Genomic DNA, 460,336 nt, shown 5'->3' on the forward strand with positions numbered 1-460,336 from the left:
CGTCGGTGAAGTGGTGGTCGACAAGGATGTCGTGGCGGGCACCAAGGAGCCGATTCGCGTGTTCAGCGAGAAGGAAAAGCGGGCCGAAGACGCGGCCTGATCCACACCTTTTTTACCCGCTTTTTAAAGGGCCGGCGCGCGATCGCTGGCCCTTTTTCGTTACGCCAGCGTGCGCTGCACAAAAATTCTTGCTGCGTTGCAAAATTGCACCACCGTCAAACTACTGTGTGCCATCGGAATTTTGTCACTAAACTTCAATAATTTATGACCAAATGGCGGGGGTCCCAAAGCGCAGGCGAAAGGGGCAGGGGAGGATTGTGACAGTCCTGTTGGTGCATTGTAACAAAATTGCAATCGACGCATCACAGGGCCGTCGTCAGCAGCCGCCAAGAGCGGCGCCGGCTTGAAAGAGCAGACTATTTGCAGGGGTGCGGCGACGCGCCACTCTTGAAAAGGGACAAGGGTCACATGAAGACATTTCTGATGGGCAGCGCCGCGATCATCGCCGTCGCCGCCCCCTCCGCCGCCTTCGCGCAGTCCACGGGTTCGTCGGACTTCGAAGACAGCATCATCGTCACCGGCGCGCGCATCGACCAGGGTGTCGGCGGCGTCAAGATTCCCGACTCGCCCAAGGCGAAGGTCGTTCTGGGTCAGGAAATCATCCAGGCGCAGCGCCCCGGCCAGACGATCAACGAAATCATCAACCTGGTGCCGGGCGTCAGCTTCACCAACAACGATCCCTGGGGTTCGTCGGGCGGCAGCTTCACCATCCGTGGCTTTAGCTCGGACCGCATCTCGCAGACCTTCGATGGTATCCCGCTCAACGACTCCGGTAACTATGCGGTTTACACCAACCAGCAGGTCGATGGCGAACTGATCGAAAACGTCAATGTTAACCTGGGTTCGACCGACGTCGACAGCCCGACCGCCGCAGCGGTTGGCGGCACCGTCAACATCAAGACGCTGGAGCCGAGCGACGAATATGGCGTCCTTGCCAGCGTCAGCTACGGTAACATCGCCGCCAGCGGTGCGGGCGATCGGCCCTATTTCCGCATGTTCGGCGTCGTCAACACGGGCGACCTGACCGGCCATGGCACCAAGGCCTGGTTCTCGGCTTCGCGCCTGAAGAACGATGCAGCCTTCGCCAACTATGGTAAGGTGTACAAGCAGCAGTATAATGCCAAGATTTGGCAGGATATCGGCGACAATGGCGATTTCATCTCGCTGTCGGGTCACTACAACCAGAACCGCAACAATTTCGGTGGTTCGCCGCTGCGCGCCAACGCCATCACCGGCGACAAGTCGGGCCGTTTTTATGACATCGCCGGCGGCTATCCTTGCAACGTTAGCCTGACGGGCGTGACCAATAGCTGCGGCACCGATTTCGAACGTCGCTACAATCCGTCCAACACCGGCAACGTCCGTCTGAACTCCAAATATACGCTGACCGATCGCCTGACGTTCAGCGTCGATGGCGCCTATCAGTGGGTGAAGGCCAATGGCGGCGGTACGACGTCGGCTTACGAAGCCTATAACTATATCGGCGGCGTACCCTATACCGGCAATTATGGCGGTTCCTTCTATTTCGGTCGCGACTTCAACGGCGACGGAAACCTTGGCACCGACACCAACGGCGACGGTATCGTGTCGGGCACTGAATCCGACCGCTACACAGTTCTCCAGCCCAGCCAGACCAACACCCGTCGCTGGGTCGGCATCGCCAACCTCGCTTATGAAATTAGCGATGCCCACCGTATTCGCCTGTCGTACAGCTATGATCGCGCCCGTCACCGCCAGACCGGCTATGCCGGCCTGCTCGACCTGGGCGGCAATCCGCTGGACGTCTTCCCGATCAACGATCCGCTGACCGACACCGCCGGCAACGCCCTGCAAAAGCGTGACCGCAAGTCGATCGCCGAACTGAACCAGATCGCGGGCGAATATCGCGGCCAGTTCTTCGAAGACCGGTTGAGCGTCCTGATCGGCGGCCGTCTGCCCTTCTTCAAGCGTGAATTGACGCAGAACTGCTTCACCACCAGCTCGGGCGGTTTCGTCGACTGCGTTCCTGATGATCAGATCGCAGCTTACACCGCAGCGAAGCCCTACAGCTATAATGCGACGACGGGTAAGGCGACCGGCTCTGCTCTGCCGCAGTCGCGTAAGCTGAAGTACGACAAGTTCCTGCCGAACGTCGGTGCGACCTTCAAGATCACGCCGGAAATCAGCATCGCAGGCAGCTATGCCAAGAACATCTCGGTGCCCAGCACCGACGCGCTCTACAACGCCTTCTACTTCCCGGCGGACAGCGATGCGGCCTACCGCGTGCCTGAAACCTCGGACAGCTTCGACGCCAGCATTCGCTATAGCTCGTCGAAGGTGCAGGCAGCTGTTACCGGCTGGTACTCCAAGTACAAGAACCGCCTCGTTACCGCTTATGACATTGACGGCAACGGCACTGACACCAATCTGGGTCCGGTGAAGAAGTACGGCATCGACAGCAGCATTTCGTACAGCCCGATCAAGGAAGTTACGGCTTATCTGTTCGGTTCGTACATCAAGTCTGAAATCCAGAACGATGCCCGTACCGGCAGCTGTGCCGCCACCAGCGACATTGCGCTGGCCGGCCTCTGCTACATCGATGCGAGCGGCGACGCCTATCTGCGCACTGCTGGCAAGCGTGAACGTAGCGCGCCGAAATATCTGTTCGGTGGTCGTCTCCAGGGCAATCTGGGTGACTTCACCCTGGGCGTGCAGGCAAAGAAGACCAGCTCGCGTTACATGAACGACATCAATGGTGAAGTTCAGTCGGTCACTCTGACCGATGGCACGACCAAGATCATCGCGCCCGGCGCGAAGTTCGGTGCCTACACCGTCGTAGACCTCGACCTGCGCTACTCGCTCGCCAGCCTCGGCATGGAAAAGGGTGCGATCCAGTTGAACGTCAGCAACCTGTTCGACAAATTCTATGTCGGCTCGTTCAGCGGCGGTCTGGACACGCTGGCCAGCTCTTCGTCGGCCTTCGTGAACTTCGGTTCGCCGCGCGCGATCAGCGCTTCGCTGATCGTCGGCTTCTAAGCCGCAACCACTCGTTTAAAAAAAAGGGGGGCGCGGAGAAATCCGTGCCCCTTTTTGTTGGAGACAGATAGGATATCCGGGCCTAGCGCCGACTTCTCACATGTCACATGCAAGAAGTTCGGGAAATTTCAGCGCAGGCAGCTATCCAGCCCGTCCCGCTGCACCACGCCGATCCGCGCTGCGATCGTATTGCCGTAGCGCCGCGTAAAGCCGCTTGGCGCCACCGCCGCCCGCTTCTTGGGCAGCGGCAGCACGGCGGCGATGCGGCCGGCCTCCGCCTTGCTCAGCTTGCCCGCGCCATGGTGGAAATAACGGATCGCGCCGGCCTGTACCCCATAGGTGCCGATCCCCGTCTCCGCGACGTTCAGATAGACCTCCATAATCCGGCGCTTGCCCCACATCGCCTCGATCAGCACCGTGAACCAGGCTTCCAGCCCTTTGCGCACGAAGCCGCCGCCCTGCCACAGGAAGACATTCTTGGCGGTCTGCTGGCTGATGGTCGATCCGCCGCGGATACGGCCGCCGCTGGCATTATGGATCGCCGCCTTGGCGATCGCATCGACGTCGAAGCCGTGATGGCTGCAGAACTTCCCATCTTCCCCCGCGATCGCCGCCCGCGCCATATCCGGATCGATCGCTTCCAGCGACGTCCAGTCCTTGGTGATGCCATTGGGGTCGAACAACATCGTCAGCGTCACCGGCGGCGGCACGAAGCGATAGATCGCCACCATCAACAGCGACAGGGCGATGAAGCCGAACAGGATCTTGATGGGGATCATGATCCAGCGGGAACGGCGGCGATGCGATACGGTTGGTGCGGTCATGCCGCCTGTCGTAGCGCGGTCCGCTTCCCCGGTTCAAGCGGTCGCGAGCGTCTCCAGCCGCCGGTCGCGATTGATGAGCAGTACCAGACCCGCGCCGATCAGGCAGAGGATGCCCGCGCCGATGAAGGCGGGCATGTAGCTGAGCCAGACGGTACGGGCCAGCCCGCCACCCAACGCCGCGCTGGCGGCGCCCAATTGGTGGCCGGCGAATATCCATCCGAAGACGATGTTCGCCCGTTCTGCGCCGAAACGCTGCGCCGTCAGCTTCACCGTCGGCGGCACCGTCGCGACCCAGTCGAGGCCGTAGAAGATTGCGAAGATCGACAGGCTGTAGAGCGAAAAGTCGCTGAAGGGCAGGTAGAGCAGCGAAAGCCCGCGCAGCCCATAATAGCAGAACAGCAGCCATCGATTGTCGAACCGGTCGGACAGCCAGCCCGACGCCAGCGTCCCGCCGAAATCGAACAATCCCATCATCGCCAGCATCGACGCCGCGCCAACCGCCGCCAGCCCGTAATCGCCGCACAATGCGATAAAATGGGTTTGCACCAGCCCGTTGGTGCTGGCCCCGCAAATATAGAAGGAAAAGAAGAGTATCCAGAAGGTCGGCGCCTTTGCCGCGTCGCGCAGCACGGTCAGCGGCGTCATCAGCAGCGCGCCGAAGCTGGCGGGCTGGGGAGGCGCAGGCTGGACATGCGTTTCTCCATAGGGCGCCAGTTCCAGATCAGCGGGCCGGTCGCGCATCAGCAGCAGCACGACGACCGCCGCCACGACGATCGCGCCGCACACCAGCAACAGCGCAGCGCGCCAGCCATGGCTTTCGGTCAGGCCCGCAAGCAGCGGCAGAAAGGCGAGCTGCCCGGTCGCCGTGCTGGCCGACAACAGCCCCATGACAAGGCCCCGCCGCTGCCCGAACCAGCGCGTCGCAACCGTTGCGCCCAGCACCATCGCGGTCAGGCCGGTCCCGATGCCCATCACCACGCCCCACAGCAGCACCAGTTGCCACAACTGCGTCATGCCCAGCGACAGCAACATTCCGCCGATGACGATGGACAGCGAAATCAGCATCATGCGGCGCACGCCGAAGCGGTTCATGAAGGCGGCGGCGAAGGGCCCCATTCCGCCGAACAGCAGGAAGCGGATGGCGAGCGCGCCGCTGATATCCGCCGCGCTCCAGCCGAACTCCTTTTGCAACGGTACGATCAGAACGCCGGGCGCTCCGACCGCGCCGGCCACCACCAACATCGTGAGGAAGGTCGTGCCCGCGACCGCCCAGCCATAATGGATGTTCCGCGCAGCCAGGCGGCGCGCAAACAGGGTCGACAGCATCAACTTCCCCCTTCGGGTCACGATCGGACTGGCGTTAAATGATAGCCATCATATATAAGGTCAAGGGGCCATTTGAAGGAAGCAGGACATGAAGGTCAGCCGCGATCAGGCCGCGCGCAATCGGGAAAAGGTGATCGACGCAGCATCGCGCCTGTTCCGCGCGCGGGGCGTCGAGGGCGTCGGCATCGGGGAGGTGATGCGGGAATGCGGACTCACGCATGGTGGCTTTTACAACCAGTTCGAATCGAAAGAGGCGCTGGCCGCTGAAGCCTGCGCTGCGTCGTTGGCGGCCAGCGCCCTGCGGTGGCGGGCAGTGATGGAAGCGGCTGGACAGGGCGACGCGCCCGCAGCGATCGCGGGTAACTATCTGAACGCCCGCAATCGCGACGCGCCCGACACCGGCTGCGCCCTGATCGCCCTCGGTCCAGATGCGGCGCGGCGCGGTGGCGACTTGGCGGAGGCCTTCCGTAATGGCTTTGAGGAACTGACCGCCATCCTCGAACAGGCCGGACCGGATCTGAGCCGGCAGGACGCGCTGGCCCGCATGGCACAGATGGTCGGTGCCATGGTGCTGGCGCGGGGCGTTGGCGATCCGGCGCTCTCGGACGAGATATTGGCGGCGACCCGCCGGGCATTGGGGCTGTCCGCATGAGCTTCTGGCGACCGATGCGCAAGGCCGATATCCCGGCGGTTGCGGCGATCTCCGACGCGGTGCATGGCGCCTATACCGAACGGCCCGATATTTATGGGGAACGTCTGCAACTCTACCCAGCCGGATGCTGGATGCTGGAGCGGGCCGGGAAGGCGCAGGGCTATCTGATCAGTCACCCATGGCGGGGTGATCGGCCGCCGAGGCTCAACATGCCCATCCTCGCTGTTCCCGGTGGAGCGGACCATTATTATCTCCACGACCTGGCGCTGCTGCCAGAGGCGCGTGGCACCGGTGCGGCGGCGGACGCGGTGCGATTGGTGGTCGATCAGGCGAATCGCGCAGATTTCGCGCGGATCGCACTGACCGCGGTCAATGGCGCCGACGCCTTCTGGCGGAAGCATGGCTTCCTGCCTGTGGTCGGTAAGATGGCTTATGGCGGGGATAGCCTCGCCATGGAACGGAGGACTGCAGACTAGACGTCAGACTGGGCTCATCGGCGGGAGTAAGCTGTTCCACCAACGAAAAAGCCCCGGAGCGATCCGGGGCTTCTTCATTCCATTCTATCGCGAGATCAGGCGAGCGCGAAACGCGCCATCTTGCCCAGCTTGTCGCCGGCGATGCGCATCATCGCCTTTTGCAGCTTTTCGAAGGCGCGGACCTCGATTTGACGGACGCGCTCGCGCGATACGCCATAGACCTGCGACAGTTCTTCCAGCGTCTTGGGCTCTTCGGCCAGACGGCGTTCGGCCAGGATGTGCTTTTCGCGGTCGTTGAGGTCGGTCATCGCCTCCACCAGCATTTCGTGCCGCTGGGTGCGCTCCTGCTCCTCTGCGACTCGCTCGTCCTGAAGCGGGTCATTGTCCTGCAACCAGTCCTGCCACTGCCCGTCGCCATCCTCGCGCATGGGGACGTTCAACGACGTGTCGCCGCCCATCGCCATGCGACGGTTCATCGACACGACATCCTGCTCGCTGACGCCCAGGTCGGTTGCGATTTTCGTCACATCCTCGGGGCGCAGGTCGCCATCCTCGAACGCCTCGATATTGTTCTTCATCCGGCGCAGGTTGAAAAACAGCTTCTTCTGCGACGCGGTGGTGCCCATTTTGACCAGCGACCAGCTGCGCAGAATGAATTCCTGGATCGATGCGCGAATCCACCACATGGCATAGGTCGCCAGCCGAAAGCCGCGTTCGGCCTCGAACTTCTTAACGCCCTGCATCAGGCCGATATTGCCTTCGGAAATCAGCTCGCTGACCGGCAGACCATAACCGCGATAACCCATTGCGATCTTCGCCACGAGGCGCAGATGCGACGTCACCAGCTGGGCCGCGGCCTCGGGATCCTGATGCTCCTCATACCGCTTGGCGAGCATATATTCCTGCTCGGGCGTCAGCAGCGGAAACTTGCGAATCTCCGACAGATAGCGGTTGAGGCTGGCTTCACCGCCCAGCGCCGGAACCGCGGGGACATTGCTCTTGTTAGCCATGTCGCTTCACCTTTCCCTTTCATGCGCGGCGGAACCCAGAAGAGGCGTCCTGCGCCGTCGCAAACTTGTCAGAACCTATACGTGGAGCTGGCTTAACAGTTCCTGCATATCGCCAGGCAATACACTTTGAAACATAAGCCGCTCGGCTGTTACCGGATGTATGAACCCCAGGCTTTTGGCGTGCAATGCCTGCCTTTTGAAACCCAGCGTTTCCAGTATTGATTTGAAACCTTTTCTTTCTCTACCGTAAACCGGGTCACCGATCAAGGGGTGGCCGATATGGTGCATATGGACGCGCACCTGGTGGGTGCGACCGGTTTCCAGCTTGCATTCGACCACCGCCGCGTCGCGCAATCGTTGGATGATGCGATAATGCGTGACGGCATGTTTGCCGCGCCCTTCCCGATGAACCGCCATCTTCTTTCGATCAGCGTCGGATCGGCCGATCCAGGTATCGACCGTCCCGGCGGCGGGGCTGGGCGAGCCATAGACGATTGCGGCATAGAGACGGTCGATGCTGTGATCCTTGAACTGGCGGGCCAGTCCCTCATGCGCCTTGTCGGATTTGGCGACCACCAGCAGGCCGGACGTATCCTTGTCGATCCGATGGACGATGCCGGGGCGGGCAACCCCGCCGATGCCGGACAAGCGCCCTTCGCAATGATGCAGCAGCGCGTTAACCAGCGTGCCGTCCAGATTGCCGGCGGCGGGATGGACGACCAGCCCTGCGGGTTTGTCGATGACGATCAGGTCGTCGTCTTCATGGACGATGGCGAGCGGAATATCCTGCGCCACCGTATCCAGCGGGACCGGCGGGGGCAGGGTGACAGTGAAGACCTGTCCGGTTGCAACCTTCATCGATATGCTGATCTTGCCGAGCTTGGAGGATTGCACCTGACCTTCGCCGATCAGCGCCTTCAGCCGCTCGCGCGACAGGTCGGGGAGCAGATCCGCGAGCGCGCGATCAAGGCGTACCCCATGCTGCGCTTCGCCAATGATTGCTTCGATGATGGAAACCCCCGGACCCATTGGCTAGGGATGTAGGAATGCGGGTCGAAATTTCAAGTATTCTGTTGGAACAGATCGTGGCCCTGGCAGCGGCCGACGCCCATGAGGTGTGCGGTCTGTTGCTGGGTTCGGACGACAGGATCGCGGCGATCGTGCCCACCGCCAATGTGGCGGCCGATCCTGCCCGCCATTTCGAACTGGATCCGGCGGCGTTGATCGCCGCGCATCGGGCGGCGCGGGCGGGTGGGCCGAAGGTCATCGGCCACTATCATTCTCATCCGTCGGGCGTTGCCGCGCCGTCCGCGACCGATGCGGCCTGTGCCGCGCCCGACGGAAATTTGTGGCTCATTGTCGGCGTGGGAGAAGCGACTTTATGGCGGGCGGGGCCGGGGACGGCGGTTAACGTCCATTTCACCAAAATGCATCTCGACAGTCGGTGAGCGAAAGGCGGCAAGCCGGGCTTGCATCGGCGCGCGGCGCGGCGCATTAGCCGAAGGCCCGCTTATTCCCATCACAATCCGGTGACCCAGACCTCGCATGACCAACCCGACCGACAGCATCGAATTTGCCAGCCTGCTCTGCTCGCGCCTGTGTCATGACCTGTTGAGCCCCGTCGGCGCGCTCAACAACGGGCTGGAACTGATGGCGGACGAAACCGACCCGGAAATGCGCCAGCGCTGCCTCGACCTGCTGGGTGACAGCGCCCGGACATCGGCGAACAAGCTCAATTCTTCCGCCTCGCTTTCGGCTCCGCCGGCGGCTTTGGCGATGCGGTGCCCCCGCATGAGGCGCGGGTGGCTATCGAGGGCATGTTTGCGACGACAGGCCGGGTCAAGGTCGGCTGGCTGGTCGAGGAACAAATGCTCGACAAGCTGGCCGCCAAGATATTGCTGAACCTGGCGTTGATCGCCGGCGATGCGCTGGTGCGCGGCGGACAACTGGACATCGGTGCTGAAAAGCGACCGGGCCTGACTGAAATCGTGGTGCGGGGCGAAGGGCCCAAGGTCGTGCTCGATCCCGACTTGCGCGCTGCACTGGCCGGTACCTTGCCGATCGACGGGCTGGCGTCCCGTACTGCTGCCGCCTGGATGGTGCGCCAGATGGTGGCGGAATCGGGCGGTGAGATCGCCCTGTCGCCGCCGGGCGAGCCGGTCCTGCTGTTCGGTGCGTCGATCCCCGACCGCAAGCGATAATCGCGTATAACTGTCGCAGTCGCCGTCTCAGCGCAGGCTTCCCGCCTATCTGGCGTGGTGCATTTCCTGCATTTCCGCGACCAGTAGCGCGACCAGGTCGGCGGCAGGCAAAGCACGCGCGAGCGGAGCGCCCTGGCCGGCCCATTGTGCACCATAGCCGCCTTCGCCCGATGCCTTTGCGGCCTGGTTGAGCGCCTTGCCCGCGTCATAGGCGATCGGATAATCGGGCGGTTGCCGCTCGCTGCGCTGGCCCCAGGCCGTGAAACGGTTGGCAAGACAGCGGGCTGGGCGACCCGATATCACGCGTGTCATGACCGTATGCGCCGCGGCCGGGCTGAACAAGGCGGCGCGATAGGCGGCGTCGGCGCCGCTTTCCGGACAGGCGATGAAGGCGGTGCCCAGTTGCGCCGCGACGGCCCCGAGGTCGATTGCCGCCTGTACGCCTCGGCCATCCATGATGCCGCCCGCAGTGATGACGGGCAGTCCTGCTCGCTCTACCAGCAGTCGGGTCAGCGCCATGGTTCCCAGGCAATTATCCGGTCCATCCGGATCGAACATGCCGCGATGGCCGCCTGCTTCGAAACCCTGCGCCACGACGGCGTCGATACCTGCCGCCTTGGCCGCTAGCGCTTCTTCCAGCTTGGTCGCGCTGGCCAGCAGCAGGCAGCCCGCCGCTTTCAGCCGGAGGATTTTTCGGCTGTCGGGCAATCCGAAATGGAAGCTGACGACCGCCGGCCGCGCATCGACCAGCATCTCCAGCATCGCGTCGTCCTCGGCAAAGCTGCGATAGATTTCGTGGAGCGATCGTGGCGGCTGAGCGCCATGTTCGGCAAATAACGGCGCGAGCGCATCGATCCAGCGCCGCTCGACTTCCGGTTGGACTCTGGCGGGCGCATGGACGAAGAGATTGACGTTGAACGGCCGATCCGTCCTCGCGCGCACCGCATCGATCATGATGCGCGCGGCTGAGGCATCGACGGCGCCAATCGCGATCGATCCGAGCGCTCCGGCATTGCTGACGGCCGCGGCCATCTCCGGCGTGGATAGGCCGGCCATCGGCGCCTGGATGATCGGATGGGCAAGGCCCAGCGTGTCGAGCGGGTTCATGCCCCCTATCTGGGACCATCGGCTGCAAAGGAAAAGGCCCGGTCGCCTGTCGCGACCGGGCCTTTTCCGAAAAGCAACGCTGAAGGGATCAGCTGCTATAGTACATGTCGAATTCGACCGGCGACGGCGCCATTTCCCAGCGATACACTTCGGGCCACTTCAGTTCGATATAGGCTTCGATCTGGTCCTTGGTGAACACGTCGCCCTTCAGCAGGAATTCGTAATCCGCTTCCAGGCTGTTCAGCGCTTCGCGAAGCGAGGCGCAGACGGTCGGCACCTGGCTCAGTTCTTCGGGCGGCAGGTCATAGAGATTCTTGTCCATCGCCGGGCCGGGGTGAATCTTGTTCTCGATGCCGTCGAGGCCGGCCATCAGCAGGGCGGCGTAGCACAGATAGGGGTTGGCCATCGCGTCGGGGAAACGGAATTCCACGCGCTTCGCCTTGGCGCCCGCGCCGTAGGGAATACGGCAGGAGGCCGACCGGTTACGCGCCGAATAGGCCAGCAGAACGGGGGCTTCGAAGCCCGGCACCAGACGCTTGTAGCTGTTGGTGGTCGGGTTGGTGAAGGCGTTCAGCGCCTTGGCGTGCTTGATGACGCCGCCGATGAAGTAGAGGCACATGTCGGACAGGCCGGCATAGCCTTCGCCTGCGAACAGCGGTTTGCCGTTGTCCCAGATCGACATATGGGTGTGCATGCCCGAACCATTGTCCTGCGCGATCGGCTTGGGCATGAAGGTCGCGGTTTTGCCATAGGCCTGGGCGACCATCTGCACGACATATTTGTAGATCTGCATACGGTCGGCGGTCTGGACCAGCGTACCGAAGGTCAGGCCCAGTTCGTGCTGCGCGGCGGCGACTTCATGGTGATGCTTGTCGCAGGGCAGGCCCATTTCGAGCATGGTCGACACCATTTCGGCGCGGATGTCGGTGCAGGGATCGACCGGCGCGACGGGGAAATAGCCGCCCTTGGCGCGGGGACGGTGGCCCAGATTGCCGCCTTCATATTCCTTGCCGGTGTTGGTCGGCAGCTCGATATCATCGATCTTGAAATAGCTTTGCGAATAATCGCTTTCGAAGCGAACATCGTCGAACATGAAGAATTCCGCTTCCGGTCCGACATAAATGGTGTCGCCGAAGCCGGCCGACTTGACGAAGGCTTCTGCGCGCTTCGCGGTCGAGCGGGGATCGCGGCTGTACAGTTCGCCGGTGTCGGGTTCCACGACGTCGCAGAACAGGATCAGCATCGGGGTGGCGCTGAACGGATCGACATAGACGGCGTCCAGGTCGGGCTTGAGGATCATGTCCGATTCATTGATCGCCTTCCAGCCTTCGATCGACGAACCGTCGAACATCAGGCCCTGGGTCAATTCATCTTCGCCAAGCACGCTCGACACCATGGTCAGGTGCTGCCACTTGCCCTTGGGATCGGTGAAGCGGACATCGACCCATTCGATCTCCTTTTCCTCGATCATCTTCAGGATGTCTTTTGGCGTGTTGGCCATGTGCACTTGCCCTTCTCTCAAAAATACCCCCCCGAAGGGGCAGTTGAAGTCCGTTTCCGCCCGGCTCGGCGGAAATTCGTTAAATCAGATCGCGTCGCTGTCCCGCTCGCCGGTGCGGATGCGCACGGCGCCCTCGACCGCGGAAATGAAGATCTTGCCATCGCCGATTCGACCGGTCTGTGCCGCGGAGCAGATGGCCTCGACTACCCGGTCGGCCAGCGAATCGTCGACGACGACTTCCAGTTTCACCTTGGGCAGGAAATCGACGACATATTCGGCGCCGCGATAGAGTTCTGTATGTCCCTTCTGACGGCCGAAACCCTTGGCTTCGGTTACGGTGATGCCGGACACGCCCACTTCGTGCAGGGCTTCCTTCACCTCGTCCAGCTTGAACGGCTTGATGATCGCTTCGATCTTTTTCATCACTCGTAATCCCAACCCATGACGCACGCACTGAATGCGGGTGCGACCCGCATCCACTCTCCTTCAAGGAACGATCGTCATGCCCCCCAAAGGCAGGCGCCGTTCCCCTTAACAATCAATTACCGTGCCAAATGGCGAATTGCTAGGACATGCTTTCGGCGATGCAGCAATCTTTGTCCATATTGCCCGGATTCCGGGCAATATCGTGACTCTCTGCCCGTTTTTTGGGCAGTGTTTCGATTGTTAGAGCGCGTAAGGCGGACAATCCAGGCCAGCCGGGCTCTTGGTGAATATCTCGCAGCCGGTTTCAGTGATGCCGATGCTATGTTCGAATTGCGCCGACAGGGTGCGGTCGCGCGTGACGGCGGTCCATCCGTCGTCCATCATCTTCACGCCGGGTTTGCCGATGTTGATCATCGGCTCGATCGTGAAGAACATGCCGGGGCGCAGTTCGGGGCCGGTGCCGGGACGGCCGACATGGACGACCTCGGGACTGTCATGAAACACCTGGCCCAGGCCATGGCCGCAAAAATCGCGTACCACGCCATAGCGATGCTTCTCGGCATGGCGCTGGATCACATGGCCGATGTCGCCCAGATGATTGCCAGGCTTGGCCTGCTCGATGCCCAGCATCAGGCATTCATAGGTGACTTCGACCAGCCGCCGCGCCTTGATGGCGGCTTCGCCGACGATGAACATGCGGCTGGTGTCGCCATGCCAGCCATCGACCAGCGGTGTGACGTCGATATTCAGGATATCGCCGTCCTTGAGCCGATAGTCGCCCGGGATGCCATGGCAGATCACATTGTTGAGCGAGATGCAGCAGCTATGGGTATAACCGCGATAACCCAGCGTCGCCGGCACTCCGCCGCCGTCCAGCGACATGCGGCGCACGATATCGTCCAGTTCGCCGGTGGTCACGCCCGGCACCACATGCGGCACGAGCGCGTCCAGTATCTCGGCGGCGAGCCGACCGGCCTTGCGCATGCCGGCGAAACCGGATTCGTCATAAAGCTTGATCGCGGCGGAGCGGGAAATCGGCGCATCGGCCGTCATCGTCATATAGTCGGTCATGTACCATTTATAAGCGCAACGGCGGCATAATGCGAGAGGGCGACTAGTCAGGGCGTGCGGCGCAGGCTATGGGCTGGCGCATGGCCGATCCGACCCGCATCTGGACCGCAGCGCTGATCGTGATCGGCGACGAAATCCTCTCTGGCCGCACCCAGGACAAGAATATCGGCCAGGTCGCCAGTTGGCTCGGCGTTCAGGGCATTCGTTTGCGTGAAGTGCGCGTGGTGGCCGACGATCGGGATTCGATCGTCGAGGCCGTCAATACGCTCCGCGCGCGCAACGACTATCTGTTCACGACCGGCGGCATCGGGCCGACTCATGACGACATCACGGTCGACGCGATCGCGGCGGCGCTGGGCGTAGAGGTGGAAATCCACGAAGGCGCGCGCGCCATCCTTTCGGGCTATTATGAGACGCGGGGCGGATTGACGGAGGCGCGGTTGCGGATGGCACGGGTGCCAGCAGGCGCGGACCTGATCGAAAATCGCATGTCCGGCGCGCCGGGCATCCGCCATGGCAACATTTTCATCATGGCCGGCGTGCCCTATATCACCGCCGGCATGCTCGACAGCCTGACGGGAACGTTGGAAGGCGGCCTCCCGCTGCTATCCGCAACGATCGGCTGCTGGGTGGCGGAAAGCGAGATTGCCGACCTCCTCGCCTCGACCGAACGCGCCCATGAAGGCTGCCAGATCGGCAGCTATCCCTTTTTCCGCGAGGGCCGCACAGGCGCCAATTTCGTGATTCGCTCGACCGATGCGGCGATGCTGGATGCCTGCACCGCCGATCTCAGCACCGCGCTGGAGCGCGGCGGCTGGACCGTGACGGCGGGCGGGATTTAGCGGTCGATTACTTGGCTTCGGCCTTCAGATAGGCGATCAGGTTGGCGCGATCGACCGCGTTGGGCACGCCGGCAAAGGCCATGCGATTTCCCGGGACCAGCCCACTCGGCTTGGTCAGGAATGTGTCGATGCTCTTGGCGTCCCAGCGAATCTTCGCGTTCTGCATCGCAGGCGAATAAGTGAAGCCTGCCATGGTGCCGGATGTGCGTCCGAATATGCCGGCAAGGGACGGCCCCATCTTCTTCGGTCCGGGCTTCACATCGTGGCATAGGGCGCATCGCGCAAACACCGTCTTCCCCTTGGCCGCATCTCCCGTCTGCGCGAGTGCAGGGGAACTGGCTGCGCACAGGGCAGTCAGGACGAACAGTCTCGATACGGTCGCAAGTGGCATGAAGCGTTTCCCTTGAAAGATGAGGCGGTGGGGCTTTTGCCTTTCCTCCGCTGATGCGCCTTTATGGCTTTCTGTCTGAATGGGGGTTTAAGCGTATGGACGTCAACTGGCGTCGCTAATAGTGTATCCAGCCCTCCGTTGCCGATCGCCGTCCGAGTCCATAGGCCCTACGGTTTGGCGCACACTCAGTTGCCGCGTTTCCCATGGGGCGTCGACCTTCCAGCACAGCAATTCGCTGCGCTACCATCTCGGGGACGGGGGCGATTGAGCTTTACGCCACGAACGCTGCCGCCGCCGCTACAACCGTCTGTTGCAGCTCTGCATCGATGCAGACGACGCCTGAAGCTCCGTGTTGGAAGCAGCCTAAGGGAAAATGGTGGACGCACTTGGGCTCGAACCAAGGACCCGCTGATTAAGAGTCAGCTGCTCTACCAACTGAGCTATGCGTCCATTCCGGCGCCGCAGGCGCTCCGGTGTGGGCGGGCTGTTAGCAGTCGCTTGGCTGTTTGCAAACCATAAATCACCCAAAGACCGGAAATTTTTCGGCTGCGGCGATCTAGGCCCAGTTTCCCGTCCCTGTACGCCGCTTGCCCGCACGATCGATGGCCATGACGATGCCGATGCACAGCATCACCGTCAGCATCGAAGAACCGCCATAGGACATGAAGGGCAGGGGGATGCCCACCACCGGGGCCAAGCCCATGACCATCATCAGGTTTATCGCCACATAGAAGAAGATGGTGGTGGTCAGTCCCGCCGCAACGAGCCGCGCAAATTTGTCCTGGGTCCGCATGGCGACCCGGATGCCCCATCGGAACAATAGCATGAAGGCAAGGATAAGCAGCGCGCCGCCCAGCAATCCCCATTCCTCGGCCATAGTGGCGAAGACGAAATCCGTATGGCCTTCGGGCAGATAGTCGAGGTGACTCTGCGTACCGTGGAGGAAGCCCTTGCCCCAGAAGCCGCCCGATCCGATCGCGATCTTGGACTGGCTGATATGATAGCCCGCGCCCAGTGGATCGCTTTCGGGATCGAGGAATATAAGGACGCGATTCTTCTGATAGTCGTGCAGGAAGCTGAAAGCGATCGGGATCGCCGCTCCCCCGGCCAGTCCCGTTCCGATGAACAGGCGCAGTGGCAGACCGGCCAGGAACATGACCGTCACGCCGCCCGCCGCGATCATCGTCGCAGTACCAAGATCGGGCTGAATGAGTACCAGCGCCCAAGGCAGGCCGATCAGGACCAGTGCCGGCCATATCGCGTTCCAGCGCCGAATTTCGCCCACTGGCAGCATGGCATAGAAGCGCGCGACCGTCAGGACGATGATCGGCTTCATGAATTCGGACGGCTGGAGTTGCATGAAGCCGAGATTGATCCAGCGCTGGCTGCCGCCGGCGACGCCGCCGATCAGTTCCACCAGGAACAGGGCCGCCAGAACCGCCCCATAGGCCGGGAAGGCGAAGCGCGCGAATATCTCCACCGGAATGCGGCTGAGCGCCAGCGCCATCGCGGAAAAGATACAGAAACGCGCCGCCTGCATGGCCGCCCAGGGAAAGACGCTCCCGCTCGCCGCGCTGTAGAGCACGATCGTGCCGAAGCCGGCGATCGCAAGCAATAGCGCCAGTATGCGCCAGGGAAATTCGGTCAGTGGCTGCGGAACGATGCTCATGGCGCACCGATCACATTGGCGCCGGGCGGTGGCGGAACATCGTCTTCGCTCTCATCGCGCGCCGGCGCCCGCGCCGGTGCGGTCGGGGAGGGCATCGCCGCATTACCGACATCGTCCGCGGCATTATCAGAAGGGGGCGAAACCTCCCCCTTCTCAATCGCCTTGGCGAGGCGGAAGGCGGCCATCTGGCGCGCCTGGCGCTCGGCGGGCGTACCGCCCCAACCCTTTTCCAGCGTCTCCAGTTTCTCCATCGCCTTGGCCGGATCGAACAGATAGGACAGGGTATCGCTGGCGATCATCGGTGCGTCCTCGTTGCGGATCATATGCCCGCCATGTTCGATGATGCAGGCGATCGCGTAGCGTGGATTATCAAAGGGCGCGAAGCCCTGAAACAGGGCGTGGTCGCGCAGCTTGAATGCCAGCGAACTGTTGCCGCGCACGCCGCCGGCGCGTTCGGCCATGGTGATGCGCCGGACCTGCGCGGTGCCGGTCTTGCCAGCGATCATGACGCCGGGGATCGAACTGCGTGCCGCGCCGCCGGTGCCGCCGCCATTGACCACCGCGTTCATCGCATCGCGGATGATGACAAGATGCTCATCGGTCGCGCCGACCGTCGCGGGCTGAGGCCGGTTGGCGTTATGGATAAAATTGGGCATCAACTGTTTGCCGGTCGCCAGACGCGCCGCCATCACCGCCATCTGCAGCGGGTTGATGAGCATGTAGCCTTGGCCGATGGTGGCGTTGACCGTGTCGTAAACCTGCCACTTCTGATTATATTTCTTTTCCTTCCACGCCGGGTCCGGCACCGTGCCATAGCTCTGGCTGGGGAAGGGCAGGTCGAATTTCTGACCCATGCCGACACGGCGCGCCATGCTGGCGATCCGGTCCATGCCGATGCGCTGCGCCATTTGATAGAAATAGATGTCGCAGCTCTGGGCGATCGCGCCGCGCATGTTGAGTGGGCCGTGGCCCCGCCGCTTGTGGCAGTGAAAGAGGGTGTTGCCGACCCGGATCGCGCCGCCGCAGCTAATGGTTTCCTGTGGCCCGATGCCGGCCTCCAGCAGTGCCAGTGCGACCATAGGCTTGACCGTCGAACCAGGTGGATAGAGGCCCTGCAGCGTCTTGTTGCGCAACGGAACATGGTCGTCCTTCGACAGCATCTCATATTCCAGATGGCTGATGCCGTCGGAAAAGCTGTTGGGATCGAAGCTGGGCATCGACGCCAGCGCCAGCACATCGCCATTGTGGCAGTCGATCACCACCACCGAACCACTCTGGGTGGCGAGCCGGCGGCCGGCATATTCCTGCAATCCAGCGTCGATCGTGAGCTTGATCGAATTGCCAGGTGTGTCCGGGCGCGTCGTCAATTCCCGCACGATCTTGCCGCGGGCCGTTACCTCTACCCGCTTGGCGCCGGCCTTGCCGGTCAGATGCCGGTCGAACGCCTTTTCCAGCCCGTCCTTGCCCAGCTTGAAGCCGGGCGTGATCAATAACGGATCCTTGCGCGCCTTATAATCTTCCGCCGTGGCCGCGCCGACATAGCCGAGCAAATGCCCCACCGTCGCGCCAGCGGGATAATGGCGGGAAAAACCCTGGCTGGGCGCTACGCCGGGCAGATCGGGCAGACGTACGCTGATCGCGGCATATTGGTCGTAGGTCAGCTTGTCTGCGACCTGCACCGGGCGAAAACCAGCGGACTTTTCAAGATCCTCGCGGATGCGATCGACCTCGTCCGGTTCCAGATTGAGCAATTGCGCCAGGTGGCGAATGGTCGTCTCGGCATCGATAACCCGCTGGGGGATCAGGTCGACGCGAAAATCGGTGCGGTTGTTGGCCAGCGGCCGGCCGTTGCGGTCGACAATCCAGCCCCGGCGCGGCGGGATGAGGGTCAGGTTGACGCGGTTGCTCTCGGACAGAAGGCTGTATTTCTCATTCTCCGCCACGCTGATCCAGGCCATGCGCCCGATGAGTACGGCGCCGATCGCGCCTTGCAGGCCGCCCACCACCATCGCGCGGCGCGTGAAGGTGAAGGATTGGGCGGCTTCGGTGATGATCTTGCGCTTGGGGGTAAGGAATTTCATGCCATGACGCGCCAGCGGTCGATCCGCGCGCACTGCCGGACGACGAAGGGAAACAGCAATATCGTCCAGACCATCTGTGGCGCGACCAGCAAGAAACGCACATTACCTCCACCGGTGATCCTTGCGAAGAACAGGCCCCCGGCGATGCAGAAGATAATGGCGAGCGCCGCGATTAGCCAGTCCTGTCGATAGCTGCGCCAGACCATGCGATGCTCGATCGTGTCGATGCCGATCAGCGCCACGGTCCAGAGGAACATGGCCGAACCGATCGGTTGCCCGCTCATCATGTCGTCGAACAGGCCCAGCGGCAGGCCGATCCAAGTGCGCCACAGGTCGGGCCGCAGCAATCGCCAGGACAGAAGCAGCAGCAGGCCGAAGGGCGGCATGACCGGGGATTGCGCGATAACCGGCAGCGCCGTCAGGAACGAACCCAACATCACGGTGATGACTGGCGTACCCGCCAGGCGGAACCGCGAGGGGTGTCGACCCAATCTTGGCACATGGTGCAGATGCGGGTCGATCATGGCGTGGCGCCGTTGTCGGCCACACCTTCGTCCGCCACAGGGGTGGCTGCCGGGCCGGGCCGGGTGACCGCTTCCTCAAAGGCGCGCTCGACCACCACCGCGTCGACCCGTCCAGGGTTCGCCAGCGGCACGCCATAGGCGATTTCGCCCTGCGCGCGGACAACGACTGCGACAGGTATATTGGGTTGATAGACGCCGCCGATGCCGGACGTTACCAGCAGGTCGCCCGGCTTGAAAGGGTTGCGACCGGCCGTCAGCGCCCGAATCTCGACGGTCCCGTCGCCCAGGCCCGTGGAGATGGCGGGGATATTATCGTTCGTCCGCCGCACCGGTACGATGTTGCTCGTATCGGTCAGGAGCAGCACGTCGGAGCTGTTGGGCGTGACGATGTGGATGCGGCCGATCAACCCTTCGGGCGCTCGGACCGGCATACCGGGGCGGACGCCCTGCCAGCGCCCCGCATTGAGACGCGCAAAACGGCGCGTGCTGGTGGCGGATGACGCGATCAGTCGCGCCGTCAACACCTGGCTGGCGTCGGCATCGACCAGCTTCAGCAGCTTTTTCAGGCGCAGATTTTCCTGCGCGACGCCCTTGGCTTCGATGATGCGGTTACGGTCCGCCTCCACCTGCCGGCGCAGCGCGACATTCTGCGATCCGGCGCGCCAGTAGGCGGCCAGCACTTCGTCAATCGAACTGACGCCGCTCACCATGCCTTTCAGCGCGTTGGACACCGGGCGACCGGCTTCGGCCGTCGCAATGCGGATCGCAGAGAAACCGGTGGGGTCGAAGATCGCGACCACCACCAGCAACAGGCCTACGGCTGCACCGGTCACCGCCACGACGTAGCTGGCGAAAAGGCTGTATTGCGCCTTCCGGTTGATACCGGGGCGTCGGCTGGGTGGCCGCGCCATCTAATCGTCCTTCTCGATCAGGCGGTTTGCAGCACGCCCCGGAAGATCGGATCTTCCATCGCGCGGCCGGTGCCGATGGCCACGCAGGTCAGCGGGTCTTCGGCGATGGTCACCGGCAGGCCGGTTTCGTCGCGCAGTTCGTCGTCCAGCCCCTTGAGCAGTGCGCCGCCGCCCGTCAGGACGATGCCCTGGTCGACGATGTCGGCCGCCAGTTCAGGCGCGGTGTTTTCCAGCGCGATGCGGACACCTTCGACGATGGTGCTGATCGGTTCCGCCAGCGCATCGGCGATCTGGCCTTGGTTGATCGAGATTTCCTTGGGAACCCCGTTCACCAGATCGCGGCCCTTGATATGGATCGTTTCGCCGACGCCGTCTTCGGGCGGCTGGGCGACGCCATATTGCTTCTTGATCCGTTCCGCCGTGGCTTCACCGATCAAGAGATTGTGGTGGCGACGGACGAACGACACGATCGCCTCGTCCATCTTGTCGCCGCCGACACGGACGGAGGTGGTGTAGGCCAGGCCGCGCAGCGACAGCACGGCGACTTCGGTCGTGCCGCCGCCGATGTCGACCACCATCGACCCGATCGGCTCGGTCACCGGCATGTCGGCGCCGATCGCGGCGGCCATCGGCTCCTCGATCAGAAACACCTGGCTGGCGCCGGCATTGCTGGCGGCGTCGCGGATCGCGCGCCGTTCCACGCTGGTCGAACCCGACGGCACGCAGATCACGATTTCAGGGGCGCGCCAGGGGCTGTGCTTGCCGCCATGCACCTTGGTGATGAAATGCTTGATCATCTGCTCGGCGACGTCGATGTCGGCGATCACGCCATCGCGCAGCGGGCGGATGGCTTCGATCGAATCCGGGGTCTTGCCCATCATCAGCTTGGCGTCCACGCCGACCGCCTTCACCCGCTTGACGCCGTTCAGCGTCTCGACCGCCACCACCGACGGCTCGTTCAGTACGATGCCGCGGCCGCGCACATAGACCACCGTATTGGCGGTGCCGAGGTCGATGGCCATATCCTGCGAGGTGAATTTGAAGAGACGCGAGAAGATCGACATGCCTTATCCTGTATCGCCCGCCGTCCCCGCGACGCGATTGGGGACCGGTCGGAAAGCTGTTCTGCTCTTGCCGTTCACCTCTTCTTTCTTGCGCCTTGCAGTGCAAAAAATTCAGGTTCGCGGCTCGCGGAAAGCGCTCGATTGGGCTAGTCCCTAATCAATGTCAATACGCCGTCTGCCCGAACATCTGGTCAATCGTATCGCTGCCGGTGAAGTGGTCGAAAGACCCGCCAGCGCGCTGAAGGAGATCGTCGAAAACGCTTTGGACGCGGGTGCGACTCGCGTCGCCATCCGCCTGTCCAATGGCGGGCTGGATCGGATCGAGGTCAGCGACGATGGCTGCGGCATGGATTCGGGCGACATGGCGCTGGCGCTGGAGCGCCACGCCACGTCGAAGCTGCCCGACGATGCCATTGAAAATGTGGCCACATTGGGCTTCCGCGGGGAGGCGCTGCCCTCGATCGCCAGCGTGGCGCGCCTGTCGATCGACAGCCGGCCGCGAGGGGCCGATGGATGGAACCGCACGGTCGACAATGGCCAATTGGTGGCGGAGGGGCCGATCGCCTTGCCACCCGGCACCCGGGTCATAGTGGAGCAGCTATTTGGCAAGGTGCCGGCGCGGCGCAAGTTCCTGCGCTCGCCCAAGGCGGAATATGCCGCCTGCCTCGACATTGTCCGTCGTCTCGCAATGGCACATCCCGCCGTCGCTTTTTCGGTCGAACATGACGGTCGCCGGGTGCTGGGCGTGCAGGGCGAGGAGGCGCGCGAGGAGCGTGTCGCGGCGCTGACGGACCGGGCGCTGGCGGACAATCATGTGATCGTGTCGCTTGAACGCGAAGGCATCCGCCTGTCCGGCGTCGCGTCGATCCCGACCTACAATCGCGGCGTGGGCGATCATCAATATTTGTTCGTCAACGGGCGACCGGTCCGCGACCGCTTGCTGATCGGGGCACTGCGCGGCGCTTATGCCGACATGTTGGCGCGCGACCGGCATCCGGTCGTGGCGCTGTTCCTCGACGTGCCGCCGCTGGAAGTGGATGTGAACGTCCATCCCGCCAAGACCGAGGTGCGTTTCCGCGATCCGGCATTGATCCGCGGCATGATCGTATCCGGCCTGCGCCGCGCGCTGGATGCGGAGGGGTTTCGCGCGGTGCAAAATGCCGACCCGGCGGCCCTGGGGGCGTGGAAGCCCGAACCGGTCTCGCCCACCCCGATCGGGTCGATGCCGATCTTCGAGGCGCCTGCCGCCTCACCGGCGAGCTACAACCAGTTTGCGCCATCCTCCTTTGCCGATCGCCGCCCATCCTTCATCACCCCGCCACCGCAGGCCCGCGCCGAACCCGCCGCAGCCCCTGCGCCGGAAGGCAACAGCTTCCCACTCGGCGTGGCGCGTGGTCAGGTGGCGCGCACCTATATCGTGGCGGAAGCAGAGGATGGGCTGGTCATCGTCGATCAACATGCCGCGCATGAACGGCTGACCCTGGAGCGGATGCGCCGGGCGATGGAGGGGCAAGGCGTCGCCTCGCAGGCGCTGCTGCTCCCCGAAGTGGTGGAACTGGACGAACCGGCCTGCGACCGATTGGAGGCGCGCATCGCGGAACTCAAGGATTTCGGCCTGGACCTGGAGCGATTCGGTCCATCGGCGATGCTGGTCCGATCGGTTCCGGCGATGCTGGGGCAATCGGACGTGCAGGGCCTCGTCACCGATCTGGCCGACGATCTGGCCGCCTATGACAGCGCGCTGTCGCTCAAGGAGCGGCTCGATCTGGTGGCCGCGACCATGGCCTGCCACGGATCGGTGCGGGCAGGGCGGGTGCTGAGCGTCGCGGAAATGAACGCCCTGCTCCGCGAGATGGAAGTCACGCCGCGATCGGGCCAGTGCAACCATGGGCGCCCGACTTGGGTGAAGCTGGGCCATGGCGACATAGAGAAATTATTCGGGAGGAAATGAGCCGATGACGATCCTCTTTGCCCTGCTGCTGGCTGCGGCGCCTGTTGCCGAACCGGCCTGTACAGCCCCGGCACCCTTGGCGGAACCCTGGACGAGCTGGACCCAGAGCGGGCGGGCGCAGGCCGGGGCGCAGGTACAGGGCGCACCCGCGCTCATGCTGGGCAAGCCTGTCGTCGCCGATCTGACGCCCGCCGATTATGTCCAATTCGCCGCAGCGCCGGGCAAGGGCGCGAAGGAAGGGCATGGCGGGCTCTTCACCCTGTCGCTCAGACAGGCCGCACGCATCGGCATTGCGCTGGATGGGCCGGCCTGGGTCGATGTCGTTACCGGCAAGGTGGCTGTAGAATCGGTCGAGCATGGCCATGGCCCGGCCTGTTCGGGCATCCGCAAGATCGTCTGGTTCGACCTGCCGGCCGGGCGGCATATCGTGCAGATTGCCGGGGCCAAAGCACCGACCATCCGCATCATGGCCGCCGATGCCAAGGCCAATCAGCCGGTGGCGGCAGCGAACTGAAACGCTATCGCTCCACCGCCATCCGCACGGCAAGGCCGCCCAGCACCGTGCCCATGAACCAGCGCTGGAGCGTCAGCCACAGCGGCCGGCTGCCCAGAAATCCGGCGATCGATCCGGCCAGGCAGGCGATGACGCCATTGACCGTCAGGCTGATGACGATCTGCGTCGCGCCCAGCACCAGCGACTGGCCAAGGATGTTTCCGCGCGCCGGATCGACGAATTGCGGCAGCAGCGACAGGTAGATCATCGCGACCTTGGGGTTGAGCAGGTTGGTGATCAGGCCCATGGCGAACAGCTTGCGCGGGCCGTCGATCGGCAGGTGACGCACCTGAAAGGGCGATCGCCCGCCCGGCCGCACCGCGCTCCAGGCCAGCCACAGCAGATAGAGCGCGCCGCCGATCCGCAACGCATCATAGGCGAAGGGCACCGCCATCAGCAGCGCGGTGATCCCGAACGCCGCACAGACCATGTAGAAGAGAAAGCCGCAGGCCACGCCAAGCAGCGATATCATGCCGGCCATCCGTCCCTGCGCAATGGAGCGGGAGATGAGATAGAGCATATTGGGGCCGGGCGTCAGCACCATGCCCAGCGAGATCAGCGCGAAGGCGGCAAGATGGGGCGCGCTGGGCATGGTCATTCTCCCCCTGGGATTTGGCGGGATATCCATGCCCGGATGCGACGCACGGGCAAAGGTCCGGCTGGCGCGGGCTGGCCCCTATTGCGGGCGGGTGCGCCACATGGCGATCGGGATCATGGTCAGGACCGGCCTGTCGTCCTGGTTGAAGATCGTCACTTTGTTGCGGACGATGCCCATTTCCGGGCGGCTTTGCGATGCCTTCTTGTCGATCACCTCGCTGCGTCCACGCAGCGTATCGCCGGGCCGTACCGGGCGCAGCCAGCGCAATTCGTCCACGCCCATCGCCCCCAGGCTGGCCGCCTGGCGACCGGGCTGCCGCTGCATTTCCGCGACGAACATCTTCATGAACAGGGCGGTGGTGTGCCAGCCGCTGGAGGACAGCGTCCCGAAATGGGTCTGCGCGGCCGCTTCGTCGGACAGATGGAAGGGTTGCGGGTCGAACTCTGCCGCAAAGGCGATCGTCTCATCGCGCGATACCGTCAGCGGGCCGAAGTCGAAGCCGTCGCCGATCGCGATGTCCTCGAAATAGACAATTTCTTCCGCCATCATCCGTCTCCCATTGCAACGGATGAAGGCTTAGAAGCGGTTTCCGTTTACGTCAATGTCAGGGTTTGATCAGGCCCTGCAACATAGCCGCATCGCCATCGGATGGTTGCGGCGTCACGCCCAGCAGCCGGGCCAGCAGTGGATAGACGTCGACATTGGCGAAGTCGGCCGACGGGCGAAACCCCGTGTTGAAGGCCGGGCCGTTGGCGATGAACAGCGCCTGCATTTCTGGAGCGCGATCGTCCCAGCCATGGTCGCCGCCGGTGATCGGCTTGGTCGGGGTCGTATTCTGGAACACCCAACCGGTTTCCGCGAGGCAGAAATAGGGCGGGATGCGACGGTGCGTGCCATAGTGGAAGCGCGCCGGGATTTCGCCCTTGCGCCAGCATTGCATATGGCCACGCGACTTGAACAGCGCGGCTTCCAACGTCTTTTCATGGCCCGGGACCGCGGCCAGGCTGGCATAGGGGCCGGTTTCGACGGTGCGATAATCGGCCGGGTTCGCGATCTTGTCGAGGACGATGACCCGGTCGTTCGCCTTGGCCGCCATGCCGTGGTCGGACACGATGACGATGTTCGCGGGCTGGCCCATCGCCTTCAGTCCGGCGATCAGGTTGCCGATATGGGCGTCGACATCGGCCACGGCCTGGGTCGTTTGCGCCGCATCGGGGCCGTTGACATGGCCAGCGGTGTCCACCTCGTCGAAATAAAGGGTGACGAAGCGCGGGCGGATGTCGGCCGGGCGGCGTAGTATGTCGAGGACGCTATTTACCCGCTGGATCGCGCTGATCGCCTCATTGAACTGCGCCCAGTCGCTGGGGCGCGATCCGTTGCTGATGCTATAGGGCCATTCGGCCGCCTTGGTGCCGCCCCAGGCGACGTTGGAACCGGGCCAGAACATGGTGGCGGTCCGCAGGCCCTGTTTCTCGGCGGTGATCCAGATCGGCTCGGCTTCGTTCCACCAATAGGGATCGTCGCTGGCCATGGTGAACTTGTCCTTGGGCCGGCTCTCATCCTCCATATTGTTGGCGACGATGCCGCTGCGATCAGGCCGGTCGCCGGTGACGATCGCCCAGTGATTGGGGAAGGTCTTGGTCGGGAAGGACGGGCGCATCGACGCCTCGACGCCTGCGGCGGCCAGCGCGTTGAGGTTGGGCGACACGTTGCGGGTCAGATAGTCGGGGCGGAAACCGTCGATCGACACCAGCAAGGTGATCGGCGCGCGCTGCTCGGCGGGTGCAGACGCGATGGCGACGGGATGCGGCTGCATCGGCGCGCAGGCGCCCAGCAGGGCGGAGGCGGACAGGGCGAGGGCTAGGGGCAGGCGGCGGAGGGACATCAGCGACTCTTCATGTTTTGGCATTGCCCGCTGCTTAGCAGCCGGACCATGTCGGTAAAGTGACGAAGACGTCAGGAAGCCGCAGCGAGATGATCGGCGATCGCCATCCACGCGGCGCGTTTGGCGTCGCGCGACAGGCTGGCATAGGCGCCGCTGGAGGAAGGCAGGTCGATTAGGGGCAGATCCTGCCGCTCGCCCAACTGTCGCCGACCATGTAGCCCGGCTGTCTTGCCGTTGAAGGCGATGGCCCGGAGCGCGGGCAGGCGCGCGACGAAGGCGCCAAGATCGCGCAGTTCCGCGCCACGGATCGATCCGTCCAGACTGCCTTCGCGCTCGGCGCTCTCGATCACGTCCCACAGGCCAATGCCGCGCGCGCGCAGCCGTTTGAGCCGCATCGCATAGGGCTGGCCGCGCAGATCTTCGCCCAGCACATCCCCGACCAAAGTCCAGAAAGCGTTGCCGCGATGGGCATAATATTCGCCCTGCCGGATCGACGCATCGCCCGGCAGGCTGCCCAGGATCAGGACGCGCGTATCGGCATCGACGCTGGGCGGGAAGGCTGCCTTGCGCTGGGCAGGCATCTGGCCAAGCCGCAGCGCCATGGGATCAGACGTTGAAACGGAACAGCATGATGTCGCCGTCCTGCGTCACATATTCCTTACCTTCCGACCGCCACTTGCCCGCTTCCTTGGCGCCGGCTTCCCCATTATATTGCACGTAATCGGCATAGGCCATGGTTTCGGCGCGAATGAAGCCCTTCTCGAAATCGGTGTGGATCGCGCCCGCCGCCTGAGGCGCCTTCGATCCCTTCGCCACCGTCCAGGCGCGCGCTTCCTTCGGTCCTACGGTGAAGAAGGTGATGAGGCCCAGCAGTTCGTAACCGGCGCGGATGATGCGGGCGAGACCGGCTTCGGTCAGGCCCAGCGCTTCGAGATATTCGGCGCGTTCCTCGACCGGCATGGTCACCAGTTCCGCCTCGATCGCGGCGGACACGATCACCGCACTGGCGTTTTCGGCCTTCGCCTTTTCGAACACGCGCGCGGAAAAGGCGTTGCCGTCCGATGCGGCGTCTTCCTCGACATTACAGACATAGAGAACCGGCTTGGCGGTCAGCAACTGCGCCTGATTGAACAGCCGCTCTTCCTCGACATCGCGCGGCATGGTGAGGCGGGCGGGCTTGCCCTCGCGCAGCAGGTCGAGCGCCTGGCCCAGCACGGCGGCGGCGGCCTTGGCTTCCTTGTCGCCCTGCGCGGCCTTCTTGGCGAGGTTGGGGACGCGCTTTTCCAGGCTTTCCAGATCGGCGAGCATCAATTCCATCTCGACCGTTTCGGCGTCGGCGATCGGATCGACCTTGCCCTCGACATGGGTGATGTCGTCATCCTCGAAACAGCGCAGGACGTGGACGATCGCGTCGGTTTCGCGGATGTTGGCCAGGAACTGGTTGCCAAGCCCTTCGCCCTTCGACGCGCCACGCACCAGCCCGGCAATGTCGACGAAGCTGAGCTGGGTTTCGATGATCTTCGCGCTGCCGCCGATCTTTGCGATCGTGTCCAGCCGGTCGTCGGGCACGGCGACGCGGCCTTCATTGGGTTCGATCGTGCAGAAAGGATAGTTGGCCGCCTGCGCTGCCTGCGTTTCGGTCAGCGCGTTGAACAGGGTGGACTTGCCCACATTGGGGAGGCCGACGATACCGCAACGAAAACCCATTTGACTGCCTTATAAGATCGGAAACATTGGCGCGCCCGATAGCGGTTTGTGCGCCCGATGGCCAGCCTTGGCGCGTTCGTGGGCCAGAAGGGGTGGGACAAAAGGCGCAATTGCAATCGGCGGCGCTTTGCCGACATAGGCGATGATGGCTGGAGATGATATGGAACAGAGCAGAGAAACCCACTGGATCGACGAAAAGGGTCGGGCGTGGAAAAAGCGCCCTGCGCATGAAACGGGCGCATTCGGTCGCTGCCCGCGCTGCGGCGAAGGGCATATCTTCACCGGGTTCCTGACGATGCGCGACCATTGCGAGGTGTGCGACCTGGACTATAGCTTTGCCGATCCGGCCGATGGCCCGGCGGTGTTCGTGCAACTCTTCGCCTGCGTGCCGGGCGTCATCTTCATCATCATGCTGGAGATCATGGCGCGGCCGGGCCTTTGGGTGCATCTGGCCGTCGGGGTGCCGGTGCTGATCCTGACGACGCTTCTGCCGATGCGGCCGATCAAGGGCTGGCTGATCGCCGCCCAGTTCACGAACAGCGCGCAGGAGGCCGGCACTGCGGCGCTGTGGGCCAAGCTGCACGGCGGAGAGCCGCGCGGCTAGGGCTTGGGCGCGAGCTTGATTTCGAACAGTTTCGGCCAGTTTTTGCCGGTGATGAAGACGCGGTCCTTCGCCGCGTCGTAGGCGATGCCGTTGGCGACGGCTTCGCTATCGGTGACGCCCGCGGCCTTACGCAGGCGCGACACGTCGATCCAGTCGATCACGGCGCCGGTCGCGGGATCGATGCGGGCGATGCGGGTGTCGTACCAGATATTCGCCCACACCTCCCCCTTCACATATTCCAACTCGTTCAGCCGATCGACCGCCCGGCCGTTCCAGGTGACGGTGATACGGCGCTGTTCGGCTAGGCTGTCGGGATCGAGGAAACGCAGTTGCGCGGTGCCGTCGCTCATGATGAGGCTGCGGCCATCCTGCGTCATGCCCCAGCCTTCGCCATCATAGCGGAAGTCGGATAGCGGTGCGAAATCGGCCAGGTTCCAGACGAAGCCCCGGCGGTGCCGCCAAGTCAGGCTCACCAGCTTGTCGCCCCAGTTGACGATGCCCTCGCCGAAATAGGGCGGGTCGATGATGCGGCGTCGCAGGACTTTCCCCGTCTTGAGCGCCACCTTGCGGATGTCCGACTGGCCCTCCAGCCCGGTACTCTCGTAGAGCGCGCCGTCATGGTAGAAGAGACCTTCGGTGAAGGCGGTCGCGTCGTGGGGATGGGTGGCGACCAGCGTCCAGGGGGTGTCGGCTTGGGCGGGGGGAACCAGAAGAAAGGCGCTGACGAGCGCGAACAGGATGCGATTCATTCCGCCGCCTGGCTTTCGATCGCGGTAGCCAGCCATGAGGGAAGGGTAGCGGGATCGAGCGTTTCGACCCGGCGCAACTCGATCGACAGGCCCATATCGGGCAAGGCGGCACGCTGGCGCTTTTCGTCCGCCTGCGCGATCGGCACGGCGACGAGGCGGCGGCTCACCTTGTTGCGATAATGCATCCGGGCGGTGTTTTCCTGCCCGACATAGCAGCCCTTGTCGTAATCGACGCCGTGCAGTTCCTCCGCATTGGTTTCCAGCCACAGCGTCTGGTCCTGACCTAGTTCGTCCACGCCTTCGAATACGCCCAGGGCCAAGCGATGCGCGCGGAAAGCGGGGGCGGCGTCGCCGGGCGTGGCGGGCGCGATCCAGCGATGGCCGAGCGCGGGCAGGCGTGGGTCGAGCGGAGAGGTAGGAGGCCAAATACCAGAATCGATAAGTGATCTAAGTGCCAAGCCCGCTGGTGGTTGAGGCGACCAATGCACCGCAAGCCCCTCTTCGCGGACGATCGCCACCTTGCGGCGCAGGCGGTAGATGGTCAGTCGTTTGGCGAGCGCATCGGCCTGGGCGGCTTCGCAGTCGATCAGCATGTCGTCGCCCTCCGCCCACAGGATGAAGTCGAACAATGCCTTGCCTTGCGGCGTCAGCAGTCCGGTCCAGCGTGGCTGGCCGGGAGTAAGGGTCAGGACGTCGCGGGTGAGCAGTCCTTGGAGAAAGGCTTTGCCCTCCTCGCCGGAAATTCTCAGGATCGCGCGGTCGCTTAGGGTGGTGCCGGTCATCGGCTTTAGGTAGGACAGTCACGTCAAATTACCAACCCGTTCGGGCTGAGCGAAGTCGAAGCCCTTGCCTGAGCGGAGCGAAGGCCTCACTGCGTTCGGCAGTGCCCTTCGACTTCGCTCAGGGCGAACGGACTTATAAAGCGGAAACCTACGCCATGACCCAGACCTTCGACATGATCCTCAAGAACGGCACCGTCCATACGCCGGGCGGCGCGGAGAGCGTGGATGTGGGCGTGCGCGGAGGGAAGATCGTGGCGATCGGCACGGCATTGGGCGACGCAGGCGAGGTGATCGACTGCACCGGCCTCGACGTGCTGCCCGGTTGCATCGACAGCCAGGTCCATTTCCGCGAGCCGGGGCTGGAGCATAAGGAAGACCTCGAATCGGGCAGCCGCGCCGCGGTGCTGGGCGGCGTGACCGCCGTGTTCGAAATGCCCAACACCAATCCCAACACCGACACCGCCGAGCGGGTGCATGACAAGCTGAAGCGCGCGCATCATCGCATGTGGTGCGACCATGCCTTCTATGTCGGGGCGACCGCCGACAATGCCGAGCAGTTGAAGGAGCTGGAACGCATCCCCGGCACGTCGGGGGTAAAGATCTTCATGGGCGCCTCGACCGGCAGCCTGCTGGTGGACGATGATGACGCCCTCTCGCGGGTGCTGACGAGCGGCACTCGCCGCGTCGCCATCCATGCCGAGGACGAGACGCGGATGAACGCGCGCAAGGTCCATGCGCTGGAAGGCGATCCGTCGACCCACCCCGTCTGGCGCGACGATGAAAGCGCGATGATCGCCACGAAACGCATCATCGCGCTGGCGCGCAAGGCGCGCCGTCGCATCCACATCCTGCACATCACGACGCCCGCCGAACTGGAATATATCGCCCAGAACAAGGATATCGCGACCTGCGAAGTGACGCCGCAGCATCTGACGCTGGCGGGCGAAGACGCCTATCCGCGCCTTGGCACCTATGCGCAGATGAACCCGCCGATCCGATCGGGCGCGCATCGCGATGGCCTGTGGTTCTGGCTCAACCAGGGCGTGCCCGACGTGCTGGGCAGCGACCATGCGCCGCACACGATCGAGGAGAAGGCCAAGACCTATCCCGCATCGCCCAGCGGCATGCCGGGGGTGCAGACTTTGGTGCCGTTGCTGCTCAACCATGTGGCGGAGGGGCGGCTGTCGCTGCGGCGCTTCATCGAACTCACCTCGTCGGGACCGCAGCGGGTGTTCGGGCTTGTCGGCAAGGGACGGATCGCGCTCGGCTATGACGCCGACTTCACCGTGGTCGATCTCAAGAAACGCTGGACGGTGGGCAGCGACTGGCTCGCGTCGCGCTGCAACTGGTCGCCGTTCGAGGGCGATCAACTGACCGGCAAGGCGGTCGGCACCATCATTCGCGGCAATCGCGTGATGTGGGAGGATGCGCTGGCCAATGCGGCGGTGGGTGAAGCGGTGCGGTTCGAGGCGACCCAGTTCGCCTGATATCGTCCATCCGTCCGCTTCGAGACCGGCTCGAAACGGACGGATGGAGATTTATGCCGTCGCCAGCCGGTTGCGCCGCGCGTTGGCGATCCCGTCGCTGGCGAAGAAGATGAGGCCGAGCCAGATCAGTCCGAAACTCGCCATCTGGCCGGTGCTGAGCTTTTCGCCGAACAACAGCACGCCGCACAGAAATTGCAGCGTGGGCGCGAGATATTGCATCAGGCCGAGCGTGGCCATCGGCAGGCGCTGGGCGGCGACAGCGAACAGCACCAGCGGCACCGTGGTCACCGCGCCGGAGATGATGAGCAGCGCGGTGGTCGGCATATCCTGCCCGAAACCGACGCCGCCATGCCCCATTTCCCATATCAGATAAGCGATGGCGAGCGGCGTGAGCAGCGCGGTTTCGACGCCCAGCCCGGTCATCGGCGCCACCGGCGTCAGCTTGCGCAGCAGGGCGTAGAAGGCGAAACTGAAAGCCAGCGCCAGACTGATCCACAGCGTGGTCAGCGCCGACGCGGCAAGAATGGCGACGCCGATGGCGGCGACGCCGATCGCCAGCATTTGCGGGAGCCGCAGCTTTTCCTTGAGTACAAGGACACCCAGGGTGACGTTCACCAGCGGGTTGAGGAAATAGCCCAGGCTGGCCGCGACGATATGGCCGCCGTTGACCGCCCAGACATAGGTCAGCCAGTTGACCCCGATCATCATCGCCGATCCCGCCAGCGGCACCACCAGTCGCCGGTCGCCCATGGCGCCAAGGAAGGCGGGCAGCCCTTTGCGGGCGGCGATGATGGCGACGATCAGCAGCAGCGACCAGAGGATGCGCTGGGTCACGATCTCCACAGGATCGACATGGTGCAGCAGGCGGAAGAAGAGCGGCAGCAGCCCCCATAGGCCATAGGCGGCCAGTGCGGCGAGCAGACCCTTGCGCGCTTCCGGATGATCCCGGATCAGAATATGCCGCCGCCCAGAAACAGTCGCAGCGCGCCGAAAGCGGCGACGATCAGGCAGAAGTTCCGCCCGCCATTTTTCGACGACATCATGCCGACAAGGGCGCCGAACAGGGCCAGCGGCACCAATATCCAGTTGAGCGCGCCCAGCAGCGGAATGATCGCGGGGATCATGAGGATGAGGGTGACAAGGCCGATGAAGCCTGACAATATATTGAGCATCGGCCCATCATGGCCGACCAACTGTCCCAGAGCAAGACAGCGGGACAAGGCCAGTCGATAAGAGCTGGCCATCTGCGCAAAAATCGGCAGATTCACCAAATATCCTAATGGAATATTAACTTGCCCTCTTCATGGCTTGTTTACGAAGGAGTGAAGCATGGCGCGTGTCCGGTCTGTAGCGATGGTTTCTCTGGTGCTGGCGCTGGCCGCGTGCGGCAAGGGGGACAAGGATGCCAGCCTCGCCGCGCTCGATGCGCAACTGACCGACAATGCGACCGACCCGGCGCTCAAGGGGGCGCTGGCCGATCCGATCGTCGTCGATCCGCAGTTGGTGGGTCAGGCCAACCGCAATGCCGTGCGTCCCGCCGATCGGCCCGCCAATGGCGCGGTGCCGGTCCTGGCCGGAGACGCTGGCGCAGCGCAGGCGGAGGCGGTAAAGTCGGCCGGCGGCAAGCTGATCGCGGCCCCGGCGGCGAGCGAGGGCGAGGCGATGGCGTCGACCGTGACGCTGGGCGCGGTCGCGCGCGAACAGGCCGGGCGCCGTGGCGGCAACGGCAACTGCGCGAAGAAACTCAATTACGGCATGGAATGGGCGCAGCGACTGCCCGAGCCCTTCGGCCTGTTCCCTGGGGCGCAACTCACCGAGGCGGCGGGAGCGGAGGCCGGTGGCTGCACCCTGCGTGCGGCCAGCTTCGTGACGCCTGCGCCGCGGCAGGGCGTGATGGATTATTATTACACGCTGGCCCGCCGCGCCGGCTATGACGGCGAGCATAAGATCTTGGGCGGCGACCATGTGCTGGGCGGCACCCGCGGGTCCGACGGCAGCGCCTATTTCATCCTCTTCACCGATGCGCCGGGCGGCAAGACCAGTGTCGATATCATCGCTGATAACGGGCGGTAGGCCTGTTGTGCGACGGCAAGTTGGACAGTTCTGGCGGAGTTTATCGTCTTAAATCACTGTAATAATTTGATTTTTATCGACTTGCCATGAACCGTTGTGCGCTTTCATCCTATTTTTCTTTGTTATCAAAGGCTTGTGCAGAAGTGCATCAGTGTCTGAAGAAGAGCGTTACGGACGCCACATGGTTGACGCGCATGTTGCCCGCGCGCTGATTGATGACTTGGTTGAGATAGCCCACTTCCAGTGTCGATGCGCCGGGCAGGCCGATTTCCGCGCCGACGAAGCTGCGTAGCTGGTCGAAGCCGCTGCGTGCGCCCCAGTCGGTGTCGTTGAGCGCGGCGAAACCCTCGGCATAGACCAGCGCGTTGACGGCGTCACTGTCGGCACGCAGCGGTTTTTCGTAGCGAAGCATCTCGCGCAGCCGCCAGCCCATGTCGTCGCCGTCCGAGCGCCAGCGCTGTTCGAGGCGCGTGCGGGACGAGAGTTCGCCGCTCCAGGGCTTGCCGAGCGTCCAGCTCAATTGCTGGAAGCTGCGTTCCTCGTTGATATCCTTGCCGCCCTCGATCGGTAAAACGACATGGGCATAGCCCTGATAGAGGGTTAAGCTGGGGGAGAATTTCCAGCCTGCAGCGCCGCGAAACAGCGACTGGTCGATGCGCGAGACGCCGTCGCCGATACGTGGCTGGATCTCCGCGAAATAGACAAGTTCGTCCTTCACCGATCCCATGGCGGTCAGGTTGAGCCAGAATTGCTCATCCTGGCTGGTGGCCGCGCGGCTTGGGTTCGACAGCAGGGCGAGGCAGGCGGACAGGCAAAGGGCGAGGCGGCGCATGGATTTCCTGGGATCGGAAGAGGAACGGACCGCCGACGGACGGGTGCCCTTTCTCTAATCCGTACGCATGTCCATCTTGTTGCCCGTGCGTTAGTTTATGTTCGGCCCGGCATGTTTGAAGCCGGGTGTCAGGTGATGACGCTCGGCTGCTCCATCCCGGTATGGCCGGATATGTCGGCGACCTCCTGCGCGGCGGCGATCAGCGGGGCGAGGGCGTCGCCGGTTTCCAGGGCGAGGTCGCCGTCCGGGCCGACATAGCGTTCGATATAGACGCGCAAGGTGGCGCCCTCCGTGCCGGTGCCGGACAGGCGGAACACCACGCGCGATCCATCCTCGAACAGGATGCGGACGCCCTGATTGCGGCTGACCGACTGGTCGGTGGGATCGGTATAGGCGAAATCGTCGGCCGCCCTGACCGTGCCGCCGCTGTTTGTCGTGCCGGGCAGGCTGTCGAGCTTGGCGCGCAGCGCCGCCATCAGTGCATCGGCCTTGTCCTTGGCGATGGCTTCATAATCGTGGCGGGCATAATAGTTGCGGCCATAGGTCGCCCAATGGTCCGCCATGATGGCGGCGACGCTTTGCTGGCGGACGGCCAGGATGTTGAGCCAGAGCAGGACGGCCCAGATGCCGTCCTTTTCGCGCACATGGTCGGAGCCGGTGCCGGCGCTTTCCTCGCCGCAGATGGTCGCCATGCCGGCGTCGAGCAGATTGCCGAAGAATTTCCAGCCGGTCGGCGTTTCATAGAGCGGCACGCCCAGCTTTTTCGCGACCCGGTCGGCCGCGCCGCTGGTCGGCATGGAGCGGGCGATGCCCTTGAGGCCAGCGGCATAGCCGGGCGCCAGATGGGCGTTGGCGGCCAGCACCGCGAGCGAGTCCGAGGGCGTCACATAGCAATGGCGGCCGATGATGAGGTTGCGGTCGCCGTCGCCGTCCGACGCCGCGCCGAAGTCGGGCGCGTCGGGGGCCATCATCCGGTCGTACAGTTCTTTGGCATGGACCAGATTCGGGTCGGGATGGTGATGGCCGAAGTCCGGGAGCGGCGTGCCGTTCATCACCGTGCCTTGCGGCGCGCCCAGCCGGCGTTCGAAAATCTCGACCGCATAGGGGCCGGTGACCGCGCTCATGCTGTCGAAGGCGAGGGTGAAGCCGCCCGCAATCTGGGCGCGGATCGCGGCGAAATCGAACAGGCTTTCCATCAGGTCGGCATAGGCCGCCACCGGATCGACAACCTCGACCGTCATGCCGCCCAACTGGCTTTCGCCGATCGTGTCGATATCGACATCGGCGGCATCGAGGATTTTGTAGCGGCCGATGACGAGCGAGCGGGCGGCGATGGCGTCCGTCACCTTTTCCGGCGCGGGGCCGCCATTGCCGATATTATATTTGATGCCGAAATCCTCGTCCGGGCCGCCCGGATTGTGGCTGGCCGACAGGACGAGGCCGCCGAACGCGCCGGATGCGCGGATCAGGTGCGAGGCGGCGGGGGTGGACAAGATACCGCCTTGGCCGACCAGCGCCCGGCCGAAGCCGTTGGCCGCCGCCATCTTCAGGACGATCTGGATGACGTCGCGGTTCAGGTAACGGCCGTCGCCGCCCACCACCAGCGTCTGCCCGGCAAAACCGTCGAGGCTGTCGAACACCGACTGGACGAAATTTTCGGCATAACGGGGCTGCTGAAAGACGCGGACCTTTTTGCGCAGGCCGGACGTGCCGGGTTTCTGGTCGTCGAACGGCGTCGTGGCAACGGTGTAAATCACCCAATATCCCCTGAACTGCGTTTGCGCACTGCGATATTATGGGCCTTATGGCCCGGCAATGTTGCGACGCGCAATCGGGTTAAGCTTTTCAGGCGGCCAGCCGCAGCGCCACTTCGTTCATGAAGCGGGCGTCGTCATTCTTCGCCAGCCATTCGGCTTCCGCGCCGATCGCGGCCAGCATGTCGGTCAGGGCGTCCATCTCGCTCTTGGCGTAATTGCCCAGCACATAGCCATGGACCTTGTCCTTATGGCCCGGATGACCGATGCCGATCCGCACCCGGCGGAAATCATTGCCGATATGCGCGTCGGTCGAGCGCAGGCCGTTATGCCCGGCATTGCCGCCGCCGCGCTTCACTTTGACCTTCATGGGCACCAGATCGAGTTCGTCGTGGAAGACGGTGACGTCCTGCGGTGTCAGCTTGTAGAAGCGCATGGCTTCGCCGACCGAGCGGCCGCTTTCGTTCATGAAGGTCGCGGGCTTCAGGAGGATGACCTTTTCCGGCCCGATCCGTCCTTCCTGCACCCAGCCCTGAAACTGCTTCCTCGGCGGCGAAAAGCGATGCAGGTCCGCGATCAGGTCCGCGACCATGAAGCCGACATTGTGCCGATGCATCGCATATTGCTGCCCCGGATTGCCAAGGCCGGCCCAGATTTGCATGGTCATGCTCCAAAGAAAATCCCGCCCGCCGGGTAGGCGGACGGGATCGGAATTTCCAGCCCGGAGGCAGAAAGGCTTATTCGCCTTCGGCTGCTTCCTCGGCGTCCGCTTCGCCTTCGGCGCTCTTGAGAGCCGACGGGGCGACGACGGTCGCGATCGAGAAGTCGGTGTCCGCATGCAGGGCCTTGGTGCCCTTGGGCAGGGTCACGGCGCTGATGTGGATCGAATCGCCGACTTCCAGGCCGGTCAGGTCGACCACGACTTCGTCGGGGATTTCGGCGGCATCGACTTCGAGTTCGATGTCGTGCGCGACGATGTTGAGCACGCCGCCCTTCTTCAGGCCCGGCGAAGCGTCTTCATTGGCGAAGCGCACAGGCACATGGACATGAACGGTGGCATGTTCCGAAACGCGCAGGAAATCGGCGTGCAGCGGACGGTCCGAGACGGGATGGAAGGCCACGTCCTTGGCGAGGGTGCGGACGGTCTTGCCGCCGACTTCGACCATGATGACCGAATTGAAGAAGTGGCCGGTGCCGAGCTGCTTGTTGAGGAGCTTTTCCTCGACATGGATCGACAGGGGTTCTTCGTTCATTCCATAGATGACGGCGGGTACGCGGCCCTCACGGCGGAGGGCGCGGGAGGCTCCCTTGCCTGCCCGATCGCGTGCCTCGGCCGACAGCGTAAGCTGCTCGCTCATTGCGTGTCTCCAAAAGCAAAATTGATGTACTTTCCCGCCACGCCTCCAGGGATGACCATAGCGGGAGGCGGCCCTTTAGCAGAAAAGGGCGGGAATGCAAGGGTGGGAGCCATATTGCGCAAGGTCCGTTCGGTTCGCGCTTGTCGAGAACGATGGACGCGTTCTCGACAAGCGCGAACCGAACGGTGGTGGGGGAGGCGTTACTGCACCCGCGTCACCGTGAACCCCTTGGCCTTGAGCAGGTCGATCAGATTTTCGCGGCCGGTCAGGTGGCCCGCGCCCACCGCGATGAAGGGGCGGCCCTGCATCGGTTCGATCGCCTTCACCCAGTCGCGGTTGCGGGCGACCAGAACGGCTTCCTCGACCATCGGGTCGGGCTGCTCGCCAATCTGGTCCTCCTTGGCGATCGCCTCCATGTCGCCCTTCGACCAGGCGGTCAGGATACGGTCGTAGAGCGCCTTCATGCCCTCGGCTTCATGGACGGTCTGAACGAGCAGGCGGGACTGCGCCGCTTCGGGCAGGGTGTCGAAGGCGGCGAATTGCCGTTCCACCGTCTCCAGCCCGCCGATCGGCTTGCCGGCTTTCCTGAACGTTTCGATCAACACCGGCTCGACGCCGTCATCCTGGCTGACGCCCAGCCCCTGCTGGCTGGCGGCGGACAGCAGCATGGCGGCGGCCCAGCTTTCATAGCCCGACAGCAATTGGCTGTTGGTGCCGCCGTCGGCCATCGCCTTCACCAATGCCGTCTTTTCCTCGTCCGGCACGCGTCGTTCCAGCGGCGGCAGGTCGGCGCTGCGGCCCATTTTCTCGAACAGGGACAGCGTTTTCTGCTCGTCCTGCAGGTCCGCAGCTTCCAGAATCAGACGGTCGGAGGCGGTCATCGCGTCCTTTATCGTGGGTGTGTCCCAGGCGACCCCCTTGGGCAGGACGTGGATCGTGCCGAACAGCCAGCCTTTCAGTTCGCCGCGCTGCACCTGCCACAGGGCCGGGCCGCCTTGCGCGGTGGACTGTTTGGGGGTGTCATTCTGTCCACAGGCTGCGACCAGCGTCAGCGCGAACAAAGCGAGCAGGCGGGTGACGACGCGCATCATGGCTTTCCATCTTTCACGGGGGTTGGCTTCAGGCGGCGGGCGCGCAGGCCCAATGTCTTGAGTTGGTCCTGCACGCTGCCCTTGCCGGCGAGATGACCCGCGCCCACGGCGACGAAGACGGTGCCGGGCTGGTCCAGCCGCGCCTTGATCCACTTGGCCCAATGGGCATTGCGGCCGGTGAGCAGAACCTGCGCCAGTTCCGGCGTCGCTTCGAGCAATTCGTTCATCGACTTGGCCAGCTTGTCCGGTTGCCCGGCCTGCCAGTAGCGCAGCAGGTCGCCAAATTCGCTCTCCATTTCCGGCAGACCGTCGACGGTGGCGTTCAGGAACTGCACCTGCTGGGCCATCGGCAGGCTGGCGAAGAAGCCGACCTGCTGCTCGACGGTTTCGAGCGCATCGACCTTCTTGCCCGAGGCCTGCGCCGCGCTGCGCAGGATTTTCTCCGCGCCGAGGTCATTTTTATAGCCCAGCTTTTCGAGCGGGGCGACCGACAGCGCCATGCCGCTCATCCAGGGATTGAACATGTCGAAGGTCCGCCAGGGCAGGCCGTTGGCGTCCATCGCCGCCTGATATTTCGTCCGCGCATCGGGGGCCAGCCGGTCGGACAGCTTCACCCCGTCCTTCGCCATCGCCATGGTCGTCATGGCCGCGCCGATCGCGCGGGGGTCGTCCGGCTCGATAATCTCCAGCACCAGTTCGTCCGACCGGTCGAAGGCGCGCTTTATGTCGCCATGGAACCAGTCGATGTCCGGCTTCATCACATGGACGGTGCCGAACAGATAGATGGTGGTGTCGGCATCCTGCACCGCCCACAGCGCCGGGGTGGCGGTCGCGATGCTGGAGGCGGGGGCGGCGGCGGGTTTGGCATGGGCAGGGACGCCGCCGATCAGCAGCCATGCGGCGCCAAAGGCCCGCAACAGGGTGGGTGGCAATTTCATGCCTCCTTCAATGGGGAGCGCGGGGCGGGAGGGCAAGCCGCTTAACCCTGTTTAGGGCGGCTTCCGCTAACCCTTGGCCCCTAACCCTTGGCCCTTGGCCCTTGACCCTATCGGCCCCATGGGCCAAGGCGCGGCCACGTAATTCAGCGATTTCGATAAGGACGTTTCGTGGCCGAAGGCAAAGCGCTTTCCTTCCAGGACCTGATCCTGACCCTCCATGCCTATTGGGGGAAACAGGGCTGCGTCATCCTCCAACCCTATGACATGGAAGTGGGGGCGGGCACATTCCATCCCGCGACCACGCTGCGGGCGCTGGGGCCGCAGCCCTGGAACGCCGCCTATGTCCAGCCCAGCCGCCGCCCGACCGACGGGCGCTATGGCGAAAATCCCAACCGGTTGCAGCATTATTACCAATATCAGGTGATCATGAAGCCCAGCCCGGCGAATTTGCAGGAACTCTACCTTGGGTCGCTGGTGGAAATCGGCATCGATCCGCTGGTCCATGACATCCGCTTCGTCGAGGACGACTGGGAAAGCCCTACCCTGGGCGCCTGGGGTCTGGGCTGGGAAGTGTGGTGCGACGGGATGGAAGTCACCCAGTTCACCTATTTCCAGCAAATGGGCGGATATGACTGCAAGCCGGTCGCGGGTGAGCTGACCTACGGGTTGGAGCGGCTGGCCATGTATATTCAGGGCGTCGACAGCGTTTACGACCTGAAATTCAACGACGCCGGCGTCACCTATGGCGACGTGTTTCTGGCCAACGAGCAGCAGATGTCGAAATGGAATTTCGAGGTCGCGGACACGGACAAGCTGTTCCGCTGGTTCAAGGATTGTCAGGCCGAATATGGTCGTTGCATCGAAGCGAACGTGCCGCTCGCCGCCTATGACCAGGCGATCAAGGCGAGCCATGTGTTCAACCTGCTCCAGGCGCGCGGCGTGATTTCCGTGCAGGAACGCGCCAGCTATATGGGCCAGGTGCGCGACATGGCGAAGGGCAGTTGCGAGGCGTGGATCGCCAGCAATGCCGACGCCTGGAGCGCCAAATTTCCGGGGTGGACCGCGTGATGACTGATTTCCTCCTCGAATTGCGCTGCGAGGAAATTCCCGCGCGTATGCAGGTCAAGGCGTCGGAGGATCTGGCGCGCCTGTTCACCGAAGAACTGGCCAGGGCCGGCCTCAAGCCCGCTGCGATCGACAGTTTCGTGACGCCGCGTCGCCTGGCGCTGATCGCGCGCGACCTGCCCGTGGAAACCGCGGCGGTGAGCGAAGAGCATAAAGGTCCGCGCACATCCGCGCCGCCCCAGGCGCTCGAAGGCTTTCTGCGCAAGACCGGGCTGACCCAGGACCAGTTGGAAGACCGGGACGGCGTCTGGTTCGCCGTCGTGAACAAGCCCGGCCGCGCCACCATGGATGTGCTTGGCGACGCCGTGCCCGCCGTTATCCGCGCCTTCCCCTGGCCCAAGGCGATGCGCTGGGGCGTCGCCAGCCAGACGACCGAGAGCCTGCGCTGGGTCCGCCCTTTGCAGGGCATTGTCGCCATTTTCGGCGAGCAGCTGGTCGATATCGCGGTCGAGGATGTGCGGTCGGGCTATGCGACGCTGGGCCATCGTTTCCATCATCCCGGCGCGATCACGATCGGCGGCGCGGACGATTATGTCGAAAAGCTGCGCGCCTGCCATGTGATCGTAAGCCATCAAGAGCGGCAGGCGATCATCGCGGAAAAGGCCGACGAAGCCGCTGCGGCCCATGGGTACAGCGTGATCGAGGATAAGGGGCTGGTCGCGGAGAATGCGGGCCTGACCGAATGGCCGGTGCCGCTGCTGGGCGATTTCGACCCGGCTTTCCTTGAGGTGCCGCCCGAAGTTATTCAGCTAACCCTGCGGATCAACCAGAAATATTTCGTGCTGCGCGAAGCGGCCGGGACACTGGCGCCGGCCTTCATCTGCACCGCCAATATCGAGGCGAAGGACGGCGGCGCGGCGATCGTCGCGGGCAACCGCAAGGTGCTGGCCGCGCGGTTGAGCGATGCCCGCTTCTTCTGGGAGCAGGATCGCAAGACGGCGCTTGTCGATCATGCGCAGAAGCTGGAGCGGATTACGTTCCACGAGAAGCTGGGTACGGTCGCCGACAAGGTGGAGCGGGTCGCGAAGCTGGCGCAGTGGCTGGTGGAGGAGGGGATCGTCAAGGGCGCGGATGCAGACCTGGTCGAACAGGCCGCGCGCCTCGCCAAGGCCGACCTGGTCACGGAGATGGTCGGCGAGTTCCCCGAATTGCAGGGCGTCATGGGCGGCTATTATGCGCGCGCGGAGGGTTTGCCCGACGCGGTGGCCGACGCGATCCGCGACCATTATAAGCCGGTCGGGCAGGGCGATGACGTGCCGGCTGCGCCAGTGACGGTGGCGGTGAGCCTTGCGGATAAGCTGGATACACTTTTTGGCTTTTTTGCCATCGGAGAAGGCCCCACCGGATCGCGAGATCCGTTTGCATTGCGGCGAGCCGCAATTGGAGTAATCCAACTTTTGGTGCAGAATAATCTGCGCTTGCCATATTTCCGTGTGATGTTTCCAGGTATTCAAAATCTTGGGGTTGCGATGGGGCAAGCGAGGGCTAACAAGATCGCACGGGCGCTCGATTCTGTTTGGCAAGCTGACAAAGGTAAGTACTTTTCTGCTGAATTGTTGCAGGATGCCTACGATGAGGCGATCCGCAACGAAACCCCAGAAACGAACCCTGAAATTGAAGCCCTGTATGAAACGGTACTTCAAGCTCCACAGAAACTCTCCGATTTCTTCACAGACCGCCTCAAGGTCCAACAGAAGGAAGCCGGCGTCCGCCACGACCTGATCGACGCGGTGTTCGCGCTGGGTGGCGAGGATGATCTCGTCCGCTTGCTCGCCCGCGTCCATGCGCTGCAATCCTTCGTCGCGACGGATGATGGCGCGAACCTGCTCGCCGGGTACAAGCGGGCGGCCAATATCCTGAAAAAGGAAACCGTCGATCCCGCGATCGTCCCGGCGGCGCCGTCCGAACCGGCGGAAGCCGCTTTGCTCGCCGCGCTCGACGCTGCCGAGCCCCTCGCGGCGCGGGCTGTCACTGACGAACGCTTTGCAGACGCCATGGCCGCGCTCGCCACGCTGCGCGCGCCGATCGACGCTTTCTTCGAGTCCGTCACGGTCAACGACGCCGATCCTGCAAAACGGGCGGCGCGTCTTGCGCTGCTCGACCGGGTGCGGGCGGCTGTGCATGGCGTCGCGGACTTTTCGAAAATTACGGGCTGAGAGACAAGTCGGACATATCCGTCCATAAAAATGACGATATGACGACAAAGTCCAATAAAGGCGGGTGCAATTCCCGCACGTCTTTTGTAAAGGCTGTTGCAGCGCACAATATTCACGGCAATCAGTGCAGGGAGAGCCGGATCACATGGTTACGACGGAAGAGGCCATCATGAACAGCACCGCGACGCGCTATGTCTATCGTTTCGGCGGCGGCGTGGATGATGGCGGGCAGGGTGACCGCAACCTGCTGGGCGGCAAGGGCGCGAATCTGGACGGCATGGCCGCGATCGGCCTGCCGGTGCCGCCGGGTTTCACCATCACGACGGCCATGTGCACCCGCTATTATGAAGATGGCGGCCAATATCCCGAAAGCCTGAACGCCGAAGTCGCAAACGGCATCGCCCATATCGAGGGGATCACCGGCAAGCGTTTCGGCAATGCCGCCGATCCGCTGCTGGTGTCGGTCCGTTCGGGCGCGCGCGCGTCTATGCCGGGCATGATGGATACGGTGCTGAACCTGGGCCTCAACGACGAGACCGTCATCGGCCTGGCGACGACCAGCGGCGACGAGCGCTTCGCCTGGGACAGCTATCGCCGCTTCATCCAGATGTATTCGGACGTGGTGCTGGAACTGGACCATGGCGCGTTCGAGGAAGCGCTGGAGATCGCCAAGGAAGACCAGGGTTACAGCCTGGACACCGAGATGACGGCCGCCGACTGGAAGGCGCTGGTCGCCGAATATAAGGCGCTGGTGCAAAAGCTGTGGAACAAGCCCTTCCCGCAGGATGTGCATGACCAGTTGTGGGGCGCGATTTCGGCCGTGTTCGGTTCCTGGCAGTCGGAGCGCGCGAAGGTCTATCGCCGCCTGAACAACATTCCCGGCGAATGGGGCACCGCGGTCAACGTGCAGGCGATGGTGTTCGGCAATATGGGCGAAACCTCGGCGACGGGCGTGGCGTTCACCCGCGATCCGTCGACCGGCGAGAACGCCTATTATGGCGAATATCTGATCAACGCGCAGGGCGAGGACGTGGTCGCGGGCATCCGCACGCCGCAATATCTGACGCTGGCCGCGCGCGAGCGGGCCGGGGCCAAGCCGCTGTCGATGGAAGAGGCGATGCCGGAGACCTATGCCGAACTGGCAAACGTCTTCCAGATCCTCGAAACCCATTATCGCGACATGCAGGACATCGAATTTACGGTGCAGCAGGGCAAGCTGTGGATGCTGCAGACCCGGTCGGGCAAGCGCACCGCCAAGGCCGCGCTGAAAATGGCCGTGGATATGGCGCATGAAGGGCTGATCACCGAAGAAGAGGCGGTTGCCCGCGTCGATCCCGCCGCGCTCGATCAACTCCTCCATCCCACGCTCGACCCCAAGGCGCCGCGCGATGTGCTGACCAAGGGCCTGCCCGCGTCGCCGGGTGCGGCCAGCGGCCTGATCGTGTTCGACGCCGACACCGCCGAGCGCCGCGCCGAACTGGGCGACGCCGTCATCCTGGTGCGCGTCGAAACCAGCCCGGAAGATATTCACGGTATGCATGCGGCCAAGGGCATCCTGACCGCGCGCGGCGGCATGACGTCGCACGCGGCCGTGGTGGCGCGCGGCATGGGTCGTCCCTGCGTGTCCGGCGCTGGCGGCATTTCGATCGACGGCAAGACCAAGATCCTGCGCGTCGGCGGCCGCGAGCTGAAGGAAGGCGACATCCTGACCATCGACGGGTCGACCGGCGAAGTGATGGCGGGCGAAGTGCCGACCGTGCAGCCCGAACTGGCGGGCGATTTCGGTACGCTGATGGTGTGGGCGGACAAGGTCCGTCGCCTGAAGGTGCGCGCCAACGCGGAAACGCCGCAGGACTGCAAGGTCGCGCGCGAATTCGGCGCTGAGGGCGTGGGGCTGTGCCGGACCGAGCATATGTTCTTCGACGCGGCGCGCATCACCGCGGTGCGCGAGATGATCCTGGCCGACAGCGAGAAGGGCCGCCGCGTCGCGCTCGACAAGCTGCTGCCGGAACAGCGCGACGATTTCGCGCAGATTTTCATGGTGATGGCGGGCCTGCCCGTCACCATCCGCCTGCTCGATCCGCCGCTGCACGAATTCCTGCCCCATGGCGAAGCGGAGTTCGAGGAAGTGGCCAAGGGCGCGGGCGTCAGTGTCGATACGCTCAAGCGCCGCGCGGCGGAACTGCATGAATTCAACCCGATGCTGGGCCATCGCGGTTGCCGCCTGGGCGTGACCTATCCCGAAATCTACGAGATGCAGGCGCGCGCGATCTTCGAAGCCGCGCTGATCGTCAAGGCACGGGGCGGCGAAGCGCCGATCCCCGAAGTCATGATCCCGCTGGTCGCGACCGCCAAGGAGCTGGAACTGATGAAGGCGATCGTCGATCGCGTCGCAGCCGAAGTGTTCGAAGAGCAGGGCGAGCGCGTCGACTATCTGGTCGGCACCATGATCGAACTGCCGCGCGCCGCGCTCAAGGCGGGCGAGATCGCCGAAGTCGGCGAGTTTTTCTCCTTCGGCACCAACGACCTGACGCAGACGACGATCGGCATCAGCCGTGACGACGCCGGCCGTTTCCTGACGCAATATGTGGACAAGGGCATTTTCGCCCGCGATCCCTTCGTCAGCATCGACGTGGAAGGCGTGGGCGAACTGATCGAACTGGCGGCGGAGCGCGGTCGCAAGACCCGTCCGGACATTAAGCTCGGCATTTGCGGCGAGCATGGCGGCGATCCGGCCTCGATCGCCTTCTGCGAAGCGACGGGCCTCGACTATGTGTCGGCGTCGCCCTATCGCGTGCCGATCGCCCGACTGGCCGCAGCGCAGGCGGCGCTCGCCCGGAAGTGACGGCAAAAAGGGCGGGGCATCAACCCCGCCCTTTTTCTTTGGGCTAATGCTGTGGGCAGGCTCAGCCGAACAGGCCGCGCTTGTGGCCCTTCTCCAGCTCGCTGGCCTGCTTGCGCCAGTCTTCATGCGCGATGGTGCCCGGTTTCAGGCCCAGTCGCGCCTCCAAGGTCGCTTCCTGCTCGGCATTGAGCGCGGCGATCTGGCCATAGCGATGATAGCCGGCTTCGTTCAGCGACAGTTCCTGAGCCTGGCTCACGCCGCTGATCCTGCTCAGATCGTCGCGGCCATGGACTGCGCCCGCGACCGCCGTCGCCGTACCAGCGCCGATCGGTCCCGCCGACTGGCGTTCCAGCTCCGCGATCCGGGCATGGGAGGCCTCTATGCGGGCGTCCCGCTCTTTGATCGCGCTGCGATGCACCGCTTGTTCGTCCTGCCACAGCCGCCGATATTTGCCGCGACCGCTCATCATCAGACCCAGCAGCCAGCCGATGACCAGCACCACCAGCAGCAACGCAACCTCGTTCAGATTGAAGCTCATCATGGCGTCCTCCTGCCGCATTGAACGAGGGACGGTGGATAAAAGTTGCCAGGCCATAAAAGTGCAAAAAAGGGGCTTGCCCAATCGGCCAAGCGCTTCTATCTGCGCGTCTCCACGCACCCATAGCTCAGCTGGATAGAGCATCAGACTACGAATCTGAGGGTCGGGCGTTCGAATCGCTCTGGGTGCACCATTTTTTCGAAGGGCTTTTGGTCCGGGCTTACAGCCGCGGTCCGTTCGTCTTTCCTGCGCACCCATAGCTCAGCTGGATAGAGCATCAGACTACGAATCTGAGGGTCGGGCGTTCGAATCGCTCTGGGTGCACCATCATTCGATCGAATAAAGAGGCGGCGTCTAGCCGCCTTTTTTATGTTCAGCGTCAGGCGGTCGCCAGCGCCACCATGGCGTCGATATCGACATGGCTTTCCAGCAGTGCGGCCACCTCGTCCAGCGCGTCCTCGACCGACTGGTCATAGTCCCGTCCCGCCGATCCGCCGCCCAGCCGCCGCAACAACGCGTCGCGTAGCGCCGTGCTGCCGAGCAGGCCATGGACATAGCTGCCCATCACCCGCCCGTCGCGGCTGATCGCCCCGTCCGGGCGCGCGCCGTCGATCAGGGCGAAGGGGCGGGCGCAGTCCGGGCCGTCGGTGACGCCCATATGTATTTCATAGCCGGTAAAATCGGCGTCGAGCGCGCGGCCGCGCACCTGCTCCAGCATCTTGGCGCCTGACAGGCGCGTGTCGATATCGAGCAACCCCAGCCCCGCGATCGAGCCGGCCGGCCCCTCCAGCCCTTCGGGATCGGCGATGGTCCGGCCCAGCATCTGATAGCCGCCGCACAGGCCCAGCACCGCGCCGCCGCGCCGGTGATGGGCGCGGATGTCGATGTCCCACCCTTGCGCGACCATGGCGTGCATGTCGGCGATCGTCGCCTTCGATCCGGGCAGGATCACCAGCGCGGCGTCGCCGGGGATGGGTTGTCCCGGCCCGATCATGCGCAGGTCGACGGTCGGCTCTAGCTTGAGCGGATCGAGATCGTCGAAATTCGAGATGCGCGGCAACACCGGGCAAGCGACGACCAGCGGCGCGGCGGTCGAGAAGGTCCGACGTTCCAGCACCACCGCATCTTCGCTTGGCAATCGCGCGACGGCGTCGAGCCAGGGCACCACACCAAAGCCGCGCCAGCCCGACAGCGCTTCGATCTGGGCATAGCCATCCTCGAACAGCGCCGGGTCGCCCCGGAATTTGTTGATGAGGAAGCCGCGGATCATCGCCGCATCGTCGGGATCGATTACCGCGCGGGTGCCGACCACAGCCGCGATCACGCCGCCCCGGTCGATATCGCCGACCAATATGACCGGCACGTCGGCGGCGCGGGCGAAACCCATATTGGCGATGTCGCCGGCGCGCAGGTTGATCTCGGCCGGCGATCCCGCGCCTTCGACCACCACGATATCGCACTGGCTGCGCAGCCGTTCGTAGCTTTCCAGCACCGCGCCCAGCAACTGCCCGCGCGCGCTGCGGAAATTGCCCGATCCCAGCGCGCCGCGCACCTGACCATGAACGATCAGTTGCGACGTTCGATCGGCCTGCGGCTTGAGCAGCACCGGGTTCATATCGGTATGGGGGGCGACGCCGCAGGCGATCGCCTGCAACGCCTGCGCCCGGCCGATCTCCCCGCCGTCGCTGGTGACGGCGGCGTTGTTGGACATATTCTGCGGCTTGAACGGGCGCACCCGATAGCCCCGGCGCGCCAGCGCGCGGCACAGCCCCGCCACCAGCACCGACTTGCCGACGTCCGATCCGGTTCCCTGCAACATGATAGCGCCCATGACCTGCTCCTGACGGTGCAGCGCGGGCATGGCAAGGGGGGATCAAGGCACGGATCAGGCGACGATGGCCGCCATGCCGCAGCGGCGCTGATGCACGCGCACCTCCGCCGACCCCACCCGGACGCCCAGCGTGGCCGTGACGCTATTGAGGATGCCGTCCAGCAGTGGCGCGGTGGTGCCCAGCACCGCGCCGACCAATGGGCTGAGCGGGCTGTTGCCGATGGTGATGCCTAGAAGCGACACCTGTATCTGGGTCTGGCCTGCCAGGCTGGCGGCGATGCCCTGCGTCAGATCCTGCGTGCTGACGGTCTTGGCCTGCTGTGCGCTGATCTCCGACGGCGAGAAATGGACGCTATGGGTCTGGGTGCCGCCCAGGCTGATATTGGCATAGCCGGTGACGCGCGTACCGAGCGTCTGTGCCAGCATGGCGGCGCGCGGGTTGGCGGGGACCGAAAAATTGGTCAGCGCACTCATATCGACATCGCCCAGCACCGCGGTCCCGACCGACGGCGTGACCGCCAGGGTGACGCCGCCATCGCTGCCGCACTGGATATCCGACAGGCGCGCCTCCGCCGCCGCCATTTCGACATAGAGCGGCACTCGTACGGAGGCGATGCCGGACAGCGCGGTGGCGACGGAGCTTTCCAGATAGATGCGGGTCTGGGCGGTGCGTAACACCACGTCGCGCTTGGCGGTGATGCTCATCAGCGGCGAGCGGGCCTGTCCCTCGCCCGTCACCAGCATCAGCCGCGTGCTGCTGAGGCCCGGCACGGTGACGCGCAGGTCCATCGGGATTGTCGTCCCCGATGGCGGGCTGAGCACCATGCGCAGCATGGAGAAGGCGTCGAGCAGGATATTGGGTTGTCCGGTGGCATTGGCGGCGCCCCGCATCGGACCGAGGTCGACAATGTCGCTGAGACGGACGGAGCGGCCCGGAATGCGGCTGGACAGCGCCAGCAGGGTCGTGGCGGCGGGGCTGGCCCCGGCGCTGTCGGCCATCGCGCCGAGCAGGTCGGACAAGGGGATTTCCCTGTCGAACAGCGCCCCATAGGCTTCGCCGTCGCGCCCGGTCCGTACGCGCAGGGCATCGGCCATGTGCAGCAGGTCGAGATTGGCGCTGGCCAGCCCGTTATAATCCATCACCGACAGGTTGAGTTCGGTGCCCGCAAGATTGGACAGCAGCATGTTGGGCAGTCCGCCGCTGAGCGAAGCAAGGCCGGTGCCGAGCGAGAAGGCGGCGGCGTCGGTGCGGGCGGCGGTGGCGCGGGCGCTGAGGTCGATGCCGTCCCGGCCGACCAGCAGGCGCGCGAAGAAGAGAGGCGCGCGGCGGCGCACCTCCACCCGCATGGCGCCGCCATTGGCATCGCCTGCTCGGAAGCGCTGGTCCATCGGAAGGGAGGCGTCGGCGGAATAGCTGCCGGTGTCGAAGGTCGCGAGGGCCGCGCCGTTGATCCCGCTGCGCCCGACCAGTTGTTCGGCGGCGGTGCGTCCGCCATCGGCGGCGGCCAGCGCGGCGGCGTCCGCCACGCCCTGCAACTGGCGACGGGCCAGATAGACCGATCCCAGATCGACCGCGACGGTGGCGGCGCCCGCCAGCATGAACAGCGATCCGGCCAGGATGAAGGTCACGCCGCCACGCCGGTCCCGCGCCAGCGCCCGGTCGAAGCGCGCGCCGGTCATTGGCTGGCGATCCGCACGACGGCGCTTCGTTCCAGCACGTTGCCCGGCATCGGGAAGGGCATGGCCGAGAACAAGGGCGCGCTGGAGAGACTGTAGCGCAGCGTCACCGTATAATAGCCGCTGCTTTCGCCGGTACTGACGCCGATCGTCTGGGCGGCGGGGGCGGGGAAGGCGGCGCGCGCGGCAACGACGCTCTGGTCGACCAGCGTGCGGCGTTCGGTCGCGTTCAGCCCGGCCACCGACGCGCGGGCGGCATCATTGGCGGCCTGCTGCAGGCTGTGGGCGGTCATGAACCAGCTGCCATAGGCCAATATCCCCATCAGCAGCAGGATGAGCAGCGGCAGGGCGAAGGCCGCTTCGATCAGGCTGCTGCCGGCCTGATGGCGCAGCAGCGCGACCAGCGGTCGACGCGATCGGGTGAAGGAGCAGGCGCTATCGTAAGACATGAGAGCGATGCTACGGGGCGCGGTTCAATATCGCGTATGCTTCGCCTGTCGGGCATTTGGCGGGTTTTACATAGTGGAGACGAGCGCCCGGCAGACAAAAACTGGCCTTCTCCGCAAAAGTTGCGCACGCCCACCGGACATCATCCGATATGGACGTTGTTGTCGCGCATTCAGGCGGCGTTCGTGGGAGTAATGACGATTACGGCGCCCTCCGTACCGTAAATGCCGTGCAGCCGGGCGATCGCCGCGTCGATCGGCGCCAGCGAACCGTCGTTGGTCAGCAATTGGGTGGCGAACCGCATGTCGCCTTCGCCACGCAGCACGCGTTCCATCTGCTCGCGGAAGTGGGGGCGAGCGGGCAGCGCGACCAGGTCGGCGACCGGCACGTCCGACAGCCGATCGGCGGTCAGGCCGACCATCGCGCAAAAGCTGTCGTTCACGACATCGATGAAGCCGCGCATCGACACCCGGACATAGCCGACCCCGCCATGCACCCCCATTGCCTTGAGGATCGCCGATTTGACGTCGGCCAGCCGGTGGCGCTGCATGTCGGCGGTGATGTCCCGCAGCAGCAGGCCGACGCCGCCGGCGAAGGGGAAGGTCTGGACATGCAGCCAGACGTCACCGCGAAAGGGGGAGGGGATATCGGCCGCGCTCGCCTCGCCCGAAGCCAGGCTGTGGCGGATATGCGCCTCCGTCAGCGTGCCGGCCAGTTCGGGAAAGGCGTCCCACAGCGACTGATCCTCCAGACGCCGGTCCCATCGCCTGGCCATCGCGAGCGCCACCCCATTGACATAATCGATGGTCAGGTCGGCGCGGCACAGGATCAGCCCCTGATGCATCCGCGCGGCGAGTTCGAAAGTGCGGTCGGGCGCGACCGCGCCATCGTCGCCGACCGTCATCGTGCGAAAGCGGTCCAGCCCGATGAAGACATGGGTTTCGCGGCCATGATGGGTGACCATCACCGGCTCATGCGATCCGACCTCGCGCCAGTGGGCGAAATTGCGCACCAGTTCGGCGGCGGGCACGCTGCGCCTGCGTCGATCGTCCAGCATCCTGTCGGCACTCCATCATCAGTGATGGAGGCAGGATAAGTCAGGGAAGGCTGTCATGCTGGTCGAGTTCGATCCGTTTCGGAACGAGGGCGGGCGCCAGAGTTCCGAGTCAGCAGGTGATTCCGCCGGCTTGGAAAAAGGCTCTATATCCCGCGCTGATAGTCCAGCGCGTCGATGATCTTGCCGCCCGCCATGAAGACGGCGCCCGAACAGGCGAGCGCCAGCAGATGGCCGCCGGTGCCTGGATATTGCTGCATATAGACATGGCCGCGCTCGGCTGCGCCCAGCGCGAGCGCATAGATCACCAGAAACGCCTCGAACTTGGTCTTGATGATGAAGAGGCGCTTGATCCGTTCCATGTCGATTCCATCCGGCGTTGCCCCCGCCGTCAGGGTGAAAGATCGCCCGACAGCTGCAAATGGTCAACAAGCGTTAACCATGATTGCTCGATCCGGGCAATCAGCCGTGTGTCGCTCAAATCCTCGGGTGCGATCGATTCTGGCCAATATTGGGACACGATCCGCGCAATATTATCCAGCCGCGCTTCGTCCACCAGGAAGCGGGGATCGATATCGACAGGATCGGCAACGACGCGCAGCCGCAGGCAGGCGGGGCCGCCGCCATTGGCCATGGACTGGCGCACGTCGACCGGGATGAGGCGGCGGATCGGGCCATTGCCGGCGATCATCTGCTCCAGCCAGCTCCAGACCGCGGGCGTCTGCTGCGCCTCGGTCGGCAGCACCAGCGCCATGCCTGTCCCGAGCGAAGTCGAGGGGCCTCCGTCGGGCAGGGTGACGAGCTGGGCATTGAAGAGATAGGATGTGATCGCATCGGCCAGGCTGACCGCGCTGGCAGGCACCTCCACGATTTCGACACAGGGCAGGGCGGCGCGCAGATCGGCGTAGAAGGCCTGTTTGTCGGCGAACGCCTGTTCGTGGGTGAAGAGCACCCGCTCGTTCGCCACCGCGACGACGTCATTGTGGAAGGCGCCCGCGGCGATCGCGGCTTCGGACTGTTCGACGAACAGGGTGCGTGCCGGATCGAGGCCATGGATGCGGGCGACCGCCTTGCTCGCCTCCCTATGCTGGCGGGCGGGGAAAGCGCCGCCCGACCGGCCATAGACGAACACTTCCACGCCCGGCTGGTCGTGGCGTTCCGCCAGACGCATATGATTGGCTGCGCCCTCGTCGCCAAAGGGGGCGGGGATGGGATCATGGACGGCAAAGGCGCGGGCGTCGGAAAAGGCGATGCGGAGCTGCGCCAGCGTCTGCGGCCATTCATGGCTGCGATGCGGCATGGTGACGAGATTGGCGACGGTCAGGTGCGTCCGCCCGTCCGCCGTATCGCTGGCGGGTGAGATGGTGGCGGCGTTGGCCGCCCACATGGAGGAAGCGGACATGGCCGCCGCGCGAATATGCGGATCGGCGTCGCCGACATCGGTGCCCAGCTTCGTCAGCCAGGCGACGTCGGGCCGCCATTGCGGCAGGAAGATGCCCTGAGCCAGGCCGAGGCGGATATTGCCGCGCATCTTCTCCAGCCCCTGGAGCGCCGCCGCGCGGGGATGCGCCACTGCGCCGGCGTTGCGCGCGGAAGCGAGATTGCCGAGGCTGAGGCCCGCATAATTGTGGCTGGGACCGATGATCCCGTCGAAATTGATTTCCCTGACGCTCATGCCCGCCCTGCCATGGTGAAGGAACCGCCGGTTTCGAGGCCGAGCCGCGCCGCGCTGGCCGCGTCGAGCGACACCGCGCCGCTGTCATCTTGCTGCACGAAGCCCCAGGTGCAGCGATAATCGGCCAGCTTGCCGGTTGCTATCAGCATCTTGTCCCCGCCCTTTTCATGGGTGGCGGACAAAGTTACGTCTCGCGCCGCGGCGATCGTCTTCAACTGGTCGATCTGGCCGACCATGGTCGGGCCGCCGTCGAAGATATCGACATAGCCGGCATTGTCGAACCCCTCCGTCTCCAGCATCCGCATCGCCGCCCGGCCATTGGGGTGGGGCAGGCCGATGACGGCACGGGCGCTGTCGGTCAGCATCGCGGTGTAGATGGGGGTCTTGGGCATCAGGTCGGCGATGAACTGGTTGCCGTTCACCGCATTGAATTCGTCCGCCTCCTGGAAATTCATGCCGAAGAAGCGCCCGGCCAGGCCGTCCCAGAAGGGCGATCCGCCCGCCTCGTCGATGACGCCACGCAATTCGGCCAGCACCTTGTCGCCGAAGCGGCTGCGGTGGGCGCGGATGTAGAGATAGCGGCTGCGCGCCAGCAAAAGCCCCAGCCCCTCGGCGCGCTCACGCGGGTGGAGGAACAGGCCGCCGACCTCGGCCGACCCTTCCAGATCGGTGGTGAGCGAGAGCATTTGCGCCCGAAAAGTGCGGCCCAGTTCGCGGCTATGCTGGGTTAGCACGCCCAGACGATAGCTGTAGAAGGGCCAGCTTTGCCCCACGGTGGAAAAGATCTGACAGGTGCCGCGCACTTGGCCCGTCTCGACATTTTCCAGCACCATGACGATCAACTCGTCCTCGATACCCTCGTCCTGCCGTGCGAGCGCCTGTTCGGTGCGCTCCAGCTTGGCGGACAGCGCGGTGCGATCGGGCGGCAGGTTGGTGAAGCCGCCGCCGGTCAGCTTCGCCATTTCGTAGAGCGTCTGCAAATCGTCGGCGCGCGCGATGCGCATGATGAAGCTCAAGCGATGATCCCCTCTTTTTTGAATTGGGCCGGATCGAACTGGCCTTTCGCGATCCGCCATAGCGCCAGCGCCGACAATTGCGCGCGCTCGGTCAGGCTGTCGGTCAGCAGAAATTCGGCGTCGCTATGGATGCTGCCGCCGCGCACGCCCATCGTATCGACCACCGGCACGCCACAGGCCGCGATATTATTGCCGTCGCACACGCCCCCGGTATCGCGCCAGCCGATGTCGAGGCCCAGTTCAGCGCCGCATTGCCGCACCAGCCCGAACAGTGCCTGCGCCTTGGCGTCCATCGGCTTGGGCGGCCGGCCGAAGCTGCCGTGCAGATGCAGGCTGACGTCATGGTCGCGCGCGACATCGACCATGGACCGGTCGATCAGGGCGCGGGCGGCGATCTCGTCCTGCGGCGTGCGCGGCCGGAAATTGACCCGCAGCACGGCATGGTCGGGCACGACATTGTTCGGGCTGCCGCCGTCGATCCTGGCGGGGTTGCAGGAAAATCCTGCACCGCTCCCGGCCTTCAGCCGTAGCGCCAGGTCGGCGGCGGCGAGCAGGGCGTTGCGGCCGTCATCGGGATTGCGGCCAGCATGGGCACTTCGGCCCGTCACGATGATGGAGAAATTGCCGCTCCCCGCGCGCGCGCCGGCCAGCGTGCCGTCGGGCAGGGCGGACGGCTCGTAAGTGAAGGCTGCCAGCTTGCCTGCCGCCATCTCCCGCAACAGCGCCGCGGATGACGCGCTGCCGACTTCCTCGTCGCTGTTGATCACCACGTCATAGCCCAGTGTGGCGATCGCGTCCGATCCTTCGATGGCGTTGAGCGCCGCGAGTATGACCGCGATCCCGCCCTTCATGTCGGCAACGCCGGGACCGTTGAGGATGCCCGGCTCCAGCCAGCGCTGCTGCTGGAAGGGGTGATCTATGGGGAACACCGTGTCCATATGCCCGGTGAGGAGCAGCCGGATGGGCGCTTCGGGACGGACTGACAGATGGAGATGGCGGCCATGTTCGATGGCCTGGACTCGCCCGTCCGGCGAAACGCTCTCCACCGGCGCGGGATCGACCAGGCGGATCGTGCCGGGCAGCGTGGAAAAGGCCTCGACCAGCACTGCGGCCATGCAGGCGAGGCCATCCAGATTGCGCGATCCGCTGTTGATCGCCGCCCAAGCCCGCGTCTGCGCGAGCATCGGCGCGGCCGCAGCGCGGTCGAGCAGCATCCTTTCCTGCGATGAAAAATCCGTCATCCGCCCTGATCTATCAGAGCGCCGCGCGCGTCTCCACCCCCGCAATAAAATTGCGTGGTTCAGAAATCATAGGTCAGGGTCAGGCGGCTCAGCGTGTCGAGGTCGCGGCTGGACAGCAATGTCTCGGATTCATACTGGATATTGTAGGAGAAAGCGGCCGACAGCCGTGTGCTGACCTTGGTTTCTACCGAGGACAGGGCGTTGAGCGTATAGACGTCGCTTTCGGCATAGCCCGATGCGGTTTGTTTGAACGTCACCGTCGGCGTGGCGCGCCAGGCCAGCGCCATGGAACCGCGGACGCCCAGTTTCGTCTCACGTTCGCCGATCAGATATTTGGCGTGGCGAATGGACGGACCGATATCGGCCGACAGATCGACCGGCTTGCTGACGATCAGCTTATAGCCGACGCCGACCGAGGCGGTGTAGCGTTGGTCATAGCCGATCGAGGTGTCGCGTTCGAACTGGGCGAGGCCGTAGGCGAAGCCGCGCGGATCGAATTCATATTTGGGTTCGTAGCCGGCGAAATAGCGTTCGCGCGACGTGACACCATTGGCGCGGCGATAATCGGCGGCGGCGGTCAGCTTGTGCGACCATTGCAATCCGGCGCGAGTCGCCGTCGCGGATACGCTGATCCCGAGTTCGCTGGTCGAGCCTGTGGAACGGAAACCGCCTGCCTCGACCCGGCCGGTCCACAATTCGGTGAAGTGGGCTTCGCGAATCACCGTGTCGTGGGTCGCCTTGGTCCGCTCCTTCCAACTGTTGACCATGCGCTGGATTTCGTCGGCGGAGGCCGGGTTGGTCTGTTTGGCGATCTTGGAAATGGTGGCGATTTCGGTTTCGTTGCCGTTGGCGATCGCAGCTTCCATCATTTCGCGGACGGCCGGTGGCAGCAGCGCCGATTCGGCCGCGCGCGCCGTGGCGGGCAGGGCGACGATCAGCAACGACAGGGGGATCAGACGAGCATACATCGCCCCGTCATAGCCAACCGACCGGGGATTTTAAGCCCCCAAACGCCTACCCCCGTCAGATAAGCGCCCGGAACTCCTGCAATATGTCGCGATACAGTTTGCGCTTGAACGGCACGATCAGGTCGGGCAGCGTTTCGGGCGACGTCCATTTCCATTCCCGGAATTCCGGGTCCTTGGTCTGGATATCGATGTCGCTGTCCAGGCCGACGAAGCGGGCCAGATACCAATATTGGCGCTGGCCGCGATATTTGCCACCCCACAGCTTGCCGACCAGTTCGGGCGGCAGATCGTAGAAATGCTCGTCCTTCGCCTTGGCGATGATTTCGACCAGATCGGGGCGGATGCCGGTTTCTTCCTGCAGTTCGCGCAGCGCGGCCGCCCTGGCATCCTCGCCTTCATCGATGCCGCCCTGTGGCATCTGCCACGCCTCGACCACATTATCGAGCCGCTGGCCGACGAACACCTTGCCGTCCATGTTCACCAGCATGATCCCGACGCAGGGCCGGTATGGCAATAAATTTTCATTCGGCATCGAAGCCATGTCATCCCCAAAAAATTCCGGTTCCCGACGTCCTTGCCGCCTAAAGATCGTCATCGGCGTCGCTACACGACGCGGGAGCCAGAATAGGCAGGGCGGGGCTCCGCGTCCATCGGCCGAATCATCCACCTGTCGATTTGCGGCGACGCGATGGCCGGATCAATCGACGGGACGGCGAAGGCAATATGCCCCAAGGGCCGCTTGGAACCGGCGGCGGCGGGGCGCATTGCCCCGGCATGTCCGATCCTCTTCTCCTCTGGTTTCGCCAGGATCTCCGCCTGTCCGATCAGGCCGCCCTGGCCGCCGCTGTCAGCGAAGGGCCGGTGATTCCGGTCTATGTCCTTGATGATGAAGGTCCGCGTCAATGGGCGATGGGCGGCGCGGCGCGCTGGTGGCTGCACCATAGCCTCGCGCGGCTGGACGAAAGCCTGCGGGGCAAGGGATCGCGCCTGATCCTGCGTCGTGGGCGCAGCGCGGAGGTGCTGGCGGCATTGGCGAAGGAAGTCGGGGCGTCCCGGGTCCATGCGCTGCATCACTACGAACCCTGGTGGCGCAACGCGGAAAAGGCGGTGGCCAAGACGCTCGACCTGAGCCTGCATGACGGCGGCCTGCTCTTGCCGCCGGGCGCGGTGCGGACCGGGGCGGGCGGCATGTATCGCATCTACACGCCCTTTTCGCGCGCCGTTATGGAGCATATGCCGCCCGCCGCGCCGCATCCCGCGCCGCACCGGATCGATGGACCCGCGCACTGGCCGCACGGCGATTCGCTGAACGATTGGGCCTTGCTGCCGACCAGGCCGGACTGGGCGCAGAGTTTCGAGGCGGACTGGACGCCGGGCGAGCAGGGCGCGCGCGCCAATGTTGCGCATTTCCTGGACGAGGTCGGCGATTATCCGACCGCGCGGAATCTGCCGTCGATCGAAGGAACGTCGCGCCTGTCGCCGCATCTGCATTTCGGGGAAGTGTCGCCCGCCTATGTCTGGCACCGGGTCGAATCTTCAGGCCATGATGCAACGATCTTCCTCAAGGAGTTGATCTGGCGTGATTATGCACATGTCCAGATTTGCGGCTTGCCCGCTTATGGGTCCGAAAATGCGCGATCCAATTTCGATGCGCTGCTCTGGCGCGACCTGCGGGAAGCACGGACCGATTTCGCCGCATGGAAGACGGGCAGGACCGGCTATCCGATCGTGGACGCCGGTATGCGGCAGCTTTGGACGACGGGCTGGATGCATAACCGGGTGCGCATGATCGCCGCCAGCTTCCTGATAAAGCACCTGTTGATCGATTGGCGGCATGGCGCGCGCTGGTTCTGGGATACGCTGGTCGATGCCAACTACGCCAATAACAGCGTCAATTGGCAATGGGTCGCGGGCAGCGGCGTCGACGCCAATCTGTTCACGCGAATCATGGCGCCGCTGACCCAGTCGGACAAGTTCGACGCGGCCGATTATATCCGGTCATGGGTGCCGGAACTTGCGGACCTGCCCGACGCAGCAATTCACGATCCAGATGCCCATGGCGCACGACCGGCCGCCTATCCGGCGAAGATCATTGGCCATCGTGAGGGGCGAGAACGCGCTCTGACCGCCTATCGTCGCATCAAGGGGTGATTGCAGCCGCGACCGGCTTGCGGCAGGATTGGCGTCATGAACGCCATCACTCCCCGGCGCGGCCGGCGCGCGCTATCGGTCAAACATCCGCCGCGATCCGGCGCCCCCAGCCGGACGTCCCGCGCGCTGGCGCCCCTGTTCCATCGCTTGCTCGACCGGATCGACCTGGGCCTGGAAGAAGGCGGGCTGGAAGCGTCGCTGCCCGACGGTACGCGCCGCCTGCTGGGCGGTCGGGCGCCGGGGCCGCAGTGCGAGGTGGATTTGCGCTCCTGGCGCGCGCTGGTGCGGTTGGCCGTGGGCGGATCGGCCGGCTGGTATCGCGCCTGGGCGGCGGGGGAATGGGCCAGCCCCGACCCGGTGCCGCTCTTCGCGCTGTTCATGCGCAATGCGGCGGCGCTGGGTCAGGCCGCGCGGCCACGTGGTCCGGGGCGCTGGATCGGGCGCGCGACGCACTGGCTGCGGCGCAACAGCCGGGCGGGATCGCGGCACAATATCGCCTATCATTATGATCTGGGCAATGATTTCTACCGGCTCTGGCTGGATGAAAATATGCATTATTCCAGTGCCTTGTTCCTCAATGCTGATGATCGGATCGAAAGTCTGGAACAGGGGCAACGGCGCAAGGTCGATGCGATCCTGGACCGGCTGGACCTGACGGACGGCGCGTCGCTGCTGGAGATCGGCTGCGGCTGGGGTGGGCTGGCCGAGCAGGCGATGGAGCGGTGCGCGGTCGCCTATAGCGGACTGACCCTGTCGACCGAGCAGGCCGACTATGCCCGCGACCGGCTGGGATCGGGCGCGCAGATTTTGCTGACCGACTATCGCGACGCGCAAGGGCAATATGAGGCCATCGCCAGCGTCGAGATGGTGGAAGCGGTCGGCCAGGCCTATTGGCCTGCCTATCTCGCCGCGATCCATCGGCTGCTCAAGCCAGGGGGCAAGGCGGCGATTCAGTATATATTGATCGATGACGCGATTTTCGAACGCTATGCCCGGGGCGCCGACTTCATCCAGGCCTATATTTTCCCCGGCGGGATGCTGATGTCGGACAGCCGCTTTCGCGCGCTGGCCGAGCGACAGGGGCTGGAATGGCGCGACGTGCGTCGCTTCGGCCCGGATTACGCCGAAACGCTGCGCCGCTGGCGCGAGCGGTTCGACCGGGCGATCGACGAAGGCCAGTTGCCCGCCAGTTTCGACCAGCATTTCGTGGCCTTGTGGCGCTATTATCTGATGTATTGCGAAGGCGGCTTTCGCGGCGGCGGCATCGATGTGGCGCAGGTGACGCTGGTCAAACCGGCGTAACCGTCAGCCTTCGACTCGTATCCTGTGGCCGGTCGGCGCATCGGACGCGACCAGATCGACGATCGCGCTGGCGACGACTTCCGGCCCCTTGAGGCTCGCCGGATCTTCGCCGGGGAAGGCGCGGGCGCGCATCGCCGTGCGGGTCGCGCCGGGATCGACGATATGGGTGCGGATGGCGGAGATATTCTTCATCTCCTCGCCATAGGCGCCGACCAGCGTTTCCAGCGCCGCCTTCGACGCGCCATAGGCGCCCCAATAGGCGCGCGGCGCCACGACCGAGGAGGTCAACGCCACCACCCGCGCGTCGCCGCTGGCGCGCAGCATAGGGTCGAAAGCGGCGATGAGCGCTTGAGGCGCGGCGATGTTGAGCGTCAGCAGCCGCGCAAATTCCTTCGCGTCGATCGCCGGAACCGATGCCAGCGCGCCCAGCGTCGCGGCGTTCAGCACCAATATGTCGAGCGCCTGCCAGCGTCCGCCGATCGCCTGCGCCAGCCGGCCAATGCTCTCGCCATCGGTTAGGTCGAGCGGCGCGATCGTCGCATGGCCGCCGGCCTTGTGGATGCGATCCTCCACCTCTTCCAGCCCGCCGCTGGTCCGCGCGGTCAGCACGACATGCGCGCCCGCGGCGGCGAGCGCTTCGGCCGTGGCGGCGCCGATGCCGCGGCTCGCCCCGGTGACGAGCGCCAATTTGCCGGAAAGTGGGCCAGAAAGGGGATGCTCGGACATGATGTTCCTCTCGTCCCGACCGCAATCGGAACCGCATGAAGGATGAAAGGGAGTGGGCGGCCCGGTCAGGAACCGCCCAAGGCCGTCAGACCACGCGCTCGGCGAGCAGTTCCAGCTGGTTGGTCACCACCACGTCATCCTGATCGGTGAGCGTGGTGGGATAATCGCCGGTGAAGCAGGCATCGCAATATTGCGGGCGGATGTCAGCGCGCTTGGCTTCGCCCAGCGCCTTGTACAGGCCGTCGATCGAGATGAAGGACAGGCTGTCGGCATGGATGAAGTCCTGCATTCCGCCCACGTCCAGCTTGTGGGCCAGCAGCTTGGTGCGTTCGGGCGTATCGACGCCGTAGAAGCAGCTATGCTTGGTCGGCGGCGACGCGATCCGCATATGCACCTCCGCCGCGCCGGCTTCGCGCATCATCTGCACGATTTTGAGGCTGGTCGTGCCACGCACGATCGAATCGTCGATCAGCACGATTCGCTTGCCCTCGATCAGCGCACGGTTGGCGTTGTGCTTGAGCTTCACGCCCAGATGGCGAACCTTGTCCCCCGGCTGGATGAAGGTGCGGCCGATATAGTGCGAGCGGATGATGCCCAGTTCGAACGGGATGCCCGATTGCTGGGCATAGCCGATCGCCGCGGGCACGCCGCTGTCGGGCACGGGGATGACATAGTCCGCCTCGACCGGATTCTCGATCGCCAGTTGCGCGCCGATCGCCTTGCGGACCGAATAGACGCTCGAACCGTCCACGATCGAATCGGGGCGGCTGAAATAGACATGTTCGAAGATGCAGGGACGCGGATGCGTGTCGCCGAAGGGGCGATGCGACCGGATCTGTCCGTCATTGGTGACGATGACCAGTTCGCCCGGATCGATGGTGCGGACATAGTCGGCGCCTACCACGTCGAGCGCAACCGTTTCCGACGCGAAGATCGTGGTTTCGCCCAGATTGCCCATCACCAGCGGGCGAATACCCAGCGGGTCGCGGCAGGCGATCATGCCTTCGGGCGTCATGACGATCAGCGAATAGGCGCCCTCGACCTGCTTCAACGCATCGATGAACTTGTCGAGCAGGGTGCGATAGCTGGACGTCGCCACCAGATGGATGATGACTTCGGTGTCGGAGGTCGACTGGAAGATCGAGCCACGGCGAATCAGTTCGCGGCGCAGCTTCATCGCGTTGGAGATATTGCCATTATGGGCAATGGCGAAGCCGCCCGAGTTCAGTTCCGCATAGAGCGGCTGCACGTTGCGCAGCGACGTTTCGCCGGTGGTGGAGTAGCGTACATGGCCACAGGCGGTATCGCCGGGCAGGCCGCGAATCACTTCGTCCCGGTCGAAATTCCCAGCCACATGCCCCATCGCCCGGTGGGTATGGAAATCATGCCCGTCCCAGCTTGTGATGCCCGCGGCTTCCTGCCCGCGATGTTGCAGGGCGTGAAGGCCAAGCGCGACGATGGCAGACGCTGTTTCCGCGCGGGAAACACCGAAAATGCCACATTCCTCGCGCAACTTGTCGTCGTCGAAGGGGTTTGTCGTAATCATGGGTGCGAGCGGTTCCATAGCCGTTCCTGACAGGCCCACAGGGCCGTCCTTGGGCGCGCATATAGGGACTTCCGCCCGCTTTGTCGCCCTCCTGTCATAAAAAAGCGCAACGAAACGTTCCGTTTCCCGGATTTGCGTCGTTGAAACGCTGAAATGGCGCCCCGGTCAGAAGGGAAACAGCCATCCCGCGATGGCGCCGCCAGCGACGATCGCTGGCGTGACCCATGCCCCTTTCACGCGCCACACAAGAACCAGGGCGACGGCGGCCAAAGCCATGGCGGCCCAGATATGATCGACCCGCATCGCCGTCGCCTGCGCCAACTGGATGAAGGTGGCGGCGATGATGCCGACGACCGCGGCCGCGACTCCTGTGAGGCCATGATGGAGCGCCGGGTTGGCGATCACGGCTTCAAGCCGCTCGAAAAAGACGAGCGAGAAGGCGAAGGCGGGCAGGAACATGCCCAGGGTGATGACCAGCGCGCCGGCAGGGCCGCCCACGATATAGCCGGTAAAGGTGGCGAATATCACGAGCGGCGCCGGCAGAACGCCCGCCAGCGCGATACCGTCGAGAAATGCACCGTCACTGATCCAGCCGCGGCCGACCGTGTCGGCGCGGACATAGGGAATGGCGGTGTACGCGCCGCCGAACGTCAGCAAGCCGCCCTTGAGGCCCGCCACGAACAGCATGGGCAGCGTTACCGCCGCATGGGCGATGGCTTGCGGGCGAAGCTGTTCCGATCCGCCCACAGGCAGCAGCGCCACGGCGAGTATGACGGGCGTCAGCAGGATGGCGATAGCCAGAATCGGGCGATGCGCGAAGGCATAGGCGATACCGCCGCTGGCCAGCGGAACGTAGAAGGGCACGCCGAGCAGCGGGGATGCGAGGCCGACAAGGGCGATGCAGAGCAGCAGCCCATCTTCGACCACATGCTGGCCGATCCGCACGACGGCCCGCAGGATGATCGCCAGCACGACGATCTGCACGCCCAGCAAGAGGCCCGCGAGGCCGATATTGCCTTCGATCCATCGCGTATAGGCCGCGCCGGCCGCCAGCATCAGCACCAGTCCCGGCACCATGAAGCCCAGGCCGGCCACGATGCCGCCGGCGCGACCGCGCGCGACCATGCCCAGATGGACGCATAATTCATGGGCTTCGGGGCCGGGCAATATCTGCAGCACGGCCAGCAGCCGGTTGAACCGGCCCGGCGCGATCCAGCGTTCCTGTTCGACCAGCACCTTGCGCAACATGGCGATCTGGGCGACCGGGCCGCCGAAGGCGAGGAGGCCGAACCCCAGGAATTTCAGGAACAGCGACCACAGGCTGAGCCGTGGCGGCCCAAAAGCATCGCTCTTATCATTCATCCCACGCCCCTTCGCGCCGCACATGCGGCGAATGGAGCGGACTTGGGCGACGGTCGCCTGGCCGGGCGTCCGCATCGGCCCGGTTCATCCTCTATCGGCGAGCGGCATGGCGGATGTCAACGCGTTCGCACCGGCCGGAATCGGCTCACGCAATTCGTTCATAGGCTATCGGCAAAATGCCCTACTGGCGTTGCCTTGCGCGCGCGGCTAAAGACGCAGCCCTGATGCATCGTTTCGCCAATCCCGCCCGCTTCCTGAAGATCGCGCGTCCGTTGACGGGCTGGCTGTTCTGGCCCGGCCTGCTGCTGCTGCTCGTCGGCTCCGCCTGCGGGCTGTTCCTGACCCCGGCCGACTATCTGCAGGGGCAGACGGTGCGCATTCTCTATATCCATGTGCCGGCGGCCTGGCTCGGCATGGGCGGCTGGAGCGGGATCGCCATTGCCGCGCTGATGCAGCTTGTCTGGAAGCATCCGCTCGCCGCCGTCGCCGGGCGCGCCATCGCCGCGCCGGGCGCGCTGTTCACCGCCATCTGCCTGATGACCGGCTCCATCTGGGGTCGCCCGACCTGGGGCACCTGGTGGGAATGGGACGGGCGGATGACGTCGATGCTGGTCCTCTTCTTCCTGTATCTCGGCTATATCGCGCTGGGCAATGCCAGCGCCCGGCAGGCGCAGCAGGGCGGCGTCAGCAATGTGACCGCCATTTTCGGGCTGGTTGGCGCGATCAACATTCCGATCATCAACCGGTCGGTGGTGTGGTGGAACAGCCTGCATCAGGGACCGTCCATCACCCTGCGCGGGTCGAGCATCGACGGATCTTTGCTCTGGCCGCTGGGACTGACATTGCTGGGCTTCACCCTGCTGTTCGGCGCGATCGTGCTGATGCGGATGCGGGCGATCCTGGCGCAGAACAAGGTCGAGGCGCGGATGCAACGCCTGGCGCGTGGATAGAGCAAGAGGGTGGGGCGATGAACCAATGGGCTTTCGTGATCGCCGCCTATGCGGTGACGCTGGCGGGTACGGCGATCGTCAGCCTGGCGAGCTGGCGCGCTATGCGCAGGGCTGAAACGCGGGCCGACCAGATTGCGGATCGGACATGAAGGCGAAACATCAACGACTGATCCTGGCGCTCGCGGCGCTGGTGGCGCTGGTGGGGGCGGGGCTGCTGGCGGCCTCCGCACTCAAGGATGAGGCTGCCTATTTCTACGCGCCCAACGACGTCAAGACCAAGGGCGTCGAACCGGGCAAGCCCATCCGCCTGGGCGGTATGGTGGTCAAGGGGAGCCTGAAGCGCGCGGCCGACGGCGTCACCATTCATTTCGATGTGAGCGACGGCAAGGCGACCGTCCCGGCGACCTTCAGCGGCATCGCGCCCGACCTGTTCAAGGAAGGCAGCGGCGTCGTGGCCGAAGGATCGTTCAACGGCCAAGGCATGTTCGTCGCCACCAACCTGCTCGCCAAGCATGACGAACGTTACATGCCCCGCGAACTGGAAGGCATGAGCTATAATGAGAGCACGCACGAGATGAAGGTGGAGCGGTGATTACCAACCGACATCTCCCTCATCGTCACCCTGAACTCGTTTCAGGGTCCATCGATCGGCAATTCCCTTCGCTCTCGGTTCCGGGATGGATGCTGAAACAAGGTCAGCATGACGTTGAGGCAATGAGAGCATGATCGCCGAAACCGGCCTCGCCGCGCTCTGGCTGGCCGCCGCGCTGGCGCTGCTCCAGCTTGTTCTTGCCTTTGCCGGTCTCAAGGGCGGAAAGACGGAACTCCTCGCTGCCGTTCGGCCGGCAGCCGTGGCGCAGGGCGTGTTGACCGCGATCGCCTTTGCCGCGCTCATTACCCTGTTCCTGCGCTCCGACATGTCGGTGCTGCTGGTCGTCACCAACAGCCATTCGATGAAGCCATGGCTGTATAAATTCGCGGGCACTTGGGGCAATCATGAAGGCTCGATGCTGCTGTGGGTGACGGTGATGGGCGTGGCGGGCGCTGCCGTCGCCCTGTTCGAGCGCGCGCTGCAGCGCAACGCCCATATGGCGACGCTGGGCGGACAGGCGGCGATCTCGCTGGGTTTCTATGCCTTCCTGCTCTTCTCCTCCAACCCCTTCGCGCGGATCGATCCGGCGCCGGCGGACGGGCAGGGCTTGAACCCGCTGCTGCAAGACCCCGGCCTCGCCTTCCATCCACCGACCCTCTATCTCGGCTATGTCGGCCTGTCGGTCGCCTTCTCCTTCGCCATCGGCGCGCTGCTGACGCGGCAGGTCGATGCGGCCTTCGCCCGCGCCATGCGCCCATGGGTGCTGGCGGCCTGGGTGTTGTTGACCCTGGGCATCACCGCGGGCAGCTATTGGGCCTATTATGAGCTGGGCTGGGGCGGCTGGTGGTTCTGGGATCCGGTCGAAAATGCCTCGCTGATGCCCTGGCTCGCGGCGACGGCGTTGCTGCACAGCGTCACGGTGCTGGCCACGCGCGACGCCCTGCGCGCCTGGACGGTGATGCTGGCGGTGGTCGCCTTCTCCATGTCGATGGTCGGCACCTTCCTGGTGCGTTCCGGCATCTTGACCAGCGTCCATGCCTTCGCCGTCGATCCGACGCGGGGCAGTTTCATCCTTGGCCTGCTCGCGCTCTATATCGGCGGCGCGCTGGCTTTGTTCGGCTGGCGGATCGGATCGGTACGCGAAGGCGCGCCGTTCGAACTGGTCAGCCGCGAAACCATGCTGGTGGTCAACAACCTGTTGCTGACGGTCATATTGGGCCTCGTCCTGATCGGCACGCTCTATCCGCTGATGACCGAAGCCTTCGGGCATAAAGTATCGGTCGGCGCGCCCTATTTCGACCGCATCGCCGGGCCGATCGCGCTGGCGCTGATGGTGGCGATGGCGGCAGGGCCGCTTACACGGTGGCGCAAGGACCGGGCGCAGGCTGTTGGAAAACGTTTGCTGGTTCCGTTGGGCATCGCGCTGCTGGTCTCCATCTCGCTGTCTTTGTTCGCCTGGGGCCGCATCGGCATCCTGCCTTTCCTGGGTCTCGTGATCGCGGTCGCGGTCGGCGTCGGCAGCCTTGCCCCGCTGTGGAAGCGCAAGCTCTTGCGCACGCCGCTCTTCACCTATGGCATGGTGATCGCCCATCTGGGCTGCGCGGTCAGCCTGGCGGGCATGGCCTGCGATTCGGCGTTCACGGTTGAAAAGCTGGTGGCTGCCCGTCCCGGTGACGTGATCCAGACCGCCGGCTGGTCGCTCCGCTTCCGTCAGATCGCGCCGATCGCGGGCGATAACTGGACCGCGTTGCAGGCGGAGATGGACGCCCGCCGCGGCGGCTCTTCCGTGCTGATCCGGCCGCAATCGCGCTTCTTCGCCTCGCCGCCGACCACCACCAGCGAAGCGGCGTTGCTGACCCGCTGGGACGGCCAGCTTTACGTCGTGCTGGGCGAAGAGGTGGAGGGCGGCCGTTGGCAGTTGCGCATCTGGTGGAAGCCCTTCGTCACGCTCATCTGGCTGGGCGGCGTCATGATCGCGCTGGGCGGCGCGCTGGCGCTGGTCGGTCGCGAGCGGCGCGGCTGGTTGATGAAATGGCGGGCGCGGGAGGCGCGGCTATGAGGAGGCTGCTGATCTGGTTGCCGTTGGTGCTGTTCCTGGCGTTTGTCGGCCTGTTCGCCAGTGGCCTGTTCAAGCCGGACGACCGCGTCATCCATTCGCGCCTGGTCGGCCAGCTCCTGCCGGCCTTCAGCCTGCCCGCGGCCGCCAGCGATCGTCCGGCGTTGGCGAGCACCCAACTCGCCACAGGCAAACCCCGGCTGCTCAACATTTTTGCGAGCTGGTGCGTCCCCTGCGCCGCCGAAGCGCCGCAACTCGAAGCGCTCCAGAAGGCCGGAGCGCAGATCGACGCCATCGCCATCCGCGACGCCCGGCCGGACGTGGACGCCTTCCTCAAACGCAACGGCAATCCCTATGCCCGCATCGGTCTGGACGCGCGCAGCGCGGTGCAGATGGCGCTCGGTTCGTCCGGCGTCCCGGAAACCTTCGTGATCGATGGCAAGGGACGCATCGCTTATCAGCATATCGGCGACATCCGTGCCGACGACGTACCCATGATCCTTGAAAAGCTGAGGGACGCGCAATGAGGCTGACCCTAGCCCTGCTGCTGGCGCTGGTTTCCCTGCCGCTGTTTGGCACGCCGCTCAGCGCCCAGACCGCGCTGCCGCCGGCGCCCTATGCCGACCGGCAGATCGCCGACCCGGCGTTGGAGCGCAAGGCGAAGGCGCTGATGGAGACCATCCGCTGCCTGACCTGCCAGAGCCAGTCGATCGCCGATTCGGGAGCCAGCATGGCGGGCGACATGCGATCGCAGATTCGCGAACGGATCATGGCGGGCGAGCAGCCCGAAGCGATCCGAAGCTGGCTGATCGCCCGCTATGGCGACTGGGTAAGCTATGAACCCACCGCCGCGCCGATCCTCTGGCCACTCTGGGCCGCGCCGGTGCTGCTGCTGGGCCTGGGCCTGCTGCTGCTGCGCGGCCGGATCAAACGGAGGAACCGGGCATGACCGGCTGGTTCATCGCGGTCGGCCTTGCCGTTGTCGCCTTTGGCGCCTTACTGCTGCTCGGCCGGATTCCGCGATCGGCGCGGGAGATCAGCGCGGCGGCCCTGCTGCTGGGGCTGGCTGGCTATGCCTGGCAGGGCAATCCGGGCCTGGCCGGCGCGCCGCGCGTAAGTAGGGAAAATGCGGGCGACAAGTTCGACGAGAAGCTGGCGCAGCAGCGCCGCGGGCTTGCCGAACGCTATGGTCCGGCTGGGCAATGGCTCATGCTATCCGATGGTCTGGGCCGGCAGGGCAAGACGCGGGAAGCCGCCAATATCCTGCTGGCGGGCCTGCGCGCGAGCCCCGACGATCCCAATCTCTGGCTGGGGCTGGGCAATGCCCTGGTGGCCCATGCCGACGGCGTGGTCTCGCCCGGCGCGGACTTCGCCTATCGCCGCGCGCTGACGCTCGACCCGGAGGGGCCAGCGCCCCGCTATTTTTACGGTCTCGCTTTGGCCCGCAACGGCCAGTTGCAGGCGGCGCGCGACCTGTGGGCGCCACTGGCGGCCAGCGCCCCGGCCGGTAGCCAGGTGAAGGCGGAACTGGACGCCAATATCGCGCGTATCGACTCCATGCTGGCTGCAGACGCCCCGGTGGGGCCATGATGCAGTGCAGCGTTCGCATTGCGCGCTTCCTGGAGCCGTGATAGGGCGCGGCGGTTTACGGGGGACGTGCGGACTATTCCGCAGTCGCCCCCGATTGGGTGTCGATACGAACATGATCCTTCATGGCTGACCTCCTTCCCAACACCGCGCCGGCTTCCGATGACGAGGAGCATGGCGGACATGGTCATGCGCGGCAGAAGGCCACGTTGAAGCTGGTCGTCGGTGCAATCGGCATCGTGTTCGGCGACATCGGCACCAGCCCGCTCTATGCGTTCCGCGAAACCTTCGCCGGCCACCATCATCTGGACCTCGATCCCGATCATATATTGGGCGTCATCAGCCTGATGTTCTGGTCGATGATGCTGGTCGTGACGATGAAATATGTCAGCATCATCATGCGCGCCGACAATAAGGGCGAAGGCGGCAGCCTGGCGTTGCTGGCGTTGATCAACGGGCAGACCAAGACGCAGCGCTGGTCGCGCGGCATCGTTCTGCTGGGTGTGTTCGCCACCGCCCTCTTCTACGGCGACTCGATGATCACCCCGGCGGTTTCGGTCCTGTCGGCGGTGGAGGGGCTTACGGTCTATAATCCCGCCCTTGCGCCGGCGATCCTGCCCGTGGCGATCGTGATCCTGCTCGGCCTGTTCTGGATACAGGGTTTGGGCACCAACAAGGTCGCGGCCTTTTTCGGCCCGATCATGCTGACCTATTTCGTCACGATTGCGGCGCTGGGTGTCGTTTCGATCATCAAGACCCCCGGTATCCTCTATGCTTTCAACCCCTATTGGGCGGTGATGTTCTTCGTCACCGATCCGCTGCCGGCTTTCCTGGCGCTCGGGTCGGTGGTGCTGGCGGTGACCGGCGCCGAAGCGCTCTACGCCGATATGGGCCATTTCGGCCGCAACCCGATTCGCGTGTCCTGGCTCGCCTTCGTCCTGCCCGCGCTGATGCTCAATTATATGGGGCAGGGCGCGCTGCTGTTTCGCGAGGGTGCGGCCGCGCTGCACAGCCCCTTCTACAATCTGGCGCCGCAATGGGGGCAGTTGCCGCTGATCGTGCTGGCGACGCTTGCCGCCATCATCGCGTCGCAGGCGGTGATCTCGGGCGCTTTCTCCGTGACGCAACAGGCGATTCAGTTGGGCTTCATGCCGCGCTTGCGGATCGAGCATACCAGCGCCTCTACCGCCGGCCAGATCTATATCCCCCTCATCAACTGGGGGTTGATGGTGATGGTGATCCTGCTGGTGCTGACATTCCAGACATCGTCCAATCTGACCGCGGCCTATGGCATTGCGGTGACCGGTGCGATGTTCATCGACAATGTGCTGTTGACGGTCGTGATGTACCGGCTGTGGCACTGGAAATGGTATTATGCCGCGCCGGTGCTGGCGGTCTTCTATCTCGTCGATGGCGCCTATCTGGCGGCGAACCTGACCAAGGTGCCGGATGGCGGCTGGTTTCCGCTGCTGATCGGCTTCGTCGTCTTCACCCTGCTGACCACCTGGTCGCGCGGCCGTCGCCTGGTGCAGGACCGTTTGCGAGAGGCGGCGATGCCGATCCCGGTCTTCGTCGCGTCCGCCGCCAACAGTGCGGTGCGGGTGCCCGGCACGGCAGTGTTCATGACGTCGACGCCAGATGGCGTGCCGCACGCGCTGTTGCATAACCTCAAGCACAACAAGGTGCTGCATGAGCGCGTCATCCTGCTGACGGTCAAGATCAAGGACGTGCCGGTGGTCGAGGATGATGGCCGCTGCAAGCTGGAGGATCTGGGCCGGGGCTTCTTCCGCCTCGTCCTCCAATATGGTTTCATGCAGGAACCTGATGTTCCTGCCGCGCTCAAGAATGTCACGGGCTGCGGGCAGGCGTTCAAGATGATGGACACCAGCTTCTTCCTTGCCCGCCAGACGCTATTGCCTTCGGCCAAGCCGGGGATGCCGCTGTGGCGGGAGAAGATCTTCGCCTGGATGTTGCGCAACGCGGAAAGCGCGATGGAGTTTTTCCGCCTGCCCACCAACCGCGTCGTCGAACTGGGTAGCCAGGTCGAGATATGAAAAGGGCGCGGCCTTGCGGTCGCGCCCTTCGTGTTTAGCATCGATGCCGGGGTCAGGCGGCGTCGCGGTCCTTGATGCTGATGTCGACCAACTGACCGCCGTTGATGGCGATCTTCTTGGGCTTCATCGCTTCGGGCACTTCGCGCACCAGTTCGATCGTGAGCAGGCCGTCGGCCAGGTCAGCCTTTTCCACCCGCACGAAATCGGCCAGTTCGAAGCGGCGTTCGAAGCTGCGGTTGGCGATGCCGACGTGCAGGAATTTGGAGCGATCCGCGGGCGATCCGTCGTCCTTGCGACCGATCACCTGAAGCAGGTTCTGCTGGGCGGTAATGTCGATCTCTTCCGGGCGGAAGCCGGCGACGGCCAGGGTCACGCGATAGCGATCCTCCGACAGGCGTTCGATGTTGAAGGGCGGATAATTGTCGCCCTGCGCCAGCCGGGCGTTATTTTCGATCAGGTCGAACAGACGATCGAAGCCGACGGTGGAGCGGCGATAGGGGGTGAGGTCGAAACCACGCATTGTCATAATCTCCCAAAGAGCAGAATGAACGGACCGAACCCTGATTCAGGCGTTCGGCGATACTGTGCCCGGCCCCATGAAGGCGACCGGACACGCTGGATATGGTTCGATCGTCGGGGGTTTCAAGAGGGTGGCACGGCCCGATCGCATGGCCGGGAAAGACGGGGGGTGGACGCTTTGTCCCATAGCCCGCGCCGTCATGACGCCGTAAAGAGGGCGTAATAAAAAACACCCGGATCGTGTTTTCACGATCCGGGTGTTTAATGGACGATTGCTCGTCTCCCCCTTGGCCTGCCTCGACCGCTTCTCAGCCCCCTAAGCTCGAAGCGGGATGCAGTATCCCTGAACCACGGCCTTTCACCTGTGCTTCGATTGTCTTGCTATGACCGACGCAGGGCCGAGTCACGGCCAAAATCCGGGCCGTGCTATTTTCCGTTCGTCGCTGTGGCCGTGATGCAACAATCGGGCAATGCTTGCCGTTATACGGCTCCATGCCTAGAGCGTCAGGCAGACCATCCTGCAAGGGGCCGTTCGCGCCACATGATTCTATCCCGTTACGAACGCATGATCGCCAAGCGCTACCTGCTGCCGGGCAAGGGGGAAGGGTTTATCTTCCTCGTTGCGGGCATCAGCCTGGCTGCGGTCATGCTGGGTGTCGCCGCGCTCATCATCGTCATGAGCGTCATGAACGGCTTCCGCGCCGAGCTTTTCGACAAGATCGTCGGCCTCAATGGCCATGCCGTGGTGCAGGGCTATGGCGGACGCCTGCCCGACTGGCAGTCGATCCTCAAACAGGCCCGCGCGACACCCGGCGTGACGAAGGCAACGCCGATGATCGAGCAGCCGTTGGGTGCGATCTTCCAGGGCCGGTTCGAGCCTGCCCTGGTGCGCGGCATGACGGTCGCCGACATCCGCAATAACAAGACGCTCAAGGGCAAGGTGCTGGCCGGCAGCCTCGACAATCTGACGCCCAATAGCGGCAAGGTGGGGATCGGATCGCGGCTGGCGGAAAATATGGGCGTCCAACTGGGCGACACCATCACCATCTATAACCCGGCGGGCCGTTCCACCCCCTTCGGCACGGTGCCGCGGCAGGTCGCCTATCAGGTCGCCGCGATCTTCGAGGTCGGCGTCTATGATTATGACAAGGCGATGGTCGTCATGCCGATCGAGGATGCGCAGACGCTGCTGTTGCTGGGCGATGTCGTCAGCATGATCGAGGTCGAGACGGTCGATCCCGACCGCGTGGGCCAGATATTGGAACCGCTGGCCGGCAAGGTCGCCGGACGCGCGGTCATCACGGACTGGCGGCAGATGAACGCATCGCTGTTCGAGGCGCTGGCGGTGGAGCGGGTCGCGATGTTCGTCGTTCTATCCATTATCGTGCTGGTGGCGGTGTTCAACATCCTGTCCTCGCTCATCATGCTGGTCCGCGCCAAGACGCGCGACATCGCGATATTGCGGACGATGGGGGCAAGCCGCGTCGGGCTGGTCAAGATTTTCATGACGGTCGGCGTCACCATCGGCACGCTGGGCATGGTGGCCGGCATGGTGCTGGGCTTCACCTTCCTCTTCTTCCGCCAGAATATGGTCAATGCGATCCAGTTCGTGACGGGGCAGAATCTGTGGGACCCCTCGATCCGCTTCCTGACCGAATTGCCGTCACAGCCCGATCCGGTCGAGATCACGGTGATCTGCATCATGGCGCTGGTGTTCAGCTTCCTCGCCACGCTCTATCCGGCCTTCAAGGCCGCCAATACCGATCCCGTCCAGGTGCTGCGCTATGAATGATATCCTCAAAGTGACGGGCCTTGCCCGCAGCTTCACCCAGGGCGGCGTGACCATCGACGTGTTGCGCGGCATCGACCTGACCGTCGGGCCGGGCGAGATCGTCGCGCTGCTGGGGCCGTCCGGTTCGGGCAAGTCGACGCTGTTGCAGGCGGTGGGCCTGCTGGAAGGCGGGTTCGACGGGTCGATCCGCATCGCGGGCGAGGAAGCGGCGAAGCTGGACAATGACGGGCGTACCCGGCTGCGCCGGGATGCGCTGGGCTTCGTCTATCAGTTTCACCATCTGCTGCCCGATTTCAACGCGACCGAGAATGTCGTCCTGCCGCAGGTGATCCGCGACGTGGAGATGGCGGCGGCGAAGGCGCGGGCGGAACTGCTGCTGACCTCGCTGGGCCTGGGGCATCGGCTCGACCATCGGCCGAGCCAGTTGTCGGGTGGCGAGCAGCAGCGGGTGGCCGTCGCCCGCGCGCTGGCCAACAGGCCGGCGCTGGTGCTGGCGGACGAACCGACCGGCAATCTGGACGAGCGGACTGCGGACGTCGTTCTGTCCGAATTCCTGCGGCTGGTGCGGGGCGAAGGCTCCGCCGCGCTGGTGGCCACCCATAATGAGCGGCTGGCGCAGAAGATGGACCGGGTGGTCCGACTGCACGAAGGCGTCCTGGAAGGCGCTTAAGCCGCTGCGGAAGCGCCATCGCGCACGGTCGCGACCAGTATCCGGTCCCGGCCTTCCGACTTGGCGCGCAGCAACGCGGCGTCGGCGGTCTGCAACAGTCGGTCGGGCCGGCCATGATCGGGGAAGGCGGACAGGCCGAAGGAGGCCGTGATCGGTCCCAGTTCCTTGCCATGATGTCCCAGGCGCAGTTCCTGAATGCGCCGCTGTATCTGCATCGCACGGCCAAGCGCCTGATCGAGGTTGAAGCCCGGCATCAATATGACGAATTCTTCGCCGCCCAAGCGGAAGGCATGGCCGTGTTCGCGCAGCGAGTCGCCTAGCACCGCCCCCACGGCGCGCAGCACGGCGTCGCCGGCATCATGGCCATAATTGTCGTTGAAACGCTTGAAATGATCGATATCGACCATCAGGCAAGCCAGCGGCGTGCCGTGGCGATCGGCGTCCTGCACCAAGGTCTGGAGCATGGTGTCGAACTGGCGCCGGTTGGGCAGGCCGGTCAGCGCGTCGGCCATGGCCATTTCGCGCAATGTGTCGCGCAGACGGAGATTGGCGAGGGCCAGGCCGACATTTTCGGCCAGCATTTCCAGATATTTTCCGGTCCGCTCCAGATGGTCGGCGTTGCTGTCGATCGGCTCCTCATAATAGAGCATGCCGATGCTCTCGCTCTGCGCGGCGAGCGGTATGCAGATGGTGCTGACGCTTTCTGAAACGCCCAGATGCTCGCACGGAATATCGACCATGTCGCCGGTCGGCCGGTGGGTCTGGCCACGACGCAGCGCCCAACAGGCTGAAGGCGGAAATTCGATGCGCGATTGCGCGGGCGACAGCCAGTCGCAGGCTTGGGTCATGGCGTTGCGGCGAGCGTCGTGGATATAGAGCCGGCCCGGAAAATCAGGCGCGATTTCCGGCGCGAAGCGGCGCACCACATCGACCAGGTCGCTGACGCTGTCGCAGCCCTGCAATCGTTGCGTCAGCCGCGATATCAGGTCGCGCATCATCCGGTCGGCGTCGCGCTCCTGCTCCAGCCGTTGTCGTTCCAGCCCGTTTTCGCGGAAGATGCGGATCGCCTGCGCCATGTCGCCGATTTCGTCGACATGGGCGGAATCGGGCGGAATGGCGTCATAATCCTGTGCCGCAAGACGCGTGACGACATCGCTCAGCCGCACGACCGGTCGCAGGATGCGTTGTTTCAGCACGAAATAGAGAACGCACAGGAAGAGCAGCGCCGTCATGCCGAGCATGATTTCGGACATGGTGCGCCATTGGCGCGCGGTATCGGTCGCGCGCGCCACCGCATGGTCGGTGCGCTGGTCGAGCATATATTGGAACTTGCCGACCTGTGCGGCGACCCGGTCCAGTTCCCGGCCATATTCGTCGCCGAACAATATGGTGCGGGCGGTCTTGTCGTCCTTGGCCTGAGCGGCCCGGATCGCGGCATCCTGTTCGTCGGTCAGGGCGTCGGACCAGTGCATCGCCTGGCGCAGGGCAGCCAATTCACTCTCATTGGCGCCGGCGTCGCGCAGATGGGCGATCCGCTGCTCGACCGAACGCAGCGCCTCCTTTTCCCGGCGATAGGCGATGAGATGGCTGGGGTCGCCACTGATGACGAAGCCGCGGGCCTGCTCGGTCAGGCGATAGACATCCTCCTCCAGCGTGGCCGTCGCCTGGTCGAAGGTGGCGCGCTGCGCTACCGCAGCGCGCTCGCGCTCCTCGGCGCCGGACGCCATCAGCATGGTGGCGCCGGAAACGAGCGTGAGGGCGACGGTAGCGCCGTAGGCCCAGTTGGTGATCGTGGAGAGACGCATGATGCAGCCGACGATAGCGGCGACAGGTTGGCAATCCGTTAAGGATGGCCCGCAAGCGGTTTACCCACAGATTTCGTTGCCCAAGGGCTGGGACGAATCAGGCTTCGCCCCTAGATTGGCCCACATGCCTCATGCTCCCTTCGTACCGCTGCGCGTCTTTTCCTCCTTCACCATGCTGGAAGGGGCGATAGACCCCAAGAAGATCGCCAAGCAGGCCAAGGCATTGGGCTTTCCGGCGGCGGCGATCACGGACCGCAACGGGCTGTACGGTTCGATGGCTTTTTCCGACGGGTGCAAGGATGAGGGCGTGCAGCCAATCATCGGCGCGATGCTGGGCGTGCTGCGGCCGGGGCGGCCATCCAATGCGGCGCCGATGCACGACTGGCTGGCGCTCTACGCGCAGGATGCGACCGGATATGACAATATCTGCGCGCTGGTGTCGATGGCGCATCTGGACCGGCCGGTCGAGGAAGTGCCGCATGTGACGATCGAGGCGCTGGAGGGGCGGACCGATGGCGTCATCGCGCTGACGGCGGGCGGCGAAGGCGCACTGGCGCGGCTGTTCGCGGAGGATCAGCCCGATGCGGCCATTGCCTATGTCGCGCGGCTGGAGGCGCTGTTTCCGGGGCGGCTCTATGTCGAGATATGCCGCCGGCTCGACGCGATCGAGGGCAAGGCGGAACCGCAACTGCTCGACCTGGCCTATGATCGCGACCTGCCGCTGGTAGCGACCAATCCCACCTGCTTTGCCGAACCGCATTTCCATGAAGCGCATGACGTGATGCTGTGCATCGCCGACAGCGCCTATGTCGACATGCCCGATCGCCGCACCAGTTCGCCCGACGCCTGGATGAAGCCAGCGGGCGAGATGAAGCGGCTGTTCGAGGATTTGCCCGAGGCGCTGGCGAACACGCTGGTGGTTGCGCAGCGCTGCGCCGTGGCCGCGCCCAAGCGCAAGCCGATCCTGCCCAGCCTGGCCGGTGATATCGAGGGCGAAGCCCGGATGTTGCGCGACCTGGCGAGCGCCGGGCTGGACGCGCGTCTGGCGAAGCTGGGCATCATCGCGGACGAGGCGCGCCAACCCTATGTCGAGCGCCTGAAATTCGAGACGGACATCATCATCCAGATGGGGTTTCCGGGCTATTTCCTGATCGTCGCCGACTTCATCAAATGGGCGAAGGACCATGATATTCCTGTGGGTCCGGGCCGTGGGTCCGGCGCCGGATCGGTTGTCGCCTGGGCGCTGCTGATCACCGATCTCGATCCGTTGCAGCTCGGCCTGCTGTTCGAGCGCTTCCTGAACCCGGAACGCGTGTCGATGCCCGACTTCGACATCGATTTCTGCGAAACGCGGCGCGGCGAGGTGATCCGTTACGTCCAGCAGAAATATGGCGCGGACCATGTGGCGCAGATCATCACTTTCGGTAAGCTGAAGGCGCGCGCCGTGCTCAAGGACACCGGCCGCGTATTGCAGATGAGCTATGGCCAGGTCGACCGGCTCGCCAAGCTGGTGCCGAACCACCCGACCGATCCCTGGACGCTGGAGCGGTCGTTGAATGGGGTCGCCGAGTTCCGGGCGGAATATGACAATGACAATCAGGTCCGTCGCCTGATCGACTATGCGATGAAGCTGGAAGGCTTCCCGCGTCATAGCTCCACCCATGCGGCGGGCGTGGTGATCGGCGACCGGCCGTTGCAGCAACTGGTGCCGCTCTATCGCGATCCGCGATCGGACATGCCGGTGACCCAGTTCGACATGAAATATGTCGAGGGCGCGGGGCTGGTGAAGTTCGACTTTCTCGGCCTCAAGACGCTGTCGGTGTTGCAGAAGGCGGTGCAGTTGCTGACCGCGCGGGGCGTGACCGTCGGTCTGGATACGCTCGCCTGGGACGACAGCGCGGTTTACGATCTGCTCCAGCGTGGCGACACGGTGGGTGTGTTCCAGTTGGAATCGGAAGGGATGCGCAAGACGCTGGCCGCAGTACGGCCGACCAATTTCGGCGACATCATCGCCCTCGTCTCGCTCTACCGCCCTGGCCCGATGGACAATATTCCGATGTTCGGGCGTCGCAAGAATGGCCAGGAAGAGATTGAATATCCCCATATTCTGCTGAAGCCGATCCTCGAAGAAACCTACGGCATCTTCGTCTATCAGGAACAGGTGATGCAGGCCGCGCAGATATTGGCCGGCTATTCGCTCGGCGACGCCGACCTGCTGCGCCGCGCCATGGGCAAGAAGGTGAAGGCGGAGATGGACGCGCAGCGCTCGCGCTTCGTCGAGGGCTGTGCCGCGAGCGACATCAAGCCGGCCAAGGCGAACGAACTGTTCGACTTGATCGACAAGTTCGCCGGCTATGGCTTCAATAAATCGCACGCGGCCGCCTATGCGCTGCTCGCTTATCAGACCGCCTGGCTGAAGGCGCATTATCCGGCGGAATTCTATGCCGGGTCGATGGCGTTCGACATCCATCTGACCGAAAAGCTGACCGTCTTCGTGGACGATATGCGGCGCATGGGGCTGACCTGCCTGGCGCCCGATCTCAACCGCAGCCAGGCTGACTTCACCGTCGAGGCCGTGCCGTGTGAGGGCGAGGACAAGCGACTGGGCTTCGCCGTGCGCTATGCGCTGGGGGGCCTCAAGGGCGTGGGCGAGAAGGCGATGGAGCAACTGGTCGCCGAGCGTGAGGCGGCGGGGCCGTTCCAGTCGCTGGACGACTTCGCCGACCGGATCGAACCACGGTTGCTGAATCGGCGGCAGTTGGAAAGCCTGGCGGCGGCGGGGGCGTTCGATGGGGTCCACGCCGACCGGGCGGGCGTTCATGCAGCGGCGGAAACCATTTTGTCGGTGGCGTCGAGCAATGCAGCGGCGCGCGAAAGTGGGCAGGGCGGCCTGTTCGGCGACGTGGAGACGCCGCATGCCGACGTCCGCATTCCGCCGCATCAGGCCTGGACCGTGGCGGACCGCATGGCGCAGGAAAAGGAGGCGTTCGGTTTCTACTTTTCGGCCCATCCGGTCGATCGGTACAAGCATCTCGCCGATGCGCGAGGCGCGCGCAGCTATGGCGCCGTGTGTCAGGCGCCCATGCCCGCGCCCAACGCCGAAGGGCGGGCGATGACGATCATGGCGGCGATGGTCGAGGATGTGCGCTGGCGCGAAACCAAGCGCGGGGCGCGCTACGCCAACGCGACCTTTTCCGACCAGAGCGGCCAGTTTCAGGCGAGTTGCTTCGATGAGGGCGCTTGCAAGGCGATCGAGGAACTGGCGGCCGATGGCGATTGCGCGCTGCTGGTCGTGGAACTGGACCGGTTGCCGGGCGAGGAGACGCCGCGGGTGACGGTGCGGGGGGTCGAGCCGTTCCGGGCGATCGCCAGCGCGTCGCGCATGGAATTGACGGTCGATGTCGAAACCCCGCAGGCGGTCGAGGCGCTGGCGGCCTTGCTGGCCGGTGCGGGTGGTGGACGGAGCGAAGTGTTCCTGCGTGCGCCGGTGGGCGAGGGGCAGGCGGCGCGGCTGTTCCTGGGCGACACCTATAGCCTGGGCGCGGATCAGGTGGATGCGATCTCTACGATCAAGGGGCTGTCGATCCACTGCTTCGAGCGGATGGATGTGAAGGCGGACGGCTACAAGACGCGCACGCGGCGAACGGCGATGCGGTTGGTGGGGTGATTGCGGCGGGTTTTGCGCTGTCGTTTTGGGACCATAGTCGGCCACCCAAAGCCGTCCGAACAACGGAGGCTAAAATAACCGCATCTGTGCGCCTTCGGGTGGGCGGAAGAGGTCGGTGCGCAGGGTCAGCCGTTCCGCGCCAAGGCCTGCGCGTTTGCGGGCCTTGCTGAAGCGGGTGCGGATGAGGTCGGCCCAGACGCCCTGTCCGCGCATCCGGGTGCCGAAATCGGGGTCGTTGTCGCGGCCGCCGCGCAGGTCGCGGATGATCGCCATCACCTTGGCCGCGCGATCGGGATAATGGGCGTCCAGCCATGCGCGGAACAGCGGCGCGACCTCGTGCGGCAAGCGGACGGGGATGTAGCTGACCTCCCGCGCGCCCGCCTGCGCGACGTGGGCGACCAGCGCTTCGATCTCATGGTCGGTGATGGCGGGGATGACCGGCGAGATGCTGGCGGTGACGGGGATGCCGGCGGCCGATAGCTGGCGGATCGCCTCGATCCGGCGCAGCGGATGCGGCGCGCGGGGTTCCAGGGTGCGGGCGATAGCGGGGTCAAGGCTGGTGACGGAGAGCATGACGGCAACCAGCCGGTCGCGCGCCAGATCGGCGAGCAGGTCGATGTCGCGCACTATGCGGTCGGACTTGGTGGTGATGAAGGTCGGGTGGCGGGTTTCGACCAGCAATTCCAATATATCCCGCGTGATCCGCCAATCCTTTTCGATCGGTTGATAGGGGTCGGTGTTCGTGCCCATGGCGATGGGCGCGACGACATAGTTGCGCTTCGACAGTTCGGCGCGCAGCAGTTTTGCGGCATCGGGCTTGGCGAACAATCTGGTTTCGAAATCGAGGCCGGGGGACAGGTCGTGATAGGCATGGGACGGGCGCGCGAAGCAATAGATGCAGCCATGTTCGCACCCCCGATAGGCGTTGATCGATTGGGAAAAGCCGATGTCGGGGCTGGCGTTGCGCGTGAGGATCGTGCGGGGATGTTCGACCGTGACCTGGGTGCGGCGGCGCGGGACAGGGCCGTCCAGTTGCTCGACCGTATCGAGCCAGTCGCCGTCGGCCTCCCGCTGGGGGAGGTTGAAGCGGTGGCTGTCGCCGTTCAGCGTTGCGCCTCTGCCCCTTTCGATCGCCATGGCGCACAAGAACATATAAGGAACAACGTGTCAATTGAGACGACAAGTGCAACAGCAGTACGGCACCGGCATTTCATTAATTGGCTAACTAATGAAATGCCGGATCGGCCTTAACGCTCCATCAGCCGCGGCATCAGTTCGACGAAGTTGCAGGGGCGGAAACGGCTGTCGAGTTGGGTGACGAGGATACCGTCCCAGGCGTCCTTCACCGCGCCGGTCGAGCCGGGCAGCGCGAAGATATAGGTGCCGCGCGCGACGCAGGCGGTGGCGCGGGACTGGATGGTGGAGGTGCCGATGCTCTGGTAACTGAGCCAGCGGAACAGTTCGCCGAAACCGGGGATTTCCTTGTCCTGCACCTGGGCGAGGGCTTCGGGCGTGACGTCGCGGCCGGTGACGCCGGTGCCGCCGGTGGTGAGGATGACGTCAATCTGCGGATCGTCGATCCAGGCATGGAGGCGGGCGACGATGGCGGACCGGTCGTCGCGCTCGATATAGCGGGCGGCGAGAATGTGGCCGGCGCTTTCCAGCCGTTCGATCAGCGCATCGCCGGAGCGGTCCTCGGCGAGGCCGCGTGTGTCGGAGACGGTGAGGACGGCGATCCGGACGGGAATGAAGGCCCGGCCCTCGTCGATCGGCATCAGTCGGAACCGCCACCCATGGCGGCGGAAGGCTGGGCGCGGCCGTCGGCCTTGCTGAGCCGTACCAGCTTCACGCCCTTGGCATTGGGGAAGGTCGGCCACATGCCCTGCGCCATGCCGGTCAGGCAATCGGCGCTGCCCTTCGCCTGGATCTGGTACATCCAGTAGTTGCGCATGACGATGTTCACATAGGCGCGGGTTTCATAATAGGGCAGCGATTCCATGAAGAGCAGCGGATCGCCCTTGTCATGGACCTGCGTGTTCCAGCGATCGACCGGCTGCGGGCCGGCATTATAGGCGGCCATTACCTTGGGCAGCAGGCCACCGGTCGCGCTCATGTCGCGCAGCGATTCCAGATAGCGTTGGCCATATTCCATGTTGGTGGACGGCACGAAGAGTTGCGATGCGTTGGTGAGGCCCACATCGCCGGCGGTGCCGGGACGGACCTGCATCAGGCCGCGCGCACCCGCGCTGCTGACGACGTCCGAGCGGAAGCCCGATTCCTGGAGCGTGTGGGCGTAAATGAGCGAGGGATCGACGCGCCAGCCGCCATCGGGGCGCCAGTCCGGCGCGGGGAAGCGGGCGAAGCTGTCGGGCTGCTTGCCCGCCGGGCCGTTATGGGCGAGCCAGAGCTGGGTCGCGGGCAGGTTCAGGGCGCTGGCGAGGCGCAGCAGCGCGTCATATTGGTCGCTGCCGCCGATCTTGGCCTGATAGCGGATCAGTTCGTCGGCGCGGCCGTTGTCGCCGATCGCGGACAGGGCGATCGCGGCGCGGGCATTGGGGCTGGCCCGGAGCTTCTGCCATTCGAGCGCGCCGAAGCGGCTGCCGACCGGCGCGGCGCCGAGCGGCAGGCCGAGCGATTCGCGGGCGAGCAGGCCGTAGAAGGTTTCGTCCGAACGGGCCGCCTGCTTGAGATAGGCGGCGACCTTCTCCGCTTCGCCGCAGACCATATAGGCGCGCGAGGCCCAATAGGCGCCGGCGGCGCGCATGTCGGCGTCGCCCGCCAGTGCGGCCACATTGGCGAAGGCCGGTGCGGCGGTGCGGCAGTCATTCTGGCGCCACGACGCAAGGCCAGTGGTCCAGTGCGCCTGCACCGTCCAGTCGCCGCCGGTTCGGGTTTCGAGCGCGCGCGCGGCCATGCGGCGGGCGTTGCCATCGTCATTTTCGATATAATAGGCCCAGGCGACGCGCTGGCGCACCTCGGTCAGTCCTTCGGACGTCAGGCCCGCTTCGCCGGTGGCCAGCAGGCTTTCCGCGCCGATCGGGTCGTCATTCTTGACATAGGTCTGGATTTGGCCGGCGAGGGCCTGCGCCAGTGCATCGGTCTTGGTCGCGGCGACATATTGGCGGCGCGGGGCTGCGCCGAGCCAGACCATTTTTTGAATCTGGGGCAGGGTCGGCAGGATGGTTGCGCCGCGCTTCTGCGCCAGCCGGGAGAGCTGGTCCGCCTTGGGCAGCCAGGCGGCCTTGTTGATGAGGTCCAGCAGGTCGAACAGTTCGACCCGCGGCGACCCCTTCGCCAGATAGATTTCGGACAGTGCCAGCGGACGGACGGCGTCCTGCGGATCGAGCGCGGCGACCATCGCCTTGGCGTCGGTCCATTGCTGCGCCTGGATCGCGGCGAACAAGGCGCGGTAGCGGGCCTTGTCCCCATCGCTCAGTTGCAGCGGCGAAGATTCGGTCGAGAGGGTCGGCAGGACCGGGGCGGTTTCGGCGCTGGCGGGAAGCGCGGCGGCCAGGCCCATGGCAATCAGGGCGAAACGGGAAATTTGGGTCGCGGCGCGAATCACGGACGGGCTTCCTCGATCAGGCTTTGCAGGGCGCGCCAGCATTCCGCCTTGGCTGTCGGCTGGGTCAGCAGCAACCGGGGGTGAAATGTGGCGACGGCGGGCACAATGCCGCCATCATGATTAAATTGGCGTAAACTATCGGGCGATGCGGCACCGTCCGTCGGCATCAGCGCACGGATCGTCCGGTCGCCCAGCAGCAGCAGCCGGCGCGGAAGGGCCAGCGCGACATGGGTGCGCATCCGATCGGCTGCGAGGGCAAGATCGGACGCCTCCACCATGCCGCCGGGCGGGCGGGCGGTGAAGAGCGAGGCGAGATGGATGGCGTCGCGATCGAGGCCGATCGCCCGCAGCATCGCATCGAACAACTGGCCGGCGCGATCGGCGAGCAATCGGCCTTCGGCGATATCGGCAGGATCGGGCAGGTCGGTGACGACCATCAGCGCTGCCGGCGTTTTGCCCACCGGCGCGATCCGTGTGCCGGCCCAGTGTCGTTCGGGCTGGGACGGATCATTGGCGAGCCAGTCAAGGAACGATTCGAGCGTTCGCGGCTTCTCCTTGACGGGCGCTGCGATCGCGGCGGCCGCCATGCCGGATGGGCGCGCAGCGACCGGACGCAGCCAGTTCACTGGCGATTCGCCTGTGGCGCTGTCAACGCCTGCGAGCTGCCACCACGCCAGATAGGCGTCGGCGGTCGCCGCATCATCCTGCAATAATCCCCGCATCACGAACAGTTAGGGCCAGAGGTTGACGAGGGGGTCAAGGTGCTTCATCGCCTTCGATGGTAAAGTGTTGGACTAATGCGGCGATTGGAGAGGACGGGGTGCAGCCCGCCGATCGCCCCAATGGAGGGATGAATGAGCGAACGGGAATCGATGCCCTATGACATCGTGATCGTCGGCGGTGGGCCGGCCGGTCTGTCGGCGGCCATCCGATTGAAGCAATTGGCGAATGATGCGGGCCAGGAACTCGCGGTCTGCGTTCTGGAAAAGGGGTCGGAAATCGGCGCCCATATCCTGTCCGGCGCGGTGATCGATCCCAAGGCGCTTGACGAATTGCTGCCTGACTGGCGCGAGATGGGCTGTTCGCTGGCCGATGTGCCGGTGACGGACAACCAGCACTGGTTCCTGACCAAAACCGGCAAGATCGCCATGCCGCACATGATGACGCCGGGGTGGATGCATAATAAGGGCACCTATACCGGATCGCTGGGCAATCTGTGCCGCTGGCTGGGCGAGCAGGCCGAGGGGCTGGGCGTGGAAATCTTTCCCGGCTTCGCGGCGGCCGAAATCCTCTATAATGAGGATGGCAGCGTGAAGGGCGTCGCCACCGGCGACATGGGCATCGACCGCGAAGGTAACCGGAAGGGCGACTATCAGCCCGGCCTGGAACTGCACGCCAAATATACCTTCTTCGCCGAAGGCGCGCGCGGCCACCTGACCAAGATATTGAAGCGCCAGTTCGCCCTCGACGCCGACAGCGAGCCGCAGGTCTATGGCCTGGGCATGAAGGAATTGTGGGACATTGATCCCGCGATGCATCAGCCGGGGCTGGTGATCCATTCGCAGGGCTGGCCGCTGACCGATGCCTATGGCGGGGGGTTTCTCTACCATCAGGCCAATGGGCAGGTGGCGTTGGGCTTCGTCGTGGGGCTTGGGTATCGCAACCCGCATCTCTACCCGTTCGAGGAATTCCAGCGCTGGAAGCAGCATCCCGAAATCCGCAAGTTTCTGGAGGGCGGCCGTCGCGTGTCCTATGGGGCGCGGGCGATCAACGAGGGTGGGTGGCAATCCATTCCCAAGCTGGTCTTCCCCGGTGGGACGCTGATCGGCTGTTCGGCGGGCTTCGTGAACGTGCCGCGGATCAAGGGCACGCACACGGCGATGAAGTCCGGCATGCTGGCGGCCGAAGCCGCGTTCGAGGCGATCCAGAACGAGCGCGCCCGCGACGTGCTGGACGATTATGAATTGCGCCTGCGGTCGAGCTGGATCGCGGACGAATTGAAGCTGGTGAAGAATGCCGAGCCTTTGCTGTCGAAGTTCGGTGGGACGATCGGCACGCTGCTGGCGGGCATCGACATGTGGATGCGCACGCTCAAGATCGGCCTGCCCTTCACGATGAAGCACAAGGCCGATAATGAGAAAATCTGGCCCAAGGACGCCTGCGCGAAGATCGCCTATCCCAAGCCCGACGGCGTGGTGAGCTTCGACCGGCTGTCGTCGGTGTTCCTGTCCAACACCAATCATGAGGAGGACCAGCCGGTCCATTTGCAGCTCAAGGATCCGGCGATCCCGATCAGCTACAATCTTCCCCTTTATGACGAGCCGGCGCAGCGTTACTGTCCGGCGGGTGTCTATGAAGTGGTCGGTCAGGAAGAGGGCAATCCCCGGTTCCAGATCAACGCGCAGAATTGCGTCCACTGCAAGACGTGCGACATCAAGGACCCGACCCAGAATATCAACTGGGTCGTGCCCGAAGGCGGCGGAGGACCGAATTATCCGAACATGTAAGCGCCTGACCCTGTTGCTGATGCTGACGACCCCGGCGATGGTTCCGACCATGGCGGGGGCGTCGGTCGATCCCGCCATGGTGGGAAATGGCGCGCTCCATGCCTATGCGAGGGCGCGAATGGCGGACGGGGACGGCGCGCTGGGGCTGGCGGTCGCCAGCTATCGCGAGGCGCTGAAACAAGACCCGGCGCGGATCGAGATCGCTCGGCGATCCTATGTGCAGGCGCTGGAGAGCGGGGACCGGTTGCTGGCGCGGCAGTCGGCCGCGTTGCTGGACCGGGCGGGGGCGCTGCCGCGCGACGGCACGCTGCTGCTGATCGGAGAGGCGCTGACGGCCAAGGATTGGGCCGGCGCGCGCGCATTGACCGACCGGATGCTGGAGGAAGGCAATTTCGCTTTCCTTACGCCCATCATCCGTAGCTGGATATCGCTGGGCGAGGGGCAATATGCGCCGCCGGTGATCGACGGCAAGGATCGGTTCGCGGCGCTGGGTCTACGCTATGCCGATGAACATGCGGCGTTGCAGGCGCTGGCGCGCGGCGATCTGGCGACGGCGGCGCCAGCGACGCGGCGGGCGCTGGCCGTGCGTAGTGGTGATGGCGCGGCGTTGCGGCTCGCCTTTGCCGGTCAATTCGCGGCGCGGCGCGCGAAGGCGGAAGCCTTGACCCTGTTGCCGGTCGGCAGCGCCAGCTTCGCGCGGGCGCGCGCCGACATCGAAAAGGGCAAGGGGTTGAAGGCGGCGGGCGCGGCGACGACGCCGGCGCAGGGCTTTGCGCGCTTGCTGGCGCGGCTGGCGGTCGATGTGTCGTCCGATGCCAGCGGTTCGGCGCTGGGGTTGCGGCTGGCGCGGATCGCGACCTTCGCCGATCCCGACGGTCCGGAAATCCACATCGTGTCGGCCCGGTTGCTGACGGCGCAGGGCCATGCGGCGGGCGGCGTCGCCGAAGCGGGCAAGGTGCCGGCCAATGGCTGGTATGGGGCCCTCGCGCAGGCAGAACTGATCGACGCGCTGGCGGCGGCTGGCGACATGGATGGCGCGCTGGCGCTGGCCCGTGTGCAGGCGGCGGAGCCGGGCGCGGAGGCGGAGCGGCAGGTGCGGCTGGGGCGTTTATTGGCGCAGAAGCAGGATTTCGACGGTGCGGCGACGGCGTTCCGGGCGGCACAGGCCGGCTATGAAGGCGACCAGTTGCCCTGGACGCTGCTGCTGTTCGAGGGCAGCGCGCTGGAACAGGGCAAAAGATGGGACGAGGCGCGTGCGGTGCTGGAACGTGCGGCGAAGATCGCGCCCAATGAGCCGGTGATCCTCAACTATCTGGGCTATGCGCAGATCGAGCGGCGGCAGAATGTCGAGGCGGCGCTGGAATTGCTCAAAAAGGCGAGCGCGCTCAAGCCGCAGGATGCGTCGATCACCGACTCGCTGGGCTGGGCGCAGTTCGTGAGCGGCAATGTCGATGCGGCGGTGCCGGTATTGGAGCGCGCGGCGGCGGCGGCGCCGACCGACAGCACGATCAACGAACATCTGGGCGATGCTCTGTGGGTTGCGGGGCGGCGGTATGAGGCGCGTTACGCCTGGGCGGCTGCATCGGTCTTTGCCGAGGGCGACGTCGCCACGCGGCTGGCGGCGAAGCGCAAGATGGGGATGAGGCCCGAATATGCCGCACCCTGACGGGAAAATGGACGCGCAGATCGGGCTGATTGATGCGCCCGTCTCCGAGATCGCCTATGCCAAGGTCAATGTCGCGCTGCATGTACGGGCGCGGCGGGACGATGGCTATCATGCTCTGGAGAGCCTGTTCGTCTTTGCCGAAGATGGCGACCGGTTGCAGGGCCAGGCGACCGACGATGGCGCGATCGATCTGGCGATCGACGGGCCATTCGGGGCGGCGCTGAATGCGGACGGGGACAATCTGGTGGTGCGGGCGGCGCGGGTGTTGCAGGCCTATCTGGGCGAGCAGCGCGGCGCGGCGATACGGCTGACCAAATATCTGCCGGTGGCGTCCGGCATCGGCGGCGGGTCGGCGGATGCGGCGGCGACGCTGCGGCTGCTGATGCGGCTGTGGGATGTGCGGATCGAGGCCGGGGAGCTGGCGGGGCTGGCGCTGGACCTGGGCTCCGATGTGCCGGCCTGTGTCGCCAGCGTGACGCAGATGGTCGCGGGGCGCGGCGAAAGGCTGGCGCGCCATGCCGTGGACGGGCTGGAGGGATGTCCGATGCTGCTGGTCAATCCCGGCGTCGGCGTGTCGACGGCGCAGATATTCGCCGGTTGGGACCGAGTGGATGGTGGTCCGCTCGACGGCTCCAGCCTGGATGTGCTGCGCGACGGGGGGCGCAACGATCTGGAAGCGCCGGCGCTGGCGATCGCGCCGGTCATTGGCGATGTGCTGGCGATGTTGGCGGCGCAGGAGGATCTACTGCTGGCGCGGATGTCGGGATCGGGCGCGACCTGCTTTGCGCTGTTTCGTAGCGATCGCGCTCTGGCGGCGGCGGCGCAGGCGGTGCGGCAAGCCAATCCCGGTTGGTGGGTGATGGAAACGCGGATCAGAAGCGCATGAGCGAAGCCTATAATCAGATTGACGGCGGCGGACTGGATCTGCTGATCGTGGGCGATCATGCGTCAGCCCATGTGCCGGACGATATCGAACTGGGTATCGACCCGGCATTGCTACGCGAACATATCGCGATCGACATCGGCGTGGCGGAGGTGAGCCGCCTGCTCGCTGCGCAGTTGGGCGGGACGGCGATATTGGGCGGCGTGTCGCGGCTGGTGATCGACCTCAATCGCGAGGAGGACGCGCCCGGCCTGTTGCCGGTGATGAGCGATGGCCATGCCATTCCGGGCAACCGCGATGCGGATCTGGCCGACCGGATGATGCGCTTTCACCATCCCTATCATCATCGGGTCGCGACGCTGCTGGAGGGCATGGGGTTGCCCTTCATCCTGTCGGTCCATAGTTTCACCCCGCGGCTGGCAAGCGATCCGGGGCAGCAGCGGCCATGGGATATCGGTGTGCTCTACAATCAGGACGATCGCGCCGCGCGGATCGCGATTCCCTTGCTGGAGGCGGCGGGGCTGAAGGTCGGCGACCAGTTGCCCTATGCCGGTACATTGCTCAATGCGACGATGAACCGCCATGCCGAAGCCAATGGCATCCCCTATCTCGGCGTGGAGATGCGGCAGGATCTGGTCGGCGATGCCGAGGGGCAGGCGCGCTTCGCGTCGATATTGGGACCGGTGGTGCTGGCATGCAGGAGCCGATTGGCATGATATGGGGCGGCATAGCATTGGCGGTGCTGGTGCTGCTGGCGGGCTGCGGTCGGGAGGCGCCCTCTTCCGGGAACCGGTCCGGTGCTGTGGCGGATGCGGCTCCGGTCGATGACGGCAAGGCGGATTGCGCGCTGGCGGGGTCGGACGCGTGGGCGCGCGATTGCCTGGTCGAGCGCGTCGGCGCCATGTTGACGCTCCGGCATCCTGATGGTGGTTTCCGGCGCTTTCGCGTGCTGGCGGACGGGCGCGGGCTGGAGGCGGCCGATGGCGCGGAGGCGGCGACGCTGAGCATATTGGACGACAAGCGGATAGAAGTCGTCACGGGCGACGATCGCTATCGGCTGCCGGCGCGGATCGCCGGTTCCGGGCGATGACCGGCGGGCCGATCCTGACGGCCGCGCAGATGCGCGCGGCGGAGCAGGCGGCTTTCGATGCGGGCATCGACGACTATGGATTGATGGAGACGGCGGGCGCGGCGGCGGCGGAGGTCATCTGGCGGGCCGGGCATAAGCGCGATGCGCTGATATTGTGCGGGCCGGGCAATAATGGCGGCGACGGCTATGTCATCGCGCGGATATTGCGCGACCGAGGCCTGCCGGTGCGGGTAGCGGCCCTGGGCGAAAGCCGCACCGTGTCGGGCCAGCGCGCGCGGGCGGCATGGGGCGGACCGGTCGAGGATATGATGACCGCCGCGCCGGCGACGCAACTGGTCGATGCGCTGTTCGGCACCGGGCTGACGCGCGGGCTGGACGATGCCGTGGCGGCGCGGCTCTGTGCGCTGGTCGGCGCGGCGGCGGTCAGCCACGCCATCGACCTGCCGAGCGGGGTCGAGACCGATAGCGGCGCGATCCTGTCCGCTGTGCCACGTTTCGGCACCTGCATCGCGTTGGGCGCCTACAAACCTGCGCATCTGTTGCAACCGGCGGCGGGGCATAGCGGGCGATTGGTGCTGGCGGACATCGGCATAGCGGTGTCGAGCGCAGTGCATCGGTTGGGCGCGCCCATTCTTTCGGCGCCGGCGGCCGACGCGCATAAATATACGCGCGGCCTGGTGGCGGTGGTCGGTGGCGCGATGCCGGGCGCTAGCCTGCTGGCGAGCATCGCGGCGGCCCATTCCGGGGCGGGATCGGTGCGGCGCTTTGCTGTCGATCGACCGATCGTCGGCCCGCACGCCGTCGTCAATCGCCGGATCGAAGCGCCCGAGGGGATCGGCGAGGCGCTGGCGGACGAACGGATCGACGTCGTGCTGGTCGGGCCGGGACTGGGGCGGGACGCCGATGGCCGGGCGCGGCTGGCGGCGGCGATGGACGCTGGTCATGCCCTGGTGCTGGACGCCGATGCGCTGACCTTGCTGGGCGAAGAGGGCGCGCGCGCCATTCCTGCGGGCGCGATCATGACGCCGCATGAGGGCGAATTTCAGCGGCTGTTCGGGGACTTGCCCGGCAGCAAGATCGATCGGGCGCGGGTCGCGGCACGACAATCGGATGCGGTCGTGGTGTATAAAGGCGCGGACAGCGTGGTCGCCGCGCCGGACGGGCGAGCAGCGGTAGCGACGGGCGCTTCGCCCTGGCTGTCGACAGCGGGGACCGGCGACGTGCTGGCGGGGCTGTGCGCCGGGCGGCTGGCGGCGACGGGCGATCCCTTTCGCGCGGCGTGCGAGGCGGTGTGGTTGCATGGCGAGGCGGCGCGGCGGGCCGGGCCGGCCTTTGTCGCGGATGATTTGCTTGGCGCGCTGCCAGCGGCTATCGCCGCGCGATTGTGACAGACACCGACAACGCAACCGATTCCGGCACCATCATCCGCATCGCCGCCAAGGGCGATGGCATCACCGCCGACGGCCGCCATTTCCCGCTGACCGCGCCGGGCGATCGGATCGGCCCCGGCGGCTTGGTCATCGCCGGGCCGCATCATGTCGATCCGGCCTGCACCCATTTCCCGGCCTGTGGCGGTTGCCAGATCCAGCAACTGGACGAGGCGAGCTATGCTGCGTTCGTGACGGGGCGTGTTACTGGCGCGCTGGCGGGGCAGGGCGTGCTGCCTGTTACCGTGCTGCCGCCCCATATCTCCCCGCCGATGACGCGGCGGCGCGCGGCGTTGCGCGCGGCAAGGGCGGGCAAGCGCGTGACCATCGGCTTTGCCGAGGAGGGCAGCCACCGGCTGATCGACCTGGAGATGTGCGCGGTGCTCGATCCGCGGCTGTTCGCTCTGGTGGCGCCGCTGCGGGGGCTGCTGGCGACGATCCTGCCCGATAAACGGGCTGCGCATGTGAAGATGTCGCTGGTCGACCAGGGCGTCGACCTGCTGCTGGAGGGGGTGAAGGTCGAGGGGTTGGCGGCGGACGAGGCGCTGGGCGACTTTGCGCGGGCGCACGGGCTGGCGCGGCTGACCATCGATGAGGGTGACGGCGCGCAAACGCGCTGGGAGCCGGAGGCGGCGACGATCAGCTTCGGCGGCGTGCCGGTGGGTTTTCCGCCCTTCGCCTTCCTGCAGGCGACGCCCGATGGCGAGGCGGCGCTGGTCGGCGCGGTGCGCGATGCGCTGCCGGACATGGGGGCGATCGCCGATCTGTTCGCCGGCCTTGGCACTTTTGCGCTGGCGCTGGGCGACGGGCGTCCGGTTTATGCCGGCGAGGGCGCGCGGGATGCGATCCTTTCGCTCAAGCTCGCGGCCGGGCGGGCGCAACGACGGTTGGCGGCGGATCATCGTGACCTGTTCCGGCGGCCGCTGACGCCCGAAGAGTTGAACCGCTTTGCCGCTGTGATCCTCGATCCGCCGCGGGCGGGCGCGCGCGAGCAGGTGTTGCAACTGGCGGCGTCGGCCGTGCCGGTCATCGCCTATGTGTCCTGCAATCCGGCAAGCTTCGCGCGCGATGCGGCACATCTGACGGCGGCCGGCTATCGGCTCGACAGTGTCAAGCCGGTGGGCCAGTTCCGCTGGACGACCCATGTCGAACTGGTCGGCATCTTCCGCAGATAAGACAATCCCTCGCCGCGAGGGGGGAGCGGCGAGGGATTGGCAGTTTCTCTATGTTCCGGCTCGTGGCTGGCCGGGAACAGGCATCCTCTCCGGGGAACCTGAGTCGGTTTAGCCCAGCTTGATGACGTTTGCGCGACGGCGGACCGGCGCGACTTCGGTGTAGAGGCTGGCCATCGGCTCGTCCTCCACCTCGATCGTGGCTTCCGACGTGAAGCCGTTGAAGCCGGTCCGCATCGCCGCGCCATAAGCGCCGAGCATCCCGATTTCGATATAGTCGCCCACAGCCACGTCCGCTGGCAGCATGAACGGGCCGACCATATGGTCCATGTCGTCGCAGGTCGGGCCGTAGAAGGAGAAGGCGGTCAGTTCCTCCTCGCTCTCATCCTCCCGAAGTAGCGCGACGGGGAAGCGCCAGCCGATATGCGCGGCATCGAACAGCGCGCCATAGGCGCCGTCGGTGATGTAGAGTTCGGTGCCGCGACGGCGTTCGACGCGCACGATGATCGAGCTATATTCCGCCGACAGCGCGCGGCCGGGTTCGCACCACAGTTCCGACGAATAGCTGACCGGCAGGCTTTCGAAGCCGCGATGGATCGCTTCGAAATAATTTTCGAGCGCGACCGGCTCCATGCCCGGATAGATGGACGGGAAGCCGCCGCCGACATCGATGATGTCGACCGTGACCGCCGCATCGACGATCGCGGCGCGGACACGCTCGATCGCATCGCTATAGGCCTGCGGGCTCATCGCCTGGCTGCCGACATGGAAGCAAATGCCCAGCGCATCAGCCGCCTGACGAGTGGCCATCAGCAGTTCGCGGGTCTCGCCCAGTTCTGCGCCGAATTTCGACGCGAGGGAGAGTTCGGAATGTTCGGACGACACGCGCAGGCGCACGCACAGGTCCAGATCGGTCGCATCGTCGCAGGCGCGCATGATCTTTTCCAGCTCATCGATCGTGTCGAGCGAGAAGGTGCGCACGCCGTAGCGATGATAGGCTTCCGCGATCGCTTCCTCGGCCTTGACCGGGTGCATGAAGCAGAGTTTGACACCCTCTTCGCCCGCCAGCGTTTCGGCGACCAGCCGCACTTCCGCGATCGACGCCACGTCAAAATGCGTGACACCGTTGGCGAACAGCGTGCGGATCAGATCGGGTGACGGGTTCGCCTTGACCGCATAGAGCGAGCGACCCGGAAACTTCTCGACGAAGAATCGGGCGGCCCGAGCGGCGGCTTCGGGGCGAATCAGCGTTACCGGTGCTGCCGGTTTGAGGGTGGTCGCTACCCCCAGCGCGCTAGGATGCTTGTGCAATTCAAGGGACCTCCAGTGTAGTTCAGGGCGAAAAGCTGCCTTGCGGTGGAAGTCCCATGGGGCAGCGGACGGTCGATATATGCGGAGGGGTCCCCCCTGTAAAGCGCATGTGAAAATTTTGTTGCGCAGGAGGCTACGAAACGTGCGTTACGAGAGACGGGTCTTGAAATCGCTATAGGAAAAGGCGCGGATTTCCTTGAGTTCATCGGTTTCCGAGTGCCACAGCCAGATGGCTGGAAGAGGCACACCGTTGAAGGTGTTGGTCTTGACCATCGAATAATGGGCCTGATCGAGGAAGGCGATGCGCGCGCCCGGCTCCGCGCCGCCGGGGACTCGATAGTCGCCGATGATGTCGCCAGCCAGGCAGGATGGGCCGCCGAGTCGGGTGACCGCGCCTTCGTCCGGCTCATGCAGCATGGCGGGGCGATAGGGCGCCTCGATCACGTCGGGCATATGGCAGGTGGCGCTGATGTCGGTGATGGCGACGGGCATCCCGTTGTCGATCACGTCGAGGATTTCGCCGATCAATATGCCCGCGTCCAGCGCCATAGCCTCGCCTGGCTCGATATAGAGGGTGAGGCCGGTCTGCGCTTTCACCTGTTGTAAGAAGGCGATGAGGTCGTCGATCTGGTAATCGGCGCGGGTGACATGGTGACCACCGCCGAAGTTCAGCCATTTGAGGCCGCCGACATGGGGCATGACATAGGGTTCGATCGCGGCCCAGGTGCGGGCCAGCGGCTCAAAATCCTGTTCGCAGAGATTGTGGACGTGCAGGCCGTCTACCCCCTCCAGATGCTCCGGCCGTAACTGGTTTACCGGGAAACCGAGGCGGCTGTGCGGCTGCGACGGGTCATATTTGGGCACTTCCCCTTCCGGGTGGAGAGGGTTGAGGCGCAGGCCGATGTCGAAGATGCGGCCGTCCGCGCGAGCGGCGTCGATCACGGGCTTGAGCCGCGCGATCTGGCCCGGGCTGTTGAAGATGACATGGTCGGAAATTTTGAGGATTTCGGCCAGATCGTCTGGCTTGTAGGCGGCGCAGTAGGTGGCGACCTCACCCTTATACTCCTCCCGACCGAGGCGGGCTTCGTAGATGCCCGATGCGCAGACGCCGTCGAGATATTCGCCCAGCACGCCCCCAAGCGACCACATGGAGAAGGCCTTGAGCGCGCCCAAGACCTTGATGCCGGCACGATCGCCTATGTCGCGCAGGACGGCAAGGTTCCGCCGCACCGCGGCCTCATCCACCACGAAGGCGGGCGAGGGGACGCGGTAGAGGTCGAAGCGGGCGAAGGCGGCGGGATCGCCGGCGCGGGTTTCCATGGGGTAATACTCCATCCTGCCGCGCCGTCACCCCGGCGAAAGCTGGGGTCTCACTTCTTTGTGGCGCCACAGAAGAAAAGAGAGATCCCAGCCTGCGCTGGGATGACACAGTTTTAGAAGGCCAGCGGCGCGTCCAATTCCTTCACCTGCCAGGGCAGGCCATGCTTGTTGAGCATGTCCATGAAGGGATCGGGATCGAACTGTTCGATGTTGAACACGCCGCCATTTTCGCCTTCCGGGGCTTTCCACGCCCCGGTCAGCATCAGGGCCGCGCCGATCATCGCGGGCACGCCGGTTGTGTAGCTGACCGCCTGATTGCCGGTTTCGGCATAGGCTTCTTCATGGTCGCAGATTTGATAGACATAGACGGTCTTTTCCTGACCGTCCTTCTGGCCCGTGGCGATGTCGCCGATATTGGTCTTGCCCTTGGTGGTCGACCCAAGGCTTGACGGTTCGGGCAGCACGGCCTTGAGGAACTGGAGCGGGATGATCTCCTGACCATTGTAGATGACCGGATCGATCCGGGTCATGCCGACATTCTGGAGCACTTCGAGATGCTTGAGATAGGCGTCGCCGAAGGTCATCCAGAAGCGGATGCGTTTGATTTCGGGATAGAATTTCGCGAGGCTTTCCAGTTCCTCATGATACATGAGGTACATGTTCTTTTCGCCGACCTGGTCGAAATCGAACGTCTGTTTGTGGCTCAATGCCGGACCTTCGACCCATTCGCCATTCGCCCAGTGGCGCGACGGCGCGGTCACTTCGCGGATGTTGATTTCCGGATTGAAGTTGGTGGCGAAATGCTGACCATGGTCGCCGCCATTGCAGTCCAGAATGTCGAGCGTGTCGATCGTGTCGAGCAGATGCTTCTTGATATAGGACGCGAAGACGCTGGTGACGCCGGGGTCGAAGCCGGAACCCAGCAGCGCCATGATGCCGGCTTCCTTGAAACGCTCCTGATAGGCCCACTGCCAGCTATATTCGAACTTGGGCGTGTCGCGCGGTTCGTAATTGGCGGTGTCGAGATAGTCGGTCTTCGTGGCCAGGCAGGCGTCCATGATCGCCAGATCCTGATAGGGCAGGGCCAGGTTCACGACCAGCTTGGGCTGGACCTTCTCGATCAGAGCGATCGTCGCTGCGACATTATCGGCATCGACCTGCGCCACGTCGATGGTCACGCCGGTGCGTGCCAGAACCAATTCGGCGACCTTCTCGCAACTGACGAGGCGGCGGCTGGCGAGCGTGACATGGCTGAAAATATCAGGGTTCATCGCCATCTTGTGGACCGCGACAGACCCGACGCCGCCCGCGCCGATGACCAGAACCTTGCTCAATTCAAATGCTCCATCACTATGGTCGCGCCCGACGCGCGAAAGCGCCCATATAGGGACGTCGCGTGACAGCGCAAAGTCAGACTGTCAGAAGCTGGCGCCGTCGACCTTGTTGATCGTCAATGCGTCGATATCGACCGCTGGCACGCAACGCAGGTTGATCGCGCGCATCGGGCCGTTGGGCGATTTGCCGAGCGCGAACGCTTCCGTGCCGCAGGTCTTGCAGAATTGATGCGTGATCGCGTGCTTGTAGAAGAGATAGTCGTTCAGTTCGTCCGCGCCGCTATCGATCGTGAACTGATCCGCCGGCACGAAGGTGAGGACGAAGCCCTTGCGGCTGCAATGGGAACAGTTGCAGGTCATGCCTTCCGTCGGCGCTTCGGCCGCGACGCTGAAGGTCACGGCGCCGCAATGGCAGCTTCCAGTATAGGGCATGTCCGTTCTCCTTTTGATCCATCCTGCGCTAACTCACCAGCTTCTTCAACCCCTCCACCGTATCGGCCTCCTGCGCGGGCTTGTCCTTGCGGATGCGGGCGATGCGGGGGAAGCGCATGGCGAGGCCGGATTTATGGCGTTTGCTGTCGTGGATCGAGTCGAACGCGACTTCCAGCACCAGCGTCTTTTCGACCTCCCGCACCGGGCCGAAACGGGCGACCGTATTCTGGCGGACGAAGCGGTCGAGCCATTTCAGTTCCTCGTCGGTGAAGCCGCTATAGGCCTTGCCCACCGGATGCAATTCGCCGTCCGGGGTCCAGCAGCCGAACGTATAGTCCGAATAGAAGGAGGAGCGTTTGCCGTGGCCGCGCTGGGCGTACATCATGACGCAGTCGGCGGTCAGCGGATCGCGTTTCCATTTGTACCAGAGCGCGGCCTTGCGCCCGGGGACATAGGGGCTGTCGCGGCGCTTGAGCATGACCCCTTCGATCGCGGCGTCGCGCGTGCCGGCGCGGATGTCGGCGAGCGCTTCGAAATCGGGGGCGTCGATGACGGCGGACAGGTCGAAGCGGTTCGGGTCAAGGCCGGGCATAAACGCTTCCAGCCGGGCGCGGCGGTCGGTCCACGGCAAAGCGCGTAGATCGGTGTCGCCTTCGATCAGCAGGTCGTAGAGGCGAACGAAGGCGGGATAATCCTCCATCATCCTGGCGCTGACCGCCTTGCGGCCGAGGCGCTGTTGCAGGGCGTTGAAGCTGGCCGCGGCGCCGCCATGTTCGGCGGCGCCCTGGACCTCCCCCTTTACCAATAGTTCGCCGTCGAGGACGGCGTGGCCGGTGAAGGCGGCGGCGATTTCCGGGAAGCTGCCGGAAATATCGTCGCCCGCGCGGCTGTAAAGGCGGGTTTCGCTGCCAGTGCCGACGATCTGGATACGGATGCCGTCCCATTTCCATTCGGCGACATAGTCGGTGAGGTCGACGCTGTCGGCCTCCAGCGGATGAGCGAGCATGAAGGGACGGAAATAGGGGGTGCCTTCCGGGTTCGGGCGGCCGGTGCGGCCCTCCGCCCAGTCGAACAGAGCGGTATAGGGTGGGGCGAGGGCGTGCCAGACCTGTTCGACATCATCGACATCCAGGTTGAAGGCCAGTGCGAAGCCGGTCTTGGCGAGGCGGGCGGAGATGCCGACGCGCAGGCCCCCGGTCGCGAGCTTGAGCAGCGCGAAGCGGCCCGAGGAGTCGAGATGATCCATCATCTGGGCGAGGGCATCGGGCGCGGCGGCGCGGCTGATACCATGGAGGCGATCGATCACGGCGGACAGGCTGAGCGAGCCGTCGTCCAGTTCGGCGGGTTGGTCGTCCCGCTTGGGCCAGAGCAGGGCGACGGTTTCGGCAAGGTCGCCGACATAGTCGCGGCTCATTTCATAGAGGATGGGATCGGTGCGGGCGCGGATCATCTCGCCGATGGCGGAGGATTTGACGGCCTTGAGATCGAGATTGCCGGTCAGCGCGGCGAGCGCCCAGCCGCGATCGGGATCGGGCGCGTCGCGCATATAGGCGGCGATCAGGCCCAGCTTGCCATTGCGGGAACGGGTGTAGACCAGACCGTCGAGGAGTTGGGAGAATTGCTTCATTTGCGCGCTTCCGTTCTCGACAGGCTCGAACCGAACGGATGTGGGGTGTGAGATCGCATCACCCCTCATCCTCATCTTCGCGGCCGACCAACGCCAGGGCGCGGGCGCGAATCTGGTGGGTCATGCACCAGTGCAGAAGGGCTTCTTCGCGGCCATGGGTGATCCAGGTTTCGCTCGGCGCGACTTCGCGTATCGTATCCGTCAGTTCGTCCCAGTCGGCATGGTCTGAAATGACCAGCGGCAGTTCGACATTCTTCTGCCGTGCGCGCTGGCGCACCCGCATCCAGCCCGACGCCATGGCGGTGATCGGATCGGGCAAACGACGGCTCCAGCGGTCGTTGAGCGCGGACGGCGGCGACAGGATGATGTGGCCGCGCATCTCCTTGGCCGCGACGCCGGTCGCGGGGCGCAGTTCGCCCATGGCGACGCCGAATTCTTCGTAGAGGGCGCACATCCGTTCCATCGCGCCATGGATGTAGATGGGGTCGTGATGGCCGCGCGCGCGCAGTTCGCAGATGACCCGCTGCGCCTTGCCCAGCGCATAGGCACCGACCAGCACGCAGCGATCCGGGTTGGCGTGGAGCGCGGCGAGCAGCCGGTCCATCTCGCTGCCGGTATCGGGGTGGCGGAAGACGGGGAGGCCGAAGGTCGCTTCGGTTACGAAGATGTCGCAGGGCACCGGCTCGAACGGCAGGCAGGTCGGGTCGGGTCGGCGCTTGTAATCGCCGGTTACGACCACCCGCTCGCCACCATGCTCCAGCACGATCTGCGCCGATCCCAGCACATGGCCGGCAGGGACATAACGGATGGTTACGCCGCCCATGCGCACCTCCTCGCCATAGCCGACCGCCGTGCCGCTGGCGGTGCCATAGCGCAGCGCCATGATCGCCAGCGTCTCCCGCGTGGCCCAGACATGACCGTGGCCGCCACGCGCATGATCGGCATGGCCGTGGGTGACCAGCGCGCGCTCCTGGGGCAGTGACGGATCGATCCAGGCATCGGCGGGACGGACATAGATGCCGGTCGGGTGGGGTTCGATCCAGTGAGCCATATCTGCACAAGATGGGAAGGGGCGCCCCGGTTCCGCAAGGCGATTTCCCGGAAGGCCGTCATCATGGCGTAACACGCCCGTCATGCCCGCGACATGCCATTGCCCTATCCGCGCCGGAACGACCCGGCAGCGAGGAGTGCAGCCATGGCAGCGACAGCGGATCAGACTGGTCATCATAAAAAGACTGGCCATCGGAAAATCACCAACGCGGTGCATCGCCACCGGCATCTGTCGAAGCAGGGGCTGCTGGAGCGCGCCTTCACCTTCGCTTTTCGCGGTCTGGTTTATGCCCAGATATGGGAAGACCCGGCGGTGGACATGGAGGCGCTGGCGATCACGCCCGACAGCCATGTCGTGACGATCGCGTCGGGCGGCTGCAATGTGCTGAGCTATCTGACCGCCGATCCGGCGAAGATCACGGCGGTCGATCTCAACACCGCGCATATCGCGCTCAACCGGCTGAAGCTGATGGCGGCGCAGCGCCTGCCCGACCATGCGGCCTTCCACCGCTTTTTCGCTCAGGCGGACAATAAGGCCAATATCGCCGCCTATCGCGACGTCGTGGCGCCGCAACTGGACGAGGCGACCCGGCGTTACTGGGAAGGGCGCGACCTGATCGGGCGGCGGCGGATCGGCGGTTTCGCGCGCGGTATCTACAAACATGGCCTGCTCGGCCGCTTCATCGGCGCGGCGCATCTGCTGGCGCGGCTGCATGGCGTCAATCCCAAGCGGATGCTGGATGCCCAGAGCCGCGAAGAGCAGCGCGAAATCTTCGAGCGGGAACTGGCGCCGATCTTCGACAAGGGCTTCGTGCGCTGGTTGACCAGCCAGCCGGCGTCGCTCTTTGGCCTCGGCATCCCGCCCGCCCAGTTCGAGGCGCTGGCCGGCGACGACCGGATGGACAATGTGCTGAAGGCGCGGCTGAAGAAACTGGCCTGCGACTTCGACCTGAAGGATAATTATTTCGCGGTGCAGGCGTTCGGGCGCGGCTATGCCGGTGGCGAAGGGCCGTTGCCGCCCTATCTGCAAGCCTCGAACCATGAGGCGGTGCGGAAGCGGGCCGGGCGGGTCGATGTGCGCCATGTCAATTTCACCGACTTCCTCGCCAGCCAGCCGGCAGCTTCGTGCGATCGCTATATCCTGCTCGACGCGCAGGACTGGATGGACGACGAGCAACTGAACGCGCTTTGGGATCAGATCACACGGACCGCGAAACCCGGCGCGCGCGTGCTGTTCCGCACGGCGGGGGAACCCAGCATATTGCCGGGGCGGGTCGCCGAGGATGTGCTGGATCGCTGGGATTATCGGGCGGACGAGTCGCTCGACTATACCGCGCGCGACCGGTCGGCCATCTATGGCGGCGTTCATCTCTATGTGCTGAAGGATGCGCGGTGAGCGATCACAAGGGGCTGATGGACGGGGTCTATCGCTATCAGCGGCATATCTACGACCTGACGCGCAAATATTATCTGCTGGGGCGCGATGGCCTGATCGCCGATCTTGCGCCGCCGCCGGGCGGGGCTGTACTGGAGATTGGCTGCGGCACCGGACGCAACCTGATCGCAGTGGCGAAAGCTTGGCCGGGCACGCGCCTCTATGGTGTCGATATCAGCGAGGCGATGCTGGAGACGGCGCGGGCGGGCGTGGCGAAGGCCGGGTTGGCGGATCGGGTGACGCTGGCGCAGGGGGACGCCTGTGGGTTCGATGCGGAGGCACTGTTCGGGCGGGCCGGCTTCGATCGCGTGTTCATCAGCTATGCGCTGTCGATGATCCCGGACTGGGAAGAGGCGCTGACGCAGGCGGTGCGCTGCGTGGCGCCCGGCGGCAAGCTGGAGATTGTGGATTTCGGGCAGCAGGACGAATTGCCGACGCTGTGGAAACGCGCCCTATTTGGCTGGCTGGCGCAATTCCATGTGTCGCCGCGGGCCGATCTGGCACCGGCGGTCCAGCGAACGGCGCTAGCTGTGGGTGGCTTGCCTAATTGCCGATCGCTCTATCGCGGATATGCGTTGCGCGCCGGCATGATGCGCCCCTGACCGAATCCTGGTCGCCTGGATTCAGGCCGCCCGACGCTCGGTCTTTTCCAGTTCCAGACGGTCCCAGATTTCGGCGAGCGCCGACACCAGATCGCGCATCATCGCTTCGTCATGGGCCGGGCCGGGCGTGAAGCGCAGGCGTTCGGTGCCGCGCGGGACGGTGGGATAGTTGATCGGCTGCACATAGGCGCCATATTCGGCGAGCAATATGTCGCTGATCCGCTTGGCCTTGACCGGGTCGCCGACCATCAGCGGCACGATATGCGTGACCGAGGGCATGACGGGCAGGCCCGCCTCCGCCATCAGGCGCTTGAGCAGAGCGGCGGACGCCTGCTGGCCTTCGCGCTCCTCGCTCGACGCCTTCAGGTGGCGCACGCTGGCCAGCACGCCTGCGACTAGCACGGGCGAGAGCGAGGTGGTGAAGATGAAACCGGGCGCGTAGCTGCGGATCACATCGACGATCATCTGGTCCGCCGCAATATAGCCGCCCATGACGCCGAACGCCTTGCCCAGCGTGCCTTCGATGATGGTGAGGCGGTCGGCGACCTCGTCACGCTCCGAAATGCCGCCACCGCGCGCGCCATACATGCCCACGGCATGGACCTCGTCCAGATAGGTGAGCGCATTATACTCGTCGGCCAGGTCGCAGATCGCCGCGATCGGCGCCACGTCGCCGTCCATCGAATAGACGCTTTCGAAGGCGATCAGCTTGGGCGCTTCGGGGTCTTCGGCGGCCAGCAGCTCACGCAGATGATCGACGTCATTATGACGGAAGACCCGCTTTTCGCAGCCCGAATTGCGGATGCCCGCGATCATCGAGGCGTGGTTCAGTTCGTCGGAGAAGATGATGCAGCCGGGCAGCAGCTTGGCAAGGGTGGAGAGCGTCGCTTCGTTCGAGACATAGCCCGAAGTGAAGAGCAGCGCCGCTTCCTTGCCGTGCAGGTCGGCCAGTTCGCCTTCCAGATCGATATGATAATGGGTGTTGCCGCCGATATTGCGGGTGCCGCCGGAACCGGCGCCGACATCGTGCAGTGCCTCTTCCATCGCGGCGACGACCTTGGGATGCTGGCCCATGGCGAGATAGTCGTTGGAACACCAGACGGTGATCGGCTTGGGGCCGTTATGGCCGTGGAAGCAGCGGGCGTTGGGGTAAGACCCGCGATTGCGCAGGATATCGATGAACACACGATAGCGACCTTCTTCGTGGAGACGGTCGATCGCCTGCGAAAAGATATGTTTGTAGTTCACTACGCTTCTTCCCGTTTGCCCGCGCGCCGTTGCGTGTCGCTGCGCATCCTCTTCCCACGCTGCCGCGTTTAACCGCGCGACCCCGTCATTACCAGCGATAACCGCTCGCAATGTAAGCAGATAGGTGTCTCAATATAGCGATCACACTGATCGGCCATTGGACAAATGGCCTACCCCCTCCGGATCAAAGGGTGTCCAGCCGTTCGAGGCCATAACCGGCCAGAGCCGGGCGCAATGCGTCGACCTTTGCATCGACCCGCGTGAATACCGCAACACCAGGCGTCGCTTTCGTGGGCCACGGTTGGTCCTGGGTCAGAAAAGCGATTCGCCGGGCGATGCCTTCGCCGCCATGGACGAAGCCCATCGGATGCGGGGCGGCGGCGGCGAGTTCCCGTTCCACCAGCGGGAAATGGGTGCAGGCGAGGACCACCATATCCATCCGGTCTCCGCCGGGCTGGTGAAGCAGGCCTGCCAATGCGTCCCGCGCGACTTGAGGATCGAGCGTTTCGCCGCGCAGCTTGGCTTCGGCCAGTTGCACCAGCGCCGCCGAGCCATGACGCAACATGATGCAGTCCGCGCCATGTTCGGCCGCGAGGCGGTCGACATAGGGCTGGCGCACGGTGGCGTCGGTGCCGAGCACGCCGAAGACGCGGCTTTTGGAGAGAAGGGCGGCGGGCTTGATCGCCGGGACGGTGCCGACGACCGGAATGTCCAGCGCGGCGCGGACATGCTGGAGCGCGATCGTGGAGGCGGTGTTGCAGGCGATGACAGCGAGGCGCGGGCGGTAACGTTCGACGAGGCGCCCGAGCAGGGCGGGCACGCGCGCGGCGATTTCCGCCTCGCTCTTGGTCCCATAGGGGAAACCGGCGCTGTCGGCGGCGTAAACGATCGGCGCGGTCGGTATCGCCGCGCGCGCCGGGGCGAGGATGGACAGGCCCCCTACGCCGGAATCGAAGAAGAGTATGGGAGCGTCAGGGGCGACCGTCATGGCCGCTGTGTCGCGGCAGGAGGCGGAGGTGTCAACGGGGGTTCAGTTCGCCGAGGCGGGCATGTCGTCCAGCAATTGGCGCAACGCGGCGATCCACGCGCCATAATGCGCCTTGTCCGCCGCGTCGGTGGAGACGCGCAGCAGGTCCAGGTCGCCGCGCAGTTGCTCGATCCGCTTGACCGCCAGGTCATGTTTCACGCCGTCGATCTTCGTCTTGAGCTGGTCGACTTCCTCAAATGCCTTGGTCTGTTGCCAGTCCGGCTGCTGTTTTACCAGCAGATCGACGGCATCGAGCAATTTGCCGATCTGCCGGCCATAGCTTTCCTGCGCCAGTATCGCCTGTTCGGTCTGGGGCGCGCTGCTATTGCTTTCGTTGATCGTCACATTGCCGAACGACCAGCCCGAATTGATCGATTGCCATAATTTCTGCGGGGCCAGCGCCATGCTGGTCCAGGAGCGGGTGAAAGCGTCGAGCGGCGTGTCGGTCATGGGCGGCTCCGGCAGGTCTTGCGTTACGGTAAGGCCATGACGGCGCAAATCAAGCCTTTGGGCATTGCCCCGCGCGCCTGTCACGCTATGGTCGCGGGCAACATTTAGAGCATGGGAGCCGATTGCATCGGCGCTCATGCTCCGGTCTTTTGATTTAATGCGTTTTCCGAGTCAGCAGATGTTCCACCTGCTTTGAAAACGCTTTATCGGCGAATTTCATGACACCTCCCTGGCTTCTTCCCGCATTCGTCCTGCTCCTGGGCTATCTGCTCGGTTCGATCCCCTTTGGCCTGCTGCTGACGCGCTTCACCGGCGCGGGTGACCTGCGGCAGATCGGATCGGGCAATATCGGCGCGACCAATGTGCTGCGCACCGGGCGCAAGGGGCTGGCGGCGGCGACCTTGCTGCTTGATCTGCTCAAGGGCGCGGCGGCGGTGCTGGTCGGCGCGGCGCTGGTCGATGGCGGCGGGCCGATGGCGGGGGCGATGGCCTTTATCGGCCATTGCTATCCGGTCTGGCTGCGCTTCGCCGGGGGCAAGGGCGTCGCGACGATGATGGGCGTGGTGACGGCGATATTCTGGCCGGCCGGGTGCATTTTCGCGGCGGTATGGCTGGCGGCGCTGTTCGGGACGAAATGGTCTTCGGTCGGCGGCATGGCGGCGGCGATCAGCGCGCCGGTCGCCATGTGGGCGTTCGGACGGATCGACCTGGTGCCGGTTGCGCTCGCGCTGGCGCTGATCGTGCTGTGGCGGCACCGCGCCAATATCGCGCGGCTGGCCAAGGGCGAGGAACCCAAGATCGGCGGATCCAAGGGTACTTCCGCCTGATGCGTGAGCGGGAGCGGTTCGACCGGCTGCGGCTCATCCGCTCTCCCCGGATCGGGCCGGTCAGCTATCGGCAACTGCTCGCCCGCTTCGGGACGGCCGGGGAAGCGTTGCGCGCCATTCCCGATCTGGCGGCGCGTGGAGGCGGGCGCGCGAGCGTGGCCGATGCGGGGGCGGTGGAGAAGGAGATTGCGCAGAGCCGGGCGCTGGGCGCGCGCTATCTGCTGATGGGCGATCCCGACTATCCCGTCCTGCTCGACCAGTTCGAGGGTGCGCCGCCTGCGCTGATCCTGCGTGGGGATACGGCGCTGGCGAGCGGGCAATGCATCGCCATGGTCGGCGCGCGCAATGCGTCTGCCGCCGCCTGCCGTTTCGCGCGCACGCTGGCGCAGGATCTGGGACAGCGCGGCGCGGTTGTGGTGTCCGGGCTGGCGCGGGGGATCGATACGGAGGCGCATCGCGGATCGATCGGCAGCGGCACGATCGGCGTCATCGCCAGCGGTATCGATATCGCCTTTCCGCCCGAGAACCGGGACTTGCAGGAACAGGTCGCGACCGAAGGGCTGCTGATCACCGAACATCCGCCCGGCGTCCAGCCGCTGGCGCGCCATTTCCCGGCACGTAACCGGATCATCGCGGGGCTGGCGCTGGGGACGGTGGTGGTGGAGGCGGCGCCCAGGTCAGGGTCGTTGATCACCGCCCGGCTGGCCGGAGAGGCGGGGCGCGAGGTGATGGCAGTGCCGGGATCGCCGCTCGATCCGCGCGCGCAAGGGTGCAATCAACTCATTCGCGAGGGCGCGATCCTGATCCAGAGCGCCGCCGATGTGCTGGAAGCGGTAAGCAGCATCGACCCGCGCATGGTGCGGCAGGGGAGTTTCGATTTTATCGGCGAACCTGTGTCGAGCGATGTGGCGGACAAGGAGCGCGCAGCCGTGATCGCCTTGCTGGGACCGGCGCCGGTGCCGATCGATGAATTGATCCGGCAGTCGGGCCTGTCGCCTGCAGTGGTGCAGACGGTGCTGCTCGAACTGGAACTGGCCGGTCGAACGGATCGGCTGGCCGGAGGGCGGGTAAGCGTGCGGTAACGGTCTATCCTGCCGGCGGGTGCGGCGGGTCGCCGGGCAATGCTCCGGTGTAGAACAGCCACAGCGGCTTGCCGTCGGCAGCGCCGCCGCGTGTTTCCTGCATGATGGCTTGCCATAGAATGCGCAGGCGATGGACATGAAGGTCGTCGCTGATGATCGCGACGATGTGGCGGATAACCAAGGCGGAAGCCGTAGCGGTATCGTTCGGCCCGTCGCATTGTTCGGGCAGGCCTATCCGCTTGCGAAAGCAGGCAGACGCGTCGAACAGCAATACGGCCGCCAACGCGCGCAGATAATCTTCCGGTACGCCGTCGGACAGCACAGCGCGTTCGAGATCGAAGATGGTGCGGATGCGATGACGCTTGAGTTGGTGGAAGGACGAAACGCCCACGACCAGACAAAGCTGGGCCTGCAATACCCAGTCGAAGCTCTGCAGCAGCGTATAGGGGGTCTCCGCATATAGTTCGATCGGATTGGTGACGGCGAGATTCTGGATGTCGTACAGATTGCTTTCCTGGAGGCGGAAGGCAACTTCATGATCGATACCGTCGATTACCTCCAAGGGAATGACGCGCGCCTCGTCCAGCGCCGTCTGGTCGACCTCCTTGACATGCACGCGCACCCATTGGGCGATCCTGCCGACGCCCAGATCCGGGAAATAGCCAAGGATGAAGGCTATGCCCAGCGCGGCCGCGAAGCCCACATCCTTGGCGAGTTGCTGGTCGGTGGCGGACCCGAGGCCGACGGCGCCCGTGTGATAGACGGCGATGCTGAGGATCATCCCTTGAACCAGCCGAAGGGCGGCGCGGACAAAGGCCAGCGCGCTCAGTTCCTGATTGAGCGTCTGGCGGATCAGATAGCGCAGGTTGAAGATGTAACCACCCAGGAAGGCAAATCCGGCGACCGCGACGCTTCTCTTGATCGTGATCGCAACGGCGGCGGCGCTCAAGGTCGGATCGGGCGACCAGAAGATTGCGGGCGATACCGACAAATGGCGACCGGACAAGCCGATCAGTTCCGTTATCGGATCGAACAACAGGATGAAGCCCGGAAAGCAGACCAGCCCATAGATGAACGCGCCGGTGCGGTCCTTTATCTCATCTTGGCGCGAGGGACGCGCGCGATCGTTGCGGCTCCTGTCGTAGCGGGCGAGGGCGAGCAGTATCTGGGGCAAATCCCGGTGTTGGACGAAGACCGTGTCCCGCAAATCCTCGACCGTGCGCAGCCGGACACGGCGCAATTCCACGCCGGTTGCGATGAGGGCGAGCGGCAGCAGGGCCGCCAGCAGGGCGGCAAGCAACAAATGCCAGTTCATGACATGCTCCTGGACGCGTTGCGCGCGATGGGCGCGCGACCGGGTTCATCCTTCCTCGATGGAAACCGAACCGTCGGTGGCCAAAATGACGCGACGGGCGCCGGCCGGCTTTTCGCGATAGGCCGGCCGGCGCACAGCGTAGAGGCGCGCCGCGTCGAAATCGGCAAAACAGACGCGATCCCTCTGGTTGCCCCCAATGCCCATGATCCGCTTGCCATCGGCGCTGACGCCGACCGCCAGGAAGACATGGCCGCCGCCATTGCGCACGAGCACGATCACGTCACCGACCTGAATCTCCTTGGGCGGCACAACTTGCCCCCAATTGGACCAAGCCAGGGCGGCGAGATAGTTTTTCGGCGGCATCCGTTCGGGTCGGCCCTGGCATGTGCGCGCGGCGACCACGGCCATGAACAGCCCACACCAGGGAATCGAATCCGCATTGTAGAAATCGGCCGCCCATTTGTCATAGGGCCGGCCGCAGGTCCGGGCCACTTCATCCGCCCATCCCAGGATGACGGGATTATTGCCGCTGCCGGGATTTTCCAGCGTGCCAAGCATTTCCATTGCAACGCGAACCATGAGTGGCGGCAGAGGATTCTGCCGCAGGAAAGCATATTTGGGCGGAATTTGCGGCATGGCAACGACTCCCCTGATGAATCCCCTTGCGAGTAAACGAGTAAAGACACCTGTGGTGAAAACGCCAATGATTGTGACTCCGAAACGGAACTAAACAAGGCTGCCGCGCGCGGGTGACAGGCAATGTCATGCCGATGACAATGATTGTCACCGATGGCGCGCGTGCAAGGGCGCAAGCGGGCGTCTCCTTCGCGTCTTTGCGCCAACCACATGGCTTGACGCCCCGCCCAAGCAACCTACAGACTCGCGCGTGTACGTGAGAGATTTCCAAACCGGGGTCATAATGCAGCTTGTCATCGTAGAATCGCCGGCCAAGGCGAAGACCATCGAGAAATATCTGGGCGGCGATTTCCATGTCCTCGCCAGCTATGGCCATATCCGCGACTTGCCCGCCAAGGACGGGTCGGTGGACCCGGACGACGGCTTTGCCATGTCGTGGGAAAATTATGGCGACAAGGGCAAGCAGCTCAAGGCGATCGCCGACGCGTCCAAGAAGGCGACGCGCCTCATCCTGGCGACTGACCCTGATCGCGAAGGGGAAGCGATCAGCTGGCATGTGCAGGAGGTGCTGCGCGCCAAGAAGGCGCTGCCGAGCCAAGTGGACCGGGTGACGTTCAACGCGATCACCAAGGCGGCGGTGCTCGACGCGATGGCCAAGCCGCGCGCTTTGGACGAGGATCTGATCGACGCCTACCGCGCGCGCCGGGCGCTCGATTATCTGGTCGGCTTTACGCTGTCGCCGGTGTTGTGGCGCAAGCTGCCCGGCGCGAAGTCGGCGGGGCGCGTGCAGTCGGTCGCGCTGCGGCTGGTGGTGGAGCGCGAGCGCGAGATCGAAAGCTTTACTCCGCAGGAATATTGGTCGGTCGCGGCCGAAATGGAGCAGGGCGGGCAGGGCTTCACCGCGCGCCTCGTCCGCTGGAAGGGCGAGAAGATCGATCGCCTGACCATCGGCAAGGAAGGCGACGCCATGGCCGCCAAGGCCGATGTGGAGGCCGGGCGCTTCACGGTCGACAAGGTCGAGACGAAGCCGCTCACCCGCAATCCGCCTGCGCCGTTCACGACATCGACCTTGCAGCAGGAAGCCGCGCGCAAGCTGGGCTTTTCGGCCAGCCATACGATGCGGATCGCGCAGCAGCTCTACGAAGATGGCGCGATCACTTATATGCGTACCGACGGCGTGCAGATGGACGGCAGCGCCATTTCCGCCGCGCGCAAGGCGATCGCGGAGCGCTATGACGGGGGCTATCTGCCCGAAAAGCCGCGCCAATATCAGACCAAGGCGAAGAATGCGCAGGAAGCGCATGAGGCCATTCGTCCGACCGAGTTCGGCCGCGACAAGGTGGGGTCAGGCGATCATGCGCGCCTTTACGACCTGATCTTCAAGCGTGCGCTGGCGAGCCAGATGGCGTCGGCGCGGCTGGAGCGGACCACCATCGACATGGTGGACGGCAGCGGCAGCCATACGCTGCGCGCGACGGGGCAGGTGGTGATCTTCCCAGGCTTCCTGGCGCTCTATGAAGAAGGCCGCGACGACAGCGACGATGATGATTCAAAGCTGCTGCCGCGCATGAGCGAGGGCGATGCCCCTGCCAAGAAGAAAGTCACGGCAGAACAGCATTTCACCCAGCCGCCGCCGCGCTATTCCGAAGCGTCGCTGGTGAAGCGTCTGGAGGAACTGGGGATCGGGCGGCCGTCCACCTATGCGTCCACGTTGCAGGTGCTCAAGGACCGCGACTATGTACGGATCGAGAAGAACCGCTTCTTCGCCGAGGAGAGCGGGCGGCTGGTGACGGCGTTCCTGGAGCGCTTCTTCGAACGCTATGTGTCCTATGACTTCACGGCGGGACTGGAAGACGAGCTGGACGATATTTCCGGCGGCCGCGCCCAGTGGCAGGAAGTGCTGGAAGCCTTCTGGAAGGACTTCAAGCCCAAGACCGCCGAGGTGATGGAGCAGAAACCGTCGGACATCACGGCGGCGCTCGACAAGTTTCTGGAGCCGATGCTGTTCCCTCCGCGCGCGGACGGCAGCAATCCGCGCGCCTGCCCGCTGTGCGCCGATGGGCAGTTGTCGCTGCGGGGCGGTCGGTTCGGGGCGTTCATCGCCTGCTCCAATTACCCGGAGTGCAAATATACGCGCAAATTCGGGCAGCCGGGCGGCAAGGATGGTGAGGATACGGGGCCGGAGGTTCTGGGCCAGCATCCCGAGACCGGGCAGGACATCGTCAAGAAGTCCGGTCGCTTTGGTCCCTATATCGAGATGGGCGAGGGCAAGGAGGCCAAGCGCGGGTCGATCCCCAAGGATCTGCCCGATGGCGAACTGACGCTGGACTGGGGCGTCAAGCTGCTGAGCCTGCCGCGCGAGGTGGGTCTGCATCCCGAAACCGGTTTGCCGATCGTGGCGAATATCGGGCGGTTCGGTCCCTATCTGTTGCATGACGGCAAATATGGGCGGCTGTCATCGACGTCGGAGATTTTCGAGGTCGGGATGAACAGCGCCGTCGTGAAGCTGGCCGAGGCGGCGACCCGCGGCGGGCGGTCGAGCGGCGGGCGGGAGCCGTTGAAGGTGCTGGGCGCGCATCCGCGCACGGAGCTGGAGATCAAGCTGATGGAGGGCCGCTACGGCGCCTATGTCACCGACGGTACGACCAACGCGACCCTGCCCAAGACGGTGGACAAGGACCAGTTGACGCTGGAAGAAGCGGCGCAGTTGATCGACGCGCGCGCGGCTGCGGCGCCGGCCAAGAAGGGCAAGAAGAAGGCGGCGCCCAAGAAGGCGGCGGCCAAGAAACCTGTGGCCAAGAAGGACGGCGACAGCGCGAAGAAGCCGGCCGCCAAGAAGGCCCCGGCGAAAAAGAAGGTGGCTGCGGCGGAATAAGGTCAGGCGGCGCGCCGCACCTGGTTGCGGCCGCCGGTCTTGGCGGCATACATGGCGAGGTCGGCCCGGTGCAGGCTGGCCTCGATCGGCAAGACGGGGTCGCCGGCGCTGAGGCCGATGCTGGCGGTCACGCGCACGACGCGGCCGGATAGCGCCCGGACCCGCAAGGCCTGGATCGACGCGCGGACATGTTCGGCGCGTCGCGTCGCCAGGTCGGCGTCGCAATCGGTCAGGCAGACGGCAAATTCCTCGCCACCCAGGCGGCCGCTCAGATCGGCCGGACCCAGCGCCTGCGCGATGGCCGATCCCACTGCGTGCAGGACGGCGTCGCCGGTCTGATGACCATGATCGTCGTTGAAGCGTTTGAAATGATCGATGTCGATCAGCAGATACCAGTTGCCCGGTTGCGCATGGACCCGTTCGGCGCGGTTGAAAAAGGCGCTGCGGCTGAGCAGGCCGGTCAGGCCGTCGACATCGGCCAGTTGCGCCAGTTCCGTCACCCGCAGTTCCAGTTCGTGGCGGAGCCGGCGGTTTTCCTCCCCCTGGCGGACGAGCAGCACGCACACCGGGGTGGAAATGCTGCCCGAACAGAAAATGCCTACGCTGTAATAGCGTAGCGGGATCGACATGCCGGGTATCATCGACACGATCGCCATGATGATGATCGTCCCCAGAACGGAGACGCCTACGGCGAAGGCGATTTTCTGTTTCGGTCCCATGAAACGGGGACCTAACGGCATAAGGTAAAGGATGAATTTACCCTATTGGCAATTCATCATTCCACCCAGTCGAGGCCGATGTCGCGATAGATGCCGCGATCATCTTCCCAGTCTTCCTTGACCTTGACGTGCAGGTAGAGGTGGACCTTGACGCCGAGCAGGTTGGCGAGTTCCGCGCGCGCCTTCGATCCGATTTCCTTGAGGCGCTGCCCGCCCTTGCCCAGCACGATGGCGCGCTGGGTGGGACGGCCGACCAATATCTGCTGGTGGATTTCGACCGATCCGTCGTCCCGCTCCTTATATTGTTCGGTATCGACCGCAGCGGCGTAGGGCAGTTCGGCGTGAAGCTGGTGGTAGAGCTGCTCGCGCGTGATTTCCGCGGCCAGCATCCGGTCGGTGGCGTCCGACACCTGGTCTTCGGGGAAATGCCATGGCCCTTCCGGCATCGCTTTGGCGAAGGCGGCCTTGAGTTCGGGCAGGCCGTCGCCGGTCGCGGCGGACACGAAGTAGATTTCGTCAAAGCCAAGCTGGTCGTTGAGCTTTTGCGTGTGGACCAGCAGCCTTTCCTTGGTGGCGATGTCCACTTTGTTGAGGATCAGCCACTTGCGTTCGGTGCGGTGTTTCAGGGATTCGATGATCGGCTCCAGCTTGGGGCCAAGGCCCGCCTTGCCGTCCACGATCATCGCGATGAGGTCCGCGCCCTGCGCGCCGCCCCAGGCGGCCTGCACCATCGCGCGGTCCAGACGCCGCTTGGGCGCGAAGATGCCGGGCGTATCGACCAGCACGATCTGCGCGTCGCCCTCGATCGCGACACCCATGACGCGGGTGCGCGTTGTCTGCGCCTTGGGGCTGGTGATCGCCACCTTCTGCCCTACCAGCGCGTTGACCAGCGTGGACTTGCCCGCATTCGGCGCGCCGACCACGGCGATAACGCCGCAGCGCTGGGTTTCTGATTCAACCGTCAATTTTATTCCATTCTGTTCCAGATGCTCCCGCCTGCGGGTGAGCATGGTGTAGCACAATCGGGGTCAACCCGTCAGCTTCTCCAGCAGCGCCTTGGCCGCCGCCGTTTCGGCTTCCTGCTTGGAGGCGCCGGTGGCAGAGGCTTCGCCCGCGCCCTTTATGGCGACGGTGACGGTGAAGCGCAGCGCATGGTGCGGGCCGGAACGGTCGGTCAGGACATATTCGGGAGGCTTGCGCTTGTTGGCCGCGGCCCATTCCTGAAGATAGGATTTGGGGTGGCGCGGGGCGCTGGTCTGGGTGTCGACCCGATTGCCCCACAGGCGGCGGACAAGTGCGCGAGCTTCTTCCAGTCCGCCTTCCAGATAGAGGGCGCCGATCAGCGCCTCCATCACGTCGCCCAGCACATTGTCGCTGTCGGCCGCGCCATCGTCGCGCGCCTGCTTGCCCAGCACCAGATGGATGGGAACGCCGGCCGTGCGGGCCACTTCGGCGCAGGTTTCACCCGACACCAGCGCATTGAAGCGACGGGAGAGCTTGCCTTCCGGTTCGTCGGTGAAGCGTTCGAACAGCCATTCGGCGATCAGCAGGCCCAGGATACGGTCGCCCAGAAATTCCAGCCGCTCATAATTGACCGCCTTGGCGCTCCCATGGGTCAGCGCCTGATCGAACCGCGCCGGATTTATCGGGACGCGGCCGATCAGGTCCTTCAGCCAGCCCGCAGTGTCCGGCCCATGCGTAGTCGGCTTCAAAAGCCTTCCCCGATACGGCTCCAGCGCGCGGCGGTGAACCAGGTCCAGGGCAGCAGCCAGTTGGCGCTGCCGTCGGTCGAAAAGACCGAAATCATCGCCTTGCCCACCAGATTTTCTTCGGGGACGAGGCCGATGCCGCCGCCTTCGACCGCGGGGAAGCGGCTGTCGGCGCTGCGATCGCGATTGTCGCCCATCATGAAGAGATGGCCTTGCGGCACCAGCACCGTGTCCCGGTCGTCCGCGGCGCCATCGGGCAGCAGGTCGAGGACGTTGTAGCTCTTGCCGCCGGGCAGGGTTTCGCGGAACTGGGGGTAGCGGCATTGTTTGCCGCCGCCGGCCGCGGCTTCCTCGAAATCGGGACGATAGCAGGGGGAAGCGGCGCCTTCGCGCGCGGCGGCGTCCTCCATGTTCGGTGTCACCGGGATGACGAGGTCGGCGACCTTCTGCTTGGGGATCGCCTGGCCGTTCAGATAGACGGTCCCGCCGCGCACGCCGATCATGTCGCCGGGCAGGCCGATCACGCGCTTGATATAGTCATTCTTCTGGTTCGGCGGCGCCTTGAACACCACCACGTCGCCGCGCTGGGGCGTGGACGCCAGGATGCGGCCGGGGATCAGGGGAATCGAGAAAGGCAACGAATAGCGCGAATAGCCATAGGGCCATTTGGCGACCAGCAGATAGTCGCCGATCAGCAGCCGCGGCTGCATCGATTCCGACGGGATGTTGAACGGCGATATGATGAAGCTGCGCAGGATGAAGACAAACAGCCCGAGCTTGGCGAGAAACCAGAGAAAGTCCCGCGTTTCCGATTTGGCAGTCATGGAGTGTCGTCTGATCCCTTGGAAAGGCCCACAAAGCGGCCGTGGCGGCTTTTGGGGCCTGTGATGGAGCGCGTCAAGCAGTCCTTGGCGATGCAAAGCACGGGGCTTTGCGCTAGACATAGCAGGAATCGACCGGTGCAGCGTCGATATCGACCAACGTCACAAGAGGATATCGCATGACCAGCCCTGCACTGCCCAGGTCCTTGGCGTCCATCGCCGCACTTCCGCAAGCAGACCTCAAGTCCATTTTCGTCACCGATCCCGACCGGCTGGGCAAGCTGGTCCTGACCCAGGGGCCGATCCGGTTCGACTGGTCCAAGACCCATCTGACCGACGATGTGCTGGCGGGTTTCCTGAAGCTGGCCGACGAACAGGGCTTTGCGGCGCAGCGCGACGCCCTGTTCGCGGGCGAGGCGGTCAATAATAGTGAGGGCCGCGCCGCCGAACATCCCGCCGAACGGGGTGAAGGCAATGCCGACAGCGTCGCCCATGCCAAGATGCTGCATCAGCGGATGCGCGGCCTGATCGACGCGATCGAGGCGGGCGCGCTGGGCGACATCCGGCATATCCTGCATATTGGCATCGGCGGCTCGGCGCTCGGCCCCAAGCTGATCGTCGATGCGCTGGACGGCGACGGCGTGCGGTATGACGTGGCGATCGTGTCCAATGTCGACGGCACGGCGCTGGAGCGGGCGATCGAGGGGTTCGATCCCAACGCCACCCTGATCGCCATCGCGTCCAAGACCTTCACGACCAGCGAGACGATGCTGAACGCGGCAAGCGCGATCAACTGGATGGTCGAAGCCGGGGTCGACGATCCCTATGGGAAGGTGATCGCGCTGACCGCCGCGCCCGACAAGGCGATGGAATGGGGTGTCGATGAAACCCGCATCCTGCCCTTCGCAGAGTCGGTGGGCGGGCGCTATTCGCTCTGGTCCTCGATCGGTTTCCCGGCTGCATTGGCGCTGGGCTGGGACGCGTTCGAGAGCCTGCTGGAGGGCGCGGCGGCGATGGACCGGCATTTCCGCCTGTCCGATCCAGGCGAAAATGCGCCGCTGATCGCCGCGTTCGTGGATCAATATTATACGCGCGTCATGGGATGCCAGACCCGCGCCTTGTTCGCCTATGACGAGCGGCTGGCGCTGTTGCCATCCTACCTCCAGCAACTGGAGATGGAGAGCAACGGCAAGAGCGTGCAGCGCGACGGCAGTCCGGTGGACGGCCCGACCGCGCCGATCACCTGGGGCGGGGTGGGCACCGACGCGCAACATGCGGTGTTCCAGTTGCTGCACCAGGGGACGATCGTATCGCCGGTGGAGTTCGTCGCTTCGATCGAGCCGGGCCATGTGCTGGACCCGGCGCATCATCGCGCGCTGCTGGTCAACTGCTTCGCGCAGGGCGCGGCGCTGCTGCGCGGCAAGGACAATGATGCCGATCCGGCGCGCGCCTATCCGGGCAACCGGCCATCGACAACCATCCTGCTGGAGGATGTGACGCCGGAGGCGCTGGGTGCGCTGATCGCCTTCTACGAGCATCGCACCTTCGCCAATGCGGTGCTGATGGGGATCAACCCGTTCGACCAGTTCGGCGTGGAGCTGGGCAAGGAGATCGCCAAGTCGATCGAGGCGAACGGGGCGACCGGATTCGATCCGTCGACAATGGCGCTGATCGAGATCGCGTTGGGCGAGGCGTAAACTGCCGTTGGTTTCGGGCGCAGTCGAGAAGCGAGGGCGCAACGCTTCTCGACGCGCTCGAAGCGAACGGAGGTGGTTTGGCTACCAGCAAGAATATTCCCATTTGTAACTGGCGCCTTCACCCGCCATATCCGCGCCTATCCCATCGGAGGCCCGGCATGAGTGACTATGATTTCGACCTTTTCGTCATCGGTGCAGGATCGGGCGGCGTGCGGGCGTCGCGGGTCGCGGCGGCGCATGGGGCGAAGGTTGCGGTTGCCGAGGAATTTCGCGTCGGCGGCACCTGCGTCATTCGCGGCTGCGTGCCCAAGAAGCTGCTCATCTATGGCGCGCATTTCGCCGAGGATCTGAAGGACGCGCGCCGTTTCGGCTGGGACGTGCCGGAATGTGGGTTCGAATGGACCACGCTGCGCGACAATGTGCTGGCCGAGGTCGATCGGCTGGAAGGGTTGTATGGCAACACGCTGAGCAGCCACAAGGTCGAGGTGATCCGTGAACGCGCGACCATCACCGGGCCGCATGGGGTGAGGCTGGCCAGCGGGCGCGAAGTGACGGCCAAGACGATCCTGGTCGCGACCGGCGCCTGGCCGGTGATCCCCGAACTGGAGGGCGCCGAGCATGGCATCACCAGCAACGAGGTCTTCCATCTGGACGCATGCCCCAAGCGGATCGTGATCGTCGGCGGCGGCTATATCGCCAATGAATTCGCCGGCATCTTCCACCAGTTGGGCAGCCATGTGACGATGGTCAATCGTGGCAGCGACCTGTTGCGCGGCTATGACACGCAGATCCGCGACCGGCTGCTCCAGATTTCCATGACCAAGGGGATTAATTTCCGCTTCAATGCGAAGATGGAGCAGATCGAGAAGAATGAGGACGGTACTTTGTGCGTCCGCTTCAAGGAGGGCGATCCGGTCGCGGCCGACGTGGTGCTGTTCGCCACCGGGCGCAAGCCGCTGACCGGGGGGCTGGGGCTGGAGACGGCCGGGGTCGAACTGAACGACAAGGGCGCGATCAGGGTCGACGACTATAGCCAGACCAGTTGCGAGAGCATCTACGCCGTGGGCGACGTCACCGACCGGCTGCAACTGACCCCGGTGGCCATCCGCGAGGGCCATGCCTTCGCCGATACCGTGTTCGGGGGCAACAAGCGGAAGGTCGATTATAGCTGCGTGCCGTCGGCCGTGTTCAGCCATCCGCCGCTGGCCGGCGTGGGCATGACCGAGGCGGAGGCCAAGAACCATTATGGCACGGTGAAGGTCTATACGTCCGATTTCCGGCCGATGAAGAATGTGCTGGCGGGGCGCGAGGAGCGGGCGCTCTACAAGATGGTCGTGGACGCAACGACGGACAGGGTGATCGGGCTGCATATGATCGGGCCGGATGCGCCGGAGATTTTGCAGGCGGCGGCGATCGCGGTGAAGGCCGGGCTGACCAAGCAGGATTTCGACGATACCGTGGCCCTGCACCCCAGCATGGCGGAAGAACTGGTGTTGTTGAAATAGGTTACGAACGGCTTGGGTTAGCGTTCGACCACGAACGTCACGACCAGTGCGTCGCGCCAGGCCGGTTGCGCCGGGTCAACCGCGTGGATTTCCGTCACGCCGTGCAGGATGCGGTGGTCGTCGATCAGCATCGTGTCACCGGGCGTCGTCAGGGTGAATTCGCCCAGCGGCGTGCCGTCGGGCGCACCGATACGGGTCACGCCTTCGCGGACGTTGCAGCGCTCGACCAGCATGACCAGCACATGGTCCACCCCGTCGCGGTGCATCCCCTCTGGCGTGGGGCGGCCGGTTTCGCCCGGCTTCGCTTCGATGCGGAACTGGTGCATTTCGATGTGCCAGTCGCCTTTACCGGCCGGATCGAAACTGTCGGCGGCGAAGGCGAAGATGGCCTGCCGGACGGGGCTGGCGACGGTCGCATCCTCGACCGGATCGAACCAGCGCTGCACGTCGCCGTTGAGCGGGTTATAGTCGCGGCTCTGATAATGGGGCTGGTGCGGTTTGCGGATGAAGCGGCCCCGTTCCAGCGCGAAGGCGGCATGACGGCGGCGGCGGTAGCGGCCGCCATCGGCCATGAAGAGGTCCGGGCCGAGATCGTCCCAACTGGCGGCGAAGGCCGACCAGTCTTCGGGAGAGATGCCGAGCCGGTCCAGTATATCCGCACCGGGCAAGCGGACATAGCCGTCCTGCGCCAGCGTGACGTCCATGCGGGAAAGGCTGTCGGTGTCGCTCATCTTGTCATCCTAGTCGGTTGAGAAGACGAGCGACAGGGCCAGTTCCCGCAGGGTGGGTTGCGTTCCTGGCGCTCAGGCGATCGTCGGGACCATGCCGCCTTCGACCCGAACCGCCGCGCCGTTGGTGGCGGCGGCGAGCGGGCTGGCGAGATAGGCGACCATGGCGCCGACCTCGTCCGCCTCGATCAGCCGCTTGATGAGCGAGAGGGGCCGGAGTTTGGTGAAAAATTCGGCTTCGCGGTCGGCTTCGGGGGCGTCCTTGTTGTCGACAACCGAGCGGATGAATTCCACGATCCCTTCCGAGCGGGTGGGGCCGGGCAGGACGCTGTTCACGGTGACGCCGGTGCCGCGGGTATGTTCGGCCAGGCCGCGCGAGATGGAGAGTTGGGCCGATTTGGTCATGCCGTAATGGATCATCTCGGCGGGCGGGAGCAGGCCGCTTTCGCTGGCGATGAAGAGGATGCGGCCCCAGTTGTTGGCCAGCATCGGCGGGAAATAATGGCGGGAAAGGCGGGCGCCGCTGACGACGTTGACCTCGAAGATATGATGCCAGTCCGCGTCGCTGATATCCGCGAAATCCTTCGCTTCATAGATGCCCAGATTGTTGACGAGGATGTCGGTCGCGGGGACGGCGGCGATGAGGGCCGCGGCGCCCTCGGCCGTCGCCGGGTCGGCGAGGACGGCGTTGACGGGCAGGCCGATTTCGGCCGCGGCGGCATCCAGCTTGGCCTCGCTGCGGCCCGTGATGGTGACGGCGACGCCCTCTTGCGCGAGGCGTTTGGCGATGGCGAGGCCGATGCCGGCGGTGGAGCCGGTGACGATGGCGGTCTTGCCGGTGAGCTTCAGGTCCATGGCTGTTTCCTTGTTGAATGAGACGGCGAACTGGACAGTTAGATAGACTTTTTCCGATTAATGATTAGATTGCGCGCTATCATTTCAGAAGTGCATTGAAATCATGGATAACCGGTTCGGCGACGTCGAGAATTTCCTGATGGTGGCGGGCGAGGGCAGCTTCGCCGCGGCGGCCAAGATGTTGCGCCTGACCCCGTCGGCGGTGAGCCGGTCGATCGCGCGGCTGGAGCAGCGGCTGGGCGTGGCGCTGGTGCGCCGGACGACGCGGTCGCTGGCGCTGACGCGCGAGGGGCAGGTCTATCATGACAAGATGATCGCCATATTGGGCGACATGATGGATGTGGAAAACAGCCTGAGCAGCGAGGGGCACGGGCCGCGCGGGCTGCTGCGCATCAACGCCTCGCCTTCGTTCGGCATAGAATGCCTGATCCCGATCCTGCCGCGCTTTGCAGAACGATATCCGGCGGTGACGGTGGACCTGACGCTGACCGACGCGATCGTCGATCTGGTCGAGGAGCGGGCGGATGTCGCGATCCGCATCGGGCCGCTGCGCGACACGCGGTTGCGCGCGAAGAAACTGGGGCATAGCCGGATGGTGCTGGTGGCTTCGCCGGACTATCTGGCGCGGCGGGGAACGCCCAGGACGCCCGACGATCTGGCCGGGCATGACTGTTTGCGGTTCAGCTTTCGCCGGTCGGTGGATAGCTGGCCGTTCCGGGTGCGGGGCAGGCACGTGCAGCGGCCGGTGCAGGGGCGTTTCTTCGGCAATTCGGGCGAAGTGGTGCGGCGCATGGCGATCGCGGGCGGCGGGATCGCGCGGCATGGGCGGTTTCATGTCGCCAGCGACTTGCGCGAAGGGCGGCTGGTGGAGGTGCTGGCAGAGTTTGATGCGGGGGACGGGGAGGATATTCACGCGCTCTACGCGGCGGAAGATCGGAGCGCGGCGCGGGTGCGGGCGTTTCTGGATTTTCTGGAGAGAGCGTTGGTGGTGGAGGGGTAGGCGCGGTTGCAACGGGGGGGCAATGGGATTAAATCCTATTGCTCAAGGAGCCTGCCATGCGGACCACCCAGCAATTCAGCGTGACATTGCCGAACGACATGGCGGCCGAGGTGCGGGCCAAAGTGGCGTCGGGCGCCTATGCCAGCGAGAGCGAAGTCATCCGCGACGGGCTTCGCGCGCTTCAGGCGCGCGACCGTGCAATGGAAGCGTGGCTGAGCAATGTCGCCATGCCCGCTTATGACGCCTATCGCGGCGATCCTTCTCGCGGTGTGTCGATCGACGATGTGAGGGCGGGGCTGGCCGATCGCGACTGAACGTGGCGCACAGGATCATCTTCACGCCGGAAGCGCGCGATCAGATCAATGCCATATATGATTATATCGCCGGGGCCGCGACGCGGAGTGTAGCCCGGCAGTTTACCGACGCCATTCTCGCCCATCTCGACACATTGGCCGATTATCCGTTGATCGGCACCGCGCGTGACGATGTACGGCCAGGCCTGCGGACGCTGACGCATCGCCGCCGTGCGGTGATCGCCTTCATTGTCGAGGATGAGGCGGTGGTGATTATCGGCATTTATTATGGCGGGCAGGATTTCGAGACGCTGCTGAGCGATCCACGCGACTGATTTATCCGCCTCACCCGATCCAATACGGCACGATCTGGCGGTTGTCTGGATCGACATGGATCGGCCGATCCGCCGGAGGAAAGGCGCGCTGGTCGCAGCTTTGGCGGGGGCATAGGCGGCAGGTGATGCCGATCGGGGTCGCCGCCCCTTCCTCCTGCAAATGAAGGCCATCGGCATAGACGAAGTTGGCGGCATGGGCGACTTCGCAGCCCAGCACCACGGCGTAGCGGCGCGGGGTGCGCTTGTAGCTGCCCGATGGTTTCACCAGCCCCTTGGCCATCGACACATAGCGCACGCCGTCAGGGGTTTCGCCCAGTTGCACGTTGATGCGGTCGGGGACGGCGACGGCTTCGTGGACGTTCCATAGCGGGCAGGCGCCGCCGAAGCGGGCGAATTGCAGGCGTGTCGCGCTGTGGCGCTTGGTGATGTTGCCGGCCATATCGACGCGGCAGAAGAAGAAGGGGATGCCGCGAAGCCCCGGCCGTTGCAGGGTCGAGAGGCGATGGCAGGCCTGTTCGAAGCTGACGCCGAAGGTGCGGGCGAGCCGGTCGATATCGTGGCGCATCGCCCGCGCCGCTTCCCGGAACGGGGCGTAAGGCATGAGCAGCGCGCCGGCGGCGTAATTGCCCAGGCCGATCGCCAGCAGTCGGTCGGCGCCGGGGACGGGCAGCGCGGCCCTGTTCACGACATCGGCGATCACCGCCTGCCCCTCCAGCATCATGAGTTGGTGGGCGAGCATGAATTTGCGGCTTTCGGTCGGCAGCGCGGCGTTGACGAACAGGCGCTTGTCCGCGCGGGTATAGCTGCGCAGCGAGGAGCCGGGGGTATCGGCGATCAGGGTTTCGATGCCGTGGCGGCGGGCCAGCGCCTCCACCAGCATCCCTTCGTCCAGCGCGCCCTTGTCCAGGATGTGCCCGGCGGTGAAGCTTTCCGCCATGTCCTCGGCCAGGCAGTCGATGCTGTGGACATAGTTGCCCGCTTCGTGAAACCAGTCACGCGCGGCTTCCCAAGGGAGACGGGCCTGCACCTCATGATCGTTGGCGATCGCCTCCTCGATCATGTTGATGCGTTCGTTGGCCCGCATATGGGCATTGTAGAGATCGACATAGCGGGCGGCGAATTCGGGGAATTGCAGGTGCAGCTTCTCGATCCGTTCCGGCTCCATCTGGTTGCCGGGCAGTTCGGGATGGCCGAGCGCATAGGTGAAGGCGCCGAGCAGTTGCTCATCCTCGCGGCTGTCGAAACTGGCCCAGTCGGTGGGAAAGGCGCTGGCGAGCGCGGCCTTGACCTTCGCGGTCAGGGGACGATCGTCATTTTCCATCTGCGACAGATAGGATACGGATATGCCCAGCGCCTGCGCCATCGTCGCCTGGTCCATCCGGTGGTCCAGACGCAGTTGGCGCAGTCGCGGGCCTGCGAAAATACGGTTGCCACGTGCCATAAACCGATCTTAATTTGCGAAGTCGTGATTTGCAAATTAGCAAATTTGCATTTGCGAAAAAAGGGAAAGCCCGCGTAGGGAAAGTTCAAGGCGGCACCATCCTCTATCTGGCGCCGCAAATCGGAGAGATGCCCGCATGTCGAAGCTCGCCATCATCGAACAGCTCGAAGCCAAGCGCGAGGGCGCGCGCATGGGGGGCGGCCAGCGCCGCATCGACGCCCAGCACGCCAAGGGCAAGCTGACCGCGCGCGAGCGGCTGGACGTGTTGCTGGACGAGGATAGTTTCGAAGAGCTGGACATGTATGTCGAGCATAATTGCGTCGATTTCGGCATGGACGAGCAGCATATTCCGGGCGACGGCGTGGTTACCGGGTCGGGTACGGTCAACGGCCGGCTGGTGTTCGTGTTCAGCCAGGACTTCACCGTCTATGGCGGCGCGGTGTCGGAACGGCACGCGATGAAGATCTGCAAGATCATGGACATGGCGTTGAAGGTCGGCGCGCCGGTGATCGGCCTGAACGACAGCGGCGGCGCGCGGATTCAGGAGGGTGTCGCTTCGCTCGCCGGCTATGCGGAAATTTTCCAGCGCAATGTGCTGGCCAGCGGCGTGGTGCCGCAGATCAGCGTCATCATGGGGCCGTGCGCGGGCGGCGCGGTCTATTCGCCCGCCATGACCGACTTCATCTTCATGGTGAAGGACAGCAGCTTCATGTTCGTAACCGGACCCGACGTGGTCAAGACGGTGACGAACGAGGTGGTGACGCAGGAGGAACTGGGCGGCGCGGTCACGCATACGACCAAGTCCGGCGTGGCGGATATGGCGTTCGAAAATGATATCGAGGCGCTGCTGGCGGTGCGCGATTTCGTGGACTTCCTGCCCGCGTCCAACAAGGAGCCGGTGCCCGAGCGGCCGAGCGCGGATGCATGGGACCGGATCGAACCGAGCCTGGACACGCTGATCCCGGCGAACGCGAACCAGCCCTATGACATGCACGAGCTGATCCGCAAGGTGGTGGACGAAGGCGACTTTTTCGAAGTGCAGCCCGCCCATGCCGGGAACATCCTGTGCGGGTTCGGCCGGGTCGAAGGCAAGACGGTGGGCATCATCGCCAACCAGCCGATGGTGCTGGCGGGCGTGCTGGATATCAATTCATCGAAGAAGGCGGCCCGCTTCGTGCGCTTCTGCGATGCGTTCGAAATCCCGATCGTGACTTTCGTGGATGTGCCGGGCTTCCTGCCGGGCACCGCGCAGGAGCATAGCGGCATCATCAAGCATGGCGCGAAACTGCTGTTCGCCTATGCCGAGGCGACCGTGCCCAAGATCACCGTCATCACGCGCAAAGCCTATGGCGGGGCGTATGACGTGATGAGTTCCAAGCATCTGCGCGGCGACCTGAACTATGCCTGGCCGACCGCCGAGATTGCGGTGATGGGGGCGAAGGGCGCGGTCGAGATCATCTTCCGCGGCAAGACCGCGGACGAGATCGCCGAGAGGACGGCGGAATATGAAGGGCGTTTCGCCAATCCGTTCGTGGCGGCGAGCAAGGGCTTCATCGACGAGGTGATCCAGCCGCATTCGACCCGCAAGCGCATCGCGCTGGGGCTGCGCAAGCTCAAGAACAAGGCGCTGGAGAATCCGTGGAAGAAGCATGACAATATTCCGCTTTAAACATTGACGTCATCCTCGCGAAGGCGGGGATCCATCTCGGAACGACGCATTTGGGGATGGGTTGGGAGATGGATTCCCGCCTGTGCGGGAATGACGAGGATAGGATGAAATCATGAAACTCGGCCGTCTCAATCATATCGGCGTCGCAACGCCGTCGCTGGAAGCGAGCATCGCTTATTATCGCGACGTGATGGGTGCGACGATCGCGCATGAACCGTTCGACCTGCCCGCGCAGGGGGTGAAGGTGTGTTTCATCGATACGCCCGGTGAGAATGGCACGGCAGGGACGCAGATCGAACTGATCGAGCCGTTCGACGCCAGCTCGCCGATCACCGCCTTCATCGCCAAGAACCCGGCCGGGGGGCAGCATCATATGTGCTATGAAGTGGCCGATATCCATGAGGCCAAGGCGTGGTTCGAGGGCAGGGGCGCCCGCGTCCTGGGCGAACCGCGGATCGGGGCGCATGGCACGCCGATCTTCTTCGTGCATCCCAAGGATATGAACGGGGTGCTGACCGAGATCATGGAGACGCCGAAAGAGGCGCATTGATAAGCAACCCCGTTCGGTTCGAGCTTGTCGAGAACAACATGCCAGGCCCGTTCTCGACAAGCTCGAATCGAACGGATGTTGGTGACAGGGACTAAGATTGCAATGACCGAAAAGCCGACGCTGGATGACTGGACCGCCGCCGCCACCAAGGAGGTGAAGGGCAAGGATCTGACGTGGCAGACCCCGGAAGGGATCGCCGTCAAGCCGCTCTACACGGCCGAGGATGTCGCCGTCGATCCGGGCCTGCCCGGCTTTGCGCCCTTCACGCGCGGGGTGAAGGCCAGCATGTATGCCGGCCGTCCCTGGACCATCCGGCAATATGCGGGCTTTTCGACCGCCGAGGCCTCCAACGCCTTTTACCATCGCAACCTGAAGGCGGGGCAGAAGGGGCTGTCGGTCGCGTTCGATCTGGCCACCCATCGCGGTTATGACAGCGACCATCCGCGCGTCACCGGCGACGTCGGCAAGGCGGGCGTGGCGATCGATACGCTGGACGACATGAAGATATTGTTCGACGGCATCCCGCTCGACAAGATGTCGGTGTCCATGACGATGAACGGCGCGGTGATCCCGATCCTCGCCTTCTTCATCGTCGCGGGCGAGGAGCAGGGTGTCGACCGCAAATTGCTCGACGGGACCATTCAGAACGACATCCTCAAGGAGTTCATGGTCCGCAACACCTATATCTACCCGCCCGAACCCTCGATGCGGATCATCTCCGACATTTTCGGTTACACCTCGCGGGAAATGCCCAAGTTCAACAGCATCTCCATCTCCGGCTATCATATGCAGGAGGCCGGCGCGACGCAGGTGCAGGAACTGGCCTTCACCATCGCCGACGGCATGGAATATGTGAAATATGGCGTGGCGTCGGGCCTGGACATCGACAAGTTCGCAGGGCGGCTGAGCTTCTTCTTCGCGATCGGCATGAACTTCTTCATGGAGATCGCCAAGCTGCGCGCCGCGCGGGTGCTGTGGCACCGGGCGATGACGACGCTGGGGGCCAAGGACGAGCGGTCCAAGATGCTGCGGACCCATTGCCAGACGTCTGGCGTGTCGCTGACCGAGCAGGATCCGTATAACAATGTGATGCGCACTACGATCGAGGCGATGGCCGCGATGCTGGGCGGGACGCAGTCGCTGCACACCAATGCGCTGGACGAGGCGATCGCGCTGCCCACCGACTTTTCCGCCCGGATCGCGCGCAACACGCAGATCGTGATCCAGGAAGAAACCGGCATGTGCAATGTCGTCGACCCGTTGGGCGGCTCCTATTATGTCGAGGCGCTGACCCAGCAACTGGTCGACGCCGCGCAGGAGATCATCGACAAGGTGCAGGCCGATGGCGGCATGGCCAAGGCGGTCGCGGCCGGCTGGCCCAAGGCGATGATCGAGACGGCGGCGGCGGCGCGACAGGCGCGGGTCGATCGTGGCGACGACGTGATCGTGGGCGTCAATAAATATCGGCTTGCGAACGAGGATCTGCTCGAAACGCTTGACATCGACAATGCGGCGGTGCGTGAAGGGCAGATCGCCCGGATCAACAAGGTGAAGGCGGAGCGCGACAGCGCCCGATGCGAAGCGGCGTTGCAGGCGCTGCGCGACGGCGCCGCGGCGCCCGCGAGCCTGGAGAACAACCTCCTCGCCCTCGCCGTCGAATGCGCCCGCGCGCGTGCGACGCTGGGCGAAATATCCGCCGCCATGGAAGACAGTTTCGCCCGCTATGGTACGCAGCCGACGCCGGTGAAGGGCGTCTATGCCGCGCCCTATGCCGGCGACAGCCGCTGGCAACAGGTACTTGACGGCGTGCAGGCCGTCGAGCGGCGCCTCGGTCGCAAGCCCAAACTCCTCGTCGCGAAGATGGGGCAGGACGGGCATGACCGGGGCGCCAATGTGATCGCGTCCGCCTTTGGCGATCTGGGGTTCGACGTGGTGTCCGGACCGCTGTTCCAGACGCCCGATGAAACGGTGGTGCTGGCGCTGGACAGCGGGGTCGATGTGGTCGGCGCGTCCAGCCTGGCGGCGGGGCACAAGACGCTGATCCCCGAACTGATCGCGAAGCTGCGCGAGGCGGGGCGGACCGACATCAAGGTGATTGCGGGCGGCGTCATCCCGCCGCAGGACTATGACTATCTTCGTGACGCGGGGGTCCAGGGGATTTATGGGCCGGGTTCCAATGTCGTGGAGTGCGCCGCCGATGTGCTGCGCCTGCTCGGCCACAACATGCCCCCTGCGGGGATCGAGGAAGCCGCATGACCGATACCATTGCCCGCACCGACTGGACCCGCGAGGAAATCGCCGCGCTGTTCGACCTGCCCTTCAACGACCTGATGTTCGAGGCGCAGACGATCCATCGCGCGAATTTCCCGCGCAACGAGGTGCAACTGTCCACTTTGCTGTCGATCAAGACGGGCGGCTGTCCTGAGGATTGCGGTTACTGCAACCAGTCGGCATCGGCGGAAAGCGGGCTGAAGGCTGAAAAGCTGATGAGCGTGCAGGCGGTGATGCAGGCGGCGGCGCAGGCGAAGGACGCAGGCTCCTCGCGCTTCTGCATGGGCGCGGCGTGGCGCAACCCCAAGGAGCGGGACATGCCCGCCATCGTCCAGATGGTGAAGGGCGTGCGTCAGATGGGCATGGAAACCTGCATGACTTTGGGCATGCTGAGCGAGGGGCAGGCCAAGACTTTGGCGGATGCGGGCCTCGATTATTACAACCATAATATCGACACCTCGCCTGAACATTATGAGAAGGTGATTACGACGCGGACGTTCGACGACCGGCTGGAAACGCTGGAGAATGTCCGCAATTCGGGGATCAACGTCTGTTCCGGCGGGATCGTCGGCATGGGCGAGACGCGCGAGGATCGCGTCGGCTTCCTCCATGCGCTGGCCGTGCTGCCCGCCCATCCGCAAAGCGTGCCGATCAATGCGCTGGTGCCGGTGAAGGGCACGGTGCTGGGCGATATGCTGGCCGACACGCCGCTCGCGAAGATTGACGAGATCGAGTTCGTGCGCACGGTCGCCGTGGCGCGGATCGTGATGCCGGAATCCATGGTGCGCCTGTCCGCGGGCCGCGAGAGCATGTCGGATAGCTGCCAGGCTTTGTGCTTCATGGCCGGCGCGAACAGCATCTTCACCGGCGACAAACTGCTGACCACGGCGAACGCGGGGGACAATGCGGATGCGACGCTGTTTGCCAAGCTGGGCGTGGTGCCGATGCAGGCTGAGGTGAAGGTTGCGATGGAGGCGGCTGAGTGAACAAGCCGAGCGCCATGAAGATCGGACTCTTTGTGGTGCTCGGCATAGCCTACTGGCTGATCGCGATGATTGTCATTCTATTGGCGGCCATCGGTAATTGCGGGATGGGACTGGACGCTCCGGCGGACTGCGATGGCGTATCGCCAGCTATTACCGGAGTGCTGTCGCTCCTCATTTTTACTGGACTTACATTTGCCTATTTCAAGGCCCGGCTCTCGGGAGTGGATAAGCAATAGATCAACACCCGTTCGCCCTGTTTCAACGAGCCGCTTGTCTCGTTGAAATGTCGAAGGGCTGCACTTCTCTTCGAAGTGAAGAACGGGGCTTCGACAGGCTCAGCCCGAACGGGGTGAGAGGAACTGAATAAGGACTGGGACAGGAAGTAGAATGGCAATCACCAAGATCCTGATCGCGAACCGTGGCGAGATTGCGTGTCGTGTCATGCGCACGGCCAAGAAGATGGGCATCAAGACCGTCGCGGTCTATTCCGATGCCGATGCGCGCGCGCCGCATGTGTTGATGGCCGATGAAGCCGTGCATATCGGCCCGTCGCCCGCTGCCCAATCCTATCTGATCGCCGACAAGATCATCGAAGCGTGCAAGCAGACCGGCGCCGATGCGGTGCATCCGGGCTATGGCTTCCTGTCGGAACGGGAGAGTTTTCGTAAGGCGCTGGACGCGGAGGGCATCATCTTCGTGGGGCCGCCCGCCAATGCGATCGCGGCGATGGGCGACAAGATCGAGTCCAAGAAGCTGGCGCTGGAAGCGGGCGTCAATGTCGTGCCCGGATTTGTGGGCGTAATCGACGACACCGAACATGCCGTCCGTATCTCCAACGAGATCGGCTATCCGGTGATGATGAAGGCGTCGGCCGGCGGTGGCGGCAAGGGGATGCGGCTGGCCTATAGCGAGCAGGATGTCCGCGAAGGGTTCGAGGCGACCAAGCGCGAGGGGCTGAACAGTTTCGGCGATGACCGCGTGTTCATCGAGAAGTTCATCGAAAGCCCGCGTCATATCGAAATCCAGGTGCTGGGCGATCAGCATGGCAACATCGTCTATCTGAACGAACGCGAATGTTCGATCCAGCGCCGCCACCAGAAGGTGGTCGAGGAAGCGCCGTCGCCGTTCGTGTCTCCCGAAATGCGCAAGAAAATGGGCGAGCAGTGCGTCGCTCTGGCGCGGGCGGTCGGCTATTTCAGCGCGGGGACGGTCGAACTGATCGTCAGCGGTGAGGACAAGACCGGCGACGGCTTCTACTTCCTGGAAATGAATACCCGCTTGCAGGTCGAGCATCCCGTCACCGAGGAAATTACCGGCGTCGACCTGGTCGAACAGATGATCCGCGTCGCCAATGGCGAGCCGCTGTCGTTCGAGCAGGCGGACGTCAAGATCAACGGCTGGGCGATCGAGAACCGCATCTATGCCGAAGATCCCTATCGCGGTTTCCTGCCATCGACCGGTCGCCTGATCCGCTACAATCCGCCCGAAACGGGCACGGATGAAAGCGGCGCGCTGATCCGCGTCGATGACGGCGTGGAGGAAGGCGGCGAAGTGTCGATGTTCTACGACCCGATGATCGCCAAGCTGATCACCTGGGCGCCCACGCGCCTCGAAGCGATCGACAAGCAGATCGAGGCGCTCGACAAGTTCGAGATCGAGGGGCCGGGGCATAATATCGATTTCGTGTCCGCGCTGATGCAGCATGAGCGGTTCCGGTCGGGCAATATCACGACGGGCTTCATCGCGGAGGAATATCCCGACGGGTTCCAGGGGGCGCCTGCGTCGCCCGAACTGCTGGTCCGGCTCTCGGCGATCGGCGCGTTCGCGGCCATGGCGCAGGCGGATCGCGCGCGGCGGATCGATGGGCAGTTGGGCAAGCGGCTCAGCCCGCCGACCGGCTGGCAGGTCAAGATCGGGGACGCGATCCATGATGTGGTGATCGACGGCGATGAGGTCAGCGTGGACGGCGAAGCGATCGACATGGCGTTGGAATATACGCCGGGCGATCGGCTGATCGAGGCGGAGTTCGGCGAAGACGACCTGGCGGTGCGGATCGCGCCGGTGCGGTCGGGCTTCCTGCTGACGGCGCATGGGGCCAGCCACCGCCTGCGCATCCTGCCCGCCCATGCCGCGCCGCACGCGCAGCATATGATCGAAAAAATCCCGCTAGACCTGTCCCGCTTCCTGATCTGCCCGATGCCAGGCCTGCTGGTCGCGCTGCATGTGGCGGCGGGCGACAAGGTCGAAGCCGGCCAGCCGCTGGCGGTGATCGAAGCGATGAAGATGGAAAATATCCTGCGCGCGCAGAAGGCGGGCACGGTCAAGAGCGTGTCGGCGGCGCAGGGCGAAAGCCTGCCGGTCGACGCGATCATTCTGGAAATGGAATGACCTGTTAGCACTATGATCTTGATTGTCGTTATCATTTCCGCTTTGCGGGAATGATGACGACGAACGAGACATCGAACAGGCCACCATCCGACCATGGTGATCGGTCCGCTACGGTCCGCACCGATGGGGCCGCATGGGCCGGCGCCAATGGCGACATCTGGGCGCGGGAGTGGCAGCGCACGGACCGCAGCTTTGCCGCACTGTCGATGGAACTGGATCGGACGATCCGGGAGGCCATGGACGGTGCGCCGGTCGCGGTTGCCGATATCGGCTGCGGCGCAGGCGGCACGGCGATATCGGCGGCCAGGGCCAATGATCGGGCGAACGTCACCGGCTTCGACATTTCCGCGGCCCTCGTCGCTGTGGCGCAGGAGCGGGCGGCGGGCCTGCCCAACTGCCGGTTTCTCGCCGCGCCGGTGGAAGTGGCGATCGGGCAGGCCGGTCCGTTCGACCTGCTGGTGTCGCGCCATGGCGTGATGTTCTTCGACGATCCGGTGGCGGCCTTCGCCGGGATGCGCGCGGCGGCGCGACCGGGCGCACGGCTCGTTTTTTCCTGTTTCCGCGGTGCGGCGCTCAATGGCTGGGCGCGCGAGTTGATGACGGCGCTGTCGGGCAGCGCGCCGCCTCCGGCCGGCTATGAACCCGGTCCCTTCGCCTTTGCCGACGAGGCGTTCGTCCAGGCTTTGCTGAACGAAGCGGGATGGGCCGACGTCAGGGCGCGGGCGGTGGACTTCGCCTATCGCGCCGGGGCTGGCCCAGATCCTGTGGCGGATGCAGTCGATTTCTTTAGCCGGATCGGCCCGGCAGCACGCGCGCTCAAGGCCGCCGTGCCGCAGGATCGGGCGGGGCTGGTCGCGCAGGTAGAGGCGGTCTGCCGGGCGCGGTTGCAGGACGGTGCGGTGGACTTTCCGGCCGCCGCCTGGATATGGTCGGCCATCAACCCGCTGTGAGGGGCGATCAATGCACCTGACCCACGACCCGGCCGCGCCCGCCGGCGCCATGATCGGCTTCGACGATTTCCTGAAGGTCGACATCCGGATCGGGACGATCCTGTCGGCGGAGCCTTATCCGCAGGCGCGCAAGCCCGCCTACAAGCTGCTGATCGATTTCGGTCCGGCAATTGGACAGAAGCGGTCCAGCGCACAGATCACCGAAAACCATGCGCTGGCGGACTTGCCGGGGCGACAGGTCGCCGCCGTGGTGAACCTCCCGCCGCGCCAGATCGGCACGTTCATGTCGGAGGTGCTGACGCTGGGCTTTGCCGATGAGACAGGGGCGGTGATGCTGTTCGCGCCGGACAGGCCGGTGCCCAACGGATCGCGACTATTTTAATTTCCGCGTCCCGTCATCCCGCGCTTGTCGGACGGCCACTCCCTTCCGCATAGAGGAAAGCGAACGGTGGGAGAGGGCGGAATGACCGACATGGTCGGCAGCGATTATGTGATGGATGCCAAGCGGGACCGGCTGGTCATTACCGCGTCGGCGCTCGGCACCGTGTTCGAATGGTATGATTTCTACATCTATGGCGTGCTGGCGCCGATCATCGGGCGGACCTTCTTCCCGACCGACAATCCCACCGTCGAACTGCTCTATACGCTGGCGGGGTTCGCCATCGGGTTCGCGTTCCGGCCGATCGGGGCGATGCTGTTCGGCTATCTGGGCGACCGACTGGGGCGGAAATATACGTTTCTGGCGACCATCGTGCTGATGGGCCTCGCGACCGCGGGGGTCGGTTTGACGCCGTCCGCCGCGAGCATCGGGATAGCGGCGCCGATCATCCTGATCGGCTTGCGGATCGCGCAGGGGCTGGCGCTGGGCGGCGAATATGGCGGGGCGGCAATCTATGTCGCGGAACATGCGCCGGCGGGGAAGCGGGGATTTTATACCAGCTTCATCCAGGCCGGCGTGATCGGCGGTTTCATCCTGTCGTTGATCGTCGTGGTCGGCACGCAGGCGATCGTCGGCCAGGCGGCGTGGGACGCGTGGGGATGGCGCATCCCCTTCGTCCTGTCGCTGGTGCTGCTGGCGATTTCACTGTGGATGCGGTTGATGCTGCGCGAGAGTCCGGTGTTCCTGGCGATGAAGAAGGCGGGCACGCAGGCGAAGAACCCGATCCGGGAAGCCTTTACCGCGCCGGGCAACAGGAAGCGGATGTTCGTGGCGATGATCGGCATCGCGGCGGGCTTCACCGTCATCGCCTATACGGTGATGTTCCAGGCGCTCTATTTTTTGCAGAACGGCCTGCATGTCGCGGCGGGGGTGGCGCAGTTGCTGGTCGGTGGCAGCGCTTTCATCGGCATGGGCGCGTTCATCTTCTTCGGCTGGCTGTCCGACCGGATCGGGCGGAAGAAGCCGATCGTGATCGGCTATGCGCTGGTGCTGCTGCTGGCGCTGCCGCTCTATCAGTTCATGGGCGCGACCGCGAACCCCGCGCTGACGCAGGCGGCGCAGCGCGCGCCGGTGGTGGTGAGCGGTCCCGATTGCCGGTTCGATCCCTTCGCCAAGGTGCAGCCGACGGCGTGCGGCAAGCTGCTCGACCATTTTTCCAAGCGTGGCATTCCCTATGACAAGCGCGATGGCGCGACGCCGGCGGTGGCGATCGGCGGGGTGGCGGTCGGCGACCTGAGCGCGGAGGGGCTTGATGCGGCATTGGAACGGCGGGGTTATGATTTCGGCGCGGTGACGCCGGACTGGCCGCGCGCGATGATGGTGTTCGCAGCGCTGCTGTTGCTGTGGACGCTGTCGGGCGCGACATATGGGCCGGTCGCGGCCCTTCTGTCGGAATATTTCCCGGCGCGCATCCGCTATAGTTCGCTGTCGATCCCCTATCATATCGGGACCGGCTATTTCGGCGGGTTCCTGCCGCTGGTCAGCCAATATATCGTCGCGCGGACGGGCAATCCCTATGCCGGGCTATGGTATACGCTGGCGATCGTGGCGCTGGCGCTGGTCACTTGTCTGGTCGCGCTGCCGGAGACGAAGGACCGATCGCTCGACGCCTGAAGGGACTGGAACGATGCCAAGCGGGGTCGCCAAACGGGATCTGCCGACCAAGACATGCCCGGTCTGCCAGCGCACCTTCGCCTGGCGGAAGAAATGGGAGCGTGACTGGGAGAATGTGGTCTATTGTTCAGACCGGTGCCGGGCCGCAGCCAGGAAGGGCTGACAGGCAAAAGGCCGCCGCTCCGTCAAGAGCGGCGGCCTTTTGGTAACTCAGGACGCGATCAGCGCTCGATGCACATGGCGACGCCCATGCCGCCGCCGATGCAGAGGGTGGCGAGGCCCTTCTTCGCGTCGCGCTTGGCCATTTCGTAGAGAAGAGTGGTCAGCACGCGCGCGCCCGACGCGCCGATCGGGTGGCCGATGGCGATCGCGCCGCCATTGACGTTGACCTTCTCCGCATCCCAGCCCAGTTCCTGGCCGACCGACAGCGCCTGCGCGGCGAAGGCTTCATTGGCTTCGATCAGATCGAGGTCGGCGACCGACCAGCCGGCCTTTTCCAGCGCCTTGCGGCTGGCCGGGGCCGGGCCGATGCCCATGATCGCCGGATCGACGCCGCAGGTGGCGAAGCCGGCGATGCGGCCGAGGATGGTCGCGCCGCGCTTGGCGGCGGCATCGGCGGTCATCAGCACCAGCGCGGCGGCGCCGTCATTGAGGCCGCTGGCGTTGGCGGCGGTGACGGTGCCGTCCTTCTTGAAGGCGGGCTTGACCTTTTCCATCGCTTCGATGGTGGCGCCGGCGCGGATATATTCGTCCTGATCGACGATGGTGTCGCCCTTGCGCCCCTTGATCGTGACCGGCACGATTTCGTCGGCGAAGCGGCCCGATGCGCGCGCGGCTTCGGCCTTGTTCTGGCTGGCGACGGCGAAGATGTCCTGCGCTTCGCGGCTGATCTGGTATTTCTCGGCCAGATTTTCGGCCGTGATGCCCATATGATAATTGTTGAAGGCGTCGGTCAGACCGTCATGGATCATCGTGTCAATGAGGCTGACATTGCCCATCTTGCTGCCGGCGCGCAGATATTGCGCATGGGGGGCGAGCGACATGCTTTCCTGGCCGCCCGCGACCATGATGCTGGCGTCGCCGGCGCGGATCGCCTGTGCCGCGAGGGCGACGGCGCGCAGGCCCGAACCGCACAACTGGTTGAGGCCGATGGCGGTCCGCTCGACCGGGATGCCGGCGTTGACCGCGGCCTGCCGTGCGGGGTTCTGCCCCTGGCCGGCGGTCAGCACCTGGCCCAGGATCACTTCGTCCACTTCATCGGGCGCGACGCCGGCCTGCGCGAGCGCGGCGATGATCGCCTGGCGGCCCAGTTCGTGCGCGGGGGTCGAGCCGAAGGCGCCCATGAAGCTGCCGACGGCAGTGCGCTTTGCGGCGGTGATGACGATGTCTGACAAAGGCTTGATCCTCGATTCCAGTGGTTGTTTTCGCAGGCGCAATAGCATCAACCGCCATGGCTGAAAAGCCAGTGGGACAGCGGTTCCCAAAGCGTTTCGCGGGCGCGTCCGCCCACGACCATGCCGACATGGCCGAGCGAAAGGCTGCGCTCTTCGCGCAAGCGAGGGCCGGCGGCGGCGGGCACGATGCGGTCGCTGGTCGACACGATCGACAGGGTCGGGCAATCGAGCGCGGTCGGGTCCACGGTGCGCGCGTCGATGCGCCATTGGCCGCGTCCGCTGACATTGCCGGCGTAGAAATGGTCGAACAGGTCGCGCCCCGCCGCGAAGGTCAGCGGCGCGCCGCCATTGGCCCAGTCCTCCACCGCGAGGAAGGCGCGCTCGGCGTCGGACCCGGCCTCCATGTCGGCGAAAGCCGCATATTTGCCTATGGTGCGCGCCGGGTCCATGGCCCAGAAGCCCGATTGCAGCACCTCCATCGGGACGTAGCCGATCCGCTCGCTCATGGCGCGGGCGCCGTTCCACAGGCTCCCGATCAAGTCCAGGTCGGGGGCGGGAAAGGCGTCGAAACGCCAGGGCGCGGCGATGGTCGCGACGGCGGGAAAGGCGCCCATGGTCGCTGCGCCGAGCGCGAGGCTGCCGCCCAGGCAATAGCCGACCAGGATCGGCGGCCTGGGGAGAGCCGCGAACAGCGGCAGCAGCCGCTCGGTAACATGGCCGTCGAGACCGAGCCTAGCATCTTGCGGCATCGGCGCGCCCCAATCGACCAGATGCGCATCATGGCCTGCTGCAGCCATGTGGCGCAGCAAGGATCTGCTTTCGGACAGGTCCAATACGCGCGGCGGATTGATGAGAGACGGGATGAAAACCACGGGAGAACGGCCATTTTCCGTACCATGCTGCAGCAATCGGGCAGGGCCGGCGGTGGTGACGCAACGCGCCGGCGGCGGGGCGGGCGGACGCGCTGCATCCTGATATTTGCGCAATCCCGCGAACGCCCGGCGGCGAAGTTCGGGATCGTCCTGCGTTTCGCGCCATAAAATATTGAGAAAAAGGGGTAAAGGCCGCGGTCCATGTTGCGGTGCGGCATCGCCCTGTGCTAATGCGAGATGTTCAGGTGTGGGAGAGGAATCCATGGCCAAATCTAAGACCGCAAATGAATCGGAACCGGTCGTCATCAAGAAGTACGCCAATCGGCGGCTCTATAATACCGAAACTTCGAGTTATATCACGCTGGACCTTTTGTCGCAGATGACGCGCGAGGGGCGCGAGTTTACCGTGGTCGACGCCAAGACCGGCGAGGACATCACGCATAACGTCCTGACCCAGATCATCATGGAAGAGGAACAGCGCGGCAAGAACATGCTGCCCGTCAATTTCCTGCGCCAGTTGATCGCGATGTACGGCGATTCCATGCAGTCGATGGTGCCGCAATATCTGGAAGCGTCGATGGATGCATTCCGCAAGAACCAGCAGCAGTTCCAGGAAGCGATGAAGGGCGCGTTTGGCGGCGGCCCGTTGGCCGATATCGCCAAGCGCAACATGCAGATGTTCGAAGCGGCGGCCAGCGCCTTCGGCAACGGGGTGCCGGGTATGCCGGGTATCCCGGGCATGACGCCGCCTGCCGCAGCGCCGGCGGCGACCGATGGCAGCAAGGACGACGAGATCAACGATCTCAAGGCCCAGCTCGCCGCGCTCAACGCCAAGATCGACAAGCTGACCTGAAGCGATGGCGAAGGCGGACAGGCTGGAACGGTTGGACGTCCGCCGCGAAGAGGTGGAGGCTGAGTATCGCGATGCGTTGATCGCGGCCCTGCGGGTGACGGCGAACGGGCAATGGGGCCTGTTCGACCATCAGAAGGACAAGGTCGCGCGCACGCGCGTCGCGCCCGTCATAGCGGCGCTGGGCGAACTGGCGGACGAGATTGACGGGATGCGCGATACGCTGGGGCTGGAGCCCTTTGCGCTGCATCAGCGCTTCATGGCGGCGCGCGGTCCCGCCGCGGCCGATGCGGTCGGCGAACCCAGGCAGGCGAAGGCCTGGCTGGAAGAGATGGGCGCGGCGACCGCCTGACGCGCTGCCGATCGGCACGCGCCCTGTCGTCGGGGGTCGACAGGGACGCCGCCTCTGGCTTATGGCGCGCCATTCCCTTTTTACGTCAGGTTTTCGATCCCGTGAAACACGCCCTTTCCGTCACCCGCGAACAGGATTTTTCCGCCTGGTATCAGGCCGTCATTTCGGAGGCCGACCTGGCCGAGGAAAGCGGCGTGCGCGGCTGCATGGTCATCCGTCCTTGGGGCTATGGCATCTGGGAGCGCATCCAGACCTCGCTCGACGCCAGGATCAAGGCGACGGGGCATGAAAATTGCTATTTCCCGCTGTTCATTCCGCTTTCCTATTTCGAGAAGGAGGCCGAGCATGTCGACGGCTTCGCCAAGGAAATGGCGGTCGTCACGCATCACCGGCTGATCCAGAAGGACGGCAAGCTGGTGCCGGACCCCGAAGCCAAGCTGGAGGAGCCGCTGGTCGTGCGGCCGACGTCGGAGACCGTGATCGGCGCGGCGTTCAGCCGCTGGGTGCAGAGCTGGCGCGACCTGCCGGTTCTCATCAACCAGTGGGCCAACGTCGTGCGCTGGGAAATGCGCACGCGCATGTTCCTGCGCACCAGCGAATTCCTGTGGCAGGAAGGCCATACCGCGCACGCCACCGTCGATGAGGCGATGGAAGAGACGATGAAGATGCTGGAAGTCTATCGCAGCTTCGCCGAGGATTGCGTCGGCCTGCCGGTGGTCGCGGGCGAGAAGCCGGAGAATGAACGCTTCCCCGGCGCCGTCGCGACCTATTCGATCGAGGCGATGATGCAGGATGGCAAGGCGTTGCAGGCCGGCACCTCGCATTTCCTGGGCACGACTTTCAGCCAGGCGCAGAATATCAAGTTCCAGAATGCCGAAGGGCAACAGGAACTGGCGCAGACGACGAGCTGGGGCATGTCCACCCGCATGATCGGCGGCCTGATCATGGTGCATGGCGACGACGATGGCCTGCGCGTCCCGCCGCGCGTCGCGCCCTATCAGGTCGTCGTCGTGCCGATGCTGCGCGACAATGACGAGGACGCCGCGATTTTGGATTATTGCGGCGAACTGGTGGCGTCCCTCAATGAGCTGGACGCCTTCCGCGAGCCGGTGCGCGCGCTGCTCGACAAGCGGCCCGCCAAGGCCGCGACCAAGCGCTGGGGCTGGGTGAAGAAGGGCGCGCCGATCGTGATCGAAGTGGGCGGCCGCGATGTTGCGGGCGGCAATGTTTCGGTGATCCGCCGCGATCGCCTCTATCGTGAGGATGGCAAGCTCGACAGCCAGATCGTCGCCAAGGGCGATTTCGTGACGGGCGCGACCGCGATGCTGGAGGATATTCAGGCGTCCCTCTTCGCCGACGCCAAAGGCCGGCTGGACGGCAGCATCGATCGCTCGATCGGCACGCTAGACGCGCTGAAAGCCTATTTCAACGCCAGCGCCAGGCCCGGCTGGGCGCTGGTCCAGTGGGCCAGGCCGACGGGCGAGGCGCTGGAGAAGGTGGTGCAGTGGCTCAAGGGCGAGAAGCTGACGCTGCGCAACGTGCCACTGGATGCGGACGCGGCGGACGGCGCGTGTATCTTCACCGGCGGGCAGGCCGTGGAGCGCGTGCTGGTTGGGCGCAGTTACTGAGCAACTGATTTTTAATCGGTGGGTCGTTCGTTCCGAGCGAACGGAGATTTGGTAAATCGGAGCGGGATGAGAGGATGGTTTCCCCTCTCATCCCGTTTTCGCCTAATTACAGAACATATTTGCTGAGGTCGGTGTCGTGGGCGACCGCTGACAATTGCTTCTCGACATAGGCGGCGTCGATCACCAGCGTTTCGCCGCAGCGGTCCTCCGCTTCGAAGCTCACATCCTCCAGCAGCTTTTCCATGACGGTCTGGAGGCGGCGGGCGCCGATATTCTCGATCTCGCTGTTCACGTCGGCGGCGATCTTCGCGACGGCGCGGATGCCGTCGGGCGTCAGGTCGATCGTCACCTCCTCGGTCGCCAGCAGCGCGCGATATTGGGCGACGAGGCTGGCTTTGGTATCGGAGAGGATGGCGACGAAATCCTCCTCGGTCAGCGCCTTGAGTTCGACGCGGATCGGCAGCCGGCCCTGGAGTTCGGGCAGCAGGTCGCTGGGCTTGGCGACATGGAAGGCGCCCGACGCGATGAAGAGGATATGGTCGGTCTTGAGCGGGCCATATTTGGTCGATACGGTCGTCCCTTCGATCAGCGGGAGCAGGTCGCGCTGCACGCCTTCGCGGCTGACGGAGCCGCCGCGCACATCGCTGACCGCGATCTTGTCGATCTCGTCGAGGAAGACGATGCCATTCTGCTCGGCGCTGGTGATCGCGGTGCGGGCGACGTCGTCCTGGTCCAGCCGCTTGTCCTGCTCTTCCTCGACCAGCTTGTCCCAGGCTTCGGCGACGCGCATCTTGCGGCGCTTCTTCTGTTGCTGGCCGAACGCCTTGGACATCATGTCGGACAGGTTGATCATGCCGACCTGTCCGCCCATGCCGGGGATTTCCATCGGCATGGAGGGGCTGTCGGCGACTTCCACCTCGACTTCGACCTCGTTCATCTGGTCGGCTTCGATCTTCTGGCGGAAGGAGAGGCGTGTGGCTTCGCTCGCTTCCTTGCCGGTCAATGCATCGAGCAGCCGCGCCATGGCGGCTTCGGAGGCGGCTTCGCGCACGGCTTCGCGGCGGCGGTCCTTCTCCAGCCGCACAGCTTCCTCGACCAGATCGCGGACGATCTGTTCGACGTCGCGGCCGACATAGCCGACCTCGGTGAATTTGGTCGCCTCGACCTTGACGAAGGGGGCGTCGGCCAGCTTGGCGAGGCGGCGGCTGATCTCGGTCTTGCCGCAGCCCGTCGGCCCGATCATCAGGATATTCTTGGGCGTCACCTCGTCGCGCAAATCGGCGGCCAGGTGCTGGCGGCGCCAGCGGTTGCGCAGCGCGACCGCAACGGCGCGCTTGGCGTCCTGCTGGCCGATAATGTGTGCGTCGAGCGCGGCGACGATGGCTTTGGGGGTCAGGTTGTCGTTCATCAAAAGACTCCCCCCTCCCTTTCAAGGGAGGGGCTTTTTTAGTTTAGGCGGCGCTGTCCAGCGTTTCGATGGTCAACTGGTCGTTGGTGTAGACGCAGATGTCGGCCGCGACGGCCATCGCCTTGCGGGCGAGGGTTTCGGCGTCTTCCTCATATTCCATCAGCGCGCGCGCGGCGGCGAGGGCGAAATTACCGCCCGAACCGATCGCGGCAACGCCGTTCAGCGGCTCCAGCACGTCGCCATTGCCGGTCAGGATCAGGGTGACATCCTTGTCCGCGACGATCATCATCGCTTCCAGGTTGCGCAGATATTTGTCGGTGCGCCAGTCCTTGGCCAGTTCGACCGCGGATCGCATCAATTGGCCGTTATGGCGCTCCAGCTTGGCTTCGAGCCGTTCGAACAGGGTGAAGGCGTCGGCGGTGGCGCCGGCGAAGCCGCCGATCACGCTGCCGTCGTGCAGGCGGCGGACCTTGCGGGCATTGGGCTTCATCACGGTCTGGCCCATGGACACCTGGCCGTCGCCGGCGACGACGACCTTTCCATTCTTGCGGGCTGACATGATGGTGGTGCCATGCCAGACGGGCATGGAAGAGCTGCTTTGGTCGTTCATGACGCGGCATATGGGACGCTGTGCCGCCGCGTGCAAGTCGCGCGACGCAACGGGATGAAGCGTGTCATTTCAGCGACAATATTATTACAAATCGTACAGGAACAAATGCCGGTCAATTGACTTGATGCACCGCAACATCAATGATCGCTATCCCACATATGACGGGGGAGGACACGCATGACTCTCAAGGCCAGAGCACAGGAAAAGGTCGAGCGCGCGGGAATTTCCAACTATTCGTTCGATCACGACGTGCTGGTCATGTGTGGCGTGCGTTATACCATCGAAGCCTGCGAATGTGGCGAACCCGATTGCGATGGTGTGCGCCTGCGCAAGAATGCGACCGCGATCGGCCGCATCCTCCAATAGTCTGTTTAATGCATCGCGTCCTTGCCGGCGCGCCCGACCGATTCGATGTCGCGCCCGACACCCTGCACCGTATTGCAGGCGGCCAGCGCCGTGAGCAGCAGGCTTCCGATCAGAAGGGCGAGACTTTTGGGCATGAAGGCGCAACTCCGTAATTTCGAAAGCCCCTTATAGGCGGCGATACGCGCGGGCGGAAACGCTTTTGCATCAAATCGATGCGGGGATGTTGACAGGGCGCGCCACCGATGCCAAAGGCCGCCTCCTCCTTACAGGGGGCGCGTAGCTCAGCGGTAGAGCACACCCTTCACACGGGTGGGGTCACAGGTTCAATCCCTGTCGCGCCCACCATGATCCAAGCGATCATGGCAGGACAGATAATTTCCCGGCATTGATCTTTTCTAATCCGACGCGCTAAATCTGCGCCATCATGCGGCGCGTTTGCGCGCCGACCGGAAAGGACGATCATGCCCCCCTATCTGAAAGCCGGCGCAGCCCTCGGTGCGCTGCTGCTCTCCCCTCTTCCCGCCAGCGCGCAGGAGCAACTGACGCTGGAGCGCGTATTCGCCAGCCCCGACCTGGCCGGGCCGCAGCCGCGCGCGTTGAAATTGTCGCCGGACGGATCGCTGGTGACGCTGCTCAAGCCCCGCGCCGACGAGAAGGAACGGCTCGACCTGTGGGCGATCGACAGCAGGACTGGCGCGGAACGGATGCTGGTCGATTCGAAGAGGACCGGCAGCGGCGCGGAGCTTTCCGAAGCGGAGAAGATGCAGCGCGAGCGCGATCGCTCCGTGGCGGGCAGCACCGGCATCACCAGCTATGACTGGGCGCCAGACGGGAAGAGCATATTGGTGCCGGTGGATGGCGACCTCTATCTTGCCGGGTTGGACGGCAAGGTCACGCGCCTGACCGATACGCCCGATGGCGAGTTGAATGGCGTGGTCAGCCCCAAGGGCGGCTATGTCTCCTTCGTGCGCGGTGGCAATCTGTTCGCCCAGCCGATCGGCGGCGCGGAACGGCAGTTGACGCAGGGCGCCAGCGATACGCTGAGTTGGGGCGTGGCCGAGTTCGTGGCGCAGGAGGAAATGGACCGGCGCACCGGTTACTGGTGGTCGCCCGACGACGCGCGGATAGCGGTCGCCCGCGTCGATGAAAGCCCGGTCGGCATCGTCACCCGCACCGCGATCGGCGGGGAGGGGACGAAGGTTTATCAGCAACGCTATCCCGCCGCCGGCACGCCCAATGCGATCGTGGACCTGTTCGTGATGAAGCCTGATGGGTCGGGCCAGGTCCAGGTCGAGTTGGGCGCGGACAAGGATATCTACCTCGCCCGCGTCGACTGGTCGAAGGACGGCAAGACGCTCTATGTCCAGCGGGAGAGCCGGGACCAGAAGCGGCTCGACCTGCTGGCGGTCGACCCGGCGACCGGCAAGGCCAGGGTGGCGCTGACCGAGACGGCGAAAAGCTGGATCAACCTGTCGAACAATTTTCATGCGCTGAAGGATGGCAGTTTCCTCTGGTGGTCTGAGAAGAGCGGGCATGGGCATCTGTATCGCGTGAGCGGTGGGAAGTGGACGGCGCTGACGAGTGGTGATTGGGAAGTGCGCGATGTCGTGGGCGTGGATGAGGCCAAGGGTCTGGTCTATTTCACCGGCAATCGCGAAACGCCGCTGGAGCAGCAGCTTTATGTCGCGCCACTGGGCAAAGCGGGGCAGGCGCGCGCGCTCACGTCCAAGGGCTGGTGGAATGACGCCGTCATGGACGGGGCGGCGAGCCGGGTCGTGGTGACGCGCCAGAACACGGACCAGCCCAAGCAGGTCTATCTGGCCGATAGCGGCGGCAAGCAATTGCAATGGCTGTCGGAAAATGCGCTGACGGGCAGCCATCCCTATGCGCCCTATGTCGCGGGCCATGTGAAGACGGTGTTCGGCACGGTGAAGGCGGCGGACGGCACGACGCTGTACACCAAGATCATGACGCCCAAGATGGAGCCGGGGAAGCGCTACCCCGTCTTCATGATCCATTATGGCGGCCCGGGCGGCGGACGGCAGGTAACCAACACATGGTCCGGCGCGCTCAACCAATATCTGGTGGATCGCGGCTGGATCGTCTTCGCGATCGACAATCGCGGCACCCCCGATCGCGGCAAGGCGTTCGAGGATCATCTCTACCGCGCCATGGGCACGGTCGAGGTCGAGGATCAGTTGAAGGGCGTGGCATGGCTCAAGGCCCAGCCGTTCGTGGACCCCAGGCGGATCGCGACCTATGGCTGGTCCTATGGCGGCTATATGTCGCTCAAGCTGCTGGAGAAGGCGCCGGGCGTGTTCGCCGCGGCGGTGGCGGGCGCGCCCGTGACCAAGTGGCAGCTCTACGACACCCACTACACCGAACGCTATCTGGGCCAGCCGCAGGACAAGGCCAGCGCCTATCCGGCATCGGGCGCGGTGGACGAGGCGGTGAAGATCACCGATCCGCTGCTGCTGATCCACGGCATGTCCGATGATAATGTCGTGTTCGACAATGCGACCGCGCTGATGGCGAAGATGCAGGGCGAAGCGGTGCCGTTCGAGATGATGGCCTATCCGGGCCAGACCCATCGCGTCGGCGGGCCGGGCATCAGCGTCCACCTGTGGAAGACGATCGAGCATTTCCTGGCGGCGCATGCCGGCGGGCCGACGTCGAAATAAAATTGCGTCGATGAAGGGCTTTGCAGCAGCGAAGCCCTTCTTTCTGGACAAATGTAGCGACAGCGCTATGGCGCGCACTCCGCAATTATGCATTGGAGTGGAGACTTTAGTCATGGGTTACAAGGTCGTCGTCGTGGGTGCCACCGGTAATGTGGGCCGCGAAATGCTGACCATTCTCGCCGAGCGCGAGTTCCCTATTGACGAGATTGCGGCGGTCGCTTCGTCGCGGTCGCAGGGGCTGACCGTGGATTTCGGTGAGACCGGCAAGACCATAAAATGCCAGAATATCGAGCATTTCGATTTCACCGGCTGGGACATCGCCCTGTTCGCCGCGGGGAGCGGCCCGACGGAAATCTATGCGCCCAAGGCGGCGGCCGCCGGTTGCGTCGTGATCGACAACAGCTCGCTCTATCGCATGGACCCGGACGTCCCGCTGATCGTGCCCGAAGTGAACCCGGACGCGATCGACGGCTATAAGAAGAAGAACATCATCGCGAACCCCAACTGCTCGACCGCGCAGATGGTCGTGGCGTTGAAGCCGCTGCATGACGCCGCCAAGATCAAGCGCGTGGTCGTGTCGACCTACCAGTCGGTGTCCGGCGCAGGCAAGGCGGGCATGGACGAGCTGTTCGAGCAGAGCCGCAATATCTTCGTCGGCGATCCGGCCGAACCGAAGAAGTTCACCAAGCAGATCGCCTTCAACGTGATCCCGCATATCGACGTGTTCCTGGACGATGGTTCGACCAAGGAAGAATGGAAGATGGTCGCGGAAACCAAGAAGATCCTCGATCCCAAGGTGAAGGTGACCGCGACCTGCGTGCGCGTGCCGGTGTTCGTCGGCCATAGCGAATCAATCAACATCGAGTTCGAGAACGAGATTTCGGCCAAGGAAGCGCAGGACATCCTGCGCGAAGCGCCGGGCATCATGCTGGTCGACAAGCGCGAGGACGGCGGATACATCACGCCGATCGAATGCGTGGGCGATTTCGCGACCTTCATCAGCCGCGTGCGCGAGGATTCCACGATCGAGAACGGCATCAACCTGTGGTGCGTCAGCGACAATCTGCGCAAGGGCGCAGCGCTGAACGCGGTGCAGATCGCCGAACTGCTTGGCCGTCGTCACCTCAAAAAGGGCTGACGCCTCTCATGATTGCCGGCGCTGTCGCGATGTGGAAAGCTCTTCCGATCGCACAGCGCCGGATGATCGTCTTGCTGGCAGCAGCTATTGGCCTCGCCAATATCGCCCAGCCCTATCCCGATCTCGCGCCGCTCCAGCATGGACCGACCGTCGCGCTGGTCCTGACCGCGCCCTGGCTGCTGCGCCGCTGGCCGCTTTCCACATCGTCAATCGGCTGCATCTGGCTGTTCCTGCTGCTTCATACGGTGGGCGCGCGCTGGATCTACAGCTATGTGCCCTATGACGACTGGGCGCGGGCGCTGAGCGGGCATGATATTTCCAGTCTCTTCGGCATGACGCGCAATGGTTATGATCGGCTGGTGCATTTTGGCTTCGGCGCATTGCTGACACTGCCGATCGCGGAAGCTGCGCGGCGTCATGGCGGATTGCCGTGGCGGTGGGGCCTGGCCTTCGCCTTTGCCATGATCGGCCTGGGCAGCGCTGTTTACGAAATTTTCGAATGGCTGCTCACCCTGTTGGCAGCGGGCGAAACGGCGGATTATTATAATGGGCAGCAGGGCGACGTCTGGGACGCGCAGAAGGACATGGCCGCCGCGCAGGTCGGCAGCGCATTGGCGCTGATCGCGCTCTTGCGCCGCCGGGGATGACGCCATATCGGCAGGGCGTCCCAGCCCGATAAGGAAATGCCCCGATGACCGACTTGCCGATCGAACGCCACGACATCAAGGGTTTCGACGGATTGCCGATCGCAGTGCATATGATCGGAGAGGGGCGTGATCTCGTGCTAATCCACGGCTATTTCTCCAATGCCTTCACCAATTGGGTCCGCTACGGCCATGCCGCCAGGCTGGTGGAGGCGGGATTCCGCCTGATCCTGCCGGACCTGCGCGGCCACGGCGAAAGCGCCAAGCCGCATGATCCCGCCGCCTATCCGCCCGACGCGCTGACCGATGACAATCTGGGGCTGGTCGCGCAACTGGGACTGACCGACTATGATCTGGGCGGCTATTCGCTGGGCGCGCGGACGACGGTGCGGATGCTGGCGCGCGGCGCGACGCCGCGGCGCGTGATATTGGCCGGCATGGGGTTGCGCGGGCTGACCAAGACGCTCGACAAGGGCGGCTATTACAAGAATGTGCTGAACAACCTGGGCACGTTCGAGCGCGGCACGTCGGAATGGATGACCGAGGCGTTTCTCAAGACGACCAAGGGCGATCCGGTGGCGATGCTGCATATTCTCAACACCTTTGTCGATACCGGCGAAGCGACCATCGCCGGGTTCCGGCAGCCGACCGAAGTAATCTGCGGCGCGGACGATCGCGACAATGGCGTTGCGCAGGAACTCGCCGAAACATTGCCAAACGGACGCTATGTCGAGGTTCCGGGCAATCATATGAATGCGGTCACCCGCAAGGAACTGGGGCAGGCGATGGTCGATTTCCTGACGGCTTGACTGTATCGCCAAGCCAAGTCACCTTCCCCGTCATAACCGATCAGGGGAACCTCATGAAAATCGCTATATCGATGGCCGCGCTTGCGGCCGCCCTCGTTGTTTCGCCGGTATTGGCGCAGCAGTCACCCGCTGCCGCCGCGCCCACCGCGGCCGAAGCCGACGCGTTCCTCGCCAAGGCGGAGAAGGCGCTGTTCGACCAGTCGATCGTCAGCGGCCGCGCGGCATGGATCAACGCGACCTACATCACCGACGATACCGACGCGATCGCGTCCTATTTCGGCGCGATCGACACCAAGCAGCGGGTCGATTATGCGCTGGAGGCGGCGAAATACGCGACCGCGCCGGGGCTGAGCACGGAAACGAAGCGACGGCTGACGCTGCTGCGCACCGCGCTGACGCTGCCCGCGCCGACGACGCCGGGCGCCGCCGAAGAACTGAACGATCTCGCGACCAAGCTGCAGTCCGCCTATGGCAAGGGGAAGGGGACGCTGAAAGGCCAGCCGATCAACGGCAGCGATATCGAAGAGCAGATGGGGATCAACCGCAACCCCGACGAACTCAGGGAAATGTGGGTCAGTTGGCACGACAATGTCGGCGCGCCGATGCGGACCGACTATGCGAAGCTGGTCGATATCGCCAATGCAGGGGCCAAGGAGCTGGGCTTTGCCGATACCGGCGCGATGTGGCGGTCCAAATATGACATGCCGGCCGACGATTTCGCCAAGCTGACCGACAAGATCTGGGCGGAGGTCAAGCCGCTCTATGACGATCTCCATTGCTACACGCGCACCAAGCTGAACGAGAAATATGGCGATGCGGTGCAGCCCAAGACCGGGCCGATCCGCGCCGACCTGCTGGGCAATATGTGGGCGCAGGAATGGGGCAATATCTATGACGTCGTCGCACCGCAGGGCGCGGGCGATCTCGGCTTCGATACGACCGATCTGCTGAAGGCCAAGGGCTATGACCCGGTCAGGATGGTGAAGACGGGCGAGGGCTTCTACAGCTCGCTGGGGTTCGAGCCGTTGCCGCAGACTTTCTGGGAGCGGTCGCAGATTACCAAGCCGCGCGACCGCGAGGTCGTCTGTCATGCCTCCGCCTGGGACATCGACAACAAGAACGACATCCGCATCAAGATGTGCACGAAGGTGAATGGCGATGATTTCGTCACCATCCATCATGAACTGGGCCATAATTATTACCAGCGCGCCTATCAGAAGCATAGCCAGCTCTATCTGGATGGCGCCAATGACGGCTTCCATGAAGCGATCGGCGATTTCGTCGCTTTGTCGATCACGCCCGACTATCTGGTGAAGATCGGCCTGCTCGATCCGGCCAAGGTGCCGGGCGCGGACAAGGATCTGGGCCTGTTGCTGCGTCAGGCGATGGACAAGGTCGCCTTCCTGCCCTTCGGCCTGCTGATCGACAAATGGCGCTGGGGCGTGTTCGACGGATCGATTCCGCAGAGCCAGTATGAAAAAGGCTGGACCGACCTGCGCCTGCAATATCAGGGCATCACGCCGCCCGTATCCCGCGACGAGACGAAGTTCGACGCCGGCGGCAAATATCATATTCCCGGCAACACGCCCTACACGCGCTACTTCCTGGCGCGGGTGCTGCAGTTCCAATTCTATGAGGCGGCGTGCAAGCAGGCCGGCTGGAAAGGGCCGCTGCATCGCTGTTCTTTCTACGGAAACAAGGCTGTAGGCGCGAAACTTGATGCCATGTTGCAAATGGGTGCGTCAAAGCCTTGGCCCGACGCGTTGCAAGCCTTTACCGGCAGTCGCGAAATGTCAGGCAAGGCGCTGGTCAATTATTTCGCACCATTGCAGAAGTGGTTGATTACGCAAAATAAAGGCAAGTCCTGTGGGTGGTAAGCCGGAGTAAATCTTGGTAAATGGCTGGTGTATGAACGCACCAGCCATTCTCCTGTCCCTGCTGTTCGGCACCGCTGCCGTCATGACCGTCGCGCTGACTGTGGCGTGGCTGCATTTCGGTCGACAACGGCATGTCCTGACATGGACCGCCTCCTACGGCATCGGCATGGTGCAATGGACGGCCAATGCCTGCGGCTTCTTCCTCAAAAGTCCCGGCTGGTTCATCGTCACCGGCGTCGGACTGATCATCAGCGGATCCTTGCTGGCGATCGGCATTCGCCAGCGATCGGGGAAACCGTTGCGGCTGGCCGGATTCGTCATTCCCGCGATTATCGTGATCCTGGCCATGGCGTTCGCCATCGGTCCGGCCGGCAGCCAGATCATGCAGGGCCTGATCATCCCCGCCTATGTCGGCGCATTGCTGGCGGCGAGCGCCGTGTCGCTTTGGCCCAGGGACCGGTCTTTCACGCCCCCGGAGCTGGTGTTCTTCCTCGCCCTGCTGGCTTTCGTCATCGTCCAGCTGGCGCTGGCGGGGTCGGCCATGATGATTCGCGGACCCGAGGAGGGCAAGGATCTCTATCGCCTGATCTTCAGCATCTTCATGCCGACCATCTATGTGGCCACCGCCGTCACGGCGGTGCTGGTGGTCGCGGGCGACCTGGCCCAGCAACTGCGCACGCAGATGCGTCATGATCCGCTGACCCAGGTCTTGAACCGCCGGGGTCTGGACGAGGCGGCTGCGCGGGCGATGGCGCTTGCCCGGCGGCAGAGCCTGCCGCTGGCGCTGGTCGTGTGCGATCTCGACGGGTTCAAGGCGCTCAATGACGGCCATGGCCATATCGCGGGCGATCAGGCGCTGAAAGGCTTCGCTCAGTTGCTCACCAACGCGGTGCGCCGCGGCGATGTCGTGGGGCGGATGGGCGGCGACGAATTCGGGCTGCTGCTGATGAACACCAGCGCCGGCGCCGCCGCAGACGTGATGGAACGCGTACGTAGCGAGGTCGGTCACCTGGCGCTGCCGGGATTTCCCGACGTCTGGCTGCGCGCCAGTTTCGGCGTGTCCGAACTGGCCGCCGCCGACATCCAGATGGAAGATTTGGTCGCGCGGGCGGATGCAGCCCTTTATGCCGCCAAGAAGGACGGCAAGGACCGCATCAGCATCTGGCAGGAAGCGGCTTAAACCACTTAGCGGAACGGCGGTTCGTTGAAGGCGCGCAGCTTGCGGCTGTGCAGCTTTGCCCCTTCCTCGCGCAGCAGTTCGCAGGTCATCAGGCCCACGCGCAAATGGCTGGCGATGGCTTCCTCATAGAAGCGGTTGGCCTGCCCCGGCAGCTTGAGTTCGCCATGGATCGGCTTGTCGGATACGCACAGCAAAGTGCCGTAGGGAACGCGGAAGCGATAGCCCTGGGCCGCGATGGTCGCCGATTCCATGTCGATGCCGACCGCGCGCGACAGGCTGAAGCGCAGGGCCGAGCTGGAATAGCGCAATTCCCAGTTCCGATCGTCGGTGGTGACGACCGTGCCGGTGCGCAGGCGGCGCTTGAAATCCTCCGGATCGCTGTGACCCAGCACGGCTTCGGCAGCCTGCGCCATGGCGACCTGCACTTCGGCGATCGCCGGCACCGGAATTTCGGGCGGCAGCATCTCGTCCAGCACATGATCGTCGCGCAGATAGGCGTGGGCCAGCACATAGTCGCCGATCCGCTGGCTGGGACGCAGGCCGCCGCAATGGCCGATCATCAGCCAGGCTTCCGGACGCACGACGGCGAGATGATCGCAGATGGTCTTTGCGTTGGACGGGCCGACGCCGATATTGACCAGGGTGATGCCGCTGCGGTCCGGCGCGATCAGGTGATAGGCGGGCATCTGGTGCCGGCGCCAGGCGCTGTCGGCGATCATCCGCGCCGGGTCGGCGGTTTCCGGGGTCACATAGACGCCGCCGGCACCCGACAAGGCCGTGTAGCGGCTGCCTTCACGCTGTAGCTCATCGCAGGCCCAGGCGACGAATTCGTCAACATAGCGGTGATAGTTGGTGAAGAGAATATAGCGCTGCACATGTTCGGCCGGCGTGCCGGTATAATGTTTCAGGCGCGCCAGCGAGAAATCGGTGCGCAATCCGTCGAACAGGGCAAGCGGGCGATCGCCGTTCGGATCGGGCATGAACAGGCCGTCGGCGATCTCGTCACCGATTTCCGCCAGTTCGGTGGCGGGGAAGTGGCGAGCCAGTTCGGTCGGCGGCGTGCCATCCAGCGCGCTCATGTCCAGGCCGTCCAGCACATAGGGGAAGGGGATCTGCTGTTCGCTCAGCCCGGCCTCCACATCGACGCCATAGTCGCGGACGAGCAGGTCGATCTGTTCGGCGAGATAGTCGGCGAACATGGCGGGGCGGGTTACGGTGGTGACGTAGCGTCCCGGCTTGGAGAGGCGGGCGAAGGAGCGGCCCGGCGGCGGCGCATCGCTGTCGCCATGATAGACGATGCGCAGCTCAGGATAGCAGTAGCGCCGGTCGGCCTTGGCCTCTGGCGGCGGGACGCTGCCGTCGCGGGCGTAGGCCCGCATCGCTTCGCGCAGATTTTCGATGGATGTCCGATAGATACGGTCAAGTTGCGTGACCGTTGCGCTGCCGATGCTTTGTGTCATCGCCCCCTGTTACCGCCTTTGCGTGACGGAAGGAAGACGCAGCGTGCAGATCGGGCAGCGGACTTGAAATCCGCCGCCCGATCGCCTTTGTAACTAGAGCTGTTCGAGCATATGGTCGGCCGAGGAGACCTTGAAGTCGCCGGGCGCTTCGACGTTCAGCTCCGCGACCACGCCATCCTTGACGATCATCGAGAAACGCTGGCCGCGCTGGCCCAGGCCGAACTTGCTGCCGTCCATGGTCAGGCCCACGGCCTGTGCGAAATCGCCATTGCCGTCGGCGAGCATCGTGACCTTGCCGTCCGCGCCGGCCGACTTGCCCCAGGCGCCCATGACGAAGGCGTCGTTGACGGCGGTGCAGGCGATTTCGTCCACGCCCTTCGCCTTGAGCGCTTCGCTCTTGTCGATGAAGCCGGGCAGGTGCTTGGCCGAACAGGTGGGGGTGAAGGCGCCGGGAACCGAGAAGATGGCGACGGTCTTGCCGGCGAAATAGTCGTCCGAAGCCACGGCTTCGGGGCCGTTTTCGGTCATCTGGGTGAAGGTGGTGCTGGGAAGGCGATCGCCTTTGGAAATGGTCATGTCTGTCTCCTGGCCTATGACGGGCGGGAGGTCGGCGCTGGCACGGCCGCTGTCAAGACGCCCGGCCAGTTATATGTCACGACGCCCTGCCGATGCGACCATGCGTCCTTGGCAAGGGCCGGAGGCGGGCTATATTCAGGACATGATCCAGACGCGCTTCTATGGCGGGCATTTCCTGCTCGCCCTTCCCGGCATGGCGGACATGCGGTTCCACCATTCGGTCGTGGCGCTATGCGTCCATGATGATAATGGCGCGCTCGGCATTGCGGTCGATCAGGAGATAGAGGGCGTTTCGCTGCGCGAACTGCTCGAAAGCTTCGATATCGACGGCAGCCAGGTGACCGACACGCCGGTGCTGCGCGGAGGGCCTGTCGAACCACGGCGTGGCTTCGTCCTCCATTCGCTCGACTGGGGCGGCCAGGACATGGTGCAGGTGGGCGGTCGGTGGGGGCTTTCGGGGTCGCTCGACATATTGAAGGCGATCGCACGGGGAAGGGGGCCAAGCCGTTATCTGGTCGCGCTCGGCTATGCCGGCTGGGGGGCGGGGCAACTGGAACAGGAAATGGGCGGGGAAAGCTGGTTTCTCGCCGATGGCGATCCCGACCTGCTGTTCGACGTGCCGACGTCCCGCAAATGGGCGGCGGCCTACGCTGCTGCGGGTGTGGATGCGTCCCACCTCGTCCCCGGCGCCGGATCGGCCTGAAGGAGAGATGTTCTTCGGCAGGCACATAAAGAAATCTTTATATGAGTTGCCATGCGCATTGCCGGTTGGTAAGGCGCATTCCATCGCCACCGCCCGCCTTGTCGCTGGCGGGGCCCCATTCTAAGCTGACGGAGATACGCTCGTGGCCACTGCACCCGCCACCCAGGCGCAGGATTATGTCATCGCCGATATCGCCCTTGCCGCCTTTGGCCGCAAGGAAATGGATATCGCCGAAACCGAAATGCCCGGCCTGATGGCGCTGCGCGCCGAGTTCGGCCCGTCGCAGCCGCTGAAGGGCGCGCGCATCACCGGATCGCTGCACATGACGATCCAGACCGCCGTGCTGATCGAGACGCTGACGGCGCTGGGCGCGGAAGTTCGCTGGGCGACCTGCAACATCTATTCCACGCAGGACCATGCCGCCGCCGCGATCGCCGCGTCGGGCGTGCCGGTCTTCGCGATCAAGGGCGAGACGCTTCAGGAATATTGGGACTATGTCGAGCGCATCTTCGACTGGCACACCGATGAATCCGGCGTCTGCAACATGATCCTGGACGATGGCGGCGACGCCACCATGTTCGCCCTGTGGGGCGCGCGTGTCGAGGCGGGCGAGGAACTGTTCACGCCGTCGAACGAAGAAGAGGAAATCTTCTGCTCGGTGCTGAAGCGCGTACTGGCCGAACGTCCCGGTTTCCTGACCAAGACCGTCGCCGCCATCAAGGGCGTGTCGGAAGAAACCACCACCGGCGTCCATCGCCTGTATGAACTGGCGAAGAAGGGCAAGCTGCCCTTCCCGGCGATCAACGTGAACGACAGCGTCACCAAGTCGAAGTTCGACAACCTCTATGGTTGCAAGGAATCGCTGGTCGACGCGATCCGTCGCGGGACCGACGTCATGCTGGCGGGCAAGATTGCATGCGTCGCGGGCTTCGGCGATGTCGGCAAGGGGTCGGCGGCCTCGCTCCGCAACGGCGGCGCGCGCGTCCTGGTGACCGAAGTCGATCCGATCTGCGCGTTGCAGGCGGCGATGGAAGGCTATGAAGTCGTGACGATGGAAGAGGCCGCGCCGCGCGCCGACATCTTCGTCACCGCGACCGGCAATGAAGGCGTGCTGACCGTCGATCATATGCGCGCGATGAAGAATATGGCGATCGTGTCCAACATCGGCCATTTCGACAGCGAGATCGAGATTGCCGGTCTGTCCAACATGAAGTGGACCGAGATCAAGCCGCAGGTCGATGAAGTCGAATTCCCCGACGGCAAGAAGATCATCGTCCTGTCGAAGGGCCGCCTGGTCAATCTGGGCAACGCCACTGGCCATCCCAGCTTCGTGATGTCGGCCAGCTTCACCAACCAGACGCTGGCGCAGATCGAACTGTGGACCAAGAGCGAGACCTACGGCAACGACGTCTATGTCCTGCCCAAGCATCTGGACGAGAAGGTCGCCGAACTGCATCTGGAAAAGCTGGGCGTGAAGCTCACAAAGCTGAGCCAGCGTCAGGCCGATTATATCGGCGTGCCGGTCGAAGGCCCGTTCAAGCCCGATCACTACCGCTACTAAATGGCGCGGGCGCTGCTGAACAACGGGGCGCTACAGCAAGACACGGAAGAGGGAGGCGGCGACGCCTCCCTTTTTTCTCGTGCGCCTTCTTGGCCATGCGATCGATCTGGGTTAGGCCCAACCGGCTTATGAACAGGGACAGCCAGGCTCAGCGCGCACGGACAAGAATGTCATGACGACATTATCCCCCTATGCCGCGATCATTTTCGGCGTGGTGCTGGCCGGCTGGCTGGGCGCTGCCGTCTGGGCGCTGGTCAGCGGCCAGCGGATGCGGCGTGAGGGCACGCATGCGCAGGGCAAGCTCGATCGGCTGACCATGTTGCTGGCGTCCGCGCCGGCCGCGCCGATCATCGTCCACCCCGATGGGCGGCTGGAAGCGGCCGATCGCCTGGCCAAATGGCTGGGAAAGCCGCGCGTACCGACCTTCGCCTCCGAACTCACGGCGCCTGACGGCGGGCTGGAACCGGAAGACGCGGCTGCTTTGGCGCAGGAGATCGCCTCGGCCCAGCGTGCGGGCAAGAGCTTCGCTCTGCCGGTGCGCGGCCAAGGATCGTCGCGCCTGCTGCTGGTGCGCGGCGCGCCGGCCGGGCCGGGCATCGCGGCCAGCGGCGGCGTCATCCTATGGATTTTCGACGCGACCGACAGCCAGGCGGAAATCCAGTCGCTGCGCGGCCATGTCGAGCAGTTGCGCGATGCGCTGGAGGCGCTGGCCGGGCTGGTCGAGGCCGCGCCCTTCCCGATGTGGCACCGCACCCCCGACCTGCGCCTCAGCCTGGTCAACAGCGCCTATGTCCGCGCGGTCGACGGGCAGGGGGCGGGCGATGTCATCGCCCATGGCACCGAACTGGTGGAAACCGTCGCGGGCCTGACGCCAGAGGCCGCCGCCGCCGAAGCGATCACCCGCGACGAACCGATCGAACGGATGGTGCCCGCTACGATCGATGGCGAACGGCGCACGATGCGCGTTGTCGATGTGCCTCTGGGGGCGGCGGGCGTCGCGGGCTATGCCGTCGACCAGCATGAACTGGAACAGGCGCGGGTCGAGCATCGGCGGCTGGAGGCGGCGCAGCGCGACCTGCTCGACCGGCTGTCCGCCGGCGTCGCCCGCTTCGGCCCCGACCGGGCCTTGCGCTTCTGGAACCAGCCCTTCATCAGCCTGTTCGGCCTGCATCAGGATGCGCTGGCCGACGCCCCGCTGTTCGAGCGGGTGCTGGACCAGATGCGCGACGCGCGGCGGCTGCCCGAACATCGCGACTTTCCGGCCTGGCGGGCGGAGCGGCGGCAATGGTTCCTGTCGCCCGATCCGCTGGAGGAAAACTGGCTGCTGCAGGATGGCACCCATTTGCGCGTTTATGCCCAGCCTTTGCCCGATGGCGGCCTGCTGCTGATCTTCGAGGACCGGACCGAGCAAGTGCAATTGTCGAGCGCGCGCGACACGCTGCTGCGGGTACGGACGGCGACCTTCGACAATCTGTTCGAATCGATCGGGGTATTCGCATCCGACGGCCGCTTGCAGATGTGGAACAGCCGCTTCCGCATCATCTGGGGCGCCAGCGAGGATCTGCTGGCGGGGCATCCGCGCATCGACGATCTGATGCGGGCGGTGCAGACCCAGTTGGCCAAGCCGGAACAGGCCAATCTGGTGCGCGAACTGGTGCGCGCCGCCACGATCGAGCGCAAGCAGCGTATCGGCCATGTCGGTTTCGCCGATGGGCGCATCTTCGAATTCGCCGCGATCCCGCTGCCCGACGGCAATGCGTTGTTCACCATGCTGGACGTGACCGACAGCCGCCGGGTGGAACAGGTGCTGCGCGACCGGAACGAAGCATTGGAGCAGGCGGATAAGGTCAAGACCGCCTTCGTCACCAATATGAGTTATGAACTGCGCACCCCGCTCACCACTATTTCTGGTTTCGCCGAGATGATGAGCGCGGGTTATGCGGGGGAACTCAGCCCATCGGCCGCCGAATATGTCGATGGCATCCTCAAAAGTACGGCCCGCCTGTCGATGCTGATCGACAATGTGCTGGACCTGACCCAGGGCGAAGTCGGCACGCTGCCTATCGATCATGTCCGCGTCGACCTGGCCACCGTGGTGCGGGCCAGCGCCAGCCGGATGATGATGGATGCCACCGCCAAGGGCATGGAAATCGATTTGACGCTGCAAGACAGTCTGGGCGCGGTGCAGGGCGACGCCCGGCGGATCGGCCAGGCGATCGATCATCTGCTGGAAAATGCGATCCGCTATTGCGGCAAGGGCGCCCGCATCCTGCTGCATGGAGACGGCATGGCGGACAAGGCGCGGATCGTTGTGTCGGACAATGGCCCCGGCATTGCGGCCGGGCAGCAGGCGGCGATCTTCGATCCGGCGGCGCGCGCGGGACAGGCGCGCAACGGCGGCCGGGCGGGGATCGGCCTGCCGCTGGCGCGGCAACTGGCCGAAGCGCATGGCGGCACGTTGCAACTGGTGTCGGAAGCCGGGCAGGGGACCATGGCCGTGATCGAACTGCCGCGTGGCTGAAGCGGTCGTGCACCTCGACGGTGAAGCGGCGATGCTGGGCCTGGGCCGGCGGATCGCCGGCCATGCGCGGATCGGCGATGTGATCGCGCTGGAAGGCGGGCTGGGCGCGGGCAAGACGACGCTGGCGCGCGGTCTGCTGGAGGCGTTGGGGCTGGAAGGCGAAGCGCCCAGTCCCAGCTTCGCCATCGTCCAGCCCTATGACGTGCCGGAGGTGCGCCTGCCGGTCGCCCATGTCGATCTCTATCGGCTGGACGATGCGGCCGAAGCCGAGGAACTGGCGCTGGGCGACTATCTGATGGACAGTCTGCTCATCATCGAATGGCCCGACCGGCTGGGCGATGCCCTGTGGCCCCATGCCCTGCGGTTGAGCATCGACTTTGCGGGCGATGACGCGCGGCGCTTGACAGCGGACGTGCCGGACGCTTGGACGGAGCGATGGTCACAGATATGATCCCACCCGCCGCCGCGCCCGCCTTCCTCGCCGACGCGGGATGGAGTGACGCCGCCATCGTACCGCTTGCCGGCGACGCGTCCTTCCGCCGCTATTTCCGCGTGCTGGACGGCGGCCGTCGCGCCGTGCTGATGGATGCGCCGCCACCGCATGAAGACCCGCGCCCGTTCATTGCCATCGCCGAGCATCTGCTGGCCGACGGCTTCGCCGCGCCGCGGATATTGGCGCGCGATCTGAAGCAGGGCCTCGTTCTGATCGAGGATTTCGGCGACCTGCGGGTCAAGGAACATCTGGACGCCGATCCGGCCGAAGAAATGGCGACCTACGCCCGTGCGATCGACCTGCTCGCCGACCTGCATCGCCTGCCCGCGGCGCAAGTGCCGCCCTATGATCGCGCCGTCTATCAGCGGGAGGTCCGGCTGCTGACCGAATGGTATTGCCCGGCGATCGGGCTGGATGTCGATGTCGACGCCTATGTCCGCGCCTGGGATGCGGTGCTGCCCGTCGTGGAGCAGTCGGCCAGCCCGACCGTGACGGTGCTGCGCGATTATCATGCCGAAAATATCATGCTGATCGACCGGGTCGCCTCGCACGGCCTTGGCCTGCTGGATTTTCAGGACGCACTGGCGGGCCACCCGGCCTATGACCTCGTATCGCTTTTGCAGGACGCCCGGCGCGACGTGCCGGTGGAAGTCGAGGCGGCGATGCTGACCCATTACAAGGCGATGGCCAACCCGCCCGCCGATTTCGATGCCGCCTATGCGGTGCTGGGCGCGCAGCGCAACGCCAAGATCATCGGCATCTTCACCCGGTTGTGGAAACGCGACGGCAAGCCGCGTTATCTCTCCTTCCTGCCGCGCATGTGGGGATTGCTGGAGCGTGACCTGGCCCATCCGGCCCTGGCGCCGGTCGCCGAATGGTTCGCCGCCAATATTCCCGCAGACCAGCGCCATGACGCCCTGCAAGAGTTCGCGCCCACATGATCGACACCGCCATGCTGATGGCCGCCGGGCTGGGCAAGCGGATGCGTCCGCTCACCGCGACCCGGCCCAAGCCGCTGGTGAAGGTGGCTGGCAAGCCGCTGATGGACCACGCATTGGACCGGCTGGAAGCGGGCGGGATCAGGAAGGTGATCGTCAACGTCCATTATCTGGCCGACACTGTCGAAGCGCATCTTAAGGCGCGCAAATGCGGGCTGGATTTCGCCATTTCGGACGAGCGGACCAGGCTGCTGGAAACCGGCGGCGGCCTTATCAAGGCGAAGCCGCTGCTGGGCGACGCGCCTTTCATTTGCGCCAATAGCGATAATCTCTGGATCGACGGGCCGCAGGAGACGCTGGCTGTGATGCAGCGGATCTGGAACCCCGACCGGATGGATGCGCTACTGCTGCTGGTCCCGCTGGCGCGCGCGAATTGCCATAAGGGGCCGGGCGATTTTCATATGGATGCGGACGGGCGGCTCAGCCGGCGCAAGACCGCCCATGTCGCGCCGTTCGTCTTTACCGGGGTGCAGATATTGTCGCCGTCGTTGCTGGTCGATCCGCCGGGCGACGTGTTTTCCACCAATATCTTCTGGAACCGGGCGATCGAGGCCGGGCGGCTCTACGGGGTGTCGCATCAGGGCCTCTGGTTTGACGTCGGCACGCCCCAGGCTATTCCGGTGGTGGAGTCGATGCTCGCTCATGGGTGAGAAGACGCGCCCCGCGCTCTTCACGATACCCGCGCATCGCGCCTTCGCCGACGCGCTGGCGGCGGGATTGCTGGCGCAGCATCGCGGTGATCCCATGGCGCTGGCGCAGGCTATGGTCCTGCTGCCCAACAACCGCGCGGTCCGGGCGGTGAGCGACGCCTTCGTCCGGCAATCGGGCGGTGGGCTGCTGCTGCCCCGGCTGGTCGCGATCGGCGACCCCGATCTGGGGGAACAGGTGGGAGGCGCGCTCGACCCGCTGGGGGAGGCCGACCCCGTCCCGCCGGCGATCGCGCCGATGCGCCGCCAGATGATCCTGGCGCGCATGGTGCAGGATGCGCAGCCGAGTATCGATGCCGGACAGGCGCTGCTGTTGGGACAGGCGCTGGGCGCGGTGCTGGACCAGATGCAGGTGGAGCGCGTGCCGATGACGGCGTTGCGCACGCTGGCGCTGTCGGACGAACTGTCAAAGCATTGGCAGACGTCGCTGACGATGTTCGAAATTTTGATCGCCCGCTGGCCCGGCGAACTGGCGCGGACCGGGTGCATCGACCTGGCGGATCGGCGCAACCAACTGTTCGATCGACTGGCGGCGCGCTGGAAGGACCATCCGCCGTCAGGCTTCGTCGTCGCGGCGGGCCTGTCGACCACCGCCCCCGCCGTCGCCAGCCTGCTGCGGCGGATCGGCGCGATGCCCAAGGGCATGGTGGTGTTCGCCGGCCTCGACCAGCATATGGACGATCCGGCATGGCAGGCGATCGGGCCGTTCGATCCCGATCCCCCCACCGGCCGCGCGCCGCAGGGCCATGAAAGCCATCCCCAATATGCGCTGAAGCGCCTGCTCGACCGCATGAGTGCGACACGGGACGATGTCGCTTTATGGCGCTGGGGCAGCGAGCATGATGCGCGGGCGGTGCGTGGGCGCAACATCTCCAACGCGATGCTGCCGCCCCGGCTGACGAGCCGCTGGCGCGACCTCAAGACCGCAGACCGGTCGCTGGCGGGGGTCGTGGCGCTGGAAGTGGCGACGCCGGGCGAGGAAGCGCAGGCCATCGCCATCGCGCTGCGCGAGGCGCTGGAGACGCCGGAACGCACCGCCGCTTTGGTCACGCCCGACCGGCAATTGGCGACGCGGGTGTCGGCGCATCTGCGGCGCTGGGGCATCGAGGCGGACGATACAGCGGGCCTGCCGCTGTCGCGCCTGCCGCCCGGCACGATGCTGATCGCCATGGCGCAGGCGGTGGCGGAACGCTTCGCGCCGGTGGCTTTACTGACCCTGCTCAAACATCCGTTGGTGATGCGGGGCGAGGGGCGTCTGACTTGGCTGGAGGGGGTGCGCGCGCTCGACCTGTTGCTCCGCGGGCCACGACCGCAGGCGGGGCTGGTCGGCATCGACCTGCTGTTGCATCCACGCGCGGACGACCGGCAGCGAGTGTTGCGCGAGCAGGTGCGCGACTGGTGGCCGATGGCGCGCGCGTTGCTGGAGCCGCTGGAAAGCGCCTTTGCCGCCGCTGCCGACTTGAGCGGACAATTGGCGGCGCTGCGCGAACAGGCCGGCGCCCTGACCAACGATGCCATCTGGGCCGGTCATCAGGGCCATGCCGCCGCCGACTTGTTCGCCGAGATGGAAGCCGCCGCGTCCGACGGCCCGCGGCAGGCCGATCCGCGCGCGCTGCCGGTGCTGCTCGACCATATGCTGGGCGGCGTATCGGTGCGCCCGCCCCAGGGCGGCCATCCGCGGATCACCATATTGGGGCTGATCGAGGCGCGGCTGACGCAGGCGGACCTCATGATCCTGGGTGGCCTCAACGAAGGCACCTGGCCCGGCCTGCCATCGCCCGACCCCTGGCTCGCGCCACGCATCCGGCGCGAATTGGGGCTGCCGGGGCTGGAGACGCGCATCGGCCTCGCCGCGCATGATTTCGCGGGTGCGCTGGGCGCGCCGCATGTCCTCATCACCCGCGCGCGGCGGGGCAGCGGTGGGCCGGCGGTGGCGTCGCGCTTCTGGCTGCGACTGAAGGCGATGGCCGGGCCGCAATGGAAGACGGCGGACCGCTATGCGGCGCTGGCGCAGGCGATCGACGCGCCGGGGCGCCATAGCCCCGCCGATCGTCCCGCCCCCGTGCCGCCTGCGTCCGTTCGGCCGAATGTGATTCCGGTCACCGATGTCGATCGGCTGAAGGCCGATCCCTATGCCTTCTACGCCAAGCGGGTTTTGCGCCTCAATCGGCTCGATCCGGTCGATGCCGATGCCGGCCCGGCGTGGCGCGGCACGGCGGTCCACGACATTCTCCAGCGCTGGGCGGAAGCGGGCACGCTCGATCCTGCCGATCTGGAAGCGCGCGCCCGCGCCATGTTCGACCAGCCCGAAGTCCATCCCTTGCTCAAAGCGCTGTGGCAGCCGCGCCTGATCGAAGCGATCCGCTGGATCGCGGCTGAGGTCGCCAGCGACAAGGCGGAGGGCCGCACCATATTGGCGGTGGAGAAGGAAGGGCGGGCCGACATCGCCGGCGTCACGCTGATGGGCAAGGCCGACCGGATCGACCGGCTGGCCGACGGGCGCATCGGCATCATCGATTACAAGACCGGCAAGCCGCCCAGCGCGCGGCAGGTGAAGGCGGGCTTTTCGCTGCAACTGGGGCTGCTCGGCATCATCGCGGAGCTGGGCGGGTTCGAGGGGCTGGGACCAAGGCCGCAAGCGGGCGACTTCGAATATTGGTCTCTCGCCAAGAAGGGCGACCAGTTCGGCTATCGCGAACGGCCGGTCGATCCGATGGGCAAGCGCGACAAGATCGTCACCGACCAGTTCACCGCGCACGCGCATGAACATTTCGAGGAGGTGGCGAACATGTTCCTGCTCGGCGCCGCGCCCTTCCGCGCGGAGATCAACCCCGAAGTCGCCAATTATGGCGATTATGACCAGCTTATGCGGCTGGAGGAATGGTATGGCCGCGACGATGGCTAAGGCGCGCGCGCTTCAGAAGTTACTGGGAGATCAGGCGCGCGCCGCCGCGCCCGACGCCCATGTCTGGCTGTCGGCGTCGGCCGGCACCGGCAAGACCCATGTGCTGACCGCCCGCGTCTTCCGCCTGTTGCTGCAAGGCGTGCGGCCGGAAAATATCCTCTGCCTGACCTTCACCAAGGCGGGCGCGGCGGAAATGGCCGACCGTATTCACGATCGCCTCGCCGCCTGGGTGCAGATGGAAGAGGTCGACCTGTTCAACGACCTGGAGGCGCTGGGCGAGGAGTCCGGGCCTGAGGCACGCGACTATGCCCGTCGCCTCTTCGCCGAAGTGCTGGAATCGACCGGCGGCGGCCTGCGCATCCAGACCATCCACGGCTTTTGCCAGCAATTGCTGACTGCTTTCCCCCTGGAGGCCGACCTGACGCCGGGCTTCCGCCCGCTCGACCAGCGCGAACAGTCCAGCCTCGCGCGCCAGACGCTGGCCGACATGGCGGTGCGGGCGCATGATATCGGCGACGAAGCGCTGATCGGCGCGTTGCAGGCGATCAGCCTGCGGCTGGGCGAGGGCGGGGCCGAACAGTTTCTCCTACGCTGCGCGGCGAAGGGCGATGCGCTGGATGCACTGCCGGACGCGATCGGGCCTTGGCTGGCGCGGGAACTGGAGCTGCCTGAAGGCGATATCAATCAATGGCTTGCCGACCAATGTTCGGACACGATATTCGACATGCGCACGCTCGACGGGATCGTGCGCGCCAATGTGGAATGGGGCAAGGGCCGGGGGCTGGAGCGGTGCGATCGCATCGCCGCCTGGCGCGCGCTCGATCCGGCCGGGCGGGCGGCGACGCTGGGCGATCTCCATCGTGCCTGGAGCAAGGCGGACGGCGACCTGATCGACGCCAAAGGCTGGGTGCCGCCGATCGACGGCTATATCGATATGGCGGCGCGGCTCTACGACAGGTGCGGCGCGCTGATCGCAATGAAGCTGCGCGCCGATTATGCCGCGCTGTTGAGCCAGGCGCTTTACGCCGGGCGGGCCTATGCGCGCGACTATGCGCAGGCCAAGCGGCTGGCCGGCGCGGTCGATTTCGACGATCTGATTGCCCGCACCGCCGCCCTGCTTGAACAGCCCGGCATCGCCGAATGGATACGCTACAAGCTGGACCAGCGGATCGACCATATATTGGTGGATGAGGCGCAGGACACCAATGCCGCGCAATGGCGGATCGTCCGCACCCTGGCCGAAGAATTTTTCGCGACCGAATGGGACCCGGCGCAGAAGGTCCGCACCATCTTCACCGTGGGCGATTTCAAACAGGCGATCTTCGGCTTTCAAGGCACCAGCCCGGCCAACTTCGCCGCCGCGCGCATATTGTTCCAGCGCGACGCCGATCAGTCGGGCCATGATTTCTTCAACCTGTCGCTCGATCGCAGCTTCCGATCGACCCCGGCGGTGCTGGACGTGGTGGACCGCACCATCTCCACGCTCCGCGCCGAACGGCTGGGCATGGACCCCGGCGAGGTGCGCCATGTCAGCGCCAATCGCCATCCGGGTGAAGTGCAATTGTGGAAGCCCGTCGTCGCGGGCCTGTCGGAAGACGCGGAAGGCGAGGAGGATTGGGCCGCCGACCAGGAGCGCGTTCTGGCCGGCAAGATCGCGCGGCAGATCAAGCAGTGGATCGACGACGGGCTGATGTTGGAAAGCCGGGGGCGGCCAGTGCGCGCGGGCGACATCATGATCCTGGTGCGTCGCCGCAGCGAACTGGCGCGGCTGATCGTCGCGCGCCTCTATGAGGAAAAGGTGGCGGTCGCCGGGATCGACCGGTTGCGGCTCAACGCGCCGCTGGCCGTGCGCGACCTGCTCGCCGCGCTGCGTTTTGCGGTACAGCCCGAGGATGAGCTGAACCTCGCATCCTTGCTGGTGTCGCCGCTAATCGGTTGGACGCAGGATGATCTGATGGCGCGGCTGATCGGCCGCAACGCGGGACTGTGGCGGCACCTGAACCAGACGATGGACGATGGGGCGTTGCAGCCGCTGCGCGATCTGCTGGCAGTGGCGGACTTCACCACCCCCTATCGCTATCTGGAGGCGATATTGTCCGGACCGATGGACGGCCGCAGGCGTCTGGTCGAGCGGCTGGGGACAGAGGCCGCCGATCCGATCGAGGAATTGCTGAACGCCGCGCTTGCGTTCGAAAGCGACGATCATCCCTCGCTCCAGCGCTTCATCGACTGGTTCGACCGGGGCGAGGTCGAGATTGTCCGCGATGCCGCGGCGCAGGGCGACATGCTGCGCCTGCTGACCGTCCACGGCGCCAAGGGGTTGCAGGCACCGATCGTCATTCTGGCCGACGCCTGCCTCGATCCCGATGCGGGCAACCGTTCGGATTCGCTGCTGTGGAACGGCCTGCCGATCCTCGCCCCGCGCAAGCCCGAACGGCAGGGACCGATCGGCGACGTTGCGGAAGCGGCCGCACAGGTGGAGCGGGAGGAGCATTGGCGGCTGCTCTATGTCGCGCTGACCCGCGCGGAAGAAAAGCTGGTGGTCGCCGGATCGCTCGGCCCCCGCGCCAAGGGGGAGGTGAAGCCGGAAAGCTGGTACGCCGCGGTCGAAGGGGCAATGATATCGCTGGGGACGGACTGGGAGGCCGATCCGCTCTGGGGCGGGGTGCGTCGCTGGCGCGGGACGGAGCAGTTGGAACCGCGCAAGGCGGAGGCGGAAGAGGCGCGCGCATCGATGCCGGTCGTCCAGCCCGCATGGCTGCGCGAACCGGCTCCCGCCGAATCGCGCCCGCCCCGGCCGCTCGCGCCGTCCGCCCCGGTGGAGGATGACGTGCCCTATCCGCCACCGACGCAGGCGATGCGGGCCGCGGCCGAACGCGGGCGCTGGCTCCACGCGCTGTTCGAACGGCTGCCCGACCTGTCCGCCGAGCGGCGACGCGATGCGGCGGATCGCTGGCTGGTCCAGCAGGGCGTAGGTGATGCGGCGCAGCGCCATGACGTCATCGACCAGGCGATCAGGGTGATCGAAGCGCCGGATTTCGCGGCCCTGTTCGGCCCCGATGCGCTGGCCGAAGCGCCGATCGCGGCCGTGATGGGCGAGGCGGTGATCGCCGGCACCGTCGACCGGCTGTGTATCGGCGCGGATCGCATCCAGCTGGTCGATTTCAAGACCGGGCGAATTGCGCCGCTGACGCTGGCCGAAGTGCCGACCGCCCATATCCGCCAGATGGCCGCCTATGTCGCGGCGCTGGGCGTGATCTTCCCCGACCGGCCGATCGAGGCGGGGCTGCTCTACACCAGCGCGCCGCGCCTGATCGTCCTGCCGCCCGCGCTGCTGGCGGCGCATAAGCCGGGCCCCGCGCCGCTTGGAGCGCAAAAGCCGAACTATGTGCCCGCGCAGGAGAATTTGCCGCTCTCGCCCGTTGAGCCTGATGCCCCCGCATCCTAGATAGCGTTTCAAGTAAAGGAGATCACCCATGGCCACCAAGGCAGTTACCGACCTCAGCTTCCAGGATGACGTCATTAATTCGGACAAGCCCGTCCTCGTCGATTTCTGGGCCGAATGGTGCGGGCCGTGCAAGATGATCGGCCCGGCTCTGGAAGAAATTTCCGAAGAACTGGCCGACAAGGTGACGATCGCCAAGATCAACATCGACGAAAATCCTGATGCGCCGGGCCAATATGGCGTGCGCGGCATTCCGACGATGATCCTGTTCAAGAATGGCGAAGCGGCCGCGACCAAGGTCGGCGCCGCGCCCAAGAGCGCGCTCAAGGGCTGGATCGAAAGCGTTCTCTAATGCTCATGCGGTCGTGCCGGGCCGAACGGTCTAGCACGACCGGCACAGCCGGCCCCTATGTCAGCGGGATCATCACCGACTGGGCATAGGCCGGTCGCGTGCGCAGCCGGTCGTACCAGGCACGCACATGCGGCACGTCGGGCCGTTCCATGTCGAGCGTGAAGAAAGTGTGGGCATAGACGCCCATCGGCACGTCCGCGACACCGAAAGCGACACCTGAAAGCCATGGTTGCACTGCGAGCGTGCGGTCCAATATCCGCATCGCCGCGCCCGATGCGGCAGCGGATGTCGCCAGCAACTGTCCATCTCGCTGTTCGGGCCTGCGCCGCACCAATTGCAGGAACGCGTCGCGCTGGGCGTCGGCAAAGGCGAATTGCCAGTCCATCCACTTGTCGCCCTGCGCCCGTTCCGCGGGATTGGCGGGCCATAGGGCAGGGGCGTAACGCGCCGCCAGATAGCGCAGGATCGCGTTGGATTCCCACAAGGTGACGTCGCCATCCTCGATCGTGGGGATCAGCGCATTGGGGTTTTTCGCCAGATAATCCGCGCTCATCCCGAACGCGCCGCCGACATCGTGGCGGACATAGGGCAGGCCGATCTCGTCGGCGAACCAGACGATCTTCTTCACATTATGCGAGTTCAACCGGCCCCAGATCGTCAGCATCGCATGTCCTTCTATCCGAACAACGTCGCCGCCGCCTTGTCCCACAGCCGGGGCGAAGAAGCGCCCATCAGCCCGCGGCGGAGGTCGCCCACGACATAGGGCGTGCCGTCGGTGCGCTGGCAGCAGCCGCCCGCCTCATTGACGAACAAAGTGCCCGCCGCATGATCCCAGGGCAAGGTCCGCGCGAACACCGACACGTCATTCTGCCCCAGCACCAGCCGGGGATATTGCTCCGCGGCGCAGCGGGGAATGTCCACCAGCGTGAAGCTGGCCTGCGACCGGCGCTGGATGTCGGCGCGTTCTTCCGCCGACATGAAATAGACCGCCAGCGCCGCGATCGGCAGCGCGCCGCCGGTTTCGCGGGCCTGCACCCGTTCGCCATCGACATGGCTGCCGCCGCCCAGCATCGCGTGGCAGAGCCGTCCAGTCAGCGGGTCGTATATCCAGCCGGCCAGCGTCGTGCCGCCATCGACCAGCGCGACGATGATGCCGAAGGGCGCCTTGCCCGCCGCGAAATTGCCGGTGCCGTCGATCGGGTCGATGATCCAGTTCAGCCCTTCGCCCGCCCGGTCGAGTATGGCGGGGTCGGCGGCGCAGGCTTCCTCGCCGATGATCCCGGCTTCGGGCAGGATGGCGGCCAGCCCTTCAGCGAGGCGGATCTCGCTTTCCTTGTCGGCGATGGTGACGAAGTCGTTCGCCGCCTTTTCGCTGATCTCGTCGCTGGCCAGATTCTGGTAGCGCGGCATGACGATGTCGCGGCCCACCGATCGCATCAGCGCCACGACGGGATCATGCAGTTCCAGCATCAGCTGCGATAATCCGCGTTGATCGAAATATAGCCGTGGGTCAGGTCGCAGGTCCACACCTGCGCCCGGCCTTCGCCCAGCCCCAGGTCAACGCCGATCTGGATATCCTGTCCCTTGAGGTGGGCGGCGACTGGCGCTTCGTCATAGCCCTCGACCGCCAGGCCGCCGGTCGCCACCTGCGTCGCGCCGAAGCGGATCGACAGCCTGTCGCGGTCGGCCGGTTCGCCCGCTTTGCCGACGGCCATGACGACCCGGCCCCAATTGGCGTCCTCGCCCGCGATCGCCGTCTTCACCAGCGGCGAGTTGGCGATCGACAGCGCGATGCGATGGGCGCTGGCGTCGCTGTCCGCGCCTTCGACTATGATGTCGATGAACTTGGTCGCGCCTTCGCCATCGCGCACCACCAGATGGGCGAGCTGGCGGCAGAGGTCATGCAGCGCCGCGTTGAAGGCGTCGGCGCCGGCATCGTCCATGCTGGTGATCGGCGCATGGCCCGCCTTGCCGGTGGCGAAGGCCAGCACCGTGTCGCTGGTCGATGTGTCGCTATCGACCGTGATGCAGGAGAAGCTCTTGCGGTTCGCCGCCGACAGCATCTGTTGCAACAGGGCCGGATCGATCGCCGCGTCGGTGAAGATATAGCCCAGCATCGTCGCCATGTCGGGCGCGATCATGCCCGATCCCTTGATGATGCCGACCAGTTCCACCCGCGTGTCACCGATCATCGCCGACACATGGGCGCCCTTGGGGAAAGTGTCGGTCGTGCCGATCGTGGTCGCGGCCTCTTCCCAGTTGCAAGGCGCAGCGGTGAAGGCGGCTTCCAGGCCCGCTTCGGCTTTGTCGATGGGCAAAGGCACGCCGATCACCCCGGTCGAGGAGACGAAGATGTCGGAAGGCAGGCAGCCGAGGTGATTGGCGACCTTGGCCGCTATCGCCTCCACCGCAGCGCGGCCGCGATGGCCGGTAAAGGCGTTGGCGTTGCCGGCATTGACCACCAGCGCCCGCGCGGAGCCGAGCGGAATGGCGTCCCGACACCATTCGACTTCGGGCGAGGGGCATTTACTCTGCGTCGTGACGCCCGCGACGGCCGTACCCGCGTCCAGTTCGACATAGGTGAGGTCGCAGCGCGTCCACGCCTTGTATCCGGCGCGGGCGGTGCGTAGCGTCACCCCGTCAATGGCGGGCAAGTCGGGGAATGAGGCGGGTGCAAGGGGCGAGCGCTGGGTCATGCCGCGCGAAATGCGTCAAAATCGGGCAGGGGTCAATCTTTCCGCGACGGGCCTGACGGATGATCGCGCAGGTACAGTTGCCCTACGCCATCGGGCATCGTCACTATGCGATAGCCGTGCTGGCGAGCATAGGCGACCAGCGGGTCATCGGGCCGCAACGGCAATTTGCGGGTGCCCGCTTCATAGCCGGTCAGGATGGCGGCGGGCGGATCGCGGTCCATGTCGGGCAGCGTCGCCGGGATCATGGCGTGGACCTGCCGCGCCAACACCGGCCCCATCGTCCATCCGGTCCGCCAGGCGAAGGGACCGGCGGCGAAGCGCGGGTCGAGATCGAGACCGCTGCCCAGGATCATGTGTGGCGACAGGGTGGCGATGGCATTGCCCCGGCCCATGGCGCGGACCGTCGCCCCGGCCCAGCGCGCGGCGGCATCCGCTTCCAGCACCGGCGATCCCGTGCGAAGCATCGCTACCACATGCCGGGTCGCGGGCAACATGCCGGGAATGGCGGCGAGACAGAGCAGGCCGAGCGAGGCCTGACGCGGCGCGAACGACCAGCGCCGCGCGTCGTCGAGGAGATAGCCGAGCGCCAGCGCCAGCGGCGGCAGCAGCGGCATGACATATTGCACCTGTGAGGGCGTCGGCATCGCCGCGCCGATCAGCGCGCCTGCGGTCATCCAGATCGCCAAACGCCGTCCAGGCGAGCGCACGCGCCGGCGGGTCATGATCCAGTTGGCCGACAGCAGGAGCAAGGCGGCAAGTGCCGGCCCCTTCCACAGATATTTGAGCAGGTCGGTCAGCTTTTCGACGGTCGCCAGTTCATCGAATGCGCCATTGACCGCATACCAGGCATGGGGCGCGGTCGCGCCGAAGGTCAGCACGCCATAGAAGAAGGCATCGGGTGCCAGCGCCCAGGCGACCAGCATCGGCGTCATGCCCGTCATTGCGCCCGCCGCCAGCCAGCCAGCCGCACGCAGGCCGCAACGGCCGCCGGCGCTGATGACGAACAGACCGGTCATCAGCCCCAGCGGCGCGAAATTGAGTTTGGTCGCGATGGCGAGGCCGAACAGCGATCCCGCCGCGAACCAATAGCGGCGCGTGCAATGGCGCATCGCGAGCAGGCTGACAAGCAGCCCCATGGACGACAAAAGCGTCGGCAGCATGTCGTTGCGCACGACGGCGCCAGTGAACTGGAAGGCGGCGGTCGCCCCGACGAGGAGGGTCGCGATGGCGGCGCTGTCGCGCGAAATGCCCGCGATCCGCTGGCCCGCCCACAGGGTCACCAGGGTAAACAGGGCGGTGACGGCGGTGGCCAGCCGCATCGCCACCACCATATGGTCGGGGACGAACAGGGCGAGCGGCGCGAAGGTCCAGCTATGCAGCGGCGGCTGAAGATAGAGGAAGTCGCGGAAGATCAGCAGGCGGCTGCTGAAATAGGCGCCGGCGACATATTGGCTTTCATCATGGTCGAACGGGGTCGCGGTCGCGGTCAGGCCGAACCAGAGGATCAGCGCCATCGCCACCAGCGTAGCGATCGGCAGGGCGCTGCTGGGCGCGCGCGCCAGAACGATTGAACGAAACAAATGTGCGACCCTTGCTCTTGTCGCGCTCTTGTGGCGCAGCTTGCGCGAAGTGCAAAGCCTTCGCGTTGGCATGACGCCACCGCCCGACCAAAGCCGCCCGACCAATGCCACCTGGCGCAATAGTGTGACGGGCGTGCGACAGCGCGCGTGGCAGGGCGGATGACGGGGCGAGTTCAGCCGCAGTCTGATTGACTAAAGGATGTGCCGTGCCTAAATCGCGGCGCATATCCGCGCGCGTTCCTCACAAGGGAGCCGTGCGCCCCTCGGTAGCTTAGGAAATTGCATGTTCGGCGCACTCGCCAAGTCCATCTTCGGATCGTCCAACGAACGTTATGTGAAGTCGCTGGGCAAGACCGTCGACCAGATCGCCGCATTCGAACCGACGATGCAGGCCATGAGCGACGAGGAACTGGTCGGCCAGACGGCGAAGTTCCGCGAACGGCTGGCCAATGGCGAAACGCTTGACGCCCTGCTGCCCGAAGCCTTCGCCACGGTGCGGGAAGCCGGCGTGCGGGTACTGGGGATGCGGCATTTCGACGTGCAGATGGTGGGCGGCATGGTCCTCCATCGCGGCGAAATCGCCGAAATGCGCACGGGCGAGGGCAAGACGCTTGTCGCGACGCTCGCCACCTACCTTAACGCGCTGGAGGGCAAGGGCGTCCACGTCGTCACCGTGAACGATTATCTGGCCAGTCGCGACTGCGAATGGATGGGCCAGGTCTATCGCTTCCTGGGCCTGACCACCGGCGTCATCGTGCCGAACATCAGCGAAGACCAGCGGCGCGAAGCCTATGCCGCGGACATCACCTATGCGACGAACAACGAGCTGGGCTTCGACTATCTGCGCGACAATATGAAATATGATCGCGCGTCGATGGTCCAGCGGCCGTTCAACTATGCGATCGTCGACGAGGTCGATTCGATCCTGATCGACGAGGCGCGCACGCCGCTCATCATCTCCGGCCCCACCGACGACAAGTCGGAACTGTATGTCGCGGTCGACGCGATCGTGAAGCAGTTGGTCGACGAAGATTATGAGAAGGATGAAAAGCAGCGCACCGTCACGCTGACGGAGGACGGCACCGAGAAGATCGAGCGTCTGCTGGAAACCGCAGGGCTGCTGCAGGGCAGCAACCTCTATGATTTCGAAAATACGCAGGTCGTGCATCATGTGAACCAGGCGCTGCGCGCCGTGGTGATGTTCCGCCGCGACATCGATTATATCGTCAAGGACGGCAAGGTCGTCATCATCGACGAATTTACCGGCCGCATGATGGACGGTCGCCGCTGGTCGGACGGCCTGCACCAGGCCGTGGAAGCCAAGGAGGGCGTCCAGATCGAGCCGGAGAACCAGACGCTGGCGTCGGTCACCTTCCAGAATTATTTCCGCATGTATCCCAAGATTTCGGGGATGACCGGCACCGCGTCGACCGAAGCGACCGAATTCTATGAAATCTACAAGATGAACGTCGTCACCATCCCGACCAACAAGCCGGTGCAGCGAGTCGACGAACAGGACAGCTTCTACAAGAATATCGAGGACAAGTTCCGCGGCATCGCCAGGACGATCAAGGAACATGCAGAAAAGGGCCAGCCCGTGCTGGTCGGCACCGTGTCGATCGAAAAGTCGGAAATGCTGTCCGAGTTCCTGAACCAGGACGGCGTGCCGCACGCGGTGCTGAACGCCCGCTTCCACGAGAGCGAAGCGCATATCGTCGCGCAGGCCGGGCGTAAGGGCGTGGTGACGATCGCCACCAACATGGCGGGCCGCGGCACCGACATCCAACTGGGCGGCAATCTGGAGCTGCGAGTCGAGGACGAGCTGCGCGACATGCCCGAGGGGCCGGAGCGCGACGCCGCGATCGAGCGCATCCGCGTCGAGATCGCCGCCGAAAAGGCCGAAGTGCTGGCCGCAGGCGGCCTGTTCGTGCTGGCGACCGAGCGTCATGAAAGCCGCCGCATCGACAATCAGTTGCGCGGCCGTTCGGGCCGTCAGGGCGATCCGGGCCTGTCGCGCTTCTACCTCAGCCTCGACGACGACCTGATGCGCATCTTCGGCCCGGACACGATGTTCGCCAAGATGATCCGCTCCAATCTGGAGGATGGCGAGGCATTGCCGCCGTCAAAATGGCTGAGCAAGGCGATCGAGACGGCCCAGCGCAAGGTCGAAGCGCGCAACTACGACATCCGCAAGCAGGTCGTCGAATATGACGACGTGATGAACGACCAGCGCAAGGTGATCTACGAGCAGCGCGCCGACATCATGGATGCCGACACGGTCGATGACGTGGTCGCCGACATGCGCCATGAGACGGTGAACGACCTGGTCGGCGCATCCTGCCCGCCCGGCACCTATCCTGAACAGTGGGATATGGAGCGGCTTAAGGCCCGCACGGCCGAGATATTGGGCCTGGAACCGGACTTCGACGCCTGGCTGGCCGAGGATTCCGTCGATCCGGAAATGATCGAGGAACGGCTGTCGGCGCTGGCCGACGAAGCCGTCGCGGAGAAGGTCAAGGAGGTCGATCCGTCCGACTGGCACATGATCGAAAAATCGATCCTGCTCCAGAGCCTGGATCATCATTGGAAGGAGCATCTCTCGACGCTCGACGCGTTGCGCCAGGTGGTGCATCTGCGCGCCTATGCGCAGAAAACGCCGATCAACGAATATAAACAGGAAGCCTTCGCCCTGTTCGAGCGGATGCTGGAGAATATCCGCGAGGATGTGACCGGATCGATCGCCCGTGTGCAGTTCCGCATGGACGAGGCGCCGATGCCGCAGTTCGACCTGCCGGTGCTGCCCGACTTCATCACCACCCATATCGACCCGTTTTCGGGCGAGGACAACAGCGCGGACATAGATGGCGGCAGCTTTGGCGGCATCACCACCACCATCCCGCGCGCGCCGGTCGGTAACGGCCAGCCCGGCGAGTTCGCCAATCTCGACATCAGCCGCAATGCCCCTTGCCCCTGCGGGTCGGGCGAGAAATACAAGCATTGCCACGGCGCGCTGGCCTGAATTGAGGGGGGACGGGCGATCCCGTCCTCCTTTGCGGCCAATCGGTCGTTAACCAGCCGGCTTAGTGTTTTCGCAACTTTATCGGTCGAATGTAGGCTGATCCCGGGGGGCATACCGGGAGAGAAGGCCATGGACAGCATTTCCTATCGCGCCCGCGCCGAACGCCGACGCGAAAGCCGCCTGGCCGCCGAGGTCGGAGCGATGCTGCACTGGGATGGGATCAGTCAGCCCGTCACGATCCGCAATATCTCCATCTATGGCGCGCTGATTGTCGGCGCCTGGCTCCCGACCATCGGCGAGCGCGTGACGCTGATCGCCGATGGGCTGGAAGTTTGCGGGACGGTGATCTGGGAAGGCCCGGATCGCTGCGGCTTGCTGCTCAGCCATGCGATCGACCCGCTCGCCGTCATCGCCGAAGCGCGCGTCCATGCGGTCGATCATCCCCCGATCACGCTGCACCGCATCGGCCCGGGCAGCTACGCCTGACGACGGGCTTTCGCGCCTGATTTACTCCTGACTCATAAATCATACGAAAATACTATGCCGGCGGCGCGCTCCTCCTCTCGCATTCCACCGCGCTGACCGCCTAATTGACCTCCTGCAGCCGATCCTGCCGCCTTCGCGGCGACGGCGTGCGGGAGAATTTTCATGCAGGACATCCTCTGGATCGGCCTCATCCTGATCCTGGCGGCGGCAAGCCTTGGCTATGTCGCGCTTTGCGACCATGCGTGAGGGGGCGGCCGTCATGACGCTCGACCTCTGGCTCGCAGCCATCGCCGCGCTCGGCCTTCTCGCCTACCTCGCCGCCGTGCTCGCACGGCCCGAACGTTTTTAGGGAGGGTCCGCGATGACTTTCCAGGGATGGCTGCTGATCGCGGCCTTTGTCGCCATCTTGCTGGCGCTTACCAAACCGCTCGGCCTGTGGCTGTTCGCCCTCTACGAAGGGCGGCGCACGCCGCTGCACGCTGTGCTTGGCCCGGTCGAGCGAGGCTTTTACCGTCTGTCCGGGGTCGACCCGGCACAGGAGCAGGGCTGGCGGCGCTACGCCGTGCATATGCTGCTCTTCAACCTTGCGCTGGCGCTCTTCACTTATGCAGTGCTGCGCTTGCAGGGGCTGTTGCCGCTCAACCCGATGGGCTTTGCCGGTACGAGCGACCATCTGGCGTTCAACACCGCCATCAGCTTCGCCACCAACACCAACTGGCAGAGCTATGCGGGGGAAACGACGCTGTCGAACCTGTCGCAGATGCTGGGGCTGGCGATCCATAATTTCCTGTCGGCGGCGACCGGCATCGCGCTCGCCTTCGCGCTGTTCCGTGGCTTCGCCCGTCGAAACGCAGCGACGATCGGCAATTTCTGGGCCGATATGACGCGGGTGACGCTCTATCTGCTGCTGCCGCTGTGCATCCTCTACGCGCTGTTCCTGATCGCGAGCGGTGTGCCCCAGACGCTCGCAGGATCGGTCGACGTGACGACGCTGGAGGGGGCAAAGCAGGGGCTGGCACTCGGCCCGGTCGCCAGTCAGGAAGCGATCAAGATGCTGGGCACCAATGGCGGCGGCTTCTTCAACGCCAATAGCGCCCATCCGTTCGAGAACCCCAGCGCGTTGACCAATTTCATGCAGATGCTGTCGATCCTGGTCATCGGCGCTGGCCTGACCTTCACCTTCGGCAAGGCGGTCGGCAACACGCGTCAGGGCTGGGCGATATTGGCGGCGATGATGACCATCTTCCTGGTCGGCGTCACCATCGCCTATTGGCAAGAGGCCGCCGGCAACCCGATCCTGCATGGCCTGGGCGTCGCGGGCGGCAATATGGAGGGTAAGGAAGTCCGCTTCGGCACCGCGGCATCGGCGCTCTTCTCGGTCGTCACCACGGCGGCAAGCTGTGGCGCGGTCAACGCCATGCATGACAGCTTCACCGCGTTGGGCGGGATGGTCCCGCTGTTCAATATCCAGTTGGGCGAAGTGGTGGTGGGCGGCGTCGGCGCGGGCATCTACGGCTTCCTGCTATTCGCCATCCTCGCCGTATTCGTCGCCGGGCTGATGGTCGGGCGGACGCCCGAATATGTCGGCAAGAAGATCGAGGCGCGCGAGGTCAAGCTCGCGGTGCTGGCCATCGCCGTGCTGCCGCTGGTCATATTGGGCATGACCGCGATCGCCAGCGTCACAGACGCAGGTCTGGCCGGGCCGCTGAACAAGGGGCCGCACGGCTTTTCCGAAATCCTATACGCCTTCACCAGCGCGGTCGGGAATAACGGGTCGGCCTTTGCCGGCCTCACCGCCAACACGCCCTTCTATAACGGCTTGCTGGGCGTCGCGATGTGGATCGGCCGCTTCTTCATCATCATTCCGATGCTGGCGATTGCAGGCGGACTGGCGGCCAAGAGCCACACGCCGGAAACGGCCGGCAGCTTCCCCACCACCGGGCCGCTATGGACCGGCCTGCTGATCGGCATCGTGCTGGTCGTCGGCGGCCTGACCTTCCTGCCCAGCCTCGCCCTTGGCCCCGTCGCCGATCATCTCGCGATGATCCACGGCCAGACATTTTAACGGAGCATCCTCATGGCACGCACCGCGTCCAAATCGCTCTTCACCGCCGACCTGATCCTACCTGCGATCGGCGACGCCTTTCGTAAGCTTGCTCCGCGCGAACTGATCCGCAATCCGGTGATGTTTACCACCGCCATTGTCGCGGTGCTGCTCACCATTCTGCTGGCGGTGGGGCAGGACAGCCTGTCGCTCGGCTTCAAGCTGCAACTGGTCGTCTGGCTGTGGCTGACCATATTGTTTGGCACCTTTGCCGAAGCGCTCGCCGAAGGGCGGGGCAAGGCGCAGGCCGCCTCGCTGCGTGCCACGAAAGCAGAACTGACGGCCAAGCGCCTGAAAAAGGACGGCGAGACTTTCGACGCCGTCACGGCCAGCGCGTTGCGGATGGGGGATGTCGTGCTGGTTGAAACCGGCGACTTGATCCCGTCCGACGGCGAAGTCGTGGCGGGCGTGGCGTCGGTCAACGAAGCCGCTATCACCGGCGAATCCGCGCCGGTGATCCGCGAGGCGGGCGGCGATCGGTCCGCCGTCACCGCAGGGACGCGCGTCATTTCCGACCGGATCAAGGTCCAAGTGACAGTCAATCCGGGGCAGGGTTTCCTCGACCGGATGATCGCGCTGGTCGAGGGGGCCGAGCGGCAGAAGACACCCAACGAGATCGCGCTGACGCTGTTGCTGGTCGGCCTGACCATCATCTTCCTGATCGCCGTGGCGACGATCCCCAGCTTTGCCCATTATGCCGGCGGGGCGATCCCGGTCGCGGTGCTGGCGGCGCTGTTCATCACCCTGATCCCGACCACTATCGCGGCGCTGCTGTCCGCCATCGGCATTGCCGGGATGGACCGGCTGGTGCGGTTCAACGTGCTGGCCAAGTCGGGCAGGGCGGTCGAGGCGGCGGGCGATATCGATGTGCTGTTGCTCGACAAGACCGGCACGATCACCGTGGGCGACCGGCAGGCGACCGAGTTTCGCACTGTGGGCGGCGCCAGCCAGGCACAACTGGCGGAAGCCGCGCTGCTCGCCAGCCTGGCGGACGAGACGCCGGAAGGCCGGTCGATCGTGCTGCTTGCGCGCGAACGCTTCGGGCAGACGGCGCAGGCTTTGCCCGACGGCGCGGAAGTCATTCCTTTCACGGCGCAGACACGTATTTCCGGCGTGGAAACCGGCGGCGTGCGTATCATCAAGGGCGCGGTGGATTCCGTGCTGAAAGCGCTTGGCTCGAATGCGGTTGGAGATGCCGACGAACTACGCCGCATCACCGACGAGATTGCGCGCGCGGGCGGTACGCCGCTGGCGGTGGCGCAGGATGGCCGGCTGCTCGGCGCGATCTTTCTGAAGGACATCGTCAAGGCGGGCATCCGCGAACGGTTCGGCGAATTGCGCCAGATGGGCATCCGCACCGTGATGATCACCGGCGACAATCCGCTGACCGCCGCGTCGATCGCGGCCGAGGCCGGGGTGGACGATTTTCTGGCGCAGGCGACGCCGGAGGACAAGCTGGCGCTGATCCGCAAGGAGCAGCAGGGCGGGCGGCTGGTCGCCATGTGTGGCGACGGGACCAATGACGCGCCCGCGCTGGCCCAGGCCGATGTCGGCGTGGCGATGAACACCGGCACGCAGGCGGCGCGCGAAGCGGGCAATATGGTCGACCTGGACAGCGATCCCACCAAGCTGATCGAGGTAGTGGGGCTGGGCAAGCAATTGCTAATGACCCGCGGCGCGTTGACCACCTTCTCGGTCGCCAATGATGTCGCCAAATATTTCGCGATCATCCCGGCGATGTTCGTGACGCTCTACCCCGGCCTTGGCGTGCTAAACGTCATGGGGCTGGGCACGGCGCAAAGCGCGATCCTGTCCGCGATCATCTTCAATGCGCTGGTTATTCCCTGCCTGGTGCCGTTGGCGCTCAAAGGCGTGACCTATCGGCCGATCGGCGCGGGGCCGCTGCTGGCGCGGAACCTGGCCATATATGGTTTGGGCGGACTGGTCGCGCCGTTCGTGGGGATCAAGCTGATCGACATGGCCGTCAACAGCCTCGGCCTCGCCTGATCGAAAAGGATTTTCCGATGTTCCACGATATCACATCCGCCATCCGTCCGGCCCTCGTCATGACCTTGCTGTTCGCGCTACTGCTCGGCATTGCCTATCCGCTGGCGTTGACGGGGGCAGGGCAGGCGCTCTTCCCGGCCCAGGCCAATGGCAGCCTGGTGCGCGACAAGGGCGTCGTCATCGGCTCCACCGTCGTCGGTCAGGCTTTTACCTCGGACCGCTATTTTCACAGCCGGCCTTCAGCGGCGGGGAAGGGCTATGACGGCCTCGCCTCGTCCGGCTCCAACCTTGGCCCTACCAGCCAGGCGCTGGTCGACCGGGTGAAGGCCGATATCGCATCCTATAAGACTGCCACACCCGATCGCCCCGTTCCGTCCGATCTGGTGACAGCCTCCGCCTCGGGGCTTGACCCCGATATCAGCCCCGAGGCGGCTTTTTATCAGGTCGATCGCGTCGCCAAAGCGCGCGGCATAGACCCGCGGCAGGTCCGGTTGCTGGTTTCGGCCAGCGTCGAACGGCCGCTGCTGGGATTTCTGGGCGAAGCGCAGGTCAATCTGTTCGAACTGAATCGACGGCTGGACACGATTGGCGTTAAGCAGGCGCGGTGAACGACGCAGCGCGCCCGGACCCCGAAGCCTTTCTGCGCGTCGCCGCGCAGGAAGGCCGCGGGCGTCTGAAAATCTTCCTGGGTTCCGCGCCCGGCGTCGGCAAGACCTATGAGATGCTGACGGAAGGGGCGCAGCGCGCCAGGGCCGGAGTCGACGTGGTGGTCGGCGTCGTCGAGACCCATGGCCGGCGTGAGACGGAGGCGTTGGTTCATGGCCATGAACTGATCCCGCGCCAGATCGTCCCCCACCAGAATCACAGCCTGACCGAGATGGACATCGACGCCATTCTGGCGCGGCGTCCGCAACTGGCGCTGGTGGATGAACTGGCGCACAGCAATGCGCCGGGCAGTCGCCATCCCAAACGCTATCAGGATGTCGAAGAATTGCTGGCGGCGGGGATCGACGTCTATTCGACGCTGAACATCCAGCATCTCGAAAGCCTGAACGATGTCGTCGCCTCCTTCACCCGCGTCCGGGTGCGCGAGACCGTACCCGATAGCGTGCTGGAGGATGCGGAAATCGAGGTGGTGGACCTGCCCCCCGATGAACTCATCGAGCGGCTGAAGGACGGCAAAGTCTATATCCCGCAGGAGGCCAGCCGGGCGCTCACCCATTTCTTTTCAAAGTCGAACCTTACCGCGCTGCGCGAATTGGCGCTGCGCCGGGCGGCGCAGGCGGTGGACGCACAGATGCTGGACTATGTCCGCGCCCATGCGCTGGCCGGCAGCTTTGCGGTGGGGGAGCGGGTGGTCGTTGCGATCAGCGAGCAACCGAGCGCGCCGGGGCTGGTCCGCGCCGCCAAGCGGCTGGCCGACGCGCTGCGCGCGCCCTGGACCGCGGTGCATATCGAAACCCGTCGCAGCGCGATCCTGTCCGATGCGGAGCGGCAGGGGCTGGCCGAAACGCTGGCGCTGGCGTCGCGGCTGGGGGCGGCGACCGCCAGCATCCCCGCGCGCAATGTGGTCGAAGGGCTGCGCCGCTTTGCGGTGGAGGCGCGCGCGACGCAGATCGTCATCGGCAAATCCACCCGGTCCTGGTGGTTCGAATTGCGGCATGGATCGGTGGTCGACCGGCTGGTGCGCGACATCGGACGGGTGGCGGTGCATGTACTGCCATCGGACGAGGATGCGCCGACGCAGGTCCGTTCCAGGGCGATGACGGGCGGGTGGGGCAGGCCAGCCGATTATATCCTGACGTTGCTCGCGGTCGTGGCGATGACGGCGATCGGCCGGCTGCTGGTCGAGGCGATCGACCTGGGCAACATCGCCTTGCTCTACCTCGTCCCCGTCATGTTCGCGGCCGCCTCCTACGGCCTGCGCGCCGGATTGTTCGGCGGACTGGCGTCGAGCCTGGCCTATAATTTCTTCTTCCTGCCTCCGACAGGCACGCTGACGGTAAGCAACCCGGAAAATATCATCTCTATCCTGGTGCTGCTGGGCGTCGCCATCGTGACCGCGCAATTTGCCGCGGGCGTGCGCGCGCAGGCCAATCTCGCGGGGGAAAGCGCGCGGCAGAATGCGGCGCTGGCGGGCTTTTCCCGCCACCTGACTGTCGCGGCCAGCCAGGACGAACTCATGCAGGGCGTCTGCGCCGAAGTCGCCCGACTGCTCGACGTGCGCACGGTGTTGCTTACCCCATCCGCTATCGGGCCGACCCTGCGCGCTGCCTTTCCCCCCGAAGACCGGATGGAGCAGATCGAGAAGGCGGCAGCACAATGGGCGATGGACAATGTCCAGCCAGCCGGGCGCGGATCGTCCACCCTGACCGCGTCCGACTGGCTGTTCCATCCGCTCCATACCCAGCGGGGCGTGCTGGGGGTGCTTGGCATCGCGCGCGACGACGCCGGGCTGGCGCTGCGCCCCGACCAGATGCCGCTGCTCATCAGCCTGCTCGACCAGGCGGCGATCGCGCTCGATCGGATGGCGCTGGAAGAACAGATGCTGGACGTGCGCCATGTGCGCGAGCGCGACCGGCTGCGCGCGGCGTTGCTGTCCTCGGTCAGTCACGATCTGCGCACCCCGCTGACCACCATATTGTCGGCGGCGCAGGAATTGCGCCGGGATCATGCGCTGCCGCTGGCCGAACTGATCGAGGGGGAGGCGCTGCGGCTCAATCGTTTCGTCGCCAACCTGCTGGACATGGCGCGGGTCGAGGCCGGGGCGCTGCCGATGCGGATCGAGGCGACCGACCTGTTCGACGCGGTCGCCAGTGCGGTGCAGGACACCCGCCAGTCGCTCGCCGGTCGGGAGGTGAAGGTCGATATTCCGCCCGACATTCCGCTGGTCCGGGTCGATCCGGTCCTGTTGCACCATATTCTCTTGAACCTGCTCGACAATGCCGGGCGCTATGGCGATCCCGGCACGCCCGTCACCATCCACGGTGGCCGGACGGCCGACGCGCTGCTGCTGTCGGTGATCGACCAGGGGCCGGGCATCCCGCCGGGTGCGGAAAGCCGCCTGTTCGACAGTTTCACCCGTATCGAGGGGACCGATCGCGCCAAACATGGCACGGGTCTGGGCCTCGCCATCGTCAAGGGGTTCGCGCAAGCCATGGGATTGACTGCGCAGGCCGCCAATATCGATGATCCGCCGGGCGCCTGCTTCACCCTCCGCATCCCCGAAAATTGCATCATCAAGGATATGCCCCAGGACGACCGACCATGACCACCCGCCATAAAGTGCTGATCGTCGATGACGAACTACATATCCGCCGCCTGATCCATAGCGCGCTGGCTCGCGCCGATTATGAGACGGTGGAGGCGCAGGATGCGCGCGAGGCGCTCGACCGGCTGCGCGAGGCGTCGCCCGATATCGTTATCCTTGACCTGGGGCTGCCCGATCGCGACGGACTGGAACTGGTACCGCTGATCAAGCAGCGGTCCGACGCGACGCTGGTGGTCGTGTCCGCGCGCGAGGCGACCGAGCAGAAGGTGGCGGCGCTGGATCTGGGCGCCGACGATTATCTGACCAAGCCGTTCGACACCGACGAACTGCTGGCGCGGCTCCGCGTCGCGCTGCGCAACCGGCTGACGCGCGAGGGTGGCGTGTCGGCGGTCAAGGCGGGCGACGTGGAGATCGACCTGCTGGCGCGGATCGTGCGCAAGGGCGGCCATGAGGTGCATCTGACACCCAAGGAATATGGCGTGCTGGTCCAGTTGGCGAAATTTCCCGGCCGGGTCATCACCCATGGCCAGATCATGGCGCAGGTCTGGCCGCGCGAGGTCGAGCATCATGTCGAATATCTGCGCGTCCTGGTCCGCACGCTGCGCCACAAGCTGGAGGATGATCCGCAACGGCCGCAAATCATCGGCAACGAACCGGGCATCGGCTATCGGCTGAAGACGGATGGCGAGGGGGGATGATGGCGGAAGCGGTGGGATTCGAACCCACGGTGAGCTTACACCCACGGCGGTTTTCAAGACCGCTGCCTTAAACCACTCGGCCACACTTCCGTTGGGTCGCTTCCTAGCGCGCCGGGCGGCGATGCCAAGCAAAAATCGTCGCCCTCTCCGTTCGTCGTCTTAAGCGACCCGACCGGGCATTAAGGGGATTCACCTCGCGCCCCGCCTGTGCAACAACGGGAACATGAGGGATTCTTTGCGTTCATCCGTCCTGTCCTTGTTGCTGGGCCTTGCCACCGTCGTTGCTGGCAGCATCGCCGTGGGGCCAGCGCAGGCGCAGGATGGTGCGGATTTCCGCGCCTATCTGGAAAGCCTGCGGCCCAAGGCGCGGGCCATGGGCATTCGCGACGCCACGCTGGACAGCGTATTTCCGACGCTGACGCCCAATCCGCGCGTCGTGCAGCTCGACCAGAGCCAACCGGGCGGGGGCGCCTATTCCCCTATTCCCAATTTCGAGCCCTATCGCCGCCAGCATGTCGACGCCGCGCGGATCAGCCGGGGCCGAACCGCCTATCAGGCCAACCGGTCGCGGCTCGCCCGGATCGAGGCGGAGACGGGTGTGCCGGAGGAGATCATGGTCGCCATCTACGGCCATGAGACCAATTATGGCTCCTATACCGGCGATTTCGACCTGATCCGGTCGCTCGCGACGCTGGCGCATGAAGGGCGGCGGCGGGCCTTGTTCGAGCCGGAACTGCTTGCCACGCTCAAGATGCTGGACAATGGCGTGCCGCGCAGCCGGCTGGTCGGCAGTTGGGCGGGAGCGACGGGCTATCCGCAATTCCTGCCGTCCGTCTATCTGCGCATCGCCAAGGATGGCGATGGCGACGGGAAGGCTGACATCTGGACGAGCGAGGCCGATGCGCTGGCTTCCATCGCCAATTATTTCGTCCAGTCGGGATGGCGCAAGGGCCAGCCCTGGGGGGTTGCGGTCACTGTGCCGGCGAGTTTCAACCGCGCCGCCGTGGTCGCCAAGACCGAGCCTGCGCGTTGCCCGCGGGTGTTCAACCGGCACAGCCGCTGGCTGACGATGGCGGAATGGCGCAAGCTGGGGCTGTTCCCGGCCAGCGGCGTCTGGCCCGCGGACAATATGCTGGCGACGCTGCTGGAACCAGATGGGCCGGGCAAGACCGCCTATTTGCTGACCAGCAATTATCGGGCAATCCTGGATTATAATTGTTCCAACTTCTATGCCTTGTCGGTGGGATTGCTGGCGGATGCTGTCAAACAATAAGGGTCTGTTCGTCACGGCCATGATGCTGGCGCTGGCCGGTGGCGGGGCAGGTGCCGCGCAGCCGCAAAGGGCCGGTGCGATCGGATCGGGGCCGATGGTCGGCGATACGCCGGTCCCGTTGGGGCCGCCCTATAGGGTGGGTGGTGTAACCTATATACCGGCCGATCCGGTTTCCTATGACGAGGTCGGCTATGCCGGCACTGTCGAGGATGGCAGCCAGGGCGGCGCGACCGCGACGGGCGAAGCCTTCGTGCCCACCGCCATCACCGCCGCGCACAAGACCTTGCCCTTGCCCAGCTATGTCGAAGTGACGGCGCTGGACAGCGGCCGTACGATCCTGGTCCGGGTCAATGACCGGGGACCGATGCGGGGCGACCAGTTGATCGCACTGTCGCCGGGCGCTGCGGCGCAACTGGGCGTGACCGGAATGGCACCGGTGCGGGTGCGGCGGGTCAATCCGCCCGAGCAGGAACGCGCGGTGCTGCGCAGCCATGGCCAGGCGGCCGAGCGGCTGGAAACGCCGGCGGCCTTGCTCAAGGTGTTGCGCGGCAAGCTCGGTCCCTTGCGGATCGCGGCGACTCCGCCGACCCGCACGCCGGTCACGGCCAAGCCTAAGCCGGTGATCGCGCAGGCCAAGCCTGTCGGCGCCAGCCGGCCGGGCGCGGATTTCGATATGCCTGCGCCCAAACCCGTCGCGCAGCCGGCCAAGACGCCGCCAGCGCCCACGCCCGTGCCCGCTCCGCCGAAGACCGGCGGCTATGTCGTGCAGGTCGGCGCATTTTCCTCCCAGACCCGCGCCAACGCCCTCGCGCAGAAGCTGGGTGCGCGCGTCGAAGCCAGCGGCGGCATATGGCGCGTAAGGCTTGGGCCTTACGCCACCCAGCAGGCCGCGCAGGCCGGCGTACGGACGGCGGCAGCCAAGGGCTTTGAGAATGCCCGCATCATGGCTAATGACGCGCGATAGAGATCGCGCGCGACAAGCGATTCCATTCCAGTCAAAGGCAGTGCCCCGATGAAGAAATCCGTTGCAGTCCTCCTCGCCGCCGGGCTGCTGGCCCAGCCGCTGATCGCGGCCGCGCCGCCCTATACCAGCGAAGCGCCGATCGCCTATATGAAGGATCTGTCGTCGGGCGCAGTGCTGTACGACAAGGGAGGCGAGACCCGCATGCCCCCGGCGTCGCTGGCCAAGATGATGACCGCGCATGTCGCCTTTCGCCTGATTCAGAAGGGCGAACTGAAACTCGACACCAAATTCACCGTGCGCCCGGAAACCTGGAAGCAATGGCATGGGCCGCAGGCGGGTTCGACCATGTTCCTGTCCGCCGGCGAACAGGTGTCGGTCGAAAATCTGCTGCATGGTATCGTTACCCTGTCGGGCAATGACGCCTGCGTCGTGCTGGCGGAGGGCATTTCCGGGACGGAGCAGGCCTTCGTCGCGGCGATGAACGAGGAAGCCAAGCGGCTTGGCCTGAAGAACAGCCATTTCGGCACCAGCAATGGCTGGCCGGACGAAGGCGTGACCTATGTCACCGCCGAAGACCTCGCCAAGCTCGCCGAGGCGACGATCGTCGAGACGCCCGACCTCTACAAGCGTTTCTATGCCACCCGCGCCTTCACCTGGGGCAAGACCATGGGTGGGTCGGATATCGCGCAGGCCAATCGCAACCCGATCCTGGGCAAGATTCCCGGCGCCGACGGACTGAAAACCGGGCATACCGAGGAGGCCGGATATGGTTTCACGGGTTCTGCCGAACAGGATGGTCGTCGCCTGATCATCGTCACCGCTGGCTCCACCAGCTTCAACGGCCGCGCCACCGAAGCCGTCCGCTTCATGGACTGGGGCTTCAAGGCGTGGAAGGCGCAGCCTTTGTTCAAGAAGGGGCAGACGGTCGAAACGGCGGCCGTGCAACTGGGCAGCGCCACGAGCGTCGCGCTGGTCGCGCCGCAGAATCTGGCCGTTACCCTGCCGCGTACGGCGTCGGCCAACGTGCAGGTGAAGGTGGTCTATACCGGCCCGATCAAGGCGCCGATCGCCAAGGGGCAGCAGATCGCCCAGTTGATCGTCCAGACGCCGGACACGCCGCCGCAGATCATGCCGCTGGTCGCGGGTGACGATGTCGCCGAAGCGGGCTTTTTCGGCCGGTTGTGGAATGGCATGAAGTCGCTCCTCGCTTGAACCAAGGCAAGTTCATAAGCCTTGAAGGCGGCGAGGGCGCGGGCAAATCGACGCAGTTGCGCGCGCTGGCCGCTGCCCTGCGCGCGCGCGGGCTGGATGTGGTCGAGACGCGCGAGCCGGGCGGCAGCGACGGGGCGGAGGCGATCCGCGCCCTGCTGTTGACCGGCGGGGCCGACCGCTGGAGCCCGCGCGCCGAGGCTCTGCTGTTCGCGGCGGCGCGGGCGGACCATATCGAAAAGACGATCCGTCCGGCGCTGGTGCGGGGCGCGTGGGTGCTATCCGACCGGTTCCTCGATTCGAGCCGCGCCTATCAGGGGCAGGGCGCCTTGTCCGACGCCGACATATTGACGTTGCACAGGATCGGCAGCGACGGCTTTCTGCCCGACCGCACCCTGCTGCTGACGTTGCCCGAAGAAGAAGCGACCGGGCGGGCCAAGGCGCGTGACGGCGATGCCGAAGACCGGATCGGCGGGCGGGCGGGCGACTTTCATCGCGCCGTGGCCGACGCCTTCAGCCGCTTCGCGCGCGATGAGGGCGAACGCGTCCGTGCGATCGATGCGTCCGGCCCGGCCGAGGTCGTGACGATGCGGCTGCTCGACGCGATAGAAGACCTGCTGCCATGACCATGCTTCTGGGCCATGACGCACAGGCCCGCACGCTGATGGCCGCCGCGCAGAGCGGACGCATGCACCATGGCTGGATACTTGCCGGCCCCAAAGGCATCGGCAAGGGCAGCTTTGCCCGCGCGCTGGCGATGCGGCTGCTGGCCGACGCCGCCGGGCCGCCGATCGGTGGCGAAGGGTTGTCCGTGCCGGAAAACCACCAGACCCGTCGCCTGATCGAGGCGTCGGCCCATCCCGATTATGCCGAACTGGCGCCGCTGGAAAAGGATGGCGTTACCGCGCGCAACATCAGCGTCGATCAGGTGCGTGGACTGCAACGCCTGACCCAGTCTGCCCCGTCGCTGTCGCCGCGCCGCGTGGTGGTGGTCGACAGCGCCGACGATCTGGAACGCGGCGCGGCCAATGCGCTGCTCAAGACGCTGGAAGAGCCGCCGGCGGACATGATCTTCCTGTTGGTCAGCCATGCGCCGGGACGCTTGCTGCCGACGATCCGCTCGCGCTGCCGGACGCTGCGCTTCGATCCGCTGGATGCGGCGGCGATGCGGTCTGTACTGAAGGCGACGGACGAGACGCTGTCGCCCCAGGAAATGGACGCGCTGGTGCGCGCGGGGGAGGGGTCGCCTGGGCAGGCGCTGCGCTATGCGGGCCTCAATCTATCGGAGATCGAGCAGGCGCTTACCGCGCTGGCGACGCAGGGCGATCCGGGCAACCGCCAGCGGCTGGCGCTGGCCAAGGCGCTGGCGCTGAAATCGGCCAAGCCGCGCTACGAAGCCTTTCTGGAACGGGCGCCGGCCTTCATCGCCCAGGCGGCGCGGACCCGGCAGGGGCAGGCGTTGGGCACGGCGCTGGACCATTGGGAAAAGGCCCGGCATCTGGCGGGCGGCGCGGTGATCCTGTCGCTCGATCCGGCAGGCGTCGTGTTCGAGCTTGCCGGCCACGTCGCGGCGCTCGCACATCCGGGCTGAAAAGCGGCTTTGCGGCGACCCGAAATCGCTCTAGGGAAGCCCCATGTCCAAGCCCTTCACCATCACCACCGCCATTTCCTACCCCAATGGCCGTCCGCATATCGGCCATGCCTATGAAGTGATCGCCACTGACGCGGTCGCCCGGTTCCAGCGGATGATGGGCCGCGACGTCTTCTTCCAGACCGGCACCGACGAACATGGGCTGAAAATGGCCCAGACGGCGCGGGGCCGTGGCATCGAGCCGCGCGAACTAGCCGATGAAATGGCAGGCTATTTCAAGGCGATGAATGAGAGACTGAATATCAGTCATGATCGTTTCATCCGCACCAGCGAGCCGGATCATCACAGCGCCAGCCAGGCGATCTGGCAGGCGATGGAGGCCAATGGCGACCTGTATCTCGGCCGATATGAAGGCTGGTATTCGGTCCGCGACGAAGCCTTTTACGACGAGAAGGAAATCACCGACGGGGAGGGGGGCGTCAAGCTGTCCCCGCAAGGTACGCCGGTCGAATGGACGGTCGAGGAAAGCTGGTTCTTCCGCCTGTCGGCCTATCAGGACCGGCTGCTGGCGCTGTATGAGAGCCAGCCCGACTTCATCCAGCCCGATAGCCGCCGCAACGAAATCCTGCGCTTCGTCGAAGGCGGCCTGTCCGACCTCAGCGTGTCGCGCACCAGCTTCGACTGGGGCGTCAAGGTGCCCGGATCGGACGGTCATGTCATGTATGTGTGGGTCGATGCGCTGACCAATTATCTGACCGGCTGCGGCTATCCCGACGATGCTGAGCGGATGGCGCGTTACTGGGCCGAGGGCGGCGATATCACGCACATCATCGGCAAGGATATCGTGCGTTTTCATGCCGTTTACTGGCCGGCCTTCCTGATGAGCGCGAAGCTGCCTTTGCCCCGCCATGTCTTCGGCCATGGCTTCCTGCTCAACCGCGGCGAGAAGATGTCGAAGTCCGTCGGCAACGTCGCCGATCCGATGGAACTGGCCGACCGCTTCGGCGTGGATCAGTTGCGCTATTTCCTGCTGTCCGAAGTCACCTTCGGCAATGATGGCAGCTATAGCGCGGAGGCGATCGTCGCGCGTTCGAACAGCGATCTGGCCAACAGCTTCGGCAACCTGGCGCAGCGGACCTTGAGCTTCATCGCCAAGAATCTGGAGGGCCGTCTGCCCGAGCCGGCGCCACAGGATGTCGACAGCGACCTGCTTAAGACGGTGGCCGATGCCGCCGCGACCTTCCAGACCGCCATGGTCGATCTGGCCCCTTCGGTCGCGATCGAGGCGTGGATGCGCGCCGTGTTCGCCTGTAATGCCTATATTGACGCGCAGGCGCCCTGGGCGCTGCGTAAGACCGATCCGGCGCGGATGGAGGCGGTGCTCGCCACACTTTACGAGGCGATCGCCAGTCTGGCCATCATGATCCAGCCGGTCATCCCGGCCAGCGCCGCCGCCTTGCTCGACCAGATGGGGCTGGACGACAACGGACGCGGCTATGACGTCATCGGTGGAGATTTCTACGCCGAGTTGCGGAGTGCCGGTTTCACGCTCAGCCCGCCCAAGCCGCTGTTCCCCCGCCTGGAACTGCCGGTAGAGGATGCCTGAACCCATGCTGATCGACAGCCATTGCCACCTGAATTACAAGGGTTTGATCGAGGATCAGGCCAATGTGCTGGAACGATCGCGGGCCGCTGGCGTCGACCTCATGCTCAATATCGCGACGCGCGAAAGCGAGTGGGACGATGTGTTGGGCACGGCGATCCGCGAGCCGGACGTCTGGGCGACGGTCGGCATCCACCCGCATGAGGCGGACGAGCATCCCCATATCGATACCGCCAAGCTGGTCGAACGCGCGGCGCATCCGCGCGTGGTCGGCATCGGCGAAACCGGGCTGGATTATTATTACGACCATAGCGATCGGGCGCGGCAGCAGAAGAGCTTCCGGTCCCACATCGTCGCGGCGCGCGACACTGGCCTGCCGCTGATCGTTCATACCCGCGACGCGGAGGACGATACGTTGGCCATCATGCGCGACGAGATGGGGAAGGGGGCCTATAGCGGTGTCATCCATTGCTTCACCGCCAGCGGCGCCTTTGCCGATGCGGCGATGGAACTGGGCTTCTATATCAGCATTTCGGGCATCGTGACGTTCAAGAGCGCGAAGGATCTGCAGGAGACGGCGGCGCGGCTGCCGATCGACCGGCTGCTGGTGGAAACGGACTCGCCCTTTCTCGCGCCGGTGCCGCATCGCGGCCGCCCGTGCGAGCCGGCCTATGTCGCCGACACCGCCAGATTCCTGGCCAATCTGCGTGGTGAAAGCATCGAGGAGCTGGCGGCGGCGACGTCGGCCAATTTCCGCACCTTGTTTAGCAAGGTCGCATGAGCCTGAAGCTCACGATCCTGGGCAGCGGCACATCCTCCGGCGTGCCACGGATCGGCAATGACTGGGGCGACTGCGACCCCGCGGAACCGAAAAACCGGCGGACGCGGGTGTCCATCCTGGTGGAAAGCCCGACCACGCGCATTCTGGTCGATACCTCGCCCGATATGCGCGCTCAGTTGCTGGCCGCCGACGTGATCCGGATCGATGCGATCCTGTGGACGCACGACCATGCCGATCACAGCCATGGTATCGACGACGTGCGCCAGCTTTTCCACCATCGCCGCACGCCCGTTCCGGGCTATGCGCGCCCGCAGACGCTAAAGCTGCTGTCGGAGCGGTTCGCCTATGCGTTCGAAGGGCGCAACGGCTATCACCCGACCATAGAGCCGCACGTCCTGCCCGACGGGCTGCGGATCGGCGACATCGACATCGCCTGTGTCGACCAGCCCCATGGCGACATCTATTCCACCGGCTTCCGCTTCAGCCATGGCGGCCGGTCGGTCGGCTATGCCACGGATTTCCATGCGCTGACGCCGGACATGCTGGCGCTCTATGACGGCCTCGACGTCTGGGTGGTCGATGCGCTGCGGGCCAAGCCGCACCCGACTCATCCGCATCTGGCGCTGACGCTGGACGGTATCAGCGCCACCCGGCCGAGTCTGGCGATCCTGACCCATATGGACCAGAGCATGGATTATGCGACATTGATCGGCACGCTACCCCAGGGCGTGGAGCCGGGCTATGACGGCATGGTGGTGGCGCTGGACGCGAAAGAGCAGGGGGCCTGAATGGACAGCACGGATCAGGCGGCCTCGACCATCTGGTATGTGCTGGCGCTCGTGCTGGTCGGGTCCGCGCTGGTCGGGCGGCAGATGGCCTGGGGGAGCCTGCTGCGCATGGCGTTGCTGTGGGTCGCGATCTTCGCTGGCCTGCTGGGCCTGTTCAAATTCGCCCAGACGCAAGGCTATCTGACCGGACGCTGGGCGGAGGAAGGGGATATGGCCGCCCCCGACGAAGCGCCGGCTGCATTGCCCAAGGCCCGGACCGAGGGACAGGCGCTGCGCATCCCGGTCGCGCCGGACGGTCATTATTGGGTCGAGGCGACGATCAACGGCACGTCCGCGCGTTTTCTAATCGACAGCGGCGCGACCGTCACCGCTCTGTCCGAAAATACGGCCCGCGCCGCCGGCCTCAACTATGATGTCGGCGAACCGGGCGTCATCATGACCACCGCCAATGGCAAGGTGACGGCGAAGCGGTCGAGCATCGCTACCCTCGCCATCGGTCCCATTTCGGCGAGCGACCTGCCCGTGGTCGTGTCGCCCGCCTTCGGGGAGGTCAATGTCATCGGCATGAACATGCTGTCGCGCCTGAAAAGCTGGGGCGTGCAGGACGGCGCCATGGTTCTGACGCCATGAACGCAGAGACCGCTTCGATCGAGACGAGCGCGCCCACGCAGGGGCAACGGCTCAAGGCCATTATCGGCGGGTCCACCGGCAATCTGGTGGAATGGTATGACTGGTATGCCTATTCCGCCTTCACCCTTTATTTCGCGCCGCATTTCTTCCCCAGCGAGGATCGCACCGCGCAACTGCTGAGCGCGGCGGGCATCTTCGCCGTCGGCTTCCTGATGCGGCCGATCGGGGCGTGGCTGATGGGCGTCTATGCCGATCGTCATGGGCGCAAGAGCGGCCTGACCCTGTCGGTGGCGTTGATGTGCGTGGGATCGCTGCTGATCGCGGTGACGCCGGGTTATGAAACGATCGGAGTCGCCGCGCCGCTGATGCTGGTGCTGGCGCGGCTGATGCAGGGATTGTCGATCGGCGGCGAATATGGCGCGAGCGCGACCTATCTGTCGGAAATGGCAGGGAAGAACCGGCGCGGCTTCTTTTCCAGCTTCCAATATGTGACGCTGATCGCGGGGCAGTTGGTCGCGATCTGCGTGCTGTTGCTGCTGCAGGCGACGCTGACCGAAGCGCAACTCGACGCCTGGGGATGGCGCATACCCTTCTTCATCGGCGGGCTGCTGGCGGTCATCGTGTTCTGGCTGCGGCGCGGGCTGGCGGAAACGCAGAGCTTTGCCGTGGCCAAGGCGGCGGGCGCCCCCAGATCGGGCTTCGTCGAACTCATCACCAACCATCCGCGCGAGACGCTGACGGTGATGCTGCTGACGGCGGGCGGAACGATCGCTTTCTACGCCTACAGTATCTACATGCAGAAATTCCTGGTCAACACCAGTGGCCTCAGCCGCGAAGTCGCGTCGCAGATCAACGCGGCGACGCTGTTCGCGTTCATGCTGTTGCAGCCTGTTGCGGGCGCCTTGTCCGACCGGATCGGCCGCAAGCCGCTGATGATCGGCTTCGGCGTCATGGGCATGCTGTGCACCTATCCGATCTTCGCGACGCTGGCGGTGACGAAAGACCCGCTTGTCGCCGGGCTGCTGGTGATGGCGGGCCTGGTCATCGTGACCGGCTATACGTCGATCAATGCGGTGGTGAAGGCGGAGCTGTTTCCGGCGCACATCCGCGCGCTGGGCGTGGCGCTGCCTTATGCGCTGGCCAATACCTTGTTCGGCGGGACGGCGGAATTCGTCGCCTTATGGTTCAAGCAGGCCGGCATGGAGCAGGCTTTCTACATCTATGTCACGGTGATGATCGCCATATCGCTGAGCGTATATGTGAAGATGCGGGACACGGCCAAACACAGCCAGATTCGCGAGGATTGAAGGCGCTGCGACAGCGAGCTGGACAGTTGTACGCGACCGCGACGTGCGATAAATTTAACATAAGATATATTATCGAACTTATTTTGATGCTGGTCAGCGGCGTGGGTGCGCCCTATCGCACGATCAGCATTCCATAGCGATCAGGTCCTATATGAACAAAGCCAGCCCCGCCGACATCATGCCGCTCGCCGAGGTCATGGCGCGGTTGCGCGATCCCGATACGGGTTGCCCCTGGGACATCGAGCAGGATTTCGCGTCGATCGCGCCCTATACGATCGAGGAAGCCTATGAAGTGGCTGATGCGATCGAACGTGCGGACATGGATGCGCTGCGCGACGAACTGGGCGATCTGCTGCTCCAGGTCGCCTTCCACAGCCGCATGGCGGAACAGGCCGGCCATTTTGCGATGCAGGATGTGATCGACGCCATTACGCAGAAGATGATCCGCCGGCATCCGCATGTCTTCGGCGACGGCGCCCGCCGGGAGGATGGCCACGCCCAGTGGGAGACGATCAAGGCGGCCGAACGCGCAGAAAAAGATCCCGACCCCAGCGCGCTGGCTGGCGTGGCGAGCGCCCTGCCCGCACTGCTCCGCGCCGGAAAATTGCAGAAGCGCGCCGCCCGCACCGGGTTCGATTGGCCTGATACGGTCGACGTGATCGACAAGATCGTCGAGGAACTGGATGAAGTGCGCGAAGCGGCCACGCAGGAGGAGCGTGAAGAGGAAGTCGGCGACCTCCTATTCGCCGTGGTCAATCTCGCACGACATCTGAAGGTCGATCCCGAAACCGCTCTGCGCAAGGCGAATGGGAAATTCGATCGCCGGTTCCGATCAATGGAGGATATGGCCGGCGAGACCTTTGCCGGACTGACGCTCGACGCAAAGGAAGCGCTTTGGCAACGAGCAAAGCAACAGGAAAAATCGGCATAACCAGCATATGTTGTCACGAAGCAGACATCCAACAGACAAGGTTCGTAACTGCAACTGATATTTGACAAGAGTGCGCGATCGCCATAGCTTTTTGCCTCTCACGACGGAGGAATATGCGATGCGCCTGACTGTCCTTCTCCCCCTTTGCTGCGTGCTTGCGGTGCCGGCCCATGCCCAGCATGTGGCCGGCGTGTCGGGTATCCATTTCAACCAAGGCGCGCCCATGGCCGCGCCGGTGAACGGCTATAACGCGGCCAGCTTCGCCTCTATATCGCGCAGCCCGGATGTGGGCCGCGCGCAGAAGCTGATCGCAGACGGCGATTATGCAGAAGCTGACGCGCTGCTGGCCAGGCTGATCGGCCAGACCAGCAACAGGCAGGTCCGCTTCCTCAAGGGAGTCGCCAAGCTGGGCATGGGCGATGCCGTCGCGGCGCGCCGCTATTTCGAAAAGAGCCTTTATAGTAACCGGAGTGGCTATCCCGGCGCGATGTCGGGACTGGCGCTGGCGGAAATCCGCTTGGGCAACAGGGATGCGGCCGAGGATATATTGCAGAAGCTGCGCTACCAGCAGGAAAAATGCCGGAGCGATTGTGATCGCGCCAAGCCGCTGGATCAGGCCATTGCCGTGGTCGAAAAGGCGTTGACCTGAAGTGACCTGACCCAGGAAGCCGCTCGGTTAGCCTTCGCTCCGCTTGGAATAGCGGGCGAAGGCGGCGTCCGAGAGGCGGACGTCGATGCGGCTTTCCTCACCTTCGACCAGGGTCGAAAGCACTTCGCCATGTTCGTGGAGCCAGGCGACCGTGGCGCCGTCCGATATCGGGATGCGCAGGCCGTAAACTTTCGCACCGCGGGTCATGCGGTCGCTGATGGTCCGCTGAAGCATGTCCACCCCCTCCCCGGTCAGGGCCGAGAGGATGACGACATCGTCGCGCCGGGACGCCGTCTCGCGCGCGAGGGCTGCATCGTCTTCGCTCAACAGGTCGAGCTTGTTCCAGGCTTCCAGGATCGGGGGGGCGTCGGCCTCCCCTTCCCTACGATCGAGCGCCGCTTCGCCGGCGACGCCCAGTTCGCCCAGCACGTCCAGCACATCGTCGCGCTGCGCGTCGCTGTCGGGATGGGCGATGTCGCGCACATGGACGATGAGATCGGCCGACAGCACTTCCTCCAGCGTCGCGCGGAAGGCGGCGATCAATTGCGTCGGCAGATCGGAGACGAAGCCAACCGTGTCGGACAGGATCGCCTTGTCCAGGCCCGGCAACGCAATCTGGCGCATGGTCGGGTCCAGTGTGGCGAACAACAGGTCTTCCGCCATGACGTCAGCCCCGGTCATCCGGTTGAAAAGCGTGGACTTTCCGGCGTTTGTATAGCCGACCAGCGCGATCACCGGCCAGGGCGCACGCTGGCGCCGTGCGCGGTGCAGGCCGCGGGTGCGGGTGACCTGGTCCAGTTCCTTGCGAATCTTGGCCATGCGATCGCGGATCATGCGCCGGTCCGCCTCGATCTGGGTCTCGCCCGGACCGCCCAGGAAGCCGAAACCGCCGCGCTGTCGTTCAAGATGGGTCCAGCTGCGGACGAGACGGCCCGCCTGATAGTCGAGATGGGCGAGTTCGACCTGTAGCCGCCCTTCATTGGTGGCGGCCCGCTCGCCGAAGATTTCGAGGATCAGGCCCGTGCGGTCGATGACCTTGGCCTCGCAGGATTTTTCCAGATTGCTCTGCTGCACCGGCGACAGGCTGTTGTCGACGATGATGAGTTCAGCCTCTTCCTGCCGCGCCAGCGTGGCGATCTGGTCCACCTGCCCGCTGCCGAACAGGGTAGCGGGCTTGCGGTCGCGCACCCGGAACGCCTGGGCGGCGCGCACGTCGATACCGATCGCCAGCGCAAGGCCACGCGCTTCCTCCAGCCGGGCGTCGCTGTCGCGGCGGTCTCCATTGTGGGTTTCGGCATGAACGACGACGGCGCGCGCGCCGCGCGCCACTTCGTCATCGGAGTCGCGATTGAATATGGCCATGGATGTTTAGAGCATCTTGCAGCGGCCCGGTCCACCTGAGCGCGGACCGGACGCTGCTGGGACGATCAATCGTCCTGTTCGTTTTCGCCGCTCAGGTCGAGCGCATGAAGCGGCTGGACGGTCGAGATGGCGTGTTTGTAGACGAGCTGCACCATGCCGTCGCGTTCGAGCAGCATGCAAAAGAGGTCGAAGGCCGCGATCTCACCCTGGAGCATGACGCCGTTGACCAGGAACATCGTCACCGGGCTGCCCGACTTGCGGACCGCCGACAGGAAAATTTCCTGCAGCAGCTTGCCCTTGCCATTGCCATCGCTGGCCTTGCGCAGATCAGTCAGGTCCATCGACTGGGCCGGCATGACGGTCGATATCGCATGTTTGTAGACCAGTTGCGACTGGCCGTCGCGGCGCAGCAGCACGGAGAAATTGTCGAACCAGGTGATGATGCCCTGCAACTTGACGCCCTTGACCAGGAACATGGTCACCGGGGTCTTGGTCTTGCGCAGGCTGTTGAGGAAAATATCCTGAAGATTATTCACTTTGTCGGCCATGGTCGTCGCCAGTCCTTTATTCTTGGCGGGACGTTGCCCGCTCTCGCACCCTAAGCAGGGTGTCTTGCCCGCCCCCGCTTGTCGGGAGCGGTGCAATCCTATCGCAATTGCGAAGGAGCGTCCATGGCGCAGATGCGCTTTGGCCAAAGTTCGGCAACCGATTGGCCAAACATGGTCTAGGCCGTAAACTCATAAAAAGCCTTGAGGATTGGCGATTGGCGTGATTCAGAGGCCTCCAGAGTTGGAGGGCTTGATGGCACGGCGGTACGAACTGACAGATCGGGAATGGGCGATTATCGAGCCGTTGCTGCCCAATAAACCACGGGGCGTGGCGCGGGTGGATGATCGCCGGGTTCTCAACGGGATTATGTGGCGCTTTCGCTCAGGAGCGACGTGGGCCGAAGTGCCCGAACGCTACGGGCCTTCGACAACCTGTTACAATCGGTTCGTCCGCTGGCGCAAAGCCGGGGTCTGGGACCAGCTTCTGGCAGCGGTTTCCGCCGGATATAATGGCGAACTGGTGATGATCGACTCCACCTGCATGCGCGTCCACCAGAATGGTGCGACGGGCAAAAAGGGGGAAGCTGCGATCGTGGCATGGGACGTTCCCGGGGCGGTCTCACCAGCAAACTCCATGCTCTTGTCGATGCTGACGGACGCCCTGTCGGCCTGAGACTGACCGGCGGGCAGGTCCATGATGCCTGTGAAGCCGAAGCGCTGATTGAGGCCATTCCCGAGGGCGCAACCCTGCTGGGGGACAAAGGATATGACAGCAACGCCATCCGTCAGGCCGCTGCTGCCAGGAACGTTTGGGCCAACATTCCCAATCTATCCAACCGCAAGCAGCCCTTCGCCTTCTCGCCGTGGCTCTACAAACAGCGAAACCTCGTCGAGCGATTCTTCAACCGCATCAAGCAGTTCCGTGGCATCGCCACCCGCTATGACAAAAACCCTGCCAACTTCCTCGCAGCCATCAAGCTCATCTGCGTGCGCATCTGGTGCAGTGCGTAATGAGTCTACGCGCTAGTCCTTGCCTTCGGTGATGCCCAGCAGCTTGAGTTTGCGGTGCAGCGCGGATCGCTCCATGCCGATGAAGGTCGCGGTGCGGGAGATATTGCCGGAGAAACGCCGAATCTGGATGCGCAGATATTCCCGTTCAAAGCTCTCGCGCGCTTCGCGCAGCGGCGCACCCATGATGGCGGACTGGCCCATCCCCTCCCCGCCGCCGCCGCTGGTCAGTTCGGGCGGCAGCATGTCGAGTTCGATTCGTCCGATCCGGTCGCCCGGTGCCAGGATCATCGTGCGTTCGATGACGTTGCGCAACTGCCGGACATTGCCCGGCCATTCATTGGCCTGCAGCGCGGCCATGGCGTCGCTGGCTATTTCCGGCGGCGGCACGCGGCGTTCGGCGGCGAAACGGGCCAGATAATGTTCGACCAGCGGCGGGATGTCGTCGCGCCGTTCGGACAGGGGCGGGATCGCCAGCGGCACGACATTGAGGCGATAGAAGAGATCCTCGCGGAAGCGCCGCTCCTCGATCTCGCCCGCCAGGTCCAGCGCGGTGGAGGAGATAACGCGGACGTCCACCTTGACATTGCGCTGGCCGCCGACGCGGGTGAAGCTCTGGTCTGTCAGGACGCGCAATATCTTGCCCTGCGTCGTGATCGGCATGTCGGCGATCTCGTCCAGATAGAGCGTGCCGCCATGCGACTGTTCCAGGAAGCCGGGACGGACGAGGCCGCTAGCATCTTCGACGCCGAACAGTTCCTCCTCGACACGGTCGGGGTCCATCCGGGCCGCAGCAACGATGATGAAGGGCGAATCGGCGCGGCCGCTCCAGCTATGCAGCATCCGCGCGGCGACTTCCTTGCCGACGCCGGCAGGGCCGGAAATGAGGACGCGACTGCCAGTGCCGGCGACCTTCTTGATGGTGGCCCGCACGCCGTTGATCGACGCCGAGGTGCCGGTCAGTTCATCATCCTGACCGAACCGGGCGCGCAGAACCTGATTCTCCCGGCGCAGACGCTCTGTCTCTGTCGCGCGCGACACCAGGTGCAGCAGCCGGTCGGCCTCGAAGGGCTTTTCGATAAAGTCGGCCGCGCCCTTGCGGATCGCCGCGACGGCCGTGTCGATATTGCCATGGCCCGAAATCATCAGCACCGGCACGGTGGGATCCCGGCGCTTGATCTCCTCGAGCAATTCCAGCCCGTCCATGCGCGACCCCTGCAACCAGACGTCGAGCAGGACGAGCGAGGGACGACGGGCATCGAGCGCATCGATGGCGCTGTCGCTATTGGCGGCGGTACGGGTGGTGAAACCTTCATCTTCCAGCACACCCGCGACCAGATCGCGAATATCCTCTTCATCGTCGACTATCAGAATATCAAGCGCCATTGGCCGTCACTTTTCCTTTTGGCAGGGCGATAACCTGCCCTTCTTCCAGTTTTTCCAGCGCCCCCGCGGCGAAGCGCAGCGTTACGCACGCCCCGCCCCCTTGTGCATCGTCGAAGCGGATCTCCCCCAAATGCTCCTCGACAATCTTCTTGACGATGGCCAGGCCCAGACCCGTCCCCTTGGTCCGCGTCGTCATATAAGGTTCCAATATCCGCTCGCGTTCGGGCGGCAGGCCGATACCGTCGTCGCGCACGGTGATGAGAATATCGTCCCCCTCCCGCACCAATGTCATACGGACATGGCCACGCGGGCCACCCTCATCCGAAACTGCTTTGGGTTCAATAGCTTCAACCGCATTCTTCACGATGTTCGTCAGCGCCTGCCCCAACTGACGCCGGTCGCACACCATCTCCAGATCGTCGGCCCCGGCATATTCGAAGCGAATATCGGGATGCGCCACTTCGTGCAGGAACAGGGCATGGCGGGCGATATCGCCCACCGCCTCGCGCCGGAACACCGGCTTGGGCATCCGCGCGAAGGAGGAAAATTCGTCGACGATCCGGCGCAGGTCGCCCACCTGCCGGACGATCGTGCCGGTCAGGCGCGTAAAGGTCGGCTTGTCGCTGGTGATCTCGTCGGCATAGCGGCGTTGCAGCCGTTCGGCGGCGAGCTGGATCGGGGTCAGCGGATTCTTGATCTCATGCGCGATGCGCCGCGCCACGTCGGACCAGGCGGCGCGGCGCTGGTCGGACAGCTGCTGGGTGATATCGTCGAACGTCAGGATATGGCGCGATGCGTCCTGCGACCGCTTGACCGCCAGGGTGCGCAGGTCGCCATGCGCACGCACCTGGACGATACCCGCGCTCTCTTCGGAGGCGATGAACTCGACCAGCTCCGGCGATACTTCGGCCAGGGTGCGGCCGACCAGATCGTCGCCTTCGTCCACCAGAATCGCCGCGGCCGAACTGTTGAGCAACTGCACCACGCCATGGAAATCCACCGACAGCACGCCCGCGCTGACGCCCGACAGGATCGCCTCGATAAAGGCGCGCCGTTCGTCGAGTTGGCTGTTCGCCGCAACCAGCGCGCCCGTCTGCGCCTCCAGCCGTTGGGTCATACGGTTGAAGGCCGCGGCCAGCGTGCCGATCTCGTCGCGCGCCATCGGCCCGGTCACGCGCGCGGACAGGTCGCCGGCGGTGATCCTGCGCGCCGCGGTCACCAATTGGTTCACCGGCCGGACCATCCAGTCGGCGACGGCCAGCGCGATGTAGACGGCGATGCCGACCAGCAGCAGCGACCCCACGAACAGCGCAATGTTGAAGCGCAGTTGCAGCGCGCGGGACTGGGTGGCGAACTGGTCATAGTCGGCAATCACCTTCTGCGCGCGCGCGACGTTGCTGAAGGACCAGCTTTCCGCATTACGGGTCGCGAACAGATAGATTTTCGACTCGGGGTAGAGCAGCGTCACCGCTTCGATCTGGTTCGGGCTTGCCTGCACCACGACATTTTCACCCGATGCCAGGCGCCTGATGACCTCCGGCGTCAGCATGGCCCCAGCCGGCCGGTTTTCCGGGTCCACCGTCGCGGCGGTGCGGGCGATGCCGTCCTTCCCGACCTCTATGATGGCCGACCGGTTGAGCTTGCGCGTGACGACCTGATAGATAAAGCCTTCGGCAAAGCGCGGGCTGTTGACCTTCGACTGGTTCAAATAGTCGCGCAGGTCGCCGGCCATCGTCACGGTTTCGTCACCGACCTCTCGCAAATTGGCCTGATAATAGCCGCGCGCCAGATCGCCCGCATTTTGCAGCATCCCGCGCGCGCTGTCGGAAAACCAGAATTGCACGCCATATTGGAACAGCAGCGATGCGAAGATCACCACCAGCAGCATCGGCACGCTGGCGACGATCGAGAAGATCGCGACCAGCCGCACGTGCAACTGGCCATCGCTGCCGATCGCCGATTGCGCCGCGCGCCGTTTCGCCACGCGTCGCCCCAGCAGCACCAGCAAGGCGATCGCCGGCACCAGATTCGCAACCAGCAGCAGGGCGACGATCGGCGGCGTAAGCAGGGCGTAGGATTGACCGCCGCCTGACAGAAGATAGTAGGTCAGCCCCGCCATCCCCAGGAAGAGGGCAAGAGTCACCCCCTCCACCAGCGCGGCCAGTCGCCCGTTGCGGAGGAATAGCGGCAGATGCCTCCGCCATGCCGATGCCCGCCGGGGGAGTGTGGTCGCGCCGTTCATAGTGGCATTGTTACAACAACCCCCGTGCCCGTTCAAACACAGTATTTGGGCAAATCGCTGTCGCTGGTCGATCCAGACCGTCGGTTCGTCCTGACCAGCGCCGCATGCGGATCAATCGTTGAGCCGGAGCTGCATGGGGTCCAGGCCGTAATCGGTCAGCTTCTTGCGCAGCGTGTTGCGATTGATGCCCAGCAATCCGGCCGCGCGAATCTGGTTGCCATCGACACTGGCCAGCACCTCCTGCAAAAGGATCGGCTCCACCACCGCCAGCAGATCGTCATGCAAGGCGCGGTTGGGCTGGCCAAGGCCCACGCCCAACTGCCGCTTGGCCCAGTCGCGGACTGCATGGGCGAGCTGGTCGGTGGGCGCGGCATAGTCGGCCGGCACCGCGTCCATCGGCAGCATGTGGCGCAATATGTCGCCGGTGATGACATTTTCACGGCTCAGGACGGACAGGCGCTGCATCAGATTCTGCAGCTCGCGCACATTGCCCGGCCAGTGATAGGTCATCAGCAGTTGCGCAGCATCGTCGGCCAACGCCTTGCGCGGCAGGCCCTCCTGCGCCGCCCGCTCCAGGAAATGGCGTGCGAGCAGGATCACGTCCTCGCGCCGTTCGCGCAACGCCGGCAACGCGATCGGCACGACGTTGAGCCGGTAGTAGAGGTCCTGGCGGAAGCGCCCATCCTCGATCAGCAGCGACAGATCCTTGTTGGTCGCGGCGATGATGCGGACATTGACCCGCACCGGCTTCGACCCACCGACCGTCGTGACTTCGCCCGACTGGAGCACCCGCAGCAGCCGGGTCTGCGCCTCCATCGGCATGTCGCCGATCTCGTCCAGGAACAGCGTCCCGCCCTGCGCCTGCTCGAATTTCCCGGCGGTGCGGGCATGGGCGCCGGTGAAGGCGCCCTTTTCATAGCCGAACAGCTCCGCCTCGATCAGCTCGCGCGGGATGGCCGCCATGTTGATCGCGACGAAGGGCTTGGTGCGGCGCTGACCCAGGCTGTGGATCGCTTCGGCCACCAGTTCCTTGCCCGTCCCTGATTCGCCCAGCACCAGAATAGACAGGTCGTTGGACAGGACGCGCGCGATGGTGCGGTAGACTTCCTGCATCGCCGGCGATCGGCCGACCAGCGGCAGCCCGTCATGCGGCAGGCCGACGTCGCCCTCCGGCTCCTCCGCGCTCTGCCGGGTGCCAAGCGCATCCGCGACGGCGCGGGTCAGTTCGTTGAGGTCGAAAGGCTTGGGCAGATATTCGAACGCGCCCTTTTCGGTCGCGCGGATCGCGGTATTGAGCGTGTTCTGCGCCGACAGGATGATGACGTTGAGGTCGGGCCTGGTCGCCAATATCTCCGCCACGCCGTCCAGCCCGTCGCCGTCCGGCAGCATGACGTCGGTGATCAGCACATCGGGCGCGAAGCTTTCCATCAGCACGCTCCGCTCGCGGATCGAGGCGGCCGTCTTCACCCTATGCCCCTGCCGCCGCAGCGCTTCGCCGACCACCACGCAGATGGCGGGATCGTCATCGACCACCAGGATCGTGCCGGTCACGCCCATCACGCCATCCCCATCGGCAGAAGGATGCGGAAGGTGGATTCGCCGGCCTCCACGTCGCGGCTATATTGGACGAAGCCGCTCATATCGCGCACCAGCTTGTCCACCAGCGCCAGGCCCAGCCCCTGCCCGTCGCGCTTGCCGGTGATGAAGGGGTTGAAGAGATGGTCGAGAATATGTTCGGGCACGCCGGGGCCATTGTCGATGACGAGGATTTCGATCGGCAGCACCGCGCTGCCCTTGCCATCGCCGACCACCACCGACACGCCATGGCGGAATGCTGTTTCCACCCGGATACGCGGCTTGGCGACATGCTCCAGCGCTTCGGCCGCATTTTTCAGCAGGTTGATCATCACCTGCACCAGCGCGTCGTCATTGATGTTAGCGAATGGCAAGGACGGATCATAATGCTTTATGATCTTTATATGTTTTGCAAATCCCGCCGCCGCGATCCCGGCCGCGCGGTCGATCAGCGGATAGATGTTGCCGGGATGGCATTCGAGCGTCCGATCGGTGGTAAAATCCTGCATTCGATCGATCAGCGCGGCGATCCGGTCCACCTCGTTGCAGATCAACTGGGTCAGCGCCGCGTCGCGGCCGCCCTGGCTGGATTCCAGAAGTTGCGCCGCGCCACGGATGCCCGACAGCGGGTTCTTGATCTCATGCGCCAGGATCGCGGCCGCGCCCATGGCAGAACGGGCGCCGCCCGACGATCCGCGATGGCCGATCTTGCGCGCCTGGCTCTGGGCATGGAGCGACACCACGCGCCAGCCGTCATGATCGACGATCGGCGCGATCATCAGGTCGACCTCCATTTCGGCGGTGCGGCCGGCATGGACCTTGATGTCATAGGCGGCGATCGGCTTGTTGCTGTGCCAGATGTCGAACCGCGCGCCCGCCTCCGCGATGCGGATGGTGCGCGCGACATCGCTGCCGACGATGGCCGATCGCGCCATGTTGAGCAAGGTTTCAGCGCGGACATTGGCTTCGGCGATGCTGTTGTCCGGCTTCACCACCAGCGTCGCCACGGGCAGCGCCGTCATCTGTTCGCCCAGCGAAGGCCCGTCCTGCAGCATCCGAAGCGGCGGGACGGACGACAATGTCACGGTCATGCGGCCTTGCGCAGGTCCGCAGGATCAAGCCCGCTGGCGATCAACGGTTCGTAGAAGCGGGCCAGCATGTCGAGCACCACCGCGGCGTCCGGCTGCTGGTTCACGGCATTGCGGAACTCGGCCGATCCGGTCAGTCCCTTGGTGTACCAGCCGATATGCTTGCGTGCCATATTGACGCCGGTGTAGGTGTCATAATGTTCGAGCATGGCATGATAATGCCCTATGATCGCTTGATATTGCTCGGCAAGCGACGGGTCGGGAACGCGCGTGCCATCGGTCAGCCACGCCATGACTTGGCTGATGAGCCAGGGCCGGCCATAGGCGCCGCGCCCGATCATCACGCCATCGGCGCCGCTCTGTTCCAGCGCCATGTCGGCATCCTCGACCGAACAGATGTCCCCGTTGACAATCACCGGCAGCTTCACCGCCTCCTTGACCGAGCGGACGAACGCCCAGTCGGCCGACCCCTTGTACATCTGGCAGCGGGTGCGGCCATGGACGGTGATGAGCTGCGCGCCCAGATCCTCGGCGATATGGGCGAGTTCCGGCGCATTGAGGCTGGCATGGTCCCAGCCCATACGCATCTTGACCGTCACCGGCACGTCGACCGCCTCCACCGTCGCCTTGATGAGCGAGGCGGCGAGCGGGAGATCGCGCATCAGGGCGCTGCCCGCGTCGCCATTGACGACCTTCTTCACCGGACAGCCCATATTGATGTCGATGATCGCGGCGCCACGATCGGCATTGAGCTTCGCCGCGTCCGCCATTTCTGTCGGCGAACAACCGGCAAGTTGCATCGACACCGGCTCTTCCAGCGGATGCCAGGCAGCCTTTTGCAGCGACTGGCGGGTCTCGCGGATCATCGCCGCCGACGCGATCATCTCCGTCACGTTGAGGCCGCACCCGTAGCGGCGCACCAGCGTGCGGAACGGCATGTCGGTGACGCCCGTCATCGGGGCGAGGACGACCGGCATGTCGATGGTGATCGGGCCGATGGAGATGGGGGAAAGCCTGCGCATGGTCTAACTTTTGATACTGCCTAAAAAACAGGCAGCCCTTAGCGGAAATTGGAGTGGGCGGCAAGGCGCGCCCCTTTCGGCCCACCGCCCCTTTCGATCCGCCCCGCGACCCGCTATGCGCCGCTCCATGACATCAAACAGCAAGATCGTCGCGTTGATCGTCGCCGCGGGCCAGGGCAGCCGCGCGGGCGGCGACATCCCCAAACAGTTCCGAAGCGTCGCGGGCAAGGCCGTGCTGGCCCATGCCTATGACGCGCTGGCCGCACATGGCGGGATCGACGCGATCCATATCGTGCTGGGCGACGGGCAGGAGGCGACGGCGCGCACCGCGCTGGGCGAACGGGCCGCATCCTTCGTGACCGGCGCGGACAGCCGGCGCGGATCGGTGCGCGCGGGACTGGAGGCGATCACGGCGCAGGGTGGCGCGGATATCGTGCTGATCCATGACGCCGCCCGCCCCTTCCTGCCCGGCGCGGTGGTCGATCGACTGCTGGCAGCGCTGGAAAGCGGAACGGGGGCCATTCCCACCCTGCCCGTCGCCGATACACTGATACGCGAAGCCGGCAGCATCATGGGCGATGGCGTGGGCAGGGACGGGCTGCATCGGGTGCAGACACCGCAGGCCTTCCGCTTCGATGCCATCGTGGCGGCGCACCGGGCGTGGAGCGGAGTCCGCGAGGCGACCGACGATGCGCAGATTCTCAAAGGCTGGGGCCATGACGTCATATTGGTCCAAGGCGATGAAAGGCTTGAGAAATTGACCTATCCGCAGGACTTCGCCCGCGCCGAAAACCAACTGGCGACACCGCGTTCGACGCGGGTCGGCATGGGCTATGACGTCCATCGCCTGGCCGCCGACGAAGAGCTTTGGCTGGCTGGCCTGCTGGTCCCGCACGATCGCGGGCTGGCTGGGCATAGCGATGCCGATGTGGCGCTTCACGCGATCGTCGACGCCATGCTGGGCGCGCTGGCGGAAGGCGATATCGGCAGCCATTTCCCCCCGTCCGACCCGCAATGGCGCGGCGCATCCTCGGACCGCTTCCTGGCCTATGCGCGCGACCGGGTGGCGGCGCGGGACGGCCGGATCGAGCATATCGACCTGACCATCATCTGCGAAGCGCCCAAGATCGGCCCGCATCGCGACGCCATGCGCGCGCGCATCGCAGAGATACTGGCGGTGCCGGTCGACCGCATCAGCGTGAAGGCGACCACCACCGAGCGGCTGGGCTTTGCCGGCCGGCGCGAAGGCATCGCCGCACAAGCGGTTGCCACCCTGTCCCTCCCCGCGCTATCCTGACCCCATGCCAGATACGATCCTGCCGGCCCAGTTGGTCGAACTCGCCGAAAAGGTCATCATCGCCAATCGCCGCGCCGGCCGCACCATCGCGGTGGCGGAAAGCTGCACCGGCGGACTGGTGTCGGCGGCGCTGACCGAAATCGTAGGCTCCTCCGAAGTCTTCGAAGCCGGTTTCATTACCTATTCCAACGACATGAAAGCGGAACTTCTGAAAGTTTCACATGATGTGCTGGATACGTTCGGGGCGGTATCGATCGCTACTGCCTGGGCGATGGCGCAGGGCGCGCTCAAGAAAAGCCACGCGCATGTGGCGGTCGCCATCACCGGCATCGCAGGGCCGGGCGGCGGCAGCGAGCAGAAGCCGGTCGGCACCGTCGTCTTCGCCCGCGCCGAACGCGGCGCCGCGGCCGACAAGGTCGTCGCCGACATGCGCCATTTCGACAATGATGGCCGTGGCGGCGTGCGGCTTCAGGCGGCGCTGTGCGCGCTGGAACTGCTGTTGCCCGACTCGGCCCCATAGAGTTGCGCGGCGCGGGTTTCGAACGCGCCGATCATCTTGCGCAGCGCCTTGTCGAAAAACTGGCCGGCCAGCATTTCGAACAGCCGGTTCTTGAATTCGAACTCGACCTCGAAATCGACCAGCACGCCCCCCTGCCCGTCGTCGCGGAAGCGCCACTCATTGTGGAGATGCTTGAGCGGCCCATCGAGATAGTCGACACGGACATGGTCGGGCCGATGTTTATGGACGCGCGAGGTGAAGCTTTCCTTCACGCCCTTGAAGCCGACGATCATGTCGGCGACCATCTCCGTATCGCTGTCGGACCGGACGCGGATCGCGCTGATCCAGGGCAGGAATTGCGGATAGGCGGCGACGTCGGACACGAGATCGAACATCTGCGTCGGCGTATAGGGAAGCTGCCGCGTTTCTTCATGCTTGGGCATCTGGACGTCAGGCCTTCGCCGCCGCCTTGGCCAGTTTGGCCTCCCGCGCGGCACGCATTTCCGCGAAATCCTTGCCGGCATGATAGCTCGACCGTGTCAGCGGCGACGATGCGACCTGCAGGAAGCCCTTGGCCCGCGCGATGCCGGCATAGCTGTTGAACGCCGCCGGGGTGACGAAGTCGATCACCTTGGCGTGCTTGGGCGTGGGTTGCAGATATTGCCCCATAGTCAGGAAATCGATGTCGGCCGACCGCATGTCGTCCATCACCTGATGGACCTCCAGCCTTTCCTCGCCCAGGCCCAGCATGATGCCCGACTTGGTGAAGATGGACGGGTCGAGCTTCTTGACCGACTCGAGCAGGCGCAGCGACGCATAATAGCGCGCGCCGGGGCGGATGGTCGGGTAGAGGCGCGGGACCGTCTCCAGATTATGGTTATAGACGTCCGGCCGCGCGGCGACGATCATCTCGACGGCGCGCTCATGCTTGTTGCGGAAGTCTGGGGTCAGGATTTCGATCGTCGTGTTCGGAGTCGTGCGGCGCAGCGCCTCGATCACCTTGACGAACTGCGATGCGCCGCCGTCGGGCAGGTCGTCGCGGTCGACCGAGGTGATGACGATATGTTCCAGCCCCATTTCGGCGCAGGCATCGGCCAGATTCTGCGGTTCGTTGACATCGACCTTCCGCGGCATCCCGGTCTTGACGTTGCAAAAGGCGCAGGCGCGGGTGCAGACGTCGCCCAGGATCATCACCGTGGCGTGCTTCTTGGTCCAGCATTCCCCGATATTCGGGCAGGCCGCTTCTTCGCAGACCGTATTCAGCCCCTTGTCGCGCATCAGCTTGCGCGTTTCATGATAGGCGGGGCTGGTCGGCGCCTTGACGCGAATCCAGTCGGGCTTGCGGGCGCGTTCCGGACTGGCGGGCTGACCGGGCACGGGGATCGGGCTGATGTCGTTCATGCGCCCCAGATAGCGACGCAGGCTCGCTCTTGCCAGCCCCCTATTTGTGCGGCACATCGCTCGCCATGACAGACTTTTCCGACATGCTTCAGGGCTATCGCCGTTTCCGCGACACCGGCTGGAACCAGCAGCGGGCGCGATGGGACGAACTCAACGAGGGGCAGAGCCCCAGGGTGATGGTGATCGCCTGTTCCGACAGCCGGGTCGATCCTGCGCAGATTTTCGACACCAGCCCCGGCGAAATCTTCGTCGTGCGCAACGTCGCCGCGCTGGTGCCGCCGTTCGAAACCAATCCGGGTCATCATGGCGTGTCGGCGGCGCTGGAATTTGCGGTGCAGGTGCTCAAGGTTGGCGAGATCGTTGTCATGGGCCATGGCAAATGTGGGGGTTGCAAGGCGGCGCTCAGTCAGGATCTGAAGAATGCGCCGCCGGGCGAAGGCGGCTTCATCCATAACTGGATCGAATTGCTGGACGATGCCCGCGACGTGGTGGTCGGCCAATATGGCGACCAGCGCGACCGTACCGTCGAACGGGCGATGGAGCAGGAAGCGGTGAAGGTCAGCCTCGCCAATCTGCGCACCTTCCCCTGCGTCCGGTCCAAGGAGCGTAATGGCGAATTGAAGCTGGTCGGCAGTTTCTTCGCCATCGCCGACGGCGTGCTGAACATTTTGGATGAGGATAGCGGCGCCTTCTCGCCCGCATGAAGGGAGCAGGCGGCATGGCTTTTTTACAGGAAGGCCGGGGCAATATCGCCCTGCTGATCGATGCGGACAATGCGTCGGCGGCCCATTTCGATTCGGTCATGACCGTGCTGGCGGAACTGGGCACGGTCAATATCCGCCGCGCCTATGGCAATTGGAGCAAGGCGACACTCAAGACCTGGGCGGCGCTGTCGGTCGCGCACGCGATCGAACCGCAGCAACAGTTCGACCTGACCAAGGGCAAAAACGCCACCGACATGAAGATGACGATCGACGCCATGGACCTGATGGCGTCGGGCCGGGTCGACGGGTTCGGCCTGATGTCCAGCGACAGCGACTTCACCCCGCTGGCGACCCGCATCCGCCAGCAGGGCATCCCGGTCTACGGCTTTGGATCGGCGAACACCCCCGAAGGCTTCCGCCGCGCCTGCACGCGGTTCCTCAATGTCGCGGCGCTGAAACCCGCAGAAGTGCCCGTGCTGGCCAAGGCCCCGGCCAAGGCGGCAGCCCCGGCCAAAGCCGCGCAGGCCAAGGCGACCACGCCGCAGCAGACGCCCCCCGCCAAGGGGGTCGCTGCGCCCGCCGCGCCCGCACCCGCCACGCCGCCCCCCAGCAAGACGGTGGACGCCGAAGTCGTGCGCCTGCTGATCGACGCCTATGACGAGGCGAAGCGCGACGAGCGCGGCTTCGTGGCGCTAGGGCCGGTCGGTCAGCGGGTCGGTAACCGTTCCAGTTTCGACGTGCGCAATTATGGCTATAAGCGCCTGTCCGACCTGGTCGCCGCCATCCCCAATTTCATCACCGAAGTCCGCGAAGGCGGGCAGACCTGGATCAAGCGGGTCAAGTGATGCTGCAGGTGGCGCGTCACCTGATGATCCATGGCCGGGTCCAGGGCGTGTGGTATCGCGCCTGGACGGTCGAAACGGCGCGCAGGCTGGGATTGGCCGGCTGGGTCCGTAACCGCACTGACGGGTGCGTGGAGGCGCTGGTGGAGGGCGAGGCGGCGGTGGTGGCGCGGTTTATCGCGCTGGCGCAGGACGGGCCACCGGCGGCGAAGGTGGCGCGGATTGATGTCGTCGAGGTGAGGGACGAGGGGCTGAGCGGGTTCGAGAAGCGGGGGACGCTTTGAGGCTGCAGGCGTCTACTAACGACCAAGGGGGGTCCTCTTAAGCATCGTCACCCTGAACTTGTTTCAGGGTCCATTTCTTCAGATAGAGCAACGGTCCATGTGGCACCATGGATGCTGAAACAAGTTCAGCATGACGATATCTGAAACTTCAGCTTTCCACCCAATTCGTCCTTCCAGCGAAGGCGGCAACCCATCTCGCACGCTCGCAACAAGCTGGAAAGACGGGAGATGGATCTCCGCGTTGACCGACAGCCGCCCTTCGGGTCGCGGAAATGGCGCCCCCGCCATCCACCCCTATCCCCCACCCTTGCCCTCGCCCTGCGGATAAGCCAGCGTTCGCTCGTCGTGCGCGGCACAGGGGGAATGGTCATGCGGGTTGGCATAGCAGGGATCATCGGCGCGCTCGTGCTGGCGTCCGGCGCGATGGGCGCGCAGGCGGACTGGCGCTGGCCCAGCTTCCCTGCCGGGGTCAGCGCCCCCGCCCTGCCCGCCGAAAATGGCATGAGCGCGGCCAAGGTCGCGCTGGGCCGCCGCCTCTTCTACGATCGCGCGCTGTCGCATGATGGCAGCATGGCCTGCGCCGATTGCCACCAACAGGCGCGCGGCTTTACCGACGGCCTGCCCACCCATGTCGGCGTGACCGGCGACATGGGCGTGCGCAACGTGCCGGGGCTTGCCAATGTCGGCTGGCGCAGCGGCCTGACCTGGACCGATGCGGGGATCACCACGCTCGAGGCGCAGGCGATGGTGCCGATGACCGGAACCAAGCCGGTGGAAATGGGCTTGGGCGACCGCGAGCACGACCTGGCCGCGCGGCTGGACGCCGATCCCTGCTATCGCCGGATGTTCGCGCAGGCCTTTCCCGGCGTGAAGGGCGGCACGGATTTCGCCAGGGTGACGGCGGCGCTGGGCGCGTTCCAGCGCACCATGATCTCGTTCGGCAGCGCCTATGATCGCGGTGCGCTGACGCCGCTGGCCGCCAAGGGTGCGGCGCAGTTCAAGGCGTCGGGCTGCGCATCCTGCCATAGCGGCCCGGACCTGACCGATGGCAAGGTCCATTATGTCGGCACGGCAGCGCCCCGCGAATCGGACGATCCGGCCTATGGCGGCAAACCGCCGCCCCCAGGTTTCGAGCCGCCGCCCGAACAGTTCCGCACCCCATCGCTGCGCAACGTCGCGGTTACCGGGCCATGGCTGCACGATGGCAAGGCCGACAGCATCGACGGCGCGATTCGCCGCCATGCCGCCGCGCATCTGACCGGCATCGACATGCCCGCGCTGCTGGCATTTCTTGATTTGCTGACGGACGGGGATTTTCTGAAGAATCCTGCGCTGGGACCGCCTCCTGTCGGCTGCCCTGTCCCGGCTTAGTCTGCCTAGCGCAGCGCACTCCCGCCTGAGCGGGAACACGGACGCTTCGGACGGGCGACAGACAAAAAAAGGGCCGATCCATGAAGGACCAGCCCGTAAAGTTTTAGGAGAGGATGCCTGAAAGGCTCGCTCCCTATGAAATGTTAGCGCCACCATCGCAAGTGCGAACGGCAAGGTTACGATTGCAAAAACTGCAATCGTAACCTTGCCACGGCGCGCATCAGCGCGTCAGCTTCTTATAGGCCAGCGCGGTCGGGCGATCGGCGGCGTCGCCCAGGCGGCGGCGCTTATCTTCCTCATAGGCTTCGAAATTGCCTTCGAACCATTCGACATGGCTGTTGCCTTCGAACGCCAGGATATGGGTGGCGAGGCGATCGAGGAAGAAGCGGTCATGGCTGATGACCACGGCGCAACCCGCGAAATTTTCGATCGCTTCTTCCAGCGCGCCCAGCGTTTCGACGTCCAGATCGTTGGTCGGTTCGTCGAGCAGCAGCACGTTGCCGCCGCGCTTCAGCATCTTTGCAATGTGGACGCGGTTGCGTTCGCCGCCCGACAGCTTGCCGACATTCTTCTGCTGGTCCTGCCCCTTGAAGTTGAAGGCGCCGACATAGGCGCGCGTCGACATGTCGTGGCCATTGACCTTCACATAGTCGAGACCATCGGACACTTCCTCCCAGACGTTCTTCGACCCGTCGAGATGATCGCGGCTCTGGTCGACAAAGCCCAGGCGGACGGTCGTGCCGATGTCGATCTCGCCTGCGTCCGGGGTTTCCTGGCCGGTGATGAGCTTGAACAGGGTGGACTTGCCCGCGCCGTTCGGGCCGATCACGCCGACGATGCCGCCCGGCGGCAGCAGGAAGGACAGATCCTCGAACAGCAGCTTGTCGCCGAACGCCTTGGTGATGCCCTTGAACTCGATGACCTTGCCGCCCAGACGCTCGGGCACCTGGATGACGATCTGCGCCTTGCCGGGCGATCGGTTATTCTGGCCGGCGACCAGTTCCTCGAACTTCTTGATACGCGCCTTTGACTTGGTCTGGCGGCCCTTGGTGCCCTGACGAATCCATTCCAGTTCGTCGTTGATCGCCTTCTGGCGGCCGGTCGCCTCGCGGTCTTCCTGCTCAAGACGCTTCGACTTCTTCTCCAGATAGGTGGAGTAGTTGCCTTCGTAAGGGAAATATTTCCCGCGATCGAGTTCGAGGATCCAGCCCACGACATTGTCGAGGAAATAGCGGTCATGGGTGATCATCAGCACCGACCCGGCATATTCCTTCAGATGATTTTCCAGCCAGGTGACGCTTTCGGCATCCAGATGGTTGGTCGGTTCGTCGAGCAGCAGAATATCCGGCTTCTGGATCAGCAGGCGGGTCAGCGCGATACGGCGCTTTTCACCGCCCGACAGGCTTTCCACCGACCAGTCCGAGGGCGGGCAGCGCAGCGCTTCCATCGCCAGTTCGAGCTGGCTGTCGAGCGACCAGCCATCGACCGCGTCGATCTGTTCCTGGAGCGTGCCCATTTCCTCCATCAGCGCGTCGAAATCGACGTCTTCCGGCGGGTCGCCCATGATGGCGCTGATCTCGTTGAAGCGGTCCAGCTTGTCCGCGGTTTCGCGTGCGCCGTCCTTGACGTTTTCCAGCACGGTCTTGTTCGGGTCGAGCTGCGGCTCCTGCGGCAGATAGCCGACCGTGATATTCTCGCCCGGCCAGGCTTCACCGGAAAAATCGGTGTCGATGCCGGCCATGATCTTGATGAGCGTCGACTTGCCCGCGCCGTTGGGGCCGACGATGCCGATCTTCGACCCGCGGTAGAATTGCAGGTTGATGTTGCTCAGCACCGGCTTGGCCGCGCCGGGGAAGGTCTTCGTCATGCTCTTCATGACATAGGCATATTGCGAGGAGGCGGACATGTTCGGGCAGCTCCAACGGTAGAATAAGAGGATTTGGCGCGGAGTTAGCGGAGGCGGGACGCATTGGCAAATGGGTGATGGCCCGCTACGCTCCCACCCATGCAGAAAATCCGATCGGGCACGCTGGCCGCCCTTCTCCTTGGCAGCATTTTCACCCCGCCCCTCGCCCTGGCCGCACCCGCCGACAGCGCCGCGATTCGCGAAGCGGCGCTGAAGGACGATGTCGCCTACGCCTTTACCGAAGGGCTGACGACCGAAGTCGGCCCACGCCCGGCCGGGACGCCGCAGGAGGCCCGCGCGCGCGAATGGGCGGTAGCAAAGCTCAAGGCGCTCGGCTTTTCCAATGTCCGTGCGGAACCTTATACTATGCCGGTATGGGTGCGCGGACGTGACGAAGCACGCATCCTCTCGCCCTTCCCGCAAAATCTGGTGCTGGCGGCGCTGGGCAATAGCGGGTCGACCAGCGACAAGGGGATAGAGGGCGAAATCGTCTATTTCCCCAGCATCGCCGATCTGGACGCCGCGCCCGCCACCATGCTGAAAGACAAGATCGCCTTTGTCGATCATGGCATGAAGGCGACGCAGGACGGCTCTTCCTATGGTTATTTCGGTGCGGCGCGGCGGCAGGGACCGAGCATCGCGTCGAAAAAGGGCGCGATCGCGATCCTGATCCGGTCGATCGGCACCGACCATCATCGCGTACCGCATACCGGCGTGCAGATGTGGGCGGACGGCGCGACGCCGATTCCCGCCGCGGCGCTCACCGTGCCGGACGCCGAACAGCTCGCCCGCGTGATCGCGCGCGGCCAGCCGGTGACGGTGCATCTGACGCTGACGTCCAGGATGCTGAAGGACCAGCCGTCCGGCAACGTCATCGCCGAAATTCCCGGCAGCGATCCGGCGGCGGGCGTGGTCGTGGCCGCCTGCCACCTCGACAGTTGGGACCAGGGCACGGGCGCGATCGACGACGCAACCGGATGCGGCATCGCAACGGCTGCCGCGTTGCAGATCGCCAAAACGGGCCAGCCCCGCCGCACCATCCGCGTGCTGATGGCGGGCGCGGAGGAAGTCGGCGGCGACGGCGCACGCGCTTATTATAAGGCGCATGGAACGGAGAAACATGCGCTGGCGATCGAATCGGATTTCGGCGCGGACCGCATCTGGCGCGTCGATTTCAAACTGCCGCAGGGACATGAGGCGTTGGCCAGGCGCATCGCCGGCGCGCTCGCGCCGCTGGGCGTCGGCGCCAGCACGCAGGAAGCGGGCGGCGGCGCCGATATCGCGCCGCTGGTGAAGGCCGGGGTGCCGGTGATCGATCTTCAGCAGGACGGCACCCGCTATTTCGACCTGCACCACACGCCCGACGATACGCTGGACAAGGTCGATCCGGACCAGTTGCGGCAGAATGTCGCGGCCTGGGCGGTGACGCTCGATGCGGTGGCCAATGCATCAGAATCCATGGGCGTTAACTGAACTTTTATAGTAGACAACGCCCTGTCGCGTGATTCCATCGTTTCACCGGCGCAGAAAAGCATTGATTTGTGCATCGCACACGTTAATGCGGGTCGCTCGCGTAGGGTCACATTTGTAACGTGCCAGACGCGGCATAATGCTATGGGAGCCGTACACAATGAAGAAGATCGCTGCTGTTTTCGCTTCGGCCAGCCTGATGGCCCTCGCCGCTTGCGGTGAGAAGCCGGCCAACGAGACCGCGAACGCTTCGAACGCCGTCGTCGAGAACGTTGTCGAGAACGCCGCCAACGCTGCTGAAAATGCTGCCAACGCTGCTGACAACGCCGCGAACGTTGCGAACAACGCCGCGAACGCGATGTAATCTTCGCATTTGCGAGATTCTCGAAGGGCGGGCCTTAACGGCCCGCCCTTTTTGTTTGCGCCGACATTTTGCATAATTGCCCAACGGAACATCCGCGGCTCTCCACCGGTTTTATCCCCGACGACAAAGGAGAAATCGACATGGGCAAGGGCATATTATTGTGGCTGCTGGGCGTGCCTATCCCCATCATTTTACTATTGTGGCTGTTCTTTCACTGATCCGCGCGATCGGCGATTGACGGGACGCGCGCTTCCCCGCTAAGGCCGCCCCTCGTCGGGGAGTAGCGCAGTCTGGTAGCGCGCCTGCTTTGGGAGCAGGATGTCGCAGGTTCGAATCCTGTCTCCCCGACCACCGCTTTAAAATAGTCGCAGGACGATGATCCACGCCGGCAAGGCAGCCAGCGCCAGAAAGGTGCCGAGCGGCGCTTGCGCGGTCCGGCTCTTCATCCGTCCGCTGACGAGCATCACCGCCAGCCCCAGCATCGATGCGATCAGCAGGATGAAAGGCAGCGCCTGCCAGCCAAACCATGCGCCAAGCGCACCGAGCAGCTTGGCATCGCCCAGGCCCAGGCCATCTCGCCCGCGCAGCGCCCGATAGCCCAGCGATATGGCCAGCAATATGCCATAGCCGATCGCCGCGCCGATGATGCGATCCATCAGGATGACGTCGGTCGCCCACATGCCGATGGTAAGGCCCAAAAAGGCCAGTGTCAGGGTCAGCGCATCTGGCAGCCAGAAATGCCGCCAATCCAGGATCGCCAGCGTCAGCAGCGTCCAGCCGAGCAGCGCCCAGCCTACGCCCCCCAAATCCGGCATCCCGCCGATCGCCAGTGCGCCGATGATCGCGCATCCCGCCTCCACCCGCCCATGCAGCGGATCGATATGTGCGCCGCAAGTACGACAACGCCCTCGCTGGACCAGCGCACTCATCAACGGAATCAGGTCGCGCACCGCCAGGGTCCGGCCGCAGCCGTCGCAGGCCGATCGGCCGCCGACCACGCCCCGCCCCTGCGGCCAGCGCAGGATCAGCGTGGCGAGAAAGCTGCCCAGGATTGCGCCGACCAGCGCGCCGGCCAGCGCCGCGATCGGCTGGATCACAACGTCCCTTCGACCTTCAGCAACTGGGCGTTGCCGACGCCGGCGAAACCGGCCTGGCCCAAAGTCGCCGCCAGCGTCGGATCAGCGGTTTCGACGCGCATTTCGGCCGCATAGCGCCCTGATCGCCAGATACGCAGAGTGATCTTCTCCAAGCCCGACTGGCTGACCAACGGCAGCAACAGCGCCTCGCCGTCGCAACTGACCATACCCGACAGCCCCTGCGTCAGGTTCAGGCCGGGAAATTGCCCCGCCATCCGCGCCCGCACCCGGCCTTCGGCATGGCCGCAGCGATCGCCCGTATAATAGGCGCTGACATCCTCCAGCATCAGGCTGCCGACCGGCAGCGGCGCGAAGGTGCGACCAAGCGGCACCGCGCCGGTGACGTCGTCCACACCGATGCGGCCGAAACCGACCGTCAAGGCGCCCTGAACGTCATCCGCCAGCCCCTTGACCCGCGCGACATCGAATCGCGCATGCCCCACGAGCAGGGCGACGGGCGACAACCCGGCCCGCACACTGCCGAGCGGCATATTGCCGAGCATCAACTGGTCGATCCGCCCGCTCCACACCGTTCCGCGCACTTCCCGCGCCGCAATGCCCAGCCGCTCCAGCCCGGCCAGGCCCAGCGCGACCCGCATCGGCAGGAACAGCAGCAGTCCCAGCGCCAGCGTTACGACCAGGATGATCCGCATCCGGCGTGACAGGGACAGGCCCATCATTGTCCCTCTCCCCGCACCAACACCGCCTGTACCGAGACGCTGCCCGCCGTGGGCGATGGCCGCGCGCTCATCGTGTCCACCCGGATGCCCTGCGCCTCCAGCGCGGCGAGCCAGGAAAAGAGCGCGACCGGCCGCACCGAAGCGATAGCGATGTCGATCCGGTCGCCGCCCTGTGCCTGCGCCCGTTCCAGCGTCAGCCCGGCCTCGCCCGCGCTCTGGCCGACGAACTGGTCGACCGGCGCGACCGGTCCTGTGACGACGGCGTTGCGCGGCAAAGCCTTGAGCTGCTTCACCGCGACGCGCACCGCCGCATTGCGGTCAGTCGCCTCATTGAGCGTATCGCGCGCGCTGCGCTGCGTCCGGTCGAGCGGCATGGCGACGCCAAACCACAGGATCACGACCGCCAGCAGCGCGAACATGACGCCCAGCATCCATTGCTCGCGGGTCGAGCGTTCCGCCCAATATGTGCCCAACCGTTCCATCATGACCGCACCGTGATATCTGCCAGCGTTCGTCCGCCCGGTTCCTGGGACGGAGTCGCCGTGATCGTGAAACCGGCCGCCTGCAACGCCAGCAGCACGATGTTGATGTCGTCCGCCTTGGCCGCGGCCAGGGTTGCGCGGACCATGCCGTCGGGATCGCGCGATAGGCTGGTCAGCGCCACGCCCGGCGCATCCTGCATCGCCGCCAGCACTCCCGCCACCGGCGCGGTGAAGGCGCGCCCGCCCGCGCCCCGCGCGGCCAGCTTGCCCTCCATTTCCGTCAGCGCCTGCACCGCATCGGTGGCGCCGGGCGTCACCTGCTGCGCCAGCGCCAGGCTTTCGCGGTCCAGTCGGCTCGCTTCCATATGCTGCTTGGCGATGCCGATCAGGGCGATGGCGAGGCTGACGAACAGGATCAGCCCGCTCCACAGCGCGATGCGGCCGATCATGCGACGGTCCAGCGCGCGGCGGACGCGCTTGGCGAAATCACCCTGCCGCAGATCGAGCAGCGGCGCGTCCAGCGCGGCGATCGCCCGCCCTTCGATCAACCCCGGCGACACGTCGATGATCGGCGCGTCGGCGATCAGTGCCGGCAACGCCATATCGCCGGTGAGCGCCATGTCGATGCCGCGCAACACCATGTCGCCGGCTATCAGGCCGCGGGCAAAGCCGCACTCCGGCTCCGGCAACAGCAGCGGCGCCGGCACGATGATGTCGGGGTCCAGCCCGTGATGCTGCGCCCAAAGCAGCCAGTGCTGCATGTCGGCGCGGCTCGCCACCGCGACGATGTGCGGGCGGGCGGGGTCTTCATTGGCATCGGTTGCGGCGAACAACTGGTCGGACGGGACAAGCCCGCCGGCGAGTGCCGCCAGCCGTGCCGCGGCGCGCCCCTGCCGCACCGGCAGCTCGGGATAGTCCGTCCAATACAACGTCACCAGCGCCGCCGGCGGCACCAGCATGACCCGCGCCTGATCGGGCAGCGCGTCGATGCCGCAAGCCGCCAGCCAGTTGGCGCCCATGCCCGACTGGACCAGCGCGCCGTCCACCACCCGAATCCAATGGGGTTCCGCGCCTGCCGCTTCGGGCAGGATGACGATCAGGGCGTCGCGACTGCTCATGCCCCCGCTCCCCAGCTGCGACGCACCAGCGTCGCCGGGCTTTGCCGCGCATCGATCAGCGCCCGCTCCACCACCTGCGTTCCCCCGACATCCACCGACACGTCCACTCCGAAAAATCCCGTCGTCAATTTCACCTGTTCCTGCACCTCGGTCATCGGCGAAAGCCCGGAAAGCGAAGGCAAGGCCCAGAATTGCACCGTGCTGCCGTAGCCGTCCGCTGGCCGTTGCGCCAGCAGTTGCCGTGCCTGGCCGACGCTCAATTGTCCTGGCATCAGCATCGCGAACAACGGCGCCTGATCGGGCAACAGCGTATTGATGTTGATCGGCGACAGCGTCGTGACCGGCAGGGCGCAAATCCATGGCCGCGCCAGCGCGTAGATGGCGGGGCTGATCCCGCTGACTGCGCGCAATTCGCTGGCGTCCACCATCATGCGGTTGGCGGCGCGATAGGGCCGCTCCATCCGCGCATAGGTCTCATCCTCGGCCCCGCCGGGTTGGGGCGCACTGTCGGTGTCGATCCAGTCGGCCAGGCTCGCCGCCGCGGCCTGCGCCTGTCGCGCATCCACGCCCAGCGCCTGCAACAAACCCTGAAACTGGCCGACGCCGATCGGCCGCACCTTCAGGCTTGTTTCGCTCTCGCCGCTGACGACGCTGTTGAGGTTGAAGCAATTGCCCGCGTCCGTCACCCGCGCGGTCGCGATACCCCCCGGCACCGGCAGGCTCTGCGGCGTGCCCATCCATCCGCCCGCCAGCGTGATCCTGGCCGGGTTCGATTCGGTCAGGTCGGCGATGCGCAGCCGGGCCATTTCCGTCGCGGCATCGGCATAGGCGCGGCCCTGGTCCACGGCGCCGCCATTGCCGGTCATCCGCGTCGCCAGTGCGACCCGCTCCAGCGCGGTCGCGGCGACCACGGCCATGACCGCTACCAGCAGCAGCACGGTCAGCAACGCGGCACCCCGTTCGTTTTTGGTGCCCCGTGAAGCCGTGTACGGCGGAACGCTCGAAAGAGGATCAGGCACCGGCCGCGACCTCCAGCTTTTCCACCGGGTCGGGCGCGACCAGAAAGCGCAGCATGACCGGCGGTTCGCCGGTGCGCGTCACCGTCATTTCGACCGCACGGGGCAACAGGTCGGGCTGGGTCGGGGTCCAATCCTCCCGCCATTTGCCCTGCGCGTCCCGAAAGCGCAGCACGACCGCCTCGACATTCTCCAGCAGCGCAGCCGGATCGTCGCCCGCCGCGCCGTCGAGCTGGGCGTAAGTGCGTCGTTCCAGCCGCCCCTGCCGCACCCAATATTCGACCTTCTGCAAGGATGGCCGGGGCAACTCGCCCAAATTGTCCCATCCACCGCGCACGAACTGCATCACCGGCTGGCTCTCGCCGTCCTGATGGGCCCAGAAGGCGGGCGCCAGGGTGCCGGCCTCGGTCCGCGTGATACGCGGCACCGCCTGCCCCAGGTCGCCGGCCAGCGCCCCGCCCGCGCGCTGCACCGCCGCCATATCGTCCAGCCGCGCCTTGATTTGCGCCTGCGCCGAAACGCTGTTGCCCAACAGCAGCACGCCCGCCCCCGCCAGCAGGGCAAAAATCATCAGGGCGACGAGCAACTCGATCAGCGTGAAGCCGTGTTCGGCGGAACGCCCCGGAAACGTGAAGCCGTGTTCGGCGGAACGCCCGGAAAACGTGAAGCCGTGTTCGGCGGAACGCCAGGAAAGCGTGAAGCCGTCCTCACGCCCAAACGGAGGTTGGAAGCGCGCCATCACTCGACCGTCCGCACGAAGCTGAGCACCACCGGCGATGCGCCCGGCTGGCCATCGACGGTCAGGTCGACCTGCAACAGCCGCCGGTCGTCGGTCGGCTTGACGGTCCGGCTCCAGTGCCAGCGCCGCCCGCCATTGTCGACATCGCCAGCCTCCTCGCCCACCGATGGTGGGACGGGATCGGTCTGCACGTCGACCATCAGGTTGCGCGCGACGATCTGGCCCAGCGCCTTGCTGTCGAGATCGGCGGCGGTGCGCAGCGTCACGCCCTGCAACCGCACCAGCGCCAGCGCGGCGAGGCTGAACACCGCCAGCGCGACCAGCATTTCGAGGAGGGTGAAGCCTTCCTGCCCCTTGCGACGCCTACCCACCGACCATGACCTTCCCCGCCATGTCGACGGTCACCGACACCCGTTCGCCTTCGCGCGCCAGAGTGACGGTCAGCGGATCGGTGGGCAGGCCGGTGCCGTCGAAGGCGATCTGCTGGCGGCCATCCTTGCCCACCAGAGCGCGGGTGCCACTCTTCCAATTGGCGGTAACGAAGGGCTTGTCCTCCAGCGGCGTCCATTGCCCTCCCTCGCGACGCTGGAAGCCATAGCCGGATGCCGACACCCACAGGCCCATCGGGCGCGCGGTCACGACCGCTTCGTCGCGCGCGGCGGCAACGCGCGCGGCGAAGCGGTCGGCATCCTCGATCACGCGTCCGCGCGGATCGGGGATGGCGAGCACGACGGCAGCCGAAATGAAGCCGATGATCGTCAGCACGACCATCAGCTCCAGCAGGGTGAAACCGCTCTCTTCAGAGTTCGCTGGAATAAATATCCGCATTTTCACTCTCGCCGCCCGCCTGGCCGTCCGCGCCCAGCGAACTGATGTCGAACGCGCCCTTGCGGCCCGGCACGGTGTAGACATAGGCGCGGCCCCACGGGTCGTCGGGCAGCTTCTTGATATAGCCGCCGCGGCGATAGCGCTGCGGCTGCGCCAGCGAGGCGGGCGGGTTGAGCAAGGCCTGCAACCCGTCCGATCCCGCCGGATAGGTCAGGTTATCGAGCCGATACTGCTCCAGCGCCTGTTCGATGGTGGCGATGTCCGCCTTCGCCTTTTCGACGCGAGCCGTATCGGTCGCAGGGATGACATTGATCGCCACGATCGTCGCCAGCAGGCCGATGATGACGATGACGACCATCAGCTCGACCAGCGTGAAGCCGGCTTCACCTGACGTCTCGTCTCCGTTCGCCCTGAGCTTGTCGAAGGGCTTTTCTTTTGTTTTGAAGCCAGAGAGGGCTTCGACAAGCTCAGCCCGAACGGATTTTAGATTGAACATATTCAACTCCTTCAAGCCCCGGTGAGGCTTTGCAGCTGCAGGATCGGCAGCAGGATGGACAGGATGATGACGGCGACGATGCCCCCCATCAGTATGATGATGATCGGCTCCAGCATAGCGAGCGCGGTCGAGGTGAAGGCGTCGAATTCGCGTTCCAGATAATCGGCGGCCCGCTCCAGCATGGTGTCGAGCCGCCCGGCGCTCTCGCCGCTCGCCGCCAGATAGACCAGCAGCGGGGGAAACACGCCCGCCCGGCGCAGCGCCGCGGACAGGCTGCCGCCGCCCCGGATCGCCTCGACGATCTCGTCCGACGCCTTGCGCAGCACGCGATTATGGACCGTGTTGGCGGTGAGCGTCAGCCCCTCCATCAGCGGCAGGCGGCTGGCGACCATGGTGGACAGGGTGCGCGCCATCCGTGCGGCATGCAGGTCACGGATCAACCTGCCCAGCACGGGCAGCCCCAGCAGCATCGCGTCAAAGCGATAGCGAAAGCCGTCATTCTTCAACGCGCGCCAGAAACCGAAGCCGGCCAGCAGCATCGCGATCAGCAGCAACCACCAATAGGCGGCCAGAAAAGCCGATATCGCCATGACGATCCGGGTCAGCAGCGGCAATTCCTGTCCGACCGTGTCGAACTGCTCCACCACCTTGGGCACGACGAAAATCATCAGCGCCGCAACCACGAACACGGCAAAAGTTGCCAGCACCGACGGATAGGCGATGGCGGTCAGCACCTTCGAGCGCATCACCGCCTGCCGTTCCATCAGGTCGGACAGACGCTCCATGATGGTGGGCAGGCTGCCGGAGCTTTCACCGGCCGAGATCATCGCGCGATAGAGCGGCGGGAAGCTTTTCGGCTCCGCGCCCAGCGCATCGGCCAGCCGCCGCCCTTCCATCACCCCGCCATGGACCTTGCCCACGATCGCGCGGACATGATCCTGCTCGCTCTGGCGACCGATGGTGCGCAGCGATTCCTCCAGCGGGCTGACCTGCGTCAGCGTCGCCAACTGGCGGGTGAAGAGCGTCAGTTCCTTGGGGCTGAGGCGCGGCGTGCGCAGCGACAGGCTCGCCCGCTTGCGCGCCGTTTCCACCGCGCCGGGTTCGATCCGCACGATGAACATCTTGCGCGCATCCAGCTTGGCGCGCGCATCCTCGATCGTCCCGGCCTTGATGCTGCCGTTGCGCTCCCGGCCCGCCGGGTCGATCGCGCTATAGTCGAAATCAGCCATCGACTATGGTTTCCGCCTCGATCGCGTCGCGGCGCGACACGCGTATGGCTTCCTCCGCCGTGGTCTGGCCGTCGCGCACCAGCGCCCGCGCCGCCGATCCCAGATTGGGGGCATTCAGGAAGGCATGGCGCGCGATCAGCGATTCGTCGCCACCGTCGTTGATCAGGCGACGGATGGTGTCGTCCACACGGATCGCCTCGAACACGCCGATGCGGCCCTTATAGCCGCTGCCGCCGCATTCGTCGCAGCCCTTCGCCCGATAGATGATCGTACCGGGGTCGAAGCCCAGCAATGCGCTGGCCGATTTGTCGGCCTGCACCGGTTCACGGCAATTCTGGCACAACCGCCGAACCAGCCGCTGGGCGATGACCGCACGCAGGGTGGAGGCGAGCAGAAAGGGTTCTACCCGCATATCGCGCATCCGGGTGATCGCGCCGACCGCATCATTGGTGTGGACGGTGGACAGGACGAGATGCCCCGTCAGCGACGCCTGCACGGCGATTTCCGCCGTTTCCCGGTCGCGGATTTCGCCGACCATGACGACGTCGGGATCTTGCCGCAGGATCGCGCGCAGGCCCGCCGCGAAGGTCAGGCCGACCTTGGCATTCACCTGGGTCTGGCCCACGCCCTCCATCGCATATTCGACCGGGTCTTCGACGGTCAGGATATTGCGCGATCCGTCATTGAGCTGGCGCAGGCCGGCATAGAGCGTCGTCGTCTTGCCCGACCCGGTCGGCCCGGTGACCAGGATGATGCCGTTGGGTTCGCTCAATCCTTCGCGGAAGATGCGGTCCGGCACCCCGTTCATGCCCAGCAGGTCGAGCGTGATCCCGGCATTTTCCTTGTCCAGGATACGCAGCACGACCCGCTCGCCCGCCCGACTGGGCAGGGTGGAGACACGCACGTCAAGCAGCTTGCCGCCCAGCGTCAGGCCGATGCGCCCGTCCTGCGGCACGCGCCGTTCGGCGATGTCGAGCCGCGCCATCACCTTGATGCGGCTGACGACGACCGGCGCGACATGCGGCGGCATCCGCAGCGTCTCGCGCAGCACGCCATCTACGCGCATCCGCACGATCAGGCCGGTTTCATAGGGTTCGATATGGATGTCCGACACGCCTTGCCGCGCCGCTTCGGCGATGATGCCGTTGATCAGCCGGATCGCGGGCGCATCGTCGGCGCTGTCGAGCAGGTCGTCGGCGGTCGGAATGTCTGCGGCCAAAATGTCCAGTTCGTCCGCGCCGACCTCCAGCGATCCGGCCATGGCCGCGGCGCTGCCCTCCATCGCATAATGGTTCGACAAGTGCCGGTCGAACTCTGCCGGTTCAACGAAAATGACGTCGAAGCTGCGCGCCAGATGCCGCCGCACCTCTAGCAGCACGCGCGGATCGCTCCCCGCGCGCACCGCTATGGTCAGCCGCTCGCCCTCGACCGGCAGCATGACCACGCCATGCCTGCGCGCGAAGACATAAGGTATGTCGATGGGCCGCGGCGGCTGCGCGGGCGGGCTGATGTCGGTGTGCGTCTGTTCGCTCACTTGCGCCCTCCGCTTGCCGGTATTTCGACCGGCCGCACCACGCCGCTCGACTGGCGGACGGTGGGTTCGATGACCTGCGCGGGCGCCGCATCGGGCTGCACCACCGCATCGCCCGGCTGCGCCGCGACCGGCGGGGTCGCGCCCATATAGTCGCGCACCAGTTCGTCTATCGTCGGTTCGACATCGGGATTGCGCTGCAACTGCATACCCCGGACATAGCCGTAGCGCTGCTGCGTCAGCCGCTGCGCATCCTCCTTCGACCGCAGAATGGTCGGCCGGATGAAGACCATCAAATTGGTCTTGGTCCGGCTCTTGCTGCGCGATTTGAACAATTCGCCCAACCCCGGAATATCGGACAGCAGCGGGATGCGTTCGATCGTCTTGCGCTCATTATCGTCCAGCAGGCCGCCCAGCGCCAGTATCTCGCCGTCATCGACGGTCACGGTCGTCTCGATCTCGCGCTTGTTGATGATGAGGTCGCTGCTGGAGTTGCTGACTGGCCCGGCCACGCTCGACACTTCCTGCTTCAGGAACAGCTTGATCGCGCCGCCGGTGTTGATCTGCGGCTTCACTTCCAGCTTGATGCCGACATCCTGACGCTGGACGGTACGGAACTGATTGTCGAAATTCTGGCTCAGCGCCTCGCCGGTGGTAACGGGCACCTGCTGCCCGACCAGGATCGACGCCTTCTGATTGTCCAGCGTCATCACGGACGGCGTGGAAAGCAGGTTGCTTTCGGTGTCGGATTTGACCGCATTGATGATCGCGCCGAAAATGCCGTTCTTGCCGATGCTGCCGCCCAGCCCCGCAATCGCGCCGGTTGCGCTGGTCAGGCTGCTGATCGCCGCTTCCTGCAAGCTGCTCGCGAGGTCGCCGCTATTCTGGACCTCGGTCGTCGTTTTAGTACCGTCCGGCGCCACCACGGTCGTCGTCGTCGTACCGAGCTGCGTCGCGCCATAGGCCCCCGCCAATGTCAGCAGATTGGGCGAGGCGTTGGAATAGTTGCTCGCGGCGAAGCCGGTCGATGTGCTGCCGAGCAGGAACTGCACGCCCAGCTTCTTGGCGGCCGCGTCGCTGATCTCGACGATGATCGCCTCCACCAGCACCTGTTCGCGCCGGGTGTCGACCTGGCGGATGGTTTCGCCCAGCATCCGCTGCACGTCGCTGTTCGCCGCGACGATGATCGCATTGGCGCCTTCGTAACGGGTGACGATCGCCGGGCCGCGGGTGGAAATGCCGCCGCCGCTCGATGCGGACGAGGATGCCGCCGCGACCGGCGCAGCCGCCTGCGCTGCGGGCGCACCGCCCTGCCCGCCGGCGGCCGGGGTGGAAGCCGTCACCGGTTGGCTGGTCGATTGGCCCACAAGCTGCTGCAATACCGGCAGCAGCTTTTCGGCGTCGGCATGTTCCAGCCAGTAGACGCGGATTTCGGTGCCGCTCGCCGCCTGCTGGTCGAGCTGGCGCGCCATGGCGGCGAGTCGCGCAACAGTATTGGCGTCGCCGCGGATCGCGACGGCGTTGCTGCTGTCGATCGGCACCACGGTCGCGGCCGACGGCGCGGCGTTCTCCCCGCCGCCCCCGCTCGCCACCAGCGCCTGGAGCGAGGTCGCGATTTCGCGCGCGCCAGCATTTTTCAGCATCACCATCTGCGTCGACGACGTATCGCGGTCGATACGGGCGATCACCTGCCGGATGCGGGCGATATTGTCGGCATAGTCGGCCACGACCACGCTGTTGCCCGCGCGGTTGGCGGTGACGGAGCCTTCCTTGCTGACCAGCGGGCGCAGCGTTTCCAGCGCGCTCGCCGCGTCGATGGAGCGCAGGCGAAACACCTCCGTCACGAAGCTGTTGCGATTGGCGGCGCGTCCGACGCTACTCGGCTGGCCCGCAGCGCCATCGGCCGGCTGGATGCGATAGGCCCCGCCGGGTGCCGGCACCGCCACCAGGCCGTTGGCGCGCAGCGTGGAAAGCACGATCTCGAAATATTCGGATCGCGACAGCGGCCGGTCGGTCACGACCGAAACCTTCCCCTGCACCTTGTTGTCGATGATGAAGGTCCGGCCGGTGACCCGCGCAGCATCCTGGATGAAGGCCCGGATGTCGGCATCGCGCACATTGAGCGTCTGCTGCGCCAGGAGCGGCGCGGCGATGGGCGTGGCGAGCGCGAGCGCGGTGGCGGCGGTAAGGAGGAATTTGCGGGTCATTGGCCTTGCACTATGATGTTGACCGATGCCACGGCGGCGCCGCGCTCGACGGTGAGGGAAAGGCGCGCGCCGGGCGCGATCTGGTTCTGGAGAGACTGGAGGTCGCCGGCCGATCCGATCGGCTGGCCATTGATCTGGCTGATGATGTCGCCGGGCCGGAAGCCCGCGCCCGCGAAGGTCGGCCCCTTGGCCATGACCGCAAGGCCGGTGACACGGCCGTTCTGCAACCGCGGGGCAAAACCGATGTCGCGCTTCAGGCTGTCCACGGTCGGACCGGCGCCGGGTGCGGCGGGTGGCGGTGGGGCGGCGCTCTGCCAGCCAGCGCCCTGAACCGAGGCGACCGCAGCGGCGGGTTCGGCTTCGGGGGCCGGGGTCGACTGGTCGATGAAAATCTGTTCTTCCGCGCCGCCCCGGTCGATCGTCACATGATCGAACGCCACGGCCTTCAGCACCACGCCCGGCAGGATCTCATCGCCCACGGCGAAGCTGTTCTGCACCCCGTCGGGCGCGGCGATGATGGCCGATCCAAGCCCCGACCCTTCGTTCAGCCGCACGCCATACAGCGTCAGCGCCAGCGAAGTGACGACGCCACTACCCGCCTGTTGCGGCGCGCCCGTGCGGAAAAAGGGATCGAAGCTGGCGAACAGCGCCTGCCGCGCGCTGGGCGACAATATCTGCGCCTGACGCCCTTCCCACGGTCCGAAGCTGCCGACCGGCGCCACGACCGCCCAGATCAGCCGTACCAGTTGCAAAGCCAGCAGGACGAGCAACACCCGTTCGAGCAGCCCAAGCCAGTCGATCGTGGGAATGGCCGCCGTCTTCCCGCGTCCGAAGCCGCGCATCCTGTCGCTAAATGGCACTCGCATGATGCTGCCCCAAGCCCCCAATCGTTTGGGAGCCTGCTAGGCAGATGATCTTACTGCTGCATGACAGTTATATTGCGGTAATATGACATGGCGCTGGCGCCTTGCATTTTAGGGGCCGGAATATAGCTGTGGCGTCGTCTTACCGCATCTTTGCTTCTTTCGGGATTTTCCATGACGGACCTGACCGCCCCGCCCCCCGCCCCAACGGCAACCGATGCCGCCCCGGCCTGGATCGCCGCCCATCCGCGCATCCAGCGGGTGCCCAACCGTGAACTGACGCTCTTCATCCAGCGCCATTTCCTGGACGCGGAAGAATGCGCCGGGCTGATCGCGCGAATCGATGCCAAGCGGCGCCCGTCCACCATTGCGGACGCCAATGGCGACGGCTATTTTCGCACCAGCGAGACCTGCGACCTCGATCATGCCGATCCTTTCGTCGCCGCGATCAATGCGCGGCTGGACGCTTTCGCGGGGATAGCCGCGCCCTATGGCGAACCGATCCAGGGCCAGCGCTACGACGTGGGCCAGGAATTCAAGGCGCATACCGACTATTTCGATCCGAAGGGGTCGGATTATGCGAAATATTGTTCGGTGGCGGGCAATCGCACCTGGACGTTGATGGTCTATCTGAACGAACCCATGGCCGGCGGCGCGACCCGCTTCACCAAAATCGGCAAGACCGTCCAGCCGGAAACCGGCAAATTACTCGCCTGGAACAACCGCAACGCATCGGGCGAGCCGAACCCCGCCAGCCTCCATCACGGCATGAAGGTGCGGTCTGGGGTGAAGCATGTCATCACCAAATGGTATCGCGAGCGCCCCTGGGGCTGACGCGGCTCAGGTCCAGAAACGGCGCGCATCGACAAGTTCGCCATGCGCGCGCGCCGCTGCGGCGAGCAGGTCCGCCTTCTCAGCGCCGCCCGCTCCGATATCGCCCGGCAGTCCATGGCGGGCGAGGATCGCAGGCGTGGCGACCAGATCGTTGAGCGCACCCAGCACGTCCTGCATGGCTTCCAGCTTGCCCAGAAATGCCTTTTGCCGGCGGCGATGCTTCTTTTTTTCATCGAACAGTCCGGCAAAGAATTCAGCGCCATAGCGCAGCTTCTTGGCATCCTTGCGCACCTCATGACGCGCTCCGTCGCCCAGCCGCGCCATAGATTTGCCCTCCTTGGCGATACGCTTGCGCAGCCTGCGCAGGCGCGTCGCGGCGAAAGGGGCGGCCGACCGACTGGCTTTCGCGCCCATGCCCGCGCCCAGCGCCAGCCATTCGACAAGATCGAGCAGCAGCATCCGCACCCGCGCAGACGCCAGCCATTGCAGGACATGATCGTGCGCCGCCGCCTGCGCTTCTTCCAGCGGCGCGCGCATCGCGCCGTCGGCGATCCGCGGCATCAGCACGTCCAGGTCGCGCGCCTCGCCCAGCACAGCGGCCAGCCAGCGCAATTCGCCCTGAAAGCGGGCAAGATCCGCCGTCGGCAACTGCGGCGCGAACAATTTCAGCGCGGATCGCAACCGTCGGATCGCGACTCGCGCCTGATGCAGCGCTTCGGGCGTATAATGGTCCAGCAGCAGCGCCTCGTTCAGCCGATAATGACGCAGGCAGGCCGCATAGATCCGCAGGAAGGCCTGGCGAATCGTCATGGAAGGATCGAGCGCCACCGGCTCCGCCTTGATCGCGGCTGGCAGCGCCTCGGTCAGTCGATAGCCGCGCTCCGCCTTGCTCAGGACGCCGGGTCGCACGGCGATGTCTGCATCGATCCGCCGCGCCAGCGCGAACAGCGCCGCCGGTTCGCCCGCCTTCAGTTCCAGCTCTATTTCGCAGATCGCCTGTTCCCGCCCGGCCACCATTATGGCCCCGCGATCCAGCACCAGCTCGATCGTCGCATTGTCCTGCGACACCACCCACATCCGGCGCTGCACATCGACGCTAAAGAGCTTATCCACTTCCGCCACCGCTTCCCCCAGCAGCGCAACGACCGGCGTGCGCGCGTCCAGCACCGGCTTGGCGCCGCGCACCGGCATCTCCCATTCGTCGCGCGCGAACAGGCCCGCGCCATCGCGGCCATCGGCCTTCACCGTCTGGACGCGCCGCCGGCCCGACCGCCTGATGCGCAGGCTCATGCCCCGTTTGCCGAGCTGATGATCGGGCGTGTCGAAATAGGTGGCGTGCAACGCAGCCGTCTGGCTATCGGCCGGCAGCGACGGCCATTGCGCGAACATGTCCGCCGCTTCCGGCGCCAGGTCCAGCTTCAGTTCGATTTCCGGTTGCAAGCCCATCTCCTGCCAGCGTCCCGCCCGCCTCGCGCCTTAGCACGAACAGCCTTAACCATGGAAACGCCGTCACTGTCTCTAAACTGTCATTTTAAAGACGCTCCGTTGTCATAGAAGCAGCATCAGCCTGTCATGTGCCGCGCCTAACTGCCCGTTCTGAGGGCGACAGGGGGCGTTGTCCGAGTCGAAATTCCCCTGCGCTCCGCACTTCAACAATCCCGGCAACAGGCCGGAGCGGAGACGACATGGCCAAGATTAACCGTATCCAAACGATCCTGATGGCGAGCTGCGCCTGCGTGGGCCTGAGCGCCTGCGGCGCCGACGACATCGCTTCGCCGGGCGAAGGCACCATCGTCATCCCGACGCCGACGCCGACCCCCACGCCGACCCCCACGCCCACGCCGACCCCCACGCCGACTGCGGTGACGCCAGCGGCCAACTGCCCGACCATCGCCGGCCCGAACCAGCTGAGCGATCTTGGCACCATCACGGACGGCACCAACACCTGGCGCAACTGCGCCTTCCCGGCGCGCTTCACCGCGACCACGGCGATCGCCAAGACCACCGGCGTGATCTACTCGCTGCCCGGCCGCGTCGATGTCGGCACCGACCAGGGCGCCGCCAGCACCAATACCGACGTGACGCTCAGCATCGATCCGGGCGTGGTCGTGTTCGCCAGCACCGGCAACGCCTATTTGGCGGTCAACCGCGGCAACAAGATCAGTGCCGTCGGCAGCGCCACCGCGCCGATCATCTTCACCAGCCGTGAAAACGTCACCGGCGCTGCGACCGACCAGTCGTCGGGCCAGTGGGGCGGCATCGTGCTGCTCGGCCGTGCGAAGATCACCGATTGCCAGGCACCGGCCGCCGCACCGGGCACCACCGCCTGCGAACGCGACACCGAAGGCACCAGCAACGCCCTGTACGGCGGCGCGACCGACACCGACAATTCGGGTCGCCTCAGCTATGTCCAGATCCGCTATTCGGGCTTCGTCCTCGCCGACGGCAAGGAACTGCAGGGCCTGACCCCGTCGGGCGTCGGCAGCGGCACCGTGATCGACCATATCCAGGTCCACAACAGCTCTGACGACGGCATCGAAGCGTTCGGCGGCAGCTTCAACATGAAATATCTGGTGCTGACCGGCAACGAAGACGACAATCTCGACACCGACGTCGGCTTCCGCGGCACCGCCCAGTTCGTCATCGCCGCCCAGCGCGAGGGCAATAATGTCGGTGACACCTTCCTCGAAACCGACTCGAACGGTTCGGCCACCAACAGCAACGCCAGCGAGGACGCCCTGCCCCGCCAGTATCTGAAGGTCGCCAACTTCACTCATATCCAGCGTTCGAACACCGGTGACGACGGCGCGGCAATGCTGCTGCGCGGCGGTGCCGACCTGGCCCTGGTCAACGGCATCATCGTCAGCCCCAACCAGAGCTGCCTGCGCATCAACGGCGCCGCTGCGGTCCGTGACGCCGACACCACGCTGCAGGATGCGGGCAAGCCGCGCTACCTGTCGGTGGTGATGCAGTGCAACAGCACGCCCTATAAGGGCACCGGCACCGGCGTTGACGCCGCCCTGGTCCAGTCGATCTTCGAAGCCGGTGCGAACAGCACGATCAGCTACACCCCGTCGCTGACCAACCTGTTCATCAACGGCGCGACCGAGACGGCCCGCACCGCGATCGACCCCAAGACGATAGACGCCGCCTTCACCACCACCAACTATATCGGTGCGGTCAAGGACAGCAGCGACACCTGGTATGCCGGCTGGACCTGCAACTCGGTGACCGCCAGCTTCGGCAGCACCAGCGGCAACTGCACCGCCATTCCGACGACCTGATCGGACCCACGACCTCAACAGGGGCGGGGGAGCGTGCAACCGCGCTTCCCCGCCTTCTTTGCACTAAATTTTCCCAAGGGGGATATATAGCATGTCGAAGCCGCTCAGTCTGGCGCGCCTGCTCCTGATTTCCACCGCGCTGGTCGCTCCCATGGCGATGGCGCAGACCGATGCCAGCCAAGCTGGCGGGGCGACCACCGGCGATGCCGGCATGTCGAGCACGCCCAGCGCCGCCGACGAAGCCGATGCGCAGTCGGGCAATGTCGACGTGTCGATCCCCGGCTCCGACATCATCGTCACCGGCCGTCGCAACAGCAACATCTCGCAGTCCGCGCCGCAGGTGGTCAACGTCCTGTCCGCCGCCGACATCAAGCGTACGGGCGAAGGCGACATCGCCGGTTCGTTGCAGCGCGTCACCGGCCTGTCGGTCGTATCGGGCGGCTATGTCTATGTCCGCGGCCTGGGCGATCGCTATTCGCTCGCCCTGCTGAACGGTTCGCCGCTGCCCAGCCCCGAACCGCTCAAGCGCGTGGTGCCGCTCGACCTCTTCCCCACCAGCGTGATCGCATCGACCCTGGTGCAGAAGAGCTTTTCGGCCAACTTCCCCGGTGAATTCGGCGGTGGCGTCATCAACCTGACGACCAAGGCGATCCCGACCGAATCCTATCTGGAATTCGGCGTCGGCAGCTCGGCCAACACCGAAACCTCGGGCCAGCTCGGCTACACCTATTATGGCGCCAAGTCCGACTGGACCGGCTTCGACGACAGCTCGCGCGACGTTCCGCCGCTGCTCAAGCAGGCCTTCGGCGCCGGCGTGCCCTTCGCGAATATCGAACGCGCCGACCAGCAGGCGATCGCGATGCAGTTTCTCAACAGCAAGACCTCGGTCGTGCAACGGACGAACAGCCTGCCCTTCAACTTCTCCGGCACGCTGAATGCCGGCACCGCGTTCGATATCGGCGATGCGCGCCTGGGCGTCATCGCCACGGCGGGCTACAGCAACAAGTGGCGCACCCGCGACAACCTGCAGCAGGCGTCGCTGACCGTGTCGGAAGGCGCGGGCAAGAGCGCCCATCAGGTCGTCACCGACAATCAGGTGACGGTCAACGGCCTGCTGGGCTTCGGCCTGGAATGGGGCGACCAGAAGGTTCGCTGGACCAACCTCTATATTCGCGACACGTTGAAGCGCGCGTCGCTCGCGGTCGGCCAGAATGACGGCCAGATCCAGGGCGCCGATTATCTCACGCAACAGACCGCCTGGTATGAGCGGCAGCTGATCGACACCCAGTTCACCGGCGAATTCAAGTTCAACGACATGATCAGCCTCGACCTGCGCGGCGGCTATGCCAATTCGCAACGCGAAGCGCCCTATGAGCGGGAATTCGTCTATGTCCGCACCAATCGCGATCTGGCGACCGATCCGGTCGGCGATCGCTTCGTCAACGCGCTCAACCGCCAGCGCGGCGACGCTTCGGTCACCTTCAGCGATCTGAACGAAGATCTCTGGTCGGGCGGCGCGGACCTGAGCTTCAAGATCGCACCCAAATTCGTCGTGACGGGCGGCTACGCCTATACCGATACGAAGCGGACCTCGTCGCGCTACGAACTGCATTTCGACGCAGTCAACCTGCCGATCCCGGTGCAGCAACTTCGTCCCGACTATCTGCTGTCGGACGCGACGATCCAGCTCTATGATCTGGGTCTGCTCGACTTTTCCGGCAACTATCCGGTCTATGACGCCGCCATGCGCGTCCATGCCGGCTATGGTCAGGTGAAGGCCGAACTCTTCCCCGGCTTCAGCATCGACGCGGGTGTCCGCTACGAAAGCGGCCGCCAGTCGGTGACGGGCGTGGACGTCTATGCGACCGGCGTGACGCCCTTCAACCAGATCAAGAACGACTATTGGTTGCCCGCGGTCACACTGACCTTCGACGCGGGTGGCGGCCTGCAATTCCGCGCATCGGGTTCCAAGACGCTCGCCCGCCCGCAGTTCCGCGAACTGATCGCCCAGCCGTTCATCGACACCGACTCCAACCGCTTCTACCGCGGCAATCCGTTCCTGCAGGACAGCGAGCTGTGGAATGCGGACATCCGCGCCGAATGGTATATGGGTCGCGAGGAACGCCTCACCGCATCGGCCTTCTACAAGAAGATCAAGAATCCGATCGAAACCTACACCACCATCAGCGACACCTATGCGGTGACGACCAGCTTCGCCAACGCGCCGGAAGCCACGCTCTACGGCGCCGAGTTCGAAGCGCAGAAATATATCCCGCTCGACGGGATGGATTCGGCCTTCTTCCAGAGCCGCCGGGTCGCGCTGATCGCCAACTATACCTACACCCAGTCCAAGCTGAAGGTGAGCGACGGGGACACCACCATCCCCTATACCTACACCACCGGCGACCTGCCTGCTGCGTCGGACTATTTCGTCGACGGCGCGCCGCTGACGGGCCAGTCGGACCATCTTGTCAACCTGCAACTGGGCTTGGAAGACACCGAAAAACTGTCGCAGCAGACGCTGTTGCTGACCTATGCCAGCCCGCGCGTCACCAGCCGCGGTCCCAATCTGCAGCCCGACATCAAGGAAAAGCCGGGCGTTCAGCTCGACTTCGTCGCACGGCAGGGCGTAAAGCTGCCCGGCGGCATCAACAGCGAAGTCAAGTTCGAAGCGCGCAACATTTTGGGCCGCAAGTTCCAGGAGTTCCAGGAACAGGACGGCAACAAGGTCTATTATAACCGCTACAAGATCGGCACCACGATCGCGGCCTCGCTCACCGTGGCCTTCTGATCCGACGATCGACCGCATGAAACAGGCCGGCCGGGGTAACCCGGTCGGCCTTTTTCATGGGCAATATGCGAGGCGGCGCCGTGCGCGAGGACGGCGCCTCCGCTCCCTACGCCTTATGCCGTGCGATCAACGCATCGCGTAGCTGGGATTGAGACGGCTGAGCGCCCGCAGCGCGACCGAGCGCGAGGATTCTTCCGTGCCATTGGCCAGCACGAGCGTCGTTTCCGGCGCGAAGCGAGCGGAACGATAGGCTTCACGCGCCTGGGCCATGCGGCCGACGCCCGCATAGGCGTTGCCAAGATTGATGAGGCGGGCCGGGTCGTTCTCGCCATAGACCTGCATAGGCTGCAGCTTGCGCAGCGCCGCATCGAAGCGGCCGCTGGCCAGCGCCTTGGCGGCCAGGCTGCCTTCGGGACCACCCACGACCACGACGTCCTGCCCTTCGGCCGCCGCCTGGGCCATGTTCGGCGTCATCGCCGCCAGCGCCAGACCCATGATTACAGCGACCTTCTTCATCTCTCATGCCTCCAGAAAAAACTTCTTACTATAGCCAGAAGTATTTCATTTAGATGACATCAGGACAAGGGCGCATCGAACCGGCAAAAACGATTTTCTTTGCTTTAATATCAATAATTTATGAATTTTACGCAAGACTGTCATAAAAGCGTAATCGAAAATCGTCGCAGATTGAAGATGATTCGAATCATCGACATCATACAATCGCTCGCACGCGGCGGACGCCGCTTGCCCATCATCGCGGGCATCCGCCACAGCGACTCCTGTCGGACGATGCGGAATGCGCATCGCATATGCCATGACGATCGTGGAAAGGTCCGGAGGCTTCTGTTGCCCGGCGCCTCCGGGGGCCGCTGAATTCCCTTCTGTTGCCCGGTGGGTTCAACCGCGCTATTTTAGAGTAACGTCAGGCCGTGAGGCCCTCAGTTACGCTGCAATGGCGAGTGCTTCGTTATCGTTGGCACTTGTGAGTTTTGCACAGTTTAACGGCTTACACGGGCCGGGTAAAAATATCGCCTTTGAACACACGTCGATCCTAGTTCGGCCCCGTCAGGAAACCCCAAAGCGCTAAGCCATCGGGCCTTCTGGTGGAACCGCCGGGTACTGCCCCCGGGTCCGCTGCATCTATTATACGACACAATTTATCACCATAGCCGGGCGAACCCGGCGCGACCCATATGGCCCCACGCGACGGGTTTTTCAAGTCATGGACTTGCGGGATGCGGCCGGGACGATACATCGGCCCCATGTGCATCATGGCCATGGCCTGGGCGGCGCATCCGCGCTGGCGCCTCATCCTGATCGGCAATCGCGATGAATATCATGCGCGCGCCGCCGCCCCGCTCGCCCGCTGGGGCGACCGCAAGGGCCTGATCGCCGGGCGCGACCTGCAATCGGGCGGCACATGGCTTGGCGTATCGGAAGCGGGCCGGACCGCGATCGTCACCAATTTGCGCGGCTATGGCGGCCCGCAGCCGGACCGCGCCTCCCGCGGCGCGCTCGTGACGGACCTGCTGGCGGGCGACGGCGCCTATGCCGATGTCGCACAGGCGCGGCTGGATGATTTCAACCCGTTCAACCTGATTCTGGTCGAAGCCGATCGCGCCGATTTTCTCACCAATCGTCCGCAACCGCTGCGCACGCGGCTGACGCCGGGCCTGTACGGCCTGTCCAACGGCGCGCTCGACGCGCCATGGCCTAAGACGCTGGCGCTCAAAACCGCCCTGCTCGGTTGGCTGACCGAAGATGCCGATGACCCGGCCGCCCTGTTCGAGGCACTGCGCCGGGAAAACCTGCCCGACGCCGGCATCGCCCCCGCCACGCCCTCAGACGCTCCCGACGAAGCCGCCGCTTCCCCCATCTTCATCCGCAACCCGCTCTATGGCACGCGCTGCAGCACCGTCATCGCCGTCGATCGCGACGGTCGGGGCCAGATCGTGGAACGCCGCTTCGACCGCGACGGCGGCGATACGGGCGAAACCCGGCTCGGCTTCCGCTGGTGATGGCTAACCGTCCCTCCCCACTTCCCCCCGCCCTCATCCCGCGCTAAGGCTCTGCCCATGATCCTCGTCATCGACAATTATGACAGCTTCACCTGGAACCTGGTCCATTATCTGATGGAACTGGGAGCGCAGGTGGAGGTCGTCCGCAACGACGCCATTTCGGCGGGCCAGGCCCTGTCCAGCGGCGCAAAGGCATTCCTGCTTTCGCCCGGTCCCTGCACCCCCAATGAAGCAGGTGTCAGCCTGGGCCTCGTCGCGGCCTGCGCCGACGCGGGCGCGCCGCTGCTGGGCGTGTGCCTGGGTCACCAGTCGATCGGCCAGCATTTCGGCGGCAAGGTGGTGCGCGGCGGGCTGATGCACGGCAAGACCTCGCCCGTCACCCATGACGGCACCGGCCTGTTCGCAGGCCTGCCCTCGCCCTTCACCGCGACCCGCTATCACTCGCTGATCGTGGAGGATATTCCCGACAGCCTGGTGGTGAACGCGACCAGCGAAGACGGATCGGTCATGGGCTTCCGCCACGCGACCCTGCCGATCCATTCGGTGCAGTTCCATCCCGAAAGCATCGCCACCGAACATGGCCATGACATGCTGGCCAATTTCATGGAGATTGCCGGTATTCCCGTGCGTCAGCGCGAAGCGGCCTGACCCCTTCCTATCGGCGGAGATCGGTTTATCATAGGCGGATCGCTTTTCGAATATTGCCATAATAGGAAACGCAATTTCAAAATCTGCGGGAAAAGTGCGAAGCTAGGCACGCACGCCCTCTCGACTCCGCGCCCTCCCGCCGACTAAGGCAGGGGCGATGACACGCCTGCCCGATCCTTCCCTACCGCTCGCCCCCGACGCCGCAGCCCAGGCCTTCGACCTGCTGTTCGACGCCGACCTTCCCGAAGCGGACATTGCCGCCTTCCTCGTCACCATGGCGCGCCGGGGCGAAAGCGCGGTGGAGATCGCCGCCGCCGCCCGCGCCATGCGGGCGCGCATGATAACGGTCGGCGCGCCCGACGGCGCGATCGACGTCTGCGGCACCGGCGGCGACGGCCATCATACGCTGAACGTCTCCACAGCCGTCTCGCTCGTTGTCGCAGCGGCGGGCGTGCCCGTCGCCAAACATGGCAACCGCGCCGCCTCTTCCAAGGCTGGCGCGGCCGATACGCTGGAAGCGCTGGGCCTCGACCTCGATCGGGCCGCCGCCACCGCCGAAGCGACGCTGGCCGACCTCGGCATCTGCTTCCTCTTCGCCCAGAATTATCATCCCGCGCTCAAGCGGCTCGGCCCGATCCGCAAGGCGATCGGCGAACGCACAATCTTCAACCTGATGGGGCCGCTCGCCAATCCGGCCAGGGTTCGACGCCAGCTCATCGGCATCGCCCGGCCGGCCTATGTCCCCATCTATGCGCAGGCGCTTGCCGACTTGGGCGTCGATCATGCCATGATCATCTCCGGCGACGAAGGACTGGATGAACTCTCGCTCGCCAGCGGCAACGACATGGCGGAAGTAAAGGGCCATGACCTCGTCGCCATGCACCGCCTGACCGCCGCCGAACTGGGCCTCTCCACCCAGCCGGTCGAGGCGATCCGTGGCGGCGATGCCGCCCATAACGCCGCTGCGCTCCGCGCCCTGCTGCAAGGCGAACCGGGCGCCTATCGCGACGCTGTGCTGCTCAACGCGGCCGCAGCGCTTGTCGTCGCCGACGCCGTCCCCGATCTGCGCGAAGGCGTGGAGGAGGCCGCCGAAACCATCGATCGCGGCCTTGCCAACGCGCTCCTCAATTGCTGGATTGCCTATACATGACCAACAAGCTGATCGAAATCTGCGATTTCAAGCGTGAAGACGTCGCCCGCCGCCGGGCCGCGACCAGCGTGTCGGCGCTCCACGCCCGCGCGAGCGAGCAGACGCCCCCGCGCGGCTTCCGCCAGGCGCTGGACAATGCCGCCCGCACGGGTTTCGGCCTGATCGCGGAAGTGAAGAAGGCCAGTCCCTCCAAAGGGCTGATCCGCGCAGATTTCGATCCGCCCGCCCATGCGCGGGCCTATGCGGCCGGTGGCGCCGCCTGCCTCTCCGTCCTGACCGACGAACCCTATTTTCAGGGTCATGACGATTATCTGATGGCCGCCCGATCGGCCTGCGCGCTGCCGGTGTTGCGCAAGGATTTCCTGGTCGATCCCTGGCAGGTGCTGGAAAGCCGGTCGCTCGGCGCCGACGCGATCCTCATCATCGTCGCCGCGCTGGACGATGGCCAGATGCAGGAAATAGAAGACGCCGCCCTGGGCCTAGGCATGGACGCCCTGATCGAGGTGCATGACGAAGCCGAACTGGAACGCGCACTGAAGCTCCGCTCGCGCCTGATCGGCGTGAACAATCGCGACCTGCGCGATTTCAGCGTCGATTTCGCCCGCACCTATGAACTGGTGGGCAAGGCGCCCGAAGGCTGCACCTTTGTCGCAGAAAGCGGCCTGACCGGCCATGCCGATCTCGTCGCCATGGCCGATCATGGCGTGCGCTGCTTCCTGGTCGGAGAAACGCTGATGCGCCAGGCCGATGTCGAGGCGGCGACGCACAATCTGCTGACGGGCGCATGACCGGACTCACCCATTTGGACGACGACGGCGCGGCCCGGATGGTCGATGTCGGGGCCAAGGCGGTCACAGCACGCGAGGCCATAGCCTCCGGCCGGATCGACATGAGCGTGACGGCAGCCAGAGCCATCGCTGACGGCCTGGTGAAAAAGGGCGACGTGCTCGCCGTGGCGCGCGTGGCGGGCATCATGGCCGCCAAGCGCACCGCCGACCTTATCCCGCTCTGCCACCCGATCGCGCTGAGCGCCGTGACAGTCGATTTCTCCCTTGACGACAGCGGCGTCACCGTGACCGCCACCGCCCGCACAGCCGGCCAGACCGGCGTGGAGATGGAGGCGCTGACCGCGGCCTCCGTCGCGCTGCTTACCGTCTACGACATGGCCAAGGCGCTGGATAAGTCCATGATAATCGGCGGCGTCTGCCTGATCGCCAAAACCGGCGGCAAATCCGGCGACTGGCGGCGCACGCCATGAGTCTGCTGCCGGTGGCCGAAGCGCAGGCGCGCCTGTTCGCGCTCGCCCCGCGACTGGCGACCGAAACCGTGCCGATAACCGCCGCCGTCGGCCGCTGGCTGGCGCAGGATCTGGCGGCGCTGCGCAACCAGCCCTGGACCGACCTTTCGGCGATGGACGGCTATGCCGTGCGCTCGGCGGAGGCGCCCGGTCCCTGGCGCGTCACCGGCGAAAGCGCAGCCGGAACGGCTAACCTTCCGCTCTTGCCGCCCGGCGAGGCCAGCCGCATCTTCACCGGCGCGCCGCTGCCGCCCGGTGCCGACGCCATATTGATCCAGGAAAATGCGGCCCGCGACGGCGATCGGCTGACCGCCAGCGCCGATCCGCTGCCCGCCGGCCGCCATGTCCGTAGCGCCGCCTCCGACTTTGCGCAGGACGCCCTGTTGCTGGAGGCAGGCAGCCGCCTCGGTCCGGCGCAGATCGCGCTGGCCGTGCTGGGCGGTCATGGCGCCGTGCCGGTGGGTGGGCGGCCGAAGGTCGCTTTGCTCTCCACCGGCAATGAACTGGTGCCGCCCGGCGCCCCGACGCCGCCGGGTTTCCTGCCTTCCTCCAACGCGCCGATGCTTGCCGCCCTGCTCGCCGCCCTGCCCTGCGCCGTCATCGACCTCGGCATCGTACCGGACGATCTCGACGCCATGGCGGCCGCGCTCGATCGGGCGCGGACGGCGGACATCATTGTCTCGACCGGGGGCGCCTCCGTCGGCGACCATGATCTGGTGCGGCCCGCCTTCATTAAGGCGGGCGGTGCGCTCGATTTCTGGAAGATCAACATGCGGCCGGGCAAACCGCTGATGGCCGGTCGCATCGGCGATACGCTGTTCCTGGGCCTTCCGGGCAATCCCGTTTCGGCTTTCGTCACGGCGACGCTGTTCCTGCTCCCGCTGGTCCGGCATCTGGGCGGCGCGCGCGATCCGCTTCCGCCCATGAGCGACGCGCCACTCGCCTCTCCTCTCCCGACCACTGGCGATCGCGACGATTATCTCCGCGCCTGGCGCGGGCAGGACGGCATCGTGTCGGTGACGTCGCAGGACAGCGCCGCCACCGCCGCCATGGCGAAAGCCGACTGCCTGATCCTGCGCCCGGCCGGATCGCCACCGGCCGCACCGGGCGATCGGGTGGTGATCCTGCCGATGCCCTGACATGTTCGGTGCTTGACTAACCTTCATCTGTTTCCTATGCGTTCCTCATACGTTCCACGGAGGACCGCGATGTTGACGCCCAAGCAGCAGGAATTGCTGAGCTTCATTCAGACCCGATTGGACGAAGGCGGCGTTTCGCCCTCGTTCGAGGAAATGAAGGACGCGCTGGACCTGCGGTCCAAGTCCGGCATCCACCGGCTTATCAATGCCCTGGAGGAGCGCGGGTTCATCCGCCGCCTGCCCAATCGCGCCCGTGCGCTGGAAGTGCTGAAGCTGCCCGACGCGATGCATCGTGCGCCGGTGCCCGCGCCAGTCGTTGCGCTCAAACCCAAGGTCGCGGCGCCTGTTCCGATCGCCGCCAATGACGTGATCGAAATCCCGATGCACGGCCGGATCGCGGCCGGCGTGCCGATCGAGGCGATGGAGGGGCAGACCATGCTCTCCGTGCCGGCCGCGCTGTTGGGTGCGGGCGATCATTATGCGCTGGAAGTGTCGGGCGATTCGATGATGGAGGCGGGCATTCTCGACGGTGACTTCGCCCTGATCCAGCGCACCGACGTCGCGCGCGAAGGTCAGATCGTCGTGGCGTTGATCGACGAAGCGGAAGCCACGCTCAAATATTTCCGCCGCGAGGGCAGCCGCGTCCGGCTCGATCCGGCCAATTCCGCTTATGAACCGCAGATCTACGACCCGCGGCAGGTCCGCATCCAGGGCAAGCTGGCAGGGCTGCTGCGCCGCTATAATTGAGATTTGGGTCGTCCTGATCCACGGGGTGGGCGAACGATCCAGGGATGTGCGTCGCCGACTCGATGGACGGTGTGAACTTCGCCCTTTGCCAGGGTGATGGACAGGCCGCCGGTCCGTGCCAGCAACCGGCGGTCGATCTTCATCCAGCGCGGATGACACCAGCGCGGTAGCCCCCGATCGCTGACGACGATGTCCGCCGCGGCGCAATCGCGGGCGAAGTCGGACCGCTCGATCAGCACTGTGCTGCGGGTGAAGAGCAGCCGCCAGCTACGGCCATTGCCGTCCTTCACGCCGACAGCGCACAGATCGCGCGAACAGCGTGCGTCCGGCAAATCCGCGATCGCCGCCAGTTCGCCGTCATAACCTGCACTTTCCGACAGCACGTCCCGCACATAATCCCCCGCCCGATCGCGCAATATCGCCATGCCCTTTCCCGTCCGCACGGCGACATGCCGCCCGTCGCCGGTAATCAGGATATCGGGCGGCGCGGCGGTAAAGGTGACCGCCACGCCGATCAGCACCGGCGCAAGTCCCAGCCATCGCCACCCCGTCCGCCACAACAGGCACCAGAGCAGCCCGACGACCGTGATACCGAATAGCCCCATGCCCATGGTCGGCGCCAGCAATGTCGCCATCGGGCTGGCCGCCACGCCATGGGCCAGTAACAGCAACAGGTTCAGCGCCTGCTGCGTCAACCACCAGAAAGGCGCGCCCAAGCCCGCGACATCCAGCACGAGCGCCAGCGCCTCCAGCGGCATGACGACGAAGGTGGTGAGCGGAATCGCGATCAGATTGGCGAAGGCGCCGAGCAGCCCCGCCTTGTGAAAATGGAACAGCGCGATCGGCATCAGCACCAGTTCGACAGCGATGCCAGTCGCCAGCGTAACCGCCAGGCCGCGTGCAATCCGACGAAGCGCACCCTCGTCTCGCGCGGCGGCAAAGGTTCGGAAACGGGGATGCTCGGCCAGCGCCACCAGCGCCGTCACAGCGGCGAAGCTCATCTGAAAGCTCGGCCCGACCAGTGCTTCGGGCCACAGAAATAACACCACCAGCGCGCCGGTCGCCACCAGACGCAAGGTCACCGCGTCCCGTCCCATGGCCAGCCCGCCCAGCACCAGCAGGGCGGCGACGCAGGACCGCACCGTCGGCACCTCCGCCCCGGTCAGCAACGTATAGCCGATCCCGGCCAGCGCGCCGCCCGCCGCCGCGATCAACATGAGTGGCCAACCCAGCGCCGCTCGCTGGCTCAGGGCCATCACCCGCATCAACAGGAAGATGACCGCGCCGATCAGCGCCGTCACATGCAACCCACTGATCGACAGAAGATGCGCCAGTCCGCTGCGCCGCATCGCCTCCGCATCGGCTTCGGGAATCGCGCCTTGGTCCCCGGTCGCCAGAGCGGCGGCGATCCCTTCGGCGGGACCGTCCACTTGCTCCAATATATGGCCGAACAACTGCGCCCGCAGCGGCGGCGAGGCAGTGGATGGGATCACTATCTCAACCGGCTTCAGCGCCTTGCCCGTCGCGCCGATCCCCTGGAAATAGGCGCGCGCCGCAAAATCATAGCCGCCCGGAACGCTCGGCGGCGCGGGCGGCATCAAGCGCACGCGAAAGCGTAGCCGCGCGCCCTCACCCAGCCCCGCTGGCACATCCGCGTCGGCGATATTCACCCGTATGACGGCCGGCAGATCGGGTGCGTCGACCGGGCGCAGCATGACGCGCACCATAGCCTGCGCCGGAACGGGGCGGATCGCGACAACATCGCCCGTCATTTGCACGAAGGTCGCCCGGACAAGCGGCGGCTGGCCCCACAGCATCGCCTTCCCCCAGACCAGCAGGCACCCCATGCAAGCCAGGATTGCACCCACGACCATCATCCGCCGCAACCGCCCGCCCACCGGCAACATCGCCCCGATACAGGCCATCGCCAGCGTGCCGCAGCAAAAGGCCAGCCAGGCCATGGCATGGGGCAGGATGAACCAGGCGGCGATCCCGCCACCCAGCGCGATCGGCACCCATAATCCGATCTGTTCGCGCTCGCGTTCCAGCCAGCGTTCGAGCCGGTCCAGCCGCACACGCGCCAACGCCGCCGGCCTCCCGCCAAGGGAGGTTTGTCGTGGCTCAAAAGCCATGCTAGGGGGCGCAGCATCCATGGGTCAGCTAGGCGAATGTCAGGGAATATGACGGCAAGTGCAACGGGAATGAACAAGCCGGTGGTGACCCGTTTCGCCCCGTCCCCAACCGGGTTCCTGCATATCGGCGGCGCGCGCACCGCGCTGTTCAACTGGCTGTTCGCGCGCCACCATGGCGGCAAGTTCCTGCTGCGGATCGAGGATACCGATCGCGCCCGCTCCACAGAAGAAGCCGTGGCCGCGATTTTCGACGGTCTGGACTGGCTGGGCCTGGGCGGCGACGAACCCGCTGTCTTCCAGTTCGAACGCACGCCGCGCCATGCAGAAGTCGCCAACCAGCTTCTGGAAGCTGGCCACGCCTATCGCTGCTATGCGACGCCCGAGGAACTGGCCGAGCTGCGCGAACAGCAGCGCGCCGCCAAGCAGCCCATGCGCTATGACGGCCGCTGGCGCGACCGCGCGCCCGAAGATGCGCCGGAAGGTGCGCCCTTCGTGATCCGCATCAAGGCGCCGCGCGAAGGCGAGACCGTGATCGAGGACGCGGTGCAGGGGCGCGTGGTCGTGCAGAATGCCGAGCTGGACGACATGATCCTGCTTCGCTCCGACGGTACGCCTACCTATATGCTGGCCGTCGTCGTCGACGATCATGACATGGGCGTCACTCACGTCATCCGCGGCGACGATCATCTCAACAACGCCTTCCGCCAGCTCAGCATCATCAAGGCGATGGGTTGGGAAGAGCCGATCTACGCCCATATCCCGCTGATCCACGGATCGGATGGCGCGAAGCTGTCGAAGCGTCACGGCGCGCTGGGTGTGGACGCCTATCGCGACGAAATGGGGATGCTGCCCGAAGCGGTGCTCAACTATCTTCTGCGGCTGGGTTGGGGCCATGGCGACGAGGAGATCATCCCGATCGCCCGCGCCATCGACCTGTTCGATGTCGGCGGCGTCGGCCGCTCGCCGTCGCGCTTCGATATCAAGAAGCTGGAAAATCTCAACGGCCATTATATCCGCGAAGCCGACGACGCGCGCCTCGCCGCGCTGGTGGCGCCACGGATCGAAAAGCGGCTTGAAATCGCTATATCGGATACCAATCTGTCACTGCTAACGGAAGCTATGGCTTCGCTGAAGCCGCGGGCCAAGAACCTTAATGAAATTGCGGAGGGAGCAGAATTTCTGTTCAAAAGTTGCCCGCTCGATTTTGACGAGAAGGCTACCGCTCTGCTAGACGACTCCGCGCGCGCGCTGCTCGATAAGACAGCCGACGCTCTCCAGTCCGTCCAGTCCTGGACGGTTGAAGCGATCGAAGACGTGATACGCCGCGTGGCAGAGGATGCCGACCTGGGACTGGGCAAGGTGGCGCAACCGCTTCGTGCGGCGCTCACCGGTCGCACGACCTCGCCGGGCATTTTTGATGTCCTCTTCCTGCTGGGGAAAGAGGGGAGCTTGGAACGATTGGCTGACGCAGGGCACGCAGCAGCCGGTTGATGACGTACAAGGAGAAAAACATGTCGGATAACACAGCCAATTTGACCGTTGGGGGAGACAGCAAGGACTATGCCGTCATGGACGGCACGGTCGGCCCGCAGGTCATCGACGTTCGCAAGCTCTATGCCAACACCGGCATGTTCACCTATGATCCGGGCTTCACTTCTACCGCAAGCTGCGAATCCGGCCTGACCTATATCGACGGTGACGCAGGTATTTTGCTCCATCGCGGCTATCCGATCGGCCAGCTGGCCGAAGAATCCAGCTTCATGGAAGTCTGCTACCTGCTGCTGAACGGCGAACTGCCGTCGCAGAAGGAGCTGGAAGACTTCACCACCACGATCACGCGCCACACCATGGTGCATGAACAGTTGTCGGCATTTTTCCGCGGCTTCCGTCGCGATGCGCACCCGATGGCGATCATGGTCGGCGTGGTCGGCGCTCTGTCGGCCTTCTATCATGACTCCACCGACATCAACGATCCGGAACAGCGCCGCATCGCCAGCCACCGCCTGATCGCCAAGATGCCGACGATCGCCGCCATGGCGTATAAATATTCGGTCGGTCAGCCTTTCGTCTATCCGCGTAACGACCTGAGCTACACCGCCAATTTCCTGCGCATGACCTTCTCGGTCCCGGCGGAGGATTATATCCCCGATCCGGTGATCGTGGACGCGATGGACAAGATCTTCATCCTGCACGCCGATCATGAGCAGAATGCATCGACCTCGACCGTGCGTCTTGCCGGTTCGTCGGGCGCCAACCCGTTCGCCTGCATCGCGGCCGGCATAGCCTGCCTCTGGGGCCCGGCGCATGGCGGCGCCAACGAAGCCGCGCTCAACATGCTGCGCGAAATCGGCACTGTCGATCGCATCCCCGAATATATCGCCCGCGCCAAGAACAAGGACGATCCGTTCCGCCTGATGGGCTTTGGCCACCGCGTCTACAAAAATTACGATCCCCGCGCGACCGTGATGCAGAAGACCGCGAAGGACGTGCTGGAGAAGCTGGGCGTCAACGACCCCGTTTTCGACGTCGCCAAGGAACTGGAGCAGATCGCGCTCAACGATCCCTATTTCGTCGAAAAGAAGCTCTACCCGAATGTCGATTTCTATTCGGGCGTGATCCTGTCGGCAATCGGCTTCCCGACCGAAATGTTCACCGTGCTCTTCGCGCTCGCCCGTACCGTCGGCTGGGTCGCGCAGTGGAACGAAATGATTTCCGACCCGGCGCAGAAGATCGGTCGTCCGCGTCAGCTCTATACCGGCCCGACGCAGCGCGACTATGTCGCGGTCGACAAGCGCTGATCGCCAGCGGACCAATATTGTTATGAAGAACGGCGCTCATTGGGCGCCGTTTTTTATGGCGATGCCCCGCCTTGAAACCGTGCGGCCGCCAGATCAGCCCCCGACCGGCAGCGACAGGATGAAGCGCGCCCCCTCGCCCGGCGCTCCGCCAATGCGAATGTCGCCATTCATCGCCCGGGCGAGGCGGCGGGAGATATAGAGGCCAAGCCCGCTGCCCCCAGCATCGTCGCGCCCCAGCCGCTCGAATTTCTCGAAAATGCGCTCGCGATCGGCCGGTGCGACACCCGCGCCCTGGTCGATCACAGCGATGCGCGCCTGACCGCTTTCCCATTCGGTCGCGATTCGCACCTGCGTTCCTTCCGGCGAATAGCGCACGGCATTGCCGATCAGATTGACCAATATCTGGAGTATCCGGCGAAATTCCCCCATCGCCAGCAAGCTCGCATCAGGGGCTGGCGCGACGATGGTGATCCGTCGATCCAGCGCCTTGACCGCCAGCAAGCCCGCGGCCCGGCGCCCCAGATCGGCCAGGTCGACTTCTTCGGCGACGACGCTGAAATCCGGGCGATCGATTGCCTGCAAATCAGCCAGATCGTCGACCAGCGCCATAAGATGCCGGCCCGCGGCCGCAATGTCGTTGGCATAGCCGGCATAATCAGGGCGGAGCGGCCCTTCGAGCTGAGCGCTGATCGTATCGGCGTTTGCGATGATGCGGCCCAGAGGCTGTCGCAGCGAGCGATCGAGCCGTCGCCCGAACTCGACAGGATACAAGGTCAGCGGCGCATCTTCCGCCAAAGGCGCGACCACCGCTCTTTCCAGTGGGAAGGCGGTGCCACGATAGCCGGTCAATTGTCCGCCATGATCGAACATCGGAAAAGCCGACAGTCGAAAACGGCGCGCCATATCGCTCGCCATCACCGCCCGCTGATCGCGAAACGCGCATCGCTGGGCAAAGCCGCGAAGCATGGCCATGTCGCCGTCGCTATCCGCTTCCAGCTGGAAGTAGCTGGAAAAGCGCGCTCCCGGCACGGGCGGGTTGGTCGGCAGCGCACCGCTGTCGCCATTTCCCGCCAACACCATCTGGAACCGCAATTGGGTGTCGATCTGCCAGGTCCAGCCATCGGCCAACGCCGCCATATCGGCTTCGCGTCTGCCATCGTCGGGTGGTAGCGGCGCGGCTGGCCGTTCACGCCAGTCCACGACCGACAGACTGACGCCCTTGTCGCTTTCCGGCTCGGCCCGCACCCACATATCGATGTCGCCGCGCTGCGCCGCCGCCACGACCGGCCGCGACACCAGAACGCCCAGCCGCGCCGCCAGTCTGGCAATCGCCATCAATTGCGGCACCGCGAACGGCGCACCAAGATCCGCGCCGGCCTCTCTTTGCAGCGCCAGCAGCGGCGCGTCTGCGCTCAGCAAACGGCCGTCGGCCGACAAGGCCGCGCGAAGAATGCCGGGACGGGACGGCATGTTCACAGGGGGGCCACTGCGCGCAGATGGTCCAGTTTCGCACGCAAGGCGGCCGATGTCCGCAGGGCGGCGACCACATTGTCGGCCTGTTCCTGACTCAACGCGTGATAGCGATCCGCCTCGGTCACGATCGCCACATCGGACAGCGACGGACGCACCGGGCGCAACGCCAGCAGCAAATGCCGATAATCGGCACCCGACCCGCCCAGCGCCCGGCACAAGATAGCGACCTGCGACAGTGATCCCATCACCAGCATTTCGACCACCTGGACGCTCTCCAGCCGGAGCTGCCGCGCGATGACCGCAGCAAACAGCAGGAACCGTCGTCGTTCCAGCAAATGGCCCAACAGGTCGGGCGCGTCGGCCTCTTCCCCCATGCGACGCACTAATCGATCCGCCTGAACGATCGGACATGCTGCCTCGTCATGATCGGCCATCAATGCCCAGCCGGACCGGTCGAAGGCCGCCAGCAGCCGATCGTCGCCATCGACCATGGTCCGCTGCGCCACGACGGTCAGGCACGCAGCGACCATCCACATCAGTTCGGCGAAATGTTCGGCGGGAAGGTCGGGCTTCATCGGCGCGTCTTCCCCGCCGGCGGCAACCCACCGTGCCTCGGCCAGCGTCAGCCCCGACAAGGCGTCGCCCAGCAAAGGATCGTCGATCGAAAGCGCCGAGGCCCCATCGATTTCTTCCAGTTGTTCGACATCGGCCTGTCCAAACTGGCGAAGCATCATCGTGACGCCAGCGCGCATCTGCATATGCGCCAGCAGTCCGGGCCCGAGCAGGCTGGGATGCGCACGCACCATCGACCAGGCTACCGGAGCCGGCCACCGGTCCAGCGCCGCGGCGACATCGGGCGCATGTGCCAGCGACAGGCGCAGGGCCATCTCGATCGCGGTGATGCATCCGCCGACATGGCGACGCGTCTCGGCGATCAGGGCATCGTGGCGCGTGTGTCCTTCTTCGGGAAAGAAAATCGCCAGATCGATGGCATGGCCGACCGGCACGGCGGACAAGCCGGCCATGACCCGCGCCATTGGCCAGCTGCCCGCCATGGCCGTACCGGTAAGGGACGAATAGGCGTTCATGCCGGTCAGCATAATCGCACGTCCTTAAAATGCACTAAACCGTGCCGGGGAAAATTGCTCAGTCGCTCTTGCGCAGCAGAATGGCGCCGACCGACGCGATCGCTAGCAAAATGGCGACACGGAAGCCTTCCGCCATCAGGCCGACAAAGCCCGTCAGGATCAGCAACAGCAGCGCCGTACCGGGCGTGAAGATCATCCACGACCGCGCCGCCGCGGTTCGCCCCCAGCGATCGGCCACCATCAGGATGCCGAGCAGCAGCGCCAGATCGGCGGCCAAGGTCGTGCCACCGGCAAAGACCATCCCTGCCAGCACGGTCGCCGGCGCGCAGAAGGCGAACCATCCCATGAGCGGCGTCCGCAGCGCCAGATCGCCCAGCCGGTCGCTGATTTCCGACAGTAGCAAAGCACCCATCAACAGGCAGAATCCAGTCAGCGCCCAGCCCAGTTCGATCGGCACCAGCGCCACGGCGCCCAGCGCGATGGCAGCGATCCGCACCTGCAGCGCCGGGACCTGCATCCGCATCAGCGTCGGGCTGACGATTCGGGCCAACGGCGCCAGCAGATAATGTTCGATGCCACCACGCGAATGAGCGCGCGATGATCCGGCTGCGGTCACAGCCTGCGCGACCAAGTCGGCCTGCGCCTGGCTCTCGACCAGGGCGACCCGCCCTTCCAGCAGATCGTCCTGCGGCACGGTGATCCGTCTGGCGCCCTTTTGCACCGCCGTGCGCACCAAAGTCAGCGCCAGATCCCAGTCCCCGATCATGTCGAGCGTGCCGAAAAGCAAGTCCGGACTGATCCGCGCCAGGCCCGCCCAGCGTTGCCCCGCGTCGATCCGTTCGAACGGCGCACTGGCGCGGCTGTCGTCCGTCACCAGCATGGCGTTGCCCTGGGCCGCGCCGATGCCGTCGAAATGCGACTGTGATACTATTGCACCATCCGCCACCAGCAGTACGTCGCTATCGCGTGGCGCATCGCGCACCATCGACACCATATCCCGCACCAGCGCCACGGCGATGCCGTCGGCGCTCAGACGGTCGACGGCCTGCGACAGGGCCGGGGTGATGACACTCACCAGGATCATGATTCGATCGGCGCCTGCATGGGCCGCCTGCCGCGCCTGATACTCGACCAGCGTCTGACCGGCAAAATACAGGCTCGCGCGCAAACCCGCGGGCGAATCGCCCGATGCGCGACTGGCGCTCAGAATAGCGGCGAAACTCATGTCGTTACGCTTGTGGACCCGATTGTTGTGCGGCGACCTTTTCGCAAGGCGGAGCGCTTCGCGCAAGCAAGGCTTTCAGCGGCGGCCGATCAAGTTTGATCGAGCCCCGCCAGCGCCGCTTGGAGACGACGAAGCACGCGCGGATCGCCAGGCGCAGCGGCGGCCGCCTCGTCGGCCAGCGCCATCAATGCGGTGAGGCCGAAGCTGGCCGCCAATCCCTTGAGCCGCCAGGCGGCGAGCTCCCAATTGGCGTCGCAGCGTGCCCGGCCCAGCAGGTCGAGCTGTCGCGCAGCACTTTCCAGGAAAGCGACCCGCAGGTCTGCGATCAGCGCGCTGTCTTCGCCGACGGCGGCGGCCAATGCGGCATGAAGGGCGCCAGGATCATAGGACATGGCGACAGACGCTATCGGGCTTGCGTTAAGTTTTGGTAACAGGGCATTTGCGTCGGCGGAAAAGATGCTAGGATGATGACATGACAGGGGGCAGCACCATCGTCGAGTTCTGGCGAGACGAACAAACCGCGACCGGCAACGAGTCGCAGACGGACGACATTTTGCTTTTGAAACAAGCCGTTCTCGATATTGACGAGAATGATGCGGCGGAAGATGCCGGCGACGGCACGATAAAGCGCATTCGCTGGGGTCTGCTGGTTCTGGCGGTCGGCTGGATCGGCTTTGCTGGCTGGGCGATCGCAACCTCCGGCGATCTGGCCGCAGGTCCGTTCGCCTGGGCCAACGCCATCGTCACGCTCGCCATTCCCCTGATCCTCCTGGGCGTGGGCTATATGCTGCTGGTCCGCAACAGCCGCGCCGAATCGCGTCGCTATCTCGACACCGCGCGTGCGCTACGTACCGAGGCGGACCTGCTGGAACTGCGCCTGGGCCGTATCAGCAGTCAGTTGGAGACCGCGCGGCAGGCGATGCAGGACCAGGCGGAATTGCTCGACAGCTATGGCGCGGCCGCCAGCAGCAATATGGAAGCATCCGCTGAACTGATCGCCGCGCGCGCCCACACCACGGCCGAGCGGGCGGAAACGGCCGAGCGCGCCGCGATGGCGCTGGTGGCGCGGATGGACATGCTGGTTGGATCGATCCCCGAACTGGAGGACCGCACCGGCCGCATGACGGCGCAGATGATGGACAATGGCCATGCGCTGGCCGAACGGATCGACACGCTGGAGGCCCGTCTCCACGCCCTTGCCGAACTGTCCGATGACGCGCGCGCGCGAACACTTTCCGCTACCAAGAGCCTGTCCAGCCAGTTGACGCAATTGCAGGAAACGACCCGAACAGCGACCGAGGAGGTCACCGGCATGGCCGAGATCGCTGCAGGCCGGATCGACGCTACCGCCCAGAGCGCGCGACAGGCGATGGATCGCAGTCGCCAAGATCTGGAAGCCCATGCCACGGCTCTGAACACGCTGGTCGAGGCAGCGCAGACCGGCATGGCCGAAACCAGCGTGCAGGTCCGCCAGACGCTGACCCATGATCTTGATAGCGCCGAACATGACTTACGCGCACGCATGGACAGCGCATTGGCCAGAATGAAGGACGCCATGGCGTCCACCGACGAGGCCTTGTCCCGTCGTACCGAAGCGTTGGAAGCGCTGGTGGCTGCGGCCCGGACCGGCACTAGCGGCGCAAGCGAAGAAGCGCTTATCCTATTCGAGCGCGACATGGAGTCGATGGAAACGGACCTGCGCCGCCGCCTCGACATTGCGTTGCAGCAGGCGCAGGAAACGCTCGCCGTCACCGACGGCGGCCTGACCAGCCAGGCGGCGACACTCGACGCCTTGATCGCCCGCTCGCGCGACAGCCTGACCGCGATTGGAGACGACACCGTTGCCGGCCTCAGCGATTCGATCGGCGACGTCGAAAGCCGCCTGCATCAGGTCAACGACATGATCGAAGGCCAGCGTAGCCTGATGTCGAGCCTGCATAGCAGCCTGCACGACACCATCGCTTCGACCGAAGGCCGCTTCGCCGCACTGGAGGACAGCGCTCTGGCGCGCGGCGAACGCCTGACCGGCGCGCTCGTCCGCATGACCGATGAAACGCTGCGAATCGACAAGGCGCTGTCGGCGGGCGGCATGACCGCGGAAAAGCTGATCGGATGCGCCGAAACCTTGCTGGTCGCGCTCGATTCGAGTGTGCGGGAGCTGGACGAAACCTATCCCGCCGCGCTCGAACGATTCGATGCCCGACTGGAGCAGAGCCGAACCCTGCTGGGCAGCACCGCACCCGAAATGGAGCGGTTGGAGGCGATTTCCGAAGCGCTGGTGGGCCGCACCGCGGAAGCCGAGGAAATGTTGCGTGGCCAGGGCAGCCGCCTGACCGAGTGGCTGGAGAGTACGCAAGGCGGATTGGAAGCGAATCGCGGGCTGGTGGAGCGCCTGCGCACGACGCTCGACGCCGCGCATCAGGACGCGACACGCATTACCGAAGGCGCCGGGCCATTGCTGGTGACAGCGCTGCTGCGGGTCAAGGATACGGCCGATCAGGCGGCGGAACGCGCACGTCAGGCGCTGGGCCGCGCCATTCCCGATGCCGCGCAGCAATTGGCGCAGGCCAGCGACGAAGCTCTACAGGCCGTGATCGGCGAAAAGGTGACGGCGCAGATCGAACAGGTTGCGCGGGTTGCGGAAGAAGCGGTCAAGGCGGCGCATCAGGCATCCGAACGCCTCACCCGCCAGTTGCTGACGATCGCCGACACAAGCGCCAGCGTCGAACAGCGGATCGAGGAAGCGGAACGCGCATCGGAAAGCCGCGATCGCGATCATTTCGCGCGGCGATCCGCCTTGCTGATCGAATCGCTCAATAGCACGGCGATCGACGTCGCCAAGATACTGTCCAACGATGTCACCGACTCGGCCTGGTCGGCTTATTTGAAGGGCGATCGCGGTGTCTTTACCCGCCGCGCGGTGAAGTTGCTGGATGCGGGCGAATCGCGGGAAATCGCGCTCCATTATGACAATGACGCCGAGTTTCGCGATCATGTGAATCGCTATATCCATGATTTCGAGGCGATGCTGCGGATCATCCTGTCGGCGCGCGACGGCAATGCGCTGGGCGTTGCTGTCCTGTCGTCCGACATGGGCAAGCTGTATGTCGCTCTCGCACAGGCGATCGAACGACTGCGGCAGTAACTTCTGCCGTTTAACCGAGCGCTTTGCGGAAGTAGACGACCCGCTCTGTTTCGACGAAGCCGGCGGCCCGATGAAAGGCGTGGCTGGCCAGATTGCCAATGTCCGCGTCCGACGCCATTTCCTTGCAGCCCATGGCCTGTCCCCAGATCGCGACGGCATCGATCAGGGCTTTCGCTATGCCTTCGTGCCGCACAGCAGGCGTCACATAAAGACCTTCGACAAAAACGACCGGACTGGTGTCGCAACCGTTTACATAATCGCGGCGCAGCGATGCCTCGACAAAGGCGATCGCGTCACCCCGATCATCAAGAGCGACGAAGGCAACAAGATCGCCTCCGTTCGCCATCATATCGGCAATGTCGTCATGATGATCGGCGACGGACGCATCCGGCCAGAGCGCGGCGCGCATCCGCGCCCAGAACGGTGCGTGACCGGCAGCAGCGCGTATAATCTGCGCCGCCTGCCCGCTCATCGGGCGCTGCGGTAACCTGGCAGCATGTCCAGCGTCACCCAGCCCTGCACATAATTGGCGTAATAGAGGCCGAACAGGATCGTCGCCAATATGGTGGCGCGCAGCATGACCAGACCGGGCCGGAAGTTGCTGGGCGCGCTGTCCGCCTGCCCCTTCAGCAGCACTTCGCCGGTTTCATCGGGCGTGCGGATGCCGAAGGGGAGCATGATGAAGGCGCTGATCACCCACATCAGGAAATAGATAGCGAAGATGGCGTATAGGTTCATGGAACGTAACTAGGCCCGAACCAGCAGCACGTCCACTATCGGCTTCTTGCCGGTCCAGCGGGTTGCGGTGCGACGTACGGCCAGACGCACGCGTTCGCGCAACGCCTCTTCCTCCAGCGATCCCTTAGGCACGGCGGCAGCGGCTTCATCGGCCGCTTCGGCCAGGAATGCCGCCTTGTCCTCCTCCACGGGTACGCCTTGCGTGCGCAATGCGGGCTGGCCGATCAGCTTGCCTTTGCGGTCGATCGCTACCGCGACGCTGATCTGCCCATGGAGACCCAGCTTGCGTCTTTCATTAATCGTCGCGCCGTCGGCGGGCAGGATGACGTCGCCGTCCAACACCAGGCGGCCGGTATCCTGCTGGCCGATGATCGTCGGCGCACCGGGCGCCAGGCGCAGCACATCGCCGTTCGACTGAACCACCGCATGGCGGATGCCGCTGGTGATGCCGAGCCGGGCCTGTTCCGCCATATGGCGACGCTCGCCATGGACCGGCAACAGGATTTCAGGGCGTATCCAGCGATACATGGCTTCGAGCTCGGGGCGGCCGGGATGGCCGGACACATGCACTTCGGCCTGGCGGTCGGTGACCATCAGGATATTCTTCTGCGCCAGCGCATTCTGGATGCGGCCGATGGCGATCTCGTTGCCGGGTATCTGCTTGGAGGAGAAGACGACCGTGTCGCCTTCCGCCAGCTTGATCGGATGGCTGTCGAACGCGATGCGGGCGAGCGCCGCCCGCACTTCGCCCTGGCCGCCGGTGGCGATGATCATCACCTCGCTGCGCGGCAGATGCATCACATCGTCCCAGTCGACGGTCGGCGGAAAATCCTTGAGATAGCCCGCCGCCTTGGCGGTGCTGATGATGCGATCGAGCGAACGGCCCGCCACGCACACTTTGCGCCCGGTCGCCGCGGCAACCTCGCCCAGCGTCTGCACGCGCGCCGCGTTGGAAGCGAAGGTCGTGACCAGCACGCGCCCCTTGGCGTCCGCCACGGTCTTCATCAACCCTTCGCGCACATCGCCTTCGGAGCCGCTGGCCTTGTCATTGAAGACGTTGGTGCTGTCGCACACCAGCGCCAGCACGCCTTCGTCGCCGATGGCGGTCAGTTCGGCCGGGGTGGAGGGCTGGCCCAGCAGGGGCTGTTCGTCCAGCTTCCAGTCGCCGGTGTGAAAGATACGACCATAGGGCGTATCGATCAGCACGGCATTGCCTTCGGGAATCGAATGAGCGAGCGGCACGTAGCGGAAGCCGAACGGGCCGAGATTGAAGCTGCCTTCATTCGGGATGACATGCAGCTTGACCTCCTTCGAGAGGCCTTCTTCTTCCAGCTTAAGGCGAATGAGGCCCGCCGTGAACGGCGTGGCATAGAGCGGAACGCCGAGATCGGCGGCGAGATAGGGAATCGCGCCGATATGATCCTCATGCCCGTGTGTCAGGACGATGCCGAGCAGGTCGTCGCGGCGCTCCTCGATGAAGCTCAAATCCGGCAGCACCAGTTCGATGCCGGGATAGCTAGGGTCACCGAAGGTCATGCCGAGGTCGACCATGACCCATTTGCCCTGGCAACCGTAGAGATTGACATTCATGCCGATCTCGCCCGACCCGCCGAGGGCCAGGAAGATCAGTTCATCCTTGGGTGTCATTATGTTTTCAAACTCCGTTCGTGCATCAGCGCGAGGCCCTGAACCGTCAGGTCCGGCGCGATCGCATCGAAAATATCGCTATTGTCATTGAAGAGGACCGCCAGCCCCCCCGTCGAAATCACTCTGGTCGGTCGGCCGATCTCGGCCCTCATGCGGGCGACCAGCCCCTCCATCATCGCCACATAGCCCCAGAAGACGCCGATATGCATCTGCGCTTCGGTCGTTCGGCCGATAACCGATCGATCTTCAGGCGCGGTAATCGCGATCTTGGGTAGCTTGGCCGCGGCCGCTACCAGCGCATCGAGCGAAAGGTTAATCCCCGGCGCGATGATGCCGCCCTTATACGCGCCACGATAATCCACCACGTCGAAGGTCGTCGCCGTACCGAAATCGATGACGATCAGGTCGCCTGCGTAAAGATGGTGCGCGGCGATCGCGTTTACAACCCGGTCGGCGCCCACCGAAGCCGGCTCGGCAACGTCCAGTTCGATGCCCCATTCGACGGAGCCTTGACCCGCAATCAGCGCCGGCGTCTTGAAATATTTATCGGCCAGCACTTGCAGATTATGCAGCGCGCGCGGCACCACCGTGGCGATGATGACGGCATCGACATCGGCGATGGCATAGCCTTCCAGTTGCAGCAACTGGTTCAACCAGACGGCATATTCATCGGCGGTTCGCCGCGGATCGGTGGCGATCCGCCAGCGTGCCCGGATTTCGCGCCCGTCGAGCAGCGCGAAAACGACATTGGTGTTACCCGCGTCGATCGCGAGAAGCATGGCTCGTCCTTCAGTTGAGAATGATGTCGCCCGCGTGAATGGCATGGCTCTGCCCGTTCGCCAAGCGCAGGATCAACATGCCGTGGCGGTCGAGCGTGTCGAACGCACCTTCGATCGCCCCGCCATCGGGTTGCACGACGCGCATCGCCGTGCCGGTCGGGTGAGCGTTGAGCAGCCAGTGGGTGCGGATCGGATCAATGCCCTGCGCGCGCCAGATGGAGAGCCAATGGCTGAATAGCTGTGCCAGTCGATCGAGAAGCGCGTGTGCCTGCACATTCGCCGCGCCTTGTGCTGTCAGGCTGGTAACGGGGCGATCCAGTCCTTCGGGATGGTCGGTGACGTTGATGCCGATGCCCACGACGATCGCGTCCCCTGCACGCTCCAGCAGGATGCCGGCGATCTTGGCACCGTCGACCAATATGTCGTTGGGCCATTTGATCCGCGCCTGCCCATGGCAGAGTGGCGCAACCAGCGCATGCACTGCATTGGCGGCGACCAGCGCCAGCGTATGGGGCAACGGATCGTTCGGCTGCAACCGGACCAGCGTGGAGCAATAGAGATTGCCGTCCGGGCTTTCCCAGGCACGTCCCATGCGGCCCCTGCCCCCGGTCTGGCGACCCGCACGCAGCCAGATGCCGTCAGCCGCCCCCTGCCCCGCCAACGCCAGCATGTCGGCGTTGGTGGAGCCGGTTTCCTCGACGAAGCGTAGCAGCGTCAGAAGAGCGACGCTGCCGCGGCAGCGCTCGCCTGATCCAGTACGGGGTTGAGCAGATAGCCCAGCACGATCACCACGGCGCAGGCCGTCAAGACGATATTCTCGACCGGGCCGCCCTTGGCCTCATAGGCGACGGTCGGTTCGTCGAAATACATCGTCTTGATGATCTTGAGATAATAGAAGGCACCGATCACCGAGGCGGCGATGCCGAAGGCGGCCAGTGCCGTCAGGCCCGCGGCGACCGCGGCGTCGAAGACCAGGAACTTCGCCCAGAAGCCGAAGAGCGGCGGAATGCCAGCCATCGAGAACATGAAGATGGCGAGCGCGGCGGCCAGACCCTTACGCGACTGCGACAAGCCCGCAAGGCTGGCGATGGTTTCGATCGGCTTGCCGTCGGCATCGCGCATTTGCAGGATGCAGGCGAACGCACCGATCGTCATCAGCACGTAAATGGCCATATAGCTCATCGTGCCGGCGACACCGGCAGGCGTGCCCGCAGCCAGGCCAATCAGCGCGAAGCCGACATTGTTGATCGACGAATAGGCCATCAGACGCTTGATGTTGGTCTGGCCGATCGCCGCGACAGCGCCGAAGAGGATCGAGGCGAGGGCGACAAAGATCACGATCTGTTGCCAATCGAGGCCAGCCGGTCCCAATGCCTCGATCGCGACGCGAACGGTCAGACCCATCGCGGCGACCTTGGGCGCACTGGCGAAGAAGGTCGTGACCGGGGTCGGCGCACCTTCATAGACGTCGGGCGTCCACATATGGAACGGCACGGCGCTGATCTTGAAGGCGAGGCCTGCCAGCACGAACACCAGGCCGAACAACTCGCCCTTCGACACGCCATCACCGAGCGCCACGGCGATGCCGTCGAACCCGGTGCTGCCGGTGAAGCCATAGAGCAGCGAGATGCCGTAGAGCAGGATGCCACTGGCAAGCGAACCCAGCACGAAATATTTGAGGCCCGCCTCCGAAGAGCGTTCATCCTGCCGCATGAAGCTGGCCAGCACATAGGAGGCCAGGCTGTTCATCTCCAGGCCGACATAGAGCGTCAACATGTCGCCCGCCGACACCATCATGCCCATGCCGATAGCGGCGAACAGGATCAGAACCGGATATTCGGGACGCGGCGCACCATCGACCGAGAAGAAGCGCGGGGCAAGCAGGATGGCCGCAGCGGCGGCGCCATAGATCAGCGCCTTGGCGAAGACGGAGAAGGCGTCGGCGCGGTACAGGCCGTCAAAGGCGTCCGGACCATGAGCGAGCGAACAGGACAAAGCCAGGCCCGCGATCGCCAGGGTGATCACCGACAGCCAGTTGACGACACGGGCCGAGCCATCGCCGCCAAAGGCCGCGACCAGCATCAGCACAAGGCCGCCCGCCGTCAGAATGAGTTCCGGCAGGACCGCCAGAAGGGAAGCGGAGTCAACCATTAGTGCGCCTCCCCGTGCGCCGGTGCTTCTTCATGATGGCCCTCGCTTGCTGGCTTGGGCGCACCCATCTTGATCTTGGAATCTCCTGCGGGAGCCGCAGGGGCGAGACGCGCCTCGAGCGCGCGGATGTCGGACCGCATCGGGGCCAGGAAGCTTTCGGGATAGACGCCCATCCACAGCACCACGGCCGCGATCGGCGCCATCAACCAAAACTCCCGGATCGACAGATCGGGCATGGCGGCGGCGTCGGCATTGACCTGATCGCCGTAGCAGATCCGGCGATAGAGGTAGAGCATATAGGCTGCGCCCAGGATGATGCCCGTCGTGCAGACCAGCGCCACCCAGCTCGACGCCTGATACACGCCCATCAAGGACAGGAATTCCCCGACGAAGTTGGACGTACCCGGCAGGCCGACCGACGCCATGGTGAAGAACAGGAACAGCAGGGCATAGCGCGGCATGTTGATGCTCAAGCCGCCATAGCGATTGATCTCACGGGTATGCAGGCGGTCGTAGACCACCCCGACGCACAGGAACAGCGCGCCTGCGACCAGGCCATGGCCCAGCATGACCATCATCGCGCCTTCGATGCCCGCCTGATTGAAGGCGAACAGGCCGATCGTGACGATCGCCATATGCGCGACCGACGAATAGGCGATCAGCTTCTTCATATCCGACTGCACCAGCGCGACCAGCGAGGTGTAGACCACCGCGACCATCGACAGGCCCCAGACCAGCGGCGCGAGCTGCGCCGAGGCTTCGGGGAACATCGGCAACGAGAAGCGAATGAAGCCGTAGCCACCCATCTTCAGCAGCACGCCCGCCAGAATGACCGAGCCGGCGGTCGGCGCCTGCACGTGCGCGTCAGGCAGCCAGGTATGGACCGGCCACATCGGCATCTTCACCGCGAAGCTGGCGAAGAAGGCCAGGAACAGCCACGTCTGGATATGGGGATCGAAATTATAGGCCATCAGCGCCGGTATTTCGGTCGTGCCCGCCTCATGCACCATCCACATCATTGCGATCAGCATCAGAACCGAGCCGAGCAGCGTGTAGAGGAAGAATTTATACGAGGCGTAGATCCGGTCCGCGCCACCCCAGATGCCGATGATGAGGTACATCGGGATCAGGCCGGCTTCGAACATGATGTAGAAGAGGTACAGATCCTGCGCCGTGAAGACGCCGATCATCAGCACCTCCATGAACAGGAAGGCCGCCATATATTCGCCGACGCGCTTGTTGATCGCGTTCCAGCTAGCGCCGATGCAGATGGGCATCAGGAATACGGTCAACGCGATCAGCATCAGCGCGATCCCGTCGATACCCAGCGCCCAGGCGAAGCGACCGAAGATCGGCGCATATTCCTGGAACTGCCATTGCAGCCCGCCCTGGTCGAAATTCATCCACAGGACGATGCCCAGGACGAAATCGACCAGCGTCGCGATCAACGCGATCCAGCGCGCATTATTCGCGCCCGCGAACAGGCAGGCGATGGCCCCGGCCATCGGCACTGCCATCATCAGGGAAAGGATGGGGAAGCCGTCCATTATCGTGTCATCGCCCAGGTTGCGGCCGCGGCAAGCCCGATGAGCATCACCAGCGCGTAGGTGTAGAGGTAGCCGGACTGAAGCCGACGGGTGATCTTGTTGCCCTGCACGACCAGCGCAGCCAGCCCGTTGGGCCCGAAGCGGTCGATGAAGCCCACGTCACCGAACTTCCAGAAGAAGCGGCCGATGGCAAAGGCAGGCTTGACGAACAGGAAGTGATACAGCTCGTCGAAATACCATTTGTTGAGCAGGAAGGTGTACAGTCCGGTGAAGGTCGCGACGAAACGCTGCGGCCAGTCGGTGTTCTTGATATAGCTCAACCAGGCGACGAACACACCGGTAAGCATCACCGTGAACGGTGCGAACTTGACCCAGGTCGGCACTTCATGTGCCGCGTGCATCAAATGGCTGTCGAACGCGAGCGCGCCCTTCCAGAATGCGATGCCGCCTTCGGGGCCGATGAACTGGTCGTGGAACAGGAAGCCGGCGAACACCGCGCCCAGGCTGAGCACGATCAACGGGACCAGCATCACCAGCGGACTTTCGTGCGGGTGATAGCCGCCCGTACCGTCGCCCGTTTCGGGAGCGTGGCCGTGGTGATGATCATCATGACCATGGGGTTCATGGCCCGCATCTTCCTGCGACGGTGCATCATGGGCGTGATCGTCATGGCCATGCGCGTCGTGCAGTGCGTGCTGAATATGTTCGGACTGGGTCCAGCGCGGCTTGCCGAAGAAGGTCAGGAATACCAGGCGCCAACTATAGAAGCTGGTGAGCAGCGCAGCGAATATGCCGACGATGAACGCGCCCGTACCTGCGCCGCCAGCGGCGTAGGCAGCTTCGAGGATGCCGTCCTTCGAATAAAAGCCCGCAAAGCCAACCCCGATGATCGGCAGGCCAACGCCCGTGATCGCCAGCGTGCCGAGCGTCATCGTCCAGAAGGTGATCGGGATGCTTTTCCGCAGGCCGCCATAATAGCGCATGTCCTGCTCATGGTGCATCGCATGGATCACCGAACCCGCGCCCAGGAACAGCAGCGCCTTGAAAAAGGCGTGCGTGAACAGGTGGAACATCGCCGCGCCATAAGCGCCGACGCCTGCGGCAAAGAACATATAGCCTAGCTGCGAACAGGTCGAATAGGCGATGACGCGCTTGATATCCGTTTGCACCGTACCAACGGTCGCGGCGAACAGACAGGTCGCGGCACCGACATAGGTGACGACGGTCAGCGCGGTGGCCGATGTTTCGAACATCGGCGACAGACGGCAGACCATGAAGACGCCCGCCGTGACCATGGTGGCCGCGTGGATCAGCGCAGACACAGGCGTCGGACCTTCCATCGCGTCCGGCAGCCAGGTGTGGAGGCCCAACTGCGCCGACTTGCCCATCGCGCCGACGAACAGCAGCAGGCAGAGGACCGTCATGGTATCGAAGCGATGGCCCAGGAACCCGATGGTCGAACCGGCCATGGCAGGGGCAGCTTCCAGAATTTCCGGGATCGATATGGTGTTGAACACCAGATAGGTGCCGAAAATGCCCATCATGAAGCCCAGGTCGCCGACACGGTTGACGACGAACGCCTTGATCGCGGCGGCGTTGGCGCTGGGCTTGCGGAACCAGAAACCGATGAGCAGGTAGGACGCCAGGCCGACGCCTTCCCAACCGAAGAACATCTGCAGCAGATTGTTCGCGGTCACGAGCATCAGCATCGCGAATGTGAAGAGCGAGAGATAGGCGAAGAAGCGCGGCTGATCCGGCTCCTCATCCATATAGCCCCAGCTATAGAGGTGGACCAAGCTCGATACGCTGGTGATGACCACCAGCATGACCGCGGTCATCGCGTCGACCCGCAACGCCCATTGGGCATCGAAGCTGCCGCTTTCGATCCAGGTAAAGAGCGGCGTGACATGCGCTTCGGCGCTGCCGGTCAGGAAGCTGATGAAGATCGGCCAACTCATTGCGCAGGAGGCAAAGAGCGCGCCGGTCGTGACGATCTTCGCCGGTAGCTTGCCCAGCGCCTTGTTGCCAAGGCCGGCAATCGCTGCAGCGAGGAGCGGAAGAAGGACGATAAGCTGGATCATGTCAGGAGGCTCAGCCCTTCATCCGGTTGACATCGTCGACGGCGATGGTGCCGCGACCACGGAAGTAAATGACGAGGATGGCGAGGCCAATGGCCGCCTCACCCGCTGCAACGGTCAGCACGAACATGCTGAAGACCTGGCCCACCAGATCGCCCAGAAAGGCGCTGAAAGCGACGAGGTTGATGTTCACGCTCAAAAGGATCAGCTCGATCGCCATCAGGATGATGATGACATTCTTGCGGTTGATGAAGATGCCCAGCACCCCCATCACGAAGAGGATGGCGCTGACCACCATATAATGTTGAAGGCCGATCACAGCTCCACCCCCTGCCCCACGGGCTGATTGATATTGCGGACCGCATCTTGCGGACGACGGCGGTTCTGCTTGGCGATATTCTGGCCCTTCACGCCGCCGCGTGCGCGATGGGTCAGGACAATCGCGCCGATCATCGCGACCAGCAAGACGATGCCCGCCGCCTCGAACAGGAAGATATAGCGGGTGTAAAGCAGCCCGCCGATCGCCTGGATGTTGCTGAGTTCCGGGTTCACCGGCGCGGCGCGCTGTGCCAGTTCGATGGGACCAGCGCTCCACAGGCCGATGCCGAGCACGATTTCAGCCAGCAGCACCAATGCGATCAGCAGCCCGAAGGGCAGATAATCGACGAAACCGGCGCGCAGCTCAGCGAAGTCGATGTCGAGCATCATGACCACGAACAGGAACAGCACCGCGACCGCGCCGACATAGACAATGACGAGAAGCATCGCGATGAATTCGGCGCCGACGAGAATCATCAAGCCGGCGGCGTTAAAGAAAGCCAGGATCAGCCAGAGGACCGAATGGACCGGGTTGCGCGACAATATCGTGAGCGCGCCGCTGCTCACCGCCAAAATGGCGAACAGGTAGAAGGCGAGGACGTGGATCACAGGTTCATATTCCCTTTGACGCGCGCGGCTTAACGATAGGGGGCATCGGCGGCAAGGTTCGCGGCGATCGCGCGTTCCCACTTGTCACCGTTTTCCAGGAGCTTGGCCTTGTCGTAGATCAACTCCTCGCGGGTTTCGGTCGCGAACTCGAAGTTCGGCCCTTCCACGATCGCATCCACCGGGCAGGCTTCCTGACAAAAACCGCAATAGATGCACTTGGTCATGTCGATGTCATAGCGCGTGGTGCGGCGCGAACCATCGTCGCGCGGCTGCGCCTCGATGGTGATCGCCTGCGCCGGACAGATGGCCTCGCACAGCTTGCACGCGATGCAGCGCTCTTCCCCATTGGGATAGCGGCGCAGCGCATGTTCACCGCGGAATCGCGGCGAAATTGGGTTCTTCTCGTAAGGGTAGTTGATCGTCGCCTTGGCCTTGAAAAAATATTTCAAGGTCAGCCAGTGCGCCTTCACGAACTCCCAGAGGGTGAAGCTCTTGACGTAGTAACCGAGGCTCATTGTGCGCCTCCATAGCGCGTCAGCATGAGGAAGCCCGATACCAGAAAAACGAAGAAGAGCGAGGTCGGCAGGAAAATCTTCCAGCCCAGCCGCATCAACTGGTCATAACGGTAGCGGGGCACCGTCGCCTTCACCCAGGAGAAGACGAAGAAGAAGAACAGGATCTTGGCGAACAGCCAGAGGATGCCCGGTACATAATAGAGCGGCGCCCAGTCCACCGGCGGCAGGTAACCGCCCCAGAACAGGATCGCGTTCAGCGCGCACATCAGGATGACGTTGGCATATTCGCCCAGCCAGTAGAGCGCGAAGGCCATGGACGAATATTCGGTCTGGTAACCCGCGACCAGTTCGCTTTCCGCTTCGGTCAGATCGAAGGGCGCGCGCGCCGTTTCGGCCAGGGCCGAGATCAGGAACATGATCGCCATCGGGAAGAGCAGTGGATTGAAGCCGTTGCCGTTCAGGAAGCCATAATAGCCCTTCTGGCTCTCCACGATTGCGGTCAGGTTGAAGCTGCCCGCCCATAGCACCACGGTGATGATGATGAAGCCGATCGAGACTTCATAGGAGATCATCTGCGCACTGGCACGAATCGCGGAGTAGAAGGGATATTTGGAGTTGGATGCCCAGCCTGCCAGCACGATGCCGTAAACACCGAGCGACGAAATCGCGAGAATGTAGAGCAAGCCCACATTGATGTCGGCCAGCACCACGCCAAGCTGGAAAGGGACCACGGCCCAGGCCATCAATGCCACGGTGAAGGTGATGATCGGCGCGATGATGAACAGCGCCTTGTTCGCGGCCGACGGGATGATGGTTTCCTGGAGGAACACCTTGGCGCCGTCCGCGAAAGACTGAAGCAGGCCGAACGGGCCGACGACGTTCGGCCCCCTGCGCAGCGCCATTGCCGCCCAGATCTTGCGGTCGGCGTAAATCAGCATCGCCACCGCCAGCATCACCGGCAGGGCGATCACCAATATGCCGATGATCGTCGACAGCAGCCAGGCGCCTTCGAACGGCATACCCAGATTTTGGAAGAAAGCGGTCACTCTGCGGCCTCCGCGAAGCTCTCACCATGGATCAGCTCGGACGAGCATTGCTGCATCGTCGGGCTGGCGCGGCAGATGGCGTTGGTTAGGTAGAAATCCTTGATCGGCGAAGCCAGTTCGCCGGTCGCGCCGGTCGGCAGATCGGGGATCGACCAGCCATAATCAGCCAGCCCCTCGACGCCGAGCGCCGGAACCGCCTTGACCATTTCGGCGCGTAGTTGCTCGAAGCTGTCGAACGGCAGCTTGGCGCCCAGTGCTTCCGACAAGGCGCGCAGGATGGACCAGTCCTCGCGAGCGTCGCCCGGCGCGAACACGGCCTTTTCACCGAACTGCACGCGGCCTTCCAGATTGACGTAGGTGCCGGCCTTTTCGGCATAGCTCGCGCCCGGCAGGATCACGTCCGCCGCATGTGCGCCCTTGTCGCCATGGTGGCCGACATAGACTTTGAAGCTGCCCTCGAAGGCCGAATAATCGACTTCGTCGGCGCCCAGCGAGAAGAGCAGCTTCGGCGCGGCCTGTGCCACCGCCTTGATGCCGCCCTTGGTCGCATAGCCCAGCATCAGGCCGCCCATGCGGGCCGCCGCGAAGTGCAGGACGTTGTAACCGTTCCAGCCGTCCTTGATCAGGCCCAGCGTCTCGACCAGCGCCAGCGTGTCGCCATGCGCGCCGTCCTTGGCCAGCACGCCGCCACCGACGATCATCGTCGGACGGGAAGCGCCCTTGAAGGCTTCGACCACGGCTTCGGGCAGCTTGGCCAGCAGCGACGCGTCATTGCCCAGCCATTCGACCTTGTAGGTCAGGTCGAATTCGGGACCGACGGCGAAGACCTTCGCGCCCTTCTTGATCGCCTTGCGGATGCGGGTGTTCACCAGCGGCGCTTCCCAGCGCAGGTTGGTGCCGACCAGCAGGATGACGTCCGCGGTTTCGAGATCGGCGAGCGGCGTGTTGAACACCACCGACGACAGGCTCGACACGTCGTAGGACAGGCCGGTCTGACGGCCTTCCAGCAGCGAACCGCCGAGCTTTTCGACCAGCGCCTTGCCCGCGAACATGGTTTCGCAGTCGAGCAGGTCACCGGCGATCGCCGCGACGCTGCCGCCATGCTGGACCGCGGCGACGGCGGCAAAGGCTTCCGCCCAGGTCGCCGGAACCAGCTTGCCATCCTTGCGGACGAACGGCTTGTCGAGGCGCTTGCGGACCAGACCGTCGACATTGTGACGCGTCTTGTCGCTCGCCCATTCCTCGTTCACGTCATCATTGATGCGCGGCACGGCGCGCAGCACCTGACGACCACGGCTGTCGAGGCGGATGTTGGTGCCGAGCGCATCCATCACGTCGATCGCATGGGTCTTCTTGAGTTCCCACGGACGCGCTTCGAAGGCGTAGGGCTTGGCGGTCAGCGCGCCGACCGGGCAGAGATCGACCACATTGCCCGACAGCTCGCTCTTGGCGGCATGTTCGAGATAGGTGGTGATCTGCATGTTTTCGCCGCGATAGATGGCGCCGATTTCCGGCACGCCCGCGACTTCCTCCGCAAAGCGCACGCAACGGGTGCACTGGATGCAGCGGGTCATGACCGTCTTGACGATCGGCCCCATATTCTTCTCGGTCACCGCGCGCTTGTTTTCGTCATAGCGCGACGAACCACGGCCATAGGCCACCGACTGATCCTGAAGATCGCACTCGCCGCCCTGATCGCAGATCGGGCAATCGAGCGGGTGGTTGATGAGCAGAAACTCCATCACACCTTCGCGGGCCTTCTTGACCATTTCGCTGTCGGTGCGGATGTCCTGACCTTCGGCCGCGGGGAGCGCACAGGACGCCTGCGGCTTGGGCGGTCCGGGCTTCACTTCGACCAGGCACATGCGGCAATTGCCCGCGATGGACAGCCGCTCATGATAGCAGAAGCGCGGAATTTCCTTCCCCGCCAGCTCGCAAGCCTGGAGGACTGTGGCGCCCGCCGGAACTTCGAGTTCTACGCCGTCAACTTTGACCTTCGGCATGGTTACTCCGCTGCCTCCATGACGGGGGCGCTACCCTTGTTTTCATTGATGCGGCGCTCGATTTCCGGGCGGAAATGCTTGATGAGCCCCTGGATCGGCCACGCCGCCGCGTCGCCGAGCGCGCAGATGGTGTGGCCTTCGACCTGCTTGGTCACCTGATACAGCATATCAATTTCGCTCTGGTCGGCGTCGCCGGTGCGCAACCGTTCCATCACGCGCCACATCCAACCGGTGCCTTCGCGGCAGGGCGTGCACTGGCCGCAGCTCTCATGCTTGTAGAAGTAGGAGAGACGCGAAATGGCGCGGACGATGTCGGTCGACTTGTCCATGACAATGACGGCAGCGGTGCCAAGGCCGGAGCCGAGTGCACGCAGGCCGTCAAAGTCCATCGGTGCGTCCATGATCTCCTTCGCCGGAACCAGCGGCACCGAGGAGCCGCCGGGAATGACCGCCATCAGATTGTCCCACCCGCCCCGGATGCCGCCGCAATGGCGGTCGATCAGCTCGCGGAACGGGATCGACATCGATTCCTCGACGACGCAGGGCTTATTCACATGGCCGCTGATCTGGAACAGCTTGGTGCCGCGGTTGTTCTCGCGGCCAAAGCCGTTGAACCAGGCCGCGCCGCGCCGCAGGATCGTCGGGCTGACCGCGATGCTCTCGACGTTGTTCACCGTGGTCGGGCAGCCATAAAGGCCCGCGCCCGCCGGGAAAGGCGGCTTCAGACGGGGCTGACCCTTTTTGCCTTCCAGGCTTTCGATCTGCGCGGTTTCCTCGCCGCAGATATAGGCGCCCGCGCCGCGATGGACGAAGACGTCGAAATCATAGCCCGATCCGCAGGCATTCTTGCCGATGAAACCCTTTTCATAGGCCTGCTCGACGGCGGCGAAGAGCACCTTAGCTTCGTAGATGAACTCGCCGCGGATGTAGATGTAGGCAGCGCGCGCCCGCATCGCGAAACCGGCGATCAGCGCGCCTTCGATCAGCTTGTGCGGATCGTGGCGGATGATTTCGCGGTCCTTGCAAGACCCCGGCTCGGATTCGTCGGCGTTGATGACCAGGAAACTCGGACGGCCATCCTTGCTTTCCTTGGGCATGAAGCTCCACTTCATGCCGGTCGGGAAGCCAGCGCCGCCACGGCCGCGCAGGTTCGACGCCTTGACGATGTCGATGATCGCGTCCTGGCCGATTTCCATCAGCTTCTTGGTATCGTCCCAATCGCCGCGCTTCATCGCCGCGTCGATGCCCCAATCCTGGAAGCCATGGACATTGGTGAAGATGCGGTCCTTGTCGGACAGCGGCCCCACGAAGGGAGGCGGCGCGGGAGGTGCGGTGTCGTCGGCCATTACCGGCCCTTTCCGATCAGTTTTTCAGCCACGAAATAGGCAAAGACAGCCAGCGCCAGCCCTATGACCAGGCCCAGCACCGCGCCGATGATCTTGAGCGCGATCACGAACACGATGATGCCCAGGATGATGGCGATCAGCGCGCTCATGCCCATTCACCCCGATAATCGTGATTTTCGGTGACCATCTCTTTGAGGGTCGTCGGGCCGCCTTCGGGCGCGCTGGTCTGCCGGTCGATCTGCGGACCGATCTTGGGCTGGCCGCCAGAGGCCAGCGTCTCCAGGATCGCGCTCATGCTGTCATAGGTCAGATCTTCGTAGTTATCGTCATTGATCTGGACCATCGGCGCGTTGGCGCAAGCGCCCAGGCATTCGACTTCATTAAGAGTGAACAGGCCGTCGGGGGTCGTGCCGCCCTTGACCAGACCCTTGTTCTTGCACGCCGAAAACACGTCGTCAGATCCACGCAACATGCACGGCGTCGTACCGCACACCTGCACATGATAGCGGCCGACCGGGGCCAGATTATACATGGTGTAGAAGGTCGCGACCTCATAGACGCGCATATAGGGCATATCGAGCTGACGCCCGATATACTCCATCACCGGCACGGGCAGCCAGCCGTTGGTCTGCGTTTCCGCACCAACCTGACGCTGGGCCAGGTCGAGTAGCGGCATCACCGCCGACTGCTGGCGCCCGGCGGGGTAGCGCGCAATGACCTTTTTGGCCTGTTCGGCATTTTCAGCGGTCCACTCGAACGCGCCCCAGCGCGCACGGGTTTCGGCCTCGTCCGGGATATGCACTGCGTCAGCCATTAGCGGTCACACTCTCCAAACACGATGTCCATGGCGCCGAGGACAGCGGTGGTGTCGGCCAGCATGTGGCCCTTCATCATGAAATCCATCGCCTGCAGGTGGCTGAAGGCGGTCGGGCGTATCTTGCAGCGATAGGGCTTGTTGCTGCCGTCGCTGACCAGATAGACGCCGAATTCGCCCTTGGGGCTTTCGGTCGCCACATAGACTTCGCCTGCAGGCACATGGAAGCCCTCGGTATAGAGTTTGAAGTGATGGATCAGCGCTTCCATCGAGCGCTTCATCTCGCCGCGCTTGGGCGGCACCACCTTGCGGTCGAAGCTGGCGATCGGGCCTTCGGGCATTTCGTTCAGGCACTGCTTCATGATGCGGGCGGACTGGCGGACTTCCTCGACGCGGACCATGAACCGGTCGTAGCAGTCGAAGGCTGTGCCAACAGGCACGTCGAATTCCATCCGATCATACACGTCATAAGGCTGCGACTTGCGGATATCCCAAGGGATGCCCGACCCGCGGATCATGGGACCGGAAAAGCCCCATTTCAGCGCGTCTTCCTTCGACACGATCGCGATGTCGACATTGCGCTGCTTGAAGATGCGGTTGTCGGCCACCAGGCTGATCGCATCCTCGAACAGGCGTGGCAAGCGACCGTCGAGCCAGTCGGCGATATCGGTCAGCAGCTTGAGCGGCACGTCCTGGTGCACGCCGCCTGGCCGGAAATAGGCCGAATGCATACGGGCGCCCGACGCGCGTTCGAAGAAGTTGAGGCAATCCTCGCGGATTTCGAACAGCCACAGGTTCGGCGTCATCGCACCGACGTCCATCACGTGGCTACCCAGGTTCAGCATGTGATTGCAGATGCGGGTCAGTTCCGCGAAGAACACGCGCAGATATTGCGCGCGCAGCGGCACTTCCAGGTTCAGCAGCTTTTCGACCGCCAGAACATAGCTATGCTCCATGCCGAGCGGCGAACAATAGTCCAGCCGGTCGAAATAGGGCAGCGCCTGCATATAGGTCTTATATTCGATCAGCTTTTCGGTGCCGCGATGCAGCAGGCCAACATGCGGGTCGCAGCGCTCGACGATTTCACCGTCCAGTTCCATGACCAGACGCAGCACACCGTGGGCTGCAGGATGCTGCGGACCGAAGTTGATCGTGTAATTCTGGATTTCGGTATCGCCGTAGGACGGATCGTCCGCGTTGATCTGATGATCCAGCTTTTCCAGATAATCGGACATTATGCCTTGTCCTCCGGCTTGGCGGCGCCTTTGCCTTCATCGGTGGCCGCAGCGGGCTTGGCCGGCGCATCCGCCGACTTTTCCTTCGCCTTGCTATCGGTCGGCTCGCCCGCCCCGCTCTCGCCCTTCTTCTCCGTCACCTTGGGCGTCGGAGCAGCGGCGGTTGCAGCCGGAGCAACAGGCGCAGCGGCCTTTTCGTCGCCGGGCAGCACATATTGCGCGCCTTCCCACGGGCTCATGAAGTCGAAGCTGCGGAAATCCTGGGCCAGCTTCACCGGCTCATAGACGACGCGCTTATCCTCTTCGGAATAGCGCAGCTCGACATAGCCGGTCAGCGGGAAGTCCTTGCGCTGCGGATGCCCCTTGAAGCCATAGTCGGTCAGGATGCGGCGCAGGTCGGTATTGCCGTCGAAGACGACGCCGTACATGTCGAACACTTCGCGCTCCAGCCAGCCGGCGACCGGCCAGAGATGCGTGACGGTGGGGACCGGCGTATCTTCATCGGTCGATACCTTCACACGAATACGGTGATTCCGCGTGACGCTGAGCAGATGATAGGCGACCTCGAACCGCTCCGGGCGATCGGGATAATCGACGCCGGCGATTTCCATTAGCTGCTGATAGTGCGCCATGTCGCGCAGTGCGACCATGGCGTTCACCAGATCGTCGCGCACGACGATGAAGGTCAGTTCGTCGGCATGATCGACGGTGTCGATCAGCATCGCTCCCAGCAGGGCGGCGATTTCCTCGGCGATCCCGTCGATGGTCGCGATCTTGGGTGCGGAATGGCCCATATTAGCGCTCGATCGTCCCGATACGGCGGATTTTCCGCTGCAACTGCATCACGCCATATAGCAGGGCTTCGGCGGTCGGCGGGCAACCCGGCACATAGATGTCGACCGGCACGATGCGGTCGCAGCCACGCACGACCGAATAGCTATAATGATAATAGCCGCCGCCATTGGCGCAGCTGCCCATCGAAATCACATATTTCGGGTTGGACATCTGGTCGTAAACCTTGCGCAACGCCGGGGCCATCTTGTTGCAGAGCGTGCCTGCGACGATCATCACGTCCGACTGGCGCGGGGACGCGCGCGGCGCGGCGCCGAAGCGCTCCATGTCGTAACGCGGCATGTTGACGTGGATCATTTCGACCGCGCAGCAGGCCAGGCCGAACGTCATCCACCACAGCGAACCGGTGCGCGCCCAGGTGAACAGGTCTTCGGTCGAGGTGACCAGGAAACCCTTGTCATTCACTTCGCCGTTCAGCGCGTTGAAGAAGTCCTGGTCGGGCTGCGTGCCCTGCGGGGGCAAGGTGCCGGGCGCAGGGTTATAGAGTTCTACTCCCAATCGAGTGCTCCCTTCTTCCACGCATAGACGAGGCCAAGCACCAGCTCCGCTATGAAGATCATCATCGTCGCCCAGCCGGCCCAGCCGATCTGGTCGAGGCTTACCGCCCAGGGAAACAGGAACGCCGCTTCAAGATCGAAGATGATGAAGAGGATGGCGACCAGATAGAAGCGTACGTCAAACTGGCTGCGCGGCTCTTCGAACGCGGGGAAGCCGCATTCATATTCGCTGAGCTTGGCCGGTTCGGGCTTGTGCGCGCCGGTCAGCCGACCCACCAGCATCGGCAGGAAGACGAAGGTGCCGGAGAGCAGCAGTGCGACCCCGAGAAAGATCAGGATCGGCAGATATTGGGCAAGATCGACCAACGGATTCCCCTGGGCGAAAAGGTTGTTGGGGGCGCTTTAGGCCTGCTGCATATGCGAAGCAAGGGGCCAAGGCGGTGAGAATGAATCGCAAAAAGGCCAAGCGCTTGAAGCGCTTGGCCGGATGGAGCTTTAGCGCAGCGCGCCCGCCACCAACTTGTGCAATTTGCTATGGATCGCATCATTGCCCGCGATCACTTCCTTGCGCTCAATCGCCTGGTCGCCGCCGCGGAAATCGCTCGCGAAACCGCCCGCTTCGCGCACCAGCAGCAGGCCGGCGGCGACATCCCAGGGCTGCAGGCCGCTTTCCCAATAGCCGTCATAGCGGCCCGATGCGACATGGGCGAGATCGAGCGAGGCCGCACCGAAGCGGCGAATGCCCGCAACCGAAGGCGCGACCGCACCGTAGATGCGGGTCCATTGCGCCATGTCGCCATGGCCCATGAACGGAATGCCGGTGGCAATGACGCAGTCGGCCAGGTCGCGGCGGGCCGAGACTCGCAGGCGCTGGTCGTGGCGCCAGGCGCCGCGGCTCTTTTCCGCCCAATAGCTCTCGTCAGTGACCGGCTGGTAGATGAGGCCAGTCGTGATCTCGCGCTTGCCGCTGCCATATTGCGGTTCTTCGACCGCGATCGAGATGGCGAAATGCGGGATGCCGTGCAGGAAGTTGGTGGTGCCGTCCAACGGATCGATGATCCAGCGCGGCTTGGTCGGATCGCCCTCGATCACGCCGCCTTCTTCCAGCAGGAAGCCCCAGTCGGGGCGCGCCTTCTGCAATTCTTCGACCAGCGTTTTTTCCGCCTGCTGATCGGCCTTGGACACGAAGTCGGCCGGCCCCTTGCGGGACACCTGAAGATGCTCGACTTCGCCGAAATCGCGGCGCAGCTTCGAGCCGGCCTTGCGCGCGGCGCGTTCCATGACGGTGAGAAGGCCGGAGTGCGATACCATATTATGTCTCCGCCGCCCCCGGTGGGACGGCCTGCTGGATTATTTCTTCGGGGCGGGCCTGGCGGCCGGGGCGGCGGGGCGATAGCCGCATACGCCGGCGATCACGGCCAGCATCTGCGACGGGTCTTTCCGGTCGACCTTGCCGGCATTGGCGGCGATGACCTTGTCCGTCGCCTCGCTGACCTTGGAGACCGCATTGGAATAGAGGCAGTCGAACAGCGCACTCTTGACCGGCGCTTCGACCTCGTTCGACTGGAGCGCGCTTGTGACGATGCGCAGCACATAGGCCGCACTGTCGAGTTGCGCCTTGGTCGGCGCGGCTTGCGCCTGCGCCATAGCCTGGGTGGGGACCGCGGCCGGCATGACGGCGATCGCGAGGCCAAGCGCCAACCGAGCGGCCCATGCCGTGCTGCGGTCCATAGGCATCAGTCGGCGCGCTTCACATATTCGCGGGCATAGACGTCCACGACGATGCGGGTGCCGCTGACGATGTGCGGCGGGACCATGACGCGCACGCCATTGTCGAGGATCGCGGGCTTGTAGCTGGCCGAAGCGGTCTGCCCCTTCACCACGGCGTCGGCTTCGACCACGGTCGCTTCGATCGTGTCGGGCAACTGCACGCTGATCGGACGATCTTCGTACATTTCCAGCGTCACTTCCATGCCGTCCTGCAGGAAGTCGGCCGCTTCGCCGAGTAGTTCGGCGGGCAGGTTGATCTGCTCGTAATTCTCATTGTCCATGAAGACGAGCATGTCGCCTTCGGCATAGAGATACTGGAAATCCTTGGTGTCGAGGCGGATGCGCTCGACGCTTTCGGCGGAGCGGAAACGGACATTGTTCTTGCGGCCGTCGATCAGGTTCTTGAGTTCGACCTGCATATAGGCGCCGCCCTTGCCGGGCTGGGTGTGCTGGATCTTGACGGCGCGCCACAGGCCGCCCTCATATTCGATATTGTTGCCGGGACGAATGTCCACGCCGCTGATCTTCGCCATGGGAAGAGCCTGCCTATATGTCTGAAGGTGGAAAAGAGCCGGCCTCTTGGAGGCTGGGCGCGCCTTTACAGCGGGACGAGCAGAAGGGCAAGGGGCCGGAAGTTCCGGAACTTCTCGCATATGACGCATGGCGAATTTTTCAGAGGCAAGTCGTGGAGAAACCCGACGATGGGAAAGAGCGCAGACGCCCGTCATAGCTTTTCGGCGGTCTGTAGGACAGGTCAGCGGCGCACCAGCAGCGGATAGGGATTGATCGCGCGCCCGCCATACCAGGGTTCGCCGGGCGTCATCGCATGGACCGCGAAATGAAGATGCGGCGCGCTCGGATCGGCGTTGCCCGTGCTGCCCACCATGGCGATGCGCTGGCCGCGGCGCAGCCCCTGCCCTTCGCGCAGGCCCGGCGCATAGCCGTCGAGATGGGCGTAATAATAGAGCAGTCGCCCGTCGGCCGAGCGCTGGTAGAGGGTGCGACCGCCGTCGTGGCTCCAGAAGATTTTTTCGACCCTGCCGTCGGCGGCGGCCAGCACCGCCCTGCCCCGCGCCGCCATGATGTCGATCGCATCATGCGGACGCGCGCCATTCGCGCGGGCCTGGGTGAAGGTGTCGGCCAGGGCCGACGCCGGCACGCCCTCGACGGGAATCAGCAACGGGCCGGCGTCCGCAGACCTGGCGGCGCGGGGCACAGGCGCGAGCACGGGCGGCCCGTCCGCCGGCACGATCCGAACGCAGAAATGCGCGAAAGCAACGCAGAACAGCAGCGCCACAGCGATACTGCCCCACAGTCGCGGCCGCCTCATGCCTGGAACTTGGCCTTGATCCCGCTCTTGACCATCTGGGCCAGACGCGCCGCGTCCCAGTTGGTCAGGCGGATGCAGCCATGGCTTTCGGTACGCCCGATCGTCTGCGGTTCCGGCGTGCCGTGGATGCCATAATGATCCTTCGACAGGTCGATCCACACCACGCCGACCGGGCCGTTGGGGCCGGGTTTCAGCACCGCCTTCTCATCCTTTGAAGAGGCGTCCCAGAAAAGTTTGGGATTATAGTGGAAATCGGGATTGCGGCTCACCCCCTTGATCGTCCATTCGCCCAGCGGCAGCGGGTCATGCTGCGATCCCGTCGTCACCGGAAATTGCGCGATCAGGCGGTTTTCCGCGTTATAGACCTTGAGCAGCCCTTCGGATTTGTCGACCACCAGATGGTCGGCCTGTGGCTGGTCCCTGGCCACGCCCAGGCTGGCGAGCGTTTCGCCCCAGCCGCGTTCGTCCCCCTCGATCACGGCAACCGGCTGGTTGTCGATCGCAGGCACGCGGATGGTCGTGCCGGCGCCGACCTTCGTATTGGGCGGATTGAGCGCGATCAGGGCTTCGGGCGTGGTGTGGAAGCGTTCGGCGACCTTTTCCAGCAGGTTGCGATAGGTGAGTGCGGGTAGCTTCGCCTGCTCATTGAGGTCGCCGCGCGGCAGATCGAAGAACGGACCACGGGCGAAATCGTCGGGGATCTTCACCAGATAGGTGGTCGGCCGCGGCTCCCCTTCCAGCAGGGCGGCGCTGGTCTTCTGATCGAAACTGCCGGTGATGGGCAGGTCATGCGCTTCCTGGAAACCGCGCAGCGCCGCCTTGAAGCTCATGCCGTCCTTGCCGTCGAGGACGCCGGGGGAAAAACCCCAGCGGTCGAGCGCGACCTGGGCCATGAGGAAGCGATTGGGCTGCTGGGGTCTCTGCTCCGTCACGACTTCAAACGCATAGGCGTCGTTCTTTGCCGCGGACGCAGCGACGGCGCTGTTGTTGGCGGGTTGGGCCGCATTGTCCGCAGGCGCGCTACTATTGGCATCCGTGACGCTGACATTGCAGGCGCTGCACAGCAGGGCGACGAGCAACAGATGGTTTTTCAAGGTGATCCTCTCCGTTCAGATGAGGAGAGAACGCTCGACGGGGCGGAAGGGTGCGAGGACGCAAGGCGTGATGTGGCGGATTAGGCGGTGGTGGAGGGATAGACGCACCGGTGCGCCCTTCCCCTCCACCATCCTGCGGATCGTCCCCCTTCCCAAGCAAGATCGGGGGAGAATCTTGATATCGCTCTTATCCGTACCGTGCCCGACCGGCTCAGCGTGGCGGCGGCGGCTTGCTGGCCAGAACTTCGGCAAAGGCGGCGACACCCGCCTTCGCACCGCCGGGGTGGTTCCAGACCGCGCTGCTGACCGCCAGAAAGTCCGCGCCCGCGGCGACCAAAGGCGCGGCATTCTCCGCGGTCACGCCGCCGATCGCGACGCAGGGCAGTTCGAACAGCGTCGTCCACCAGCCCAGGATCGAGGGTTCCGCGCGGTGGAGCGTCTCTTTCGTGGTCGTCGGATAGAAGGCGCCGAACGCGACATAGTCGGCCCCAGCCTCGCCCGCTTCCATCGCCAGATGGCGGCTGTCATGGCAGGTCACGCCGATCTGCACCTTCGGCCCCAATTGTTCGCGTGCATCGCGCGGGTCGCCATCCTCCTGCCCCAAATGGACGCCGTCTGCGCCGAGGCGCTTGGCGAGGCCGATGCTGTCATTGACGATGAAGGCGACATCCCGCTCCGCGCAGAGCGCCTGGATCGGCGGGGCGAGCGCGGCGATGGCGTGATCGTCGATCCCCTTGAGCCGCAATTGAAACGCCGCGACGCTGCCGCCGTCGAACGCGGCGGCGAGTTGATCGAGGAAGCCGTCGTCGATGGCCGGCGGGGAGATCAGGTAAAGCTGGCAGGCGGGGCGGAAGCCCGGTTCGAACTGGTCGGCGAAATGCGGATCGAGCGCCAGCTCTTCATCGGTGAAATCGGTCATGGGCGCTTTATAGCCATTCAGGAGGCGAGGCCAAGGGCGCTATGCCGGAATGCAATGTCCAGCCTCTCATCCGTTCGGGCTGAGCCTGCCGAAGCCCCCTTCGACTGTCTGCAAGGGAAGGCGCTCACGACAGAGCTCGACAAGCTCCGGGCGAACGGAGTGTTATCAATGAAATGGCCGGGCGGACATGCGCCGCCCGGCCTTTCCCAATCAGGCCGCGACCGGCTGCTTCGCGGTCGAGGCGCCGTGGATTTCGTCGATCGCTTCGCCCAGCGACGCGTTGAACTCGTCATCAGTCATCTGGTGACGCAGATCGTTGAGCAGCGCGCGGCTGAAGCTGGCGATGATGCCGCGATTCTTGGCCAGTTCGACGCAGGCTTCGGGACGGGCGAACCCACCCGACAGGGCGACGACGCGCAGCACGGCGGGATGATCGACCAGCGGATCGAACAGGCCGGGCTTGGTCGGCAACGACAGCTTCAACATCACTTGAACGCCTTCGGGCAAGGCATCGAGATTCTTGAGGATTTCCTCCAGCAAAATCTGGTCGGCTTCCGCGCGTTCGGGCGACTTGATGTTCACTTCCGGCTCGATGATCGGCATCAGACCGGCGGCGAGAACCTGTTGGCCGACTTCGAACTGCTGCGCGACCACGGCGGCGATACCTTCGCGGTTGGCGAGGTTCACGACCGAGCGTTCCTTGGTGCCGAACACGCCCAGCGCCTTCGACCGGTGCAGCAGGATGTCCAGATCGGGATTGGGCTTCATCAACTGCACGCCGTTCGCCTCATCCTCCAGACCCTTGTCGATCTTGATGAAGGGGACCACGCCGCGCTCCAGCAGCGCCTGCGGGGTCGGCTTGCCGTCGACGGTGCCGTCCATGGTGCGCTCGAACAGGATCGCGCCCAGCACCTTGTCGCCGGTGAAGGCGGGCGAGGTGATGACGCGGCTGCGCATGGCGTGGATCAGGCCGAACATTTCCTCTTCGCTGGACCAGGCGTCTTCCTCCACGCCATAGCCCTTGAGCGCCTTGGGCGTCGATCCGCCGCTCTGGTCGAGCGCGGCGATAAAGCCCTCACCCGTAGCGATCTTCTGCTTCATATCCTGATCCAGCATCTGCACATACCTTCCCTTGGGCGCCGCCCCTGGCGGCACGAAATAGACTATCGGCAGACGCTCCATCATCTGCCGGCCGGGCGCGACTTTCCATTATTGTCGCCGGTCTTCGGGCTGGTAGCCAGTCCCATGCCGCACCGCAAGGGGCCTGCTGATGCCGCAGCAGGAGGGAAAGCCCTATTCCCGCCAGCCGCGTTGCGCCGCACAATGAATCAGGCGGCGGCGGCTTGAAAGGTTGCGGCTTGCGACCCATAGGGCAGGCATGACCAGCATCCCCGCCGACAGACCCGCCGACCTCTCCCCCGCCATGATCCTCCTGATGGCGGTGGCGTGCGGCGTGATGGTCGCCAATCTCTACTATGCCCAGACGCTGATCGATGTGATCGGACCGCAGATCGGCATGTCCGCCAGTATCGCGGGACTGATTACCACGCTGACCCAGCTTGGCTATGGCGCAGGCCTGTTCCTGATCGTGCCGCTGGCGGACCTGTTCGAAAACCGGCGGATCGTGCTGACGTCGATCGCGGCGACCATCATGGGCTGCATCGCCATCGCGCTGTCCGACGGACCGAGCAGCTTTCTGGTGGCGTCCATCCTGACCGGCGTCGGCGCGACCGGCGCTCAGGTGCTGGTGCCGCTCGCCTCGCACCTCGCCGCGCCGGAGAAGCAGGGCCGCGTGGTCGGCACGGTGATGAGCGGGCTGCTGTTCGGCATCATGCTGTCGCGGCCGATCGCCAACTTTCTGGCGGGGTCGGTCGGCTGGCGGGCCACCTTCATCGTTTCGGCCGTCGTGATGGCCATGGTGGGCGTTGCGCTGCTCGCCGCCTGCCCGCGGCGCACGCCCAAGGGCGGCATGCATTATGGGGCGGTGCTGGCATCGACCTTCGCGCAACTGGTCAAGCATCGCGTCGTGCGGATGCGGGCTTTTTACCAGGCGGCGATGTTCGCGGCGTTCAACCTGTTCTGGACCGCCGCGCCGCTGGCGCTGATCCATGAATTTCACCTGGGCCATGCCGGGATCGGCGCCTTTGCGCTGGCCGGGGCGGGTGGCGCGCTGGTGGCGCCGGTGGCAGGATGGATGGCCGACCGTCGCCTGACCCGGCCCGCCTCGCTGATCGGCATGGTCGGACTGACGGCCGGCTTCCTGCTGGCCGACTGGACGGTGGCGGCGGGTAGCCTGATCGGCTTCACCATCATGGCGGTGTTGATCGACGGCGCGGTGCAGATGAGCCAGATTACTGGGCAGAAGCTGATCTTCTCGCTCGATCCCCATGCGCGCGGGCGGATCAATGCGGCCTATGTGACCGTGATGTTCCTGGTGGGCGCGCTGGGGTCGGTGATCGGATCGGTCAGCTATGAAGCGGGCGGCTGGACCGCCAGCGCCCTGGCGGGCGCGGCCATCGGCGGCGTCGCCACCCTGGCCTTCCTGCTGTTCGACCGGGGCGCCAGCATCGCGCGCTGACGCCCCATGTCGCTATCGGGTCAGGCCGTCAGCGCCTTGACGCCCGGCAGTTCCTTGCCTTCCATCCATTCGAGGAAGGCGCCGCCAGCGGTCGAGACGAAGGTGAAGTCGGCGGCCACGCCCGCATGGTTGAGCGCCGCCACGGTGTCGCCGCCGCCGGCAACCGACGTCAACTGGCCTTCCTTGGTCAAAGCTGCTGCGGTGCGGGCCAACGCCACGGTCGCGGCGTCGAACGGCGCGATCTCGAAGGCACCGAGCGGGCCGTTCCAGACCAGCGTGCGGCAGTTCTTGAGCGCATCGCCCAATGCCTCGACGGCGGCGGGGCCGACGTCCAGGATCATCTCGTCTTCCGCGACTTCATGGACGTTGCAGGTGCGCAGCGAGGGCGGATTGGCGGCAAATTCCTTCGCCACAACCACGTCATAGGGGAGGTGGATGATGCAGCCGGCGGTTTCGGCGGCTTCGAAGATCGCCTCGGCAGTATCGCTCAGATCCTTTTCGCACAGCGACTTGCCGACATCGACGCCGCGGGCATAAAGGAAGGTGTTGGCCATGCCGCCGCCGATGATGAGATGGTCGACCTGCTTGACGAGATTGTTGAGCACGTCGAGCTTCGTCGACACCTTGGCGCCGCCGACGACGGCCGCGACCGGCTTGACCGGTTCGCCGAGCGCGGCTGCAAGCGCGTCCAGTTCCTTTTCCATCGAGCGACCGGCGAAAGCGGGCAGCTTGCGGGCCAGCCCTTCGGTCGAGGCGTGGGCGCGGTGCGCGGCGGAGAAGGCGTCGTTGACGTACAGGTCGCCGATCGCCGCCATGGCGTCCACCAGAGCCGGGTCGTTCTTTTCCTCGCCTGCGTGGAAGCGGGTGTTTTCGAGGATGGCGATGTCGCCGGGGCGCATGACCGCGATGCCGTCTACGGCGGCCTCGCCCTGGCAATCGGGGATGAACTGGACTTCGCGGCCCAGTACCTGCGTCAGGGGACGGGTGATCTTCGACAGGGAAAATTCAGGGTTCTTCTGGCCCTTGGGGCGACCGAAATGGGCGAGGATCAGGACCTTGGCGCCGCGATCGGCCAGTTCCAGCACAGTCGGCATCGCCGCGCGCAGACGGGTGTCGTCGCTGACCGAACCGTCCTGCATCGGCACGTTCAGGTCTTCGCGCACCAGCACCACCTTGCCGGTGATGTCGCCCATATCGTCGAGCGTCTTGAACGGCTTGGTCATCTTTATCTCTCCTGAGCCTAAACAGACGTCATCCCAGCGAAGGCTGGGATCCCTCTCCCTTTCCCATGGTGAGGAAGAAAGCGAGATCCCAGCCTTCGCTGGGATGACGAAAAGGGCAGACTTTCGCCTGCCCTTCAACCTTGATCTTACAGAAACTTCGCGACGACGCCGGTGGTGTCGATCATGCGGTTCGAGAAGCCCCATTCATTGTCGTACCAGCTCAGCACGCGGACCAGCTTGCCATCGACCACGGCGGTTTCCAGGCTGTCGACGGTCGAGCTGCGCGGATCGCCATTATAGTCGATCGAGACCAGCGGCTCGTCCGAATAGCCCAGCACGCCCTTGAGCGGGCCGGATTCCGACGCGGCCTTGAGCAGGCTGTTGACCTCGTCCTTCGTGGTCGGACGCTTGGGAATGAACTTCAGGTCCACGACCGAGACGTTCGGGGTCGGCACGCGGATCGACGATCCGTCCAGCTTGCCCTTCAATTCGGGCAGAACCTCACCCACCGCGCGGGCGGCGCCGGTGGAGGTCGGAATCTGCGACAGGGCGGCGGCGCGGGCGCGGCGCATGTCGCTATGCAACTGATCCAGCGTGTTCTGGTCGTTGGTGTAGCTGTGGATCGTCGTCATGAAGCCGCTTTCGATGCCGATGGCATCGTTCAGCACCTTGGCGAGCGGGGCCAGGCAGTTGGTGGTGCAACTGGCGTTCGAAATGACGATATCGTCGGCGGTCAGCGCGTCATGGTTGACGCCGAACACGACGGTACGATCGACATTGGTGCCGGGCGCGGAAATGATCACGCGCTTGGCGCCAGCGGTCAGATGCGCACTGGCCTTGTCCTTTGTGGTGAAGATGCCGGTGCATTCCAGCGCGATTTCGACGCCCAGGTCGGCATGCGGCAGGTTGGCGGGATCGCGCTCGGCCGTCACCTTGATCTTCTTGCCATCGACAACGAGGAAATCGCCGTCCACGCTGACGTCGCCGGCCCAATTGCCATGGACGGAGTCGCGCTTGAACAGCAGGGCGTTGGACTTGACGTCGCCCAGATCGTTGATGCTGACCAGTTCGAGGTCATGGTCGGTGCGCGAGAGAATGGCGCGCGCCACCAGGCGGCCGATACGTCCGAAACCGTTAATTGCTACCTTCGTTGCCACTGCACTAGCCTCCTGAGGTGTTGTTGTTCGGTTGGTTATGAATTTAGAGCGCAGCCGCGATCTGCGGCGCGATCTTGGCGGCGGTCAGGCCGAAATGATCGTAGAGGTCTTCGGCCGGGGCCGATGCGCCGAAGCTGTCGATGCCAAAGCGCAGGCCGTCGAGGCCGGTATAGCGTTCCCAGCCGAAGGTCGTGCCGGCCTCGATCGAGACGCGCAGCACATTGGCGGGCAGGATATCGGCCTTGTAGGCGGCATCCTGCGCATCGAAATGGGCAAAGCTGGGCATGGAGACGACATCGACGCCGATGCCCTGCTCTTCCAGCGCCTTGGCGGTGGCGACGGCGATTTCGACTTCCGAACCGGTAGCGATGATCACCGCCTTGCGCGCGGCGGTGGCGGCGACGAGGCGATAGGCGCCCTTCGCCGACAGATTTTCGCTCTTTTCCGTGCGCAACTGCGGCAGGTTCTGGCGGGTCAGCGCCAGCACCGACGGGCCGGTCGCGTCCTTGAGCGCCAGTTCCCAGCATTCCGCCGTCTCGACGATGTCGGCCGGGCGATAGACGTCGAGGTTCGGGATCATGCGCATCGACATGACATGTTCGATCGGCTGGTGGGTCGGACCGTCTTCGCCCAAACCGATCGAGTCATGGGTCAGGACATGGATGACGCGCTGCTGCTGGAGCGCGGCGAGACGGATGCCGCCGCGCATATAGTCGGAAAAGACGAGGAAGGTGCCGCCATAGGGGATCACGCCGCCATGCAACGCCATGCCGTTCATCGCGCAGGCCATGCCGAATTCGCGGATGCCATAATAGACGTAACGGCCCGAATAATCGTCCTTCGTCAGCGGACCGGTCGACTTGGTCTTGGTGTTGTTGGAGCCGGTAAGATCGGCCGAGCCGCCCAGCGTTTCGGGCAGCAGATCGTTGATCGCACCCAGCGCCAGTTCGCTCGCTTTGCGGGTCGCGACCTTCTGCGGATTGGCGATCAGCGTGTCGATATAAGCGTCGAGCGAAAAGTCGGCGGGCAGGTCACCAGCCATGCGGCGGGTGAATTCCGCAGCCTTCTCGTCACTTGCAAGGCGGCCTTCCCACGCAGCGCGAACATCTCGGCCCTTGGCGCCGATCGCCTTCCAAGCGTCGGCAATGTCGGCCGGGATGACGAAGGGTTCGGCGGTCCAGCCGAGAAACTCGCGGGCGGCCGCGACTTCGTCGGTGCCGAGCGCCGAGCCGTGAACGCCCGATGTGCCAGCCTTGTTCGGCGCGCCATAGCCGATCTTGGTGGCGCAGGCGACGATCGAGGGGCGGCCGTCGGCGACGGCTTCGGCCAGCGCACGGCGGACATCGGCGACGTCATGACCGTCGCACGACACGACATGCCAGCCGGTGGCGGCGTAGCGGGCGAGGACGTCTTCGCTGCTCGACAGGTCGACGGCGCCGTCGATGGTGATCTTGTTGTCGTCCCACAGCACGATCAGGCGGCCGAGGTTCAGGTGACCGGCCAGACCGATGGCTTCATGGTTGATGCCTTCCATCAGGCAGCCGTCGCCGGCGATCACCCAGGTGCGGTGATCGACCAGATCGTCGCCGAACTGCGCGTTCAGGTGACGCTCGGCGATCGCCATGCCGACGGCGGTGGCAAGGCCCGACCCCAGCGGGCCGGTGGTCGCTTCCACGCCCGCCAGCTCGAAATTCTCCGGGTGACCGGCGCAGGGGCTGTGCAACTGACGGAAATTGGCGATGTCTTCGATCGTGGGGCGGGCGTAGCCGGTCAGGTGCAGCAGCGAGTAGATCAGCATCGAGCCATGGCCCGCCGACAGCACGAAGCGGTCGCGATCGGCCCATTTGGGCTGGGTCGGATCGAATTTCAGATAATCGCCGAACAGCACGGTCGCCACATCGGCCATGCCCATCGGCATCCCCGGATGACCGCTGTTGGCGGCCTGCACGGCATCCATGGACAGCGCCCGGATGGCGTTGGCGAGCGACTTTTCGGAAACGGTCATGGCGGGCGGGCGTCTTTCCTGAAACATGCAAAAGACCGCGCCCGCGCGTATGCAGGCGAGTCGAGATCGCGCCCCCTTTGTCGCGTCAAGCCCCATGCGTCAACCGCAGCGGCGGCACGAAGCGTGAGAAGCGCGCTGTAATCGGCCAGAAAGACTGCTTTTGCATGGCCCCGACTTTCGCTATGGATGGACGATGGCAAGCGACCGCATGATGCAGGCGATCGGCACGCTGGAGCGTGCTGTGAGCCGGCTTGAACAGGATGTGGCGGGTCTGGTGGACACCGCCCCGGCCAACCCCCTCCCCGCTTTGGACCAGGGTGCCGCGCGCGCCGCGCTGCGATCCCTGGACGATCTGATCGACACGCTGAAAGGGCATGCCCATGGCTGAAACGACGCTGGTGATCGCCGGGCGGCATTATCCGATCCGCTGCCGCGACGGGGAAGAGGCGCATCTGGGCCATCTCGCCACGCTGATCGAGGACAAGGCGCGGGTGGCGCAGCAAAGCACGCCCGGCCTGACCGAGGTGCGCACCCTGCTGTTCGCCGCGCTGTTCCTGGCCGACGAGTTGAACGACCTGAAACGCGAAGTGGCGGGACGGCAGACCCGCCTGCCGCTGGATGGCGACGACGAACCGAGCGCCCGCGCGATCGAAGCGCTGGCCGGGCGGATAGAAAAGCTGCGCGACCGGCTTGCCGCCCGGACCGCGAACGCCTAGATTGGTGGAGACGGGTTCTGCCTGGTACGAGCTTTAGCGAACATCCCTGAGGCGATAATCACATCCAAGGGGGCTGTCCCTAGGCGGGCTCCGGCCCGATCTACATGGTCCCCACCTGACGTTGAGGCGTCAGAGGATATTCCAGCACACGGCCAAGGCGGTCCCGTCACCCTCCCCCGCCCCGCTTCTTCCAGAAGGCCATGATGAGCGACGACACCCCCGCCGCCGACAAGACGGCATTGCGCGCGATCGCACGGCAGCGCCGAACCAATTTCGTCGCCACGCTCGACCCGCTCGCGCATCGGCTGGCGTTCAAGGCGATCCCGTCGCCATTGGCGCGCCGGATCGCGGATGCGCAGGTCGTGGCGCTCTATATGGCGGTCGATGACGAAGCCCCGGCCCAGCGCATGGCGGCGCAGTTGCAGGCGCAGGGCAAGACCGTGGCGCTGCCGCGGGTGCTCGACCGGCTGGGCAGCATGGATTTCCTGGTCTGGCAGCCCGAAGATCAACTGGTGCCCGGTCCGTTCCGCACCAGCAACCCCGAACCGGGCGACGGGCCGGTGACGCCCGACGTCATCGTCGCGCCGCTGGTCGGGTTCGACCGGGCGATGAACCGGCTGGGCCAGGGCGGCGGCTATTATGACCGCGCCTTCGCCCGTTTCCCCGATGCGCTGCGGGTCGGTATCGCCTGGTCCGCGCAGGAGATCGACACCCTGCCTGCCGACCCGTGGGATCTGCCGCTGGACATCATCATGACCGAAGTCGAACTGATCGAAGGACCGGAACTGTGAGCATCGACCCGCGCCATTACCACCAGCCGAGCTGGCGCAAGCCCGTAGGGATGTTCGCGATCGTGGGGCTGATCGGGCTGTGGGCGGTGCTGGTGGGCAGCCTGTCGGGCCTGATCGGCGCGCTGCCGATGTGGGCGCAGGCGCCCATCTATGTCGTACTGGGGATCGTGTGGATCTGGGTGCTGCCGCTCAGGCGGTTGCTTGCATGGATGGAAACCGGGCGCTGGCGCCGCGGATAGGCAGTGACAGGCCCTGCATTTCACGATATCCCGATATCGTTGAGGGGCCGTAACGGGTAATCCCGCTGTTCCGGGACAGGTTTCGACGCTTCCGAATTGGGGGACGAAGGCATGTCCATGCGTCGGCCAGCTTTGCGTGGCGCTCCAGCCGGGGCGACCATCCTTCATGTCGATATTTTCCTGAAATCCCCGGGCGGCGCCACCCCGCACCGGACCCAGACCATGCCGGTGGCGGGAATATCCCTTCACAGGAGGATGCTATGGTTCCGTTGGGCAAGAGACTTTTCGCCGAAGCATTCGGCACATTCTGGCTGGTCTTCGGTGGTTGCGGCAGCGCGGTGCTGGCGGCGGGCTTCCCGGATGTCGGCATAGGCCTGCTGGGCGTCAGCCTGGCTTTCGGCCTCACCGTCCTGACAATGGCTTATTCGATAGGTCATATTTCCGGCTGTCATCTCAATCCCGCGGTGACCGTGGGCCTGTGGGCCGGGGGCCGCTTCCCCGTGCGCGACATCGCTCCCTATGTCGTCGCCCAGCTGGTGGGTGCGGTCATCGCGGCGGCGCTGCTGCTGTACATCGCCAGCGGCCAGCCGGGCTATGCGCTGGCCGGCAATGGCCTGGCGGTGAACGGCTTCGGGCCGCTGTCGCCCGGCGGCTATGCGCTGGGATCAGGGCTGGCGATCGAAGCGGTGCTGACCTTCGGCTTCCTCATCATCATCCTGGGATCGACCGACAGCCGCGCGCCCGCCGGATTCGCGCCGATCGCGATCGGGCTGGCGCTGACTCTCATCCACCTCATCAGCATCCCGGTCACCAACACATCGGTCAATCCGGCGCGCAGCACCGGCCCGGCCCTGCTGGTCGGTGGCATGGCGCTGCAACAACTATGGCTGTTCTGGCTGGCCCCGATGATCGGCGCGCTGGTCGCCGGCGGCGCCTATCGCTGGCTGGCGGAAGAGCCGCTCGCACCAGCTATCGTGGGCGAGAATCTGTAAACATTGCCGGGGTCGGGCCGGGGCCGATGGCGTCGGCCCCATCAAGTTACGCGATAGCGCCACTCCCGGTCGGAACGGGGAATGGCGCGAGTGACGGGGCTCGAACCCGCGACCTCCGGCGTGACAGGCCGGCACTCTAACCAACTGAGCTACACCCGCGTAAGGCGCTTGCATGTTTTCCGGCCCGAAAGCCGCCAGATGATGCAAATCTGGGAGAAATCACCCTCCCGTCAGGGAGAGTGGCGCGAGTGACGGGGCTCGAACCCGCGACCTCCGGCGTGACAGGCCGGCACTCTAACCAACTGAGCTACACCCGCGCAGGGTGGCATCTTTCGTGATCTTGCCGATCACCAGACGATGCTGCCTGGAACACCATTTCCACCTTCCTGTCAGGGAAAGTGGCGCGAGTGACGGGGCTCGAACCCGCGACCTCCGGCGTGACAGGCCGGCACTCTAACCAACTGAGCTACACCCGCGTTTGGTGTGGAAGCGCCGTCTATGAGCGTCCGCCGATGCTGTCAACCGTCCGCAACGGGACTTTCCTCTTTCTCGTCATTTTCTTTGCGCGGGGCCACGGTCAGCGTCCCCTGCTCGAACAGGAAACCGGCAATATCGGGGGTTCCCGCCGCCGACACCACGGTCTGGATGATGATGAGCAGGGGCACGCCGAGCAACGCGCCGGGCGTACCCCATACCCAGCCCCAGAAGGCCAGCGAAACGAGAATCAGCAGCGGGTTCATCGTCAGCCGCCGGCCCAGCAGCATCGGCGTAACGACATTGGCCTCCACCAGGTGAAAACCGACCTGCAATGCGGCCGGCAGCAGCGCGACATAGACGTCGTCGAACACCATCAGGCCGCCCAGTCCAAGCAGCATCGCCGCCAGCATCGGCCCGAAATAGGGAATGAAGTTCAGCAGCGCGACGATGCCGCCCCACATCAGCGGAGACGGCATGCCGATCAGCCACAGCGCGAAGGCGATGGCCAGGCCCAGGCACAGGTTGATGGTGGCGATGGTGATGACATAGGCCGACGTCGCATCGACCATATTCTGGATCACCCGGGCCACCGCCATGGCGCCGTCGAAGCTGCCACGGCTGTTGATCGTGCGGCGTCGCAACCGGGTCCAGCCCGCCAGGAAGAAATAGATGATGAGCAGCGCGAACACCATCTGGATGATCGCCGAGGGAGCGGAGGTGGCTGCGAATTGCAACAGCGACCGCGGTGCATCGACCGCGGCCGTCTGCGCCGCCGCAACCGGCCCGTTGGCCACCATCCGCACCGTTTCGTCGACGAAGCGCTGAAGATTGGCGTAGAAGTCGATCAGCGGGGCGAGGTTCGCCTGAATCTGCGGCAGGCGCTGGGGCAGGATGCGGAACCAGTCGGTCGCCGGCACCACGATCAGCACCAGCGCGGTGTTGGCGACGACGAGAAAGCCGATCATCGCGATCAGCGCCGCCAGCCCCGACGGCAGCCCGCGCCGCTCCATCCATTCCAGCAACGGCACCAGCGCGATGGCGATGACCAGTGCAGCGGTCAGCGGCAGGAAAAATTCCGCCCCCGCGCGCAGGGCGAAGGGCAGCGCCAGGATCAGGCCGATGCCCGATGTCAGCGCGATCGACGCGAGCAGCCGGTCGCGGCGCCGGTTGACCTCTTGCTGCTCATTCATGGTCACGCGCGGTCGATTCCCTTTTCGTTCCCGTCCGATGTGCGCCGCCCGCAGTGCAGCGTCAATTTACAAAGGACGTCATCGCCCCGACATGAGCGGAAAAGGCGGGCTTAACCAAATATTTGCGCGCCCTCGCTAATCACGGCCGCAGGGGACGCAAGAACGGGGAAGAGAATGACGCGGATGCTTTGGGCTCCGGTTCCTATGGCGCTGGCTGTGGCGACGGGCCTGATGGCCGCGCATCCTGCCACCGCGCAGCCGGCGATCCGGCTGGGCACGCAAATGTTCGTGGAGCGCGTATCGACCGACATCAACGGCCGCCCGCGCCGGACATTGGAGAGCGCCGACCGGGTCGGCCCCGGCGACACGCTGATCGTGATCGTCCATTGGCGCAATGATGGCGCCCAGCCCGTGCGCGACTATGCCGTCACACGCGCGGTGCCGCACGGCACCCGCCCGGACATCAGCGATCCCCATATGCAGGTTTCGGTCGATGGTGGCGGCCATTGGGGCCGGCTGGACCAGCTCTGGCTGCCGACCCCGCTGGGCGGCGTGCGTCGGGCCGTGGCGGAGGATGTCACCCATATACGCTGGCAACTGCCCGAAGCCGTGCCGCCAGGCCGGGCCGGACGATTAAGCTATCGCGCGGTCATGCGGTAGGGAACCGGGCGACGCCGACGCCGCCCGGTCCGTCATGCCGATCAGTCCACGAACAGGAAGGCCGGCGCCTCCAGCAGCTTGCGCACCGCCTGGACGAAGCTCGCCGCATCCCAGCCATCGACCACGCGGTGGTCGCAGCTGATCGACAGGTTCATCAGCTTCGCCGCAACGATCTCCTTGCCCTTGAATACAGGACGTTCGATCACGCGGTTGGGGCCGATGATCGCGACTTCGGGCCGGTTGATGACCGGCGTGGTGGCGATCCCGCCAAGCGGACCCAGGGAAGTGAGCGTCAGGGTGGAGCCGGACAGTTCCTCCGACTTCGCCTTGCCGCTGCGCGCGGCGTCGGCCAGTCGGCGGATTTCGCTCGCCAGTTGCCAGACATTGCGGTCCTGCGCGTCGCGGATCACCGGCACCATCAGCCCCGAATCGGTCTGCGTCGCCATCCCCAGATGCACCGACCCATGGCGCGTGACCACGCCCGCTTCGTCATCATAGCGGGCGTTGAGCATCGGGAAGTCGGGCAGCGCCTTGCACAGCGCCACGATCAGCAGCGGCAACATGGTCAGCTTGGGCCGGTCTCCGCGGTTCGCATTGAGCTGCTCGCGCAGATCCTCCAGCGCAGTGACGTCAATTTCCTCGACATAGGTGAAGTGGGGAATGGCGCGCTTGGACGCGGCCATATTCTCCGCGATGCGGCGGCGCATGCCGATGACCTTGACCTGCTCGTCGGCGCGTTTCGCCGATCGTCCCGCGGGACGATAGCCCTGCCCCTGGCCATAGAGCAGATAGGCGTCGAGGTCAGAATGGCGGACATGGTCGCCGGACGGCTTCACCTGGGCGAGATCGACGCCCAATTCCCTGGCGCGCGCGCGGACGGCGGGCGACGCGAGGACAGGTTCTTCTCCCCCGGTTGGGGGTGGGCGCCGCCGCAGGCGGCTCCGGCGTTTCGACGGCGGAAGGCTGGCGATGCTCGCCATCCACCCCCGGCCCATCAAACGAGGCACGTGACTCGTTTGAACTTCCAGGAAGGGAAGTTTCTGTTGCCTCGATCACCGCCTCGCCCGGCGTTTCCGCCTCGATCGTCTCCACCGATGGCGGCGGCGCGGCGGCGGCTTCGCCTACCACCTCGATCTCCACCAGCATGGCGCCGATAGAGATCTGGTCGCCCGGCTCGCCGGCCAGACGCACCACAGTGCCCGCAACCGGGCTTTCCATCTCGACCGTCGCCTTGTCGGTCATCATGTCGGCGATCGGCTGGTCTTCCTCGACCCGATCGCCGACCTTGACGTGCCAGCCGACGACCTCCGCCTGTGCGATGCCTTCGCCGATGTCCGGCAGCTTGAACGTGAACAGCGCCATGACCCTTAGTCCTTCATGATCTTGTTGATGGCTTCGCGGATACGCACCGGCCCGGGGAAATAGGCCCATTCCAGGCTGTGCGGATAGGGCGTGTCAAAGCCGGTGACGCGCTCGATCGGCGCTTCGAGATGGTAGAAGCAGCGCTCCTGCACCTGGGCGAGCAATTCCGCGCCGAAACCGCTGGTTCGCGTCGCCTCATGCACGATCAGGCAGCGGCCGGTCTTCTTCACCGACGCCTCGATCGTGTCGATGTCCAGCGGAACCAGACTGCGCAGGTCGACGATCTCCGCGTCGATGCCCAGCGTCGCGACCACATTCTCGACGACATGGACCATCGTGCCGTAGCAGAGGACGGTCAGCGCGCCGCCTGCCCGCGCGATCCGCGCCTTGCCCAACGGGATGCGGTAATAGCCGGTCGGCACCTGCGCATCGGCATGACCGGCCCAACTGGTCGCCGGCGTATCATAATGACCGTCGAACGGGCCGTTATAGATGCGCTTGGGCTCAAAGAATAGGGTCGGGTCATTATCCTCGATCGCGGCGATCAGCAGTCCCTTGGCATCATAGGGCGTGGACGGGATCACCGTCTTGATCCCCGAACAATGGGTGAAGATGCCCTCGGGCGACTGGCTGTGGGTCTGGCCACCGAAAATGCCGCCGCCGAAAGGCGACCGGACCGTCATCGGGGCGATGAACTCGCCCGCCGAGCGGTAACGCAGCCGCGCGGCTTCGGACACGAGCTGGTCGAGCGCCGGATAAATATAGTCGGCGAACTGGATTTCCGGCACCGGGCGCAGGCCATAGGCGCCCATGCCCACGGCCACGCCGATGATCCCGCATTCGGTAATCGGCGTATCGAACACGCGGTTCTTGCCATATTTCGCCTGAAGGCCCGCGGTGGCGCGGAAAACGCCGCCGAAAAAGCCGACATCCTCGCCCATCACGACCACGGTCGGGTCACGCTCCATCATCACGTCCATGGCGCTGTTGATCGCCTGGATCATGTTCATGTGGATGGTGTCGGCAGTTTCCTGTGTCATGGCTTCGCTCACAGTCCTGCCGCCTTCCATTCGTCCAGCATCTGCTGCTGCTGTTCCTTGAGGTGCCGGGGCATCTCTTCGAACACATCCTCGAACATGCTCTCCATCGGATGGTGGAGGCCGTGGCCCAATATGCCGCTCTTCTCCGCCTCGCGCGCAGCGTCGCGGACCAGTTCGGCCAATTCCTTGTCCATCGCGGCGTGACGATCCTCGTCCCAGATGCCCAAGCCGATGCAATGGGCTTTGAGCCGCGCGATCGGATCGCCCAGCGGCCAGAGGCTGCTTTCCTCGGCAGAGCGATAGGCGGTCGGATCGTCCGAGGTGCTATGCCCTTCGACGCGATAGGTGAAATGCTCGATAAGGGTCGGCCCGGCATTGGACCGCGCCCGATCGGCGGCCCAGCGCGTCGCGGCATAGACGGCGAGGATGTCGTTGCCATCGACCCGCAGGCCGGCGATGCCATAGCCCACGGCGCGTGCGGCGAAGGTGGTCGACTCGGCTCCGGCAAAACCTGAAAAGCTACTGATAGCCCATTGGTTATTCACGACATTCATGATGACGGGTGCGCGATAAACGCTGGCGAAGGTACAGGCCGAGTGGAAATCACCTTCCGCCGTCGATCCTTCGCCGCACCAGGTCGCGGCGATGCGCGTGTCGCCGCGCGCGGCGCTGGCCATCGCCCAGCCCACCGCCTGCGGATATTGGGTGGTAAGGTTGCCGGAGATGGAGAAGAAGCCCGCGTCCCGCGCCGAATACATGATCGGCAACTGACGGCCCTTCAGCCGGTCGCCCTTGTTGGAATAAATCTGGTTCATCATGTCGACCAGCGGCCAGTCGCGCGCGAGCAAAATCCCCTGCTGGCGATAGCTGGGAAAGCACATATCGTCGCGCGACAGGGCCAGCGCCGCGCCGATCGACACCGCCTCTTCACCCGTCGATTTCATGTAGAAGCTGGTCTTGCCCTGGCGCTGGGCGCGGAACATGCGTGCGTCGAAGGCGCGGGTCAGCGCCATGGTGCGCAGCATCCGCAACAGCGTTTCGGGCGGGAGCTTGGGGTTCCAGGCGCCCACCGCCGCGCCATCCTCGTCCAGCACGCGAATCAGCCCATAGGCCATGTCGCGCATGGCGTCGGGCTGCGCCGCCTCGTCCGGGCGGGGCGCCGCATCGGCGGCGGGAATGTCGAAATGGGTGAAGTCGGCGCTTTCGCCGGGCCGCGCGGGCGGCTCGGGCACGTGCAGGCGCAGCGGCGGCAGATTACGCCCTGGCTGCCCCTCAATACCGCCTGATCCGGTCGGATCGCTCATCCTGCCTCCTATGATGCATTGCAATAATCTTGCTTGACGCAATTATTAAATTACAACGCCACAAAAGGCAAGCCTTCCTTACCCATTTTCCTTTTACTACTGTCCGGCTCGCTGTCTCGTCAGACAGCCACCGGCGCGGAAATATGGGCCTGTGGCGCATAATCAAGGACATCGAAATCCTCGATCCGATAATCGAAAATACTCGAAGGCCGCCGATTGATCCGCAATTTGGGTGTGCCGGACGGGATTCGATCCATCTGCTCTTCCACCAGCGCGGCATGGTTCAGATAGAGATGGACGTCGCCGCCCTGCCAGACCACCTCGCCCGGTTCCAGATCGCACTGCTGCGCCAGCATCCGGGTGATCATCGAGAGGCCGAAAATATTGAAGGCGAAGCCCAGGCCAAGGTCGCAGCTACGCTGGAACAACAAGCCGTTGAGCTTGCCGTCCGACACCTGGAACTGATAGGTCATATGGCAGGGCGGCAACGCCATCTGCGCCACTTCCGCCACGTTCCAGCCGGTGAACAGCAGGCGGCGCGAGCCGGGAGCGACGCGAATCGCCTGCACCAGATCGGCGATCTGGTTATGGCCCTGATCCGCCTTTCGATAGAGTCCGTCGCCGACCGCCTCATAGCGCGGCCAGTTCACCCATTGCGCGCCATAGACTGGACCCAGATCGCCCCATTGCCGGGCGAAATCATCGTCGCCGACGATCCGCATTTCGAACGTGTCGCGGTCGATATCCTCGCCGGTCGCCTTGCGATAGGCGTCGAGCGGCCAGTCGGTCCAGATATGCACGCCCTGCCGCACCAGTTCGCGGATATTGGTGTCGCCGGTCAGAAACCACAGCATCTCGCGCGCCGCGACCTTCCAATAGACCCGCTTGGTGGTCAGCAGCGGCACCGCATCATTGGCCAGCGAGAATCGCATCGTCGCACCCAGGATCGAGCGGGTGCCGACCCCGGTGCGATCGACCCGTTCGTCGCCATGCCGCCAGATATGCCGCATCAGGTCCAGATATTGCTGCTCATAATGGGGCACGGACGAGGAAGGCATGTCGGTCAAGGCGGGTTCCTGCGAATGGATATAGCCCGATGCTTTAGCCCATGACGGCGGCCGCGCCAATCGGACCGGGATATGCAATCACCGTCCGAAAGGGTTCTTGTTCCGCTGCCCCCGGATGGCGATCGCGGCATCCTGCACGCATGGAGGACGAACTGGCGATCGCGATTCTGGATGGCGCCTGGCGACCGCAACGCCTGCTGACGCTGCGCCAGGATTGGCATGGCGTGCTGCACCACCTGCTGAGAGACGAAGGCAGCTGGGTCGCCCTGATCCAGCGGCGCGGCGGCCATGCGTCACACCTGCCCTGCTGGCGCGATGTCGCCCTGACGCGAACCATTGCGCGTCGTTTGCGGCCGCTGGAGATCCGGCTGGCCGATCACTTGATCCACGCGGGCGAAAGCCGCTTCAGCTTCCGCGCGGCAGGGCTTCTCTAACCACTGCAAAAAAAGCGTCATTGCCCGCTTGCCAGTCCGGAAAGCCCCCTCTATAGGCCCACTCCTGCCTTACGGGGCCGCCCACAAAGCGGCTTCGGCATCGGTCGGGGAATAGCTCAGCCTGGTAGAGCACTGTCTTCGGGAGGCAGGGGCCGGAGGTTCGAATCCTCTTTCCCCGACCACATTTTCATAGTCAGATATGACGATATATCAGCGGGATGGCATAGCCTTCTCCGCCGATTTGTCGTGCCTGTGCGGCTTTTGGCAGCGAGTATTTTTCGACAGATGACATCTGTCGAAAGCATAGTCCGCCTTCTTGTGCATCCGTAAAAGATGTTTGACCCCGCCGGTCCGGACGGCGATGATCCACCTTAATCAAGTCGATACGGCCGCAAACCGTGATCCACATATAATCCGACCCGCGTCCTGCGGGCATAGTCAGGCGGGAGACAAGCCTTGCACAGACGCGATTTTCTGGCCTTTGGCGCCGTGGGCGCAGGAGGACTCCTTCTCCCATCCATGTTCGGCAAGGTGATTGCCGCCGAGGAACTGAACAGCGCCATCGACGTGGCAGTCAAGAAGGCGCTGGCCGATGCCGCGATGAACGCGGCCAAGAGCGCGGGCGCTTCCTATTGCGATGTCCGGGTGGGCCGTTACCTGCGGCAATTCGTCATCACCCGCGAGCGCAATGTCGAAAATGTGGTGAACACCGAATCGACCGGCGTCGGCATCCGCGTGATCGCCAATGGCGCCTGGGGCTTTGCCGCCACCAACGAGATGACCAAGGAAGCCGTCGCCAAGGCCGCGGGCCAAGCCGTCGCCATCGCCAAGGCCAATGCGCCGGGCCAGAGCGCGCCGGTCCAGCTCGCCCCGGTGACGGGCGTGGGCGAGGTCAGCTGGCGCACGCCGATCGTCAAGAACAGCATGACCGTGCCGATCAAGGACAAGGTCGACCTGCTGATGGGCGTGAATGCCGCGGCGCTGGACGCCGGAGCCAGCTTCATCCGTTCCATCCTGTTCCTGGTGAACGAGCAGAAATATTTCGCCAGCACCGACGGCAGCTATATCGACCAGGACGTGCATCGCATCTGGGCGCCGATGGAAGTGACCGCGGTCGACAAGGCGAGCGGCAAGTTCCGCGTGCGCGAAGGCCTGTCGGCGCCGATGGGGCTGGGCTACGAATATTTGGACGGGGCGGCCAGCGGCAAGACCGTGCTGCCCAATGGCGTCACCGTCTATGGCCAGTCCTATGATATGAAGGAAGACGCCGTCGCCGCTGCCAAGCAGGCGATGGCAAAGATCAAGGCGCCTTCGGTCAAGCCCGGCAAATATGATCTGGTGCTCGATCCGTCGCACACCTGGCTGACGATCCACGAATCGGTCGGCCATCCGCTCGAACTCGACCGCGTGCTCGGTTACGAAGCCAATTATGCCGGCACCAGCTTCGCCACGATGGACAAGCTCAAGGCCAATTTCCAATATGGCAGCGACAAGGTGAACATCGTCGCCGACAAGACCCAGCCGGGCAGCCTGGGCGCCGTCTCCTATGACGACGAGGGCGTGAAGACCAAGAAGTGGGATCTGATCCGCGACGGCAAGCTGGTCGGCTATCAGGCGATCCGCGACCAGGCCCATATCGAGGGCAAGGCCGCGTCGGACGGCTGCGCCTATGCCGATAGCTGGTCCAACGTGCAGTTCCAGCGCATGGCCAATGTCAGCCTGGAGCCGGGCAAGGCCAAGATGAGCGTCGCCGACATGATTTCCAATGTCGAGGATGGTATCTACATCATCGGCGACGGCAGCTTTTCGATCGACCAGCAGCGCTATAACGCCCAGTTCGGCGGGCAGCTCTTCTACGAGATCAAGCAGGGCAAGATCACCCAGCAGATCGAGGATGTCGCCTACCAGATCCGCACGCCGGAATTCTGGAACGGGTGCGCCGGGGTGTGCGACGCCAGCGATTATCGCCTGGGCGGCTCCTTCTTCGACGGCAAGGGCCAGCCGGCGCAGGTTTCGGCCGTGTCGCACGGGTCGTCCACCGCACGCTTCAACGGCATCAACGTCATCAACACCGCCCGTTCGCTCGGCTGATCGGTTAGGGAGACAAAGATATGAGCATCCTTTCCGAAGCACAGGCCAAGGCGATCCTGACCAAGGTCGTGGGCTTTTCCAAGGCGGACGAATGCACCGCCCAACTGATCGGCGCGATCCGCGGCAATGTTCGCTTCGCGCGCAATGATGTGTCCACCGCGGGCATCACCGACAATATCGAACTGTCCGTGCAGGTCGCGTTCGGCAAGCGCGTCGGCACCGCGACGATCAACCAGTTCGACGACGCCGCGCTGGAGCGCGTGGTGCGCCGCGCCGAGGAACTGGCCAAGCTGGCCCCGGAAAATCCGGAATTCATGCCGGCGCTGCCCAAGCAGACCTATATGAAGACCGATACGTTCAGCGCATCGACGGCAGGTATCGACGCGGCCTATCGCGCCAAGGTAGCGACCGATTCGATCGGCCCCTGCCGCGCCGAGAAGCTGATCGCGGCAGGCTATCTGGAGGATCAGGCGGGCTTCGTCGCCTTCCTGAACAGCAAGGGCAATTACGGATACCAGACGTCGACCAGTTCCGACTATACCTGCACCGTCCGCACCGAGGATGGGCGCGGGTCGGGCTGGGTCGGGCATAATGTGCAGGACGTCGCGACCTTCAACGCGGGCGAGGATATTCGCGTCGCCATGCGCAAGGCGAGCGCGTCGGCCGAGGCCAAGGCATTGGAACCGGGCAAATATACCGTGATCCTGGAACCGGCGGCGGCGGCCGGGCTGGTCGCCTTCATGATGTTCTTCTTCGACGCACGATCGGCCGATGAAGGCCGCAGCTTCCTGTCGAAAAAGGGCGGCGGCAACAAGCTGGGCGAGCAGGTCTATGGCCCGCAGGTCACGATGTTCACCGACCCCGCCTATCCCGGCGCGGCGGTGCTGCCCTGGGACGATGGCGACAACCTGCCGCGCAAGAAGCTGCCGATCATTCAGAACGGCAAGCTGGTGAACATGAATTACAGCCGTTTCTGGTCGCAAAAGCAGGGCAGGCCGGAACAGGCGCAGTTCGGCAACGTCATCATGGAAGGCGGCACCAAGTCGACCGCCGACCTGATCCGCACCACCGAACGCGGCATATTGGTGTCGCGCACCTGGTATATCCGCATGGTCGATCCGCAGACGGTGCTGCTGACCGGCCTGACACGCGACGGCACTTTCTATATCGAAAATGGCCAGATCAAATATCCGGTGAAGAATTTCCGATTCAACGAAAGCCCCGTCATCATGCTCAACAATGTCGAGGAGTTCGGCAAGCCGGTGCGGGTGAAGAGCGACGAATCGGACATGGTCATGGTGATCCCGCCGATGAAGCTGCGCGACTTCACCTTCACCTCGCTGTCGGACGCGGTGTGAGGTCGACGCGCAAGGCATGACGCGCAGCGACTTTCTCCGGTTGATGGCGGGCGGTCTGGCCAGCGGGTTGCTGGCCCGGCCGTTCGCCGCCGCCGCGGCAGCCGGGGGGTATGATTTCTGGTTCACGCGGTTGCGATACGATTCGGGCGACTGGGACGTCGATCAGCGAACGCCGTCGAACATCGTCACATCGCTGATCGACTATACGACGCTGCGCGTAGACCCGAAGGAGCATGTGGTGGCCCTGTCGGACCCCAAGATGCTGACCGCGCCCTTCTGTTACATGGCGGGGCACAAACTGGTCGAATTTTCGGCGGCCGAACGCCGCAATTTCGAACGCTATGTCCGCAATGGCGGCTTCGTGATGGTGGACGATTGCAACCATGACATAGACGGCCTGTTCGCCCGCTCGTTCGAGGCGCAGATGGCGAAGATTTTCGGGCCGAAGGCGTTGAAGACGCTGCCCAAGAGCCATGGCCTCTACCGCAGCTTCTTCAAATTCGATGATGGGCCGCCCAACACCGGACTGGAACTCAATGGCTGGGGCGACGATCTGGTCCACGACTATCTGAAAGGGATAGAGGTGAACGGTCGGCTGGGCGTTCTGTACAGCAACAAGGATTATGGCTGCGAATGGGATTATGACTGGCGCAACAAGCGCTTCCTGGCCGAGGACAATACGAAGTTCGCGGTCAATATCGTTATGTATGCGCTGTCGGTGTGACAGCCCCCGTCCCCGTTCCCGCCATCCGTCCATCAAGGGACATGACATGACCGAAATTACCGAAGCCGAAATCCAGGCCCGTCTTGCGCGATTGACCCAATTGCGCGCGGCGATCGGGCAGGCGATCGTCGGTCAGGCCGATGTGGTGGAGCAATTGCTGATCGGCCTGCTGGCGGGCGGCCATTGCCTGCTGGAAGGCGTGCCGGGGCTGGGCAAGACGCTGCTCGTCCGGTCGCTGGGCGACGCGTTGAAGCTCGATTTCCGCCGCGTCCAGTTCACCCCCGACCTGATGCCCAGCGACATATTGGGCACCGAATTGCTAGAGGAGGATCATGGCACCGGCCATCGCAGCTTCCGCTTTCAACAAGGGCCGGTCTTCACCAATCTGCTGCTGGCCGACGAACTCAACCGCACCCCGCCCAAGACGCAGGCGGCGCTGCTGGAGGCGATGCAGGAAAAGACGGTCAGCTATGGCGGCGTGACGCATCAACTTCCCAAGCCTTTCTTCGTGCTGGCGACGCAGAACCCGCTGGAGCAGGCCGGCACCTACCCCCTGCCCGAAGCGCAACTCGACCGCTTCCTCCTCCATGTCCGCGTCGATTATCCGACGGAAGAGGAAGAACGCGCGATCCTGGCCCAGACCACCGGGGCGACGGCTGGCATGGTACCGATGGTCATGGAGGGCGAGGAGGTGCTGGCGCTCCAGCGGCTGGTGCGCGACGTGCATTTCAGCGACGAGTTGCTCCATTGGGTGACGCGGATCGTACGGGCGAGCCGCCCCGGCGACGGCGCACCGGAAGATATCCGCAAATATGTGAAATGGGGCGCAGGGCCGCGCGCCGGCCAGTCGCTGATCCTGTGCGCCAAGGCGCGCGCGCTGCTGCATGGTCGTCTGGCCGCAACGCGCGAGGATATCGCCGCGCTCGCCGCGCCGGTGATGCGCCATCGCCTGCTGCTGTCCTTCGCCGCCGAAGCGGAGGGGCGCAGCGCCGACGACGTGGTCGCCGCCCTGATCCGCGCCGTGCCGCTCGCCTGAACCCGGCCCGGCGATGGTCGACCTGATCCCCCCAGACGTGCGCAGCCGCCTTCGCGGCCTGCGGCTCGTCACGCGTCGGGCGGTGGGATCGCATGGGCTGGGCCAGCACCGGAGCCACAGCCGGGGCGCGGGGCTGGAGTTCGCCCAATATCGCGCCTATGAACCGGGCGACGAACTGCGACAGATCGACTGGAAACTCTACGCCCGGTCGGACAAATTCTTCGTGCGCGAAGCCGAGCGCGAAGGCCCGGTCGCGGTGTGGATGATGATCGACGCCAGCGCCTCCATGGGGCAGGCCGACGCCGTGCGTCCTGACTATTGCCGTCTCGACGCGGCCAAAAGCATCACCGCCGCCATCGCCGAACTGGCGATGGCACAGGGAGACCGTTTCGGCTTCATGGCGTTGGGCGACGAGGGACTGGCATTGCTGCCGCCCGCGACCGGCGCGCGCCAGCGCGACCGGCTGCTGCTCGACCTGCTGACCGTCCATCCCGCGCGCGGCTTTGCGGCGGAGGCGCAACTGGGGCCGGTATGGGAGCGGATCGGCGCGCATGACCTGGTCATCCTGCTGAGCGACTGTTTCGATGAGGGCGCGGTGGCGCTGGCGGAGAAACTGGCGGCGGCCGGGCGCGAAACGCTGGTGATCGAGATGCTGACCGTCGCCGAACGGGATTTCCCCTTCGACGGCGGCTATCGCTTTCGCGATCCTGAGACTGGCGAGGAATATCTGGGGGACGGCGCGGCATTGCGGGCCGGATTCATCGCCCGCTTCGGGGAAGCCCGCGCCGCGCTGCACGCCCGGCTGGACGGTGCGGGCATCCGCCATGCCGCGCATGTGCTGGACGAACCGATCGACCTGCCGCTGCGCCGCCTCTTTTCCGTCCATGGCGCGGCGGACTATGCATGAGCATGGGATTGCTCTTCCCGGCGTCGCTGGCTGCGCTTTTCGCGCTGGTCGTGCCGCTGGTCATCCATATCGCGCGCAAGAGCGAGCAACGGCCGACCGATTTCGCCGCGTTGCGCTGGCTGCGGCAGAAGCCGAAGCCGCGCTCCCGGCTGCGTTTCGACGAATGGCCCTTGTTGCTGGCAAGGCTGGCGTTGCTGGCGCTGGCGGCATTGTGGCTGGCGCAGCCGATCCTGTTCGGCGCGGCCGATCGCAGCCCCTATGTCGCCGTGGTGCCGGGCGCGCAATTTGACGCCGCGGCGTTCGGGGATAGCCGCCTCCACTGGATCGCGCCGGGCTTCCCGGCGATCGACGCGCCCCGGCCGGCCGGGCCGCTGCCGATCGCCAGCCTGATCCGGCAGATCGACGCGGAATTGCCGGCCGGAACGCCACTGACTATCGTCACGCCCTCAATCATCGACGGCGCGGACGCCGATCGGCCGCGCCTGTCGCGCAAGGTGACATGGCGGATCACGAGTGGGAACATGGCGGATGCCGACGTCAAGCTGGCACCGCCGCCGGGCCTGTCCGTTCGCGTCGATGCCGATCATCGCGAGGCACTGCGCTACATCCGCGCCGCCGCGCTGGCATGGCAACCGGCGGGACGTGAGGCGGATATCGACACGGCGTCGATCGATGCCCCGCTGCCCAACCGGCGACGGATATTGGTCTGGCTGGCGGGCGGCACCTTGCCGGACGGCGTCCTGCGCCGGGTGGAGGAAGGCGGCACGGTGCTGGCGGCGAGCGATGCGCGCTTGCCGGACGGCCGCCCTGCCCTGCCGGTCTGGCGCGACGAACTGGGCGTCCCGATGGCGGAGGCGCTGCCGATCGGCAAGGGACGCCTGCTGCATTTCACGCGCGCGCTGACGCCGGCGCAGATACCCATATTGGCGGACGCGGATTTCCCCGTTCAATTGCGCGCGCTGTTAGCCCCCTTGGCGCCACCTGCGCGCGTCGCCGCCGCCGATTATGCACCGTTGACGGGCGGGCGCAGCTATGACCAGCCGCCGCAATCCTTGCGGCCCTGGCTGGCCCTGCTGATCGCGCTGGGGCTGCTGGTCGAGCGCTGGATGGCGACGCGCCGCAGCAGGGGCGTCGCGCCATGACGGCGCTGCTCGCGCGCTGGATCGCGCCCGCACGCTGGCGGGCATTGGCCGATACGTGGGCGTTGGCGTTGCCGTTACTGGTCGCTGCCGGCACCGTCGGCTGGCGCTTGGGGGGACCGGCCTTCGCCCTGTTGCTGGTCGCGATCGGCAGCGCCATTGCATTTTTCATCGCGCGTCGGCGCGCCGCCCGCTTCGATCGCGCCTGGCTGGTCCGCAGCCTCGACAATAATCGCCCGGAACTGGAGGACAGCAGCGCGCTGCTATTCGCCCAACATGCCCCGCTTGCGCCGTTGCAGGTGCTTCAGCGCGATCGCATCGCGGCGCGGATCGATCATGGCACGCCAGAGGATCTGAGGCCCGACTGGTCGCGCCGGTCGCTGCTGGCGTTCAGTCTTGTGGCCGTAGCGGTGGTCGTCGTCGCCCTGCTGTGGCCGCGTCCCGGCGAAGGGCCGCCGACCCTGGCACCCGCGCTGGAAGGCCTGCCCGCCCGGCCCGGCATCCCGCGCCTGATTGCGCAAAATCTGCGCATCATCCCGCCCGCTTATACCGGCATGCCGGTGCGCGATTCCGCCTCGCTCGATGCGCGCGCGCCGCAGGGCGCGCGGCTGGAATGGACGCTGCGGTTCGATCCGCAGGCTAGCGCCCCCCGTCTGGCGATGCTTGCAGGCCAACCGCCGGGCCTGCGCCGCGACGGCGAGACATGGATCGCCAGCCGGACGCTCGACGCGTCCTTTCTCTATCGCGTCGATCCCGCCGACGCGCGCGGCCCGCCCCCGCCGCTGCACCGGATCGACGCCATCGCCGACTCGCCGCCGCAGGTGAAGGCGCTGTCGCCGACCGCCAGCCTGTCCATGATCACGCCGGGCCAGCGCAGTTGGACCCCAATCTTTGCCGCGACCGACGATTATGGCGTCGCCGCGACCGCCCGGCTGCGCGTGACGCTGGCCATCGGCGAGGGCGAGAATGTGACCTTCAGCGAACGGGAAATCGCCGTAGCGGGGAGCGGCCCGGCCCGCGACCGACGCTTTGCGCCGCGGCTCGACTTTGCCAGCTTCGGTTTCGTCGCTGGCGGCGACATGGTCGTGCAGTTGATCGTGCGCGACAACCGCTCCCCCGCTCCGCAGGAGGTGCGCGGTCCCAGCCTGATCCTGCGCTGGCCATCGGCAAAACAGCCCGAAAGCAGCGGGATGGAGGGGATGGTGAACACCACCCTGCCCGCTTATTTCCGCAGCCAGCGGCAGATCATCATCGATGCAGAAGCGCTCATCAAACAGAAGCGCGCGCTGGCGTCCGACCGTTTTGTGACGCGATCGGCGTCGATCGGCGGCGACCAGCAAATATTGCGCGGCCGCTACAGCCAGTTTCTGGGTGGCGAGGAGGAAGGCGAGCCGGAATCGCCGACCGCGGACGGACATAGCGAAGGCGACGGCCACGACCATGGCGGACCGCCGAAACAGCCCAGTGCCGGCTTCGGCCCGCCGGAGGATGTGCTGGGCGATTTCGGCCATCCCCATGACGATAGCCCCGCCTCCAGTCTCGATCCCGAAACCCGCGCGATCCTGAAACAGGCCGTCAACGAAATGTGGCAATCCGAACGGGAGTTGAAGCAGGGGCGGCCAGACCTGGCCCTGCCCTTCGCCTATAAGGCGCTGCGTTTCATCAAGGAGGTGCAGCAGGCGACCCGCATCTTCCTGTCGCGGGTCGGCCCGGAATTGCCGCCGATCGACGCGACCCGACGCATGACCGGCAAGCGCGAGGGGCTGGCGAACCGCACATTGGGCATCGCCCCTGTAGAAGGACGCGACGGCCCCGCCGCTGCCGCATGGCGAGCGCTGGGCGACGGGCCGGATGCGATCCGCGGGCCGATCGCGCTGGGCGCCTTGGAGGCGTGGACGCGCACCAATGCCGGGCGACTGCCCGATGCGCTGGCGCTGACGGGGGCGATCGACGCGGTGCGCAGCGATCCCGCCTGCACGGCCTGCCGCGCCCGTTTGCGCGCGCAGCTCTGGACGGCGATGGAGCGGCCGCTGGCGCGTCCGGCCCGGCGTCGTCCGGTCGATGCGGCCGGTGCACGCTATCTGGGCGCGATCGGAGCGGCGCCATGACGGTTGAGTGGGCGGTTGCGCTGATCCTGGGGCTTGCCACGCTCCTCGCCTGGGTGCGGCTGTGGCTATGGCATAGCCGTGCGGCGGCGACGGGCCAGGCTGCGTCCGTCCGGCTGGCATTGCTGATGCTGCTCCAGCCGATGGTGTCGGTGCTGCTCTATTGCGCCCTCTTCCCGCCGATGATGAATGGCGGCGCGACCAGCCTGCGGATTGCGACAGCCGGCACATCGCGCCTTGCCGTTGCGGCCGATGGCGCACCGCTGATCCTGCTGCCGGAAGCGCCCGCGATCGGCGGCGGCGAAGCGGCGCCCGATCTGGCCACGGCGTTGCGGCGTCATCCCGGCGTCACGGCCATCCATGTGCTGGGCGACGGACTTGGGCCGCGAGACGTGGACGCCGCGCGGCAGGTGTCGGTGCGGTTCGACCCGCCACCGCTGCGGGCCGGCATCGTCGATCTGGCGCCACCGCCGGGGGTGGCGGCGGGCGGGCGCTTCATGGTGGGCGGAACGCTGGCCGGGCTGGACAACGCAACGATCGAGTTGATCGACCCGGCGGGGCGCCTGACCGACAGCGGTGCGGCCGACCGGGACGGGCATTTCCGGCTCGCCGGCACGGTGCGGGCGGCGGGCGCGGTCCGCTTCACGCTGCGCGTGCGCAAGGACAAGCGCCTGATCGAACAGGCGGACGTGCCGGTCTGGGTGACGGAAAGCGCCCGTCCCAAGCTGCTGATCCTGGCGGGTGCGCCGGGGCCGGAGGTCAAATATCTGCGCCGCTGGGCAAGCGATGCCGGCTTCGACGTGACGACGCAGATGAGCGCGGGCGGCGGGATCGCCCTGGGCGACGCGCCGGTGGCGCTGGATGCGGCAGGGCTGCGCCGGTTCGACGTAGCGATCGTGGACGATCGCGCCTGGGCGGGAATGCGTGGCCCGTTGATTGCGGCGGTGCGCGGCGGATTGGGGCTGGTTCTGCGCGCGGGCGGCGCAATCGACGGCGCGACGCGGTCGCAATGGCAGGCGCTGGGCTTTGGTCTGAGTGGTCCGGGCGGCCTTATGCCGCTGGCCTTGCCCAAAGCGGCCGAAGAAGCCGTTGCCCGCACCCGCCATGGCATCGGCAGCGACGATGCGCCGGTGGACATGGCCTTGCCTGAAGACATCGCGCCCGATGTCAGTCGCCTGGGCCTGACGCCCGGCGACGATGGGGCCGTGCCCTTGCTGGAGGATGCGGGCGGCGCGACGCTGGGGGCCTGGCGGGCGATCGGATTGGGGCGTGTCGCCCTGTTCACCGGAATCGATAGCTATGCCCTGACCCTGACCGGGCGGCGCGATCTCTATGGCGACTGGTGGCAGGCGCTGCTGACGGCGGTCGCGCGGCCTGCGCCGTCCAGCCAGATCGTCCCCGGCATTGCTTGGGCGGACGAACGGATGGCGCTGTGCGATATTGGCAGCGATGCGGTGGTCGAAACGGCCGATGGCGTATGGACCAAGCTGGTGCCGGTGGCGGGATGCGGCGGCTTCTGGCCCGCAAAGGCCGGCTGGCACAGGCTGCGAGTCAAGGAGGAACTTCGCCCCTTCCGCGTTCAGGCGCGCGACGCATTGCCGGCCATGCGCGCCGCGCGCGACCGGCAAGCGATGGCCATGCTGTCCGCCACCTCTCGCCACGCGCCGGGCACGAAGATCACGACCGGCGGTTCCGGATCGGCCTGGCCCTTCTGGGTGGGATGGCTGGCGGCGAGCGCGCTGCTCTGGTGGCTGGAGCGGTCGCGCATTGGTCGTCACGCCGCCCTTTCATCCCGTGCGGCAGTAGCTGCGCCATAGCAACGGCGCGTGGCTGTCGGCTTTGGCCGCGTCAGTCGGCCATGTAGAAGTCGCGCAGCGCCCGCGCATCGTGCAGGGCGTTGTGCGGCACGCGGCTGTTGGCGGCGGCGCTGAAGCCGGCGGCGTTGATGAGTTCGAGCCGCAGCCCGAAGTCCACGCCCGCCATCCGGCCCGGTCCGGTCACCAGCAGCGCGCAGAAATGCGACAGATCCTCCGGCCAGTCGGCGATGATGACCGGGTCGCTGTCTCCTTCCAGATAAGCGGCGACATGATCGGCCGCCTCGACCCGGTTCAACTCCAGGTCGATGCCCGGCGGGACGTGGCGCAGATAGGGGATGACATGCTTTTCCACCCATGGCTCGATCTCTTCGGGCAGCGGCAGCGTCACGTAAAATTCCTGGTCGCCATGTTCCGGAACCAGCGCGACGCTGATCAGCGTACCGCCAAAGCCGTTGAATTCGGTGTCGAGAAAATAACGCATGAAAAGAGAAACTGCCTGCCGGGGATAGGATGAAGCGTGCCTGCGCGGTGCCTGTAGCATTTGCGTGACGGATGCCAAGCTGCCATGCGCATCGCGCGTGGCCGACATGGGACGAACGGCTGCCCGCAAAAGAGAAGGAAAGCGATCATGATCCCGCGGGAATATCTGGATTCGGCGCAGGTGCCGGGCGGGCAGGAGTTGAAACTCTACCGGCGCGGCGCCGATCACATGATCGTGCTCGACCGCAATGAACTGATGAGCAGCCGGATGAGCGGGTCGGAAAAGCAACTGGCGCTGATGACGATCGAACGGTTGCAGGGGCGCAAGGCGCCGCACCTGCTGATCGGCGGCTATGGCATGGGCTTCACCCTGCGCGCGGCGCTGGGCGTGCTGGACGGATCGGCGCGTGTGACCGTGGCCGAACTGGTCCCCAAGATCATCGAATGGGCGCGAGGGCCGATGGCGGAATTGATGGCAGGGTGTCTTGACGATCCGCGCGTCGACTTGCGGATCGAGGATGTCGTGCCGGTGATCGCGGCGGGCCAGGCGACCTATGACGCGATCCTGCTGGATGTCGACAATGGGCCTGACGGCTTGACCGCGGCGGCCAACGACCGGCTCTATTCGGCTGGCGGACTGGCAGTGGCCAAGGCGGCGCTGAAGCCCGGCGGGATATTGGCGATATGGTCGGCGGGATCGGACGACCCGTTCACCCGCCGCCTGCGCAATGCAGGGTTCGAGGTGGATGAGGTTGCGGTCAAGGCGCGCGACAATGGCAAGGGGCCGCGCCATGTGATCTGGTTTGCGCGGAAGCGGTGATTTTTTTGGGCTGTTAGGTTCCCGCGCGGCGGGAACACGTAGCACATATATTCAATGGAAATCGCGTGACCTGGGCAATATGCGCACGTCACGGGGATGGCGATGCGGGAATGGCCTCGCGGGTTTTCCGCTCTCATGCCCCTCGCTCAGCCAGTCCAGCGCCCGGCTGGCGTCGGTGACGCGATCGACCATCAGGTGGACGACATTTTCCTTGCTGCGCTGGATTTCGCCGTGGATCAGCATCAGGCGCGACGCCATCACCGCGCGCCGCTGCTTTTCCATGTCGCGCGCCCAGAGCAGCGCGTTGACGATGCCGCTTTCATCCTCGATCGTGATGAAGACCGCATTGCCCTTGCCCGGCCGCTGGCGGATCAGGACCACGCCCGCCACCTTCACCTTCGCGCCGTCCTTCGCGCTATTGACCGATGCGCAGTCGATGACGCCGCGCCGGGCGAAATGGTCGCGCAGAAACTGCATCGGATGGCCTTTCAGCGACAGGCGGTGGGTGTGGTAATCGATCGCGACTTCTTCGGACAAGGGCATGGCCGGCAGCATCGGATCGGCTTCGCGGCCGAGTTCGGGCAGATCCTGCGCAGCGAAGAGCGGTAGCTGGGCCGGCGGCACGCGGCGCGCGTCCCACCCCGCCTCGCGCCGGGTGCGACCGATCGAGCGCAGCGCGTCGGCGTCCGCCAGCAGGTGCAGCGCGCGTGCGGGCATCCCGGCGCGTCGGGCGATATCCTCCATGTCGCGGATCGGCGCCTCCGCCCGCGCCGCGATCAGCGCCCTGGCCCATTCCTCACGAAACCCGTCGATGCGGTTGAGGCCAAGGCGCAGGATGCGCTCCCCTTCCAGGCTGCTATACCAGTCGCTCGCCTGCACATCGATCGGCCGCACCTCCACGCCATGTTGCTGCGCGTCGCGGACCAGTTGCGCGGGGGCGTAAAAGCCCATCGGCTGGCTGTTGAGCAGCGCGCAGGTGAAGACGGCCGGATAATGGCATTTCAGCCAGGAGGAGACATAGGCGAGCCAGCCGAACGCCTGGGCATGGCTTTCGGGAAAGCCATATTCACCGAAGCCCTTGATCTGTTCGAAACAGCGTTCGGCGAAATCCAGCGGATAGCCGCGCGCCGTCATGCCGCCGATGAACTTCTTTTCCCAATTGCCGATGTCCCCGCGATTGCGGAAGGTCGCCATGGAGCGGCGCAAGCCGTCCGCTTCCGCCGGCGTGAATTCGGCCGCGACGATCGCCAGCCGCATCGCCTGTTCCTGAAACAAGGGCACGCCCTTGGTCTTTTCCAGCACATCTTTTAGTTCAAACGGATTGTCCGGCGGTCCCGGATAATCGGGCTTCTCCTCTCCCGCTCGCCGCCGCAGATAAGGATGGACCATGCCGCCCTGGATCGGGCCGGGCCGCACGATCGCGACCTGGATGACGAGGTCGTATAGCTCCTTGGGCTTCATGCGGGGCAGCATCGAGATTTGCGCGCGGCTTTCGACCTGGAAGGTGCCGATACTGTCGCCCTTTTGCAGCATGGTGTAGGTCGCCTCATCCTCCACCGGCACCCGGTCCAGCGTCAGATCGGGCAGGCCATGCAGCCGCATCAGGTCGAAGCTCTTGCGGATGGCGGTCAACATGCCGAGCGCCAGCACATCGACCTTCATCAGTTGCAATGTATCGAGATCATCCTTGTCCCATTCGATGAAGGTGCGATCGGGCATGGCGGCATTGTGGATCGGCACCAGTTCGTCGAGCCGCCCCTGGCTCAGCACGAAACCGCCGACATGCTGCGACAGATGACGGGGATATTCGAGCAACTGGCTCGCCATGTCGCGCAGCCGGGCGAGTTCGGGATTGGCGGGATCGAAACCCGCCTGGGTCACCCGCGCTTCGGGCACTTGCTGATCACCGCTCCAACTGCCCCAGACGGTGCCGGACAGGCGCGCCGTCACATCCTCGGTCAGGCCCAACGCCTTGCCGACTTCGCGCAGGGCGCTGCGCTGGCGATAGCGGATGACGGTCGCGGCGATGCCCGCCCGTTCGCGCCCATAGCGGCGGTAGACATATTGCATCACCTCCTCGCGCCGCTCATGTTCGAAATCGACGTCGATATCGGGTGGCTCATGCCGGTTTTCTGACAGGAAACGGGAGAAGAGCAGCTTTTGTTCGACCGGATCGATCGGCGTGACGCCCAGCAGGTAGCAGACCAGCGAATTGGCCGCCGACCCGCGTCCCTGGCACAGGATCGGCGGGTCGAGGCTGCGGGCGTAAGCGACGATGTCGTGGACGGTCAGGAAATAATAGGCGTAATTGCGTTTGCGGATCAGCGTGAATTCCTCGTCCAACGTCTCCTGATATCGGGGCGGCAATCCGTCGGGAAAGCGCGCCTTCGCTTTCTCCCCCACCAGATGCTCCAGCCAAGCCTGCGGCGCCCAGCCCGCCGGCACCGGTTCGTGCGGATATTCATAGACCAACTGATCCAGCGTGAAGTCGATGCAGCCCAGCAAATCCTGCGTCGCGGCGATCGCCTCCGGGCAGGCAGCGAACAGGCGCGCCATTTCGGCCGGGTCTTTCAGGTGCCGCTCGGCATTGGGGGCAAGGCGGCGGCCCGCCGTCTGGATCGTCAATCCTTCCCGGATGCAGGTGAGGATATCCTGCATCGGCCGGTCGTTCGCTTCCGCATAGAGGACATCGTTGGTGGCGATCAGCGGCACATCGCACTGGGCCGCCAGCGCCCGCCGTCGCATCAGCATCTGCGCGTCGCGCCCCGATCGCCCCATCGTCGCGGCGAGCCAGAGATACGGCGTCAGCCCGCGCAACTGCGACAGCAGGGTGGCGTCGCCGTCCATTGCCATCAAAGCCATGTCCTGCCCATGGTCGATCAGGTCCGCCAGTTTGAGTTCGCACGCGCCCTTGATCGTGCGGCGATTCCCCTCGGTCAGCAGCCGGGTCAGCCGGCCCCAGCCGAAGCGCGTGCGCGGATAGGCGATGATGTCGGGCGTGCCGTCGGCAAAGACCAGCCGCGCACCGACGATCAGGCGCATGGTGACGCCCAGCGGCTTTAGATCCTTGAGCGCCTGATGCGCGCGCACTACGCCCGCCACCGTATTGCGATCGGCAATGCCGATGCCGGTCATGCCCAGATGCGCGGCCTGCTGCACCATCTTCCGGGGATGGGATGCCCCGCGCAGGAAACTGAAATTGGTGGCGGCCACGACCTCTGCAAAGTCGCTCATGCGAACAGGCCGTGGAGATACCAGCATATCTCCGTTTCTTCGCCGAACAGGCCATGGCGGAACATCCAGTAGCGGCGCCCGTCGCCATCCTCGATCCGGTAATAGTCGCGGGTGCGCCCTGCCCCGCCCGGTTGATGCCCGTCCCGCCTGCGCCACCATTCCGCCGCGATACGCTCCGGCCCTTCGGCCAGCCGCACCTCATGCAGCCGGTCGCGCCAGCGGAAACGCTGGGGCGGGCCATCGGGCACGCCAGCGATCACGGCAACAGGCTGGGGCGGATCGAACAGCAGCAGCGGCCGGGGCGCACGATCCGGCGCGGCGGGCCAGGATTGAGGCTGAGCCTGCGTCGCTGGCACGAAAGTCTGTGCGCCCTCGGGGATATGCCGGTCACAGGGTTGCAGGCGACGGACATTGTCCGGGCCGAGGCGAATGCCGAGCCGGTCGATCAGGGCGACGATATTCGCCTCGCCTGCCCTGGCCGCCTCTCCCTCCATCGCCTGCTGCCGTTCGACCAGCGGCTCCACGCGCGGCACCGCCAGCAGAACGGCGTCGAAGCCGAAACCGGGGTCGAGCGGATCGGCCATCGTGTCGATCCGCTCGCGCAGCAGGCGCAGCACGGCGGCGGAATCGCGCACCGGCTGTCCGGTTTCGATCGCCAGACCCTGACGCGCGCCGTCGCTCCGCAGCAAACGGATGACGAAACGGCGACCGCCCAGCTTACGCACCTCCATCTGCCGCGCGGCCTGATCCAGCAGATCCTCTATCACGTCCATCACGTCCTCGGTCCGGGCGATCGGTTCGGGAAAGCGCGCCTCGGCCCGGATCGGGGCGGAAGGACGGCGCGGCGCGATCGGACTGGGCGCTTCGCCCAATATCTGGCGCAACCGGGTGACCGCCTGTTCGCCGAAGCGGGCGGCGATCATGCCCATGGGGCGTTTCTCCAGGTCGCCGATGGTGCGCAAGCCGGCCCGGCGCAGCGCGGCCAGTGCGCCATCGTCCAGTTCGAGCGCCGCGACCGGCAAAGCCGCCACATCGCCGTCCCCTCCCCCATGTCGGGCGAGCGCACGAGCCGCCATGGCGTTGGGGCCGAAGGCGTGACGACTGGCATAGCCGGCCATCGCACGTGCCTGCCCCGCCAGCGCCTGCTCACCGCCGAACAGATGGCTGCAACCGCTGATGTCGAGGACGAGGCCATCGGGCGCATCCAGCGCGACCATGGGGGTGAAATGCCGCATCGCCTCCAGCAAGCGGTCCAGCGCCTGCGCATCGGCGACGGGATCGGCCGGCCGCGTCACGAGCGTCGGGCAGCGCGCCCGCGCATCGGCCAGCATCATGCCCGCCACCAGTCCCTGTTCGACCGCCAGCCTGTCCACCGCGGCCAGCCGCAGCGCGTTACCGACCCGCGCCACCAGTGCGAGCGGTTCGGCAGTGCCATCGTCAGGCGACCTGCCGCTGCTCGGTCCCATCGTCGCCCGCATCCGTTCGCAGGCGAGAAAAGGGAACCACAGTGCCAGGCAGAGGCGCTTGTCCGTCTGCGTCCCGGAAACATCCACCTTCACTATCCCATGTCAGTCGCCAGCGTCCGCCCGCAGGCCCGCCGCGACAGCGGAGCAATTCGGCCTCGATCGCCGGCCAGCCGGGCGCGTCCGCCTCCAGCGCGACGGAGGGTGCGCTCCTGATCGTCCAGCGTGTCTGCGCGCCGCTCGATCGCGGTTCGGCATCGCCCCGCAGCAATATTATGCAGACGCCCGAGGCTTCCGCCGCCAGCACCAGGCGGCGGCTGGCGGTCAGATCATAGTCGGCAAAGCGTCCCTCGCTTTCCATCAGCACCGCCGCCACGCCCGGACAGCGCGCCGCCTCCAGCCCCGCGCGCAGCATGTCGACCTCGGTCCGCGTCTCCACGATCGTCAGGCGGCCGGGCTGGATGCCCAGCAGCGCCAGCCCGTCGCCAGAAAACAGTGTCGGCAGGCGTTGTCGACGCGGCGTGCGCAGGGCAAAGATCGCGCCCGATCCGGCAAGCGGACCATGCGTCAGGGCAAAGGCCAAGGCGGCCGCCCGATCCTCGGTCTGGCTGTGAATTTCATGCAGATGTCCCTGCTCAAGCGCCGGACAGGACGCTTGCGCTTCTGGCGCTGCCGGACGCGCGCCGCTGATGGGACCATTGCCTGCCATATCTCGAATCGCTCACTATGTTCCCCTTATGTTCTCAATACAGCTATTCGTCCAGCATGGAAATCGTGCAAGAGAGGAGAGGTGCGAACGATCCCTGCAAAAAATGCTGCAATTCCGACCACAGCAACCTCATATCCAGTTGCACGGCAGCGGGCTTCCCGTCCGCGCGCAGATCCGAGGCTGTAGCGGGGGCGACACGCAATTGGGCGTGCAAGCGTCGACTATCCATCCATCGACCTTCGACGCCTATGAATCGGCCTTCTTCGTCAGTCATGGACGAATTTCTGATCAGACAGACGGGCGGCAATGCGCCCATCCCTGACCCATTCTTGATCAGGAAGGGAAGCTGCCGTCGATCCAGTCCAATATCTCCGCCGCCTCGGGCCGCTCCAGCCAGTCGGGGCTGACATGGAGCCAATGGAGAGTACGCCCCGGCCCCACCAGCAACGCGGCGGGCTGCGGCAATTCCCAACTGTTGGTGCCGGTCACTTCACCGATCCAGCCGGCAGGCGGCGGCAATGGGCGATTGTCGGGCTGGAAGCTGATGCCCAGCAGGCGCGCCAGGCCATTATCCCGGTCGGACGCCACGGCAAAGGGCAGGCCGTGGCGCGTCTTGATCTCGCGCAGGCAATCGGGTTGTTGCGGACTGAGCGCCACCAGCGGGATCTTCCGGTCTTGCAGCGCGGGATGCAGCCTATCCGCATAATAGGGCAAGGCGATGTTGCAGGCCGGGCAGCCGGCGAAGCGGAAGAAGATGAACAAGGCCGGGCCGTCGGCGGTCAGCCTGTCCAGATCGAGCGTGCCGCCGCCGACTTCGGCGAAGGACAAAGGCGGCAGCACATCACCCGCTTGGGCGACCGCCGCCGGGTCGAAGCGTTCGACCAACTGCCGGCGCTGCCCTGCATTGGCCGCCAGTTGCGCCGGAGGCCAGTTCCGCTCGCGTTCCGCCTGCAAGGCGGCGAAACGATCCTTGAGCGTTTGAATGAGAAGTGTCGCCATCATGATCTCCTTGGGTCGGGATCATGATGGCGATAGCTGGCGGTCCTCGCTAATGAGAGTTGCGGGTCCAGCGACGAAGAATCGTCATAGTTTCAGGCGGCATCCCGCCGGGCGGGTGCTTGTTGGTGACGGCTTGCCGGGATGGACAGGCCGAGATTGCCGCGCAGCGTGTCCGCCTCATAATCGGCGCGGAACAGGCCGCGCGACTGCAGGATCGGCACGACTTCCTCGACGAAGCGCTTGAACTGCGAGGGATGACCCAGATGGACGTTGAGGCCGTCAAGCGCGCGCCCTTCAAACCAGCGCTGGATCTCGTTCGCCACGGTTTCGGCCGATCCGACGAAGGGACTGCCACGACCCGCGCGCGCCTTTTCCACTGCCTGGCGCAGGGTCAGCCCCTGTTCGACGGCAAGATCGGTGACCTTCTTCGCCTGCGTGTAGAAGCTGTTCTTCGCATGTTCCAGCGCCCCTACCGGGAAGGGCGCGTCGGGATCATATTGGCGGAAATCATGCCAGCCGAAGGGACGGCCGAACTCGGCGAGCGCCTGATCGAAACTCTGGTCCAGTTGGCGATAGTGACGCTCGATATCCTTCGCCTGCGCATCGCTATCGCCGACAGTGACGGAGAAGCCCGGCAGGATGACGATCTCATCCGGGTTGCGCCCCTGCCGCGCCGCGCGGCCTTTCAGATCGGCATAAAAGGCCTGGCCCTGCTCGATCGTCGCGGCATGGGTGAAGATGGCGTCGGCGATGGTCGCGCCCAGATCACGGCCCTGATCGCTGTCGCCGGCCTGGAAGATCACCGGTTCGCCCTGCGGCGAGCGCTGGAGATTGAGCGGGCCGACGACCTGGAAAAATTCGCCGTCATGGTCGAGGCGATGCAGCTTGTCGGCATCGAGGAACTGCCCGGTCGCCCGATCGCGGACCAAGGCCCCCTCCTCCCAGCTCGACCAGAGGCCGCGCGCCACGTCGAGGAACTCGACGGCGCGGCGATAGCGGGTGTCATAGTCGAAATGGTCTGGCTGGCTGAAATTGCCCGCTGTGCCGGCGTCGCCGCTGGTGACGACATTCCAGCCGGCGCGTCCCTTGCTGATGAGGTCGAGCGAGGCGAAGCGGCGGGCCAGGTTGAAGGGATCGTTATAGGAGGTGGTGAGCGTGCCGACGAGGCCGATATGCTTCGTCGCCACCGCCAGCGCCGACAGAAGGGTAAGCGGTTCCAGCCGGTTGAGATAATGGGGCGGCGAGTTGGCGGTGATGAACTGGCTGTCGACGATGAAGACGAGGTCGAACTTCGCCGCCTCCGCCTGTCGCACGACATCGATATACCAGTCGATATTGACGCTGGCGTCGAGGGGAATGTCGGTATCGAGCCAGCGATTGCTGTCGCCGGGGCCGCCGACGCCGGTGGGGACGAGGCCCAGTTTCAATTGGCGCTTGGTCATGTCTTATCCTCTTGCGTCAGGCGTCGAAACCGGGCGACTGGCGCTCGGCCTTGCGCAGGGCCGCTTCCCAGACGAGATCATGATGGGATTTGGCGCCTTCCGTGGGCTGACGATCCCGGCTGATCTGGCGGCGCACTTCCTGCTGCGACTCTTCCGGTGCGATCAGCACGCGGTCGCGACCGATGGACAGGGTGCGGACCTGCGCCTTGCAGGCCTCCTCCAGATGATAGATGCCGCTGAACGCCTCGCCCGGCGACGCGCCGAGCGCCAGCGTGCCGTGATTGCGCAGCAGCATGACCTTCGTATCGCCAAGGTCCGCGACCAGACGTTCGCGCTCGTCCAGATTGAGCGCTACGCCTTCATAGTCATGATAGGAAAGGCGCGGGATCGAGGCGAGCGCGCGCTGGTTGAGCGGCAGCAATCCCTCGGCATGGGCGGAGACGGCCACGCCGTCGGCGCTGTGGAAATGGGCGATGAAATGGGCGTCGTCGCGCGCGCCGTGGATCGCCGAATGGATCACATAGCCGGCATAGTTGATGCCATAGTCGCTGTCCCCGATGACATTACCGTCGAGATCGACCTTGACCAGGCTGGACGCGGTGATTTCATCGAACATCAGGCCGAAGGGGTTGATGAGGAAATGATGATCCGGCCCCGGCACGCGGGCGGAGATGTGGGTGTAGAGAAAATCGTCCCAGCCATAGAGGGCCGACAGGCGATAGAAGGCGGCGAGGTCGACGCGGACCTTCCATTCCGCTTCGCTGATACCGGATGCACGGAAACGATCGTCTTTCAGGACTGTAGCCATGGGGATGCTCCTTTGCGGGCAGATGTAGGGCGGCGGCCGGGGGCCGCCCAATGAGAATGTCTGAAGGATCGATGCGCGCTGCTCATGCGGGGAAGATGCCCGGATCGACGATGCGTGAGACATCGACATGGACAGGTAATTCACCATCGGCATGGAAGCGATCGACCACGCGCTGGAGCGGCGTGATGACCGCTGCGTCGGGCGCGACGAGAACGGGATTCTGCCGATCGACGATCAACTTCGCCAGCCTGGGATCGACGCCGGTCGCCTTGGCGAACAGCACGGCATAGGTGTCGGGATGCGCCTGCGCCCATTGGCTGGCGGTGCGGAAGCGGGCGAGTACGTCCTTGAGCGCCGCGCGCTTGGCCGGGTCGTCCAGCGCCGCCTGCGAGGCGGCGATCAGGCTGAGGCCGCTATTGATCCCCTGCCCGTCGCGCAGCACCCGCGCACCGCGCGCTTCCGCCGCTATCTGGTATGTACCGAAAGTCGCCCAGGCGTCGATCCGCCCGGCGGCGAAGGCGGCCGCGGCGTCGTTGGGCAGCATGAAACCGATATCGACGCTCTTGCGATCGACCTTCGCCTCCTTGAGCGCTTCGAGCAGCAGATAATGGGAGATGCTGCCCCGCGCGCTCGACACGATCACGCGGTGGCCGGGAAGGCCGGCCACGTCGCGGATCGGCGAGCCGGGCGGCACGACGATGCCGATGTCGCGCGTGGAGGAGATGGAGCCGGCGATCACCTTGAGCGGGACGCCGGCCGCGGCCGCCAGCACGACTGGCAGGTCGCCCGCCGGCGCAGTATCGACCGCCCCGGCGTTGAGCGCTTCCAGCAACGGCGCCGCGCCGACGAAATTGGCCCATTCTATGTCATAGGCCAGCCCCTTGAGCGCGCCGGCGGCTTCCGCCTTGGACTGAAGCAGATGGACCTGATCGCCCAGGACCAGTTTCGTGCGGCCGCCCTTGCTGGCCCCACCGCAGGCGGCGAGGCCGAGCGCGGCGGCACCGGCGAGAAAGGTCCGGCGATCAGAAAGCAAGAGCGATGCGCCCATAATAATAACCGCCTGCGGGGTTGAAGGGCGAAGGGCCATAATAGCCCTGCCCGGTCTGGGGATTGCCCGGCCCGTTCTTTTCGGGGCGGACGTCGAACAGGTTCGTGGCGCCGACCGACAGGGTAGCGAAGTCCGTCACCTTCGCGCTGACGCTCAAGTCGGTGATGATCTTCGCGCCGAAATAGCGATCGTCGCCTGCCGCCGTGCGCTGCGTATATTTGCCGTAACGGGTGTTGGTGATGCTGAGGCCGAAAATACCCTTCGACCAGTTGAGCGTGCTGACCAGCTTGGTTCGGGGCTGGAGCACTTCCAGTTCGCCGATCTTGTCGCCGCCGAAGAAGACCGAGCCGGCGCCCAGCAGGCTGTTGCCATTGGCATCGAACAATTGTGAGGGTGTGGCGACCACGTCGGTCACCTTAGTCTTCGAATAGTTGAAGGCGAAGGTGAGGCCGAGCTTGCCGAAATCGCCACGGCCGGTCGAATAGTCGGCGACAAGATCGAAGCCCTTGGTTTCGGTATCGGCGGCATTGATGAAATATTCGGCCTGTTCGATATCCGACAGACCGTTGGCGACCAGGATGGCGGAGATGCCGGTGCCGAACAGGCGGCCAGTACGCTCGATCCGGTCCTTGATCTTGATATAATAGCCATCGAGCGTGATCGATAGCGCCGGCAATGGCGTGAAGACGATGCCGAGGCCCGCATTCCAGGTCTTTTCGGCCTTGAGCGGCTTGGCGCCCAGCAGCTTGCCGACATTGCTGTCCGCCGTCACCAGCTTGGCGACGGTCGGGCGCAATTCGGTCTGGCCCGTCTCCGCATTGAAGAAGGACGACGTACGGCCGTCCGTCTGGGCATAGCCGATCTGGGTCAGCGATGGCGCGCGGAACCCTGTACCCACCGTACCGCGAATGGCGAGCGCGGGGCTGAATTCGTAGCGGCTGTTGAGTTTCAGGCCGATCGGGCTGCCCGACCCGTCGCTATAATGTTCGGCGCGGACGGCTGCGCCGATATACCAGGCGTCGATCGGATAGATGCCGAGGTCGACATAGCCGGCATAGACTTTGCGGCTGATGTCGGCCTCATCATCGGGAGAAAGGACGATCGCGCCCTGCACCACTGGCGACGCAACGCGGCCGACATTCCAGTCATATTGCTGGTCGTCGGGCTGGAACGTGTAGGTTGCCGGTTCATAGGCGAGCGGATCGCCAGCGAAGGTGCGGAAGCGGTCGAGACGATATTCGCCGCCAATCGAGACTTGCAGCGGCTTGGCGAAACCGATGTCGAACTCGCGATGCAGATCGACATTATGGGTCCATTGGCGAAATTCGAAATTGGCGAGATTGGGCCAGGTGGTCGGGCTGTCCGGGCCGAGCGACGGACGGATGGAGAGCTTCGAAAACTGGCGGCTGGCGTTGCGGCCGAAGGAGGAGGAGAGATCATAATCCCAGCCCGCCAGCGTACCACGCAGGCCGCCGACGAACTGGAAGTCCGTCTCATCGATATTGTTGAGCGGATAATAGCCGTCCGGGAAGAGCGCGGTGAAATTGGCGGTACTGTTGGGGCGACGGAAATTATTGCCGATCTGCGCATCGCGCTCGCCATAGGTACCGAAACTGTAGAGGGTGGCATTGTCCGTGACCGGCAGTTCGGCATTGTAGCTGAGGTTGAACGCCTTGATCTGCGGGTCGCCATTATGGGCGCCGTCGCGGTTCCAGGCGGCGTTGCGCGCATTGGCGTCGGCGATGTTCGCCTCGACCTGTTCGCGGGTCAGGCCGCTGCTGGCCACCACCTGATCGATGGTGCGGCCGGCGGGCAGGCCGTAGAGATTGGTGTCAGTCGCAGCCAGGTTCCACCAGGCGCCGCCGCGCTTGCGGATGTCGCCGCTGACGGTCAGGAAGCCCCCATCGTCGCCGATCTTCGTGCCGTAGCGGATCGTGCCCTTCCAGCTATCCGGCTTGCCATTGGCCGAATAGAGCGTGCCATAGGTGAAGTCGCCGCTCAGCCCTTCCTTTTGCGCCAGTTGGATATTGATGACGCCGGCGATCGCGTCGGTGCCATATTGGGCGGCGGCGCTGTCCTTGAGGACTTCGATCCGGTCAATGCCGCTGGTCGGGATCAGGTCGATATCGACCGGGTTCGCACCGGACGTGTCGGCGGTCGAATTGCTGAGGAAGGCCCCGTTGTGACGACGCTTTCCATTGACCAGCACCAGCGTGTAGGCCGGCGCCAGACCGCGGTTCGTCACGGGGCGGCCGATCGAGAAGACGCCGGCATGGGTCGAACCGAAATTGAGCGACGGCAGCAGCTTGGACAGCGCCTCGCCAAATTCGGCCGAGCCGGTCGCCTGCAGCTTGTCGGCGCTGACCACGTCGATCGGCGCCGGGCTTTCGGCCACGGTCCGGGGCGCGCCGCGGACGCCGGTGACGATGATGGTGCCGGCGTCGGCCGCTGCATCGTCAGGAATGCCAACAGCCTGCGCCGATGCCGGTGAGACGGCGAGTGCGACAACCGTGAGCGCCGAGGATGCGAGATAGTAAGCGGTGTTCTTCATGGATATTCCCCCAAAACAGACTTGGGGCCTGCCTATTTTCTATTTATTTAGTTGAGAAATGATTTTGAGAATAGATTGATGAGAAAATCTGAAATTTAGATCATCTTTTCTCCTATAAACTTATTGTTTAGTTTACTTGACCAAAGCTTGAATCGAAAGCGCCCGCGACTTCACGCTTGCCCTCGGTGAGCCCGGCCTTTTGGAAGCGGGCCGTGATCGCCTGTTCGTGCGCGATGATTTTCGCGTCGATCGGCTGTGCGATCCGGTTGTTGCGGTCGAAGCTGGCGCGGGCAATGTCGAGCGGAAGGCCTGTCTCTTTCGCCAGCACCTGTGCAAACTGATCGGGATGCGCCCGCGCCCAGGCGACCGCTTTGGCTTCCCGCTGGAGGAAGTCGGCCAGCATCGCGCGCTTGGGATCGATGGAATCGGCGTTGGCGACGTCGATATAGAGCGGCAGGCCATAGTCCTTCGCATCGACCACAGCGCGCGCGCCTTCCTTGATCGCGACATTGGTGTAAGGCGTCCAGGTCGCCCAGGCGTCGATCGCGCCGCTGTCGAACGCCGCTTTCGCGTCGCCCGGTGGCAGGAAGGTGACGCGCACCTTGTCGGCCGGGATATGGGCGCGTTCCAGAGCCTGCAGCAGCAGATGATGGCCGATCGACCCGCGCGTCGTCGCCACCGACTTGCCCACAAGATCCTGCGCGATTTTCAATGGCGAGCCGGCCTTGACCAATATGGCGAGCGCGTCGCTCGCCTGATTGGCTGGCGCCTGCACGGCGATGGCCTTGACCGGACTGCCGCTCTGATAGGCGAAGATGAAGGGCGCATCGGCGGCCAGGCCCAGATCCGCCGCGCCGCCGCCGACCGCCTCCAGCAATGGCTGGGCGGCGGGAAATTCCGACCATTCGACCGTATAGGGCGCGCCGTTCAGCACGCCCGATGCGATCATCATCGACCGGACCTGCCCTTTCTGGTTGGCGACGCGCAAAATCTTGTCATCGCTCCGCTTAAAGGTCGCGGCGGCGAGCCCGATGCCCGCCACCGCGATAAGGGACGCCGACAGGATGACGACGTTTTTCCTGGTCATGGATCAGCCCGCCAGTGCAAGGTCGGATGCTTCGCGTTCGGCGACCTTACGGCGCACGACCGGCAGCAATTCGCGACCATAAAGGATGGAATCCCCCAACGGATCGAAACCGCGGATCAGGAAATGGTCGATGCCGATGTCGTAATAATCGAGCATGGCGTCAGCCACCTGTTCGGGCGTGCCGACCAGGCCGGTGCTGTTGCCCGCCGCGCCGGTCAATGCCGCAACGCCGGTCCACAAACGCTTGTCCTGCCGATTGCTGCTGGCGGTATCGAGCAGGCGGAGCGAACCGGCATTGGGCGGGCGATGTCCGGTGAGCGGCAAGCCGGCGGCGACGCGGTTTTCGCGCACCTGTTCCTCGATCTCGCGCGCCCGTTTCCATGCCGCTTCCTCGGTATCGGCGATGACCGGGCGCAGCGACAGCGAGAAACCCGGATTGCGGCCATAACGCGCCGCCGACTTGCGCACGGCCCGCACCGTGTCCTGCACCGCTTCGAGCGTTTCGCCCCACAGCGCATAGACATCGGCATGGCGACCCGCGACGTCGATCGCTTCCGCCGACGATCCGCCGAAGAAGACCGGCAGATTGTCGGGCTTGATCGCGCTGAACGCCTGACGGATGTCGTAGAACTTGCCCCGATGGTCGAAGGGCTTCGCCTCGGTCCATTCCTGCCGCAGGATGGTCAGATATTCGTCGGTCCGGCTGTAGCGTTCGGCCTTCACCGTTTTGGTGTCGCCGTCGCGGGCCATTTCCTCGTCCGCGCCGCCGGTGATGATGTGGACCGCGACGCGGCCGCCCGAAAGCTGGTCAAGCGTCGCAAGCTGGCGCGCGGCGACCGTAGGCTGGGTGAAGCCGGGACGATGCGCGACGAGGAAGCCGAGCCGGGTCGTGATTGCGGCGGCATGGGCCGCGACGATCTGGCTTTCCGGGCTGTTGGAGCCGAAGGGGATGAGGACGCGGTCGAACCCGCCCTCTTCCTGCGCCCTCGCCGCTGCGTTGACATAGTCGGTGTCGAGGACGCGGCTGCGCACCGCCGCCTGCGTTTCGGAGCCGTTATTGAAACCGATATAGCCGATGAACTTGACGCTCATGCATAGTCTCCCGATGTTTAGATGACGAAGAAGCCGTGGGTGCCGTCGCGCTCCAATTGGGCGACGAGGCCATATTCCCAGTCGAGATAGGCCTGCATCGCGGCGGCCTTGTTGTCCGTGCCTTCATAGGGACGCTTGTAGCGGCCCTCCGGCCCGCGCGGGGTTGGCGCACCATCCGGACCTGTTTCCAGCGCAACGGCCGACCAGTCGACATCGAGGATGGCAACGTCCCAACCAAGCTGGGCGAGCCAGGAGGCGGTCATGTCGGCGCGCGGGCCGACATTGTCGGTCACGACGATCCGCGCACCGCGCACCGGAGCATTATGGTCGGTTTCCTGGACCAGTTGGCCGCCCTGCGCATTGCGGAAGCCGGGCAGATGACCGCTTTCATATTCGCGCGGCTGGCGCACGTCATAGCGATAGAGGGTGCGGGCCGTGTCGGCCTGAAACGCGGCCAGTTCGTCCCAGCCGATACGCTTCACGCCGGCGCGATAGGCGACGTCGCGGGCATGGGCGCGTGCTTCCGCGATCGAAACGTCATCGACTTCAGGTGCGACGCGGGTCTGGCCGGTATCCAGTGACTGGCCCGCCAGCGTCCAGCCGATCGTGCCGTTACGCAACGCAAACACCTTGTTGGGGACGCCGGCATTGACCAGCGACTGCGCGCCGATGATCGACCGGGTGCGGCCGGCGCAATTGACGATGATCGTGGTGTCGGGATCGGGCGCGATGGTGCGCGCCCGCAACGCCAGTTCCGCGCCCGGCACGCTGGTCCCGGTAGGGATGCTCATCGTATTATATTCTTCGTAGCGGCGGGCATCGAGGATCTTGATGTCGGCCTTTTCATCGATCAGCGCCTGTACGTCTTCGGCGGCCAGTGAGGGCGTGTGGCGGCGATGTTCGACCAGTTCTCCGAACGCCTTGGAGTAGCTGTTGACGTCCTCGAACAGTTCATAGCCCGCCGCGGCCCAGGCGGAGAGGCCGCCGTCCAGTTCGCGCACATCGCTATAGCCCAGCGCTTCGAGACGGACGGCCGCCTTGCGCGCCATGCCTTCGCCATTATCGTAGACGATGATCGGGGTCGCGAGACGCGGGATGCGCCAGCGGGCTTCCTCGTCGATCCGGCGCAGCGGTATCTGCGCGGCGAAGAGCGGGTGGCCCTGCGCGAATTCATGTTCTTCGCGCAAGTCGATGATCGCGATTTCGCTGCCGGTCAGCAGCGCGCGCCGGATGTCCAGAGGCGTGGCGGTCTGGATACGGTCGAGGATATCGGTGCTCATAGGTTTTTCGATCTGTCCCAGAGGTTGGGGATCACGCCGTTGGCGTAACCCGAAATGAAGGTCTTCGGCGTGCCGTCGAGGGCGTAGGTCGCGCGCTCGACCGCGCCGATATTGGCGCCATAGACATGGATGCTGACGGACGGTCGGTCAGGGAGGCCATTGGTGACGCGGTGGATGTCGCCGATGCGCGGCGAGACGGCGTCCACCTCGCCTTCGTGCAGCAGTTCCTCGCCCTGATCGACCAAGACGCCGCTCGGCAGGCGACGAAAGCGCTCGACCTTCTCGATCCCGCGCAGCACGCCGACCAGACCCCAGACGCTATGGTCGTGGATGGGTGTGGACTGGCCCGGTCCCCAGACGAAGCTGACGACGCTGAACCGCTCCCGGCTGTCGCAGTGGAGCAGATATTGCTGGTAGCGATCGGGATGGGGCCGGGCGAAGGCTTCGGGCAACCAGTCGTCGGTGGCGATCAGGCGGCTGAGCAGCGCGCGGCCGCTGTCCAATATCGCCTGCTCGTCGCGGGTCGCGGCCAGCAGGTCGGCAAAGGCCGTCACGAAGCCGCGCAGGCGGCTGGTGTCGGCCGCGGTATCGACCGGACGCTCGATGGCGGCGAGTGCGCTCATTCGGCGGCGACCGGGAAAGGCACCACGCCCTCGGCATGATCGTCGCCCCCCAGGTGAGAAAGCAGTTTTTCACGCAGGCGCGCAGCAAAACTGGTTCGCTCGCCGCGCGGCGCGGTGATGCGTTCTTCGGCGACGATGCGGCCCTGGTCCAGCACCAGCACGCGGTCGGCGAGCGCGATCGCCTCCTCCACGTCATGGGTCACGATCAGGACGGCGGGCCTATGCTTGCGCCAGAGCGAGAGGACCAAATCGTGCATCCGATAGCGGGTCAGCGCATCGAGCGCGGCGAAGGGTTCGTCCAGCAGCAGCAGTTGCGGCTCGCGCACCAGTGCGCGAGCCAGCGCCACACGCTGCGCCTCGCCGCCCGACAGCGTCAGCGGCCAGGCGTCGAGGCGATGGCCAAGGCCCACTTCCTTGAGCGCGGCTTCGGCGCGGCCACGGCCATTGTCGCCCTTCAGGCCCAGCGACACATTCTTCCAGACCGGCTTCCACGGCAGCAGGCGAGCGTCCTGGAACACGACGGCGCGGGAATCGGGGACTTCCACGTCCTGGCCGCGAGCCTCGTCCAGACCGGCGAGCGTGCGCAGCAAGGTGGTCTTGCCCGAACCCGACCGGCCCAGCAGAGCGATGAACTCGCCGGGTGCGATGTCGAGGTCAAGCCTGTCGACGATGGTGTTCGTGCCGAAGCGCCGGGTAAAACCGCGCAGGCGAACGACGGGTTCGGGATGAGGATGGTGGACAATGGTGTCCACGGTGGAAAAGCCGAGGCGAGCGTCCATGCTTATTGCTCCACTATGCTGGGGCGCCAGATAAGGGCGCGGGCTTCGATCGTGCGGACCAGCCAGTCGGCGCCGAGGCCGAGGATGGCGTAGACCATCAGGCAGACGACAATGATGTCGGTCCGCATGAAATCGCGAGCGTTGTTGATGAGGTAGCCGAGGCCGGCCGAGGCGTTGATCTGTTCGGCGACCACCAGCACCAGGATCGACACCGACAGGGCGTAGCGCAGCCCGACCAGCAGCGAGGGCAAGGCCGACGGCAGGATGACGTGCCAGATCTGCTCCCAGCGGCTGAGGCCGAAGCTCTTGGCCGCATCGAGCAGGCGCAGATCGACGCTGCGGATGCCGCTGTAGAGGTTGAGATAGACCGGGAAGATGGTGCCGAAGGCGATGAGCGCGACCTTGGGGGTTTCGCCGATGCCGAACCAGACGATGAAGAGCGGGGTCAGCGCAAGCGCAGGAATAGTGCGCTTGATCTGCATGAGCGGATCGACCGCCAGCTCGCCCGACCGGGACAGGCCGGCGACGAGGCCTAGGCCCAGTCCCAGGCCAACGCCGATCAGCAGGCCGACCGCGACGCGGGCAAAGGAAACCAGCAGGTTGGAGGGCAGTTCGCCGGACATCACCATCTCCAGCAAGGTGCCCAGAACGGCGGAGGGCGCGGCCAGCGTGCGTTCGGGGATCAGGCCGAGGCGCGATCCCGCTTCCCACAGAAGCAGCAACAGGACCGGCGACAGCCAGCGCCCGCCGAAACGCGAAAGAGAGAAGGGGCGAGGTGTGGAAGCCGGTCGGCTCCGCCCTGCCCTCGATGTATCATTGATCGTCAAAACCGCCATGTCCGGCCCTTTTATGAACTGCGGACAAGCCCAACATGAATTGTCTACTTATTCAATTAAGTTTTGCCAGGCAGACCTATCAGCGTTCGTCATAGGTCGCATTTCGCGGCCGTTGCGGGGCGGATGAGCGCCGGTATTGGCGGTTTCGCGCGCAGCAATCGGTGGGACGTAGTTTTTTCTTCGTCGGATAAATCTCTACTATTTTGATTGATATATAAGCATCAGCGATAAATGATTTTCCGTTTCCGGCTTCGGATCGGCTTCTCCCCTTCAGCCAAAGAGGTTTATCGTGCCGGTCAATCTGCCGACCAACTTGCTGCGCAGTTTCGTTGCCATCGTTGACACCGGGTCGATGCTGAACGCGTCGGAACAGGTGTTCGTGACGCAATCCGCACTCAGCCTTCAGATCAAGCGGCTGGAGGAACTGGTGCAGCAGACGCTGTTCCTGCGCGAAGGGCGGCGACTGAACCTGACGTCCGCAGGCACGGTGCTGCTCGACTATGCCCGTCGCGTGCTGCTGCTGCATGACGAAGCGGTCGCTGCGGTCAGCGCCGGGCGCTTTGCCGGGCCGGCGCGGATCGGGATGGTGCAGGATTTCGCCGACACCCTGCTGACGGGCCTGTTGTCGCGCTTTTCCGAATTGCACCCCGATGCGCAAATCTATGCGCGCGTGGCGGGTACGGCAGAATTGCAGGCGCTGCTGGAACGGCGGGAACTGGACATCTTGCTGGGCTTTGCCGCGCCCAATGACGCCCATGCGGTGACGGTGGCGCCGATGAGCTGGTATGGCGAAACGGCGCTGGTCGACCGCGAGGTCATTCCGCTGGCGGTGCTGGAAGAGCCTTGCCGCTTCCGCGAGGCGGCGATCCGGGCGCTGGAGGATGCCGGGCTGCAATGGCGGATCACGGTGGAAACGCCCAACCTCGCAACGCTGAAGGCGGCCGTGGGCGCGGGCCTGGGCATCACCTGCCGCACCCATTTGTTCCTGGAGGACAGCGCGGCGCTGGAGCATGAGCGGCTGCCGTCATTACCGCGCGTGGCGGCAATCCTGCGGTCGGGCGACAAGCTGGACAAGGCGGCCCATCGGCTGGCGGAATTGGCGCGGGAAACGGTCGAAGCGCTATGACCGGATTCCCGCGCCGGTCACGTCAATAGCCACGCACCGGATCGACAATGTCGCTGGGCGCTTCGCCGCGCGCGAAGCGAGAGATGTCATCGCGCACCTTTTCCAGCAGCCGGTGGCGCACCAGCATATGGTTGCTGGAGACATGCGGGGTCAGTCGCACGGCCGGATGGGTGTAGAGCGCATGACCCTCGGGCAAGGGCTCGGGATCCGTGACGTCCAGCGTCGCAAAGCCGGGGCCGCCCTCCCCGTCCAAGGCGTCGATCAAGGCGTCCTGATCGATCACCGATCCGCGCGCGACATTGATGATATGCGCGCCGGGCTTGACCTTGGCGAGCAGCGCCGCGTCGAACAGATGATAGGTTTGCCGGGTGGCTGGCACGGCGACGATGATATGGTCGGCGCGGGCGACGAGGGTTTCAATGTCGCCGACATGCTCCACGCCGCTGACGCCCGACTGGGCGCCGGTGCGACGCAGGCCGATGACCTGCGCGCCTAGCGCCAGGCCGCGTCGCGCCACCGCCTGGCCGATCGCGCCCAGGCCGACGATGCCTATCGTGGTGCCCGATACCCGGCCAAGCGGCACATTGATCCATTGCGCGCGCGACCGCGCGGTGATCGCCTCCAGATTCTTGGCATGGGCATAGATGGCGGCAATGACATAATCAGCGATCTCGTCCGACGCCACGCCGCGGCCGCAGGTGACGAGCGGGGCATCGAGCAGCCATGGCGGATAGAAATCGATGCCCGCCGATGCGCTATAGACCCATTTCAGCCGCCCCGGCCAGGCGGGCGGGCGCAGCGCCGTGGGCTGGCGCCAGGCAGGCGATGGGCGCACCAGCAGTATGTCGGCCTCGGCGGCGGCGCTCCAGGGTTCTTCGTCGGCGACGTCGATCAGAATGGGCGCGATCGGATGCTGGCCGAGGCCGCGGTTGAATTCGGCGTCGAGTTGGCTTGCGATGATTAGTGACATGTCAGTTCCCAAGGGCCGCCCGGCCAGCGGCAATCAATATGGTGTCGGTTTGCGGCGAATGGATGCGACTGCACAGCACATCGCGATAATGGCGTTCGAGCGGATTTTTCCGGCTGATGCCGGGATTGCCGGTGAGTTCGAGGCCGATCTCCACCGCGCGGATGGCGTTGGCGGTCGTTAGATATTTGATGTTGTTCACCTCCACTGCACTGGGCGGATCGCCGGCATCATAACGGGCGGCGGCATCGCGGATCAGCGTGCGGTTGACCTGCAACAACGTCTCGATCTCGCCAAATTTTTCCTGAACGCGCGGCAGGGTAGCTAGCGAAGCGCCCAGATTGGTCGGCACCCGGTCGTTGAGATAGGCGCGCAGCCAGTCCCGCGCCGCCCGCGCGACGCCGTCATAGATGGTCGAGATAGCGAGCGCGTTCCAGATGGCGAGGCTGGGATCACCTGCGCCGGCGGCCCATTGTTCGGGACGACGAATGTCGACCGCATGGTCGAGCGGCGTCGGCGTGTCGACGAAATGCACTGCGTGGCTGACGGTGGCGCGCATCCCCAGATGGTCCCACACAGGCTCGATATCGATGCCGGCACTATCGGCGCGAACCAGGAAATTGCCGACGCGCGGTACGTCCTCGTCCGTCTTCGCCCAGACCGAAAACCAGTCAAGTCCGGTCGATCCGGTCGAATAGATTTTTGTCCCGCTGATCGCCCAGCCATCGGCGGTGCGGCGGGCGATGGTCGCGGGGAGGCCGCCGCGCACCGGCGTTCCCAGTTCCGGCTCGACCCGCAGGCCGCCGATCAGCCCCCGCCCTGCCACCGCATCGCGCGCCAATCGCTCGTAGATCGCCTGCGGCCAATGGCGCGCACGCGCGGGCGTGGCATGATAATGATAGGTCATGAACAGGATGAGCGCGGTCGACGGCTCACCCTTCGCCACGGCGGCGAGCACGCGGATCGCCTCGCCCAGCCCTGCGCCGTGACCGCCCAGTGCGCGCGGCACGGTCAGGCCGATCAACCCTTCGGCTGCCAGCAGATCGAAATTGGCGCGGGGAAATTCGCCGCTACGGTCATAATGCTCAGCGGTTTCGGCCAGTCGCCGGGTCAACCGATCGAGTTGATCCACGCTGGTCGGCCCGGCCGAAGCGGGCCGGGCACCGTCCTGTTGCATTGCATGGGTGGCCATGATGTTCAGCCTCTGTTGGGAAGGATGGCGTTGAAGCGCCTATCCCAGAGCGGACGCACGTCGACCGCCCTGGGCAACAGCTTTTGCCGGTAGAAAAGGTCCGCGACCTTTTGCTGGGACGCGATCGCCGCGTCTGTGACCGGACGCAGTTCGTATGTGGCGCTCTTGCGCCTGAACTGGCCGACCACATAGTCACGGGGCACACCGATATCCTGGGCGATAATCGTCGCCCATTCATCCTGATGGGTCGCTGCCCAGCCATAGGCTTTCTGCACCAGCACCAGATAGTCGCCGATCAGCCTGGCTTTATCAGGATCGGCCAGCGCATCGACATGCGCCGACACCAGATAGTTGCCCGACAATATGCCGTTGGCGGTCTTGAGTATGCGCGCGCCCTCCGTCGCGATGGCGCGCTGGATTGGGAAACCATAGATCGCCCAGCCGTCCAGAGCGCCTTGCGAGAAAGCTGCAGCGCCATCGGACACGCCCATCGCCACCGGGGTGATGTCGTCCCAACTCAGGCCGACCTCTTCCAACATGCGGATCAGGAAATATTGCGAGGTGGTGGCGCGGACATAGCCCACGCGCCTTCCCTTGAGATCGGCGATCGTCTTCGCCTTCGAACCTTTGGGCACCAGCACGACCTGGTTGTTGACGTCGCCATGGGCGACCGCGATCTGGCGGAAGCTCTGGATGGTGGAGGCCGCCGCGAAGATCGGCGGGATTTCGCTCATGCCGCCATAATCGAGCGAGCCGCCATTCAGGGCTTCCACGACCAGATGGCCGGACTGGAACTCGCTATAGGCCAGATCGAAGCCTTCGGGGGCGATCCCGGCTGCCTTGAACAGCAGACGGGTGTCGCCCTCCCCCTTTCCGGTGACGGAGATACGCAGTTTCGGCCGACCACTCTTGGCCGCGCTGCACCCAGAGAGGATGAGGCAGGTTGACGCCCCAGCCCCCAAGAACGCGCGCCGCGAGAGCATGTCAGCGCCCCTGCGCCGCTTCGCGGGCCGGATCAGGTCGACGGTCGAACAGGACCACATCGGGATCGCGCAGAAACTCGCGCCGCGCGGCTATCCATAGCCGCGTCCAGCGTTGGCCAAGGGAACGTAACAGGCGCATGATCGTCATTCCATTCGATAATTGAGACTTTATCTATTTCAACAGTAGAGATATGTCCCACAAGCAATGTTGGGCGAACCATTAGAAATGCTTGATCCATGCTGAAGGTCGATCATGTCGCCATCGTCGGCGGAGGCTTCAGCGGCGTACTGCTGGCGATCAACCTGTTGCGGCACGGCAATGTCCGGGTGACGCTGGTGGAGCGACGTCCCGACCGGCTGGGACGCGGCCTGGCCTATGGCGCGGCGCAGGCCGGCCATATCCTCAACGTCCGCGCCGCCAATATGAGCGCGCTGCCCGATCAGCCCGGCCATTTCGCGAACTGGCTGACGGCGCAAGGATTGGGCCAGGAGGGCAGCTTCGCCACCCGACGCGATTATGGCGCCTATTTATGCGCACTGCTGGATGAGGCGCGTGCAACCGCTGGCGACCGGATCAGCATCGTCAGCGACGAGGCTACAGACCTGATCGTTGCGGATGACCGCGCATGCATGAGGCTACGATCGGGCGCCACCCTGACAACGGATATCGCCGTGATCGCGCCGGGCAACCTGCCCCCGCACGACCTGCCCGCCTTTGTCGGCCTTGATCGCCCCGCCTATGTCGATGATCCCTGGGCGGCGAACATCGCCACAGGCCTGGGTAGCGACGACGCGGTTCTATTGCTGGGCAGCGGACTGACCGCCATCGATTGCGCATTGAGCCTGGACAGTGCGGGGTTTCGGGGCAAGATCGTCGCCCTGTCGCGCCGTGGCCTGACTCCGCACGCCCATGCGCCCGCCCCGCCCTGTGCCGTCCGGGTAGAACGACCGGCAGGGCCGGTTTCGCTGCTGCTAGCTGGGGTACGGAAACGGGCGGCGGAGATCGGATGGCGCAATGCGGTGGACGAATTGCGGCCCTTCAGCGCCGACATGTGGCGCGCCGCCAGCGCAGCCGAACGCAGCCGCTTCCTGCGTCACCTGCGCCCCTATTGGGATGTCCATCGCCACCGGGTCGCGCCGCAAGTCGCCGAACGGCTGGACGGACTGCGCGCGCGAGGACGGCTGGCGGTCCGGGCGGCGAAGGTGGAGACGGCGACGCCCGATGGCGACGGCCTGATCGTGGAACTGCGTCCGCGCGGAGGCGAGCAAAACGAGACGCTGGCAGTGACGCGGGTGATCAACTGCACGGGACCGCTTGGCGACCTGCGGCGCGTGACCGATCCGCTGCTGCGCAACCTGTTCGACCGGGGCGACATCCGGCCCGATCCGCTGGCGATCGGCATCGACGTCGACCGCCAATGCCATGCCATCGCCGCCGACGGCCGCGCGCAGCCGCGCCTGCATGTCGTAGGGCCGATGACCCGCGGCGCGCATTGGGAAATCGTCGCCGTACCGGACATCCGGAGACAGGTCTGGGCGCTCGCCCGTCAGGTCACCAGCGCCCATTGGGTCGAGGCCGAAGGGCTGTAGCAGGGAGGATAAGCGGTCGATCGCCATCCATGTTTCCGCTCAGGCGCTGCGTGAATCCAGCCCGGCCATGAGAATATCCACCATAGCATCAGCGATCTGCGAGGTCGACAATGCGCCGTTCGGTTCATGCCAGCGCGCCGGCCAGTTCAAGGCGCCAGCCAGCGTAAAAGCGGCGATTTTCACGTCAATCGGCGCGATCGAGCCATCGTCTATCGCTTCGCGCAGCATCTGGCGCAGCGCGACGTCGATTTCCTTCTTGAGCGCGCGGTAGCGCGGCAGGCTCTCGCGCGACAAGGCTTCTTCGCCCGTGCGGATGACGCACCGGCCGAAATCGTCCATGTTGATTTCGGCATAACGGCGCAGGAACTTCATGAGGCGATCACGGCCATTGCCCGATTCGGCACGCGCCTCTTCCGCCGCCTGCAGCAATTGCTGCAATCCGATGGTCACGCATTCCAGCAGCACCTGATCCTTGTTCGCCAGATAATGATAGATGGTGCGCTTGGAGATGCCGAGACTGGCCGCGACGTCATCGAGCGACGTCGCGAAAAATCCGCGTTCGTTGAACATCCGGACGGCGGCGCGCAACACCGCGTCCCGCTTGGCCGCCCTGTCCGTCTGGCGCTGCGCCGCATTCCTGAAAGGTGAAACATCCTGCATGCCCCGGTGCTTGACAGGAAACCTGCCAAAGCACAATACACTCATGAGTGCATATTGGTCTAACGGGTTTCTTGATTCGAATGATGGCGCCTGCCCCCCGGCCTATTGTCCGGCTGCGGCGCGGTTATCGACAAACAGCGAAGAGGATTGCGCATGGATATCAGCGGTTTGGCGGCGATCGTAACGGCGCGAGCGAAGGCCGCGGCATCGGCATGAGCGGCGTCGGTCCCCAGCGCACCGCCGCGATCGCAGCAAAGGTCGAAGCCTTTGTCCGCGATGTCGTCGTTCCCTATGAGCATGATCCGCGTCGGGACCATCATGACTGCCCCTCCGAGGAACTGGTCACCGAACTGAAGGACAAGGCGCGGGCAGCGGGCGTACTGACCCCGCATATCCTGGAGGATGGCAGCCATCTCAGCCAGCAGGAAACCGCCATCGTGCTGGCGAAGACGGGGCTGTCGCCGCTGGGACCGCTGGCGTGCAACACAGCCGCGCCCGATGAAGGCAATATCTATCTGCTCGGCAAGGTCGGCAGTGCGGAGATCAAGGAACGGTTTCTCAAGCCGTTGATCGAGGGCCGCACCCGATCGGCCTTCTTCATGACCGAACCTGCGGCCGAAGGTGGAGCGGGATCGGACCCGTCGATGATGCAGACGACCTGCCATCAGGATGGCAATCACTGGGTCGTCAACGGGCGCAAGGCGTTCATCACCGGGGCCGACGGCGCGGGGATCGGCATCGTCATGGCCAAGTCGCAAGACGGTGCGTGCATGTTCCTGGTCGACCTGCCCGACCCGGCGATCCGCATCGACCATGTCCCCAATACGATCGACAGTTCGATGCCGGGTGGCCATGCCGTCCTGACCATCGACAATCTGCGCGTGCCGGCCGACCAGATGCTGGGCAATCCGGGCGAGGGGTTCCAATATGCGCAGGTGCGCCTGAGCCCGGCGCGGCTATCGCATTGTATGCGCTGGCTGGGCGCGTGCATCCGCGCGCACGAAATCGCAACCGATTACGCCAATCGGCGCATGGCCTTCGGCAAGACGCTGATCGACCATGAGGGCGTCGGCTTCATGCTGGCGGACAATATGATCGACCTGAAGCAGTGCGAGTTGATGATCGACTGGTGTGCGGAGGTGCTGGATGGCGGATCGCTGGGCACGGCGGAAAGCTCCATGACCAAGGTCGCGGTGTCCGAGGCCCTGATGCGCGTAGCCGATCGCTGCGTGCAGGTAATGGGCGGTTCCGGCGTGACCAGCGACACCATCGTCGAACAGGTCTATCGCGAGATTCGCGCCTTCCGCATCTATGACGGCCCGACAGAAGTCCACAAATGGAGCCTGGCCAAAAAGATCAGGCGGGACTGGAAGGCGGCCCAGTCGGAAAAGGGCAAGCCATGAGCGGCGTCGGAGAGGACGCCAATGCCGGCACGACGGCCGTGCGCGACACCTATAGGTTCGACGAGGATGCGCTCGCATACTGGATGGCCGCGCATGTCGAGGGCTATGCCGGGCCGCTGCGCGTCGAACAGTTCAAGGGCGGGCAGTCCAACCCGACCTATAAGTTGGTGACGCCTGGCCGCTTCTATGTGCTGCGTCGCAAGCCGCCGGGCGATACGCTGAGAGGCGCCCACGCCGTCGATCGCGAGGCGCGGATATTGACCGCTTTGGGCGGCGTCGGCTTCCCGGTGGCGCATGTCTTCGGCCTCTGCACCGACGAGAGCGTCATCGGCAGCTGGTTCTATATCATGGACATGGTCGAGGGCCGGATCTTCTGGGACGCGACCTTCCCGACCGTCTCCAACGCGGAGCGGCCGGCCTATTTCGACGCCATGAACGCGACGATCGCGCAATTGCATGGGGTCGATTATGCCGCGATCGGGCTGGCCGATTATGGCAAGCCGGGCAATTATTTCGCGCGGCAGATCGGTCGCTGGACCAAGCAATATCTGGAGGATGCGGATGCCGGGCGCGACCCGGACATGGATGCGCTGATCGCCTGGCTGCCAGAGAATATTCCGGCCGGCGAGGAAAGCAGCATCGTCCACGGCGATTTCCGTTGCGACAACATGATCTTCCATCCGACCGAGCCACGCGTGCTGGCGGTGCTGGACTGGGAATTGTCGACGCTGGGCCATCCGCTGGCCGACTTCGCCTATCATGCTATGATGTACCAGATGCCGCCCGATATCGTGGCGGGACTGGGCGGCGTGGATATCGGCGCGCTGAATATTCCGGACGAGGCGGACTATGTCGCGACCTATTGCGCGCGAACGGGCCGGAGCGGCATTCCCAACTGGGATTTCTACATCGCCTTCAACTATTTCCGGCTGGCGGCGATCTTCCACGGCATCAGGGGCCGCGTGATCCGCGGCACGGCGGCGTCCGCCCATGCGCGCGAGCGCGCGAAGGCCCTGCCCCGCCTGTCCGCCCTGGCGCGCCGGTCGATGGAGACATGCCGATGAGCGCGCTTCCCGTTCTGGTCAGCGTGGATGGCGCCGTCGCCACGCTGACACTCAACCGCCCGGCGGCCGGCAATACCGTTAATCAACCGCTGGCCGATGCGCTGCTGGACGCCGCGATCCGCTGCGATAATGATCCGGCTATCCGCTGTGTCGTACTCACCGGCCATGGCAAGCTGTTCTGCGGCGGCGGCGATATATCCGCCTTCGATGCGGCGGGCGATCAGGTGTCGGCCTTTCTCGGCCGGCTGGCAGGCACGCTGCACATGGCGGTGACGCGGTTGCTGCGAATGGACAAGCCATTGTTGGTAGCGGTGAACGGCCCGGCAGCAGGCGCGGGCCTCAGCCTCGCCATATCGGGCGATGTCGTGATCGCGGCGCATTCGGCCCATTTCATCGCGGCCTATGGCAGCGTCGGCCTGACCCCCGATGGCGGCATGTCCTGGCTGCTCCCGCGCCATGTCGGACTGCGCCGCGCGCAGGAAATCATCCTAACCAATCGCAAGGTCAGCGCCGAAGAAGCCGCCGCGATCGGCCTGGTGACGCGCACCGTACCGGATGACCAACTGGCGCCGGAGATGGCGAAGACGGCGCGGATGCTGGCCGATGGGCCGACCGGCGCCATAGCCGGCGCGCGGGCGCTGTTGCTGGAAAGCTCGCACAGCCCGCTCGAAGGCCAGTTGGAGCGCGAGACGCGCAGCATCGCGGCAGCCGGTGGCAGCGCCGAATGTCGCGAAGGGGTCGCGGCATTCCTTGGCCGGCGCAAACCCGATTTCTCAGGAGACGCATGACATGACCGAAGCTTTCATCGTTGACGCCGTACGAACCGCGGGTGGACGCCGCAATGGTGCGCTCGCCGGCTGGCATCCGGCCGACATGGGCGGCGAGGTGCTGAACGCGCTGGTCGACCGCAGCGGCATCGATCCCGCCGCGATAGAGGACGTCATCCTGGGTTGCGTGACGCAGGCGGGCGAGCAAGCCTTCGCCTTTGCCCGCAATGCCGTGCTCGCGTCCCGCCTGCCCCAGAGCGTACCCGCCGTCACCATCGATCGCCAGTGCGGATCATCGCAGCAGGCGCTGCAATTCGCGGCGCAGGCAGTCATGTCCGGCACACAGGATGTCGTCATCGCGGCCGGCGCGGAAAGCATGACGCGCGTACCGATGTTCTCCAACACCGCCTATCATCAGCGCGAAGGCGTGGGCGTCGGCCCGTTCAGCGACCGCGTCAAGCAGCGCTTTGGCGTGGAGAGCTTCAGCCAGTTCGAAGGCGCCGAAATGATCGCAGCCAAATATGGCTTCGATCGCGAGACGCTGGACCGCTATGCACTGCAAAGCCACCAGCGCGCCGCAGCCGCCACCGAGGCCAATCGCTTCGTCGGACAGATCGTGCCGCTGGCGGTCGAGGGCGGCGTCCATGTGAAGGATGAGGGTGTCCGCGCCGACGCGACGCTGGAAGGCATCGGATCGGTCAAGCTGCTCAAGGAAGGCGGCGTGGTGTCGGCCGCCAATGCCAGCCAGATTTGCGACGGCGCATCGGCCGTGCTGGTCGTCAACGAACGGGCGCTCAAGGCGCATAATCTGACGCCACTGGCGCGGATCGTGAACATGACGGTAACAGCCGGTGACCCGGTCATCATGCTGGAAGAGCCGGTCTTCGCCACGCGCAAGGCGCTGGCACGGGCGGGCATGACGATCGACGACATCGATCTGTATGAAGTGAACGAAGCCTTTGCGCCGGTGCCGCTTGCCTGGCTCCAGGCGCTCGACGCCGACCCGGCCAGGCTCAACGTCAATGGCGGCGCGATCGCGCTTGGCCATCCGCTGGGCGCGACCGGCACGAAGCTGATGGCGACTTTGATCCACGAGCTGCGCGCGCGCGGGAAGCGCTATGGGCTTCAGACAGTGTGCGAAGGCGGCGGCATCGCCAATGTGACGATCGTGGAGGCGCTGTAATGGCGTTGAAGACGCGCATCACGCAACTGCTAGGCATCGAACATCCGATCGTCCAGGGCGGCATGATGTGGGTCGGCCGCGCCGAACTGGCGGCGGCCGTGTCCAATGCCGGTGGTCTTGGCATCCTCACCGCGCTGACTCAGCCTACGCCCGACGATCTACGGCGGGAAATCGATCGTTGCCGCGCGATGACCGACAGCCCGTTCGGCGTAAACCTCACCATATTGCCGTCGGTGACGCCGCCGCCCTATGCCGAGTATCGCAGGGCGATCATCGACAGCGGCGTCACGATCGTCGAGACGGCGGGCCACAAGCCGCAGGCGCATGTCGACGATTTCAAGGGGCACGGCATCACCGTCCTGCACAAATGCACCGCCGTCCGGCATGCCCTGTCCGCGGAGCGCATGGGCGTGGACATCATTTCCATCGACGGCTTCGAATGTGCGGGCCATCCGGGCGAAGACGATATACCGGGCCTGATCCTGATCCCGGCTGCGGCCGACAAGGTGACAATCCCGATGCTGGCGAGCGGCGGGATCGGCGACGGGCGCGGCCTTGCGGCGGCGCTGGCGCTGGGGGCAGAGGGCATCAACATGGGCACCCGCTTCTGCGCCACGGTCGAGGCGCCTATCCATGAGCGCGTAAAACAGTTCATCATCGACAATGACGAGCGCGACACCAACCTGATCTTCCGCAAATTCCACAATACCGGCCGCGTCGCCAGGAACGGCGTGTCGGACCAGGTAGTGGAGATCAGCGCGCAAGCCGATGCCGTTTTCGAGGATATCCGTGCGCTCGTGTCCGGCGCCAAGGGACGCGACGCGCTTGAAACCGGAAATCTGGAGGCTGGTCTGATCTGGGCTGGGCAAATTCAGGGGCTGATCCACGACATTCCCACCTGCGCCGATCTGCTGGCGCGCATCGTCGATGAGGCGGAAACAATCATCAGCGGCCGCCTCGCCTCTTTCCTCCAGCCCGCTCTGGTCGAAGGAGGCTGAGGCGGCAGCCTGTTCGGCCGCTTTGAAGCCTCAGCTTGGGCCTATTCAGAACGGGGTGACATCATCCGCGCGCGCCCGTCAGAACGCGATTTCCTCGCCCTGAAAATCGAACAGCTTGCCACTGTCGGGCGCCTTCAAGCCCTCGATCACGTCCAGCAGTTGCAACGCCGCGCGTTCCGCATCGAACAGGCGCCCCGCCGGGACATTGGCCTGGAACGGGCGCGACAATTGCGTATCGACCGTGCCGGGATGCAACGACACGACGATCGCCCGATCGTTGCGGCGGCGTTCCTCGATCGCCAGGGTGCGGACCAGCATATTGAGCGCGGCCTTGGCCGCGCGATAGCCGTGCCACCCGCCCAGGCGATTGTCGCTAATCGATCCCACCCGCGCCGACAGCGCCGCGAACACCGTGCGGCCTGCTTTGGGCATGATCGGCAGGAAATGCTTCGCCACCAGCGCGGGACCGATCGCGTTGATCGCATAGATTTGCGCGAGCCAGTCCGGATCGAGATCGCGCAGCGCCTTTTCCGGGCCTCTGTCGCCTTCATGCAGCAAACCTGTCGCGACGATGACCAGGGTCGGCGCGGAGCCGCTGGCCACATGCGCGGCGGCCTTGGCGATGCTGGACTCATCCCGCAGATCGATATGCTGCGCGTCGCTTCGCGAGCGCGCGAAACCGTGGACGACGGCAAACGTGCCTTCCTCCATCAGCGTCGCTTCCAATGCCCCGCCAATACCGCCGGATGCGCCGATGATGACGGCGGACGCCTTGCTGCCTGGGGTCATGTCCGGCTGAAACGCCAGCGATCCGCGTCGCTCTCTTCAGCGTCGAAGCGATAGCCGTCGCTGTCGAACCCGCGCATCGCATCCGCGTCCGTGATATGATGTTCGCACAACCAGCGCGCCATCATGCCCCGCGCCCGCTTGGCATTGAAGCTTATGAAGCGCGGACCGTTCGGACCGGGTTCGCGAAATTCGACCTCGATCACCCGGACCTTGCCCAGCCTGCCCTTGACCGCCGCGAAATATTCCTGGCTGGCAAGGTTGAGTAAGACGCCCGATCCTTCCTCGGCAAGCTGGGCCAGCAGGAACTGCGCGATCCGGTCATCCCACCAGTCGGTCAGGCTTTTGCGGCGCGGCGCCCAGCGCGTGCCCATTTCGAGCCGATAGGGCCGGATGGCGTCGAGCGGCCGCAACAGGCCGTAGAGGCCCGACAACATGCGGACATGGTCCTGCGCGAAAGCGACGCCGGCCGCATCCAGCGTATCCACCTCGAAGCCGGTATAGACGTCGCCGGCAAAGGCGAACAGCGCCGGCCGTTCGGGCAGGTCCGCAAAGTCGCGAAACCGGTCGGCATTGAGCTTGGCGAGGCGCGGAGAAATATGCATCAACTCCGACAGTCGTTTTTGCGTCAGGTTCGCCGCCGATTTGGCGAGACTGCGCGCCTCCTGCGCGAAATGCGGGGTCGATGCCTCAAGCGGCGGTAGCGTGCGCTCGAAATCGAGCGTCTTGGCGGGGGACAGGAGCGCAATCATGGCTGCGCGGGTAGAACGGTCCGACGCGGGCGTCAAACCGCCTGTAGAAGGACATCGGCCGATATCGCTCGCGATAGTTTTAAAGCTTGCCGGTCGTCCCGATTGCAGGAATAAAAACTCGCTGAACGTTCGAGGAAATGGAATAGTGCATACGCCCGGTACACCGACCTTCGACCAGTTGCGCATCTTCCTGACCATCGTCGATACGGGCAGTTTCGCGGCGGCCGGGCGCAGTCTCAACCGGGCGGTTTCGGTCATCAGCTATGGTGTCGCCAATCTGGAGGCGCAATTGGGCCTGATGCTGTTTGAGCGGGAGGGGACGCGCAAGCCGCAACTGACCGTGGCGGGCCGTGCGTTGCTGGCCGAAGCGCGCAGCATATCGCACGGCATTGACGGACTCCGCGCCAAGGTGAAGGGCCTGCTGGACGGGCTGGAAGCAGAGGTCGATCTGGCGGTCGACGTCATGGTGCCATCCGAACGGCTGGGTCGGGTATTGCGCGCCTTCGCCGCGGAATTTCCGACGGTACAGTTGCGCCTGCATGTCGAGGCGCTGGGCGCGATCACGGCGATGGTGCTGGATCGCGCTGCGGTGGTCGGCATTTCCGGGCCGCTCGCCGCGGGGGTCGAGGGGGTCGAATGCATCGCGGCGGGGTCCGTGCCGATGGTGCCGGTCGCCGCGCCCGATCATCCGCTCGGCCGCATGGAACGCATCCCGCCGGGCGCGGGCCGGGACTATACCCAGTTGGTGCTGACCGACCGCTCGCGCTTCACCGAAGGACAGGATTATTCGGTGATAAGCCCCAAGACCTGGCGGCTCGCCGACCTAGGCGCCAAGCACGCGCTGCTGCGCGAAGGGATAGGCTGGGGCAATATGCCGCTGCCGATGATCGAGCCGGATCTGGTCGCGGGGACGCTGGTGCGGCTCGCCATGCCCGATCATTTGGGCGGCACCTACCGCTTTGCCGGCGTATGGCGACGCGACACGCCGCCGGGCCCGGCCGCGTCCTGGCTGCTCGACCAGTTCGTGGCGCTCGGAAAGGACGATCTGGAACTGCACGGGATGGGCGATGTCTGAGCAGCGCGACGGGTTCGCGCCCGATCGACGGATCGAGCGGGCACCGCAAGATCAGCCCGCCACCATATCGCCGGCTGCGGGGTGCGACATGCAGGCCAGCGTCCCCGCCAGGACCATTACCCCCGCCAGGACCAGCGGCGCGACCAGTCCGCCATGGGTGACGAGGAACGCGCCGATCGCCGCGCCCAGGAAGATGGCGGCGACACTGCCGATGCGTCGCCCCCAATTGGGGTTGCTGCCGCCCGCCAGGCTGGAATCGGCGGCCAGTCCGGTCACTGTCAGGGTCAGGACGGTAGTGGTGAGGTCGGGCACCTTCAGTTGGCGGATCGTCGCGTTGCGAAAGCCCATGGCGACGCCGGTGAGCGCGATGACCGCGAAGATCTTATAATCCGGCGACTGAATCGCGACGTCAAAGCCGACCGCAACGCCGGCGGCGATCCAGAGAAGCACGGCTTCCACCAGCGCGGCGACCAGCAGCCATCGGCGCAGCGGCAGTCCGGCATGGCCCTTGCCCACCCGTCCCGCAGCCAGCGCGCCGATCATGAAGGCTGCAACGGCGGCCAGATAGGGCGCGACGCGAAAGCCGGGCGTGCCGGCGGCGGCAAAGCCCAGGAAGACGATATTGCCGGTCATATTTGCGGTGAATACCTTGCCCAGTCCCAGCACGCTGATGGCATCGACCAAACCGGTGGTGACGGACAACAACAGAAGCAGCCATGGCAACGGTGACGGGGTGGTTTTGGCGGCGGTCATGGATGGTCTCCCTGTGGATAGGCCGCTGGTTTAAGGGGCAGGCCCGGCCAGAGGCATCCGAATAAAATGGACCGCTTTGTTCGAAATAATGGAATAAGGATCAGAAGCGGAAATTGCTCTCCAGCCCGAACATCTTGATCGTCTCGGCCGGGCCGGTTTGGCGAAGGAAGGCGCCCGGCGAAAAGGCCGACAACGAAGTGGACAATTCCCATTCGGGCGTCGCCTGCCAGCTCAGCGCCGCTTCGACCTGCGTGCCGATAAAGCGCGATGTCGCGTTGCCCGGCACGCGGATCAGGTTGCCTGGAATGTCGTAGATGCCGTCGCCCTTGGTATAGCGCCAATAGGCCATGCCCGCGATCGACAGCGACAGGTCGTCGCGCAGGGTCAAGGCGACGCCGGGATGCAGGTTGATGATGTTGGTCGGGCCGATGGGTGAGAGCTCGCCGAAATATTTGCCCTTGGGGAAAAGCGCGTTGAACGTGCCGAGCGTCCCATTCGCCTTGCGATCGCCGCTGACGACATTGGCGCGCATGATGATCTGTGGCGTCAGCGGCAGCGCAGGCAGGCGGCGGCCGATTTCGGTGCCGATCGTCCAGGCGGCGATGCGCTGCCCGGCATAATGGCCGAACTGGGCGACGCCCTCGACATTCCAGCGCCAAGCGCCCCGTGTGCCATATGACCGCACGCCGACACTGTGCCGGACCTCGCGCCCTTCCAGCCCGCCGAAGCGGGCGGCGCGGTTGCGGTAACCCAGATAATAGAGGTCGAGTTCCGGCAGTGCGACATAGGCGCCCCAGAGCGCCTTCCTGTCCGAGGTAGCGTCGTCGAAACTGCCCAGGCCTGGCTGTACCGGCCGCACCGCCAGCAGGCTGAGTTGCGCCTTGCCAAGCGTCATGTCGGCGCGAACGCCGTCAAAGGCGAGCGGCACATTGGGACCATAACGGGTGCCGATCAGCCGCTCGGTTCCCAGCGAGAGCATCTGCCGACCGGCGCGCAGGGTGACGGCGCCCAGATCGACCTCCGCAAAGCCCTGCAGGATATCCACGCCGGTCCGGTCGACCGGACCGGCGGCGGGCGCGACGCCGACCGCATAGGCGACGACCGGCTGGATGAAAGCCCGCACATCGCCGATATGCAGGTCGGCATAGGGCAGCGCGCGCAGCCAGAGATAGGCGTCGTCGGGCGCATCGGCTCCGCCTCACAGATTGTCATCGAAGCTCTCGACGCGTGCGCGCAATTCGATGCCGGTCGAAACCCAAGCGTCGGACCCCAGCGGCACATATTTGAACGGTTCTGTCCAGCGGCCGTCATGGTTGGCGGGATCGGCAAGCCGGCTCCAATCCTCCTGATAACGCGTATTGGTGAGGGTCGGCGGCTGCCAGGGTTCGCCCGTTTGGGCGCTGGCGGGCGCGGCGACGACCAGCGCAGCCAGCAGCGCCGGACTACGCACGGACCGTCACGCGCTGGCGCGAGACGATGGCGATCAGGGCGAATCCGCCGACCAGGCCCAGATGTTCGAAGAAGGCGTTGGTCGCCATGAAGCGCGCTGGCCCCTCCATCGTCCAGAAACCATTGGCGACGATGGCGGCCAGCAGGGTGAAGGCGCCCAGCATCCCAGCGCCCAGCCAGGCCATCGCGTCCATCAGGATCAGCGCCGGTCCGACCAGTTCGACCGCAATGGTGAGCACAGCGAACAGGGCGGCGGGCTGGAGGCCGAAATGCGCCTGTTCGGCAATGGCGCCCTGCCAGTCACTGAGCTTGACCAGGCCGCCGAGGATATAAGGACCGGTCAGCGTCAGGCGGGCGAGGAACCAGGTTGCGCGCGCGTCGAGGATGGCGGCGATGGGCCGTGGTGTGAAAGACATGAGATATATCCTGTTGGATGAAGCGGATCAGACCGCCCAGCAGCCGCAGCCGAGCGAACCCCAGAAGCTCTGGACGTCGGCGGCAGGGACGGAGGCGCCCAGCGCGGCAGCATGGTCATGACCATGGACGCCGCAGGAGGAAGCGCAGCCGCAGGCCGACGCCAGCTTCCGGGCCGTCGCGTCCTTGCGATAATGGCCGCCGAAGGTTGCGACCGGCGACCAGTCTGGCATCGCCTTGGGTGCGATCGGGGCCAGCGGGCCGAAATCGCCCTCGCCATAGACGATCCTGCCGCCCAGCACGGTGAGGACGGATCGGAGCAAGGCGATCTCGTCCTCCGGCACGCTGAAATAATCGTCCGACAGCAAAGCAAGATCGGCGAGTTGTCCGGCCTTGATCTGTCCCTTCTTGCCGACCTCGTTCGAGAACCATGTGTTGCGTTCGGTCCAGAGGCGCAGCGCAGTCTCGCGGTCGAGCCGGTTGCGGACGGGATAGAGGGCGAGGCCACCGACCGTCTTCGACGTGACCAGCCAGGAGAGCGACACCCACGGATTATAGCTGGCGACGCGGGTGGCGTCGGTGCCGGCACCCACGGGGATACCCGCCGCCATCATCTTCTTGATCGGCGGGGTCGCCTCGGCCGCCTTGGCGCCATAGCGCTCGACGAAATATTCGCCCTGAAACGCCATGCGGTGCTGCACGGCGATGCCGCCGCCCAGGGCCGCGATCCGGTCTATATTGCGATCGCTGATCGTTTCGGCATGGTCGAAGAACCAGTTGAGCCCTTCAAGCGGGATATCCTTGTTCACCTTCTCGAACACGTCAAGAGCGCGGCCGATCGTCTGGTCGTAGGTTGCGTGCAGGCGCCAGGGCCAGCGGCGTTCGGCGAGGAGGCGGATGACGGGTTCCAGATCGCCTTCCATCTCCGGCGCCATGTCGGGCCGGGCCACGCGAAAATCCTCGAAATCGGCGGCGGAATAGACCAGCATCTCGCCTGCGCCATTGTGGCGATAGCTGTCATCGCCATCGCCCGGCTTTATCTGGGTCGACCAGTTCGCGAAGTCCTTCAGCTCTTCCCTGGGCTTCTGGGTGAAGAGATTATAGGCGATGCGCAGGGTCAGTTCGCCGTCCCGGTGCAGCTTCTCCACGATCTCATAATCGTCGGGATAATTTTGGGAACCGCCGCCCGCGTCGATGACACTGGTGACGCCCAGCGAATTCAGCTCGCGCATGAAATGTTTCGTGCTGTTGAGCTGATATTCGGGCGGCAGCTTCGGCCCCTTGGCCAGCGTCGCATAAAGGATCGTCGCGTTGGGCTGGGCCAGCAGCAGCCCGGTCGGATTGCCCTGCGCATCGCGGACGATCTCGCCGCCCGGCGGGTTGGGCGTATCCTTGGTATAACCCACGGCGCGCAACGCGGCGGCGTTGAGGATCGCGCGGTCGTAGAGGTGGAGGATGAAAACCGGCGTGTCGGGGGCTGCCGCGTTGATCTCCGCGATGGTGGGCAGGCGCTTTTCGGCGAACTGATGTTCGGTGAAGCCACCGACGACGCGCACCCACTGGGGCGGCGGGGTGTTGTCGGCCTGGCGCTTGAGCATCGCCATCGCTTCGGACAAGCTGGGCACGCCTTCCCAGCGCAGCTCCATATTGTAATTGAGGCCGCCCCGGATGACGTGGATGTGGCTGTCGATCAGGCCGGGGATCAGGCGGCGGCCCTGCGCATCGATTACCGTGGCGTCCGGGGCCGCAGCGGCACGCACCTCCTGCTCGCCGCCGACCGCCAGGAACTTGCCGCTGCGGATGGCGACCGCTTCAGCGACCGGATGTTCGCGGTCCAGGGTCGTGACCTTCGCGTTGATGAGGATGATGTCCTTCTGGGTCATGGCGAAACTTTCCGTGGCGGTGAGAAGAGCGGTAGTGGCGGCACTGGCCAGGGCCTGGCGACGGGTCATCATGCGTGCGGCTCCGATGGGCGGCTATGGGTCGAAGGGGCGAGATAATGCCGGGCAGCGGGGATCACCGCCTCGCCCAGCAATATCCCTGCCAGCCCGATCAGGGCGATGACGGGCGGGGCGGGAGAACGGACGCCCAGCAGGCTGTAGACGATGCCGACGATCAGGCCAGCGCCCAGCGAGACGATATAGGCTTTCATGTCCGTTCTCCCCGTTCCGCGATCAGGCCTGGATGAAGGCGAGGATGTCGGCGTTCAGTATGTCGGCATTCACCGTCAGCATGCCGTGCGAATAGCCTTCGTAGATTTTGAGCGTGGCGTTCGGCAGGATTTCGGCCTGTAACACACCCGCATTTTTATACGGCACGACCTGGTCGTCGTCGCCATGCAGCACCAGCGTCGGCACGGCGATGGCCTTGAGGTCATCGGTCTGATCGGTTTCGGAAAAGGCCTTGATCCCGGCATGGTGGGCGAGCGCGCTGCCCATCATCCCCTGGCGCCACCAGTTGTCGATGACGGCCGGCTTCACATCCGCGCCTTCGCGGTTGAAGCCATAGAAGGGACCGGCGGCGACATCGCGGAAGAATTGGGCGCGGTTGGCGGCGAGGCCCGCGCGCAGACCGTCGAACACGTCCATGGGCAGGCCGCCGGGATAGCGATCGGTCTTCAGCATGATCGGCGGCACGGCGCTGACCAGCACGGCCTTGGCGACGCGGCCCTGCGGCAGGCCGTGGCGCGCGACATAGGCAGCGACTTCGCCCCCGCCGGTCGAATGACCGATATGGATGGCGTTGTTCAAGTCGAGATGGGCGACGACCGCAGCGGCGTCGGCGGCATAATGGGCCATGTCATGGCCGACATCGACCTGGGCGGAGCGGCCATGGCCGCGGCGATCATGGGCGACGACGCGATAGCCCTTGGACAGGAAGAACAGCATCTGCGCGTCCCAGTCGTCCGACGACAGCGGCCAGCCATGGTGGAACATGATCGGCTGAGCGTCCTTGCTGCCCCAGTCCTTGTAGAAGATGTCGACGCCGTCGGCGGTGGTGACGAAATTGCTCATGGGTAAAATCCTTCACGCAGGAGAAAAATGGTGGCCGAGCGAAAAGGGCGCGCCCGGCCAGGGCAGATCAATGGCTGCCTTCGGACGCGCCGAACATGGTCTTGGCATAGGTGATGCCCAGGCCATAGGCGCCGCCCCATTTGCGGGCGATGCCGGTTGTCATGTCGTAGGTTTCGGTGCGCGCCCAGTCGCGCTGCAGTTCGAGCAGATATTGGAGCGAGGTGATCGGCTTGGCGCCGGCTGCGATCATGCGTTCCACGGCGCGCTCATGTGCTTCTTCGGAAATATCGCCGCTGGCGTCGGTGATGACATAGGCTTCGAACCCCTGTTCGATCGCGGAGAGGACGGGGCCGACGATGCAGACGCTGGTCCACAGGCCCGCGAACACGACGCGCTCCTTGGCGATGCGATTGACTTCGTCGATGACGGCGGCGTCTTCCCAGCTGTTCATCGAGGTGCGATCCAGCAGCGCCTGGCCGGCAAAGGCGTCGGTGATCTCGCCGAACATCGGGCCGGAGAAGCTCTTTTCTGCCACCGTGGTCAGGATGGTGGGGACGCCGAAGCCGGCGGCGGCGTTCGAAATCAGTGCGGCGTTGTTGCGCAGCAGTTCGGACGCGATCGACTTGGTGGCGAAGGCCATCTGCGATTGAAAGTCGATCAGGACGAGCGCGTGGTTGGTGGGGCTCAGAAGAGCCTTGGCGGGGGTTGGCGTGGCGGTGATCGACATGGTGGAAACCTCCTGTTTAAACTCATGGCGCCCGGTACGTTCGGGCTGAGAGGAGGTTTATGCGATGGAGGTCATCCGAAACAGTCGGATAAATTTATCTTCATTGTTCGAATTTACAGAATGAATTACCGATACCCCCTCGCCTTCTGCACGATATCTCGCCAAGGGTCGGACGTGGGGATGATGCTGAATAAAAGCGGATCGACGCGCTGATGCCGAGGGGATTTGCTGCGTTAATGGGCGCGCCTTCGCTGGTTATGGAACATTTGCAGCGCCCCACGCCCTGCCCCCGCATGTCATAGCGCGCTGTTAGCCCACTTGTGGCGTCCGTGCCCTTCCCGGCGCACAGGCGCGCGCAACCGCCAGAATAGCGCGCGCCTGCCAGGAATCAGGCGATGAAGGGGAAGGCCAGCGCGATCATGCCCACCAGCGTCATGACCACGCACACCGCCACCGCGGGCAGCAGGGTAAAGCGCTGATGATCGGCCAGGTCGATGCCCGCCAGGCTGACGAGCAGATAGGTGGACGGCACCAGCGGGCTGAGCAGGTGGACCGGCTGGCCCATCAGCGATGCGCGCGCGATGGCCATCGGCTCCACGCCATAATGGGCGCCGGCTTCGGCCAGGATCGGCAACATGCCGAAGTAAAAGGCATCGTTGGAGATGAAGAAGGTGAAAGGCAGGCTGAGCAGCGCGGTGATCGGGGCCATATAGGGGCCGAGCGCCGGCGGGATGACGCCGACCACTTCCTTGCTCATCGCCTCCACCATGCCGGTGCCGCCCAAAATGCCGGTAAAGATGCCGGCGGCAAAGATCAGCGAGACGACGGACAGGACATTGCCGGCATGGGCAGCGATCCGCTCCTTCTGCTGCGCGACCCCGGGATAGTTGACGATCATCGCGATGGCGAAGGCGATCATCATCAGGACCGACAGCGGCAGCAATCCCCAGACCAGCAGGGTAAGCAGCGCAACGACCAGCGCGCCATTGAACCAGATGAGATGCGGGCGACGCGCTTCGGGATATTGGGACACCGCCATATGGGCGGCTTCGGTCGTCTCCATGACGCTGACATGGCCCAGGCGGCTGCGTTCCTTGCGGCCGAACCAGACGGCCAGTCCGATCAGGAAGGCGAGGCCCGCGATCATGCCGGGGATCAGCGGCAGGAAGAGCGTCGCCGCGTCCAGCTTGAGCGCGCTGGCGGCCCGCGCCGTCGGTCCGCCCCAGGGCGTCAGGTTCATCACGCCGCTGGTCACCATCAGCAGGCAGCACAGATAGAGCCGGTTCATGCCGAACCTTTTGTAGAGCGGCAGCAGCGCGGCGATGGTGATGATGTAGGTCGTGGACCCGTCGCCATCCAGGCTGACGAGCGCGCACAGCACCACGCTGCCCACCAGGATCAGCAGCGGATCGCCATGGACGATGCGGATCAGCCGCCCGACCAGCGGATCGAACAGGCCCGTATCGGTCATGGTCGAAAAGAAGAGGATGGCGAACAGCAGCATGACGCCGGTCGGCGCCAGATTCTTGATCCCCTCGATCATCATGTCGCCCAGTCCCGCCGACTGCCCGGCGATCACCCCGAAGACGGAAGGGATGACGATGAGCGCGACCAGCGGCGTCATCTTCTTGGTCATGATCAGCGTCATGAATGTGGCGACCATCAGGAAGCCGAGCAGGGCGAGGTTCATCGCTGCGTCCTTGAAAGAACTAAAGAAATGGGGATCAGAAGGTCACGCCGACGCGGGCGGAGATGGTCTGGCCATCGTCGCTGCCGGTATAGGCGCCGGCGCGATTGTCGCTGTGCCACTGGATGCCGTTCAATTGGAAGCGGGTGAAGCTATTGAGATACCAGTTGACCCCGACCGTCGCGGCCCAGCCCTCCCCGCCCAGGACGAGATCGGTATAGTCGAGATTTTCGTAGCGCGCCGTCAGTTCGATCGCGCCGGTGCCGCCGTCTAGCACGGGGTCGAGCACATTGGGCTGGCCGAAGCTGCCGAGGCGCGGGTTGTAGGGCGGCAGTTCGCCGGTCAGGAACAGGCCGGTGGACAGGCTCCACGCCTTGCTCTTGAAGTCGGGGCGCCCCGCGTCGAGCCGCGCGATCCGCTGGCCCGCCTCGCCCATCACCCACAGGCCGCCGGTATAGCCGCCCAGTTCGACGCCATAGCCGGTGGTGGATCGGCCACCGAGCAGTTCGCCTGTGCTTACCCGCACCGCGCCGTTGAAACGTCCACCGATCACGGTGCTGCGCGTCAATGTCGTCGCTGCCGAAGACAGGGCTTCGTCGAAGCCCCATGCGCCGACATGCAGCAGCGACGTGTCGGTCTTGATCGGGTTCCAATGCGCGCGCGCCGACACGGTGCGGCTGTCGTTGGTCGCCTGCTGCCCATCGACGCGATCGCCGGTGACCGCGACCGACGCGTGCCAGTTCGGCCCGAACATCCGCCCCATGATACCGATGCCGTAGAAGCCGCGCTGCGGGATGATCGCCGTCGACACCGTGCCGCGTTCCAGGAACGGCGTGGAGTCGGAACCCGTGCTGCCCTCGAACGCGCGGTCGTTGAACAGATGGCCGACGCGCACGTCATAATCGACCTTGCTGCCGATTTTGTTGCGCCAGCCCATGAAGGCGGTGACGATATCGACCTCATTTTCGGAAAAGTCGGTTTCGAACTGATAGAAGAAATGCGGTCCGACCCCGCCCTCCAGCCCCAGGCGCAGCGCGCGCATACCGGTGGTGGTGGTGTTACGACCGCTATATTTCGATCCCATGGTCGAGCTGACGTCCACCAGAATCCGGCCGCGCGGCTTGTAAGTGAACACACCGTCGGCCGAACGGAACACCGGCAGGCCCGCGCCCCATTCGGTCTTGAGTCCAACCTCGTTCGCCGCGATGGCGCGCGCCTGCGCCACGTCGATGTCGGCGGGGCCGGGCGGCACGATCTGCGGCGCGAAGGGACTGACCGTCAAGGGCGGCGACGCGGCCTGCTGTTGAGCCATTTGCGGCGCGGAAGCCGGCGTTGGTGCGGATTGGGCCGCGGCCATGGCGGCATTCTGCCCTTCCAGCTTGTCGAGCCAGGCTTTCAACGCGGCGATCTCCGCGGCCTGCGCGCGCACCAGATCGGCCAGATCGGCATTGCTGGGCGCCTGGGCCAGCGCAGGGGTGGCGGCGATCAGCGCCAGCGCGGCACAACCGCCGCGCAGGAAGGAAGACGTCATTGGCTCTGGGCTCCGGAAGTGAGGATCGCGTTCCAATCGCGCAGGAAGCGCTGGCGCTTGAGGCGGTCGAGATTGACGAGGAGCTGGGGACCGACACGGATCGGCCGGACCTGCGCGGCGGGGAGGCGGCGGGCGCGGATGTCGGTCCGCACCGGCCAAAGGCTGTGCTGGGCGAGCAGCGACTGCCCCTGGCGCGACAGCAGGAAATCGAGGAACAGCTTCGCCGCGGCGGGATGTCGCGCCTCACGCGCGATAAAGGCGATGCGCGACGTGACGATCGTATAGTCCTGCGGGAAGACTACGCCGATCCGCGGATCGCGCCGCGCCCGCTCCAACGCATAGGAGCCGATCACGTTATAGGCGATCGCCTGCCGCCCTTCGGCCACCGCGCGCAGCATCGGCTCCGTCGTGGTCGCCAGCACCGGACGGGTCGCGGCCATCGCTTCCACCAGCGATCGGGTGTCGCGCGTGATCGCGAAATCCTCGGCCAAATAGAGATAGCCGACATTGGAGCGCGCCGGATCGAAAGTGGTGACCTTGCCGGTCAGGGCGCGGCGGTCGCGGCGCAGCAGCGCTTCGAGCGCGGCATGGGTGCGCGGCGCCCGCGCATCGGGGATCGCCTTTTTGTTATAGACATAGCCGATCGGCTCGGCGGTCACGCCAAAGCCCATATTCTTCCACACGGCCGACGCCGGCAAAGCGGGCTTTTCGGGGCTGGCATAGGCCTGCGCGAAGCCGTCGTTGATGAGCTTGCCCTGCAGGTCCATCGCGGACGACCAGACAAGGTCGGCCGACGGCTTGCGCCCCCGCGTTTCCGCGACGAAGCGGCGCGCAATCTCGGTCGAACCCAGGTCGGCATAACGCACGGTGACGCCGGGATAGCGGCGCTGGAAAGCGAGGATGAGCGGGGCCATTTCCGCCCGGTCGGCATTGGCGTAGATGCTGACCTGCTGCTCGACGCGGGCGTCGGCGATCAACTGGTCGTAGGAGCGCGGATAGCCGGTCGGCCGCTGCTGCGCGCTTGCCGGGACCGCCGGCATGGACAGGCTTGCCAGCATCGCTATCTTCAGAATAACCCTTCGCATCGACCCATCTCCTCGCTTTCCGTCTCTCTGTTCGGATAAGATGCAAGGGTGGGATAGAAAGCGAACCTGTCATCAACCTTTCAGCAGCCGGTGCCCCATCCGCATTTTGATCATCGAAGACGACGCGGCCCTGGCGCGCAGCATTTCGGCCCTGCTCCGCGCGGGCGGCCATGCCGTCGATCATGTCGCGACCGGCGAGGATGCGCTGTCCGTCGTCGGCAGCGAACCCTATGCGCTGGTGATCCTCGACGTCGGACTGCCCGATATCGACGGGTTCACCGTCCTGGCGGAACTGCGCCGACGCGGGGCGCGCACGCCCATATTGATGCTGACCGCGCGCGACGCGCTGGACGACCGGGTCCGGGGGCTGGACCTGGGTGCGGACGATTATCTGCGAAAGCCGTTCGAGCCGGAGGAACTGGAAGCGCGCGTGCGGGCGCTGGGGCGACGGCGCGGCGGCGACCCGACGCCACAGATCACGGTCGGCGCTCTGACCATCAACCGCTCCACCGGCATGGCGGACATTGCCGGGCGTCCGCTGGACCTGCGCCGCCGCGAACTGGCGGTGCTCGATGCGCTGGCAACCCGCGCGGGCCAGGTCGTGCCGCGCGAATTGCTGATCGGCGAAGTGTTCGGGTTCGACGAGCCTGTGGGCGGCAACGCGATCGAGGTGCATGTCACCCGTCTGCGCGGCAAGCTGGCGCCCGACGGCCCCGGCATCCGTACTGTGCGGGGCGTAGGCTATATGCTCGATGCCGGCTGAACCGCGGAGCGCATCGGGCGGGGCCATCGCGCTGCGCACCCGGCTGCTGGCGGCGATGCTGGGGCCGCTGCTGGCAGTGGCGGCGATCATCGGCATCGGCGGCGCGACCTTGATCGCCGATGTCGTGCGCCGCACCAACGACCGGGTATTGGCCGGCGCGCTGGGCGCCATTGCCGAGACGGTACAGGTCGAGCGCGGCGAAGTGACCCTGGACCTGCCGCCGGCCGCCTTTGGCATGCTGGAGAATGGCGAACGCGACAATGTCTATTACCGCATCGCCGTAGGCAGCGAATTGCTCACCGGCTATGCCGACCTGCCCGCGCCCGATCCCGCACAATTGGTGATCGATCAGCCCCGCTTTCGTTTTGCCCGTTATCGCGACCAGGACATCCGCATTGGCGAGGTGAAGCGGATGCTGCCCCGTATCGACCGCCCGGTGATCGTGCAGATCGCCGAGACGCTCGACAACCGCAAAGCGCTCACCAACCGGCTGCTGGGCGCACTGCTACTCGCGGAATTGGCGCTGGTGGGAGTGGCGGCCCTGCTGCTGCGCCCGGCATTGGGGTGGAGCCTGCGGCCGCTCGCCCGGCTGCGCGGCGCGGTCGAATCCCGCGAACTGAGCAGCCGACCGGATTTTTCGCCGCTCGACAACGGCCCGCTGCCCAGCGAGTTGCAGCCGCTGGCGCGCGCGTTCAACCAGTTGCTGGCGCAACTCGACAATGCGACCGGCGGCGTGCGGCGTTTCACCGCCGACGCCTCGCACCAGATGCGCACGCCATTGTCGGTGCTCAAGGTCCAGGTTGCGCTGGCCCGGCGCGGATCGAGCGAAGCGCTCGACGAGATCGGTGACGCCGTGGCACGGCTCGAACGGCTGGTGACCCAGTTGCTGGCGCTTGCCCGTGCCGAGGAGGCCGGCGTGTCCGCCCCATTGGAGGCGGTCGATCTCAAGGAAGTCTGCGCAGCCGTAATCGGCCGCCTGATCAATCCGGCCATCGCCGCTGGGGTCGAGCTGAACCTGGATGCGGATGACGGGGAAGATTATGTCATTTCCGGCCACCGCACGCTGGCCTTCGAGATCATCGCGAATCTCATCGACAATGGCATCCGCTACAACCAGCCCGGCGGCACCGTATCCGTCGCCTTGCTAAGGCGACCGACCGAAACCCTGCTGACGGTCAGCGACGACGGCCCTGGCATTCCGCCGGACAAGCGGGAGGCCATATTCGAGCGATTCGTCCGACTGGGCGGCGCGCAGGGGCCTGACGGTACGGGTCTTGGCCTCGCCATCGTCCGGTCTGCCGCGCAGCGGATGGGCGCCCAGGTCGAAATCGGCGATAGCGCGGCCGGAACGATCATTCTCATACGGTTTCGATTTGTCGATCGCCGGTCGACATTACCTGTCACATAGCAACGGCCCGTCAGGGGCCTTGACCGCGCGGCCGAGCACTTCTCGCTTCAGTTCGTGCGGAACGCACTGCCCCTGGCCCATCCCGATCGTCAGCAGCGATGCCCAAAATGGCCATCTGCTCGGCAAAATTCGACGGATATCGGAATCGAGGGTGGACACATATCCCGGCTCCTAAACCACATTATCGCCGCGCCCTTGTGGGATCATGCCGATTTCACCGTACCATGCCCATATAGCCCAGCGAAATGACGCTTGCCTCCGTCGCTTATCACCTCTATTAATATCCGACGTTTAATCGGATTATTGCCACATGCAACCTTCCAGCCATCGCATCCACTGCACCGGGACTAAGCGCCATATGCCCGACGCCCTAGGCATCGTTGCTTGCGCGCCGGGGAATGACCGGAACGGCCCCACCGCAATTGCCGTCCTGCCCAAGGCAGACGTCACCTTTTCCGCTCGACGCGACGTGTCCGGTAAGGACCAATATATCCATGACAGGCACACTGAGGCAAAAGCGGCCCAAAATCGCCGCGGCGTTCGAATACGCGCTGGAAGCAGACCATGGTCGAGGCGTAAAAAGCCTCGTGATAGCATGGGCACCGTCCTGCGGAGTGGATGACTGGTGCAGGCAGGCGGCATGGCGCGGCGCGACCAATGTCGTCATGGCTATATATGCCTAATTTCTGCAATATTCGAAATATCATCGGATATAGCCGATACGAGACGAGAGCGAGAGGTTTGCATGATAGACAAGATCAGTCCGTCGCTGGGACAGGCGGTCGCCGATCTCCATGATGGCGCATCCATCATGATCAGCGGCTTCGGTGATGCGGGCGCACCGCATGAATTGATGGAGGCGGTGATCGCACATGGCGCCACCGACCTGACGATCATCAGCAATAATGCGGGCGCGGGCGAGACGGGCATCGCCGCGCTCATCAAGGCCAACCGGGTGCGCAAGGTCATTTGTTCCTTCCCACGCCAGGCGACCTCGCATCATTTCGATGCGCGCTATCGTGCCGGAGAGATCGAACTGGAACTGGTGCCGCAGGGCAATCTGGCCGCACGCATCCAGGCGGCGGGATCGGGTCTGGGGGCCGTCTTCACGCCAACCGGATACGGGACGCTGCTGGCCGAGGGCAAGGAAACTCGCGAGATCGATGGGCGCAACTATGTGCTGGAATATCCCATCCATGCCGATTTCGCGTTGATCAAGGCGCGCGCGGGCGATCGCTGGGGCAATCTCGTCTATCGCAAGGTGGCGCGCAATTTCGGCCCGATCATGGCGATGGCGGCCAAGACCACCATCGCGCAGGTGACAGAGATCGTGGAACTGGGTGCGCTCGATCCCGAAATTGTCGTGACGCCGGGCATCTTCGTCAATCGAGTGGTGCAGGTCGCACCGCTATCCGTCGCGGCTGCGGCCTGAAGGAGACAAGCATCATGCAGCGGATGAACCGTGAAGACATGGCCGCGCGGGTCGCGCGCGACATTCCGGAGGGCGCCTACGTCAATCTGGGCATCGGACTGCCGACCAGAGTGGCGAATTTTCTGCCGCAGGAACGCGACATCTTCCTCCAAAGCGAAAACGGTCTGCTTGGCATGGGGCCGGCGCCGGCCGAAGAGGATACCGACTGGGAACTGATCAATGCCGGCAAGCAGCCGGTCACGCTGCTGGCAGGTGGCTCCTTCTTCCACCACGGCGATTCATTCTCGATGATGCGTGGCGGGCATATCGACATTTGCGTGCTGGGCGCCTTTCAGGTGTCGGTGAAGGGCGACCTCGCAAACTGGCATACCGGCGCGCCGGACGCGATTCCGGCCGTGGGCGGAGCGATGGATCTCGCCGTCGGCGCCAAGCAGGTGTTCGTAATGATGGATCTGCTGACCAAGAGCGGCGAGAGCAAGCTCGTCGCCCAATGCAGCTATCCGCTGACCGGCCTGTCCTGCGTGTCGCGCGTCTATAGCGACGTCGCCATCTTCGACGTGGGGCCGGCGGGCGCCCATGTCATCGAAATGGTGCCGGGACTGACCATCGACCAGCTGCGCGACATGACCGGCGTGGAGCTGCAACTGGCGCTGGAAATCGCGTAAGAGGGAAAGCCATATGACCGTCAGGCACAGCTTCGGCGCCTTCACCCTCGATGTGCGCGACAATGGCGTGGGACTGCTCACTTTCTCGCGCCCGCCGGTCAACGCGGTGTCCCTGTCCGTCTATGAGGAGATCGGCCGCTTCGCCGACCATGTCGCGGCGGACCAAACGGTCCGCGTCATCGTCATCACTGCGCCGGACGACGCGCGCGCCTGGTGCGGCGGTGCGGATTTGCATGAGTTCAAGGGCATGACAGCGGAAAAGCGCAAGGAACGCTATCAGTTCATCAATGCCCAACTACCACGCTTCCACCATATCGACCGGCCGATGATCGCCGCGATCCGCGGCGCGACGGTAGGCGTGGGCGTGATGCTGGCAGGTATGTGCGACCTGCGCGTCGCCGCCGAAGATGCGCGCTTCGCTTGCCCGGAGGTGGATTATGGGCTGGTCGGCGGCAGCGCGGGCCTGTTCGCAAGCTTGCGCATGCCCGAGGCCAAGGTGCGCGAGATGATCTACACTGGCCGCACCTTCACGGCGCGGGAACTCGAATCCACCGGCTTCTTCAACTATGTCGTCCCCTCCCCGGCGGTGCTGCCCATCGCGCTCGATCTGGCCAACCAGATGGCGCGCAAGAGCATGCCGACGCTGCGCGCCCGCAAGCTGGCGTCGCTGACCTGGGAAGGGTCCGAATGGATGGACGCCTATCTGGAGGCGCAGGAGGCGTCCTCCGCACTGGTGGAACATCCAGAAAGCGAGGCAGGCGTCTTGGCAGCGCTGGAACGGCAGAAGAAGCAGTCACGCCCGTAACGGGCCAAAGAGATGGAGCGCACATGTCGGGCCTGGACGATCTTGCCGAAGGACGGCCCGGGCCGCATCGCCTCGGCCCGCTGGCCGGCTATCGCATCCTGGAATTCGGCACCAATCTGACCGCACCCATGGCGACGATGCTGATGGGCGACCAGGGCGCTGACGTCATCAAGGTGGAGCCGATCAGGGGCGATCAATTGCGCAGCAGCGGCGACCAGCGCAGCGGCGTGCCCAATATGGGCGCGATGTTCCTGAACGCCAATCGCAACAAGCGCTCGATCGCGCTCGACCTCAAACGCGCCGATCATCTCGATGCCGCGCTGCGCATTGCCGGACAGTGCGACGTCGTGGTACAGAACTTCCGGCCGGGCGTCGCCGATCGCATCGGCATCGGCTATGAAGCCGCCGCGCGCCTACGTCCCGATATCATCTATGTCTCGATCGACGGCCTGGGCGACAGCGGCCCGGAGGCGAACCGCCGCGTTTACGACATTGTCGTCCAGGGAATTGCCGGCATCGCCGCCGTTCAGGCCGACAATGTGACGGGCGCGCCGACCACGATCCGCAGCGCGATCGTGGACAAGGCCACCGCACTGGTGGTCTGGCAGGCCGTCACCGCCGCGCTGCTGGCGCGCGAACGGACGGGACAGGGCCAGCATATCCGCGTCAGCATGTTGAACGTCGCCCTATCGTTCATCTGGCCGGAGGTGATGAGCAGCAGCACGCTGATCGGCGACGATGTCGTTGTCGGCGGATCGATGGCCGGCGTGCGCTACTGCTTTGCGACCGCGGACGGCCATATATTGGTCGGGTTCGTGACCGACGACGAATTTGCCGGCGTCTGCCAGGTACTGGGCCGTCCCGACCTGCCGGGCGATCCGCGCTTTGACGTGTTGAGCAAGCGCTTTGCCAATGCGTCGGAGTTGAACGCGATCGTCGGGGCCTGCCTGTTGCGTCGGCCCACCGCCTATTGGCTACCCCGCCTGCGGGCGGTGGACGCCGTCTACGCCCCCATCAATCGGCCGGACGACTTGGCCGCAGACCCGCAAATCATGGCGATCGGCGCGCTGATGGAGCATGACCATCCCGCAGCGGGCCGCTATCGCCAACCCGTCCACCCCATCCGCTTTTCCGATACGCCCGCGCACCTGCACCGCCACGCGCCGATGCTGGACGCCGATCATGACGAAATATTGGCGGAGTTCGGCATCCGGCTGGCAAGCGACGCATGAAGGCCTGGGTCTGCCACCGTTTCGCCGCGCCTTTCCAAATCGCGATAGCGGATGTGCCGGTCCCCGAGCCCGGTCCGGGCGAAGTGCGCATCCGCGTCCACGCCGCCGGCTTGTCCTTCGGCGAAACGATGGTGCTGGAAGGCCGCTATCAGAAGACGCCGCCCCTGCCCTATATCCCGTCGAGCGAGATGGCGGGGGTCGTCGATGCCTGCGGCCCCGGCGTCGCACGGGTGGCTCCCGGCCAGCGGGTCGCCGCTTTCTCCGTCTCGCTCGACGGCGGCGGCCTCGCCGAATATTGCGTCCTGCCCGAAGCCTTTGTGCATGGCATCGCCGACGATCTGGCGTTCGCCGATGCCGCCGGCTTCCTCATGAACCACTGGACCGCTTTCAATGCACTGATCCGTCGGGGTAATCTAAAGGCCGGGGAAGTGCTGGTCGTCCATGGCGCCACGGGCGGGACCGGGTCGGCGGCGCTGGACGTCGGCCGCGCGATCGGCGCGACAGTGATCGCCACCGGCAGTGACGATGCGAAGCTGGCGCAGGTCGCTGCCGACCATCGGATCAACCATGTCGCCACGCCGCTGCGCGAGCGTATATTGGAGGTTACCGGCGGCCGGGGTGCGGACATGGTCTTCGATCCCGTCGGCGGCGACCTGTTCGACCAGTCGATGCGCGCCATCGCGACCGGCGGCCGCATAGTTGTGATCGGCTTCACCTCCGGCCGTGCGGCTGTGGCCCGGACCAACGTGCTGCTGGTGAAGATGATATCGGTCATCGGGGTCGAGGGGCGGCTCGCCCTGGAACGCATGGGCGAGCAGGGATGGAACGACTTTCGCGAGATGCTGGCCTGGGCTGCGGACGGCCGGCTCAAGCCACAGGCCGGGACATGTTTCGCCTTTGCCGATGCCCGGCGGGGTTATGAGGAGATTCTGGCGCGCAGGCATCTGGGCAAATGCGTCGTGCTGATCGACTGAGCCGTCAGCCGCAGATCATACCCGCCAGCCGATCCGTGATGACCGCGCGCGCATCGGCTATCATGCGCTCGATCAGGTCGGCGCAACTGGGTATGTCGTGGATCAGCCCCTGCGCCATGCTGGCCCAATAGATACCGCTATCGATATCGCCCGATTGCAGCAGCGCCTTACCGCGCAGTCCGCTGACCAGTTCCGCCACATCGGCGAAGACCGCATCGGGCGCTGCCGTGCGACGCAACACTTCGGTCGAGATCGCATTGCGGCCGACGCGGGCGGAATTGCGGAAAGGGCGGAAGAGAATGTCGGTTTCCCGTTCGTCCTTGTCGACATAGGCTTGCTTCACATTGTCGTGGATCGGCGCTTCGCGCGTCGCGCAAAAACGCGTGCCCATCGTCACTCCGTCGGCGCCCAGCGCCAGCGCCGCCGCCAGCCCGCGGCCATCAGCGATGCCGCCGCTCGCCAGCACCGGCACGGACAGGCGATCGGCCGCGGCGGGAATCAGCACCAGGCCCGGCACGTCGTCCTCACCCGGATGTCCCGCGCATTCGAAGCCATCAATCGACACGGCATGGACGCCATAGCGCTCCGACGACAGGGCGTGGCGGACAGAGGTGCATTTATGGATGACGCGGATACCGCGCGCGAAGAGCATATCCCACACCGCACGCACGGCCGGCGTGCCCGCGGTTTCGACGACTTCCACGCCGCCATCGGCGATCGCGTCCACTATGGCGCCATAGTCGGGTGGCCGCATGGTCGGGAAGACGGAGATGTTGACGCCGAAGGGTGCCGTCGTCAGCGCCCGACACCGCGCAATCTCCTGCGCCAGCGCGCCCGGATCGGCAAAGGTCAGAGCGGTTATCATGCCCAGGCCGCCGGCACTGGAAACCGCCGCCGCCAGTGGCGCATAGCCCACATTCTGCATCCCGCCCTGCACGATGGGGTAGCGGATGCCCAGAAGATCGGTAACGCGGGTGCGCAAAATCATCTTACCTCAACTGGACGGCGCCAGCCCGAGCTTCGCGAACAACGCAGCATCGGCATCGCCGCCCTTGTTGCTCGTGGTCAGCAGACGGTCGCCGGTGAAGATCGAATTGGCTCCGGCCATGAAGCAGAGCGCCTGCCCTGCTTCGCTCATGCTCTCGCGACCGGCCGACAGCCGCACGACGCTGTGGGGCATGGTGATCCGCGCCGCAGCGACGGTGCGCACGAATTCGATCTCATCGATCCGGGCCAGCGGCGTGTCGGCCAACATGTCGCCCAGTACGGTGCCGGGGATCGGCACCAGCGCGTTCAGCGGGACGCTGTCGGGCGGTTCGGGCAAGGCGGCAAGCGCATGGAGAAAAGCGATGCGGTCTTCGCGCGTCTCGCCCATCCCCAGGATGCCACCACAGCACACCGCCATACCTGCCCGGCGAACATGGTCCAGCGTGTCGAGCCGGTCCTGGAAACTCCGGGTAGTGATGACCCGGTCATAATAGTCCGGGCTGGTGTCGATATTGTGGTTGTAATAATCAAGTCCCGCTTCCGCCAGCGCGTCGGCCTGATCGCCGCTCAACATGCCCAGCGTCATGCAGGTTTCCAGGCCCAGCGCCTTCACCCGCCGCACCATGTCGAGCAGCGCGGGCATGTCGCGCACCTTGGGTTCGCGCCACGCCGCGCCCATGCAGAAACGGCTGGAACCGCCCGCCTTCGCCTCTCGCGCGGCGGCGACAACTGTGTCGGCGTCGATCAGCTTTTCCGCCTTTACGCCGCTCTTGGCAAAGGCGGACTGACTGCAATAGCCGCAATCCTCCGCGCAGCCGCCGGTCTTGATAGACAACAAGGTAGACAGTTGCACGGCGTTGCGCGGATGGTGTCGGATATGCACGGCATGGGCCTGCGCCACCAGATCCAGGAAGGGCAGTTCGAACAGCGCGGCGATCGCTTCGCGTGAAACTTCGGGCAGCGGCGCCGCGCAGGTCGCGCCCATCGGGGACAGGTCGTTCATGCGCCGCTCCATTGCGGGTCGCGCTTCTCGAAGAAAGCGGTGGTGCCCTCGCGCTTGTCGGCAGTGCCGAACAGCGCGGAAAAGGCCTGTCGCTCGAGCAGCAAATGCGCGGACTGATGCGTTTCGAAGGTCGCGCGGACCATCGCCTTGCCCTGCTGCATCGCCAACGGCGCGCGGGCGGCGATGCGCATGGCAAGGTCGGTCGCAACCGCGAGCGCCTGCCCATCGTCGACCACTTGCGCGACAAGGCCCGCCTGCAATGCTTCGACGGCGGACAGAGGATCGCCCAGCAACACCATTCGCATCGCCCGGCTGCGTCCGACCAGCCGTGGCAGGATAGCAGTGCCGCCCGCGCCGGGAATGATGCCCAGATTGGTTTCGGGCTGGCCAAATTTCGCGCTCTCGCCGGCCACGACGAGATCGCAGCACATGATCAGTTCGTTCCCCGCGCCCAGCGACCATCCCTCGACCGCTGCGATCAGTGGTTTGGAAAAGCCGCGGATGCGTGTCCAGATCGCTGGCCGCGAGTCGCCCAGTGCGCCGCTGGTATCACGCGACGCCAGTTCCCTGATATCCGCCCCTGCAGCGAAGAAACGGTCCGCGCCAGTAATGACGACCGCGCGGATGGCGGGATCGGCCGCGGCGGCGTCCAGCGCATCGGCGACCCGGACGAGCAGGTCGGTGGCCAGCGCATTGCGTTTTTCGGGGCGGTTCAGCCGCAGCAGCAACCCGTGGGCGCCCATCGGCTCGACCAGCAAGATATCCTGCGTTTCGCTCATGCGCGGTTCCTCAGATAATGGGATGGCCGGTATAGCGCCTCGCCGGTGCCATCCGCGATGCCGTCGAGCAGGCGAACGAGCGCCCCGCGGCCGTAGCGGTCGGCCCAGGCGAAGGGACCATAGGGATAGTTCGCGCCATAGCGCAGCGCCGCGTCGATGCCCTGTTCGTCCGCTACCTGTTCCAGCACGGCGTCGGCGGCGGCGTTGGCGAGTTGCGCCAGCGTCCGAGCGACGATCATGCCCGGCCGGTCGGCGATTTCCACGCCAGCGCGCGATTGCGCGGCGAGCAAGCCGAACACGTCGGGCCGAGCGCGCTCGTCGGACAGGGTGAAACCGATCGGTCCGGCGGCATCGGCTGGGGACCAGTCGAACAGGATGACCGGCGCGCCCAAGCTGTCGCTTTCCTGCCGCGCAGTCCGCCCTTGGGTTGTGCCCACAAACAGCGCGCCGCAGCGCAGGAAGGTGCCGGGCACGGCCTCCTTGAGCGCCGCGATCGCCTGTCGATGCGTATCGCTCACGCTTGCGTCCGGCACCTGCGGATCGGCGGCCCTGGGCGCGCCGTCGCGATAATCATAGACCCCCCTGCCCGTCTTGCGTCCGAGCCAGCCGGCATCGACCAACGCCGCCTGCCGCAATTGCGGCACGAAGCGAGTGCGGCCGAAATAGGAATCGAACACCGAGCGGGCGACGGCGAAGTTGACGTCCTGTCCGATCAAGTCGGTCAGTTCCAGCGGCCCCATGCGGAAGCCCACCGCGCGAAACAGGGCGTCGATGGCCGGCGCATCCGCTGCATCTTCGTTCAGCGCGGCGAAGGCCTCCCCATAGAAGGGACGCGCGACGCGGTTGACGATGAAGCCCGGCACGTCTGCGACGGGGATCGCGACCTTGCCCCAGCTTTGCGCGGTCGCCCTGATCCGCTCTGCGACCGCCGGGTCGGTCGCCGCGCCGGAAATCACCTCGACCAGTTTCATCACTGTCGCCGGATTGAAGAAATGCATGCCGATGAACCGCTCAGGCCGCTTCAAGCCCCGCGCGAGACGCGAGATCGGCAGGGACGAGGTGTTGGTCGCGATGATCGCTTCCGGCGACAGGATCGCCTCGACCTGTTCGAACAACTGGCCCTTAATGCCCGCATCCTCGATGATCGCCTCGATCACCAGATCGCGGTCGGCCAGGGCATCGAGCGTCGACACCCATTGCATCCGTTCGCCGATCGCCCGCACTTCGTCCGCCGACAGCTTGCCGCGTGCGGCCAGCTTGTCGAGGTCCGCCAGTGTCCGCGCCCGGCTCGCGTCCAGTGCCTGCGCATTGACGTCGAAGATGAGGACGGAAGCCCCCGCCTGCGCCGCAACCTGGGCGATGCCCGATCCCATGGCGCCCGCGCCGCAGACCGCGACTTTTCCGATGGCGGCATTCATCACGCCGCCGCCGCGATCGATAGCAGGGTCGCGCCATATTCCAGCAGCGAACCCGGCTGTGCGTCCACGCGAACAATGGTGCCGGAAATCGGCGCAGCGATATCCTCCTGCTCGTCCAGTACACGCACGGTCGCGACGGCTTGGCCGGCCGTCACCTGGGTGCCGACCGCCAGCGCCCGTTCCAGCGTGGCGACATGGGGGACCGGCACGATGGTTTCGGGGCCGACCTGAATCGCGGGGGTCGCAACGATGGGTGCCGGCGAAGCCGCCCGCATCGGATTGGCGGCTCCACCATCGCGCGCCAGGAAAATCTCCGTGTCACCGGACGCGACATGCAATTGCTGCCAGCCGCTCGTCAGCAGCGTGTCGAGCAAAGCGCGGGCATCGTCGATCGCGGCGATCACCGGGTCTTTCTTTTCGGCCGTCATGCCGCCTTCTTTCCATAGTCGGGGAGGAGAACCTGTTCGAGCCAGCGGGTGTGGATGCGGTTCTCGATGAAATCGGGGTGCGCGATGATCGCGCGATGCAGCGGCAAGGTCGTCGGCACGCCTTCCACCACGAAGTGATCGATCGCGTCGGCCAGCCGGGCGATCGCGTCCGCCCGGTCACTGCCATGGACGATCAGCTTGCCCACCATGCTGTCGTAGAAGGGCGGGATCATGGCGCCGGCCGACATATGACTGTCCAGCCTTATGCCCGGTCCCTGCGGCGGTTCCCAGCGGGTGATGCGGCCGGGGCTGGGCAGAAAGTCGCGCGCCGCATCCTCCGCATTGATGCGACATTCGATGGCGTGGCCGCTGATCTTGACGTCCTGCTGGCTGACGGACAGGCCGGCGCCTCCGGCGATGCGGATCTGTTCCTGGACCAGATCGAATCCGGTGATCGCTTCGGACACCGGATGCTCCACCTGGATGCGGGCGTTGACTTCGATGAAGTAGAATTCCTGCCGCTGGACGTCGAACAGAAATTCGGCGGTTCCGGCATTGCGATAGTTGACGCTCGCCGCAAGCGCGACGGCGGATTCATGCAATTGCCGGCGCAGATGATCGGGCATGGCGGCGCACGGCGCCTCCTCGATCAGCTTCTGGTAGCGGCGCTGTACCGAACAGTCGCGCTCGCCAAAATGCAGCACCTGGCCCTTGCCGTCACCCATCAACTGCACCTCGACATGGCGCGCTTCCGGCACGAAGCGCTCCATGAACAAGGTGCCATCACCAAAGGCGGCGACCGCTTCGGCGCTGGCCTTGTGGAAGCCGGCCTCCGCCTCGTCGCCATTATTGGCGATCACCATGCCGCGTCCACCGCCGCCGGCCGAGGCCTTCAGCAACACGGGATAGCCGATCCGGTCCCCTTCCCGCCGCGCGTCGGCCGCCGAGGCGATGCACTCGCTGCCCGGCACCAGCGGTACGCCGGCCGCGCCCGCCATCGCCCGCGCGCGCAGCTTGTCGCCCAGCGCGTCGATGACGTCGGGCTCCGGCCCCACGAAGGCGATGCCATGCTGTGCACACAGACGCGGCAGGATCGCGCGTTCCGACAGGAAACCATAGCCCGGATGCAGGCCGTCGCAGCCGCTTTCCTTGGCCGCATGGACGATCAGGCGGGGGTCGAGATAGGATTTGGCCGCCGCTGCCGGCCCCAGAACGATCGACCGATCGGCCAGCCGCGCGGCCGCGCTGTCGCGGTCGGCCTCCGACACGGCCACCACCGTTTCGATATTGAGCGCCTGCGCGGCGCGGACGATGCGCAGTGCGATCTCGCCCCGGTTCGCCACGAAAAGTCGTTTGATCGGCATCAGTCCCTCACCAGCGCAAACAGGGGTTGGCCGCCTTCGACCATGGCGCCGTCCTCGACCAGAACGGCTTGAACCGTGCCCGACGAGCCGGCGCGCACGGCGGTGAAGAGCTTCATCACCTCGATCAGGCACAGTTCGTCGCCGGCCTGCACTTTCGATCCCACCTCGACATAATTGGCGGCGCCGGGCTTGGGCGCGCGATAGAAGGTGCCAAGGTTCGGCGCCTTGATGATGATGGCGTCGTCCGGCATCGACGATATGAGCGCAGGAGGCGCTGCGATCGGTCTGGAAGGCGCGGCGGGCTGGGCGACCGGCACAGATGCCGGCGCAGCGACGGGCGTCGCCGCCTGCGGACGCGCAGCCGAAGCGTCGGTCGACAGATAGAGTTCGAAATCCGGCTTGCGGATATGCAATTCTCTTATTCCCGACCGTGAAAACTCGTCGAGCAACTGCTTCAGCGCATCAGGAAAATCATGTCCGGTCATCGGCACCTTCCGGGAAAGAAGAGCGCAGCGGCCGGATCGGCCGCCGCGCCCAGCGGGAGAGTTCAATATTTGTAGGAGAGCGAAAGACCATAGACGGTCGGCTTGCCCCGATAGCGGATGAGCGTGTCGAGATAGGTCGACACGGCGGTCACATAGGATTTGTTCGTGATGTTGCGGCCATAGAGGCTGGCGCGCCACCTGCCATCGCTGCTGCTCACCCCTGCCCGCACGTCGAGCAGGGCATAGCCTTTGATCGTGAAATCGTCGGCAGGCAGCCCGGCATTGTGGAAAGTCGTGTTCTGCTTGCTTTGGTAAGTGAGTCCACCGCCCAGGAAAGCCTCCAGACTGTCCGACACCGGCACGCTATATTGCGCGTCGACATTGGCACTGAACTTGGGCGTGTAGGGTAGCTCCGATCCCTTGAAATTGCCGGTATAGCCCGCCGCATTATAGACGGCGAAGCCGTCGGCCGTCGCCGAATAGTCAGACTTGACCTTGCTCTTGAGGTAAGTGGCACCGGCGCTGAACCGCAGGCCCTGAGCCGGACGTGCGACCAGTTCGCCTTCAAGCCCGAACACATAGGATTTGGGTACGTTCAGCATCTTCTCCAGCAGGCCGAAAATGGTGTCCTGAACGCGGCCGCGTACCTGCTTGTTGGAATAGTCATAATAGAAGGCGGCACCGTTGAATTGCAGCGCGCCATTGGCGAACGGCGCCTTGAAGCCGCCTTCATAGGCAATCACCTTTTCCTGCGTCGCCGGACTATACTGGTTCGCACGCGAGGCACCGATCGCCGAGAATATGCCCGCTTTATAGCCCTGGCTGACGGTCGCATAGATCAGTGCGCCACCGTCGAACTTATAATTCGCGCCTACACGGAAGGAAATATTGTCCTCGGTGAGCGACTGGTTGACCGGGGTCAATGTCGATTTCGCGGTGCCGAGCAGAAGGTCGCCCGTCGTGGGGAAGCACTGACCCGCCGCGATGGTGATCGGCACGCTGTTGAGAGCCGCGCCGAACAGGACGGCCGCGCCGGCGCCCGTCGGATCGCTGTAGCAGTAGCTCGCCTCCTGCTTGTTCTTCGTGTAGCGGATGCCGCCCTGCACGGTCAGTTGCGGGGTGACCTTATACTCGCCATTCGCGAACAGGCCGTAGCTGCGCATCCGGGAGTCGAATTCGTTGAGCGTGACCGAGATCAGGTCTGCGTTCGCGGAATAGTCTCCCAGATAGAAGAAATTGTTCTGGGATGTCCGGAGATTGTCGTAGCTCGCGCCAACGATGCCGTTGAAGCTGTCGGTATCGAGCGAAAGGCGGAGTTCCTGGTTGAACGATCGCACGTCGCCGAACAGCGGGACATCGACGACCTGGGCGGCCGTGCCGTCGAGGTCCTGATTATAGTCGAGCTTCTGCTTCGCCAGCGCGGCGATGTAGGTCAGCTTGAGCGTGTCGCTCAGGTCGAGATCGGCGCGACCCGCAAGCTGATAATAGCTGTTGTGCGACCGTCCCAGAAAGCCTTGCGTCCATTCGGCGTCTCGCGCCCGGCTGCTGACCGGCGTGCCCAGAAGGGCGTTCGCACCGGCTGCCGTGGCGGGGTTGGCGCTGCTGAGACGACCGACGACCACGGACTGGCGTCCCAGAAAGGATGCGTCATAGCCGGCCGACGTCGGCGTGGTCAGGTCCGCATAGCGCTGGGCATCGACCTGCGCATAGGGATTGCCCGATGCGGCGGCGGCGGCCTGGTCCGGGTAAAGATTGAGCGTGGTGCCGGCATATTGCGGGGCCAGTGGGTCGGACCGGTCACGCGAGCCGGTCGCCATCAGCTCGATCTTCAGCCTCTCGGTCGGCTGGATGTCCAGGGTGAAGCGCCCCATGAACTTGCGCTGGTCGCCATTTTCGTCGTTCGGCCGCGACAGGCTGCGCTGCCAGGCACCGCCCGATACGCCCTTCACCGCCAGACGGGCGCGGATACCGTCGGCCAGCGGACCGCTGACGAAGCCGGACAGTTCCGCGCGGTTGAAACGCTCATAGGATGCGTCGAAACCCGCCGCGAAATCGGCGGTTGGCTTGCCGACGATATAGTTGATGGCGCCGCCCGTGGAGCTTTGCCCGAACAGCGTGCCCTGCGGCCCCTTGAGCACTTCGACCCGCTCGATATCGAGGTCGAGGCCATCCGACATCACCGGCACGTTGCGCGGAATCTGGTCGGTATAGACCGACACCGAAGGCGCCGCGCCGAAGGTCGCGTCGTAAAGGCCGATGCCGCGCAGGGTGAAGACCGGCGTCGAGTAGATCGACTGGGTAAATGTGAAGCCCGGCACGAGCTTCGCCAGGTCGGCCGGCCCGGAAATACCGCGATTGGACAGTTCCTCCGACGACGCGGCGGTGATGGTGAGGCCAACGCTGTTCACCGACTGCTCGCGCTTGTTGGCGGTGACGATGATGTCGGCGCTGTTGGCGGCCGGGGCCGGTGTCTGGGGTGCGGCCGGTGCCGTCTGGGCCAAAGCCGGAGCGGCGCTCGCCATTAGTGCCAACACGGAAACCCGCGTCGCAAATATCGTCCTGTTCATGATATCCTCACCTCCCGTCTACGCTTGTGCGAGATTCGTTGTTCAGGCCGCTTGCCGGGCCTTCTGCTTGTTGCGCCGTCAGCCGGCGATCATTGCGCCGTCGACCACATGTTCGGCCCCCGACACGAAACTGGCTTCGTCCGACGCCAGGAAGAGGACGACATTGGATACTTCCGAAGGCTGGGCGAGGCGGCCCAGAGGGATGGCCGCCGCCGCGCCGCCGCCCTGCTCGTCGGTCGCGGCGATCATCATGGGCGTCAATATGTAACCGGGATGCACCGAATTGACCCGGATGCCGGCATGGCCGAATTGTGTCGCGATCAGCTTGCTCATGCCGCGCACGGCAAATTTGCTGGCGCAGTAGGCGGCGTTGGAGGATTCTTTCGTGCCCAGCATCCCGGCAATCGAGGAGATGTTGACGATCGATCCGCCGCCTGCCCCGATCATGCCGGGAACGACCGCCTTCATGCCCAGGAACACGCCCAGCTGGTTGATCGCGCAGACCTGCAGAAACTCGGCCTCCTCGAAATCCAGCAGGCCCTTCACCGGGCCGATCACGCCCGCATTGTTGACGAGGACCGTTACCGGGCCGAAGCGACTTTCCGCCGCGGCGACGACGTCGGTCCAGTCCTGCGCCTTGGCGACGTCGTGGCGCAGAAAAAGCGCCGCATCGCCCAGCTCGGTCGCCAGCGCCTTGCCGCCCGCCTCATTCACGTCGGTCAGGACGACCTTGGCGCCCTCCCGCACGAACAGCCGCGCATGGGCTTCGCCCATGCCCTGCGCCGCGCCCGTGATGATGGCGACCTTGCCGGCGAGCCTGCCCATGGTTCAGGCCGCTACCGTCTGCTTGGCGTCCGACAGTTTCGGCGCGACCTCCTTGACGAGCAGTTCCATCGACCGTTCCCAGGGTTCGGGATTGTCGATATAGTCGTGGCTGTAGACCAGCAGCGTGCCGAACGGCCCGCCCAGTTCGCCGAACCAGGCCTCCATCTTCTGTCGCACGGTCTCGACCGATCCGACGATCCAGACATGTTCGGCCAGATAGTCCGCATCCACGTCCGCAGGATCGACCGACGGGTCATGGAGCAGGCCCTTGAGAACGCCGAAGCGCTCATAGGTCGGCTTGATATATTCCTTCCAGGCAAGGCCTATGCCGCCCTCGGTAGCGAGCTTGCGCGCTTCCTCGTCAGTGTCGGCGACGATCACGTCGCGCACGACGCGGTGGGCCGACCGGTCGGACTCGCGCCCGGCTGCCGTCATCGTGTCGCGGTAGGTTTCGAAATGGCTGCGCAGGAATGGATTGCCGGCATAGACCGACGCAGGCAGGAAGCCATGCGTGCCGGCAAAGCCGATCGAAGGCGACGGCGCACTGAGGCCCGTCATCGCCATCTGCATCGTCCCGCCCCATGGGCGCACGTCGCGCAGGGGCTTGTTGGGATTGGCTTGCGGGAAACCCGCGTTCCAGAACTGCCCCTCAAACTCGAAAGGCTCGCCCTTCCAGACCCGCTCCATGATATCGATCGCTTCGAGCATCATGGCGTGATTGCCCGACATGTCCTTGATCCCGCGCACGGCGGCATCGGTCGGGTAGGCGCCGGTAGCGACGCCCAGCATATAACGCCCTTCCAATATCTGACTGAGCCAGGCGGTCTGGATCGCGAGCGTGGCCGGATGATGATAGGGCAGAAGATGGGCCAGCGGCCCGAACTTGATCTGGCTGGTCTGCAATGCAGCGGCCGCGATCACCAGTTCGGGGCTGGGAATGCCTTCCCAATTGAGCGTGCCATGCTCACCGACCCAATATTCGCTGAAGCCGATCTTGTCCGCGTGCACCGCCTGACGCAGCGCCCATTCGAACACCTGCCGCGGCGTACGCTCTGGGCGCACGAACGGCGTCTGGAACATCCCAACCTGCATCACTCACCTCTTCTACGAATATTTTTCCATGGCTGGGGCAGAACCTCATCCATGGTCCTTCCATTCGACCAATATGCCGGCCGGATCAAATCGCATCACGCTGCAAAATTTCAGACGGAACGCCTCCCCCGCCGCACCGAAGCCCGGCAGGTCCACCCTCGCCGTTCCGACATACCAGGCCTCGCGCACGACGATGTCTCCCGCGACCGTCACCCGTTCGGGCGCCTCGAAATGACGATCCGGCACATAACTACCGGCAAAGTCGCGCAGCACCCCCAGCAGCGCATCGCGACTGGTCATCACGAAGGCACGATTGAAATGCGCGAAATCGAGGTCTGGCGCGATCATGCGCTCCATCGCATCGAAATCCTTGGCGTTATAGGCCCGGATCAAAGCTTCCGCCGCGGCGGCTACGTCAACCATTTCCATTCTCCCGGCACATGGAAACATGTGGCAACCGGCCTGTAATTCTGGAAAGGCATAGGGAAATAGTGGGATAACGTCCCATCTTCCTCTCCTTCATTCTGCGCCGTCCGGCCCAGCAATCTGTTCTCTTATGCCGATCTAGCTACATCTCGACCCGCATAAGGTCAATTATAAAATCGACGTTTTATCGGAAATTTTGAGCTGCCGGAGAAGCATACGTTCCCAAGCGACCGCTTTCCGCCATTTCCGCCGCAAGACGCCGTTATTCTTCGTGCTTATTTTCCCGCACCTGTCAGGCTTTGGGGTTGCAGAGGATGCCAAGCCAAGGCAGTAGAGTGTGACAGAAGCGTGTAATGGGCGGCATCCGCAGTCCGGGCGCCGCATGGATTTGGAGGCCTTCGTGGCGACAAAAGAGGTCGTGGGAGAGTCGGAGCAGATCGCATCGAACACCGCGAGCGCGTGGGACAGCCTGCTGGAGGAAATCGCTCACCGCCCAAAACGGGCGACGGAGCGCAAGCAGGACCGCGCCAAGCGCACCGAGCAGCAGATATTGAACGCGGCGCTGCGGGTGTTCGCGCGCGATGGCATTTCCCGCTCGCGGATTGCAGACATCGCTGCGGAGGCCGGCATTTCCACCTCCACCCTCTATGAATATTATAAGAGCAAGGAGGATCTGGCTTATGATGTGCCATTGTCCCACCTCGCCGAATTTTTCGAAAGCTATCATGCGAACGCGGCCAGCCGCACTTCGGCGCGCGAAAGGCTGCTGCTCTATCTGGTGATGTCGGCGGATTATGCGCGCGAACATGCCGAATGGGCACGGCTGCTCTATCTGGAAATTTGGCCTAGCGTCTTCGTCAGCGACACCGAACTGCGCCACAGCATCGACGACTTCACCCGCGTCATCCTGTTCCTGGTGAAGGAGGGCGTCGCCGAAGGCTGGGTTGCGCCGGACCGCAATCCCTATGAAACGGTCGCGCTGCTGATCGGCGGCGTCAACCAGCTCATCATCACCTGGCTGCTCTATCGCAAGCCCAAGAATCTGACACGGGCGGGCAGCGAGATGGCCGAACGGCTGATCGCGATGCTGGAGAATGAAGTCCGCCGGTAAGGCGGTGCGAACCGATGATTTAGCGATCCTCATAGCGCGGCGCGCGATGGTCCAGAAAGGCGCGCACGCCCTCCGCCCCGTCGCTGCCTGCCGTCAGTTGCGCAGTGAAGCTTTGCGCGTCCAGATAAGCTTCTGTCCAGCTCATACCCTCCAGCCGGGCGGACGCGACCTTGCGCGCGCGGATCGCAGGCAGGCTTTTCCCCGCAATGGCGCGCGCGAGCGCCATGGCGCGGGGCAGAACTTCGGCGGCGGGCAGGACATAGTTGAAAAAGCCCGTCGGTTCGAGTTCGCGCGCGGTGAAGCGCGCGCCGCTGAAGAGCATCTCGCGGATCTTGGCTTCGGGCATGTTCACATGGGCGAACAGCCCCGCCCCGCCCGCGACCAGTCCATAATCGATCTCCGGGCAGGCGAAGGCGGCATCCTCGGCGGCGATACGCATGTCGCACAGCGCCGCCAGGATCATGCCGATGCCGATCGCCGCGCCCGATATGGCGGCGATCACCGGCCGGTCGAGCCGATAGAAGCGCGGCAGTTGGGCGTTGATGAAGTCGTAGCGCGCCTTGCGCCCCGCGACGTCGATTCCATCGAAATCATGCAGGTCCGCGCCGCCGCACCAGGCGCGCGCACCCGGCGGCGCCGCCAGCACGATCGCCCTGATATCTTCGCTTGCCGCGACATGATCCGTGAAGGCGCCGATGGCTTCATAGACGTCGATCGACACGGCATTGACGGGCGGTCGATCGAACAGGATGAGCGCGACGCCATCGTCCATGACGGCCAGGGTGAAGGCGCCGAACGTCTCCCGGCGCAGGACAGATGCGGTCATCGTAGCGGATTTCCTGTAGCCAAGGGCCGGTAGGCAGGATCAGACATCCCACTCCAGGGTGAACGGCTTCACACTGCCCACGATGCCGTTGGAAAATCGCAGCAGCTCGTCCTTCGCCAGTCGAAATTCGGGAATGCGGGCGAACCATTCGCGCAACACCGTCTTCATCTCGATCCGCGCCAGATGCGCACCGGGACAGGTGTGCGATCCCTTGCCGAAGGTGGAATGTTTGCGCGCCGTGCGGCCGAGGCGGAATGCGAGCGGATCGTCGTTCATCGCATCGTCCAGCGCGACGACGACGGTCGGCGCCATCACCATCTCGCCGGCCCTCAGCTCCACGCCTTCGAACGTCCCGTCCTGTTTCACTTCGCGCGAGGAAGACACGACCGGGAAGCGGCGGAAGAATTCGAGCAGCGCATCGTCTATCCGCGACGGATCGGCGGCGATCGCCCGACGCAGATCATGATCGCGGGCGAGATAGGAGAAGGTGAAGCCGAGCATGTTGACGACGGTATCGAGGCCGCCCACCAGTACCTGGATACAGATATTCTGCGCCTCCAGATCCGTCAGCGGCCGGCCGCCGACCTGGCCGTTCACCATGCGGCTGATCATGTCCTGTCCGTCCGCGCCACGCCGCGCCGCAATGACCGGGGTCAGATAGTCGCGGAACAGTTGGGAGACTTCCGGATAGGTCAGCGACCCGTCAGGCCGGGTGAACTGGTCGGCCAGATGCTTGAGCTTGGGCAGGTCATCCACCGGCAGGTCCACGATCTGCATGAAGATACGGACGGGCAGTTGCTCGGCAAATTCCTCCACGAAATGGCATTGCCCCTTCGCCCGGAAGCCCTCGATCAGGCTGACCGTCAGGTCGACGATGCTGTCCTCGATCGGCTTGAGCGGCTTTGGCCCCAGATTTTCGTTGAGCAGGTTGCGAAAGGGCCGATGTTCGGGCGGATCGAGCGACAGCGGAATGAGGCGATAGGCCTCCCCCGCCGTATCCTTGGGCACCAGCACCGTCCGGTTGGAGAAACGCTCTGAATCCGACATCACGACATCAGAAATATCCGCCCGCAACGCGACCCAATGCCCCCCATTATGCGGGGTCCACATCAGCGGATGGGGGACTTGCGCCATCAATTCATGCCAGCTGGCGTGAAAATCGCTGCCTTCCGGAACATCGCGATATATGTCGAAGTCAAAGACGCGATCGTCGGGTACATTGTCGGGCTGTTGCGCCAGCATCGTCGCCGGCGCGGTCATGTCCGAAGCCATATCACTCTCCCCATGGGCGGGCGCTGTGGCGCCCTGCATTGCTCGGCACCTTATCCGCGACGCCCGGCATATAAAAGATTTTTCGTCGGTTTTTACCTGTAATTTTTCGAAAGAATCCGGCATCATGGAAATATCAGCATAATTTTACGATAAATAGTCGGTTATTTGGAGAGCAATGATGCGATTGAAGGGCAAGGTGGCGATCATCACCGGCGCGGCACAGGGCATGGGCGCTGCACATGCCCGCCGCTTCGTGGCCGAAGGCGCCAAAACATTGTTCACCGACATCAACGAAGCCGCCGGCGCTGCGCTGTCCGAAGAGTTGGGCGACAATGCCCTTTTCGTGAAGCAGGATGTGACGAACGAAGCGGACTGGCGGATGGTCGTCGAAACGGCCGAGCGACATTTCGGCCCGGTCAGCGCTCTCGTCAACAATGCCGGCATCATCGGGCCCGTGGCCAAGGCGGCCGACCTGTCCGAAGCCGATTTCCTGAAGGTATGCGCGATCAACCAGACCTCCGTCTTCCTGGGCATCAAACATGCCGTCCCGTCGATGATACGCGCCGGCGGCGGCGCCATCGTCAATATCTCGTCCATTTCCGGCATCGTCGCCATCTACGGCACGCCCAACGTCGCCTACGCCGCCAGTAAATTCGCGGTCCGCGGCATCACCAAACAGGCAGCGATCGAATATGGCGAACATGCGATCCGCGTGAACTCCGTCCACCCCGGCTATATCCGCACGCCGATGATGACGCAGGCGCTGGACGACGATCAGATCAGGATCGCCAGCGGATCGGTGCCGATCCGGCGTGTGGGCGAAGTGGAGGACGTGTCGAACCTGGTCGTCTTCCTCGCGTCCGACGAAGCCGGCTTCATCACCGGCACCGAATATATCATCGATGGCGGGCTGACCGCCCTTTGACGGGCCGCGCGTCCCTGGCCGAATGGCGGCGCAACTGGCATCTGGTGCTGCTGACCGTCATCGGCATCACCTGCGTGCCGACGACGCTGCCGGTCTATACGATCGGCCTGTTCGTCGCGCCGCTGCAGGCCGATTTCGGCTGGAGCCGGGGCGCGATCCAGGGCGCGATATTGTGCAGCACCGGCCTGGGGCTGGCCGGTGGACCGTTTGCGGGCTGGCTGGTGCGACGGATCGGCCTCAAGCGAGCCATCCTGTCCGGCCTCATCGGCATGGGGTGCGCGCTTGCATTGGCGGCGGCGATCCACGGCTCGCTCTGGCAGCTCTACCTCGCCTATGCGCTGATCGCGCTGATCGGCGCCGGGACCAGCGCGGTGACATGGAGTTGCCTGATCGCGGAGCGCTTCTCGGCGAGCCGTGGACTGGCGCTCGGCATCGCGCTGTCAGGCAGCGGCCTGTCGGCGGTGTTGATGCCACGCCTGGTGATGCTGGGCATGGCATGGGGCGGATGGCGGACCGCCTATCTGTTGCTGGCGGGCTTCGCGCTGCTGGTCATCCTGCCGCTCTGTGCCTTGATGTTGCCACGAACGGGCAAATATGCGGCGGACGAAACCGCCACCTCGTCCTCGGGCCGGTCCGGCCTGCCGCTCGCTGCCGTGCTGCGCGACCGCCGCTTTTGGCTGATAGGAGCGAGCACGGCCGCCATCTATCTGGCGGTCGGCGGCATCATTCCCAATCTCGTCCCCGCGCTTGGCGACCGGGGGCTGCCGCTTGCGCAGGCTGTGACGATCATGGGCATATTGGGCGGCGCGATCATCGCGGGCCGAATCCTCGTCGGCCTGATGATCGACCATGTCTGGGCGCCGCTGATCGCCACCATCATCCTGCTGCCCGCAGCGGGCGCCTGCCTGCTGTTGATCAGCCATGCGGGCTTCACCGCCTATGCGGTCGCGGCCGCGCTGCTGGGCGCGGCGACGGGCATGGAATTCGACATGCTGGGTTTTCTGGTTGCGCGCTATTTTGGCCTTGCCGATTTCGCACGCATCTACGGCAGGCTTTATATGTTCGTCGCCGCGGCGGCCGGCACGGCGCCATGGGCCTATGGCGCGCTGTACGACCATCTGCGCAGCTACGACGTCGCCTTCATCCTGTCCGCGCTTCTGCTGGCGGGCGGCGCGGCCGGACTGCTCGCGCTCGGCCGCTATCCTGCCGATTCCGCCGACGAGCAATCGGCCTGACCCCGGTCCACCGAGCATATAAGCCGAAATTTCTTCACCAATATTCCCATGGACGCTGATATGTTGCATGGAACTTAAGGGGTTGCCGCCTATTCTGCTTCCCTGCCCCCGCACGGCATCATCATGGAGATCATAGTGCCAGCAAAAGACGTGATTACGGCCCAGCCGTCGATGGCGCCGGAATCCGACAAGGGCTGGGACAGGCTGCTGCGGGAAATATCCCATCGGCCCAAACGCGCCACCGAGCGCAAGCAGGACCGCAGCAAGCGGACGGAACAACAGATATTGACCGGCGCGTTGCGCGTCTTCGCGCGCGACGGCATCTCGCGATCCCGCATCGCCGACATCGCGGCGGAAGCCGGCATTTCCGCCTCCACTCTCTATGAATATTATAAGAGCAAGGAGGATCTGGCCTATGACCTGCCATTGTCTCACCTCGCCGAATTTTTCGAAAGCTACCATGGGGCGGCCGCGTCCAAGACGACCCGCGAACGGTTGCTTCTCTACCTCGTCATGTCCGCCGATTACGCACGCGAACATGCCGAATGGGCACGCCTCTTCTATCTGGAAATCTGGCCCAGCGTATTCGTGACGGACACCGACCTGCACCACAGCATCAACGATTTCACGCGCGTCCTGCTGTTCCTGGTCAATGACGCGATTGCGGAAGGGTGGATCGCGCGCGATCGCAACCCTTATGAAACCGTCGCGCTGCTGACCGGCGGCATCAACCAGATCATCATCACCTGGCTCCTCTATCGCAAGCCCAGGAACCTGACCAAGGCCGGCACCGAAATGGCCGAACGGCTGATCGCCATGCTGGAGATAGAGGCGCGCACGACGCAATGAAGCGGCTCGACGACAGGGACATTTGGCGGACCGGCGTCAATCCGTAGCGAAATGTTCACGCGCGAAGAGGCCGATCTGGTCCAGCGATCGATCCGCTTCCTCCAGGAAAGGGAAGAGCGTCCAGATATGCACCATGCCTTCAGCCAGAACCAGTTCCACGTCGCCGCCCGCTTTCCGTACGCCGGCGGCCAGTCGCACCGCGTCGTCGCGTAGCACCTCAGCATCGCTGGCGGTCAGGAAAAGCGGCGGCAAACCATGATGCTGGCCCCAGACCGGAGAAGCCAGGGCATGAGCGCGCGGATCGCGATCCTCGATATAGACTTTGCCCATTTCCACGATCATCACGCGGTCGATCAGGGGATCGACGCCATCCAGCGTGACGGCGGACTCCCCTTCCCCCGCCAGGTCGAGCAACGGCGATATGGCGACACCCGCCAGCGGCAGCGGCAGGCCTGCGTCCCGCGCCGCCATCAGGACCGCGATCGCCAGCCCCCCGCCGGCAGAATCGCCGCTCACGATCAAGCGATCCTCGCCATGACGGTCGAGCATCGCCCGATAGGTCGTCATCGCATCGTCCACCGCAGCCGGATAGACATGGTCGGGCGCCAATCGATAATCGGGCACGATCACCGACGCCTTGCAAACGCGCGATAGCCGTTCCGCGAAATTGCGATACGCCCTGGCGCTGCCCATCACATAGCCGCCGCTGTGGAAATGCAGCACGGCGCGGCCACCGGCGTCGCCGACGCTGCCCGCCGTCACCTGCAGCGCGGCGACCCCGTTCAGGTCGATAACCTCGATCCGGGCGTCGTCCGAAACAGGAAAGTTCGCGCAAAGCGCCTCGAACCCGTCGCGCCACGCATCGATCGGCGCGGTCGGTTCCGGCGTCGCCGCCCGAAACAGGTCGATCGCGCGCTGGTGCGCAGCGCTCTTGGACAGCCCGACCATGGCGCGGGTCAGGCCGCGGCCGTCGCGTAATCCCGCGCCATCGCCCTTGCGTCAGGAATGACCTTATCGCCGAACAGTTGCAACGACACCATCGCCTCGTCACGGCTCATGCCGCCATAGAAGAAGCAGCCGGCCAGGCTGATTTCCGGCCCCAGGACGCGGAGACGCTCCTCGACGCGAGCCAGCACCTGCGCCGGCGTGCCTACGCCCACCTGTGCGTCGACATAGGCCCTGGCCGCTGCCTCCACACCCATGTCGCGCAACGCGGCGGCCCCTTCGGCATAGGATTGATAGGCGGATGATTTGGCGAAATGGTCGCCGGTCATCTCATAATGGCGGACCACGGTCTGATAATAGTTGCCGGCATAGGTGTAGGCCAGTTCGCGCGCTTCGTCGGCATCCTCGCGGATCAGGTAGAAATCATCCATGATGATATGCGGCTGGCGATCGGGATGATGGGCACGGAAGGCGTCGCGATATTCGTTCAGCAGCGGCAACATGCCGTCCAGCGGCTTGGTGACGAAAGTCAGCAGGCGGCCGCCGATCTCACCAGCCGTGCGCGAGGATTCGGGCGACATGCCGACGGCGCAGAAACTGTCAGCCATCGACGCGCGCGGGGCGGGATGCACTGGGGTCGGGGTCTGCGGATAATATTTGCCCGTACCCTCGATCACCCCGCTGCGCAGTGCGCTCAGCACCATTTCGAGCGCCTCGTCGAACCGCTCGCGCGACTCGTCCATGGGAATGCCCATGTGGCTATATTCCATCTTGGCGAGGCCACGGCCGAATCCGGCGATGCAGCGGCCGCCACTCAGATGATCGAGGAACGCGAGTTTCTCGACCACCCGCAAGGGGTCGTTCCAGGGCAGGATCACCGCGCCGAGGCACAGTTTAAGCGTCGTGGTCCTGGCCGCGAGATAGCTGAGTGGCAGGAAATTGTCGGGACAGGCGGAATAGTCGATATCGAAATGATGTTCGGGGGAGCAGCAGATATCGAAACCCAGCCCCTCCACCTGTTCCATCAACGACAATTCGTCCTGAACGAATTGAAGCGGGCTGCGGATGTTGCCGGGATTCTGCCAAACAGGCGTATAGATGATGTCCATGAATCTCTCCTTGCTTTCGCAGGGCCGCTGCCTGAGCCGCCAATCTTGTCGTTATATCCGAAATATTATCGGATTATCATTGTTCGTCCATAGCGTTCGAGCGCATCGCCGGTGCGGTTTGGCGCATAAAAATCGGCGCCGTTCCCAATGTGGAAACGGCGCCAGTCGCCCCCTTATTTGATTTTGAACGACATGGTTACACCATAGGTCGCCGGCATTCCCGCCAGCCGGCCTGCGGACGCGCTCGCCGGCACGACCGCAGCGATGTAATATTTATTGAAGACGTTCTTGCCCCACAACATGACCTTCCAGGCACCGCCGGGCGCCTCATAGCCGAGCCTTGCATCCACGGTCGCATAGCCGGGAATCTTGTAGACCAGTCCAATCGGCGCCTGCTTGCGGAATTCGGCAGGATTGTCGGGCCACACGATCCGGCTGCCGCCCAGCGCAGCGTCTTGCGAACTGCGGAAATTGGTCGACACACCGACGAACGGACCTCCGTCGCCCGGGGCACGGTAATCGATCGAGGCCGTGCCCGACCATTCGGGCGTATAAGGCAGCGCGTCACCGAAAGCGCCGAAGTCATTGACCTCGCCGATGATATTATAGTCGCGCGGCGATACCGGCCCCTTCTGCAGTTTCGAGTTGAGATAGGTAACGCCCCCCGACAGCGTCAGGCCAGCGGCCGGACGGATCGTGACATCCGCTTCGCCGCCATAGATGCGGGATTTGGGGATGTTGATGAGGATATCGAGCACGCCGAAGAGCGGATCGAGCAGCTTGCCGCGGATCTGTTTGTTCCGGTAGTCATAATAGAAGCCCGCCGCATTGAACTGTACCGCACGGTCGAACAGCTGGGCCTTCAGGCCCGCTTCATAGGCCGTCACGGATTCCTGCACGACCGGCTGCAGGCCGACATAGCCCGACGCCGCGAGCGCCGGGAAGCTCCCAGCCTTGTAGCCGCGCGAGACGTTGGCATAGAGCAGCGTCGTGTCGGTCACCTTGTAATCGACACCCACCCGCCAGGAGACATTGTCTTCCTTCAGCGTCTTGCGGAAGGGCTCGCCGGGGACATTATTGTCATTGAGCGTGTAGCAGCCCTCCGGCCCGATCGGCGTGAACGGCGCTGTGCCGAGCAAACCGCCCAGGAAATTGAACAGGTCGTTCACATAGCCATTCGCGTCGGTGAAGCCGCAATTATAGGCCTTGTTCTTGGATTGGGTATAGCGCACGCCACCCTTGAGGGTCAGTTGCGAGCTGATATCAAATTCAAGATTACCGAACGCGGCATAGTTGGTGATCTTCTGCTTCATCAAGTCACCGCTGAAGTTGATGAACATCAGGCCGGCATTGTTGGTATCATTGTCGTAATAGCGCAGATGCTGAAGCTCGCTCGTCGTGCTGCGCTCATAATTGCCGCCGATGATATAGCGCAGCGCCGACGTGCTGGCGTTGGCGATCCGCAATTCCTGGTTGAAGGATGTCAGTTTGCCGTCCGATTTCTGAAGGTCGAAACCCACCGCGACCACGCCCTCGCCATCGGTGCGCTGATTTTGCTTGAAATGATCGTAGGTGGTGATCGACGTCAGGGTCATGTCGTCGGTAAGGTCATAATCCGCCCGGACCGAAGCCTGGATGAAGGTGCGCTTCGACTTGGGCGAAAAATCGGCGAGTTCGTCGGTCGGTGTGCCGGCAGGACCGCCATAGGGATCGACCGAAAAATGAGTCCAGTCGGCAACGCGCGCATTGCCATAGGCAAACGGCTGGTTGGCATAGATCGGCTTCACATTCGTAAAGTCGGTCGGGCTCATCGCCACATATTGGATCGCCTGCGGATCGGATGTGTCGCGCGACCCGTTGAGGTTGAACGCCAGTTTCAGCCGCTCCGAGGCCTGCCAGTCCAGCAGGATGCGGCCGGCGATATAATCCTGTGATCCATTGGTGTCGGTCGGGCGCGTCAGACTATACTGCCAGTCGTTGAGATGGTGCGCCGTCATCGCGATGCGGCCATTGAGATTTTCCGTCAGCGGCCCGCTGACATAGGCATTGCCGTCAATCTGGTTGAAGCGACCATAGGTGATGTCGCCCCCGGCTTCGAACGTATCGGTCGGCTTGGCGGCGATATAGTTGATCGCACCGCCGGTCGCATTCTGGCCGAAAAGCGTACCTTGCGGCCCCTTCAGCACTTCAATCCGCTCCAGATCGAAGGCGGCATGCGCCGCCATGACCGGAAAGGGCAGCGGCGCCTGGTCGATATAGACCGACACGGCCGGATAGACGCCCAGAGAGCTTTCGTTGAAGCCGACGCCACGCAGCGTGAAGATGGGCGTATTGGTGACCGACGGGGTGAAGGTAAGGCCCGGAACGGCGGACGCAACGTCGGAAAGAGAAACGATCTTGCGGTCCTGCAACTGCTCTGCGCTCAGCGCGGTAATGGTCAGGCCGACCTTGTTGATATTCTCCTGCCGCTTGTTCGCGGTCACGATGATGTCCGCATATTGCGCGGGCTGTGCGGTTGAATCCTGTGCTTCCTGAGCCTGCGCAGCGGTTCCCATGACCAGCCCCGCAACACCCGACAACAAAAGCGCCTTTGCAGCGTTCATTTCGGTATCCTCCCATTTTCTTCGCTTTTTACGAAGCCGAATTAGTATCGGATTTTTGAGCGCATCCTGTCAACCGAAATGATATATGGTCCTACCAATATAATTTATTTTTAAAATTCAATATGTTATTCTATAAATCTTGACCTGATCTACCATTATCCGTGCGCCTCTCGAAAAATCCGATATATCCTCGCCCAATGGCAAGCCCCTCGAAGCGGCGAATGGTTGACAACAGCGCCTTGCGCCTACAATCGATGCCGACGAAGCCGGCCATCGAAATGCTGCCTGAATCGCCCGTTTCTCGCCATAAAAAGAGATTGTGAAGCGTATGAGCCAATGCGCTCAAAGCATTTGCCTTTCTTTCGGCGCACCCGCTTGAGACGGGACGACAGGGCGGCTCGAAACAGTGCCGGACGATTTGCATATCGCAAATCGGGAATCAGCTTCAATCCGAATTATTTTCGGTTATTATCGATTCGCATAGAATGTGCGCGAAAAATCGGCGCGAGGAGAGGATCACCATGCCCCAGGATGTGCCCGGCCCCGTTCCGCTGAAGAGCGACCGGAGCGATGGCGTTCACTCGTCCCGCCTTGCCGTCCGCATCGTTGCCGGCCTGCTAGCGCCGATCGCTCTCGTCCTGTCGATCGCGGGTGGCCAGCTCATTCTGCTCGGCGGCTCTCCCTATTATCTGGCTGCCGGCCTGCTGATCGCCGCCGCAGCCATCTTCCTATGGCGGGGCGACCGGCGGGGCGCATGGATTTATGGCGCAATGCTGGCCGGAACATTGGCTTGGGCGCTCTGGGAAGCAGGTGGCAATGCCTGGGCGCTAGCGCCCCGCATCCTCGGCCCGACGCTCGTCGGACTGCTGCTGCTATTGCCTCCCGTCCGTCGGGGTTATGGCGCGCCGCCTATCCGTGGCGGCTGGTTCCCAGGCGGCGGCGTGCTGATGATCCTACTGTTCGCGGGCGGCGCCTGGCTGTCGCGGCCGGTCGCGCCCCACGATGCCAGTGCCTGGCCTGCCGCTGCGCCGCCCAGCGAATGGCGGCAATGGGGCAATGATGCGGGTGGCGATCGCTTCGCCACCGCTGCGCAGATCACCCCTTCTAACGTCGCCCGGCTGCAACCCGCCTGGTCGTTCGAAACCGGCGCGAAACCGCGTCCGGGCGGGGCCGGGGCGCTGGCGTTCGAGGCGACGCCGATCAAGATCGGCAATCGTCTGTTTCTTTGCTCGCCGCACAATGTCATCTTCGCGCTCGACGCGACCACCGGCCGCCAGCTCTGGCGGTTCGATCCGCAGACGAAGGATATGGGCCATGCCTTCGCCAATTGCCGCGGCGTCGCCTATCACGCCTTCCCGGACGCCGCCATGCCCTGCGGCGAACGGATCTACAGCGCGACGATCGACGCCCGGCTGATCGCAATCGACGCCCGCACCGGCGCGCGCTGCCGCGATTTCGGCCGTGATGGCGAAGTGTCGCTGGCCGACGGGATCGGCAATTATGCCTCCGTCCTCTATTATGTGACCTCAACCCCAGTCGTGTCGGGCAATGTCGTGATCACCGGCTCCTATGGCCTCGATGGACAGAAGATGGACCAGCCGTCCGGTGTCGTGCGCGGTTACGACCTGGCGAATGGCAAGCCTGTCTGGGCGTTCGACCCCGCCGCCCCGGAACGGGGCGCGCCGCAGGCGCGCTATGCGCCGGGCACCCCAAATATGTGGAGCGTGGCGAGCAGCGACGAGAAACTGGGCCTGGTCTATCTGCCCTTCGGCGTCGCCACGCCGGATTTCTTCGGTGGGCGCCGCTCGCCGGGCGCAGAGCGTTTCTCGAACGCCATCGTCGCCGTCGACAATCGCACCGGGCGGCCGCGCTGGACGTTTCAGACGGTGCATCACGACCTGTGGGACTATGACATCGCATCGCAACCCGTGCTGACCGACGTCCGCATCGGCAACAGGATGGTTCCTGCGCTGGTCAGCATCAGCAAGACGGGGCAAAGCTTCGTGCTGGACCGCGCCACTGGGCGGCCGCTGTCGCCGGTGGTGGAAAAACCGGTGCCGCAAGGCGCCGCTCCGGGCGACTGGACTGCCCCCACCCAACCCTTTTCCGTCGGCATGCCGTCCTTCGGGGCGCCGCCGCTCACCGAAGCCACGATGTGGGGGCTTACCCCGCTCGACCAGCTCTGGTGCCGCATCGCCTTTCGCAAACTGCGATACGAGGGCGCGTTCACCCCGCCCCGGCAGGACTGGTCGATCCAATATCCAGGCTCTGCCGGCGGCGTGAACTGGGGCAGCGTATCGATCGACCGGCAACGGCGCATCATGATCGTCAACAGCACCAACATGCCGACGCTCAACCATCTGATCAGCGCCAAGGAGGTGCAGACGCTGGGCCTCGCTCCCATGGGGACCCCGGGACAGAAGCCGTCGCTGGAACGTTTCCGCCTGGGCGTGCCGCAGACGGGCGCGCCCTATGGTGCACAGAATCACATGTTCCTGTCGCCGCTGGGCGTTCCCTGCATCCAGCCGCCGTTCGGCACGCTGAGCGCTGTAGACCTCGACAATCGCACGCTGTTGTGGAGCAAACCGATCGGCATGGCCGACAGCATGGGTCCGCTGGGCATCCCCTCGCACCTGCCCTTCACCATCGGGCTGCCGACGCTGGGCGGATCGATCACGACGAGCAGCGGTCTCACCTTCATCGCATCGACCCCAGACCGGCGCATACGTGCGATTGAGACGGCGACGGGACGACTGTTGTGGCAGACCAGATTGCCCGCCAGCGCCAACGCGACGCCGATGACCTATGTCGGGAATGACGGGCGGCAATATCTGGTGATCGCAGCGGGCGGCAGCGCTGCATTGGCCAGCAACGAGCGCAATGTCCTGGTCGCCTATGCCCTGCCGCAGGTCAGCCGACGCTGACCCGCGACAGAGCGGCATTTCAACGGGCGAGCAGGCCGCCGTCCACCGGCAGGCTGATCCCGTTGACGAAGGGGCAGAGGTCGGACAGCAGCCAGCGCGCCGCCTCCGCCACATCGTCGGGCTGACCGAAGCGGCCGACCGAATGGCGCACCAGCAGAGGCTCCAGCGCGGCGGCGAACCCGGCATCGTTGAACAGCCGCTCTTCCGTCATCGGCGTCAGGATCAGGCCCGGCAGCACCGCGTTGACGCGCACCTGCGTGTCGCCATATTCGCACGAGGCCGCACGGGTCAGGCCGGTCACGCCCGCCTTGGACGTGGCATATTCGGCCATGTTGGGCGATGCCGCCACCGCCGCGCCGGACGCGGTGTTGACGATGGCGCCGCCGCCCGACTGGCGCATCTGTGCGATCTCATGCTTCATACACAGGAACACGCCGTTCAGGTTGATGTCGATGACCCGTCGCCATTCCGCGAAGCTGAGGTCCGGCACGATCTTGCTGGCGAATTCGATGCCGGCATTGTTGAAGGCGCCGTCCAGGCGGCCGAAGCGCGCCACCGTCGCCGCGACCATGGCGGCGACCGAATTGTCGTCGGCGACATCGCAGGCGACGAAAGCGGCCTCCCCGCCTGCAGCGCAAATAGCTTCAGACGCCGCCGCGCCGGCATCCGCGCTCCGATCCGCAATCATGACGCGGGCGCCGTCGCGCGCGAACATATCCGCCGCGGAACGGCCGATCCCGGAAGCGCCGCCGGTCACGATGATAACCTTGTCTTTCAGCATGTCGGTCCTCTCCTTGCGTCCTGCCTCCCGCCCTGAATGACGGAATTGCAGATAAATTATCGAATTTTATCGGCATCCGACGTGCCGAACTCGTGATTATTGGCTTTATTTATTGCAATTTTTTGGATCACGTCAATATTTTCCGAATATATGTCGGATTGACAGTCTCTCGATTACCCGGCACAAGATCGCACCCAGAAGATGCGTCCGATACAACGGAGCGGGGAGAGGATTGCGCCATGCCACAATATGACAGCGCCCATCTGCAGCGCTTCCCTACAATCACTGGTGCGCTTTCCCACGCTTTGTCTCACGCCCAATTTCCATAATCGTCTGAACGCTGGGCAGCGCCTTGCGTGCGCCCCATGAAGCCGGAGAGAGAAATGCAATTTTTCGAAGACAGGATGCGGTTCGGGATTTTCATGGGGCCTTATCATAAGCCCGGTCTGAACCCGCTTGTATCATTTCAGCAGGACATGCAGACGATCATCAATCTCGACGAGCTGGGCTTCGACGAGGCGTGGATTGGCGAACATCATTCCGGCGGAATCGAGACGATCGGCAGCCCCGAACTGTTCATCGCCGCAGCCGCCGAGCGGACCAAACGGATCAAGCTGGGCACCGGCGCAATCACTCTGCCCTATCACAATCCGCTCTGGGTCGCGGACCGGATCGTTCAGCTCGACTATCAGACGCGGGGCCGCATGATGTTCGGCGTAGCGCCGGGCCAGCTGGTGCAGGACGCACAGATGATGGGCCTTCATCCCTCGCAGAACCGCCAGCGGTTGCAGGAAGCGCTGGAGGTTATCATCCCGCTGTTCAAGGGCGAACGAGTGACGCGCAAGACCGACTGGTTCGATCTGCAGGATGCGCGGCTGCAGATGCTGCCTTATTCCAATTTCGACATGGCGACGGTGAGCGTCCTGTCGCCGTCGGGTCCACTGCTGGCCGGTCGGCACGGCATGGGAATGCTCTCGGTCGCGGCCACCGACCCGGACGGAATCGAAAAGCTGCTCGGCCATTGGGAGATTATGGAGCAGGAAGCGGCCAGCCACGGCCAGCCCAAGCCGTCGCGCAGGGATTGGCGCCTGATGGGGCCGATGCACCTGGCCGAAACCATGGAACAGGCCAAGGAGGATGTCCGCTACGGTCTGTCGCTGCTGGAAGATTATCGCGCGCACATCAATCCGGCGCCCGACATTGACTGGTGGGATATCGACAAGATCGTCAACATGCTGAACGAAAGCGGCGCCGCGGTCATCGGCACGCCGGATATGGCGCGCGCGCAGATCAACCGCCTGATCGAAAAGTCGGGCGGCTTCGGCACCTATCTGCTGATGGGCGTCGACTGGGCGCGCTATCCCGCGACAATACGCAGCCACCAGTTGTTCGCCGAGGAGGTCATGCCTTATTTCAACGGCCTGGGCGATCCGCTGCGCAAGAGCTTCGACGAGGTCATGGCGACCGGCTATGCCGGCGCGCAACTCACCGCCGAAGCGCAGGCGTCGATGCTCGAAAAATATAAACGCGGATCGGTCTGAAGGGCCAAAGCCCCGCGCCCGGCGCGACCGACGACAGGATGCCGGCCGCATGATCGGCCCGCCCCGCAGGAGAGGATGAGCCCCATGCCGATAGCCTATAATGACGACGAAGCGATGGTGCTGGAGTTTCTGGATCATTGGGAAAGCGGCAATGTCGACGTGCTGCTCCGCTATTTTGCGCAAGGCGCCAGCTATATCGACATGCCGCTGCCGCCGCGCCACGGGATGGATCAGATCCGCGCCTATCTGGACAGCGTCTTTTCCGCCTTTGCGGTGCGGATCGAAACGCTCAGCATCGCCTCGCGCGACCGCATCATTTTCACCGAGCGGGTGGATTATCTGCGCTCCAATGCTGACCCGTCCATCGTCGTGCCACTGCCCGTTACCGGCGTCATGGAGGTGCGCGACGGCAAGATCCTCGCCTGGCGCGACTATCTGGACCTGCGCACGGCGGAGGAAGGGCTGGGCATCCCCATTCGTCCCACCGACGCGGCGCTGACCGGCATCCCCCTGAATCAGGGGCGGGCCGCATGACCGCCGGAACGATGGCGCTGTTCGTCGCCGCCACCCTGTTCCAGCTTGCCGGCGCGTCGATCCTGCCCGCGACCCGCGGCATGACCGCACCGTGGCCCAGCCTCGCCGTGTTCGCCTGTTATGCGATCGGCCTGATCTGCATGGCGCGGCTCGTCGTGTCGGGCGTCAACCTCAGCCTGCTGATTCCTATCATCACCCTGGCGATCATAATCGGATCTGTCGTCGTCGGCCTTGCCATCTATGGCGACAGCTCGTCGCCGATGAAGCTCGCCTGGCTGGCCGGCGCAGTGATTTGCATGGGCCTGTCCTTCACCGCCTGACCGTAACGACAAGGGAGAGGTATATGACACAGCCATTCGACGGCAAGGTCGCGCTTGTGACAGGCGGCGCTTCCGGCATCGGCGCAGCGTTCGCCCGCACCATCGTGCGCGACGGCGGCCGCATCGCGATCGCCGATCTCAACGAGGAAATGGGCCAGGCTCTGGTCGCCGAACTCGGCGCGGGCAAGGCCAGCTTCACCCGCACCGACGTATCGCAGCAGGACGATGTCATCGCCTTCGTCGACGGGGCAGCGGCACATTTCGGCCGGATCGACATGCTGTTCAACAATGCCGGCATCGGCGGCATGGGCACGACGCTCGATCTCGATGCCGCAACCTTCAGGCGGGTGATGGAGGTCGATCTCTATTCGGTCTTCTACGGCTGCAAGGCGGCGCTGCCGCACATGTTGCGCAGCGGATCGGGGGCGATCGTCAACAACGCCTCCATTTCCGGCATGCTCGGCGATTTCGGCATGACCGCCTACAACACGGCGAAGGGCGGTGTGATCAACTATACCCGCGCCCTGGCGATGGACATGGCCAAGTCCGGCATCCGCGTGAACGCTATCTGCCCCGGCTGCGTGGACACGCCGCTGTTCGCAGGGCTTAAGGCGGCCGAAAGCGTGTTCGACAATTTCATCCGCGCCGTTCCGATGACCCGGATCGGCCGGCCGGAAGAGATTGCCGAGGTCGTCGCCTTCCTGCTGTCGGACAAGGCGTCCTACATGACCGGCGCGGTAATCCCGGTCGATGGGGGGATCACCGCCACCTCCGGCTTCCCGGATCTGGCGCCCTTCATGGAGATATTGCAAAAAGGCTTCAACGCATGACGGCCGGGCCTGCAATCGGCACTGCGGAGCGAACGCCCCGGCCATGATCTGGCTGGTCCGCCTCCTCGCCGCGTTGCTGCTGCTCGTCGGCATCGCCGTGGCCCTCGGCGGCGCCTGGCTGGCATGGCTGGGCGGATCGCCTTATTATCTGCCGGGCGGCGTCGCCGTGGCGTTCAGCGGCTATTGGCTGTGCCGCGGCGACCGCCGGGCCGGCTGGCTCTACGCACTGTTCCTGACGGTGACGATCCTGTGGGCCTTATGGGAAGTCGGCTTCGACGGCTGGCAGCTCACCGCCCGTATCGTCGGACCTGCGCTGTTCGGCCTTCCTTTCCTGTTGCCGTTCGTCCGCCGCCGGATTGGCCGTGGCGCGTTGGCCGCGGGGCTGGCGGGCCTTGCCGGATGCCTGCTGATCCTGGGTTGCGCGCTCCGGTCGCCAATGGAGATCGCGGCGGAGGGAGGCCGGACGACAACGCCGATCGCCCTATCCGGCGATCCCGGCCAATGGCCGTCCTGGGGCCGCGACGATGCCGGCACACGCTTTTCGCCGCTGACGCAAATTACCCCGGCCAATGTCGAGAAGCTCCAGCTCGCCTGGACTTTCGACACCGGCCACGACCCGATGAGCGCCCCTGTCCCCAGCCCGCTGCAATCCACGCCACTGATGGTGGACGACAAGCTGCTGCTCTGCACCCAGACCAATATCGTCTTCGCGCTCGACCCGGAAACCGGCAAGCCGCTCTGGCGCTTCGACCCGAAGGTCGATGCCAAAGGCGGTTCGGCGGTGCGCACCTGCCGCGGCGTCGCCTATCATGACGGCAGCGATGCTGCTCCTGCTACCTGCCGCCGCCGCGTCATCACCGCCACCTATGGGGCGCAGCTCATCGCGCTCGACAGCGCCACAGGACGACCCTGCCCCGGTTTCGGCCAGGGCGGCTTCGTCGATCTGAACGAAGGCATGGGCCGCACCGCGCCCGGCCTCTACTATATCAGCTCCGCGCCGGTGATTGTCGGCGACATAATCGTGTTGGGCGGCTGGGTCGCGGACAATGTCAGCACGGACGAGCCATCGGGTGTGGTGCGCGGTTACGATGTCGCCACCGGCGCGCTGCGCTGGGCCTGGGATATGGGCAATCCCAATAATGCGCACGGTCCGCCGGCTGGCCAGGCCTATACCCGCTCAACACCCAATAGCTGGGCGCCGATGAGCGTCGACGCGAAATTGGGCCTTGTCTTCGTTCCAACCGGCAATGCGACCCCGGATCATTTCGGCGCCTATCGTTCCGCGCAAAGTGAAAAATATAGCAGCTCCGTCGTCGCGCTGGATGCTGGAACCGGCGCGGTGCGGTGGTCCTTCCAGACCACGCATCACGACCTGTGGGACTATGACGTCGCGTCACAGCCGACCCTGATCGACCTCCCGGTGCCCGGCGGGACGGTCCCTGCGCTGGTACAGCCGACCAAGCGCGGCGAATTGTTCCTGCTCGACCGCCGCACCGGCAAGCCACTGGCCGACGTCCGCGAACGGCCCGCGCCGCAGGCGGGCAAAGTGCCGGAAGAACGCCTATCCCCCACCCAGCCCTTCTCCGTCGGCATGCCCTCGCTTGCGGGTGATCGGATCAGCGAGCGCGACATGTGGGGCATCACTCCGATCGACCAGCTCTGGTGTCGCATCCATTTCCGCAAGCTGCGTTATGACGGCCCCAACACGCCGCCGGGCCTGACCGAATCCCTGCTCTATCCCAGCCTGGGCGGCGGCATGAACTGGAGCGGCGTGTCCTATGATCCCGACCGGCGCCTGCTGCTGGTCAACAGCATCTATTACCCCACGCTGATGCAACTGGTCCCGCGCGCCACGGTCGGTGGCGGCGCGAAGGGACCGGGCGCCAGCCACAATGCCACCGATTTCGCCGCGCCCCTGCCGATGGCCGGCACCCCTTATGGCGCCCGACTGCGTGGCTTCACCAGCCCGCTCGGCACGCTATGCCTGGCGCCGCCCTATGGCCGTATGACCGCGATCGACATGACGACGCGCACAATCGCCTGGCAGCGCCCCGTCGGCACCGTGCGCGACAGCGGCCCGCTGGGACTGGAGGTCGGCCTGCCGATCCGCATGGGTATGCCCGGCTTCGGCGGCACGCTCGTCACGCGCAGTGGCCTCACCTTCTTCGGCGGCCTCAAGGAACGCGCCTTCCGCACCTTCGCGACGGATACGGGCAAGGAACTCTGGTCGGTGCGCATGCCCGCCAGCGGCAACGCCAATCCCATGACCTATGTCGGCCCCCGCAGCGGACGGCAGTTCGTGGTCATCGCCGCCACCGGCCACGTCACGTCACAATCCTTCCCGCTCGGCCGTACCTTCCACGCCTATGCGCTGCCACAGGAGGGCAAATGACGCATGACCATCCCGCCGGATCGTTCCGGCACAGCGAATTGCTGCTGGAAACCAGCAGTCAGGACGACCGCTTATGGGTGCCCGCAGCGATGGAGGGCGTGTGGATGCGCCCGCTGATGTTCGACACTGTGTCGGGCGCCTGGGCCAATGTCACACGCATTCGGACGGAAGGAAAAATCAGCCGCCACGCCCATGCCTGCCCGGTCCAGGCCTATGTCCTGTCAGGCCAGTGGCGTTATCGCGAGCGCGAGTGGATCGCGAGCGCCGGCCACTATCTGCTCGAGCCGGCGGGCGACACCCATACGCTGATCGGTCTGCCCGGCGGATCGGAAACCCTGTTCTGGATCGCCGGATCGCTGATCGAACTGGACGATGACGACCGGCCCGTCGGCCAGTCCAACGTCTTCACCCGCATCGAACAGAGCGCCGCCCATTTCGAGAAGGTCGGCCTGGGCCGCGACTATGTCCGCCGTTACATCCGCTAGGGAAGAAAAGATCATGCCCCCCGCCCTGACCGACCCGTTGACGCTGCCCTGCGGCGCCGTGCTCAAGAACCGCATCGTCAAAGGCGCGATGACCGAAGGCATCGGCACGCCGGACAATCGCGCGACCGCCGATCATGCCGCGCTCTACGGTCGCTGGGCGCGGGGCGGCGCGGGGCTGCTACTGACCGGCAATGTGCAGATCGATCGCCGCTTCGTCGAGCGGCCCGGCAATGTCGCGATCGACGACAATGGCGGGCTGGAGCTGCTCGCCGCCTATGCCGCTGCCGGACGGGAGAATGGCACCCATATCTGGATGCAGATCAACCATCCCGGTCGCCAGGCGGGCGCGTCGCCCGAGACCTTCGTCGCGCCGTCGGCCATGCCACTGGTCGGCGGCACGGGCATGTGTCGTGCGCTGAGCGTCGCGGAAATCCACGATATCCAGCGCCGCTTCGTCCATGTCGCGGTCACCGCCCGCGAAACCGGCTTTACCGGCGTGCAGGTCCATGCCGCGCATGGCTATCTCCTGTCCCAATTCCTCAGCCCGCTGACCAACCAGCGCGACGATGATTGGGGCGGCAGCCTGGAAAACCGCGCACGCCTGCTGCTCGACATCATCACCGCCATCCGCACCGCGACCGGCCCGGATTTCCCGGTCTCGGTAAAACTCAACAGCGCCGATTTCCAGAAGGGCGGCCTCACCGAAGAGGAATCGGTCCAGATCGTCCACTGGCTTTGCGCGGCTGGCATCGACCTGCTGGAGATTTCCGGCGGCAGCTATGAATCGCAGGTCATGGTCGGTCGCGAACGGGATGGCACGTTGCGCAAGAAAGCCTCCACCCTGGCGCGCGAAGCCTATTTCCTCGATTTCGCCGCGCGGTTGCGCCCGCATGTCTCCGTGCCGCTCGCCGTCACCGGCGGTTTCAGAAGCCGCGCCGCGATGACGCAGGCGCTGGAGACGGGCGCGCTCGACGCGATCGGCATCGCCCGCCCGCTCTGCCTAGACGCCGGCCTTATCGATGATCTGCTCGACGGCCGGATCGACCGCCTCCCCTCGCCCGACGATCTGCCGGGCACGGAGGCGCAGGCGACCATCGCCTATTATTTCAATCAGATCCGCCATCTGGCGACCGGCGACCCGATCGAGACGGACATCGACTGGCAGGCCCAGCTCGACGCGCACAGCGCCTATGACGCGGCTCTCACTGAACGCTATCTCGCGACCTTCGCGTCATGACGGGCCGCCCTTTGATCGACCTAGAAGGCCGCCACATCGCCATCGTCGGCGCGGCGGGCGAACTGGGTGCGGCCATGGCCGCATTGCTGCTCGACCTGGGCGCACGGGTCGTCGCCATCGACCACGACGCGGCCGCCCTTCAAGCCATGTCCGGCCGATCGAACCTGCACATCATCGTCGCCGACGTCACGGACGAGGCAGCAATGGCCCGAGCCTTCGAGGCGCTGGAGGCTCCGCTCGACGGCCTCGTCAACGGCGCAGGCATAGAGAATGCGGCGACCCCGCTCGATGCGCTCGACACCGCGCTCTTTCGCCGTGTGATGGACGTCAACGTCACCGGCGTTTTCCTGGGCATGAAGCATGGCGTGCCCCATATGCGCACGCCCGGCGGATCGATCGTCAACATCGCCAGCACCGGCGGCATCAAGGGCGCGGCGGGCATGAGCGCCTATGTCGCCAGCAAGCATGCCGTGATCGGCCTTACCCGCTGCGCCGCGATCGACTACGGCCCCATAGGACTGCGCGTCAACGCGCTCTGCCCCGGCCCGCTCGACGGGCGAATGATCGACGCGATCATGGGCAGCAGGCCGGGCGAACCGTCCGACCGGGCGAAGGCCCGCATGGCGGCGATCCCCAGCCGCCGCTTCGGCGCGATGGCGGAGGTCGCGCAGGCAACCGCCTATCTGCTGTCCGACGCTGCCACCTTTGTAAATGGCGCCTGTCACATGGTGGACGGCGGCATATCGGCGATATGATGCGATCGGGAGAGCGCGACATGCACACATTATCCTTGCCCACAGGCGCGACCATCGCGTTCGACGACAGCGGTGGCGGCAACAGCGGCGATGGCGGCACCGCCATCCTGTTCAGCCACGGCTATATGATGAACCGGTCGATGTTCGCGCCCCAGATCGACCATTTCGCCGGCCGCTGGCGCTGTATCGCCTGGGACGCGCGGGCGCATGGGGACACGGTCTGGGAAGGGCCGTTCGACTATTGGGATTCCGCGCGCGACATGCTGGCGATGATGGATGCGCTGGCCCTCGACAAAGTGATCCATGTCGGCATGAGCCAGGGTGGGCTGGTCGGGATGCGCGCCGCCCTGCTCGCGCCGGAGCGTTTCCACGGCCTCGTCCAGCTTTCGACCCAGGCGGGCGAGGCGCCCAAAAGCGACGACGACACATTTCCCCGCCAAATCGCCGACTGGATCGCCAATGGCCCCGACCCGGAAAAACTCGCTTTTTTCGGCGGTTTCATCCTGGGGCCGGGTGTCGATCACGCCCCATGGCACGAAGCCTGGTCGCGCGTGACAAAGACGCAAGTGCGCGACGCCACCGGCGCGCTGGCATCGATCGATCCGCTGTTTCACAGGCTGCGCGACGTCACCATGCCGGTCGCGGTGATCCACGGCCTCGCCGACTTGGCCACCTCGCACGAACTGGGACTGCTAACGGCGCAGGGCGTCCCCGATCCGCGCGTTGTTACGCTCGTGCCGGGCGGCCCCCATGCGGTAAACCTCAGCAATCCGCGGCGGGTGAACCGGGCGATCGAGGACTTCATCCTCGAACTGGCCAGCGAAGATCCAACAATAAGGCAAAAGACATGACTGCAATCGATCTGAAGGACAAGGTCGCCCTGGTCACGGGCGGCGCATCGGGCATCGGCAAGGCCTGCGTCGAGGCGCTGCTCGCCGCGGGCGCCAGGGTGGCGATCGCCGACCTCGATGGCGACGCGGCGCGGGCGCTGGCTGTCACACTCGGCCCGAATGTCGCTGGCACGGCGGCCGATACGACGGACGAGGCATCCTGTTTCGCCATGGTGGACTTCGCCCGACAGCAGTTCGGCGCGCTTCATATCGCCGTCAACAATGCCGGCGTCACCAGCACGCATACGCCGATCAGCGAACTCGCCCTCGCCGAATGGCGGCGCGTCGCGTCGGTCAATATGGACGGCGTGTTCCTGAGCCTGAAGGCCGAAATCCCGGCGATGCGGGATGCCGGCGGTGGCGCGGTGGTGAATATCGGCTCGGTCATGTCCGCCGTCGCGGCGGCCGGCGCGTCCGCCTACACCACCTGCAAGCACGCCATCGTCGGCCTGACCAAGGCCGCCGCGCTGGAAGGTGCGCCGATGGGCATCCGCGTCAACGCGGTCGGTCCGGGCTATGTGGAAACGCCGCTGCTGCAACAGGCGACGCGCGACCGGATGGCGGAGATCGCGGCCCTGCACGCCCTCGGCCGCATCGCCCAGCCGGAGGAGATCGCCGCCGCCGTCTGTTTCCTCGTCTCGCCGCTCGCCAGCTTCATGACCGGCACCTATTATCCCATCGATGGCGGCTATCTGGCGCGCTGACACGCCAGCGGCCGATCCTACAGGCGCACGCCTTCGGGCAGGTCGAGCGCGATGATCGGTATCTCGCGCCGGCAACGCTGCTGATATTCGATCTGGGCGGGCTGTTCGCGCGAGATATGGTCCCAATAGGCCGCCCGCGCCTCGCCCGTGATGACGCGGGCGACAGCGGACGAGCCGTTTGCGCCGACCTGGATGCGGCAAGCATTATTCGCCATCAGGTTGAGATACCAGCTCGGCGGCTCCTCGGTCCCGCCGCGCGACGCGACGATCAATATGTCGCCGTTGAACCGGTAATATTGCAGCGCCGTATTGCGCCAGACGCCGCTCTTGTGACCCAGATGATGAAGCAGCAGGCAGGCAACCGGCCCTCCCGGCGTGCCGATCACCACGGGATCCCAATAATGGGCGGCCACGGGATCGGACAGATAGAGCTGCCGGTGCTTCTCCAGCTCATCCTTCACCAGATTGGGCAAGTCCTTGAATTCGTCCTTGGCCAGATCCTTCGCGCGGATCGCGTCCATCTTTTCCGAAGTCATCTCATGCTCCTTGATGAAGAGGCGGTTCGGCGCCCGATAGGAAGGATCGGACCCGGATTTGCGAATTAATCAGCGCTGGCCTTCACCCTCTCCGCAGGCTGAGGTTAAGGCCGGCGGACTTCAACTCCACCACCGGCATGGTGGCGACCTGCATCAGCTTGCGCATCTGTTCCAGTTCGGGCGACGACAGCAGCGGATAGTCGCGGCGCACCGGCCCGGTCGCACGCATCTTGTCGATGTCCGCCTGCGGCACGGTGGCGCGCAGGATCAGTTCGTCCTCGTCGTCCGTGCCATATTGCTTCTTCAGCTCGGCCAGGTCCGGATCGGGCGGCGGATTGTCCAGCACTTCCTTCGCCCGCGCGCTGCCCATGATGCGGTCCAGCACATTGGCGTCGATCGGCGCGACCGTCTCGCCATAGAAGCCGGCGGCATATTGCACGACCTCGTCGGGCACGGTGCCATAACGCTCGCCGGTGACGATGTTCAGCACCGCCTGGATGCCGACCAACTGGCTGAACGGCGTCGCCATGCCGGGATAGCCCAGATCCTTGCGCACCGCCGCGACCTCGGCCAGCACGTCGCCGATCCGGTCGGTCATATTGTGCATGGCCAGTTGCGCCTTGAACGTGCCCATCATCCCGCCGGGAATCTGGTGCTCGATCGAGAAAATGTCATATTCGGCATATTGGTCGACCAGGAAGCCCGCCGCCTTGCCAACGGCGCGGAAATGATCGGCCACGGGCTGGAACAGGCTCGTATCCAGATTATGGGTATGCCCCTTCAATTCGATATTGCGCACCATCGTCTCGGTCGCGGGCACAGACGGGCCGTTCGCCATCGGCTTGCTGGCGGTGTGGAGGACGGACACGCCCAGGTCCACCGCATCCAGATAGGCCTTGGCGGTCTGGCCCAGCAGATTGTTGGCGTGGAATTCGATCGGCTTGCCATTGGCTGCCGCGACGATGCCAGGCATCAGGGTCTGGAGCCGCTCCTTCTCCAGCACGCCGGCCGTGTCGTACAGCAGGATGCTGTCCACGTCGGGACTCGCGGCCAGCACGCGCACCTTTTCCGCATAATAGGCGTCGGTATGGACGGGCGAGAGCGCAAACATGACGGCGGCCGCCACCCAGGCGTCGCTTTCCTTGGCAACCTTGGCCAGGCGCAGCATATTGTCGAAGCCGAACAACACGTCATAGATCCAGAAGGACCGCACGCCATGCGCGCACAGGCGCCGGACCCACAGGTCCATCAGCGCGCGCGGGCTGACGCTGAAAGTGACATTGGCGTTGGAGCGCAGCCCGGCCCGCAACGGCGTGTTGGGCATGGAAGCGACCAGCAGGTCCAGACCCTCCCAATAATTTTCCTGGCAATAGCGGGTCAGCACGTCGAGCATGCCGCCGCCGGTCAGGTCGATGGTCTTGAAGCCCGTCCTGTCGATCAGCGGCGACACCGGCAGCGCCATGCCCGCGCGCATCCGCAGGCCCCACAGGCTCTGCTGCCCGTCGCGCATCGTTTCGTCGAGAAATTCGATATGAGCCATTTACTTATACTCTCCCGCGGCCGTCCGGCGCGTCTTTCAGAATGTTGGGGTGCAGACCTAGTCGCACGCGATGTAGAAGAGCGGCTGTCCGCCCTCGACCAGATCGGCGTCGGCCACGGCGACGTGCTGGAGCGTTCCGGCTATCCCCGCCTTGACCGACGTAAAGAGCTTCATCACCTCGATCAGGCAGAGTTCGGTATGCGCCTCTACCCGCTGCCCGACCTCCACGAAGGGCGGGGAGCCGGGCTTGGGCGACCGGTAGAAGGTGCCCAGATTGGGCGCCTTCACCGCGGTCCAGGCGGGATCGATCGGCCCGGCACTGGCGCCCGCTCCGACGGGTTCCGGTGCGGCTGGCGCGGGCGCAACAGGCGGCACCGCAACCGGCATCGCCGCCTGTTGCGCCCCGTCCAGCGACAGCGTCGCCTTGTCCTTCGACAACAGCAGGCTGATTGCGCCGCTTTCGACCCGCAACTCGGTCCAGCCGCCGGCCTTGAACAGGTCGGTCAGTATTTCGATGTCACGCAGCAATTGTTCGCTCATCCGGTCCATACCATGTGATGAAGGGCCTGATCGTCAGGCCGCCTGGGCTTTGTCGCCGACCGCCTGCGCAGCCAGCGTTTCCACCATGATCCGCTCATAATGCCAGACATGATTGCCAAAGCCATGCTCCAGCACCTTTGCCCGGCGTAAAAACCGGTGCAGTCCCAATTCCCAGGTAAAGCCCATGCCGCCATGGATCTGCACCGTTTCGTTGCAGACATCGCGTGCGACTTCGCCGCAATAGGCTTTGGCCATCGACGCCGCGCGGCTGCGGTCGGGGTCGTTTTCCGCCGCGGTCCAGAAAGCGTAATAGGCAGCCGACCGCCCCGCCTCGACAGCCACGGCCATGTCGGCGCAGCGATGCTTGATCGACTGGAATGCCCCGATCGGCTGGCCGAACTGGACCCGCGTCTTGGCATAGTCCACCGATGCGTCCAGCATCCTTGCGGCCATGCCCATCGCCATGCCGGCATAGACGATCGCCGCGGCATCCATCAGGCGGGGAACAACGTCGCCCGATCCCGCATGGCCGACCAGCGCCCCGTCCATCAGTGCGGCGCCGTCCAGCGTCACTTCGCACAGCCCGCTCGACGGATCGATATCGGCATGGCGGCGGATCGACACCCCGCGCGCATCGCGCGCGACCAGGAGAAGGCCAATGCGGCCATCGATGCGCGCCAGCACCAGCAGCAGGTCGGCGACATCCGCATCGGGCACCAATATCTTCGATCCGGTCACGCCATTGCCGCCCATCACGGTTTGCACCGCATCGGGGTCATAGCCCTGACCATTCTCCAGCATAGCCAGCGCGATGCGCAACTCGCCCGTGGCGATGCGCGGCAGCAGCGACGCCTGCTGCGCCGCGGTGCCTGCGCGCACGATGATGTCAGTCGCGATCAGGGTGGACGCGGCGATCGGCGGCGCAAGACCCGCGCCCAGCGCCTCGATTGCCAGTGCGACGTCGACCAGCGTCAGCCCCACCCCGCCATGCGCCTCCGGCACCAGCAGGGCGAACAGGCCAAGGTCCGCCAGCGCCTGCCAGACCGCCGGATCGCGTGCTTCGGCCGGGTCGGGGCCGGTCAGTGCCGGGAAGTCGGCCAGCAAGGCGGCGACCGTTTCCCCCAGGCTCTTCTGTTCTTCGTTGAAGCCGAAATTCATGGGCCGTCCCCCTAACGCGGCAGGCCGAGCATACGCTCGCCGATGATGTTACGCTGGATTTCCGACGACCCGGAATAGATGGTGAAGGCCTTGGACTGGAGGTAGCTCAGCTGGAACCGCCCGCCGCCCGCGCTCAAAGGATCGGGCGCGGCGATCGGCGCCGTCGGCCCCAATATGTCCATCGCCGCCTCGTACATATTCTGCGCCGCATGACTCCAGTAGAGCTTGATGATCGATGCGTCCGGCCCCCGGTCGTCGCCGTTCAGATATTTGCTGAAGGTCCGCACCGCATTCAGGCGCATGATCTCGACCTCCGTGACGGAACGCGCCAGCTTCTGCCGCACGATCGGATCGTCGATCAGCATGGCGTCGCCCCGCGGCGTCGCGGCGACCGTGCCGACCAGCTTTTCCAGTTCCTGGCTGAAGCGGATCTGGCGACCGAGCGCATCTTCCGGCCCCCGCTCATAGGCCAGCGTCGTCATCGCGATCCGCCAGCCGTCGTTGATGTCGCCGACGATATTGTCCACCGGCACCTCGACATCGTCGAAGAAGGTCTCGTTGAATTCGCACTCGCCCGATATCTGCCGCAGCGGGCGGATCGAGATGCCGGGGCTCTTCATGTCGATCAACAGGAAGCTGAGGCCCTTATGCTTGGGCGCGTCGGGGTCCGTCCGCACCAGCGCGAAGCACCATTGCGAATATTGCGCGAAGCTGGTCCAGATTTTCTGTCCGTTGACGATGAACTTGTCGCCCCGCCGCTCGGCCCGCGTGCGCACCGACGCCAGGTCGGACCCGGCATTGGGCTCCGAAAAGCCCTGGCACCACACATCCTCCGACGACAGGATGCGGGGCAGGAAATATTTCTTCTGCGCCTCCGTCCCGTGCCGCAGGATCGTCGACCCGGCCAGGTTATGGCCGATGATGTTCAGCCCCTCGGGCGCCCCCACCCGCGCCATCTCCTCGGCAAAAATCGCCCGCTCGACCAGCGTGGCGCCGCGCCCGCCATATTCGACCGGCCAGTTGATCCCGCTCCAGCCACCCGAATGCAGCTTGCGCTCCCAGGCCAGACGGAACATCGCCCGCTCGTCCTCGTCTTCCGGTTCGAACACCGTCTCGCCCCAGCCCGGCGGCAGGGCGTCCGCCAGCCAGGCGCGCAGGTCTGCGCGAAACCTTTCTTCCTGCGGGCTGTAGCTGAAGTCCATGATTTCAGTCCCTTGCTGCGGCCGCAGCGAAATCGGGCGCGCGCTTTTCGCGGAATGCCTGCACGCCCTCTTCATATTCCGGGGTCAGATAGGCAACCGTCTGCGCATAGCTTTCATATTCCAGCATCTGGTCGAGCGTGGAATTGCTGGCCTTGTTGAGCAGCGTCTTGGTCATGCCGATCGCGGTTGGCGATCCTGCGGTGATCTTGGCCGCAATGGCGCGGGCGCGCTCCAGCAGTTCGTCATGCGGCACCACATGATTGACGATGCCCAGGTCTGCCGCTTCCTGCGCCGACACCTTGCGGGCGGTATAGCAAAGCTCCTTGGCCTTGTTGATGCCGATCACCCTGCCGAGCAGGTAGAGGCCGCCCAGGTCCGGGACCAGCCCAACGCGCGCGAAGGCCTGGATGAAGCTCGCATTCTCGCTCGCCACGATGAAGTCGCAGGCGAGCGCGATGTTGAACCCCGCCCCGGCCGCTGCGCCATTGACCGCCGCGATCACCGGCTTTTCGATGCGGAACAACGGCTCCAATATATCCTTCAAGATCCAGCGATGCCGCGCGCGGCGTTGCAGCGGCGTCATGTCGTCCTTGCGCGCCTTGAGGTCCGCGCCGGCGCAGAAACCGCGCCCCGCGCCGGTCAGGATGATGCAGCCAACGTCCCGGTCGGCCGCGACCTTGCCCAGCAAATCCTGCAATTCCTGATAGAGTTCGTCGGTCGTCGCGTTCATCGCGTCGGGCCGGTTCAGCGTGATCGTCGCGATCCGGTCGCTGACATCGTAGAGCAGATTATTATAGGCCATGGGGCATCCTCATGCGGAAGCGGCCGGCTCGGGCGGTTCATGCGCCAGGTCGCCGTCGGTGGAATTGGGGATCGCGAACCATTCGTCGGGAATGTTGCGCGGAATGCGGAAGTCGTGGGCGGGGATGACGATGTCGCTATTATCCTGCACCCGGCGCATAGCGCGCTGCCAGTCGCGCTCGCTCTCGCTGCGGATGTTGCCGGTCAGGTAGGCGCCGGTCAGCGACCGCTGCGGATGATTGGTCGCGCGCGCATCGGCCGGGAACCAGTAGCGATAATGATCGCCCAGGTCCGACACGATCGCCGCCTTGCCCTTTTCGGTGTCGACGATGACGACCTGCATCCCCTCGGTATGGCTGGGGACGGACAGCAGGCGGATGCCGGGAAACAGCTGGTGGTCGCCGTCCAGCAGCATCAGCTGCGCCGGCCGCTTGCGCGCCATCAGATTGTCAAGCGTGGAGCGCCAGTAGAAGACCCGCTGCGAAGGCACCGGATCGACCGCCGCCAGCATCTCGGCCCGCTGCACGACGATGCAGGCGTCGGGAAAAAGGTCCAGATTGTCGGCATGATCGAAATGCATGTGGGTCAGCACGACATGGCTGATATCGGACGGCGTCAGCCCTTCTCCGGCCAGTGCGGCGACCAGCGCCGGATGCCCGCCGCCCGTGCCGCCTACCCGCAGCCGCTTGTGGATGGTCGGGATGTCAGCCATCCCGCTGTCCACCAGGATCGTGCGCCCTTCCCCCCGGACCAGCCAGCAATGCACCGGATCGCGCATCACCGATCCGCCATGCGGCAGATACAGCTCGCCCAGCCGGAGGGAGGTGATGCGATAATGGCTCACCCCTCGATGACCTCGAAGCGTTCGATGTCGGACACGCGTCCCTTGCGCTCGCCCTGGGTCCAGACCGCGCGGACGCGGGTGCCCGGCTTGATCTTCTCCTTGGCCTCTTCAAGGCTGTCGATCTCGATCACGTGGATCATGCGGGTCGACGCACCGTCCAGCACGATCTCCGCATAGACATAGGGCACCTTGCGGGTCTGGCCGTAGACTTCCATGTTGATGATGGAACAGCCCCGGATCGTCCCGGTGTCCTCACACGCCTTCCAGGTGCCGGTGCGGCTGTGCGCGACATCATCGATCTCGCGCGGGGGCAGAAGCGCAACGTCGCTGCCGGGCGAGCGCACGCCCATGAAGCGACCATTCTCCCGGATCTCGTCGAACATGCGGCCATAATAGGGGCCATAGGCATGTTCATAATCGAGCTTCATCGCATAGGGGATGACGCCCAGCGGCTCTTCCGTCCCGGCCAGCGCCTTGACCGCGCCGACCGGCGCGTCGGGCGCGATCCGGAAGCCCTTGATGGCCAGAACGGACTGTTCGACGCTGTCGTCCCATTCCGCCTCGACCCGCTGGCCGATCGCAATATCATTCAGCTCGGCCAGGATGCGGTGCGGAAAATCATTGTCGCAGCCGTCGAGGCGGATGAAGCCGATTACCTGCCCGTCGACACGGGTGAAGGCGGTCAGCACACCGGTGTGCGGCGCCTCGACAAAGGCTTCGGGCTCCTCGCCGCCGGTGGAGGAAAAATCCTGCGCGGGCGCGATCACCTGACCCGACGCGAAGCGCGAGGCGATGATCCGGCGGTTCTTCACCTCCGCCAGGAACGTCCCCGCCGCCCGGCCGGGAGTCAGCGTATAGGGCAGGTTGATCTCGCTGTGGAAGGTCGGCAGGTCGATCGGATAGCTGTCCGGTGCGGAAAACATCGTGTCTCTCCTTATGCGCTCAGAACGGCGCAACCGCGCAGATTGGCCCAACCGCCACCTGACTGCACGAGGGCGGTCTTGGCGTCCTTGATCTGGTGGCTTTCATTCTTGCCCATGACCTGCGTCGCCGCCTCGATCAGGCGGATCACGCCGACCGCGCCGATGGGGTTCGCGCCCATGCAGCCGCCCGACGGATTCACGGGTATGTCGCCGTCCAGTTGCGTCGCGCCGGACGCCATCAGCTCGGCCGCCTGTCCGGGCGGGCAAAGCCCCAGGCTCTCATAATAGTTGAGTTCGAAGCAGCTATAGGGCTCCTGCACCTCGACCACGTCGAACTGGCGGCGCGGGTTGGTGATGCCGGCGGCGCGATAGACCTGGCGGCTGGCGATCGCCAGCGGTTCGGACAGCATCAGCGACCGTTCGGGCGCATTGTCCGCTTCGCAGCAATAGGCCATCCCCCGAATCCAGGCGGGACGGCTGGTCGAATGATGCGCCATCTTCTCCGACGACAGCACGATCGCGGCGGCCCCATCGGAAATGGGCGGCACGTCGAGCAGTTTGATCGGCCAGCAGAGCGGCTTGGAATTGAGGACGTCGTCGACCGACACTTCCTTCTTCACATGCGCATAGGGGTTGGCGATCGCATTCTTGCGGTTCTTCGCCGCGACCATCGCCGCCGCTTCCTCGGTATGGCCCAGCACGTCCATGCGCGCGCGCCAGTAGGCGGCGGAAAAGCCCATGATGCCGACCGCGAACTCCCGGCCCCAAAAGGGATCGTAGAGGGTGGAGATCGAATATTGCAGCTGCCCTTCGGACAGCTTGTCATAGGCGACGACCAACGTGCGTTCGGAAAAGCCACCCGCAACCTGATAATAGCCAGCCAGCGCCCCGGCGAAGCCCGCGCCGCCGCCGCTGGTCAGGCGGACCACCGACTTGCCCTGCGCGCCGATCGCATCGACCACCCATTTTTCCGGCTGGTTCACCGCAGCGAACAGCACCGGGCCGGTGGCGACGACGACGGTGTCGATATCCTCCATGCTCAGCTTGGCGTCCGCTAGCGCGCGGTCCACCGCTTCGCGCACCAGTCCCGCCTGGCTGACGTCGGTCCGGCGGCGTGCATGATGGGTCTGCCCGACCCCTACTATTCCTACATGACGGCCCATGATCAAACCTCGAGAGTGAAGACGCAGTTGTTCTGCATACCGACGCCGCCGGCGCCGTGGACGATGGCGCGGCGCGGAGTGCCGCCGCTGGACGTTTCAGGCTGGCTCAGTTGCCGGCTGGCTTCCGCCAATCGGACGAGGCCGGTCGCCATGATCGGATCCGCCGGCAAGGCGCCGCCCGACCGGTTGATCGCGACATTGCCGTCGCGCGCGGCCGACAGGCCCTTGCCCGCTTCCGCCAGTCCCAGCGCCTCGATCGCCAGCAATTCGCCGATCACCGACGATCCGCTGATTTCGGCAATGTCCGCATCCGCCGACGCCCAGCCGGCATTGCGGTAAGCCATGGCGGCGGCCGTGGCGGCGGACGACAGTCGGCCGGCCTCGCGCGCGGCGACGCTATGCGTATCCATCGATGTGCCCATGCCGGTGATGAAGGCCGGATTGCGGCTGACCCGCCGGGCAATGTCTTCCCGTGCGATCAGCACGGCGACGGCGCCGTCGACCGGCCGGGCGAACATCAGTTCGGTGAGCGGAGCCGCCCCCTCCTTCGCAGCCAATATGGCGTCGGCGTCGGGCAGGTCATCGATCGACACCTTGCCGGACGCCGCAGCGGCCGCCCAGCGGTCTGCGACCAGATCGGCCAGATTGCGGCTCGAAAGGCCGCTGTCGGCCAGATAACGCTGCGCCATGATGCCGTTCGCGGCACGCTGGTCGAAGCCGACCGGACGCTGGTAGAAAGGCTCCACCTGCGCATTCCAGTACAGATCGACATTGGATTCCGACGGCTTGGAGTAAGCGACGATCAGGCCGACCGAGGACGAGCCGGAGCGGATCTTGTTCACGCCGTAAAGCGCCGCCCACAGCCCGTCTTCCTCGACCCGCGCCTCTTCCTTGTGATGCGCGCCGAGCGCACCGAGGAAACCACAGTTGGAAATGGACCGGCCGTCGAGCACGTCGCTGCCGGAATCGATGATGAAATCCACATCATCGATCGTCAGGCCTGAACCCTTGAATACCGACGTGACCACCGAAGAGATCAGATCGATATGCTGGGCATTGTTCCAGGCAGGTCGAAATTCTGTCTGGGCGGTCGCAACGACCCCCACCTTGCTTAGTGCCATCAGTGCATTCCTCATCCCAGCACCATTCCCATGCTTGAAGCGGTGAACGGCGTTGTAGCCTTGGTTATGCCGCCATCAACGCCCTAGTCAAGATAATTCGACGATTAGTCGGATTTTGACGATGGGAAGGAGAATGCCCTATTCCGGGCGAAATTGTAGATTATTAGGATGGAATAAGGAGATTGCTTTTTGCTTTTATCCGAAACATTATCGGGCAAAGCAAGAATGGAGAGGCAGGATATGGGTTTGGACGTGACGGGCCGCTATCGCTATCCGACGCCAAATCCGGCGTGGCTGGCTCGCGCCCGCGAAGCGGCGATTGATCCCGACCTGCCGATCATAGACCCGCATCATCACCTGTGGGTGGAATCGGGCGTCCCTTATCTGCTCGATGAGCTGCTGGCCGATCTGGGCGAAGGCCACCGGATCGACGCGACCGTCTTCGTCCAGGCCCATTATGCCTATCGCACCAAGGGGGAGGCCGATCTCGCGCCTGTTGGCGAAACGGAAGCGGTCGCCGCCATCGCCGCGGAAGCCTCGCGGCGCGGCGCGTCAACCATGATCGCCGCGGGCATCGTCGCCCATGCCAACTTGATGCTGGGCGACGCGGTGGAAGAGGTGCTGGCCGCCCATGCTGACGCCGCCGACGGCCGGCTGCGCAGTATCCGCCACTCCGTTTCCCGCGACGAACTGTTTCCCAACGGCATCGTGCTGCGCCCTTCCCCCGCAGGGATGCTAGCCGACCCGGCCTACCGCGCCGGGCTCGCGCGGGTGCAGGCGGCGGGCATCGCCTATGACGCGATGCTCTATCATCGGCAGATCCCCGAACTGACGGCGCTTGCGCGAGCCATGCCCGACCTGCCCATCATCCTCGACCATATTGGCTGCATCATCGGCGTCGGCCCCTATGAAGGGCGCGCAGAGGAGAATTTCCAGCACTGGTCGCAGGACATGGCCGACCTTGCCCGCTGTCCCAATGTTCGCGTCAAGATCGGCGGCTTCGGCATGATCATCTGCGGCGCGCGCTGGCACGAACGCGACGCGCCGCCATCCTCGATCGAACTGGCCGACGCATGGCGGCCCACTGTCGAACGCTGCATCGACTTGTTCGGCGCGGATCGCTGCATGTTCGAAAGCAATTTCCCGGTCGACAAGGCGATGTATTCCTACGCCACGCTCTGGAACGCCTTCAAGCGGCTGGCCGCCGGCGCCAGCGACACGGAAAAACACGCCCTGTTCGCCGGCACGGCGACCGCCAGCTACGGACTGTCCCTGCCCGCTCTGGCCGAGGCGAGCCATGGCTAATCGCGCCGCCCGCCTCTTTCACCTCGCCGCCGAATCGCCCGACCGGACGGCGCTGCTCTTCGAAGGCGCGACGCACAGCTTCGCCAGGCTGGCACAGGGCGTGCAGGCGATGGCCGGCGGCCTTGCCGCGCTGGGTATCGGCCATGGCGACCATGTTGGGCTGCTGCTGCGCGCCTCGCCCGACTTCATTCTGGTCCAGCAGGCATTGTTCGCACTCGGCGCGGTGGTGACGCCGATCAACATCCTCTATCGCGCGGGCGAAATCCGTCATGCCGTCGCCTGCTGCGCGCTCGATCATATCGTCACTGCCCGCGACCTCGCCGATGCGCTGGCCGCGGACATGGGTTGCCCGCTGATCTTGCTGGACGCGCCAGCGGATGGCGCGAACAGCCGGTCGTTGCCGTTCGCGATCGACCACGCCACGCCCCTTTCCGCACCCGTCCCGCTGCAGCCGGAGGACATGGCCATGCTCCTCCTCACCAGCGCCACCACCGGCAAGGCCAAGGGCGTCATGCTGTCCGCCGGCAATCTCGCCGCCAATTACGACAGTACGCCTCGCTGGCTGGGGCTGGACGACGACAGCGTCATCCTGTGCGCTTTGCCGCTCTACAACACGTTCGGCCTCAACCAGTGTATCAACGCGATGCTGGTGACCGGCTGCACGCTGGTCCTCCACGCCCGGTTTGATGCGGGTGCCTGCATCGGCGCCATCGCCGCGCACCGCTGCACCTTCCTGCCCGCCGTGCCGACGATGCTGCAGAAAATCCTCGATCATCCTTCCGCCAACCGTGATTCGCTCGGTTCGCTCCGCACGATCATGACCGGCGGCGCGCCAGTGCCCTCCGCCCTCCTCCAGCGGCTGCTCGCCGTGGCCCCGGACGTCCGGCTGCTCACCGGATACGGCCTCACCGAAGCGACGGCACTCGTCACCCTGACGCAGGTCCGGCTCGGCGATCATGGCGGGATGGAGCGGGAACGCACCATCGGCCGCGTGCTGGACGGCATGGACCTCGCCATCGTCGACGATACTGGCGCGCCTTGCCCGGTCGGCGCCAGCGGAGAAATCGTCGTGCGCGGACCGAACATCATGGCGGGCTATTATCTCGCGCCGCTCGACAGTGCGATGGCGCTGCGCGACGGCTGGCTGCGGACCGGCGACATCGGCCATCTCGACGCGGACGGCTATGCCTATATCGTCGATCGCAAGAAGGACGTCATCATCCGCGGCGGCCAGAATATCTACCCCGCCGACATAGAGGAAATTCTCTACCAGATACCCGGCGTGGCGGAAGCCGCGGTGATCGCCCGCGAAGACACGATGCTGGGCGAAGTTCCGGTCGCCTTCGTCGCGCTCCAGCCCGGCCGTCGACCTACCCCCGATCAGATACTTGCGCATTGCCGCACGCATCTGGCCGCTTACAAGGTGCCCGCCGCGATCACCCTGTTGGACGAGCTGCCCAAGGGGCCGACCGGCAAGATCCTGCGTCGCGCGTTGCGCGCCCAGCCGGTCGCCGACTGACCCATGATCGCGCCGAATTCCACCTTCGTCGACATTTGCGGATCGCGCCGCCATGTCCTGACATGGGGCGATCCGGCTAATCCCGCCGCGCTCATGGTCCACGGCCTGCTCGACCACGCCCATAATTGGGACTGGATCGCCAGCGCCCTTGCCGATCGCTATCATGTCGTGGCCATCGACCTGCGCGGCCATGGCGACAGCGACTGGACCGGGCGCGGCTCCTACGCCCTGTCCAACCATGTCATCGACATTGCCGATTGCGTCCATGCGCTCGGCCTGTCCGACATCCATCTCGTCGGCCATTCCATGGGCGGCCACATCGCCCTGCGTTTCGCTGCCACCTTCCCCGAACGGGTGCGATCGCTCTGCAGCATCGAGGGAGTCGAGCTGCCGATCATCCGCGATCAGGCGAAAGCGTCCAAACCCTATCCCACCCGCCTGCGCCAATGGATCGACGGGCAGCGTCGCGACCGGCAGCGCACGCCCCGTATCTATGCCGACGTTGCGGAGGCGGCGGCGCGGATGGCCGCGCATAATCCCGGGATGGACGCAGAAACCATCGCCCACCTCGCTTATCATGGCGTCACCCGGACCGCCGACGGCGGCTGGCGCTGGAAATATGACGACGCCTGTCGCGATCGTGCCCCCTACGATGCCCATGGCGTCGATCTGGACGAGATATTGGCGGCTATCGCCTGCCCCACCTTGCTTGCCTATGGCGGGGAAAGCTGGATTCCCGAACCCGCAGCCGACCGGCTCGACCGCATCGCCGACCATCGCCTGGTCCGCTTCCCCGGCGCCAGCCACTGGCTGCACCATCAGTCTCGCGCCGCCTTTCTGGCCGCGCTCACCGATTTCCTCGAAACCATCCGCTGAAAAGAGAATGTCCATGCGTGAAGCTGCCATCGTTTCCACCGCTCGCACCCCCGTCGCCAAGGCGACGCGCGGCGCCTTCAACGATACCGACGCCCCGGCGCTGGCGGGCCATGCCGTCAACGCCGCCATCGCCCGCGCGGGCATCGACCCCGCCCGGATCGACGACGTCATCTTCGGCGCTGGCTCGCAATGGGGCGATCAGGGCTTCAACATCGGCCGCACCACCGGGTTCGCCGCCGGCCTGCCCGATTCGGTCCCCGGCGCGTCGGTCGACCGCAAATGCGCCGGCGGTCTCACCGCGCTCGCTTTCGCGGCGCGCGGCATCATCGCCGGCGACATGGACGTTGCCGTTGCGGGCGGCGTCGAATCGATCACCCACACGCGCGACTATGCCCCCACCCATCGCGCCCGCCCGGCGGCCGTGCTGGACCGCAAGCCCCACGCCTATATGGCAATGATCGAAACGGCGGAGATCGTTGCGGACCGCTATGGCATCAGCCGCGCAGCGCAGGACGAGATCGCCGCCATCAGCCACCAGCGCGCCGCCGCCGCCGTCGCGGCCGGCCGCTTCACGGACGAGATCGCGCCGATCACCGTCACCAAGAATATCGTCGAGAAGGACGGCAGCATGTCGGGCACCGAAACGCTGATGCTGTCGGTGGACGAAGGCATCCGCGCCGACACCACGGCGGAGGGTCTTGCCCGGCTGAAGCCGGTCTGGCGCGACGGCCAGATCGTGAAGGAAGGCAAGTTCGTGACCGCCGGCAATGCCAGCCAGCTATCGGACGGCGCCTCCGCCCAGATAGTGATGGACCATGCGACGGCGAAGGCGGAGGGGCGCGAGATACTGGGCCTCTATCGCGGCTTCCAGTCGGCTGGCTGTCCCCCGGAAGAGATGGGCATCGGTCCAATCTTCGCCATTCCCAAGTTGCTGGATCGCGCCGGCCTGAAGGTCGAGGATATCGGCCTATGGGAAATCAACGAGGCTTTCGCCAGCCAATATCTCTATTGCCGCGATTTTCTGGGCATCGATCCGGAAAAGATCAACGTCAATGGCGGCGGCATCGCGCTCGGCCATCCCTTCGGCATGACCGGCAGCCGCATCGCCGGCCATGCACTGATCGAGGCGCGTCGGCGAGGCGTGCGCTGGGCGGTGGTCTCCATGTGCGTGGCGGGCGGCATGGGGTCGGCCGGCCTGTTCGAAATTCCGGGCTGAGGCGGCACATGAACCAGATGCGCTTCGACCACGATGTCGTCATCATCACCGGTGCCGGTCGGGGCCTCGGTCGCGAACATGCGCTCGCCTTCGCGGCGCGGGGCGCAGCGGTCGTGGTCAACGACATCGGCGTCGAACCCGATGGCCTAGGTGGATCGACCCAGGTCGCCCAATCGGTGGTGGATGAGATTGTCGCCATCGGTGGCCGGGCCGTAGCCGACAGTCACAGCGTCACTACCGCGGAGGGCGCCGCCGCCGTCGTGCGGACCGCGCTCGATGCCTTCGGCTCGGTCAGCATACTCGTCAACAATGCCGGCATAATCGACTTCGCGACGCTGGAGCATATTAGCGACGACGGCTGGCGACGAATGATCGCCGTGACGCTGGACGGCACCTTCCAAATGTCGAAGGCGGTCTGGCCCCATTTCGTCGCGCAGCGCCATGGCCGCATCGTCAACACCACATCCAACGCCGGCTTCGCGGGCAATGAGCAACTCGTCCATTACGGCGCCGCGAAGCTCGGCGTAGCGGGCTTCACCAAGGCGCTGGCGAACGAGGTCGGCGGCAGCGGCATCACCGTCAACGCCATCGCCCCGATGGCAGTCACCCGCATGAATCGCGACGCCTTTTTCGGCGGCGCGGACGCAGGCGGCGACGATTGGCAGGCGGACATTCGCGCGGGCAAAGTCCCGATGGGACCGCCCGCCATCGTCTCGCCGGCGGTGCTATGGCTCGCCCATCGCTCGACCACCATCAACGGCGACATCTTCAGCGTCTCGTCGGGCAAGGTCGCACGCGTCGGCTTCGTCGTAGGCGAAGGCTATTTCAATCCCGACCATGGCCCGGAAGATCTGCGCGACAATGTGGAGACCCTCCGCTCGCTCGACGGGGCGCTCGACCCGCGCAGCACGCTGGACGAACTCCTTCTTATCCCGAAACTGTTCGGCGTTCCCGCCGCGAACGGTGCGTCATGAGTGATCCATCGAACGATTCGTTCGTTATGCCCGGCTGGGCGCATCATGCCGGTATGCTCGCGCTGGGCGAGGCGCGTGCGCCTGAAGGACCGAACGGCGTGACGGACAGGCAAGTGATCTGCGAGCGCATCGCACGCTACTGCTGGGCCTATGACGAGCGCCGCGCCGATGCGCTGGCCGACTGCTTCACGCAGGACGCAATATGGGAAGGCGATGTGCTGGGGCGCATTCCGATCGGCCCCTTTGTCGGCCGCGATCGGGTCGTGCGCTGGCTGACCGAATTCTGGCCGCACCAGCACGACCAGCGCCGCCACATGATCCTCAACACCATCGTGGAACAACAGACCTCCGAACGCGCGACGACGCTCAGCTATCTGCTGCTGATGTCGTCGGATGGCCGGGCGGCGAAGCTGGAAACGACCGGTTTCTACCGCACCGACTATCGGCCAGAAGATGGCGCATGGCGCATCGAAAGGCTGACCGCCGGCTTCGATGCGCCTTTCTGGCCGGGCGATATCGACCGGATGAGCGAACGGGGTCGCGCCCGCCATGGCGTCGCCCCGCCTGAACGCCCCTAGAAGGAGGTGATGACGCTGCGCGCGATCGCCCCGCCCTTCAATTCCTTATAGGCGTCGTTGATATCGGACAGGCTGATCTCGCGCGAAATCAGGTCGTCCAGATTGAGCTTACCCTCCAGATACAGCCGGGCGTACATCGGGATGTCGTGCTTGATATTGGACGAGCCCATATAGACGCCCCGCAGGTCGACCTGGTTGGTCAGCAGGTCGATCGTGACATTGACGTCGATCGTATTGGCAGGCGAATGCACCCCGATCAGATAGGCGCCGCCGCCCTTGCGGACCATCTTGATCGCCTGTTCCGACGTCGCCTTGATGCCCACCACCTCGAATGCGTGGTCGACGCCGCCCTCGATCAACGCCTGCACCGCGGCCACGCTGTCGCCTGCGGACGCATCGATGAAGTCGGTCGCGCCGAACTTGCGCGCCAGCTCTTCTTTCTTCGGCTGCATGTCGATCGCGACGATCCGGGCCGCGCCCGCCAGTTGCGCCCCGGAAATCACATTCAGCCCGACCCCGCCGATGCCGATCACCGCGACCGTATCGCCCGGCCGGACCGACGCCGTGTTGATGGCCGCGCCAGCGCCGGTGATCGTCCCGCAACCCAGCAGCGATGCCTGGGCGAAGGGCAATTCCTTGGGCACCTTGGCAAGCTGGTTTTCATGCACCAGCGCGCGCTCGGCAAAAGCGCCCGTGCCGAAGACCTGCGCGACCCCCTCGCCATTGCGGGTCAGGCGATGCGCATGGTCAGGATCGTCGCGCAGCGTCTCTTCCGGATGAGTGCATTGATAGGTCCGCCCACCGATGCAGGCGCGGCAATGACCACAAAACTGGATCAGCGATCCCACCACATGATCGCCGACCACGAACTCGCGCACTTCCGGGCCGATCGCCAGGACGACGCCCGCCAGCTCATGTCCCAGAACAGCCGGCAAGGGCACACCGAAATCCTGCTCGGCAAAATGCAGGTCGGAATGACACAGTCCCGACGCCTTCACCTCCACCAGCACCTCGCGGCCGCGCGGCGCATCGATGTCGATCTCCTCGATCTGGAATGTGCCGTCGAGGCTGTTGAGAATGGCGGCCTTCATGATGTTCTCCAATGTTGCGGAAAGGTCGGAATGTCAGGCGGTCATCAAGGTCAGGACGTCGCGCATATCCTCCACCTCTTCCATGGCGCGGCAGAGCGCGACCAACTTGTCGAGCTTCGCCTGCGGCAGCGCGACGGCGGCAAAGGGCGCGCACCGACCCAGCTTGTCGGCCAGATCGTCCCAGTCCATGGGATTGCGGCTATGGCCCTTCACATAAGGGGTGACATGGGTGAAGCGCCGTCCATCCGTCAGCGTGATCGTGACGGGAAAGCCCTCGAACTGGTCGGCATGGGCGGGATCGGCCATGATGTGGACGCGTTGCATCAGTGCCCGCCGCTCCTCGTCCATGATCCGGTCGACATGCAGGTCCTGCAGGAAAAAGCCGCCGCTGATCGCCGCCGTCGCGATCGTATAGGGCGCGCTGAACATGGCTTCTGGGACGCTGCGCGGGTTCCATTTCGCCGCAGCCGGCTCGAATGTCATGCGCGCGCTGTTGCTGCCCACGCAGTCGATCCGGTCGATGTCGCGCCAGTCCAGACCCTCGCCCTGTATGATGGCGACTGTGCTGGCAATGAAGCTGTGGGTGAATTTGCACGCGGAATAGGGCTTCATCGACAGCCCTTCCGCCAGTTGCCAGCGGGTGCCCAGATCGTCGGTCAGCAATTCGGGCCGCACATCGTCCCAGGCGACATGGCGCAATATGCCGCTCGGCACGCCCTGGAATATACCGCGCGGCGCCGTCACCCCGCGCCGCGTCAACAGCGCCGCCTTGACCGCCGTATCGCCGGCAAAGCTGTGCTGCACGCGCGCCATCTGCGTGCCTTCCGAATATTTATTATATTCCGACATGCCATGGACCGTATAGGCCATGCCCATCGCATTCCATGTCTCGTCGGCGTTCAGGCCCAGGATGCGCGCGACCGATGCGGCGGCGCAGAGCGGCCCGTTCCACTCGCCCGGCATACCCCAGGTCGTATGATAGCGCACCAGATTGAGCGCCGCGCTGGCGCGCACGCCCACTTCTGCCCCGGTGACATAGGCCGTCAGGAAATCCCGGCCGCTGACCGGCCCTGCGGCGATGCCCAGCACGGACAGCATGGCCGGCACATTCCATTCGGTGACATGACCGCCCGTCTCATGGACATCGCCCATGTCGATGGCGCGGGCCATCACCCCGTTCGCGAACGCCGCCATGGGCGCGGGCACCTTGTGCCCGTGGACCAGCACGGTCGCCTGCGGCGCCCCGCCCCATTCCGCGACCTGCGCGGCGATGGCGGGGCTGACCTCCCAGCCTGACCCCGCGATCGTCACCGCCAGCGTGTCCAGGATCGCTCGCTTGGCGAGATCGATCACGCCAGCGGGCAAGTCCTCGTAGCGTGTGTCCGCGACCATCCGCGCCAGCGCGCCGGCGGGATCATGTTCGGGCAGGACGGGGTTCTCGTGCTTCATCCCGCCATCATCGCCGCGATGCTCGGCAGCTCCCGTCGATCGGGGTCGAGGCCGGTGGCGGCGAACCATGTCCGTTCGCGCAACGCCTGCTTCTCGCCATAGCCCAGCACCGCCTCCCAGACGGCGGGCGCCAGCACCACCTTGCCATCCTCGCCCAGGATGATGCGGTCGATCAGGCCGCCCAGCGCGACGATGGCATGTTCCACGGCCGCCAGATCCTGCCCGTCCACCGCCTTCGCCGACGCGATCGCCTGCGTCAGTTCCTCGGCATAGCTGCTATCGACCGAAGGCTCCATCTCCTCCGCCAGCGCGATCATGGCTTGAAAGGAACCGGCCTCGAATGCCGCCGCCCATCGCCATTGCTGCGCAATCATCTGCAAATGACCGATGCACAGATTGACCTGGTCCTTGGCGAGCCGCTCGCGCCCGGTCAGCGCCGGCAGGACCACCTGTTCCAGCGCCTTGATGACGTTCGCGATGCGCAGATCGATACTCGGCAGCATGGGTCAGCCCTTCCGGATCAGTTGGACGATATGGCTCAGGAAGACGGCCCCGGCAGAGCCCAGCCAGGTCAACACGACCTCCTGATGGTTGTTGCTGGCGATCGCGGCGCGCATGGCCTGCCCCAGATCCATGACCGCGCATTTATAGGCGTTCAGCACTTCATAATAATGCAGCCTGACCGGGTCGATCCGATTCCCCGAAGCGGCCTCATATTGCGCGATGAAGTCGTCGCGGGGCAAAAGTCCGCTGACCAGGAAAACGCCATCGTCGCCCCAGGCCCCGAACAGTTTCTGCATGGTCCAGGCGATATCCTCGTGGAAATCGCCGATATGCGCGAGTTCCCAGTCGAGGACGGCCGTGAACGTCCCGCTCGGTTCCTCGAACATGAAATTGCCCATGCGCAGGTCGCCATGCACCAGCATCGGCCGGTCGCACACCGGGGCGTTCTCGCGCAGCCATCGCTCCGCAAGGGCCACGACCGGCACCGGCTCCACCAGGCAATCCCACCAGACCTGCGACCACCAGTTGACCTGCCAGATCGCCGCCTGATTGCTGTCGGCGCGTGGCGCATCGAAAAAGCGCAGATGCGCACGCGACCAGTCGAAGCGATGGGTGGTGGCAAGCGCGTCGATATATTGCGGCGCCAGCCGGTCGATCAGGCTGCCCAGCCGTCCCCCCATGCCGGAAACGCCGCCACTCCCGCCCTCGCTCGGCTGCGTCACGCCGCGCACGAAACCCAGGATGACCGCAGGCTGTCCCAGCAGGTCGCCATCGGCATCGAACCACCGTACCGGCGCGACCGGCATGTGGTTTCCCATGATCGACTGGATTTCCCCTTCCCGGCCGCGACAGGTCTGGGCGATCGCCTCCAGCGGGTCCATCCGCAGCACCAGCCGTTCGCCCTGCGGGGTTTCGCGATGGGTCAGCGTGAAGGCGAACTGTTCCTTCGATGCGCCGCCCGACATGCGCTCGACGTCGGTGATCGCAATCCCCTCCAGGCCCTTCGCCGCGAAGAAGCCGGTGAGCATCGCCGTCACCTCGGCGTCGGATTTTGGCCGGTAGGGACCGGTATCGCGCAAGCGGACCGTCCGTTCCAGAATATGGCGGATGCGCGGCTCCATCTCGGACCGGTCCCAGACGTCCACGTCCCCGCTGCGGGCAGGCGTCACCTGCATGGCGATATCCTCCATCACCAGGCGAAGCGCCGGACATAGGGCTTGGCGAATTTGAGATAGTCGCGATTCCAGCAGAATTCGCACCAGCCGGTGCCCTGTTCGCCGTCGATCGTGGCCGTCACCACGGCTTCGTTCAGCAGGACGATCGGGTCCAGGTCGAGCTGATATGTCGCGAAAGCCTGGCAATCGACGAAGACCGACCGCCCGTCGCTGTCAGTGACAGTGACGCGGAAGCGCTCCTGCATCATGTCTTCGTCATAATCGATGTCATAGTCGATGCTCTGGACATGCTGCATGACGCCGTCCTTGAAGAGATAGCCGCGCGTTTCGACCTTGCCGAACGACATCATCTCGAAGAAATGCACCGACACGCTCGGGGTGGTCGCGTGGAACCATTTATAATGCTGGTTGAGGCCCCAGACGCGCGGCCCCCAGCTATGATCGCGGATCATGAAGTCGTTGAGCGCGAAATCCTTGCCGTCGATACGCAGATTGCCCTTGATCCTGCCATGCTGTTCGGTGCGATCGTCGCCATAATAGGGCGGATTGCCCTTGGGATGCATACTGAAGGCATAGGGCGGATGGATCGCACTCCATTGTCCTTCGAACTGGATGCGATCGCCGACCCAGCCCAGATCGATCGTCTTGAACGGCTCGCGCACGGCCATCAACAGGGGGCCGAAGCGCCAGTCGTCAAAGTCCATGTCCTCCGACACCATCTGCTCGACCTCCTCTTCGATCGGCGCACTCAGGCCGGGTCCGAAGAGGTGGAGGCGCCCCTTGGCATGGCCGTTGGCGCGCACGGTAGGATAATAGAAGCCGGCAATGCCATATTGCGGCAGGACGAACTGATGGGTCGCCGATTCCCGGCCGTCTTCCGCCAGTTTGTGGCGATAGGCATTTTGCACGGGATAGTCGGCGATAGGCGCGGCGGTCTCAGGCATCTTCGACTTCTCCTTCGATTTTATTTTCTTCGGCTGAGGCGTCAGTCGGCTTCAGCCAGCATCGTCTCCAGATCAGGCAGGTCATTCTGGTCGGGGTCGAGCCGATTGGCCTTGAACCAGCTTCGCTCCCGCCGGGCATGTCGCAGCGCATAGTCAAGCAGCGCGTCGATCGATTCCGGCGGCAGCGGCGCATGATCCTTTCCGCCAAGGATGACCGCATCGACGGCGTGGCCAAGGTCGATATTGGCCCGCTCGATCGCGGTCACGCTGACGCGATCGCACGCCTGCGCCATGGCCAGCGCGGCTTTCAGATCGTCCGCCAGCAATGCCGGCGCATCGGGCAGCAAATGCCGGGCCAGTCCCTGTAAATCGTCCAGCGCCACCTGCTCGTAACGGAGCGCAGACTTCCACTGTTCGCCCATCATGCGCAAATGGCCGGCCACCAGCATGGCCTGATCGCGGGCCAGGCGCTGGTCGCGCGGCAGCGCGGGCAGGACCACCTGCTCCAGCGCCTTGATCATATTCGCGATGCGCAGGTCGATATTGGGCAGCATGGGTCAGGCCTCCCGAATGAGCATGACGAGTTGTTCCAGGAACACGGCGCCGGCGGAGCCAAGCCAGGTGAGGATGATATCCTGGTGATTATTGCTCTGCGTCGCGGCGCGCATCGCCTGGCCCAGGTCGATCACCGCGCATTTATAGGCGTTGAGCACCTCATAATAGCGCAGTTTCACCGGATCGATGCGGTTGCCGGACGCGGCTTCATAGGCGCGCAGGAACTCGTCCCGCGCGATCAGCCCGCACACCAGGAAGGTGCCGTCGTCCGTCCAGGTGCCAAAAAGGCGCTGGATGGCCCAGGCGATATCCTCGTGGAAATCGCCGATATGCGCCAGTTCCCAGTCCAGTACGGCGGTGAACTTGCCGCTTGGTTCCTCGAACATGAAATTGCCCAGCCGCAGATCGCTGTGGCACATGACGGGCGCGTCGCAGACCGGTGCATGTTCGCGCAGCCATCGTTCGGCATAGGTCACCATCGCGACCGGCTGGACGACGCCGTCCCACCAGACCTGCGACCACCAGTTGACCTGCCAGATCGCGGCCTGTCGCGTCCCCGCTTCGGGCGCCGCATAATAGGACAGGTCGGCGGAGCGCCAGTCGAACCGATGCACCTGCGCCAGCGCGTCGATAAATTGGGGGGCCAGTTTGTCCGCCCAATCGTCATAGCGCGTGCCAATGCCCGACACGCCATGTCCCGTGCCTTCGCTCGGCTCGGTCACGCCGTTGACGAAGCCCAGGATGATCGCCGGCTGGCCCATTATTTCGCCGTCCGCATCGATGCTGCGGACCGATGCGACCGGCAATATGTCGGCAAAGGCGACATGCACCTGCGCCTCGCGGCCACGACAGGTCTGCGAAATCGCCTCCAGCGGGTCCATGCGCAGCACCAGCCGCTCCCCCGCCGCGTCCTCCCTGTGCCGCAAGGTGAAGGCGAACTGCTCCTTCGAAGCGCCGCCCGCCATGCGCGATACATCGGAAATGCCGATGGCTTCCAGCCCTTCGGTCCTGGCGAAATAATCCTCCAGCATGGCGATGACCTCGCCATCGGTCTTCGCTGCATAGGGGCCTTTCGCCCGGTCCCGCACGGTCCTGTCGAGTATCTCCCGGATGCGCGGCTCCATGTCGTTGCGGTTCCAGATATCGATCCTGTCGATCGACGGCGCGTCGATGATCTCGCTCATGTCAATTGCCATTGCCTTCCCAGGGAAAGCGGAAGCCGCCTTCGCCCATGCCGTAGCCAACCGTCCCGTCGCTCAGCCGATATTCCATCATCTGTTCGACCATCACGAAACTGTCGAAGGGAAATTGCCAGCGGAACAACGGCTTGGCGGTGAACTCCCACAGCCGTTCATCCTCGTCCCACACCTTCCAGTGGACATGTTTGAAGCCCATCTCGTCGGGCTCGTATTCGATCACTTCCTCGACCCGGCCGATATGATGCCAGCGCTGCCCGTCGTGCAGAATCTTCTGATAGCCCTCGCCCTGCTCGGTGATGGCGTGGACCGCAACGCAGGACATGCCATTGTCGAAGATCGGCCATGCCAGCCGGTAATGCTGCACTCCCGCCCAATTGCGCGGGCCGCAACTGACGTCGCGAAAGCCTGCATCCTTGATCGTGATGGTCTGCCCGGTGCGCAGGCGCACCGTGCCGGTGACGTCGCACACGCCTTCCAGATGGATATAGGCCAGTTCGCGTGCGATCGCATCGTCCTCGTTGCCCGGAACGATACTGTCGCCCATCGGGAAGCGCTGATCCCAGCTCAGGTCGACGCCGAAATCCTCGGTGTCGATCGTGATCCGGCAGGTTTGCAACGGCTTTATCGCCTCAAGGCGCACGCCCGCCACGGTCACCCCACCATCTGGACGGTCCCTGGTGTAGGGAAGATTCATGTTGATGCGGGTGAACAGCGGCTTTCCGTCCATGAAGAAAATTGCGAAGCCATTGGTTTCGCCCATATTCTCCATGAACCCGAAGCGGATGAAGCCACCCAGTTTCGCCTGCCGGTCGTAGAAGTTGAAATAGTAGCTCTGGTTCCATTTGGGGATCGCCGGATTGGAAATATGCCGCTCACAATTTTCGGTCATGTAAGCGTTGGTGAGTGCCGTCATGCTCATCCTTTCCATTGCCTTCCCCTACGCAGTTTTTGTTTTGATCAGCGTCAATCGTCCAGCAGCGCCGTCACCGTCTTGGTCTCGGTATAATGCAGCACGCCTTCCTCGCCGACTTCGCGACCCCAGCCGGATTCCTTGACCCCGCCAAAGGGCGCGGACGGATCATTCATGCCATGGGTGTTGATCCACACCGTACCGGCCTGAAGCTTGCGCGCGGTCAGGTGGGCGCGCGACAGGTCGCGGGTCCAGATATTGGCGGCCAGGCCATAGCGGGTGTCATTGGCTTGGCGGACGACATCGTCCACATCGTCAAACGGGGTCGCCACCAGCACCGGGCCGAAAATCTCCTCCCGCACGATGCTGGCGTCAGCGTCGGGATTGGCGAAGATCGTCGGCTCGACGAAATAGCCGTCCCGATCGCCCGTCCCGCCGCCGGTGACGAGGTCCGCGCCACTCGCCTTGCCCTGCGCGATATAGTCCAGTACCCGGCCCTGCTGCACCTTCGACACCAATGGCCCCAGCATCGTGTCGGGATCGCGGCCATGGCCCAGCTTGAAGCTCTTGGCGACCTGTGCGACACCATCCACCACCTTGTCGAACACCGATCGCTCGACATAGAGGCGCGAGGCCGCGAGACAGACCTGCCCCGAATTGAAGAAGATGGCGAGCGCAGCGCCGATGCTGGCCTTCTCGATATCCGCATCGGCGAAGATCAGCGAGGGCGACTTGCCGCCCAGTTCCAGCGTGACGCGCTTCAGGTCCTTCGCCGCCGTCTGGACGATCTGCTTGCCCACGCGGGTCGATCCGGTGAAGGCGATCTTGTCGACGCCGGGATGCTCGACCAGCGCCTGCCCCGCCTCGTGGCCATAGCCGGTGACGATGTTGAGCACGCCTTCGGGCAGTCCCGCCTCCAGCGCCAGTTCGGCCAGGCGCAGCGCAGTCAGCGGGGTGACTTCCGACGGTTTCAGCACGATGGTGCAACCCGCCGCCAGCGCCGAGGCGATCTTCCACGCCGCCATGGCGAGCGGATAGTTCCACGGCACGATCTGGCCGACGACGCCGATCGGCTCACGCACCGAATAGCTGTGATATTGGCGGCCATCGCCCGAAATCGGATTCACCTGGCCGTAGATTTTCGAACACCAGCCCGCCATATAGCGGAAGATGTCGACGGCTGCCGGCACATCCACCGCCAGCGCATGATGCACCGCCTTGCCATTGTCATAGCTTTCCAGCAGCGCCAGTTCCTGCGCATGATCCTCGATCTTGCGCGCGATCGCCTCGATGATCTTGCCGCGATCGAGCGGCCGCATCCGCGCCCAGGCGGCGGACTCGAACGCAGCGCGCGCCTTTGTCACGGCCCGGTCCACATCCGCAGCGCTACCCGCCGGAACGCTTGCGAACACCTGTCCCGTCGCCGGGTCTTCCACGTCGATGGTGCGACCATCCCCGGCCGCGTCCCATGATCCGCCGATCAGCATCTTCTGCTGCGGCAGGCGGACTTCATGCCCCTTCTCGCCGTGCAGTCCGGCGGCGATCGTTGAGGGTGCATTCATGGGCCATGTCTCCAGTTGATAAGAAGGAGCCGCGCCCGCCTTGCAGGGCGCGGCTCAAGGGGAGAGGATTCAGCTTTTCTTGAAGCGGATCGGCAGCGCCTTGTAGCCGCCGACGAAATTGGTCTCGACCAGCCGCGGATCGCCCGCCAGTTCGACCGATTCCAGATGCGGCAACAATTCCTCGAACAATATGCGCATCTCCAGCTTGGCGAGATGCTGGCCCAGGCACATATGCGGGCCGAAACCGAAGGCGATGTGCGGATTGGGCGAACGCGTGATGTCGAACCGGTCGGCATCGGCGAACACCGCCTCGTCGCGATTGCCCGACGGATAACAGATCATCAGCCGGTCCATCGCGCGGATGTCCATGCCGCGCACCTGCGTATCGGCGGTGGCATTGCGCATGAAATGCTTGACCGGGCTGGTCCAGCGGATCGCCTCGTCCACTAGGCCGGGGATCAGCGACGGGTCCGCCTTCACCTTCGCCCAATTCTCCGGATAGACCATCATCCCGTGCAGCCCGCCTGCGGTGGACGACGATGTCGTGTCATGCCCGGCGGTGGCGATCGCGACATAATAGCCGTTCGCCTCGTCGCGCGGGATCGGCGCGCCGTTGATCCGCGAGTTGGCGATCAGCGACAGCAGGTCGTCGGTGGGCTGCTCGCGCCGCGCCGCGCTCAGCTTGTCGAAATAGACGTAGAAATCTTCGATCGAGGCCGCCCATTGCTTCGCCGCCACCACCGGATCGGCCGCCATTTCGGGCCGCTGTTCCTCGGGATCATGCACGCCGAAAAATTCCTGCGTCAGCTTGAGCATCCGCGGCTCGTCCTCTGGCGGCACGCCGAACAGGGTCATGATGACGCGCAGCGGATAATGGAGCGCGAAGTCGCGGACGAAATCGCATTCTCCGTCGAAGCTCAGCAGATTGTCGACCGACTGGCGCGCCAGCACGCGGATCTGTTCCTCCAGCTTGCTGATCTTGCCCGGCAGGAACCAGTTGGAAGTCAGCGTGCGGTAAGACGCATGTTCGGGCGGGTCCATATAGGTGAGGGACGACAATATGCGCAGCGACCCGCCATTGATCTCCCGCGTAAAAGCGTCGGACGCCTGATCGACCAGGATCGGGTTGTGATCGGCATTGTGGAACAGCTTGCCGTTGCGCTCCACTTCCTTGATGTCGGCATGTTTGGTGACGACCCAGATCGGATCATAGCCCGGAACCTGCGCGATCCCCAGCGGCATATGCTCCCGCAGCCACCGGAACGCACCATAGATGGTGGCGTCGTCCGTATAGCTTTTCGGTGCGATCACGATGCGGGCGATGTCATCGGGAATGATCGGACGCACATCGGCATCCAGCGAAGTCGCCATGGAACTACCCTCTCCTGCTACGCCGCCCTAAAGGATCTATGCGTATTGCGTATGCCATTTACGTAACTATGGATGGAGAGAGTCGTCAATCACAAAAATCGTTCGGACTATTTGGCAATCCTGAAATAAAAAGCATTTTATTACAGTATTTTACCACTGAGAATGGCATCGCCATGTCCCAAAAACTGAATGCTCGTCCACAGATTGAATGAGCCGAAGGGCCTGAAAATGGACGGCGACAAGCAAACTTCCCATCAGCGACCAAGCCATCGCCGGGGAACTAACGAGTAACGATACGCAATCCGTCGAGGGGCAAAACCGCCCCCGCGGCTGACGTCAATGCTGAGCGGCGGACGGTTTGACCGTCTCGTCGGGACGCTCCGTTTCCCTGCCAGCACGGATTGCGTCGACATGGCGGAAGAAGGCGCGCTGACGCATCAGGCCGAAGAAATCGAGCATCAGCGGCAACGCATGTTCCACCATGGTCGCGGCCTGTCCGACATCGATATGGCCCTCGACCCGTTCCATGAAGGTGACGGCTTCCCAACGGCCGACAAAATCGGCAGCTTCGGTATAGAAGCCGAGGATGTCTGGCGTATAGTCCAGCCGCTGGTCGAACCCGGCCTTGCGCATGTCGCCCCAGATACGGACCAACTGCGCACAGGTAATGCTCAGCGCCTTGCCCTGCTCCGTTTCGATGATGTCAAGAATGCCGATCTTCGCCAGCGTCCGGGCGTCTTCCACCGCATGGGGATAGCGTTCCAGCAGCGAGGCGATGGTGACAGGCGGCCCGTCCACGCCCACGCGATGCGCGACCAGTTGCTCGAGTTGATCGAAGGCGCTGGCCTCGACCCGCCCCTCGGTCCCCTCGCCACCGATGATCGCCTTGATCTGCGCCAGCGTCAGCCGGTTTTCGCGCTGCAACCGCCGCACCGCCAGGATCGCCTGCACATGTTCCTCACCATAGTCGGCGACGGTTTTGCGGGGGCGAGCCGGCTCTGGAATCAATCCTTCGCGCAGATAGACGCGGATCGTCTCGCGATGGACTCCGGTCCGCTCTTCCAGTTCGCGCATCTTCATGAAGACGCTACAGCATGGCGGATCGAACGGAGCAAGCTGCTATGTGCAGGCCATACGCAATGGAAACGCCCTCCATTCTTTGCGAACGGAGGGCATAAAGACCGTCAGGCCGCGACCTTCGCGCCTTCCTCCGCTTCCTGCATGGCGCTCAGCAGGCGGCGCGCCTGGTTGACCGCACCGTCGCTGGCGATGCCGACAAAGGGCCGCTCCGGTTCGTCATCGATGCGCGCCTGCTGCGCCTGCAGCGTTTCCTCATCCTCGGTGATGGTATCGAAAAACTGGTCGAACAGCACGTCCGGAACGCCGCTTTCCTTGGGCGCGGTGGTGCAGATGGTCCAGAGATAATGGCTGGTCGTTTCCGTCTCCGGCGTGATGAAATGATTGTTCGCCAGCATGAAGCCATTGTCGCGCTTGCCCTCATAGGCGCCGGTATCCACCTCGCAGCCACCGGCATTGACACGGCAGGTCATGCCGATGCCCGGCTCGAACCGCACCTCCTGCCAGCGATCGACCCGGCCCTTGAAGCCGCCAGCATCGATATAGGATTTGGGCGGCACCGAATTGGGCATTTTGCGCAACAGCGTCACCTTGCGGCCGTCAAACTCGACCTTGGTGTCGGCATTATAATGCTGCTCCGGGTTCCCGCCGATCGTGCGCGCATGGATATAGGGCACATGGGTCAGGTCCATGATATTGTCGATAATGAGCTGCCAGTTGGCCTTCACCGGAAAATTATAGGGGCGCCAGGTCCAGGCCGGATCATTATGTTCGGGGCTATCGACGATGATCGACGGATCGGCCAGCGCCGGTTCGCCCATCCATATCCAGATCAGATGATCCTTCTCCACCACGGGATAATGGCGGACATTGGCGGACGCGGGAATGCGCGCCTGATTCGGGATACGGGTACAGGCGCCTTTCCCGTTGAACTCGACGCCATGATAGCAGCAACGGATGACGTCGCCGTCGACATGGCCGGCGGACAGCGGCATGGCGCGATGGCTGCACCGGTCCTCCAGCGCGGCGATCTCGCCACTTTCGGTGCGGAACAGCACGACCGCCTTGTTCAGATATTTGCGCCCCAGCGTCTTGCCCGGTTCGATATCGGCTGCGAAGGCGGCCACATACCATGCGTTGTAGATGAACATGCTGCTCTCCATTGTCCGGCCGGGCGGTGCATCGCTCCGGCGCTACCCTATTGTTGGGCATGATTATGGATGCCCGGTATCGAACCGCCAATCGCAATCCCATAAAGCCATAAGAAAAGCGGGAAATGAATATGGCAAAGCGGGATCACCGCAAATACAGCCCCCCATTCATGTCCAGCGTCGCGCCGACGAAGAACCCGCCCCGGTCCGACGCCAGCAGCGCCGTCGCGGCCGCGATTTCGCCCACTGCCATGAAGCGGCCGACCGGCACTTCGCCCTCGACCCGCGCGATCTGTTCGGCCGACAGGCGCGCCTTGGCGGTGTCGATCGGTCCCGGCGCGATGGCGTTCACGGTCACGCCGGTCCCGGCCAGATAGCGCGCGAAATATTTGGTCAGCATGATCGCCCCGGCCTTCGACGCGGCATAATGGGGGGAGGCGACCGTCCCGCCATTCTGCCCGGCGAGCGAAGTGATGTTGACGATCCGGCCATAGCCATTTTCGCGCATATGTTCAGAGAATATCTGGCAGCTCAGGAACACGCTGCGCATGTTGATCTGGACGATCGCGTCAAATTCTTCGGGTGATATATCCTGCGTCGGCGTGCGCTTGGCGAAGCCCGCATTGTTCACCACAATATCGACCTTGCCCCAAAGGGCCGCCATCTTGTCCCGCGCGGCCAGGAAATGATCCTTTTCCCGCACGTCCAGCGTCAGGGCGATCGCCGTTTCGCCCGACGGATCCAGCGAAGCCGCCACCGCCTGCGCGACATCGATATCGACGTCGCTCACCGCCACGCGCCCGCCACCGGCATGGATTTCGCGCGCCACCGCCTCTCCCACGCCCCGGCCGCCGCCGGTCACCAGGGCGGCGCGCCCTGCGAAGGAAAAGCTGCCATTGGCGGGAAGGGTGAATTGATCGGTCATAGGTCCGTCCTGAAACTGGCAAAAGACAAAGCGGGGAAGGCATCGCCCTCCCCGCCCCAAGGCATTAGTGGCGGAACGACAGCGTCAGGCCGTAGGTCCGCGGCGTGTTGGTGAAGATCTTCCAATAGGTCGTGCCGTTGCCGGGCACCGCGAGGAAGGCGGTGATGTCGTCCGCATTGACGATCTGATAGTTGTTGGTGAGGTTCTTGCCCCACAAGCCGATCTGGAACCGCCCGTCCGCCGTCTCGTAATTGAGCCGCGCATTGAGCGTCCGCCCGCGGGTATCCTCGTGCAGATTGTCGTAAAGGCGCAGCGTGTTCGCATCATCGGTCGAGATGCGGGTGGAGAAGTTGAAGTCCGCCTGCGGCGTCAGCGTCGCGCCATTGCCCAGGCGCCCGGTATAGGCCGCACCCACGGTGAAGCTGTCGCGCGGCGCGAACTTGGCCGGGTTGCCCGAATAATCGAGGTTCACCAGCGGATCGCGCAGCGACGTATATTTGCCGACCAGATGCGTGTAGTTGGCGGTCAGGCGCAGATCCTCGACCGGACGGATCACGGATTCGACCTCCAGCCCCTTCATCTTGAGCGTGCCGTTATAGGTATGCGCGATACCGCCCGCGCCGGAGAAATTCTGGAGATTCTTGGTCGTTTGCCGGAACAGCGCGACGTTCAGGTCCAGCTTGTTGTCGAACAGCCGCGACTTGGCGCCGATCTCGTAATTCTCGGCCTTTTCCGGTTCCAGCGGGATGGTCGGGTTGCGATAGGCATTATCGACGAAGCCGCCCGACTTGAAGCCCTTGGCATAGGTCGCATACATGTTGACCTTGTCCATCGGCTCGAACTTCAGCGTGAAGCGCGGGGTGAAGGCGTCCCAGGTCTTGCCGCCCGACGCGAACACCTCGCCGGGGAAGCCGAAGCCCGGGATCGCGCCGGCGTCGGTGGTCGAGAAAGCGTGATAGTCGATCTTCTTGCGGTCCGATGTGTAGCGGCCGCCTGCAACGACGGCCAGCTTGTCGGTGATCTCGAAGGTCGCTTCGCCGAACACGGCCAGGCTGCGGACATTGCCTTCCTGGACGCGGGTGATGTTGGTCACGTCCGGATTGCGCCGGACGCTGGCGTTGACCGCCGAACCAGGCAGCGGGCTGTAGAAGAAGATGTTGGTGGTCGAAACATCGGCCGACAGGAAATAGGCCCCGACCACATAGGAGAAGCGGCCCGGCGCCGAGGCGAAGCGGACTTCCTGCGTGAAGCTGCGGTTTTTCACCACCTGGCGGCGGTCGAACACGGGAACTTCGGTGCCAACCGGCACGTCGTCGTTGATCGCGCGGCTGTCATTCATGCGATAGCCGGTGATCGACGTCAGCGTGCCGCCCAGCAGGTCGAGGTCGCCGCGCAAATAGCCGCCGCGCAGACGCTGGCGATAGGGCGAGGACACGAAGTCGTTATTCGTCCACTTGTCGTCGCTGAAATCGCCGAACGTATCGGGGATGACTTGATTGCCGCCGATGCCGAGCTGGATCGCGCCGCCATTGCCCTTGGTATAGCTGTAATCGCCCGACAGGACGATCTTGAGCGTGTCGGTCGGCTGGAACAGCAATTTGCCACGGGCCGAATAGCTGTCCGACTTGCCATAGCTGCCCGACTGGTTCGGCGTGTCGATCAGTCCGTCATTATGTTCGGTGCTGAACGCGAAGCGGCCGGCGATCTTGTCGTCGACCAGCGTGCCGTTGACCATGCCTTCGGTGCGCACATAGCCGCCATTGCCGCCGGTGATCTGGGCGTAATAATCATCCTTGAAGTCGGGATTCTTGGTGATAACGGCGATCGCACCGCCCACAACATTACGTCCGAACAAGGTGCCCTGCGGCCCGCGCAGCACTTCGACGCGATCGGTGTCGTAGAAGTTCGCGTTCAGATCGTTGTTGAACACATAATAGACGTCGTCCATGAAATAGGCGACCGGCGTATCCAGCGTGGCGGTACGGAAGGTCGACACATTGCCGCGGATCGCGACGATCGACAGCGACTTGTCGGCCGTATTGACGGTGATGCCGGGCATCTGCTGTGTCAGGCCCGCCGGGCTGTAGACCTGCGCCTCGCGCAGCAGTTCGCCGCCAAAGGCTGCAATCGAAAAGGGCACTTCACGCACCGTCGATTCGCGACGCTCGGCAGTGACGACGATATCTTCCGGGAACAGAGCATCTTGCTGCGCGGCCTGTTGCGGGGCTGGCTGATCGGCCTGCGCAAAGGCGGGGGCAGCCGCCATCACGGCGATGATCGCGCCCAGCGCGGAGGATGTTTTAAAGCTGAAAATCATTACCCGGACTCTCCCTTAACCACACGGCTTGACGCCGCCTGGGGAGCGTGAAGCAGCAAAAAGGAAATGGGCGCAATAGTATCGTCCCGATTATTGAATGGTCCGACCACATTCCGATTGGGGCAGGCGGCTGCGACCCTCTAGTCAGGGATCAGGGAATGGCACTGGCTTCGATTCAAGCCGCGCCGATAACGAAAAGCAAGGAAGAGGCTGAAAACTCATGCAGTCCACTGATAGCGCCGACATGACCAGGGTTGGACCGGGCACGGTCATGGGCACGATGATGCGCCAATATTGGCTGCCCGCCGTCCTGTCCTCCGAGGTGAAGGCCGATGGCGACCCGGTGCGCCTGATGATTCTGTGCGAAAAGCTGATCGCCTTCCGCGACAGCAGCGGCCGGGTCGGCATCATGGACCACCGCTGCCCCCATCGCTGCGCGTCGCTGTTTATCGGCCGCAACGAGGAAAACGGCATACGCTGCGTCTATCATGGCTGGAAGTTCGACGTCGACGGCAAGTGCGTGGACATGCCGTCGGTTCCCGCGCGCATGGACTTCAAGGAAAAGGTCCATGCCAAGGCGTACAAGACCCACGAGGCGAACGGTCTGATCTGGGTCTATATGGGCGAGAACCAGTCCGCCCCGCCGCCGCTGCCCGAAATCGAGGCGACGATGCACCCGGACGCCGAAATCTGGTGCCTGCAACGCGACTGCAACTGGCTCCAGGCGTTGGAAGGCGACATCGACACCAGCCATGTCGGCTTCCTCCATGTCGGCTCGATCGAGGCGGACGACCTGGACGAAGATCATCCGATGCGTCCGACCGTCCTCAACCGCGCGCCCGACTATGAAGTGGCGCAGGCCGACTGGGGCGTCATGTATGGCGGCTATCGCCCGAACGACGATGGCCAGATGAGCTGGCGCGTCGCCCATTATATGTTCCCATTCTGGACGCAGACGCCGAACAACCGTTTCGCGACCCGCGCCATCGCCCGCGCCTGGGTGCCGATGGACGACGAGCATTCGATGCTGTTCGACATCACCTGCGGTGTCGATGCGGGCAACCCCGCTTATACCTCGACGCTCAAGGACGGCACGCCGCTGTTCGCGCCGCTGGAATATGCGCCCAACACCACCGACTGGTATGGCCGCTGGCGCTCGCCCGACAGCGAGAAGAACGACTGGGCGATCGATCGCGAAACCCAGCGCAATGGCACCCAGTTCACCGGCATCGCCAATATCACGATGCAGGACCAGGCCGTGACCGAGAGTATGGGGCCGATCACCGACCACAGCTTTGAAAATCTGGCGCCGACCGACCAGATGATCGCCCGCGTTCGCCGCCGCGTGCTGCTTGCCGCCCGCGCGCTCGCTAACAAGGGCACGCTGCCGCCGGGCATCGAAGACCCCAGCATCTTCTACCGGGCGCGCGCAGGCTCCTTCCTGCACGATCCCAGCGACACGCTCGCCAATGCCTATGAATCGGCGCTGGCCAAGGCGGTGCGCTGGCCCGACAAGGTCGAAGCGGCTGAGTGAGACGGGAACAAGGGCCGGGGCGATCCATGCCCCGGCGCCTCAGGCAAGGATGACAGAGGTGACGAAACGCATTGCGGTTTGTCCGGTTCGCCGATCCATGGCGCCCCGGCCCTGCCATGAGACGCATCGCACCGGACGGAGAGGGTGATGCGCGCAAGACTGAAGAATATCCGCTGGGAAGCCGAAGGCATCAACAGCTACATCCTCGAACCCGTCGATGGCGGGCTGATGCCGGCCTTCGATCCGGGCGCGCATGTCGATGTGCAACTTTCGCCCGGCCTGGCGCGCAGCTATTCGCTGGTGAACGATCCGGCGATCCGCGGCTATTATGAGATCGCCGTTCATCATGCAATCGACGGCCGGGGCGGGTCGCGCCACATCCATGAAAAATGGCAGGTCGGCCAGATCCTCGAAATCTCCGAGCCGAAGAATAATTTCCCGATGGTGGAAGATGCCAGCCACACCGTCATGATCGGCGGCGGGATCGGTATCACGCCGATGCTGCCGATGATCGCGCGGCTGGAGAAGCTCGGCAAAAGCTGGGAACTCCATTATGTAGCCGCATCGCCTGAGCGCGCCGCCTATGTCGATCGCCTGTCCGATCACGACCGGGTAGAAATCGCCTATGACGGCATCCCCGGCGGTCGTCGCCTGGACTTGAAGGCCATCTGCGCCGCCGCGCCCGCCGATGCGCATCTCTATTGCTGCGGTCCGGGCGGGATGCTCGACGCCTTCGTCGCGATCAATGCCGACCGGCCCAAAGGCCACGCCCATATCGAATATTTCTCGGCCGAAACCGAAATGGCGACCGAGGGCGGCTATACGCTTGAACTCGCCAGGAGCGGCAAGACCATCGCGGTGGAGGAAGGCGAAACGATGCTCGACGCGCTGCTGAGCGCTGGGGTCAATGTCGGCTTCGCCTGCTCGGAAGGGATTTGCGGCACGTGCGAGGTCAAGGTGCTGGACGGCATCCCCGACCATCGCGACCATTTCCTCAGCGATGATGACAAGGCCGCCAACAAGTCGATCATGGTCTGCTGCTCGGGATCGAAAACGGCAAACCTCGTCCTCGACATCTGATTGCGATATTCCGGTTTCTCAATGTTACACCGGCAAATGAATGAAGCGGTCGCAAACGGCCCAAAGGCTCAAGGAGACGATCTTGGCGGTCGCCACGATAGAAGGCAGCAGCACTAGAGGCATGTTGGACGACATACCCATGTCGTCCTACCAGATCTGGTCGGTGCTGATGATCGCCGCGACCGTCGTCCTCGACGGCCTCGACAACCAGATGCTCGGCCTCGCCGCACCGTCGCTGCTCAGGGAATGGGGCATCGGGCGCGAAGCGCTCGGCTCCGTCTTCGCGCTCGGCTTCGTCGGCATGGCCATCGGCACGCTGACGTCGGGCTGGGTCGGCGATCGCTTCGGTCGCCGCGGCGCACTCATCATCGGCGTCGCCATATTCGGCATCGCAACGCTGGCCACCGGCTTCACCGACGCGCTGTGGCAGGTCGCCGCCTTGAAGACACTGGCGGGCGTCGGCCTGGGCGGCGTCCCCGGCACCGCCAGCGCCATGATCGCGGAGTTCACCCCGGTCCGCTGGCGCAGCGTCGCCGTCACCTTCGGCGTCGTCTGCGTTTCGATCGGCGGCATATTGGGCGGCGTAGCGGCAGCCCTGATCTTGCCGGGCCTCGGATGGCGCTGGCTCTTCTATATCGGCGGGGTCGTGACAATGATCTTCGTCACCTGGCTCTGGTTCATCCTGCCGGAATCCCCGCGCTATCTCGCCGAACGGCCCGACCGCGCCGCCGAACTCGACCGCATCCTGCGCCGCATCGGCCATCCCGATCCCGCCTCGGCCGCCCATGTCCCGCTCGCCGTGGGGGAGGCGCCCCGCTACGAACCGATGCGCAACCTGTTCGGCGCCGCACTGCTGCGCGACACGCTGGCGCTGGCGGTCGCGATGTTCTCGGGCATGTTCATGATCTACCTCATGTTCAACTGGGCGCCCACGATGCTGAACAGCGCGGGCTTCGGCCTCCAGACCGCGAGCCTGGGCCTCACAAGCTTCAACATGGGCGGCACCATAGGCGCGATGATCGCCAGCCTCGCCATCATCCGCTTCGGATCGCGCCCGGTGCTGATCCTGATGGCGATCGTCGGCGCGACCGTCTGCGCCACCCTCGCCCTTCTCCCCATCAGCGGCGGCCGCAACGAAGCTGCGGTGCTCGCCTGCCTCGGCGCGCTCGGCCTGTTCGCCAGCGCCGCCCAGTCCGCCATGTTCGCGGTCGGCGCCCACGCCTTCCCCACTGGCCTGCGCGCCCGCGGCCTCGGCCTCATGGGCGCGGCCGGCCGTGTCGGTGCGATCGTCAGCGCGGTGGCCGGTGCCCTCCTCATCGACTGGGGCAATCTCGGCTTCTTCGGCGCGCTCGCCGCCCTGATGCTGGTCAACGCCCTGGGTTTCATCGCCGTGCGGGGCCATGTGCCCGCGCTCGGCCGCAAGGACGCGCATATATGAGCGACAGTTTCGACTATATCGTGATCGGCTCCGGCTCGGCCGGCAGCCTGATGGCCAACCGCCTGTCCGCCGACCCGGCCAACCGCGTCGTCCTGATCGAGGCCGGACCGTCCGACAGGAAATGGCCCGTCAACCTCAAGACCGCCATGCCCGTCGGCAACATCTTCCTGCTGCCGCACGAAAAATATAACTGGAAACAGTCGCTCTCCGGCAACGCGGCCGTCAACAACCGCCAAATCAATTTTCCCCGCGGCAAGCTGTTCGGCGGCTGCAGCGCCATCAATGGCGGCGTCTATATTCGCGGGCAGAAGGCGGATTACGAAGCCTGGGCGGCGGAGGGCAACACAGGCTGGTCCTATGACGACGTCCTTCCCGCCTTCAAGGCGGTCGAAAATTATGCCGGCCCCGACAAGCCCTGGCATGGCAAGGGCGGCGAACTGGACGTGCAGAAGCCCAAAAGCTGGAACCCGGTCAGCGCCGCCATCGTGGACGCCGCCACGCAGGCGGGCCATCACCGCAATGACGATTTCGCGGGCGATCGGCAGGACGGCTTTGGCCGCTACGACCTCAACCAGCGCAATGGCACCCGCCTGTCGAGCGCCCGCGCCTTCCTCCATCCCGCACTCAAGCGCCCGAACCTCACCATCCTCGACGAAACCCTGGTTCGCCGCATCCTGTTCGATCGCGGCCGCGCAATCGGGCTGGAGATCGAGAAGGACGGCGCGCGCCGCACGATCGGCGCGAAGCGGGAGATCATCCTGTGCGCCGGCGCGACCAATTCGCCGCAACTGCTGATGCTGTCGGGCATCGGCCCGCAGGCCCATCTGCGCGAGATGGGGATCAATGTCGTCCATCACCTCCCCGGCGTCGGCCAGCATTTGCAGGATCATCCGACCGTCCATGTCGCGATGGAAAACCCTACGGCCGAATCCTACGCCGTCTCGGCCAGGGTGCTGCCCCGCATCCTGTTCAGCCCGATCAAATATCTGTTGAAGCGCGAAGGGATGCTGGCCTCCAACGTCGCGGAAGCCGGCGGCTTCCTCTGCACCGACGGCAGCGGCCGCCCCGATATCCAGATCACCTTCCTTGCGGGTCTGAAGCTCGACGCCCGCTCGGTTCCCCGCCGCCACGGCTATATGGGCCTGATCCAGTTGCTGCGCCCCAAAAGCGCCGGCTCGGTGCGCCTGGCGAGCAACCGGCCGGAGGACAAGCCGGTGATTGATCCCAATTTCTTCGCCGATCCCTATGACATGAAGACGCTGATCGCCGGTTTCCGCGAAGCCCGCCGCATCTTCGCCCAGCCCGCGCTGGCCGCCATGACCGGCGCGGAGATCGAACCGGGCATCCAGCACCAGAGCGACGCGGAGATCGACGCCGCCCTGCGCAAGATCGTCAACACCGCCTATCACCCGACCGGCACCTGCAAAATGGGACCGGACAGCGACCCGATGGCGGTCGTGGATGGCCGCCTGCGCGTGCGCGGCATATCCGGCCTGCGCGTCGTCGACGCGTCTGTCATGCCGGCGATCATCAGCGGCAACACCTCTGCCCCCACCATGATGATCGCGCAGCGCGCCGCCGGCTTCATCCTGGAAGATGCCATTACCTCGAATATCGCCGCCTGATCGCGGCCCGGAGAGACTAGCCATGACCATGATGACCATCCCCCCCCGCCCCGCTCTGCTCGACACGCGCGAACAGGACATGCTGATCGGCGGCCAGCGCGTCCCGGCCCTGTCGGGCAAGCGCTTCGAAACCCGCAACCCCGCCACCGGCGAGTTGCTCGCCACGATCGCGCAGGGCGGCGCCGAAGATGTGGACCGCGCGGTCAAGGCCGCCCGCGCCGCGTTCGAAGGGCCATGGCGCCGCATGAAGCCGGTCGAGCGCCAGCGCATCATGCTGCGCCTCGCCGATCTGGTCGAAGCGCATTATGAAGAGCTGGCGATGCTCGACACGCTCGATCTCGGCGCGCCCTACAGCCGCACCATCATGGGCAAGGCCCGCGCCGGCGCGCTGCTGCGCTATTATGCGGGCCAGGCGATGCTCATCACTGGCGACACGATCGACAATAATGCCCCCGGCGATGTCCTGTCCCACACGCTCAAGGAACCGATCGGCGTGGTTGCGGCGATCAATCCCTGGAACGGCCCGATCGGCATGTCGGTGTGGAAGGCCGGCCCGGTCCTCGCCACGGGCTGCACCCTGGTCATGAAGCCCGCCGAACAGACGCCCCTGTCCGCACTCCGTTTCGGCGAGCTTTGCCTGGAAGCCGGCGTGCCCGAAGGCGTCATCAACGTCGTCACCGGGCTGGGCGACGCGGGCGCGGCGCTCTCCAGCCACCCGGACGTCGACAAGATCGCCTTCACCGGCTCCACAGGCGTCGGCGAGAAAATCCTCCACGCCGCCGCCCCGACGATGAAGCGCGTCACCGTCGAACTGGGCGGCAAATCGCCCAACATCGTCTTCGCCGACGCCGATCTCGACAAGGCCGTGCCAGCCGCCGCCATGGCGGTCTTCGCCAATGCCGGCCAGATTTGCAGCGCGGGCACCCGCCTGTTCGTGCAAGGCTCGATCCACGACGAATTCATGGAACGCCTCGCCGCCTTCACCAGGACGATCAAGGTCGGCGATCCGCTTGACCCCACCACCCAGATGGGACCGGTCGTCTCCGCGCCCCAGATGGACAAGATCCTCGCCTTCATCGACGGCGCCAGCACCGAGGGCGCCCGCCCCCTGACCGGCGGCGCACGGATGAGCGGCGCGGGCTATGACGCGGGCTATTTCATCGAACCGACCATCTTCACCCATGTCGCCGACGACATGACGATCGCGCGCGAGGAGATTTTCGGCCCCGTCCTCTCCGCCTTCACCTTCGACACGGTGGAAGAAGTGCTGGCCCGCGCCAACGCCACCGAATTCGGCCTCGGCAGTGGCGTGTGGACCCGCGACCTTGGCACCGCCCATCGCATGGCGCGTGGCATCCGCGCGGGATCGGTCTGGGTCAATTGCTACCAGATGCTCGACCCCGCCGTCCCCTTTGGCGGCTACAAGATGAGCGGCTTCGGCCGGGAATCCGGGCCTCACCATATCGAGGATTATCTGGAGACCAAGGCGGTCTGGATCAACCTGGACTAGGGCGCGCACCGTGCAGCAGAACAGCAATAGCAATGGGGTGCATCTGGGGGAGGACATGATCCTCCAGATGCAGAGGCTGGCCACCGGCCGCACCGACGAAGCGCTCAACGCCCGCTTCGGCATCAGCTACAATACATGGCGCAAATTGCTCGCCGGACAGCCGATCCGGCCTTCGCTCGCCGATCGGCTCAAGGGCCGGATCGCCGCGCTTCAGGCCACCGACCCGCAATAACCGTCAGGCGACGGCGTCATACCCAGCCCGATTCCCGCAAATCGGGCGGCGCGCCTTCGACCCGTTCACCCCTGGCGGCCTCGCTCAGCATCTCCAGAAACCGCCGCTGCGTCGCGGTCGGTCGCCAGCTCCGGCGTGTCGTAATCCCTACTACGCGCTTGCTGCCCTCGAGCGGCGGACCGATCTGGGTCAGCAACCCGCTGCGGATCTGCAACGCGACCTGATCGGGCGACAACAGGGTCAGGAAATCCCCCTCCGTCAGCAAGCGTCCGATAATCATCACCGATCCGCATTCGATCGGGGTAGCGGGCGCTGTCCCCTCACCGAACAATTTCTCCCACTGTTCGCGTAGCGGCGAATTGGCCGGCGCCACGATCCAGGGATAGCGCGCCAATTGCGCCATCGTCGGCTTCGCTATCGCGGCGAGCGGATGCTGGCTACCCGCCGCAATCACCAGCCGATCCTCCGACAACGGCAATTGATACAGATCGGCGATCTCATAGGGCCGCAGCGCGCCGACGATCATGTCGATCACGCCATCGCGTAACGGCTCGACCAGTTCGCGCCAGCTCCCCTCCAGCACCTTGAACGCCGCACGCGGATCGCTCCGCGCCATCCGCGCCATCGCTGCCGGCACCAGATAGGGCCGCGCCAATGGCAGCGCGCCAAAGGAAATCACCTCGCTGCCGCCGCCGCTGTCCAGCCCCATGTCGGCCAGCGCCGCGACGATCTCCGCCACCGCCAGCCTGGTGCCGCGCGCCAGACGCTTGCCCGCCGGATTGAGCCACACCGCCCGCCCGCGCCGCTCGACCAGCTTGCCGCCGATCATCTGCTCCAGATCGCCGACTGCGCGATGCACCGCCGTCTGCGACAGGCTGCTGCCATGCGCCGCCGCGGCGAAACTCCCCGCTTCCGCCAGCGCCAGAAAGGCACGCAGTTGCGTCATCGTCATCAGTCGTTCGGGATATTGGAATACGCCCGACAACCCCTTGGCCGCCTGCGACAGATGATCCAGCGCCGCACGCGCACGCTCGATCACGATCTCGCCCATCGGCGTAGGGACCATGCCCCCCGATCTTCGCTCGAAAAACGTATAGCCAAACTGCCGCTCCAGCTTCGCCAGCCCCTGGGTCAGCGCTGGTTGCGACAGGCTCACAACATCGGCCGCAGCAGTGATGCTGCCATGTTCGCGGATCGCCAGCAGCGCGCGCAGGTGGCGCAGATTGAGGTCGAACGGATCGGTCGCCATGCCGGTTACTCTTGTTACCCTGCGCCCACCCGCTTTTGCGTCATCGGACGGTGCCTCCGTCCCTAGAGAATAACGTCCCCGAAGGACAGGTATCCCCGCCCGATAGCGCATAAAATTTAATGGACTGACCATTGTCATAATGGTAGGACCATTAATGAACAACGCGGTCATCCGCGCATCAGAGTCGAACCATAAGGAGGCTGCCCCGTGGACTTTGAACTGCCAGACGACATCAAGGAATTTTGTGACGTCACCCGCGACATCGTGCGCGACCTGCTGCCGCATGAAATCGAATTTCAGGAAACCGGCGTGGTTCCGCCGATCGTGCGCCAGACGTTGGTCGACAATGGCTATTTCGGCATGGCGCTGCCCGAACAATATGGCGGCCTGGGGCTGGGCGCTCTCGCGCAAGCCGCGGTACAGATCGAGCTTGCCCGCCTCCCCCCCAATTCTGGACCGAATTGCGCCCGCTAATGGGGCCGGGCGCCAAGAACATCATGTATCATGCGTCCGAAGCCCAGCGCGAGGCGCTGCTACCCGGCATGGCGACCGGCGAAATCCCGATCGCCTTCGCGCTCACCGAACCCAATAGCGGCTCCGATCCGGGCTCCATGCGCACCACCGCGGTTCGCAACGCCGACGGCTGGGTCATCAATGGCAGCAAGACGTTCATCTCGAACGGCAAGAAGGCCAAATATGTCATCGTCTACGCCTATACCGACAAATCGGCGGGCGCGCGCGGCGGCATCTCCGCCTTCCTGATGCCGGCCGATACGCCTGGTTTCAGCGTCACCGGCACGATCGAACTGATGGGCACGGCAACGCCGGGCGTCTTCGAACTCAGCTTCGACGAATGCCAGGTCGGTCCTGACGCGCTGATCGGCGAACTGGGCCGCGGCTTCCATTATGCGCTCGAAGGACTGAACGAGGGCCGCATGAATGTCGGCGCGACCGCGGTCGGCATGGGCGAATATGCGCTGGAACTGGCGATCGAGGAATCCAAGCAGCGCCCCGCCTTCGGCGGCGTCATCTCCGACTTCCAGGCGATCCGCCACTATATCGCGACGATGGCGACCGACATGCGCGCCGCCCGCCTGATCCTGCTCGACGCCTGCTGGCGCTATGACCAGGGCGAAAAGCGCCGCGAACTCGCCTCCATGGCCAAGCTCTTCGCCACCGAAGCGGGCAGCCGCACGGTCGACACCGCGGTCCAGATCTTCGGCGGCACCGGCTATTGCCGCGGGTTCGCGGTCGAGCGCCTCTATCGCGACATTCGCATCACGCGGATTTATGAAGGCTCGTCGGAAATCCAGAAGAACACGATCGCGCGCGAATTGCTGCGATGAAGGGAGACGGGCGGGGTGCGTGCAGGCATCCCGCCCTTTTCCTTTCACCAAAATTCATTTGCGCAGGGACGGTAATTCCCGAACACTCCCGCCATCGTTCCAACGCCCGGCAAGGAGACAGGCGATGCGCGTGATGGTGCTGGTGAAGGCGACCGAGGACAGCGAGAAAGGCTATCGGCCCTCGCCGGAAACGGACGCGATGATGGCCGCGATGGGCCGCTTTAACGATGAATTGCGCGACGCTGGCATCCTGGTGATGGCCGATGGCCTCACCCCCTCTTCACAAGGCAAGCGCGTCGCCTTCGATGGCGCCGAACGCACCGTCATTAACGGCCCATTCTCCCAACCACGCGAATTGGTCGCGGGTTTCTGGCTCTGGGACGTGAAAGATATGGATGAAGCCGTCGCCTGGGTGAAGCGCTGCCCCAATCCCATGCCGGGGCCGAGCGAAATCGAAATCCGACCCTTCCACGAACTGGAATAGCGCACCACGCCGTGGCGATTCCTTTTGTTACAGCAGGTCGCCCCGCGCGCGTAGCGCTGCCACCGCGCTCTCGTCCACGCCCAGCTTGGTGAGGATATCCGCGCCCTCCTCACCCAGCCGCGCGACATGGTTGCGCGCCTCGACCCGCGATCCGCTCATGCGGAACGGGGGGTTGGGCACCTTGAAGCTGCCGGCCCCATCGCTGATCTGCGCAAAGGCGCCGCGCGACGCCAGTTGCGGATCGTCCAGCAATTCGTCGATCTCGCGATACCGCCCGCAGGGCACGCCATGGCGCGACAGAATCGCCTCGGCCTCCTCCGCGCTGCGCTCCAGCGTCCATTCTTCGGTCAGCGCCAGCAGCGTCGCCCAATTGGCGTTGCGATCGGCATTGGTCAGGAAGCGCGGATCGTCGCGCCATTCTGGATGACCGACCGCGTCTGTCAATTGCTCGAAATTGCGGGGACTGGTCGGCGCGACCATGATGAAGCCATCATTGGTCTTGAGCGGGGTGTAGAGCGGCCGCCGGGCGTCGCCGGGGAATTGCGCCTCCTGCGTCTCGAACACCAGCATCCCCACCATCGCCTCCAGCATCGACAGGTCGATATGCTGGCCCGCGCCCGTCTTTTCGCGCTGATACAGCGCCGCCTGGATCGCGCCGAAGGCATGGGTGCCGCCCAGCACGTCGGCGATGAAGACGCCGCTGGTCGCGGGCCGGTCCGCGCCGTCCTGATAGCGGAGATTGACCATGTCGAATCCGCTGGCCGCATGGATCACCGGCGCATAGGCCGGGGACAGCGCCTTCGGCCCGGTCTGGCCATAGCCGGAGATCGAACAATAGATGAGCCGCGGATTGGCCTCGCGCAGCGCGGCGAAATCCAGCCCGAATCGCGCCATGACGCCGGGCCGGAAATTCTCGACCAGCACATCGCAGGTCGCGACCAGTCGCTTGATAAGGGCGATGATCTCAGGCGATTTGAGGTTGCAGGCGATGCTCTGCTTGCCCGCATTGAGATTGCCGAAATAGGCGCTGAAACCATCTCTTTTGGGCGGCCGCGCGCGCACCTGGTCGCCCTCCAGCGACTCCACCTTGATGACGTCGGCCCCGAGATCGGCGAGCATCCGGGTCGCGAACGGTCCGGCCATGACGCTGGTGAAATCCAGCACCCGCACGCCGTCCAGCGCGCCTACCGTCGCCGCCTTGCTCTCTTCCGCCATATCCTCACCCGCCTGTCGAACCAAATATCTAATGGTCCTACCTATTGCATGGCGGTCATGGGGCGTCAATCGCGTACAACTGTCCAACTCGTTGTTTCAAACGCCCCTGTCAGACGCCCGGTCAGGCGCGAAGGTCAGCCCTTGGCCGCCGCCTTGCTGTTCTTGCGGACATGGCGATGCACCCGCTCCAGATGCTTGCGCATCTCCGCCACCGCCGCCTCGCTGTCCTTCGCCCGCAACTGCCGCACCAGCCGGAATCGGGATTCGATCAGCGACTGCTGCAGCATCTCATAATCCGGCCCCTGCACGAACTCATGCAGGATCGCCGACAGGGAATCGACGAAGATGCCGAAGATGCGGTTCTTGGTCGCCCGCGCCAGCACGCCATAATATTCCGCCGCGCACTGGTATCGCGCCTCGACGCTCGTTTCCCGCTTGGTCCGCTCGGCGATCGCCTCCAGATCGGCGAGATCCGTCTCGGTCGCGCGCTCGCAGGCCAGTCTTACGATGATGTCCTGCAACGCCAGCCGCGCCTCGGTCAGTTCATTCAGCGAGATGTCGCCCAGATGCACATAATCCTGCATCGCCTGCACGATCCGGTCGGGCTCGGCGGTCTGCACGAACGCGCCGCCCTTCGCCCCCTTCACATTGCGGATGATTCCGGCGACCTCCAGACTGCGCAACGCCTCGCGCAGCGCGCTGCGGCTCACCTGGAACTCGACCGCCAGTTCGCGCTCGGCCGGCAGCTTGTCTCCGGCCTTGAGCGTGCCCGCCGCCAGTTGCGCGCGGATTTGCTCGCAGATGATCTCGAACGCCCGCCGCGTCTTGATGGGCGCGAAGCTGGGCTTTGCAGAAGAGATAGATGCCATGGGGTGCGCTCCGGAACAGACCGACAAATCTATAGCCGCCGCCACCAAAGGTGCAATGGCCAGACCGAAAAGACGCGCGACGTATCAGCCGATCATCATCAGGCTGGCATTGCCCCCCGCCGCCGTGGTGTTGATGGAGGTCGACTGCTCCTCCAGCAGCCAGTCGAGGCAATAGCCATGGCCATGATCGTCGGCATGGACCGACACGATCGGGCCGGGCAGATCGGCGACGCACTGGGCGGTAGCGGCGACCTTGGCGGCGTCCCCTTCCACCAGCGCGGCCGCATAATGGCCGGTGGCGTCGGTGCTGAAGCAGGCGGCGACATCGGCGGGCATTCCCTGCGGAATCGTCATCCCCTGCACCACTCCATGATTGCCGGTGGCCAGCACGGCGGCCATCTGGCGGAACAGCCCCTGCCGCGTCGCCGGGCGCAACAGGATGCGGCCGCGCGGATGCAGGGCGTAGATGTTACGTTCGCCCACCGGCCCCGGCAACGCCTGTTCGACGCCCAGCGCGGACGCATCGCCGGCGCGGCGCGCCTGAAGCGCTGCCTTCTCCTCGCACTGCTGCTCAAGCCAGTCGGCGAAGGCATGCAGCGGCGATCGCAAATGGCTGACCCGCGCCGCGAACACCGGCGGCGTCGTGACCAGTCGCCCCAGATAAAGCGGCCCGCCAGCCTTGGGACCGGTGCCCGACAGCCCGCAACCGCCAAAGGGCTGCACGCCCACGATCGCGCCGATGACGTTGCGGTTCACGTAGATATTGCCGACCTTCACCCGCGCCGTGACCCGCGCCACTGTCTCGTCCAGCCGGGTATGCAGGCCGAAGGTCAGGCCGTAGCCGGTGGCGTTGATCTGGTCGACCAGCGCATCCAGCCGGTCGCGCCGGAACCGCAGGACGTGCAGAACGGGGCCGAAGACTTCGCGGCTGAGATCGGCGATGGACTCTATCTCGATAATCGTCGGAGGAACGAAGGTGCCGTGCGTGGCTTCGGGTGGCAGCGGACTATGTTCGACCTTGCGGCCCAGCGCCTGCATCGCGTCGATATGGGCGTTGATGCCGTCACGCGCCTCCGCGCTGATGACCGGGCCGATGTCGACCTTCAGCGCGTCGGTGCGGCCAATCCGCAATTCGGCGAGCGCCCCCTTGAGCATCGTCAGCGTCCGGTCGGCGACGTCTTCCTGCAGGCACAGGATGCGCAACGCCGAACAGCGCTGGCCCGCGCTGTCGAAGGCGGAGGCGATGACGTCGGCCACCACCTGTTCGGCGAGCGCCGAAGAATCCACGATCATCGCATTCTGGCCGCCGGTCTCTGCAATGAGCGGGATGGGCTTGCCATCTGCGGACAGGCGCGTGGAAAGCTGGCGCTGGATGAGGCGGGCGACCTCGGTCGATCCGGTGAACATGACCGCGGCGGTTTCGGGCGCCGCGACCAGCACCGCGCCGATGCGGCCGTCGCCGGGCAGCAGTTGCAGCGCATCGGCAGGGACGCCCGCCTCATGCAGCAGGCGAACGGCCTCCGCCGCGATCAACGGGGTTTCCTCGGCCGGCTTGGCCAGCACCGGATTGCCCGCGACCAGGGCGGCGGCAACCTGTCCGGTGAAGATGGCCAGCGGGAAGTTCCACGGGCTAATGCAGGTGACCGGCCCCAAGGCGGCCTGCGCCGGACCGAAGGTCGTGCGCGCCTGCGCGGCATAATAGCGCAAAAAGTCGATCGCTTCGCGCACTTCGGCGATGGCGTTAGGCAGGGACTTGCCCGCCTCCCGCACGATCAGGCCCAGCAGGATCGGCATCCGCGCCTGCATCGCGTCGGCGGCGCAGTCCAGCGCCGCGGCGCGATCGGCGACTGCCCTGTCGGACCAGCGCGACGCGGCTGCGCGGATGGCGGCGGCGCGGGCCTCGTCCAGCGATGCTTCGGTGACGCGCCCCACCACGTCGCGATGATCGGCCGGATTGAACACCGTGCGCGAAAGACCGGACGCACCTTCAGCCATGGCTGTCCAGCCGATCGCCGCACTATGACGCAGCGCCTCCCCTAGGCTGGCGAGCGTCGCTTCATTGCTGAGGTCGAGCCCGTCCGAATTGCGGCGATCGGGATAAAGATCGGCCGGCAGCGCGATCTGGTCGTGATGATGGCCCGGATGCGCCATCGCGCGCACGACATCGGCCGGATCGGCGATCATTTCCTCGATCGAGACATTGGGATCGGCGATGCGATTGACGAAGCTGCTGTTCGCGCCGTTTTCCAGCAGACGGCGGACGAGATAAGCGAGCAACGTCTCATGCGTGCCCACCGGCGCATAGATGCGGCAGGGGCGGTTCAGTTTTCCGGCGCCGACCACCTGTTCGTAGAGCGGCTCGCCCATGCCGTGAAGGCACTGGAACTCATATTGGCCGATCGCAAAGTCCGGCCCTGCCAGTTGATAGATGGTCGCGAGCGTCTGGGCATTATGGGTCGCGAATTGGGGGAAGACCGCATCGGGCGCGGCCAGCAGCTTCTGCGCGCAGGCGACATAGGCGACATCGGTATGGACCTTGCGGGTATAGACCGGAAAGTCGGGCAGACCGTCGACCTGCGCCCGCTTGATCTCCGCATCCCAATAGGCGCCCTTGACCAGCCGCACCATGATCCGGCGGTCGGCCCTGCGCGCCAGATCGACGATCCAGTCGATGACGAACGGGCAGCGTTTGCCATAGCCCTGCACCACGAAGCCAAGCCCGTTCCAGCCGGCCAGGTCCGGGTCGATCGCCAGGCTTTCCAGCAGGTCGAGCGACAGTTCGAGCCGATCGGCCTCCTCCGCGTCGATGTTGAGGCCGATGTCGTAGCTCTTCGACAGCAGCGCCAGCTTCTTCACCGCCGGCAGCAATTCGCCCATCACGCGATCGGCCTGCGCCCGGACATAGCGCGGGTGCAAGGCCGACAGTTTGATCGATATGCCGGGGCCGGCATAGATTCCGCGCCCGGCTGACGCCTTGCCGATGGCGTGGATCGCCTGTTCATAATCGGCATAGTAACGCCTGGCGTCGGCGGCGGTCGTGGCAGCCTCACCCAGCATGTCATAGCTATAGGCGAAGCCCTTCGCCTCCAGTTCCTTCGCCCGCTTGAGCGCTTCCTTGATCGTCTCGCCGGTGACGAACTGTTCGCCCATCATCCGCATCGCCAGATCCACGCCGCGGCGGATGACCGGCTCGCCGGCGCGGGCGACAAGGCGGGTCAGCGCCGCGCCGAGACCACGGTCATCGACGCTGCCCAACAGCTTGCCGGTGACGACCAGGCCCCAGGTAGCGGCGTTGACGAACAGCGACTTGTCGCCGCCCAGATGCGCGCCCCAGTCGCCATCGGCGATCTTGTCGCGGATCAGCGCATCGCGGGTGGCGGTGTCGGGAATACGGAGCAGCGCTTCGGCCAGGCACATCAGCGCCACGCCTTCCTGGCTGGACAGCGCATATTCCTGCACCAGCCCTTCGACGCCGGTGCCTTTGTGGTTGGCGCGCAGCGCGGTGACGAGAGTGCGGGCGGTATTTGCGATGGCCGCGCGCATGTCGTCGGGCAATGTCGCCGATGCGATCAGGGGCGCCAGCGCTTCCGCCTCGTCGCGGCGATAGGCGGCGGTGATAGCCTGCCGCAGCGGCGTGGGCTGGCGGATGGCGGGGGCGAAAGCGGCGAAGGGGCTCTGGTCGGTCATGAGACTGAGAATAACCCAAGTCGAATTTTCGTTCCGCCTTATCAACGGCCCTCCAGAAGCCGGAGTGACTTATTAAAGTGGCTTTGTTAGGCAGATGTTATGGAGAATATACCCAAAGCGGTCGATCTGGACGATTTCGACCGGCGGATCATCGCCGCCCTGGTCGAAGATGGGCGGATGACCGTCACCGATCTTGCCGCGCAGGTCGGCCTGTCCAAGACGCCGTGCCAGGTACGGCTGAAACGTTTGCAGGAAGCGGGCGTCATCCGCGGCTTTCGGGCGATCGTCGATCCGGCGAAACTGGGCATGGACCATATCGCCTTTACCGAGGTGAAGCTGTCCGACACACGGGAAGCGGCGCTGCGCGAATTCAACGCGGCGGTGCGGCGCATCCCGGAGGTCGAGGAATGCCATATGCTGGCGAGCAATTTCGACTATCTGCTCAAGGTGCGCACCGCGGACATCCGGCGATACCGCATGGTGCTGGGCGAAAAGATCAGCGCCCTGCCCCATGTCGCCAGCACATCGACCTTCGTCGCGATGGAGACGGTGCTGGAGGCGGGGCACAAGCGGATCAGTCGAAAAGGCTGAGCGGGATCGCCTCCCCCATCGCCCTGTACCCCTTGGGCGAGGGATGGAGCGCGTCGCCGTCGTCAAAGGCGGGCAGTAACTGGTCGGGATGCGCGGGGTCGCGGATGACGCGATCGAAATCGATCACCGCATCGAAATTGCCCGGTTGCCTGATCCAGGCGTTCACCGCCTGCCGATCCGCCTCATTCTGCGCATCGGCATGATAATAGGCGTTGCCGACGAAGGGCATGACGGTTGCCCCGATCACCTTCACGCCCTTGGAATGGGCGCGGGCGACGATCTGGCGATAGGCGCCGATGATGCGGGCGACATGGGCCCGGTGCGCGTCGACGCTCACCGGCGCATCGCGGGTCAGCGTGCCGAGATCGTTGATCCCCTCCAGCAGGATCAGATGAGTGACGCCGGGCTGGGCCAGCACGTCGCGGTCCAGCCGGGCCAGCGCATTGGGGCCAAGGCCGTCATGCAACAGGCGGTTGCCGCCTATCCCCTGGTTGACGACGGCGATGGCTCGGCGCTTCGGGTCGGCCTGCAGCCGTTCCGCCAGCCGATCGGTCCAGCGATCGTTGCCGTTGGTGGTGGAACCCTTGCCATCGGTGATCGAGTCGCCCAGCGCGACGATCAGCTTGGCGGGCGCACAGCGTTCGACCTCCAGCGCGGCCAGATTGAACCAGTGATCGAAGCTGGCTGCACCGGCCATGGCTGCATCAGTGAGGTGGTCACCGGGCAGATGCCATGACGTCGCGCGTGATCCGGGATGCGATGTCTGTTCCGGCTCGCCGACATAGCGGATCGATATGGCGATGGTATCCAGCGCCTTTGTCGGCAACGACACCGGGTCGGACAGATAGTCCGCGCCGGCCGGAATGACGATGTCGGGTTTCCCATCGAAGCGGAGCGCCATCAGCGTGCGGGGTTCGATTGCGGCAGAAGCGGGTCCCAGCGCGCGGGCGATGCTGGCGCCGGCCAGCACAAGCGGCCGGGTTCCGGCAAGGTTGGAGAGGCGCACGCGCACGCGGTCGCCGGATAGGGAAGGGCGGACGATCTGGCGCAAAGTCCGGTCCGCCAGCGTGCCGACGGGCAGCGCCGCGTCGCCGGTCGGCCGGAACTGAGAGGAGGCCCAGCCCGCCACCCATGTCGGGGCGCAGATTTTCGCATCGACGGGAGCGGCTGCGAACAGGGCGGGAAGCAGACAGGACCAGAAACGGAGGGACATTTGATCAACTTCCTTTCGATCATGGTCCCCTGCCGGGCGGACCGCGATAATGGCATGGTTCTTCGGGTCGGCGCCGAAGTTCACACCGTTGTCGGGCTTTTCAGCCCGATTGCGCCTGCAAAGCCACCCCGAAGCGCCCGATAGGTCACGCCAAAGTAACGCCGAAGCCACCGAAAATTTGTCCCGTCCGTAACGGAGGACAGAGCGCCGACCGCGACGGCAAGGGAAGACGGATCGAACGGCCCATCACCTTGGTAGATCAAAGAAAATCCTACATTGAAAGGGCAAAGCCGAGGTGGCCGGACCTTTCGTTCGCCGATCCGATGTCGATCGGCCGTGTCAGAACAGCGGAAGAAAAAGGGCCGGCGTTGCCGCCGACCCTGCGAGGTGTCCTTGGGGGAGGATCAGAAATTCGCGCGGATGCCGGCCAGGACCGAACGGCCGGGATAGTAAACGGAGTAGGCCGCATTATCATATTCGAAGGTCGTACGGATCGGCTCGTCGGTGATGTTGAGCACATCGACCGTCAGGCGCAGCGCCTTGTTGAAGAAGGGCAGCTGATAGCCGGCCGACATATCGAGCTGGCCACGCGCATCATTGCGCAGCGATGCGTTGCTGATGCCGTTTTGCGGCTTGTTCACGGCGATCGACTTGTCGTTCCAGACATAGTTGACGCTGATCGACAGACCGTCATTTTCGTAGAAGCCCTGAAGGTTATACGAATATTTCGATACGCCGGTCGCGACCAGACCGGACGAAGACGATTGTTTGAGATAGGTGCCGTTGGCGGAGAAGCCGAGGCCCTTCACCAGGAAGTCGAGCGGCTGCACCCAGGTCGCTTCCAGGCCCTTGATCTTCAGGTCGGACAGGTTGACCGGGCGATTGACGGTAATCGGCAGGTCGCTGACGGCGACGCCGGTGGCAGCGGCGCGATCGGTCAGCGCATTCTGCTGGGTCGACAGCAGGCTGCTGAACGGAATATTGAGCGATCCGAACGTGACTTGGTTGGAGGTGGTGACGGTAAAGCCCTGAATATTCTTCATGAAGGCCGACACGCCGATATAGCCGATGCCGCCGGTATAGAATTCGCCGCCGAGATCGTAATTGTCCGACGTGTAGGGCTGCAGTTCCGGATTACCCGCCGTCGCCAGCAGCGCCGACGGGTCGGAGAATGTGACGCCCGGCAGGATCTGCCCCGCATCCGGACGAGTCATCGTCCGCGAAGCCGATGCACGCAGCTTCAGATTGGCCGCGACATCGTAGGTGAGGTTGATCGACGGCAGGAAATTTTCATATTTCGACCGCGACGTGATGTCGATGATCGCGGTGCCGACCTGGCTGGGGCCGACCACTTCCTGATCGGTATGGGCATAGCGCATGCCTGCATTGATGTGCAGATCACGGTCGGCAATGGTCGTGACCCCATTCAGTTCGAAATAGGCCCCAATGACCTTTTCGTCCATGTCGCCGGTCGCACCGCCCGTGACGGCGCCGCGTGTTTCAGGTGCGCTATCGCGATAGCTGGCATAGTTGGTCGCCTGCATGATCGCATTGAAATCAGGCACGATGAAGCCGGCAGTAGACGAACTATTGAGATATTGCGCGATCTGGCTGGTCGTGATCGATCCCGTGGCGCCGGTACAGCCCGCGCCACAGACCGATAGTTGATAAGCCGTGCTATTGTCATAGGCACGGATCGAACGGGTCGCCTGGTCGAACGCTGCGCCGACCTTTACGTTAAACATGTCATCACCATAGGCGACGTCGAGATGCGCACCCTTCGTTTCGGTCTTGCGGCGGACCAGTGCGATATTCTGGCGATACCATTGCCAACTGCCATTGTTCGGATCGTTCAGGTCGAGATTGCTGGTGATCGACGGGTAATCGCCGCCGTTATTGTCATAATAGACATCGACACCGGAGTTTGGCGTGGTCTGGAAGGCCCAGGTCGGCTGCTCGCGGAAGAAACTGCTCTTCGAATAGTTGGCGGACAGGTCGATCTTCAGGTCTTCGGTCGGCTGCCAGGTCACGCTGGGGTTGATGTTCCAGAATTTCGTGGTCTGCTTGAACAGGCTGGCTTCCAGGAAGAAGGACGAGTTGGCGAAGGTGCCGCTGGTCACGACTCCGTTGTCGTCCACCGTCAGATCGATCGGGATCATGCCGCCGGTCGATTGCGCCGTGCTGCCCGGCCCCGAATTGCGGACCTGCCAGTTCATATTGACCTTACTGTAATCGCGCTTTGACTTGGCCCACAAACCGTCGATCGCGAAATGCAGTTCGTCGCTGGGGCGCCATTCGAGCGAGGCCAGCGCCGAAATGCGAGACCGCGTGCCGTCGGTCAGGCTCTGGCGACCCAGACGCGGTATCAGCGCGGTGCTGAGCTGATCGCGGGTCAGGCCCGAGGTATCGACCACATCGACCGGCTGGCCGGCGACCAGGCCATGGCCGGCATTGGCCGGCACGACAGACGCCCAGGAGAAATTGTTGCCGCCCGCATCGCCAGCGCCAAGATTGCCGTCGGTCCAGCCGACCGATTCAAAGCCCTTGACCCGGGTCTTCGTCTTGACCCCCGCGACGCCAACCAGAATGCCGAACGTGTCGGTGGTGTGGCTGGCGACGATCGCACCGCGCGGGCTGAGACGATCATTGCTGTCGGTATATTGGCCCTGCGCCACCACGGTGATGTGGGTGCCCGGCTTGTCGAAGGGACGCGCGTTGCGCAGGTTGACGGTGCCGGCGATGCCGCCTTCCAGCGTCGAGGGCGACGGGCTCTTGGCGAGGTCGAGGCGGGTGAAGAGTTCGGAGGGGAAGAAGTCCAGGTCGACTTCGCGGTTGGCGCTGCCGCCATTCGTGCCGCCATCGGACGCGACCTGAATCTGCGAGCCATTCAGCAGAACGCGGGTGAAGCTGGGGCCAAGGCCGCGGATCGCCACTTGGGTGCCTTCGCCGTTGGTGTCACGGTTCAGGCGCACGCCGGGCATGCGGTTGAGCGTTTCGGCCAGGTTGGTGGCGGGCAGCTTGCCGATATCCTCGGCGAAGATCGAGTCACCGAAGGCGACGGCGTCCTTCTTGGCGTTGGTAGCGCTCTGCAGCGACCCGCGAATACCGGTGACGACGATGTCGGCGACATCATCCTGCGGCGCTGTCGTGGCGGCCGGATCGGCCTGCGGCGCGGCATCCTGCGCCAGCGCGGCTTGCGCCAGGCTCAGCGAACCGACCGCCGAAGCCGCGAACAGAGCGATGCGAAACATATGGGTGCGTGAAGACATGAACAAACCCCTCTCCTGAGCGCAGCCCCCGACTCTCCGGTGGGCCTAAACTGGTAGCGCTATCACTAATACTTCAATAAAGCGGCCGTCGACTTTGTCAAGACGCTGAAAGACGCTGGGTGGTAACGATATAGGTCGCTATGTCATCACCCGCAAAATGCCGCCAAGGCGCCGCGCGCGCCCTGCGTTTCCAGCAGGACGAGCCAGCGGGTCAGGACCGCGCGCAGACGATCGTCCGTGGCGAGCGCAGGCGCAATCACCGCGTCGCAAGCGAGAATGGCGGCGATGCGTTCCTGCGCGGTCTGCGCCCCGGCCAGCGCGGCGGCGATGGGCGCCGCAAGCGGATCATCCACCTGATGGGTGATACCCCTGTCATCGCGCCCCGCCTGCCAGCGAATCCAGGCTGCGACGGCGAGCGACAGGGCGTCGATCCCCTGCCCTGCCTTGAGCCGCGCGGCGATGGGCGCCAGCAGGCGCTGGGGCAGTTTCTGCGATCCGTCCATGGCGATCTGGCGCGTGCGGTGACGCAGCGTCGGATTGTCGAAGCGGGCCATCAGCTCGCGGCGATAGGCTGCGACGTCCAGCTCGGCCGGCGGCGACAGCGTCGTTTCCGCCTCGTCCCAGAGCCTTTCCACGAAATGCCGGGCTTCGGGCAGGGCCAGCACCTCATGGACATGGTCGATACCGGCCAGACCGCCCAGATAGGCGATGCCGCTATGCGCGCCGTTCAACAGGCGCAGCTTCGCCTCTTCCCATGGCGCAACGGCCGCGGTCAATTGGACCCCTGCCCCGAAATCCGGGCGCAGATTGCAGAAACGATCCTCGATCACCCATTGAAGGAAGGGTTCGGTCTTGACCATCGCCCGGTCTTCGACGCCGAGCCGTTCGGTCTGCATGGCGATGTCTTCGGGCGTGGTCGCCGGCACGATGCGATCGACCATGGTTTCGGGGAAAGCGCCATGCTCTGCGATCCAGTCGGCCAGGCCGGCGTCGTGCCGCCGTGCCAGTTCCAGCACGGCATTGCGCAGGCGCGCGCCATTATGCGGGAGGTTGTCGCAGCTGATCGCGGTGAAGGGCGCAAGGCCGGCGGCGCGGCGCAGGGCCAGCGCGGCGACCAGATAGCCGGGCGCGGTCTGCGGACTATCGAGCGAGATGAGGTCGGCGGCGAGTTGCGGATCGCTTTCGTTCAACATTCCGGTCGCGGGGTCCAGCTTGTAGCCCTTTTCCGTGATGGTGAGCGTCACGATATGCGTGTCCGGGGAGGCCAGCGCCGCGAGCAGCGCCTGCGGCTCTTCCGGCGCGACGATGACATGCCGGACCGCGCCGATCAGGCGCGCCCGTTCCGTCGCGCCGTCGCGCACAAGTATGGTGTAGAGGCCATCCTGTGGCTGCATCTGGTCGCGCACGCCGGGTGACCGCAGCGAAGCGGCGATGACGCCCCAACGCAGGTCGCCGGCATTGAGGGCATCGTCGAAGACCACCGCCTGGTGGGCACGATGGAAGGCGCCAATGCCGATATGGACGACGCCGCAGGTCACGGCGGCGCGGTCATAGGCCGGCGGCGTGATGTCGGCGGGCAGTTGCGCGAGGGTGGTGATGGACAGGCGGCTCACAGCTTGTATGCCGCCTTGGCAAGGTCATAGGCCAGCGCACGCGCCAATTCGAACGCCTCATCCTCCTCCAGCCGATGTTCGGCGACCAACTGGGCGAGCCAGGCGCAATCCATGCGGCGGGCGACGTCATGACGAGCCGGGATCGACAGGAAGGCGCGAGTGTCGTCGTTGAAGCCGACCGTATTGTAGAAGCCTGCCGTTTCCGTCATCCGCTCGCGGAAACGGCGCATCCCTTCCGGACTGTCATGGAACCACCAGGGCGGCCCCAGCTTGAGCGCTGGATAGTGGCCGGCCAGCGGCGCCAGCTCGCGCGCATAGACATCCTCGTCCAGGGTGAAGAGGATCAGCGTCAGGCACGGATCATTGCCATAAACGTCGAGCAGCGGCTTGAGCGCCTGCACGAATTCACCGGCGGTGGGGATATCGCCGCCCTTGTCCTTGCCGAAACGGGCCAGCACGGCGGCATTGTGGCTGCGATGGACGCCGGGATGCAACTGCATCACCATGCCGTCGTCGATCGACATCCGCGCCATTTCGGTCAGCATATGGCCACGGAACAGCTCCGCGTCCCGCGCGGTGACCGGGCCGGTCATGACCCTGGCGTACAGAGCCTCGATCTCTTCGCGCGGCAGGTTGGCGGTGAAGGCGGACGGATGGCCATGGTCGGTCGATGTCGCGCCCGCCGCGCGGAAATCAGCGCGGCGCTTTTCATGCGCGCGCAGATAGCCGGCAAAACTGTCCACATCCTCGCCCGCCATGGCGCAGAAGCGCTGGACGTTGGCGATGAAGCGCGGATCGTCGGGGTCGAGCACCGGGTCGGGGCGATAGGCGGTGATGACCTTGCCATCCCAGCCGGACGCCCGGATCGCGCGATGATGGTCGAGCGGATCGAGCGGCCCTTCGGTCGTGGCGATCACTTCGATATTATAACGTTCGAACAAGGCGCGCGGGCGGAAGGCATCGGTCTTCAGCGCGGCGTCGATGATGTCGTAATAATGATCGGCGGTGTCCGCGTTCAATTGCACGTCGATGCCGAAGGCTTCGGCGAAGACCCAGTCCATCCACATGCGCGTGGGCGTGCCCCGGAACAGATGATAACGCTCGGCAAAGAGGCGCCAGATGGCGCGCGGATCGCTGGCCGTGGCGCTGCCATCCACGGTCGGGATGCCCAGATCCTCCAGCTTGACGCCCTGGCTCATCAACATGCGGAAAGCATAATGGTCCGGCACGATCAGCAATTCCGCCGGATTGGCGAACGGCTCGTCATAGGCGAACCAGCGCGGATCGGTATGGCCGTGCGGCGACACGATCGGCAGATCCTTCACGCTCGCATAGAGGCGGCGGGCGATGTCGCGGGTCGCGGGATCGGACGGGAAAAGGCGATCGGGATGAAGGCTGAGCGTCTTGGTCATGCGGGATTTCCGGGAACAGAGGCGACCACCGGCTGATAGCGGGGCAGCAGGAAGTGGATGACCGCCAGCGCGATCAGATAAGCGACGGAGGCGACCGCAAAGATCGGGCCGAAACTACCGATCCTCTCCAGGATCACGCCGGCGAACTTGGCCATCAACATGCCGCCGACCGCACCCGACAGGCCGCCCAGGCCGACGACCGACCCGGCCATCCAGCGGGGAAACACGTCACCGGGCAGCGCGTAGAGATTGGCGGAAAAGCCCTGATGTCCGGCGCAGGCGAGGCCGATCAGGCCAACGGCGATCCACATGGACGGCGCGCTGGCGGCGAAGGCGATCGGCACGGCGCAGAGCGCGGCGAGGAACATGGCGCTCTTGCGCGAGCGGTTGAGGCTCCAGCCCCGCCCCATGAAGCGCGAGGAAGCCCAGCCGCCCGCGACCGACCCGACATCCGCCATCAGATAGACAGCGATCAGCGGTGGCCCGAAATCGAGCATCTTCACGCCATATTGCTTGTTGAAGAAATCGGGCAGCCAGAAGAGGAAAGTCCACCAGACTGGATCGATCAGGAAGCGACCCGACATATATGCCCAGGTCTGGCGATGGCGGAACAGGGTCGACCATTTGACCGGGCGCTTTTCTTCAACCGGATCGGTTTCGATCCAGGCCAGCTCCTGCGGACTGAGGCTCTTCTTTTCGCGCGGGCGGCGATAGAAGCTCAGCCATGCCGCGAGCCACAGGACCGTCAGCAGGCCGGTCAGGATGAAGGCCCAGCGCCAGCCCAGCGTCACCGCGATGACGGGGACGAACAACGGCGTCAGGATCGCCCCGACATTGGACCCGGCATTGAAGATGCCGATGGCCAGCGCCCGTTCCTTCTTGGGGAACCATTCATTGGTCGCGGCGATGGCGGCGGGGAATGTTCCCGCCTCCCCGATCGCGAGCGGGATGCGGGCGATCAGCATTCCCGCCGTCGAGGTGAAAAAGATATGCGCGACATGGCCGATCGTCCACAGCGACACGGCCAGCGCATAGCCTGCCCGCGCGCCGATCCTGTCGATCAGGCGACCGAAAAAGACATAGGCGATGCCGTAGCCCGCCTGGAACCAGATGGCCAGATCGGCATAGCCGCTCTCGCTCCAGCCATAACGGGCCTGAAGATCGGGCTTGAGCGTCGGCAGGACGAGCCGGTCGATATAGCTGAGCACGACAGCCGCGAAGAGCAGGCCGCAGACGATCCAGCGGACTTTGCCTGACGGCTTGGGTGGGCCGGAGGGTTTGGGAATGGCAGTGCTCATCGGCTCATCCTCTCGCCTGACACTACCCACATCCGTTCGTGCTGAGCCTGTCGAAGGGCGCGCACGCGTGCTTCGACAGGCTCAGCACGAACGGAAGTAAGTGGCGTGAAAGTCCGAGGCTGAAAAGATGAGCCGATCATGTCGATCACCAGTTGAACATGGTGCCGTCTTCCAGCCGGTTCACCGGCAGGAAGGCGCGATTATATTCATATTTGGCGGCCAGGTCCTCGTCGATGTCGACGCCCAGACCCGGCGCCTCGCCCGGATGCATCGCGCCGTCCGCAAAGCTGTAGGCATGGGGGAATACGGCATCGGTTTCGGGCGTATGGCGCATATATTCCTGCACGCCGAAGTTGGGAACGCTGAGGTCGAAATGCAGCGCCGCAGCCATGCAGACCGGCGACAGGTCGGTCGCGCCATGGCAGCCGGTGCGGACCTGATAAAGATCGGCCAGATTGGCGATCTTGCGCAGGTGGCTGATGCCGCCTGCATGGACCACGGTGGCGCGGATATAATCGATAAGCTGGTTTTCGATCAGTTCGCGGCAATCATGGATCGAGTTGAAGATCTCGCCCACGGCCAGAGGCGTCGTGGTGTGCTGGCGGATCAGCTTGAAGGCTTCCTGATTTTCCGCCGGGGTCGCGTCTTCCAGCCAGAAGGGGCGATATTGCTCCAGATCCTTGCCCAGACGCCCGGCCTCGATCGGGGTCAGACGGTGATGGATGTCGTGGAGCAGGTGGACGTCCCAGCCCAGCGCTTCACGCGCCGCTTTAAACAGTTCGGGAACAATGCGGAGATACTTGCTGGTATTCCACACATTTTCCGTCGGTAAGTCGGCGTCGGCCGGTTCGTAGAAATATTTGTCCTTGGACACGCCATAGGTGGACGCCATGCCCGGCACGCCGCACTGGATGCGGATCGCCTTGTACCCCTGCGCCTGATATTCCAACGCGGTCTTGACCGTATCCTCGATCGTGGTGCCATTGGCATGGCCATAGACCATGACGCTTTCGCGGCTCGCCCCGCCCAGCAGTTGATAGACCGGCAGGCCCGCGATCTTGCCCTTGATATCCCAGAGCGCGGTATCGACGGCGGCGATGGCCGACATGGTGACGGGACCGCGACGCCAATAGGCACCCTTGTACAGATACTGCCAGATATCCTCGATCCGGTGCGCGTCACGACCGATCAGGCAAGGGATGACATGGTCCTGAAGATAGGAAGCAACCGAAAGTTCACGGCCATTCAGCGTCGCGTCGCCGAGGCCGTAGACGCCTTCGTCCGTAATGATCTTCAGCGTGACGAAGTTGCGGCCGGGGCAGGTGACGATGACCTTGGCATCAATTATCTTAGGCATTTGAGCGGTCCTGTTCAGATGATTTCGAGCGTGATGGTCTGGAGATTCTGGCTGTCGGGTCCGACCATGATGTCGAAGAGGCCGGGTTCGACGACCTCCTCCATGTCGAGATTCCATAAGCTGAAGGCGTCGGGGCCAAGCGGAATGCGCACGGTCGTCGTTTCGCCGGGCGCAAGAGTGACGCGCTCGAAGCCCTTCAATTCTTTGATCGGGCGAGTGACACTGGCAACCTGATCATGGACGTAGAGCTGGACGACCTCGTCCCCTGTCCTGTCTCCCATATTGCGCACATCGACTTCGACCGTGACGCTGCCCCCCACACCGATGCGCGGTGAAGAAAGTCGTGGTTTTCCAAACTCGAACTTCGTGTAGCTAAGGCCATATCCGAATGGGAAGAGCGGGCTGATATCCTCGAACACATAGCCACGCCGGGCGCTGGGCTTGCGGTTGTAGAAGATCGGGATTTGCCCCGCGTCGCGCGCAACGGTGACAGGCAGCTTCGCACCGGGATTGACGTCGCCGAACAGGATATCCGCCATGGCGGTGCCGCCCTCCTGCCCCGGATACCAGCATTCCAGCAGCGCGTTGGCCCCGTCTACCACGGTCGGATAGCTGGGCGGACGGCCATTGATCGCGCAGACCACGACGGGCTTGCCGATCGCCTTGATCGCCGCGAACAATTCATTCTGCTCACCGACCAGGTCGAGGCTGGTGCGATCGCCCAGATGGTTCCTGGCAAAGCCTTCCCGGCTCGTCTGTTCGGTGTCGCCGATGGCGAGCAGGACGATATCCGCGCCTTTCGCCACTCCGACCGCCTCAGCGATCAGCGCACGGTTCTTGACCGGGTCGGCCAGCAACACTTCATCGACCGAGCGATCCTCGCTCTGGGTGATGAAGACGCCCTGCGCATGGACGACCTCCGCCTTGCCCTTGAGCTTGGCCTTCACCCCTTCCAGCAAAGACACGTCCTGCCGGGGAATGGAAGAATAGCCGCCCAATCGCGCGATGGCGGCATTGGGGCCGATCACCGCGACCCGCTTATGCGCGCCAGCAGCGAGCGGCAGCGTGCCGTCATTCTTGAGCAGCGCGATCGACTTGTGCGCGGCCTTCAGCGCCAGCGCGCGGGCTTCGGCATTGCCGGTCAGCGTGTCATAGTCGCGGCGCGGCCAGGGGTTTTCGAACAGGCCCGCGCGGAACTTGAGCGTCAACATGCGCTTGGCTGCGATGTCGACCGCTTCGAGGGGCACCTTCCCCGCGCGGACCTGTTCCACGAGCGTCCGATAGGTCTGGCCATCGGGCAACTCGCAATCGACGCCGGCGCGGAGGGCGGCGCGGGCCGATGCCTCCGGGTCGGGCTGAACATGGTGGATGGTGTCGAGTTCGTGGACCGCGCCATAGTCGCTGACCACCGCACCGTCGAAATGCCATTCGCCGCGCAAAATGTCGCCGAGCAGCCATTTGTTCTGGTGCGACGGGACGCCGTCGATTTCATTATATGACGGCATGACGGCAGCGATGCCGGTGCGCTTCACGACCTGACGGAAGGGCGGGAAGAAATTCTCGCGCAGTTCGCGCTGGCTGATCGGCGCTGGCGCGATATTCTCGCCACTCTGAGGCTGGCCATGGCCGGTCATATGTTTGAGCGTCGCCATGACCTTGTCCGGGCCAAGCTGTTTGCTCTCGCCTTGCAGACCCAGTACCGCCGCGACGCCCATTTCGCCGCAGAGATAAGGGTCTTCGCCGAAGGTTTCCTCGATCCGGCCCCAGCGCGGATCGCGGGCGATGTCCACCACCGGGGACAGGGCCAGATGAACGCCGCGGGCGCGGACTTCGCGGGCGATGACGGACTGGACATCCTGCATCAACTGGCGGTCGAAACTGCCCGCCATGCCGATCGCCATCGGGAACATGGTCGCGTCGGTTGCCATATAGCCGTGCAGCGATTCCTCATGGAAGAGGACCGGGATGCCGAGACGCGTCTCCTTGATCGCCCATGTCTGGACGGCGGTGATGAAGGCGACGGTGTCGGCCGGGGTGCGCCAGCGGGCGCCGACGCCACCGGCCTGCTGCGACCCGTCGGGCGCACCGCGCCGATCGGACGGGCGCGTAATCTGGCCGAAGCTGTTCGGATAGGCCCTGCTCGCCTTGGTCGGCGAGAAGGTCAGGTCGTCCATGATATCCGCCTTGGTCGCCCAGAGCGCGATGATCTGGCCGACCTTCTCCTCCAGTGTCATGCGGTCCAGCAGATCCCGGACGCGCAGGTCGATGGGCGCGGAGGCATCCTTGTAGAGCGGCCCCTTCCCCTTTGCGGCCACGGCCGGGGCCGCCGCGAACAGCGAGGTCGAAGCGAGCAGGCCGAGCGCCTGGCGACGCGCGAGGCTCACGGCGTCACCGTCAGCGTCGCGGACTGGAGCGCGACCGAGCTGTTGCCGGTCATGATCTCGAAATCGCCCGGTTCGACGACACGCTCCATATGATCGTTCCACATCTGGAGGCTCTCGGGGCTGATGGTGAAGGTGACGGTGCGGGTTTCGCCGGGCTTCAGGGTGATGCGCTGAAAGCCCTTCAATTCCTTGATCGGGCGCGTGACGGAGCTGACCTTGTCATGGATGTAGAGCTGGACGACTTCGTCGCCCTCCCGCCCGCCGCTGTTGCGGACATCGACCGAGACAGTTGTTTTGCCGCCCGTGCCGATGCGGGCCGCGGCCAGACGCGGGGGCGACAGGTCGAATGTTGTGTAGCTGAGGCCAAAACCGAAGGGATAGAGCGGGTCGGTGGTGTCGAACAAATAGCCGCGCCGCGCCGAGGGCTTGGCATTGTAGAACATAGGCAGTTGCCCGACCGAGCGGGGCACGGTGACGGGCAGCTTCGCGCCGGGGTTCACATCGCCGAACAGCACGTCCGCGACAGCGTTGCCGCCCTGCTCACCCAGATACCAGCCTTCGAGAATGGCGTTGGCCTGCTCGCTGATCGTCACGGTGGAGGCCGGGCGACCGTTGATGAGGACGACGGTGATCGGCTTGCCCAGCGCCTTCAAGGCATCGAACAGCGCCTGCTGCTCGCCGACCAGATCGAGGCTGGGACGGTCGCCCAGATGATTGTCGGCCCAGCCTTCGCGGCTCGACTGTTCGGTGTCGCCCAGCGTCAGGACGATATGGTCCACGCCTCTGGCAGCCTCGACCGCCTGCGCGATCAGTTTGCGATTCTCCGCGGGATCGGACTTTGTGACGCTGTCCTCCCACCAGTCGTCATTTTCGGTGATCTTCACGCCCTGCGCGAAGACGATGTTGGCCTTGCCACCGACCTTGGCCTTGATTCCTTCGAGGATCGAGACGCTGTGCGGCGGCTGGCCATAATAGCCGCCGAGCCGCGCCACGGCCGCGCTCGGGCCGATGACCGCGATCGTGCCTTCGGGCTTAAGCGGCAGCATGCCGTCATTCTTAAGCAGGGTGATGGAGCGTTGCGCGGCCTTGAGCGCCAGCGCGCGGGCTTCGGCGTTGTTGGTGATTTTTTCCGACGCGGCGGCATCGGCATAGGGATGCTCGAACAGCCCGGCGCGGAATTTGAGGTCCAGCATCCGGCGGACGGCCAGGTCGACCTGCGCCTCGCTCACCTTGCCTTCGCGCACGAGCTTGCCCAGCATCGCATAGGACAGGCCATCGGGCAGGTCCGCGTCGACGCCTGCGTCGAGCGCGCGGATCGCGGCCTCCTCCAGATTGGCGGCGATATGATGGATGCTCATCAACTGGTCGATCGCCGAATAGTCCGACACGACCGCGCCCTTGAAGCCCCATTCCTCACGCAGCACATTTTCCAGCAGCCAGCGATTGGCATGGCTCGGGACGCCGTCGATCTCGTTATAGCTGGCCATGACGGCTTCGATGCCGGTGCGCTTCACCACCTGTTCGAAGGGCGGGAAGAAATTCTCGCGCAGTTCGCGCTCCGACACCGGCGCCGGGCCGACATTGGTGCCGCTTTCGGGCTGGCCATGGCCGGTCAGATGCTTGAGCGTGGCGAACACCTTGCCATCACGCAGATTGCGCTCCCGGCCGACGCCCTGAAGCCCTTCGACTGCGGCGACACCCATTTCGCTGACGAGATAGGGGTCTTCGCCATAGGTTTCCTCGATCCGGCCCCAGCGCGGGTCGCGGGCGATGTCCACCACCGGAGACAGGATCATCGGCACGCCGCGCGAGCGGATCTCCCGCGCGATCACGCTGTTGACGTCGCGCAGCATGTCCGTGTCGAAGGAGGACGCCATGGCGATCGACTGGGGGAAGCTGGTCGCGCCGACGGCCGCATAGCCATGCAGCCCCTCTTCATGAAAGAGGATCGGGATGCCCAGCCGAGTCTGCGTCGTCGCCCATTTTTGCAGGGCGTTGACGAGTGCGACCGTCTGGCGCGGATTGCGTCCTGGTGCGACCCGAGGACTAACGGCCCCCTTCGCATCGGAAGGACGGGTGAAATGGCCCAGGCCATGGGGATATTGCGCGGCCAGTTTCGCGGGATCGAGCTGGAGCCGGTCATCGAAAATCTTGACCTTGTCGAGCCAGACGGTGGTGATCTGGGCAATCTTCTCGTCCAGTGTCATGCGCGCCAGGAGATCGTCGACGCGCGCCTCGATCGGCGCGCCGACGTCCTGGTAAACGGCCTTGGCCGATGCCGTTGCGGGCGCCGCATGAATAGGCGCCATCGGCAAGGCGACACTCAACGCCAGCGCCGACGCTGCACACCATATTTTGCGGTTACGGATCACGACGCCCCTCTCCATTTTATTTCCCCGACAATCTTTCCGCTTGCCGTGGCTGAACTGATAGCGTTACCATTGCTTCGACAAGAGAGACTTGTCAATGCCCGATCAATGGGCTTTGACGTTCGGGACAAGGGAGAGGATCTTCGTGAAAGCGCGCCTGTTTTGCTGGATGATTGCCGTGACCGGAACGGCGTTGACGCCTGTGATGGCGCCTGCGGCGCAGGCTGAGGACGGCTATGATCTATGGCTGCGCTATGCGCGCACGGAACCATCGCGCGCTGGCGTTTTGGCGGCTCATGCGAACGCTATCGTGGCAAGCGGAAACAGCCCGACGCTGGCCATCGCAACCCAGGAATTGCAACGCGGTATCGCCGGCATGACCGGGACAACGCCAGCGCTGTCAGCAACGGTCCAGCAAGGCGCGCTGCTGTTGGCGACGCCGGCGTCCACCCATTCCCTGCCGGTGAAGACGGACGGGCTGGGCGAGGAAGGCTATGCGATTCGCACCATCATGATGGACGGCAAGGCGGTCACGCTGATCGCCGCGAACAGCGACATCGGCCTGCTCCATGGCGCCTATCATTGGCTGCGCCTCGCCCAGAGCGGCGAGAAGCTGGACAATCTGGACATACGCAGCGCGCCGAAAATCGGCCTGCGCCTGCTCAACCATTGGGACAATCTGAACGGCACGGTCGAGCGCGGCTATGCCGGCCAGTCGATCTGGGACTGGTGGCGCCTGCCCGACTGGAAAGGGCCGCGCTACACCGACTATGCCCGCGCCAACGCCTCGATCGGCATCAACGGCACCGTCCTCAACAATGTGAACGCCAAGGCGGATAGCCTGACCGCGCCCTATATCGCCAAGGCGGCAGCACTGGCGGATGTCTTCCGTCCCTATGGCATCAAGGTCTATCTGTCGGTCAAATGGACCGCGCCGATGGAACTGGATGGCCTCAAGACCGCCGATCCGCTCGACCCGGCCGTCGCCGCATGGTGGAAGGCGAAGGCGGACGAAATCTACAAGGCGATTCCAGACTTCGGCGGTTTCCTGGTAAAGGCGAACAGCGAGGGCCAGCCGGGACCGCAGGATTACAACCGCACCCATGCCGATGGCGCGAACATGCTGGCCGCTGCGGTAAAGGCGCATGGCGGCATCGTGATGTGGCGCGCCTTCGTCTATGCCCATGACAATCCCGACGACCGCGCCAAACAGGCCTATACCGACTTCAAGCCGCTGGATGGAAAGTTCGCCGACAATGTCATCGTACAGGTAAAGAATGGCGCGATCGACTTCCAGCCGCGCGAACCCTTTCATCCGCTGTTCGGCGCGATGCCCAGGACGCCGCTGATGATGGAATTCCAGATCACCAAGGAATATCTGGGCCAGTCGACGCACCTCACTTACCTTGGGCCGTTGTTCGAGGAAGTGCTGGACGCCGATACCTACGCCAAGGGCAAGGGATCGACGGTGGCCAAGGTGATCGACGGATCGCTGGAGGGCCATAAGCTGACCGGCATCGCAGGTGTCGCCAATATCGGCGTCGATCGCGACTGGAGCGGGTCGATCTTCAATCAGGCGGACTGGTATGCCTTTGGCCGTCTGGCCTGGGATACCAGCCTGTCGGCGGAGACGATCGCGAAGGAATGGGCGGAGATGACCTTTTCGCCCGATCCCAAGGTCGTGCAGCCCGTGGTCAGGATGATGATGGGATCGCGCGAGGCGGCGGTGGATTATATGACGCCGCTCGGCCTGGCGCATGTCATGGACACGGGCCATCATTATGGTCCGGGGCCATGGGTATCGGAACTGGCGCGGCCTGAATGGAACCCGGTCTATTATCATAAGGCGGACGCGACCGGCATCGGCTTTGACCGGACGAAGACGGGCAGCAATGCCGTCAGCCAATATGCCGCGCCGCTCGCCAAGCTGTTCGGCAGCGTCAAGACCACGCCGGAACGCGACCTGCTATGGTTCCATCATGTGCCGTGGGACTATCGGCTCAAGTCGGGCGAGACGTTGTGGAACGGTCTTGTCCATCATTATGAGGCGGGCGTGAATTACGTCGCGGACATGCAGACGACCTGGGCATCGCTCAAACCCTATGTCGATGCGGAGCGGTACGCGCAGACAGAGACGTTCCTGACGATCCAGCATCGCGAGGCTTTATGGTGGCGCGACGCCAGCATCGCCTATTTCCAGTCGGTGTCGCAACGTCCCCTGCCCGCCGGGTCGGCTGCCCCCGCCCATGACCTTAATTGGTACAAGGCGCAGAAATTCCCCTATGCGCCGGGTCATAACTGATTATTCACTTAATTTTACCGATTGATGTCGTTACCATTTCGGCAGCGGCATCATATTACCGAAAGTGCGCATCTTTGAGCCTGATCCCATGAGCGACGTTCGATCGTCCCGCCGGCAGCGCAACGCCCCGACCATCAATGATGTCGCCCGCCATGCCGGCGTGTCCCCGATGACCGTGTCCCGCGTCATCAATGGCGAGCAGGTCGTGCGCGCGGCGACGCGAGAGAAGGTGGAGATCGCGATCGCGGCGCTCAACTATGCGCCCAGCGCCGCCGCCCGGACGCTGGCGGGCGGGGACGAGACGCGGATCGGCCTGCTCTATTCCAACCCCTCCTCCTCCTATCTCAGCGAATTTCTGGTCGGCAGCCTGGATCAGGCGAGCCGCAGCGGCGTCGACCTGGTCGTGGAAAAATGGGATGAGGAAATATCGATCGCGTCGGTCGTCGCCCACCTGCAACGCGGGCGGATCGACGGGGTGATCCTGCCGCCGCCGCTGTGTGATTTGAACGAGATGGTGGAAGCGCTGGACAAGGCGGGCATCCCGGCGGTCGCGGTGGCGACCGGGCGCGCGCCGTCGGATCTGGCCGCCGTCAGCATCGACGATCGGCAGGCGGCCTATGAAATGACCCGGCACCTGATCGGGCTGGGCCATGATCGCATCGGCTTCATCAAGGGCAATCCGAACCAGAGCGCCAGCGCCAAGCGGTTCGAGGGCTATGTCGCGGCGCTCGGCGAAGCGGGCCTGAGCGTGCAGGACGAACTGATCGCGCAGGGCTATTTCACCTATCGATCCGGGCTGGACGCGGCCGAACATATATTGGCGCTGGCCGATCCGCCGACCGCCATCTTCGCCAGCAATGACGACATGGCCGCCGCTGCCGTCGCGATCGCGCATCGCACCGGGCTGGACGTGCCGGGCGACCTGACCGTCTGCGGCTTTGACGATACCTCTCTGGCGACCACCATATGGCCGGAGCTGACCACGATCCGCCAGCCGATCAGCGCGATGGCGCGCGCGGCGGTGGAGGTGCTGGTGCGGCAGTTGAAGGGCCGACGCACCGACGAAGCGGCGGAGCATCTGGTGCTGGATCATGCGCTGATCCGGCGGCAGTCGGACGCTGCGCCGCGCGTGCGGCCGCGTATGGGTGGGCGGTAGATATTATCCACCGTTCGCTTCGAGCGCAGTCGAGAAGCGGCTAGCGTAGCGCTTCACGTTTCTCGACAAGCTCGAAACGAACGGATGTTGGGTTATCAGGCCTCGCCGAACACCCGGCGGAAGATCGTATCGACCTGCTTGAAATGATAATCGAGGTTGAACTTGTCCTCGATCTCCTGGACCGGCAGCGCAGCGGTGACGTCTGGGTCGGACTTGAGCAGTTCCAGCAACGATAGCTGGCCGTCCGATTCCCACACCTTCATCGCGTTGCGCTGGACGTAGCGGTAGCTGTCCTCGCGGCTGACGCCCGCCTGGGTCAGGGCCAGCAGCACGCGCTGCGAGTGAACGAGGCCGCCCATCTTGTCGAGATTCTTCATCATCCGCTCGGGATAGATGAGCAGCTTGTCGATGACGCCGGTCAGGCGGGCGAGCGCGAAGTCGAGGGTGATGGTCGCATCGGGACCAAAGAAGCGCTCGACCGACGAGTGGCTGATATCGCGCTCATGCCACAGGGCGACATTTTCCAGCGCGGGCACCACGGCGGCGCGCACCACGCGGGCGAGGCCGGTCAGGTTTTCGGTCAGCACCGGGTTGCGCTTGTGCGGCATGGCCGAGCTGCCCTTTTGCCCCGGCGAGAAATATTCCTCCGCTTCCAGAACTTCGGTGCGCTGGAGGTGGCGAACCTCGACGGCGAGGCGCTCGATCGAGCTGGCGATCACGCCCAGCGTCGCGAAGAACATCGCATGGCGATCGCGCGGGATGACCTGTGTCGAGACAGGCTCGATGGCCAGGCCCAGCTTTTCCGCGACATGCTCCTCGACCGCAGGGTCGATATTGGCGAAGGTGCCGACCGCGCCGGAAATGGCGCAGGTCGCGACTTCCGCGCGCGCGGCGATCAGGCGGGTCTTGCAGCGCGAAAATTCGGCATAGGCTTCGGCCATCTTGAGGCCGAAGGTCACTGGTTCGGCATGAATGCCATGGCTGCGGCCGATGGTCGGCGTCAGCTTATGTTCGAAGGCGCGACGCTTGATGACGTCGAGCAGCTTGTCCAGATCGTCGATCAGGATGTCGGCGGCGCGGGCCAATTGCACGGCGAGGCAGGTGTCCAAGACGTCCGAAGACGTCATGCCCTGATGCATGAAGCGGGCTTCGTCGCCGACCTGTTCGGCCACCCAGGTCAGGAAGGCGATGACGTCATGCTTGGTCACGGCCTCGATCGCGTCGATCGCGGGCACGTCGATGCTGGGGTTCGTGGCCCACCAGTCCCACAGCGCCTTGGCCGCGGACGGCGGGACGACGCCCAGTTCGCCCAGCTTCTCGGTCGCATGCGCCTCGATCTCGAACCAGATCTTGAAACGGGCTTCAGGCTCCCAGAGCGCGGTCATTGCGGGACGGGAATAGCGGGGGACCATGGGCGAATCCTGCGGTTGGAGGAGAAATGTTGCCGCGCGCCTAGCAGCGTCGCCCCGTCGGGGCAAATCGAGAGAGAAGAAAGGGTGATCGACAAGATTCCATGCCGCCCAAAATGATGAAGCCCGACGAGCCGACCATATTTTCAAGACGAATGAAGAGACATGAATGGATGTTCAGGAACATTCACCAGTCGTCATCCATTATCTCCGCAGCAAATCGACATCGCCGGAACAATTATTTCCCGGCACATTCGAAGGTGACAGGAGATTACCATGGTCCGCATATTTCTTTTCTCGACCGCCCTCGCGATAGCGGCACCCGCCATGGCGCAACAGGGCATGGCGCCCGACCAGGGCGCGAGCCCGGCCGCGCCCCAGTCTGCGACTCCGGCCGCACCCGCCGCACCGCAGGCAGCGACGCCCGCTGCTCCGGCCAACACCGCCGCAACGGTCGCGTCGATCGTCGACAGCGAATTCCCCGCCTATGACGCGAACAGCGACGGGCAACTCGACCAGTCGGAATTTTCGCGCTGGATGGTGGCGCTGAAGGGCCAGGAAATGAAGGCGACGGGGTCGACCCTGCCTGCCGAGCAGGTCACGGCCTGGGCCAACGGCGCATTTACGACCGCCGACAAGGATAAGAGCATTTCCGTCAGCAAGCCTGAACTTGTCAGCTACCTGAGTGGCGGCGCAGGCTAAAGGCTGATTCCCCCCTGTCACGAAGGCGGGATATAGAGCCTGAGGGGTCGCACCCGGAGGCGGCATGGAACGAAGGCCATGCCGCCTCTTTTTTAAGTTTGAATAGTGAGAAGAAGCGCGCCGCCAATGCAGCGCGCGATCAACCTTTTTTGCGGGTGTAGAGCAGCGCCGCAACGATCGCGGCAGAACCGATGCCCACCGCCGCGCCCGCCCATACGCCCTTTCCGGCCGATTTGATCGCCGCGGTAGCGAGATCGACCTTGTCCTTTTCCTTAGCCTTTGCGGCGGCGAGGGGCGTGGGCTTTGCGGCGTCTGCACCGACCGGCGGCGCGCTGTCTTCAGGCTTGCTCATGGTTCGCAATGCTATGCCCCAAAGCGGCGGCCACGAAAAGCCGGAACTGCTTCCCCCTCCCACCTTTTGCATTTTGCGCGCACCCTCTTGACTTCACCCCCCGATCCATGTTGGTAGCGCTATCAATTAACAACCGTCCCATTAGGAGTTGATGATGTCGGGGGCCGCCTCCTTGTCCACCTTGGTAGATTGCCTGCCCGCCGACTGGCGCGCCGGCCTGTTTCTTGGCCGTGTCCTGACCGCTGATGGCCCCAGCCCCATATTGGTCCGCGACGGCATCGCTCATGATATGAGCCGCGTCGCACCGACCGTGGCGCAACTGATCGAAAAGCTGCCGCTGGCGGCCGATGCCGGCGAAGCCCTTGGCCCGGTCGATGCGCTCGATCTGCCGCTGCTCAGCCCGGTCGATCTGCAATGCGTCAAGGCGTGCGGCGTAACCTTCGCCCTCTCCGCGATCGAACGGGTGATCGAGGAACGGGCGCGCGGCGATGCCAGCGCGGCTGCGGAGATTCGCGGCCGGCTGGAAGAGCGCGTCGGCGGCTCGATCCGCGCCGTGGTGCCCGGTTCGCCCGAAGCCGCCGCGCTCAAGGCCGCACTGATCGAGGACGGGCTGTGGTCGCAATATCTGGAGGTCGCGATCGGCCCGGATGCGGAGGTGTTCACCAAGTCGCCGGTGCTGTCGACCGTGGGCGCGGGCGCGCAGATCGGCATCCGGTCCGATTCCACCTGGAACAACCCCGAACCCGAAATAGTGCTGATCGCCAATGCCGCTGGGAGCGCTATCGGCGCGACTCTGGGCAATGACGTCAATCTGCGCGATTTCGAAGGACGCTCGGCGCTCCTGCTGGGCAAGGCGAAGGACAATAATGCGTCCTGCTCGCTTGGCCCGCTGATCCGCCTGTTCGATGGCGACTTCACGATCGACGATGTGCGCAATGCCGAAGTCGAACTGACGATCGACGGTCCCGAAGGCTATCGCCTCGAAGGCGTAAGCAGCATGAACCAGATCAGCCGCGATCCGCTGGAACTGGTGCGCCAGACGCTGTCGGAACATCAATATCCCGATGGTTTCGCGCTGTTCCTGGGCACGCTTTTCGCCCCGGTGCAGGATCGCGACGATCCGGGCCGCGGCTTTACCCACAAGGTCGGCGACGTCGTCGCCATCTCCACCCCGCGCCTCGGCAAGCTTGTCAACATGGTCGTGACATCGAAGGACGCCGCGCCCTGGACCTATGGCCTCACCGCACTGATGACCAATCTCGCCGCGCGCGGCCTGCTGAAAGACACCGCCGCATGAGCGCCATCTATCCCAGTCTGAAGGGCAAGCGGGTTTTCATTTCCGGCGGCGGCAGCGGCATCGGCGCGGGGCTGGTCGAGGCGTTCGTCGGCCAGGGCGCGCATGTCGCCTTTTGCGACATCGCCGTGGCGGAGAGCGACTCGCTGGTCGCCCGCCTCACTGGCGCCAACGTCACCCCGATCTTTCACGCCGTCGACCTGCGCGACATCGAAGCGGTGCAGGCGATGATCGGGACGGTCGAGCAGCAGCTTGGCGGGATCGACATTCTCATCAACAATGCCGCCAATGACGACCGCCACACGATCGAGGAAGTGACCCCCGCCTATTGGGACGAGCGGATGGCGGTGAACCTGCGCCACCTCTTTTTCGCGGCGCAGGCGGCGGTGCCCGCGATGAAGCGCGCGGGCGGCGGCGTGATCCTGAATTTCGGATCGATAAGCTGG

The 460,336-nt window shown here is 64.7% G+C and carries 411 protein-coding genes, 10 tRNA genes, 1 other RNA gene and 6 pseudogenes (2 of these 428 only partly in view); 190 read left to right on the plus strand and 238 right to left on the minus strand.

Annotated features, from left to right (window positions below; translation table 11 throughout):
* A protein-coding gene (gene clpX / locus ABT375_RS03190) for an ATP-dependent Clp protease ATP-binding subunit ClpX (protein WP_066601934.1) crosses the window boundary here: on the plus strand, positions 1–100 show its final stretch. Its footprint begins 1,169 nt before the window's first position; the window shows 100 of its 1,269 coding nt (coding positions 1,170–1,269); its start codon lies off the left edge, out of view; its stop codon occupies positions 98–100.
* Between the two features lie 368 nt (positions 101–468).
* A complete protein-coding gene (locus ABT375_RS03195; RefSeq protein ID WP_416464104.1) occupies positions 469–3,075 on the plus strand; it encodes a TonB-dependent receptor in 2,607 nt (868 codons plus the stop codon).
* Positions 3,076–3,203: 128 nt separating this feature from the next.
* On the opposite strand, the gene mtgA is transcribed toward ABT375_RS03195, so the two are convergent.
* Both mtgA and ABT375_RS03205 read right to left on the minus strand, forming a co-directional pair.
* Complete coding sequence (mtgA, locus tag ABT375_RS03200) at positions 3,204–3,899, minus strand: monofunctional biosynthetic peptidoglycan transglycosylase (protein ID WP_224549913.1); 696 nt, start codon at positions 3,897–3,899, stop codon at positions 3,204–3,206.
* 33 nt (positions 3,900–3,932) lie between these two features.
* Positions 3,933–5,225 (minus strand): MFS transporter, encoded by a 1,293-nt coding sequence (locus ABT375_RS03205; RefSeq protein ID WP_224549914.1) that lies wholly within the window; start codon positions 5,223–5,225, stop codon positions 3,933–3,935.
* A gap of 88 nt (positions 5,226–5,313) precedes the next feature.
* Here ABT375_RS03205 and ABT375_RS03210 point away from each other — a divergent pair, with 88 nt between their 5' ends.
* Positions 5,314–5,877, plus strand: coding sequence for a TetR/AcrR family transcriptional regulator (locus tag ABT375_RS03210; RefSeq protein ID WP_416464105.1), 564 nt, complete (start codon positions 5,314–5,316; stop codon positions 5,875–5,877).
* Complete coding sequence (locus tag ABT375_RS03215) at positions 5,874–6,353, plus strand: GNAT family N-acetyltransferase (protein WP_416464106.1); 480 nt, start codon at positions 5,874–5,876, stop codon at positions 6,351–6,353. Before ABT375_RS03210 ends, ABT375_RS03215 begins: the two co-directional genes overlap by 4 nt.
* Positions 6,354–6,448: 95 nt before the next feature.
* Here ABT375_RS03215 and rpoH read toward each other — a convergent pair whose 3' ends face one another.
* Together rpoH and ABT375_RS03225 are read right to left on the minus strand one after the other, a co-directional pair.
* Complete coding sequence (gene rpoH / locus ABT375_RS03220) at positions 6,449–7,363, minus strand: RNA polymerase sigma factor RpoH (protein WP_224549917.1); 915 nt, start codon at positions 7,361–7,363, stop codon at positions 6,449–6,451.
* A 75-nt stretch (positions 7,364–7,438) separates the two neighbouring features.
* Positions 7,439–8,392: an RluA family pseudouridine synthase gene (locus ABT375_RS03225; protein ID WP_416464107.1), complete on the minus strand. Its 954-nt coding sequence runs from the start codon at positions 8,390–8,392 to the stop codon at positions 7,439–7,441.
* Positions 8,393–8,409: 17 nt separating this feature from the next.
* On the opposite strand from ABT375_RS03225, the gene ABT375_RS03230 reads away from it, so the two are divergent.
* Together ABT375_RS03230 and ABT375_RS03235 are read left to right on the plus strand one after the other, a co-directional pair.
* The gene (locus ABT375_RS03230; protein ID WP_416464108.1) at positions 8,410–8,811 is read left to right on the plus strand and encodes a M67 family metallopeptidase; all 402 of its coding nucleotides are present in this window, start codon (positions 8,410–8,412) and stop codon (positions 8,809–8,811) included.
* Positions 8,812–8,908: 97 nt separating this feature from the next.
* Positions 8,909–9,564 (plus strand): annotated as a pseudogene (locus tag ABT375_RS03235) (histidine phosphotransferase family protein).
* A 45-nt stretch (positions 9,565–9,609) separates the two neighbouring features.
* Here the strand turns inward: ABT375_RS03235 and ABT375_RS03240 are convergent.
* From ABT375_RS03240 to map, 4 genes are all read right to left on the minus strand, one after another.
* The gene (locus ABT375_RS03240; protein ID WP_416464109.1) at positions 9,610–10,671 is read right to left on the minus strand and encodes an NAD(P)H-dependent flavin oxidoreductase; all 1,062 of its coding nucleotides are present in this window, start codon (positions 10,669–10,671) and stop codon (positions 9,610–9,612) included.
* An 88-nt stretch (positions 10,672–10,759) separates the two neighbouring features.
* The gene (gene glnA / locus ABT375_RS03245) at positions 10,760–12,172 is read right to left on the minus strand and encodes a type I glutamate--ammonia ligase (RefSeq protein ID WP_224549923.1); all 1,413 of its coding nucleotides are present in this window, start codon (positions 12,170–12,172) and stop codon (positions 10,760–10,762) included.
* Between the two features lie 84 nt (positions 12,173–12,256).
* Positions 12,257–12,595: a P-II family nitrogen regulator gene (locus tag ABT375_RS03250; RefSeq protein ID WP_066601956.1), complete on the minus strand. Its 339-nt coding sequence runs from the start codon at positions 12,593–12,595 to the stop codon at positions 12,257–12,259.
* Positions 12,596–12,838: 243 nt separating this feature from the next.
* Complete coding sequence (gene map, locus ABT375_RS03255) at positions 12,839–13,669, minus strand: type I methionyl aminopeptidase (protein ID WP_224549924.1); 831 nt, start codon at positions 13,667–13,669, stop codon at positions 12,839–12,841.
* Positions 13,670–13,749: 80 nt separating this feature from the next.
* Here map and ABT375_RS03260 point away from each other — a divergent pair, with 80 nt between their 5' ends.
* Positions 13,750–14,511: a competence/damage-inducible protein A gene (locus ABT375_RS03260; RefSeq protein ID WP_416464110.1), complete on the plus strand. Its 762-nt coding sequence runs from the start codon at positions 13,750–13,752 to the stop codon at positions 14,509–14,511.
* 7 nt (positions 14,512–14,518) lie between these two features.
* On the opposite strand, the gene ABT375_RS03265 is transcribed toward ABT375_RS03260, so the two are convergent.
* The 7 genes from ABT375_RS03265 to ABT375_RS03295 all read right to left on the minus strand — a co-directional run bounded on the left by ABT375_RS03265 (position 14,519) and on the right by ABT375_RS03295 (position 21,151).
* Positions 14,519–14,902, minus strand: a complete 384-nt coding sequence (locus ABT375_RS03265; protein ID WP_261934746.1) for a c-type cytochrome — start codon at positions 14,900–14,902, stop codon at positions 14,519–14,521.
* Between the two features lie 374 nt (positions 14,903–15,276).
* Positions 15,277–15,352 (minus strand) — tRNA-Lys (locus tag ABT375_RS03270).
* Positions 15,353–15,458: 106 nt separating this feature from the next.
* Positions 15,459–16,571: a rod shape-determining protein RodA gene (gene rodA / locus ABT375_RS03275; protein ID WP_416464111.1), complete on the minus strand. Its 1,113-nt coding sequence runs from the start codon at positions 16,569–16,571 to the stop codon at positions 15,459–15,461.
* Entirely contained in the window at positions 16,568–18,652 is a 2,085-nt protein-coding gene (gene mrdA, locus ABT375_RS03280; RefSeq protein ID WP_416464112.1) for a penicillin-binding protein 2, read from the minus strand. Before mrdA ends, rodA begins: the two co-directional genes overlap by 4 nt.
* The gene (gene mreD / locus ABT375_RS03285) at positions 18,649–19,176 is read right to left on the minus strand and encodes a rod shape-determining protein MreD (protein WP_224549442.1); all 528 of its coding nucleotides are present in this window, start codon (positions 19,174–19,176) and stop codon (positions 18,649–18,651) included. Before mreD ends, mrdA begins: the two co-directional genes overlap by 4 nt.
* Positions 19,173–20,087 carry a rod shape-determining protein MreC gene (mreC, locus tag ABT375_RS03290; protein WP_224549444.1) on the minus strand — a complete coding sequence of 305 codons (915 nt, stop codon included), beginning with the start codon at positions 20,085–20,087 and terminating at the stop codon, positions 19,173–19,175. The genes mreD and mreC overlap by 4 nt, the downstream gene beginning before the upstream one ends.
* A 17-nt stretch (positions 20,088–20,104) precedes the next feature.
* Positions 20,105–21,151: a rod shape-determining protein gene (locus tag ABT375_RS03295; protein WP_066601439.1), complete on the minus strand. Its 1,047-nt coding sequence runs from the start codon at positions 21,149–21,151 to the stop codon at positions 20,105–20,107.
* A gap of 160 nt (positions 21,152–21,311) precedes the next feature.
* On the opposite strand from ABT375_RS03295, the gene mutL reads away from it, so the two are divergent.
* The gene (gene mutL, locus ABT375_RS03300) at positions 21,312–23,102 is read left to right on the plus strand and encodes a DNA mismatch repair endonuclease MutL (RefSeq protein WP_416464113.1); all 1,791 of its coding nucleotides are present in this window, start codon (positions 21,312–21,314) and stop codon (positions 23,100–23,102) included.
* 4 nt (positions 23,103–23,106) lie between these two features.
* The gene (locus tag ABT375_RS03305) at positions 23,107–23,616 is read left to right on the plus strand and encodes a hypothetical protein (RefSeq protein ID WP_416464114.1); all 510 of its coding nucleotides are present in this window, start codon (positions 23,107–23,109) and stop codon (positions 23,614–23,616) included.
* A gap of 4 nt (positions 23,617–23,620) precedes the next feature.
* On the opposite strand, the gene ABT375_RS03310 is transcribed toward ABT375_RS03305, so the two are convergent.
* The 5 genes from ABT375_RS03310 to ychF form a co-directional block, all read right to left on the minus strand.
* Positions 23,621–24,253 (minus strand): LysE family translocator, encoded by a 633-nt coding sequence (locus tag ABT375_RS03310; protein ID WP_416464115.1) that lies wholly within the window; start codon positions 24,251–24,253, stop codon positions 23,621–23,623.
* A 78-nt stretch (positions 24,254–24,331) separates the two neighbouring features.
* Positions 24,332–24,799 carry a MaoC family dehydratase gene (locus ABT375_RS03315; RefSeq protein WP_416464837.1) on the minus strand — a complete coding sequence of 156 codons (468 nt, stop codon included), beginning with the start codon at positions 24,797–24,799 and terminating at the stop codon, positions 24,332–24,334.
* 58 nt (positions 24,800–24,857) lie between these two features.
* The gene (locus ABT375_RS03320) at positions 24,858–26,138 is read right to left on the minus strand and encodes an ectonucleotide pyrophosphatase/phosphodiesterase (RefSeq protein ID WP_416464116.1); all 1,281 of its coding nucleotides are present in this window, start codon (positions 26,136–26,138) and stop codon (positions 24,858–24,860) included.
* A 71-nt stretch (positions 26,139–26,209) separates the two neighbouring features.
* Positions 26,210–26,740 carry a DNA-deoxyinosine glycosylase gene (locus tag ABT375_RS03325; protein WP_416464117.1) on the minus strand — a complete coding sequence of 177 codons (531 nt, stop codon included), beginning with the start codon at positions 26,738–26,740 and terminating at the stop codon, positions 26,210–26,212.
* A 4-nt stretch (positions 26,741–26,744) separates the two neighbouring features.
* Complete coding sequence (gene ychF / locus ABT375_RS03330) at positions 26,745–27,845, minus strand: redox-regulated ATPase YchF (protein WP_224549453.1); 1,101 nt, start codon at positions 27,843–27,845, stop codon at positions 26,745–26,747.
* Between the two features lie 160 nt (positions 27,846–28,005).
* Here ychF and ABT375_RS03335 point away from each other — a divergent pair, with 160 nt between their 5' ends.
* Positions 28,006–28,449: a DUF983 domain-containing protein gene (locus tag ABT375_RS03335; RefSeq protein ID WP_261934739.1), complete on the plus strand. Its 444-nt coding sequence runs from the start codon at positions 28,006–28,008 to the stop codon at positions 28,447–28,449.
* Here the strand turns inward: ABT375_RS03335 and ABT375_RS03340 are convergent.
* Positions 28,446–29,198, minus strand: a complete 753-nt coding sequence (locus ABT375_RS03340) for a glutaminyl-peptide cyclotransferase (protein WP_416464118.1) — start codon at positions 29,196–29,198, stop codon at positions 28,446–28,448. The genes ABT375_RS03335 and ABT375_RS03340 overlap by 4 nt on opposite strands.
* Positions 29,195–29,980, minus strand: coding sequence for a YgfZ/GcvT domain-containing protein (locus ABT375_RS03345; RefSeq protein ID WP_416464119.1), 786 nt, complete (start codon positions 29,978–29,980; stop codon positions 29,195–29,197). The genes ABT375_RS03340 and ABT375_RS03345 overlap by 4 nt, the downstream gene beginning before the upstream one ends.
* A gap of 155 nt (positions 29,981–30,135) precedes the next feature.
* On the opposite strand from ABT375_RS03345, the gene ABT375_RS03350 reads away from it, so the two are divergent.
* The gene (locus tag ABT375_RS03350) at positions 30,136–31,467 is read left to right on the plus strand and encodes a dihydroorotase (RefSeq protein WP_416464120.1); all 1,332 of its coding nucleotides are present in this window, start codon (positions 30,136–30,138) and stop codon (positions 31,465–31,467) included.
* Between the two features lie 51 nt (positions 31,468–31,518).
* On the opposite strand, the gene rarD is transcribed toward ABT375_RS03350, so the two are convergent.
* Together rarD and ABT375_RS03360 are read right to left on the minus strand one after the other, a co-directional pair.
* A complete protein-coding gene (gene rarD, locus ABT375_RS03355) occupies positions 31,519–32,388 on the minus strand; it encodes an EamA family transporter RarD (protein WP_416464838.1) in 870 nt (289 codons plus the stop codon).
* 29 nt (positions 32,389–32,417) lie between these two features.
* On the minus strand, positions 32,418–32,639 hold the full coding sequence (locus ABT375_RS03360) for a hypothetical protein (protein WP_224549578.1): 222 nt from the start codon (positions 32,637–32,639) through the stop codon (positions 32,418–32,420).
* 157 nt (positions 32,640–32,796) lie between these two features.
* Between ABT375_RS03360 and ABT375_RS03365 the strand changes: the two genes are divergently transcribed.
* Positions 32,797–33,540, plus strand: a complete 744-nt coding sequence (locus tag ABT375_RS03365) for a hypothetical protein (protein ID WP_224549458.1) — start codon at positions 32,797–32,799, stop codon at positions 33,538–33,540.
* Between the two features lie 148 nt (positions 33,541–33,688).
* Here ABT375_RS03365 and ABT375_RS03370 read toward each other — a convergent pair whose 3' ends face one another.
* From ABT375_RS03370 to ABT375_RS03395, 6 genes are all read right to left on the minus strand, one after another.
* Positions 33,689–34,372 (minus strand): DUF2490 domain-containing protein, encoded by a 684-nt coding sequence (locus ABT375_RS03370; RefSeq protein WP_416464121.1) that lies wholly within the window; start codon positions 34,370–34,372, stop codon positions 33,689–33,691.
* Between the two features lie 128 nt (positions 34,373–34,500).
* Complete coding sequence (locus tag ABT375_RS03375; protein ID WP_416464122.1) at positions 34,501–36,129, minus strand: alpha-D-glucose phosphate-specific phosphoglucomutase; 1,629 nt, start codon at positions 36,127–36,129, stop codon at positions 34,501–34,503.
* An 88-nt stretch (positions 36,130–36,217) separates the two neighbouring features.
* On the minus strand, positions 36,218–36,787 hold the full coding sequence (gene pth / locus ABT375_RS03380) for an aminoacyl-tRNA hydrolase (protein ID WP_416464123.1): 570 nt from the start codon (positions 36,785–36,787) through the stop codon (positions 36,218–36,220).
* 76 nt (positions 36,788–36,863) lie between these two features.
* Entirely contained in the window at positions 36,864–37,484 is a 621-nt protein-coding gene (locus ABT375_RS03385) for a 50S ribosomal protein L25/general stress protein Ctc (RefSeq protein WP_416464124.1), read from the minus strand.
* Positions 37,485–37,684: 200 nt separating this feature from the next.
* Positions 37,685–38,575, minus strand: a complete 891-nt coding sequence (locus ABT375_RS03390; RefSeq protein WP_416464125.1) for a TraB/GumN family protein — start codon at positions 38,573–38,575, stop codon at positions 37,685–37,687.
* Positions 38,572–39,513 (minus strand): TraB/GumN family protein, encoded by a 942-nt coding sequence (locus ABT375_RS03395; protein ID WP_416464126.1) that lies wholly within the window; start codon positions 39,511–39,513, stop codon positions 38,572–38,574. Before ABT375_RS03395 ends, ABT375_RS03390 begins: the two co-directional genes overlap by 4 nt.
* 168 nt (positions 39,514–39,681) lie before the next feature.
* Here ABT375_RS03395 and ABT375_RS03400 point away from each other — a divergent pair, with 168 nt between their 5' ends.
* From ABT375_RS03400 to ppdK, 3 genes are all read left to right on the plus strand, one after another.
* A complete protein-coding gene (locus tag ABT375_RS03400; protein WP_129926437.1) occupies positions 39,682–40,581 on the plus strand; it encodes a glycine--tRNA ligase subunit alpha in 900 nt (299 codons plus the stop codon).
* Positions 40,581–42,794 carry a glycine--tRNA ligase subunit beta gene (gene glyS / locus ABT375_RS03405; RefSeq protein ID WP_416464127.1) on the plus strand — a complete coding sequence of 738 codons (2,214 nt, stop codon included), beginning with the start codon at positions 40,581–40,583 and terminating at the stop codon, positions 42,792–42,794. The genes ABT375_RS03400 and glyS overlap by 1 nt, the downstream gene beginning before the upstream one ends.
* Before the next feature lie 145 nt (positions 42,795–42,939).
* Positions 42,940–45,639 carry a pyruvate, phosphate dikinase gene (ppdK, locus tag ABT375_RS03410; protein WP_416464128.1) on the plus strand — a complete coding sequence of 900 codons (2,700 nt, stop codon included), beginning with the start codon at positions 42,940–42,942 and terminating at the stop codon, positions 45,637–45,639.
* Positions 45,640–45,700: 61 nt separating this feature from the next.
* Here ppdK and ABT375_RS03415 read toward each other — a convergent pair whose 3' ends face one another.
* On the minus strand, positions 45,701–46,180 hold the full coding sequence (locus ABT375_RS03415) for a hypothetical protein (protein ID WP_224549472.1): 480 nt from the start codon (positions 46,178–46,180) through the stop codon (positions 45,701–45,703).
* A gap of 113 nt (positions 46,181–46,293) precedes the next feature.
* Between ABT375_RS03415 and ABT375_RS03420 the strand changes: the two genes are divergently transcribed.
* Both ABT375_RS03420 and ABT375_RS03425 read left to right on the plus strand, forming a co-directional pair.
* Positions 46,294–46,370, plus strand: a tRNA-Arg gene (locus ABT375_RS03420).
* Positions 46,371–46,427: 57 nt separating this feature from the next.
* Positions 46,428–46,504 (plus strand) — tRNA-Arg (locus tag ABT375_RS03425).
* Positions 46,505–46,556: 52 nt separating this feature from the next.
* Here ABT375_RS03425 and ABT375_RS03430 read toward each other — a convergent pair.
* The 10 genes from ABT375_RS03430 to ABT375_RS03475 all read right to left on the minus strand — a co-directional run bounded on the left by ABT375_RS03430 (position 46,557) and on the right by ABT375_RS03475 (position 56,627).
* Positions 46,557–48,008 (minus strand): cobyric acid synthase, encoded by a 1,452-nt coding sequence (locus ABT375_RS03430; protein ID WP_416464129.1) that lies wholly within the window; start codon positions 48,006–48,008, stop codon positions 46,557–46,559.
* 54 nt (positions 48,009–48,062) lie between these two features.
* A complete protein-coding gene (locus tag ABT375_RS03435) occupies positions 48,063–49,688 on the minus strand; it encodes a pilus assembly protein TadG-related protein (protein ID WP_416464130.1) in 1,626 nt (541 codons plus the stop codon).
* Positions 49,685–50,134 carry a TadE/TadG family type IV pilus assembly protein gene (locus ABT375_RS03440; protein WP_416464131.1) on the minus strand — a complete coding sequence of 150 codons (450 nt, stop codon included), beginning with the start codon at positions 50,132–50,134 and terminating at the stop codon, positions 49,685–49,687. The genes ABT375_RS03435 and ABT375_RS03440 overlap by 4 nt, the downstream gene beginning before the upstream one ends.
* A gap of 170 nt (positions 50,135–50,304) precedes the next feature.
* The gene (locus tag ABT375_RS03445) at positions 50,305–51,189 is read right to left on the minus strand and encodes a PAS domain-containing protein (RefSeq protein ID WP_261934723.1); all 885 of its coding nucleotides are present in this window, start codon (positions 51,187–51,189) and stop codon (positions 50,305–50,307) included.
* A 143-nt stretch (positions 51,190–51,332) separates the two neighbouring features.
* On the minus strand, positions 51,333–51,548 hold the full coding sequence (locus ABT375_RS03450) for a hypothetical protein (RefSeq protein WP_416464132.1): 216 nt from the start codon (positions 51,546–51,548) through the stop codon (positions 51,333–51,335).
* 29 nt (positions 51,549–51,577) lie between these two features.
* Positions 51,578–52,861, minus strand: a complete 1,284-nt coding sequence (locus tag ABT375_RS03455) for an N-succinylarginine dihydrolase (protein WP_416464133.1) — start codon at positions 52,859–52,861, stop codon at positions 51,578–51,580.
* The gene (locus tag ABT375_RS03460) at positions 52,858–53,877 is read right to left on the minus strand and encodes an arginine N-succinyltransferase (RefSeq protein ID WP_224549480.1); all 1,020 of its coding nucleotides are present in this window, start codon (positions 53,875–53,877) and stop codon (positions 52,858–52,860) included. Before ABT375_RS03460 ends, ABT375_RS03455 begins: the two co-directional genes overlap by 4 nt.
* Complete coding sequence (locus ABT375_RS03465) at positions 53,874–55,118, minus strand: hydrolase (RefSeq protein WP_416464134.1); 1,245 nt, start codon at positions 55,116–55,118, stop codon at positions 53,874–53,876. Before ABT375_RS03465 ends, ABT375_RS03460 begins: the two co-directional genes overlap by 4 nt.
* Before the next feature lie 59 nt (positions 55,119–55,177).
* The gene (locus ABT375_RS03470; protein ID WP_224549484.1) at positions 55,178–56,086 is read right to left on the minus strand and encodes a DUF481 domain-containing protein; all 909 of its coding nucleotides are present in this window, start codon (positions 56,084–56,086) and stop codon (positions 55,178–55,180) included.
* A 55-nt stretch (positions 56,087–56,141) separates the two neighbouring features.
* A complete protein-coding gene (locus tag ABT375_RS03475; RefSeq protein WP_224549486.1) occupies positions 56,142–56,627 on the minus strand; it encodes an RNA pyrophosphohydrolase in 486 nt (161 codons plus the stop codon).
* Between the two features lie 233 nt (positions 56,628–56,860).
* Here ABT375_RS03475 and ABT375_RS03480 point away from each other — a divergent pair, with 233 nt between their 5' ends.
* Both ABT375_RS03480 and ABT375_RS03485 read left to right on the plus strand, forming a co-directional pair.
* Positions 56,861–58,237: a cryptochrome/photolyase family protein gene (locus ABT375_RS03480; protein ID WP_416464135.1), complete on the plus strand. Its 1,377-nt coding sequence runs from the start codon at positions 56,861–56,863 to the stop codon at positions 58,235–58,237.
* Positions 58,238–58,273: 36 nt separating this feature from the next.
* A complete protein-coding gene (locus ABT375_RS03485; RefSeq protein ID WP_416464136.1) occupies positions 58,274–59,539 on the plus strand; it encodes a class I SAM-dependent methyltransferase in 1,266 nt (421 codons plus the stop codon).
* Positions 59,540–59,542: 3 nt separating this feature from the next.
* Here the strand turns inward: ABT375_RS03485 and ABT375_RS03490 are convergent, their stop codons facing one another.
* The 3 genes from ABT375_RS03490 to chrA all read right to left on the minus strand — a co-directional run bounded on the left by ABT375_RS03490 (position 59,543) and on the right by chrA (position 63,173).
* Complete coding sequence (locus ABT375_RS03490) at positions 59,543–60,265, minus strand: SDR family NAD(P)-dependent oxidoreductase (protein ID WP_261934717.1); 723 nt, start codon at positions 60,263–60,265, stop codon at positions 59,543–59,545.
* A gap of 85 nt (positions 60,266–60,350) precedes the next feature.
* Entirely contained in the window at positions 60,351–61,811 is a 1,461-nt protein-coding gene (gene purF, locus ABT375_RS03495; protein WP_224549494.1) for an amidophosphoribosyltransferase, read from the minus strand.
* Positions 61,812–61,976: 165 nt separating this feature from the next.
* A complete protein-coding gene (gene chrA, locus ABT375_RS03500; RefSeq protein WP_416464137.1) occupies positions 61,977–63,173 on the minus strand; it encodes a chromate efflux transporter in 1,197 nt (398 codons plus the stop codon).
* Between the two features lie 224 nt (positions 63,174–63,397).
* On the opposite strand from chrA, the gene ccmC reads away from it, so the two are divergent.
* The 8 genes from ccmC (at position 63,398) to ABT375_RS03540 (ending at position 70,412) form a co-directional block, all read left to right on the plus strand.
* Complete coding sequence (gene ccmC / locus ABT375_RS03505; protein ID WP_416464138.1) at positions 63,398–64,123, plus strand: heme ABC transporter permease CcmC; 726 nt, start codon at positions 63,398–63,400, stop codon at positions 64,121–64,123.
* A 17-nt stretch (positions 64,124–64,140) separates the two neighbouring features.
* Positions 64,141–64,272 (plus strand): hypothetical protein, encoded by a 132-nt coding sequence (locus ABT375_RS03510; RefSeq protein WP_261934714.1) that lies wholly within the window; start codon positions 64,141–64,143, stop codon positions 64,270–64,272.
* Positions 64,269–64,715 (plus strand): cytochrome c maturation protein CcmE, encoded by a 447-nt coding sequence (gene ccmE, locus ABT375_RS03515; RefSeq protein WP_224549500.1) that lies wholly within the window; start codon positions 64,269–64,271, stop codon positions 64,713–64,715. Before ABT375_RS03510 ends, ccmE begins: the two co-directional genes overlap by 4 nt.
* Before the next feature lie 130 nt (positions 64,716–64,845).
* On the plus strand, positions 64,846–66,774 hold the full coding sequence (locus tag ABT375_RS03520) for a heme lyase CcmF/NrfE family subunit (protein ID WP_416464139.1): 1,929 nt from the start codon (positions 64,846–64,848) through the stop codon (positions 66,772–66,774).
* Positions 66,771–67,298 carry a redoxin family protein gene (locus tag ABT375_RS03525; RefSeq protein ID WP_416464140.1) on the plus strand — a complete coding sequence of 176 codons (528 nt, stop codon included), beginning with the start codon at positions 66,771–66,773 and terminating at the stop codon, positions 67,296–67,298. The genes ABT375_RS03520 and ABT375_RS03525 overlap by 4 nt, the downstream gene beginning before the upstream one ends.
* The gene (locus ABT375_RS03530; protein ID WP_416464141.1) at positions 67,295–67,720 is read left to right on the plus strand and encodes a cytochrome c-type biogenesis protein CcmH; all 426 of its coding nucleotides are present in this window, start codon (positions 67,295–67,297) and stop codon (positions 67,718–67,720) included. The genes ABT375_RS03525 and ABT375_RS03530 overlap by 4 nt, the downstream gene beginning before the upstream one ends.
* Positions 67,717–68,361, plus strand: a complete 645-nt coding sequence (locus tag ABT375_RS03535; RefSeq protein WP_416464142.1) for a tetratricopeptide repeat protein — start codon at positions 67,717–67,719, stop codon at positions 68,359–68,361. Before ABT375_RS03530 ends, ABT375_RS03535 begins: the two co-directional genes overlap by 4 nt.
* A gap of 122 nt (positions 68,362–68,483) precedes the next feature.
* The gene (locus ABT375_RS03540; RefSeq protein WP_261934710.1) at positions 68,484–70,412 is read left to right on the plus strand and encodes a potassium transporter Kup; all 1,929 of its coding nucleotides are present in this window, start codon (positions 68,484–68,486) and stop codon (positions 70,410–70,412) included.
* Between the two features lie 52 nt (positions 70,413–70,464).
* Here the strand turns inward: ABT375_RS03540 and ABT375_RS03545 are convergent, their stop codons facing one another.
* Positions 70,465–70,938 (minus strand): Hsp20 family protein, encoded by a 474-nt coding sequence (locus tag ABT375_RS03545; RefSeq protein ID WP_416464143.1) that lies wholly within the window; start codon positions 70,936–70,938, stop codon positions 70,465–70,467.
* A gap of 534 nt (positions 70,939–71,472) precedes the next feature.
* Here ABT375_RS03545 and ABT375_RS03550 point away from each other — a divergent pair.
* Together ABT375_RS03550 and ABT375_RS03555 are read left to right on the plus strand one after the other, a co-directional pair.
* Positions 71,473–72,723: a lipoprotein-releasing ABC transporter permease subunit gene (locus ABT375_RS03550; RefSeq protein WP_416464144.1), complete on the plus strand. Its 1,251-nt coding sequence runs from the start codon at positions 71,473–71,475 to the stop codon at positions 72,721–72,723.
* Positions 72,716–73,393 (plus strand): ABC transporter ATP-binding protein, encoded by a 678-nt coding sequence (locus ABT375_RS03555; protein ID WP_224549508.1) that lies wholly within the window; start codon positions 72,716–72,718, stop codon positions 73,391–73,393. The genes ABT375_RS03550 and ABT375_RS03555 overlap by 8 nt, the downstream gene beginning before the upstream one ends.
* Here ABT375_RS03555 and ABT375_RS03560 read toward each other — a convergent pair.
* Positions 73,390–75,198 carry a diguanylate cyclase gene (locus ABT375_RS03560; protein WP_416464145.1) on the minus strand — a complete coding sequence of 603 codons (1,809 nt, stop codon included), beginning with the start codon at positions 75,196–75,198 and terminating at the stop codon, positions 73,390–73,392. The two genes, ABT375_RS03555 and ABT375_RS03560, sit on opposite strands and share 4 nt — an antisense overlap.
* A gap of 124 nt (positions 75,199–75,322) precedes the next feature.
* On the opposite strand from ABT375_RS03560, the gene dnaE reads away from it, so the two are divergent.
* Positions 75,323–78,865 (plus strand): DNA polymerase III subunit alpha, encoded by a 3,543-nt coding sequence (gene dnaE, locus ABT375_RS03565; protein WP_416464146.1) that lies wholly within the window; start codon positions 75,323–75,325, stop codon positions 78,863–78,865.
* A 69-nt stretch (positions 78,866–78,934) separates the two neighbouring features.
* Here dnaE and ABT375_RS03570 read toward each other — a convergent pair whose 3' ends face one another.
* The 4 genes from ABT375_RS03570 to ABT375_RS03585 all read right to left on the minus strand — a co-directional run bounded on the left by ABT375_RS03570 (position 78,935) and on the right by ABT375_RS03585 (position 83,152).
* Positions 78,935–80,002, minus strand: a complete 1,068-nt coding sequence (locus ABT375_RS03570; RefSeq protein WP_416464147.1) for a PA0069 family radical SAM protein — start codon at positions 80,000–80,002, stop codon at positions 78,935–78,937.
* 110 nt (positions 80,003–80,112) lie between these two features.
* Positions 80,113–80,640, minus strand: a complete 528-nt coding sequence (gene moaB / locus ABT375_RS03575) for a molybdenum cofactor biosynthesis protein B (protein ID WP_416464148.1) — start codon at positions 80,638–80,640, stop codon at positions 80,113–80,115.
* Entirely contained in the window at positions 80,640–82,430 is a 1,791-nt protein-coding gene (locus tag ABT375_RS03580) for a lytic transglycosylase domain-containing protein (RefSeq protein WP_416464149.1), read from the minus strand. Before ABT375_RS03580 ends, moaB begins: the two co-directional genes overlap by 1 nt.
* On the minus strand, positions 82,427–83,152 hold the full coding sequence (locus tag ABT375_RS03585) for a uracil-DNA glycosylase family protein (RefSeq protein ID WP_416464150.1): 726 nt from the start codon (positions 83,150–83,152) through the stop codon (positions 82,427–82,429). Before ABT375_RS03585 ends, ABT375_RS03580 begins: the two co-directional genes overlap by 4 nt.
* Positions 83,153–83,284: 132 nt before the next feature.
* Here ABT375_RS03585 and ABT375_RS03590 point away from each other — a divergent pair, with 132 nt between their 5' ends.
* Genes ABT375_RS03590 through ABT375_RS03620 form a run of 7 tightly spaced genes read left to right on the plus strand, consistent with a single transcriptional unit; the run spans position 83,285 to position 91,178 of the window.
* Entirely contained in the window at positions 83,285–84,937 is a 1,653-nt protein-coding gene (locus ABT375_RS03590) for a 4Fe-4S dicluster domain-containing protein (RefSeq protein WP_416464151.1), read from the plus strand.
* 19 nt (positions 84,938–84,956) lie between these two features.
* Positions 84,957–86,603, plus strand: coding sequence for a tetratricopeptide repeat protein (locus ABT375_RS03595; protein ID WP_416464839.1), 1,647 nt, complete (start codon positions 84,957–84,959; stop codon positions 86,601–86,603).
* Positions 86,590–87,489, plus strand: coding sequence for a 4-(cytidine 5'-diphospho)-2-C-methyl-D-erythritol kinase (locus ABT375_RS03600; protein WP_416464152.1), 900 nt, complete (start codon positions 86,590–86,592; stop codon positions 87,487–87,489). The genes ABT375_RS03595 and ABT375_RS03600 overlap by 14 nt, the downstream gene beginning before the upstream one ends.
* Entirely contained in the window at positions 87,486–88,202 is a 717-nt protein-coding gene (locus tag ABT375_RS03605) for an N-formylglutamate amidohydrolase (protein ID WP_416464153.1), read from the plus strand. The genes ABT375_RS03600 and ABT375_RS03605 overlap by 4 nt, the downstream gene beginning before the upstream one ends.
* Complete coding sequence (locus ABT375_RS03610; RefSeq protein WP_416464154.1) at positions 88,199–88,576, plus strand: hypothetical protein; 378 nt, start codon at positions 88,199–88,201, stop codon at positions 88,574–88,576. Before ABT375_RS03605 ends, ABT375_RS03610 begins: the two co-directional genes overlap by 4 nt.
* Positions 88,573–89,964, plus strand: a complete 1,392-nt coding sequence (locus ABT375_RS03615; protein ID WP_416464155.1) for an NAD(P)H-hydrate dehydratase — start codon at positions 88,573–88,575, stop codon at positions 89,962–89,964. The genes ABT375_RS03610 and ABT375_RS03615 overlap by 4 nt, the downstream gene beginning before the upstream one ends.
* Positions 89,961–91,178 (plus strand): class I SAM-dependent RNA methyltransferase, encoded by a 1,218-nt coding sequence (locus tag ABT375_RS03620; protein ID WP_416464156.1) that lies wholly within the window; start codon positions 89,961–89,963, stop codon positions 91,176–91,178. Before ABT375_RS03615 ends, ABT375_RS03620 begins: the two co-directional genes overlap by 4 nt.
* Positions 91,179–91,286: 108 nt before the next feature.
* Here ABT375_RS03620 and ABT375_RS03625 read toward each other — a convergent pair whose 3' ends face one another.
* The 6 genes from ABT375_RS03625 to ABT375_RS03650 all read right to left on the minus strand — a co-directional run bounded on the left by ABT375_RS03625 (position 91,287) and on the right by ABT375_RS03650 (position 98,250).
* Complete coding sequence (locus ABT375_RS03625) at positions 91,287–92,486, minus strand: type III PLP-dependent enzyme (protein WP_416464157.1); 1,200 nt, start codon at positions 92,484–92,486, stop codon at positions 91,287–91,289.
* Positions 92,487–92,633: 147 nt separating this feature from the next.
* Positions 92,634–93,806 (minus strand): carboxynorspermidine decarboxylase, encoded by a 1,173-nt coding sequence (locus tag ABT375_RS03630; protein WP_261934694.1) that lies wholly within the window; start codon positions 93,804–93,806, stop codon positions 92,634–92,636.
* 113 nt (positions 93,807–93,919) lie between these two features.
* Positions 93,920–95,140 (minus strand): saccharopine dehydrogenase family protein, encoded by a 1,221-nt coding sequence (locus tag ABT375_RS03635; RefSeq protein ID WP_416464158.1) that lies wholly within the window; start codon positions 95,138–95,140, stop codon positions 93,920–93,922.
* 84 nt (positions 95,141–95,224) lie between these two features.
* On the minus strand, positions 95,225–95,572 hold the full coding sequence (locus tag ABT375_RS03640) for a GFA family protein (protein WP_416464159.1): 348 nt from the start codon (positions 95,570–95,572) through the stop codon (positions 95,225–95,227).
* Positions 95,573–95,600: 28 nt separating this feature from the next.
* Positions 95,601–97,199 (minus strand): cisplatin damage response ATP-dependent DNA ligase, encoded by a 1,599-nt coding sequence (locus tag ABT375_RS03645; protein ID WP_416464160.1) that lies wholly within the window; start codon positions 97,197–97,199, stop codon positions 95,601–95,603.
* 58 nt (positions 97,200–97,257) lie between these two features.
* Positions 97,258–98,250: a ligase-associated DNA damage response exonuclease gene (locus tag ABT375_RS03650; RefSeq protein WP_416464161.1), complete on the minus strand. Its 993-nt coding sequence runs from the start codon at positions 98,248–98,250 to the stop codon at positions 97,258–97,260.
* Between the two features lie 144 nt (positions 98,251–98,394).
* Between ABT375_RS03650 and ABT375_RS03655 the strand changes: the two genes are divergently transcribed.
* Positions 98,395–99,645, plus strand: coding sequence for a DUF3419 family protein (locus ABT375_RS03655; RefSeq protein WP_416464162.1), 1,251 nt, complete (start codon positions 98,395–98,397; stop codon positions 99,643–99,645).
* On the plus strand, positions 99,642–100,286 hold the full coding sequence (locus tag ABT375_RS03660) for a class I SAM-dependent methyltransferase (RefSeq protein WP_416464163.1): 645 nt from the start codon (positions 99,642–99,644) through the stop codon (positions 100,284–100,286). Before ABT375_RS03655 ends, ABT375_RS03660 begins: the two co-directional genes overlap by 4 nt.
* A gap of 21 nt (positions 100,287–100,307) precedes the next feature.
* Here the strand turns inward: ABT375_RS03660 and hemA are convergent, their stop codons facing one another.
* The 3 genes from hemA to ABT375_RS03675 form a co-directional block, all read right to left on the minus strand.
* Positions 100,308–101,534 carry a 5-aminolevulinate synthase gene (hemA, locus tag ABT375_RS03665; protein ID WP_261934687.1) on the minus strand — a complete coding sequence of 409 codons (1,227 nt, stop codon included), beginning with the start codon at positions 101,532–101,534 and terminating at the stop codon, positions 100,308–100,310.
* A 184-nt stretch (positions 101,535–101,718) separates the two neighbouring features.
* Complete coding sequence (gene murI / locus ABT375_RS03670) at positions 101,719–102,522, minus strand: glutamate racemase (RefSeq protein WP_416464164.1); 804 nt, start codon at positions 102,520–102,522, stop codon at positions 101,719–101,721.
* Between the two features lie 42 nt (positions 102,523–102,564).
* On the minus strand, positions 102,565–103,149 hold the full coding sequence (locus tag ABT375_RS03675; protein ID WP_416464165.1) for a hypothetical protein: 585 nt from the start codon (positions 103,147–103,149) through the stop codon (positions 102,565–102,567).
* An 80-nt stretch (positions 103,150–103,229) separates the two neighbouring features.
* Between ABT375_RS03675 and plsY the strand changes: the two genes are divergently transcribed.
* Positions 103,230–103,838, plus strand: a complete 609-nt coding sequence (plsY, locus tag ABT375_RS03680; RefSeq protein ID WP_261934684.1) for a glycerol-3-phosphate 1-O-acyltransferase PlsY — start codon at positions 103,230–103,232, stop codon at positions 103,836–103,838.
* Entirely contained in the window at positions 103,838–104,920 is a 1,083-nt protein-coding gene (gene dprA / locus ABT375_RS03685) for a DNA-processing protein DprA (RefSeq protein ID WP_416464166.1), read from the plus strand. Before plsY ends, dprA begins: the two co-directional genes overlap by 1 nt.
* Positions 104,921–104,924: 4 nt before the next feature.
* Here dprA and ABT375_RS03690 read toward each other — a convergent pair whose 3' ends face one another.
* Together ABT375_RS03690 and ABT375_RS03695 are read right to left on the minus strand one after the other, a co-directional pair.
* The gene (locus tag ABT375_RS03690) at positions 104,925–106,235 is read right to left on the minus strand and encodes a hypothetical protein (RefSeq protein ID WP_416464167.1); all 1,311 of its coding nucleotides are present in this window, start codon (positions 106,233–106,235) and stop codon (positions 104,925–104,927) included.
* Positions 106,236–106,280: 45 nt separating this feature from the next.
* Positions 106,281–106,871 carry a TIGR02594 family protein gene (locus tag ABT375_RS03695; protein ID WP_416464168.1) on the minus strand — a complete coding sequence of 197 codons (591 nt, stop codon included), beginning with the start codon at positions 106,869–106,871 and terminating at the stop codon, positions 106,281–106,283.
* Between the two features lie 283 nt (positions 106,872–107,154).
* Between ABT375_RS03695 and topA the strand changes: the two genes are divergently transcribed.
* Entirely contained in the window at positions 107,155–109,746 is a 2,592-nt protein-coding gene (gene topA / locus ABT375_RS03700) for a type I DNA topoisomerase (protein ID WP_416464169.1), read from the plus strand.
* Between the two features lie 2 nt (positions 109,747–109,748).
* Here the strand turns inward: topA and ABT375_RS03705 are convergent, their stop codons facing one another.
* The 4 genes from ABT375_RS03705 to lepB form a co-directional block, all read right to left on the minus strand.
* Positions 109,749–110,465, minus strand: coding sequence for a GGDEF domain-containing protein (locus ABT375_RS03705; protein ID WP_416464170.1), 717 nt, complete (start codon positions 110,463–110,465; stop codon positions 109,749–109,751).
* A 56-nt stretch (positions 110,466–110,521) separates the two neighbouring features.
* Positions 110,522–111,430, minus strand: coding sequence for a GTPase Era (gene era, locus ABT375_RS03710; protein ID WP_416464171.1), 909 nt, complete (start codon positions 111,428–111,430; stop codon positions 110,522–110,524).
* Between the two features lie 63 nt (positions 111,431–111,493).
* Positions 111,494–112,177, minus strand: coding sequence for a ribonuclease III (gene rnc / locus ABT375_RS03715; protein WP_224549554.1), 684 nt, complete (start codon positions 112,175–112,177; stop codon positions 111,494–111,496).
* The gene (gene lepB, locus ABT375_RS03720) at positions 112,174–112,998 is read right to left on the minus strand and encodes a signal peptidase I (protein ID WP_261934679.1); all 825 of its coding nucleotides are present in this window, start codon (positions 112,996–112,998) and stop codon (positions 112,174–112,176) included. The genes rnc and lepB overlap by 4 nt, the downstream gene beginning before the upstream one ends.
* A gap of 176 nt (positions 112,999–113,174) precedes the next feature.
* Between lepB and pgi the strand changes: the two genes are divergently transcribed.
* Positions 113,175–114,692 carry a glucose-6-phosphate isomerase gene (pgi, locus tag ABT375_RS03725; RefSeq protein ID WP_416464172.1) on the plus strand — a complete coding sequence of 506 codons (1,518 nt, stop codon included), beginning with the start codon at positions 113,175–113,177 and terminating at the stop codon, positions 114,690–114,692.
* A gap of 158 nt (positions 114,693–114,850) precedes the next feature.
* Complete coding sequence (gor, locus tag ABT375_RS03730) at positions 114,851–116,197, plus strand: glutathione-disulfide reductase (protein ID WP_416464173.1); 1,347 nt, start codon at positions 114,851–114,853, stop codon at positions 116,195–116,197.
* A gap of 17 nt (positions 116,198–116,214) precedes the next feature.
* Here the strand turns inward: gor and ABT375_RS03735 are convergent, their stop codons facing one another.
* Positions 116,215–116,928 carry a 2OG-Fe dioxygenase family protein gene (locus ABT375_RS03735; RefSeq protein ID WP_224549562.1) on the minus strand — a complete coding sequence of 238 codons (714 nt, stop codon included), beginning with the start codon at positions 116,926–116,928 and terminating at the stop codon, positions 116,215–116,217.
* Between the two features lie 72 nt (positions 116,929–117,000).
* Positions 117,001–117,780 carry an SDR family NAD(P)-dependent oxidoreductase gene (locus ABT375_RS03740; RefSeq protein ID WP_416464174.1) on the minus strand — a complete coding sequence of 260 codons (780 nt, stop codon included), beginning with the start codon at positions 117,778–117,780 and terminating at the stop codon, positions 117,001–117,003.
* A gap of 103 nt (positions 117,781–117,883) precedes the next feature.
* Between ABT375_RS03740 and ABT375_RS03745 the strand changes: the two genes are divergently transcribed.
* From ABT375_RS03745 to ABT375_RS03755, 3 genes are read left to right on the plus strand one after another with little or no spacing between them, the layout of a single operon-like run.
* Positions 117,884–118,780 (plus strand): LysR family transcriptional regulator, encoded by an 897-nt coding sequence (locus ABT375_RS03745; protein ID WP_416464175.1) that lies wholly within the window; start codon positions 117,884–117,886, stop codon positions 118,778–118,780.
* 56 nt (positions 118,781–118,836) lie between these two features.
* Positions 118,837–119,094, plus strand: a complete 258-nt coding sequence (locus tag ABT375_RS03750) for a ribbon-helix-helix domain-containing protein (protein WP_416464176.1) — start codon at positions 118,837–118,839, stop codon at positions 119,092–119,094.
* A gap of 2 nt (positions 119,095–119,096) precedes the next feature.
* Positions 119,097–119,408: a type II toxin-antitoxin system RelE/ParE family toxin gene (locus ABT375_RS03755; RefSeq protein ID WP_416464177.1), complete on the plus strand. Its 312-nt coding sequence runs from the start codon at positions 119,097–119,099 to the stop codon at positions 119,406–119,408.
* A 10-nt stretch (positions 119,409–119,418) separates the two neighbouring features.
* Here the strand turns inward: ABT375_RS03755 and ABT375_RS03760 are convergent, their stop codons facing one another.
* Entirely contained in the window at positions 119,419–120,849 is a 1,431-nt protein-coding gene (locus ABT375_RS03760; RefSeq protein WP_224546260.1) for a helix-turn-helix domain-containing protein, read from the minus strand.
* Between the two features lie 136 nt (positions 120,850–120,985).
* Here ABT375_RS03760 and ABT375_RS03765 point away from each other — a divergent pair, with 136 nt between their 5' ends.
* From ABT375_RS03765 to ABT375_RS03810, 10 genes are all read left to right on the plus strand, one after another.
* The gene (locus tag ABT375_RS03765; protein ID WP_416464178.1) at positions 120,986–122,518 is read left to right on the plus strand and encodes an acyl-CoA carboxylase subunit beta; all 1,533 of its coding nucleotides are present in this window, start codon (positions 120,986–120,988) and stop codon (positions 122,516–122,518) included.
* Positions 122,519–122,630: 112 nt separating this feature from the next.
* Positions 122,631–123,068 carry a methylmalonyl-CoA epimerase gene (gene mce, locus ABT375_RS03770; protein ID WP_224546257.1) on the plus strand — a complete coding sequence of 146 codons (438 nt, stop codon included), beginning with the start codon at positions 122,631–122,633 and terminating at the stop codon, positions 123,066–123,068.
* A gap of 102 nt (positions 123,069–123,170) precedes the next feature.
* Complete coding sequence (scpA, locus tag ABT375_RS03775) at positions 123,171–125,324, plus strand: methylmalonyl-CoA mutase (RefSeq protein ID WP_224546256.1); 2,154 nt, start codon at positions 123,171–123,173, stop codon at positions 125,322–125,324.
* Positions 125,321–126,325, plus strand: a complete 1,005-nt coding sequence (gene bioB, locus ABT375_RS03780; protein ID WP_416464179.1) for a biotin synthase BioB — start codon at positions 125,321–125,323, stop codon at positions 126,323–126,325. Before scpA ends, bioB (ABT375_RS03780) begins: the two co-directional genes overlap by 4 nt.
* Complete coding sequence (locus ABT375_RS03785) at positions 126,322–126,561, plus strand: hypothetical protein (protein WP_224546253.1); 240 nt, start codon at positions 126,322–126,324, stop codon at positions 126,559–126,561. Before bioB (ABT375_RS03780) ends, ABT375_RS03785 begins: the two co-directional genes overlap by 4 nt.
* Before the next feature lie 151 nt (positions 126,562–126,712).
* Complete coding sequence (locus ABT375_RS03790) at positions 126,713–128,713, plus strand: biotin carboxylase N-terminal domain-containing protein (protein ID WP_416464180.1); 2,001 nt, start codon at positions 126,713–126,715, stop codon at positions 128,711–128,713.
* A gap of 50 nt (positions 128,714–128,763) precedes the next feature.
* Positions 128,764–129,663 carry a class I SAM-dependent methyltransferase gene (locus tag ABT375_RS03795; RefSeq protein ID WP_416464181.1) on the plus strand — a complete coding sequence of 300 codons (900 nt, stop codon included), beginning with the start codon at positions 128,764–128,766 and terminating at the stop codon, positions 129,661–129,663.
* A gap of 10 nt (positions 129,664–129,673) precedes the next feature.
* Positions 129,674–130,045, plus strand: coding sequence for a tRNA-binding protein (locus ABT375_RS03800; RefSeq protein ID WP_416464182.1), 372 nt, complete (start codon positions 129,674–129,676; stop codon positions 130,043–130,045).
* Positions 130,046–130,126: 81 nt separating this feature from the next.
* Complete coding sequence (locus ABT375_RS03805) at positions 130,127–131,716, plus strand: MFS transporter (RefSeq protein WP_416464183.1); 1,590 nt, start codon at positions 130,127–130,129, stop codon at positions 131,714–131,716.
* A gap of 13 nt (positions 131,717–131,729) precedes the next feature.
* Positions 131,730–131,879 carry a DUF2256 domain-containing protein gene (locus ABT375_RS03810; protein WP_261934667.1) on the plus strand — a complete coding sequence of 50 codons (150 nt, stop codon included), beginning with the start codon at positions 131,730–131,732 and terminating at the stop codon, positions 131,877–131,879.
* A 58-nt stretch (positions 131,880–131,937) separates the two neighbouring features.
* Here ABT375_RS03810 and ABT375_RS03815 read toward each other — a convergent pair whose 3' ends face one another.
* Together ABT375_RS03815 and ABT375_RS03820 are read right to left on the minus strand one after the other, a co-directional pair.
* Positions 131,938–133,110: an acetyl-CoA C-acetyltransferase gene (locus tag ABT375_RS03815; protein WP_416464184.1), complete on the minus strand. Its 1,173-nt coding sequence runs from the start codon at positions 133,108–133,110 to the stop codon at positions 131,938–131,940.
* A gap of 47 nt (positions 133,111–133,157) precedes the next feature.
* Entirely contained in the window at positions 133,158–134,246 is a 1,089-nt protein-coding gene (locus ABT375_RS03820) for an alpha/beta hydrolase (protein WP_416464185.1), read from the minus strand.
* Between ABT375_RS03820 and phaR the strand changes: the two genes are divergently transcribed.
* The 3 genes from phaR (at position 134,245) to proS (ending at position 136,812) form a co-directional block, all read left to right on the plus strand.
* Positions 134,245–134,835 (plus strand): polyhydroxyalkanoate synthesis repressor PhaR, encoded by a 591-nt coding sequence (gene phaR / locus ABT375_RS03825; protein ID WP_224546238.1) that lies wholly within the window; start codon positions 134,245–134,247, stop codon positions 134,833–134,835. The genes ABT375_RS03820 and phaR overlap by 2 nt on opposite strands.
* 4 nt (positions 134,836–134,839) lie before the next feature.
* Entirely contained in the window at positions 134,840–135,184 is a 345-nt protein-coding gene (locus ABT375_RS03830; RefSeq protein ID WP_416464186.1) for a hypothetical protein, read from the plus strand.
* Between the two features lie 101 nt (positions 135,185–135,285).
* Entirely contained in the window at positions 135,286–136,812 is a 1,527-nt protein-coding gene (proS, locus tag ABT375_RS03835) for a proline--tRNA ligase (protein ID WP_416464187.1), read from the plus strand.
* Positions 136,813–136,918: 106 nt separating this feature from the next.
* On the opposite strand, the gene hslU is transcribed toward proS, so the two are convergent.
* Both hslU and hslV read right to left on the minus strand, forming a co-directional pair.
* The gene (hslU, locus tag ABT375_RS03840; RefSeq protein WP_416464188.1) at positions 136,919–138,220 is read right to left on the minus strand and encodes an ATP-dependent protease ATPase subunit HslU; all 1,302 of its coding nucleotides are present in this window, start codon (positions 138,218–138,220) and stop codon (positions 136,919–136,921) included.
* A gap of 43 nt (positions 138,221–138,263) precedes the next feature.
* The gene (hslV, locus tag ABT375_RS03845; protein ID WP_201785510.1) at positions 138,264–138,806 is read right to left on the minus strand and encodes an ATP-dependent protease subunit HslV; all 543 of its coding nucleotides are present in this window, start codon (positions 138,804–138,806) and stop codon (positions 138,264–138,266) included.
* Positions 138,807–139,007: 201 nt separating this feature from the next.
* Between hslV and ABT375_RS03850 the strand changes: the two genes are divergently transcribed.
* Positions 139,008–139,196, plus strand: coding sequence for a hypothetical protein (locus tag ABT375_RS03850; RefSeq protein WP_224546231.1), 189 nt, complete (start codon positions 139,008–139,010; stop codon positions 139,194–139,196).
* A 5-nt stretch (positions 139,197–139,201) separates the two neighbouring features.
* Here the strand turns inward: ABT375_RS03850 and ABT375_RS03855 are convergent, their stop codons facing one another.
* On the minus strand, positions 139,202–139,330 hold the full coding sequence (locus ABT375_RS03855; RefSeq protein WP_224546229.1) for an entericidin A/B family lipoprotein: 129 nt from the start codon (positions 139,328–139,330) through the stop codon (positions 139,202–139,204).
* A 136-nt stretch (positions 139,331–139,466) separates the two neighbouring features.
* Between ABT375_RS03855 and ABT375_RS03860 the strand changes: the two genes are divergently transcribed.
* The 7 genes from ABT375_RS03860 (at position 139,467) to ABT375_RS03890 (ending at position 147,525) form a co-directional block, all read left to right on the plus strand.
* A tRNA-Val gene (locus ABT375_RS03860) sits at positions 139,467–139,541 on the plus strand.
* A 116-nt stretch (positions 139,542–139,657) separates the two neighbouring features.
* Positions 139,658–141,877: an alpha/beta fold hydrolase gene (locus tag ABT375_RS03865; RefSeq protein ID WP_416464189.1), complete on the plus strand. Its 2,220-nt coding sequence runs from the start codon at positions 139,658–139,660 to the stop codon at positions 141,875–141,877.
* 112 nt (positions 141,878–141,989) lie between these two features.
* Complete coding sequence (locus ABT375_RS03870; protein WP_224546225.1) at positions 141,990–143,015, plus strand: aspartate-semialdehyde dehydrogenase; 1,026 nt, start codon at positions 141,990–141,992, stop codon at positions 143,013–143,015.
* Positions 143,016–143,023: 8 nt separating this feature from the next.
* Positions 143,024–143,662: a DUF2238 domain-containing protein gene (locus ABT375_RS03875; protein ID WP_416464190.1), complete on the plus strand. Its 639-nt coding sequence runs from the start codon at positions 143,024–143,026 to the stop codon at positions 143,660–143,662.
* Positions 143,663–143,706: 44 nt separating this feature from the next.
* Positions 143,707–144,468: an alpha/beta fold hydrolase gene (locus tag ABT375_RS03880; protein WP_416464191.1), complete on the plus strand. Its 762-nt coding sequence runs from the start codon at positions 143,707–143,709 to the stop codon at positions 144,466–144,468.
* A gap of 53 nt (positions 144,469–144,521) precedes the next feature.
* Positions 144,522–146,345: a M2 family metallopeptidase gene (locus ABT375_RS03885; RefSeq protein ID WP_416464192.1), complete on the plus strand. Its 1,824-nt coding sequence runs from the start codon at positions 144,522–144,524 to the stop codon at positions 146,343–146,345.
* Positions 146,346–146,376: 31 nt separating this feature from the next.
* A complete protein-coding gene (locus ABT375_RS03890; RefSeq protein ID WP_416464193.1) occupies positions 146,377–147,525 on the plus strand; it encodes a diguanylate cyclase in 1,149 nt (382 codons plus the stop codon).
* Between the two features lie 5 nt (positions 147,526–147,530).
* On the opposite strand, the gene ABT375_RS03895 is transcribed toward ABT375_RS03890, so the two are convergent.
* The gene (locus ABT375_RS03895) at positions 147,531–148,985 is read right to left on the minus strand and encodes an AMP nucleosidase (RefSeq protein ID WP_224546220.1); all 1,455 of its coding nucleotides are present in this window, start codon (positions 148,983–148,985) and stop codon (positions 147,531–147,533) included.
* 93 nt (positions 148,986–149,078) lie between these two features.
* Positions 149,079–149,561 carry a peroxiredoxin gene (locus tag ABT375_RS03900; RefSeq protein WP_224546219.1) on the minus strand — a complete coding sequence of 161 codons (483 nt, stop codon included), beginning with the start codon at positions 149,559–149,561 and terminating at the stop codon, positions 149,079–149,081.
* Positions 149,562–149,703: 142 nt separating this feature from the next.
* Here ABT375_RS03900 and ABT375_RS03905 point away from each other — a divergent pair, with 142 nt between their 5' ends.
* The 9 genes from ABT375_RS03905 (at position 149,704) to trxA (ending at position 163,246) form a co-directional block, all read left to right on the plus strand.
* A complete protein-coding gene (locus tag ABT375_RS03905) occupies positions 149,704–150,264 on the plus strand; it encodes a YqgE/AlgH family protein (protein ID WP_416464840.1) in 561 nt (186 codons plus the stop codon).
* A gap of 142 nt (positions 150,265–150,406) precedes the next feature.
* Positions 150,407–151,825 carry an adenosylhomocysteinase gene (gene ahcY / locus ABT375_RS03910; protein WP_224546218.1) on the plus strand — a complete coding sequence of 473 codons (1,419 nt, stop codon included), beginning with the start codon at positions 150,407–150,409 and terminating at the stop codon, positions 151,823–151,825.
* 172 nt (positions 151,826–151,997) lie between these two features.
* Positions 151,998–154,346 (plus strand): PAS-domain containing protein, encoded by a 2,349-nt coding sequence (locus ABT375_RS03915; RefSeq protein WP_416464194.1) that lies wholly within the window; start codon positions 151,998–152,000, stop codon positions 154,344–154,346.
* Between the two features lie 31 nt (positions 154,347–154,377).
* Complete coding sequence (tsaE, locus tag ABT375_RS03920; protein WP_416464841.1) at positions 154,378–154,797, plus strand: tRNA (adenosine(37)-N6)-threonylcarbamoyltransferase complex ATPase subunit type 1 TsaE; 420 nt, start codon at positions 154,378–154,380, stop codon at positions 154,795–154,797.
* Positions 154,794–155,780 (plus strand): aminoglycoside phosphotransferase family protein, encoded by a 987-nt coding sequence (locus ABT375_RS03925; protein WP_416464842.1) that lies wholly within the window; start codon positions 154,794–154,796, stop codon positions 155,778–155,780. Before tsaE ends, ABT375_RS03925 begins: the two co-directional genes overlap by 4 nt.
* Positions 155,777–156,487: a nucleotidyltransferase family protein gene (locus ABT375_RS03930; RefSeq protein ID WP_416464195.1), complete on the plus strand. Its 711-nt coding sequence runs from the start codon at positions 155,777–155,779 to the stop codon at positions 156,485–156,487. The genes ABT375_RS03925 and ABT375_RS03930 overlap by 4 nt, the downstream gene beginning before the upstream one ends.
* A complete protein-coding gene (addB, locus tag ABT375_RS03935; RefSeq protein ID WP_416464196.1) occupies positions 156,480–159,449 on the plus strand; it encodes a double-strand break repair protein AddB in 2,970 nt (989 codons plus the stop codon). The genes ABT375_RS03930 and addB overlap by 8 nt, the downstream gene beginning before the upstream one ends.
* Complete coding sequence (addA, locus tag ABT375_RS03940) at positions 159,430–162,897, plus strand: double-strand break repair helicase AddA (protein ID WP_416464197.1); 3,468 nt, start codon at positions 159,430–159,432, stop codon at positions 162,895–162,897. Before addB ends, addA begins: the two co-directional genes overlap by 20 nt.
* A gap of 28 nt (positions 162,898–162,925) precedes the next feature.
* The gene (gene trxA / locus ABT375_RS03945) at positions 162,926–163,246 is read left to right on the plus strand and encodes a thioredoxin TrxA (protein WP_066602036.1); all 321 of its coding nucleotides are present in this window, start codon (positions 162,926–162,928) and stop codon (positions 163,244–163,246) included.
* 55 nt (positions 163,247–163,301) lie between these two features.
* Here trxA and ABT375_RS03950 read toward each other — a convergent pair whose 3' ends face one another.
* The 4 genes from ABT375_RS03950 to ABT375_RS03965 are packed head-to-tail and all read right to left on the minus strand — an operon-like array spanning position 163,302 to position 167,522.
* Complete coding sequence (locus ABT375_RS03950; protein ID WP_416464198.1) at positions 163,302–163,910, minus strand: glutathione S-transferase family protein; 609 nt, start codon at positions 163,908–163,910, stop codon at positions 163,302–163,304.
* A gap of 11 nt (positions 163,911–163,921) precedes the next feature.
* Entirely contained in the window at positions 163,922–164,716 is a 795-nt protein-coding gene (locus tag ABT375_RS03955) for an inositol monophosphatase family protein (RefSeq protein WP_416464199.1), read from the minus strand.
* Positions 164,716–165,942, minus strand: a complete 1,227-nt coding sequence (gene argJ, locus ABT375_RS03960) for a bifunctional glutamate N-acetyltransferase/amino-acid acetyltransferase ArgJ (protein WP_416464200.1) — start codon at positions 165,940–165,942, stop codon at positions 164,716–164,718. The genes ABT375_RS03955 and argJ overlap by 1 nt, the downstream gene beginning before the upstream one ends.
* 32 nt (positions 165,943–165,974) lie before the next feature.
* The gene (locus ABT375_RS03965) at positions 165,975–167,522 is read right to left on the minus strand and encodes an ArnT family glycosyltransferase (RefSeq protein ID WP_416464201.1); all 1,548 of its coding nucleotides are present in this window, start codon (positions 167,520–167,522) and stop codon (positions 165,975–165,977) included.
* Between the two features lie 283 nt (positions 167,523–167,805).
* Here ABT375_RS03965 and secA point away from each other — a divergent pair, with 283 nt between their 5' ends.
* The 8 genes from secA to ABT375_RS04005 all read left to right on the plus strand — a co-directional run bounded on the left by secA (position 167,806) and on the right by ABT375_RS04005 (position 179,107).
* Positions 167,806–170,541, plus strand: coding sequence for a preprotein translocase subunit SecA (gene secA, locus ABT375_RS03970; protein WP_416464202.1), 2,736 nt, complete (start codon positions 167,806–167,808; stop codon positions 170,539–170,541).
* 129 nt (positions 170,542–170,670) lie between these two features.
* Positions 170,671–171,027, plus strand: coding sequence for a PilZ domain-containing protein (locus tag ABT375_RS03975; RefSeq protein WP_224546206.1), 357 nt, complete (start codon positions 170,671–170,673; stop codon positions 171,025–171,027).
* Between the two features lie 259 nt (positions 171,028–171,286).
* Positions 171,287–171,376: a potassium-transporting ATPase subunit F gene (locus ABT375_RS03980; RefSeq protein ID WP_224546205.1), complete on the plus strand. Its 90-nt coding sequence runs from the start codon at positions 171,287–171,289 to the stop codon at positions 171,374–171,376.
* Between the two features lie 12 nt (positions 171,377–171,388).
* Positions 171,389–173,092: a potassium-transporting ATPase subunit KdpA gene (kdpA, locus tag ABT375_RS03985; protein WP_416464203.1), complete on the plus strand. Its 1,704-nt coding sequence runs from the start codon at positions 171,389–171,391 to the stop codon at positions 173,090–173,092.
* 12 nt (positions 173,093–173,104) lie between these two features.
* Positions 173,105–175,138, plus strand: coding sequence for a potassium-transporting ATPase subunit KdpB (gene kdpB, locus ABT375_RS03990; RefSeq protein ID WP_416464204.1), 2,034 nt, complete (start codon positions 173,105–173,107; stop codon positions 175,136–175,138).
* Between the two features lie 17 nt (positions 175,139–175,155).
* Entirely contained in the window at positions 175,156–175,746 is a 591-nt protein-coding gene (gene kdpC / locus ABT375_RS03995) for a potassium-transporting ATPase subunit KdpC (RefSeq protein ID WP_416464205.1), read from the plus strand.
* A complete protein-coding gene (locus tag ABT375_RS04000; RefSeq protein WP_416464206.1) occupies positions 175,743–178,409 on the plus strand; it encodes a DUF4118 domain-containing protein in 2,667 nt (888 codons plus the stop codon). Before kdpC ends, ABT375_RS04000 begins: the two co-directional genes overlap by 4 nt.
* Positions 178,406–179,107, plus strand: a complete 702-nt coding sequence (locus ABT375_RS04005; RefSeq protein WP_416464207.1) for a response regulator — start codon at positions 178,406–178,408, stop codon at positions 179,105–179,107. Before ABT375_RS04000 ends, ABT375_RS04005 begins: the two co-directional genes overlap by 4 nt.
* Here the strand turns inward: ABT375_RS04005 and ABT375_RS04010 are convergent.
* Positions 179,108–179,197: transfer RNA gene (locus ABT375_RS04010), tRNA-Ser, on the minus strand.
* Between the two features lie 133 nt (positions 179,198–179,330).
* On the opposite strand from ABT375_RS04010, the gene ABT375_RS04015 reads away from it, so the two are divergent.
* From ABT375_RS04015 to ABT375_RS04070, 12 genes are all read left to right on the plus strand, one after another.
* Positions 179,331–180,380 carry a lytic murein transglycosylase gene (locus ABT375_RS04015; protein ID WP_224546194.1) on the plus strand — a complete coding sequence of 350 codons (1,050 nt, stop codon included), beginning with the start codon at positions 179,331–179,333 and terminating at the stop codon, positions 180,378–180,380.
* Positions 180,364–181,344, plus strand: coding sequence for an RlpA-like double-psi beta-barrel domain-containing protein (locus tag ABT375_RS04020; protein WP_416464208.1), 981 nt, complete (start codon positions 180,364–180,366; stop codon positions 181,342–181,344). Before ABT375_RS04015 ends, ABT375_RS04020 begins: the two co-directional genes overlap by 17 nt.
* A 48-nt stretch (positions 181,345–181,392) precedes the next feature.
* On the plus strand, positions 181,393–182,556 hold the full coding sequence (locus ABT375_RS04025) for a D-alanyl-D-alanine carboxypeptidase family protein (RefSeq protein WP_416464209.1): 1,164 nt from the start codon (positions 181,393–181,395) through the stop codon (positions 182,554–182,556).
* Positions 182,553–183,179, plus strand: a complete 627-nt coding sequence (gene tmk, locus ABT375_RS04030; protein WP_416464210.1) for a dTMP kinase — start codon at positions 182,553–182,555, stop codon at positions 183,177–183,179. Before ABT375_RS04025 ends, tmk begins: the two co-directional genes overlap by 4 nt.
* Positions 183,176–184,144 carry an AAA family ATPase gene (locus ABT375_RS04035; RefSeq protein ID WP_416464211.1) on the plus strand — a complete coding sequence of 323 codons (969 nt, stop codon included), beginning with the start codon at positions 183,176–183,178 and terminating at the stop codon, positions 184,142–184,144. Before tmk ends, ABT375_RS04035 begins: the two co-directional genes overlap by 4 nt.
* 43 nt (positions 184,145–184,187) lie before the next feature.
* Complete coding sequence (gene metG, locus ABT375_RS04040; protein WP_416464212.1) at positions 184,188–185,750, plus strand: methionine--tRNA ligase; 1,563 nt, start codon at positions 184,188–184,190, stop codon at positions 185,748–185,750.
* Between the two features lie 4 nt (positions 185,751–185,754).
* Entirely contained in the window at positions 185,755–186,528 is a 774-nt protein-coding gene (locus ABT375_RS04045) for a TatD family hydrolase (protein WP_416464843.1), read from the plus strand.
* Entirely contained in the window at positions 186,525–187,316 is a 792-nt protein-coding gene (locus tag ABT375_RS04050) for an MBL fold metallo-hydrolase (RefSeq protein WP_416464213.1), read from the plus strand. Before ABT375_RS04045 ends, ABT375_RS04050 begins: the two co-directional genes overlap by 4 nt.
* Positions 187,317–187,946, plus strand: coding sequence for a retropepsin-like aspartic protease family protein (locus ABT375_RS04055; RefSeq protein WP_261934573.1), 630 nt, complete (start codon positions 187,317–187,319; stop codon positions 187,944–187,946). It abuts the gene before it with no gap.
* Positions 187,943–189,253: an MFS transporter gene (locus ABT375_RS04060; protein WP_416464214.1), complete on the plus strand. Its 1,311-nt coding sequence runs from the start codon at positions 187,943–187,945 to the stop codon at positions 189,251–189,253. Before ABT375_RS04055 ends, ABT375_RS04060 begins: the two co-directional genes overlap by 4 nt.
* A 151-nt stretch (positions 189,254–189,404) precedes the next feature.
* Positions 189,405–190,184, plus strand: coding sequence for a nucleoside triphosphate pyrophosphohydrolase (gene mazG, locus ABT375_RS04065; RefSeq protein ID WP_261934571.1), 780 nt, complete (start codon positions 189,405–189,407; stop codon positions 190,182–190,184).
* A gap of 118 nt (positions 190,185–190,302) precedes the next feature.
* Positions 190,303–190,833 carry a tetratricopeptide repeat protein gene (locus ABT375_RS04070; RefSeq protein WP_224546172.1) on the plus strand — a complete coding sequence of 177 codons (531 nt, stop codon included), beginning with the start codon at positions 190,303–190,305 and terminating at the stop codon, positions 190,831–190,833.
* A gap of 27 nt (positions 190,834–190,860) precedes the next feature.
* Here the strand turns inward: ABT375_RS04070 and hflX are convergent, their stop codons facing one another.
* Both hflX and hfq read right to left on the minus strand, forming a co-directional pair.
* Complete coding sequence (gene hflX / locus ABT375_RS04075; protein WP_224546170.1) at positions 190,861–192,195, minus strand: GTPase HflX; 1,335 nt, start codon at positions 192,193–192,195, stop codon at positions 190,861–190,863.
* Between the two features lie 65 nt (positions 192,196–192,260).
* Positions 192,261–192,839: an RNA chaperone Hfq gene (hfq, locus tag ABT375_RS04080; protein WP_411973972.1), complete on the minus strand. Its 579-nt coding sequence runs from the start codon at positions 192,837–192,839 to the stop codon at positions 192,261–192,263.
* A gap of 157 nt (positions 192,840–192,996) precedes the next feature.
* On the opposite strand from hfq, the pseudogene ABT375_RS04085 reads away from it, so the two are divergent.
* A pseudogene (locus tag ABT375_RS04085) lies at positions 192,997–193,754 on the plus strand (IS5 family transposase).
* A gap of 12 nt (positions 193,755–193,766) precedes the next feature.
* On the opposite strand, the gene ABT375_RS04090 reads toward ABT375_RS04085, so the two are convergent.
* The 5 genes from ABT375_RS04090 to dusB all read right to left on the minus strand — a co-directional run bounded on the left by ABT375_RS04090 (position 193,767) and on the right by dusB (position 201,064).
* The gene (locus tag ABT375_RS04090) at positions 193,767–195,137 is read right to left on the minus strand and encodes a sigma-54-dependent transcriptional regulator (RefSeq protein WP_224546168.1); all 1,371 of its coding nucleotides are present in this window, start codon (positions 195,135–195,137) and stop codon (positions 193,767–193,769) included.
* The gene (locus ABT375_RS04095; protein ID WP_416464215.1) at positions 195,127–197,379 is read right to left on the minus strand and encodes an ATP-binding protein; all 2,253 of its coding nucleotides are present in this window, start codon (positions 197,377–197,379) and stop codon (positions 195,127–195,129) included. Before ABT375_RS04095 ends, ABT375_RS04090 begins: the two co-directional genes overlap by 11 nt.
* 111 nt (positions 197,380–197,490) lie before the next feature.
* A complete protein-coding gene (gene ntrC / locus ABT375_RS04100; protein ID WP_416464844.1) occupies positions 197,491–198,936 on the minus strand; it encodes a nitrogen regulation protein NR(I) in 1,446 nt (481 codons plus the stop codon).
* On the minus strand, positions 198,936–200,045 hold the full coding sequence (locus ABT375_RS04105) for a two-component system sensor histidine kinase NtrB (protein ID WP_261934569.1): 1,110 nt from the start codon (positions 200,043–200,045) through the stop codon (positions 198,936–198,938). The genes ntrC and ABT375_RS04105 overlap by 1 nt, the downstream gene beginning before the upstream one ends.
* Entirely contained in the window at positions 200,042–201,064 is a 1,023-nt protein-coding gene (dusB, locus tag ABT375_RS04110) for a tRNA dihydrouridine synthase DusB (RefSeq protein ID WP_416464216.1), read from the minus strand. Before dusB ends, ABT375_RS04105 begins: the two co-directional genes overlap by 4 nt.
* 115 nt (positions 201,065–201,179) lie before the next feature.
* On the opposite strand from dusB, the gene ABT375_RS04115 reads away from it, so the two are divergent.
* Positions 201,180–202,361 (plus strand): bifunctional 2-C-methyl-D-erythritol 4-phosphate cytidylyltransferase/2-C-methyl-D-erythritol 2,4-cyclodiphosphate synthase, encoded by a 1,182-nt coding sequence (locus ABT375_RS04115; protein WP_416464217.1) that lies wholly within the window; start codon positions 201,180–201,182, stop codon positions 202,359–202,361.
* 4 nt (positions 202,362–202,365) lie between these two features.
* On the plus strand, positions 202,366–202,881 hold the full coding sequence (locus ABT375_RS04120) for a CinA family protein (protein WP_224546163.1): 516 nt from the start codon (positions 202,366–202,368) through the stop codon (positions 202,879–202,881).
* Here the strand turns inward: ABT375_RS04120 and ABT375_RS04125 are convergent.
* Positions 202,830–203,303 carry a type II toxin-antitoxin system RatA family toxin gene (locus ABT375_RS04125; RefSeq protein WP_224546162.1) on the minus strand — a complete coding sequence of 158 codons (474 nt, stop codon included), beginning with the start codon at positions 203,301–203,303 and terminating at the stop codon, positions 202,830–202,832. The genes ABT375_RS04120 and ABT375_RS04125 overlap by 52 nt on opposite strands.
* A 7-nt stretch (positions 203,304–203,310) precedes the next feature.
* The gene (lipA, locus tag ABT375_RS04130) at positions 203,311–204,318 is read right to left on the minus strand and encodes a lipoyl synthase (protein WP_224546161.1); all 1,008 of its coding nucleotides are present in this window, start codon (positions 204,316–204,318) and stop codon (positions 203,311–203,313) included.
* An 8-nt stretch (positions 204,319–204,326) separates the two neighbouring features.
* Here lipA and ABT375_RS04135 point away from each other — a divergent pair, with 8 nt between their 5' ends.
* The 4 genes from ABT375_RS04135 (at position 204,327) to ABT375_RS04150 (ending at position 207,462) form a co-directional block, all read left to right on the plus strand.
* A complete protein-coding gene (locus tag ABT375_RS04135) occupies positions 204,327–204,965 on the plus strand; it encodes a carbonic anhydrase (protein ID WP_224546160.1) in 639 nt (212 codons plus the stop codon).
* Between the two features lie 14 nt (positions 204,966–204,979).
* Positions 204,980–205,810: an NYN domain-containing protein gene (locus ABT375_RS04140; RefSeq protein WP_224546159.1), complete on the plus strand. Its 831-nt coding sequence runs from the start codon at positions 204,980–204,982 to the stop codon at positions 205,808–205,810.
* Positions 205,810–206,091, plus strand: coding sequence for an acylphosphatase (locus ABT375_RS04145; RefSeq protein ID WP_416464845.1), 282 nt, complete (start codon positions 205,810–205,812; stop codon positions 206,089–206,091). The genes ABT375_RS04140 and ABT375_RS04145 overlap by 1 nt, the downstream gene beginning before the upstream one ends.
* Before the next feature lie 369 nt (positions 206,092–206,460).
* Positions 206,461–207,462, plus strand: a complete 1,002-nt coding sequence (locus tag ABT375_RS04150; RefSeq protein WP_416464218.1) for a cytochrome-c peroxidase — start codon at positions 206,461–206,463, stop codon at positions 207,460–207,462.
* 220 nt (positions 207,463–207,682) lie between these two features.
* On the opposite strand, the gene ettA is transcribed toward ABT375_RS04150, so the two are convergent.
* Positions 207,683–209,368: an energy-dependent translational throttle protein EttA gene (ettA, locus tag ABT375_RS04155; RefSeq protein WP_224546158.1), complete on the minus strand. Its 1,686-nt coding sequence runs from the start codon at positions 209,366–209,368 to the stop codon at positions 207,683–207,685.
* A 99-nt stretch (positions 209,369–209,467) separates the two neighbouring features.
* Here ettA and ABT375_RS04160 point away from each other — a divergent pair, with 99 nt between their 5' ends.
* From ABT375_RS04160 to ABT375_RS04170, 3 genes are all read left to right on the plus strand, one after another.
* The gene (locus ABT375_RS04160) at positions 209,468–210,841 is read left to right on the plus strand and encodes a M20/M25/M40 family metallo-hydrolase (protein ID WP_416464219.1); all 1,374 of its coding nucleotides are present in this window, start codon (positions 209,468–209,470) and stop codon (positions 210,839–210,841) included.
* A 157-nt stretch (positions 210,842–210,998) separates the two neighbouring features.
* Positions 210,999–211,202: a hypothetical protein gene (locus ABT375_RS04165; RefSeq protein WP_224546154.1), complete on the plus strand. Its 204-nt coding sequence runs from the start codon at positions 210,999–211,001 to the stop codon at positions 211,200–211,202.
* Positions 211,203–211,476: 274 nt separating this feature from the next.
* Positions 211,477–211,553, plus strand: a tRNA-Pro gene (locus tag ABT375_RS04170).
* Positions 211,554–211,558: 5 nt separating this feature from the next.
* On the opposite strand, the gene ABT375_RS04175 is transcribed toward ABT375_RS04170, so the two are convergent.
* The 13 genes from ABT375_RS04175 to ABT375_RS04235 form a co-directional block, all read right to left on the minus strand.
* Positions 211,559–212,299 (minus strand): prepilin peptidase, encoded by a 741-nt coding sequence (locus ABT375_RS04175; RefSeq protein ID WP_416464220.1) that lies wholly within the window; start codon positions 212,297–212,299, stop codon positions 211,559–211,561.
* Positions 212,296–213,018 carry a type II secretion system protein N gene (gene gspN, locus ABT375_RS04180; RefSeq protein ID WP_416464221.1) on the minus strand — a complete coding sequence of 241 codons (723 nt, stop codon included), beginning with the start codon at positions 213,016–213,018 and terminating at the stop codon, positions 212,296–212,298. Before gspN ends, ABT375_RS04175 begins: the two co-directional genes overlap by 4 nt.
* Positions 213,015–213,503, minus strand: a complete 489-nt coding sequence (gene gspM, locus ABT375_RS04185) for a type II secretion system protein GspM (RefSeq protein WP_224546147.1) — start codon at positions 213,501–213,503, stop codon at positions 213,015–213,017. The genes gspN and gspM overlap by 4 nt, the downstream gene beginning before the upstream one ends.
* Complete coding sequence (gene gspL / locus ABT375_RS04190) at positions 213,500–214,618, minus strand: type II secretion system protein GspL (RefSeq protein ID WP_416464222.1); 1,119 nt, start codon at positions 214,616–214,618, stop codon at positions 213,500–213,502. Before gspL ends, gspM begins: the two co-directional genes overlap by 4 nt.
* Positions 214,615–215,637 carry a type II secretion system minor pseudopilin GspK gene (gene gspK / locus ABT375_RS04195; RefSeq protein WP_416464223.1) on the minus strand — a complete coding sequence of 341 codons (1,023 nt, stop codon included), beginning with the start codon at positions 215,635–215,637 and terminating at the stop codon, positions 214,615–214,617. Before gspK ends, gspL begins: the two co-directional genes overlap by 4 nt.
* The gene (gene gspJ / locus ABT375_RS04200; protein WP_416464846.1) at positions 215,630–216,229 is read right to left on the minus strand and encodes a type II secretion system minor pseudopilin GspJ; all 600 of its coding nucleotides are present in this window, start codon (positions 216,227–216,229) and stop codon (positions 215,630–215,632) included. Before gspJ ends, gspK begins: the two co-directional genes overlap by 8 nt.
* A 143-nt stretch (positions 216,230–216,372) precedes the next feature.
* Positions 216,373–216,744: a type II secretion system minor pseudopilin GspI gene (gene gspI / locus ABT375_RS04205; RefSeq protein WP_416464224.1), complete on the minus strand. Its 372-nt coding sequence runs from the start codon at positions 216,742–216,744 to the stop codon at positions 216,373–216,375.
* Positions 216,737–217,201, minus strand: coding sequence for a GspH/FimT family pseudopilin (locus ABT375_RS04210; protein WP_224546138.1), 465 nt, complete (start codon positions 217,199–217,201; stop codon positions 216,737–216,739). The genes gspI and ABT375_RS04210 overlap by 8 nt, the downstream gene beginning before the upstream one ends.
* On the minus strand, positions 217,173–217,697 hold the full coding sequence (gene gspG / locus ABT375_RS04215) for a type II secretion system major pseudopilin GspG (RefSeq protein WP_416464225.1): 525 nt from the start codon (positions 217,695–217,697) through the stop codon (positions 217,173–217,175). The genes ABT375_RS04210 and gspG overlap by 29 nt, the downstream gene beginning before the upstream one ends.
* Before the next feature lie 11 nt (positions 217,698–217,708).
* Complete coding sequence (gene gspF / locus ABT375_RS04220; RefSeq protein WP_224546135.1) at positions 217,709–218,926, minus strand: type II secretion system inner membrane protein GspF; 1,218 nt, start codon at positions 218,924–218,926, stop codon at positions 217,709–217,711.
* On the minus strand, positions 218,919–220,460 hold the full coding sequence (gene gspE, locus ABT375_RS04225; protein WP_416464226.1) for a type II secretion system ATPase GspE: 1,542 nt from the start codon (positions 220,458–220,460) through the stop codon (positions 218,919–218,921). Before gspE ends, gspF begins: the two co-directional genes overlap by 8 nt.
* Positions 220,457–222,664: a type II secretion system secretin GspD gene (gene gspD / locus ABT375_RS04230; RefSeq protein ID WP_261934550.1), complete on the minus strand. Its 2,208-nt coding sequence runs from the start codon at positions 222,662–222,664 to the stop codon at positions 220,457–220,459. Before gspD ends, gspE begins: the two co-directional genes overlap by 4 nt.
* A complete protein-coding gene (locus ABT375_RS04235) occupies positions 222,661–223,530 on the minus strand; it encodes a type II secretion system protein N (protein WP_416464227.1) in 870 nt (289 codons plus the stop codon). The genes gspD and ABT375_RS04235 overlap by 4 nt, the downstream gene beginning before the upstream one ends.
* Positions 223,531–223,701: 171 nt before the next feature.
* On the opposite strand from ABT375_RS04235, the gene ABT375_RS04240 reads away from it, so the two are divergent.
* Positions 223,702–224,361, plus strand: a complete 660-nt coding sequence (locus tag ABT375_RS04240; protein WP_416464228.1) for a prolyl hydroxylase family protein — start codon at positions 223,702–223,704, stop codon at positions 224,359–224,361.
* A gap of 6 nt (positions 224,362–224,367) precedes the next feature.
* Here the strand turns inward: ABT375_RS04240 and ABT375_RS04245 are convergent, their stop codons facing one another.
* Positions 224,368–225,801: a CHAD domain-containing protein gene (locus ABT375_RS04245; protein ID WP_416464229.1), complete on the minus strand. Its 1,434-nt coding sequence runs from the start codon at positions 225,799–225,801 to the stop codon at positions 224,368–224,370.
* A gap of 245 nt (positions 225,802–226,046) precedes the next feature.
* On the opposite strand from ABT375_RS04245, the gene ABT375_RS04250 reads away from it, so the two are divergent.
* Both ABT375_RS04250 and ABT375_RS04255 read left to right on the plus strand, forming a co-directional pair.
* Complete coding sequence (locus tag ABT375_RS04250) at positions 226,047–227,645, plus strand: hypothetical protein (RefSeq protein WP_224546124.1); 1,599 nt, start codon at positions 226,047–226,049, stop codon at positions 227,643–227,645.
* Positions 227,646–227,736: 91 nt separating this feature from the next.
* Positions 227,737–230,436 carry a TonB-dependent receptor domain-containing protein gene (locus tag ABT375_RS04255; RefSeq protein ID WP_261934545.1) on the plus strand — a complete coding sequence of 900 codons (2,700 nt, stop codon included), beginning with the start codon at positions 227,737–227,739 and terminating at the stop codon, positions 230,434–230,436.
* A gap of 126 nt (positions 230,437–230,562) precedes the next feature.
* Here the strand turns inward: ABT375_RS04255 and ABT375_RS04260 are convergent, their stop codons facing one another.
* The 3 genes from ABT375_RS04260 to ssrA all read right to left on the minus strand — a co-directional run bounded on the left by ABT375_RS04260 (position 230,563) and on the right by ssrA (position 231,659).
* Entirely contained in the window at positions 230,563–230,952 is a 390-nt protein-coding gene (locus ABT375_RS04260) for a tetratricopeptide repeat protein (RefSeq protein ID WP_224546122.1), read from the minus strand.
* A gap of 45 nt (positions 230,953–230,997) precedes the next feature.
* The gene (locus ABT375_RS04265; RefSeq protein WP_416464230.1) at positions 230,998–231,240 is read right to left on the minus strand and encodes a hypothetical protein; all 243 of its coding nucleotides are present in this window, start codon (positions 231,238–231,240) and stop codon (positions 230,998–231,000) included.
* A gap of 66 nt (positions 231,241–231,306) precedes the next feature.
* Positions 231,307–231,659, minus strand: a transfer-messenger RNA (tmRNA) gene (gene ssrA / locus ABT375_RS04270).
* A 39-nt stretch (positions 231,660–231,698) separates the two neighbouring features.
* Here ssrA and ABT375_RS04275 point away from each other — a divergent pair.
* The 7 genes from ABT375_RS04275 to lexA all read left to right on the plus strand — a co-directional run bounded on the left by ABT375_RS04275 (position 231,699) and on the right by lexA (position 237,435).
* Positions 231,699–232,454 (plus strand): NRDE family protein, encoded by a 756-nt coding sequence (locus tag ABT375_RS04275; RefSeq protein WP_416464847.1) that lies wholly within the window; start codon positions 231,699–231,701, stop codon positions 232,452–232,454.
* Positions 232,455–232,511: 57 nt separating this feature from the next.
* Positions 232,512–233,102: an anthranilate synthase component II gene (locus ABT375_RS04280; RefSeq protein ID WP_416464231.1), complete on the plus strand. Its 591-nt coding sequence runs from the start codon at positions 232,512–232,514 to the stop codon at positions 233,100–233,102.
* Positions 233,103–233,259: 157 nt separating this feature from the next.
* A complete protein-coding gene (gene trpD, locus ABT375_RS04285) occupies positions 233,260–234,252 on the plus strand; it encodes an anthranilate phosphoribosyltransferase (protein ID WP_261934543.1) in 993 nt (330 codons plus the stop codon).
* Positions 234,249–235,040 (plus strand): indole-3-glycerol phosphate synthase TrpC, encoded by a 792-nt coding sequence (trpC, locus tag ABT375_RS04290; protein ID WP_224546118.1) that lies wholly within the window; start codon positions 234,249–234,251, stop codon positions 235,038–235,040. The genes trpD and trpC overlap by 4 nt, the downstream gene beginning before the upstream one ends.
* The gene (gene moaC, locus ABT375_RS04295; RefSeq protein ID WP_261934541.1) at positions 235,037–235,510 is read left to right on the plus strand and encodes a cyclic pyranopterin monophosphate synthase MoaC; all 474 of its coding nucleotides are present in this window, start codon (positions 235,037–235,039) and stop codon (positions 235,508–235,510) included. Before trpC ends, moaC begins: the two co-directional genes overlap by 4 nt.
* The gene (gene glp, locus ABT375_RS04300; protein ID WP_416464232.1) at positions 235,507–236,688 is read left to right on the plus strand and encodes a gephyrin-like molybdotransferase Glp; all 1,182 of its coding nucleotides are present in this window, start codon (positions 235,507–235,509) and stop codon (positions 236,686–236,688) included. The genes moaC and glp overlap by 4 nt, the downstream gene beginning before the upstream one ends.
* Positions 236,689–236,757: 69 nt before the next feature.
* Positions 236,758–237,435: a transcriptional repressor LexA gene (gene lexA / locus ABT375_RS04305; protein WP_261934539.1), complete on the plus strand. Its 678-nt coding sequence runs from the start codon at positions 236,758–236,760 to the stop codon at positions 237,433–237,435.
* Here the strand turns inward: lexA and ABT375_RS04310 are convergent.
* On the minus strand, positions 237,426–239,567 hold the full coding sequence (locus ABT375_RS04310) for a ComEC/Rec2 family competence protein (RefSeq protein WP_416464233.1): 2,142 nt from the start codon (positions 239,565–239,567) through the stop codon (positions 237,426–237,428). The genes lexA and ABT375_RS04310 overlap by 10 nt on opposite strands.
* Before the next feature lie 69 nt (positions 239,568–239,636).
* Here ABT375_RS04310 and gltX point away from each other — a divergent pair, with 69 nt between their 5' ends.
* Both gltX and gltA read left to right on the plus strand, forming a co-directional pair.
* A complete protein-coding gene (gene gltX, locus ABT375_RS04315; protein WP_416464848.1) occupies positions 239,637–241,058 on the plus strand; it encodes a glutamate--tRNA ligase in 1,422 nt (473 codons plus the stop codon).
* Between the two features lie 20 nt (positions 241,059–241,078).
* Complete coding sequence (gene gltA / locus ABT375_RS04320; protein ID WP_261934531.1) at positions 241,079–242,365, plus strand: citrate synthase; 1,287 nt, start codon at positions 241,079–241,081, stop codon at positions 242,363–242,365.
* A gap of 93 nt (positions 242,366–242,458) precedes the next feature.
* On the opposite strand, the gene ABT375_RS04325 is transcribed toward gltA, so the two are convergent.
* The 4 genes from ABT375_RS04325 to ABT375_RS04340 all read right to left on the minus strand — a co-directional run bounded on the left by ABT375_RS04325 (position 242,459) and on the right by ABT375_RS04340 (position 246,543).
* Positions 242,459–243,841 carry a sensor histidine kinase gene (locus ABT375_RS04325; protein WP_416464234.1) on the minus strand — a complete coding sequence of 461 codons (1,383 nt, stop codon included), beginning with the start codon at positions 243,839–243,841 and terminating at the stop codon, positions 242,459–242,461.
* Complete coding sequence (locus ABT375_RS04330; RefSeq protein ID WP_224546111.1) at positions 243,838–244,938, minus strand: DUF2336 domain-containing protein; 1,101 nt, start codon at positions 244,936–244,938, stop codon at positions 243,838–243,840. Before ABT375_RS04330 ends, ABT375_RS04325 begins: the two co-directional genes overlap by 4 nt.
* Before the next feature lie 46 nt (positions 244,939–244,984).
* The gene (locus ABT375_RS04335) at positions 244,985–246,151 is read right to left on the minus strand and encodes a hypothetical protein (RefSeq protein WP_261934530.1); all 1,167 of its coding nucleotides are present in this window, start codon (positions 246,149–246,151) and stop codon (positions 244,985–244,987) included.
* An 89-nt stretch (positions 246,152–246,240) separates the two neighbouring features.
* Entirely contained in the window at positions 246,241–246,543 is a 303-nt protein-coding gene (locus ABT375_RS04340; protein WP_224546109.1) for an Hpt domain-containing protein, read from the minus strand.
* A gap of 80 nt (positions 246,544–246,623) precedes the next feature.
* On the opposite strand from ABT375_RS04340, the gene ABT375_RS04345 reads away from it, so the two are divergent.
* Positions 246,624–249,296, plus strand: a complete 2,673-nt coding sequence (locus tag ABT375_RS04345; RefSeq protein ID WP_416464235.1) for a hypothetical protein — start codon at positions 246,624–246,626, stop codon at positions 249,294–249,296.
* Between the two features lie 10 nt (positions 249,297–249,306).
* On the opposite strand, the gene aac(6') is transcribed toward ABT375_RS04345, so the two are convergent.
* The 27 genes from aac(6') to ABT375_RS04480 form a co-directional block, all read right to left on the minus strand.
* Entirely contained in the window at positions 249,307–249,768 is a 462-nt protein-coding gene (gene aac(6'), locus ABT375_RS04350) for an aminoglycoside 6'-N-acetyltransferase (RefSeq protein WP_416464236.1), read from the minus strand.
* Positions 249,765–250,034 carry a DUF1467 family protein gene (locus ABT375_RS04355; RefSeq protein ID WP_261934527.1) on the minus strand — a complete coding sequence of 90 codons (270 nt, stop codon included), beginning with the start codon at positions 250,032–250,034 and terminating at the stop codon, positions 249,765–249,767. The genes aac(6') and ABT375_RS04355 overlap by 4 nt, the downstream gene beginning before the upstream one ends.
* A 9-nt stretch (positions 250,035–250,043) precedes the next feature.
* Positions 250,044–251,681, minus strand: a complete 1,638-nt coding sequence (locus ABT375_RS04360; RefSeq protein ID WP_224546104.1) for a ribonuclease J — start codon at positions 251,679–251,681, stop codon at positions 250,044–250,046.
* Entirely contained in the window at positions 251,681–252,460 is a 780-nt protein-coding gene (locus tag ABT375_RS04365) for a type III pantothenate kinase (RefSeq protein ID WP_224546103.1), read from the minus strand. The genes ABT375_RS04360 and ABT375_RS04365 overlap by 1 nt, the downstream gene beginning before the upstream one ends.
* A gap of 10 nt (positions 252,461–252,470) precedes the next feature.
* On the minus strand, positions 252,471–253,172 hold the full coding sequence (locus ABT375_RS04370) for a biotin--[acetyl-CoA-carboxylase] ligase (RefSeq protein WP_416464849.1): 702 nt from the start codon (positions 253,170–253,172) through the stop codon (positions 252,471–252,473).
* A 2-nt stretch (positions 253,173–253,174) separates the two neighbouring features.
* A complete protein-coding gene (gene nuoN / locus ABT375_RS04375) occupies positions 253,175–254,611 on the minus strand; it encodes an NADH-quinone oxidoreductase subunit NuoN (protein ID WP_261934525.1) in 1,437 nt (478 codons plus the stop codon).
* A complete protein-coding gene (locus ABT375_RS04380; protein ID WP_416464237.1) occupies positions 254,611–256,158 on the minus strand; it encodes an NADH-quinone oxidoreductase subunit M in 1,548 nt (515 codons plus the stop codon). Before ABT375_RS04380 ends, nuoN begins: the two co-directional genes overlap by 1 nt.
* Positions 256,158–258,239 (minus strand): NADH-quinone oxidoreductase subunit L, encoded by a 2,082-nt coding sequence (gene nuoL / locus ABT375_RS04385; protein WP_416464238.1) that lies wholly within the window; start codon positions 258,237–258,239, stop codon positions 256,158–256,160. The genes ABT375_RS04380 and nuoL overlap by 1 nt, the downstream gene beginning before the upstream one ends.
* A gap of 10 nt (positions 258,240–258,249) precedes the next feature.
* Positions 258,250–258,555 (minus strand): NADH-quinone oxidoreductase subunit NuoK, encoded by a 306-nt coding sequence (gene nuoK, locus ABT375_RS04390; RefSeq protein ID WP_004211745.1) that lies wholly within the window; start codon positions 258,553–258,555, stop codon positions 258,250–258,252.
* Positions 258,552–259,163 carry an NADH-quinone oxidoreductase subunit J gene (locus tag ABT375_RS04395; protein WP_416464239.1) on the minus strand — a complete coding sequence of 204 codons (612 nt, stop codon included), beginning with the start codon at positions 259,161–259,163 and terminating at the stop codon, positions 258,552–258,554. Before ABT375_RS04395 ends, nuoK begins: the two co-directional genes overlap by 4 nt.
* A 29-nt stretch (positions 259,164–259,192) precedes the next feature.
* Complete coding sequence (nuoI, locus tag ABT375_RS04400; RefSeq protein WP_224546092.1) at positions 259,193–259,678, minus strand: NADH-quinone oxidoreductase subunit NuoI; 486 nt, start codon at positions 259,676–259,678, stop codon at positions 259,193–259,195.
* Positions 259,675–260,724, minus strand: a complete 1,050-nt coding sequence (nuoH, locus tag ABT375_RS04405) for an NADH-quinone oxidoreductase subunit NuoH (RefSeq protein ID WP_224546090.1) — start codon at positions 260,722–260,724, stop codon at positions 259,675–259,677. The genes nuoI and nuoH overlap by 4 nt, the downstream gene beginning before the upstream one ends.
* Positions 260,721–262,727 carry an NADH-quinone oxidoreductase subunit NuoG gene (nuoG, locus tag ABT375_RS04410; protein WP_416464240.1) on the minus strand — a complete coding sequence of 669 codons (2,007 nt, stop codon included), beginning with the start codon at positions 262,725–262,727 and terminating at the stop codon, positions 260,721–260,723. Before nuoG ends, nuoH begins: the two co-directional genes overlap by 4 nt.
* A gap of 2 nt (positions 262,728–262,729) precedes the next feature.
* Positions 262,730–264,073, minus strand: a complete 1,344-nt coding sequence (nuoF, locus tag ABT375_RS04415) for an NADH-quinone oxidoreductase subunit NuoF (RefSeq protein WP_416464241.1) — start codon at positions 264,071–264,073, stop codon at positions 262,730–262,732.
* A complete protein-coding gene (locus tag ABT375_RS04420; protein ID WP_224546083.1) occupies positions 264,073–264,222 on the minus strand; it encodes a hypothetical protein in 150 nt (49 codons plus the stop codon). The genes nuoF and ABT375_RS04420 overlap by 1 nt, the downstream gene beginning before the upstream one ends.
* A complete protein-coding gene (locus tag ABT375_RS04425) occupies positions 264,219–264,887 on the minus strand; it encodes a complex I 24 kDa subunit family protein (RefSeq protein ID WP_261934518.1) in 669 nt (222 codons plus the stop codon). Before ABT375_RS04425 ends, ABT375_RS04420 begins: the two co-directional genes overlap by 4 nt.
* Positions 264,887–266,122, minus strand: a complete 1,236-nt coding sequence (locus ABT375_RS04430; protein ID WP_224546078.1) for an NADH-quinone oxidoreductase subunit D — start codon at positions 266,120–266,122, stop codon at positions 264,887–264,889. Before ABT375_RS04430 ends, ABT375_RS04425 begins: the two co-directional genes overlap by 1 nt.
* Positions 266,122–266,916 (minus strand): NADH-quinone oxidoreductase subunit C, encoded by a 795-nt coding sequence (locus tag ABT375_RS04435; RefSeq protein WP_224546076.1) that lies wholly within the window; start codon positions 266,914–266,916, stop codon positions 266,122–266,124. The genes ABT375_RS04430 and ABT375_RS04435 overlap by 1 nt, the downstream gene beginning before the upstream one ends.
* Before the next feature lies 1 nt (position 266,917).
* Positions 266,918–267,472: a NuoB/complex I 20 kDa subunit family protein gene (locus ABT375_RS04440; protein WP_261934516.1), complete on the minus strand. Its 555-nt coding sequence runs from the start codon at positions 267,470–267,472 to the stop codon at positions 266,918–266,920.
* Complete coding sequence (locus ABT375_RS04445; RefSeq protein WP_088184016.1) at positions 267,463–267,837, minus strand: NADH-quinone oxidoreductase subunit A; 375 nt, start codon at positions 267,835–267,837, stop codon at positions 267,463–267,465. The genes ABT375_RS04440 and ABT375_RS04445 overlap by 10 nt, the downstream gene beginning before the upstream one ends.
* Positions 267,838–267,966: 129 nt before the next feature.
* The gene (locus ABT375_RS04450) at positions 267,967–268,782 is read right to left on the minus strand and encodes an inositol monophosphatase family protein (RefSeq protein WP_224546073.1); all 816 of its coding nucleotides are present in this window, start codon (positions 268,780–268,782) and stop codon (positions 267,967–267,969) included.
* 39 nt (positions 268,783–268,821) lie between these two features.
* Positions 268,822–269,208 carry a hypothetical protein gene (locus tag ABT375_RS04455; RefSeq protein ID WP_066602280.1) on the minus strand — a complete coding sequence of 129 codons (387 nt, stop codon included), beginning with the start codon at positions 269,206–269,208 and terminating at the stop codon, positions 268,822–268,824.
* Positions 269,208–269,774, minus strand: coding sequence for an elongation factor P (gene efp / locus ABT375_RS04460; protein ID WP_066602282.1), 567 nt, complete (start codon positions 269,772–269,774; stop codon positions 269,208–269,210). The genes ABT375_RS04455 and efp overlap by 1 nt, the downstream gene beginning before the upstream one ends.
* Positions 269,775–269,995: 221 nt before the next feature.
* Positions 269,996–270,571, minus strand: coding sequence for a M23 family metallopeptidase (locus tag ABT375_RS04465; RefSeq protein ID WP_416464242.1), 576 nt, complete (start codon positions 270,569–270,571; stop codon positions 269,996–269,998).
* Positions 270,568–271,665 (minus strand): L,D-transpeptidase family protein, encoded by a 1,098-nt coding sequence (locus tag ABT375_RS04470; RefSeq protein WP_416464243.1) that lies wholly within the window; start codon positions 271,663–271,665, stop codon positions 270,568–270,570. Before ABT375_RS04470 ends, ABT375_RS04465 begins: the two co-directional genes overlap by 4 nt.
* 211 nt (positions 271,666–271,876) lie before the next feature.
* Positions 271,877–272,584: a thiamine phosphate synthase gene (gene thiE / locus ABT375_RS04475; protein WP_416464244.1), complete on the minus strand. Its 708-nt coding sequence runs from the start codon at positions 272,582–272,584 to the stop codon at positions 271,877–271,879.
* A 210-nt stretch (positions 272,585–272,794) separates the two neighbouring features.
* Positions 272,795–273,700 carry a fructose bisphosphate aldolase gene (locus ABT375_RS04480; protein ID WP_261936721.1) on the minus strand — a complete coding sequence of 302 codons (906 nt, stop codon included), beginning with the start codon at positions 273,698–273,700 and terminating at the stop codon, positions 272,795–272,797.
* A 262-nt stretch (positions 273,701–273,962) separates the two neighbouring features.
* On the opposite strand from ABT375_RS04480, the gene ABT375_RS04485 reads away from it, so the two are divergent.
* Positions 273,963–275,162 carry an MFS transporter gene (locus ABT375_RS04485; protein ID WP_224546066.1) on the plus strand — a complete coding sequence of 400 codons (1,200 nt, stop codon included), beginning with the start codon at positions 273,963–273,965 and terminating at the stop codon, positions 275,160–275,162.
* Between the two features lie 20 nt (positions 275,163–275,182).
* On the opposite strand, the gene ABT375_RS04490 is transcribed toward ABT375_RS04485, so the two are convergent.
* The 3 genes from ABT375_RS04490 to tkt form a co-directional block, all read right to left on the minus strand.
* Positions 275,183–276,385 (minus strand): phosphoglycerate kinase, encoded by a 1,203-nt coding sequence (locus tag ABT375_RS04490; protein WP_416464245.1) that lies wholly within the window; start codon positions 276,383–276,385, stop codon positions 275,183–275,185.
* Between the two features lie 146 nt (positions 276,386–276,531).
* Positions 276,532–277,542 (minus strand): type I glyceraldehyde-3-phosphate dehydrogenase, encoded by a 1,011-nt coding sequence (gene gap, locus ABT375_RS04495; protein ID WP_261934508.1) that lies wholly within the window; start codon positions 277,540–277,542, stop codon positions 276,532–276,534.
* A 43-nt stretch (positions 277,543–277,585) separates the two neighbouring features.
* Complete coding sequence (tkt, locus tag ABT375_RS04500; RefSeq protein ID WP_416464246.1) at positions 277,586–279,547, minus strand: transketolase; 1,962 nt, start codon at positions 279,545–279,547, stop codon at positions 277,586–277,588.
* Between the two features lie 193 nt (positions 279,548–279,740).
* Here tkt and ABT375_RS04505 point away from each other — a divergent pair, with 193 nt between their 5' ends.
* The 5 genes from ABT375_RS04505 (at position 279,741) to aqpZ (ending at position 282,285) form a co-directional block, all read left to right on the plus strand.
* Positions 279,741–279,935: a hypothetical protein gene (locus ABT375_RS04505; RefSeq protein WP_224546062.1), complete on the plus strand. Its 195-nt coding sequence runs from the start codon at positions 279,741–279,743 to the stop codon at positions 279,933–279,935.
* Positions 279,928–280,263 (plus strand): cell division protein ZapA, encoded by a 336-nt coding sequence (locus ABT375_RS04510; RefSeq protein ID WP_224546060.1) that lies wholly within the window; start codon positions 279,928–279,930, stop codon positions 280,261–280,263. Before ABT375_RS04505 ends, ABT375_RS04510 begins: the two co-directional genes overlap by 8 nt.
* Positions 280,264–280,466: 203 nt before the next feature.
* Positions 280,467–281,054 (plus strand): 5-formyltetrahydrofolate cyclo-ligase, encoded by a 588-nt coding sequence (locus ABT375_RS04515; RefSeq protein ID WP_416464247.1) that lies wholly within the window; start codon positions 280,467–280,469, stop codon positions 281,052–281,054.
* Positions 281,051–281,293, plus strand: a complete 243-nt coding sequence (locus ABT375_RS04520) for a DUF2842 domain-containing protein (RefSeq protein ID WP_416464248.1) — start codon at positions 281,051–281,053, stop codon at positions 281,291–281,293. The genes ABT375_RS04515 and ABT375_RS04520 overlap by 4 nt, the downstream gene beginning before the upstream one ends.
* 260 nt (positions 281,294–281,553) lie before the next feature.
* Complete coding sequence (gene aqpZ, locus ABT375_RS04525; RefSeq protein ID WP_224546055.1) at positions 281,554–282,285, plus strand: aquaporin Z; 732 nt, start codon at positions 281,554–281,556, stop codon at positions 282,283–282,285.
* 82 nt (positions 282,286–282,367) lie between these two features.
* Here aqpZ and ABT375_RS04530 read toward each other — a convergent pair.
* From ABT375_RS04530 to ABT375_RS04545, 4 genes are all read right to left on the minus strand, one after another.
* Positions 282,368–282,444, minus strand: a tRNA-Asp gene (locus ABT375_RS04530).
* An 81-nt stretch (positions 282,445–282,525) separates the two neighbouring features.
* Positions 282,526–282,602: transfer RNA gene (locus tag ABT375_RS04535), tRNA-Asp, on the minus strand.
* 82 nt (positions 282,603–282,684) lie between these two features.
* Positions 282,685–282,761: transfer RNA gene (locus ABT375_RS04540), tRNA-Asp, on the minus strand.
* A 42-nt stretch (positions 282,762–282,803) separates the two neighbouring features.
* Positions 282,804–283,958, minus strand: coding sequence for an AI-2E family transporter (locus ABT375_RS04545; RefSeq protein ID WP_224546053.1), 1,155 nt, complete (start codon positions 283,956–283,958; stop codon positions 282,804–282,806).
* A 198-nt stretch (positions 283,959–284,156) separates the two neighbouring features.
* Here ABT375_RS04545 and ABT375_RS04550 point away from each other — a divergent pair, with 198 nt between their 5' ends.
* Positions 284,157–284,612, plus strand: a complete 456-nt coding sequence (locus ABT375_RS04550; protein ID WP_390902448.1) for a hypothetical protein — start codon at positions 284,157–284,159, stop codon at positions 284,610–284,612.
* A gap of 41 nt (positions 284,613–284,653) precedes the next feature.
* On the opposite strand, the pseudogene ABT375_RS04555 reads toward ABT375_RS04550, so the two are convergent.
* The 4 genes and pseudogenes from ABT375_RS04555 to thyA all read right to left on the minus strand — a co-directional run bounded on the left by ABT375_RS04555 (position 284,654) and on the right by thyA (position 289,376).
* Positions 284,654–285,974, minus strand: a pseudogene (locus ABT375_RS04555) (dihydrolipoamide acetyltransferase family protein).
* A 5-nt stretch (positions 285,975–285,979) separates the two neighbouring features.
* Complete coding sequence (locus tag ABT375_RS04560) at positions 285,980–286,984, minus strand: alpha-ketoacid dehydrogenase subunit beta (protein ID WP_224546278.1); 1,005 nt, start codon at positions 286,982–286,984, stop codon at positions 285,980–285,982.
* A 38-nt stretch (positions 286,985–287,022) separates the two neighbouring features.
* Positions 287,023–288,318, minus strand: a complete 1,296-nt coding sequence (locus tag ABT375_RS04565; RefSeq protein ID WP_416464249.1) for a 3-methyl-2-oxobutanoate dehydrogenase (2-methylpropanoyl-transferring) subunit alpha — start codon at positions 288,316–288,318, stop codon at positions 287,023–287,025.
* A gap of 119 nt (positions 288,319–288,437) precedes the next feature.
* Positions 288,438–289,376 (minus strand): thymidylate synthase, encoded by a 939-nt coding sequence (gene thyA, locus ABT375_RS04570; protein WP_261936719.1) that lies wholly within the window; start codon positions 289,374–289,376, stop codon positions 288,438–288,440.
* Positions 289,377–289,525: 149 nt separating this feature from the next.
* Between thyA and ABT375_RS04575 the strand changes: the two genes are divergently transcribed.
* From ABT375_RS04575 to ABT375_RS04620, 10 genes are all read left to right on the plus strand, one after another.
* Positions 289,526–289,819 (plus strand): JAB domain-containing protein, encoded by a 294-nt coding sequence (locus ABT375_RS04575; protein ID WP_224546048.1) that lies wholly within the window; start codon positions 289,526–289,528, stop codon positions 289,817–289,819.
* A 105-nt stretch (positions 289,820–289,924) separates the two neighbouring features.
* Positions 289,925–290,001 (plus strand) — tRNA-Pro (locus tag ABT375_RS04580).
* Between the two features lie 274 nt (positions 290,002–290,275).
* Positions 290,276–291,910 carry a TldD/PmbA family protein gene (locus ABT375_RS04585; protein WP_416464250.1) on the plus strand — a complete coding sequence of 545 codons (1,635 nt, stop codon included), beginning with the start codon at positions 290,276–290,278 and terminating at the stop codon, positions 291,908–291,910.
* A 20-nt stretch (positions 291,911–291,930) separates the two neighbouring features.
* Positions 291,931–293,268 carry a TldD/PmbA family protein gene (locus ABT375_RS04590; protein ID WP_416464251.1) on the plus strand — a complete coding sequence of 446 codons (1,338 nt, stop codon included), beginning with the start codon at positions 291,931–291,933 and terminating at the stop codon, positions 293,266–293,268.
* 16 nt (positions 293,269–293,284) lie between these two features.
* Positions 293,285–293,992, plus strand: coding sequence for a DUF4159 domain-containing protein (locus ABT375_RS04595; protein WP_416464252.1), 708 nt, complete (start codon positions 293,285–293,287; stop codon positions 293,990–293,992).
* Positions 293,993–294,038: 46 nt separating this feature from the next.
* On the plus strand, positions 294,039–295,028 hold the full coding sequence (locus ABT375_RS04600; RefSeq protein WP_416464253.1) for an AAA family ATPase: 990 nt from the start codon (positions 294,039–294,041) through the stop codon (positions 295,026–295,028).
* A 13-nt stretch (positions 295,029–295,041) separates the two neighbouring features.
* Positions 295,042–295,935, plus strand: a complete 894-nt coding sequence (locus ABT375_RS04605) for a DUF58 domain-containing protein (protein WP_416464254.1) — start codon at positions 295,042–295,044, stop codon at positions 295,933–295,935.
* Positions 295,932–297,077, plus strand: coding sequence for a BatA domain-containing protein (locus ABT375_RS04610; RefSeq protein ID WP_416464255.1), 1,146 nt, complete (start codon positions 295,932–295,934; stop codon positions 297,075–297,077). Before ABT375_RS04605 ends, ABT375_RS04610 begins: the two co-directional genes overlap by 4 nt.
* Positions 297,074–299,182, plus strand: a complete 2,109-nt coding sequence (locus tag ABT375_RS04615; protein ID WP_416464256.1) for a DUF4175 domain-containing protein — start codon at positions 297,074–297,076, stop codon at positions 299,180–299,182. The genes ABT375_RS04610 and ABT375_RS04615 overlap by 4 nt, the downstream gene beginning before the upstream one ends.
* Positions 299,179–300,996, plus strand: coding sequence for a carboxypeptidase regulatory-like domain-containing protein (locus tag ABT375_RS04620; protein WP_416464257.1), 1,818 nt, complete (start codon positions 299,179–299,181; stop codon positions 300,994–300,996). Before ABT375_RS04615 ends, ABT375_RS04620 begins: the two co-directional genes overlap by 4 nt.
* Before the next feature lie 31 nt (positions 300,997–301,027).
* Here ABT375_RS04620 and ABT375_RS04625 read toward each other — a convergent pair whose 3' ends face one another.
* Positions 301,028–301,477, minus strand: a complete 450-nt coding sequence (locus tag ABT375_RS04625; RefSeq protein ID WP_416464258.1) for a hypothetical protein — start codon at positions 301,475–301,477, stop codon at positions 301,028–301,030.
* Positions 301,478–301,624: 147 nt separating this feature from the next.
* Between ABT375_RS04625 and ABT375_RS04630 the strand changes: the two genes are divergently transcribed.
* Entirely contained in the window at positions 301,625–302,296 is a 672-nt protein-coding gene (locus tag ABT375_RS04630) for a spermidine synthase (protein WP_224546035.1), read from the plus strand.
* 51 nt (positions 302,297–302,347) lie between these two features.
* On the opposite strand, the gene ABT375_RS04635 is transcribed toward ABT375_RS04630, so the two are convergent.
* From ABT375_RS04635 to ABT375_RS04705, 15 genes are all read right to left on the minus strand, one after another.
* A complete protein-coding gene (locus tag ABT375_RS04635; RefSeq protein ID WP_416464259.1) occupies positions 302,348–305,530 on the minus strand; it encodes an error-prone DNA polymerase in 3,183 nt (1,060 codons plus the stop codon).
* On the minus strand, positions 305,527–306,996 hold the full coding sequence (locus ABT375_RS04640; protein WP_416464260.1) for a Y-family DNA polymerase: 1,470 nt from the start codon (positions 306,994–306,996) through the stop codon (positions 305,527–305,529). The genes ABT375_RS04635 and ABT375_RS04640 overlap by 4 nt, the downstream gene beginning before the upstream one ends.
* Positions 306,968–307,702, minus strand: coding sequence for an ImuA family protein (locus ABT375_RS04645; RefSeq protein WP_416464261.1), 735 nt, complete (start codon positions 307,700–307,702; stop codon positions 306,968–306,970). The genes ABT375_RS04640 and ABT375_RS04645 overlap by 29 nt, the downstream gene beginning before the upstream one ends.
* 43 nt (positions 307,703–307,745) lie before the next feature.
* Positions 307,746–307,976 carry a hypothetical protein gene (locus ABT375_RS04650; protein ID WP_416464262.1) on the minus strand — a complete coding sequence of 77 codons (231 nt, stop codon included), beginning with the start codon at positions 307,974–307,976 and terminating at the stop codon, positions 307,746–307,748.
* 59 nt (positions 307,977–308,035) lie between these two features.
* Positions 308,036–308,701, minus strand: coding sequence for a peroxiredoxin-like family protein (locus ABT375_RS04655; RefSeq protein ID WP_416464850.1), 666 nt, complete (start codon positions 308,699–308,701; stop codon positions 308,036–308,038).
* A 92-nt stretch (positions 308,702–308,793) separates the two neighbouring features.
* Entirely contained in the window at positions 308,794–310,143 is a 1,350-nt protein-coding gene (locus tag ABT375_RS04660; protein ID WP_416464263.1) for an LLM class flavin-dependent oxidoreductase, read from the minus strand.
* 16 nt (positions 310,144–310,159) lie between these two features.
* Positions 310,160–310,951, minus strand: coding sequence for a class II aldolase/adducin family protein (locus ABT375_RS04665; RefSeq protein WP_416464264.1), 792 nt, complete (start codon positions 310,949–310,951; stop codon positions 310,160–310,162).
* Positions 310,952–311,033: 82 nt separating this feature from the next.
* Entirely contained in the window at positions 311,034–311,999 is a 966-nt protein-coding gene (locus ABT375_RS04670) for an ABC transporter substrate-binding protein (protein ID WP_416464265.1), read from the minus strand.
* On the minus strand, positions 311,974–314,550 hold the full coding sequence (locus ABT375_RS04675; protein ID WP_416464266.1) for a TonB-dependent receptor plug domain-containing protein: 2,577 nt from the start codon (positions 314,548–314,550) through the stop codon (positions 311,974–311,976). The genes ABT375_RS04670 and ABT375_RS04675 overlap by 26 nt, the downstream gene beginning before the upstream one ends.
* Positions 314,551–314,677: 127 nt before the next feature.
* A complete protein-coding gene (locus tag ABT375_RS04680) occupies positions 314,678–315,637 on the minus strand; it encodes an ABC transporter substrate-binding protein (protein WP_224546020.1) in 960 nt (319 codons plus the stop codon).
* A 3-nt stretch (positions 315,638–315,640) separates the two neighbouring features.
* Positions 315,641–316,729 carry an LLM class flavin-dependent oxidoreductase gene (locus ABT375_RS04685; RefSeq protein ID WP_224546018.1) on the minus strand — a complete coding sequence of 363 codons (1,089 nt, stop codon included), beginning with the start codon at positions 316,727–316,729 and terminating at the stop codon, positions 315,641–315,643.
* Positions 316,730–316,746: 17 nt separating this feature from the next.
* Positions 316,747–318,009 carry a rhodanese-like domain-containing protein gene (locus ABT375_RS04690; protein WP_416464267.1) on the minus strand — a complete coding sequence of 421 codons (1,263 nt, stop codon included), beginning with the start codon at positions 318,007–318,009 and terminating at the stop codon, positions 316,747–316,749.
* A complete protein-coding gene (locus ABT375_RS04695; protein WP_416464268.1) occupies positions 318,006–318,632 on the minus strand; it encodes a cysteine dioxygenase in 627 nt (208 codons plus the stop codon). Before ABT375_RS04695 ends, ABT375_RS04690 begins: the two co-directional genes overlap by 4 nt.
* Positions 318,629–319,411 (minus strand): ABC transporter ATP-binding protein, encoded by a 783-nt coding sequence (locus ABT375_RS04700; protein ID WP_416464269.1) that lies wholly within the window; start codon positions 319,409–319,411, stop codon positions 318,629–318,631. The genes ABT375_RS04695 and ABT375_RS04700 overlap by 4 nt, the downstream gene beginning before the upstream one ends.
* Before the next feature lie 2 nt (positions 319,412–319,413).
* The gene (locus ABT375_RS04705; RefSeq protein ID WP_224546014.1) at positions 319,414–320,247 is read right to left on the minus strand and encodes an ABC transporter permease; all 834 of its coding nucleotides are present in this window, start codon (positions 320,245–320,247) and stop codon (positions 319,414–319,416) included.
* 289 nt (positions 320,248–320,536) lie between these two features.
* On the opposite strand from ABT375_RS04705, the gene ABT375_RS04710 reads away from it, so the two are divergent.
* Positions 320,537–321,373 (plus strand): LysR substrate-binding domain-containing protein, encoded by an 837-nt coding sequence (locus ABT375_RS04710; RefSeq protein ID WP_416464270.1) that lies wholly within the window; start codon positions 320,537–320,539, stop codon positions 321,371–321,373.
* 22 nt (positions 321,374–321,395) lie between these two features.
* On the opposite strand, the gene ABT375_RS04715 is transcribed toward ABT375_RS04710, so the two are convergent.
* The 4 genes from ABT375_RS04715 to ABT375_RS04730 are packed head-to-tail and all read right to left on the minus strand — an operon-like array spanning position 321,396 to position 324,654.
* On the minus strand, positions 321,396–322,343 hold the full coding sequence (locus ABT375_RS04715) for an NAD(P)-dependent oxidoreductase (protein ID WP_416464271.1): 948 nt from the start codon (positions 322,341–322,343) through the stop codon (positions 321,396–321,398).
* Between the two features lies 1 nt (position 322,344).
* Complete coding sequence (locus ABT375_RS04720) at positions 322,345–323,532, minus strand: acyl-CoA dehydrogenase family protein (protein WP_416464272.1); 1,188 nt, start codon at positions 323,530–323,532, stop codon at positions 322,345–322,347.
* A 5-nt stretch (positions 323,533–323,537) separates the two neighbouring features.
* Entirely contained in the window at positions 323,538–324,515 is a 978-nt protein-coding gene (locus ABT375_RS04725) for an ABC transporter substrate-binding protein (RefSeq protein ID WP_416464273.1), read from the minus strand.
* Between the two features lies 1 nt (position 324,516).
* Entirely contained in the window at positions 324,517–324,654 is a 138-nt protein-coding gene (locus ABT375_RS04730; protein ID WP_416464274.1) for a hypothetical protein, read from the minus strand.
* Between the two features lie 98 nt (positions 324,655–324,752).
* Here ABT375_RS04730 and ABT375_RS04735 point away from each other — a divergent pair, with 98 nt between their 5' ends.
* Positions 324,753–326,105 carry an FAD/NAD(P)-binding protein gene (locus tag ABT375_RS04735; protein ID WP_416464275.1) on the plus strand — a complete coding sequence of 451 codons (1,353 nt, stop codon included), beginning with the start codon at positions 324,753–324,755 and terminating at the stop codon, positions 326,103–326,105.
* A 39-nt stretch (positions 326,106–326,144) separates the two neighbouring features.
* Here ABT375_RS04735 and ABT375_RS04740 read toward each other — a convergent pair whose 3' ends face one another.
* Entirely contained in the window at positions 326,145–326,765 is a 621-nt protein-coding gene (locus tag ABT375_RS04740; protein WP_224546005.1) for a TetR/AcrR family transcriptional regulator, read from the minus strand.
* 212 nt (positions 326,766–326,977) lie between these two features.
* On the opposite strand from ABT375_RS04740, the gene ABT375_RS04745 reads away from it, so the two are divergent.
* Genes ABT375_RS04745 through ABT375_RS04765 form a run of 5 tightly spaced genes read left to right on the plus strand, consistent with a single transcriptional unit; the run spans position 326,978 to position 332,180 of the window.
* On the plus strand, positions 326,978–328,168 hold the full coding sequence (locus tag ABT375_RS04745; protein WP_416464276.1) for an acyl-CoA dehydrogenase family protein: 1,191 nt from the start codon (positions 326,978–326,980) through the stop codon (positions 328,166–328,168).
* Entirely contained in the window at positions 328,165–329,232 is a 1,068-nt protein-coding gene (locus ABT375_RS04750; protein WP_416464277.1) for a phosphotransferase, read from the plus strand. The genes ABT375_RS04745 and ABT375_RS04750 overlap by 4 nt, the downstream gene beginning before the upstream one ends.
* Complete coding sequence (locus tag ABT375_RS04755; RefSeq protein WP_416464278.1) at positions 329,229–330,020, plus strand: enoyl-CoA hydratase/isomerase family protein; 792 nt, start codon at positions 329,229–329,231, stop codon at positions 330,018–330,020. Before ABT375_RS04750 ends, ABT375_RS04755 begins: the two co-directional genes overlap by 4 nt.
* Before the next feature lies 1 nt (position 330,021).
* Positions 330,022–331,182, plus strand: coding sequence for an acetyl-CoA C-acetyltransferase (locus tag ABT375_RS04760; protein ID WP_224545997.1), 1,161 nt, complete (start codon positions 330,022–330,024; stop codon positions 331,180–331,182).
* A complete protein-coding gene (locus ABT375_RS04765; RefSeq protein ID WP_416464279.1) occupies positions 331,182–332,180 on the plus strand; it encodes an NAD(P)H-dependent flavin oxidoreductase in 999 nt (332 codons plus the stop codon). Before ABT375_RS04760 ends, ABT375_RS04765 begins: the two co-directional genes overlap by 1 nt.
* A gap of 78 nt (positions 332,181–332,258) precedes the next feature.
* On the opposite strand, the gene ABT375_RS04770 is transcribed toward ABT375_RS04765, so the two are convergent.
* Positions 332,259–332,969, minus strand: a complete 711-nt coding sequence (locus ABT375_RS04770) for an SDR family NAD(P)-dependent oxidoreductase (protein ID WP_416464280.1) — start codon at positions 332,967–332,969, stop codon at positions 332,259–332,261.
* On the minus strand, positions 332,966–333,718 hold the full coding sequence (gene yaaA / locus ABT375_RS04775) for a peroxide stress protein YaaA (protein ID WP_416464281.1): 753 nt from the start codon (positions 333,716–333,718) through the stop codon (positions 332,966–332,968). Before yaaA ends, ABT375_RS04770 begins: the two co-directional genes overlap by 4 nt.
* 145 nt (positions 333,719–333,863) lie before the next feature.
* On the opposite strand from yaaA, the gene ABT375_RS04780 reads away from it, so the two are divergent.
* The gene (locus tag ABT375_RS04780; RefSeq protein WP_416464282.1) at positions 333,864–334,793 is read left to right on the plus strand and encodes a LysR family transcriptional regulator; all 930 of its coding nucleotides are present in this window, start codon (positions 333,864–333,866) and stop codon (positions 334,791–334,793) included.
* 51 nt (positions 334,794–334,844) lie between these two features.
* Here the strand turns inward: ABT375_RS04780 and ABT375_RS04785 are convergent, their stop codons facing one another.
* The 10 genes and pseudogenes from ABT375_RS04785 to ABT375_RS04830 form a co-directional block, all read right to left on the minus strand.
* Positions 334,845–335,546 (minus strand): YoaK family protein, encoded by a 702-nt coding sequence (locus ABT375_RS04785; RefSeq protein ID WP_416464283.1) that lies wholly within the window; start codon positions 335,544–335,546, stop codon positions 334,845–334,847.
* A 100-nt stretch (positions 335,547–335,646) separates the two neighbouring features.
* Positions 335,647–336,996: pseudogene (locus ABT375_RS04790) on the minus strand (alginate export family protein).
* Entirely contained in the window at positions 336,989–337,411 is a 423-nt protein-coding gene (locus ABT375_RS04795) for a DoxX family protein (RefSeq protein ID WP_416464284.1), read from the minus strand. Before ABT375_RS04795 ends, ABT375_RS04790 begins: the two are co-directional and overlap by 8 nt.
* A gap of 27 nt (positions 337,412–337,438) precedes the next feature.
* Positions 337,439–339,364: an amidohydrolase gene (locus tag ABT375_RS04800; RefSeq protein ID WP_416464285.1), complete on the minus strand. Its 1,926-nt coding sequence runs from the start codon at positions 339,362–339,364 to the stop codon at positions 337,439–337,441.
* A gap of 41 nt (positions 339,365–339,405) precedes the next feature.
* A pseudogene (locus ABT375_RS04805) lies at positions 339,406–339,561 on the minus strand (DUF1427 family protein); the annotation flags it as partial.
* A gap of 22 nt (positions 339,562–339,583) precedes the next feature.
* Positions 339,584–340,423: an alpha/beta fold hydrolase gene (locus ABT375_RS04810; RefSeq protein WP_224545979.1), complete on the minus strand. Its 840-nt coding sequence runs from the start codon at positions 340,421–340,423 to the stop codon at positions 339,584–339,586.
* 67 nt (positions 340,424–340,490) lie between these two features.
* Entirely contained in the window at positions 340,491–341,150 is a 660-nt protein-coding gene (locus ABT375_RS04815; RefSeq protein ID WP_416464286.1) for a hydrolase, read from the minus strand.
* A 388-nt stretch (positions 341,151–341,538) separates the two neighbouring features.
* Positions 341,539–342,840, minus strand: coding sequence for a CitMHS family transporter (locus ABT375_RS04820; protein WP_416464287.1), 1,302 nt, complete (start codon positions 342,838–342,840; stop codon positions 341,539–341,541).
* Between the two features lie 34 nt (positions 342,841–342,874).
* Positions 342,875–344,368: an OprO/OprP family phosphate-selective porin gene (locus tag ABT375_RS04825; protein WP_416464288.1), complete on the minus strand. Its 1,494-nt coding sequence runs from the start codon at positions 344,366–344,368 to the stop codon at positions 342,875–342,877.
* Positions 344,365–345,453 (minus strand): ABC transporter substrate-binding protein, encoded by a 1,089-nt coding sequence (locus ABT375_RS04830; protein WP_416464289.1) that lies wholly within the window; start codon positions 345,451–345,453, stop codon positions 344,365–344,367. The genes ABT375_RS04825 and ABT375_RS04830 overlap by 4 nt, the downstream gene beginning before the upstream one ends.
* A gap of 109 nt (positions 345,454–345,562) precedes the next feature.
* On the opposite strand from ABT375_RS04830, the gene ABT375_RS04835 reads away from it, so the two are divergent.
* From ABT375_RS04835 to ABT375_RS04865, 7 genes are all read left to right on the plus strand, one after another.
* On the plus strand, positions 345,563–346,216 hold the full coding sequence (locus ABT375_RS04835) for a response regulator transcription factor (protein WP_224546272.1): 654 nt from the start codon (positions 345,563–345,565) through the stop codon (positions 346,214–346,216).
* A complete protein-coding gene (locus ABT375_RS04840) occupies positions 346,206–347,624 on the plus strand; it encodes a sensor histidine kinase (RefSeq protein WP_416464290.1) in 1,419 nt (472 codons plus the stop codon). The genes ABT375_RS04835 and ABT375_RS04840 overlap by 11 nt, the downstream gene beginning before the upstream one ends.
* A 745-nt stretch (positions 347,625–348,369) precedes the next feature.
* Positions 348,370–349,056 (plus strand): 3-oxoacid CoA-transferase subunit A, encoded by a 687-nt coding sequence (locus ABT375_RS04845; protein WP_224545966.1) that lies wholly within the window; start codon positions 348,370–348,372, stop codon positions 349,054–349,056.
* A 14-nt stretch (positions 349,057–349,070) separates the two neighbouring features.
* Positions 349,071–349,721 (plus strand): 3-oxoacid CoA-transferase subunit B, encoded by a 651-nt coding sequence (locus ABT375_RS04850; protein WP_416464291.1) that lies wholly within the window; start codon positions 349,071–349,073, stop codon positions 349,719–349,721.
* Positions 349,722–349,734: 13 nt separating this feature from the next.
* Entirely contained in the window at positions 349,735–350,526 is a 792-nt protein-coding gene (locus tag ABT375_RS04855) for an enoyl-CoA hydratase/isomerase family protein (protein WP_224545962.1), read from the plus strand.
* Positions 350,527–350,549: 23 nt separating this feature from the next.
* Positions 350,550–351,758, plus strand: coding sequence for a CaiB/BaiF CoA transferase family protein (locus ABT375_RS04860; RefSeq protein WP_416464292.1), 1,209 nt, complete (start codon positions 350,550–350,552; stop codon positions 351,756–351,758).
* Positions 351,755–352,732, plus strand: coding sequence for an NADPH:quinone oxidoreductase family protein (locus tag ABT375_RS04865; RefSeq protein WP_416464293.1), 978 nt, complete (start codon positions 351,755–351,757; stop codon positions 352,730–352,732). Before ABT375_RS04860 ends, ABT375_RS04865 begins: the two co-directional genes overlap by 4 nt.
* Before the next feature lie 4 nt (positions 352,733–352,736).
* Here ABT375_RS04865 and ABT375_RS04870 read toward each other — a convergent pair whose 3' ends face one another.
* The 11 genes from ABT375_RS04870 to ABT375_RS04920 all read right to left on the minus strand — a co-directional run bounded on the left by ABT375_RS04870 (position 352,737) and on the right by ABT375_RS04920 (position 364,103).
* The gene (locus ABT375_RS04870; RefSeq protein ID WP_261934457.1) at positions 352,737–353,720 is read right to left on the minus strand and encodes an NAD(P)H-dependent flavin oxidoreductase; all 984 of its coding nucleotides are present in this window, start codon (positions 353,718–353,720) and stop codon (positions 352,737–352,739) included.
* A 6-nt stretch (positions 353,721–353,726) separates the two neighbouring features.
* On the minus strand, positions 353,727–354,722 hold the full coding sequence (bioB, locus tag ABT375_RS04875; RefSeq protein WP_261934456.1) for a biotin synthase BioB: 996 nt from the start codon (positions 354,720–354,722) through the stop codon (positions 353,727–353,729).
* Positions 354,719–355,501, minus strand: coding sequence for an enoyl-CoA hydratase-related protein (locus ABT375_RS04880; protein ID WP_416464294.1), 783 nt, complete (start codon positions 355,499–355,501; stop codon positions 354,719–354,721). Before ABT375_RS04880 ends, bioB (ABT375_RS04875) begins: the two co-directional genes overlap by 4 nt.
* A complete protein-coding gene (locus ABT375_RS04885; protein ID WP_416464295.1) occupies positions 355,498–356,919 on the minus strand; it encodes a 3-hydroxyacyl-CoA dehydrogenase NAD-binding domain-containing protein in 1,422 nt (473 codons plus the stop codon). Before ABT375_RS04885 ends, ABT375_RS04880 begins: the two co-directional genes overlap by 4 nt.
* Entirely contained in the window at positions 356,919–357,347 is a 429-nt protein-coding gene (locus tag ABT375_RS04890; protein WP_416464296.1) for a biotin/lipoyl-containing protein, read from the minus strand. Before ABT375_RS04890 ends, ABT375_RS04885 begins: the two co-directional genes overlap by 1 nt.
* A complete protein-coding gene (locus tag ABT375_RS04895; protein WP_416464297.1) occupies positions 357,344–358,711 on the minus strand; it encodes an acetyl-CoA carboxylase biotin carboxylase subunit in 1,368 nt (455 codons plus the stop codon). Before ABT375_RS04895 ends, ABT375_RS04890 begins: the two co-directional genes overlap by 4 nt.
* The gene (accB, locus tag ABT375_RS04900) at positions 358,711–359,196 is read right to left on the minus strand and encodes an acetyl-CoA carboxylase biotin carboxyl carrier protein (RefSeq protein ID WP_416464298.1); all 486 of its coding nucleotides are present in this window, start codon (positions 359,194–359,196) and stop codon (positions 358,711–358,713) included. The genes ABT375_RS04895 and accB overlap by 1 nt, the downstream gene beginning before the upstream one ends.
* A gap of 62 nt (positions 359,197–359,258) precedes the next feature.
* Entirely contained in the window at positions 359,259–361,763 is a 2,505-nt protein-coding gene (locus tag ABT375_RS04905; RefSeq protein WP_416464299.1) for a TonB-dependent receptor, read from the minus strand.
* 78 nt (positions 361,764–361,841) lie between these two features.
* Positions 361,842–362,588 carry a glucose 1-dehydrogenase gene (locus tag ABT375_RS04910; protein WP_224545942.1) on the minus strand — a complete coding sequence of 249 codons (747 nt, stop codon included), beginning with the start codon at positions 362,586–362,588 and terminating at the stop codon, positions 361,842–361,844.
* 3 nt (positions 362,589–362,591) lie between these two features.
* Positions 362,592–363,680, minus strand: coding sequence for an LLM class flavin-dependent oxidoreductase (locus ABT375_RS04915; RefSeq protein ID WP_261934449.1), 1,089 nt, complete (start codon positions 363,678–363,680; stop codon positions 362,592–362,594).
* Positions 363,681–363,725: 45 nt separating this feature from the next.
* On the minus strand, positions 363,726–364,103 hold the full coding sequence (locus ABT375_RS04920) for a nuclear transport factor 2 family protein (RefSeq protein WP_224545940.1): 378 nt from the start codon (positions 364,101–364,103) through the stop codon (positions 363,726–363,728).
* 403 nt (positions 364,104–364,506) lie between these two features.
* On the opposite strand from ABT375_RS04920, the gene ABT375_RS04925 reads away from it, so the two are divergent.
* Positions 364,507–365,217 carry a TetR/AcrR family transcriptional regulator gene (locus tag ABT375_RS04925; protein ID WP_224545939.1) on the plus strand — a complete coding sequence of 237 codons (711 nt, stop codon included), beginning with the start codon at positions 364,507–364,509 and terminating at the stop codon, positions 365,215–365,217.
* Positions 365,218–365,236: 19 nt separating this feature from the next.
* Here ABT375_RS04925 and ABT375_RS04930 read toward each other — a convergent pair whose 3' ends face one another.
* Together ABT375_RS04930 and ABT375_RS04935 are read right to left on the minus strand one after the other, a co-directional pair.
* Positions 365,237–366,043, minus strand: coding sequence for an enoyl-CoA hydratase/isomerase family protein (locus ABT375_RS04930; RefSeq protein ID WP_224545938.1), 807 nt, complete (start codon positions 366,041–366,043; stop codon positions 365,237–365,239).
* Positions 366,044–366,082: 39 nt separating this feature from the next.
* Positions 366,083–367,315, minus strand: coding sequence for a cytochrome P450 (locus tag ABT375_RS04935; protein ID WP_261934447.1), 1,233 nt, complete (start codon positions 367,313–367,315; stop codon positions 366,083–366,085).
* A gap of 175 nt (positions 367,316–367,490) precedes the next feature.
* On the opposite strand from ABT375_RS04935, the gene ABT375_RS04940 reads away from it, so the two are divergent.
* The 3 genes from ABT375_RS04940 to ABT375_RS04950 all read left to right on the plus strand — a co-directional run bounded on the left by ABT375_RS04940 (position 367,491) and on the right by ABT375_RS04950 (position 370,324).
* Positions 367,491–368,240: a glucose 1-dehydrogenase gene (locus ABT375_RS04940; RefSeq protein ID WP_224545936.1), complete on the plus strand. Its 750-nt coding sequence runs from the start codon at positions 367,491–367,493 to the stop codon at positions 368,238–368,240.
* A complete protein-coding gene (locus tag ABT375_RS04945; protein WP_416464300.1) occupies positions 368,237–369,475 on the plus strand; it encodes an MFS transporter in 1,239 nt (412 codons plus the stop codon). The genes ABT375_RS04940 and ABT375_RS04945 overlap by 4 nt, the downstream gene beginning before the upstream one ends.
* A 135-nt stretch (positions 369,476–369,610) precedes the next feature.
* Positions 369,611–370,324: a TetR/AcrR family transcriptional regulator gene (locus tag ABT375_RS04950; protein WP_224545934.1), complete on the plus strand. Its 714-nt coding sequence runs from the start codon at positions 369,611–369,613 to the stop codon at positions 370,322–370,324.
* 36 nt (positions 370,325–370,360) lie between these two features.
* On the opposite strand, the gene ABT375_RS04955 is transcribed toward ABT375_RS04950, so the two are convergent.
* From ABT375_RS04955 to ABT375_RS04965, 3 genes are all read right to left on the minus strand, one after another.
* The gene (locus ABT375_RS04955) at positions 370,361–371,272 is read right to left on the minus strand and encodes an alpha/beta hydrolase (protein WP_224545933.1); all 912 of its coding nucleotides are present in this window, start codon (positions 371,270–371,272) and stop codon (positions 370,361–370,363) included.
* Positions 371,273–371,280: 8 nt separating this feature from the next.
* Positions 371,281–372,378 (minus strand): LLM class flavin-dependent oxidoreductase, encoded by a 1,098-nt coding sequence (locus tag ABT375_RS04960; protein ID WP_224545931.1) that lies wholly within the window; start codon positions 372,376–372,378, stop codon positions 371,281–371,283.
* Positions 372,379–372,551: 173 nt separating this feature from the next.
* Positions 372,552–374,981 (minus strand): TonB-dependent receptor, encoded by a 2,430-nt coding sequence (locus ABT375_RS04965; RefSeq protein ID WP_416464301.1) that lies wholly within the window; start codon positions 374,979–374,981, stop codon positions 372,552–372,554.
* A gap of 521 nt (positions 374,982–375,502) precedes the next feature.
* Here ABT375_RS04965 and ABT375_RS04970 point away from each other — a divergent pair.
* Positions 375,503–377,905, plus strand: coding sequence for a membrane-bound PQQ-dependent dehydrogenase, glucose/quinate/shikimate family (locus ABT375_RS04970; RefSeq protein WP_416464302.1), 2,403 nt, complete (start codon positions 375,503–375,505; stop codon positions 377,903–377,905).
* Positions 377,906–377,924: 19 nt separating this feature from the next.
* On the opposite strand, the gene ABT375_RS04975 is transcribed toward ABT375_RS04970, so the two are convergent.
* Positions 377,925–378,686: an SDR family NAD(P)-dependent oxidoreductase gene (locus tag ABT375_RS04975; RefSeq protein ID WP_416464303.1), complete on the minus strand. Its 762-nt coding sequence runs from the start codon at positions 378,684–378,686 to the stop codon at positions 377,925–377,927.
* Between the two features lie 404 nt (positions 378,687–379,090).
* On the opposite strand from ABT375_RS04975, the gene ABT375_RS04980 reads away from it, so the two are divergent.
* From ABT375_RS04980 to ABT375_RS05025, 10 genes are all read left to right on the plus strand, one after another.
* Positions 379,091–380,227, plus strand: coding sequence for an LLM class flavin-dependent oxidoreductase (locus ABT375_RS04980; RefSeq protein WP_416464851.1), 1,137 nt, complete (start codon positions 379,091–379,093; stop codon positions 380,225–380,227).
* 84 nt (positions 380,228–380,311) lie between these two features.
* Positions 380,312–380,761, plus strand: coding sequence for a nuclear transport factor 2 family protein (locus tag ABT375_RS04985; protein ID WP_261934438.1), 450 nt, complete (start codon positions 380,312–380,314; stop codon positions 380,759–380,761).
* Positions 380,758–381,081 (plus strand): hypothetical protein, encoded by a 324-nt coding sequence (locus ABT375_RS04990; protein WP_416464304.1) that lies wholly within the window; start codon positions 380,758–380,760, stop codon positions 381,079–381,081. The genes ABT375_RS04985 and ABT375_RS04990 overlap by 4 nt, the downstream gene beginning before the upstream one ends.
* 23 nt (positions 381,082–381,104) lie before the next feature.
* Positions 381,105–381,911 carry an SDR family NAD(P)-dependent oxidoreductase gene (locus ABT375_RS04995; protein WP_416464305.1) on the plus strand — a complete coding sequence of 269 codons (807 nt, stop codon included), beginning with the start codon at positions 381,105–381,107 and terminating at the stop codon, positions 381,909–381,911.
* Positions 381,912–381,954: 43 nt separating this feature from the next.
* Positions 381,955–384,303 carry a membrane-bound PQQ-dependent dehydrogenase, glucose/quinate/shikimate family gene (locus tag ABT375_RS05000; RefSeq protein WP_416464306.1) on the plus strand — a complete coding sequence of 783 codons (2,349 nt, stop codon included), beginning with the start codon at positions 381,955–381,957 and terminating at the stop codon, positions 384,301–384,303.
* A complete protein-coding gene (locus ABT375_RS05005; protein ID WP_416464307.1) occupies positions 384,300–384,788 on the plus strand; it encodes a 2,4'-dihydroxyacetophenone dioxygenase family protein in 489 nt (162 codons plus the stop codon). The genes ABT375_RS05000 and ABT375_RS05005 overlap by 4 nt, the downstream gene beginning before the upstream one ends.
* A 13-nt stretch (positions 384,789–384,801) precedes the next feature.
* Positions 384,802–386,025 (plus strand): NADH:flavin oxidoreductase/NADH oxidase family protein, encoded by a 1,224-nt coding sequence (locus ABT375_RS05010; RefSeq protein WP_416464308.1) that lies wholly within the window; start codon positions 384,802–384,804, stop codon positions 386,023–386,025.
* A gap of 11 nt (positions 386,026–386,036) precedes the next feature.
* Entirely contained in the window at positions 386,037–386,780 is a 744-nt protein-coding gene (locus ABT375_RS05015) for an SDR family NAD(P)-dependent oxidoreductase (protein ID WP_416464309.1), read from the plus strand.
* Positions 386,781–386,800: 20 nt separating this feature from the next.
* Positions 386,801–387,631, plus strand: a complete 831-nt coding sequence (locus tag ABT375_RS05020) for an alpha/beta fold hydrolase (protein ID WP_416464310.1) — start codon at positions 386,801–386,803, stop codon at positions 387,629–387,631.
* Positions 387,628–388,374: an SDR family NAD(P)-dependent oxidoreductase gene (locus ABT375_RS05025; RefSeq protein WP_416464311.1), complete on the plus strand. Its 747-nt coding sequence runs from the start codon at positions 387,628–387,630 to the stop codon at positions 388,372–388,374. Before ABT375_RS05020 ends, ABT375_RS05025 begins: the two co-directional genes overlap by 4 nt.
* Before the next feature lie 17 nt (positions 388,375–388,391).
* Here the strand turns inward: ABT375_RS05025 and ABT375_RS05030 are convergent, their stop codons facing one another.
* The 10 genes from ABT375_RS05030 to ABT375_RS05075 form a co-directional block, all read right to left on the minus strand.
* A complete protein-coding gene (locus tag ABT375_RS05030; RefSeq protein WP_416464312.1) occupies positions 388,392–388,910 on the minus strand; it encodes a nitroreductase family deazaflavin-dependent oxidoreductase in 519 nt (172 codons plus the stop codon).
* Positions 388,911–388,992: 82 nt separating this feature from the next.
* Complete coding sequence (locus tag ABT375_RS05035; protein ID WP_416464313.1) at positions 388,993–390,450, minus strand: pyruvate carboxylase; 1,458 nt, start codon at positions 390,448–390,450, stop codon at positions 388,993–388,995.
* A 57-nt stretch (positions 390,451–390,507) separates the two neighbouring features.
* Positions 390,508–390,990 (minus strand): acetyl-CoA carboxylase biotin carboxyl carrier protein, encoded by a 483-nt coding sequence (locus ABT375_RS05040; protein ID WP_224545911.1) that lies wholly within the window; start codon positions 390,988–390,990, stop codon positions 390,508–390,510.
* A gap of 33 nt (positions 390,991–391,023) precedes the next feature.
* Complete coding sequence (locus tag ABT375_RS05045; RefSeq protein WP_224545909.1) at positions 391,024–392,148, minus strand: acyl-CoA dehydrogenase family protein; 1,125 nt, start codon at positions 392,146–392,148, stop codon at positions 391,024–391,026.
* A gap of 11 nt (positions 392,149–392,159) precedes the next feature.
* Positions 392,160–393,350: an acyl-CoA dehydrogenase gene (locus tag ABT375_RS05050; protein WP_416464314.1), complete on the minus strand. Its 1,191-nt coding sequence runs from the start codon at positions 393,348–393,350 to the stop codon at positions 392,160–392,162.
* A gap of 4 nt (positions 393,351–393,354) precedes the next feature.
* On the minus strand, positions 393,355–394,152 hold the full coding sequence (locus ABT375_RS05055) for an enoyl-CoA hydratase/isomerase family protein (protein ID WP_416464315.1): 798 nt from the start codon (positions 394,150–394,152) through the stop codon (positions 393,355–393,357).
* 9 nt (positions 394,153–394,161) lie between these two features.
* On the minus strand, positions 394,162–394,995 hold the full coding sequence (locus ABT375_RS05060; RefSeq protein WP_416464316.1) for an N-acyl homoserine lactonase family protein: 834 nt from the start codon (positions 394,993–394,995) through the stop codon (positions 394,162–394,164).
* On the minus strand, positions 394,992–395,918 hold the full coding sequence (locus ABT375_RS05065; RefSeq protein WP_416464317.1) for an OB-fold domain-containing protein: 927 nt from the start codon (positions 395,916–395,918) through the stop codon (positions 394,992–394,994). The genes ABT375_RS05060 and ABT375_RS05065 overlap by 4 nt, the downstream gene beginning before the upstream one ends.
* A gap of 11 nt (positions 395,919–395,929) precedes the next feature.
* Positions 395,930–397,081 (minus strand): thiolase C-terminal domain-containing protein, encoded by a 1,152-nt coding sequence (locus ABT375_RS05070; RefSeq protein ID WP_416464318.1) that lies wholly within the window; start codon positions 397,079–397,081, stop codon positions 395,930–395,932.
* A gap of 2 nt (positions 397,082–397,083) precedes the next feature.
* Positions 397,084–398,202 (minus strand): thiolase C-terminal domain-containing protein, encoded by a 1,119-nt coding sequence (locus ABT375_RS05075; protein WP_416464319.1) that lies wholly within the window; start codon positions 398,200–398,202, stop codon positions 397,084–397,086.
* A gap of 240 nt (positions 398,203–398,442) precedes the next feature.
* On the opposite strand from ABT375_RS05075, the gene ABT375_RS05080 reads away from it, so the two are divergent.
* Genes ABT375_RS05080 through ABT375_RS05105 form a run of 6 tightly spaced genes read left to right on the plus strand, consistent with a single transcriptional unit; the run spans position 398,443 to position 404,670 of the window.
* Positions 398,443–399,507, plus strand: a complete 1,065-nt coding sequence (locus ABT375_RS05080) for an amidohydrolase family protein (RefSeq protein WP_416464320.1) — start codon at positions 398,443–398,445, stop codon at positions 399,505–399,507.
* Positions 399,500–401,026 (plus strand): class I adenylate-forming enzyme family protein, encoded by a 1,527-nt coding sequence (locus tag ABT375_RS05085; RefSeq protein ID WP_416464321.1) that lies wholly within the window; start codon positions 399,500–399,502, stop codon positions 401,024–401,026. The genes ABT375_RS05080 and ABT375_RS05085 overlap by 8 nt, the downstream gene beginning before the upstream one ends.
* A gap of 3 nt (positions 401,027–401,029) precedes the next feature.
* A complete protein-coding gene (locus tag ABT375_RS05090; protein WP_224545893.1) occupies positions 401,030–401,902 on the plus strand; it encodes an alpha/beta fold hydrolase in 873 nt (290 codons plus the stop codon).
* Between the two features lie 13 nt (positions 401,903–401,915).
* The gene (locus tag ABT375_RS05095; RefSeq protein WP_416464322.1) at positions 401,916–403,118 is read left to right on the plus strand and encodes an acetyl-CoA C-acyltransferase; all 1,203 of its coding nucleotides are present in this window, start codon (positions 401,916–401,918) and stop codon (positions 403,116–403,118) included.
* 8 nt (positions 403,119–403,126) lie between these two features.
* Positions 403,127–404,092 (plus strand): SDR family NAD(P)-dependent oxidoreductase, encoded by a 966-nt coding sequence (locus ABT375_RS05100; RefSeq protein WP_416464323.1) that lies wholly within the window; start codon positions 403,127–403,129, stop codon positions 404,090–404,092.
* On the plus strand, positions 404,089–404,670 hold the full coding sequence (locus tag ABT375_RS05105; protein ID WP_416464324.1) for a nuclear transport factor 2 family protein: 582 nt from the start codon (positions 404,089–404,091) through the stop codon (positions 404,668–404,670). Before ABT375_RS05100 ends, ABT375_RS05105 begins: the two co-directional genes overlap by 4 nt.
* Here the strand turns inward: ABT375_RS05105 and ABT375_RS05110 are convergent.
* The 10 genes from ABT375_RS05110 to ABT375_RS05155 form a co-directional block, all read right to left on the minus strand.
* Complete coding sequence (locus ABT375_RS05110) at positions 404,667–405,761, minus strand: Zn-dependent alcohol dehydrogenase (RefSeq protein ID WP_224545886.1); 1,095 nt, start codon at positions 405,759–405,761, stop codon at positions 404,667–404,669. The two genes, ABT375_RS05105 and ABT375_RS05110, sit on opposite strands and share 4 nt — an antisense overlap.
* A gap of 33 nt (positions 405,762–405,794) precedes the next feature.
* On the minus strand, positions 405,795–407,210 hold the full coding sequence (locus tag ABT375_RS05115) for an MmgE/PrpD family protein (protein WP_416464325.1): 1,416 nt from the start codon (positions 407,208–407,210) through the stop codon (positions 405,795–405,797).
* Complete coding sequence (locus tag ABT375_RS05120) at positions 407,207–407,713, minus strand: hypothetical protein (RefSeq protein ID WP_416464326.1); 507 nt, start codon at positions 407,711–407,713, stop codon at positions 407,207–407,209. Before ABT375_RS05120 ends, ABT375_RS05115 begins: the two co-directional genes overlap by 4 nt.
* A gap of 3 nt (positions 407,714–407,716) precedes the next feature.
* The gene (locus ABT375_RS05125) at positions 407,717–408,904 is read right to left on the minus strand and encodes a phosphotransferase family protein (protein WP_416464852.1); all 1,188 of its coding nucleotides are present in this window, start codon (positions 408,902–408,904) and stop codon (positions 407,717–407,719) included.
* On the minus strand, positions 408,904–409,833 hold the full coding sequence (locus ABT375_RS05130; protein WP_416464327.1) for a hypothetical protein: 930 nt from the start codon (positions 409,831–409,833) through the stop codon (positions 408,904–408,906). Before ABT375_RS05130 ends, ABT375_RS05125 begins: the two co-directional genes overlap by 1 nt.
* Positions 409,834–409,874: 41 nt before the next feature.
* Positions 409,875–410,387 carry a hypothetical protein gene (locus ABT375_RS05135; protein ID WP_416464328.1) on the minus strand — a complete coding sequence of 171 codons (513 nt, stop codon included), beginning with the start codon at positions 410,385–410,387 and terminating at the stop codon, positions 409,875–409,877.
* A gap of 3 nt (positions 410,388–410,390) precedes the next feature.
* A complete protein-coding gene (locus ABT375_RS05140; RefSeq protein ID WP_416464329.1) occupies positions 410,391–411,572 on the minus strand; it encodes a phosphotransferase family protein in 1,182 nt (393 codons plus the stop codon).
* 1 nt (position 411,573) lies between these two features.
* Positions 411,574–412,500 carry a hypothetical protein gene (locus tag ABT375_RS05145; protein ID WP_416464330.1) on the minus strand — a complete coding sequence of 309 codons (927 nt, stop codon included), beginning with the start codon at positions 412,498–412,500 and terminating at the stop codon, positions 411,574–411,576.
* Positions 412,501–412,550: 50 nt separating this feature from the next.
* Positions 412,551–414,059 (minus strand): aldehyde dehydrogenase family protein, encoded by a 1,509-nt coding sequence (locus ABT375_RS05150; RefSeq protein ID WP_416464331.1) that lies wholly within the window; start codon positions 414,057–414,059, stop codon positions 412,551–412,553.
* A 69-nt stretch (positions 414,060–414,128) separates the two neighbouring features.
* Positions 414,129–415,430, minus strand: coding sequence for a cytochrome P450 (locus ABT375_RS05155; protein WP_416464332.1), 1,302 nt, complete (start codon positions 415,428–415,430; stop codon positions 414,129–414,131).
* Between the two features lie 38 nt (positions 415,431–415,468).
* Here ABT375_RS05155 and ABT375_RS05160 point away from each other — a divergent pair, with 38 nt between their 5' ends.
* Positions 415,469–415,642 (plus strand): hypothetical protein, encoded by a 174-nt coding sequence (locus ABT375_RS05160; protein WP_416464333.1) that lies wholly within the window; start codon positions 415,469–415,471, stop codon positions 415,640–415,642.
* A gap of 676 nt (positions 415,643–416,318) precedes the next feature.
* On the opposite strand, the pseudogene ABT375_RS05165 reads toward ABT375_RS05160, so the two are convergent.
* The 4 genes and pseudogenes from ABT375_RS05165 to ABT375_RS05180 form a co-directional block, all read right to left on the minus strand.
* A pseudogene (locus tag ABT375_RS05165) lies at positions 416,319–416,510 on the minus strand (MerR family transcriptional regulator); the annotation flags it as partial.
* 104 nt (positions 416,511–416,614) lie between these two features.
* Complete coding sequence (locus tag ABT375_RS05170; RefSeq protein WP_224545866.1) at positions 416,615–417,658, minus strand: aromatic ring-hydroxylating dioxygenase subunit alpha; 1,044 nt, start codon at positions 417,656–417,658, stop codon at positions 416,615–416,617.
* Between the two features lie 145 nt (positions 417,659–417,803).
* The gene (locus tag ABT375_RS05175; protein ID WP_224545865.1) at positions 417,804–418,583 is read right to left on the minus strand and encodes an SDR family NAD(P)-dependent oxidoreductase; all 780 of its coding nucleotides are present in this window, start codon (positions 418,581–418,583) and stop codon (positions 417,804–417,806) included.
* A gap of 64 nt (positions 418,584–418,647) precedes the next feature.
* Positions 418,648–420,900 (minus strand): TonB-dependent receptor, encoded by a 2,253-nt coding sequence (locus ABT375_RS05180; protein WP_416464334.1) that lies wholly within the window; start codon positions 420,898–420,900, stop codon positions 418,648–418,650.
* 220 nt (positions 420,901–421,120) lie between these two features.
* On the opposite strand from ABT375_RS05180, the gene ABT375_RS05185 reads away from it, so the two are divergent.
* The 6 genes from ABT375_RS05185 (at position 421,121) to ABT375_RS05210 (ending at position 428,319) form a co-directional block, all read left to right on the plus strand.
* Positions 421,121–422,434: a Rieske 2Fe-2S domain-containing protein gene (locus ABT375_RS05185; RefSeq protein ID WP_224545861.1), complete on the plus strand. Its 1,314-nt coding sequence runs from the start codon at positions 421,121–421,123 to the stop codon at positions 422,432–422,434.
* Between the two features lie 147 nt (positions 422,435–422,581).
* Positions 422,582–423,514 (plus strand): PDR/VanB family oxidoreductase, encoded by a 933-nt coding sequence (locus ABT375_RS05190; RefSeq protein ID WP_416464335.1) that lies wholly within the window; start codon positions 422,582–422,584, stop codon positions 423,512–423,514.
* 82 nt (positions 423,515–423,596) lie between these two features.
* Positions 423,597–424,952: an MFS transporter gene (locus tag ABT375_RS05195; RefSeq protein WP_416464337.1), complete on the plus strand. Its 1,356-nt coding sequence runs from the start codon at positions 423,597–423,599 to the stop codon at positions 424,950–424,952.
* Entirely contained in the window at positions 424,949–426,577 is a 1,629-nt protein-coding gene (locus tag ABT375_RS05200) for a GMC family oxidoreductase (RefSeq protein ID WP_416464338.1), read from the plus strand. Before ABT375_RS05195 ends, ABT375_RS05200 begins: the two co-directional genes overlap by 4 nt.
* Before the next feature lie 22 nt (positions 426,578–426,599).
* On the plus strand, positions 426,600–428,087 hold the full coding sequence (locus ABT375_RS05205) for an aldehyde dehydrogenase family protein (protein WP_416464340.1): 1,488 nt from the start codon (positions 426,600–426,602) through the stop codon (positions 428,085–428,087).
* A 10-nt stretch (positions 428,088–428,097) separates the two neighbouring features.
* A complete protein-coding gene (locus ABT375_RS05210; RefSeq protein WP_224545851.1) occupies positions 428,098–428,319 on the plus strand; it encodes a hypothetical protein in 222 nt (73 codons plus the stop codon).
* Between the two features lie 16 nt (positions 428,320–428,335).
* Here the strand turns inward: ABT375_RS05210 and ABT375_RS05215 are convergent, their stop codons facing one another.
* Positions 428,336–429,568 carry a LysR family transcriptional regulator gene (locus ABT375_RS05215; protein WP_416464341.1) on the minus strand — a complete coding sequence of 411 codons (1,233 nt, stop codon included), beginning with the start codon at positions 429,566–429,568 and terminating at the stop codon, positions 428,336–428,338.
* A 207-nt stretch (positions 429,569–429,775) separates the two neighbouring features.
* On the opposite strand from ABT375_RS05215, the gene ABT375_RS05220 reads away from it, so the two are divergent.
* The 3 genes from ABT375_RS05220 (at position 429,776) to ABT375_RS05230 (ending at position 431,398) form a co-directional block, all read left to right on the plus strand.
* A complete protein-coding gene (locus ABT375_RS05220; protein WP_416464342.1) occupies positions 429,776–430,042 on the plus strand; it encodes an acyl-CoA dehydrogenase family protein in 267 nt (88 codons plus the stop codon).
* The gene (locus tag ABT375_RS05225) at positions 430,042–430,914 is read left to right on the plus strand and encodes an acyl-CoA dehydrogenase family protein (protein WP_416464343.1); all 873 of its coding nucleotides are present in this window, start codon (positions 430,042–430,044) and stop codon (positions 430,912–430,914) included. Before ABT375_RS05220 ends, ABT375_RS05225 begins: the two co-directional genes overlap by 1 nt.
* Before the next feature lie 124 nt (positions 430,915–431,038).
* Complete coding sequence (locus tag ABT375_RS05230; RefSeq protein ID WP_224545846.1) at positions 431,039–431,398, plus strand: YciI family protein; 360 nt, start codon at positions 431,039–431,041, stop codon at positions 431,396–431,398.
* 27 nt (positions 431,399–431,425) lie between these two features.
* On the opposite strand, the gene ABT375_RS05235 is transcribed toward ABT375_RS05230, so the two are convergent.
* The 3 genes from ABT375_RS05235 to putA form a co-directional block, all read right to left on the minus strand.
* Positions 431,426–432,613 carry a CaiB/BaiF CoA transferase family protein gene (locus ABT375_RS05235; protein ID WP_416464345.1) on the minus strand — a complete coding sequence of 396 codons (1,188 nt, stop codon included), beginning with the start codon at positions 432,611–432,613 and terminating at the stop codon, positions 431,426–431,428.
* A 134-nt stretch (positions 432,614–432,747) separates the two neighbouring features.
* A complete protein-coding gene (locus tag ABT375_RS05240) occupies positions 432,748–433,482 on the minus strand; it encodes a FadR/GntR family transcriptional regulator (protein ID WP_261934400.1) in 735 nt (244 codons plus the stop codon).
* 84 nt (positions 433,483–433,566) lie between these two features.
* Positions 433,567–437,169, minus strand: coding sequence for a trifunctional transcriptional regulator/proline dehydrogenase/L-glutamate gamma-semialdehyde dehydrogenase (putA, locus tag ABT375_RS05245; RefSeq protein ID WP_416464346.1), 3,603 nt, complete (start codon positions 437,167–437,169; stop codon positions 433,567–433,569).
* Positions 437,170–437,268: 99 nt separating this feature from the next.
* Here putA and ABT375_RS05250 point away from each other — a divergent pair, with 99 nt between their 5' ends.
* Positions 437,269–437,760: an Lrp/AsnC family transcriptional regulator gene (locus ABT375_RS05250; protein ID WP_224545838.1), complete on the plus strand. Its 492-nt coding sequence runs from the start codon at positions 437,269–437,271 to the stop codon at positions 437,758–437,760.
* Here the strand turns inward: ABT375_RS05250 and ABT375_RS05255 are convergent.
* The 8 genes from ABT375_RS05255 to ABT375_RS05290 form a co-directional block, all read right to left on the minus strand.
* On the minus strand, positions 437,744–438,973 hold the full coding sequence (locus ABT375_RS05255; RefSeq protein ID WP_416464348.1) for an SGNH/GDSL hydrolase family protein: 1,230 nt from the start codon (positions 438,971–438,973) through the stop codon (positions 437,744–437,746). The genes ABT375_RS05250 and ABT375_RS05255 overlap by 17 nt on opposite strands.
* A gap of 404 nt (positions 438,974–439,377) precedes the next feature.
* On the minus strand, positions 439,378–442,242 hold the full coding sequence (locus tag ABT375_RS05260) for a TonB-dependent receptor (RefSeq protein WP_416464349.1): 2,865 nt from the start codon (positions 442,240–442,242) through the stop codon (positions 439,378–439,380).
* A gap of 146 nt (positions 442,243–442,388) precedes the next feature.
* A complete protein-coding gene (locus ABT375_RS05265; RefSeq protein WP_416464351.1) occupies positions 442,389–443,855 on the minus strand; it encodes a mannitol dehydrogenase family protein in 1,467 nt (488 codons plus the stop codon).
* Positions 443,852–445,267 carry a glucuronate isomerase gene (gene uxaC, locus ABT375_RS05270; RefSeq protein ID WP_416464352.1) on the minus strand — a complete coding sequence of 472 codons (1,416 nt, stop codon included), beginning with the start codon at positions 445,265–445,267 and terminating at the stop codon, positions 443,852–443,854. The genes ABT375_RS05265 and uxaC overlap by 4 nt, the downstream gene beginning before the upstream one ends.
* On the minus strand, positions 445,264–446,565 hold the full coding sequence (locus ABT375_RS05275) for an MFS transporter (protein ID WP_416464353.1): 1,302 nt from the start codon (positions 446,563–446,565) through the stop codon (positions 445,264–445,266). The genes uxaC and ABT375_RS05275 overlap by 4 nt, the downstream gene beginning before the upstream one ends.
* Before the next feature lie 145 nt (positions 446,566–446,710).
* Entirely contained in the window at positions 446,711–447,922 is a 1,212-nt protein-coding gene (gene manD, locus ABT375_RS05280) for a D-mannonate dehydratase ManD (RefSeq protein WP_416464354.1), read from the minus strand.
* Positions 447,923–447,936: 14 nt separating this feature from the next.
* Positions 447,937–450,306: a glycoside hydrolase family 3 N-terminal domain-containing protein gene (locus ABT375_RS05285; RefSeq protein ID WP_416464355.1), complete on the minus strand. Its 2,370-nt coding sequence runs from the start codon at positions 450,304–450,306 to the stop codon at positions 447,937–447,939.
* Positions 450,303–452,678 carry a glycoside hydrolase family 3 N-terminal domain-containing protein gene (locus tag ABT375_RS05290; RefSeq protein ID WP_416464356.1) on the minus strand — a complete coding sequence of 792 codons (2,376 nt, stop codon included), beginning with the start codon at positions 452,676–452,678 and terminating at the stop codon, positions 450,303–450,305. Before ABT375_RS05290 ends, ABT375_RS05285 begins: the two co-directional genes overlap by 4 nt.
* A 166-nt stretch (positions 452,679–452,844) precedes the next feature.
* Here ABT375_RS05290 and ABT375_RS05295 point away from each other — a divergent pair, with 166 nt between their 5' ends.
* Together ABT375_RS05295 and ABT375_RS05300 are read left to right on the plus strand one after the other, a co-directional pair.
* A complete protein-coding gene (locus ABT375_RS05295; protein WP_416464853.1) occupies positions 452,845–454,977 on the plus strand; it encodes an alpha-glucuronidase family glycosyl hydrolase in 2,133 nt (710 codons plus the stop codon).
* 88 nt (positions 454,978–455,065) lie between these two features.
* Positions 455,066–456,133, plus strand: a complete 1,068-nt coding sequence (locus ABT375_RS05300; protein WP_261934389.1) for a LacI family DNA-binding transcriptional regulator — start codon at positions 455,066–455,068, stop codon at positions 456,131–456,133.
* Between the two features lie 95 nt (positions 456,134–456,228).
* Here the strand turns inward: ABT375_RS05300 and purB are convergent, their stop codons facing one another.
* Positions 456,229–457,545, minus strand: a complete 1,317-nt coding sequence (gene purB / locus ABT375_RS05305) for an adenylosuccinate lyase (protein ID WP_416464358.1) — start codon at positions 457,543–457,545, stop codon at positions 456,229–456,231.
* 273 nt (positions 457,546–457,818) lie between these two features.
* On the opposite strand from purB, the gene ABT375_RS05310 reads away from it, so the two are divergent.
* Positions 457,819–458,244 (plus strand): EF-hand domain-containing protein, encoded by a 426-nt coding sequence (locus ABT375_RS05310; RefSeq protein WP_261934387.1) that lies wholly within the window; start codon positions 457,819–457,821, stop codon positions 458,242–458,244.
* Between the two features lie 139 nt (positions 458,245–458,383).
* Here ABT375_RS05310 and ABT375_RS05315 read toward each other — a convergent pair whose 3' ends face one another.
* Positions 458,384–458,596 carry a hypothetical protein gene (locus ABT375_RS05315; protein WP_416464360.1) on the minus strand — a complete coding sequence of 71 codons (213 nt, stop codon included), beginning with the start codon at positions 458,594–458,596 and terminating at the stop codon, positions 458,384–458,386.
* 154 nt (positions 458,597–458,750) lie between these two features.
* Between ABT375_RS05315 and ABT375_RS05320 the strand changes: the two genes are divergently transcribed.
* Both ABT375_RS05320 and ABT375_RS05325 read left to right on the plus strand, forming a co-directional pair.
* The gene (locus ABT375_RS05320; RefSeq protein WP_416464854.1) at positions 458,751–459,893 is read left to right on the plus strand and encodes a fumarylacetoacetate hydrolase family protein; all 1,143 of its coding nucleotides are present in this window, start codon (positions 458,751–458,753) and stop codon (positions 459,891–459,893) included.
* Positions 459,890–460,336, plus strand: the 5' portion of a protein-coding gene (locus ABT375_RS05325) for an SDR family NAD(P)-dependent oxidoreductase (protein WP_416464361.1). It continues 309 nt past the right edge of the window; only the first 447 of its 756 coding nucleotides appear in the window; its start codon is at positions 459,890–459,892; the stop codon falls past the right edge of the window. The genes ABT375_RS05320 and ABT375_RS05325 overlap by 4 nt, the downstream gene beginning before the upstream one ends.

The sequence above is a fragment of the Sphingomonas sp. VDB2 genome (genome assembly GCF_047946695.1).
GTDB lineage: Bacteria > Pseudomonadota > Alphaproteobacteria > Sphingomonadales > Sphingomonadaceae > Sphingobium > Sphingobium bisphenolicum.

Bases quoted from the DNA above. Each gene is read 5' to 3' on its own strand.
- ABT375_RS03195 (WP_416464104.1), top strand. From the start codon at position 469: ATGAAGACATTTCTGATGGGCAGCGCCGCGATCATCGCCGTCGCCGCC.
- mtgA (WP_224549913.1), bottom strand. From the start codon at position 3,899: ATGACCGCACCAACCGTATCGCATCGCCGCCGTTCCCGCTGGATCATG.
- ABT375_RS03205 (WP_224549914.1), bottom strand. From the start codon at position 5,225: ATGCTGTCGACCCTGTTTGCGCGCCGCCTGGCTGCGCGGAACATCCAT.
- ABT375_RS03210 (WP_416464105.1), top strand. From the start codon at position 5,314: ATGAAGGTCAGCCGCGATCAGGCCGCGCGCAATCGGGAAAAGGTGATC.
- ABT375_RS03215 (WP_416464106.1), top strand. From the start codon at position 5,874: ATGAGCTTCTGGCGACCGATGCGCAAGGCCGATATCCCGGCGGTTGCG.
- rpoH (WP_224549917.1), bottom strand. From the start codon at position 7,363: ATGGCTAACAAGAGCAATGTCCCCGCGGTTCCGGCGCTGGGCGGTGAA.
- ABT375_RS03225 (WP_416464107.1), bottom strand. From the start codon at position 8,392: ATGGGTCCGGGGGTTTCCATCATCGAAGCAATCATTGGCGAAGCGCAG.
- ABT375_RS03230 (WP_416464108.1), top strand. From the start codon at position 8,410: ATGCGGGTCGAAATTTCAAGTATTCTGTTGGAACAGATCGTGGCCCTG.
- ABT375_RS03240 (WP_416464109.1), bottom strand. From the start codon at position 10,671: ATGAACCCGCTCGACACGCTGGGCCTTGCCCATCCGATCATCCAGGCG.
- glnA (WP_224549923.1), bottom strand. From the start codon at position 12,172: ATGGCCAACACGCCAAAAGACATCCTGAAGATGATCGAGGAAAAGGAG.
- ABT375_RS03250 (WP_066601956.1), bottom strand. From the start codon at position 12,595: ATGAAAAAGATCGAAGCGATCATCAAGCCGTTCAAGCTGGACGAGGTG.
- map (WP_224549924.1), bottom strand. From the start codon at position 13,669: ATGACCGACTATATGACGATGACGGCCGATGCGCCGATTTCCCGCTCC.
- ABT375_RS03260 (WP_416464110.1), top strand. From the start codon at position 13,750: ATGGCCGATCCGACCCGCATCTGGACCGCAGCGCTGATCGTGATCGGC.
- ABT375_RS03265 (WP_261934746.1), bottom strand. From the start codon at position 14,902: ATGCCACTTGCGACCGTATCGAGACTGTTCGTCCTGACTGCCCTGTGC.
- rodA (WP_416464111.1), bottom strand. From the start codon at position 16,571: ATGAGCATCGTTCCGCAGCCACTGACCGAATTTCCCTGGCGCATACTG.
- mrdA (WP_416464112.1), bottom strand. From the start codon at position 18,652: ATGAAATTCCTTACCCCCAAGCGCAAGATCATCACCGAAGCCGCCCAA.
- mreD (WP_224549442.1), bottom strand. From the start codon at position 19,176: ATGATCGACCCGCATCTGCACCATGTGCCAAGATTGGGTCGACACCCC.
- mreC (WP_224549444.1), bottom strand. From the start codon at position 20,087: ATGGCGCGGCCACCCAGCCGACGCCCCGGTATCAACCGGAAGGCGCAA.
- ABT375_RS03295 (WP_066601439.1), bottom strand. From the start codon at position 21,151: ATGTCGATCTTCTCGCGTCTCTTCAAATTCACCTCGCAGGATATGGCC.
- mutL (WP_416464113.1), top strand. From the start codon at position 21,312: ATGTCAATACGCCGTCTGCCCGAACATCTGGTCAATCGTATCGCTGCC.
- ABT375_RS03305 (WP_416464114.1), top strand. From the start codon at position 23,107: ATGACGATCCTCTTTGCCCTGCTGCTGGCTGCGGCGCCTGTTGCCGAA.
- ABT375_RS03310 (WP_416464115.1), bottom strand. From the start codon at position 24,253: ATGACCATGCCCAGCGCGCCCCATCTTGCCGCCTTCGCGCTGATCTCG.
- ABT375_RS03315 (WP_416464837.1), bottom strand. From the start codon at position 24,799: ATGGCGGAAGAAATTGTCTATTTCGAGGACATCGCGATCGGCGACGGC.
- ABT375_RS03320 (WP_416464116.1), bottom strand. From the start codon at position 26,138: ATGTCCCTCCGCCGCCTGCCCCTAGCCCTCGCCCTGTCCGCCTCCGCC.
- ABT375_RS03325 (WP_416464117.1), bottom strand. From the start codon at position 26,740: ATGGCGCTGCGGCTTGGCCAGATGCCTGCCCAGCGCAAGGCAGCCTTC.
- ychF (WP_224549453.1), bottom strand. From the start codon at position 27,845: ATGGGTTTTCGTTGCGGTATCGTCGGCCTCCCCAATGTGGGCAAGTCC.
- ABT375_RS03335 (WP_261934739.1), top strand. From the start codon at position 28,006: ATGGAACAGAGCAGAGAAACCCACTGGATCGACGAAAAGGGTCGGGCG.
- ABT375_RS03340 (WP_416464118.1), bottom strand. From the start codon at position 29,198: ATGAATCGCATCCTGTTCGCGCTCGTCAGCGCCTTTCTTCTGGTTCCC.
- ABT375_RS03345 (WP_416464119.1), bottom strand. From the start codon at position 29,980: ATGACCGGCACCACCCTAAGCGACCGCGCGATCCTGAGAATTTCCGGC.
- ABT375_RS03350 (WP_416464120.1), top strand. From the start codon at position 30,136: ATGACCCAGACCTTCGACATGATCCTCAAGAACGGCACCGTCCATACG.
- ABT375_RS03360 (WP_224549578.1), bottom strand. From the start codon at position 32,639: ATGCTCAATATATTGTCAGGCTTCATCGGCCTTGTCACCCTCATCCTC.
- ABT375_RS03365 (WP_224549458.1), top strand. From the start codon at position 32,797: ATGGCGCGTGTCCGGTCTGTAGCGATGGTTTCTCTGGTGCTGGCGCTG.
- ABT375_RS03370 (WP_416464121.1), bottom strand. From the start codon at position 34,372: ATGCGCCGCCTCGCCCTTTGCCTGTCCGCCTGCCTCGCCCTGCTGTCG.
- pth (WP_416464123.1), bottom strand. From the start codon at position 36,787: ATGCAAATCTGGGCCGGCCTTGGCAATCCGGGGCAGCAATATGCGATG.
- ABT375_RS03385 (WP_416464124.1), bottom strand. From the start codon at position 37,484: ATGAGCGAGCAGCTTACGCTGTCGGCCGAGGCACGCGATCGGGCAGGC.
- ABT375_RS03390 (WP_416464125.1), bottom strand. From the start codon at position 38,575: ATGATGCGCGTCGTCACCCGCCTGCTCGCTTTGTTCGCGCTGACGCTG.
- ABT375_RS03395 (WP_416464126.1), bottom strand. From the start codon at position 39,513: ATGAAATTGCCACCCACCCTGTTGCGGGCCTTTGGCGCCGCATGGCTG.
- glyS (WP_416464127.1), top strand. From the start codon at position 40,581: ATGACTGATTTCCTCCTCGAATTGCGCTGCGAGGAAATTCCCGCGCGT.
- ppdK (WP_416464128.1), top strand. From the start codon at position 42,940: ATGGTTACGACGGAAGAGGCCATCATGAACAGCACCGCGACGCGCTAT.
- ABT375_RS03415 (WP_224549472.1), bottom strand. From the start codon at position 46,180: ATGATGAGCTTCAATCTGAACGAGGTTGCGTTGCTGCTGGTGGTGCTG.
- ABT375_RS03430 (WP_416464129.1), bottom strand. From the start codon at position 48,008: ATGGGCGCTATCATGTTGCAGGGAACCGGATCGGACGTCGGCAAGTCG.
- ABT375_RS03435 (WP_416464130.1), bottom strand. From the start codon at position 49,688: ATGACCGGCGCGCGCTTCGACCGGGCGCTGGCGCGGGACCGGCGTGGC.
- ABT375_RS03440 (WP_416464131.1), bottom strand. From the start codon at position 50,134: ATGTCTTACGATAGCGCCTGCTCCTTCACCCGATCGCGTCGACCGCTG.
- ABT375_RS03445 (WP_261934723.1), bottom strand. From the start codon at position 51,189: ATGCTGGACGATCGACGCAGGCGCAGCGTGCCCGCCGCCGAACTGGTG.
- ABT375_RS03450 (WP_416464132.1), bottom strand. From the start codon at position 51,548: ATGGAACGGATCAAGCGCCTCTTCATCATCAAGACCAAGTTCGAGGCG.
- ABT375_RS03455 (WP_416464133.1), bottom strand. From the start codon at position 52,861: ATGAGCGTCAGGGAAATCAATTTCGACGGGATCATCGGTCCCAGCCAC.
- ABT375_RS03465 (WP_416464134.1), bottom strand. From the start codon at position 55,118: ATGACGGATTTTTCATCGCAGGAAAGGATGCTGCTCGACCGCGCTGCG.
- ABT375_RS03470 (WP_224549484.1), bottom strand. From the start codon at position 56,086: ATGTATGCTCGTCTGATCCCCCTGTCGTTGCTGATCGTCGCCCTGCCC.
- ABT375_RS03475 (WP_224549486.1), bottom strand. From the start codon at position 56,627: ATGGCTTCGATGCCGAATGAAAATTTATTGCCATACCGGCCCTGCGTC.
- ABT375_RS03480 (WP_416464135.1), top strand. From the start codon at position 56,861: ATGTCCGATCCTCTTCTCCTCTGGTTTCGCCAGGATCTCCGCCTGTCC.
- ABT375_RS03485 (WP_416464136.1), top strand. From the start codon at position 58,274: ATGAACGCCATCACTCCCCGGCGCGGCCGGCGCGCGCTATCGGTCAAA.
- ABT375_RS03490 (WP_261934717.1), bottom strand. From the start codon at position 60,265: ATGTCCGAGCATCCCCTTTCTGGCCCACTTTCCGGCAAATTGGCGCTC.
- purF (WP_224549494.1), bottom strand. From the start codon at position 61,811: ATGATTACGACAAACCCCTTCGACGACGACAAGTTGCGCGAGGAATGT.
- chrA (WP_416464137.1), bottom strand. From the start codon at position 63,173: ATGAATGATAAGAGCGATGCTTTTGGGCCGCCACGGCTCAGCCTGTGG.
- ccmC (WP_416464138.1), top strand. From the start codon at position 63,398: ATGCATCGTTTCGCCAATCCCGCCCGCTTCCTGAAGATCGCGCGTCCG.
- ABT375_RS03510 (WP_261934714.1), top strand. From the start codon at position 64,141: ATGAACCAATGGGCTTTCGTGATCGCCGCCTATGCGGTGACGCTGGCG.
- ccmE (WP_224549500.1), top strand. From the start codon at position 64,269: ATGAAGGCGAAACATCAACGACTGATCCTGGCGCTCGCGGCGCTGGTG.
- ABT375_RS03520 (WP_416464139.1), top strand. From the start codon at position 64,846: ATGATCGCCGAAACCGGCCTCGCCGCGCTCTGGCTGGCCGCCGCGCTG.
- ABT375_RS03525 (WP_416464140.1), top strand. From the start codon at position 66,771: ATGAGGAGGCTGCTGATCTGGTTGCCGTTGGTGCTGTTCCTGGCGTTT.
- ABT375_RS03530 (WP_416464141.1), top strand. From the start codon at position 67,295: ATGAGGCTGACCCTAGCCCTGCTGCTGGCGCTGGTTTCCCTGCCGCTG.
- ABT375_RS03535 (WP_416464142.1), top strand. From the start codon at position 67,717: ATGACCGGCTGGTTCATCGCGGTCGGCCTTGCCGTTGTCGCCTTTGGC.
- ABT375_RS03540 (WP_261934710.1), top strand. From the start codon at position 68,484: ATGGCTGACCTCCTTCCCAACACCGCGCCGGCTTCCGATGACGAGGAG.
- ABT375_RS03545 (WP_416464143.1), bottom strand. From the start codon at position 70,938: ATGACAATGCGTGGTTTCGACCTCACCCCCTATCGCCGCTCCACCGTC.
- ABT375_RS03550 (WP_416464144.1), top strand. From the start codon at position 71,473: ATGATTCTATCCCGTTACGAACGCATGATCGCCAAGCGCTACCTGCTG.
- ABT375_RS03555 (WP_224549508.1), top strand. From the start codon at position 72,716: ATGAATGATATCCTCAAAGTGACGGGCCTTGCCCGCAGCTTCACCCAG.
- ABT375_RS03560 (WP_416464145.1), bottom strand. From the start codon at position 75,198: ATGCGTCTCTCCACGATCACCAACTGGGCCTACGGCGCTACCGTCGCC.
- dnaE (WP_416464146.1), top strand. From the start codon at position 75,323: ATGCCTCATGCTCCCTTCGTACCGCTGCGCGTCTTTTCCTCCTTCACC.
- ABT375_RS03570 (WP_416464147.1), bottom strand. From the start codon at position 80,002: ATGGCGATCGAAAGGGGCAGAGGCGCAACGCTGAACGGCGACAGCCAC.
- moaB (WP_416464148.1), bottom strand. From the start codon at position 80,640: ATGCCGATCGACGAGGGCCGGGCCTTCATTCCCGTCCGGATCGCCGTC.
- ABT375_RS03585 (WP_416464150.1), bottom strand. From the start codon at position 83,152: ATGCGGGGATTATTGCAGGATGATGCGGCGACCGCCGACGCCTATCTG.
- ABT375_RS03590 (WP_416464151.1), top strand. From the start codon at position 83,285: ATGAGCGAACGGGAATCGATGCCCTATGACATCGTGATCGTCGGCGGT.
- ABT375_RS03595 (WP_416464839.1), top strand. From the start codon at position 84,957: ATGCTGACGACCCCGGCGATGGTTCCGACCATGGCGGGGGCGTCGGTC.
- ABT375_RS03600 (WP_416464152.1), top strand. From the start codon at position 86,590: ATGCCGCACCCTGACGGGAAAATGGACGCGCAGATCGGGCTGATTGAT.
- ABT375_RS03605 (WP_416464153.1), top strand. From the start codon at position 87,486: ATGAGCGAAGCCTATAATCAGATTGACGGCGGCGGACTGGATCTGCTG.
- ABT375_RS03610 (WP_416464154.1), top strand. From the start codon at position 88,199: ATGATATGGGGCGGCATAGCATTGGCGGTGCTGGTGCTGCTGGCGGGC.
- ABT375_RS03615 (WP_416464155.1), top strand. From the start codon at position 88,573: ATGACCGGCGGGCCGATCCTGACGGCCGCGCAGATGCGCGCGGCGGAG.
- ABT375_RS03630 (WP_261934694.1), bottom strand. From the start codon at position 93,806: ATGGAAACCCGCGCCGGCGATCCCGCCGCCTTCGCCCGCTTCGACCTC.
- ABT375_RS03640 (WP_416464159.1), bottom strand. From the start codon at position 95,572: ATGCCCTATACTGGAAGCTGCCATTGCGGCGCCGTGACCTTCAGCGTC.
- ABT375_RS03645 (WP_416464160.1), bottom strand. From the start codon at position 97,199: ATGAAGCAATTCTCCCAACTCCTCGACGGTCTGGTCTACACCCGTTCC.
- ABT375_RS03650 (WP_416464161.1), bottom strand. From the start codon at position 98,250: ATGGCTCACTGGATCGAACCCCACCCGACCGGCATCTATGTCCGTCCC.
- ABT375_RS03655 (WP_416464162.1), top strand. From the start codon at position 98,395: ATGGCAGCGACAGCGGATCAGACTGGTCATCATAAAAAGACTGGCCAT.
- murI (WP_416464164.1), bottom strand. From the start codon at position 102,522: ATGACGGTCGCCCCTGACGCTCCCATACTCTTCTTCGATTCCGGCGTA.
- ABT375_RS03675 (WP_416464165.1), bottom strand. From the start codon at position 103,149: ATGAGCGCCGATGCAATCGGCTCCCATGCTCTAAATGTTGCCCGCGAC.
- plsY (WP_261934684.1), top strand. From the start codon at position 103,230: ATGACACCTCCCTGGCTTCTTCCCGCATTCGTCCTGCTCCTGGGCTAT.
- dprA (WP_416464166.1), top strand. From the start codon at position 103,838: ATGCGTGAGCGGGAGCGGTTCGACCGGCTGCGGCTCATCCGCTCTCCC.
- ABT375_RS03690 (WP_416464167.1), bottom strand. From the start codon at position 106,235: ATGAACTGGCATTTGTTGCTTGCCGCCCTGCTGGCGGCCCTGCTGCCG.
- ABT375_RS03695 (WP_416464168.1), bottom strand. From the start codon at position 106,871: ATGCCGCAAATTCCGCCCAAATATGCTTTCCTGCGGCAGAATCCTCTG.
- topA (WP_416464169.1), top strand. From the start codon at position 107,155: ATGCAGCTTGTCATCGTAGAATCGCCGGCCAAGGCGAAGACCATCGAG.
- ABT375_RS03705 (WP_416464170.1), bottom strand. From the start codon at position 110,465: ATGGGACCGAAACAGAAAATCGCCTTCGCCGTAGGCGTCTCCGTTCTG.
- lepB (WP_261934679.1), bottom strand. From the start codon at position 112,998: ATGACTGCCAAATCGGAAACGCGGGACTTTCTCTGGTTTCTCGCCAAG.
- pgi (WP_416464172.1), top strand. From the start codon at position 113,175: ATGACCAGCCCTGCACTGCCCAGGTCCTTGGCGTCCATCGCCGCACTT.
- gor (WP_416464173.1), top strand. From the start codon at position 114,851: ATGAGTGACTATGATTTCGACCTTTTCGTCATCGGTGCAGGATCGGGC.
- ABT375_RS03735 (WP_224549562.1), bottom strand. From the start codon at position 116,928: ATGAGCGACACCGACAGCCTTTCCCGCATGGACGTCACGCTGGCGCAG.
- ABT375_RS03740 (WP_416464174.1), bottom strand. From the start codon at position 117,780: ATGGACCTGAAGCTCACCGGCAAGACCGCCATCGTCACCGGCTCCACC.
- ABT375_RS03745 (WP_416464175.1), top strand. From the start codon at position 117,884: ATGGATAACCGGTTCGGCGACGTCGAGAATTTCCTGATGGTGGCGGGC.
- ABT375_RS03750 (WP_416464176.1), top strand. From the start codon at position 118,837: ATGCGGACCACCCAGCAATTCAGCGTGACATTGCCGAACGACATGGCG.
- ABT375_RS03760 (WP_224546260.1), bottom strand. From the start codon at position 120,849: ATGGCACGTGGCAACCGTATTTTCGCAGGCCCGCGACTGCGCCAACTG.
- ABT375_RS03765 (WP_416464178.1), top strand. From the start codon at position 120,986: ATGTCGAAGCTCGCCATCATCGAACAGCTCGAAGCCAAGCGCGAGGGC.
- mce (WP_224546257.1), top strand. From the start codon at position 122,631: ATGAAACTCGGCCGTCTCAATCATATCGGCGTCGCAACGCCGTCGCTG.
- scpA (WP_224546256.1), top strand. From the start codon at position 123,171: ATGACCGAAAAGCCGACGCTGGATGACTGGACCGCCGCCGCCACCAAG.
- bioB (WP_416464179.1), top strand. From the start codon at position 125,321: ATGACCGATACCATTGCCCGCACCGACTGGACCCGCGAGGAAATCGCC.
- ABT375_RS03790 (WP_416464180.1), top strand. From the start codon at position 126,713: ATGGCAATCACCAAGATCCTGATCGCGAACCGTGGCGAGATTGCGTGT.
- ABT375_RS03795 (WP_416464181.1), top strand. From the start codon at position 128,764: ATGATGACGACGAACGAGACATCGAACAGGCCACCATCCGACCATGGT.
- ABT375_RS03800 (WP_416464182.1), top strand. From the start codon at position 129,674: ATGCACCTGACCCACGACCCGGCCGCGCCCGCCGGCGCCATGATCGGC.
- ABT375_RS03805 (WP_416464183.1), top strand. From the start codon at position 130,127: ATGACCGACATGGTCGGCAGCGATTATGTGATGGATGCCAAGCGGGAC.
- ABT375_RS03810 (WP_261934667.1), top strand. From the start codon at position 131,730: ATGCCAAGCGGGGTCGCCAAACGGGATCTGCCGACCAAGACATGCCCG.
- phaR (WP_224546238.1), top strand. From the start codon at position 134,245: ATGGCCAAATCTAAGACCGCAAATGAATCGGAACCGGTCGTCATCAAG.
- ABT375_RS03820 (WP_416464185.1), bottom strand. From the start codon at position 134,246: ATGGATTCCTCTCCCACACCTGAACATCTCGCATTAGCACAGGGCGAT.
- ABT375_RS03830 (WP_416464186.1), top strand. From the start codon at position 134,840: ATGGCGAAGGCGGACAGGCTGGAACGGTTGGACGTCCGCCGCGAAGAG.
- hslU (WP_416464188.1), bottom strand. From the start codon at position 138,220: ATGAACGACAACCTGACCCCCAAAGCCATCGTCGCCGCGCTCGACGCA.
- hslV (WP_201785510.1), bottom strand. From the start codon at position 138,806: ATGCCCGTCTGGCATGGCACCACCATCATGTCAGCCCGCAAGAATGGA.
- ABT375_RS03850 (WP_224546231.1), top strand. From the start codon at position 139,008: ATGACTCTCAAGGCCAGAGCACAGGAAAAGGTCGAGCGCGCGGGAATT.
- ABT375_RS03855 (WP_224546229.1), bottom strand. From the start codon at position 139,330: ATGCCCAAAAGTCTCGCCCTTCTGATCGGAAGCCTGCTGCTCACGGCG.
- ABT375_RS03865 (WP_416464189.1), top strand. From the start codon at position 139,658: ATGCCCCCCTATCTGAAAGCCGGCGCAGCCCTCGGTGCGCTGCTGCTC.
- ABT375_RS03870 (WP_224546225.1), top strand. From the start codon at position 141,990: ATGGGTTACAAGGTCGTCGTCGTGGGTGCCACCGGTAATGTGGGCCGC.
- ABT375_RS03875 (WP_416464190.1), top strand. From the start codon at position 143,024: ATGATTGCCGGCGCTGTCGCGATGTGGAAAGCTCTTCCGATCGCACAG.
- ABT375_RS03880 (WP_416464191.1), top strand. From the start codon at position 143,707: ATGACCGACTTGCCGATCGAACGCCACGACATCAAGGGTTTCGACGGA.
- ABT375_RS03885 (WP_416464192.1), top strand. From the start codon at position 144,522: ATGAAAATCGCTATATCGATGGCCGCGCTTGCGGCCGCCCTCGTTGTT.
- ABT375_RS03890 (WP_416464193.1), top strand. From the start codon at position 146,377: ATGAACGCACCAGCCATTCTCCTGTCCCTGCTGTTCGGCACCGCTGCC.
- ABT375_RS03895 (WP_224546220.1), bottom strand. From the start codon at position 148,985: ATGACACAAAGCATCGGCAGCGCAACGGTCACGCAACTTGACCGTATC.
- ABT375_RS03900 (WP_224546219.1), bottom strand. From the start codon at position 149,561: ATGACCATTTCCAAAGGCGATCGCCTTCCCAGCACCACCTTCACCCAG.
- ABT375_RS03905 (WP_416464840.1), top strand. From the start codon at position 149,704: ATGATCCAGACGCGCTTCTATGGCGGGCATTTCCTGCTCGCCCTTCCC.
- ABT375_RS03915 (WP_416464194.1), top strand. From the start codon at position 151,998: ATGACGACATTATCCCCCTATGCCGCGATCATTTTCGGCGTGGTGCTG.
- tsaE (WP_416464841.1), top strand. From the start codon at position 154,378: ATGCTGGGCCTGGGCCGGCGGATCGCCGGCCATGCGCGGATCGGCGAT.
- ABT375_RS03925 (WP_416464842.1), top strand. From the start codon at position 154,794: ATGATCCCACCCGCCGCCGCGCCCGCCTTCCTCGCCGACGCGGGATGG.
- ABT375_RS03930 (WP_416464195.1), top strand. From the start codon at position 155,777: ATGATCGACACCGCCATGCTGATGGCCGCCGGGCTGGGCAAGCGGATG.
- addB (WP_416464196.1), top strand. From the start codon at position 156,480: ATGGGTGAGAAGACGCGCCCCGCGCTCTTCACGATACCCGCGCATCGC.
- addA (WP_416464197.1), top strand. From the start codon at position 159,430: ATGGCCGCGACGATGGCTAAGGCGCGCGCGCTTCAGAAGTTACTGGGA.
- trxA (WP_066602036.1), top strand. From the start codon at position 162,926: ATGGCCACCAAGGCAGTTACCGACCTCAGCTTCCAGGATGACGTCATT.
- ABT375_RS03950 (WP_416464198.1), bottom strand. From the start codon at position 163,910: ATGCTGACGATCTGGGGCCGGTTGAACTCGCATAATGTGAAGAAGATC.
- ABT375_RS03955 (WP_416464199.1), bottom strand. From the start codon at position 164,716: ATGCTGGAACTGCATGATCCCGTCGTGGCGCTGATGCGATCGGTGGGC.
- argJ (WP_416464200.1), bottom strand. From the start codon at position 165,942: ATGACCCAGCGCTCGCCCCTTGCACCCGCCTCATTCCCCGACTTGCCC.
- secA (WP_416464202.1), top strand. From the start codon at position 167,806: ATGTTCGGCGCACTCGCCAAGTCCATCTTCGGATCGTCCAACGAACGT.
- ABT375_RS03975 (WP_224546206.1), top strand. From the start codon at position 170,671: ATGGACAGCATTTCCTATCGCGCCCGCGCCGAACGCCGACGCGAAAGC.
- ABT375_RS03980 (WP_224546205.1), top strand. From the start codon at position 171,287: ATGACGCTCGACCTCTGGCTCGCAGCCATCGCCGCGCTCGGCCTTCTC.
- kdpA (WP_416464203.1), top strand. From the start codon at position 171,389: ATGACTTTCCAGGGATGGCTGCTGATCGCGGCCTTTGTCGCCATCTTG.
- kdpB (WP_416464204.1), top strand. From the start codon at position 173,105: ATGGCACGCACCGCGTCCAAATCGCTCTTCACCGCCGACCTGATCCTA.
- kdpC (WP_416464205.1), top strand. From the start codon at position 175,156: ATGTTCCACGATATCACATCCGCCATCCGTCCGGCCCTCGTCATGACC.
- ABT375_RS04005 (WP_416464207.1), top strand. From the start codon at position 178,406: ATGACCACCCGCCATAAAGTGCTGATCGTCGATGACGAACTACATATC.
- ABT375_RS04015 (WP_224546194.1), top strand. From the start codon at position 179,331: ATGAGGGATTCTTTGCGTTCATCCGTCCTGTCCTTGTTGCTGGGCCTT.
- ABT375_RS04020 (WP_416464208.1), top strand. From the start codon at position 180,364: ATGCTGTCAAACAATAAGGGTCTGTTCGTCACGGCCATGATGCTGGCG.
- ABT375_RS04025 (WP_416464209.1), top strand. From the start codon at position 181,393: ATGAAGAAATCCGTTGCAGTCCTCCTCGCCGCCGGGCTGCTGGCCCAG.
- ABT375_RS04035 (WP_416464211.1), top strand. From the start codon at position 183,176: ATGACCATGCTTCTGGGCCATGACGCACAGGCCCGCACGCTGATGGCC.
- metG (WP_416464212.1), top strand. From the start codon at position 184,188: ATGTCCAAGCCCTTCACCATCACCACCGCCATTTCCTACCCCAATGGC.
- ABT375_RS04045 (WP_416464843.1), top strand. From the start codon at position 185,755: ATGCTGATCGACAGCCATTGCCACCTGAATTACAAGGGTTTGATCGAG.
- ABT375_RS04050 (WP_416464213.1), top strand. From the start codon at position 186,525: ATGAGCCTGAAGCTCACGATCCTGGGCAGCGGCACATCCTCCGGCGTG.
- ABT375_RS04055 (WP_261934573.1), top strand. From the start codon at position 187,317: ATGGACAGCACGGATCAGGCGGCCTCGACCATCTGGTATGTGCTGGCG.
- ABT375_RS04060 (WP_416464214.1), top strand. From the start codon at position 187,943: ATGAACGCAGAGACCGCTTCGATCGAGACGAGCGCGCCCACGCAGGGG.
- mazG (WP_261934571.1), top strand. From the start codon at position 189,405: ATGAACAAAGCCAGCCCCGCCGACATCATGCCGCTCGCCGAGGTCATG.
- ABT375_RS04070 (WP_224546172.1), top strand. From the start codon at position 190,303: ATGCGCCTGACTGTCCTTCTCCCCCTTTGCTGCGTGCTTGCGGTGCCG.
- hflX (WP_224546170.1), bottom strand. From the start codon at position 192,195: ATGGCCATATTCAATCGCGACTCCGATGACGAAGTGGCGCGCGGCGCG.
- ABT375_RS04090 (WP_224546168.1), bottom strand. From the start codon at position 195,137: ATGGCGCTTGATATTCTGATAGTCGACGATGAAGAGGATATTCGCGAT.
- ABT375_RS04095 (WP_416464215.1), bottom strand. From the start codon at position 197,379: ATGAACGGCGCGACCACACTCCCCCGGCGGGCATCGGCATGGCGGAGG.
- ntrC (WP_416464844.1), bottom strand. From the start codon at position 198,936: ATGGGCGTGACCGGCACGATCCTGGTGGTCGATGACGATCCCGCCATC.
- ABT375_RS04105 (WP_261934569.1), bottom strand. From the start codon at position 200,045: ATGACCGTGACATTGTCGTCCGTCCCGCCGCTTCGGATGCTGCAGGAC.
- dusB (WP_416464216.1), bottom strand. From the start codon at position 201,064: ATGCGCAGGCTTTCCCCCATCTCCATCGGCCCGATCACCATCGACATG.
- ABT375_RS04115 (WP_416464217.1), top strand. From the start codon at position 201,180: ATGCGCCGCTCCATGACATCAAACAGCAAGATCGTCGCGTTGATCGTC.
- ABT375_RS04120 (WP_224546163.1), top strand. From the start codon at position 202,366: ATGCCAGATACGATCCTGCCGGCCCAGTTGGTCGAACTCGCCGAAAAG.
- ABT375_RS04125 (WP_224546162.1), bottom strand. From the start codon at position 203,303: ATGCCCAAGCATGAAGAAACGCGGCAGCTTCCCTATACGCCGACGCAG.
- lipA (WP_224546161.1), bottom strand. From the start codon at position 204,318: ATGTGCCGCACAAATAGGGGGCTGGCAAGAGCGAGCCTGCGTCGCTAT.
- ABT375_RS04135 (WP_224546160.1), top strand. From the start codon at position 204,327: ATGACAGACTTTTCCGACATGCTTCAGGGCTATCGCCGTTTCCGCGAC.
- ABT375_RS04140 (WP_224546159.1), top strand. From the start codon at position 204,980: ATGGCTTTTTTACAGGAAGGCCGGGGCAATATCGCCCTGCTGATCGAT.
- ABT375_RS04145 (WP_416464845.1), top strand. From the start codon at position 205,810: ATGCTGCAGGTGGCGCGTCACCTGATGATCCATGGCCGGGTCCAGGGC.
- ABT375_RS04150 (WP_416464218.1), top strand. From the start codon at position 206,461: ATGCGGGTTGGCATAGCAGGGATCATCGGCGCGCTCGTGCTGGCGTCC.
- ettA (WP_224546158.1), bottom strand. From the start codon at position 209,368: ATGTCCGCCTCCTCGCAATATGCCTATGTCATGAAGAGCATGACGAAG.
- ABT375_RS04160 (WP_416464219.1), top strand. From the start codon at position 209,468: ATGCAGAAAATCCGATCGGGCACGCTGGCCGCCCTTCTCCTTGGCAGC.
- ABT375_RS04165 (WP_224546154.1), top strand. From the start codon at position 210,999: ATGAAGAAGATCGCTGCTGTTTTCGCTTCGGCCAGCCTGATGGCCCTC.
- gspN (WP_416464221.1), bottom strand. From the start codon at position 213,018: ATGATGGGCCTGTCCCTGTCACGCCGGATGCGGATCATCCTGGTCGTA.
- gspM (WP_224546147.1), bottom strand. From the start codon at position 213,503: ATGATGGAACGGTTGGGCACATATTGGGCGGAACGCTCGACCCGCGAG.
- gspL (WP_416464222.1), bottom strand. From the start codon at position 214,618: ATGAGCAGTCGCGACGCCCTGATCGTCATCCTGCCCGAAGCGGCAGGC.
- ABT375_RS04210 (WP_224546138.1), bottom strand. From the start codon at position 217,201: ATGCGGATATTTATTCCAGCGAACTCTGAAGAGAGCGGTTTCACCCTG.
- gspG (WP_416464225.1), bottom strand. From the start codon at position 217,697: ATGTTCAATCTAAAATCCGTTCGGGCTGAGCTTGTCGAAGCCCTCTCT.
- gspF (WP_224546135.1), bottom strand. From the start codon at position 218,926: ATGGCTGATTTCGACTATAGCGCGATCGACCCGGCGGGCCGGGAGCGC.
- gspD (WP_261934550.1), bottom strand. From the start codon at position 222,664: ATGACCCGCAAATTCCTCCTTACCGCCGCCACCGCGCTCGCGCTCGCC.
- ABT375_RS04235 (WP_416464227.1), bottom strand. From the start codon at position 223,530: ATGCGAGTGCCATTTAGCGACAGGATGCGCGGCTTCGGACGCGGGAAG.
- ABT375_RS04240 (WP_416464228.1), top strand. From the start codon at position 223,702: ATGACGGACCTGACCGCCCCGCCCCCCGCCCCAACGGCAACCGATGCC.
- ABT375_RS04250 (WP_224546124.1), top strand. From the start codon at position 226,047: ATGGCCAAGATTAACCGTATCCAAACGATCCTGATGGCGAGCTGCGCC.
- ABT375_RS04255 (WP_261934545.1), top strand. From the start codon at position 227,737: ATGTCGAAGCCGCTCAGTCTGGCGCGCCTGCTCCTGATTTCCACCGCG.
- ABT375_RS04260 (WP_224546122.1), bottom strand. From the start codon at position 230,952: ATGAAGAAGGTCGCTGTAATCATGGGTCTGGCGCTGGCGGCGATGACG.
- ABT375_RS04265 (WP_416464230.1), bottom strand. From the start codon at position 231,240: ATGCGCATTCCGCATCGTCCGACAGGAGTCGCTGTGGCGGATGCCCGC.
- ABT375_RS04275 (WP_416464847.1), top strand. From the start codon at position 231,699: ATGTGCATCATGGCCATGGCCTGGGCGGCGCATCCGCGCTGGCGCCTC.
- ABT375_RS04280 (WP_416464231.1), top strand. From the start codon at position 232,512: ATGATCCTCGTCATCGACAATTATGACAGCTTCACCTGGAACCTGGTC.
- trpD (WP_261934543.1), top strand. From the start codon at position 233,260: ATGACACGCCTGCCCGATCCTTCCCTACCGCTCGCCCCCGACGCCGCA.
- trpC (WP_224546118.1), top strand. From the start codon at position 234,249: ATGACCAACAAGCTGATCGAAATCTGCGATTTCAAGCGTGAAGACGTC.
- moaC (WP_261934541.1), top strand. From the start codon at position 235,037: ATGACCGGACTCACCCATTTGGACGACGACGGCGCGGCCCGGATGGTC.
- glp (WP_416464232.1), top strand. From the start codon at position 235,507: ATGAGTCTGCTGCCGGTGGCCGAAGCGCAGGCGCGCCTGTTCGCGCTC.
- lexA (WP_261934539.1), top strand. From the start codon at position 236,758: ATGTTGACGCCCAAGCAGCAGGAATTGCTGAGCTTCATTCAGACCCGA.
- ABT375_RS04310 (WP_416464233.1), bottom strand. From the start codon at position 239,567: ATGGCTTTTGAGCCACGACAAACCTCCCTTGGCGGGAGGCCGGCGGCG.
- gltX (WP_416464848.1), top strand. From the start codon at position 239,637: ATGAACAAGCCGGTGGTGACCCGTTTCGCCCCGTCCCCAACCGGGTTC.
- gltA (WP_261934531.1), top strand. From the start codon at position 241,079: ATGTCGGATAACACAGCCAATTTGACCGTTGGGGGAGACAGCAAGGAC.
- ABT375_RS04330 (WP_224546111.1), bottom strand. From the start codon at position 244,938: ATGCTGACCGGCATGAACGCCTATTCGTCCCTTACCGGTACGGCCATG.
- ABT375_RS04335 (WP_261934530.1), bottom strand. From the start codon at position 246,151: ATGAGTTTCGCCGCTATTCTGAGCGCCAGTCGCGCATCGGGCGATTCG.
- ABT375_RS04340 (WP_224546109.1), bottom strand. From the start codon at position 246,543: ATGTCCTATGATCCTGGCGCCCTTCATGCCGCATTGGCCGCCGCCGTC.
- ABT375_RS04345 (WP_416464235.1), top strand. From the start codon at position 246,624: ATGACAGGGGGCAGCACCATCGTCGAGTTCTGGCGAGACGAACAAACC.
- ABT375_RS04355 (WP_261934527.1), bottom strand. From the start codon at position 250,034: ATGAACCTATACGCCATCTTCGCTATCTATTTCCTGATGTGGGTGATC.
- ABT375_RS04360 (WP_224546104.1), bottom strand. From the start codon at position 251,681: ATGACACCCAAGGATGAACTGATCTTCCTGGCCCTCGGCGGGTCGGGC.
- ABT375_RS04365 (WP_224546103.1), bottom strand. From the start codon at position 252,460: ATGCTTCTCGCGATCGACGCGGGTAACACCAATGTCGTTTTCGCGCTG.
- nuoN (WP_261934525.1), bottom strand. From the start codon at position 254,611: ATGGTTGACTCCGCTTCCCTTCTGGCGGTCCTGCCGGAACTCATTCTG.
- ABT375_RS04380 (WP_416464237.1), bottom strand. From the start codon at position 256,158: ATGGACGGCTTCCCCATCCTTTCCCTGATGATGGCAGTGCCGATGGCC.
- nuoL (WP_416464238.1), bottom strand. From the start codon at position 258,239: ATGATCCAGCTTATCGTCCTTCTTCCGCTCCTCGCTGCAGCGATTGCC.
- nuoI (WP_224546092.1), bottom strand. From the start codon at position 259,678: ATGAGCCTCGGTTACTACGTCAAGAGCTTCACCCTCTGGGAGTTCGTG.
- nuoG (WP_416464240.1), bottom strand. From the start codon at position 262,727: ATGCCGAAGGTCAAAGTTGACGGCGTAGAACTCGAAGTTCCGGCGGGC.
- nuoF (WP_416464241.1), bottom strand. From the start codon at position 264,073: ATGGCCGACGACACCGCACCTCCCGCGCCGCCTCCCTTCGTGGGGCCG.
- ABT375_RS04420 (WP_224546083.1), bottom strand. From the start codon at position 264,222: ATGAGCGCGCTGATCGCCATCATCCTGGGCATCATCGTGTTCGTGATC.
- ABT375_RS04425 (WP_261934518.1), bottom strand. From the start codon at position 264,887: ATGGCTGACGCAGTGCATATCCCGGACGAGGCCGAAACCCGTGCGCGC.
- ABT375_RS04430 (WP_224546078.1), bottom strand. From the start codon at position 266,122: ATGTCCGATTATCTGGAAAAGCTGGATCATCAGATCAACGCGGACGAT.
- ABT375_RS04435 (WP_224546076.1), bottom strand. From the start codon at position 266,916: ATGGGCCATTCCGCACCCAAGATCGCGACCATCGACGGGATCGCCGAG.
- ABT375_RS04450 (WP_224546073.1), bottom strand. From the start codon at position 268,782: ATGGTATCGCACTCCGGCCTTCTCACCGTCATGGAACGCGCCGCGCGC.
- ABT375_RS04455 (WP_066602280.1), bottom strand. From the start codon at position 269,208: ATGCCTATGGACCGCAGCACGGCATGGGCCGCTCGGTTGGCGCTTGGC.
- efp (WP_066602282.1), bottom strand. From the start codon at position 269,774: ATGGCGAAGATCAGCGGCGTGGACATTCGTCCCGGCAACAATATCGAA.
- ABT375_RS04465 (WP_416464242.1), bottom strand. From the start codon at position 270,571: ATGAGGCGGCCGCGACTGTGGGGCAGTATCGCTGTGGCGCTGCTGTTC.
- thiE (WP_416464244.1), bottom strand. From the start codon at position 272,584: ATGACCGATTTCACCGATGAAGAGCTGGCGCTCGATCCGCATTTCGCC.
- ABT375_RS04480 (WP_261936721.1), bottom strand. From the start codon at position 273,700: ATGCTGGATCAGGATATGAAGCAGAAGATCGCTACGGGTGAGGGCTTT.
- ABT375_RS04485 (WP_224546066.1), top strand. From the start codon at position 273,963: ATGACCAGCATCCCCGCCGACAGACCCGCCGACCTCTCCCCCGCCATG.
- ABT375_RS04490 (WP_416464245.1), bottom strand. From the start codon at position 276,385: ATGACCAAGCCGTTCAAGACGCTCGACGATATGGGCGACATCACCGGC.
- tkt (WP_416464246.1), bottom strand. From the start codon at position 279,547: ATGACCGTTTCCGAAAAGTCGCTCGCCAACGCCATCCGGGCGCTGTCC.
- ABT375_RS04505 (WP_224546062.1), top strand. From the start codon at position 279,741: ATGGCAAGCGACCGCATGATGCAGGCGATCGGCACGCTGGAGCGTGCT.
- ABT375_RS04510 (WP_224546060.1), top strand. From the start codon at position 279,928: ATGGCTGAAACGACGCTGGTGATCGCCGGGCGGCATTATCCGATCCGC.
- ABT375_RS04515 (WP_416464247.1), top strand. From the start codon at position 280,467: ATGAGCGACGACACCCCCGCCGCCGACAAGACGGCATTGCGCGCGATC.
- aqpZ (WP_224546055.1), top strand. From the start codon at position 281,554: ATGGTTCCGTTGGGCAAGAGACTTTTCGCCGAAGCATTCGGCACATTC.
- ABT375_RS04550 (WP_390902448.1), top strand. From the start codon at position 284,157: ATGGCGCTGGCTGTGGCGACGGGCCTGATGGCCGCGCATCCTGCCACC.
- ABT375_RS04560 (WP_224546278.1), bottom strand. From the start codon at position 286,984: ATGAACATGATCCAGGCGATCAACAGCGCCATGGACGTGATGATGGAG.
- ABT375_RS04565 (WP_416464249.1), bottom strand. From the start codon at position 288,318: ATGAGCGATCCGACCGGATCAGGCGGTATTGAGGGGCAGCCAGGGCGT.
- thyA (WP_261936719.1), bottom strand. From the start codon at position 289,376: ATGCCTTCCTCGTCCGTGCCCCATTATGAGCAGCAATATCTGGACCTG.
- ABT375_RS04575 (WP_224546048.1), top strand. From the start codon at position 289,526: ATGGAGGACGAACTGGCGATCGCGATTCTGGATGGCGCCTGGCGACCG.
- ABT375_RS04590 (WP_416464251.1), top strand. From the start codon at position 291,931: ATGAGCATCCTTTCCGAAGCACAGGCCAAGGCGATCCTGACCAAGGTC.
- ABT375_RS04595 (WP_416464252.1), top strand. From the start codon at position 293,285: ATGACGCGCAGCGACTTTCTCCGGTTGATGGCGGGCGGTCTGGCCAGC.
- ABT375_RS04600 (WP_416464253.1), top strand. From the start codon at position 294,039: ATGACCGAAATTACCGAAGCCGAAATCCAGGCCCGTCTTGCGCGATTG.
- ABT375_RS04605 (WP_416464254.1), top strand. From the start codon at position 295,042: ATGGTCGACCTGATCCCCCCAGACGTGCGCAGCCGCCTTCGCGGCCTG.
- ABT375_RS04610 (WP_416464255.1), top strand. From the start codon at position 295,932: ATGAGCATGGGATTGCTCTTCCCGGCGTCGCTGGCTGCGCTTTTCGCG.
- ABT375_RS04615 (WP_416464256.1), top strand. From the start codon at position 297,074: ATGACGGCGCTGCTCGCGCGCTGGATCGCGCCCGCACGCTGGCGGGCA.
- ABT375_RS04620 (WP_416464257.1), top strand. From the start codon at position 299,179: ATGACGGTTGAGTGGGCGGTTGCGCTGATCCTGGGGCTTGCCACGCTC.
- ABT375_RS04625 (WP_416464258.1), bottom strand. From the start codon at position 301,477: ATGCGTTATTTTCTCGACACCGAATTCAACGGCTTTGGCGGTACGCTG.
- ABT375_RS04630 (WP_224546035.1), top strand. From the start codon at position 301,625: ATGATCCCGCGGGAATATCTGGATTCGGCGCAGGTGCCGGGCGGGCAG.
- ABT375_RS04635 (WP_416464259.1), bottom strand. From the start codon at position 305,530: ATGAGCGACTTTGCAGAGGTCGTGGCCGCCACCAATTTCAGTTTCCTG.
- ABT375_RS04640 (WP_416464260.1), bottom strand. From the start codon at position 306,996: ATGGGACCGAGCAGCGGCAGGTCGCCTGACGATGGCACTGCCGAACCG.
- ABT375_RS04645 (WP_416464261.1), bottom strand. From the start codon at position 307,702: ATGGCAGGCAATGGTCCCATCAGCGGCGCGCGTCCGGCAGCGCCAGAA.
- ABT375_RS04650 (WP_416464262.1), bottom strand. From the start codon at position 307,976: ATGACTGACGAAGAAGGCCGATTCATAGGCGTCGAAGGTCGATGGATG.
- ABT375_RS04655 (WP_416464850.1), bottom strand. From the start codon at position 308,701: ATGGCGACACTTCTCATTCAAACGCTCAAGGATCGTTTCGCCGCCTTG.
- ABT375_RS04660 (WP_416464263.1), bottom strand. From the start codon at position 310,143: ATGACCAAGCGCCAATTGAAACTGGGCCTCGTCCCCACCGGCGTCGGC.
- ABT375_RS04665 (WP_416464264.1), bottom strand. From the start codon at position 310,951: ATGGCTACAGTCCTGAAAGACGATCGTTTCCGTGCATCCGGTATCAGC.
- ABT375_RS04670 (WP_416464265.1), bottom strand. From the start codon at position 311,999: ATGGGCGCATCGCTCTTGCTTTCTGATCGCCGGACCTTTCTCGCCGGT.
- ABT375_RS04675 (WP_416464266.1), bottom strand. From the start codon at position 314,550: ATGAAGAACACCGCTTACTATCTCGCATCCTCGGCGCTCACGGTTGTC.
- ABT375_RS04680 (WP_224546020.1), bottom strand. From the start codon at position 315,637: ATGACCAGGAAAAACGTCGTCATCCTGTCGGCGTCCCTTATCGCGGTG.
- ABT375_RS04685 (WP_224546018.1), bottom strand. From the start codon at position 316,729: ATGAGCGTCAAGTTCATCGGCTATATCGGTTTCAATAACGGCTCCGAA.
- ABT375_RS04690 (WP_416464267.1), bottom strand. From the start codon at position 318,009: ATGAGCACCGATATCCTCGACCGTATCCAGACCGCCACGCCTCTGGAC.
- ABT375_RS04695 (WP_416464268.1), bottom strand. From the start codon at position 318,632: ATGAGCGCACTCGCCGCCATCGAGCGTCCGGTCGATACCGCGGCCGAC.
- ABT375_RS04700 (WP_416464269.1), bottom strand. From the start codon at position 319,411: ATGGACGCTCGCCTCGGCTTTTCCACCGTGGACACCATTGTCCACCAT.
- ABT375_RS04705 (WP_224546014.1), bottom strand. From the start codon at position 320,247: ATGGCGGTTTTGACGATCAATGATACATCGAGGGCAGGGCGGAGCCGA.
- ABT375_RS04715 (WP_416464271.1), bottom strand. From the start codon at position 322,343: ATGTCACTAATCATCGCAAGCCAACTCGACGCCGAATTCAACCGCGGC.
- ABT375_RS04720 (WP_416464272.1), bottom strand. From the start codon at position 323,532: ATGGCCACCCATGCAATGCAACAGGACGGTGCCCGGCCCGCTTCGGCC.
- ABT375_RS04725 (WP_416464273.1), bottom strand. From the start codon at position 324,515: ATGCTCTCGCGGCGCGCGTTCTTGGGGGCTGGGGCGTCAACCTGCCTC.
- ABT375_RS04730 (WP_416464274.1), bottom strand. From the start codon at position 324,654: ATGCGCCTGTTACGTTCCCTTGGCCAACGCTGGACGCGGCTATGGATA.
- ABT375_RS04735 (WP_416464275.1), top strand. From the start codon at position 324,753: ATGCTGAAGGTCGATCATGTCGCCATCGTCGGCGGAGGCTTCAGCGGC.
- ABT375_RS04740 (WP_224546005.1), bottom strand. From the start codon at position 326,765: ATGCAGGATGTTTCACCTTTCAGGAATGCGGCGCAGCGCCAGACGGAC.
- ABT375_RS04745 (WP_416464276.1), top strand. From the start codon at position 326,978: ATGAGCGGCGTCGGTCCCCAGCGCACCGCCGCGATCGCAGCAAAGGTC.
- ABT375_RS04750 (WP_416464277.1), top strand. From the start codon at position 328,165: ATGAGCGGCGTCGGAGAGGACGCCAATGCCGGCACGACGGCCGTGCGC.
- ABT375_RS04755 (WP_416464278.1), top strand. From the start codon at position 329,229: ATGAGCGCGCTTCCCGTTCTGGTCAGCGTGGATGGCGCCGTCGCCACG.
- ABT375_RS04760 (WP_224545997.1), top strand. From the start codon at position 330,022: ATGACCGAAGCTTTCATCGTTGACGCCGTACGAACCGCGGGTGGACGC.
- ABT375_RS04765 (WP_416464279.1), top strand. From the start codon at position 331,182: ATGGCGTTGAAGACGCGCATCACGCAACTGCTAGGCATCGAACATCCG.
- ABT375_RS04770 (WP_416464280.1), bottom strand. From the start codon at position 332,969: ATGACCCCAGGCAGCAAGGCGTCCGCCGTCATCATCGGCGCATCCGGC.
- yaaA (WP_416464281.1), bottom strand. From the start codon at position 333,718: ATGATTGCGCTCCTGTCCCCCGCCAAGACGCTCGATTTCGAGCGCACG.
- ABT375_RS04785 (WP_416464283.1), bottom strand. From the start codon at position 335,546: ATGACCGCCGCCAAAACCACCCCGTCACCGTTGCCATGGCTGCTTCTG.
- ABT375_RS04795 (WP_416464284.1), bottom strand. From the start codon at position 337,411: ATGTCTTTCACACCACGGCCCATCGCCGCCATCCTCGACGCGCGCGCA.
- ABT375_RS04800 (WP_416464285.1), bottom strand. From the start codon at position 339,364: ATGATGACCCGTCGCCAGGCCCTGGCCAGTGCCGCCACTACCGCTCTT.
- ABT375_RS04810 (WP_224545979.1), bottom strand. From the start codon at position 340,423: ATGAGCAATTTCGTCACCACCGCCGACGGCGTCGACATCTTCTACAAG.
- ABT375_RS04815 (WP_416464286.1), bottom strand. From the start codon at position 341,150: ATGTCGATCACCGCCACGCCAACCCCCGCCAAGGCTCTTCTGAGCCCC.
- ABT375_RS04820 (WP_416464287.1), bottom strand. From the start codon at position 342,840: ATGAACCTCGCCCTGCTCGGCTTCCTGATGGTCGCCACATTCATGACG.
- ABT375_RS04825 (WP_416464288.1), bottom strand. From the start codon at position 344,368: ATGACGTCTTCCTTCCTGCGCGGCGGTTGTGCCGCGCTGGCGCTGATC.
- ABT375_RS04830 (WP_416464289.1), bottom strand. From the start codon at position 345,453: ATGCGAAGGGTTATTCTGAAGATAGCGATGCTGGCAAGCCTGTCCATG.
- ABT375_RS04840 (WP_416464290.1), top strand. From the start codon at position 346,206: ATGCCGGCTGAACCGCGGAGCGCATCGGGCGGGGCCATCGCGCTGCGC.
- ABT375_RS04845 (WP_224545966.1), top strand. From the start codon at position 348,370: ATGATAGACAAGATCAGTCCGTCGCTGGGACAGGCGGTCGCCGATCTC.
- ABT375_RS04850 (WP_416464291.1), top strand. From the start codon at position 349,071: ATGCAGCGGATGAACCGTGAAGACATGGCCGCGCGGGTCGCGCGCGAC.
- ABT375_RS04855 (WP_224545962.1), top strand. From the start codon at position 349,735: ATGACCGTCAGGCACAGCTTCGGCGCCTTCACCCTCGATGTGCGCGAC.
- ABT375_RS04860 (WP_416464292.1), top strand. From the start codon at position 350,550: ATGTCGGGCCTGGACGATCTTGCCGAAGGACGGCCCGGGCCGCATCGC.
- ABT375_RS04865 (WP_416464293.1), top strand. From the start codon at position 351,755: ATGAAGGCCTGGGTCTGCCACCGTTTCGCCGCGCCTTTCCAAATCGCG.
- ABT375_RS04870 (WP_261934457.1), bottom strand. From the start codon at position 353,720: ATGATTTTGCGCACCCGCGTTACCGATCTTCTGGGCATCCGCTACCCC.
- bioB (WP_261934456.1), bottom strand. From the start codon at position 354,722: ATGAACGACCTGTCCCCGATGGGCGCGACCTGCGCGGCGCCGCTGCCC.
- ABT375_RS04880 (WP_416464294.1), bottom strand. From the start codon at position 355,501: ATGAGCGAAACGCAGGATATCTTGCTGGTCGAGCCGATGGGCGCCCAC.
- ABT375_RS04885 (WP_416464295.1), bottom strand. From the start codon at position 356,919: ATGAATGCCGCCATCGGAAAAGTCGCGGTCTGCGGCGCGGGCGCCATG.
- ABT375_RS04890 (WP_416464296.1), bottom strand. From the start codon at position 357,347: ATGACGGCCGAAAAGAAAGACCCGGTGATCGCCGCGATCGACGATGCC.
- ABT375_RS04895 (WP_416464297.1), bottom strand. From the start codon at position 358,711: ATGCCGATCAAACGACTTTTCGTGGCGAACCGGGGCGAGATCGCACTG.
- accB (WP_416464298.1), bottom strand. From the start codon at position 359,196: ATGACCGGACATGATTTTCCTGATGCGCTGAAGCAGTTGCTCGACGAG.
- ABT375_RS04905 (WP_416464299.1), bottom strand. From the start codon at position 361,763: ATGAACAGGACGATATTTGCGACGCGGGTTTCCGTGTTGGCACTAATG.
- ABT375_RS04910 (WP_224545942.1), bottom strand. From the start codon at position 362,588: ATGGGCAGGCTCGCCGGCAAGGTCGCCATCATCACGGGCGCGGCGCAG.
- ABT375_RS04915 (WP_261934449.1), bottom strand. From the start codon at position 363,680: ATGCAGGTTGGGATGTTCCAGACGCCGTTCGTGCGCCCAGAGCGTACG.
- ABT375_RS04920 (WP_224545940.1), bottom strand. From the start codon at position 364,103: ATGGTTGACGTAGCCGCCGCGGCGGAAGCTTTGATCCGGGCCTATAAC.
- ABT375_RS04930 (WP_224545938.1), bottom strand. From the start codon at position 366,043: ATGACCGCATCTGTCCTGCGCCGGGAGACGTTCGGCGCCTTCACCCTG.
- ABT375_RS04935 (WP_261934447.1), bottom strand. From the start codon at position 367,315: ATGGCTTCGGACATGACCGCGCCGGCGACGATGCTGGCGCAACAGCCC.
- ABT375_RS04940 (WP_224545936.1), top strand. From the start codon at position 367,491: ATGATGCGATTGAAGGGCAAGGTGGCGATCATCACCGGCGCGGCACAG.
- ABT375_RS04955 (WP_224545933.1), bottom strand. From the start codon at position 371,272: ATGGTCGGGCTGTCCAAGAGCGCTGCGCACCAGCGCGCGATCGACCTG.
- ABT375_RS04960 (WP_224545931.1), bottom strand. From the start codon at position 372,378: ATGGACATCATCTATACGCCTGTTTGGCAGAATCCCGGCAACATCCGC.
- ABT375_RS04965 (WP_416464301.1), bottom strand. From the start codon at position 374,981: ATGAACGCTGCAAAGGCGCTTTTGTTGTCGGGTGTTGCGGGGCTGGTC.
- ABT375_RS04970 (WP_416464302.1), top strand. From the start codon at position 375,503: ATGCCCCAGGATGTGCCCGGCCCCGTTCCGCTGAAGAGCGACCGGAGC.
- ABT375_RS04975 (WP_416464303.1), bottom strand. From the start codon at position 378,686: ATGCTGAAAGACAAGGTTATCATCGTGACCGGCGGCGCTTCCGGGATC.
- ABT375_RS04980 (WP_416464851.1), top strand. From the start codon at position 379,091: ATGCGGTTCGGGATTTTCATGGGGCCTTATCATAAGCCCGGTCTGAAC.
- ABT375_RS04985 (WP_261934438.1), top strand. From the start codon at position 380,312: ATGCCGATAGCCTATAATGACGACGAAGCGATGGTGCTGGAGTTTCTG.
- ABT375_RS04990 (WP_416464304.1), top strand. From the start codon at position 380,758: ATGACCGCCGGAACGATGGCGCTGTTCGTCGCCGCCACCCTGTTCCAG.
- ABT375_RS04995 (WP_416464305.1), top strand. From the start codon at position 381,105: ATGACACAGCCATTCGACGGCAAGGTCGCGCTTGTGACAGGCGGCGCT.
- ABT375_RS05000 (WP_416464306.1), top strand. From the start codon at position 381,955: ATGATCTGGCTGGTCCGCCTCCTCGCCGCGTTGCTGCTGCTCGTCGGC.
- ABT375_RS05005 (WP_416464307.1), top strand. From the start codon at position 384,300: ATGACGCATGACCATCCCGCCGGATCGTTCCGGCACAGCGAATTGCTG.
- ABT375_RS05010 (WP_416464308.1), top strand. From the start codon at position 384,802: ATGCCCCCCGCCCTGACCGACCCGTTGACGCTGCCCTGCGGCGCCGTG.
- ABT375_RS05020 (WP_416464310.1), top strand. From the start codon at position 386,801: ATGCACACATTATCCTTGCCCACAGGCGCGACCATCGCGTTCGACGAC.
- ABT375_RS05025 (WP_416464311.1), top strand. From the start codon at position 387,628: ATGACTGCAATCGATCTGAAGGACAAGGTCGCCCTGGTCACGGGCGGC.
- ABT375_RS05030 (WP_416464312.1), bottom strand. From the start codon at position 388,910: ATGACTTCGGAAAAGATGGACGCGATCCGCGCGAAGGATCTGGCCAAG.
- ABT375_RS05035 (WP_416464313.1), bottom strand. From the start codon at position 390,450: ATGGCTCATATCGAATTTCTCGACGAAACGATGCGCGACGGGCAGCAG.
- ABT375_RS05040 (WP_224545911.1), bottom strand. From the start codon at position 390,990: ATGAGCGAACAATTGCTGCGTGACATCGAAATACTGACCGACCTGTTC.
- ABT375_RS05045 (WP_224545909.1), bottom strand. From the start codon at position 392,148: ATGAATTTCGGCTTCAACGAAGAACAGAAGAGCCTGGGGGAAACGGTC.
- ABT375_RS05050 (WP_416464314.1), bottom strand. From the start codon at position 393,350: ATGGACTTCAGCTACAGCCCGCAGGAAGAAAGGTTTCGCGCAGACCTG.
- ABT375_RS05055 (WP_416464315.1), bottom strand. From the start codon at position 394,152: ATGGCCTATAATAATCTGCTCTACGATGTCAGCGACCGGATCGCGACG.
- ABT375_RS05065 (WP_416464317.1), bottom strand. From the start codon at position 395,918: ATGTTTTCCGCACCGGACAGCTATCCGATCGACCTGCCGACCTTCCAC.
- ABT375_RS05070 (WP_416464318.1), bottom strand. From the start codon at position 397,081: ATGGGCCGTCATGTAGGAATAGTAGGGGTCGGGCAGACCCATCATGCA.
- ABT375_RS05075 (WP_416464319.1), bottom strand. From the start codon at position 398,202: ATGGCACTAAGCAAGGTGGGGGTCGTTGCGACCGCCCAGACAGAATTT.
- ABT375_RS05080 (WP_416464320.1), top strand. From the start codon at position 398,443: ATGGGTTTGGACGTGACGGGCCGCTATCGCTATCCGACGCCAAATCCG.
- ABT375_RS05085 (WP_416464321.1), top strand. From the start codon at position 399,500: ATGGCTAATCGCGCCGCCCGCCTCTTTCACCTCGCCGCCGAATCGCCC.
- ABT375_RS05090 (WP_224545893.1), top strand. From the start codon at position 401,030: ATGATCGCGCCGAATTCCACCTTCGTCGACATTTGCGGATCGCGCCGC.
- ABT375_RS05095 (WP_416464322.1), top strand. From the start codon at position 401,916: ATGCGTGAAGCTGCCATCGTTTCCACCGCTCGCACCCCCGTCGCCAAG.
- ABT375_RS05100 (WP_416464323.1), top strand. From the start codon at position 403,127: ATGAACCAGATGCGCTTCGACCACGATGTCGTCATCATCACCGGTGCC.
- ABT375_RS05105 (WP_416464324.1), top strand. From the start codon at position 404,089: ATGAGTGATCCATCGAACGATTCGTTCGTTATGCCCGGCTGGGCGCAT.
- ABT375_RS05110 (WP_224545886.1), bottom strand. From the start codon at position 405,761: ATGAAGGCCGCCATTCTCAACAGCCTCGACGGCACATTCCAGATCGAG.
- ABT375_RS05115 (WP_416464325.1), bottom strand. From the start codon at position 407,210: ATGAAGCACGAGAACCCCGTCCTGCCCGAACATGATCCCGCCGGCGCG.
- ABT375_RS05120 (WP_416464326.1), bottom strand. From the start codon at position 407,713: ATGCTGCCGAGTATCGATCTGCGCATCGCGAACGTCATCAAGGCGCTG.
- ABT375_RS05125 (WP_416464852.1), bottom strand. From the start codon at position 408,904: ATGGAGGATATCGCCATGCAGGTGACGCCTGCCCGCAGCGGGGACGTG.
- ABT375_RS05130 (WP_416464327.1), bottom strand. From the start codon at position 409,833: ATGCCTGAGACCGCCGCGCCTATCGCCGACTATCCCGTGCAAAATGCC.
- ABT375_RS05135 (WP_416464328.1), bottom strand. From the start codon at position 410,387: ATGCTGCCCAATATCGACCTGCGCATCGCGAATATGATCAAGGCGCTG.
- ABT375_RS05140 (WP_416464329.1), bottom strand. From the start codon at position 411,572: ATGAGCGAGATCATCGACGCGCCGTCGATCGACAGGATCGATATCTGG.
- ABT375_RS05145 (WP_416464330.1), bottom strand. From the start codon at position 412,500: ATGACGGCACTCACCAACGCTTACATGACCGAAAATTGTGAGCGGCAT.
- ABT375_RS05150 (WP_416464331.1), bottom strand. From the start codon at position 414,059: ATGAATGCACCCTCAACGATCGCCGCCGGACTGCACGGCGAGAAGGGG.
- ABT375_RS05155 (WP_416464332.1), bottom strand. From the start codon at position 415,430: ATGGCGACTTCGCTGGATGCCGATGTGCGTCCGATCATTCCCGATGAC.
- ABT375_RS05160 (WP_416464333.1), top strand. From the start codon at position 415,469: ATGCGTATTGCGTATGCCATTTACGTAACTATGGATGGAGAGAGTCGT.
- ABT375_RS05170 (WP_224545866.1), bottom strand. From the start codon at position 417,658: ATGTTCATCTACAACGCATGGTATGTGGCCGCCTTCGCAGCCGATATC.
- ABT375_RS05175 (WP_224545865.1), bottom strand. From the start codon at position 418,583: ATGACCGATCAATTCACCCTTCCCGCCAATGGCAGCTTTTCCTTCGCA.
- ABT375_RS05180 (WP_416464334.1), bottom strand. From the start codon at position 420,900: ATGATTTTCAGCTTTAAAACATCCTCCGCGCTGGGCGCGATCATCGCC.
- ABT375_RS05185 (WP_224545861.1), top strand. From the start codon at position 421,121: ATGCAGTCCACTGATAGCGCCGACATGACCAGGGTTGGACCGGGCACG.
- ABT375_RS05190 (WP_416464335.1), top strand. From the start codon at position 422,582: ATGCGCGCAAGACTGAAGAATATCCGCTGGGAAGCCGAAGGCATCAAC.
- ABT375_RS05200 (WP_416464338.1), top strand. From the start codon at position 424,949: ATGAGCGACAGTTTCGACTATATCGTGATCGGCTCCGGCTCGGCCGGC.
- ABT375_RS05205 (WP_416464340.1), top strand. From the start codon at position 426,600: ATGACCATGATGACCATCCCCCCCCGCCCCGCTCTGCTCGACACGCGC.
- ABT375_RS05215 (WP_416464341.1), bottom strand. From the start codon at position 429,568: ATGGCGACCGATCCGTTCGACCTCAATCTGCGCCACCTGCGCGCGCTG.
- ABT375_RS05225 (WP_416464343.1), top strand. From the start codon at position 430,042: ATGGGGCCGGGCGCCAAGAACATCATGTATCATGCGTCCGAAGCCCAG.
- ABT375_RS05230 (WP_224545846.1), top strand. From the start codon at position 431,039: ATGCGCGTGATGGTGCTGGTGAAGGCGACCGAGGACAGCGAGAAAGGC.
- ABT375_RS05235 (WP_416464345.1), bottom strand. From the start codon at position 432,613: ATGGCGGAAGAGAGCAAGGCGGCGACGGTAGGCGCGCTGGACGGCGTG.
- ABT375_RS05240 (WP_261934400.1), bottom strand. From the start codon at position 433,482: ATGGCATCTATCTCTTCTGCAAAGCCCAGCTTCGCGCCCATCAAGACG.
- putA (WP_416464346.1), bottom strand. From the start codon at position 437,169: ATGACCGACCAGAGCCCCTTCGCCGCTTTCGCCCCCGCCATCCGCCAG.
- ABT375_RS05250 (WP_224545838.1), top strand. From the start codon at position 437,269: ATGGAGAATATACCCAAAGCGGTCGATCTGGACGATTTCGACCGGCGG.
- ABT375_RS05255 (WP_416464348.1), bottom strand. From the start codon at position 438,973: ATGTCCCTCCGTTTCTGGTCCTGTCTGCTTCCCGCCCTGTTCGCAGCC.
- ABT375_RS05260 (WP_416464349.1), bottom strand. From the start codon at position 442,242: ATGTCTTCACGCACCCATATGTTTCGCATCGCTCTGTTCGCGGCTTCG.
- uxaC (WP_416464352.1), bottom strand. From the start codon at position 445,267: ATGACCAAGACGCTCAGCCTTCATCCCGATCGCCTTTTCCCGTCCGAT.
- ABT375_RS05275 (WP_416464353.1), bottom strand. From the start codon at position 446,565: ATGAGCACTGCCATTCCCAAACCCTCCGGCCCACCCAAGCCGTCAGGC.
- manD (WP_416464354.1), bottom strand. From the start codon at position 447,922: ATGCCTAAGATAATTGATGCCAAGGTCATCGTCACCTGCCCCGGCCGC.
- ABT375_RS05295 (WP_416464853.1), top strand. From the start codon at position 452,845: ATGATTGCCGTGACCGGAACGGCGTTGACGCCTGTGATGGCGCCTGCG.
- ABT375_RS05300 (WP_261934389.1), top strand. From the start codon at position 455,066: ATGAGCGACGTTCGATCGTCCCGCCGGCAGCGCAACGCCCCGACCATC.
- purB (WP_416464358.1), bottom strand. From the start codon at position 457,545: ATGGTCCCCCGCTATTCCCGTCCCGCAATGACCGCGCTCTGGGAGCCT.
- ABT375_RS05310 (WP_261934387.1), top strand. From the start codon at position 457,819: ATGGTCCGCATATTTCTTTTCTCGACCGCCCTCGCGATAGCGGCACCC.
- ABT375_RS05315 (WP_416464360.1), bottom strand. From the start codon at position 458,596: ATGAGCAAGCCTGAAGACAGCGCGCCGCCGGTCGGTGCAGACGCCGCA.
- ABT375_RS05320 (WP_416464854.1), top strand. From the start codon at position 458,751: ATGTCGGGGGCCGCCTCCTTGTCCACCTTGGTAGATTGCCTGCCCGCC.